Origin of the sequence: Jeotgalicoccus saudimassiliensis (assembly GCF_000756715.1) — a bacterium.
GTDB classification, from domain to species: Bacteria; Bacillota; Bacilli; order Staphylococcales; family Salinicoccaceae; genus Jeotgalicoccus; species Jeotgalicoccus saudimassiliensis.
This window is the reverse complement of record NZ_CCSE01000001.1, coordinates 1,730,025-2,191,063: the sequence shown is the minus strand read 5'-3', so window position 1 is coordinate 2,191,063 and position 461,039 is coordinate 1,730,025. Positions and strand designations below refer to the sequence as shown.

The window sequence follows — 461,039 nt, the reverse complement described above, 5'->3', positions numbered from 1 at the left end:
GACTATTTGGTTGAATGTCATATACATTCAAAACCGGATAGAAGTATCGAAAAGAGTGAACGCACTCTTTAAATTGTTCATTATTTACTTGAATAAGTCATCGATGGATTAGTATTTGTCCGCTGAATGTGTTACCACACTTACACGCCAAACCTATCAACCTCATAGTCTCTGAGGCATCTATTGGGGAAATCTCATCTTGAGGGGGGCTTCATGCTTAGATGCTTTCAGCATTTATCCCGTCCATACGTAGCTACCCAGCTATGCCGTTGGCACGACAACTGGTACACCAGTGGTATGTCCATCCCGGTCCTCTCGTACTAAGGACAGCGCCTCTCAAATTTCCTACGCCCACGACGGATAGGGACCGAACTGTCTCACGACGTTCTGAACCCAGCTCGCGTACCGCTTTAATGGGCGAACAGCCCAACCCTTGGGACCGACTACAGCCCCAGGATGCGATGAGCCGACATCGAGGTGCCAAACCTCCCCGTCGATGTGAACTCTTGGGGGAGATAAGCCTGTTATCCCCGGGGTAGCTTTTATCCGTTGAGCGATGGCCCTTCCATGCGGAACCACCGGATCACTAAGTCCGTCTTTCGACCCTGCTCGACTTGTAGGTCTCGCAGTCAAGCACCCTTATGCCTTTACACTCTGTGAATGATTTCCAACCATTCTGAGGGTACCTTTGAGCGCCTCCGTTACTCTTTAGGAGGCGACCGCCCCAGTCAAACTGTCCATCTGACACTGTCTCCCAGCCGGATCACGGCTGCGGGTTAGAATCTCAACCACACCAGGGTGGTATCCCACCAGTGCCTCCACATAGACTGACGTCCATGCTTCATTGGCTCCCACCTATCCTGTACAGGTGGAGTCAAGATTCAATATCAAATTACAGTAAAGCTCCACGGGGTCTTTCCGTCCTGTCGCGGGTAACCTGCATCTTCACAGGTACTATGATTTCACCGAGCCTCTCGTTGAGACAGTGCCCAAATCGTTACGCCTTTCGTGCGGGTCAGAACTTACCTGACAAGGAATTTCGCTACCTTAGGACCGTTATAGTTACGGCCGCCGTTTACTGGGGCTTCAATTCGTACCTTCGCTTGCGCTAAGCACTCCTCTTAACCTTCCAGCACCGGGCAGGCGTCAGCCCCTATACTTCACCTTTCGGTTTGGCAGAGACCTGTGTTTTTGGTAAACAGTCGCTTGGGCCTATTCACTGCGGCTTATATTTCTATAAGCACCCCTTCTCCCGAAGTTACGGGGTCATTTTGCCGAGTTCCTTAACGAGAGTTCGCTCGCTCACCTTAGAATTCTCTTCCCAACTACCTGTGTCGGTTTACGGTACGGGCAGTAGGATTACTTGCTAGAAGCTTTTCTTGGCAGTGTGAGTCCGTATGCTTCGCCTACTATTTTCGGCTCCCCATCACCACTCAGCTTTAATGCATGCCGGATTTGCCTAACATGCAGCCTTATGGCTTGGACGCGCTCTTCCTTCCGCGCGCTCATCTTTTCCTTCTGCGTCACTCCATCACTCAAATGCAATCTTACTGGTACAGGAATTTCTACCTGTTGTCCATCGCCTACGCTTTTCGCCTCGGCTTAGGTCCCGACTTACCCAGAGCGGACGAGCCTACCTCTGGAAACCTTAGTCGTTCGGTGGACGGGATTCTCACCCGTCTTTCGCTACTCACACCGGCATTCTCACTTCTAAGCGCTCCACATGTCCTTACGATCATGCTTCGCCGCACTTAGAACGCTCTCCTACCATTAAAATAAATTTTAATCCACAGTTTCGGTAATATGTTTAGCCCCGGTACATTTTCGGCGCAGCGTCACTCGACTAGTGAGCTATTACGCACTCTTTAAATGATGGCTGCTTCTAAGCCAACATCCTAGTTGTCTGTGCAACGCCACATCCTTTTCCACTTAACATATATTTGGGGACCTTAACTGGTGGTCTGGGCTGTTTCCCTCTCGACAATGGACCTTATCACCCACTGTCTGACTCCCATACATCACATCTGTGGCATTCGGAGTTTGTCTGAACTCGGTAACCCGGGATGGGCCCCTCATCCAAACAGTGCTCTACCTCCACGATGCTAATATGAGGCTATACCTAAATATATTTCGGAGAGAACGAGCTATCTCCAGGTTCGATTGGAATTTCACCCCTACCCACAACTCATCCGGTCACTTTTCAACGTAAGTCGGTTCGGCCCTCCATTCAGTGTTACCTGAACTTCAGCCTGGTCATGGGTAGATCACCTGGTTTCGCGTCTACAAACATATACTCAGTCGCCCTATTCAGACTCGCTTTCGCTGCGGCTCCACATTCGCTGCTTAACCTTGCATATATTCGTAACTCGCCGGTTCATTCTACAAAAGGCACGCCATCACCCATTAACGGGCTCTGACTACTTGTAAGCGCATGGTTTCAGGTTCTATTTCACTCCCCTCCCGGGGTGCTTTTCACCTTTCCCTCACGGTACTGGTTCACTATCGGTCAGCAAGGAGTATTTAGCCTTGGGAGATGGTCCTCCCGGATTCCGACGGAATTCCTCGTGTTCCGTCGTACTCAGGATACATTCTAAATTTATCAACTTTTTAACTACGGGACTCTTACCCCCTGCGGTTGGCCTTCCCAGACCATTCGTCTAAGTCTTTAAATCCGTTGTGAATGTCCTACAACCCCAGCCGAAGCTGGTTTGGGCTCTTCCCCGTTCGCTCGCCGCTACTTAGGGAATCGATGTTTCTTTCTCTTCCTCTGGATACTAAGATGTTTCAGTTCTCCAGGTGTCCTCCAACGACACTATGTATTCATGTCGTGGTAATACCTCGCGGTATTGGGTTTCCCCATTCGGAAATCTCCGGTTCAAAGCTTACTTACAGCTCCCCGAAGCATATCGGTGTTTGTTCCGTCCTTCATCGGCTCTTGCTACCTAGGCATCCGCCATGCGCCCTTCACTACTTAATCGTAATGAAATTTGTGTGAGTGTATCTTATAGATACGTTTGCGTTCTCGTTTTCAATTCTTTTTCTCGATTTGAAATCTTTTTACTCTTTTCTTTACTTCTATACGGTTTTCAATGTACATAACTGAATAATAAAATGGTGGAGACTAGCGGGATCGAACCGCTGACCTCCTGCGTGCAAGGCAGGCGCTCTCCCAGCTGAGCTAAGCCCCCATATTTTCTATTTAATGGTGGGCCTAAGTGGACTCGAACCACCGACCTCACGCTTATCAGGCGTGCGCTCTAACCAGCTGAGCTATAGGCCCATTAAATAATATATGAGTTATTTTATTATTAACAAGTGAATATCTCTATAAAGAAACATTCAAAACTGAATACAATATGTCAAACGCTTACTCCGATTCCGTTATTATCCTTAGAAAGGAGGTGATCCAGCCGCACCTTCCGATACGGCTACCTTGTTACGACTTCACCCCAGTCATCAATCCCACCTTCGACGGCTGCCTCCAAAAGGTTGGCCCACCGGCTTCAGGTGTTATCGACTTCCGTGGTGTGACGGGCGGTGTGTACAAGACCCGGGAACGTATTCACCGTAGCATGCTGATCTACGATTACTAGCGATTCCAGCTTCATGGAGTCGAGTTGCAGACTCCAATCCGAACTGAGAACAGTTTTATGGGATTCGCTTGGCCTCGCGGCGTTGCTGCCCTTTGTAACCTGTCCATTGTAGCACGTGTGTAGCCCAAATCATAAGGGGCATGATGATTTGACGTCGTCCCCACCTTCCTCCGGTTTGTCACCGGCAGTCAGTCTAGAGTGCCCAACTTAATGATGGCAACTAAACTTAAGGGTTGCGCTCGTTGCGGGACTTAACCCAACATCTCACGACACGAGCTGACGACAACCATGCACCACCTGTCACTCTGCCCCGAAGGGAAGCTGTATCTCTACAGTTGTCAGAGGATGTCAAGATTTGGTAAGGTTCTTCGCGTTGCTTCGAATTAAACCACATGCTCCACCGCTTGTGCGGGTCCCCGTCAATTCCTTTGAGTTTCAGCCTTGCGGCCGTACTCCCCAGGCGGAGTGCTTAATGCGTTAGCTGCAGCACTGAGGGGCGGAAACCCCCCAACACTTAGCACTCATCGTTTACGGCGTGGACTACCAGGGTATCTAATCCTGTTTGATCCCCACGCTTTCGCACCTCAGCGTCAGTTACAGACCAGAGAGCCGCCTTCGCCACTGGTGTTCCTCCATATCTCTGCGCATTTCACCGCTACACATGGAATTCCACTCTCCTCTTCTGTACTCAAGTAAAACAGTTTCCAATGACCCTCCCCGGTTGAGCCGGGGGCTTTCACATCAGACTTATTTTACCGCCTACGCGCGCTTTACGCCCAATAATTCCGGATAACGCTTGCCACCTACGTATTACCGCGGCTGCTGGCACGTAGTTAGCCGTGGCTTTCTGGTTAAGTACCGTCATCTCAAGGCCAGTTACTACCTCAAGTATTCTTCCTTAACAACAGAGTTTTACGAGCCGAAACCCTTCATCACTCACGCGGCGTTGCTCCGTCAGACTTTCGTCCATTGCGGAAGATTCCCTACTGCTGCCTCCCGTAGGAGTCTGGGCCGTGTCTCAGTCCCAGTGTGGCCGATCACCCTCTCAGGTCGGCTATGCATCGTCGCCTTGGTGAGCTTCTATCTCACCAACTAGCTAATGCACCGCAGGCCCATCCATGAGCGGCAGATAAATCCGCCTTTTAACACAATCACTTTTGTGACTATGTCGTATCCGGTATTAGCTACCGTTTCCGGTAGTTATCCCAATCTCAAGGGTAGGTTGCCTACGTGTTACTCACCCGTCCGCCGCTCGATCATGAGGAGCAAGCTCCTCAATCTCGCGCTCGACTTGCATGTATTAGGCACGCCGCCAGCGTTCATCCTGAGCCAGGATCAAACTCTCCATGATTGGAAAGCTTAATAATAAGCTCTGTGTGATACTGCTGACAGTATCTCGTTTGCGTTTGTGTTGTTCGCCTCAACCTGTGCTCCTATATAATAGAAGACTTTGTATTCGGAATTAAACGTTGACATATTGTCATTCAGTTTTCAATGTTCTTTATGTAAAGCTTTGTTTCGTTTGTGTTAAGCTCTTGTTGACTGCTTAATTATCTTAACATGTCTGATTTACAGATGCAACAACTATTTTAAAGTTTTGTTAAGTTTGTGTTACGCCGTTGTTTTGACGACATTTACTATCTTAACACATCCAAGTTTTGAATGCAACAACTATTTTAAAAGTTTTTATTGTTTTGTTAAGTAATGTTGTGTCGTTGTTAAGCGACATTTATTATCTTAACACTTCTCTGTTTCAGTTGCAACAACTATTTTAAAATCTTTTCAGGATGTTCTCTTAGTTGTTGACGTCGTGTTTTGACGACTTTTATATCTTATCAAGTATCCGCTTCTTCGTCAACACTTTTTCTAAACTTTTTTAACATGTTATTTAGAAATGTTACAACTTCGTAACGTCGTGTTAAATATGTAAATCGAATACTTGATATATACTATCATATAAGGATAAGAAAGTATAGAATAATTTTAGAGGTGACATATATGAGAAAACCCGGTAATAAAATACTCCGTATTCGCGGCTGGGCACTTGCAATGATCTTCATCGGTATGGCAGTCATGTACCTTGGTGTGTTCTTCAGAGAAATCCCATGGGTAATGCTGATTTTCCTAATATTAGGAATCATACCTATTCTGCTGAGTTTCGTTATTTACTTCTGGGTCGGCATGATCAGCGCACGTACAGTTACTGTTCAATGTCCGAACTGCGAGCGTCATACGAAGATACTCGGCAGAGTCGATTACTGCCAGCATTGTAAAGAACCCCTGACACTCGATCAGGAACTTGAAGGTGAAGAATTCACTGTTGATTACAATGTAAAACACCGCAGGGAGAAAAAAATTGCAGAATTACGCGAACAGCGTAACAGTAAAGACTAAAACAAAAATCCACGGTGCAATTACGCACCGTGGATTTTTTGAACTTCTTTTGTATCCTTTATATAGAAGGAACTGGATTTAGCTGTTGGAATTACTTTCTGTATTTCCACTGCAGTCGGGACATACGCCGTAAATCTCAAGACGATGATGACTTACGTCGTAATCTGTTACTAGACCAGCAAGGTGCTCCACTTCTTCTAATGCCGGATATTGGAAATCCGTAATCTTTCCGCATTCGCTGCAGATGATATGATAATGAGGTACTGAGTTAAAATCGAATCGGCTTGATGAATCACCGTAAGTCAGCTCTTTAACAAGCCCCGTTTGTTTAAATAATTTTAAGTTATTATATACTGTAGCGACACTCATGTTCGGAAAATCGCCGGACAGTGCTTGAAATATATCATCGGCAGTCGGATGCACTTCACTTTCAACGAGATAGCTGAGGACTGCTTTTCTTTGAGGTGTGATTCTCACGCCCGTATTTTTTAGCGCCTCAAGAGACTCTGCGAAATGGTCATGATGATTATTATCTATCATCTTCATATGACTGATCCTTCCTTCTGTTTATATATACCTAATATATACATTGTACTTTGAATACAAAATCATTGTCAAACTATATATTAATAACCTTTGTTATAGTCGATAACATTTTGCATATCCGATTCATTATTCATTCGAGCAAGATTATATATGAATATATCGAACGCTCTCACATTATACATTCTTGTCTTCGCTGAACAATGCGGCGTAATTGTCAGATTATCATAGTTATACAGCGGGCTGTCTTCAGGCAGCGGTTCTTCATTAAATACATCTGATAACACCTGGGCAATATATTTTTCTTCGAGTACCTCCAGCAGCACTTCATCAGTCATCACGGTCCCACGACCGATATTCAGAAAGACCGCTTCGTCTTTCATCAGTTTAAATGTTTCAGTCTCCAGGAAATTTGTTGTACCCGGCGTGCTCGGTAAAATATTTACCATTATATCCGCACTTTGAACCTGCTCGTTCAGCTTTCCAATTTCATAAGTCTGATCAAAACCTTCTATAGAACGGCCGTTTGTATTATAACCGACAGTTTTCACACCGAAAACCTGCAGAGCTTTTGCAAGATGGCTGCCGATGCTCCCTGTTCCGAGAATGTGTGCCTCTTTTCCATAGAGTTCTTCCGATCGTGAATATTTGATCCATTCATTATTTTTCTGGGCTTCATGCAGTTTTGTAAAGTTTTTATAATACTGCATCAGTATGCCGACTGCATATTCGGTCATAGGTATTTTATGTATACCTGTAGAGTTCGTTACGAGAGCCTTATCAAAGATATCTTTTGGAATCTCATCAATGCCGGCACTCATTACATGCACCCATTTGAGATTTTCAAACTGAGCCGCCTCACCGTCTGTTAAATCCCCGCCGTACGTTACAAAAATATCAGTTTCTGCTTTAATTTCATCTGTCATGTTTTCTTTTTCTACATATAAGTAGTTATACTGTTCATCCAGTTGTTCCACCATGTAGTCTTTTAACTTAACTGTTGAAGTGATTTTCATAGTAGTTACCCCTCTTTAAGAAAGTCCTGAAGTTCATCAGCATGTGCAGCAGCTTTAACTTTGTCAAAGCGTTTAAGAATGTTTGAGTTTTCGTCAACGACAAATGTCGTACGTGTGATACCGTTAAATTCTTTGCCGAATGCTTTCTTCGGACCGTATACTCCAAGAGCTTCCGACAGCTTAAAGTCTTCATCCACTAAAAGATCGAAGTTTAAACCGTGTTTTTCGATAAAGTTCTGATGTTTCTTTTTGCTGTCACCGCTTACGCCGTATACTGTAACACCAAGATCGTTAAGCGTCGCCATACTGTCTCTCATGTCACAAGCCTGTGTAGTACAGCCGGGTGTATTGTCTTTCGGGTAAAAGTAAATTACCGTGCGTCCTGTTAATGAATTATTAGATACGATTTCACCATTCTGATTTTCTAGTTCGAACTGTGGAAATTTTTCCATTTATGAGTCATCCTTTTCATCATTAATTAGTCTGTATATCTATAATACCCTTTATCGGCATGAGTGCAAACCATTCTAGTTTCTTAAATAATTGTCTGATGTATGGTATTATATTGAATGAATAAAACTGACGAAAAGTAAGGATGAAATTATGTATACTCATACGAATTCAAAGAAATTGCAAATCGATGCTGAGGAAGTTATTCTCGGCGGCGTCAATTCACCATCAAGATCGTACAAAGCAGTAGGCGGTGGAGCACCGGTAGTTATGGAAAGAGCAGAAGGTCCATACTTCTACGATGTCGACGGCAACAAATATATCGACTATCTCGCGGCATACGGTCCGATTATTACAGGACATGCCCACCCGAGAATCCATGAAGCCATTACAGAACAGTCAAGTAAAGGCATACTGTACGGTACTTCAACACAGCTCGAAATAGATTTTGCAAGAAAACTTCAAAAGGCTGTTCCTTCACTGGAGCGTGTCCGTTTCGTCAACTCGGGAACTGAAGCAGTGATGACGACGATTCGTGTCGCACGTGCATACACGGGCCGCAATAAAGTAATTAAATTCGAAGGCTGCTATCACGGTCATTCGGACCTTGTACTTGTTGCAGCGGGCAGCGGCCCTTCACAGCTCGGCACTCCGGACTCTGCTGGAGTGCCAGAAAGTGTTGCACAGGATGTAATTACCGTTCCTTTCAACAACCTGGAAGATTTTAAAGAAGCTATTAACCATTTCGGTGATGAAATTGCTGCAGTACTTGTTGAACCAATCGTCGGGAACTTCGGTATCGTTGAAGCTGAAGACGGATTTTTACAGGCGGTAAACGATATTGCACACGATAATGGATCACTTGTCATTTACGACGAAGTCATTACAGCATTCCGTTTCGGCTACGGTTCGGCGACTGACATCGTGGGTGTCACTCCGGATTTAACTGCGATGGGTAAAATCATCGGCGGTGGAACACCAATTGGCGCATACGGCGGGCGTCTGGATATTATGGAAAGTGTCGCACCACTCGGTGCCGCTTATCAGGCCGGAACCATGGCAGGAAATCCGCTGTCGATGGCTGCAGGTATTGCATGTCTTGAAGTTCTTGAAAAACCGGGTGTATACGAAGAGCTCGACAGACTGGGTGCAAAACTGGAAGACGGTCTTAACGCTCTGATTGAAAAATATAATGTTACAGCTAAGATTAACCGTCTCGTCGGTGCACTGACAATTTACTTTACCGATGAAACTGTGACCAACTACACTCAGGCTGAAGCAAGTGACGGCGAAGTCTTCGCTAAGTTCTTCAGAGGACTGATCAGCCGCGGTATCAATATCGCACCTTCAAAATATGAAGCCTGGTTCTTAACGACAGAACATACAGAAAAAGATATTGATGATACACTTGCAATAGTTGAAGATGTGTTCAAAAATGACCTTTAGGAGTTGGTGCCATGCGTTTTGGTGCTAGAGTATTAAAAACGGGTATAGCCGTTGTATTAACTTTCTTAATTACAAATCAAATTGGCCTGACACCCGCCCTGATTGCGGGAATCGCTGCGGTCAACGCACTGCAGCCCAATGTCTACCGTTCTCTTGAAACAACATGGAACCAATTCAGAGGTAACACAATCGGTGCGATATCAGCCATAGTCATGGTACTTCTGTTCGGCAGCAACATCCTTATTATCGGGTTGACTGTCATACTGGTACTGGCAATGCTTCTGTTCTTTAAACTGCAGAGCGTGTCGACACTTGCGGTTATTACCGTCGTTGCCATAATGGATGTGCCTTTCGGCGCCGATCTTGAAACGTCTGATTTCCTTATTGTTGCCGGCACACGTTTCTCGCTTGTGATGATTGGTGTTCTTGTATCACTTCTCGTCAATCTGGTCTTTATCCCGCCGCGTTATGAAACGAAGATGTATCATAACTGTTTTAATATCGCAAATGACATTTTTAAATGGATGCGTCTCGAACTGAATGCGGTAACGGAATCACAAAATGTTAAAAAAGATCTCGAACAGCTGCAAAAACGTGTAACGAAACTTGAAACGATGTATTCCTGGTATAAAGAAGAGCGCAACCTGTTCAAAAAACAGCGCTTCGGCGACCACAGACGTAAAGTACTGTTTAAACACATGATTGCTTCGACGAGACAGGCGTACAATCTGCTTAAGCGGATTAACCGGTACGAAAATGATTACAAACATCTGCCTGACGATTTAAAGTATCATATCCGTATAGAAATGGATGAAATGATGGCTTATCACGAACAGGTGTTTATGAAGTTCACGGAAAAGATTAAACCGGAAACTTCGGAACTATACGTCGAAGGTTCCCATTACTTTGAAGAGAGTCTTATGACTCATTTCCTGAAAGAGTATTCCCGCCTTACTGAAGAAGATGATAAACTCCAATATGAAAACATACTGGAAATCATTACATCAATGCATGAATACTCACGCGCGATTGACCGGGTAGACAGACTGACAAACAGTTTCTTCAGCTACCATATTGATAAAAATAAAATCGATATACAGGATGAGACTTTGGATATATAAAAAAACTGCGGAGAATATTCTCCGCAGTTTTTTTATTGCCATCCATTATTAATGCCTGGTTTGCCTTTAAAACGACTGACGTTCGGATTGCCTTTAACGATAAAACGGTACAGATAATCCACCGCTTCTTCTTTATTATCAATGCCGATTCGTTTCGTTTCTTCAATAGCTGCGGGGTTTCTGCCCGGCAGTACATGAAGAGTGTCACCGTTAATTTTTGCCCCGTTATGTTCGGCACGTGTAATACCAAGTGCTTTCGTCAGCTTACCGGGACCCGAAGTTAAATCGGTTTCTTTCCCTCTCCGTTCTTTCATAATATCGATACCCTGATGCGGTTCAATACCCCGGATCAGAATTCCTTCCGGCCGGTCGGTCGTCGTAACAAAATTCATGCAGTTGTGGCCGTGCATTGTATACACATAAATATGACCATACGGTTCAAACATCATAGCATTCTTTTTTGTTACTTTGCCGTTGAATGTATGTGCTGCTCTGTCGCTCAAACCTAGATACGCCTCAACTTCAGTTATAAAGCCGCTCGTTTTCTCACCATTTATTTCTGTGACTACTTCGACGCCGAGCAGCTGCTTTGCTGCTTCCAGCGTATTGTCACTTAAAAAATCTATATTCAAATAGTTCATTTAACATATCAGTCCTTTACAGTCCCTGAATATCATACAGGTTCTTGTATGCACCTTTTTTAGACATCAGTTCACTATGAGTACCTGTTTCTGTAATTTCCCCGTTTTCAATGACGACAATTTTATCTGCATGAGTCACTGTTGATAACCTGTGGGCAACGACCAGTGTCGTTCTGTCCGATGACAGCTTGTCCAGTGTATCCTGAATAATACTTTCACTTTCAAGATCCAGTGCACTTGTCGCCTCGTCCAGAATAAGAATCGGCGGGTTTTTAAGGAAAACACGTGCAATTGCAATGCGCTGCTTCTGTCCCCCGGATAATTTCACTCCGCGCTCTCCTACTGTTGTATCATACCCTTCTTCCAGATTCATAATGAATTCGTGAGCATTGGCACGCTGTGCGGCAAGAATCACTTCTTCTTCCGTTGCCTCCGGTTTTGCAAGCAGTATATTTTCTCTGATTGAATCCGAGAATAATATATTGTCCTGCATGACGATTCCAAGATTATCTCTCAGTGAACGGACGGATACGTCTCTAATATCCTGACCGTCTATTTTAATACTGCCGGCCGTCACATCGTAAAATCTCGGAATCAGTGAGACAAGTGACGACTTTCCGCCCCCGCTCATGCCGACAAATGCAACTGTCTGTCCGATTTCTATATCGAGATTAATATTCTTCAGGACATCGTTGTCATTTTCATCGTATTTAAAACCGACATTACTGATTTCAATTTGTCCTTTAACATCTTTGATAGGCTGTGCGCCTTCTTTATCTTTTACATCGTACGGTACATCGAACAATCCGAACACACGGTCCATCGATGCAATACTCTGAGTGAGTGAAGTCGATGATGAAACGAGTCTGCGGAGCGGACCGTATAATCTTTCAAGGTACGCAACGAATGCAGCAAGCACCCCTACTGTCAGGTCTCCGTTCAATACGAGGTAAGTACCGTATCCGATAACAATCAGGGGACCGATATCCGTAATCGTATTGACGACCATAAAACTGTATGCAGTCCAGCGCGAATGCTCCAGCGCTTTTGTCAGGAAGTTATTGTTTGTATTATCGAATCTTTCTTCTTCATGATTTTCTATCGCAAAGCTTTTTACGACGTTAATCCCCTGCACTCTTTCATGCAGGAACCCCTGTACTTCGGCAAGTGCCTGCGAACGGTTTCTCGTCTTCTCTCTTAAACGTCCGAAGAAGAACCAGACACCGAAAATATAAAACGGGAATATTAAAATAGATGCAAAGGCAAGCTGCACGTTTAAGCTGAAGATAATAATCAGTGCGATAATTATCGTCACAAGATCCAGCCAGACGTTCATCAGACCGGTCATAATAAAGTCCTTCGTCTGCTCGACATCATTAATCACGCGGGAAATAACTTCGCCGACTTTGTTATTTGAGTAAAACTTTGCACTCAGCATCTGCAGGTGCCCGTATAGTTTTTTTCTTATGTCGTACAGAATCTTGTTGCTGGTACGCTGGGCTAAATATTGTCTGAAGAATTCAACCGGGGGTCTTAAAACTATAAATACTACCGCGAATACAATCAGTATCTCAATAAGCATCGAAATACGTTCGTCGTATGCAAGACCGTCAGCAAGAATAATGCTGTCGATGGCATAAGCGACGAGTAAAGGAATAAGGAGCGGAATACCAAACTTCAGTACACCGATTAAAATGGTTAAACCGATTATACCGTAGTACGGCTTAACAAATTGCATATAACGTCTGATCATTTATGAGCGTTCCTCCAATAAATTAGTAAAACCAATCAACGCTCGGCCGATTGGTTAATGTTCACTATTAAAACGATGGTGCCATACCTTTATAAAATCCGGAGCAAATGGTCCTTTTTTGTGTTCTATCCACTGCTGCAGTTCATCGACCTGATGTTTTAATATCTCGTCGATGCTGTCGGGATAGTTCATTTTACTGCGGTGCACTTTGTATTCATCTTCATCGAGAAGATGATATTTGCCGTCCGGATACACTTTAATATCCAGATCATAGTCGATATACTTAATCGCTTCGTCATCACAGGCATATGGTGAAGATAAGTTGCAGTAATAATAAACTCCGTCATCTCTAAACATACAGATGACATTAAACCAGAAATCTTTATGGAAATAAACGATAGCGGGCTCTCTTGTTACCCATTTTCGTCCGTCGCTCTCTGTTACAAGCGTGCGGTTATTTCCACCAATCACGACGTGATCCGTCCCTTTAAGAATCGTCGTTTCACTCCATACGCGGTGGATTTTCCCATCATGTTTATAGCTCTGAATCCTCATTTTACTTCCCTCTTTTGGGATGGATTCCATCACCATATTACTGCCACCACCTTTATTATTTACGTAAACAGTATAGCACAGCGCCATGTGTTTTAAAAATTTACAGTTCGGATTCCGAAGCAGTATTAATTAAATTCATCATTTTCTGCATTGCTACACTCATCGGAAGATTTTTAACGTCCTGCAGCGGGATAAAATTCTCATTGTCGTTGACTGTATATACAATATAGCCTTCCATGTACCATATTTTATGAGTAAAGACATGTTTATGATCACCGACCGGTGATCCCGGCTGACTGAGCTGAATATTATATTCATCTTCGATTGACTCGAGCGATGTATCGACATCATATCTCGGCAGTTCATACATTCCTTTTAACAGATCGTCCTCCTGTTTAGTCAGGAGAATTTCGCCTTTGTCATTCAGTATAAAGTACACGTTGTAATAGTATTCCTGCTTCGCTTTTTGTTTCTTTTTCAGCGGATACTGCATCACTTCATTCGCTTTCAGCGCCTCACAATGTTCTTTAACCGGACAGATGACACATTTAGGTGTACGCGGCGTACATATCGTTGCCCCGAGTTCCATCAGCGCCTGGTTAAAATCCCCCGCTTCAAGAGGCATGTCTTCTTCGATGTAACGTTTCACATCTTTTTGGACAGATGCTTTTGTCATATCGCGTCCGTCCCGATTCAGTCTCGACATGACACGGAGTACGTTACCGTCCACTGCAGCAAGCTGATTGTTAAATGCAATACTCTGTACTGCCCCGCCGATATACGGTCCGACACCTTTCAGACTGAAAAATTCGTCCGGACGATCCGGCACCTGTGAATCATATTTTTCCTGAACCTCTTTAACTGCGTGCTGAAAATTACGGATTCTGTTGTAATACCCAAGACCTTCCCAGTCCTTTAAAAGCGACTGTTCATCGGCATCCGCAAGTGCATCGAGATTACTATATTTTGTTATAAATTTCTCATAATAGGGTATAACAGTAATGACCTGAGTTTGCTGAAGCATGACCTCGCTCAGCCATATTTTAAAAGGATCCGACGTCTCACGCCAGGGCAGATTCCGTTTGTTTGCCTGGTACCAATTCAGTAATGTATTATTAAATTCCGGTCTTTTGAACATTGTACAACTCACCTTTTTAAAAATAATTATAATAATATATGCCGTATTGAAACGGAGTGAAATCATGGATACATTAACACATACATTAATGGGCGGCACGATAGTCGGTCTCGCCCATATCGATCCTGCTGTCGATCCGGTCTCTGCCGGATTCATTACGACCGTTGTCGGTGCTTCTTTAATTCCCGACCTCGATACTGTTTTAAAAATGAAAAATAATGCAGTATACATTAAAAACCACAGAGGTATTACACATTCCCTGCCGTTTACATTAATTATCTGGCCGCTGCTCCTCGCTGTGTTAAGCAGCGTGTTTTTCGGGCTGCCCTTTATCAATATGTATTTGTGGTCGCTGTTTGCTGTTTCCCTCCATGTATTCTCGGATATATTCAACGCATACGGCACCCAGGTACTCCGGCCGTTTAATCATACCTGGCTGCAGCTTGGCTTTATAAATACGATTGATATTCCAATTATCGTCATGCACATCGCGTACTTCATTTTATGGTTCATCGGGTTTAACCCCGTCACGCTGTTCATTATATTATATTCCGCGATGGCACTTTACTATGTCGCACGATTTGCCTACCAGAAATTTTTAGTGAATAAAATTAAGGAACGTCTGCCTGATGATAATATCACACGCGTATTCTGCCTGCCGACTCTCCGCTTCAATGAATGGCGTGTCGTCGTCGTTGCAGAAAAAGCATATTATGTCGGCCGGACATTTAAAGGACAGGTTGTATTTTACGACCGCTTTGAGAAAATCGGTCCGCTTGAAGGTGAACTGTTCGAGGCAGTTAAAGATGATAAAAACTTTATGTCCTTTACATTCTTCTCTTCGATTTACAGATATGAAATTAAGGAACTGCCGGAAGATACTGTAGAAGTCAGATATATCGATCTCAGGTATTTAAAAGACGGACATTATCCATTCGTCTGTATTATGCATCTCGACAAGGATGATTATGAAGTTCAGTCCAGCTACACCGGCTGGGTATACTCTGAGTCTAAACTGCAGCGAAAAGTTGCCAATAATTAGAGAGACAGCATGCCTAAGATTCAGGCATGCTGTTTTTTTCATTGTATAATTGAATTTTCATTTTGTTGTACGACTCAAACATCCATAAATATAATATTGCAACCTGGGTTACATACAGTACATCAAACGGCAGACGGTTCACAGTCCATGCCTGATGAATCGAATTATTCTGCAGACCGTTAATTACATAATAAAATGGATTTAGACTGAATATATTTTCAATCACTGTCGGCAGCTCTTCCGGCAAGTAAAATACCGGAACAATAAGCAGGACAATGACGAACAGCACCGGGTTGATTTTATTAGTGTTGACGTGCATTGAAACACCTAAAAACAACATTGTAAACGGGATGACCAGTATCACACCAAGTATTATATAATACAGCAGCGAGTATATATTCATCATCCAGTTATCTACAAAGAGCGCTGTAAATGCGCTGTACATCGTAATAAAAATCATAAACATGATTGTCTGGTAAATCATCGTAGGCAGTATTCGTAAATACAGCGGTATATAATTTACTTTTAAAATAGAATCTTTCACGTACGCTTCGTTCTTATTCAGAATTACCATGCTGAATATCCACACCGTGGCCATAAATCCGACCGTTCCGTAGAGTACCCGGACCATCGTACTATCTTCCATCGTCATAAAGCCGATAAACAACAGCACGAGACCGGTAATGTAGATGAGCACCGGCGATAAGTTAAACAGTGTAAACCTGTCCGCCTGTCTGAATACACGTCTCAGCAAATATTTAAATCTGTAGTTCATATGCGCCCGCCTACCTTATCAAGTAATTCCAGTTGTTCTCGACACTGTCGTAAATCATAAAGCCATCGCCGACTCTGAAAACAGTCACTTCACCTGTAAGACTTAAATCTTCCGCGATACTGTTATTTTCCGCCCCTTCAAACTCCATGGAAAAAACTGTTTCCCCGCTGAAATGGTAAGTAATCGGAATGCCCGCGACACTGCCGTGGTTTTCATCTAGTACATCGAATGTAATATTCTGTTCCAGGAATTCCCGGCTGCCGTTTAAATAGTTCGAATAGAACATGTAGTTGTTCTGAATGACCGGACTCGTATACTCAAGCAGTGTCATAAAGGCTTCTTCTGTATACAGACTCGCAGGGTTGAAATAAATTACATCGTCGCGGCTGACTGTTGTTTCCTCACCGTTATGACTGACAGTGTATGTTGTTTCATCGGATGCAGTCACTTCAAGCAGCGTATATTGCGGCAGCAGTGTTCCGCCAACTTCGAGACCGTCTCTGTCGACGAATGCATATGACAGACGATCCGACGTCACCGTTTTTTCTAAGTTCTGCTGTTCCTCTGTAAATGTAGGGGATTCTCCAATAAAAGATATGTTCATAAATATAACAAGTGCCGACAGTACCATAATAAATGCGAGCACAAGTGTAACGATGATTTTTCTAATATTGATATTGTCCAGTATCGAAGCCTGCTGTTTGCCGAGACGTTTAAAGTTTTCACTGTACATCTCATCTTCGTAAACCCGGCGTTTCCACTCGAGATCAAACAGCGCTTCCTGTTCAACATTCTTAATCATGCTCTTCTCGCGTAAGTATTTGTTGTAATTTTCGACGCCCTGCTCCACACTGCCTTCAAAGCGGGTTTGACCGTAACTGACCCACGTGAAATAGTTTGCCATTTTTTCTATCGGTTCAAGTGATGTTTCAAGAAGCAGCACACCTCTGCCCTGATTTTCATGCATGTTCACAACGCTGCGGAATTTCATTAAATCGTCGAGGTGTTCATGGAAGTTCGTATAAATAATCACTTCCACATCGATCAGCGCCGAAATCTCCAGCAGAATGTGAGCCAGCTGCTTGCGGCTTAAATCCTTAATTTTTTTATTCAGATTGTTGCGGATAACCGCTTTATTGTGCAGATGCTCAATGGTATCTGCAAACTGTTTTCCGCTTTTGTATTCTTCAAGCAGTTCTTCAATAAAGAAGTTAAGGGTGAACGGATTGTTAATATGATCCATAACATCGAGACTCAGAATACCGCCGTTTGCCTTCACTTTACCCGTAACCGGATTCAGTGTGCCGGACAGAACTTCCTTAATATAAAACAAAGTGTCGGCATCGCTCAGAAGCCCGAGTACTTCACCTTCATATAAATGGATATTAATATTTTTAAGATGTACGGTTCCTGCGTCGCCGAGCATGCGTTTTTTAAAATCTTTTGCTTCTTTGCTATAAGATAAATCCAGCCCTTTTAACAAAATTTTGTTTTTCATTATCTGACCTGTTTAGGAAGCTGCAGCATACTGACAGGAATAGCCGACTCTTTTTCATCACCATTCACAAAAAAGCCCCAGACAAATATCCCTTTCATATACTCCACTTTAAAGTAGTGATCCTCATTGCTGATCACTTTATAAATTTTGCCGTTCTCAATTTGAGACAGATCAATCAGATAGCATTCTGCAATAATAACCTGGCGCTCCAGTACGCGGTATTCGTTTTCGACACCCATCATTTCCGCACGTCTCATCGCTTCGCGTTTAGTTTGTATATAATGGTTTAACTCTTTGCGAGTCATTTTACTTAATGATTCATCCATCGTTCATTCCGCCTAACTTTTCACTGATTTTATCATAAGCGTACCCTTTGCTCAGCATCGCCGCAATCATTTTCTGTTTGAGCTTAAATCCGCTTTCTTTTTTCTGATATCTATTATAATATTTTTCAAAGTCTTTCTCAAAATAAGAATCTTCATCAAAGTCATCATCAAAGTCTATCAGTTCAAAGTGATGGCTTCTGTAACCCCGCTGTGTCAGCTTTTCACGCAGCTTTTGTTTAAACTGGGAATATGAACCTCTGTGGGTGCGCAGAAATTTATCCTTTAACTTATTCATGCGTTCACTGTCTATCAGTTCATCAAAAGCCTCAGTTTCCTCATATATGGTGTTTTCGGGAATACTGTGTTTCTTCAGTTCACGCTGAAGGTGCCCCGGCCCTTTGTCCGTCGTATTCAAAAGTGTATTTCTTAATGAGCGGGCGTAATTTTCGTCGTTCAAATAGCCTTCATCCTGAAGACGCAGCAGTGTCCGGCTGACTACCTCATCTTCATAGTCCCCATTGAGATAGTCTCCCATTTCCCTAATCGAACGTATTTTATAACTGATATATTTAATCGCGGCAACGTATGCCTGGTCGTATTGTATATTCCGGACGATTTCATTGAACTCATCTTCATCCAGTTCTTTGCCGGGAATCAATACATAACGCACGAGTGATTCCTCGTGCACTTTAATGGACTGCCCGTCATCGAATAATACGTCGTACATTTCCCGCTTCAGTTTTACAATGCGTTTGATTTTCATTTATCTCACTCCAATAAATCAGATGCGAAAAAGTTGCTCAGTGATTTGCTGCGTTCTTTTCTTTCAAGTCTGCGTTCAGCACGCTCTTTACCTGTGTCGTTCAGCCACTGAAGGCGTTCTGTATCCGGTTCTATTTTCGGTACTTCAACAGTGTTGTTGTTTTCATCCAGTGCGACAAACGTCAGAAATGAAAACGCTGCGAGTTCCTTGCCGGATTCTCTCGTTAAATCTTCCTTTGAAATTTTAACCATTACTTCCATCGAACTACGGCCCGTATGAGTAACCATCGCTTCAAGAATAACTATTTCCCCTACATGTATCGGACGCAGAAAATCCATCGAGTCGATAGAAGCTGTAACGACCGCTTCCCGGCAGTGACGGCGTGCACTGATGGCTGCGATATCATCTACATACTGAAGCAGTCTCCCCCCAAAAAGTGTACCGTGAGAATTGGAATCGGGCGGCAGAACGTTTGCTGTTTTTACCGCATAAGATTCAGACATTAGTTTTTTCATTGATAAACTCCCCTTTATGAATAAAAATAGAGGAGATTTGCATCCCCTCTAGTAAGTTTCCTATATTTTGCGCTCAAGCGCTTCTTCCGGTGTGTCAACCACAAGTGCATCTTTACTGTGGAACGCTTGTGCCAGGAAGTAATAAAGCACCGCTGCAAAAGCAAGAATTGCAAATACAAATGATAATACGACTAAAAGCATTAGCCAGCTGCCCATAAAAATCCTCCTCAACAGAATTTTCCAATATAACATTAGTTAAATTGTATCATATTTTCAAATGAATTGTATGCTTATTTTATTAAAATGCCCAGTTACCTTCAAGGAATACAGGTGTTTCGTTTCCTTCTTTATCCACACCGTAAATATTCATCTTTTCCGAGCCGATCATAAAGTCCACGTGAGTAATCGAATCGTTTAAGCCTGCCGCATCCAGTTCATCGCGGGACATTGCCTTGCCGCCCTGCAGCGAGAATGCATATGCACTGCCGAGTGCGAGGTGACATGACGCATTTTCATCGAACAATGTATTGTAGAATAAAATACCTTTGTTGGAAATCGGTGAATCAAACGGTACAAGTGCGACTTCCCCAAGACGCTTCGCCCCGGCATCAGTATCGATAATGTTCTTCAATATATCATAGCCTCTGTCCGCTGAGTATTCGACAACTTCCCCATCTTTAAACGTCAGTTTAAAGTCATCGATAATGTTGCCGCCGTGGCTTAACGGCAGCGTGTTCGTCACGTATCCGTTGACGCGGTTCTTATCGGGCGCCGTGAATACTTCTTCCGTCGGCATATTCGCCATAAATGAATCGCCGTTTGAATCCGTACTCGATGCTCCTGCCCACAGATGATTGCCAGGCAGCCCGACTGTTAAATCCGTACCCGGTGCTTCATAGCGTAAAGCGGTAAACTGCTTATCGTTTAAGTAATCCACTTTTTCGTGAAGCAGTTTATCATGTTCATGCCATGCTTCAACCGGATTTTCAACGTCCGCACGCACGGTATAGAGAATCAGCTCAAGCAGTGCATTTACCGCTTCGTCATCCGACAGTTCCGGATACACAAGACGGGCCCACTCCACCGACGGATATCCCGCCACACACCACGAATGAAAATCGCTCTGTGTACGGCTTGAGAATTCTTTAAATGCTTTCCCTGCTGCAACCTGCATTGCCTGCAGTTTGCTCGGTGAAACATCTTTTAACAGTTCGGGAGAGCTTGAAATAATACTGAGGAATCCTGCTTTCTGATCGCTGTAGTACATGCGCTCATCCACCTGGAAGTCATGTACAACCGACAGTTCATCCTCATCGCGGTATGTTGCATTCAGTCTTGAAACCGTATCGTCCCCTAATGATACTTTCACTTCTTTTGAACCGCGCTCATAAGCAATTTTCGTTACAAGTCTGACAAGTGGCAGTGCATCCGTTGTCGCACGGATGTATAATCTTTTACCGTCAGTAATATTAATGCCGACGTCAACGAGGAGTTCTGCGTATTTATATAATTTTTCTTCAATATCCATCATATAATCACTACTTTCTCATTTTTGATAATTCTTCGATAATCGCTGACTGTTCGCCTGCTGAAATCTGGCGGCGTGACTCAAGCATTACCTTGATATCATTCAGTTCGCTGATTTTTTCATCGCTGTAATCTTCAGCTTTAAATACACCTTTATTTACAACGTTTAACTGTTTAATTATATCGTTTAAAATCTGCTCTTTATCCATGGTGATCCCCTTTCTTTTCCTTATAATCCATCTTAACAAATTATAATAAAAATATATATCATCTTGGTAAAGTCGGGAAAAACACTTTTCTGTTGTCATTACGCTTAATTTCTTAAGATAAAAAGTTTATACTTGATGCAGATAGGTTATATTTAATAGAAAGCTAATTCAAAGGAGAATCAGTTATGAAAAACAAATTAGTACCAGCTATAGTAATTGGAGCCGCTGTCGGCGGATTAATTGCATTAATCGATAAAGGCACGCGCGACTCTGTAGTTTCAAATACTAAGAGCATTAAACATTACGCATCGAACCCTGATGACCTTAAACAGCGTTTCAACGAACCGTCGGGAGAACCTTCAAAAGTAGAAATGATTAAAGACGAAGTTCTGTTCTGGAAAGACACTATTGAAGAAATCCGACGCAACAACCCGGAACTTGAGCGTGCAATTATGGACGCAAAAGATACGTTCCAGGCTAAGCGCGAGAAAAAATTAAATTAAAATTAAACAGGACTATACAAGTATAGTCCTGTTATTTTAGGTGAGGTGAAATTATGACTAAAAATGAATCATCATCGAAACTCTTAAATCAGATTAAAGACGAAAAAGAGAAGAAGAAAAAAGGCGATGTGTTCGTCGACAAGATTAATTTCAAATCAAAAAATGCTAAAAAATCGGGCGAACATATTTATGTTTCCAAAATTAACAAACCTGCAAAATTAAAGGAAGAGGCAGGATTTCTAAAACGTCTTTTATTCCGTTTTTCTCACGATAATACGACGGGAATGGCAGCACAGCTTGCATACTACTTCCTGCTTGCGATATTCCCGCTTCTGATTTTCCTGTTATCCATCGTTCCGCTCTTCAAAATCGAACCCGGGATGATTACAGGATTCATTCAGGATTACGCACCGTCCCAAATTTCGGGGCTTCTTGAAGGCATTATTAATGATGTGCTGAACAACTCCGGCGGCGGCATTCTGTCTATCGGTTTAATTCTGACATTGTGGTCAGCATCCAACGGTATGACAGCTCTCATGAACGCATTTAACGTAGCGTACGACGTGGAAGACAGCCGTAATTTTGTTGTGGCAAAACTACTTTCTGTATTCTTTACAGTAATCTTATCACTGTCCGTTATCCTGACATTTGTACTGATTGTGTTCGGTGAACAGATCGGTAACTTAATGTTTGGCATTATCGGCCTCGATGATCAGTTCTCGGTTCTCTGGAACCTGGTCAGAAGTATTTTACCGGTACTGCTCGTGTTCGTAGTGTTCTTCATTATGTACATGACAGCACCGAACATTAAGCTGAAAATTAAATCGGTAATTCCGGGTACAATCTTTACGACGATAGCGTTCCTCGCTGCATCATGGGGCTTCAGCTTTTACGTATCGAACTTCAGCAACTACTCGGCCACTTACGGTTCAATTGCCGGTGTGATTATTTTAATTTTCTGGTTGTACATTACTGGTGTTATAATAATACTGGGTGCGCAGATTAACTCTATTCTTCACAAGCGCACTGTTCTTGAAGAAGATAAAACACTAAGTAATGAAGAGGAAGTGTCAGTTTAAAATGACTTTATTGGAAGATTTTCTCGCAGCAAATGAAGCTTTCGTGAAAAACGAAGAATTTAAAGCTTTTACCACCGATAAAACACCAAACAAGAAAGCAGTTTTCCTGACTTGTATGGATACGAGACTATCAGAATTGTCTATTAAGGCATTGGGTTTAAAAAACGGCGACATTAAGCAGATTAAAAATGCCGGTGCTGTTGTTTCACATCCATACGGCAGTACGATGCGCAGTCTGCTCGTTGCTGTATACGCACTCGGTGTGGACGAAATCTACATTATGGGACACCATGACTGCGGATTCGGCGCATTGAAGCCCGACCCGGTTATAGAAGAAATGAAAAAACGCGGAATCACTGACGAGACATTCACTACACTCAAATACTCAGGCATCGAAGTCTCTGACTGGCTGAAAGGTTTCGACAGCGTCGAAGAAAGTGTCAGGGAAACAGTCGGTACCGTTAAGAACCATCCGTTGATGGCTAAATCAGTACCCGTCCACGGCATGATCATCGATCCAGAAACAGGAAAAGTTGATCTTGTTATAAACGGTTATGACAAAGCGGAATAGAATATTTAATATGGTGAGCCGGATTCTCTTTAGGGGTCCGGCTTTTTTGGGGCTTGGGGCTGGTGCGGTATTGCTGGACGACGTCGCGGAATATTCGAAGACGTGTTGGGCTCACTCTGAATTGTTCTGCGTTACTATGAACGGCCCTCATTGTTACTTAAACGGTCTTTCGTTACTATGAACAGCTCTCATTGTTACTTAAACGGTCTTTCGTTACTATGAACGGCCCTCATTGTTACTTAAACGGTCTTTCGTTACTATGAACAGCTCTCATTGTTACTTAAACTCTTTTTCGTTACTATGAACAGCTCTCATTGTTACTTAAACTCTCTTTCGTTACTATGAACAGCTCTCATTGTTACTTAAACTCTCTTTCGTTACTATGAACAGCTCTCATTGTTACTTAGAACCAGCCAACCAGCCCCGTTACCCTGACTTTCCCAAACAAAAAGTCCCCGAATCATCCTCTGTCAGGATGTTCCGGGGACTGCTTAATTTATTAGTCTTCTACTTTTGTTAACAGTTTCGGGCCTTCGCTCGTTACCATGATTGTGTGTTCTTTTTGTGCAACGTAGCTGCCGTCTTTTGTTTCAAATGCCCAGTCGTCTTTACCGTCCGTGACGATTGTTGCTTTTGATGATACGAACGGCTCTACTGCAATAACCATACCTTCTTTAAGGATTGTTCTGTCTGTCGGATCGTAGTAGTTCATAATGTGCTGCGGCTGATCGTGCAGACTTTTCCCTACGCCGTGTCCTGTTAAGTTTTTAATGACTGTCAGTCCATTCTGGCGTGCTGTGTTAAATACTGCGCGGCCAATCTGGCTTACTTTCGCACCGGGTTTAATTTTTTTCAATGCTTCTTCGAATGCCATTTCAGTTACATCGATGACTTTCTGTTTTAACGGGTCGTCATTTTCTCCTGCGATAAAAGAAATTCCCGTATCAGAATAAAAGCCGTCTTTGACTGCTGATACATCGACGTTAACAATATCCCCGTCTTTAATAACACGTTTGCCGGGAATCCCGTGTGCCACTTCTTCGTTAATGCTGATGCAGGTGTAACCCGGAAAATCGTATTCGCTGATCGGTGCACTTTTTGCGCCGTATTCTTCAAGCAGACCGCCTGCAAATTCATCAAGCTCTTTAGTCGTCATGCCGACTTTAGCATGTTCAACTGTCGCTTTTAATACACGGCCGCAAATCTGACCGATTTCTTCTAGTTTTTGTAATTCTTCCTGTGTTTTAACTATCATTTTTTATACCTTCTTACTTTTAGTCTTATTTAACAGTATAACAAAGTTGCTACATTATAAAATCATATATGGTCATATTTCTGTAGAGCCTTTCTTCTATACCGGAAACCGTCACACCGATTAACCGGATTGGCACATCCTGTTCTTTCACTTCATGATACAGATTATACGCATAATGATAAATGTCTTCACCTTTAAACACCGGGTCCATCGTCATCATTTGTTTTGAGTGTGTTTCAAAGTCACCGTTTTTTATCTTAACGGTAACGACTCTTCCGGCAAGCTGCCTGTCTTCAAGACGTACACTGACTTTGTCCGACAGTTCTTCCAGTACACCGAGTATTTCCTTGTCATCGTTTCTGTCATAGTTGAATGTTGTTTCCTTGCCGACCGATTTCCGTTCACGCTGGACTGTCAGTTCATTCGTCCCAATGCCCCGGGCTTTGTTATATAAACTCTCGCCGCGTTTACCGAATTTCAGTATTAAATCATTCCTGCTTATATCATATAAATCTTTGCCGTTTTTTATACCCATTCCGAGCATTTTTTCTTCTGTTACTTTACCGACACCGGGAAATTTCCCTATCGGCAGTTCATGGAGTATTTTAAGAACATTATCATAATGTATCACTGTCGTGGCTTTCGGTTTGTTCATGCCGGAAGCAATTTTAGCCAGGTACTTATTATAGGAAATGCCGCTGCTTGATGTCAGTCCGGTCCTGTCAAAAATATCTCTCTGAATGGATAATGCAACCTCTTTTGAAGGCGTTTCTCTGCTGACAAGTTCCGTTATATCCAGATAGGCTTCATCAAGGCTCAGCGGTTCAATGAGCTCTGTATAGCTTAAAAATATTTCCCTGATCTGTGCCGAGATTTCTTTGTAACGTTCAAAACGCGGATGTACGAAAATACCGTCGGGACACAGTTTATGAGCGGTTTTCGTCGGCATTGCCGAATGCACGCCGAACTTCCTCGCCTCGTAACTTGCTGTCGCAACGACACCCCTGTTGAACGAACGTCCACCGACTATCACCGGTTTACCTCTCAGTTCCGGATTATCGCGCTGTTCCACCTGGGCAAAAAATGCGTCCATATCTATATGAATGATTCGTTTTTCCATCGTCTTCACCCATATCCATTATATCAAATAACGAACACACGTTCTACTCTTTAAACTGTCTGATCTTTCGTTTCGTAAAGGCTCATACCCACTTCCGTATCTACAGCGTATTTTAAATGTTTGTGCTTCATTATTAAATACAAATAGTAGAAGTCACCGGCACACGCACCGGTATGCAGTGCGATATAATATTTGTATGCGGGATTCGGTATCGTAAACATCAGTCCGAGCATAATCGCCGTCAGAATAACAAACGGCATAACGATGATGATAAAGAACTGTCCTCTTGAATACACGGTACCGGGTGAAGTCGCGTAGGCCATGCCGGCTTTAAATCCGAATTTAACCCGTCCATCCGGATTAAAAATTTTAAAAAACAGGCCGTGAACTGCTTCATGAACGATGATAATAATAAAAAATAGTGCGATAATAAAAAATACTGCACCGACAATACCAAACTGCTCTTTACCGACAAGTGCACTGCCTGTCGGTTTAATAACAAATCCTTCGAGCAGATACAGCACGATAAACGTGCCTGTCATTGCCAGAATTTGAATCCATGATATGCTTTTCAATGCAGATTTATTTTCAAAAATATTCAATTCGAGCTTGTCCATGTACATGCCTCTTTCGTATTCGTCTTTAAATAACATATCATAATTATAACAGCCATTACACAGGAGTGATTTAATGAATATAACGATTATCGGCGGCGGTCTTGCAGGAGCGTCTGCCGGTTACCATCTCATAAAGCTTGGACACAATGTCACACTATACGACCGGCAGGACAAAGGCCAGGCAACTTTCGCATCAGCCGGAATTATATGCCCGTGGGTCAGTCAGCGCCGCAACAAAAAGTGGTACCGTCTCGTAACTAAAAGTGCGCATTATTATCCTGAATTTATCAGTACACTTGAACGGGAAACCGGCATGTCTACCGGTTATAAGAACAGCGGTGCAATCTGCCTGTTTAAAGAAAATATCTTCGACAAGGCAACGAAACGAATCAGCGCTAAAGGAATTGACAATCCTGATGTCGGTGCAGTCAGACAACTGTCAAAAGAGGAACTTTCGGCGCTGCACCCGTCCATAACGACAGAGTATCCCGCGCTGATTGTAGAAGGCGGCGGACAGGTCCGCGGCCGGAAACTGCTCGCAGCTTTAAAAGAAGCGTTCATTCATCATGGCGGTACGTGGAAAAATGAGTCCTATGATGAAACAACTGATGACGGTTCTCTTAAAATTTATACGACGGGCGCCTGGGGTGCCGAACAGACGTATAAACCTGATATTGCGCATCAGCGTGCGGAAATCATGCATTTTAAATTAAAAAACCAGCAGGATATCCAGTCCCCTGTCGTGATGGCGCTCGGACCGACGTATATCGTGCATCTTGAAAAAGATGAGTATGTGATCGGGACGACACATATCGATACCGGGTCGTTCGATACCTCGCCGACTGATGAAAGCTATAACTATCTGCAGAGCGAACTGTATAAATACTTCAAAAAAGAAGATGTGGAAATTACTGAAATGGGCGTCGGTTTAAAGCCGTATACACGTGACTTCCTGCCGTTTATCGGTTATGTCGATGACAATACTTTCGTAATTAACGGCATGGGCTCAACAGGGCTGACGGCAAGTCCGTATGTCGGACATGAAGTCTCACACCTTATCAGCGGACTGCCTGTCGGACTCGACTTCAGCGACTACAACTATATCGAACCGCAAAATTAAAAAGACTTCCTTAAGGAAGTCTTTTTTATATGAAGAAATTAATTGTTTCATATATGTAATACAGAAACAGAATAATATTGACAATCATTACAGCGAGCCATACTTTGTCTTTACGGTACTTGTAATTAATGTATCCGAATATCGTTCCAAGTGATGTCAGCAGTATATTTAATATCCAGACGATGTTGTCGGCCATGAATAATGGCAACAGCAGTACCAGTACCGGAATCGCGACACAAAATATTCTTAACATATACTGCCTCCTCAACTCGATTATTTTCATCAATATTACAATATTTAAATAATTTATACAAAACTTATGACAGCTTTACCAGTTACGGTGCAGAATACGCGCCACATGGTAATCCTCACGCTTATATAATTTATACATAAAGTACATTAAAATAAGCATACCCGCTTCAATATCAGAAATATTATCAACAAATATTTTATGATCGTTCATCGATCCGATTAAATCATCACCGCGGTGCATCGTTAAAGTGACCTCTTTATCATCTTTAAACACATAAGGGGTTTCCAGTACAGTGCCGTCCGCCCGGAAGTTCATAAAATTATGAAGTTTACGTTCTTTAAAAGTAAACCGTTTACCTGTATATTCAACTGTATATTTTGCCACGTTTAAGTCTTTGAATCTTCTTATCTGAAGACCGAGCAAAATTTCAGTGCCGTTCACATGCTGAAAACCGTAAGTATTTTTCTCATCACAGCCTGATATCGTCGTAGCGAAAACATCGCCGACAACGTTATTATTACTGTCTACAATTGTTACACCCTGATGTTGTTCCTCGTCGATAACTTTGGCATATAACTGCTGCACAAAACACCCTCCTGTCGCACATACTCCATTTCTTTTATTTTACCATAATCTATATTGAAAAGAGTATCCCCATAAATGAAGATACCCTTATTCATTAAAAATTATTCTTAGTTTAACTTAAAATTAAATCTGTCAGCTCAGATGCTTCCAATTTGCCGAAGTAATGATCGAGATCGAGCGGCTTCAATGCATCAAGCAGGTCTTCCTTAACGACTCTCGTACCTTTCAGAGCATCTTCCACTTCATTGATATTTCCCTGACCGAAAAAGTCACCGAAAATCGAACATTTATCGATTCTTCCACCTTCGATTTCCAGTGAAATATCCACTGTGCCTGCCGATAAACGTCCGTCTCTGTTATAGGAATAGCGGGGTGATTTACCGTAGTTCCAGTCCCAGTTTTTATATTTCTCTTCAACGAGCTTGTCGATTTGTTTCCAGTCTTCGTCTGTCAGCTCATAGCGTTTTGCATCTTTAACATCATCGATTGACAGCAGCTGTTGAATAATTAAATCTTTAAACTCTTCTGTCGTCACATCTTTATACCCGGGTGCCAGGTGTTCACGCAGAGTTGTCACTCTGCTCTGAACAGATTTGATGCCTTTGGATTCTATTTTCTTCCTGTTCGGGTTAAGTACCGCAACCATCGCTTCAACATTAATATCAAGAAGCAGCGAGAATCCGCCGTACACACGGCCGTTCGACATCGTCATCGCCCCGCCGGAAACTTTTTTGCCATCGATAACGAGGTCATTTCTGCCGCTCTGTTCAACATTTGTAATACCGAGATTGTTTAACGCTTTTATAACCGGTGCATACATCTTTTTATAATCGCCGTACACACCTGTGTCTTCCGGAACGAGGAAACAGACGTTCACTGCACCATCGTCAACTAAAATTGCACCGCCGCCTGTATCACGTCTGACGAGCAGAATATCGTTGTCTTCAAGATAATCCTGATTGACTTCCGATACTGCGTTCTGGAAACGCCCGATTTCTACTTTCGGCTTACAGTAATAAGGAAAAATAATTCCTTCATCCAAAAAGATATTGTCCTGAACATAGACCTGCATCGCAAGTGCGTATGCACCGTCTGTAATATATTCTCCATTCCGGTATGGTTCGATTAAATACATTTCAGTCATCCTTTGCCTGTTATTTTTTATGTGCGTTTAAAATTGTTTCTCCGATATCTTCGGTTAAAAATACTGTCTGTGATTTAATTGCTTCAGGAATGCGGTAAGTTTTCTGATTCATCGTCACAAACAGCGCATTTTCATTTTGTCTTGTCTGACGCCAGAACGGATGCTTGATAAACTGCGGAGTCGTATGGCCGACACCGATTTCCAGATACATGACTTTGCCTTTGCTGTGTTCTTTTAGGAATGCATTATAGTCATCACGTTGAGCGTTAAACTTCGCATCCTCCACCATGCCCTTTTCTGCTGTACGTTTGTTTTTCTCCATCGGCGCACCGCATTTTGGACAATACGGAATCAGTTCGGACGGTATTTCCATGCCGTCCTGCTCCGCTGCCATTTTACGCATCAGTTCATCATCGCGGTACGTTTCGTCGTGACAGAAATCGGAGCACTGCATGCGCACGTATTCTCCCTGGTAATAAAGCACTTTATCCATGTTATAATCCGCAGCATAAAATGCGTTATCTGCATTTGTCGTAATGACATGATACGGTTTATTTTCAATCATTTCCTTAAGTGCGATATACGCCTCTCCCGCCGGCTGTTCCAAATAATTCAGCACTATAAAACGGCTTTGAAATGCCCAGTACTCTTCCAGTGTCGGGAATTTAAAAAGGCTTGCCTGCAGCATATCCAGCCAGTTATATTTTTCGATAAAGTCCGGAAAATTATTTTTAAAGCGGTCACCGATATATGTAAATCCGTCAGCTGCCGACATACCGGCGCCGATACCGACAACAACAGCATCCGCCTCGTCGATCAGTCCTTTCAGTATTTCACTTTCCGTACCGTTTTGTTCAAGTGTCTTCCAAGCATTCATGCCAATACAACCTCTCTTAAGTCAAAAGATTTTCATAGATTTTTAAATCGTCCGTGCCGAAAACGTTAAATACGACATCGATTTCAGACCCTGTTTCTGCGAGATACTGCTTTACAGTTTCAACGGCAGTCCCGGCCGCTTCTTCTTTCGGATAGCCGAACACGCCCGTTGAAATGCTGCAGAATGCGATTGAGCGGATATTGTTTTCATCGGCAAGTTCGAGACAGCTTCTGTAGCATTTTGCCAGCAGCTCCTGTTTCATCGGCGATACTTTACCACCCTGTACAACCGGTCCGACGGTATGAATAATATATTCCGACGGCAGGTTATATGCTGAAGTAATCTTCGCTCTGCCCACTGCTTCTTTTCTGCCCTGATTCTTCATAATATCTGCACATTCAAGACGCAGTTCCGCCCCCGCTTTCGTATGAATAATGTTATCGATGCAATTATGATTCGGAATGAGACAGCCCAGCATTTCTGCATTCGCCGCATTGACGACCGCTTCAATTTTCAGCGTCGTAATATCTCCCTGCCATATGTAAAGCTGCTTGTCCCCCGGGCTCAGTGATTCAAACTCAGTGATGCCTTCAGCGTTATACTCCGACAAAAAAGCATCCTGTACATCGAGAAATTCCCGGCTTACTTTTTGTGCCGGCCGTTCGTTTGCCAGCCCGCGAAAGACTTCAAACCGTTCAGCAAATGTATCCGGGACCGACTGTGCAATATTTTTTTCCTGCTGCATGTATGAAATTAAAAAATGCAGTCTGTCTGTCTGTGTCATCATCCATTCATCACCCAATTCCAAAAAAAGACTCACACCCAATGTATATACATATGAATGCAAGCCTTTAAATATATTTTGCTTTAATTAAGCATCAGCAAGTGCATTGAATTCTGCTTCGTCCACACCGGTAAGTTTAACAACCCAGCTCTCTTCAGCTTTTGCCGAATTTAACAGAGTTGGTTCATCAGTCGCTTTTTCGTTAACTGCTACCACTTTACCAGCAAGCGGTGATGCCAGATCAAGTACAGTTTTAGATGCTTCAAGTTCCAGCAGTGAATCATTTTTAGCAACTTCTTCAGCTTTTGTAAATTCCACGAATCCTACAGTACCGATATCGTCCTGTAATTCAGGAGTCATTATAAGCGTGTACTCCTCGCCATTTTTTTCAACCCATAAATAGTTAGCAACTTTTTTCATTGTTATCCTTCTTTCTATTCTTTTAATTGAAATTCTGATGATATTAGTTCCAGTGCACGCAGTCTGTTTGCAGCACCCGGCATAAGCGGTATCAGGAGCAGTTCGTCTGCATCCAGAGTTTCCGCCAGTGTATCCAGCTGTTTTTTGACGCTTTTCACATCCCCGACAACCATACGCGAACGGTTAGCGGACAGCTTTTGAAGTTCCTCTACAGTATAAGTGTATTTCTCCGCAGTTTCAACTGATGGGAAACGCTCAAATTCGCTGAAATTCATCTTTCCGAGCAGCCATAAATCAAGCGCTTTTGCGAGTTCTTGCGCTTTACTGTCTGTGTCGGCAACGACGACAAACGGCGACGCCATAACGAGAGGCTGCTCCATTGCCGGTGAAGGTACAAACTTCTCTCTGTACACCCGTGCAGCTTCCTGTCCGACTGCTGTTTTATCCTTTGACGCGTGCGGGAACAGCCCGAACGTATAGCCGATGCCCTGGCGCGCAGCAAGTTCAGCCGTACGGACACTCGTGCTGAGCACCCACATTTCGGGGTTCGACCGGCCAGTCGGGTTTGCAGTCACATCGTTAAAACGATGTGTTTCATCATCCGTGTTCGTGACATATTTTTTTATATCACTTATATTTTCTTCATATCTTTGTTTTCTCGGACGCATTTCATTCATCGACTTATTTACGATAGGCGTACCTAAAGTATTGCCGATACCAAGATCCACTCTGCCCGGATACAGGTTTTCCATCACCCTGAAGTTCTCAGCAACTTTTAAAGGACTGTAATGAGGAATCATGACACCCCCGGAGCCGAGTCTGATGGATGACGTCTGTCCCAGTATGTGCATCATCATCATTTCCGGACTGCTCGAAGCAAAAGCATGTACATCATGATGCTCGGCCATCCAGAACCTGTAGTAGCCGAGTGCTTCGGCATGCCTGGCCAGTCTGACACTCTCTTTAAGTGCTTCAGCCGGTGACTGCCCTTCATCTATTACGGCGTAATCCAATACGTTTAATTTAACCATCTGCACATATCCTTTACCGCTCATTATAATTCAAAAGCATACTCATTATATCGGTGTTGATTTTTATCGTCAACGTAATTGCAATAATATTAAAATAATTCGCTATACCAAGTGTTTGACATTATTTTGCGGCCTTGCTACTTTGAAAGTAATGATTATAAAGAACGTACATATTAAGGAGCAGCATGATGAATAAAAAATACTCGCCTTTATTTGAACCTTTAACATTGCCGAACGGCATTGAACTGTCGAATCGTTTTGTCCTGTCGCCGATGATTACAAACTCATCGACGGCCGACGGTTACGTTACTAAAGAAGATGAACTGTATCACGCGCGGCGTGCGGGATCTGCACCGATTCAGGTGACAGGTGCTGCGTATATCGAACCATACGGCCAGCTGTTTGAGTACGGCTTCAGCGTCGCGGATGACCGTGCAGTACCGGGGCTGAAAAAACTCGCAGCAGCGATGAAAAAAGACGGTGCCAAAGCAATACTGCAGCTGACACATGCCGGCAGATTTTCCAATCAGGCTATTTTGGATCTCGGTGTCGTCTACGGTCCGAGCTTTATGGAGCTGAATACACCGGTTAAACATCAGGTACTGCCGATGACCAAACGTAAAATCAATATGGTCATTCAGCAGTATGCTGATGCAGCAAGACGTGCAATCGAAGCCGGCTTTGACGGTGTAGAGGTATCGGCAGCACAGCGCCTGTTAATTCAGACGTTCTTCTCCACTTTTTCCAATGAACGCGATGACGAATACGGTGCGGGATCACTTGAAAACCGTTCGCGCTTCGGCCTTGAAGTAATTAAAGCTGTCAGTGATGTCATTAAAAAAGAAGCACCGGAAGACTTTATTTTCGGTTTCAGAGGTACACCGGAAGAAACGCGCGGTGAGGATACCGGCTACAGCGTGGATGATTTTTTACAGTTCATCGACCGGGCCCGGGAAATTACAAATATTCACTACGTTGCGATTGCAAGCTGGGGACGCAACATTTATCAGAATGAAGTACGCGGCAAAGGCCCGCATCAGGGACAGCCTGTAAACAAAGTCGTTTACGAACATCTTAAAGGGAAAATACCGATGATGGCAACGGGCGGTGTGAATACACCGGATAAGGCATTGGAAGCACTGGAATATGCAGACATGGTCGGTGCATCCAGTCCGTTTATTACAGAACCGGATTTCGTCCCGAAATTGAGAGACGGCCGTGAAGATGATATCGATCTTCAGTTTACGATCGATGAACTCGATGATTTAAAAATACCGAAAGCCGCGTTTAAGGATATTGTCCGCATGATGGATTACGGCGAGGGACTGCCGAAAGAAACACGCGATGAACTGCGGAGACTGGCGGATGAAGAATAATTTTAAAAAAAGACATCGTATTCATCCGACTAATACAAAAAACCGATTGAAGATAAAATAATCTTCAATCGGTTTTTTTATTTATTAATCAGTTTTCACTAACAGACTGACAACTTCAACGTGTGCAGTATGCGGGAATAAGTCCACAGGCTGTACCTGCTGCAGTTCGTAGCCGAATTCACGAAGCCATGTAATATCTTCTGCGAATGTTTCCGGATTACACGATACATAAACTACTCTGTCTGTGCCGAGTCTTCCGATACGGCGCATGACTTTACCGCCAGCTCCCGAGCGTGGCGGATCCAGCATCAGCAGGTCCGGAGTCCCCCACGTTTCAAGTATTTCATCCATACCGCGGCGCGCATCTTTTGCAAGGAAGTAAGTATTGCCGATACCGTTGTCCGTTGCATTGCGTTTTGCGGATTCTATAGATGACTCAACGATTTCAATACCGGCAAGCTCTTTTACTTTCTCGGCAAACGGCAGTGAGAATGTTCCTACGCCGCAGAACAGATCTATCATGCGTTCATGTTCTTTTGCGTCTGCCATTTCAAGTGCAAGTTCAACAAGCTTCTCTGCCTGTGTCGGGTTCGTCTGGAAGAATGTATCGAACCATGTACGGTATTTATATCCATACATTACATCGTGAATATAGTCTCTGCCGAATAAAAGGTGTGTATCTTCAGACTGCGTACGGTCCGCAACATCTGTATTTACCATCCACATTAAACTCTTCAGATTATCAAATGATGATGTCAGCTCTTCAACGAGTTCGTCCACTAACGGCTTTAATTCCCCGTCCGGCTTGTCCGTAGCAAATACTGCCAGCATCATTTCTTCAGTTTCCTGGGAGCGTCGGACCATCAGGTGACGGAGCAGACCGTCATGATTTTCTTTGTCATAGCCCGGCAGTTCATGTTTTCCTGCCCATCTGGACACGACAAGCATTGCATCGACCATTTCATTATTTGCGATTAAGCACGTATCAAGGTCGATAATTTTTTTGAAGTTGCCGAGTTCGTGCATACCCAGTTCACCGTTTTTACCAAATGTAAATTCCATTTTGTTACGGTATTCAAACGGATGATTTTCCATGCCGATTGCATCTTTAACTACAGAAGCATCGAACTTGTTTTTTTCAAGTTCACGTTTTACAAAGTCCGTCTTTTCTTTCAGCTGTGCTTCATAGCTCCAGTGCTGCCATACACAGCCGCCGCATAATGCAAAGTGCGGACACGGCGGTGTGACTCTGTCCGGATGTGCTGTTACGATTTCCTTCGGCATAACATGCGCACGTTTTCTCGTCGGATTCGGCACGTCCACTGTTACTGTTTCACCGCGCAGCGTCTGCGGTACAGTCAGTTTCAGCTTGCGGGGCTTGTGACCGCCGTGATCGCGGAGTGCCACACCGCGGCCTGAACCCTTTTTATCCAGCTCATCTATCGTTACTGTAAATGTTTCAATATGATCATTATTAATTTTAGCCACTGTTATCTCCTCACACATCTATTCATTCATACAATTTTACTTACTGTATTGATTTGTTGCAAGCTAAAATGACAAAAAACACCATCACTGAAGTTCAGTGATGGTGTTGTCTGTATTAATACATCAGTTTTTTATTTTTATCTTTCAGCCGCTGGTTATGCGATGATACCATCGCAAACTGGTCCGCTTTCGGATCGAGATACGTTTTCGCATTATTTACAGCGTTCACCGCATCTGCATAAGCACCTGCAATAAGATTGACTTTCCCTGTATATCTGATGCAGTCTCCCGCTGCAAATATCCCCGGCACATTCGTCATACCTGTCGGGGCTGCTTTAACGAAGAAATCATTCTCGAGATCCAGTCCGAGATTATTTTCTCTGAACAGAAGGTTCTCCTGGTCGTAACCGTGATTTACGATCAGTTCGTCGTATGCATCATTCGTAATATCACCTGTCTGGTTGTTTGTAATTTCCACATACTCCATGAGCTCGCCGCCGCTGACACCGGTCACTTCCGACTGCGTCATCACTTTAACACCATTTCTTTCAAGCCGTGTGACATCCGCTTCATGCGCTGTTAAGTCGTCTCCGCGGTAAATAATATGAATTTCCCGTGCAATCGGCGACAGATCATTTGCCCAGTCCACTGCTGAGTAACTTCCGCCTGTAATGAGTATCTTTTTATCAGTAAAACGTTTAATGTCCGGCACAGCATAATGCAGATTCTTATTTTCAAAAAGATGCGCATTTTCTATATTCAGCTTTACAGGTTTAATCATTCCGCCGCCGCCGATAGTAATAATGACACTTCTCGAATAATGTTTGACGCCTTTTGACGTTCCAATCGTAAAATATTCATCGTTTTCTTTTTGAATATTTGTCACTATTGTATTCAGCACAACTTCCGGATCGAACGTCAGCCCCTGGGCAATCGACTTTTCAATCAGCTGGCCGGCCGGGAGCGGTTCTGTACCACCGATATCCCAGATCATTTTCTGGGGATAAAGATGCACTTTTCCGCCGAGTTTGTCCTGTCCGTCGATAATTTTAGTTTTCATTTCACGCAGTCCGGCATAAAATGCACTGAACAACCCGGCAGGGCCTCCGCCGATTACCGTGACATCATATATGTTTTCCGTCATCAGAAATACACTCCTTAGTTAGCGCTCAACGCTTCTTCGACATCTTCAACAATTAAACTGTTGGCAATATAGCCGCTGTATAACCAGCTGTCTTCCGATGTATACTCGTAAACATTTCCGTTTTCCACTGCCGGAATATTTTTAAAGACATCGTCCGCAAAAGCAGTTTCGCTGTCGCCTTCTTTATTACCGATAAAGAAAATATGATCCGCCTCGAGTTCTGCAAGACTCTCAAGCGACGCTTCAATCCATGGTGTTTCATTATCTGCTGACAATTCTTCAACGAGTGAAGGAACACTTAAACCTAAATCGTTATACAACACTTCACCGCTTGATTTATCTTTGTTTGAAATAAAGTACGAGTCACCCGTCCACCATATGGCGATTGCCGTTTCTCCGCCGACTTCACTGTCCAGTTCTGCTGCAGTCTCTTCAACAAGAGCATCGTAGTCCGCCACTTTTTCAGCTGCCAGTTCTTCTTTGCCAAAGACTTCCGACACACGTGTCAGGCGGTCTCTCCAGTCGTCATAATTGCCGCTCTCTACGACGAATGACGGCGCAATTTTAGAGTAGCTGTCGTATTTCTCTCCTGAAGCAAGATCACCTGAACTTAACAGAATTAAATCCAGTTCCTGCTCGACAACTGCTTCAAAAGGCAGGTCAAATGGCATTAACGGCAGTCCTTCAAGTCCTTCCGCCTGCAGATATTCCTGAACTCCGCCTTCACCGATTGACCATTGTGCTGACGGTGTTTCGTCCAATGTCAGTAAATCATCTTCCAGATATGGTCCGATAATACGTTCCGGATTTTTTGGCACTGTCACTTCGTTGCCTGCGTCATCCGTCAAGACACGTTCTTCACTCTTGCTCTCTTCAGGGTTTTCTTCAGATGTATTCCCTTCTTCATTTGAACATCCGGCTGCAAAAATTGATATTCCAAGCATTAACGCTGCTAATTTTTTCATTTATTTTCTCCATTCTGTTAAATAAAATCCAACATGACACTGATAATCATTATCAGTAGAATTTTATTCTTTATAGAAACCAATGTCAATAGTTCTTCCTTAATATGGCATAAATTACACCATCACATAATACTATGCCGTTTTGAATTTCACTCTGGTGGTATATAAATAAAAAGAGAAAAATTATACCGTTAAGGGGATGATCGTATGACTGCATACAGACATCGCGACTTTAATTCCGTTTACCGCTTTATGGCTGCCGGTGCTGTAATCGGTATTATCCTCGGAATTATTACTGGTTTAATTTTCGGACACACTGCATTTTGGATTCTCGCAGGTCTGGCTCTCGGCATATCGGGCGGTGCGGCAGTTGAAGGTTCGCTTCATAGGCCTACGCATAACAAAGAAGGATAGTTCAGATGAACTATCCTTCTTTCTGTTTGGAGACCATTACTTTTTTATACATTCTGATAAAATCCGATTTACTGAACATAACCGGTACCGGATATAAAGGATTTGCTTCTTTATATGCAGCATCAGCCAGCACTTTCAAATCCTCATTGTTCAGTTCCGGAAAGCTTGTACCTACATTCATCTTCTCATTTAACTCTTTAATACTTTCAATAAACTTCTCCGCCTTTATCCGGGGACTGTCCCCTTCCGCTGTCACTTGTGCAATATCACCGAGATGCGCGAGCTTATCACGGACTGCTTCACCGTATTCTTCCAATATGTGCGGCAGAATAATTGACACTGCCTGTCCGTGCTGTACGTTGTATTTCGCACCCAGCGCGTGAGCCATAGCGTGAACATTACCCACGTATGCTCTCGTAAATGCTTTACCTGCAAAATATGACGCACGCTGCATATTCGTCCGTGCCTGAATGTCCTCACCGTTTTCATATGACCGGTATAAATTACCGTAAATCAATTCTATCGCTTCTTCACTTAACATTTTCGTCTGTTTTGTATTGCCTCTGTTAATGTAGGCTTCAACCGCATGCGTTAAAGCATCCATACCTGAAAATGCCGTCATATCCTGCGGCAGGCCAAGCAGCAGTTCCGGATCAAGCACTGCAGCATCCGGCATCAGCTTTGTATCAATCACTGCATATTTTTCTTTTGTCTTACTGTCTGTGATAACAGCTGCAATTGTAGCTTCGCTCCCGGTACCGGCTGTTGTCGGCACCGCAATGAAATAAGGCAGTTTTTTTCTTACTTTCAGCACGCCTTTAAAACGGCTGAAATCAGTCGTTTGTTTTGCAGCCGCAATACCTGTGCCTTTTGCACAGTCGATTGCCGAGCCGCCGCCGAAACCGATAATGCCTTCACATTCCTGATCGTTATAAACCTTCACTGCGTCTTCAATATTTTGTGTCGTCGGATTCGCCGTCGTTCCTTTATATATAAAATAAATAATATTTTCTTCACTCAGACTCTCGAGCATTTTATCGAGAAGTCCTGCATTAACGATTCCCTCATCAGTCACGATAAGTACTTTCTTTATATTCTTCTCATTTAATTTAGGTGCAAGTTTCGAAATACATCCCACACAGTTAATCACCGTCGGCGGCTGCCAGTCCAATAAGTGAGCTGTATTTTTCATAATCCACTGATAGGTGCGGCTGTACAGTTTAAATAACATATATATCTTTCCTTCCGGACGTGCCAAAATCTTTCGTTAGATATATTCTATATACCCATTCCTAAATTCCAGTGAAAGTAAAATGATAAATAGATTAAATTCTCTGTTCATTTTAATAAATGCTGTCCATGCTCTGAGAAGTTTAACAATTTTTAAGAAAGCAGTCCCCGGATATTTTCCGGAGACTGCTTAAATTTAAACAGGATATTCTCTTTTATCGCTCAGTTTAACGAGTCCAATATTTAAAATGATGACTGCAGCAATTCCGAGTAATATTATCGGAAGGTGTATCGGCAACGGAATATCAAAAGGCAGCGGCAGAAGCATTGTTGCCGGGATAATCATATTGGATACTCCCATTTGGAGTTGCGCTTTCTTGCTTAGAAACTGTTCTTCACCGCAATACGGACACTTTAGTTCTCCTGTGATTCTCTTAAGTGTCACCGCCTTATTTTTAAAAGACCATTCTGTCTGACATTTAGTACAACTCGTCACATCTATCCAACTCCTTAAGATAATGTAATTTTAACTGAACCCATCTCACTCTCATATACCGCCCGGTAACCCTCTTTTGAAATAATATTATTTTCGAGTGCATTTTTCACTTTACCGACGTTTGCTTTTGCCACAATTTTAGTCTTTTCAGGTTCCGCACGGTAGTTTACATTCACTGAACCCATTTTACTCAATGCTTTTATATCACAGTCCGGCGACAGGTTATCCAGCGTAATTCTGCCGAGTTCTGTAGTCAGATGATATCGTTCAGCTTTAACACCGCCGGCATAAATTCTGCCCATTTCCGTTTCCATATATAGATTCCGGAAGTCACTCGACTCCGCTTTTAGCGCCCCCATGGAAGACGTGAACTCACCGTAATTCCCTGTAAGTCCGGCGGTATAGATGCCCCCTTCTTTCGTTTTAATTATGAATTCTTCCGCCTGAATATCTGTCACTGTCACTTTGCCGTCCTTATTATTAACCGTAAGCCTGTCCAGTTTATGCGGCCACATAATTACCAGTTCGTCTTTTTTCAGTTCTTTCCGTTTCTTCATAAAATCAATAATCGTATTGAATTTCACGTGTTTATTCGAACCGCTGTGATGGATGGTCAACTGATCGTTATTCAGTTCATATTCAAGCTTTCCTTTATGTGTATAGCTTAAAAACTTAATGCCGAACTTCCCGCCTGTCTCAACTTTGACTGCTACGGATTCTCCATTAATCTTCAAATGGAGGATATTAATACCCTCCAATTCTTTGGCGAAGTTTCCTGTTACAGATTTTCTCGTTTCTTTTACTTCTTTTTGCTTTGCTGTAACTTCAGCCAGTTTTTCCGCAGTTTCCTGTTCCGGTTCTTCTATCATTTCATCTGCGATAAATTTTTCGGCAACTTTGACCGGATGACCGAGCATTTTAAGAAGATACTCTTCAGTATCTCCAAGCTCTATCGCTTTTTCTATCTGCATTTTAAAATCTTCTATAATTTCATGACGCCGGGCTTCCGGCAATACTTTCAGTTCTTCTTCAAGCTCAGTAATAAATTCATTTAATGCCATTAAATTCCCCTGCTTTTCTAATTTCCCTTATCGGATACTAACCTTCAGTTTCATTATAAATGGATACTCTTCATATTACCAAGATTCATATATTTATATTTAAGCAGGAAAACGGTATGATTAAATTAATTTAAAAAAGGAGATGTACATATGACACTATCATTATCTGATATTCAGGCGGCACATGAGCGCATCAAGCCATACATTATCAAAACACCCGTTTTAAGACTGCATAACCTTGAAGAGATTCTCGGCTGTGAAGTTTACGTAAAGCTTGAAAACATGCAGCGTACAAATGCGTTTAAATTCCGGGGCGTCATGAACGCATTGCTCCAGCTGACAGACGAAGAATTGAGCCGCGGCGTCGTTACTTCTTCTTCAGGCAACCACGGCCATGCGATTGCTTACGCTTCAAAAACACTCGGCATCAAAGCAACTGTCGGTGTGCCGGATACTGCCCCGCCTTTTAAACTTCAAAAAATTGAAGAACACGGTGCAGAAATTATTCCGACTACTGTGGAGGAACGTTTTAAACTTCAGGACTCACTCGTTGAAGAATTCGGTTATACGCTGATTCCGCCTTTCAACGATTACCGTATTATGGCAGGACAGGGAACAGTCGGTCTCGAAATACTTGAACAGCTGCCTGAGGTAGATCATATCTTCGTACCGACAAGCGGCGGCGGTTTAATCAGCGGCATCGGTACTGCCGTGAAAGAAACGACGAACACAGTTAAAATCCACGGCGTCGAGCCTGCAAATCTGCCGAAGTTCTCAGAAAGCTTAAAAAATGGTGAACTCACTCAGGTTGAAAACAAAGGAACGATTGCCGACGGTCTTGTCAGTATCATTCCGGGTGAAAAGAACTTCTCTGTCGTTCAAAAGTATGTCGATACTTTCCATACTGTCAGCGAAGAAGCTATGAAAAAAGGCCAGAAGCTAATGCTGATGGAAGCTAAAATATTAACTGAAATATCATCGTCAATTGCAATAGGCGGTATTTTAAACGGTGAGATTGAAGTGAACCCTGAAGATAAAGTCTGCTTTGTCATTACAGGCGGCAACCTTGGATTTGACCAGCTGGACTATATTAAAGATACTGACTACTAAAAAAAGCTGAGGCAGATGCCTCAGCTTTTTTTAGTACTGTCATATATAAACAGAGATGCAATTAACCCGATAAGTGCAATTCCGGTTATAAAATAAAAAGCGAAATGCGTACCTGATGCAATACCAATCTCTCTGCTGCTGTCTGATGTACTCTGTCCAATTGTAAATAATGTAATGGCTATCGCTGTCCCCACAGCCCCTCCGACCTGGGTCAGCGTATTCATCGCAGCCGAACCGTCAGCATACAGCCCGGGCGGCAGCTGATTCATTGCATTTGTCTGTGAAGGCATAATCGTCATCGGCAGCCCGATAAACATAACCATAAACAGCAGAATAACTTGCCATACCGGCGTTGAATCACTGAGAACAAGTAAAAATCCAATGTTCGCAGCAGTAATTAAAGTGAATCCCGTCACGATAAAAAATTTTGGGCCGATTTTATTATAAAGCGCTCCGACTACCGGTGACATCGCAAAGTTCAATGTATTCCCCGGCAGTAAAATCAATCCGGCCGCAGCCGCTGTATAAAGAAGTGTGCCCTTTAAATAGAGCGGCATTAAAATTGATGTTGATAAAATAATAAACAGACTGATAAACATCATCAGTGTGCCGACACTGAACATCGGAAATTTAAAAATTGACAGGTTGATGAGCGGAGTATCGAGTACCAGCTGTCTTCGTCCAAATAAAATTAATGCAAGTACCCCTGCGAAGAGAGGCATCCAGACAGTTGCTGCTGTGAATGGATTATCTGCAAACATGCTCAATCCATAAACAAGACCTCCAAAACCGACTGTTGAACAGACAACCGAAAGGTAGTCCATTTTCGGTTTTGTTACTGTAGAAACGTTTTCCACTACAATTAATGAGTAAATCAGCAGCAGCAGGTATAATGCCGCACTGATCCAGAATATATAAGTCCAGCCGATCGTCGTAATTATAACTCCTGAAACAGTCGGACCGATTGCCGGAGCTGCCGTAATTACAAGGCCCATTAATCCCATAACCATACCGCGTTTATGTACAGGAAAAATTACCATCAGCACGCTCAGCATCAGCGGTAATATAATTCCTGTCCCGAGTGCCTGTATAATTCTGCCGACAAGCAGCAGTTCAAAATTTGGCGATAATGCAGCAAGTACTGCACCGGCTCCCGATATCGACAGCGAAGCAATAACCAGCTGTCTCGTTGAAAACCATCTAATTAAAAATGCAGATACCGGAATTAATACTGCCATTGTCAGCAGGTATCCTGTAGTCAGCCACTGTGCTGTCGATGCAGCAATTTCGTAATCTGCCATTACATCGGTTAATGCCATATTTAATGAAGTTTCACCAAACAGCCCGACGAATGCACCAAGCATCAGTGCAAAGGCCATTAATTTTGTATATTTTGTATTGATTAGAGCGTCCATGACATTCTTCTTTCCGTATTCAACAATTTTTTTCTGCACATTGATTTACTTTGCAGTCATATTAAATCATAGCAGACTTTCTTTCCGTTACTCCAGTTATATTTCATAAAAAAGCAGAACCCTTAAACAAAGGTTCTGCCGGAATATTTACATCAAAGAAGTAAACCATACTCCAAGAGATGTTCCGATATAGTTTCCAATAATATAACCGAGCGTACCGATAATCAGAATTGGTCCGACGAGTTTTGTCCAGCCACGTGAAATTGCCATTGCTGCAGCTGTAGTCGGTCCGCCGATATTTGCATTTGATGCCAGAATAATTTCTTCCAGATTAAATTTGAACAGACGTCCGAAGCCAAAAGAAAACACCATATTAATAAATACAATGATTGCTGCGAACACTAAAATCAGCGGTGCATTTTGAATGATCAGCGGAATTGATGCCGGAACACCGATAACTACAAAGAATATGTAGATAAAGAACGTACCGAACTCCTGTGAACCTGAAATGCTCTCGAAGTATTTAGGGAACACAGCTACTGAAATCAATGTCAGTGTCGTCAGCATCAGATAGTTGTCCCCTATAATACCTCGGATGACAGACAGAAATATATTGCTGTCTTCAGGAATCAGGTTTGAAAAGAAACCTGCCAGACTGAATGACACTGCAACAATAACAAATGCTGTACCGATTGCCTTGGCTATGTCCTGCAGTGAAATTTCTTTCCCTTTCCAGTATTCCGAAGCCTGATTCTCACTATCTCCATTTTTCTCGAGCTCATCCATATGAGGTGTTTGAAACCTGCTGCGGAAAAAATTTACTGCAGGTATCGTAATTAAGATAAAGAAATACAATACCATTAAAAGGTTATCTGCAACGACTGTCGACGATATTGTCCCCTCTTCAACATTAAAGCGGGTTGCCATTGCTGCAAAGTTAACACCGCCGCCTGTATACGAACCGCTGAGCATTGCCCCGATATAATTCAGCTGCGGTATAACATCTTTCAATAAGAAGAACGCCGCTATCGTACCTGCGACCGTTCCAATTGTACTGATTAGAAATATAATCAGCAGACGTTTACTCTCCTGCCAGACTTTAACGACATTTGACTGAAACAACAGTAACGGAATTGCAAGCGGTACAACATAAGTCCACACCGTATCATACACCGGTGAATCCAGCGGAATAATTCCGGTGTTACTTAAAAGCATAGCTCCTGCCAGCGCAATAATTGCACCGGATAATTTCGAAGCCCAGCTGTACTTCTGTTCAAGTATAATCGCAACGCCTGCCCAACCTATTAAAATCGCCCACAGCACCCAGTAGTTCTCGGGGTGTATGAGGCTCGCCGTCTCTTCCATATTAATGCCCCCTTCTATTCTGTTAACACAAGTTTACTCCATGGTAATAGGAATGAACAGATATTAGTAACCATCATTTCTATATTTTTATTAAATTTTCGGAAAATTAATTGACAACGCTTTCATGATTTATATATAATGAGCTTGTGTTCGAATAGTATATATGTGTACGATATTAGTACAAAGGAGGTTTGCAATGAGTAATATTTCTTCAGTGGACATTTTTATATGTGATCTGCCTACAGTGCGTCCGCATAAGCTTGCGATGACGACAATTACTTCACAGGCAATCGTTGTCGGTGTCATCAAAGATAACGACGGGCTTACCGGGATATCGGAAGTCGCAACTATCGGCGGTGCATCGTACGGGGAAAGCACAGTTGAAGCTATTAAAGCAAATATCGATAACTACATAACGCCCCACCTTATAGGACAGAATCCGGTTTATTTCAGCAGAATTATGGATACTGTCGCAAAGTCAGTCAGAGGCAATTTCTTTGCAAAAAGCCTGATTGAAACAGCATTAATTGATCTCGCTGCAAAACAGCGGGAAGTTCCAGCTTATGAACTTTTCGGCGGTAAAATTCATGACTCTCTCCCGCTCGCATGGACACTTGCAAGTGGAGATACAAAAAGAGACATCGAAGAAGCAAAAGAAATGCTTCATCAGAAACGCCATAATATTTTCAAGCTCAAAATAGGCAGCGGTGATCCCGACACAAACGTGAGACACGTTGGTGAAATTATTAAAGCAGTCGGTGATGAATCAAGAATTACGGTTGATATTAACCAGGCCTGGGATGAGTACACTGCTTTAAAGCAAATTAAAGCTCTGGAGGAAATGGGTGTTTCAATGATTGAACAGCCGCTTCCGACATGGAACTATGAGGGTATGGCGAGGCTGACAGAACGATTTGACGTCTCAATTCTTGCAGACGAAGCAGCAACATCCCTCCATGATACGTACAGAATTATTAAAGAAAGAGCCGGAGATGCCATTGCCTTAAAACCTGCTAAACACGGTGGTATTCTCGAAACTAAGAAAATTGCCGGTATTGCAGAAGCAGCCGGATTCGGCCTTTACGGCGGTACGATGATTGAGTCAACGCTCGGCAATGCAATCGCAGCCAGCGTCTACTCCACTATTTCTGAATTCAAATTCGGTACAGAAATATTCGGCCCGCTGTTATATAAAGACAAGCTGACTCTCGAAGATATCGAAGTGAAAGATTTTGAAATCCAAATTCCGGATGATGTCGGATTTGGTGTCACACTGGACCAGGAGAAACTCGCGCATTATAAACGATAGAACAAAGGGGTCGGGTATATGAACTTAATTTCAAGGTTCAGTAATTTAGTGTGGAAAGACCACAATCAGACAAAGGATATATTCTTATTTACTAAAATGAGAAAAAAGCACAGAAGTAATAATAATCAGGAGTATACTGCAGAAAAATCATCCTATACAACCAGTCAGATGATTGGGCTGATTCTTGGTCCTGCAGCGTTCTTATTACTGATGTTTGCGATGCCGCTCGAAGGTCTTTCCAGCTCCGGAAGAGCAGTTCTTGCTTTTGCAGCATGGCTTGCCATCTGGTGGATACTTGAAGCAATGCCGCTTGGTATTACTTCCCTGCTTCCATTAGTCGTCATGCCGATAGTTACTCCGATTACAAGCGGTGAAGTCGCTTCATCATACGGAGATCCGCTTATTTTCCTATTCCTTGGAGGATTTGCGATTGCTCTGGCAATGGAGAAGTGGAATCTGCATGAAAGAATTGCATTAACTATTATCAGTATGGTCGGGACAAGCTTATCCGGTCTAATTATGGGATTCGCTCTCGCAACCGGATTTCTGTCAATGTGGGTTTCAAACATGGCGACAATTATGCTGATGATTCCTATCGGTACTGCAATTGTTGCCAAAGTCGTTGAGCTTATGAAACAGGACGGAGTTCATAGTGACCAGGAGGAAATGAAATTCACTAAATCCATTATTTTCGCAATCGGTTTTGGCGGAACAATTGGCGGAAGTGCAACTTTAATCGGTACGCCCACCAATTTAATTCTTGCCAGTATGGCCGGCGAATTATTAGGCTATGAAATTCCATTTGGAACATTCATGATTTTTGCTTTCCCCCTGACACTAATATTGATGGTTATTTTTATTGCTTATCTGACTAAAATCGCATATCCGATGAAAGTAAAATCAATCAGTAAAGGAAAAGAATTTGTTACAGAAAGAAAAGACGCCTTAGGCAAAATGTCATATGAAGAGAAAGTTGTTATGACAATTTTTTCATTTACGGCATTTATGTGGCTGACACGGACTTTTATCTGGACTGATATTATTCCAGGTATAAATGACACTATGATTGCAATGATTTCAGCAATGCTGCTGTTTCTCATCCCTTCTAAAAATAACAAAGGAACGAGAATTCTTGAGGCCGACTCGCTGACTAAGATGCCATGGGGTGTGCTGCTTCTGGTCGGTGGTGGTCTGGCACTGGCTGCAGGATTTACTGGAACAGACCTTGCCGACTGGATGGGCGGACAGCTGATGAACCTTGAAAATGCACCGCTTATTATTGTAATTGCTGTAAGTGCTGTACTTGGTATTTTAATGACACAGATGGCACCAAATACAGCAACTGTAACAATACTGCTGCCAATCACCGCAGCACTTGCCACAGCTATTAACGTCAATCCTTTACCGGTAATGGCTGCAACAGCCATGGGTGCAGGGTTTGCATTCATGCTCCCTATTGGAACACCTTCCAATGCACTTATTTATGCAACAGGGAAAATTACTATTGTGGACATGCTGAGAAAAGGAACATGGCTCACTGCGATTGCAGTCGTGCTGATAGTAACATTTGTGTATTACGTATTGCCTTTCGTATTCGGTATAGACAAATTCACCGCTTAGCGGTGAATTGCTTACATAAACTTATTTAATACAAACTAAATCAAATTTAAAGGGGATTATTAATTATGACAGCTGAAAAAACTAACCACTTACCTACTACTAAAAACGAACGCGTTGGAGAAGTTTTCGATCTTTTCATCAAACACATGAAAGAATTCCTTGAAGAAGCAAAACTTAACCACGAAGAATACACTAACTTTGTAAACTGGGCAGATCGTCTTGGTAAGTCGGGAGAACTTCCACTTTACGCTGACGTATTCCTGGAAACTCATGTATTACAGGCGATGTACACTAAACTTCCTGGCACGCAGCCTTCACTTCTCGGACCTTACTACGTTGAAAATGCTCCATTTGTAGAAGCTGACGAAAATGGAATCATCGATCTTCCGAAACGCGAAGATGAGCCTGGTGAAGTACTTTACTTCTCAGGTACAGTTAAAAACACTGACGGCGAAGTGCTTGCAGGCGCTGAAGTAGACTACTGGCAGAATGATAACTCTGCGAAGTACTCAAACTTCGACTCTGATGCACCGGACTTCAACTTACGCGGACGTTTCAAAACTGATGAGAACGGTAAATTCACTCTGAAAACTATTCAGGCGATTCCTTACTCTATTCCGGATCAGGGACCGACTGGTGAATTCCTTGGTTACATGGAACAGCATCCTATGCGCCCTGCTCACGAGCACATCATGTTCAAAGCAGAAGGTCACGAAACGCTTATCACTCAAGTATTCTTCGAAGGTGATGAGTGGATGGAAACTGACGTAGCTGAAGGAGTACGTGATGAACTGATTACTACACTTGTCGACAAAGGCGATTACAAAGAAGCTTCATTAGACTTTGTAATGCGCAAACTATAACAACAACCGGGCATGGCAACATGCCCTTTTTGAATTGAATCTATTAACCGGGAGGAATTATAAATGAGAGAACTGCCTGAACCGAAATTAAGTCTATTGGGCCATATGGAATTAAGCGTTGCAAAACCCTATCTGCCGGGTAAAACACCAATTGGTACACGCCGTATTATTCAGGTGACCGGAGGTAAATTTGAAGGTGAACATTTTAATGCGACTGTACTTCCAGGCGGAGATGACTGGATTACAGTACGAGAAGACGGAACAATTATTCAAGACGTCAGAATCACCCTTGAAACAGACGATAAAGAACTCATTCTGATGAGTTACCGGGGTATCCGTACAGGCGATTCGTCTGTACTTGCCCGTCTCGATAAAGGAGAAGAAGTTGACCCGGGGGAATATTACTTCAGAACCAATCCAATTTTTGAAACGGCAAGTGAAAAGTATCACTGGCTGAACAACAGAATTTTTGTATCAAACGGAATCAGAATGCCTGAAGGTGTAAGCTACTCTATCTATACAGTTGAATAGGAGGATCAGCATGACAGAACGCATTCAAGTTAAAGATAAGAACATTAATATCAATAAGACCGGTGACGGTAAAAACGGCACTTTATTAATCTTCATTCACGGCCTGACAGGCAACTATTTACAGATGCATCATTTCCAGGAGTATTTCAAAAACAGCTTTGACACACTCAGCTATGACTTAAGCGGACGTGGTGACAGTACTTTACAGTCAGAACCTGCCGGTATTCATCAGCATACAGAAGATCTCCTCGGACTTATCGACACGCTCGATTACGGGAACTTTATTCTTACAGGATATTCCATGGGCGGTTATATCGCTCTCGATGCTGCACGCCGCTCAGACAGAATTTCGAAAGTAGTTCTGCTGGACGGCGGCGGTGTTGCCGATGAAGATACATCTAACCTTGTTATTCCATCACTCGGCAGACTGGAGAAATCATTTGATTCAGCGGATGATTATCTCGATATGATGAGACAGTCTTATGGTTCACTCGGTGTTGAATGGTCGGGAGTTATGGACCGGGTCATCGCTCATGAGATTCACGAATCCGGAGGCAGTGTTCAGGCGAAATCCGACTACACTCTTACAAAACAGGATTTCGCAAGTTTCTATGACTACCCTCATTCCGAAATATATAAAAATGTAAACGTACCGGTACTGCTCATTATATGTACAGGCCCGATTAAAAATAATACACCGTTATTCAATAAAGACGGCTACAGCCTAATGCTCGACACCGTTAAGAATATCAGGTCATCTGATTATGCCTTAAATCATTACGAAATAGTATTTAATAATAATCCTGATTTAAACAGGGAAATTAATGAATTTTTAGAACTGGAGTGAGTGTTTTGGAATCTAAAATTACAGATATAAAATCGGCTCTCGAACCGGTAAAAAGCGGGGACACACTGATGGTCGGCGGCTTCGGACTGATTGGTGCACCATTAAGTCTGATCGATGAATTAACGACACTCGACGTTAATGAACTGACAGTTATCAGCAACAACGTCGGGGAAGCGGGTAAAGGACTCGGTATTCTGCTCGACCAGGGCAAACTTAAAAAAGCAGTCGGTTCGTATTTCACCAGTAACCGGGAAGTTGCGAAATGGTACAATGCCGGCAAACTCGAACTGCAGCTGCTGCCACAGGGCACTTTAGGTGAAGCCATCCGCGCAGGCGGTGCCGGCATCGGCGGTTTCTATACAAAGACAAGCGTCGGCACAGATCTTGCCAAAGGCAAAGAAACTAAAGAAATTGACGGCGAAGAATATGTGCTTGAAAAAGCATTAAAAGCGGATGTCTCGATTATCCGTGCACATAAAGCAGATAAACTGGGTAATCTCGTGTACTACAAAACAGCAAGAAACTTTAACCCGATGATGGCAACGGCCGGTAAATACGTCGTTGCAGAGGTCGATGAAATCGTCGAGGCCGGGGAACTTAACCCAGAAGAGATTGCAACACAGCACATCTATGTAGACAAAATTGTACTTGCTGAACAAATTCTTACGAAGGAAGGAGTCGTTCAGAAATGAGTATCAAAGATATGATTGCAGAACGTGCCGCACAGGCTCTTGAAGAACACTCGGTCATTAATCTCGGTATCGGTATCCCTACTCTCGTTGCGAATTATCTGGATAAGGAAAAATATTACCTTCATACTGAAAACGGCCTGCTCGGCGTGACTTCAGTTGCAGAAGAAGATATCGATCCTAATATCGTTAACGCAGGAAAGCTGCCGGTCGGTGAAGCAACAGGCGCCGGTTATTTCAACAGTGCAGAATCATTCGCGATGATCCGCGGCGGACATGTCGATGTCGCTATTCTCGGCGTACTGCAGGTGGATGAATCCGGTCAGGTTGCCAACTGGGCAATTCCAGGCAAGGATATTATCGGTGTCGGCGGTGCGATGGATCTGCTTGTCGGAGCGAAGAAAGTCATTATTACGACTAACCATACTGCAAAAGACGGATCACCGAAGTTTCTGAGGGAATGTACTTATCCTATTACATCCACGCGCAAGATTGACATGATTATTACCGACCTTGCTGTGTTCGAACGTAAAGGCGATCAGTTCGAACTGATAGAATTAATGGGTGATGCAACACTTGAAGAAATCGCCGAAAAAACTGAGGCTGACTATGTCGTTTCAGATGCATTGAAAAGGAGTGTCGAATAATGACAGAAGTAGTAATTGTAGACGCAGTCAGAACGCCGATCGGACGCTATAAAGGTGCTTTGAAATCAGTGCGCCCGGATGACCTTGGTGCGATTGTTATTAAAGCACTCACAGAGCGGAACCCGGGTCTCGATGTCAATCAGATTGACGAAGTGGTATTCGGAAACGCAAACGGTGCCGGAGAAGAAAACCGCAACGTTGCACGCATGTCCGCCCTGCTCGCTGATCTGCCGGAAAGCGTCGGCGGGACGACGATTAACCGTCTTTGCGGTTCGAGCCTCGATGCAGTCTCCATGGCCGCCCGCTCGATATTAACAGGCGAAATCGACATAGCAATCGCGGGCGGCACCGAAAGCATGTCACGCGCGCCTTACGTTATGCTTAAACCCGAAAAAGAATTCCCGCGCGGCAATATGGAGCTCGTCGATACAACTATCGGCTGGAGATTCCCGAATAAGAAAATCGAAAAAGAACACGGTATAGATTCCATGCCCCAGACTGCAGAAAACGTTGCACAGCGTTTTAATATTTCACGAGAAGCGCAGGACGAATTTGCATATCAGAGCCAGCAGCGTGCCAAAGCCGCAGTGGAAGCTGATAAGTTTAAAGAACAGATGGTGCCTGTCACGATCACTGATCGTAAAGGTAACGAAACAGTCGTCGATAAGGATGAGCACCCGAGACCTGAAACAACACTTGAGAAGCTTGGTACGTTGAGAACCATCTTCCCGGACGGAACAATTACTGCCGGCAACGCTTCAGGTGTCAACGACGGTGCCAGCGCTCTCTTAATGATGACGAAGGAAAAAGCCGAAGAACTTGGACTTAAGCCTTTAGTTAAATATACATTTTCTGCAACTGCAGGCGTTGAACCTGCAATAATGGGTCTTGGACCGATTGATTCAACGAAAAAACTTCTTGAGAAGACGGGACGTTCTGTTGAAGATATCGGCCTTGTCGAGCTGAATGAAGCTTTCGCCTCACAGTCCATCGAATGTATGAATCAGCTTGGACTAAACCCTGAAATCGTCAACGTTAACGGCGGAGCAATCAGTTTTGGACACCCGCTTGGTGCAAGTGGAGCACGTATTCTGACCGATCTTATCTATGAAATGAAACGACGCGGTACGAAAGTCGGACTGGCGACGATGTGTATCGGTGTCGGTCAGGGTATTTCTCTGATGGTGGACAACATAGAGTAACAAAAAAAGGGGCTGACAGCAAATGCTGTCAGCCTTCTTTATATTCAGCCGTTTAAAACGGCAATTCTATTTCTGTATTTCTGCTGATCTGTTCCGCTGTTTCCATTAACACATTCAGATAATTGTTTTCTACTTCTTCCCTTGTTGTCTGTAAAGAGTTTGCCGAACAGTTTATCGCAGCAATCACATCACCGCGCATATTACGAATCGGTGCCGCTGCAGATATCAGACCGTGCTCCAGCTGGTCTTCACTGATAGCATATCCCTGTTTACGAATTTCTTTAAGCTCTTTACGCAGTTCATCCTCTTTATAAACAGTATGTTCCGTAAGTGGTTTTAATTCTGCCGTTTTAAAATATGTATCGAGTTCTTCTTCGCTCTTATATGCAAGAAGCACTTTCCCCATCGACGTCGCATAAGCCGGCAGATGTGTACCGATGTTCAGCGAAATTTTCATAATTTTATTGGCCGGTACACGTCCGATATAAACAATTTCTTCCCCGACGAGTTTTGCAAGAGAACTGGATTCATTGGTCACTTTTGATAATTCACGCAGCAGTGTTGTTGTAATTTCCCAGCTGTCGCGTGCAGTCATATATGAATAGCCAAGTGATAATACTTTCGGTGTTAAGTAAAAGCGGTTATCGAGCATTTGTGCGTACCCGAGATTCACCAGTGTAATCAGTACACGGCGCGCTGTCGGTCTTGAAATACCGACAGCTTTTGAGGTTTCCGAAATCGTTAAGTGATCTCTGTCGTTAAACGCTTCGATTACTTTCAACCCTTTTTCAAGCGTCTGCAGGTGATCCGCTGAATTTTTAATATTTTCATCTGACATATATACCCCTCCAAGCTGTACGATTAGTAAATACATGTACTAATATTATAACATTTATGAATAAAAATACCGGACAAATAACCATTTGTCCGGCTGTATTTATAATTATTTTTTATTTTCCAGTACAGTCACTGCCTCGATGTGTTTCGTTTGAGGAAAGAGGTCGACCGGTGTAACTGCTGCTGCTTTAAACCCGTGTCTGTCGAGATACTTCATGTCTCTTTGCAGCGTGCTTGGATTACATGAAATGTAGACAATTTTTTTCGGTGCCACTTCTATCAGTGCATCGAGAAACTCTGTATGACATCCTTTTCTCGGCGGGTCCACGAATACCACATCCGCACTGACGCCTTCCTTAACGAGTTTCGGCATTACTTCTTCAGCTTTGCCTAAATAATAGTCGGCGTTGTCGATACCGTTAAGTTTTGCATTTTCCCGTGCATCCTCAACTGCACTTTCAACAACTTCTATACCGATAATCTTGCTGACACGGTCTGATGCTGTCAGACCGATTGAACCGATTCCAGAATACGTGTCAATAATCGTTTCATCACCGTTTAATCCGACCATATCCAGACCGATCTGGTACAGCTTCTCGGTCTGTTCATGATTGACCTGATAAAAAGAACGGTCGCGGATTTTAAACGATTTTCCAAGTACGGTATCTGTAATGTAATCATGTCCGAGCAGAACGATGGAACGTTTGCCGAATATCACATTGGTCTTCTCGTCGTTAATGTTCTGCACGATACTTTTAACATTCGGGAACGCTTCTTTTAATGCCTTCACGATCGACATAAACACGTTGCGCCTGCCGTTTGTTATAAACACAACCTGTACTTCACTGTCATCACTGTTTGAACGGATCACGAGATGTCTTAACAGTCCTTCATGTGATTTTTCATCGTAAATAGAAGTGTTCTCTTCGATCAATTTATTTTTAATAAACATCATAATATCGTTGTGTACACGCTTTTGAATATAACAGTGCTCAATATCAACGATATCGTGTGAACGCGGTTTATAGAAGCCCATAATGACCTGTCCGTTAATTTTCTGTACAGGTATCTGTGATTTGTTGCGGTAGTATAACGGCTCGCCTGTCACAGTATCATTGATGTGCAGATTAAGTCTTGCCTGCTGATTGATATTCTGAGCTACGACCTGACGTTTAAACGATGCCTGCTCGGCGTCGTTCATAACCTGAATCTGGCATCCGCCGCATTGGAAATAATATTCACACGGCGGTGTCCGGCGGTTCGGCGATGCCTCAAGCACATTTAAAACTTTACCGAAAGCGTACCTGCTGTTCACTTTAACTGCTTTAAACTCAACCGACTCACCTTTCAGCACATCCGGCAGAAACACCGGGTAGCCGTCGACTTTGACGATGCCCATTCCTTCATGAGTATAATCTTCCACGACCGCTTCATAGTTATTATTTTTAGTTATTGCCTTCATTTTAAAACCTCTTACCTGATTAATTTTACAGCTCTACTTTGAATATGCTGAAGCCGTCTTCCAAGTCTTTATAATGTTCGACCGGCAAACCGGCAGTATATTCCTTTGCTTCTGCTGCTGTCGTAAACCTGTATGTGCCGTGGGGTATAATCGTCATCGGGTTGCGATAATCGAATGTTTCCCCGCTCTTTATATACTCGGTAACAATATCTCTTACCGAAATCGCAGATTCATACAGTATTTCCGCATCTCTTAAAAATGGTGCATAAGCGACTTTGTAATTATTTGCCGGCACGATAAATTCATCCGACTCTTTAATCGGTTCGCCTTTATATGACATTTTAATCACGCGTTCAGAATCGCTGATCTGACGTGCCGAGCTTTCATAGCGTGCCGGTTTTGTTAAATCAAAAGTGTAATCCAGATCGAAAAATGTATCAAAATTATAACCGGGGAAGCCGTATCTCGAGTTATTCGGCTGAAGAATTTCCTCACCGTCATAATTATTAAATGATGATGCAGCCCATTCAAGCCATTCTTTCAGCACTTTACCGTTAATTTTTATAATCAGCAGCGTGTTCGCATGTTTATAAATATCAATACTGTCTGCGATGGTCATCTCACCCGGAGGAATCGCTGTATAGTCATGAGGTCCGTCACGTCCGACTTTCACCGCAGAGTTAAATCCGATAACCGGGAGGCTGCTGTCTTTAAAGTCCGCCCGTTCCTTCGCAAACCAGACCGTCGCCTCGGATACGAACTGCACGCCGCGTGAAGGTATGACTCTCGTAAAGTACGTATTCAGCGGATAGTCTGTTTTGCCTATCGGAATATTTAAATACCCGAGCACCTTCTCATGTTCCTCTTTATAGTCTTCCAGCTCATCGTCTTTTAAAACGATGTCTTCTGCACTGATCAGCCGGCTTGAAGCTTTTTTAACCTGCCACATACCATTGTCGTATGCCAGTTCGAAATTCAATACACCTAGATGACTTGCCGATACTCCCGGCTGAACCATCGGTATATGATTGAATGTTCCTTTGCCGATATCAATACGTTCATCTTCAATCAGCAGATTACCGTTTGGAAACACGTCGTGTGTATGGCCGAATACAATGCCGTCTATACCTTCCATCATTGCCATTAATATCGCCTGATTCTCTCCAAACTGCGACAAATCGTCATCGGCATTACTCATGCCTGTATGCGACAGCAAAATGACGATATCCGCACCGTCATTTTTCAGCCGGGCTGTTGTCGCTCTGACCGCTTCAGTCATCGGGCTTACCTTCACCCTGTCTTCCAGGTGGAATTTATCCCACTTTAAAATCTGTGTCGGCACCACGCTCAGAAAACCGACTTTAACCGGGCCGTCAGCCGTTTTGATTACGTGAATATAAGTATTTTTAACGATATCCTTTAACGGATTATCCATAAAATCCACATTCGAATTAACGATTGGCACCGTCACCTGTTTATAAAATTCATTTAAAAAAGGCAGACCAAAATTAAACTCATGGTTGCCCGCTCCAATTACATCGTACATTTCATTAATAATACGGGGCACCAGTGCTTTATCTGTATTGTCGCTGTCATAGTCGCTCCATACATCGCCCTGGAGCAGATCCCCGTTATCTGCAGTAATTACCGCTTCCTCATCGTTCATCGCTTTATACTTATCAATATATGTTTTGAATTTCAATAACGCATTGTCTTTCGGTTCATTATCAAAATAGTTGTACGGATAAACTGCACCGTGAACATCTGTTGTTGCAAATACTGTAAGCTTCAATGTATTCACCTCATAAGTTGATATAAAATAACTATTGTTGTTCCACGTCAGGAAGTGTATACCCGTTATCTTCACTGTACAGCTCATTATAAAACTCATCCGACACTCTTATTTTCAGAAACTCTTTTAAGTTTTTGAAATGAGCCGGCAGCACACCGCCGAATTCACCGTCCAGATTCAGCTGAACTTCATCGTATGCAGTAATTCTGACATCCTCCGCTTTATAGTAATGCACTTTCGGATGCTTTAAATGCTCGCCGCGTGTCGCAAGTGACAGTATATGACCGAACTCAGCAAGATTGACATGTTCAAGTATCAGCAGTGAGAAATAACCGTCATTCAGCTTTGCATTCGGGACGAGTTTTTCGAAACCGCCGATTGAGTTTGTCAGACCGAGAAGAAAAATCATTACTTCCCCTTCAAACAGTTCATCATCATGTTCAATACGCAGATTGATACTCCGCATTTGCGGAATCAGTTCAATCCCCTTTACGTAATAGGCGAGTGAGCCGATTATCGCTTTGAGTCTGCTCGGTGCCTCATAGGACACTTCGGTAATCTTGCCGCCGCCGGCAATATTCATAAAATATTTACCGTTCATGCTGCCGAGATCCACTCTGCCCGTTTTACCGTTCAAAATAATGCTGACTGCCTCATCGATGTCATTCGGAATTTTAAGTGCACGTGTAAAATCATTCACCGTGCCCATCGGGATAATACCGAGTTCCGGACGTTCATCGTATTCTGCAAGACCGTTGATGACCTCATTGACCGTGCCGTCCCCGCCTGAAGCTACGACTAAGTCAAAGCCGTGCTCACAGGCAAAACGCGCCGCATAAGTAGCATCATCCTGTCCGGTCGTTGCATGTGCACTCGTAATGTACCCCGCACTTTCAAAACGCGCCAGCACTTCGGGAAGCTGTTCCTGAAACCCTTCTTTGCCGGCTGTGGGATTATATATTATTCTCGCTGTTTTCATAAATAACTCCTCTGCAATAAGAAATTATACGCTCGTCGAATGATCTCCTTCGCCTTTCATCATTTGAAAAAGCTGGTATTTGCGCTCATCGTATTCAGCTTCGGTCACTTCATCTTTTAAGAATGAGCGTTTTAAATTTTTAAAATCCCTGAAGTATTCTTCGTTTTCGACAAGATGTTCCGTGCATGCCAGTATATCTTCTTTCTTGTAACTTGCACTGCTCATAAAAATCATGTTGATAACCTGTCCGTCGACTACTTTTCTCATCACCATGTCATCCCTGAAGTAATCAGTAAAATGATTGATCTGAACGTATCCTTCAGCGATTAAAATATCCGCAAGATTCCTTACATCATCGTATGATTTAACGATAAAGAGAATGTCCATATCGCAGCTGTACGGAATTTTCGCCAGCTTTGATGAACCGATATGATGCACTTCTATAATTATGGATTTAAAGAAATTTAAAATCTCGAAAGCCTGTGCAATGTATTTATCTTTAATATTTATATTAAACTGATTTATACTCATACAATCATCCTAAAATAATGTCTTACTTCCGCAATTCATGTATAATAATATTTAAAAGTATTATGTTGCCAACATTATATCATATGTAATGCTTTGGGATATTATTATTTGAGGAGATACCATGAAAAAAGCTCTAGTGATTATACTATTTTTACTGTTTGCTGCCGGAATATATTTCAACTTCATGCACACCGGACCTATTTTCACGGATGAAGCCGCAGAAAATACGGCCAATGATGACACTGAAGTTACAGAAGACGGACAGCAGGAATCAGACGACACAGCACAAGAAGACAGCGCACAGGAAGAATCAGCTGATGATTCAAATGGTTTAGCATTTAATGAACCGGTGATTCAGGAAAAATACGACGAACGCGTGAGCAGCAATGAACAGCTTATCGTTGATGTACTGCTCCCTGCCCACTACAGCGGGAATTTTGCCGAACGCCTTAGTGAGCAGACCGGCTCAAACACAGTTCAATTCAATCAGATTGAACTGCCCGTGAACACAACAGACATGAACGAACTGACTGTGAACGGCAACAGCGATGTTGTTATTATGGATGCTCTGCAGATTGCAGATTACAACGATGAAGTTCTGCCTGAGAGAAATCTGAACAACTTAACAGGTGCATATATGGAACTTTACAACGCAGACAAGACGGTTATCCTTCTTGGTAACCCGAATGCACATGAACACGAAAACCTTGCAGCTGAGCTGGAAACAGACGCTGAGTTCTTTACAGAAAACGATTATTTTTATATCGATAATCAGGACACTCTGACAGAAAATCCGTACGATTACGACAGCGGCCAGCTTAATCCGGCCCTGGAAGATGAAATGATCAGCAACATTACAAATTATTTATTCCAGTAAATATTTAGAAATCACCGGGATTACATCCCGGTGATTTTTGTTTTATACAGGTTTTTGACGTCGTCGTTTTTATGACCACGACGTCCAGCACACGTTAAACGTCGTCGTTTCATTAACCACGACGTCCTGCACACGTTAAACGTCGTCGTTTCATTAACCACGACGTCCTGCACACGTTAAACGTCGTCGTTTCATTAACCACGACGTCCTGCATACGTTAAACGTCGTCATTTCATAAACCACAACATACAATATCATTCCACCACCAAAAAACACCTGCATTCCCAAACGGGAGTGCAGGTGTTTTCATGATTATCTCTTGTTAATTTCTTCAAGAAGGATCTGGTTAACCATTTTAGGGTTAGCCTGTCCTTTAGATTTTTTCATGATTTGACCGACAAGGAATCCGATTGCACGGTCCTTACCATTTTTGTAATCTTCTACAGACTGTTCATTTGCATCGAGTACTTCTGTAACCATACCAGTCAGTACTGCAGGATCAGAGATCTGTTCCATGCCGAGGTCTTTCGCAACCTGTTTCGCAGTGCCGCCTTTTTCAATAAGTACAGAGAATACTTTCTTCGCCTGTTTGCTTGAAATTGTACCGTCTTCAATAATATTAATCATACCTGTAAGGTTCTCAGCAGTTAAGCCTGTATCTTCCAGTTCAACGTTGTTTTTGTTCAGGTATTCGTTCACGCTTCCCATTAACCAGTTTGATGCCAGTTTAGGGTCTGCTTTATGAGTTTCAACCATGTCGCTGAAGAAGTCGGACATTTCTTTTCTCATCGTCAGAATTTCTGCATCGTATACCGGAAGATCGTATTCGTTGATGTACTTCTCACGCAGTTCGTCCGGAAGCACAGGAATGCTCGCACGTACGCGTTCTCTCCACTCTTCATCGATATGCAGGTGCATCAGGTCAGGTTCCGGGAAGTAACGGTAGTCGTCCGCGCCTTCTTTAACACGCATTAATACCGTTTCACCGGTTTTTTCATCGTAACGGCGTGTTTCCTGTTCGATAATCCCGCCTGCAAGCAGTACCTGCTCCTGACGTTTCACTTCATACTCAAGTCCTTTTCTTACGAAGTTAAATGAGTTTAAGTTTTTAAGTTCAGTTTTCGTACCGAATTCTTTCTGGCCGACAGGTCTGATTGAAATGTTCGCGTCACATCTCAGTGAACCTTCTTCCATTTTCACATCGGATACGCCTGTGTACTGAATGATCGACTTGATTTTCTCAAGGTATTTGTACGCCTCTTCAGGTGTACGGATATCCGGCTCCGATACGATCTCGACAAGTGCCGTACCCTGACGGTTTAAGTCAACCAGTGAGTAGTCTTCTTTATGCGTTGATTTACCTGCATCTTCTTCAAGGTGAAGACGTGTAATACCGATTGTTTTCTTCTTGCCGTCGATTTCAATATCGAGTGAACCGTGTTCCCCGATCGGTTTATCAAACTGTGAAATCTGATATGCTTTCGGATTATCCGGGTAATAATAGTTTTTTCTGTCAAACTTCGTATTTTCAGCAATCTGCATGTTTAATGCCATTGCCGCTTTCATGCCGTACTCTACTGCAGTTTCGTTCAGAACCGGCAGTGTGCCCGGGTAACCGAGTTCAACTACAGAAAGGTTTGTGTTCGGTTCATGTCCGTAATGCAGAGGGGCATTGGAAAATATTTTTGAATTTGTTTTTAATTCAACGTGAACTTCAAGTCCGATAACCGTTTCAAAATGCATCTTACTCCGCCCCCATCGTTAGATTTTTAAGTTCTTCATGCAGGTTGTATACAGTTTCGAACTGATACGCTGCATTGTAAATTTTGCGCTCTTCAAAGTGGTTACCGATCAGCTGCATGCCGATTGGTCTGTTGTCTTCAGTCACTCCGCATGGAATGCTTAATGAAGGCACACCCACAAGGTTCGCAGGAATTGTCAGGATATCGTTTTTATATTCTTTCGTACCTTCAATTTTAACTTCGTCGTATTTGTGTGCCGGCGTTGTCGTAGTCGGTCCGATAATTAAATCGTAATCCGCTAAAATTCTTTGAACGTCATCAGACACTAAACGGCGGAGTTTTTGCGCTTTTAAATAATAATCATCGTAGTGGCCGGCACTTAACACGTAAGTTCCCAGTAAAATACGGCGTTTTACCTCATCGCCGAATCCTTCACCGCGTGATTTTGTATACAGCTCTTCAAGTGTTTTGGCATTTTCTGAACGGTAGCCGTAACGGATACCGTCAAAGCGTGCAAGGTTTGCACTCGCTTCACTTGAAGCAATTAAGTAGTACGAGCTTACTACATACTGAAGGTTTGGCATTTCAACTTCTTCAACGATCGCACCTAAAGATTCAAAGCGTTCTTTCGCTTTTAATACCGCTTCAGTAACTGAATCGTCAACGTCGTCACCTAAAAATTCTTTAGGCAGTGCCAGTTTCATACCTTTAATATCTTTTTCAATACCGCTCAGGAAGTCAGTATCTTTATTTCTTGCACTCGTCATATCGTGGCTGCTGTCTTCACCTGAAATCATTTCAAGTACTTTGGCGTTGTCACGCACTGTACGTGTCATCGGACCAATCTGATCCAGTGAAGATGCGAACGCCACCAGTCCGTGTCGTGATACACGGCCGTATGTTGGTTTCATACCGACGATTCCGCAGAATGAGGCAGGCTGTCTTACAGAACCGCCCGTATCCGTACCGAGGGCATAAGGCACAAATCCTGCTGCAACTGCTGCAGCCGATCCGCCTGATGATCCGCCCGGTGAACATTCAAGGTTCCACGGGTTTTTAGTCGTCTGGAAGTAAGATGTTTCCGATGTTGATCCCATCGCAAACTCATCCATGTTCAGTTTCCCCATAAGAATTGAGTTCTGGTCTTTAAGCTTTGTCATAACCGTTGCGTCATATACCGGCTTAAAGTTTTCCAGCATGCGGCTCGCACATGTTGTTAAAATATCTTTAGTTACGATGTTATCTTTAATTCCGACAGGAATTCCAAACAGTGAACCTTCCATTTTGTCTTCTTCCTGAAGACGGTCAAGTTCCGCTGCAGTTTCCATCGCCTGATCTTTAGTTAATGTGATAAACGACTTAATGTTGCCGTCATATTTTTCGATTCTGTCAAAAAGAGCACCTACTACTTCAGAAGGTTTGATCTCTTTACTGTGAATTTTAGTGTATAGTTCTTCTACTGTTAATTCATTCATATTCACGATTGTTAACCCTCCTTATATCATTCTAGGTACTTTGAATTGTCCATCTTCTGTGAACTCTGTATTTCTCAGCGCTTCTTCCTGTGTTACAGGTTCTCCCGCTTCATCTTTACGCAGTGAATCCGCTGTTTCCTGCTCCAGCTGCATCGCATGTGTCATCGGTTCCACTCCCGATAAATCCAAGTCATTCAAGCGCTCCGAGTGCGCAACAATACTTTTAATTTTTGTAGATAAATTTCTAAGTTCTTCTTCATCTTTAATTTCTATCTTAGACAACTCAGCCACACGCTGAAGTTTCTTTAAATCAAGTTCTTCCATGAATGACCCTCCTTCTATAAATACAACATTTAAAGTTTACCAAAAACCACGGAACATTTCCATGTGCTTACTTATTCAAATATATAAAGATTGGCTTCCCCTTCACCTTTACGGGTAATCACACTGTAGACCTGTGACTTATCCTTAATTTCCACTTCGATATCCGTACCTGTAAAGTGTTCGTTAACCAGATCTCTCACGAACTGGGACATTCCGATCATTTCACCGCGGCTGTTATACTCAATCGGTATTTCAACAGTCAGTGACTCGAGCGTTCCGTCTCTGAACTTCCCTCTGCCGACAGACGTTGTAAAACTGTCAAAGTAAGATGCTAAATCCCTGTTGAAGTTCTGATACTCGCTGTTTGTTTCTTCGGAAATCTCCGCTGCTTCTCTCGACGGCAGCAGGATATTCTGAACATCTATATCAGAAAATGACTCGATCGTATTCTCTCCGGGAGCAACGACTGCCTGGGAAACAAAGTTTCCCGGCACGATATCCGTATCAGCCGACTGAATGAAAATCGCAAAGACTATTTCTTTATCGACATACTTATCATTCGCACGGATACGCTTTAAGATTTCAGCAGCCATCTTCTGACCTTCCTCTTTAACTGTTTTGGGATCCAGCGCACGTTCCTTCGTCTGGCCGTACTGTTCTGTCTGATAGTAATGAACGCTGTTCATTGCAAGTCCGATAGTAATGCCGTCAAACGACAGGTTTCCTTCTTCATCTTCCTTCATATAGTTCTGCTCGAGAATGTGTGACAGGTACAGCGGTGCTTCTTCTGCAATCACTTCAGGGTCTGTTTCACCCTGTGTCGACGGGTTCAGACCGAGGTTGCTGAACGCATCCGAGCCGAGCAGTTCGGACTCATCCATTTCCTCAAGCTCTTCACTCGTGTACTGGCGGCTTAAATAGCCCCTAATCATTTCTTCTGAAATAATCTGGCCTTCACGGAATATATATTCGTTTGTCGGGAACACACTCTGGCTGATTGAAAACAGGCCTTTTTCAAACTCTTCCACATTATATGAAGACACTAAATTGGCACTCGACAACCCGCGGGCCGGCGACAGTTCGTAAGGAACGACAGAACGGTAAAACTCTTCACTGCTCGATGTGAGCGTATCGTCCTGCTCTTCGACCTGCACGTTCGACACTTCATTCTCGAGCGATGATTCACCCATCTGCTCGCTGATTTCCGCTTCATTGGCACCGTCGCAGGCTGCAAGCAGCAGCAAAGTTGCACTTGTGAGTAATATCGATTTAAACTTCATAACTCATTGCCCCAATTTCTCAATAAATTCTCTTTCATTCCAAACTGTTATGCCGAGTGAGTTCGCTTTCTCAAGCTTGCTGCCGGCATCTGCCCCGGCAACGACAACATCTGTATTTTTAGATACACTGCCGGTCACTTTCCCGCCGTATGACTCGATACTCTTCTTCGCATCGCCGCGTGTCATTTCCACCAGCTTGCCGGTCAATACGAAGGTCATCCCGGAAAACACTGTGCCGGACAGTTCTTCTTTTTCTTCTGTCATATTGAGTCCTGCTGCATCGAGCTTATTCACCAGCTCGATAAAATCATCATTATGCGTATAAGTAACTATTGAATCTGCAATCTTCTCGCCGATTTCAGGTATTTCAATCAGCTGCTTTTTCGTCGCTTTTAAAACTTCAACCATTGAACCGTATTCTTTCGCGATCAGTCCCGATGCTTTTGAACCGAGGAAACGGATTCCCAGTCCGAATAACAGTTTACTCAATGGTACTTCCTTCGATGCTTCAATTGCTTTCAGCAGGTTCGTCACTTTTTTATCGCCCATGCGTTCAAGTTCAATTAAGTCATCATATTCCAGTTTATATAAATCTGAAACATCTGTAATCAGCTCTGCATCAAACAGCTGGCGCACAACCTTCTCACCGAGACCGTCGATGTTCATCGCACCGCGCGACACGAAGTGAATAATCCCTTCAGTCAGCTGTGCCGGACAAGCCGGGTTAATGCAGCGGATTGCCACTTCATCCTCGAGGTGAACCGTATCGTGACCGCACGACGGACAGGTTGTCGGTGCTTCGTACACCGCCTGATCTGTACGTTCCTCTTTTAATGATTTCACCACTTCGGGAATAATGTCTCCTGCTTTTCGTATGACCACTTTGTCCCCGATACGGATATCCCGTTCTTCAATCAGTTCATGGTTATGCAGTGATGCCCGTCCCACTGTCGTTCCCGCCACTTTGACGGGTTCCAGTATCGCTGTCGGTGTAATGACTCCTGTACGTCCCACCGTGAGTTCAATATCGAGAATTTCTGTCACGACTTCTTCTGCCGGAAATTTATACGCAATTGCCCAGCGCGGTGATTTCACCGTATAGCCGAGCTCTTCCTGAGTCAGAAGATCGTTCACTTTTATAACGATACCGTCTATTTCATATGCAAGCTCCGAGCGGTGTGTCGTCCAGTATTCAACGTATTCAATCACCTCATCGATGCTCGTCATCAGCCTGCGTTCCCTGTTCGTTTTAAAGCCCAGTTCATCCAGCTTATCGAGCGCACCGCTCTGGCTGTCTGTATCGAGTGCTTCCGGTGAAGTCACACTGTACAGAAAAACAGATAAGTTACGCGCCGCTGCAAGTTTCGGGTCCAGCTGTCTTAATGATCCTGCTGCTGCGTTACGCGGGTTCTGGAACTCCTGCTGTCCTTCTTTCGCTCTCGTTTCGTTCAGATTAATAAATGAACGTTTCGGCATATATGCTTCACCGCGCACTTCGAACGTTAAATCGGAGTCGATCGTCAGTGGAATCGCATGTATCGTTCTTAAGTTTTCCGTAATATTTTCTCCGACTGTTCCGTCACCGCGCGTTGCGCCCCGGGTAAACAGTCCGTTTTCATAAGTCAGCGATACTGCAAGTCCGTCAATTTTCAGCTCGCACATATACGTAACATCACCGGCATTCTGTCTGACACGCTGATCAAATGCTCTTAAATCTTCTTCATTAAATGCATTGCCGAGACTCAGCATCGGTGAACTGTGCGCAACTTTTTCAAAGCCGCTCAAAATCTCGCCGCCGACTCTTACCGTCGGCGACGTATCTGTTTTATATTCCGGGTATTCCGCTTCCAGCTCAACCAGCTCACGAAGCAGTGCATCGTATTCCGTATCCGGAATCGACGGATTGTCCTGCACGTGGTATTCATAGTTATAGCGTGTCAGCAATTGCTGTAATTCATGAATTCTTTCTTTCATTTATACTCAGTCCTTTTTTTCAAGCGGCGCATAGTTTGCAAGAAGCCTTTTCGGCCCTGCAGAGTTAAAAATAATATCCAATTCCGTATTGTCGCCTTCACCTTTAACCTGTGAAACGATTCCATCCCCGAATGCTTTGTGGGACACTTTATCGCCGACGTTAAAATCAGTTCCTGTTTTATTAGTATTGATAATACGAGAGCGCTTCTTCGGCCCGCGTGAGAACGATGAACCTGTTGTCGGCGTTACACCGCTCTTCCCGCCTGAAAAACCGGCTGCGATTGAACCCGCAGATTCAAGCAGCTCCTCCGGAATTTCGCTCAGGAAGCGGCTCTGCATATTCGATTCGGTTTTACCGTAAAGCATACGCGATTCCGCACGCGATAAAATCAGGTGGTCCATTGCACGTGTCAGTGCCACGTACATCAGACGTCTTTCCTCTTCCAGCTCCCCGTCGTCAAACTGCACACGGCGCGACGGAAAAATACCTTCTTCAAGACCAACGACGAAAATTACCGGGAACTCCAGACCTTTCGATGCATGCATCGTCATCATCGTAACTCCTGCCGTATCATCCATGCCGTCCTGATCCGACACCAGTGCCATATCGCTCAGGAAGTTAAACAGATTATCGTCTGCCACAGGATTGTCGTTATCGAACTCTTTCGTTACCGTTTTGAACTCTTCAAGGTTTTCAAGACGGCTTCTCGCTTCGAGTGTTTTATCAGAACTGAGCATATCGTGATAGCCGGTATCCGCAAGCACTTCATCAACGAGGTCCGTCATTGTCATATACTTCGATTTTTCTTTTAAGTTATCGAGTACCTGTAGAAGCGACATCAGTTTACCGACTGTTTTCGCCGGAATGCCTAAAAAGTCTGCATCGCGGATGGCATCGTAAATACTCGAGTTCAGCTGCTCTGCATGAGCACGCAGCTTATCGATTGTCTTTGCACCGATGCCGCGCTTCGGCACGTTGATAATCCGCTGGAAACTGATATCGTCAAACGGGTTCTGAATTACTTTTAAGTAGCTCATCAGATCTTTAATTTCCATTCTGCTGTAGAATTTCGTACCGCCGACCATTTTATACGGGATGCTCGATTTAACGAATGCATCCTCGACAGCACGTGACTGCGCATTCGCACGGTAAAGTATCGCCATATCGCCGTATGAATATTTATCCGACAGTTCCTGTACCTTCTGCACGACGCGCTGTCCTTCTTCACGTTCGCTGAACGATACCTGAACATCGATTTTCACACCGTCGCCTTTATTGCTGCGCAGGTTTTTCGGTTTACGTTCAGTATTGTTGCCGATTACCGCATTCGCAGCATCCAGTATTGTCTTCGTCGAACGGTAGTTTTCCTCAAGCTTAATAACCGTCGCTTCCGGATAATCCTCTTCGAAGTTTAAAATGTTCTGAATGTCCGCACCGCGGAACTTATAAATCGACTGATCAGAGTCACCGACAACACAGATGTTGCGGTATTTCGCAGCCAGCATCTGCACCAGCTGATACTGCGCGTGGTTCGTATCCTGATACTCATCCACGTGAACATACTGGAAACGTGTCTGATAATAACTCAGCACGTTCGGTTCTTTTTGGAACAGTTCGATAGTCAGCATGATTAAATCATCAAAATCCAGCGAACTGTTGCGGTAAAGAATTTCCTGGTAGTCCTTATAAATTTCGCTGTACAGCTCATCCTGGAAACCACCGGCTTCTGCGATCGCCTCTTCCGGTTTAATCAGCTGGTTTTTATAATTTGATATTACTGCGAGAATACTTCTCGGGTTGTGCTGTTTCGTATCGAGATTGCGTGTCTTTAAAATATCCCTGACAACCGACTGCTGATCGAGCGGGTCCAGTATTGAAAAGCTCGTATCATAGCCGAGATAGCTGATATCTCTTCTTAAAATTCGCACGCACATTGCGTGGAATGTTGAAATCCACATTTTCGATGCATCTTCCGCAATCAGTTTATCGACACGTTCGCGCATCTCTTTAGCGGCTTTGTTCGTAAACGTAATTGCCAGTATGTTGTAGGAAGGCACCTGTTTTTCATCGAGCAGGTAAGCGACGCGGTGCGTCAGCACGCGCGTCTTTCCGCTTCCCGCCCCCGCCATAATTAAAAGCGGGCCTTCCGTGGTTTTAATCGCCTGTAATTGTTCTTTATTCATCGTAGATAAATCCATTATAAAAACTCCAGTTTGTTAAATGATAGTTTTCAATGCCTGTTCAACATCATCGTAAATAATATTGCCGACAACCATAACATCGCTGACGCTGTCCATCCGGCGCGCGGTTTCTTCAGATACGACACCGCCGCCGTAAACGATATTTGCATGCTCCGCTGCCTCGTAAGCCTCTGCAACAAGGTCGCGGTCGCCGAACACACCGCTGTATTCAATATATATGTAGTCCATTTTGTACAATTTATCGAGCATGTGAATCATCGCGATAAATTCCTCATCTTCCACAGCATGACACTGCGCATGTTTAAACGCTTTGCAATTCTGATTCATTATAATATAAGGCAGAAGGGACACACTGTCGTAATCGATAAAATCATGATACTCCATCAGTGCCTCAACCAGCATGCCGTGCGAAAATGTCACGTCATCAGTATTGATTACCGTCGGGATAAAATAATGATTAAAACCCGGTACAGCTGCATCCGGGTGTGAAATTTCGAGCGCTGCAGAAACATCGAACTGTCTAATGCGTCTGAGCAGTTTCGAAACGTTTTCCTCCGTTACATTATCCGTGCCGCTGACCAGTATTAAATCCGTGCCTGATTTTACGATCCGTTCGAGTGAGCTGTCGTCGATTTCCTTTGCCGGATCAAGTTTAAATATATGCTTTGCGTGTCGCGTCATGAGACCATATCCTTTATAAAATTCATAAGATGATTATATCATTTTTATATGTCAAAAAACATTAAAGGAGAGATGACTGAAAGAGAATTAATTATTATAAAATAACCCGGCCGCCAGCATTCCCGGGGCACCGCTTGAGCCTGTAGTCTCAAGCTGGTGCTGTTCCCCGTGGAGTCCTGCGACCGGGTTTATTATGTTTTTCCTGAATTCTTTTCTTCATTAATCCTTCAAATAATAATCATTTAATCCAGTTCAAAGTATTCTTCAAGCGTCAGGCCGCTCTCATATATCGCCGGTGCTTTGTCCCCGACATATCTTAAGTGCCACGGTTCATACATATAACCGGTAATATGCTCTTTGCCTTTCATGTAACGGATTATAAATCCGTACTCATGGGCAACGTCTTTCAGCCACTGAAACTCGGGTGTGTATTCAAACGATGTCTGGAGCAGCACTGCACTGTCGTATGAACCGACATCTATTGCCAGTCCTGTCTGGTGTTCCGAATGCCCCGGCTCGGCGCTGTATCTGTCAGCTGCCTCTTTGCCGTCTCTTGCCACATAGTTGTTATACAGTCCCGCCTGGTAGTCGTAGCTTCTGAAGCCGCTCACCAGTTCAAAGTACAGCCCCTGTTTTTCTGCATCATTAAACAGCTGTGTATATGCTTCAATGACTTCCGGCTGCATTTCCGGGTTATAATCGGCCGGCAGCGGAATTTCCTTGTTAACAATCAGTACCCCGTCTGCGTATGTAATGCCATCGATAACCTCAATATTTACCGGTACATCCAGATCGCTGAATGTCAGCGGTTCATAGGTTATCGTCGTACCGGCTGCTGCGATCTCCTCCGGGGCTTCACTGCTGCATGCTGTAAGAACAGCTGCGGCAAATGCCGCAGCTATAAATCTTGAAACCTTCATCCTACTCAAGCCCTGCACGTTTAAATATAGTATCCACGCGGCTCAGATGGTGTGATTCGTTAAAGCACTCATCGAGTTCTTCAGCCGTCAGCACTTCCTGAATGCGTTCATCTTTCCCTGCAAGTTCGCGGAGCGGCACTTTCGTTTCCCATGATTCCATCGCTTTCGGCTGAACGAGGTCATACGCCTCTTCACGGGACAGTCCTTTGTCGATCAGTGTCAGCATTACCTGCTGCGAGTACACAAGACCGAAAGTCTTGTCGATATTCGCCTTCATGTTTTCAGGGAAGACAGTCAGATTCTTCATAATTCTGCCGAAACGGTTCAGCATATAGTTCAGTGCAATCGTCACGTCCGGAAGCATAATTCTTTCTGCAGATGAATGAGAGATATCTCGTTCATGCCATAACGGCACGTTTTCATACGCTGTTGATACGTAGCCGCGGATGACACGTGCAATACCCGTAACGTTCTCACTGCCGATCGGGTTGCGTTTATGCGGCATTGCACTTGAGCCTTTCTGTCCTTTCGCAAATGCTTCTTCCACTTCACGCGTTTCTGTTTTCTGCAGGTGTCTCACTTCAACCGCAAACTTCTCAACAGATGTTGCAATCAGTGCAAGCACGGCAATGTAATGCGCATGACGGTCGCGCTGCAGCGTCTGCGTCGACACCGGTGCAGGTGTCAGACCAAGATGTTTACACACGTACTCTTCAACTTCCGGAGGAATATTGGCAAACGTACCAACCGCACCGCTCATCTTGCCGACTTCAATTTCTTCACGAACTTCTTTAAAGCGCTTAAGGTTACGCGTCATTTCCTGATGCCATAACGCCATTTTAATACCGAATGATGTCGGTTCGGCATGCACACCGTGCGTACGCCCCATCATCAGTGTGTGTTTATGTTCGCGCGCTTTATCAGCTAAAATTTCAATAAAGTTATTCAGGTCTTTTTCAATGACTTCATTGGCCTGTTTAAGTATGTAGCTCTGTGCTGTATCAACCACGTCTGTTGATGTCAGTCCGTAGTGAACCCATTTCTTTTCTTCACCGAGCGTTTCTGAAATCTGACGGGTAAATGCCACAACATCGTGACGTGTTTCCGCTTCAATCTCTTTAATCCGGTCTACATCAATGCGCGCGTTCGGACGGATATTTTTAACTTCGTCCTTCGGAATTACACCGAGTTCCGCCCATGCTTCAGATGCCAGAATTTCAACTTCCAGCCACGCTTCAAATCTGTTTTCCTCTGTCCAAATCTTCGTCATTTCTTCTCTTGAATATCTAGGTATCATTTTGGCTCATCCTCATTTATTAATTTGCCTTCAAACATAATCTCCTGATGGGAGACAGTAATTTCACCGTTCTCCTCTTTGAACACCGGCTGCTCAAATCTTCTTACCGGCTGATAGCCTTCCGAACGCATCGCTGCCAGTACATCTGACAGCGATTCACCCGGTTCTACTTTAAATTTCTTTTTTTTCGGCTGCTTTTTCTGTGCCATGAACCTCACCCTGTTCCTGTGCTTCGTAAACTTCCTCCAGCACTTCTTCAACGTTTTCCGGCTCGTAATTGCTCATCTTGCGTCTGCTGAGACCTTTCGTCCAGAAACCGCCGTGAATATTTTTCGGTTCGTGCGATATGATAAACGCCCGGTCATCGAGCTCCCGTATCGTTTCAATCAGTTTACGCTCGTATTTTCTCGGCGTTAAAATCTGCATCACCGTACGCTGGCCGTCGCGTCCGTACTGATGGCCGTGCGTCACACCATAACCCAGGTTACGCAGGTCATTCGGCAGATCGATATCTTTTTTCGCTGTCGTGACGTTGACTACAGTGTACCCAAGCGCCAGCTGTTCTTCAATTTTCGTCCCTACGAGTATCCCGACCCCGAAACCGAGCGCGTATGCGACGATATTCTGCGGGCGGTCAAGGTTGTCGAGCACAAGCCCGAGCCCGATTACGTAAACAAAAGTTTCTAAAATACTGAATGCTGCTGCAACGAACCGGTAACCTTTTAATGTCATTATTGTCCGCATCGTTAAAAATGTAACGTAGATAATATTAATTACGAATATCACTAATATCATCAGCATCGGATTCTCTGAAATAGCCTGAAGCATAATTTAATCTGTCCTTCTTTCTTTAATTAAACTGGTAAATTATAACGATTGTAAGGTAAATCGCGTTTGTGCTGTGACTGATAATATAATGTTTTAATTCTGTCATATGCTTCATCAGGCACTGACTTTCCTTCGAGGAAATCATCGATATGCTCATAAGTCACACCAAGTGCTTCTTCGTCGCTTAAGAGCGGTTTATCATCTTCGAGATCTGCTGTCGGAATCTTTTCATACAGATGAGCGGACGCTCCGAGATATTTCATAATCTCACGGCCCTGACGTTTGTTTAATCCTGTCAGCGGTGCAAGGTCCGCTGCACCATCACCGTACTTCGTATAAAAGCCGGTCAGCGCTTCTGCTGCATGATCTGTACCGAGTACAACTCCTCCGGTATGCGCAGCAATAGCATACTGGACTTTCATCCGCTCCCGCGCCTTTTCATTGCCTTTAACAAAGTCACTCAGTACATAGCCGCTGTCTGAAAGCGCCTGAACACCTGCATCGACTGCAGGTTTAATATTGATTACCGTTTCAACGCTCGGGCTGATAAAGTCCATTGCGTCTTTCGCGTCATCTTCATCGCGCTGTTCACCGTACGGCAGACGGACGCCGTAAAACTTAATATCATGTCCCTCTTCGTTCAGTTCATCGACCGCAAGCTGGGCAATTTTTCCAAGCAGTGTCGAGTCCTGACCGCCTGAAATGCCGAGCACAAAACTCTTTATAAACGTATACTTCCCGACGTATTTTTTTAGAAAATCAATCAGTTCACGGGTTTCCTCTTCCGGATTGATTTCCGGTTTAACGTGCAGTTTCCCGATAATCTGCTGCTGCAGTTCATCCATAAAAAATCACTCCAATGTTTTATTTGAAAGTTCTTCTATGAGATCATTTTTAACATTCCACAATTCAGTCGACAGATCCACCGGATACTCCTGCGGGTTCAGGAAACGCTTTGTTTCTTCCCATATTGTGTCGAGACTTCTGCGGCAGTTTTCCTGCATTTCATTTACCGTCGGCGATTCGTAAATCAGTTCACCGCCGATAAATATATCCTGCAGCAGTTCAACCGGCTCAAATGATTTAACCAGTTTGCGCTTCATCGTGTGCACCGGATGGAACATTAACAGCGGCTTCTCCGCTGTCACTGTTTCGTCGTGAAGTGTAATATAATCCCCTTCTGACATCCCTGTTTCCTTATTGATGATGCGGTAAACTTTCTTCTTGCCCGGAGTAGTCGTTTTCTCGACGTTTCCTGACAGTTTCATGCGGCTCTGCCACACGCCTTTGTCATCCTGAATCGCTGCGAGTTTATATACTGCACCGAGCGCCGGATTGTCATAAGCGGTAATCAGCTTCGTACCGATTCCCCAGCCGTTAACCTTAGCCCCCTGTGACATCAGTGACAGAATAGTCACCTCGTCAAGGTCGTTTGATACGATAATCTGCGCATCTGTATAGCCTGCCTCGTCCAGCATTTTACGTGCCTGTTTCGTTAAATAGGCAATGTCGCCGGAATCGATTCTGATTCCTTTGAAATTAATTTTATCGCCGTACTCATTTGCAACTTTAATAGCCGTTGGAATACCCGACTTCAGCGTGTCGAATGTGTCCACTAAAAATACACAGTCGTAATGAGTTTCAGCGTATGCTTTAAACGCATCGTAGTCGTTGCCGTACGCCTGCACCATTGCATGTGCATGCGTCCCGCTCGGTGTCAGGCCGAACAATTTCGCCGCCCTGACGTTGCTCGTACCGTCAAATCCGCCGATTACAGCAGCACGTGCACCCCACAGTGCCGCGTCGAATTCGTGCGCACGGCGCGTACCGAATTCCATCAGGCTGTCGTCTGGAACCAGCTGTCTGATGCGGCTCGCTTTCGTTGCAATCAGCGTCTGGAAATTGACGATGTTTAATAATGCCGTTTCAATCAGCTGTGCCTCTGCAAGCGTCGCTTCCACCTGGACAAGCGGTTCGTTGTTAAATACTGTTTCCCCTTCAGCCATTGAACGGAGCGTACCCGTAAACCGGACTGTTTTTAAGTAATTTAAAAAGTCATCGCTGTAGCCGAGAGTGCTTAAATATTCGATATCACTCTTTGAAAAATGAAGATTTTTAAGATAATCAATAATATGCGTTAACCCCGCAAAAACTGCATAGCCGTTTTCAAAAGGCATTTTTCTGAAATATAAATCAAAAATTGTCTGACGCTCGTGTATACCTTGTTCATAGTAAGTTTTTGCCATGTTGATCTGATATAAATCCGTGTGCAGCATGAAGCTGTCATCCTGATACTGGTACATACATCCATCTCCTGTGCATTAACAATTTATTTGCTTTAATTTTATCATATAAAGTTATCGTATGAACGATTTGAATACACTATTATATGCATGTTTTGAAAACTAAGATATAGATAGATAAAACCAGTAATGTTAAAATGTAATCATATATAATATTAGTCCAAAGAAAAAGGAGACAGACAGTAATGACACAAAAAATATTCGGGCACCAAAATCCTGATACTGATACGGTTACTTCAGCACTTGTAGCTGCTGATATCGAAGCACAGCTCGGCAACGATGCAAAAGCTTACCGCTTAGGTGAAATCAGCAGTGAAACTGCATATGCACTTGAGTACTTCGGGGTGGAAGCACCGGCATTATTAAACGAAGTGGGTTCAGGTGACGAAGTAATTTTAGTCGACCACAATGAAAAACAGCAATCCGCACCGGGAATTGAAAACGCGACAATTACAAAAGTTTTCGATCACCACAGAATTGCGAACTTCGAAACAGAAGGTCCGCTGTACTACCGCGCAGAACCGGTTGGCTGTACGGCAACAATTCTGAACAAAGTTTACAAAGAGAAAAACTTAACAATATCAAAAGAATCTGCAGGACTAATGCTTTCGGCGATTATTTCAGACACGCTGTTATTCAAATCTCCGACAACAACAGAAGAAGACATCGATGCAGCAGCGGAACTTAAAGACATCGCAGGCGTTGATTTAGAAACATACGGACTTGAAATGCTTAAAGCCGGTGCATCAACTTCTGATAAATCAGCAGAACAGTTAATTACAGGCGATGCGAAAACATTCGACATCGGCGAAAAGAGCGTGCGAATCGCTCAGGTTAACGTAGTTGACGTGGACGAAGTATTCGCACGCCGCGAAGAAATCGAAATTGCAATCAATGAAGAAATCAAGCGCGACGGATATGACCTGTTCACACTGATCGTGACGGATATTCTGAACTCAAATTCTAAAGTACTCGCTTTAGGACCGGAATTCTCTTCAGTTGAACGCGCATTCGACGTTGCACTTGACCAGAACACAGCAGTCCTTGAAGGTGTTGTCTCACGTAAGAAGCAGGTTGTACCTAACATTACTAAAGCACTGTCAGATTTATAATATATTTTGTGAAACCCGCCTGAAGAGGCGGGTTTTTTGTGTTTTTTTGAGGGAAAGTAGTCTTGTTTCATAAACCACAACATCCAAGACACCGTAAACGTCGTCGTTTTATAAACCACGACATCCAAGACACGGTGAACGTCGTCGTTTCATAAACCACGACATCCAAGACACGGTGAACGTCGTCGTTTCATAAACCACAACATCCAAGACACCTTAAACGTCGTCGTTCCATAAACCACAACATCCAGGACACGGTAAACGTCGTCGTTTCATAAACCACGACATCCAAGACACCGTAAACGTCGTCGTTTCATAAACCACAACATCCAAGACACCGTAAACGTCGTCGTTTCATAAACCACAACATCCAAGACACCGTAAACGTCGTCGTTCCATAAACCACAACATCCAAGACACCGTAAACGTCGTCGTTCCATAAACCACAACATCTGATTAGCCAAATCCACTCAAAATTCCGCATGATAATTTTTATATTTGGATGTTTGATCCAGATGCTGCATTGCTTCTTCAAAATCATAGTATTTAAAGACATACTCTGTGTTTTTCCCTTTTCTATTTTTCACACAATATTTATTCAGTGCTCTTCTAAAAACTTCCGGATGAAAATCATCCCCGATTAATTCCATCAGTTTTCTCCGTGTCATCTCACCCCCGTAATATAAATATTTGTAATCACTCATCGCACGGAGCATATGAGTTTCATTGGATTCCTTCGTTTTGCAGCGGCTGCACTCGCGATGGTATCGGGTTTTTATCAGATTAAAGTTTCCGCAGTTGCCGCAGTACAATCCCCGACGAATATCGCCGGTATTTCTGCTTCCGTTAAAATACGGGTTCTCAGAAATGTGTCCGCGGATCATCGACACCAGCCGGCCGGCTTTTTCCGTATTATGCTGCACCTTAAAACTGCGGAAGTATTTCTTCATGTCCATACGTATTACGATGTTTTTCCAGATGGAATTATCTTCGGAATATAATTTGAAATCGTCGTTAGGAAATATAACTTTTGTGATAACATCCGCATTAATCCTGCTATTGCGGCAGATTCGGTATAATTTTCCGGCGGCCCGTTCGACCTGTGTAAAAGGATTGTCCGGAACAATTTCCCCATTCTTTATGAACCGCCCTTCTTTATAGTAATATTCCCCGGTGTAATTTTTAATTTCATTAATCGTAATCTCATCCCCGGAAATAATGATACTGTCGTACTGTGCTCCGCTTTTTCCGGCGGTAAGATAAACGTCGCGGAATATATAAAGATTATCGTGCCCGATTTCGTCGAACAGTTTGTCGTACAGACATTCTCCCGAAAATCCGTCTTCATATACTTTTAAGTTCCTCTTATCGTCAAAACTTAAGTTGGCTCTTTTGCCGAGTGCCCGGTAGTGCAATAATTCCGGTCCCGCTTTTCTGTCATTTAAGTACATGCTGTTTCCTCCTTAATAAAAAGATCCCTCTACCCTATATATAGGCGAAAACAGCGATTTCCTTTTAAAAAAGTTACTTTAATACAAAAATAGCAAATCTGGTTTACCTTTTACACGAACTCCGCTAATTTTGGAATTTACTTCCAAATAAACGATAAACCAATAAAAACAAAAAAACCGGAGCTTCTTACAGCTCCGGTTCAACACATTATTCTATCCAAATATTCTCATGAGAACGCTCGTTTTGCCTTCCTGCAGATGTTCTTTCGAACAGTCGTCTCTCACATCGTATTCATATTCGTTCAGCGCATTGCTGAATGACATTTCATCTATCCAGTTCGTTAAATCAGCCTGATCGTAGCAGGCGGGATAAACAATTTCCTTACTTGTATGATCCACGATGACTCTCGTTGTTCCGCTTGTTTTATCGACTAATGGAAGCAGCAGCACAGCGAGGACAATCGCCGTAATGATACCCCATACTATTTTCTGTCTCATCTTATTGCCTCACTCACTTTTTATATCCTCTATAACTTACCATAAATATGCGCCTTGAAAAATCGAACATATGTTCGTATAATGTGGTTAACGGATAAAGAAAGAAGGGATTTGTGATGCACGATGGAAATTATCCTTCTGAAAATTTACGGGAAGACATGCCTGAAGGGCGCGGTATGGTAAAGTGGGCGCCGTTTGCCACGATGCCGGAGCAGTTTGAGAATGTCAGCAGACTGATGAGCGACCAGACGAAAATTAAACGCCCGGAGCTGTCGGATGACCGGCTCGTTGAAATCGAACAGACTTTAAAATATGCAGCAGAAGAGAAACTGCCGATCCGGGTTGCTTATTATTACGACGGCGGCCGGTTCAACGTTTCTCTCCATATAATAAAAATAGACCAATGGAGCATGGTGCTCATTGGTCAGATTTACGGTACCGAAGATTTTACCTTCGTACCGTTTATGGATATTCTCGATATTTTTATACTGCCAAAAAGCTGATATTATTTTTCGAGGAATAATACCGGTTCTTTCTGGTGCTCTGTCGCTTTTACAAGGTGATATGCAAGTACTGTCGTAGTAATTGCACCGATTCCGCCCGGAACTGGTGTAATGTACGATGCTTTATCTTTAACAGCTTCGTAGTTCACATCTCCGACCATCTTGCCTTCTTCTGTAAAGTTAATGCCGACATCGACAACGACTGCACCTTCTTTAACGTGTTCTTCGTCAATCAGGTTGATTGCACCTGCTGCGCTGACAATGACGTCTGCGTCTTTACATTTATCGACAAGACTGTCTGTGTACAGGTTACATGTCGTTACCGTTGCATCTCTGTTCATCATTAACAGTGATAAAGGTTTTCCGACTACTGCACTTGCACCGACTACTGTAACGTTTTTACCTTTTAAGTCGATTTCATAAAAATCAAGCATGTTCATAACAGCTGCCGGCGTACACGGCTCAAGGCGGTCAGAATCGTTTGTCAGAACTTTACCAAGGTTCGACGCTTTCATGCCGTCGATATCTTTAAATGAGTTCATGATTTCCGCAACGCGCTTCATAGGAATATGTTTCGGCAGCGGCTGCAGCAGCAGAATTCCGTGTATAGAATAATCTTCATTGATTTCTCTGAATTTAGTTAAAAACACTTTTGCTGATACATCTTCCGGGAAGTGGTACTGTGCTGTGTCCATACCCAGTTTTTCAAAACGTTTTACCGCAGCATTTTCATATGAGATTGAATCTGATAAATCTCCAATTCTTACGAAAGCTACTTTTGGTTTAATACCGTGTGATTCGGAAACTTCCAAAGCCTGTTTAATTTCTTCGGATAAGTGTGCTGCTACTTTTTTTCCGTCCATAATTACTGTCATTAAAAGCACTCTCCTTACTTTTTCTGGTTAATTACCCATCGGTAATTATAACATAATTAAATGGAATATAAAAAAAAGCTATCATCCGGAGATGATAGCTATAAGAAATTATTTAGTTTCACGGTGTAGAGTGTACTTGTTCAATCTAGGGCAGAATTTCATCATTTCGATACGCTCTGGATTGTTTCTTTTGTTTTTCTTAGTGCTGTAGTTGCGGTCTCCGCATTCAGTACAAGCTAGTGTAACGATTACTCTCATTTCTGTCGCCTCCTTCGTTAAGTTAAATCGATATTAGATGATAATATACTCGAATCAACTGGCCAGTTGATCATCCACGCACATAGATGATTGGTATATACTTTTGTAAATCACCTTATCTATTTTACTAGCAGAGCCGGAAAAATTCAAGTCTTTCTTAATCTAAAATATACTGTTGCACATTTCGGCATATTCCTATATAATTTTAAATCGTAATCATTACGATAAAGAGAGGTTATCCATGAAAAAATTGTTCCCTGTTTTAATTCTGTTATTAATACTTGCCGCCTGCACCAGCGAAGAAACAAGTGATAACAATGACGACTTTACTATATATACAACTGTCTTCCCGCTGACGAGTTTCGTTGAACAGATTGCCGGCGATACTGTTAATGTAGAATCTATTTATCCATCCGGCGCCGACATGCACTCGTATGAACCGACGCAGAAAGATATGATGGCTTACTCAGACGGTGATTTGTTTATGACCACTTCAAATGACCTGGACCCTGTTGCTGAAAGTATTGCCAAAACGATAAATAACGATACAGAAGTAATTGAAACAGCTGCTGATATTGATACGGAAGCTTTTCTTGAGAACGATCATAGTCACAGCGACGACCACGGACACGAAGAAGAATCACACGACGATCACGGACACGACGAAAATTCACACGATGGCCACAACCATGGTGCCCTTGATCCGCATATATGGCTGAGCCCGAAACTTGCTGCTGAAATGGCGGAGTCAGTAAAAGATGCACTTGTTGAACATCGTCCTGAAGATGCCGATATGTATAATGAAAACTTTGAAGTATTGAAAGCCGATATCGAAAATATCGATGCGGAACTGCGTGAAGTGACTGAAGATCCGGTCAATATGGACGTTTATATTTCTCACGAATCAATCGGATACCTCGCTCATCAGTATGGTTTCCATCAGAGCGGCATCAGCGGTCTGAACAACCAGGAACCGTCGCAGCAGGAGCTGGCTGACATTATCGAGAATATCGAAGCGCAGAATATTCCCTACATTCTTTATGAACCAAACGTTTCATCATCTGTAACAGATGTAATACGCGGCGAGACAAATACAGAGCCGCTCTACTTTAACAACCTGGAATCCCTGACACAGGATGACCCTGAAGATGCGACATACCAGTCGATGATGCGTAAAAATATTGAAACGCTCGACAGAGCACTCAACAGCAAATAAAAAGTTCCCGGAATAATTCCGGGAACTTTCTTTATTTTACTGTCTGCCGCGATATAAGTCATGCTTAATGTTTTCAGTGAATTCACGGATTTCATCTACATCTTTTTTAAGTATAAATGCAAGTACGACTGCTGCAACAGCAGTTAATGCAAATAAGACCACGAACAATTTAAATACTAAAGCTAATAATCCCTTGATAAGATCCACAATGATTCCCCCTTAATTAACACTTCTATACTCTATTCCCACTTTTTCGTTTTATAATCCCGATTGCGGGAATATCTGCAGGTGCCCAGTCAAGTTTATCGATTTCCGCCGGATCCACCCATTTCATCTGTACATGTTCCAGCAGTTCAATTTCTCCGGCTAGAATTTTAGCGTAGTACGTTGTAAGTTCTACAATGCCGAAATCATACTCGTATTCAGTCGTCGTAATTTTTTCACCGATACTGATGTCCAGTGTCATTTCTTCAACCAGTTCACGTTTTAACGCTTCGTCAGGTGTTTCGCCCTCTTCTATTTTTCCGCCCGGGAATTCCCATTTCAGCGCAAGGTTTTTACCTTCGGGACGCTGAGCACATAAGATAAAGTTATTATCATCTTCAATTACTGCTCCGACGACTCTTATATATTTTTTAGCCATTCATAAACCCTCCGATAATTACTTCGTTTCAAGCATTTCAATAATTTCTTCTTCGGACAGCTGCGCGATGTTATTTTTGTAATTTCCTGCTGTCATCGTGCGGCGTGCTATTTCCGGTATATGTTTACGTTCAATACCGAGTTCTTCAAATGTTGTGCGGAGTCCGAGACGTTTTTTCAATTCATTTAATTCTTTCGATAACGCTTCTGTGTTTTCAAAACCGAGCTGTACACTCACTTCATCAAGTTTCGATTCCGCTTTTGCGTTATGAAGAATCCACTGGTCGAGACTGAATGCACATGCTTCAGCATGTGGTATATCAAATTCCGACGTTAAATAATAACTCATCGCATGCGAACCACTCGTTGCTGTCTGGCTGAAACCGATACCCGCCGTTGCACTTGCAAGTGCCATGTTGGAACGCGCCTTGGCGTTTGCTCCTTCACGGTACGCGGTATCGAGATTACTGAATGCCAGGCGCAGTGCCGTAACTGCGAGACTGTCGGAAATCGGGTTGCTGTTCACCGCACCGAGCGAATCCAGTGCATGACAGATTACATCGATACCTGAAATCGCAGTGACTTTCGGCGGACATGTATATGTAAGCTCCGGATCCACAAATGCAATTTTCGGATACAGCGCTTTTCCGCTGATAGATGTTTTCACACCTTTTTCCTTATCGCTGATTACGCTGAACGGAGTCACTTCGGAAGCTGAACCGCTCGTTGACGGCAGTGCAATCACCGGCAGCGCCTCGGTAATATTTTTATCGTAAATAATTGTGCGTGCATCCACATTTTTAACAACTGCCGCCGCTGCTGCTTTAGCTGCGTCCATCGTCGATCCCCCGCCGACAGCAATCAGTGCTTCTGCACCATGTTCATTTGCAGCGTTAATAATATCATCGACATTGCCGACTGTCGGATTCTCTTCAATATCCGACACGACTGCTTTAATCTGTCCCGGCAGCAGCGAATCGAGCAGTTCGGTAATACCGTTTTTAACCTGCGAATTTGATGCAATTACAACGTATGATTTATAACCGTATCTTTCAAGCACTGTATCGACAGTCTGCAGCACACCTGCACCGAAGTGCACCTCTGTCGTATTATTAAAAGTAAACATATTATTACCCCTTTGTTTTATCTTTTATATTGTACTCATAATGTTTAAAGCGCACCGTCAGCGGCTGAAACAGCAGTAAATAAAGCAGAAACATTATAAAACTGATTAACAGGGACGGCACAATCGGCCAGCTCATAATCGGAATTAATATAAAGATAAACAGCGCCACACAAAGTATCGCAATGTAATCGTATATTATTGATAATGTAGACGGCTCCAGATACTCTTTGCACTCCGGACATTTAATACGCGTCCTTGGTTTCAGTGCATAGCCCAGCAGTTTTTCCCTGTATGTCCAATTATGTTTGCAGTACGGACATTCTCCCATGACATCACCTTACTTTACGTTTTTCTCAAAGTTATTATAACAAAAAAGAAGAGCGTATTCGCTCTTCCTATTCGTCATCTTCAAATTCATAGTAATCTTTTAAGATGTCCTTGATGTTGTTTTCTTCTTTCGACTGTACGAGCTTAATGTTCGTCGTCACATGCTCGCATCCTTCATTTGCAAGGTGAGCATTAATCTTTTTAACTAAGTTAAACAGTTCATCGAGACTGCCTTCCACAGTTGTTTCCTGCGGTCCGACAAAATGTGTCAGTCCACTGTTTTCAATCAGTTCAATTGCACCTGTCGTGTGCGAATACACCTGAGCATCGCCCGGATGGTACGGTAAAACCTGAACACTCATTAAATAGTTCATTAAAATCTCTCCTCAAATTCTTTTCTGTCACCATTATGATACTATAAATTAAAGAAAACAAACATTTAGAGGTGAACGTTATGTTCAAGGTAAGCAAAGGTTTAAATATTATATTAATCATTGTTGCACTGGGTGCAATTTACTACTTCTCACAGGATTTTTTAAGTGCTTCATGGAATATTCCGCTGATTATTCTGCTGCTCGTGCTCGGTGCAGCATCGGTTATTTCAATCATTAAAAAGGAAGAACCGGAAGACTAGTCGAGGTACGGTACAAAATCAATCCGGTCGCTGTAGGATGTCATATGCGCCCGGACATCACCGTAAACATCATCCATTTCCATATCCGCCAGCGGGTGAAGATAAAAGTCTTCGTACCCGCTGCTGTCGACATAAGTCGGCATAAAACGCACCGCACCGATGTCCGTTTTACCGCCGGACTGTTCAATATTAACTTCAAGAATCCCTCCGAGACGCGTATTCAGCGACTGCTGGGCACTGAAAAAGTTAGACATCGAATAGGCAATAACCGCTTCCGTACCGTCTTCTTTTTCGTAATGTTCAATCGGCTGCAGTGTGTGCGGGTGCGAACCGACGATAATATCGGCACCTGCATCCGCCATCATGCGGTATTCAGGGATATGTTCCTCACGTGGAAAATCATCGTATTCCACTCCCTGATGATAGCTGACAATCAGCACATCGACTTTCTCTCTCAGCGCTTCAATGTCCGATACAATTCTCTGCATATCGATAATATTCACCAGATATTCCTGTCCTTCAGGCACCGGAATCCCGTTAGTACCGTATGTATATGCTAAAAACCCGACATCTATGCCGTTAACATTAAATATTCTGTCGCGTGCCATGTCTTCCCGGCTGACATTGGCACCGACATAATCAATACCGCGCTCAGTCAGGTTTTCAGCTGTCGCAATTACTCCGTCTGCACCACGGTCAAGCGTATGATTATTTGCAAAGTTTACGATATCCGCATCGAAATAACTCAGAAGATCTGCCACTTCCTCCGGCGCGTTAAACGCAGGATAGCCGCTTAAGCCAAGTGCTTCTCCGCCAATCGGTGTTTCCTGGTTCATAAACACAAGATCCTGCTGCTGTAAATACGGTGCAACACTTTCAACCCGGGATTCAAAATCATAACCGTCTGTTGTTTCCACATCTTCGTACAGATAGTCGTGAATCAGTATGTCCCCTGTTGCAGCAAAAGTAAATGACCTTTCCGTATACTGACTCAGATTATCTAAAAACCGTGTTCTATCGATCTGATTAAATTCCTTGTGCACGATTTCCTCACCGGAATCCGATAACAAATTTAAAAACATAAATACCGATAAAATAATTTTCACCAATTATTCACCCCGTAAAGTATCACCCTGTTTTGGTTCAAACTGAAGGCCTTCAAAGCGGATGCGTATCGACAATGCTTTTTCCGGTACCGGTGCATCCATTACGTGAAAGTGCAGGTGCGGGGTGTCGCTCGCTCCACTGTTGCCGCATTCTGCGATAATATCTCCCGGGCGCACTTCTGATCCTTCCTCAACGAGAATCGTTCCCGCTTTTAAATGTGCGAGCAGGGAGAATTCTTTATCGGCATGCTTAATTACAATCGCATTTCCCTGCGGCTCTTCCATATTCATTGAAAACGGTGCATTATCCGCAATACCGTCGTACACTTTAACTACTGTACCGGCACCCGGTGCAGTGACCGCTTCACCGTAACTGTAATGGTCGGTTAAACGGCGTCCGTCCCCGTCGTACGGTCTGCCGTCTTTTTTAACGATAAAATCATAGGCATAGCGCTGGGAAGAATGCGGGTAGTGATAGTTCCAAAAACTGTTGTCCCCGCCCCACAGCACGAACCAGTCCGTTCGAAACGGCAGTATATATTCTTTTTCCGTATAAATTTCATCGGTTTCAAATTTCTCAAACATCCCAAACTGCAGTCCGACAATATCCCGTTCAATGGAAAACGCAGCGGTAATCATGCGCATCGTCTGATAGTCCACATAACTGTAGCGCAGCACTCCCGGTTCGAGCTGATTGTATTTATACAGCTGAAAGTCACCGGTACCTTCATGGAACTGTGACGCTTCTCTTTTAAACTGATCAAGCGGCATAACATCCTGATATCCTTTTAATGTCTGAAAGTAAATCGTCTCAAATTTTCCCTGGTTAAAATACATTCCGAGTTCTTCCGGATAAATGACTGACATTCTACTCACCTGCTTCATTAATTTTGTTAACGATATACTCCGTCTGTTCCCTGACCGATATTAAATCATTCGTAATATAATCTTCGCTGTTAAGTAAAATTACGTGGTCCGACGGAATACCGAGCACTTCTGCAAATTCTTCCTGCAGTGCGGGGTTATTCGTATTTTCCACATTTACAAACATATAATCCGCTTCAAATTCCCGAAAATCTGCCGGCTGCTTCACATCAAATAAGCTGTCTTTCAGATTGTCTTTGGCATTGCTGTCCATTTGGAACCCAAGCACATCGTACACCGCCTCAGTTCCGTAACTCATATATTCATTATACATAACATAACCGTCTTCATGTTCCACCGCGACAAGCGCCTGTCTGTCTTCCACCTGTTCATACAGTTCCCGTTTCAGCACTGTCGTTTCCGCTTCCCACTCATCACCTATTTTATTCGCTTCCTGTTCTTTATTCAGTATGACACCTAAATAATACAGCTGTGTTAAATACGCACGGGGATTGAACGGGCTCATAATCCCCGAAGAATAAGTAATTCTGATTGTCGGCGCAATTTCCATGTACGCTTCAAAGTGTTCATCCGGTGAATACGTCACTATTAAATCCGGGTTAATTTCTTTCAATGAATCAATATCTCCCGGTTCCAGATATGTCACTTCTGAACCAAACTCCTCTTCCACGGTACTGTTATTTTTCAATCCTGCATTGACACCGCTTACATCAAATCCCAGTAAAGCAGCATTTCCGGCATCGATTGTCCGGAACAGCACGATGTTTTCCGGCTGTGCGGGAATATCAATTTCATTCGTGTCTTCTGTCGTAATACGTCTTGTTTCTCCATCTTCCGATACATCAATTTCTCTGAAGCTTGAACAGCCTGTCAGTATAAGTAAAGCTGTCATCAGCATAATTATTTTAAGTCTCATCTCGTCACCTTCACTATTGATACCGTCATTATACACATAAAAAAAGCCGGGCGATACCCGGCTTTTTGTTCGTTATGCAAGCGCTTCTGCCGATGCAGTATCTGCAGCATGCTGCGCTTTGTATTTATAATAGAATTCGAGAAATTTTTCGAGTTTCCCTTCAGATATGCTCTTAATGCTGATGAGAAGCTTGTCGTCCTGCCAAATGTGAAGGATGTGTCCCACCATCAGCAGTTCTTCAACTGTAATACGCGTAATATTATCAAAACTGATTTCCTCCACGCATACTAAATCATTATCTTCGAGATTCATAAACAATCTGTGTGTCGTCGCAACTAATGATCCGTGGTATGTACTTTTCTCCCCGTTAAAATACTCCACTGATCCTACAAGAGCCGGTCCAACTACTTCTTTCGGCAGTAGATTCACACCTTCGATATGTTTTAATTTGTTGTACATAGACAACATCCCCTTTTTTATATGTTGTATATCTATTTACCACCAAACAGGAGATAGTAAACATTTTTAAACTTTATAAATACAACACCAAGCAGCGTTCCGGCAACTCCGCCGATGGAATTTAAAATAATATCATCGATGTTCGTAATTCTGCCGATCGGCAGCAGGAACTGCATCGTTTCGATAAATATCGACAGTGTCAGGCAGAATATCGTTGTCAGCAGCTCTTTTCTGATAATGATATACAGGAAAAAACCTGCCGGTACAAACAGTACAATATTCATCAGCACACTGTTAATCAGCGCTTCTGTCGTTGCGTAATACCACATCTCCCGAATGCTTAAAAAAGGTGTCAGTTCGACGATATCGCTGTCGTTTGACGTCGGCATCAGCGTGACGAGAAGGATCCCGACGATGCTCATCGTCAAACCGATTATTGATAAATACTTTATTCTCTTCGAAATTGAATCCAGCTGGTAGCCGTGTTTAACGTTAATCATCAGCGTAATGACCGTAATCAGCATGAAGATTACAACAAATACCGGAATGACCGGCTGAAATGCTTCAAATAATATTCCCATATAATATAATGCCTCTAATCTTCTTCTAATTGCTGTTTCGTAAATGCTCTGCATAAGTCGTACGGTGCTTTACATGTCAGCTGTCCGTTATCGATAAAGTATATCTTATCTGATTTCACAATTGCCGACAAACGATGTGCGGTAACAGGCACAAGTCTGCCGCTTAAGTATTTACTCATCGCTGTTCAAGTTAAAGTCCTCTCGTAAATCCCACTATTATTATAACGATTTTTATGTAATTAAGCATTATGGTAAAATTACCTTAATAAAGTTAAGGGGGATTATTATGGCTCTGGAAATTTCAGACATTACCAAAGTGTTCGGTGAACACACAGCAGTGGATTCAATTAACATCAATGTAACGAAAGGCAGTATGTACGGTTTTCTCGGCGGTAACGGTGCCGGTAAAACCACAACATTCCGCATGATTTTAAAACTCCTCACTCCGACATCGGGTTCCATTTCGTATAACGGAGAAAAAATCGGTTATCACATGACGGATAAGATCGGCTATCTGCCTGAAGAACGCGGACTTCACCCAAAACTGAAAGTATCGGAACAGGTGCTCTATCTGGCGGAACTGAAAGGTATGTCCAAAAAAGAAGCAAATGAAGCACTGGATTACTGGCTCGACCGTTTTAAGGTGACGGAAAATAAATTTAAGAAAATCGAAAAACTTTCCAAAGGGAACCAGCAGAAAATCCAGCTGATTTCTTCCATCATCCATAACCCCGAACTGATTATTCTGGACGAACCGTTCAGCGGACTGGATCCCGTGAACGTGGAATTGCTGAAAGACGCTGTAAAAGAATTAAATGCACAGGGCTCCACTATTATATTCAGCACCCACCGTATGGAACACGTAGAAGAACTGTGCGAAGAATTATGCATACTCGACCGCGGCAGACAGATTGTCAGCGGCAACATTGACCAGATTAAGAAAGACTTCGGCCAGAAAGAAGTCATCATCGAGGGAGAACACGATATATCATTTATAAAAGATATGCCGGGCGTGCTCGAAATGAAACAGGTCAGAAATAAGTATGTCATTAAAATTGCCGAGGAAAAATATGCGGAAGATATTTATAACCGTATTACGGATATCGGGTTCTTTAAAAAATTCCAGGTGAGTGAACCGTCATTAAATGATATCTTCATATCGAAAGTAGGCCGTGATTATGAATAAATTTATGACGACATTCAAACTCACGTTCCTCTCAAAGCTTAAGGCGAAATCATTTTTAATTACAACATTGATCATTATCGCCGGGATGTTTATCGCGTTCAACCTCGATAAAATTATTGGCCTGTTCGACTCGGAAGACGATACAGTAACGCTTGAAGTTGAAGCAGATGAAACGTTCCTCGGGGTATTTGAACCGACGCTCCAGTCCTATGACGATACGATTGAAATTGTTGATGATGACGGCAGTGCGGTGCTCGAAGTTATAAATAACGAGCCGCTTGAAGTGGAAATGCGGATGGAAGAAGAAATTTCATCTTCGCAGGAAGAAAGTATTCAGCTTGCATTAAATGAAACAAACCGTGCTTACGTCGTGCAGACGCTCGGGCTGAGCCAGGACGAAATTGCCCAGATGTATGCGGAAGTCCCCGTTGAATTTTTAGTTGCTGCAGACGATGAGTCAGGTGACTTTGAAGCAGCCGATGACGATGAGATGAATTTGCTGAATATGATTATTTTCTATTTTTCGGTCATTCTGATGTTCATCATTATTCTTAACTACGCCAGTCAGATTGCAACGGAAATTGCAAATGAGAAATCATCCCGGGTTATCGAAATGATCGTATCCAGCATTCGTCCGACACAGCATTTAATGGCGAAAGTATTCGCGATGATTTCTGTCAGCGTGCTGCAGGTCGTTTTAATTACTGCAGGAGGCCTCGTTGCATTTTATTTCTCGGATACGTCTGCACTGCTCGATCAATTCGGACTGGAAGCCAATGAACAGACAACAAAAATTGTTGTTTACTGCATCATTTACGTTATTCTTGGTCTTGTACTTTACCTGTCAGTAGCTGCCATGCTCGGCTCATTCATCAGCAGAATGGAAGACCTGCAGCAGGGGCTCATGCCTGTAACGACGCTCAGCATGATCGGGTACTTTATCGCGCTCGGCGGCATGTCGTTTGCAGATCACATTGCAGTAACCATTACGAGCTACTTCCCGTTCTTTACACCGTTCGTCATGCCGCTCCGCCTGCTCGTCAGCGATACAGGACATGCACCGATGCTCATCGGTATCGGCATTATGGTAATTACGATTATTATTACTCTCGGACTCGCAGGTTTCGTCTATAAGAGAAGCGTGCTGTCCACAGAAAGCGGCATTATGAAAAACATTAAGCGCATCAGAAAATAAAATGATGTATAAACATCCCGCTCACACAAAGTGTGAACGGGATTATTTCATTTTTGAATGCATTTTTGTGCAATAAATTACTTAAAAATAAATTTCTATTTATCGTTAAAATATGCGCTTATTTCACGATGAAAAAAAAATGCTGATTTATTGTTGACAAAGCATAAGAATGTTGTATCATGATGTAGACGAAAAACAAAGGAGTCCTGAATATGCAAGTAGAATTAACACGATTTAGGGTGAAGAAAGGTAAAGAAGAACTGGTCGATCAATGGATGGAATTCCTAAATGAACATATGAGCGATGTACTTCTTACGCTGGATGGCGAGAAAATGTTTGTCGAGACAATAATGAGAGACACTATGGGTGTTCACGATTATCTTTACTGGTATTCTATTCAGGCAGATGACGGCGGCTCCAGCTCGGAAACTGAACAATGCATCGATAAAAAGCACCTCGATTATTTCCAAAGATGTATCGATGTGACTTACCGTCCGAAAAACTTAAAAACAGAAGTCGTTATGATTCCGAAACGAATTAGAAACCAGATGGAAGTAGCGGAGAAACAGAAAGTTTAACTTTTAAATAATGTCAAAAACGTATAAAACGGCACTGAAATCTAATTTTAGAATTCAGTGCCGTTATTTTAATACTTTTCTTTTTGTTCTTCTTTCATGGATCTAACACTCTGCCAAATATAATAGCCTGAAAAAAGTACCGCAATGACCTGCAGTATCCAGTTCACTTCGACTATCGTATTCGCGATAATTAAAAATATAACGAGCATCGCTGCTGTATATATTATTTTCTGTTTGTATTCATTCATTAAAAATACTCCTAACACATATGTATTAGAAGTATTATCTCATAATTTAATTCTATTCACCAATCGCAGCAGCATCTGCAATGATTGTTACATCGTTGTGATTATTTAAAACAGAAGCCGGGTTCTCTTCCGTTACTTCACCGCTTAACAGTGCCTGAAGTGCTTCTTTTTTGTTTTCACCGTAAATCAGAATGACTACCTTTTTAGCTTTCATAATAGACTTTAATCCCATAGTGAATGCTTTTGAAGGCACGTCGCCCAAATTGTCAAAGAAACGTGAGTTATCTTCGATAGTTTCCGGCGTTAAGTCCACAACGTGAGTTAATGACTCGAAAGACGTTCCAGGTTCGTTAAATGCAATGTGACCGTTACGTCCGATACCCAATAACTGTACATCAAGACCGGCTTCATCAATCGCCTCTTCGTACGCAGTCACTTCACTTTCAGCATCTTCCGCTTTACCGTTTAATAAATGAACGTTTTCAGCCGGGATTGACACGTGATTAAAGAAGTTTTCGTGCATGTAGTATGAGTAGCTCTGTTCGTGGTCTTTATCGAGACCCACATACTCATCCAGGTTGAACGTTGTAATGTTGTTCTGATCAACGTCACTCCCGTTTAATTTCTGAATCAGCTCTTTGTAAGTCCCTTCAGGTGTAGAACCTGTCGCAAGACCGATAACCGGTTTTTCATTTTCTTTAATAACATCAAATAAAATTTCCGATGCTTTCTTGCTCATTTCTTCATAATTGCTAACTTTTACTAACTCCATAATGTCCTCCTAATTTGACTGCAGGTTTTCAATAATAATATGAATCGCGCGAGTAATGTCTTCCTGAGACCAGCTCGGCACACGTTGTGCAATACCAATCTCATGACTTGGCGGCACGTGGATAAAACCTGCCGGAATATCCAGTTCCTTCTGCTGTAAATAATGTAATTCGCTGTACATTAAATTGTTGCATAAATAAGTACCGGCCGAATTTGAAATATTTACAGGGATATTCTCATCAAGCAATGCAGATTCAAGCTGCTTCAACGGCAATGTAGAAAAAATACCGTCTGCACCATTCTCATAAATCTTCTCACCATCAGGTTTAAAACCGGTATTATCCTTACGTCCGTCGATCGTATTAATCGCGATACGCTCGAGATGAATACTTGAGATTCCGCTCGCAAGCCCTAAAGACACGACAGCGTCAGGTTCAATGTCTTCGATATCCTGCTCTATCAATGCATTTATTTCCTTAAATACAACAGGATAAACCTTGCCGATAATTTTATAATCTCCGATTACTTTGCCTTCTAAACTCTCCACGACAGACTGTGTCGGATTGGTTTTAAATTTTAAAAACGGTTCGTAGCCAGTTAATAGTAACTTCTTCATAAATTATCATCCTTTTTATATTACTCTGAGAAAAAAGTAATAAGTAAATAAATAGTAGCATAAAACAGCTGAAAAGTGTGAAATTTCTATGTATTGGATGTGATTTTTTTGTCTTTTTTTGTAAAAAAACGGTGGATATATGATGCGGTGGCAGGTGGTTCGGGGGCGGTTGGGGGTAGATGACCACCGTTGTCATTCCAGCCGCTTTGGTTTACAACGGCGAGCCACCGTTGTCATTCCAGACACCCCGGTTCACAACGGCGAGCCACCGTTGTCATTCCAGCCATCCCGGTTCACAACGGCGAGCCACCGTTGTCATTCCAGACACCCCGGTTCACAACGGCGAAACACCGTTGTCATTCCAGACACCCCGGTTCACAACGGCGAGCCACCGTTGTCATCCAACCCGCCCTCCACCATCAAAAAACTAACCTCCGGCAATGCTCTGCATCACCGGAGGTTCATTATCCATTAGTTACTCTAAATTCTTAAGGTAAGGGAAACTGCTCGGGTACTGATAATAACCGTCCAGGTCAGAGTTAATCCCCGTTAATAATTTCGTGTGATATATAGGAACAAGCGGTGATTCATCAATAATGATCTGCTGTGCGTCCTCATACATTTGAAGACGTGTTTCCTCATCCATTTCTACACGTGCGTTGTCTAATAATTCATCAACTTCAGGGTTTGAATATCTTGTGCTGTTTCCTGCTGCTCCAATGTTGTCAGAGTGGAACATCGGATACAGGCCATAGTCTGCATCCAGTGTGACAGTTCCCCAGCTGCCCATAGACATTTCGTGATGCCCGTTCGAAGTATATTCCTGGAATGCACCAGCTTCCATTAATGAAATTTCAAGGTCGACACCAATTTCAGCTAAGATTTCCTGAAGGTATGTCGCAACATCCTGATGTGTTCTTGAGTTTAAAACAATTTCAGCTTTAAAACCGTCAGGGTGATTACTTTGTGCCATATATTCTTTAGCCTGTTCTAAATCGTAATCGATTGTCTCAAGATCTTCACTGTAACCGTAAACTGTCGGGTTTAACGGTGTTTCTGCTTTTTCATGAATATTAATTAAAATACTTTCGATAATCGCATTTTTATCAATTGCAGATGCGATTGCCAGACGTACATTTTTATCGTTGAATGGTTCTTTCTCAGTATTGAATCCTAAGTACGTCATGTTCGCACTCGGACGCTGCTGTACTTCACTGCCTTCGTTTGCATCGACCTGCTCAACATCGTTAGGGTCCATCGGATAAATGAGGTCCGTCGTTCCTGCAGTTAATTCAGCGATACGTGACTGGTCTTCCGGAACTGCTCTGAAGATGATCGATGCAGGCTTCGCCGGTTCTCCCCAGTATTCTTCGTTACGTACTAATGTAATCTGCTCACCTTCAGTAATATCTTCAAACTTAAAGAACCCGGTACCGATTGGTGTACGGTTCACTTCAGTCAGCGGATTTCCGCCTTCTTCAATTTGAGCATAATCTTTATCGATTACTTCTTTACTGATCATGTGCCCACCCGGATGTGCGAGGTGTGAAGGCAGTGCTGCAAATGGTTCTTTTGTATGTATTTGAACCGTGTAGTCATCAATAATTTCCACTTCTGAAATCTCTGTGAAAAGAAATGCAAGCGGTGCGCCTACTTCTTCATCGCGCACGCGGTCAAGGTTTGCTTTAACTACTTCTGCGTTAAAGTCGCTGCCGTCGTGGAATTTAACTCCCTCGCGAAGCTTGAACTCCCATACAGTTTCTGAAATCTGCTCGTAACTTTCGGCAAGACCCGGCTCTAATTCTAGGTCCTGATTAAGTTTTACAAGTGTTTCATAAATGTTTGTCATCACATAAAGCGAATAACCGTCGTTTGCTGCGTGCGGGTCAAGTGAGTTCGGCAAAGACATAATGCTGAAATCAATTGTTTCCCCTTCTGCTGATTCACCGTTCTCAGAATCGGTAATTGATTCTTCGACATTACTGTCATCCGAACATGCCGCAAGCATCAGCATAAATACTGTCATTAACAGTATCGATAATTTCTTCATTGTATTTCCTCCAATTTTTCAAAATCCATATTAGTATACTATGAATTGATGCTTTCCGCTATACCCATTTTTTGTAATAAAAAAGACAGATGAAATAATCATCTGTCTAAACGCCCCGTTCACCGATATCATTCCGGTAAAACAGTGCATCATTATTAAATTCTATCTGCTCTGTATTTTTATATGCCGCCTGTTTTGCATCTTCAAGCGTATTGCCGCGTCCTGTTACTAGCATAACTCTGCCGCCCGCCGTTTCATAACGGTCGTCTGTGACATGTTTAAGGCCGCTGTTAAACACTTCATCTTCAATTGATTCAGGTATAACAACCTGGGTACCTTTGTCGTAATCTTTAGGATATCCCTGTGATGCCATAATGACACCGAGCATTGAATCACTGCTGAACTGCAGTTTATAAGGTTCTTTATTTTTAACTGCTTCAAGCACATCGATAAAATCCGATTCGAGAAGTTCGAGCAGTACCTGGGCTTCCGGATCGCCGAATCTGGCGTTAAATTCAATTGTTTTAACGCCGTCTTTAGTAATAATTGCTCCGAGATACATGACACCGAAATAATCCAGTCCTTCTTTAACCATTGCATCCGCAGTCGGCTGAACAATTTTTTCAACCGCTTCGTCGATAACATCATGACCGATATGCGTCACCGGTGCATAGGCACCCATACCGCCTGTGTTCGGTCCTGTATCTCCGTCAAATGCACGTTTATGATCCTGGGCAACGATGTCAAACGGTAAAGTGTACTCACCATTTACAAGCACCATTAAGCTGAATTCCTCACCTTCAAGGAATTCCTCAATGACCACCGGATTGTTTTCACCTTCAACAAACATTTCACGCAGGGCATCGAGTGCCTCGTCTTCAGTCATCGCAACAGCAACGCCTTTTCCGGCAGCAAGGCCGTCCTTTTTAATAACGATTGGTGCCCCTTGTTCTTTCACGTATTCCGATGCCTCGATTAAATTCGTGAATGCACGGTACTCCGCAGTCGGAATGCCGTATTTCATCATGATGTTTTTTGCGAAAGTTTTTGATGACTCCAGCTGAGCTTCACGCTTTCTCGGACCGAATACTTTGACACCTGCAGCCTCAAGTGAATCAGCGAGACCTGCAGTGAGCGGTGCTTCCGGGCCGATGACAGTCCACGTAATATTCTCCTTCACAGCAAGTTCAACAATCGGTTCTATATCCGAATCACTGATACCGTTATGAATTTCAGCATATTTTTTCATGCTGTCATTACCGGGTACCGCGTGTATTTTTTCCGTATGCTTTGAACGGCTCAGCGCTTTAACGAGCGCATGCTCCCGGCCGCCGCCGCCGATTACTAATACATTCATTGATTTCCGTCCTCCAGTATTAATGTTTGAAATGACGCATTCCTGTAAATACCATTGCAATACCGTTCTCGTTACAAAAATCAATTGACTCATTATCCCGTTTCGAACCACCCGGCTGAATAATCGCTTTAATGCCGTATTTATATGCGTTTTCCACAGTGTCCGGCATCGGGAAGAATCCATCACTTGCCAGTACAATATTTTCCCCGAGTTCAATTGCGCGTTCCGCTGCGATTTTCAGTGCGCCGACACGGTTCATCTGACCGGCGCCGATTCCCACTGTCTGTCTGCTGTTCGCCAGTACAATCGCATTGGATTTAACATGTTTGGATACTTCCCATGCAAGTGCGAGTGCTTTCAGCTGCTCTTCATCAGGTTTTTTCTCCGTAACGTATTCCAGAGAATCCTTATCGAGTTTCCCTGTATCGCGTGACTGAACCAGATATCCGCCGGATACGCTGACAAACTCATCCTGTACAGCATCTTCAGTGAAGTCGACCTGCAGCAGACGGATATTTTTCTTCGCTGTTAAAATATTTAAAGCTTCCTCAGAGAAATGCGGCGCAATAATGACTTCTAAAAATACTTTGCTTAATTTTTCCGCAGCCGCTTCGTTTACTGTCTTATTCAGTGCAACAATACCGCCGAAAATCGACTGATTATCCGCGTCAAATGCATTTTGGAATGCCTCTTCGATTGTGTCTCCTGTACCGACACCGCAAGGGTTCATGTGTTTCACCGCAACTGCGGCCGGCAGATCAAATTTCTTTGCGAGCTGGAATGCACTGTCAGCATCCCGTAAATTGTTATAGCTCAGTTCCTTGCCGTGCAGTACATCGGCATTAAGAATCGTATTTTTATCATCTGAAGTTTTAACGTATTTCGCACTCTGATGCGGGTTCTCACCGTAACGGAGTGTTTTCTCGCTCTGTGCAAAGAAGTTCACAATAGCCTGATCGTAGTCGTTCGTATGACGGAATACTTTAATCATCAGCTTTTTGCGGAAGTCCTTATCAAGCGCATTATTTTTTAGACGTTCAAGCACCTCTTCGTAATCTAAAGGATCGACGACCGTCGTTACATGACTGTAGTTTTTCGCTGCTGCGCGAAGCATCGTCGGACCGCCGATATCGATGTTTTCAACCGCATCACTTTCAGTCACATCCGCTTTTTTAACCGTTTCTTTAAACGGATATAAGTTCACCGCAACAAGGTCAATCGTTTCTATATTATTTTTACGAAGATCTTCCATATGTTCCGGATTATCCCGGTCGGCCAAAATTCCGCCGTGAACTGCAGGATGCAGTGTTTTAACACGGCCGTCCATAATTTCATTAAAATCCGTTAAGTCGCTGACCTGCTTTACAGCAATACCAGCGTCTTCCAGAGCTTTAAACGTGCCGCCCGTTGAATAGAGCTCATAGCCCTGTTCAATAAGGCCGGATGCAAATTTCTCAATGCCTGTTTTGTTTGATACGCTCAGCAATGCTTTCATAGTTAAACTCTCCTATCCAGTACTTTCTTCAGAGCTTCAGGATATAATTCGTACTCTGTCTGATGTATTTTCTGCTCCAGTGATTCCAGTGTGTCATCATCTTCTATTATCACTGCAGCCTGTGCAATAATCTTACCTGTGTCAATGCCGGCATCCACGTAATGTACTGTGACGCCGGTCACTTTCACACCGTAATTAAATGCATCTTCGATTCCGTTTCTGCCTTTAAATGACGGCAGCAGCGACGGATGCAGATTGATGATTCTGTCTTTAAAATCATTTATAAATTCAGCCGATAAAATTCTCATAAATCCTGCGAGTACAATATACTCAATATCGAACTCAGAGAGCGCCTCTCTAATGCCTTTTTCAAATTCATGTTTACCGGCATATGCACTGCGGTCAACGATAACCGAAGGAATATTTAATTTCTCCGCCCGTTTCACGGCAAATGCATCCGGTGAGTCGGCAATCAGTACCTGAATTTCAATGCCGGCAGCTGCACTTTTTAACGCCAGGTTTTCAAAGTTGGAACCGCCACCGGACGCAAATACTGCAACATTACTGACCATTGATTTCAATTCCCTGTTCAGCTGTTACTTCACCGATAACACTGCTCGCAAAATCAAAGTCTTTCAAAATATCGAGCGCTTTAGCCGCTTCTTCTTTTGGCACAACGATAATAAAGCCGATCCCCATATTAAATACGTTGTAGGCTTCTTCGTGCTTCATGCCGCTGGTTTCAAGGAGCCACGAAAGCACCTTAGGCACTTCAACATTTGAAACATCGAGCTGCACACCAAATTCTTCCGGGAGTGCTCTTGGAATATTTTCGATAAATCCGCCGCCTGTAATATGGCTCATCGCTTTAACAGTGACTTTATCTTTTAATGCTTTAACTTCCTGTGCGTAAATTCGCGTCGGTTCAAGCAGCAGGTCCAAAAGCTTATCCCCGTCGAGTTCCGCAGTAACATCGATATTGTTATCCGCAATAATTTTCCTCACCAGGCTGTAGCCGTTGGAATGAATACCACTTGAAGCAAGTCCGATAATTTTATCTCCGGCTTTAACATCTGTTCCGTCGATATACTGATCTTTTTCGACAGCTCCGACAGCAAATCCGGCAATATCATATTCGCCTTCACCGTACATTTCGCCCATTTCGGCAGTCTCTCCGCCGATCAGTGCACATTCAGACTGTACGCAGCCTTCCGATACGCCTTTAACGATTTCTCCAATATGCTCCGGAACCACTTTGTTTACAGCGATATAATCGAGGAAATATAACGGTTCTGCACCGGTTGTAATAATATCGTTGACGCACATCGCAACCGCATCAATACCGATGGTATCGTGACGGTCGTAGTCAATTGCCAGCTTCAGCTTCGTGCCTACACCGTCTGTACCGGATACGAGTACAGGTGCAGTCATATTTAACTGCGACAGATCAAACGCTGCACCGAACCCTCCAAGACCGCCGATAACTTCCGGACGCATCGTTCTTTTCACATGCCCTTTCATCTGTTCGACCGCTTCATATCCGGCATTTATATCAACACCGGCTTTTTTATATTGTTCAGACATCGTTATACTCCTTTCGTTTTCGCATCTTTTTCCTGCGGCAGCAGGCCGTCAGTATTTTCAATCGGATAATTCCCTGTGAAACATGCATCGCACTGTCCGCGCGAGCCAAATCTTTCATACACCTGGTGCATTCTTTCAACCGACAGATAAGTCAGGGAGTCGGCACCGATTTCTTCACGTACTTCCTCATTGGATTTTGACGATGCGATAATTTCCGCATGCGTCGACACATCGATACCGTAATAGCACGGATTTTTGAGCGGTGGAGATGACACACCCATGTGGACTTCTCTCGCTCCTGCTTCTTTCAATGCTTTAACAATAAATTTACTCGTCGTCCCCCGGACGATTGAATCATCGATAACGATAATACTTTTACCTTCAACAATATCCCTTACCGGTGACAGCTTCATTCTGACTGCACGTTCCCGTGCTTCCTGTCCCGAAGCGATAAATGTCCGGCCGACATAGCGGTTTTTCAACAGTCCCTGCTCGCCGGGAATACCTGATTCATCACTGAAACCTTTTGCTGCGGCAAGACTGGAATCCGGTACACCGATAACGATATCAGCTTTAATATCCATTTCTTTCGCCAGTTCTTCACCGAGCGCTTTACGGATCGTATACGTTGATGTGCCGCGGAATTCAGAATCGGCACGGGCAAAATAGATATATTCCATCGAGCACATGCTCGGATTTTCAAAAGCCGTATAACGGTCAAAATCAATACCGTCATCACTGATTGTAATTAATTCCCCCGGTTCAAGGTCCCGGATGTACTCTGCACCGATTGCAGTAAATGCACATGTTTCACTTGCAACGCAGTATGCACCATCCAGCATGCCGAGCATCAACGGGCGGACACCGTGATCGTCCAGTGCAACAGTCATTGCATCCTCGTGCAGAATAACGAAAGCAAAAGCACCTTTTAACTGCTGCAGCGTCGTTTTAATACGTGCTTTTCTGGACGGCCCTTTGGCTCTCCTTAACAGATGCGCAAATACTTCCGAGTCCGATGTCGTCTGGAAAATTGCACCGTCATCTTCCAGCGCACGTCTGATCTGCAGTGCGTTCACGATATTTCCGTTATGCGCAAGACCGAGATCGCCGATATGACTTTTAAATAAAAACGGCTGCACGTTAGATAATGCACTGGAATCACTCGTTGCATAACGCACGTGACCGATAGATTTCGAAAATGGTCTTAATGATTCAAGCTGCGACTGTGACAATGCTTCCGTAAGCAGACCCATGCCGCGTGCACCGAACAGGTAATCGCCGCCTGTAGCGACGATTCCTGCTCCTTCCTGACCGCGGTGCTGGAGACTGTGCAGTGCCATATACGTTAGTTCACTGGCTTCAGGGTGTCCCCAAATACCAAAGAGACCGCATTCTTCATTTAGTCCTCTGAGTTCATACATGACGGGATTGCCCCCTCCCATGCGCTTTTGACATCTGATAATTCACGGTTAATTTCGAAATCCTGTGCTTTAACGATAAATTTATCGCCTGTCAGTTTACCAATCTCCACTGCGCCTTCTATTTCAAGGCCGGCAGGTGCAGTAACGATGTAGTTAGAAGCTCCTTCAGCAAATAACAGATCTTTACGCACATCGACAGCTGCTTCCAGTCCAATGTTGTTGAAGCTTGCAAGCTGTGCAAGTTTGGCAATCAGTCCGCCGCGTCCAAGCGGGGCAATCTTATTGATTTCACCGTTAACGAGTTTGTCTCGCAGCATCATACCGCGTTTATATTCAAGTTCAAGGTCGATTGAACGTTCTGTCTGACGAATTGTGTTTTCAAGCTGTTTCTCAAGCTGACTTCCCGCAAATGACGGTGTTAATTCACCAACGAGGTACAGCGCATCACCTTCGTTGACACCTTCGTGCTTAAGCTCATTTATATTATCAATTAAACCAATCATTCCAATAATTGGAGTCGGCAGAATTCCACCCGCACTGTGTTCGTTGTACAGACTGACGTTACCTGAAACGACAGGTGTCGATAACGCCAGACACGCTTCTGCCATACCTTTAGTCGACTTATCCAGCTGGTTGTAAATCTCAGGCTTTTCAGGAGAACCGTAGTTCAGGCAGTCCGTCATGCCGAGCGGCACTGCACCTGTAGCTATAACACTTCTGAATGTCTGTGCAACCACTTCTTTACCGCCGTTGTACGGATCCGCAAATACGTAGCGGCTCTTGCCGTCAAGTACCATGCTGACTGCTTTGTCAGTACCTTCGATTTGAACAATACCTGCACCGAACCCTGAATCCTGAATCGTATTGCCGCCCACTGTACTGTTGAATTCATTATAGATAAACGACTTATCACCGATTGTCGGATGAGAAATTAAGTTGTCAAATACCGTTTCAAGATCTTCATTGCTGTAGTCTGTACGTGCCTCATCCTGTTTTGGTTCAGTACCTTCCAGTACATAAACCGGTGCATCATCGGATAACGGTGCAACAGGAAGATCTGCAAAGAGTTCATCTTCATAGTAAAGTTTCAGGCGGTCACCTTCAGTCACTTCACCGATAACCGCAGTATCGAGTTTCATTTCTTTAAACATATTCATAAATTTATCTTCAGAGCCGTTTTCAACGACAAGCAGCATACGCTCCTGCGTTTCAGACAGCATCATTTCATACGGTGACATGTCGCTGTGAGTCACAGGCACTCGGTCCAGGTAAAGCTTCATTCCAGAACCACCTTTGTCCGCCATCTCCGCACTTGAAGAAGTTAGTCCCGCTGCACCCATATCCTGAATTCCGACAAGTTCTTTCATGTCGATTGCTTTCAGTGTAGCTTCCATCAGCAGTTTCCCTGCTTCAGGATGCCCTTTTTGAATTTCCGGACGGTTGTCATCGCTGAGCTCACCTGAAGCAAAGCTTGCACCGTTAATACCGTCTCTGCCAGTAGGAAGTCCAACGTATACCACTTTGTTGCCGATACCTTTTGCTGTTCCTTTTTGAATCTTGTCATGTGTAATCAGACCAACACCCATTGCATTAACCAGCGGATTTTCATGATAAGAAGCATCGAATTCAACCTCGCCCGATATTGCCGGTAATTCCATCGTGTTGCCGTAATCAGACATACCGTCCACAACACCCTGAAGCAGCCATTTATTCTGTTTGTCATCAAGTTCCCCGAAACGCAGTGAATTTAATAAACCGATAGGACGTGCACCGATTGAAACGATGTCGCGGACAATGCCTCCGATACCGGTTGCAGCACCCTGGTACGGATCTACCGCCGACGGGTGGTTATGAGATTCGACTTTAAATACAATCCCCTGGTTATCGCCGATATCAACAACTCCGGCACCTTCACCCGGTCCCATTAACACATGTTTTCCTTCAGTCGGGAATTGTTTCAGGAACGGTTTTGAGTGCTTGTAGGAACAATGTTCACTCCACATTGCAGAAAAAATACCAGTCTCAGTATAGTTAGGCTCTCTGCCTAAAATTTCGTTAATTTTATCGAACTCTGAATCTGTTAAACCCATTTCCGCGTACAGCTTTTGTTCTCTGATTTCCTGATTTGTCGGTTCATTGAATTTCATCTTAAATTTCCTCCAGATTATTGTAAATTTAGTATGCGTTTCAAACAGTGCGTCAAATTAGTATCGGTAATTACTGTGTTTCTTTTTCAAAATTCTTTTTAAGTTTTACAATTTCCGCGTCAATATCATCAGTCAGTATTGTGACATGCCCCATCTTTCTCGCCGGTTTGCGGTCTGATTTTCCGTATAAATGAACGTTCCATTCCGAATAATCAAACAATTCAAGGTCCAGACGGTCCAGATCTTCGCCGAGCAGGTTCATCATAATTGCATCTTTGTGCTGATAAACTTCCGGCAGCGGCTGGTTCGTTACGCTTAAAATATGTGCATCAAACTGGCTGATATTACATGCTTCAATAGTGTAATGCGCTGAGTTATGCGGTCTTGGAGCGATTTCATTAACGTAGAGTTCTCCATTTTTATCGATGAAGAATTCGATTGTAAACACGCCGACGAACAGCATCGCATTCATAATCTTCTCTGCTTCTGCTTTTGCCTCTTCAAAATAATCCACTCTCGCCGGTGCAATCGTGCGGTATAAAACCTGATCCCGGTGAAGGTTTTCCTGCAGCGGGAAATATACTATTTCCCCGCCCGCGCTGCGCGCTGCGGTCAATGAGACTTCTCTGTCCAGTCCGATATATTTCTCAACGATAAACTCCGTATCTGAAAAAGGAATGTTTTCATCAGCTAAATCTTCTGCAGTCTCGAGATAATACTGGCCTTTCCCGTCGTATCCTCCGGTAGTCGTCTTCACAATTAACGGATACGAATGTTTATCTGCAAAAGCTTTTATATCGTCTGTCGATGAAATATTTTCAAACGGTACCACCCTGGCACCTGATGCTTTAACTGCATTTTTTTCAGCCGTGCGGTTTTGCAGTGTTAAAACTGTTTCAGCACCCTGCGGCACGTAATAATCAGAAACAAGATTCCTTAAAATATGAGCATCGATATTTTCAAATTCGTAAGTGACCACATCCGACATATCACTCAGTCTGATCAGTGCATCTTCATCGCTGAAGTCGGCATGTATAAAAGTGTGGCAGACAGAGCGTGCAGGCGCGTCCTCTGACGGATCCAGCACCGCAACTTTGTATCCCATTCGCTGAGCACTCTGTGCAAGCATTTTACCAAGCTGTCCGCCGCCGATAATACCAATAACAGCCGGCGGATATAATCGTTTACTTAAGGTCATTTTGCATATCCTCAACTTTCTTTTCGAGACTTTCTGTATATTCTCCGAGCTTTTCAAAAACGTCTGTATCGGATATAGCCAGCATTCTCGCTGCAAGCAGTCCTGCATTTTTGGCTCCCGGTACCCCGACAGCCTGTGTCGCCACCGGAATTCCACCCGGCATCTGAACTATCGACAGCAGTGAGTCCATCCCTTTTAAAGATTTGGATTCAATCGGTACCCCGATTACTGGTGCGTGTGTCAATGAAGCAACCATTCCCGGAAGGTGTGCTGCTCCCCCGGCACCGGCAATAATAATATTAATGCCTTTCGACGTTGCACTTTTAGCGTATTCCACCATCATCTCCGGTGTACGATGCGCGCTGACCACTTTTGTTTCATAGCTGATTCCGAAATAATCCAGCATCTCAGCACTGTGTTTCATAGTACTCCAGTCCGAAGAACTGCCCATAATAATACCTACTGTCATGTTATATGCACTCCTATTTTAACGAACATTACTTACGATATTAATTATAATGTACGTATATTAAATGTCAATACTTAAATTATTTACTTTATTGTACGTTTTTAAGGCATATTTACTCTAAAAAGCACAAAAAACCGGGCAAAAGCCCGGTTTCTCAGTTTTTATATTCCTCATTATTAATATCTGTAATAAACATATGTCCCGGCGCATGGCTGATTAAAATTTCAGGTTTCGCATTCAGTACCACATTTTGAGGTGTGACTCCGCATGCCCAAAATACCGGAACTTCATCCGGTGCAATTTCAATTGCATCGCCGTAGTCCGGAGCATCGATGTCTTCTATGCCGATTGCAGCCGGATCACCTGCATGCACAGGTCCGCCGTGCATGTTCGGAAACTCATTTGTAATTTCTGTAACCTTATCGACAAGTTCCTTTTTAAAAGGACGCATCGATACAACCGTGTCACCTGAAAAGATGCCGGCCGGTTCAGTTTTAATATTCGTTTTGTACATTGCGACATTGCGGCCTTCGTCAATATGTTTAATATTAATGCCGGCATCAAGTATTGCCTGTTCAAACGTAAAACTGCAGCCGATTAAAAATGTTACAAAGTCGTCGCGCCAGTAATTTGTAATGTCACTGACCGTTTCCAAAAGTTCACCGTCTTTATAAATATTGTAAAGCGGGACATCCGTACGGATGTCCGAGTTTTTTGCATACCTGCTGACAAATCCCCCTGCTTCCAGCACTTCAATAATCGGTACTGGCTTATTATTGCGCATCGCAAATAACAGGAAATCAAATGCATATTCTTTTGGCAGTATTGCCAGGTTTGCCTGTACTTTATCCCCGGAAATACCTGAAGTCGGTCCTGAATGCTCACCGTTTCTGATTGCCATTCTGATGCTTTCAGTGTTCATTTAATCACCTATCCATTCCATAAGTCTGCAAGACCCTGAAGCGACATAAATCCTGCGATTAACGTAACGATTACAGCAATAACACCAAATACAATCATCCATGTCGGATGGTGGTAATTTCCAACGATGCTCTTTTTGCGTGATGCGAGAAGTATCGCACCAAGTGTGATCGGCAGAATCAGTCCGTTGAACGAACCTGCCAGTATTAACAGTGTTACCGGACGCCCGACGAATAAGAAGATTAATGTCGATGTTGCGATAAATACAACGATAACAATATTGTTATAGCGGTCAAATACTTTGTTAAATGAACGCATAAAGCTCGCACTTGTAAATGCTGCACCGATTACTGAAGATAACGCGGCAGCAAGAAGCACTACACCGAAAATTTTCATTCCGATATCGCCGAGTGCGAATTCAAATACTGAAGCCGGCGGATTTTCTTCTGATAAAACGGCGCCCTGTGTCAGAACACCAAGTACTGCCATAAACAGCAGCACCCTCATGACACCGGTAGTTAAAATACCCCAGTTGGCTGAGTGACTTACAAAACGGAGGTTCTTCTCACCTGTCATACCCGCTTCAATCAGTCGGTGGGCACCGGCGAACGTAATATATCCTCCAACCGTACCGCCGACCAAAGTAATAATCGGCAGAAGCATCGTCAGCGGCTCTTCCGGAAGAACAGCACGTTTCGCTGCTTCACCGACCGGAGGCTCTGAAATAATCATTACATATGTAACGATACCAATCATCAGCACACCGAGTACCTGTGTGACAATATCCATAACTGCGCGGCCATTTTTAATTAAAAATATAATAATTGCGATAACACCCGTAATTGCGGCTCCTATGCGTACATCCCAGCCGAAAATCGCATTGAAACCGAGGCCCGCACCGGCCACGTTACCTATATTAAATGCGAAGCCCCCGATAATAATCAGGACAGCTACGAATGAGCCGAGTCCCGGAAATACTTCGTTTGCTACATCCTGACCGCGTTTCCCGCTCACTGACAGGACGCGCCAGATGTTCAGCTGCGCACCAATATCAATGACTATGGATGCTACAATTGCAAAGGCAAAGCTCGCCATAAACTGCTGTGTAAAAACTGTTGTCTGTGTTAAGAATGCAGGCCCGATAGACGATGTCGCCATCAGGAACACTGCACCGAACAGCAGTCTGCGCTGTGCGGCTGTCATTCTCGGTTTATTATCCATAATTGCACCCCTTAATTATAACGTTTCGATAGAAATCCCTTTCGCTTCCAGCTGGTTTCTGATTTCCCTTACAAACTCCAATGCCTTTTCACCATCGCCGTGAACGCATATACTGTCAGCCTGAATATCTACATCATTTCCGTTAATACTTTCCACTTTACCCTCTGTGATCATACGTACTACTCGTTCTGTTGCCAGTGTACTGTCAGTAATCATCGCACCTTCTTTACTTCGGGACACAAGTGTACCGTCATCTTCGTATCCCCTGTCAGCGAATACTTCATTGACCACTGCGAGGCCGATTTCTTTTCCTGCTTTAACAAGGTTATTGTTCGCAAGCCCCATCAGCTTAAGTTCAGGATTAAAGTCTTTAACAGACTTCGCAATAACACGTGCCAGATTTTCGTTTTTAAATGTTGCATTGTACAGTGCACCGTGCGGCTTCACATGATTGAGTTTCAATCCGTTCGTACGCGCAATGCCGTCCAGTGCAGACAGCTGATACAGCATAATGCTGTACACTTCATCATCTGATAATTCCATATAACGGCGTCCGAATCCCATTAAATCCGGAAAACCGGGATGTGCACCAAGACCTGTCGTTCCTGAAGCCTTAATGCGTTTTACGGTTTCAATCATCACTGCGGGATCACCGGCATGAAATCCGCACGCGACATTTGCAGATGAAATGAGTGGAATAATTTCCGCATCACTGCCGACTTTATAATTTCCGAAACTCTCTCCCAGATCTGCATTTAAATCGATTGTTAATTTACTCAAAGAAATCATCCTTTACTCAATAATATTCTCGGTATGGATAAACTTAATATCGTAATCATTCTCTGAAACTTTCGGATGACCGAGCAGATAATACTGGAAATCCAAATTGGTTTTTATCGGTTCAATGACTGTTTCACCAAGAACGAGCTTCAGTTTATACAGTGCATCTTCACGATTTTCAGCTTTTACGATTACTTTCGCTATCATTGAATCATAGTACGGCGGAATCGAATAACCGTTGTAAATATGAGTATCTATGCGGACATTTCTGCCCTGACCGAAATGCAGCTTTTCAATTTTACCCGGTGACGGCATAAAGCGGTTTTCCGGATCTTCCGCATTCAGTCTCGCTTCAATCGCATGACCTGTAAGTTTTACTTCGTTTTGTGTAAATCCGATTTCACTGTTAAATGCCACGTTTATCTGTGCTTTGATAATATCCATCCCTGTTACTTCTTCCGAAACCGTATGTTCCACCTGCACACGGGTGTTCATTTCGATAAAGTAAAAACGTTTTTCTGCTGAGACATATAAGTATTCAATCGTGCCGGCTCCGCGGTAATTCAGTTTCGCAACAGCCTGTCGTGTCGTTTCTGTAATGTCGCTGCGCTCTTTGTCACTTAAAATAACAGCCGGTGCTTCTTCCAGCAGCTTCTGGTTATTTCTCTGAATCGTGCAGTCGCGTTCAAATAAATGAACCGCTCCGCCTTTACCATCACCAATCACCTGTATTTCAATATGTCGTGCTTTTGGAATGTACTTCTCTATATACAGCCGGTCGTCGTTGAAAGAAGTCTTCGCTTCTTTTTTCGCTTCATCGTACAGCTTATTTACATCTTCATCGCTGTGGGCAAAGCGCATTCCTTTACCCCCGCCGCCAGAAACAGCTTTAATCACTATCGGGTAGCTGATCTCTGCAGCGAGCTTTTTCACTTCATCTTTTGATTCGACAATACCATCACTGCCCGGAATGACAGGTACACCCGCTTTTTCCATCGTCTGACGGGCCATCGATTTATTTCCCATTTTCGCCATCGTTTCAGCTGACGGCCCGATGAAAATCAAACCGAGTGCTTCAGTCCGTTCGGCAAATTCAGGTGTTTCAGATAAGAAACCGTAGCCGGGATGAACCGCATCCGCTTTACTCATCAGTGCCGCCTGCAGAATGTTGTCGATATTTAAGTAGCTGTCGCTGCTTTTCGGTCCGCCGATACAATATGCTTCGTCAGCCAGGGCAACATGCAGGCTGTCCTTATCACCGCTCGAGTATACGGCAACACTCGCAATATTCATTTCCTTCAGCGTCCGGATAATTCTTACGGCAATTTCTCCGCGGTTCGCAATCAAAACTTTCTTCATCTGCTACGCCTCCTCCGGACGCACGCGAATCAGTACGTCACCGAATTCAACAGCGTCCCCGTTACTGACAGCAATTTCTTCAACTGTTCCGGATACATCGCTTTTCACGTCGTTGAACACTTTCATCGCTTCGATAAATCCAACCTGGTCTCCTTTGGATATTTTACTGCCTTCTGAAACAAATGTTTCATCACTGTTTTCATCTTTCTGATTATAAAATGTACCAATTTGTCCCGCTGTAATCTCAACAAGCCCCGAAGACGCCGCTTCAGTTCCTGCCGGCTCAAAAGCAGGCGAAGACTGCTCCGTTACAGTACCGCTGTTTTTCTGTTCGATATGAATGTACGTGTCATTGTCCGAAACACTCAGTACAGCAAGGTCCTCTTCTTTCAGTAATTTAACCAGTTTTTTAATTTCCTTATAATTCATTGCGTTAGCCCTCCATTAATTGCGCAATGCTTAAAGCATCCCGTCTTCTCGCATTATTAAATTTCACTGAAGTTTCAATGTAAGTCCCGTCAGTCAGTGCTTTCAGGCTGTCTTTGTATAAACCGGATGCTTCTTCCACACTGATTTCTGTAAATGTAATTTTTTCACCCGGCTTTTTCTGGGCAATTTTAGGCAGGTCCACTTTGGCAACTGTACCGATTTTTTTATAGCCGCCCGCTGTCTGGCGATCTGCCAGCAGAATAATCGGCTGACCGTTTTTCGGTACCTGAATACTGCCAAACTGCGTCGGTTCACTTAATATATCGTCAGCGTCGGATGACTCCAGTACCGTACCTTCAAGTCTGGCCCCCATCCGGTCACTGTCTTTTGTTACTGTATATTCACTGTCTGCAAAAGCGAGTCTGCTGTCTTTTGTGAAACGGTCATACTGCTGTCCCGGAATAAACCGGATTTCAGTACCTTCAGCTTTTTCTTTCCGAATGCTTCTAAAATTGTGCTCAACAATTTTACCTTTAACCGGTAAAACGTCCCCTGCTTCAAGCACCCGGCCTTTAAAGCCGCCCATTTTGCTTCGCGTATGTGTGGAATAGCTGCCGAGCTCCTTCGGCAGATCCAGTCCGCCGCTGAAAGCTGCATATGTACGGGCGCCTGATTTTACTCCGCCAAACTTCACGATGTCCCCTTTAACAAGATCGAGCGCGGTTCCTGTATTATAAGGTTCACCGTTAATTGTCAGTTCCATCAATGCGCCTGCTGTTGCCATGCTTGTACTGTGCAGCACTTCAAAAGTTACCCCGTAAAGAGTCATCTCGAGCACAGCGGTATCATTACTGTTGCCGAGCAGTGCATTCGCGAGATAAAAGCTTTCATAGTCCATGACCCCCGCAGGTGTGAAACCGTATGATTCATAACCGTACCTGCCTAAATCCTGTACAGTCGTAAAAAGTCCCGGATTAATAATTTTAAGCGCCATGCTCTTCACCTCTTGTTTCGACTTCCACCGTGTACTCACCGTCTGCATACGCATTTTTTATACGGCAGTACTCCTTTTCATCTATCGGTATATAGATAATTCTGTCTCCGGCTTCGTAGAGAATCGCATTCTCCCGTTCACTGTCATAAAGCGGTATCGGTGTTCTGCCGAGCAGATTCCAGCCGCCCGGGGAATCAAACGGATACATACCTGTCTGACGCCCGCCGATGCCGACCGAGCCTGCCGGGATATTTGTACGCGGTGAATCAAGTCTGGCTTTATGCAGCTTCTCGCTGAGTCCCCCAAGGAACGGGAATCCCGGCATAAATCCAAGCATATAGACAAGGTACTCTGTATTGCTGTGCATCCGGATGACTTCATCCGGAGTCAGGCCGTTCTCTTTAAAAAGTCCGAGATCCGGTCCGAAATCCCCGCCGTAGCATACAGGTATTTTAACGGTTTTATATGTATATTCCCGGTCTTCCAGCTCATCCATATTGAGCTTCTGAACTGCTTTCGTTATTTTTTTTACGTCGGCTTTCAGCACATCAAAATAAATAATTAGACTCGTATAGGATAAAACGATATCTGTGATGCCTTCCTGCCCGAGCCCGGTGACAGCATTTTTCAGCTGAACCAGCTGTCTGTTGATCCGCTCATCAACTTCGCTGCCGAGATTAATTGTCAGTGCATCTTCCGCATACTGTTTTACTTCCATGGTCATGCTCCCTTCCGTTCAATGCATAACTCCGTTAACTGTTTTCGAGTCGCTCCATATTCTGGTTAAACTGTTTTTTAATTCTTGGAATCTTCAGTGCATAGACTGCAAATGTCGCTGCAGAATCCGTAAACAGCTTCGTCGATATTGTCACTTCCGAACGGTCTTCAACCGGAACGACATTAAACATTGTCACGAGCGTCCCGGCAGTTATTTCTTTTTTAAGCTCAATTCTTCTGTTCTTTGTATAACTGGTAATCTCAGTTTCGACAGGCGAATCACCATATCGTAATATACCTTTTGTACCCGCTTCACGTGAATTTAATGCACCGTTGAGATATTCAATATCAGTTAATTTTTCAATACCTTTTAACAGTGCCTCGTCGCTGTCAACCGTTCTGAAAATTTCCGCAGGTGTTTTATCTATTTCCCGATGATAAAAATACAATTGTAATTGAAGTTCCATTAATTCCACCCTGTTTCCCAAGTATTTTACTTTCATATCACTGTTATTTGAAACCGTATACAGTTATGATTATAAACAACAGTACAGTTTCTTTCAATGTCAGAAAATTCTTGTTATAATAAAGTACTTACATTAAACACGGGGTGAACCATGGTTATTATTTCAAATGAGAAAAACATGTCCCGCGACGACGTTGTCGAACTTTACACATCCGGAGATGAAGAACTCTACACAGATTACGATGAACTCTATCAGAGTATCCTCGGCTCGGATTACTGTATTACAGTCCGTGACGAAAACAGGCTGGTCGGTATTATCCGTTCAAACGGTGACGGTAATATGAACCAGTATATTGCAGAAATCGTCATGCATGCCGGTTATCCTACACATGGCATCGGTTCAAAACTGCTCGACACTTACTTAAATGAAACAGCAGATGTCAGTAAAATATACATATTATCCCACACGCATTACCGTACATCGTTTGCAAAGACGTGGCTGCAGTATAAAGGGTTTAAACTTCTCGCAGAAACCGAAAGTATCATTTTGTATCTGCTCGATCGGGAAATTAAATACTAGCTTCCGGCTAAAGAATATTGGAGTGATTTTAAATGATCAGCATTTATGAATTAAAACCAAAATTCCAGCAGATGCTTATGCCGTTCGTCGACTATCTTTATAAACATAATGTCACCCCTAACCAGGTGACTGTATCAGCATGCCTATTATCCATAATTATAGGTATGCTTTTTTATTTCAATTTTGAGTCCGGCTGGATATATGCGGTACTTCCTGTCTTTATGTTTGTCCGGATGGCAATGAATGCCATCGACGGTGTACTTGCAAAGAAATTCAATCTGGAAAGCAGGCTCGGCAAGTTTTTAAATGAACTCACCGATGTTATCAGCGATACTGTATTGTTCATACCTTTTATACTTTTGACTCAAACGTTCCAGGCGGCTGTTATTATATTTATCGCGCTTTCCATCATCAGCGAAATGTCAGGTGTTCTTGCGGAAGTCACTTCAGGCAAACGGCGGTACGACGGTCCGATGGGTAAGAGTGACCGCGCCTTTCTGATCGGCGCTGTTTCAGTACTTATTCTGTTCAGCGTCCCGCTTGAACCCTACCTGCACATCGTCTTTATTGCCGCTTCACTGTTAATCGCAGTTAATATTTATAAACGCGTACTTGGCGGACTGGAGGAAAACTGATGAATATAAATTTACTGACAGATGAAGTACTTTACGTACTGATTGGTATCGTAGCAGTACTCGTCATCTCGACAATTATTACTAAACTTATGAAACAGAAAAATAATTCGGACGGCCTGAAAGAAGTTGAAATGCGTATCCGCTCCTGGTGGGTGATGTTTATAATCTTTACGTTTGCCCTCGTTATTCATTCGACCATTTCACTGATTTTTATGGCTCTGCTCTGCTTCCTTGCGCTGAAAGAATATTTTTCACTTATACCGTTTAACCGCGCACACCGGCTCGTTCTGTTCTGGGCATATCTGACGATTCCCATTCAGTTTCTGTTAATATATCTCGGCTGGTACGGCATGTTTATCGTATTCATACCTGTATATATGTTCCTGCTTATTCCGATACAGGCAATTATCGTCGGGGAGACAAAAAACTTCCTCCGATCTATTGCGACAGTTCAATGGGGAGTCATGCTGATGGTATTCGGGCTGTCCCATCTTGCATTTCTGCTCGTGCTGCCGGGACGCGAAAACAGCATTGCCGGAGCAGGACTGGTACTGTTTCTCGTCGTCCTGACACAGGCGAATGATGTTGCACAGTTTATATGGGGGAAAATGCTTGGCAAGAAGAAAATCATTCCAAAAGTGTCTCCTAATAAAACATGGGCCGGATTTATCGGCGGTGTGCTGACGACGACAGTTCTCGCTGTTATACTTGCTCCGCTGATTACACCGTTTTCCCTTGTTGCAAGCATTATTGCCGGGCTGTATATCGGACTGACCGGATTTATCGGTGATGTTAATATTTCTGCACTGAAACGGGATTTGAATATTAAAGATACCTCGGCAATTATTCCGGGGCACGGCGGAATTTTAGACCGTGTCGATTCACTGACATATACAGCACCGCTGTTTTTCCACTTTACGAGATACTTCTACTTTTAGGTGATGACTATGAAAAATCTGCTGTTTGCTATTTTGGTAAGACCGGTTATTCTGTTTATCCTCGGACTTAATATACGCGGCAGGAATAAGCTGCCGGATAAAGGTCCGTGCGTCATTATTGCGAATCATAACAGCCACCTCGATACACTCGTGCTGATGTCTCTGTTTAGAGGAAGAAGCTTTTCAAAAGTCCGTCCGGTGGCTGCGGGTGATTACTTTATGAAAAATAAATTCCTCGCTTTCTTCTCGACGAAAGTAATGAACATCATTCCGATTGAACGAAAGATGACACGCGATTTCAGGGGAATGTTTGAGCCGGTACTGTCAGCGCTCGATGATGATGGAATTATTATTCTGTTTCCGGAAGGATCACGCGGCGAAGCGGAACAGCTGAGTAAATACAAAAGCGGAATATATTATCTGATGCGTGAACAACCGGGTATTCCGATTGTGCCGCTGTTTATTCACGGTCTCGGTAAAGCGCTGCCGAAAGGTTCATTTGTGTTTGTACCGTTTTTTATCGATATATTTGTCGGAGAGACGTTTTACTATACGGATAACCGTCATGATTTTATGACGGAACTGAACGAACGTATGGATACACTGCAGCGGGAAGGACACTTTAACGAATGGTAATGATGATGCTGGTTTTTATATGGGGATTCAGTGAAGCTGTATGGTTTTTTATCATCCCGGATGTTATTTTGTCGCTGCACGCACTCCGGACAAAAAAATTTAAATATGTTCTTTACGCGAACCTCATCTGTGTTACCGGCGCAGCGGCCGGCGGTGTATATGTGTTCATCTGGAGCAGTCTCGATGCCGGGCGGGCAGAAGCTTTTATGACCGGTATTCCTGCGGTTCACGATTACATGATTGAACATGTTCACCGCGCTATGACCGACAGTATATTGACAGCATTGATTACCGGTCCCCTGTTCGGCGTACCCTATAAACTGTTTGCTGCAGCCGCACCTGAATACACAGGAATTGTTCTGTTTCTGCTGTTTACAGTTCCTGCAAGACTGCTCAGATTTATCGCTGTATCTACAGTGGCATTCGTACTGTCAAGCTATGTATTTACAACGTTATCAGGACGTTTAAAAATTATCATCTGGTGCTGTGTATGGATTACTGTCTACTTTATATACTTCAGCATACACAGCCCATTTTAAAAAAGTATAAAGGATGAAAACAATGGATAATAAACAGGATGTTAAAAAGCAGTTCAGCAAAAGTGCAGGTTCATACGTCAGCAGTAAAATACACCGGCTCGGCGGAGATTTACATACATTAATTGAAATGGCGAACGCCGATAAAAAAGACGTTGCATTAGATGTCGCAACAGGCGGCGGTCACACCGCAAACGCACTGGCACTGCTTGTACATCATGTGACAGCTTTCGACCTGACTCCGGAAATGCTGGATGCCGCTGAAAAATTCATAACCGGCAGCGGGCATACCAATGTGGATTTCATTGAAGGAGATGCAGAGAAAATGCCTTTTGACAATGACACATTCGATATCGTCACATGCCGTATTGCCCCTCATCATTTCCCTGATATTAAATCATTTATAAGCGAAGTTTCCCGGGTATTAAAACCGGGAGGGCGTTTTCTGCTAAATGATAATACAGTACCTGAAAAAGACGAATTCGATCATTTTTATAATAAAATTGAAAAGCTGAGAGACTACAGCCATTTCCGCGCATGGAAGAAAACAGAATGGTTCCGGATGCTGGAAATGGCAGACTTTGAAATTTTTGATATGCACCGTTTTGAAAAGACATTTGATTTTGAAGACTGGTGCGCCCGCATGCAGCTGACACACGAAGAGACAGAGAACCTGAATCATATTATGATTCACACAGAAGAGGATATAAAACAGAAATTCCGCATAAAGGAATTTGACGGCAAAGTTGAAACATTCCAGGGCGAAGCAATGCTGCTGAATGCTGTAAAACGATAAAAAGGGGCTGGGACAAAAGCCCTGAATCAATAAGAGAAACGGCTTGGACATCTTGATTTTAAGATGTCCAAGCCGTTTTGTGATTGTTTGAGTATAGAAAGTACAGGTTGCCGGACGAGTTTTCTCAGGTTCACCGCCATTAAAGCGATGCCCAGCTCGTTACGCACCGGATCTTTCCCTCGTACAGACATCCGAGTGAACCCTAAATTCGCCTTCAAATTCCCAAAAGTCGTTTCGACATCGATTTTGCGTTGGGCATATCGACGTCGACCTTCTGGGCTTGAAAGCGTCTGCGTCACCTGGGCTTTGAAATACTCCAGGTTCATATTTTTTTGAATCCGTTTCGGCTGGTCCGGTGCAGATGTTTTACACAACGCCATCAACGGACAATCCCGACAGTCCTCGCATTCATATATTTTAAATACTCGCTGATAACCATATGTGTCCGTTCGAGTGGTATGACGTTTCAAAGGTAGTCGGTGATTGTTCGGACAGACATAGTAATCATCGATTTCGTTATATTCCCAATGATTCGGATGTATCGCATCTGTTTTATACCGTTTCTTTTGTTCTTTATAGTACGTATTGTAGGGAATCAATGCCTCACGTTCATATTTGTCGGCCACGCACTCATAATTGAATTCACTGCCATACCCTCCATCGGCGACAATATATTCCGGCAGGTGTTGGAACGTGTGCTGCATCGTATGAAGAAATGGATCGAGCGTGCGGGTATCGGTGGGATTCCAATAAATATCGTATCCCAGTACAAACTGATTGTTGGTCGCAATCTGTAAGTTATATCCGGATTTCAACTGACCGTTCTGCATGTGATCATCTTTCATTCTCATGAATGTCGCATCCGTATCGGTTTTGGAATAACTGTTGCGATCGCCCATCAGTGAGCGTTGTCTCTGGTAGTTGAGCCGTCGGTCCAAGTAATCCTTCATCGCTTTCTTGGATTTGCGAATCTCTGAGCGTTCCGACCGAATGGCTTTACGGGTCGGCATATCTTCCGTACCGTTAATCTGTTCAGTTAAACCGGTTTCGCTTTCTATCAGTTGCGTATGGATATGCGCCAATTCTGATGCCGTTAATGGCCCCTCCGATTCCCGAATCATTTCCGGAATCACTTCTGATTCAACCAGGGCTTCATATTTTGCTTTGGATTTTTCCAGCAACGCAGCTTCGTGCCGGTCGATATTCTTTCTAAAGACAAACGTATACTTATTGGCATTCGCTTCAATTTTTGTACCGTCTATAAAAATCGCATCCGACTCAATTAAGCCATTGGATTCCAGCTGAGTTCTAAACTGGATGAATGCAGATTGAAGCAGCGCAGCCATCTTCGGATGCGCGCGGAATCGGTTAATCGTTCGATACGATGGGGTTTGATTTTGGGCCAGCCACATCATTCGGATACTGTCCTGCAGTAATGCTTCGATTTTACGACCGGAAAATGCAGACTGGCTGTAGGCACAGAGTAAGATTTTCAGCATCATTTTGGGATGATAGGACGACGCGCCCTGGGAGGGTCTAAAGCCATCAAACACATCTTCCGGCATGCTTTCGACCAGCGTATGCACCGCTTTTGATATATCGCTATCTGGGATCAGGATTTCTGTTTCGAGTGGCAGTGTGATTTGGTTCATGTTATAATTTTTATACATAAGATTCCTCTTTCCTTTGTGTGTTGTGGTAACTACATTGTATATGAGGGTCTTATTTTTTTGTAGATATATCGTATATTTCCATATAAAAAAGCGCACTTGACTCCTAGGGGAGTAGCGTCTGCGTGAGACTACAGGCTCACGCGACGCCCCTGGAAAGCAAGTGCGCTTTTTGATTTAGAGACTAGACTTTTGTCCCAGCCCCTTTTTAAACTGATTAAATCAAGTAGTTCCCGAGTACACTGTTTACATCGTGTACTACGACAAACGCCTGATCGTCATTCGCTTTAATAAGTCGTTTCAGACGATTAAGCTGTGATTTGTTTATGACTACAAACAGAATATCTTTTTCTTCTTTTGAATAGTACCCGTGCCCGTCCAATATCGTTACACCCCGGTGTATTTTCGTATTGATCAGGTTGGCAAGCAGGTCCGGATCTTTTGAAATAATCGTCACTGCCTTTTTCGGATTCATACCTTCTATAATGAAGTCCATTACTTTTGTAGCGATGTATAATGCGATTACTGTCAGAAGCACCTGCTCCAGCGACATTACAGTCAGTCCAATTGTTATAACAATCAGGTCAAAGAACAGCAGTGCATATGATACGTTGACATCCAGAAATTTATTCGCCATTTTGGCAAGCAGCGTCGTTCCTGCTGTCGTTGAACCGATTCGGATAATCAATCCGATACCCATTCCGATAAACAGGCCTCCGAACACTGTATTAATTAAAATTTCATCCGTCTGTATCTGCCACGATTCCGTTATCCATAATGCAAGTGACGTCATTGGAATCGTAAATATAGTATAAATCATTGCCCGTTTGCCTAAAAATTTAAAACCGACAATAAGTATGACAAAGTTCATAATCAGATTGGACAGCGCTGTCGGTATTCCGAATGCATAGAATAAAATGATGGATATACCGATGAATCCGCCCTCACCGAGGTTTCCTGCAATCATAAAGCTGTTTACACCGATAGCGAAGAGAAATGATCCTACGATGATGGTCAGAACGTTAATTAACGTCTGCACTGTAAATTGAGAGTTAAATGAGAGCTTTATCTTTTCGAACCGGGTATTCTTTAAAGCTTTTCTGATTTTCATGCATATCCCCCTCTGAGTGCTTGTACTTTTTCTATGTTATATTACTTTAACACATCTTTCAACGCATGAAAAAAGCCGTCCCGAAGGACAGCTTATTTTTTACAGAAGATTTTTTAATATCTTTCCGTCTTTGGCAACGACTTTAATTTCATCATTATTTTTAAGAATCCCGATATCTTCCAGCGGATTTTTATCCGTTAAAATAAAGTCTGCAATATAATTTTCCTTAACAAGACCAAGGTCTTCTATCTCCATGCATTCGGCTGCATTTTTCGTGGAAATGACGATGGCATCCATCGGTGTCGCTCCCGATTCCACCATCAGTTCAAGTTCTCTTAAGTTCGTACCGTGTTTAAACACGCCGGCATCCGTACCCATCGCAATTTTCACGCCTGCGTCATACGCTTTTTTAAAGCTCGCTTTATGTTCTTCCATGACTTCCTGCGATTTCTTGAGACCGACTGCAGAAATTCCAAGTTCGTCGGCAAATTCAATAACCGAAACCGGTGCAAGCAGTGTCGGAACGAGGTAAGTTCCTTTTTCTATCATCTGTTCAATCACTTCATCATCCAGATAAATACCATGTTCAATCGAATGAATACCCGCTTCCACACAGTTTTTAATGCCTTCAAGTCCCTGTGCGTGCGCCATCACTTTCACACCGTTTCTGAACTGTGCCTCTTCAACGATTACTTTTAACTCATCCATTGAATACTGCGTAAACTGAGGATGGTCGGTCGGACTCGACACGCCGCCCGTCGCCATTACTTTAATGACATCCGCCCCGGCTCTCAGCAATTCACGCGTTTTCTTTCGTACTTCCTCCACACCGTCGGCAATACCGTCCGGCATACCTTCATACGGACGCACAAGTCCAAGGTCAATCCCCGAATAATTATAGCCGTCACCATGGCCGCCTGTAATAGACAGTGCATTAATCGAAACCTGCATCCGGGGTCCTTTAATAATGCCGTCATTAATTGCCTGCTTAAAGCCCAGTGAACTGCCGAGCGCATCACGGACAGTCGTCACACCTGCATTAATTGTGCGTTCCGCATATTGAACCGCTTCATAGAAATGATAAGAAAACGGTGTTGCCACACGGTCTGCCAGCGGTTTGAACTCCGTTGATAAATGAACATGGGTATCGATCATACCCGGGAGCATATATTTGCCCTGCCCGTCGATAACTTCCCCGTCTTCAATATCTGCTGTACTGCCGATTTTAGTAAATCGGCCGTCTTCGATTACAACCGTTACATTTCCCTCGACGTCAGCACCGCTGCCGTCGATTAAGTTTATATTCTTTACAATCAGTTTACTCATTATAACTATCTCCTTTTTTAAAGCATTCCCATAACAAATGATGCAACAACTATTGAAGCAACCGTTACCGTAACGAATCCGCCGATCAGCATCGGTATCACTATTTCGTTAAAGACACGTTTTTCATCCACCTGGTTGTCAGTCGTACTGCGCGATACTTCTTCACAAATAATATAATCTCCCGGGAAGCCGACCAGCGCAGTAAATGCGATCGGCATTCCTTTGAACGGATGCCAGCCGACCAGTTTCGACGCGATTAATCCGCCGATACCAAGCCCGCTTATACCGCACAGCAGGATAAGCAGTACTGCGGGTATGTTATTGATAACATCCTGCGGTGTAATACCGCCCATCGTACCGATGATTACGAAGATCAGTGCAACCATCATAAAGCTGAATGAGTTTGATTTCTCGAGCACACCTTGCGGAAACAGTCTTCCGTTCAGCATTAAAATACCAAACAGCAGACAGAACAGCGTATAGTGAATACCTGTCCATTCGCTTAACACTGTAGCGGCAGCCGCCAGTACAAATAATGCGAACAGTAAAATGATATTGTTTTTCAATAAATTGAATCTTACGGTTTTTTCTTCCTCGTTCTGTGCATCTATTTCTTCTGCCGTTGCCTCTGTCGTCCCGACAAAATGAGAAGCATAGCGTTTTAAGAAGAACGAAATTAACGGCATACCGATTGGTGTCTGGAATGCTGCAATTAATACAGGTATCACAATGATTCCTGTCATCCCTAGTTCAGTTAATTTCTCAGTCGTAATCAGCAGCGCAACAACCCCGCCGGAAATAGGTCCGACACCGCTCGCCGCAGTTTCAAAATCAAATACTGCAGGAACTATTAATAATACAAGCAGAAGTGCCCCGAGCAACCCACTGAGTGAAATTACGACTGCACGCCACTGTTTCTTTAATATACTTAGAGGCATCAGTGTTCCCATATGTATAATAATCGGCCCGATCAGTATTGCACCCAGTGCAGGCAGCGTGGATAATTCTAAAATATTCTCAGGGAATACCCCTGTCCATGTTAATAATAAGAAGCCGATCATCGCTGTCATCAGCATCGGAATACGTGCTCTCGTATAAATTGAGATTACTTCTCCGAGTGCCAGTAAGGAAAACAGCATGACCGTTGCAACTATTGGCTGTTCAATCATAATAATTCCCCCTCAAAAGGTAATGTTTGAATTATACGATAATTCAAACATTACTTAAATATGATTACGCTTCCATAGTTGAAATTTTCTGAATTAACTACTTTTATCCCCAAGTAACGGCTTAATATTTTTAATCATTTCCTTAAATTCATAAAACTCCTCAGCTGTCATCTCCCTGCTGTCATACCGGTATTGCTTGTATCGTTCAAGCAGTTCCGTATTCCCGATATTCATCCGTTCTGCCCATTCATCTATCGTCTCACCGTGATAACGGCCGAGGTTCCTGCCGGCCAGCCACTTCTCAAATGCATAATACTGTTTTCTGACTTCCCCTTCCGGAACAGAGACCGCCGGTGTCAGTTTTTCTTTCGTTGTACTTGTTCGAACAGATGTAGTATAACTTTTACTCTCAGCAGTACTTTTCACCGGACGGCTGCGTTTTCTGAAGTACATCAAGAGGAACACTCCAATCCCAATCACAGTCAGAACGATTAAAATCGTCATTACCGGCACTTCACTTACCGCAGTTGTTCCTTCAAACGTTTCATTTACCGCATTACCGTCCTCATTCACTTCCATCTGTTCCTGCTCCATATCGGGAAATTTAAATTCTACTGTTTCCAGAAATGAAAAGAATGGCCGAAGCAGCATTATAAAACCGTTTATCAGAAAGATGATTACCGTCTGCACTGCAAACTCCGCGTACTTATACAGTCCTGTAAATAATGCGGCCGCTGTAATCAGAAAAGCTGATGAAACAGCAAATACCCATGCACGTGAAGTGAAATCCCATCCGCTTCCTGTCATCAGCATAAAAATTCTGCCTAAAAAGTAAAAGACAAACATGCCCGCTGCAATCAGATGAAGCTGCAGCTGGTGTGCATCAATTTCCGGGGTATTAATCAGGTTTAAAATAATAACGAACAGCAGCATAATAATCATCATCTTCTCGTTATAATGATTGTCAATATTATCGTGCAGCTGCTCAAGCGTCCACACTGAAAAGCCCGCAATTAAAAGTGCTGTAAGCCAGTATGATCCTGTCAGCACTAACAATATAATTCCCAGCGGAACGAGGAAATATACTGCCTGCAGACTGAATCTCTCTGCGATGACATGACTTAATACAAGCAGTATAAAAATTACTGCTCCGAGCGGCAGCAGATAACTGTCCCCGGGTGCGGTGTTGTGAATGTTTATCAGTACGGCCGTCAGTCCGGGTACAAACATGTCGACTGCAAAATAAAACACAAATTTTGCATAGTAATTTACCCTGCTCATCCGCCCACCGCCTTAAGCTTTCCTGAATTGCCGCCATATCGTTCAAGCCCGTTATCATTCAGCTGATAAATCGTAATACCTTTGCGCAGAAAGTATTCAAGCTCCCTGTCAATCAGCGCATCAGTTTCTCCGGTGAAAATAATGTGCGACGGCACTTTTTCATACAGCCTCACATGATTCAAAAATCGTTCAAATGCAATCGTAAAAGTCACAGTTTTAATTTTCGCGAGCGCTTCAAGTACCGGTCTGTAACTTCTAAGTCCATTCAGCTCATCGATTCTGAAGTAACTGCCTTCGTCAAAAGTTTTCATGTTCGCAATCATGCTGTAGGTTATATCTTCTTTTGCAATTTCCCCAGTTAAAAAGCTCAGTTTCTCAAAAATTCTCTCAATGTTTTCAGGCGGTGCAAATACTGATTCAGAGCGCAGATTGATGAGTATCAGCCATTCTGTATACGTCGTTTTCTCGTATATCTTTGACTGCAGCTCCCCCATACGAGCCGACTGTTTCCAGTTAATGTCCCGAAATGAATCAATTTCCATATACTCCCGGTTTCCGAGTGTCAGCAGTGGATCGTTGTACAGCGATTCATTATTTTTAAAAACACCCTGAGCAATTTTAAATTTAATCGGCTCATTATGAACGGCAAACTTGTCCGGGTAAATCATAATTTCATGCTTTGCCGGTCCGGTCTGCCTTAAATCCATACTGCCGAAACCGAAAATTCTCGGCACGCTGATGCGGCTGTCAACGATATAACTGACTCCGCGCCTTGACGCTTTATAAGGTATTTCTATTACCGTTTCTCTTTTCGGCAGCACAGTAAAAACTGCAGTTGTTTCTGTCTGCTGACGGATCTTAAGCGCTTGATCATTGTTAAACTTAATATCATTTCCTGCGGTTACGGTCATTTCCGCACTAAGCACCGGCATAATACCATTTTGTGCAATACGGATTTTAAGCACCCCTGTCTCACCTTTATAATGCCTGACTTCATCGTTAATAATTTCCACACGCAGATGCTTCATTACATTTTTTTCATAGTATCTGTTCAGTATCATTGCTGAAATCAGTATTCCGATTATAAAGACGATGTATATATTTAATGTTGCCGCATAAAAAACATCAAGAATAATCAGCACTGACACAATGACAGTAAACAGTGAAGCCGTCTGTGTTTCACTGAAATCATATTTATACTTCATTCCGGCTCACTCCAAATTCAACAGGCACTTCTGTGTCATTTAGAATGTCCTGTATCAGTGCCTGTTCCGTCGTCAGTGTCATCCCTTCTATATTAAGTACAATGCGGTGGGCCAGTACGTACGGTGCAATATATTTCACGTCTTCCGGAGTCACGTAATTACGGTTGTTAATCAGGGCCTTCCCCATCGCCGCACGCATTAACCCGAGTGCCCCGCGCGGTGACACCCCAAGTGCTGTGTGCCTGTGCTCCCTCGTCTTATGAACAAGATCAATTATGTATTCTTTAACAGTGTCATTAATACGAATCTCCGCTGCCTCTGCTCTCAGCGCCATAATATCCATCCGTGTAAATACGGGTTTCACATCAATGATATTTTTTCCTCTATGCATATCAAGCATTGTCAGCTCTTCTTCCCGTTTCGGATAGCCCAGTGTAATTTTCATTAAAAAGCGGTCCATCTGTGCTTCAGGCAGCTCAAACGTCCCCTGTCTGGATTCAATCGGGTTCTGCGTTGCCAGTACGATAAACAAGTCATCGAGCTTCACTCCCGTACCGTCAATCGTCACCTGCCGCTCCTCCATTACTTCAAGAAGTGCCGACTGCGTTCTCGGTGTCGCCCGGTTAATTTCATCAGCGAGCAGTATATTCGTTTTAACCGGACCCATTCTAAGCTCAAAACTCTGCGTTTTCGGATTATACATATTCATTCCCGTAACATCAGCCGGCAGCACATCCGGTGTAAACTGAATACGTGCAAAATCACCGTCCACTGTACTTGCCACAGCTTTTGACAGGACCGTTTTCCCCGTTCCCGGTACACTGTCAAACAGTATGTGCCCTTCCTGAATCAGACTGATAAACACAAGTTCGATGACTTTCTCCTGCCCGATAATTACTTTTCCTATTTCTTCTTTAAATTGCTTTAGTTTCTCTGCTGCTGTCATTCAATATCCCCTCATTTGTATGCGTTTTCCTAATTATAGCAATATTTGAACAAAATAAAAAAGCACCGAGTAAGGGAGGTCAAACTCGGTACTTTCATAAAATTATTCTGCAGGCTGACCAGGTTCAAACGCCGGTGTAAACATCTCATGTTCCGCCTCTTCCATCAGAAGGTCGTATACTTCCTGAGATGCCAGTGCGCGTTTTGCCGCCTGCATTTTAGGACTGTCTGCTTTGCCTTCACGGGTTACCAGCTGGAAGGCAAATCTTTTCTCATCTTCATCTTCAAGTAAAATTGCATCTTTCGGATAAAGACCGATATTCGCTATTAAGTTCGGGTGTTCAAACACGAGTTCAACACCATCTTCATATGCCGCTGTTAAGTTGAACAAATCGACAGGTGTAAACTGCAGATTTTTAGGGTTCTCGACAATATCGGATACTGCCGCATCGATTCCCGTGTCTTCAGCCAGCGTAATCAGTCCTGCACTGTCCAGTATTAACAGCGCACGCGCTTCGTTCGGCGGATCGCTTGGAATTGCCACTTCCGCACCCGATTCTATTTCATCAATTGACTCGTAGACAGGTGAATAGAAGCCGACATTCGAAATATAAGCCGGCTGTATTGCTACCAGATCTGCTCCCGCTTCTTCATTAAAACCCTCCATATACAGTTCGTGCTGGGCCAGACTGCCGTCGACTTCATCATTAAACGTCGCTTCATTATACTGAATGTTATCGTTCACCGGCAGCAGCTCCATCGTATATGGTTCCTCAATCACTTCAGCTGCCACTTCGACCATTGTAGTCAGCGGCTCCGACTGGGATGCGATGACGATATGCGTATCATCCTCAGAAGATGTTGTCTTGTCATCATTTCCGCACGCTGCAAGAAACAGTGCCATTACAAAAAATAAAGGATATAGTTTCTTCATTATTCTTCACCCGGTTCAAATGAAGGCTCAAGGTGGCCTTTATCAGCCAGTTCATCGAGGAAATCATAAACTTCCTGAGATGTAAATGCCTTGTTCAGCGCTTCGATTTTTTCTGAATCTTCATTGCCCTCACGTGCAACAACGCGGAGTGCAAATGTGTTGTTATCATCATCTTCAAGCAGTACTGCATCTTCCGGTGTCAGACCAATCGGTTCAATATACGTCGGATAGTTGAAAACAAGCGGAATTCCATCTTCATAAGAGGCACTTAAATTCAACAGGTCAACGTGTGTAAACTTAAGGTTTTTCGGATTGTCTTCAATATCATCGACCGTCGCTTCAAATGACACATCATCAGCCAATGTAATAATACCCGCGTCATCCAGAATCATCAGTGCACGCGCTTCGTTGGTCGGATCGCTTGGAATTGCCACTTCTGCTCCGTTTTCAAGTTCATCGATTGAATCATATACCGGTGAGTAGAAGCCGACAATTGCATTGTATATTTCCGACATCGCAACGAGATCTGCGTCACTTTCTTTATTAAACTGTTCCATAAACGGTTCATGCTGTGCGAAGCTCGCATCCGCCTCGTCGTTAAACACAGCTTCGTTATACTGGATGTTATCCGCCACTTCAACCAGTTTAACTGTGTAAGGTTCCTCGATTGCTTCTCCCGCGATTTCGACGATATCCGTCATCGGTGTCGTCTGGGCAACTACTGTAATTTCATTGTTCTCCTCCGCAGTTTCTTCCCCGCCGCATGCAGCAAGCATTAATACACAGGCACTTACAAAAGTTCCCATCCAAATTTTTTTACCCATCATACTAATCTCCTCTTATCTTTTATCAATTTTTCTTGCAAGCCACAGACCAAACCACTGTGCAATTTGTACAAATATTATAATCACGACGATTGCTGTATACATAATGTCTGTTTCATAACGCTGGTAACCGTATCGGATTGCAAAGTCACCGATACCGCCCCCGCCGACAACCCCCATAATCGTCGAATATGAGATGAAACTTACAAACGCTGTCGAGAAGCCGATTATTAATGAACTTCTCGCTTCAACAAACAGGAAACGGTACACGAGCTGCGGTATTGAAGCCCCCATTGCCTGTGCGGTTTCCAGAACTCCTTTTGGCACATCGAGCAGCGACTGCTGCACAAACCGTGCATACAGTGCAATCGCAATGACCATCAGCGGAAATGATGCGGCGACTGGATCACCTGTTGCTCTGCCGTACACTTCACGGATCAGCGGCTGCATCGCTATAACAAGCAGCAGAAACGGAAATGAACGGACAATATTAACGACGACGTTTGCTGTATGATATATAAATTTGTTCTCTAGCGGCTTATCTTCATCCGTTAAGTAAAGCAGTGTGCCGAGCGGCAGCCCGAGTACTATTGCCGCAGCCATGGCAAATCCCATCATAATTCCTGTTTCGTTTAAACTTTTCAGGAGATTCGGCCAGTATTCAATAACGCGTTCAAAATAAATAGATATCATCTCAATCATTTTTTAAGCACCTCTACTACCCGTTCATAATAAGAGGCTTCCGATATCACATGCGATGACGGCTTAATATCAATCGTATCGATGATATTACCTGCTTCCAGCACCAGCGTCCGGTCGCATAAATGTTTAATCACGTTCAGTTCATGCGTTACGACAACGATTGTCATCCCATACACTTCATGTGCCCGTCTCAGAACACCGACAATTTCGTCTGTTGTCTTTTCATCGAGTGCACTCGTCGGTTCATCACAAAGCAGTATTTTGGGATTTGTTATTAATGCCCGTGCAATACCTACCCGTTGTTTTTGTCCGCCTGACAACTGTCCCGGATAACTGTTTTTCTTGTCACTGAGTCCGACAAAACTGAGTACTTCATCCACATCTAAAGCGGATTCAAATTTATGCAGTTTTAACGGCAGTGTGACATTTTCAAGCACTGTCTTGTTATTCAGCAGATTAAACTGCTGGAAAATCATGCCGATTTTTTTACGGTACTGTCTCAGCTGTTTCGGCGACAGGTTCACAACATCTTCGCCGTCTACCGTAACTGTTCCATTATCAGGGGTTTCTAAAGCATTAATCATACGGAGAAGTGTCGATTTACCCGATCCACTCTCACCGATAATGCCGAATTTTTCACTTTCCTTTATGTGAACAGATATATTGTCCAGGGCACTGAAAGGTCCATTTTGGCCCTGATACTGTTTAACAACACCATCTAGTGCAATCATTTAATGCCCCCTTAAAAAAATTAAAATACGGGAAACTGTTATAATAAACTCAGATATGTAACAGTTACAAACTGTATCAGTCTGTTCTCATAAAATGATAAACAATACTATATCAGTTGTAAAGGGGGAAAATAAAATGAGAGCGGCAATGCCCTTTCTGACGTTTGAAGGACGTGCTTTTGAAGCGCTGGAATATTATAAAGAGGTGTTCCATCACTTCGATATTATTCAATTGGTGAACTATACAGGATCAAATAAAATCCAGCAGGCAGTAATACGCATCGGTGATATGCATCTGATGCTGCGTGACTCTGATGTACCGTCAGAATTTACGTTTACACCAAGTATGTCTGTTTATATTGAATGTACAGATATAAATGAAATTGAAATGCTGTACAGAAAGCTGAAGAAGAACGGAGCCATCCACATACCGCTGGATGATTATAATATGAGTAAACGCTACGCGTGGATTCAGGATCAGTTCGGTGTATCCTGGCAGTTAAACTTACTTTAAACACAAAAAAGCCATTCCTCTCTCTTCAGGAATGGCATCTCTATTTATATATTTTTTAGAAAGTCAGTGCGCTGATTAATTTGTTAAGAAACGGGCGCTTAATCTTTTCTTTTTTATCTGTAAGAATTGAATTATTATACGCAACCTCTTTATATTCCTGCATACGAACCTCTGCTGTAAGTTTATCAGATACAAACATTTTAGCTCCTCCTTTTGAAATTTTTATATTAGAGTATTTCTCTGTACCTCTTTTATGTATCTTTATAATACTATATATACCAAGGGTTTTCAAAGATTATGTGATGTTTTTACCAAAGTAACTCTATTGAAAATTTTTAGTTAATTCAAGTTTGAATAATAAGTAATGTAGTTAAATTTTATGTAGAGTTACACCACATACATATTATTCATTTATATGCATAATTAGATGCATTGTTATCGCTTTCATTAATTAATTATGTATTGAAACGTTTTCATAAAAATCTGTCCAAAATAAAAAAGGACGAAATAATCGCCCTCTTTCTCATACTGTTATTTCTTTTTGTTTCTTAATATTGCCACGTTAAGTGCGTGCGTAACTTTATGTTTTTTTCCTCATCCATTGACTCGAGGATGTCTGCAATTTTTTCCATTGCTTTGTCCATCTGTTTCTTTTTAAAAGCAACAAGCCATGATGATGTTCCGAGTCTGCCAAGCCATTCCTGATCAGTAAATTTAACTGTGTATTCATATTTAAAGAAATCTTCAAGATCAAGTCTTGCATGTCGCCAGTCGCCGAACCATTCAACAGGGAAACCATTAATTGTCTGAATCGAATCTTCTTTTGAACCGGCTTTTTTCAATTCATTGTGCTTTGAGTTTTTCTTAACGATTTTCATGGATTCTTTAACCATCTTGTTCGACGCTTTAAATCCAATATCAGCAACGATTAAAATACCGTCCGGCTTAAGTATGCGCTTCATTTCCTTAGCTGCCTTATCACTGTCGAACCACTGCCACGATCTCATAACGATTACAATGTCATATGTGCTGTCCGCAAGATCAGTTTTTTCTGCTGTACCTTTAGTGAAACTGATGCGGTCATCATTACCGATATACTCTTTTGCTATTTCAATAAAATCTTCCGAAGGTTCCACTGCATCGACAATTGCACCGTGGTCACTTAATGATTTACTTAAAAATCCCGGGCCGGCTCCGATATCTGCAACTTTACTCCCGGACAGTTCAATACCTCGTTTAGTCAGCTCTTCAAAAAATGCACTTGGAATATCGTTTCTGTGTTTAAAATACTCCTTGGCATAATTATGAAATTTCGTCTTCATAATAAGTTTCCCTCCACTAATACTGATTACCTTATATTATCAAGGTATTTCACTCACATGTCTAGCCCAAGGTTTGATAAGATTTAGAGATACAGCATTTTACCTTGAAGGAGGAATTTTATGACACGAACTTTAATATCTATCGTGCTGATGGCACTGTGCTTCCTGGGTTTCCACTGGGTTATTGAAACTTTCTTACCATCAATAAGTGACACATATGCGTTACCGATTTCGCTGCTTCTTGGGATAACTGTCGGTTTCTTTATTTATATTCAGATTGATAATCGTATCGGATAAATGTTTTTAGTGAAATTTAATTTAATATGGGGTATAATAGCTAAATTGATTTTAAGCTAAAAGGGGAAAATAAATGTCTGAAATAACTCAGAAAAAACCGGATTACAGATTAATTATTATATTATTATCCGGAGCTTTCATCTCGTTCTTATCCAACACTTTTTTAAATGTCGCGCTTCCCGCCATCAAAAATGATTTCGGAATATCCACATCAGCTGTTCAATGGGTTTCAACATCCTATATGCTGGTTTCGGGTATTATTATACCGACCACGGCATACCTGATGCAGAAATTCAGTGCCAAAACACTTTTTCTGGCAGCTATGTCACTGTTTCTCGCCGGTACACTCGTTGCCGGGTTTTCACCGACTTTTATCGTACTTATATTAGGCCGTATGATTCAGGCGACAGGTTCCGCAATGCTGATGCCGCTTTTAATGAATATTATGATCACCAGCTTTCCGCCAGACAAACGCGGAACAGCAATGGGTCTGTTCAGCCTTGTAATGTTCTTTGCACCTGCTATCGGACCGACACTGTCCGGTATCGTTGTCGAAAATTATTCCTGGCACATGCTGTTCTACATGATGGTGCCGGTACTTGTAATCGTTCTTGCCGTCGGGTTCTGGCAGTTGCCGGATGTTCAGCAGCATCGGGAAGCCCACATTGATATTTACTCTATTGTGCTGTCGACAATCGGTTTCGGCGGTGTACTTTACGGACTGAGCTCAGCAGGAGAATACGGTCTCGCAAGTTCAAGCGTATTAATTCCGCTGTTTTTAGGACTTGCAGCTGTAACACTTTATGTTATGCGACAATTCAAATTGGAACACCCGATGCTCGACTTCAGAGTTTACAAATATTCGATGTATACAATTGCTTCACTGATTATCGGTGCGGCCAATATGGCTTTATTCGCGGGAATGATTTTAATCCCGATTTTCATGCAGGACATCCAGGGCTTAAGCCCGCTGGATACAGGACTGCTGATGCTGCCGGGTGCACTGATTATGGGGCTGATGAGTCCCGTATCAGGTAAGCTGTTTGATATTTACGGTCCGAAAGTAATGGCAATTACGGGTCTGACACTCGCAGTAGTGACAACATTCTTCCTGAGCCGTCTTGAAGTCGATACTTCATTTACGTACTTATTAACAATTTATATGATACGCGCGCTTGGGATGACCATGGTAAACACCCCTGTTATGACGAACGGGATGAACTCCCTGCCGGCACATTTAACGCCGCACGGTTCATCACTGAACAGCATGCTTAATCAGGTCAGCGGATCAATCGGAATTGCACTCCTGATTACAGTAATGCAGACATATACAAACATTACTGTCAGCAAAATGGATAATCCGACAGAAGCAATGATTAACCAGGCAACGCTTGAAGGCATTAACCTGTCATTCCTTGTCGGTACTTGCTTCCTCGGTCTCGCACTCGCAGCAGCATTCTTCCTGAAACAATCAAGTTCGGGTGAAACGATTGGCAAAGGCCTTGCCAAAGCACGCCCTATAAGCGATGAATCAAAAAAACTCAGCAGAGATTAATCTCTGCTGAGTTTTTTTATCTTGCGTTCAGTTCAATTATTTTAACGATTGTTTCCGCTGATTTCTCCATATCGTCAATCGAAGCGAATTCAAATTTACCGTGGAAGTTTTCTCCTCCGGTGAAAATGTTCGGTGCAGGCAGTCCTTTATACGACAGCTGAGAGCCATCTGTTCCGCCGCGTATCGGTTCGATGACCGGTTCAATCTCCAGTGACTTCATCGCTTCTTCAGCCAGTGTCACAATTGACATATCCTTCTCAATAACTTCTTTCATGTTGTAATACTGGTCGTTCATCTCCAGTTCGATGACCGCTTCAGGATATTTGCCCCGGAATGCTTCTATCTTCTGTTCAACAGCTTCTTTACGCGCTTTAAATGACTCTGAATCAAAATCACGGATAATCATACTGAATTCCGCTGTTTCAACGTCACCCGATAAGTTCAGCACGTGGTTAAAACCTTCGTAGCCTTCCGTCTTTTCGGGTGTGTCATCCGCATCAAATCCTGTAACAATATCAGCCGCGATGCGTACAGCATTAACCATTTTGTTTTTCGCCGTCCCGGGGTGCACACTGTTTCCTGTAACTTTCACAGCAGCGCCCGCAGCGTTAAAACTTTCATACTGCAGTTCACCAAGCGGTCCGCCGTCGACTGTATATGCAAAGTCTGCATCGAATCGTTCAACGTCAAAGTCATGCGGCCCCCGTCCGATCTCCTCATCAGGTGTAAAGCCTACTTTAACTGTACCGTGTTTAATCTCGGGATGTTTAAGCAGGTATTCGACAGCAGTGATAATTTCCGCAATGCCGGCTTTGTTATCCGCACCGAGCAGTGTCGTACCGTCGGTCGTCATCAGCGTATGGCCTTGATAATTATTTAAATTTGGGAACTGTTCCGGCGTCAGCACGATATTCAGTGCTTCATTCAGTACAATATCCCCGCTTTCATACTTAACGAGCTGCGGTTTAACATTTGTTCCTGTAAAATCTGTCGCTGTATCCACATGTGCCAGAAACCCGATGGTCTTTTTACCTTCCGTATTTGCCGGCAGGGTCGCATACAGATATCCCTTATCGTCGAGATTAACGTCGCTCATACCGATGGCATTCAGTTCTGTTTCAAGTTCTTTTAACAGATTCCACTGTTTGTCAGTCGACGGTACCGTTTCACTTGATGCGTCGGACTGGGTGTCAATTTTTGCATACCTAGATAAACGTTCAATTAATTCTTCTCTCATTCAGTTCATCCCCCGTTGTTATATATTATTAATATCATCGTAACCGTAAAATGATTCCTGTATATCCACACCGTCAATCGTAATCGTTTCTTCACCGAGATAGCGGCCGCCCATATGCTGATAAAAGTTCACGGCCGGGTTCTGTGACAGTACAGAGACAATCATTTTCTTATAGCCCCGCTCTGCCAGGTTGCGCGCCGCATGTTCAAACAATGCACGGCCTGTCCCATTTCCATGCACATGCTGATAGGAATATATCGCATACAGTTCCCCGTCAAATTCCGGATACGTACCTTTATCCCTGTTTTCACCGCCGATTGCAAAGCCGACGATTTCTCCTTCTGCTTCCGCAACATAAAGCGGCTGGTTCTTCGCTGCCTGCTTCCAGATTTTTTCCCGCTTTTTAACATCCAGACTGTCGAGATAACTTTTCGGCACGATGCCGGGATAAGTAGTGCGCCAGCTTTCAACTTGAACTCTCGCTATACCTGCAGCATCTTCAGACACAGCCAATCGGATTGTCATACATAGATCCCCTTTACTTAAGAAATATCTGTTTTTAATCTTTCAGAACGTTCATATCTCTCGAGACTTAATTCAATCAGCCTGTCGAGTGTTTCACTGTACGGTACACCTGAAGCTTCCAGCAGTTTCGGATACATACTGATGCTCGTAAAGCCGGGGAGTGTATTGACTTCATTTACAATCACTTCCCCGTCCGGTGTCAGAAATACGTCAACTCTTGCCATGCCCTCACAGTCAAGCGCTCTGAAAGTTTCACGTGCTGTCTGCTGGATTTTCTCCATCGTGTCCCGGTCCATCTCGGCCGGAATATTCAGCAGTGCGCCGTTCTCATCCAGATATTTTGAACTGTATGAGTAAAAATCTGTCTGCGAGACGATTTCCCCCGGCATTGATACGTGCAGCTCTTCGTTGCCAAGTACAGACACTTCAATCTCACGACCGTCAATGCCAGTTTCAATCATCACTTTCGTATCAAAAGAAAAGGCTGCATCAAGCGCTTCATAGAACGTTTTTTCATCGGATACTTTTGAGACTCCGACAGATGACCCCTGATTTACCGGTTTGATAAACATCGGCAAGCCGAGTTTGTCTTCGGCATGCTCGAATGTCTGTCCGTCTTTTTCGTAGTAATTAAGAACGATCGACGGTGCGACTTTAATACTTTTCAGCTCAAGAAGTCTTTTCGTCATATCCTTGTCCATACACACAGCTGAGCTTCTTACGCCGCATCCGGCATAAGGGATGTCTGCCAGTTCAAGAAGCCCCTGTATCGTTCCGTCTTCCCCTGCAGTACCGTGAAGAATCGGCAGCACCGAATCCAGCTGAACCGGGCTGCTGTCGGCTACAAGTCCTTGTGAGGGAGCGACTGTAAGCTTCGTACTGTTGGTACTGTCAAGCGTCTTAACGCTGTCATTGTCAGCTGCAAGCAGCCATTCACCCTGTTTTGTAATATGAATGAGTCTGACATTGTATTTTTCTTTATTTAATGCTTCAAATACGCTTTTCGCAGAACGAATTGAAACTTCGTGTTCTGTCGATTTACCGCCGTATATAATACCAACGTTTATTTTACTCATAATATAAGCCCTCAAATCTGTTTATTCTGTAATGTTGATTTTACACCAATTAACCGTATAAGTTAATTTTTTATCATGCGGAACCCGAAATAATTTCAACCTGTAAAAATTTAATAGTGGTATAATCTATATGCTTATAATATATGAAAAAAGGATGGGGCATGGTGAAGAAATTTTTATCTTATTACGCACCTTATAAAGTCTTATTCACAGTCGATTTTCTGTCTGCAGTTATCGTCGGCATTCTGGAACTTGCGTTCCCGATAATTGTCAGCATGTTTATAGATGAACTGCTGCCTACCGGCAACTGGCAATGGATTTTGATTGCTGCTCTGGGATTGGTACTTGTGTATTTATTCAATACGTTTCTGCAATTCGTCGTTACATACTGGGGGCATATGCTCGGAACAAACATCGAACGGGACATCAGAAATGATCTATACGGACATATTCAGAAATTATCATTCCGGTTCTTCGATAATACGAAGACAGGAAAACTGTTAACTCGCTTAACGAATGATCTGATGAATATCGGGGAAATGGCACACCACGGACCTGAGGATCTGTTTATCGCAGTGATGACACTGCTCGGGGCATTTGGAATTATGTATTACATCCACCCGGAACTGGCTATTATTGCATTTATCGTCGTTCCGCTGATTCTTGTTATCGCCATTTACTTTAACAAGAAGATGACTGTCGCTTTCCGCGAGTTATTCGGCCGCGTTTCCGAATTTAACCATTTAATCGGGGATAAAATCGGAGGTATCCGTTTAGTACAGGCTTTCGCTAATGAAAAAGAAGAATTTGAAGCGTTTAAAAAAATTAATGACAGCTTCAGGGCAACCAAATTAAAAGCATATAAAATTATGTCTTTTAATACGTCCAGCACATACATGCTGATGCGTCTCGTTACAGTGTTCATTCTCATTGCAGGTGCATATTACGTAATGCAGGGAGAACTGACATATGGAGAATTCGCCGCATTCATATTAATTTCCAACGTACTGTTCAAGCCGCTTGAAAAAATTAATGCGGTTATTGAGCTTTACCCGAACGGTATTGCAGGATTTAAACACTTCCTGGATACGATGGCTGTTCAGCCGGACATAAAGGAAAAAGAAGATGCGGTTGAATTAACCGGCGTCAGCGGGAACATACGCTACAGCAATGTTTCTTTCAAATACGAAGAGAAAAATGTGCTGACAGATATTTCATTTAACATTAAACCGGGTGAAACGATTGCTTTTGTCGGACCATCAGGTGCAGGAAAAACAACACTATGTTCACTCCTCCCCCGCTTTTACGATGTTTCAAAAGGCAACATTTCCATCGATGGTACAGATATCAGGGATCTGACATTATCTTCACTCCGGGAAAATATCGGAACCGTGCAGCAGGATGTATTTCTTTTCGCAGGCACATTGAAAGAAAACGTTGCTTACGGTAAACCGCATGCAACAGATGAGGATGTTTATGACGCTCTTGAAAAAGCACAGCTGAAAGAACTGGTTGACAGTTACAGAGACGGACTTCAGACTATCGTCGGGGAACGCGGTGTTAAATTGTCCGGAGGACAGAAACAGCGTATCGCAATTGCCCGCATGTTCTTAAAGAATCCACCGATTTTAGTACTGGATGAAGCGACGAGTGCACTGGATACTGCAACAGAAATGTATATTCAGGATGCACTGAACCGCCTCGCTGAAGGCCGCACGACACTGGTTATCGCCCACCGACTTGCGACGATCAAAAATGCAGACCGTATTATGGTGGTTACAAAAGACGGTATTGCCGAGAGCGGTACTCATGAAGAACTGCTGTCGCTCGATAACGGAGTATATAAAGAACTTCATCAGGCACAGTTCAGCCAAATTTAAATTGACAAAAGAATTCTTAATTGTTAGACTAATTAACATTATTAAAACTTTAATTGATGAGAGTGATTTTTATGTTACAGCAGACAAAAATATCACAATTAAATACTTTCTTTTTCAGCTATTTTAGATAGCGTCTGTATTCCATCGTGGATATAGGCGTGACCTAAATCTATGATGGCTGAATTAATGATGCATCAACCAGCCATTAGCAGAATCTAATTGGCTGGTATTTTTATATATACTTTAACCGGACCAATTGGATTTCTGCAGGCAGAAGTCAATTTGGTCTTTTTTAATATAAAAAATAAGGAGTGTTTCAAATGAAAATTGGTTATCAGGGTGTAGAAGGCAGTTACAGTACGCTTGCCTGTGCGGCATTTGCCGGCAGCGAAAAATATACGACGGAAGGTTATATGACGTTTAAACTGCTCGTTGAAGCACTTCTGAACGACGACGTGGATTATATTGCACTGCCCGTTGAAAATTCGACGAGCGGTCCGATTACAAGAACTATCGATCTGATGAAGTATTTGGATGTTAAAGCAGTCAGGGAAGTGTACGTAAAAATCGACCACGCGCTGATATCAAAAAAAACGATTGCACTCGATCAGGTTACAGAAGTTTATTCACATCCGGAAGCACTCGAACAGTGCTATACGTATTTAAGCCAGTATCCGAATATTGAAGTAAAAGAATACAGCGACACAGCAGGCGCAGTACATATGGTTAAAGAATCGGAAGATGACACAATAGCAAGTATTGCCGGCAGTCACGCAGCCGAACTGTACGGCATGAATGTCATCCGTGAAAACATCAGCGACAATCCACTGAACACAACACGCTTCTTAATATTCACGAAAGAACTGAGCGAAAAAACACTGCACGAAAAAACATCATTGTACATTGAATCCGACCACAGCACCGGTTCTTTAAGTGATATTCTGGATATTTTCAAAAGCCACAATATTAACCTGCTCTATCTCATGAGCCGCCCGATACAAAATAAACCATTCTCATACGGGTTCTTTATCGATATCGAAAATGATGTGGACCGGGCGAACTTTGATGCGGCACTGTCAGTGCTCAAAAAAGAAACATCCTATATCAATATACTCGGCAGCTATGAAAAAGGTCAGATTCCGGAGTATGAAGGAGTGATTCAGAATGAAAAATATACTGACAGGTAAAAAACATTTATTTACCCGGATTGCAATCGGGTTTGTCATCGGGATTCTATTTGGGATATTACTGCCTGAATTCTCCCTCAGCATAAAGTTTATCGGAGATATTTATTTAAATATTATTAAAGCAATGATTATACCGATTATTTTTGTCGCCGTTTCAACCGGCATTATTAATATCGCAAGCGGCAGAGACCTCGGCAGGATCGGCTTTAAAAGCATATTTGTATTTGTACTGATGTTCGTTGCCACTGCGGGAATCGGCTTATTAATCTCGTACCTCGTCAGACCTGGAAACCGTATTAACATTGCCGAATCAGGTTACGACGGTGAAGTCACTTCCCCGTCTGTTGACGAATTCTTTATGAACATTATTCCGGACAATCTGTTTATGGCACTTTCTGAAGGCGACATACTTGCAACAATCATTTTTACTGTTGTATTTTCCATTGCAATTGTTGCTGTCGGCAAAGAAGCTGAACCTGTTAAAAGCTTCATAAACAGTCTGTCAAAAGTTATATTTAAAGTATTGGATTACATTATGGAATTAACACCAATCGGTATTATTTCGCTGATGGCCTTCGCTGTTGCAGAATACGGTGCAGGAATATTCTCGGCACTCGGACTTTATATTGTGACTGCTTATGCAGCTTGTATTATCGCATTTATAGCTGTGATGCTGATTCCGGTCTGGCTGTATACAGGAATGTCACCAGTTCAGTTCATGAAAGGAATATATAAAGTCTGGCTCGTGTCACTTGCCACTACAAGCTCAGCAGTTACAATGCCGACGACAATCAGGGTGACTAAAAATGACTTTAAGGTCAGCAACTCAATCACCAGCTTCGTAGTTCCTCTCGGTACAACTATAAACATGGCCGGAGGCGCGATATCGTTCAGCCTTCTGGCTGTATTCGTCTCAGATTTCTACAACCTCCCGCTCGGCGTCGGCCAGATTATCTACCTGGTAGTCATTGCCACTGTTATAAATATGGCTGCACCGGGAATTCCCGGCGGCGGTATCGTGCTTGGAGCTTCATTCCTGACATTACTCGGACTGCCGATTGAATTAATGGGTCCTATAGCAGCTATTTACAGAATTCTTGATATGGCATATACGACGATGAACATTACCGGAGATGCCGCTGCCGCAATTTTAATTGATGAGTCGGAAAAACGGAGAAATAAGAAGACCCGCGTGATGGCAGAAGCGTAAATTGACTATACCCGTTCACAAACAGCAGAGATGCATTAAAGACCATCCGGCAACGGTTTGTTGCCGGATGGTTTTATTTTATTTCTGATATTCCTGTAAAAAAAATCCCTTCTTTTCACTCCACTCTGCGTAGAAAACATCATCGAGATCTGCATTTTCTTCTTCTCTCAGCTTATCGCGGAGCCACGTTTCATCTTTCCCTCTGTTTTTCAATCTTTCGTGTTCAACTTTTCCTGCATCGACAAACAGATATGATAATTCATTCTCAGTATAATCTGTCTCTAGTTCGCTTCGTGTCGGCGGTTCTCCTCCCGCATACTGCATCACGGAGAGTTCCCCGCTCTCTTCAAGTATTGCATACTTCACTTCGCTTAACGAAAACACATCTTTCATTCTGAGCAGCATACGGACTTCATCGACGTCCATATTGTTTTTCTCCATAAGTTTCGCATCGAGACGGCCGTCTTTTATTAGAATTTCCGGATCCCCCTGCGCAGCACTTTTGAATTTTCGGTTTTTCAGCGCAATTTTTTCAAGCACATAAATCAGCAGCGCCCAGAAGAACAATGCAAACACCATTTCGTACACAGGCACCGTTGCATCGTACATCGCTTCTTCAATAATCCCGCCGAGTATCAATGCATAGACGAAATCAAGCGGCGTAATCTGTGCCAGCTCTTTTCGCCCCATCAGCCTGAGAACAATTAACACACCGATTAACCCGGCGGTTAATTTCAGTGCATACATCATCAGATCTTCCATTTTATTCCCTCACTTCTAATAAGTATTAACTTCTATACTCTTTTAGAAATACCCCTGCCCGTTTTATTAAAACAAAATGGCCGGAACGTCGCTGTTCCGGCCATTTATAACATAGCTGATTTATTTCGTTTTAACGAGAATATCTCTTTCATCGACATCTTTAACTTCCGTTTTCAGATAGTATCTGCCTTTCGTCATTGATGCAATGACAATCGTCAGTACCGCTGCCAGCAGTGCTGCAAAAAATGCCGCTGTACTTTGCAGGAATGTACCCATATAGCCAAGTGCCGCAATTGTTCCAAGTAAACTTGAAATAATCAGCGACCAGACACCAACGGGGTTCCATTTATACAAATATTCCTGACGTTCTTCATAGTGTCCCGGCCCGATTTTCATCATGCGTTTAACTACGACAAAATCAGTCACTAAAATAGCTGCCCATGACATCAGGAATACGCCCTGGAATGTTAATGCAGCATCTAAGTGATCCGTAATGCCGCCGAGCATTAGAATCATCGCGATGACACCGGCAACAACTACCCAGAATCTGCGTCCCGGAGTGAATTTTACAACGTTCTCAAAGAAGTTTGATAACGATAAAGAGCTGCTGTAAATGTTTGTAACATTTATGCGCACCTGCGTAAGCATAGTGAACAATGCACCGCCGATACCGAGTAAATGAACGATATATACACCGGGGTTCGGCTCGTTTAAGCGCACACCAAACCAGATTCCAAGTCCGCCCATTACACCGTAACAGAAAATCTGTGGAATAAATCCAATCGCAAATGAACCGCCTTTAATGTGTTCGGGTTTTAAGAAACGCGCATAATCTGATGCAATCAGTGCAGTTAATCCGACAATTCCATGCTGCATTCCAATACACAGTAACAGTGCTGTTCCGCCAATCTGCATACCTTCAGGCATGTAAGTCCAGAACGGAGCATCGTATTGTGACGGTGTCATAAATGACACGGTTATTGCTGCAAAAAGGAATATAAAGAATATCGGCAATGACCATTTTTGTAATTTATCGAGCTGTTTAATTCCAAACCAGTTAAGCGGAATAACAAGAGTTCCAAATACGACTATGAGCAGCCATACCGGAATAACAGGGAAGAATTCGTGTACTGCAAAGACGAGGATCATACCTTCAAGTGCACAGTACATAATAAAGTTGGAAGCATATATTAAAGACGTTAATGACGCACCTATGTATCCGAAGCCTCCGCCCCGCGACATTAAGTTGACGTTCATGCCTGATCTCGCTGAAAGGTAAACAATAACTGTACCCATTACACCGGCAACGACAATTGCATATGCCGCTGAAATCAGAGCGTTAATTGCACCGAACTGCAGTGCCATCACACTTCCTATCTGGAAGTAGAATATTGCTGTAGCAATACCAAAAGTAATATTTGTTATACTGAGCCATCCCATTTTACGTTCGTTATATGGAACTTTAGATAATGAGTGGTCACTCTCGGTCGTTTCAATCTGATGATCTGCTGTTTCCTCAGACCTCATAATTATCCTCTCCAATCTTATGAAACTTTATATTAAGACGACTTTTACACTATACACTGTTTTCACCGTCAAATCAATCCCAACTGTATCTTATTACACTTTATAGTCGACATAACATGTAGATTAACAATAAAAATGAAAGTATACTTTATATATCTAAATTGAAATTTAATTTCAAATATAGAAGTTTTAGTGAAATTTATCACTTGTTTTAAATCTGTACAAACGTAAAGAAACCCTTGTCATCATTCGTTTTTGATAACAAAGGGTTCCAATGAAATTTATTGATATTCCGTACCTTCAGAGTATTCATTTTGTGCATTCCACAGTAAATACTCATCTATACCGTTATCTTTTAATGCCTGAATTTGAGCTTCCACTTCCGGTGCATTATACTCGATATAATTACCCGGTCCGAGATCACCTGCCGTAAAGTCCTGAATCCACGGCCTTGATTCGGGCGGTTCCTCGAGCACACCGAGCACTTCGTTTTCCACTTTCATATACTGATCCACCACTGCATACGGTTCTGTATCAGGTGCTGCGATATCAAATGAATAGGCACCCCAGTGAGACGGATAAATCATCGATGAGATAATATCCACATTATCTGCAATCTGTGAGAAATTCTGCCCGATGCCCGGTGCTTCACGCTGCGTTGCGGCATAGCCGAACACATCGACGGAGACGTCCACATCATACGGCTTCAGCTGCTCACTGGCATACGCTACAAAATCAGTTACAGCATTCACTCTCTGCTGAACTTCATCTGCTTCAGTATTGGCATATTCCCCAAAATCATATGTCAGACCGGACGAGAGCGTATCAAATGATTCCGGAAATCTCACGTAGTCAAACTGAATTTCCTTGAATCCGAGTTTTGCCGCTTCAATTGCCACATCCACATTATAGTCCCAGACTTCCTTTAGAAACGGATTGACGAAACTTTCCCCGCTGCCATTCTGCCAGACCGAACCGTCAGGATTCAGGTACGATAAATCCGGCCTTTCCATTGCAAGTCTTGAATCTTTGAAAACAACGATTCGTGCAATCGGGTAAATTTCATTCTCCTCCATCGTCGTCATGAGCGCCTTTGGATCGACGTAATCATACATATGATTACGTACAATATCATTATCCACATCGAGCGGCATCATAATATCACCGATATCTTCCTTAACGTCGATTACCATTGAATTTAAACCTGTATTGTTAACAAGGTCAATCAACTCCGGCATCCGTTCTCCACCTGCTGAATAGGCTGTGACATAAATGCCTTTCACCCCTTCTTCCGGGTACGGAATATCCACACCGGACTGGTACTGAAAGACAGGTGCAGTGTCTTCATGAACAGCATACAGCGGACTGTCATTTAAATTTAGTGCTGTTTCCTGACTTTCGGTTTCTGTCTGCTGTTCTTCAGTGTCTCCGGCGGTCTTTCCAGCCGTACCGGTGTCATCTCCGCCCATCTCCGCTCTGATTGCCAGTGCAAGAAGGAAAAATAACACAGCCAGTATGCCGCCTACCATAATTAAAAAATTTTTTGTACTCATTCAGCCACCCCGCCTTCCCGGTCGATTGACGCCGGATCAATAAGCGTGTAATCCTTGTCTCTCAATCCATTGACTATATCCGCCAGTGCGCTGCTCGTCCACGTACGGTCGTGCATTAACAGATTGGCTCCGTTTCCAAGCATTTCAGTATTGACCATAATTTCAGCCAGTGCTGCCGACTCCTGATATTCCGGTTCCCAGTCAAAGCCGTATGTTCAGTTCATAACGGTCATACCTTCTTCTTCAGCAATCTCTATCGATGCTTCACTGTTGACCCCGAACGGTGCACGGAAAAACACCGGCCGCTCCCCTGTGACTTCCTCTATCAGATCGTTCGTGTCCACAATTTCAAGTGCTGTATCTTCCGGTGTCAGCTGCTGCAGATTAAAGTGATTATAAGTATGATTGCCAATCTCAAAACCAAGTTCATATATTTCTTTCAGCTTCTCCTGTCCTTCTCCCGATTCGATTAACATACCGTTAACGAAAAATATGGCAGGGGCATCGAGTTCTTTTAAAGTATGGGCCATTTCAACGGCACTTTCATCCGGCGCATCATCTATCGTAATCAGTACCGCTGCCGGATCGGCATTATCTGATGACGGTACAATTTGAGACGTGCCGGGGTCAACCGTATACAGCAGTTCAGTTTCACCCTCCGCTGCTGCATCAGAATCCGACTGCACCGCTCCTTCACCCTGCGTCTCTTCGCCCAGTGCATATTTCACTTCATTGCCTGCACTCTCAAATGCCTGCAGCTGTTCATTTACCGCGCCGTAATGCCCCTTAACTTCATCATGAAGTGTATTAATTTCATCCATGCCGTCACGCATAGTATTATAGTCGGCATCCCCGCCGCCAAGTGCTTCAAAAAAAGATGTTTCTGCACTGCTGATATCGGCGTAACCTTCGCGGATACTCTTTATGCTCTTTTCAAGCTGCTCCGCACTGTCCGCCAGTTTCTGAGTCTGCTCTTTTGTCAATTCTTCACTTTCACTGACATCGGCAGAAACAAATTCCTCAGACATTCCTGTAAGCTCTTCTTCAGTTTCCGACAGACCGGCCGCCAGATCTTTACGTTCTTTCAAGTTCTCATACAGCGGCGATTTACTATCTTTAAAATCTGCCAGTTCTTCATCCGTTACCGCCTCATTGAACAGGACGGTCATTTCAGCTTCACGATCAATAATACTCTGAATAGCTTCTGTCAGTGCAGGTGCAGTATCCTCTTCAAATGTTTCAATATTCGATAATACTTTACCTTCCGGGCTCCCGCATGCACCAAGTGCAAACACTGCCGCAATAAACAGCGCTGATATTATGTATCTCTTCATCGTTAACACCCCAATCCAAATTTCATGTATTAAAATATATATCCATCAAAAAAAGGGCAACTCCATATAATGAAGTTACCCTGTCAGCCGTAAATAATGCATATTTTACATTTTTTCATTTGGTATCCGATTCAATGCTGAGACTGCAGTAAACCCCTGCAATGAATATTATAAAAACAGCAGGATATACAATAAAGTTATACTCTGCCGGAATAATCCAGCCTACACTGAACATAAGCAGTGTCGCTGTCAGGAATAGAAAGATTGCAGCCTTTTTCATCTATTCGTTATCCTCAGTTATCCACACCGTCTTATCTTCGAACGGAATACGTTTCGGTTCCGGATTTTTCTTCATATCCGATTCCCCGACAAAGATGACACCGAGTATTTCCTCTTCTTCAGTCAGATTAAAGTACTGTTTAACAGGCTCGGCATAATATGCCGGACCGCTCTTCCAAATTGCGCCAAGACCCATGCCGTGCGCTTCGAGAAGTATATTCTGAACTGCAGCGGAAACCGCTGAAACATCTTCAATATAAATTGCTTTTTCATTGCCTTCCTGAGGGCTGAGTGCCACAACAATTGCTGTCGGTGCGATTAACGGTTTTGAGCTGAGCTTTTTAATACGTTTTTGACCGGCTTCACTGTCCGGATCATCGACACGTGTTTTCGCCCATCCGGCGAGAACACGTGATAATGGCAGACGTCCATCCCCCTGCAGTACGAAGAACTTCCACGGTTCAGTATGGTGATGGTTCGGTGCCATAATTGCTGCCTGCAGCAGCTGTTCAACCGTTTCTTTACTTACAGGTTCTATATCTTTAAATATTTTTACACTGCGCCTTGTTTGTATTGCTTCACTTATGTTCATTTAATTTCTTCCTCCGTATTTTTCAGCCTGTCTTCTATCCAGCTGATAATAGTCCTGAAGATCTCTTCCTTCATCGTAAATTCGTTAAATATTTCATGTTCCAGTTCAGGATAAATAATCAGTTGCTTATCCTCTGAAGAAATTTCCTCATGGAACTGTTCGGAATCGAGACTTGCCACGAGACCGTCATTTTCACCGTGCAGAATCAGCACCGGATCTTTAAAGTCTCCCGCTTCAAGCTTCAGATACTCAATCCCTTTTTCAACCGTTCTGATCAGTCCGATTGAGATTTCCTTTTTGTTCAGTGCATCCTCAACATAGTGTTTCAGGACGATTTTCGTGCTGCACAGCCCTTCGCCAAGTTCATTTTTAATATAATCGTTGCTGTCGAGACCGACAGGCACTCCGGCAAAGAGTTCGTGATTGTAGCGCGTCAGTGCCCCTGACGTAATATAGCCGTCAATTTTACGCGGATATTTTGTTCCGTATAACGCAGCTGCATAACCGCCCATGCTGTGACCGATTACAAATAACTGCTGGTTCGGGAGATGTTTTTTCGTATAAAGTACGATTGCTCCGAGATCATCTGTAATCTCGTCCATATTAGAGTAAAATGTATTCTCTCCGGAAGAATGACCGTGACCCCGCTGATCGTAACGGATTACGTTAAAACCGTTTCTGAGCAGTGTACCAGCGATATCGTCGTATCGTCCAAGATGCTCTGCAAGTCCGTGGACAATAATGATTGTCGCTTTTGCTTCTTCAGGTACTTCTGTCGTCTGTACTTTCGTATAAAGCAGTGTACTGTCTTTCGACTCAATGTATTTTACAAATGACATAATCATCACTCCAATCTCTGTTACTTGAAATTATAACCTTTCCTTCATGAAATTGCATATCTTAAAGGGTTAATATATCATTGAGAAAAATACTAATTTATAAAGGTGCTATTATGACCAATCAGAAAAAATACATTCTCTCGTTCATATGCGGGTTCCTTTTATACCTCATTATGTTCGTCGCATTAATCTACTTTAATTTTATTTACTATACGACGGGATTCTTCGCTTTTGTCATTTTTGCGTTCGTTGCTTCAGTACTGTTCAGAACACTGGCAAATAAATTTGCAAAAGAAGGCGACCGTCCTGATTTATATTATATGATTTTTATCGGCAGCTTCGTTGTTCCGACGCTGATACATATGATTTTCTTTATTTAATTTCAAGCATTTCCGAGAGCAAAAAACGTCCTTTTCCCAATCGGGAAAAGGACGTTTTTTTATACAGCTGTACATCATTACTTTATGCATTAGCTTTTAATTTGTTTGCAATCAGTTCAAGAATAATTGCCACAACAAGAATAATCAGTGTAATTGCTCCTACTTCCTGCATATCGTAATAGAACGAGCTCGCCATGAACAGTTCATATCCGATACCGCCTGCTCCTGCTGCTGCACCCATCGCCACAGCGACCCCGAAATTGATTTCAAATCTCAAAAATGTCCATGAGATTAAAAAGCTTTTCGTCTGCGGCACAACAACCTGGAACAGAATATGTGAATAACTCGATCCCGTCGCACGTAGAGCTTCAATTTTCCCCTCATCCACTTCTTCAAAAGCTTCCGAATACGCCTTAACGAGATACGCAATCGAATGGAAAATCATCCCGATAACCGCAGCCACTGCACCAAGTCCTGCTGCAATCGCAAAAATTAATACCCACAGCACTGTCGGAACAGCACGTACGACTGTTATAAATCCTTTTATCGTGTTACTGATCCACGGTTTCGATAAGTTCACTGCAGTACCAAAAGCAAGAAACAGCGATATCACCGCACCTAGAATTGTCGCTAAAAATGCGAGTGACAGCGTGACTGTCACCTGCCATAAAGCACTCGTCCACGTCGTGTTGTTTAAACTGGGAGATAAAAACATCTGTCCGAGGTTATCGATCGTCATTGGAATCGCATGTGCGAGATCGAGACCTGTGTAATCCATCAGGAAAAAACCGATTACCGTAAATATTAAAGAACCGATTAGCAGACCTTTCAGTACCCTCTGTCCTCTGTTCGGTTTGGAGACCTTAATACCGCCATTTTTATTATATTCAACGACTGTACTCATTATAAAATCTCCCTTCTGATAATATTCGATAATGCTTCAATTACAAGCACCGCAATGACAATAGCCAGTGTAATCAGCGTCACCATTTCATAGTTCAGCTGTTTATAATACAGGTCGAATAAGTAACCGATACCTGTACCTGTCAGCAGTCCGACAAGCGTTGCACTGCGGATATTCGTTTCAATCATAAAGAGTATCCAGCTGAACATCTGCGGCATGCTGTCCGGCAGCACAGCTTTAAAAATCGTGTGCCAGTAGGTGGCACCTGTCGCTTGTAATGCTTCAACAGAATCCTCACTGCCCTCATCGATTGTTTCAAGAAATGCTCTGACTAAAAATCCGAATGATCCGAAGAATAACGCAAGGAATCCGGTCATGGAGTTCGTTCCGAAACTGATGACTAAAATCAGCGCCCACGCCACAACGGGAATGTTACGGGAAATTGAGGCGATGATTTTAGCTGCGTACATCAGCGGCTTATTAATATAAGTCAGTTTTGAACCGAACAACGCAAAGACCACTGCGAATACCGCAGCAGTTGTCGTCGACACGATTGAAATTAAAATCGTTTCCCATAAGAGTCTGAGAACACTGCCGAGGTTTGATAAAGTTGATGCCGAAAACCACATATTGCTCGCCATCCATGACATCGCAGCAGGAATCGACATAATTCCTTCAATATGACTGTATTCAGTTATGTAGCCTGCAAGCATAATCAACCCGACAATAATGACGACTGTCAGCAGCAGGTATAAATTTTTCTTTTGAATAATTGTAATTTCGTTTGGATGAACTGTACTTGTTTTATTCATCATTACTCACCTACTCCATAATTAAATCATCAAAGTCTGTACCGTAAACTGACTGAATGACTTCCCTGTCAATCTCTGTCGGATGACCGTTAAAGACTACTTCACCGCTGTTTAAGCCGATAATTCTGTCTGAATAATTTTTCGCTACATCCACCTGGTGCAGGTTAACGATAACAGTGATACCTTTTTCGCTGCAGATTTTTCTCAGATGCTCCATAATAACCCTCGATGAACCCGGGTCAAGTGATGCAATCGGTTCATCGCATAAAATAATTTTCGGCTTCTGGACTAACGCACGCGCAATACCGACACGCTGCTTCTGTCCCCCGGACAGCTCGTCACAGCGTTTGTAAATGTGATCTTCGATACCGAGCTCGGTAATTATATCCAGTGCTTCTTCTTTTTCCGATTCGGTATACAACGAGAAAATCCCCTGCAGACTGTTTTTATATCCCAGTGTACCGTGCAGTACGTTTTCATATACAGACAACCGGTCCACCAGATTATAATGCTGGAAAATCATGCCGATATTTGTTCTCATACGGCGCAGTTCGCGTCCTTTAACACTGGTAATGTCTTCATTATTAAATGTGATTTTTCCGGAAGTCGGCTCTATCATGCGGTTGATGGAACGAAGAAGTGTTGATTTACCGGCTCCGGACGGTCCGATAATCGACAGCAGCTCACCCTGTTTTATTTCGAAATTGACATCTTTCAGCACTGATTTACCTTTTGAATATTCCTTATTCAGATTTTCAATCGACATAATGACAGGCATTTCTCTGACTTCTTCTTTAGTCGCAGTCTCTACTTCCCCGCCTGTAATTTCAATATCTTCATCGAATGAAATGAGTACCTCTTCTGCTTCCTTTTGATAAAAGTCCGTCCTTGTTTCCTTAACTTCCTTTACTTTGTTGTCCACCACCATGGATATTGCCTCCTATATTAAAAAGAGGGGAATCCCCTCTTCGTTTAAAAATATTTAATGCTGTAAAGTTATTTCTACAGCTGATTAATTGCTCAGTTCTCTGATTGGATCGAACCACTCATCTTCAACAACTACGAAGCGCTCATCTGCTGATTTAGTGAATAAGCCGCCTTCTTCAGCATCTTCAGGTACGAAGATTTTTTCATTGTTCGCCACTTCGTCCGATGAAAATACTTCCTGGATTTCCTTAACAGTGTCAGCACCAAGAGTACTTTCGTTAGCGATAAACGGTGCATTCAGTACCGGTGTTGCTGAAATGATTCCAAACTGCTCTCCTGCAAGGTTCGAGAATGGATCCGCTGCACCTTCAGACACTTCGTAAATCGCTCCAGGTGTGTTTTCTTCACCTTCTGCCAGTTCAACGTAGTTCTCAAGACATGTGTCACAGAAAGCTGCAAGCTCAGCTCTTTCATTAATTAAGTTCACTGCAGAGCCCTGGTGCGTATTTCCGAACATAACCTGTTCAAAGAAACGGCCGCTTTCTGCAAGGTCTTCCTCAGTTAAGTCAGCATACTCTTCTGTTTCAGTGAAGTGACTCAGAATCGTTGCAGTTGGAACTCTGAAACCTGATGTCGATGAAGTTGAAACGAATGAGAAATTCGTGCCGGGGAATTTATCGATTGAATATTCACCGTCGCCTGTTTCAAACTTCTCCATGTTATCCACCTGTGTAGCAAACCAGCTGTAGTACAATGCGTCTTCTTCAGTTCCTGACGGCCCTGACGGCACTACTAACGGAACAATATTATCGTTGCGGTTTTTCGCCTGTATGTATCCTTCTGCACCTGTAAATGCCAGGTCAGCGTTATCATTAACAATGCTCTCTATTGCGATTGCATAGTCAGTAGTCAATTCATGCTCCACTTCTCTGCCTGTAGTTTCTTCTAAAATTGCACCGATTTCCTCACGTGCATCAGCAAGCTCACTGCCTGATTCGTTAGGGTACCAGACAACACTCAGAGGCTCGTCGCTGTTTTCAGCTGCATCAGCTGATCCGCTCTCTGCCTGTGGGTCTTCTTCTCCGCCGCATGCTGCAAGTGCCAGTACAAAAGCTGAACCAAGAAAAACATTGAATAACTTTTTCATTTTCAAACTCCTTAAATTTTATTTACAAGACTAATTTAAAATCATTCCAGGGCTATAGTAAATGCGATTTACAACTACTTAACACATGTTTATGCTATCTAAATAAACCGGCTGTCTCTTTTAACAATTCACTGTCTATACCAATTTCAACAGTATTGCCAAAATCACCGTGAAAGTCCGAACCTCCCGTAATAAAAAATCCATACTTTTCAGTCAGTGCATCTATTCTTTCTAAATCTGCCTCACTGTGATCCGGATGATACTTCTCCAGACCGTCAATCAGCTGATAGCTGTCGTCAATCAGTTCATAACTGTTCAGCTGGCCGGGATGTGCAATAACAGTCAATCCGCCGTCCTGTTTAATCGCTTTAAGTGCATCCGCATAGTCGATATACTCAATATCCCCTGCCGCCGGACCGCTGTTTTTAAACAGTGTGCGATACTTCGTCGTATACTTCGGACACGTATAATGGTCATCGCATATCGCATGCATTATATGCTGCTTGTAAATGACACCGAGCGGCCCCGCAGTCTTCTTCACTTCTTCAATATCAACATCAATACCGTACGCTTCTATCTTTCTTATCTGTTCCAGTGAATGTTTATGTCGTTTTTCGAGGAGCGGCTCCGTTAATTTTTTAATATTCGGTGCATCCGGGTCATAGTTGTAGCCGAGTACATGAACTTTTCGGTTCCTTTTAAAGTCATAAGCAGAAATCTCTATGCCGGGAATCAGCTGAATTCCAAGTTTTTTTGCGTAAGGCAGCGCTTCAATATATGTCATATTTGTGTCATGGTCGACGAAGCTTAACATTTCAATGCTGCGTTTTTTTGCCAGATCCAGCACTTTATTTACATTATCTTTACCATCGGAAAAGTTACTGTGCACATGCAGATCTATTTTGCTGTTCATATTGCCCGTTCCTCCAAAGTTTTCGTATTCATGTCGTACACTTTATTACAGAGTCCGTCCATAAATTCAAGGTCATGAAAGATGCCGATTAATGTCGTACCGTTATCGATAAGCTTTGAGATTGTTTCCCTGACTTTCAGTTTTGACTGTTCGTCAAGTGATGCTGTCGGTTCATCGAGCAGCAGCAGACGCGGATTTTTTACGACCGCACAGGCGATATTTAAACGCAGTTTTTCACCGCCGCTGAACGTATTCGGATAGTTGTGCCACAGTGCTTTTGGTATGTCGAAATGTTCAAGTGTTTCTTCTGCTGTTTTTGCTGCAGTGTCTTTATCGATGCCCATTTCAAGCATTGAATTGATGACAAGTTCGAGTGTAGTCGTACGCGGCATCACTTTTAAAAACTGCGATACATAACCGATTTCTCGTGTACGGAGACTGATCAGTGAACGATCTGATATTTTGTGAAGATCGACATCGCCGTATCTGTCAGAGTCGTAGTGTACACTGCCTGTCGTCGGCTTATAAGTGCCGTAAATACTTTTTAAAATCGTTGACTTGCCGCTGCCGCTCTCACCGACAATGCCGAGAAATTCACCTTTTGCCACATTGAATGAGATGCCCTGTACCGCTTCTCTCGTCTGATCCAGATGATGAATCGTAAATGATTTACTGAAATCATTAATAGTAATCATGAGGTTCCTCCTAATCGATTCTGTAATGATACCGGCTGACTACTTTTCCGTTAACAATGCATTCTGTAATCGTCGGATAATCGTCAAACAGTCTGATAATGTTTAAGTCCGCTTTCTTGCCCGGTTCAATCGAACCGATTTCGTCATCCATATTTACCGCCCTGGCAGGGTTTAATGTAATCAGATTAAAACCGTCAACGAGCGGGTACTCCGCTTCTCTGTGAAGCTTAAATACCGAGTGCAGCATTGCCGCCGGGTAGTAATCACTGCATAAGATTGAAATGCAGCCCTCCATAATTGCATCTTTTGCATTTAAGTTGCCGGAATGCGAGCCGCCGAGCATAATATTCGGTGCACCAGCAAGCGTCGACATGCCTTTACCATCCGCATATTTGGCAACTTCCATCGTGATGGGGAACTCGCTGATAGTCGTCTTCAGCGTTTCATTGAAATCAATTTTCTCCGTCGCATCATCGTCGTGTGAAGCGACCGCAACACCTTTTGCTCTCGCCAGTTCAGAGAGTTCTTCCATTTCTTCAACTGACAGTCTCGACATTTTTTTCTTCACTGCAATCTGTGCATTAATTTCATCGTCCGACAGATCCCGGTAACCTTTCATCGTATGACGGTAGTTTTCAATATCGCGATACTGCCCCTGCCCCGGTGTGTGATCCATAAAACTGAGCAGATGAATCCGGTCCTGCTGAATGTGCTCTTTAATCGCCGGCAGCATTTCCACAGCATCCAGTTCAAAACGCGCATGCATACGGTGCCTGATTAAATGCTTTTCAGTATGTGTACGGTGAATTGCATGAATCAGCTTATCGACATTCTCGGGCTGCCTGACAGGTTTATGGCCGAATAAATCTTCTTTATAAATCGACAGTGAATGGAACATCGTTGTAATTCCGTGTGAGCTTAAAATTCTTTCCGATTCTTTAATGCCGATATTAAAGTCCATAATAGTCGTCGGACGCGGCGCAATAATACCTTCTATATAGTCAGAATGAATATCGATAAATCCAGCTGTCACGTAGCCGCCTTTGGCATCGATGACTTTCTCGTAATCTCCTGTATTCACTTCGCTCATCGGGATTAGTTTTTCTATTCTTTCGCCGTCGATAACGACTGCGAAATCATTAAGTATTTCCGTTGCCGTAATAACGCTGCTGTTTATAATTATCAAAATAAGTCACCTCTTAAAGAATTGAGTACACAAGCTGCTGTGTGTATTTATGCTGCGGGTCTTCCAGTATCTGATCGGTAATGCCATGCTCAATCACTTCCCCATCGAGCATAACCATCGTGCGGTCGCAGAGCATGCGGATAATCGCAAGGTCGTGTGAGACGACAATCATGCTGACACCCATGTCGCGCTGAATTTCCTTAATCAGTTCCAGCACATCGGCCTGAACTGATAAATCCAGTCCTGTTGTGACTTCATCAAGCAGTAAAATCGGAGGATAGTTCGACAGTGCTTTTGCAATTTGCACACGCTGCTGCATCCCGCCCGAAAAGTTTTTCGGTGCCTCGTATTTACGGCTCAGTGCAATTTTTACTTTCCCGAGGAAGTGATCCCCGCGGTCCGTCATTTCTCCGACATTACGGTTGCCGCTCGCAATCAGTTTTTCAGCAATGTTCGTTACCGATGAAAAATCCATCTTCAGGCCAAGTATCGGATTCTGGTATACCATCCCGAGCTGTTCATTTCTAATCTGTCTTTTTTTCTGGCTCGAGACGTTAAAAACATTACCTTCCACCGTACCGTCTTCCGGCAGTATATAATTACCGGACGTTGCATCCTGGTCAAAGTACAGCATCTTCATCAACGTACTTTTCCCGCTGCCGCTTTCTCCGACGATGCCGAGAATTTCACCTTTGTATAAATCAAATGAAGTATTTCTGACCGCATAAACGGTATGACAGTGCGGACACATATTTTTCTGCAGTTTAAAATTTTCATCCTTGCAGTATTCACAGCCGCTGCCGAATTGTTTCGATAAATCTCTGATCGACAGCACTACATCATCAATTGCCGGCATGTTGTACAGCCTCCTCGTTCAGCTTCTCAAGCATGTAGCTTGTATCATTTGTTACATAATATGTTTCTCCTGTTGCCTCGTCCTGCAGTTCATCCATATAGACGCCTGTCAGTCCTGATTCACGGCATACTTTATCGCTGAAGTCTTCCACTTCAAACGGATAATCTTCAAATGCCAGTGACTCCACTTTCGTGTACGGCGGTACAGCGTGAATTTTCTTCTCGCGGCCTGCACCTAAAAGAATCAGTCCTTCATTAAAGTTCATTTTCGGGTTATCAAATCTCGGTATCGGACTGGGTGCCATGACGTAGCGGTCGTTCACCATAACCGGATAGTCCGCATCATCCGTAATATGTCCGAACTTCATAATCTGCTCGAACAGTTTTATAAACGCCCCGCTGTATTCTTTGTCACCGTGCAGCATCTTCGTTTTTCTTTCACTGTGCTCAACAGCTCTCAACGGTTCCGGCTGCGGTACCTGCAGCACTAAAACCTGAAACGGCTTTAGCGGTACTTCCGGAATACGGTGGCGCGACTGAATCAGCGTCGCTTCTGCTGTATGAATCGTGTCTTTCACACCGGTCGTATTCTGTACGAGATTTCTGATGTTTACCGCGTTGACCGACTCATCAGAACCCTGGTCGATAACTTTCAGCGTATCTTCCCGGCCGACGAGCGACAGTGTCAGCTGCAGACCGCCGGTTCCCCAGCCCCGTGCAATCGGCAGTTCACGTGACGCGAACGGTACCTGATAACCCGGAATGGCGATTGCTTTTAACGTTTTTCTGCGGATTTCCTTTTTCGAGTGTTCATCTAAAAATGCAAAGTTCTGGCTCACTGCTGTTCCTCCTTACTTTGACGCATACGGTCAAGTTTCGACTGGAATGTTACATAGTGCGGCAGTTTCAGGTGCGAAATGAATCCTGTCGATTCAACCGAATCAATATGATAAAGTACGAATTCATCATCGCTTGTCGCTACACCCGGCACCGGATGCTCCAGACTGTAGTCCAGCACACTCATGGCGATTGCTTTCGTTTCGTTTTGTCCGAAGACGAGACCGTAGCCGATTTTAATCATGAGATCTTTGTCGCCTGCGTCCGACTCATCTTCCTCGAGGTCCGGCATAAATGCATCGATTTCCGTCACTTCAAAGTCACCGATAAAATATTCACCGTAATCATCGTCCGGATCAATATGAACCGGCTGTTGACCGACGCGGCATTCTCCGATATTCGGGTGGGCCGAAATACCGTAACCCCGGATTTCAGCGTAGCCAAGTGACGTTACAGCACCTGTCTGACCGCGCGTTAATGCCTGCAGACGCTGACTTCTCGTACTCGGGTATTCGATTGCTTTTTTCGTAATATCATCCGGTTCATCATTGTTTTCTTCTTCTCTCACGAACAACCCTTCATCTTCCAGATAGTCGATAACTTTCGGCAGTTTATCGAGTTCGTAATTGAACGGCACTTCCTTGTACTCAATCGTTTCGCTGGGTCCATATGCGAGAGTTTTCAGCTGGTCGTCCAGGAGACGGTGTGTGAAATCCGGTGACGCCCCTAAAATCTGGCCGCCCGGAATATCTTTAAAGCTCGCCGATACTCTCCGTTCCACAAACATTTCACGCGTATCAGTCACCGTTGAATAATACAGCCTCGGCAGCGTCGAACGGTGGGCACGCATCAAAAATACCGCTTCCTCCATGTTGCCTTCCGCCTGTTTAACCGCGAGTGCCGCGGTGTCTCTGTCGTAAAAGCTCGCTTCACTCATTACCTGGTTGATCAGCTGGCGCATATTCGTCTTAATATTTTCCACTTCAATATCTCTGCCGTCTTCGAGCCTTCTGTTTTTATACAGAATGACAGAGTTGTTAATCGCATGCGCGCCGCCTTTTACCGCAACGTAACCCATTTACCGCACCTCCACTTTCGTCGTTCTCGGAATAATTACCGTGTTGTTATGTTTATCCGTCAGAATCAGATCAATGCCGAGCGGGAACTCTTTACAAATGTCATTGCGCAGTTTTATCCAGTGACTGTCGAGCGACAGACTGACCTTCGTTTCCGTTTTGATGCCGGGACCTCTCAAACTGTAAAGCGTTCCTTCACCAACCGTTTCAACATCGATGATTAGTGTCGCTGATTTTTCTGGAGAAATTAAAATCCCTTTCATTACTTCCGTAAAGTACTCATCCTTTAAGTCCGCTTCTTTTGTCACGATAAAATCTGCAGTTGTGTGATCTTTATTCGGGATGGCCCCTGTTAAAACTTTCAGCTCTTTTCTCATCGTTTTATCTTTCGAGAAAAATGAAATTTCATTATCGAACAGCGTCATCGCTGTGAGCAGTGCAGCGTCGCTGAAATCCGAATAGTTTTTCACATCTTCAGCAATGTTTTCAATATGTCCCGGGCGGCTCGATGCGTTCACGAGCTGACGGTATACCTGCTGTGTTGTATGTACGATTGTTTTCACCGGAATCCTCCTAGTCGTTCATCATTTCGAAACTGACTTTAGTCTGTAATATTTTCTCTGTGCGTTCTGCAATTGATTTTGCTTCAATATCTTTAAGCGAATTTAAAATGTCATTCAATTCCGCTGTAAATTTCTCCAGTTTAAAACTTAAGTCGATAAAAGCCATTGCCTCCGACAATTCGGGGTCGGTACCTTTAACGAGTCCGAGCCCTACAGTTGAGCCATGTCTTATTTTAGATTCGGTCACCAGCACCTCACCCATGTAAAATAAAGTATTTCTGGCATGCTCCCTCGTTTTCACCATTACGAGCCCTTCTTCAGGTTCACTGATAATGTCGAATTCTAGAGAATCTTTGAATCTGTTGTAAAATTCGAGTGCTTCGAATCTGCCGTACTTTGCGAAAATGCGTGTCCATTGTTTTCTGTGCATGTCACAACCTCCTTATGACTTAATCCTAACTTGTTGCCAAGTTCATTATGATTAAGTGTTGGTAAAGGTATGTAAATGTTGGGTTGAAATATGTTTGGGATTGGTTAAGGCGGTGGATTGTTGGGGTGTGGTTGTGGGCGGGGGTGTGCGATTTACAACGGCGGCTGCCCGTTGTCATCCGGGGGCACGCGGTTCACAACACCGCTTCACCGTTGTCATCCGGGGGCGCGCGGTTCACAACACCGCTTCACCGTTGTCATCCGGGGGCGCGCGGTTCACAACACCGCTTCACCGTTGTCATCCAGGGGCGCGCGGTTCACAACACCGCTTCACCGTTGTCATCCGGGGGCGCGCGGTTCACAACACCACTTCACCGTTGTCATCCGGGGGCGCGCGGTTCACAACACCGCTTCACCGTTGTCATCCGAAACCGCGCGGTTCACAACACCACTTCACCGTTGTCATCCGAAACCGCGCGCCTCAACACCCCCCAAAAAACAAAAAAGACCGGAACGCAAAGTTCCGGTCTTCCATAATAGAATAACATCCATCTAGTCTTCATCTGACAGCTGGTGTTTAAACAGATCACTTCTATATAATATTTTCACTCTCTCGAGACAGTCATTCGTTTCCTTATCGTAAGTATCCGTTTCAAAAACGAGCAGCGGCACAAGTTCACTGCAGGTCAGTAGCTTCATTTCTTCCAGTGTCGGAAATTGTGCTGATAAAATGCGGTCTCTGCTTCTTAACTGTTCATACCCCGAAGTTTTAAAATAAGTATACACCGATGTCAGATTATCCTTCTCTTCATATATATGCGGAAACATGTCTTCACGAATATATGAAATATGAATCGCGCATGGTACCCCGTTCACAATTCTCAGCCTCGATACTTTAAAAATTTTCACATCTTCATTAAGTTCAAGCACCTTTCGGTATTGCACCTGCTCTTTATCGTCTGCGTAATCGGCGTAAATTACACGGCTTTCGTACGGAATGCCCTGTTCTTTCATTTTTTCCGAAAAGCTGGTCGTTCCCGTAATTAAAAACTCCACCGCCGGCAGCGGCTCATTTACAAAACGTCCGACGCCCTGTCTGCCGTACACAATACCCATCTTTTCAAGCTGGACAAGTGCGTTTCGCGCATCGATACGCTTCGCACCATAATTTTCCGCCAGTTCATTTTCGCTCGGCAATTTATCTCCGGGGACCAGTTCACCGTTTAGAATCATTTCATGTACTTTACTTCTGATTAAAGTTTCTTTTGAAATTACATTACTATCCAGGGACATAGTTAATTCTCCTTATTACACGATAAATTCATTATACACTCAAGGCTAAATCCATACTAATCATATCGATAACCGAACGTTTGAAACATTTTCATTCTTTGAAAACGCTTTTCAGGAACTTTTTGAAAAAATATTGTTGATAAGTTCGTTATTTCTGTTAATATAAATACATTCACAAACTTACACTGAAAAAGGAGCACTCATAATGGACTTGTTAAAAAATAAAATTTTATCTGAAGGTATCGCTCTTTCGGATAACGTATTAAAGGTAGATAAATTTTTAAATCATCAGATCGATCCTGAATTAATGGTGGAGATCGGTAAAGAATTCTACGAGAGATTCAAGGATGACAAGATTACAAAAGTACTGACACTGGAATCTTCAGGTATTGCACCTGCTGTAATGACTGCACTGAACTTCAACGTCCCTGCAGTCTTTGCCCGTAAAAGAAAATCACTGACTTTTACCAATGATTTATTATCTGCACAAGTCTTTTCATATACAAAACAGGAAACGAACATGATCAGTGTTTCAAATCAGTTCATCAAGCCCGGCGATAACATTTTAATTATAGATGATTTCCTTGCGAACGGCGAAGCTGCCGCTGCGCTGATCAGCATCGTTGAACAGGCAGATGCAAGAGTTGCCGGACTTGGCATCGTAATTGAAAAATCATTCCAGAGCGGCGCATCTATTCTTAAAAGTAAGAACTACCGCGTCGAATCCCTGGCACGTGTCCAGTCTCTGACAGACGGCACAATTACTTTCGTTGAGGATGCAGAATAATGCAGGAACATAATCCGTCCAATACAAAAGACTTTTCCCTCGGGCTGCAGCACGTCCTTGCAATGTACGCCGGTGCGGTAATCGTACCGCTTATCGTAGGTAACGCAATCGGCCTGACACCGGCCCAGCTGACGTACTTAATCGCTATCGATATTATGATGTGCGGTGTCGCAACGATTCTCCAGGTTTGGAAGAATAAGTTCTCCGGTATCGGACTTCCGGTTGTTCTCGGATGTACGTTCACCGCCGTCGGACCGATCATCAACATTGCGAATACATACAGCATCGAATCCGTATACGGTTCAATTTTAGTGTCGGGGCTAATCGTCGTACTGATCGCTTCGTTTTTCAGTAAATTAATCCGCTTCTTCCCGCCTGTGGTTACAGGTACGGTCGTTACTGTTATTGGTATCACTCTGATACCTGTGGCGATAAACGACCTTGCCGGCGGTCAGGGTGCCGAAGATTTCGGTTCACCTGTTAATTTGTTTTTAGGTTTTTCAACGTTAATTATTATTTTAATCATTTTAAAATTTGCTAAAGGATTCCTGGGCTCGATTGCGATTTTAACGGGAATCATTTTCGGAACGGTTATCGGTGCATTTTTCGGACAGGTGGACTTTACTCCTGTTGCTGAAGCATCGTGGCTGCACCTGCCTCAGGTATTTTACTTCGGCACTCCTGAGTTTCATTTCATTCCGATTTTAACGATGACACTCGTAGCGGTAGTCAGTCTCGTTGAGTCGACCGGTGTATATTTTGCACTGGGAGACATTACTGATAAGAAAATTAAAGGCGAAGATTTAAAGCGCGGTTACCGTGCTGAAGGTATCGCAATATTTTTAGGCGGTCTCGTGAATGCCTTCCCTTATACGACGTTTTCACAAAACGTCGGACTGATTCAAATATCAGGTGTCCGCAGAAATAAAATTATTTATATTGCGGGCGGCATGCTGATTATACTTGGACTGGTACCGAAAATCGGCGCTGCAACATTAGCAATCCCGGGACCTGTACTCGGCGGTGCGATGCTTGCGATGTTCGGTATGGTCATCAGTGCAGGAATTAAAATGCTCTCACGTGTTGATTTAAACAAGCAGGAAAACATGGTTGTTGTGGCAATCTCAGTAGCGATGGGGCTTGGTGTTACAGTCGTACCGGATCTCTTCAGTGCACTCCCTGAAAATATGTCGGTGATAACTTCAAGCGGTATTGTGATGGGAAGTCTGACTGCAATCGTGATGAACGCGGTATTTAACTTTAAATCGATTATTGATCCGCGGAATATATAAGGAGACACGCACCGGAATGTCCGGTGCGCGCTTTTTTATATGCTGCACTCTCCAGCCCTCTACAGTTGCCATTCAACTTCAAACTGTAATAAGATTAATAAGAATAAACAATTAGGGAGTGTATCGTATATGAAAGAGATGAACGTTGAAAGTTTTAACCTGGATCACACAAAAGTTGCTGCACCTTATATCAGACTTGCAGGGACAAACGAAGGCGAGCACGGTGACAAGATTTATAAATTTGATATCCGATTCTGCCAGCCGAACAAAGAGCATATGGATATGCCTGCACTTCACTCAATCGAACACTTAATGGCGGAAAACATCCGCAACCACCACGACCGTGTTGTCGATTTAAGCCCGATGGGATGTCAGACCGGTTTTTATCTGTCCGTATTAAATGATGACGATAAAGCTGGAATTGAAGATGTTATGGAAAAAACATTAAACGATGTACTTAAAGCGACAGAAGTACCTGCATGCAACGAAGTACAGTGCGGATGGGCAGCAAGCCACAGTCTTGAAGGGGCTAAGGAGATTGCCCGCAAGATGCTCGAAGGACGCAGCAGCTGGAGTACTGTGTTCGCAGAATAATAATTTAAATCCGGGCCACTCCTGTGAGTGGTCTTTTTTATGCCGCCGAAAGATATTTCATTTCAATTTACATCACTTCCCGTTAGGCGTAAAATATACAGGATAATACACACAAATAAGAAAGAGGTTTTCCGTAATGATTATGCCGGTATGGCTGATGTGGTTAATTCCACCTGTTGTTTTTATGATAATACCGTTAAAAATGCTAATCGACTGGTTTGCGATTTACCTGCCGCTCGATAAAAAATATAACCGTAAGGAAATTACCGTTAAAGCGTCGTGGAAAATCTGGCTGACGGATATCGGTCTGCATCTCGCAGCTGTTGGAATTATGTACGCATCACTGTACATCGATCCGCTGTTCAGAGGGAACCCGACATCATTTGACGATGTTAAGGAAATCAGCAATGCAACACCCGACTGGATTGTTGCATTCTTTGAAGGAGTAATCGCGAACCCGTTCGACAGTATTTACAGTATGATTTTCGTCCTTATCGTTTTTGTTGTCATTATTTTAGTCCAGTTTAAACTGACTCAGAAAATTTACGCGAAGTTCGGTCTGAATGCCAAACAGGTAACAAGATCAAGCATTATCTCGACATTATTAATGGCTCCGTGGATTATTATGATTCCGACTTCATTATTCTCATCAATTATTTAACATAAAAAGGTTCCCCGGAAAATTATCCGGGGAACCTTTTTAAATATTTTTAGTTAAAATCTCTCTTCACAGTCTTTTTCCATTCTTTACTGAAAACTTCTTCACCGTTGTTATAACCAATCAGACGGTTAACAAGATAAAAGTTCTCATAATCACATGTCATCAGACTTTCAGTTTTCATTTCTGTTTTGATGTCTGCATCTTCAACAATCACAGTCCAGTCACACTGAACAGCTGCTGACAACGGGTCATCGTTGTTTATCGTGTAAATATTATGGTTTTCAGTACCGTAAGTGATACCGAGGTGCGGCAGGTAACGTTTGCCCTCATTTGAATAATCATCTAATATCCAGTCGTTTGTCGTCAGATCATTGATGACATTTCTCGTACGGTAACCTTCTTCAAGTACTTCCTTTTCAAGCGGTGTCGCCATTTCTGCAGAGTTGTACTTCATCTCAACCGGCGTGTAATTTTCAACGTACGGCAAATGCAGTGAACTGCGGTTTAAATCCACTGTCAGCCCGACTTTGTCTTTCGACGCCCACATCAGCGGCCAATAGCTTGGTGCAAATGAGATTTCAATGCTGTGGCCTTCAGGCACTGTATAACCAATCACATCGAACAGTATTTCCGCATAGATGTATTCATCAACTGGCAGGGCTTCCGGGTTTTCATGACTGCCCGCATGGTTTAAATTCAGCTGCCCTTTCGTAATCAAAGTACGTTTGCCGTCCGGATGAACGTCCGTCAGACGTACATGCAGATTTGCTTCATCGTGTGATGATTTCACTTTGACGTTCAGCTTCGCCTGTCCTGCAATGCTCAGTGATTCTGCTGCGTCCACCGAAATCGTCGTTGCGAGTGCATTTTCGATTGTCTGGTCTGCTGCGAGATCCCCTTCCTGTCCGAACGGACAGAACACGCCTGAATAGAGGCCGTGATGCTGATTGTTCTGAAGTGTCACTTCATCATGGAAATGGCTCAGAATATCGACGGATTCAAATTGTTCAGTATAGACATCAATCCACTGGCCTTCCCTGTACTCGTAGCTCGTCGACGGCTCTATGCTGTCCTGAATATAAATATGAAACTCATCTTCGTGCTCAACCTGACTCTGGTCTTCCACGAACCATTTCGAGAACCAGTCCACACACTCCTGCAGATAACCAATCTGCGGTCCCGGTATTGCAAGGTCAGGAAATTCATGCGCCCACGGGCCGATAATTCCTTTCTTAGGGACATTTAAATTATCCATTAAGCGATAAACTGCATCGGTATAACCGTCAGCCCAGCCGCTCATCGTGAGGACAGGTATTTTAATATCTTCATAATTTTCGTTAATTGAGCCGTGTTTCCAAAACTCATCACGGCGCTGGTGGCTCACCCATTCTTCTACGAACGGCGGTGTGTTTTCCATTCGGTTCAGCCACATATCGTACCAGCTGTCACCGACAAACTGCGGGAACGGCGGCCGTGCATTATAAGCAAACATTGTCGAAGCCCACCACAGCATGTCCGATGCCATCATTACACCGCCCCGGTAATGAACGTCATCCGCGTAACGGTCATCAGTTGAGCACAATGAAATAATTGTTTTTAGCGCTTTCGGCTGACGTGCGGCAACCTGCAGGCCGTTAAAGCCGCCCCATGATTTTCCAATCATGCCGACAGAGCCGTTCGACCAGCTCTGATTTTCAATCCAGCTGATAATATCGATTGCATCATCCTGCTCGGAAATGTGATATTCATCTTCGATAATTCCTTCTGAATCACCGGTACCTCTAATATCAACGCGCATCGAAGTAAAGCCGTTACCCGCGAAATATTTATGTCTGATTTCATCTCTTAACGCTGTAAAATCATCTTTTCTGTACGGTAAAAACTCAAGTACTGTACCTTTCGTTACTTCGAGTCCTTTCGGCTGCCAGATTTTCGCAGACAGTTTTGTACCGTCGCTCATTTCGATCCATGTATGATTCGTAATTCCGACTTCATATGGCAGGTCTTCTATTTCGTTCACCTTGTTGTAATCTACATCGAATACTCCCATTAGTTGTCACCTCATAAAAATAATTTACTTTACCAATACTACACTAACCGGGGAATTATTTAAGGATTGACGATTATGAATAAGTTATAGGATACGCATCTATCCATAACCAAATCAAACCCGGAAATCATATGATTCCCGGGTTTATCTGTTTAATATTACCGATTCATTCTCTCAAGTACCTGTTCAGTTGTCGGCATCGCATTCTGTGCACCGAATTTCTCAACGCTTAGCGATGCTGCAGCGTTCGCAAAGTGACAGCTTTCTTCCAGACTTCTGCCCTGTGCAATGTAGCTGACAAATGCACCGTTGAAACAGTCTCCTGCCCCTGTCGTGTCGACCACTTCCGCTTTCATTGTCGGCACATCCACACGGTAGGCATCCACTGTGTAGTAACAGCCTTTGCTGCCGCTCGTCACAACAAATTTATCGATGTGGTCTTTTAACAGCTCAGGGTGTGCTTCCGCCAGCTGAGTCAGTTCAATCTGATTCGGCGTAATGTATGTACTGTTATTAATAATATTATCTGTCAGCTTTTGTGCCGGTGCCGGATTAACGACCAGTTCAATATTATTGTCACCGCATACTTCAGCCACGTAATCCACCGTCTCCATCGGGATTTCAAGCTGCGTCACAACAACGTCGCTTTCGAGCAGTGCTTCACGGTGTTTATCGATTACATCTTTCGTTACATGAGCGTTCGCTCCCGGCACAACGATAATCGTGTTATCCAGCGGATTCACCGTAATCATCGCAATACCGCTTTCCACTTCATCAAGAACTTCGATATGGTCGACATTCACACCTTCACTTTTTAAGCTTTCGATCATCTCAGTACCAAATGCATCATTCCCCACTCTGCCGATAAACGTCACATCACAGCCGAGTCTTGCAGCTGCGACTGCCTGGTTTGCACCTTTACCGCCGCAGAGTGTCGTGAATTTTTCTCCTGTCAGCGTCTCACCGATTTTAGGATGACGTTCTGCAGTCACGACTAAATCCATATTTAAACTTCCAACGATTGTTACTTTAGGCTTACTCATTTGTTATACCTCCAGGAATTACTGTAGACTGCCGAGTTTTTCAAGCAGTATATTTTGAAATGCTGTTAAATCAATATCTTTAAGCAGATTGACGTTACGTCCCGCTTCAGGTGCTGTTTTACGTACATCGCATACCGTCATGCCGCGGTTAATATCATCTGTGCAGTCGACATCCACGCTCACCTGTATACCTTTAAATATTTCAGGATTTGTCAGGTAAATTACTGCGACAGCGTCGTGTATATGCACCAGTTCACTGTTAATATACGCCGGTGAGTCAAAGTAGAACTTCAGCATTTCACCGAATGCTTTCTGCACTTCACCTTCATTGTTAATCAGTGCATCAACCTGTGCACGGTCAAGTCCGCTCTTATGGGTTACATCAAGACCGCACATGACAATCGGGAGACCCGAGTCAAAGACAATTTTTGCCGCTTCGGGATCTCCCCAGATGTTAAACTCCGCTGTCGGTGTTCTGTTTCCGAATGTGCCGCCGCCCATCAGAACAATTTCATCGATACGTTCCGACACTTCGGGGAACACTTTTAACAATAGTGCAATATTTGTCAGCGGACCGACAGGCACGAGTGTCATCTTTTCATCTGCAGACAGGTTCATAATATGGTCCCGCATTACCTGAAACGGGTTGCCGGGTTCTGTCTGCTTCGCCGTTTTCGGCAGCACTGTATTACCGAGTCCTGTCTCACCATGTACGTGGCCCGCATCTTCTTTCGCTCGCGTTAACGGTCCTTCTGCACCTTTAACGACCGGCACATCCATTTTTAGAAAATCGCTCAGTGCGAGTGCGTTACCGGTCACACGTTCTATCGTCTGATTACCCGCCACTGTGGAAATACCGCGGATATTCAATACATCTCTGCTCGCCGCAGCTGCTGCAAGTGCAATCGCATCATCAATACCGGGATCGCAGTCAATCCATATATTTTTTGCTGTCATAATTACCGACCTCCGTCAAATGACTTCAGAACTTCTTCAAACAGTGTCCAGAATGCTTCCTGATCCACACCGAGTGCTACATTCGTATTCGGCTCTCTGCCCGTTACACTCAGCGTATCGATTACAGTCATACCGTATGAGTACTCACCTTTTGTTTCCACAGTAACGTTTAAATACTCCGTCTCGAACAATTCCGGTTTCAACAGATACATCGTTGTACATGCATCGTGAATCGGTCCGCCGTTAAAGCCGAAATGGTTTTTGTACGTTTCACCGAAGAAAATTAACAGCTCCTTAACGAATACTGCAATCTTGTTATCGATTTTACTGACACGTTCAATAATGTCGTCAGTTGCAATCACCTGATGAGTCACATCAAGACCGAACATCGTCACCGGTACGCTGCTTTCGTATACAACTCTCGCCGCTTCAGCATCGACAAAAATATTGAACTCTGCTGCCGGCGTCCAGTTACCGAACGTTCCGCCGCCCATTAAGACAATTTCATCGATGTTTTCTATAATTCTCGGTTCTTTAATTAAGGCCATCGCAATGTTCGTCAACGGTCCTGTCGGTACAAGTGTAACCGGTTCGCCGGAGCTCATAACCTGCTCGATAATAAAGTCAACAGCATGTCCTTCAGTCACCCCGATTTGCGGCTCCGGAAGCACCGGGCCGTCCATCCCTGTTTCACCGTGAATTTCAGGCGCAATTTCGCTCTCTTTTACGAGCGGGCGTCTCGCACCCTGAACTACCGGAACATCCAGCCCGAGCAGTTCACATATTTTTAATGTATTAATCGTATTTTTCTCAACTTCAACGTTGCCTGCAACAGTCGTAATTCCTAAAATATTTAAATCGCTGACACCTGAAGCCGCAATAATTATCGATATCGCATCATCATGCCCCGGATCACAATCTAAAATAACATTTCTCATCAGTAAAACACTCCATTCATCGTTCTTAAAATAATTATCTCATGAGCCTTTTCAATTTTACAGACAGACCAACTATCAAATCTCTCTCCTCATTCTTAAAGACACCTGCACTTCACCTGATGCACTTTTCGTTTCTTTAACCGACTGCTGAATAAAACCGCGCGCTTTATAAAACGGCAAGCCAAGTCTGTTATTCTCCTGCACGGATACCCACTGTTCCACAGCACCTTTACGCTGCTGATGGCCGGTTAATTTATGTAACAATGACTTACCAATTCCATGATACCTGTATTTTTCATCAATATAAAACACATACACTTCAGCGCGTTTCTTACCGTTCATTCCGCCGCCGATGACACCGGTAACAGTGCCGTCAACTTCAGCAACGTAAGTGTAACTGCCTTTCTTAATATCCTGCGTCACCTTTTTCGCGTTGTACCAGTAATTGACCGTCTGCTGCTGAAGCGTGCTGCTCAATTTTCCTTCAACTGTCTGCCGCCATCCCGTACTGCAGATTTCTGCAATTCGTTCTGCGTCAGTGACATCGGGCTTTCTTATTACGAGTGTCATCCGGATACCTCTCTTTAGTTTTTATAATAATAAACGGCCAGCTGAGTCCTGTCTCTTAAATCCAGTTTCGTCAGCATTTGAGAAATATAGTTTCTGACTGTACCTTCACTCAAATACAGGTGCCCGGCAATTTCTTTATTATTATATCCCTCTGCAACCAGTTCAATAATATCCCGCTCTCTCGTCGACAACTCTGACAAGTCTTTGTGCGATGCTGTTGCCGACATGCTTTTAACGATATTGCTGTCGAACACCATATTGCCCGACAGCACCGCTTCAATCGCCGGAATAATTCCCGTAAGATTATCTTTCAGTAAATATCCTTTGCAGCCGATGTTCAGAGCTTCATGAATATACTCATCATCTTTAAATGTCGTAATCAGCAGAATTTTAGCTTCCGGAAAATCTTTCAGTATTTCCTTACTTGCCTGAAGCCCGGATTTCTCCCGCATTCGGATATCTGTCATTAACAAATCCGGCTGATGTTCTTTATACAAATTAACCGCATCAAAACCACTCGTGCCGGTAGTTATGACATCGTAATTCGAATTCCTCACTATTGTCGACAGTGCCGACACTACAAGTGGATCATCATCAACTATTGCTATTCTCATTTCGAAGCCCCTCCATGTAAAATATTGCGTGTACGATAAAACCATCATCATTAAATGTATTCAGTACTCCGCCGTACTTCTGTACTGTTTCTTTCATCGACTGAAGTCCCATGCCTTTGTTGAATTCTTTAACAGGATTGCCGTTATCTTTAATAGTCAATGCTAAAAATTTAGGATGCTCTTTAATGATTACTGTAAATGCCGATGCATTTGAATGCTTGCGGATATTCGTCAGTGCTTCTCTGACCAGTGACAGCATGTCTATCTTTTCTTCATGAGTCAGTGTGATATTTACATCATATATAAGTTCTTTTGAATAATTCTCCATTTCCACGAGATAACTTTCTATTCTCGCCTCAAGGTCTATCGACGTGTCATACAGATTATGAATACTGTGACGCACGTCTTCCATACCGATTTTCAGTCTGTCCTGCAGCTGCTTTAACGAGTGATGCAGTGTCTCTTCATCTTTAACGTACTGCAGCGACTCGATCAGCAGAATACTGCTCGACAGTGAATGACCAAGTGCATCATGCATATCACGGGCAATCCGGTTCCGTTCATTAAGCCCCGCCATGTAAATATCTTTCTCGTGAGTTTTCATCAGTTCATTACGCTGTGCTTTTAAACGCATATTATCTTCAGTCAGCTGATCACGCATTTTTCTGTTCAGCTGTTTTGCTTCCGATAGTTTCTCTGACAATACAGTCGTGTAGAAAATAAAAATACTTAAAAACAGCAATACCCATTCCTGAAACAGGACTATGGGAATTAGAACCATAATCCCGTACATGCCATATTCCATAAATATAATATGAGAGATGACCGGCAGGAAATACAAATAATTTATATCCATGAACAAAAGCACAGCAAAAATCACAGCAGCAGTAAACAGCATATATTTTTTCCTGATGGCATCTGTGCTGAATGCTGTAATAAAAGACAGCAGTATTACTGTTATATGCGCCTCCTCTGACGTCAGCAGATAGAATACCGACAACACTGTAAATATCATAATCTTTACATATATATTTGACATTTCTTCACCTCACAATATGACAATTGTCACCACAGCTCATGACCCCGGACACTAACAGCGTGTTTATTTATATTATAAACTTAAATTAACCAATATAGTACAGGGGGCAATAATATGATTGCAATGGACAAAGTAGTAAAGAGGTACAAAGACGTGATTGCACTTGACCACTTCTCTTTCCAGGCCGGGGAGAATGAAATTATCGGTCTGCTCGGTCCGAACGGCTGCGGTAAAACAACAGCTATTAACTGCATGCTTTCCTTACTGAAATTCGATCAGGGTACGATTGAAATTTTCGGAGAGCCGGCTAACCCCAATAACAACAGAACAAAACGCCGGATCGGCATCGTCCCTCAGGAACTTGCTATTTTCGAAAAGTTAAATGTCGTGGAGAACATCGACTTCTACTGCGGACTGTACGTTACGAATAAAGCAGAGCGTAAACAGCTTGTCGACGAAGCAATCGCTTTTGTCGGTCTCGAAAAATACAGAAAGTTCGTACCAAAGCAGCTGAGCGGGGGCCTTAAAAGAAGACTCAATATCGCCTGCGGCATCGCGCATAAACCGGAAGTTCTTTTCCTTGATGAACCCACTGTCGCTGTTGATGCGCAGAGCAGAAACTTTATTCTTGAAGGTGTTAAAAAGATGAAGGAACAGGGTACAACTGTAATTTACACTACACACTACCTGGAAGAAGCCGAAGACCTGTGCGATTCGTTCGTCATTATGGATAACGGACGGAATGTTGCAAACGGTACACTCGATGAACTTCAGAAATCAATTTCAACGACAGAAAGTGTCACGGTAAAATTTATTACTGAGGACGATACGCTTGTAACACGCTTAAAACAAATTCCGCACGTCAACCAGGTTTCGAAAACTCAGGATAAATACAATATCCAATTCGATAAACACCATAACAACCTTGCGAATCTTATCCGTTTTATCGAAGACAACTCGCTCACTTATACAGAAATCGCGAGTGAGCAGCCATCGCTGAGCAGTATTTTTCTGGAACTGACAGGCAAGGAGCTGAGGGACTGATGAACTTTTTACGCCTCACCTATTATTTACTCGTCATTAATTTTAAAGATTTTGGATATATTTTTTGGACAATCGGTTATCCACTCATGCTTGTGACGATTTTTATGGCGACGACGTCCAATCTCGGCGGCGCAGATATGACAACTATTGAGGTTGCTGTGACGGAGGATAACGAATACACACAAGTGCTGGAGCAGATTGATTTTATCAGTGTCAGTGAAATGTCCGACAGCACAGCACGGGCAGAACTGGATGCAGAAAATATTACGGGATATATTACAGAAAACGGCACATTAATCGTTCAGAGCAGCAGTTTTCAGGCATCGGTTTTAGAATCTGTAATGAATCAGATTCACCAGACAACTTTATTGAATGTACCTCCTGAAAATTTTAATTTTGAAACTGACTTTCTCAAGTCCAATGGTATGGAAACAGAACCGCAGGTTGTGATGTACTATTCAACGATTGCAATGGTTTCTTTATATACGGTATTTACAAGTATGGAGATGATTTCATCGATGCGTCCGAATTTAAGCACGATGGGTGCCAGATTCTCCGCCAGTCCGTTCAGTAAAGTCAAATATATACTCGCAATTATGGTTGCGGGATTATTTCTCGGACTATTGTCAAACGCGCTGCTCATCGGATATTTAATGATATTCAACGAATCCGTGCTGTTTAATCACCTCGCACCGACACTCGGCATCATATTAGCCGGAAACATTGCAGGACTCGGCCTTGGTTTTATCATCGGACTGACACCGAGAGTGAACATCAATGTGAAATCAGTCGTACCTGTCGTCTTTATCGTCGGTCTGGCTTTCCTTGCCGGACTGATGGGTCCGGCAGTCAGAAGTGTAATCAACCGGGAAATACCGCTTATTAATGAATTAAACCCCCTCGCACACATTACGGATACAATCTACCGGGTAAATTTAATGGATAACTTTGAGGGCTACTGGACCACAATACTGTTTTTACTGGGCATTACATTCGTCAGTTTCTTTATCACATTAATTGTATTAAGGAGGAAACAATATGACCATATTTAAAATAATACTCCTCCACTTCTGGAAATTTAAATGGATGATTATTCCACTGGCACTCATCTTCTTTGTCATCGCAGCACTGTTCAGCACAGCGGGCGGCGGTAAAGAAACTTTCGAAAGTAAAACGCTCAGTATAACCGTCGTGAATAATTCCGATTCAGACACATCGGATGCACTGCTTGAATATTTAAGCAGTTCACATGAAGTTGAAGTAATGACAGGTTCTGATAGTGAACATTTGAAAGAACAGGTCTTTCTGATGGAAATTCACGGTGCAGTTATTATAGAAGAAAATTTTGAAGAACTGGTCAAAAACGGTGAACCCGCTGTTGAAGTAATCACCGACGAACGTGCAGCATCAGCTGTTCAGCTGGAAACTGAAATTTCCAAATTTCTGATGTTTGCCAATGCCCAGTTTAATGACACGGGATCACTCGATACTGAAACTCTCCAGTCAGCATTAACCGACACTGTGAATGTTGAGCTGAACAACGGTACGGTTGTCAATTCCGGCGAAAACTACGAGAATGCCGCTGCTTATACAAACTTCGCAGCTTACTGGCTCATGCTGTTCATTATGCTCTCGATTGGTAATCTGATGTCTGAATACAATAAACCGGAATTGCAAAAAAGAATTATTTCAGCACCGGTATCATCGACAGCAAATGCATTACAGGTATTAGGCGCACAATCACTGGTCGGAATATTCGCAGTGCTGGTTATGTTCTTCGGTCTGATTGGACTGTATTACGATCGTCTCGAAGGCATTCCGCTTCCCCATATCTTTGTTGCACTTATACTGATTATGGTATTTACACTCGCTCTCCAGTATGCGATTAATGCACTGACGACGAATCGTTTTATCGTCAACGGACTTGCAAACCTCGTTACACTGGGTCTGGCATTTCTGTCAGGTATATTCATTCCAATTGAACTATTCGGTGATTCTGCTCAACGTATAGCGGAATTTTTACCGCTGTATCATTTTACACAAATATATGCAGCACCGGACATCACATGGAGCCAGGCTGCACTGCCAATCGGAATACTCATACTGTACACAGTCGCTTTTCTGATTATCGGCATCATTTTCAGCAACCAGCGTAAAAGTACACAATTATAATGAAACGTTATATACTTGCTGTGAAGATTTATCACTGAAAGGATGGGAGAGCAGTGAAAACAAAAACAGTTTCCGCCATGACGGAAAAAGGACTCGACAAAAAAATTGCAGAATTCTTTTACGAAAATCAGTATATTGAGGTCATCGATGTAAAATTCAGTGTCGGCAGCGTCTTTGCCGTATTGATTCTTTACAGAGATAAATAAAAAAATCGGTTAAGGACGTTCTCATTTGTCCTTAACCGGTCTTTTTTTACTCCATTTTAAATATTTCATCGATGTAGTCAACGTCTTCCGGTTTCAGCTCAATATCTGCCGCACGCATATTATCTTTAATCTGCCCGCCTTTTTTCGCTCCCGGTATTATCACATCGAGTGACGGTCTCGTTAAATAAAATGCGAGCACCAGCTGTGCGACATCTTCATCGTATTTCTTCGCCAGCTCTTTCAGCTTATCAACCTTCTGAAGATTTTCTTTAAACTGATCCTCCTGATAGAATGCGAGTTTTGTTCGCAGGTCTTCAAATTTAGTATTTTCATCGTATTTCCCTGCAAGGATACCTGCTGCGAGCGGGAAATAAGGAATAAATGTTATTTTGTTTGCCGCAGTGTAATCCAGCATCTCTTTTTCGGCTTCACGGTTAAACAGGTTATATTCATTCTGAATCACATCGACATGATTGTTTTTATTCGCTTCAGCCAGTTGTTCAACATTAAAATTTGATACGCCGATTGCTTTTATTTTACCCTGTTCCTTCATTTCATAGAGTGCTTCAACTGCTTCATCTTTCGGCGTATTTTCATCCGGCTTATGAATGTAAAACAGGTCGATATATTTCGTCTGGAGTCTTTCCAGCGCATCATCCACTGCCTGCTTTAAAAACTCAGGCGAGTTGTCGATTACCATTTCGCCATTGTCCTGCTCTCTGTGCGCAGCTTTTGTTGCAATTACAATATCTTCTCTTTTATATTCTTTCAGCACTTCGCCGATTAATTCCTCAGAGCGTTTAGGGCCGTAAATAAATGCGGTATCTATCATTGTCACACCCGCATCGATTGCATCTCTTACAGTCTGCCTGCCCTCTTCTTCATTGACGTCGCCGTACATATTATATCCGCCGACGAAGTTCGCACCGAGTGCAATGGGGTGTACTATAATTCCTGATTTACCGAGTTCAACCAACTCTGTCATTTTACATACCTCCTGATATTAAACACATTAATATCTTTCCTTTTCATCAATCGGTCAAACATCCGGACAGTTTGCATATAAAGCCTTGCAGTAAAGCGCTTTTTTTAGGATACTATAAGGGAGTGGAAAACTATTTAAGGAGTGTTTTTTAATGAATCAGGAGCAACTTGAAAAAGTAAAACAGGGTAATGGTTTTATTGCCGCGCTTGACCAGAGTGGCGGAAGTACACCGAAAGCTTTAAAAGCATATGGTGTTAATGAAGATCAGTATACTAATGAAGACGAGATGTTCGATCTGGTACATGAAATGCGTTCACGTATCGTAACGTCACCTTCATTCACTTCTGACAAAGTTCTCGGTGCAATTCTTTTTGAACAGACTATGGACCGTGAAGTAGAAGGCAAGTACACTGGCGATTATTTAGCTGATAAAGGCATCGTGCCATTCCTTAAAGTCGACAAAGGACTTGCAGACGAGGAAAACGGTGTTCAGCTTATGAAACCAATGCCGGATCTTGAGGATTTATTAGCACGTGCAAACGATCGTCACATCTTCGGAACGAAAATGCGTTCAAACATTCTTTCAGCTAACGTAAAAGGTATTACTGAAGTTGTTGAACAGCAGTTCGAAGTTGGTAAACAGATTATCGCTGCAGGACTTGTGCCGATTATCGAGCCTGAAGTAAACATCAATGCTGCAGATAAAGAGCAGATTGAAGAAATTTTAAGAGATGCAATACTCGAAGAATTAAACGGTCTTGCTGAAGATGAGCTTGTAATGCTCAAACTGACAATTCCAACTGTACCTAACCTGTACAAAGAACTCGTTGATCACCCTAACGTGATTCGCGTTGTTGCACTTTCAGGCGGCTACACGAGAGTTGAAGCAAACAACTTATTAAAACAAAACGACGGTATTATCGCGAGCTTCTCACGCGCACTTTCAAGCGACTTAAACGCAGCACAGTCTGCTGAAGAGTTTGACGGTAAATTAGCTGAAGCTATCGATACTATCTACGACGCATCAGTAAACAAAAAATAATTAAAACTAAAGACAATGGCCTGCCATTGTCTTTTTTTATAAGGGGTATTTATTTATGAAAGCATTACTTAACATCGACTATACTTATGACTTCGTTGCACCGGACGGCAAACTGACTGCAGGCGAACCTGCACAAAAACTGCACGACTACATCGTGAATATCACACGCGAATTTATCGTTAATGGGGATTATACGGTATTTGCAATCGATGCTCACGAAGAAAACGATCAGTATCATCCTGAAACAAAACTGTTTCCGCCACATAACATTATCGGCACCGACGGACGGGATCTGTACGGCGAACTCGAGGCTCTTTATCAGGACAACAAAGACAAAGACAATATTTATTACACAGATAAAACCCGTTACTCTGCATTCGCCGGAACTGACATCGAACAGCGCCTCTCGGCACGCGGGATAACAGAAATCCATCTGGTCGGCGTCTGTACCGACATTTGTATACTTCACACTGCAATCGATGCATATAACAAAGGCTTTGATATCGTGATTCATCAGAATGGCGTTTCAAGTTTTAACCTTGATGCACACGAAATGGCGCTCCAGCACTTCAAAAACTCGCTTGGCACTGAAATTATATAATATTATTTGGAGCCGGGCCATGTTGTCCCGGCTTTTTGTATGTTTGTCCGGTGATGAAGTGTGTTCGTTGCGGAGGAATGACAGCGCCTCATTGCGGAGTAACGCCGCTTCCCCGGGAATGACAGCGCCTCATTGCGGTGAAAAATAAAAAGCAGACACTCCAAGCGAAGTGTCTGCCCTGTTATTGTTAAAATGTCGACAGTCCCGTAAATTCCTGCACTCTGTACAGTATTGTTTTCAGCGTCGATTCTTCTGCCTCTTCTTCATAATCAAGCGTATACTCGGCACCTTCGTTCGTCCACAGTCTGTTGAAGTACCCTGTCACTTCCCCTGCAAATTCACTGTCAGCAGGTGCCGTCACCATCATGTTTGTCTCCAGGTTATAGTCTGCAAGGTTCCGTCTCGTAAAGTTTGCGGATCCACCGTTAAATATTACTTCACCGTCTTTTTCCATCATGATAAATTTCGAATGGTATTGTTCTCCGCTCGATTTATACCAGCGGATATTCGCAGGTGTGTCATGCTTTGTCAGCTCATCGGCAACAGGCCGGTTCGGCACACCGTTTTTCTCGTTACCGAATGCGTCCTGATTAATATCAAGTATCATGTTCAGCTCTGCACCGCGGTCGAGTGCTGCTTTAAATGCTTCAACAACATCTCTGTCGGATAAATAAAACAGTCCAATGTTTAGTATATCGCCCTCTTCTGACGCGTTGACCATACGGAGAATATTATCTTTAATTTTCTCCTCCGTAATCAGCTTAACTGTATACTGTCCTTCACTGTCTTCTGTTTTCTTCGGCAGTTTATCGGCAAAGTCACTGAAGACGCGGGTATTGCCGCCGCTGAAGTTTACAACAGCACGTTCACTTTCGAGTAAATCATGCAGCATATCTCCGCTGACTTTCAGTGCTATATTCGAGTGATGTACACTCGCATCATGCGGGTTTGCCGACATCACGAGACCGTTCTTTTCATTAATAATCAACTTTCTGTGATTGGCTTTAAAGTTCAGCATCGACAGGTATGAACGGATGTTCACTTCCGGTCCCTGCGGTCTTAACGCATTGACCAGCCACTGTTCTTCAGATGAACCGAGCCACTGGAAGTATGTTCTGTAATACCCTGAGTACAGCGGGTTTGAATCCCTGAGCTTCGACAGATCTGTAAAGATAACCTCGATGCCCGCTTCTTTCAGTTCAGCGATATGCTGCGGCATATAAGTATCATAAAATGTATTGATACCGTCTGTTATAAAGATGATATCCATTTCAGGATTTTCTTCTTTTTTCGCTGTCAGCTTATCTGCCAGGTTTTGTGACAGCGGCGGAAAATCAAGCGTGTCATGGTTATAATCATCATTAAATAAAAACATATCTATTACTAAAAACTCTTCCGCTTCGTCAATCATCGTATACACTTCTTCAAAAATCTCCTGCTCTTCGGTAATTGTCCCTTTATTATCTGTATATGTAAGATCGTATAAAAATGACACATCATCTGTCTTATACTCTTCAGACTCGTATGACACACCGGAAGGCACCGGCATAAAATAACGCACACCGGAGACAACAAGAGGTATAAGTATTATTGCTGCAAAAATAATCGGGAAAAGATATCGTTTTTTCATTATCCACATCTGTAATTAATAGTATTAATTTACACTTATACCTATTCTATCAAAGAAACATTACGAAAGTGATAAGTTATTTGCAGTATAGATGGTATAATATAACTTACGAATTTTAAGGAGTGAAATGTGTGAATATTAAAGTACTGTACGAAGATAACCATTTACTCATTGTCGATAAGCCGGTTAACATCCCTGTCCAGGAGGACAGTTCAGAAGATAAAGACTTATTAACTATGTTAAAGGAATATATTAAAGAAAAATACAATAAACCCGGTGCGGTTTATTTAGGGCTGGTGCACAGACTCGACCGTCCTGTCGGCGGTGCCATTGTTTTTGCAAAAACTTCAAAAGCTGCGTCACGCCTGTCAAACGAAGTCCGTCTTCAAAACTTTGACCGCGAGTACCACGCTGTCGTTGAAAATCACCTGGATCAGAAAAAAGGTACATTAACGAACCATTTATTTAAAGACCAGAAAAAGAATATTTCAAAAGTCGTTCATAAAAACCACCGCGGCTCAAAAATGGCGAAACTGGACTATGAAACTGTCGATCAGAACAATAAGTTCTCACTTGTAAAAGTGAAGCTCCATACAGGCCGCTCGCATCAGATCCGCGTTCAGCTTTCTCATTTCGGCCATCCGCTTTTCGGAGATCAGAAATATAATAAGAATGCTAAAGTCGGTCAGCAGATTGCGCTGTACTCTACTTACCTGCGCATTAAACATCCTACGAAAGACGAGTACGTGGAAGTCCACTGCAACCCGCCGGAAACATTCCCGTGGAGTGATTTTAATGTGTCTTATTAATTTTAATATCGGTTCGCATGACAAATATAAAATGATTATTGCAGCAAACCGCGATGAATTTTATGCGCGCCCCACTGCATCTCTTCACTACTGGGATGATCATAAAAATATTTTGGGCGGCCGTGATTTAAAAGCGCACGGTACCTGGCTTGCCGTTTCAAAATCAGGTAAAATAGGAGCACTGACAAATATTCGTACGCCTGAAGAAATGACGGCCGAAGCTAAAAAATCACGCGGTGAACTCGTCGTTAATTATCTGCTGTCGGAAGATAATCCACAAGATTATTTAACAGCTCTTACAGCACACAGCAGTGACTATGCCGGCTTTAATCTGCTTGCAGGAACACCGGATGAACTTTACTATATGAACAATTACGATAACAATATCTCACGTGTTGCTGACGGCACTCACGGGCTGTCGAATGAATTTCTCGACACACCGTGGCCGAAAGTCGTTATCGGAAAAGATCAGCTGGATAAAGTAATTTCAGAGGACGATATAAATATAGATGCGTTGTTCGCCCTGCTCCGCATTGATACGAAAGCAGCAGATGACATCGTGCAGCAAACCGGTGTGGATTTTGAGCTCGAAAAGAAATTATCGCCTCTCTTTATCGACATCCCGGATTTTGATTACGGTACACGGTGTTCCACTGTTGTGCTCGTCGACCGTCAGAATAATATTACACTGATTGAACGCACGTTTAAAAACGGCGTGGAAACCGGTGAGATTTCAGAAACAATAGCAGTCAGTAAATAATTTTAAAACAGGTTCGCAAACTCCCTGTCAAAAAAACTAAGGAGAATTACGTAATATGAATGTAAGAGACATAGTGATTAACGGTGTTCTCGCTGCAATTTATGTGGCTTTAACCGTTATCAACCCGATCGGCACAGGTGCAATTCAGTTTAGAATCAGTGAAATGCTCTGCGTCATTCCATTTTTCAACCGGAAGTATATCGCCGGAATGATTCTTGGGGTCGGTATCGCAAATATTTTTTCAAGCCTCGGCTTAATCGACGTCGTTGTCGGTGTAACAATATCGGTTATTGCTTATTCATTAAGCTACTTTATAAAAAATGTCTGGGTCAACGCACTGCAGTACAGTGTGCTGGCAGGACTGTTCGTCGGCCTCGCGCTGTATCTGGTACTCGGGCTGCCGTACTGGTTCAGTGCAGCAACTGTCGGATTATCAACGCTGATTACGACATTTATCGGCACGCTTATATTTAAAAAAATCGGTCACAGAATATTGCCCGAATAAAATTAACGCCTCTGCATCATTGATGCAGAGGCGTATTTTTGTCCTGTCAATTATTATTCAGTTTCAGGTGGCGTACCTTCAGCATTGCCTGCAATTGAGTCCATCTGAATTAAAGCATCACCCTGTAATGCTGACACTCCGACTACTCTTCTTGCTGGTGTGCCTTCCGGGAAAAAATCACTGTAAACTTCGTTTACTGCTTCCATATCATTCAGGTCTTTAACGAAGATATTCACTTTAACCATATCTTCCATTACGTGGTCAACGCTTTCGATAACCGCTTTAATGTTCGTCAGTACCTGTTTAGTCTGTTCTTTAATTCCGCCTTCAACAAGTTCTCCTGTCGCAGGGTCAACCGGCAGCTGTGCTGACAGGTGGTTGTAGTGTGAGAATGCTACTGTCTGTGATGATAAGCTGTCGACAGGTGCTTCTTTAGTATTGTGTGCTTTAATCACAATACCGTGTCTGTCCTCGATTGCCTGAGGCGGTGTCCCGTCTCCGTGTGATACGACAGCTTCAATCTGTACCGAAGCGCCCATCTGCAGGTCTTTCACCTGAATTACAGTACGCGCAGGTACATAGTTAACCGTTCTTGCGATTGAAGAATCCGGGAAGAAAGTTGAGTATACTTCGTTTACTGCTTCCATATCTGCAAGATCTTTCACAAAAATATTCACTTTAACGATGTCATCAAAAGGTACATCGATGCCTGCTAAAATAGCTTTAATATTTTTCAGACTCTGTGCAGTTTCCGCTTTAATGCCGCCTGTAACGATTCTTCCTGTTGCAGGATCAACAGGCAGTTGTGCTGTAATGTTGTTGTAGTGTGAAAATGCTACTGTCTGTGATGATAAACTGCTGACAGGTGCAGAGTCAGTGTTGTTTGACAGTTTAATTAAATCTCCGGCCTGCGGTGCATTTGGAATCGTACCTTCGCCGTGTGATACAAGCGCTTCAACCTGTACTAATGCATCCATCGGTAAAGCTGCAGCAGCAACTGTTGTGCGTGCAGGTACATACGTCGGGAAGAAAGTTTTGTAAACTTCATCCACAGCGTCAACATCCTGGATATCTTTAACAAAAACAGAAATTCTGACGATGTCGCTCATTACGTGACCAACACTCTCAAGTACCGCTTCAATATTTTTAAAGCTCTGTTCAGCCTGTGCTTTAATTCCGCCTTCAACTAATTTTCCTGTTGCAGGATCTATTGGAAGCTGTGCTGAAAGGTTATTGTAGTGGGAAAAAGCCGATGATTGTGATGACTGGTCAAATTTCGGCGCGTTTTTTGTATTCGTTGCTGATACTGCATTATATTCACTCATAAATAGTATACTCCTTTAAAGTTAGGTTTATTTGAAACATATAATTAGCAGAATTTATGGCTTAGCCTACTGCTGAAAGTTATAAAATATATACTTCATTATCCACCTTACATCAGGAACAAATAAATAGAATTGTCATATAACACATTTTCATCTGTTCATTTTATTACTTCCTACAATAATAGAGTTTTAAAAAGGTCTTCCCAAGGTTGGATAACCTTATGAAAGACCTTCTCTTAACACCTATTAAATTCGAAATAGATTAACTATTATTACATCATGCCCGGCATTCCGCCGCCCATGCCGCCCATATCAGGGCCGCCGTTTTCTTCAGGAATGTCTGCAACGACTGCTTCTGTCGTTAAGAACATTGCTGCGACTGAACCTGCATTCTGCAATGCTGAACGTGTAACCTTAGTCGGATCCACGATACCTGCATCAATCATGTTTACCCACTCAGCAGTATCAGCGTTATAACCAATACCCGGCTTCTGATCTTTCAGCTGGGAAACTATTACCGAACCTTCCTGGCCCGCATTTTCAACAATCTGGCGTAATGGAGCTTCAAGTGCTTTCAGTACGATGCTGATACCAGTCTTCACATCGCCTTCCGCTTCAAGTTCTGCAACTTTAGAGTACACTTCTACAAGTGCAGTTCCCCCGCCTGCTACAATACCTTCTTCTACTGCAGCACGCGTAGAGTTCAATGCATCTTCGATACGAAGCTTGCGTTCTTTCATTTCAGTTTCTGTTGCTGCACCGACTTTAAGTACTGCAACTCCGCCAGCTAATTTAGCTAAGCGTTCCTGTAATTTTTCTTTATCGAAACTTGAAGTCGTTTCTTCAAGCTGTGCTTTAATCTGATTCACACGTGCTGAGATAGCTTCTTTGTCCCCGGCACCTTCAACGATAGTCGTATCATCTTTAGATACGTGAACTTTGCTCGCGTTACCTAAAAGATCAATTGTTGCATCTTTAAGTTCAAGACCAAGCTCATCAGTAATCACCTGTCCGCCTGTTAATGTCGCAATATCTTCAAGCATTGCTTTACGGCGGTCGCCGAAGCCTGGTGCTTTAACTGCGATAACATTAAATGTTCCGCGGATTTTATTTAGTACAAGGTTAGTCATTGCATCGCCGTCAACGTCATCTGCAATAATTAAAATTGGGCGTGACTGCTGAACAATCTGCTCTAATAATGGTACAAGATCCTGAATGCTTGAAATCTTTTTATCCGTAATTAATACGTACGGATTGTCGAGTTCAGCAATCATTTTCTCAGAGTCAGTCACCATGTAAGGTGACAGGTAACCGCGGTCAAACTGCATTCCTTCAACCACTTCAAGTTCAGTTTTAAAGCCGCGTGATTCTTCAATCGTAATGACACCGTCATTGCCGACTTTCTCCATAGCTTCTGAAATAAATTCACCGATTTCAGGGTCGTTTGCAGAAATTGCACCAACCTGTGAAATTGATTCTTTATCCTGAACAGGTTTTGAAACTTCCTGCAGTGCTTCAACAGCGCGTTCCACAGCCATGCCGATACCAGTACGGATGCCGACAGGGTTCGCACCGCTCGTTACGTTTTTAAGACCTTCCTGAATCATTGCTTGCGCAAGTACTGTTGCAGTTGTTGTACCGTCACCGGCAATTTCGTTTGTCTGGTTTGCAACTTCCGCTACGAGTTTTGCACCCATATTCTCATACTTATCTTCAAGTTCGATTTCTTTGGCAATTGTCACACCATCGTTAGTAATTAACGGTGATGAAAATGCTTTATCTAAAACGACGTTACGTCCTTTTGGTCCTAATGTTACCTTTACTGCATTTGCTAACTTATCCACTCCAGCCAGCATTGACTGGCGAGCATCTTCTGAAAACTTTAATTCTTTAGCCATTTTTCTGCCTCCTAATATGAATTATATATAGTTTTTATATTATTCAATTACTGCAAGAATTTCCGATTCCGAGAGAATTAAATATTCATTATCCCCATGCTGTACTTCTGTACCTGCAAATTTAGAATAGACAACTTTGTCGCCTTCTTTAACTTCAAGATCAATTTGTGTGCCATTTTCAAGTATACGGCCAGTTCCAACCGCGACAACTGTACCTTCCTGCGGTTTCTCTTTTGCAGAATCAGTTAAAATGATGCCGCTTTTTGTTGTTTCTTCTGTCTGAGTTAAATCTACAACTACACGATTTCCAATTGGTTTTAACATGGAAATGCCCTCCTTATTAATCTTAAGTTTTATAAAATTAATTGTATGATTTAGCACTCATGATTATCGAGTGCTAACAATAATTATAATAATCAAACTTGGTCAAAAATGCAAGTGATAAGACTAAAATATTTTGGACTTCAGCACTTTTAATGTAAGATAATATTATTGATTATTGGAGGTTTAATCGTGAGACGCGTATACAGTTTATTAATTATCCTAACATTTTTAGCAGTACAGTTTGCACTGCTCCCGGTCGGCTTAATTTTCACAGCCATGGACCCTTCTCTCGGTCCCGGCGAACTCGTTGAAAAACTGATGCCGTATCAGGTCGTTACATTCGCACTTGGTGCAGTTATCGTAATCCTTATCGGCAATCTGCATAAGAACAAAAACAGAATAGAACGCGGGTCCCAATCCGACGGTCTGCTTACAACAGTATGGATTATCGGCGGTGTGTTCCTTGCGTACATGTCACAGATTGCTGCCGGTATTATCAATATATATGTTCTCGGCAATCCGATTGAAAGTCAGAATACGACAGATATTGTCGACATGATTTTCAACTCGCCGTGGATGATTCTTGTCGTTGTATTATTCGGTCCTATTATTGAAGAGTATGTTTTCAGAAGAGCAATATTCGGTGAAATTTACGAACTGATGCCGTCGGGCAGCAGAGCAAAGAAAGTACTCGCCTTCTTAGCAGCAGGACTTGTGAGCGGATTAATATTCGCTGTTGCACATGCTGACTTCACACATATTCTGATTTACTTATCAATGTCTTACGTATTCAGTTTCTTATATGTAATTACGGGACGTCTGTTTGTGCCAATTATGGTTCATATTATTATGAACGGTCTTGTTGTACTGCTGCAGACAGTCTTCGCAGACTTTTTAGAAGAAACGGAACAAATTCAAAATCAGCTGAATGCTGTAATTTCATTGTTTATGTAAAAAAATTCCGGGGAATTATTCCCCGGAATTTTTTGTTTTATTTTAGAATCCGCGTCCTGCACCGCCGCCTCCGCCGGAGCCGCCGCCAAATCCGCCGAATCCTCCGCCGCCGAAGCCGCCGCCTGAACCGCCGCCAAAGCCTCCGCCTCCGCCTGGAGGGAAGAAAATTACGGGACCGCCGCTTCTTCTGCGTCTGCCGCCCGAACCTCCGGAACCGCCGGAGCCTCCACCGCCTGATACCATTTTATAAATGATATACAGTACTGTCATAAATATCGCCAGCCGGATCAGAATAGAGAATATACTGTCATTCTGTCCTGTTCCTGTATCTTCAGCCGGTTCTTCACGTGTGAATTCACCGTCCTCATAGCCGTAAGCTGTTAAAGACTCTTCATATAATGCTATATACAGATTATTGAGTGCCGTTTCGTAATTACCGGCGACTAAATCATCGTACGCCACATTATCAATAATACGTCCTATTTTGGCATCGTTTAAGTATCCTTCAACGCCGTAACCGACCTGCACCTCAATACCACGATTATTGAATTCATTATCGTTATCCAGATTCAAAAGAATGACAATGCCGTTATCTTTCTCGGCTTTACCGACACCGTATTCTCTCAGTGCACGGAGAGCAAAGTCCTGACGATGTTCCTGGCCTGTTGAACTCATCGTCATTAGAAGCAGTTCGGCACCCGTTCCTTCTTCGAGATGTGTACCCTTCTCGTTAATTTCATTAATTGTACTGTCGCTGAGTACACCTGCATTATCCTGCACAAAATAATGACTTTCATTGAGTGCCGGCAAATCCACTCTTGCTTCTGCAGGCGAACTTAGCAGTAATACACTAAGTACAACAGCTATAAAAGCAAAGCTTTTTTGCATTACTCTCCACCATCTGTATCATCTTGGTTAGTATTAAACTCCACATCCGGTACATCCTGTGCAGATTCATCCGCTTCGAAATAAGCTTTCTCATCGAAATTAAAAATTCCTGCGATAATGTTGCCCGGGAATGTTCTTGTATTGCGGTTGTATTCCTGCACCGCTGTGTTGTAGTCCTGACGTGCTACAGCAATACGGTTCTCCGCGCCTGCAAGCTCATCTCTTAAACCTGTAAACTGCTCACTCGCCTGCAGATCAGGGTAGTTCTCTGAAATCGCAAGGAGACGTGATAAGGCACTTGTCATTTCGTTGTTAGCTTCAGCAAGCTCTTCAACATCACCGCTTGCACCAGCGAGTCTTGAACGCGCATCTGCAATATCAGTAAATATTTCTTCTTCATGAGAGGCGTAGCCCTGCACCGTACTTACAAGGTTGGGAATTAAATCCCCGCGTCGCTGCAGCTGCGTTTCGATTTGTGATTCTTTCTGGTTAACCTCTTCATCGAGATTTACAAGACTGTTATATCTCGGTACGATCATAATTGCAATAATCACAATTACCGCAATCAGTACACCTATAGGTATAAGAAATTTCTTCATTGTGTGTCCCCTTTTCTTTAAGTAGTAAATTTATGCATAAGCATTGTTCTTATATATTACCCCAATTTCAGCAGATTATTACTATCCACACTATCATATTTATAACAGACTTTTTAATCCTTATGCTAAAATACGGGTTAAGACCATTAAGGGGGAATTAATTTATGGTAACAAAGTTCGAAGATTTTAAATATGAACGTCCGGATTTAGAACAATTTGAAGAAACTGTGGATTCGCTGCTTAAGGAATTCCATGCTGCCGATTCTGCAGATGCACAGGTTACTGTAATCGATAAACTGAACGTAGAATTTGACCACCTGGATACGATGGCGAATCTTGCATCAATCCGTTCATCAATCGATACACGCGATAAATTCTATGATGAAGAGCGCAATTTCTTCGATGAAAATGATCCGTCATTCACGGAAATTACGAACCGCTACCGCAAAGCAATCACAACAAGCAAATTCCGCGATGAACTGGAAGCTCGTTTTGGGGAACAGCTTTTCAAACTGTCGGATAATGCTTTAAAAACGTTTGATCCGTCAGTCAAAACACTGCTTCAAAAAGAAAATAAACTGGCAACGCAGTACGACAAACTGCTTGCTTCAGCTGAAATAGAATTCGACGGCAAGAAATTAAATCTGTCGGAATTCACACCTTACACTCAAAACCCTGACCGTACAGTGAGAAAAGATGCGACACTTGCTGTACAGAGTTTTATGGGAGATAACCTTGAAAAAATTGATAATATTTACGATGAGCTTGTAAAAACAAGAAATGAAATCGCAGTAACACTCGGCTACAAAGATTTCGTTGAACTCGGATATATCCGCATGAACCGTATCGACTATGACCGCAAGATGGTTGAGAAGTTCAGAAAACAAGTTGAAGAGTATGTAGTGCCAATTGTTACTGAACTGAAAAAGCGTCAGGCTGATCGTATCGGCCTTGATTCGCTGAAGAGCTATGACGGCAACTTTGAATTTATTACAGGCAACGCAGCGCCGAAAGGCAAAACGAAAGACATTATGCAAAACGGTGCACAGATGTATAAAGAACTGTCGCCTGAAACGGATGAGTTCTACACTTTTATGACTGAGCGCAACCTGTTTGATGTAGAAGCGAAGAAAGGTAAAGAAGGCGGCGGCTACTGCACGATGATTGCAGATTATAAAGCACCGTTTATCTTCTCAAACTTTAACGGTACCCAGGGCGATGTGGAAGTACTGACTCACGAAGCGGGACATGCATTCCAAACGTATATGTCGCGTCATCTGACAGTGCCTGAGTATGCATTCCCAACACTCGAATCAGCGGAAATCCACTCGATGAGCATGGAGTTCTTTACTTATCCGTGGATGGAATTATTCTTTAAAGAAGATACTGATAAATTTAAGTTCTCTCATATGGCAGACTCAATTTCATTCCTGCCATACGGTGTGGCAGTCGATGAATTCCAGCATGTGGTTTATGAGAACCCTGAACTGACGCCTGAACAGAGACGCCAGGAATGGAAGAAAATCGAAGCGAAATATTTACCGCACATTGATTACGACGGAATAGAACCGCTTGAAAGCGGCGCATTCTGGCACAGACAGGGTCATATATTCGGCGCACCGTTCTACTATATCGACTACACACTTGCTCAGGTATGTGCACTGCAGTTCTGGAAACGTGCCAAAGAAGACTTCGACGGCGCATGGGCAGACTACCTGGCACTATGTAAAGTCGGCGGCTCACTGCCGTTCAACTCACTTGTAGAGCTGGCTAAACTGAAATCTCCGTTTGAAGAAGGCTCTCTTGAAACGGTTATTGATGAAGTCCATGCTTACCTGAACTCTATCGACGATAAAAAACTGTAAAAATAAAACACGCCAAACGGCGTGTTTTTTATTTACCTAGTCTCTTGATGATTTCATCTGTGACTTCAGTCATCTTGTACTTGCCGCCTAAATCAGCTGTCTGATAACCATCAGCAGTCACCTCTTCAATTACCTTCAGCAGATGCTCGGCAATGTTCGCTTCGCCGTTAAATTCCAGTAACATCTTAGCAGTCCAGATCTGACCAATCGGGTTAGCAATACCTTTACCGACAATGTCCGGCGCTGAACCGTGAACCGGTTCGAACATTGACGGATATTTACCATTCAGGTTTAAGTTGGCAGAAGGCGCTACACCAATACTTCCCATAATTGCTGCACCAACATCCGATAAGATATCTCCGAATAAGTTACTGCCGACAACCACATCAAGCTCATGCGGGTGTGTAATAAAATAAGCCGCCAGTGCATCGATGTGCTTGGACTCGGATTTAATGTTCGGATGCTTTGCTGAAATTTCTTCAAAAATCTCATCCCAAAAAGGCATGGCGTGGAAAATCCCATTGGATTTAGTTGCACTTGTTACAAGACCTTTACGTTTCGATGCAAGATCAAACGCAATGTTCATCGCCTGTTTTGTTGCGCGTTTAGAGAAGACGTTGTTCTGAATCGCGATTTCATTATCATCGTGGAAAATACGTCCTCCGATAGAACTGTACTCCCCTTCACTGTTCTCTCTAACAACGACGATATCGAAATCTTGAGGATTGGCAAGTTTAGAATTAATACCCTGAAGTAATTTCGCAGGACGGATGTTAATCTCCTGCTGGAACTCCTGACGGATTTTAAGCAGCAGACCCCATAATGAAATGTGATCCGGGACCTTAGAAGCATCACCGACAGCACCTAAAAACACACTGTCGAACTGGCTGAGACGATCCATACCGTCCTCAGGCATCATTGCGCCGTGTTTTAAATAATAATCACAGCTGTATGGAAACTCTTCAAAATCAAACTTAAGACCGCCATGAACATCAGCCACCTTCTCTAAAACGCGAATCGCCTCAGGCATAATCTCCCTGCCGACACCGTCCCCTGGAATAGATGCAATTTTTAATGTTTTCATTCCTTCACCCCGATGTTTATGTATGTAATTTCAGAATATTGAATAATACTGATAAAAACATTATAACACTGAATACAAAAGAGACCCCGGCGAAATTCACCTGGGCCTCAAATTTATAGATATCAATCATCTACTAGTTATCTGTTTTTAATTTCTTGCTCATAAACACTAATACGGTACCGAATATCGTCAGTAACCCTGCAAATGCATAGTTAGTCGAATCCGCTTCACCTGTATTCGGCAGTTCTTCTCCATCATACGAGTTTACCTCTTCTGCTTTCACTGTCTCTTCAAGTTCAAGCTTCTGCGCTTCTGTTAAATCTTTTTCTTCAATAATTTTTGAAGACATTACACGTGTTACTCTCTGATCCAGTGTAGACAAATCTTCAGCAATGTTTTCTTCACTGAACGATATTCCACTTAGAATATCGCCGTAGTCATATCGGTAAAGTTTTTTCTTTCCCGTTCCTGCAGTTGCTTCAACAGTTTCCTGTTCCGCTTCAGCGTTTTCAGTTACTGCTTCTTCTGCCGTTTCAACAACGCCTTCAGATGGTTGTGATGTTACTGTGCTCTCTTCTTCAGTAGTCTGTTCATACCACTCTTCCGGCTGAATTTCAGTGCCTTCTGTCTCTTCAGGTTCCACTGTTTCTATCGGATTGATTTGCTCTATTGGCAATTCGGATACATCCGTTTCGTCTTCAGTGCTGTAAACGTAGTCTCCATCTGTCTCAGATGATTCAGGTGCAGTCTCGTCTGTTATTATTTCACTATCATATTCCGGTTCCGGGTTTGCTTCAGTATTACCTTCTGCTTCTTCTGATGTATCACCAGGAGTCTCTTCTTCTCCTCCGGATACTTGTGATTCGCCTTCTTCAAGCACGTCAGTTTCATCTTCTGTCAGCTGCTCTTCGGATTCTGCCGGCTCTTCTTCCAGCTGGTCCGTCTGCTGATTAGGTTCTGCAGGCTGCAGTAAATCTCCGCCGCCTTCAGTTGATTCTTCCTGAACGTTCTCTGAAGTTGTACCTGTATCTGTCTCTATATCATTATTATAAGTATCTGATTCTGGTGTTCCTTCCTGAGTCCCCGCTTCACCTTCTGTTGTTACAGATGTTTCCGCGTTCTCTTTTGTCTCAGTTTCTGTTTCATTAATTGTCTGAACTGTTTCTTCTGTATTTTGTACCTCTTCCGGAACTGTATATGTTTCGGCTTCAATACTCTCATCTATCTCTTCGTCAGCATAAGCAATGTCAGGGATTAGTACAGTTGACAGCAGCAGTAATGATGTCAATTTCATTTTGTTAATTTTTGATTTTCGCATTGTTTTCCCCTCCACGCATCCTGAAATAAATTATACATTTTCGCGCTCATTTACATTAATGTACAATTTATTATAGTTGATGGCAGAGAGCATTTCTATACAATATCAAAGTTGTTACATAACCTTAATATTCACGTATTATTATGTAATTATACTAGTGAGTCATGTCATATGTGTTAATAATCGTGTCGTATGCACTTGAACCGAGTTCTTTGCACACGTAGAAAAACAGAACATCACAAATAATATGCTGGGCGATGCGGCTTGTCATATTCATATACTGAATGTTTGTTTCTTCTTCAGTAATTTCAAGTGCAATGTCAGAGTTCCTCTTCGCAATTGATGAATGGTTCTGAGTCAGAATAATAGTCATTACGCCTAATTTTTTAGCGAGTTTGACGATTTCTATAACTTCCTGTGTTTTACCCGATAAAGTAATCACAAACAGGACGTCATTCGGTTTCGCGTTTGTTAATCGTGTCATACATAAATATTTATCAGCAGTAAAGAAGGCGTTGATGTTCACACGGTGTAATTTCTGTTCCATGTCATGTCCGACGTTTGCCGAGTCTCCGACTCCAAAGATAAATGTATTGTCCGCTTTAACCATATGCTGTGCAGCTTCCTGCATGCGTTTACGATTGACGATTTTTTCAGTATTATACAATGCCTGGATTGTATTTTTAAATACTTTATCAAAGATATCTGCGTGCGTATCTTCTTCAATATCAATCACGCGCGAAATTTTTTCCTGCTCCAATGTGTGCAGTTCTTTCGCAAGTTCCACTTTTAATTCTTTAATTCCCTGCAGTCCGATTCTTTTGGCGAATCGTACAATGGCTGCATCACTCGTCGATGAGTGTTTGGCTATTTCCTTAACCGGCATATTAATGACTTTATTAGGGTTTTCCAGCATAAAGTTTGCGATACGCTGCTCGACCGGTGTCATATATTCCAGTCTTTTATTAATCTGACTAAGTACAGAAAACATAATTAACCACCTCTTTTACTGTTGTATTGATTCTCGATATGAATAATATGGTGTAATTATATCACTTCCTGCAATATATTGTTACAGTTTATTCCATGTATTTTTAAAACTATCTAATTTTTCGATTTATTCATATCGTTATTCCAACTCCAGCGGATATTGTGTCAGCTGGACACGGCAGTCTCCAAATTCTGTGACCATTTCCAGTCCCGTTGCATTATCACTTGGAAAAATTCTCGATGTCATAGTATATTTTCCGTCATTAATAAATACTTCGATACTCGATTTATCCATATAAATTCTCATGTTCCCGAGGTCTTCGTCCAGTTTAATGCGGCGTACAAGACCGTCTACATTCTCGATTTCTTCACCGCTGAACGTACGGTCCAGTGTCAGTATCCGCTGTTCACTGTCGTAAATAAGTTTGGTTTCATGGCGCGTATTTTTACGCATATATATATGCAGCATCGATGCATTGTTTTCAAGCACATCGATAATCAGTTCATATACTTCACCGTAAAATGCTGTCAGTTTTGTCGGGTATTCTTTAAAATACCCTTCTGCCGTAATCGCTTCACCGCGCAATTTCTCAAGATTCGGGTGAGGCAGCTGACGGATTCTGTCTTCGTCTATCGTCAGTACTCTCGGTATGGTCATTGCATTGACTGTTCTGTCCGCGCTTGATGGATAGCGGCTTTCTTCTGCTGCCATCCAGGCAAGCAGTACTCTGTTGCCGTCTTCATCAACAGTTGTTGCCGGGCGGTAAAAATCAAAGCCGCCGTCGAATTCATGGAAATCATCGTGGATGAAATAGTTCCCGCGGCGTTCAAAGTCGCCGATCATATAGCCTGACTGGTAAATATTCCAGAAATGCGTGTCGAATTTATCGAGACCTCTCGCATTGAATATCAGCACTGAATCCATGTTCAGATCGAAGAATTCAGGCTGCTCCCATAAATGACCGAATACTTTATAGCCCGTATCGAGCTCGCCGTCAAAGCGTAATTCTTCAACTGACGGACCGCGGTATATAACAACGCGTCCGAATTCTTCCCTGTTCATGGTGCCAAGGAACATAACTACTTCCCTGTCTATCACCGTCACATAGGGATTACGCAAGTATTCAGTGTACCCTGCCGGAAAATTTCTGATCAGCGGTGATGAATACTTCTGTACTTTGCCGTCGGTATTCATATAGCCTCCGAGCTGAGTTGTGAGCAGTTCATCGCTTTTCAGGCGTTCGCCTGTATAAAAATAACTGATCTCATTAAACACTTTAGACAGACTGCCGCCGAATATGTTTTCTGCATCGTACAGCGAGTCCGGTCTGACTTTTACGCCTTCATTCTGAAATGTAACGAGGTCTTTGGAAGTTGCATGATATATGTATTTACTGTCTGGTGTGACTGTTAAATCACTGTCCGGTGACCACTCGTAAAATAAATGATATATACCATTTACATAGTTAAACCCTGTCGGTGCACCTAAAAATCCAAAAGGCGGCTGAACATGATATACCTGTTTCCACTTCGAATCATCAGCTGCCTGTACTAAATCGTCTAATTCTGCACGCGAAATTTCTTCAAGTTTTTTTGGCATATATGTCCAGTACCTCCTGCGTTTATTTCAATTCGTCTTCAAGCTGCTGCTGTTCTGCTTTTAAATATCTGCGGTAGCCGATTTTTGAAATATGAATACTGATTTCATATAAAACAATCATCGGTACTGTAAGCAGCAGGTGTGTCATAATATCCGGCGGTGCGATAATCGCAGCCAGCACAAACATAATAAAATATGCATATTTTCTGTTCTTTTTAAGGAACATCGGTGTAATAATTCCGAGCTGTGTTAAGAATAATGTTAAGACCGGCATTTGGAATATAAAACCGAATGGTAAAATCGTTCTGAACAAAAATCCGAAATACTGGTTAATTCCTATCGTTGCTTCAATTCCCATTTCGGCGGATAAATCAAACGTGAATTTAATAATATACGGTACAACCACAAAATAACTGAATGCCAGACCAATCAGCATTAAAACCATAACTACAGGTATGTACATCAACGTTATACTGCGTTCTTTCTCGTACAGTCCCGGCGTGATAAATGACCACATCTGATACATAATAACCGGTAAAATTATAATAAAGGCAATAGCTACAATAACAATTAAATAAATCTTAATAGGATCTGTCACCTGGAATGCATGCATCTGAACGTTTTCAGTCCACGGTGCATTCTGGAGTTGATAAATCAGCGGTTTTGAAAAGTAAAAACCGACAAACAGTGCGGCAGCAAAAAAGTACATTACCGTTAATAATCGCTTTCTGAGTTCCTCAAAATGCTCGGTAAACTCTTTTTCCTCATCGGCCATTTAAATCACCTCTTTAAAAAAAGGCGGCTTTCGCCACCCTCTTTGTTTATGCTTCTGATTCAATTTTTTTAGGTTCGTCTTTTTTCTCTTGCTCTTCTGACTTTCTGCTGACTTTTACATCGTCGTCATCGTCGTCATCAGCAAGACCTTTAGTAGCATCTTTAAATTCTTTCAGTGTGGAACCGACTGCTTTACCGAACTGCGGAAGTTTCTTAGGTCCGAAAATGATAAGTGCCACTACTGCAATAACGATTAAGCTTACTGGAGTAACCGCCATTAATGTATTTGGTAAAAGAACTTCTATCATGAATACCCCTCCTATTTATTTTTCATCTGGAAAAATAGTGCCTGCAGCTCTACGCCTAAGTCAATACTGTGTACAGTCACATCAGGACCAGTGCTCAGCCGGATAGGTGTAAAGTTAAGAATGCCTTTAATCCCTGCTTTTTCTAAACGCTCTGCGGACTCTTGCCCAGCTTCCATCGGCACAGTCATAATTGCAACTTCAACGTTCTCCTGCTGTATGATTGCCTCCAAATCATCTGTATGGAAAATATCAATTTCATTGATCTTTTTACCTACAAGTGATTCGTTGCTGTCAAAAGCGCCAACTACATTCATTTTATCATGAATGTTTGCAAATTTGTAGTTCAATAACGCACTGCCAAGATTACCTGCACCAAGCAGAATTACATTTTTTACATTGCTTCCCTGGATGTGTTCCAGGAAGAATTTCAGCAGGCTGCCGACGTTGTAGCCGTAACCCTTTCTGCCTAATTCTCCAAAGTAAGAAAAGTCCCTGCGAATAGTCGCCGAGTCAATGTCTAATGCTTCACTAATTTCTTTCGAAGAAACTCTATCATTACCATTATTCTCTTCCTGCTTGAAGTAACGATAATAAAGCGGTAGACGTTTCATAGTTGCATTAGGGATTTTTTTCTTGTTAGACATTCCCTTTCACCTCTATATTTCTAGTCGCTCTATTATAACATAATATATATGGCGTCGCACCGGTTTATCTGGTCGAATTATGTCGGTTTTTCGTGTAAACTGGAGAGTGAAATGAGGTAGGCATAATGATTCTTTTACAATTGGGAAATGTCTCGAAGGCATACGGAACGAACACTATATTTGAAAACCTGGATCTCGAAGTAAAATCGGGGGAAACTCTCGGTATCGTCGGAAAAAACGGTGCCGGAAAAAGTACATTAATGAAAGTTATGGCTGATGAACTCACTTATGACAGCGGTACGATCAGCATGCCGAAACACGTCTCTCTCGGTTATCTTGCACAGCAGATGACACTGGAGTCCGATGAAACTGTCAGGGATGAAATGCAGAAGCCGTTCTCACATATACTTAAAATGAACGATGATATGGCGGAAATTGCCGCATGGCTCAGCGAGCACGAACATACACATGCAGATTATGATGAAAAACTGAAACGCTATGAAACCATTCAGCTCGAATTTGAACATAAAGACGGCTATACAATCGATGCTCAGATTAAAAGTGTTCTGACCGGTCTGCAGTTTACAGAAGCTGACCTCGACCGCAGGGTCGAAGAATTTTCAGGCGGTCAGAAAACGCGCCTTGCACTCGGTAAGATGCTGTTAACAAAACCGGACCTGCTTCTTCTCGATGAGCCGACCAACCACCTGGACATGGCGACTGTTGAATGGCTTGAGCAGTATTTGAAAAGTTATGACGGTGCAGTGGTTATTATTAGTCACGACCGTTACTTCCTCGACCGCACAGTCGATAAGATTTATGAGATCGAACTGCACCGGGGCACACTTTACCATACGAACTACACAAACTACGTGAAAGAAAAAGAGAAAACACACCGATTAAGAATGAAGCAGTACGAGCGTGAACAGAGTGAAGTTAAGAGACTCGAGACGTTTATAGAGAAAAACATTACACGTGCATCGACTTCCGGTATGGCGAAAGACCGCCGTAAGAAACTCGAAATGATGGACCGCATGGATAAACCTTTCATCGACCGTTCGAGCGCGGACTTTCAGTTCACGATAAAACGTGAAAGCGGCAACGATGTACTGAGATTAAAAGACCTTGCCATCGGATACGATGACACCGTCCTCCGAAGCGGCCTGTCGTTTAATGTGGACAAAGGAGACCGTCTCGCAATACTTGGTCCGAACGGTATCGGGAAATCCACACTGGCCAAAACAATCGCTAAAATCATTCCGGAACTCGACGGAAACATTCAGTACGGGACGAACGTAACAATCGGCTATTACGACCAGAAACAGGCGGAATTCACTTCCCAAAACAACGTACTTGAAGAACTGTGGAAAGAATATCCGCAGATGAAAGAAAGCGACGTCAGAAAAATTCTCGGCCGCTTCTTATTCACACAGGATGAAGTGCTGAAACAGGTCAACTCATTAAGCGGAGGAGAAAAAGCGAGAATACAGCTCGCTAAACTGATGCTTGAAGAAAATAACCTGCTGATTCTCGATGAGCCGACCAACCACCTGGATATCGACAGTAAAGAAGTATTGGAAACAGCACTTGAGAATTTCCCCGGCACGATTATCGTCGTATCACACGACCGTTATTTCATCGATAAAATTGCAAGCCGGGTCATGGAAATCGAACCGCATAAAGTTATGATGGTCGACGGTGACTACAGCTACTTCCAGCACAAGAAGAAAGAGGCAGAGTTTATGGAAGCACCTGTTGAGCGCATCGATGAGAAGAAAGAAAACATCTCGGACTACGAAGCCCAGAAACAGCGCCGCAATGAATTAAAGCGCGTTAAAAAGCAGAGCGAAAAGCTCGAACAGGAAATTCAGGAGCTGGAGATTGAACTGTCAGCAATTGAAGATAAGCTGGTGGCTCCGGAAGTCTTTAATGACTACGAGAAAGCTCAGGAGCTCGATAACAGACTTAAAGAAATTAATGAGAAACTTGAAGTACTGATGACCGAATGGGAAGAAGCAGAAGAATTACTTGCCGATCTTTAAGACTTTTACATAAATTTTACTGTGTGTTCCCCTCAAAGGATTACATTTACAACAAAAAGTTATCCACAACAGGAATGCGGTTATGACCGCATTCTTTTTAATTTATCCACAGATTTTACAGTTATACACATACTTATCCACAGATTAATACACAACTTATCATAAGTTACCCACAAACTGTCCACAATTTGTGGACAAAACGTACGTTCCGTATTGACAGAACCGGGAGCTCATCAAACGTATTATTAAGTGAATACGTGTTCGGTATAATAAATAAACCGGGATCCTCACATGAGACGTCCCGGTTTGTATATTATTCCCCGCTGATCATCCAGTTAATACTATACGGATCTTTAAAACTCGCGAAATAGCGGGTCCATTCCGTCGGACCAAGTTTCATATCTACCCGACAGCCTGCTTCAACTGCTTTGTTATAAAGATTTGTCACTGCATTAAGTTCCTCTTCATTATTTGAATCAAAGACAAATGTAATGATTGCTCCGGAGTTATCAATATCCTTATGCTGCCACGTGGAACTCGCCATAAACCTCTGACCGAGCACTTCGAATTCTGCATTCATCACAAATGTTTCTGCATCTTCTGCCGACATTCCCATCTCATCCAGACCCGCGGCAAACTTCGGATCAGATGCCATTATCTTCGTGTTAATAACCGCATCAAAATTCTTCTCGTAAAATTCCAGCGCCTCGAGTGCATTCGAATAGTTAAAGTACTGTACAGCTTTAATCACTAAATCACTCCTTTTAAAATTTTATATCACTTGATATATACCCAATATTTAAATTTATACATTAAAAAAAACAGCCCGAAGGCTGTCGCTGTATATTAAAATGCATATTCCTCTATATCGATAAAATTCCTGCCGTTAAGTCTTAAATCTGCCAGATGTTTTTTCTCATATAAATGATATGCTGCAGCTCCGATCATCGCAGCATTGTCTGTACAGAATTTCAGCTCTGGGATTTGCAGATTAACTTTATGTTCTTCACACATTGCTGTGAATCGGCGGCGCAGCTCGCTGTTGCCTGCAACACCGCCTGCTATAATCAGATTCTTAACATCGTACTCTTTTAATGCGGCGAAGGTTTTCGCCGTCAGAACGTCTGTAACGCTTGCCTGGAAGCTCGCTGCAACGTCGCTTTTATTAATTTCAATACCCTTTTGACTATAGTTGTGCAGCTTGTTGATGACTGCCGACTTTAACCCGCTGAAGCTGAAATCAAATGTATCTTCCTTCATTAAACCTCTCGGGAAGTCAAATGTGTCTTCACCCGCCTGTGCAAGCTTGTCGATATGCGGACCACCGGGATAAGGCAGTTCAATTACCCTTGCGACCTTATCAAATGCTTCACCGACTGCGTCGTCTCTCGTTTCTCCGATAATCTCAAAAGACATATGATCTTTCATGTATATAAGCTCTGTATGACCGCCTGATACGACAAGTGAAACCAATGGGAATACGAGCGGTTTCTCAAGCTGTGCCGCATATATATGCCCCGCTATATGATGTACGGGAATAAGCGGCAGATCATGGACAAATGCAAATGTTTTCGCTGCATTAATACCGATTAAAAGCGCACCTATGAGCCCCGGTCCTTCAGTGACAGCCACTGCTGTTAAATCAGCAGGTTCAAGCTCAGCTTCTTTCAGCGCCTGATCTATGACGTGTGTAATTGCCTCAACGTGATGGCGGGAAGCCACTTCCGGCACTACACCGCCAAATCTTTTATGGCTTTCGATCTGGCTCACTACGACATTCGACAATATTTCATGACCATTTTGTATAACACTCGCTGCAGTCTCGTCGCAGCTCGTTTCTATTGCGAGTATTTTAATATCTTTACTCATTAAGATTCACCCACATCACGTGTGCATCAAGCCCTTCTCCATAATAATTCTTACGTACGCCGCCGTATTTAAAACCGTTTCGTTCATACAGTTTCATTGCCGGTGTATTATCCACTCTCACTTCAAGAGAGACTACATCCGCCTGCGGTTTAACAAATTCCTTTATATGTTCGATCAGAACATGACTGTAACCTTTGCCGCGCATTTTCTTAGCGAGTGCCACCGTCGTGATCTGACACTGGTCCACTACAAGCCATATGCCGGTATAACCGATAATTTCACCGTCCAGCTCCATAACGAAGTAGTGGGCAAATTTATTCATTACAAGTTCTCTCGTATAAGCTTCCATCGTCCATGTTGAGTTTTTAAATGCTTCGACTTCTATAGCGTACACATCATTTAAATCCTCAATCTGCATTTCTCTGATTACCGGTTCTCCTGCCAATTTCTTTCCGCCTCCGAGATGCGCAGATAATCAGGTACCAGCTGATCGGCATCTTCAAGTTTTAACGCTTTCTCATATCGCTCTGTCTGTGAAATTCTTGGTGTCACATGTGTGTACTTTTCAATATCAATGGTGATTCTTTCTTCGCCATTCAGTAAATACACCGCATCTTCAATTTCTGCTGATAAAGCAGTGAAATCAGCATACTGTGGAGCAATGATTTCAGTATAGTCATCTGGTCCTATTTTATACCAGGCACCGTATACATGTCCTCTTCTCGCATCAATAAGAGGCACTGTGCTGCCTTCCTGTCCATTTGATACCGCAAGGACAAATAAAGATGATACTGTGTATACAGGGATATCAAGCTGTTTCGCCAGCATTTTCGCTACTGTAATACCAATCCGTACACCTGTGTATGATCCAGGACCTTTAGCGACAATGATTCTGTCCAGTTCATTTTTTTTAATGTCTGCAATTTCAAGTACTTTCTGTATGTTATCCACCAGTGTCTCTGAATGGGTCTTCTTATAATTTGTATTGATTTCAGCTACCATTCTGCTGTTACGGTTCACCGCAACAGAGAGTGCCTGGTTACTCGTATCAAGCAGTAAACTTATCATATACTTCCTCCGCAATTTTTATGTTACGTCCGCCTTTACCTTCTATAGTAACCAGACGTTCGCTTTCATTTTCATACTTAATATTAATACTGATTACTTCTTCAGGTAAAAATTCAGCAATGAACTGGGGCCATTCTACAAGCGCAATGTCCGTATCATTAAAGTATTCATCAAAGCCGAGGTCCTCTTCTGAATCTTCCAGACGGTAACAGTCCATATGATGAAGCTTAACATCAGCGTTATATGATTTAATAATATTGAATGTAGGTGAAGTCATATGTCTTTTCACACCCAGATATTTTCCTAAAAACTGCGAGAACGTCGTTTTACCGCTGCCGAGATCTCCAGACAGCAGAATGACCGTCCCGCCTGAAATTTGACCCGCGAGTATTTCAGCCAGCTGTTTAGTATCTTCCAATGAAGTTAACTTTAAAGTATGCATGCCGCTACTCCTTCAATAAATAATATATTAATCTATTATATAACAAAAAAAGAGACCTCGAAAGGTCTCAATGCGGCTCATCGCATCCATATATTAAATATGTATTCGCCTGGCAGCGTCCTACTCTTGCGGGACGTCAGTCCAACTACCATCGGCGCTGGAGAGCTTAACTGAGCCAGGATCAAACTCTCCATGATTGGAAAGCTTAATAATAAGCTCTGTGTGATACTGCTGACAGTATCTCGTTTGCGTTTGTGTTGTTCGCCTCAACCTGTGCTCCTATATAATAGAAGACTTTATATTCGGAATTAAACGTTGACATATCGTCATTCAGTTTTCAATGTTCTTTAATGTAATAAAATAATGGAGCGGGTAGACGGGATCGAACCGACAACATCAGCTTGGAAGGCTGAGGTTATACCATTTAACTATACCCGCATGGTATATGTGTTATAATAAGTTTTCAATGGTGCGGCTGAGAGGACTTGAACCTCCACGGGATTTAACTCCCACTAGGCCCTCAACCTAGCGCGTCTGCCGATTCCGCCACAACCGCAAAGCTTATTATATGTAATAACTTTTTTTAATATCTTTTTAGCGACAAGAACTAGTATATCGTGTTCATCAGTTAATGTCAACTGTTTTTTTTATTTATTTTTTTACCTGCCGAGTTGTTCTCTCAACTGGTTAGATTTTAAATTATACTTCAGTGTTTTCATGAAGTCAACACTTTATTTCAACAAATTTTAAATGGTGACCCGTACGGGACTCGAACCCGTGTTACCGCCGTGAAAGGGCGGTGTCTTAACCGCTTGACCAACGGGCCATCTGTTTTGTAACAACGTTTATTAATATACCGGCTAATAGAATTAAAGTCAACACTTTACGGTAAATTAATTTTAAATATTTTTATCAGACGAGTTTCTCCTATATAATGGTGAATATAAGCTTCGTGAAATTTATTATTGTCTGATTTCTCATTTAGGCATGCATCCACTGCTCTTATTGACGATTCGTCAGTATCAGTCGTCCTGCATCCCCTTTAGCAAATTATAATATTATTGCGGTTTCGAAGCTTGCTTTTGATCTGACAGCTTGTTATAGTTTATTTGTAATCATTCTAATTATACAATCATTCTAAATAATGGAGGCAGTTATTGATGACTAACAAAGACAATAGACTTACTACTCTTTTTGGTAACCCTGTAGGCGATCGTGAAAACACAATGACAGCTGGCCCTCGCGGTCCGCTTGTTATGCAAGATCCATACTTCCTTGACATGATGGCTCATTTCGACCGCGAAGTTATTCCTGAACGTCGTATGCACGCTAAAGGTTCAGGTGCTTACGGTACATTTACCGTAACAAATGATATTTCTCAATATACGAAAGCTAAAATCTTCAGCGAAGTCGGTAAACAGACTGAATTGTTCGCTCGTTTCTCAACTGTAGCAGGTGAACGCGGTGCAGCAGACGCTGAGCGTGACATTCGCGGATTTGCTTTAAAATTCTACACTGAAGAAGGTAACTGGGATTTAGTTGGTAACAACACTCCTGTATTCTTCTTCCGTGACCCTAAATTATTCCCAAGTTTAAACCACGTTGTAAAACGCGACCCTAAAACTAACATGCACAATGCAGAAAGTAACTGGGACTTCTGGACTAACTTACCTGAAGCACTTCACCAGGTGACAATTATTATGACTGAACGCGGAATACCGAAAGGCTTCAGAAACATGCATGGATTCGGCTCACATACTTACAGCATGATCAATGAAAACGACGAGCGCGTATGGGTTAAATTCCACTTCCGCACTCAGCAGGGAATCGAAAACTATTCTGCAGAAGAAGCTGCCGAATTAGTAGGACAGGACCGCGAATCTTCACAAAGAGATTTATTCAATTCGATTGAAGAAGGCGACTTCCCTAAATGGAAAGTTTATATTCAGGTAATGACTGAAGAAGAAGCAAAAAATCTTCCATACAACCCGTTCGACTTAACTAAAGTATGGTACAAAGATGACTTCCCGTTAATTCCGGTTGGTGAGTTTGAACTTAACAAGAATCCTGAGAACTACTTCGCAGAAGTTGAGCAGGCAGCATTCGCTCCGACTAACATCGTTCCGGGTATCGGTTTCTCACCTGATAAAATGCTTCAGGGCCGTCTGTTCTCTTACGGCGATGCACAAAGATACCGCTTAGGTGTTAACCACCACCAGATTCCGGTAAACTCACCTAAAGGTGCAGAAAACGTATGTCCATTCAGCCGTGACGGCGCAATGAGAGTTGACGGCAACTTGGGATCAGACATTAACTATTACCCGAACAGCTACGGCGCTCATAATTCACAGCCGCATGCTAAACAGCCTGCACTTGATCTTGAGTACAGCTCAATATACGAACACAACTTCCGTGATGACGACGATAACTACTTCGAACAGCCTGGTAAATTATTCAGACTACAGTCTGACGAAGACAAACAGCGTCTATTCTACAACACGGCTAACGAAATGACTGGTACTACTACACGTACTAAACACCGCCATATCTACAACTGTTATCAGGCAGATCCGGATTACGGTAAAGGTGTTGCAGCGGCATTAGGAATCGATATCAACGACGTTGATCTTGAGAACCCTGATTACTTCCACAACATGTAATTTTTAATATAAAAAAGGAAACGACCCGGTCGTTTCCTTTTTTATTTATATATTTTTCATCGTCAGTGATATTCTGTTTTTCTGAACATCGACATCCATTACTTTAACTTCAACAATATCCCCTGTATTCACTACTTCCAGCGGATGTTTTACAAAGCGGTTCGAAATTTGGGACACGTGAACCAGTCCGTCCTGCTTCACACCGACATCCACAAAGGCACCAAAGTCAGTAACATTTCTGACAGTGCCCGATAAAGTCATACCGGCTTTTAAATCTTCAATTCCAAGGACATCAGATTTCAGTAAGGGTGTATCGTACTTATCACGTATATCTCTCATCGGTGCTTTCAGGCTTGAGATAATATCTTCCAGTGTCGGAATTCCGATATTCAGCATTTCTGCAGTCTCTTTAATATTTAATGCGTCGAGTTTTTCACTCATTACATTTTCACCGAGATTATCAATTGTTAAACCGAGAGTCTCAATAAGCTTATATGTGTTTTTATACTGCTCCGGGTGAATCGGTGTCACGTCCAGCGGTTCCTTCCCGTTAAATATTCGGAGGAATCCGACACACTGTTCGTATGTTTTATCTCCGAGACGTGCAACTTTCTTCAGTTCACTTCTCTTTTTAAATCCGCCGTTCTCTTCTCTGAACGCCACGATGTTTTTACTGATTACAGGTGATAATCCCGCTACATGCTGCAGCAGTGTTGTCGATGCAGTATTTAAGTTTACACCCACCTGGTTCACAGCTGTTTCCACGACGAAATTTAATGATTCTGTCAGGAATTTTTGGTTAATATCATGCTGGTACTGACCCACACCTATAGATTTCGGATCAATTTTAACCAGTTCGCTCAGCGGATCGTGAACACGTCTTGCAATCGACACCGCGCTTCTCTCCTCAACATTAAAGTCGGGAAACTCTTCCCGCGCGATTTCCGATGCAGAATATACACTTGCACCCGCTTCGTTAACGATGATATAAGGAATCTCCAGTTTTTCTTCTTTAATCAGTTCACCGATAAACTCCTCTGATTCTCTCGATGCTGTGCCGTTCCCTATCGCGATTAAAGACACATCATGTTTCTTAATCATTTTCAGAATAACCGATTTTGCAGTTTCTTTTTTGTTTACCGGTTTATGAGGATATATAACATCCTTCGCAAGATACGAACCCGTATCATTAATTACAGCAAGTTTACATCCTGTACGGTACGCCGGATCCAGTCCGAGAATCACTCTGCCTTTAAGCGGCGGCTGTAACAGGAGACGCTTTAAGTTCTCTTCAAACACCATAACGGCATGTTTTTCACTTGTTTCTGTTAAATCCGCACGTACTTCTCTTTCAAGTGACGGCAGAATCAGACGCTTCATACTGTCTTCAATTGCTGCTGTCATCAGTTCTTTCGTCTTCGCGTGTTCATCGATGACTTCTTTCTTTAAGTATTTCACAATTCTTTCAGTATCGTGGGACAGTTTAACAGTCAGAACTTTTAATGCTTCACCCCTGTTTAAAGCGAGCACTCTGTGCGGCACAATGTTTTTAATTCTTTCTGCATATTCGTAATACATTTCAAAGACACCCTGCTCGTCATCAGCATTCTTCTTCACTGCAGAGACGATTTCTGAAGTATCTTTAATTATTTTTAAAATGTACAAACGGTATCGGGGATTATCCGACACAATTTCTGCAATAATATCCTGTGCACCTTTAATTGCCATTTCTACTGAAGTAACCTCTTCAGTTAAATACTCGCGAGCCTTTGTTTCTATGTCGCGGTGCTTACCTGCTAAAATAATTTTCGCAAGCGGCTCGAGGCCAAGACGTTTCGCTTCGGTCGCACGTGTTTTCTTCTTTTGCTTAAACGGACGGTACAAATCTTCTACACGGCTTTGTTTCGTCTGCTTTAAAATATCCTGGTGCAGTTCATCTGTCAGCATCCCCTGCTCATCTATAAGACGGATTACCTCTTCCTTACGCTTATTCAGATTTTCCAGGTACAGATATTTCGTTTCAATTTCCTTAATTGTTACTTCATCCAGGCCGCCTGTCTGTTCTTTGCGATAACGCGCGATAAAAGGCACAGTATTTTTTTCTGCCAGTAATTCCAGTACTTTCTCTATATGTCTTTTATTAATTTTCATCTCAGTTGCAATTTCTTTAACAAGTTCGTGTGTCATAATATGTACTCCCCTAATAATAAGAGCCCAATCTGCATCAGACCGGGCCCGTTTATAAATTTATTCAGCTTCCTTAACGGCTTCTCTCAGTTTCTTAATTGCAGAACGCTGCAGTCTTGAAACATGCATCTGACTTAAACCGATTTTTTCACCGGTTTCTTTCTGGCTCAGACCGTCAATGAATGTGGATTTTATAATTTCCTGTTCCCTGTCACTTAAAATAGGCAGGACTTTTTCTAAAATCATCCGCTTCTCAGCCAGGTCATAATTGTCATCCTGCTGTCCCATAACATCGAGCAGCGTTACTGTCGAACCATCTTTATCCGCTTCGATTGAATGATCGACACTGAGTGCGTTATAACTCTGCCCCATTTCCATCGCTTCCAGCACTTCTTCTTCAGTTACTTCGAGCTCAATTGCAAGTTCCTGAATTGTCGGTGATCTTTCGAGTTTATTAGTCAGTGCATCTGTCGTATTTTTAATTCTCGGTCCGAGTTCCTTAATGCGTCTCGGTACGTGAACACTCCATGTTTTGTCACGCAGATACCGTTTAATTTCACCGACGACTGTCGGCACTAAAAAAACTTCGAACCTGCGTTCAAACGAAGTATCAAAACGTCTGATGGCACCTAATAATCCCAGCATCCCGACCTGTACCAAATCTTCATGATGCGACTGTCCCCGGGAATATCTGTAAGCAAGCGACTCCACAAGCTTCGTATAGTTTTCCACCAGTTCGCTCTGAGCGATATCATCTTCGCTTTCCTGATATCGTTTAATCAACTCGTTTACTTCCTCAGGAGGCAGTCCGTAATTCTTATTGCGAGATTGTTTCTCCATTCGGGTGCACCTGACTTTCGTTAATATACTTCGTCATACTGATTGTTACACCAGGTTCTTTTCTGAAGGATACTTTGTCCATCAGCGTTTCGATAAGGAACAGGCCAAGCCCTCCTTCTCTGAGGTAGTCGATATTATCATCCTCGTTATACGGGCCAAGCTCTTCTTTAATCTGTTCATAATCAAAGCTTTGTCCGTTATCCGAAACAATTACTTCCACCTTGTCGCTGTAGACTGCAAATCCTACTAAAATTTCACCCTGCTCATTATCTTTGTAAGCATGTTTAACTGCATTTGTTACAGCTTCCGATACTGCAATTTTAGAATCCTCAATATCATCATAGGTCGCTCCCGCTCTCGATAATACACCTGAAAGCGTTAAACGGATCAGACCTACGTATTCTGCACTTGCCGGAAACTTCATTTCTATAAAATCATATTGTGGCATCATTCTTCAGTCGACCTCCGACTTCTTATTAACGTACATTAAGTCACGTAATCCCGTGATTTCAAAAAGTTTTAAAATTCTATCGTTAACTCCGAGTACATGGAGTTCCTTGTCATGCTTATTAAGATCTTTCAGAGTCCCTACGAAAATGCCGAGGCCTGTGGAATCCATATAACTCAATTCACTTAAATCGACAATCAGGTCATGTTCGCCTGCTGCCGCGACCGGTTCAAACACTTTCTTTAATTCCGGCGCAGTATATACATCCAGCTCTCCGCTGACACTTACTAAATATTCCCCGCCGTTTTCCGTAGCGTCTATTTTTATATTCATAACTATGTATGCACTCCAATCACTTAATTCGTAAATTTTATACTTTAATATTTCTACCCTGAATCGGGATGTTTAAAACTTTAATTATCACTTTTATTTTTAATAATAAACATCGTTAAGTCATCTTTGTAATTCTGGTTGCGCATACGTGTCAGCGCTTCGTAAATATACTGCACGATATCCTGCGGATGCTGGTCCCGCGCTTCGCGGATCATCTCTTTAATATCTTCCATATTAATAAATGTTCCGTCATGTTTTCTAAGCTCGGATACACCGTCGGTAAAAATGAACAGCATATCGTTTTTCTCGAGTTTCGTGGATACTTCTTCATACTCTGTATCCCTCATGACTCCGAGTACAAGACCTTTGCCGTCCAGTTCTTCAAATTCATCTTCCTCATAATGATAAAGGAAAGCCGGTTCATGCCCTGCGCTTGAAAAACAGAGCGACTGATCATTGAAATCGTAAAGACCGTAAAACATCGTCACGAACATATTTTTGTTTACGTTTTTCTCGACGAGCTCATTCAGGCGCTTCAATGATTTTGACGGCGGACTGGACGATGATGTAAGGTCCATCCCGAATTTCAGCATCGACATCGCAATCGCAGCCGGTATACCTTTACCGATAACGTCCGCAACTGCAAACGTCATCTTGCCGTCATTGTGTTCAATAATGTTAAAGTAGTCACCGCTCACTTTTCTGGCCGGCACACTGATTGCACCAAGCTCGACATTTTCAATCGCAGGTATCGCAGTTTTTAACATCGTCTCCTGCAGACTTGCAGCGACATCCATCTCCTGGTCATGACGCTCCATCTTATTAAGCATCGCTTTGTAGTCCTTATATGTAAATCCAAACCGGATCATTATTTCCTGCAGCACATCGAGAGATGCTTTGACTTCTTCGTATTCCGTCAGCGGAATTGCACTGACCAGTTCAATGTGGAGTGCGACCATCTCATCCGGTGAAACATCGAGATCAATCGCTTTTTCACTGAAATCGTGAGCCGTGCCTGCAAGTTCATCTTCATTGCCTGATTTTATGTATTCAACTACCAGACTTTTATATTCATCTACCATGTCATCTATGTACGTCATAATAAAAACACCTCCATCTTCAAAATAGACTTTTGTAAACAAAAGTCTATTTTCTGTTTGTCTTATTCTTTTTTCGTTTCTTTTTCGGTTCAAGTTCCAGACTGACTTTTAATGCTTCATTCACTTCGCGCATTTTATCCTCGTCCAGATATGTAAGTTTTTCCTGTAACCTGGTCTTATCGACCGTTCGAATTTGCTCAAGCAGTATTACCGAGTCCATATCCAGTTTGTAAGCTTCCTTTGATATTTCAACATGTGTAGGTATCTTCGCTTTGTTTATTTTCCCAGTAATGGCTGCAACAATCACAGTCGGACTGTGACGGTTACCAACATTATTTTGGATAATAACAACGGGACGCTTGCCCCCCTGTTCTGAACCCTGCACAGGTGAAAGATCTGCCAGATAAACTTCTCCTCTTTTCATCTATTCACCATCTTTACTGTCGTTACATGCTGCAAACTCACGTTCCGTAACAGAAATGCCGGTACGGTAAGCTTCGCTCTCTGCATAAAAGCCTTCCCGTGCGATTAACAGGTTAATCTCCGCCATTTCAATGTAACCATTTACCAATGCTTTTTCGAACTCTTTACTTACAGATGAATCAGACAAAACAGTCAGCTCCATATAAATCAATTATTGAATTAATCATAACATTTGAGCGATTTTGTTGCTATTAATCGAATGTACTTCAGTTAATTACTTCGTTATAGATTTCCTCAATATCTTTGCCCGTGTAGCGGCGGGGAATACGGCGGCCGAAAGTACAGAGCGATTCGTATGAAATAGTGTCAGCGTATTCACTGTAACTTTCCAACGACTGCCCCGACTCTTCTGAATCATCAATTATCCTAACTCTTTGTCCGGCATCAGTGTGTTCTGGAACTCTGATCATCAGTGCATCCATGCAGATAGTCCCGACGATTTCACAGTCGGTACCACCTTCTAATTTTACTGTATACCCATTATGACGCCTTAATAACCCATCAGCATAGCCAATCGGCAATGTTGCGACAGTTTCTTTTTCCGGAGCCGTATATTTTTTACCATAGCTGATACTTTCCCCGGCTTCGAGATGATGAACAGCTGAGACTTCAGTTGTCAGTTTAACCGCCGGTGTCAGCTCAACAGTTGTTTCCATCGCTGTCCAGCTGCTTGGATAATAGCCGTACAGTGCGATACCTGTGCGGACTGCAGTCGTATAATCTTCTTTCAGTGTCAGTGCACCGCCGGAATTGGAAATATGGACATACTCCGGCCGTTCGACTTCATCCACAATACTTTTAAAAAGTTCAAACTGTCCGGCAGTGACATCGTTATCTTCATCACTCGAAGTAAAGTGGCTGAATATCCCTTCGTATATAAAACGGTCGAAACTATTAATCTCTTTAATCATCGCTTTGATTTCATCGATATCCGAAGTACCGTACCGGTTCATCCCCGTATTGACTTTGATGTGCATCCACACTTCCTTGTCATACGTTTCATTCACTGCTGCTTTCGCCGCTTTTAGCCATTTAAGACCGGGTGCTGTGACTGCAATACGGTGCTGAATTGCTTTATTAATATGTTCCGGGTCCACCGTGCCGAGTACGAGAATCTTCTGCTTAATACCGTGCATGCGTAAGTCAATCGCTTCATCCAGCGTTGCCACTGCAAAAAATGTAACGCCTGCGCCCGCAAGATGTTCGCTGACAGATTTCGCCCCAAGTCCGTAGGCATTCGCTTTAACGACGGCAATCAGAGTTTTTTCGGGATTGATTCCCTGTACTGCTCTGTAGTTCTTTTCAATAGCCCCGAGGTTTACATCGAGCACTGTATTTCTGTAATACTTATCGCTCATTCCTTTGCCTCCTCAATAATAACTGTTGCAACCGCATAGTCCTGTGAGTGCGATATCGACACATGCGCGTTCGGCACATTCGACAGCGACGGTTTGCCGAGCGCATCGTTAACACAGTTAATATCATTAAAGCTCACTGCACTGCCGATTCCTGTACCCAGCGCTTTACTGTATGCTTCCTTTACAGCAAAACGCCCTGCAAGGTATGTGGTTTTACGTTCCTCACTTTTAATACTGTTATAATGATTCATCTCATCAGGAGTCAGTATTCTTTTTGCCAGGCGGTCATCTTTATTCACTTTTTGAACACGTGAGATTTCTATAATATCCGTTCCGAGACCTGTGATCATAATGTTCCCTCTTTTTGAATAATGATATTTTTATTTATCAGTTCACGGATATCATGACGAAGCTGATCCGCTTTATCGTTTTCGAGCTCCGGTATATACAGCTTCTCTGCAGATGTCTGCAGGGATATACCTTTTAAATTCATACGTCTCATAATCGGACCGACCGTTGTATCGATGTTCTGTACACGGTACAGCGGTACAGCCGTTTCCATTTTAAACCAGATACCGCTGTGGATCCGGATCTCATCTTCCAGCACTTTGTATCTGAAATACTTGTAGCGGAGTTTCGGAATAATCCATGCATGAACGATGAGTATATAAATTACAGCTGCCAGCGGCACCAGGAATACCCACCACGGGATAAAATCCAAAAAGATTTGAGCAATCCCGATTGCCGCTGCAATCAGCGCCCATATCCCGGCATTAATACATTCCCTGATTCTCCACAGTTTGATCGCTTTCGGTGAAATCCGCTTCATCGTCATGCCCCCTTTCTATAAATGTCCAGATTGTATCTATATCGTGTTTTTCGATAAATTTAATTTCCGCCGATGAACTTGCAATTCCACCGGGTGTCGATATTTCAATATGTCCGAGATCCGCACGGTGTAAGAACGGATTGCGTCTGTATGTGGTATCGATAATTTTATCGCGCTTGATTGCAAAATGACGGCGTGTAAAGAATGATGCTGTCATCAAATTAATTTCATCTTTATAAATTGCATAGCCCACATTTTTCGCACTGTATATGCCGCTGGCTATAAGCAGTATGATAATAATTGCCGCAGCAATATAAATGTAAAGCATAAACTTCTCACCGTGGAAAAAATACGCTGCTGTTCCGACGGCTGTAACAAAAATCAGCAGTGTAATTTGGAAATAGCGGCGAATTGCACGAAACGGCACGACCTGCTTTGGCACTTCCATATGGTAGTTTGGAAAAACATCCCCAATAATACTGTAAAGTTCTTTCTTTTTAATGAAAGGCAGCAGCTGTATTTTTCCATCAATCTGATCGGACTCCAGTGAATCACTCGTAATCGATACCGACAGTGCATAGTAGCCGATTAGCCGTCTCAGGAGACTGTCGGAAATAATAACGTTCTGTACTCTGTTAATATTGACGCTTTTATTCTTTTTAGAGAATAAGCCGTAGTCAACAGTCAGGTCGTCACCGCTCTGTTTCAATGTGTAATCGTAATTACGCACCATAATAATAATGGTTCCGATAATATAACCGATTACGACGAACAGCAGTGAACTCAGCACGATGCCTAAAACGATACTTCTGACCAGACTGCTGAAATACTCAAAATAGTTCTCTATCAGAATTTCTCCGCCGACAATGTTCAGAATACCAAAGAATATCGCTGCAAAGACACCGAGCCCTCCGCTTGTCATCGCCATTAAAACAAGTTCTTTCGTATTCATTTTCTTCAACGTCGTAAATTCGCGCACAGCAGGTTTCGGAGCAGTTTCAAGTGCTGATTCTCTCGGCCACGGACTTGAATCCCCCGTATTAACTGAAATATCTTCAGATTCGATATCCTGCTGTTCTTCGTATATCATCTTTTGAATCTCTTCTGCCTGGGATTTTTTTATCGTGTCGATTTTAATACCGTCACCCGGCGTTAATATATCCAGCTGTACAGCACCGAAAAGACGGTGGAAAAACGGCTGGTTAAAGTCTATGGACTGGATGCGTTTAATATCCAGTTCTTTTTCATTTCTTGTCAGTATGCCTTTTTTATATATAAATTTATTGTTCTCAATCCAAAATCTCGTGCGGTAAATATTGATCATATCGGTACCTGTAAAGAGAATAAAAACAAGAGCCAGTATACCCGCACCGCTGAACAGCATCCACGGACTGATCGAACCGGAGAACAGTTCTTCCCGCATATTAAAGAAGATAAGGATTGCCGGGAAGAACATCGTTTTAATACCTTTAACAACACTTCCCGCATATGCGATTTTATGCAGCTTTTGAGGACTATACATCTGTATTTTCCTCCTTTACGATATCAATGATTGCTGTTTTTAGATTCCTTGCTTCATCAATTTGGAGCGGCGGCATGTTTATGCCGAGACCCGCCGTTTTAATTCGGACCGCCGCAAGGTCATACTTTCTCGACAGAGGGCCTGTTTTAAACTCAACACCCTGAGCTCTTTTTATCGGGATCATCTGTGTTTTTACTGTAAAAAATCCCTGTCTGACTATAATTCTGTCTGCAAGCAGTTCGTATGATGTTACTTTTGTGTAAATCAATGGCCGCAGGAAAACATATCCGGCGAGCTCCAGTACGAGCAGTCCGGCAAAAATATAATACAGCCATACCGGCCATGAAAAGAAATGCACAGCGATGCCGGCAGCTGCAAATATAAGAATACTGGTTACCCATATTAATAATGCTTTTACCGTCATATACGGTCTGACGTGTTTGTTCAACTCTATCATAAGCAACCCTTCCAACTGTTAGTTTAACTCTATGATACAACACTCAGAAAACATAAAAAAGCATTCACTTGTAAAGTGAATGCTCTCTTAATTCATTATTATTTCTGGTGATCTTTAAACACGCGGCCCTGTTTGCTTGTGCGTCCGCCTGACGGTTTACCGCCGTGACGTTTGCCGCCGTTTCTTTGTGGTCTGCCGCCGTCGCGACCGCGTCTGTTGCCGCCTCTTTGACCGCCTTTATTATAGTTCGATTTACCTCTGCGCCCGCCGTGACCCTTGCGAGAAAGTGGTTTTTCAAATGACAGCTGAATGTTGTCATCTTCTTTGGCATACAGAAGTTCGTTTACTAACGCTGCAATAACTTCGCGTGACTCATGAGTTTTCATTAACCCGTCAGCCACTTCGAAAGTATGCTGATTTTTATTATCAGCTAACCATGCACCGATTTTTTCAAATACTTCGTTTTCACGAGCTTTTTCTACTTCTTTTTTGCTTGGTGGACGAAGTGTAAGGATTGGTTTCTTCTTGTCTCTTTCAATCTGACGCAGGAAGTCCATCTCTACAGGGTTGACGAATGTTAACGCCATTCCTTCTTTACCGGCACGTCCGGTACGTCCAATACGGTGTGTATACGACTCAGTATCCTGTGGAATATCGAAGTTGTACACATGTGATACACCTGAAATATCCAAGCCTCTTGCAGCTACGTCAGTAGCTACTAAAATGTCTAATGAATTATTCTTGAATTTCTTAAGCACTTCAAGACGTTTAGATTGAGTAATATCTCCATGTAAACCTTCCGCACGGTAACCTTTTGCAATCAGTGCACTTGTTAATTCGTCAACGCGGCGTTTTGTACGGCCGAAGACGATTGCAAGTTCAGGCTGGTGAACATCAAGGAATGATGTAAATACAGATAGTTTTTCCAGCTCTTTAACAATTGTATAAAATTCATCGATTAGCGGGTCGGAATTGTTTTGGTTCATCGTTTTAACGATGTGAGGTTTGTCCATGAAACGCGTTACTAAATCCTGGATTGCCCGAGGCATTGTAGCTGAAAATAGAAGTGTGTGACGGTTGTCTTCCGGTACTTTGCTCATGATGAACTTAACATCATCGATGAAGCCCATGTTCATCATTTCGTCCGCTTCGTCCAGTACAAGTGTGTGAACATCCTGTAACTTCAATGTGCGGCGGTTGATGTGGTCGATCATACGACCCGGTGTACCCACAATGATTTCGGGTTGTCTTTTAAGGTCTTTAATTTGACGGTCTATGCTCATACCGCCGAAAATAACTGCAGTAGCTAATTTCTTTCTCTTAGAAAATGATTTAATTTGTTCGCTGACCTGAACTGCTAATTCTCTCGTCGGCGTTAATATAACAACTTGAGTGCCTGCACCTTTAGTTGTATTTTCTATAATCGGGATACCAAATGCACCGGTTTTACCGGTACCTGTCTGAGCCTGACCGATGATATCTTTGCGCTCTAATGCTAAGGGGATACTCTCCACTTGGATTGGGGTTGGTTCTGTGAACCCCATATCAGTTAGTGACTGAATTGTATCATCACTAATACCTAATTCTTTAAAAATCTTCAAACTTTAGTCTCCTTTGACTATTTCATTTCTCGCATGTACAACTTCTCTATAGTAACACTTAACACTTTAATCCACAAGATATTTTAATTCTATGTCAAGAAATAAAAATCTCTCGACGAGAATGTTCAGTTCCAGCTGTTTGTCTTCTGCGAACATAATCAGGTGGGGTGTGTGCTCCATCAGAACAAGTTTTGCCTGCGGGATTTTCTTTGCCGCTTCAATGCTTGTCTCGTAAGGTACAAGCAGATCAATCCTGCCGTGAATGAGAAGTGTGTCGCATTTAATACTTTCCAGCTCGCCGGTTTTCTTATCGACAATTTTAATGAATTCTTTCATCGCTCTGATAGGAATGTTCTTCAGTCTCGGTCTCAATTTCGACACCAGATTCATTTTTAAATGGTCATTTACCTCTTCAGGTGACAGCTTAAGCCTGTGCAGTCTGCTTAATCTCGTATGATCGAATGCCGGTGCAATTAACACCAGCTTATCGACTTTATAGTTTTGGGCGATAAAGCCCGCGAACACACCGCCCATTGAAAAACCGATGACGTATATTTTATCGGTGCGTGCTGCCAGGTTGAAATACGCCTTTTCCGCTTCACGGTACCAGTCATCGCCGGCAGCTGCTGCTAAATTAAGCGTTGTGCCATGACCGGGATACTGGGGGAATTCATATTCAAAGTCATAGCGTTTTTTTAAATACCTGAATGCCGGCTCCAGCTCAAATCTGCCGCCCGTATAGCCGTGTAAAAAAAGTATTCCGATTTTAGATATCGTCAATCACCCTCTCCACAGCCATGCCGCGCGATCCTTTCAGCAGAATTACCGTGTCTTCATTGAAGTGCTGCTGAACTTTTGTTTTAAGTTCTTCCATCGATGACGTATGCTCTTTTTCTTCGGCAGTTAAAACATTATGAATATATTCCGCCCCGTCACCGAACGTATAAATTTTCGTAAACTGATATTTTCCTTCATTAATAAAGTGTGCCACATCTTCGTGAAGTTCCTGTTTGTAATCTCCGAGTTCCAGAATATCCGCCAGCACGAGAATTTTACTCTTGTGTGACATTCGGCCTACTGTATCCACAGCACTGATCATACTCGCTTTTGATGCGTTGTATGCATCGTTGACAATCAGCGTACCACTCGGGTGTGTCACGCGTTCCATTCTCATGCTTGTCACTTCAAGCTGTGCGAGATTTTCTGCCGCTTCTTTCGGAGATACACCGAGCGCCTCCCCCGCCATTACAGCGAGTGAAGCATTCAATGCGTTGTGAATACCAAGCTGCGGAATGTCGAACTGTACATTTTTAAATGTGAAGTGTGTGCCGTTATCGTCTTCAGTCACTTTACTGATTGTACAGTCATTGGAGTCAAGCATCCCCGCTGTATGAATATCATATGCTGTATCCTTTTGTACAATGGCCTCAAGCAGTGGATAATCCTTAGAATAAATAAACGTGCCGTCACCTTTTAAATGATCCACAATTTCGTATTTTGCCCTGGCTATGTTCTCGCGCGAACCGAGCATTTCTATATGGGATTCTCCGACACTTGTAATAACTGCAACATCCGGCTCCGCCATTCTGCTCAGGAAATTAATGTCCCCCATTCTATCCATACCCATTTCCAGTATAGATATTTCAGTATCTTCTTCCAATTGTAAAATAGTCAGAGGCATACCGATTTCATTATTGAAGTTCCCCTGTGTTTTCTGAACTTTAAATTTTGAACTTAGGACGCATTCCAGCATGTCTTTTGTCGTTGTTTTACCATTGGATCCTGTAACAGCAATAACCGCAGGATCTACAATTTTTAAATATGCTTCTGCGATATTCTGCAGTGCTTCCAGTCCGTCTGCAACGTGGATAACCGGATAATCCGCATTTTCTTCATCCCGTTCGCTGAGTGTTACACCTGCTCCTTTTGAGAATGCCATGTCGATAAATCTGTGGCCGTCTGCATTTTCCCCTTTAAAAGGTATAAACACATTCCCCTCTTCTATAGTACGTGTATCAATTGACACGCCTTTGATTACGTTTGTTTTTATCTCCGCTGCACGGCTGTTCATCGTACCTCCTGCAAATTTCGCAATTTGTTCGATTGTCGCTTTTATCATAATTTTTCATCCTAAATATTTGTATTTACTGTTTATAATTATAAATTAGTTGTATACTAAATGTCATGATTTCAATATGAATTAGGTGACTTTCTTGAGTAATAATAAATATACACGTCAAAATTCAAACTTCTTTGCACGTATCGACTGGATTCTTATTATTCTGATCCTGCTCCTCGCTGCAATCAGCGTGGTGTCAATCAGCTCGGCGATGACCAGCGGCCAGTACGGCACTGACTTCAGTACACGTCAGATGGCATTTTACGGTCTCGGATTTCTGCTGGCGTCAGGCCTGATGCTCATCCCGTTTAAACTGATTAAAAGTTATACGTGGGCTTTGTACATACTCGGTGTGCTGAGCCTTGTAATTTTATATATTGCACCCGTGTCATCGGTCACACCGATTATTAACGGTGCGAAAAGCTGGTATCAATTCGGTTTTTTCAGTATCCAGCCGTCCGAGTTCGTAAAGATTATTTATATTTTAACGATGGCTTACGTTATCAGCCAGCATAACAAATATAAACTGACGAATACATTATCGATGGATCTCCGTCTGCTGCTAAAGCTGATTTTGATTTCCATTCTGCCGATGCTTTTCATCCTGCTGCAGAACGACCTCGGAACGATGCTTGTAATGCTTGCTATTTTTCTCGGTCTTGTCGTTGTGTCAGGTATCAGCTGGTGGCTGATTATCCCGACGCTCTCAGTCGCAGCATCGACCGGTCTTGCATTAATTCTCGGTATATTATACCGTCCGGACCTGCTCGAACGTTATCTCGGTATTCATCCTTACCAGTTCGAACGTATATATTCGTGGATTACACCGGAAGACTTCCAGTCAGACAGCGGTTTCCAGCTGACCAACTCACTGATCGCAATCGGTTCCGGCGGAATTACCGGTAAAGGATACACAGAAGGTATTATTTACATTCCGGAAAACCATACCGATTTTATCTTTACGATTATCGGTGAGGAATTCGGCTTCATGGGTTCAACTGTCGTAATTATCGTATTGTTTATGCTTGTGATGCATTTAATCCGCATGGCATTTATGGCCACAGACAGCTTTGCTGCATATTTCATTATCGGCTACCTGTCACTGCTCGTCTTCCATATTATTCAGAATATCGGTATGACGATACAGCTGCTGCCGATTACAGGACTGCCGCTGCCGTTTATAAGTTACGGGGGAAGCGGACTGTGGTCCAATATGCTTGCTGTCGGTATCATGCTCAGTATGTATTTCCATCATCTCAGTAAAGGTGCCAAAAACATATAAAAACTGCTGAAAAGGGATTATTCCCTCCTCAGCAGTTTTTATTTTAAATATTATTTTCTTTCAGTCTGAGCTGATCTTTATTTGCTATGCGATTCATAATTTCAAACCTTGATTTGGAAACCGTCACCTTAACACCGAGTTCATGCAGCATCTGGACAACTTCTTTTACTTTGCTTTTGTCGTTTTTGCGCATATTGACACTCCCTTTTTCCAGTTAACTCCATTGTACTTGTTTATGCTATAATTATCTATACTTTTCAGATATTAAATATTACAGACTTAAAAACTTTTAAACTTCAAAGAAGGTGGGCGCCTATGCAGATACCAATTTTGGATATTTACATGACGGAGGCATCGTTAATAACTATCATTACCGTCATTCTTTTTCTAATTAACTTCCTGCTTGCAGGCGGTCTTGTATTTCTCGAACGTCGAAGCGCACAGAGCGTCTGGGCATGGATTTTAGTGCTCTTCTTTCTGCCGATTGCCGGCTTCATGCTCTACATGCTTTTCGGCAGAACAATATACCGTCAGGAACTCTTTAAACTGGATGAGGACGATAAAGTCGGGCTTGAGCACCTCGTCAGTGAACAGCTGGAGGAAATCACTCATAACAGGCTGTCATTTACTAACCCGACTGCAGAAAAACATAAAAAAATGATACACATGCTCCTTTATAACAATCAGTCATTCGTTACAAGCAACAACGACGTAACGACTTATACCGATATGCATAAAAAATTCAATCAGATGCTGAAAGATATTGAAGCTGCAAAAGACCATATTCATTTCCAGTATTATATTTTTAAACTGGATAACATCGGTACAGAGTTATACAGAGCGCTGTTAAAGAAACAAAAAGAAGGCGTCTCGGTGCGTATTTTATACGATGACATCGGCTCCCGGTCTTTATCGCTTAGAAACTTTGACGATATACGGCACGCAGGCGGCCTCGTAGAAGCATTTTTCCCGAGCAAGCTGCCCTTAATTAACCCGCGGATTAATAACCGCAATCACCGGAAGATTGTCGTTATCGACGGTAAAATCGGATATATCGGCGGTGCCAATGTCGGTGATGAGTATCTTGGACGCGATCCGAAGATGGGAGAATGGCGCGACACTCATCTCCGTATCGAAGGTAATGCTGTGAAGTCTCTCCAGCTCCGCTTCATGCTGGACTGGAACTCTCACGACACCCGCAACAACATGCAGCACGAGGATCACTATTTCCCGGAAATCTCATCAGTCGGACAGACGACGATGCAGATCGCATCGAGCGGACCGGATGAAGATTACCAGCAGATTAAATATGGTTATCTGAAGATGATATATAATGCGAAAAAATCGATACACATTCAGTCCCCCTACTTCATTCCCGACCAGTCGATGATGGAGGCACTGCGTATTGTGATATTGTCCGGAGTCAGAGTAAAAATTATGATTCCAAGTTTCCCCGATCACCCGTTCGTCTACTGGGCTACTTATTCCAACGTCGGCTCCCTGATGAAAATGGGTGCTGAAGTTTACATGTATCAGCCCGGTTTCCTGCATCAGAAAGTATTCGTCATCGATGATGAAGTTCTGTCAATCGGGACGACAAATATTGATAACCGAAGCTTTATTTTAAACTTTGAAGTCAATGCATTTATTTATGATGAAGAAGAAGCGGTTAAGCAGCGTAAAATATTTGAAGCTGATATTAAACACTGTGAAATGCTCACGGAAGAAAAATATGAAACCCGCGGCCTGTGGATTAAGTTAAAAGAAGGGCTCGCAAATTTAATATCACCGATTTTGTAAGTTTGAACATCTCTCCTGAAGCTTTTAAGAGCTCCGGGAGATTTTTCTTTCACATAAAAAAGAGCGGAATCCAATAGGATTCCGCTCTTAAAAACTGATATATGTTTTATTTTTTACGCTTCTTCTTAGGTTTAACTTTAGCGTTTTTAACGCGTGCTGCTTTTTCAGCCTGTTCGCGTTCGTGTGCTGCAATAATCGGTGCCATTTCTTCATTAACTTTCTTGCGGTAGAATGTGTTACCAGCCCAAGTCTGGAAGATCAGGAAGATACCGCCGACTGCCCAGTATAACGGGAGTGCTGAAGGTGAAATTGCTGAAATCCAAATAATCATTAATGGTGAAATGTACATGAATAACTGCATCTGCTTGCGCTGTTCTTCAGCCACAAAACGCATTGATACCCATGCCTGAATTGCATAAACAATACCTGCGATTGCTACCATGAAGTAGTCAGTCTGCGTTAAGTCCATCCACAGGAAGTCCGGGTATGCTGTAATCCCGCCTTCTGAAGGGAATCGTAATGCAAAGTATAATGCCATAACGACCGGCATCTGAATAAGAATCGGTAAACAACCCATGTTAAGCGGGTTGATATCATGTTTCTTATACAGTCCCATCATTTCCTGCTGGGCTGCCATTTTTTCCTCTTGTGTCGTTGCAACTTTAACACGCTTCTGAATTTCTTCCATTTCTGGTTTGACAATCTTCATTTTTTCTCTCATCATCATCTGATTCTTGTATGTACGCATCATGAATGGGAAAATTGCCAGTCTCACAATCAGCGTGATGACGATAATAGCCAGACCGTAGTTGTGGTCCAGATTATCTCCAAGCCAGTGCAATAATGTATCCATCGGCTGGACAAGAGTATTATAGAAGAAGCCGTCTCTGTTCTCAGGCTGTGAATAGTCACACCCGGCTAAGAACAGTACCAGTACCATAGACGCTGGTAATAGCCACTTTTTAATCATTTCTTCACCTCTAAGTAATATCTCACATAAAAAAGATTGTACCATAAATAGAAGTGTATAAAAACTAATTTCATGGCATATGGTTAATATTTCACAAAGTTACTGCAACAATGCTGTCACGGTTTGTTCAATATTGTCAGAACCGGTAATTGCCGAGATAACGCAAATACCGTCCGCCCCGCTTTCCAGACAGTCTTTATAGTTTTTTTCTGTAATTCCTCCGATTGCTGCCGTCGGCAGTGCCGTCTGCTGAACTACTTCTTTTAAACCTTCAGTACCGATTGCTTCGCCTGCATCCGCTTTCGATAAAGTGCTGTATACAGGACCGATTCCGAGATAGGAAACCCGATCGAGACTGCTCTTTTTAAGTTCATTTAGATTCCCCACTGACAGTCCGATAATTTTATCCGAAAAATATTCCGGCAGCAGCTCAGGTTTCACGTCATCCTGACCGATATGAATACCGTCTGCTTCGACTGATTCTGCCAATTCCGCATTATCATTAACAATGAATGTCACAGCGTATTTTTTACACAGCGCTTTAACTTCCAGTGCAAAATCCAGCAGCTCCTGTCCCGACTTTATATTATCGCCTTTTTCACGTAGCTGAAAACAGGTCACGCCGGATTTAAATGCAGTCTCCAGATCTTTTAACGGATTCTCAAAACTGGATGATGCTGCGATCAGGTACAGCCGCAATATATTTTTATTCATGGACTTTCACCTTCTTCGTTTTATAGTCATCTGTTTTAAAATTATAAATTTCATCAATCAGTTTAACTGAAAATGTACCCGGACCTTCTGCGTATTGCGCTGCCTTTTCCGCTGCGATATTGTACAGACTGACAGCATATTCAATGCTTTCCGGCTGATTCTCAAGCGCTAAAAATGAAGCTGTTACAGCACCGAGTACGCATCCTGAGCCTGTAATAACTTCCAGATATTCATGACCGTTGTGCATTGTCTTCGTTAAATTCCCATCAGCATACGCATCCGTTTCACCGGTCACCAGTACCGGCACTTTTAGTACATCATACGCGGTTTTCGCAATTTCAACTGTATTCCCTTCAGTTACGTTATCAACGCCTTTAGAGAGCGTCTTTTGGCCGCTTAGCGCATGTATCTCGCCTGCATTCCCCTTTACAAGTGCAATATCGTAATTCCCGAGCAGTTTATCAGTGAAATTTTTACGGAACGCCGAAGCACCGTAGCCGACAGGGTCGAGAACAACCGGGATATTATAGTTATTAGCACAACGGGCCATCTCTTCATACAATGGCAGTTTCTCTTTAGTGCACGTTCCGATATTTAACAGCAGTGCACCTGCATGTTTTAAAATATCGGCAGCTTCATCAGATTCCCCGCTCATAATCGGAGAAGCACCGAGCGCCAGCAGACCATTTGCAGTAAACGGTTTAACGACATCATTCGTAATGCAGACAACGAGCGGACGTTCCTGTCTTAATTCATCAATCATCGGAATCAGTCTCCTTTATAACTGAAATGGTTCACCGGGCCGCTTCCTTTGCCGATACCGGGTGAATTTTGAATTGCGTTCGTAATATATGCTTTTCCTGTTTTAAACGCTTCTTCAATTGTACGGCCTTTCGCCAGTTCCGCAGTCAGCACTGCCGAGAATGTACAGCCGGTCCCGTGTGTCTGATCCGTATCGATACGACTGGCCGACAGCGTTGAAATACGGCTTCCGTCATATAAATAGTCAGTCGCATCACCTTCCAGATGACCGCCTTTAATAATCACACTCTCCGCACCCATATCATCCACAAAAACTTTCAGTGCTTTGTGAAGGTCGTTTTCTGACTGTATTTTCATACCGGCAATACTTTCAGCCTCGTGCAGATTAGGTGTGACAATATTTGCCAGCGGAATAAGTGTATCGATCAGCGTCGCCATCGACCGGTCTGTCATCAGACGGTCTCCGCTCGTAGCAATCATTACCGGATCCATTACATACGGAATATTGTACTTTCTGACATACTCTGCAATAACAGCCATCATATCCGCTTCAGCAATCATACCTGTCTTCATCGCATGCGGCACTTCATCGGAGAAGATGCTGTTCAGTTCTTTATCGATAAAATCCGCCGGTACGTTGTAAACGTCCTGCACGCCTAAAGTATTTTGTGCTGTCAGCGACGTGACCGCGGCCATTCCGTACACTCCTCGTGAATGCATTGCCTTCAAATCCGCAAATACACCTGCACCACCTGTCGGGTCCGTGCCCGCAACAGTTAAACCGATTGGTAACCCACTCATTTATATATCCTCCTGTAATTAAAAAACCCACTTCCGGCGAAGTGGGTTGAATGGTGTCAGAGTATATACGGATATACCCCTGTTATCATCAGCACTTCCCTACGCCGGCATAACCCGGATCAGGTAAAAAGGGACAAGCTTCTGCTATCTCAGCCGTATCGGCGCCCCCAGTGGATTTCTTATTGAATTTATTAACACAATCCTAACACATTTAACGCTTAGCTCAAAACAGGTTGCGGCGCTTAAACACTGACGCTCTAATCAGCGGCATGACACCACGGCTGATTTAATTTTACAATAGTTGTTTTAACACAAAAAAGACCGGGACAAAAATCCCGGTCTTTCGAATGTATTAATATTACAGTCTTGCACCACATACAGGCCAAGGCTGTGAACCTCTTTGGTTGTATAAAATTTGTGCTCTTTTAGTCTGCTCAGCTGCTGATGCGTTTGAAGCTACACCAGATCCGCCTACTGACTGCCAAGTTTGAGCGTCAAACTGGTAAAGACCGTGGTATAAACCATTTGAGCTTACTACGCTCGGGTTACCGCCTGATTCACATGCTGCTAAAGCACCCCAGTTTAAACCGCTGTTGTTAGAGCTGTTTGTGCTGACGTTTTGAGTTTGTTGTGCTGGCTGTTGTACAGGTTGTTGCGCAGGCTGCTGAACAGGTTCCTGTTGAACCGGCTCTTGTTGAACAGGTGCCTGTGCAGGCTCTTCGTATGTTTCTTCCTGAACAGGTGCCGCTGCAGTTTCTGTTTCAGTTTCTACAGCCGGGGCTTCTGCAACCGGTGCTGCTGCTTTAACAGCATCACCTGAAACGATTAATTCTTTACCTGCAAAGATAAGGTCTGATGACAGGTTGTTCCACTCTTTGAGATCTGCAACAGTTACATCAAATTCAACTGCGATTTCAAATAATGTATCGCCCGCTTCGATTGTGTAAACTTCAGTTTTCTCTTTTTTGTCTTCTTTGTCTTCTTTATTTTCTTTAACTTCTTCTTTCTCTTCCTTCTCGCCGATTTCAAGAATCTGACCAGGAATGATGATGTCAGAAGTTAATTTGTTTTCTTTTTTAATTGATTCGACAGTTACGTTATTTTCTTCAGCAAGAGCCCAAAGTGAGTCTCCTGATTCTACTGTATGAGATGCCGCTTCTGCACTGTACGCAATTGTTGTTGACACAGCAACTGCTGCACCTAAAGCTAAAACTTTCTTCATAATTGAAAATTCCTCCAAAAATAATTTATCTTAATTATATATTTACGACTGATTTCGTCATCGCGTTTGTTAGCACTGTTTCACATTATAGAGGATATTTTCACTTTGTAGGTTACAGCAATATAAAAAGAGCGTACTTATTTTACAAGTTTGTTACAAACTCATTTCTAAACTGTGTGATATATTACATCAATCTGACTGCCGTCATGACAATGCTTCCAACAAATTACAGAAGCACTTTAAAAACACGACAGCATCGCACTTTTAAAAGCATCAGTAAATAAATTCACAGAAAACTGATTAGTCTGTTATTTGTAACATAATGATAATCAATGTAAAGAAACTGTTTCTTTGTACAGAAAAAAGCATACTGATAAACCGCAGCTGGTCATCAGTATGCATATGTGTGTGAGAATGAATGAGTGTAGAACACAGTTCAAGAGGGTAATGACATCTGTCAGGCTAAAACTTTTTCCTTATTGTCGTCAGGTCCTGGCTTATCTTCAGTGTTGTCAGTTTCTTTTTCTTCAACGAGATTTGAAATGATTTCGATATGCTTTTCCTTTTCAGTCTTCGGTTCTGTCTTTTCCTGGCTGAGTGTATGTACATACTTTTCGCCAAGTGACTCATGAATATTATAATGATGTACTGCCTGTTCAATTAACCGGGACGGATTTGCTATATCAGTGCGTTCACGGATCTTATCAGGTACATGTTTTATGCTCTCTGCCCATATTTCCATGCGGTATTCCCTTGAGCCGTCTTTTTTAGTCAAAGATGTGGTTGCGAGCTGGCCGCTGACACACAGTATGTCACCGTTCTTCGCTTCGTCAAGCACACCCGGGATACTTTTACCGAACGCTTTGCAGTAAAGGAAATGCACTTCTTTGTCACGCCGTGTATCTTTAGGGACACGGACTGTTGCAATAATAAATGCATTGACGCTTCCCTGCGCATTTTTCGCAATAACATTATTGCTGACGAGTTCGCCGACAAGCAATACTTTGTTCATCATTCAATATCACCCCCTTCCTGTGTCCAATGTAATCCCTGAGTAAATTTTCTGCAAAAGACAATAATTTCATTTCAGCCGGATATATAATACAATAATAGGAAATAGTTCATTAAAATTAATCATTTTGTTGAATACCGGGGATTTTCAGCCGCAAATAAATTAATTTTGTACTTTGGTAAAAAGGGGCAGACAATTATGAAATCGTTTAAAGTAATTGATTTGAAAATTATTCAGGAGCAGAACTTTATCGTGCCGGAAATTAAAGATGGCGTGATTATTAATATGGAGTACGGGGATAATCCATGGATTATAGAAATAGTAACGGATGGGGATCTTGCTTCCATACTGGAAAAACTGAAAGGCAGCAATCTTGAAATGATGGTCACTATTACACGTCCGTCAAACGCACCGGCCAAGTTTGCAACAGAATTGATGGCTATCAACAAAATGGACGATAAAATTTCTGTTGTTTTTAAAGGTGACATCATCGTTCAGAGTCCAAACTATGCAGAGGAGCTTCTCGAGTTCCTTGTTAAAGAAGGCTACGAAGGCAAATCACTGATTAATGAGTTCAATTCCCGTATGGAGTCCAAAGATGACTTTAAAAAAGAAGATGAAAATTAATAAAAAAGCTGTCAATCACGTTTGTGATTGACAGCTTTTTTAATTATTCACCTGTTTTAACATCCGAAATAGCAAATGTAATTTCGCACTGACATGCAACCTGTCCATCGACAGTTGCAACAGCAGAGCCTTTACCGATTGGTCCACGAAGCTTGGTAATCTCTACGGACAATTCAAGAGTATCTCCCGGTGTCACCTGTTTTTTGAAACGGCATTTATCTATGCCGGCAAAAAATGCAAGTTTCCCTTTGAATTCCTCCTGCTGCAGCAGTGCTACCGCACCTACCTGTGCAAGTGATTCCACAATCAGTACGCCGGGCATAACTGCATAGTCCGGGAAATGACCTTCAAAGAAAGGTTCGTTTCCGGACACCTGTTTGATTCCTTTACAGCTCTTCCCCGGTTCCACTTCAGTAATTCTGTCAATAAGTAAAAACGGCGGACGATGCGGTATTATCGCTTTTATCTGATCATATGTCAGCATTTCTATTGTCAACTCCCAGTTAAGTTAATGATATGTTCCCACGTTTCGATACGGAAAACCCCAAACGGATTATCCAGTATGCCAAAGCCAATCATCAGTCCTAAAAAGACCAGCACGATTGCGACGTAGAGAAACAGTAGAATTCTAACCAATAATGGGAACCTACGGTGAACGATTTTCTGTTGTTGTTCTGCCATAGTATTACCCCTTTACTTTGATGTCACCAAATGCTTGTCTGATGCACTGTCATTTACGCGCTCAATATCAGCACCAAGTGTTTTCAGTTTTTCATGGAAACGCACGTAACCGCGGTCCAGGTGCTGCAGTTCAGTTACAGCAGTATAACCATCAGCTGCAAGACCTGCAAGTACAAGTGCAGCACCTGCTCTTAAATCCGATGCACGGACTGTGGCTCCGTACAGCTGCCCGCCGCCGCGGATTACAGCATGATTATCTTCAAGTGAAATATTTGCATTCATTGCTGCAAATTCTCTCACGTGCATAAAGCGGTTTTCAAAAATTGTTTCTGTAACGATACTCGTTCCGTCAATCGTCGTTAACAGTGCCATCATCTGACTCTGCATATCCGTAGGGAATCCCGGGTGCGGCATTGTCTTAAGATCCGTCGGTTTATATTCATCCGAAGGAATGACTCTGACATCGTTCCCTTCTTCCACAAAACGGACACCGACTTCTTCAAGCTTTGCCACGACCGCAGATAAATGTTCGATTACAACGTTCTTTAACAGTATTTCACTGCGTGTAATTGCACCGGCTATCATAAATGTACCTGCCTCAATACGGTCCGGAATGACGTGATGTTCCGCCCCAGTCAGTTTTTCAACACCGATAATTTTAACATGTCCGGTACCGGCACCGATAACACGGCCGCCCATAGAGTTAATGTAGTTTGCAAGATCAGTAATTTCAGGTTCCATCGCAGCATTTTCAATATGCGTCGTACCTTCAGCGAGACTCGCAGCCATCATTAAGTTTTGAGTTGCTCCGACACTCGGGAAATCCATATGGATTTTAGCGCCCTGAAGACGTCCGTCAACCTTTCCTTCGATGTAACCTGCAGTCTGCTCAAATGTCGCGCCCATTTTTTCAAGCCCTTTAATATGCTGTTCAATCGGACGTGATCCGATGGCACAGCCGCCCGGCATTGCTATATTACAATATCCGTAACGGCTTAACAGCGGTCCCATAACGAGCATGCTTGCACGCATTTTACTTACTAATTCATATGGTGCGACACAGTTTAATTCACTGCTCGCATCGATTACAACACTATTTTTTCCCGCTGATGCTTCAGCACCAAGCGTAGTAATTAATTTTGTTAATGTATTTACATCCGATAATTCGGGTACATTTTTAATTATTGATTGTCCTTCACCAGCCAGCAGCGATGCTGCCAAAATTGGCAAAACTGCATTTTTGGCTCCTTCTATTTCAACAGAACCCGACAGCTTTCGGCCGCCTTTAACAATAATCTTTTCCATCTTCTCACTCCATATTTCTCTATACCATTCATTATAATAATACGGTGTTTCATCATCACTTGTAAAGCATTTAGCTGAACAGAAGAGCCGCCTCCTGAGTATATCTAAAGATGTCCATGATAAAATTGCTCATCGCTGTACCGAGAAGAATACTCAGCAGAATAAGCACCAGCCGAATCTTACCGGCTTCACCCTTATTAAACAAACTTTCTATCCTTATTCCTCTTAATACCCAGAATGCCAGTGAGATACACAAAAGATGAAGAATTATATGCATTAATGCAAATTGTGAAAAGCCCAGAGAAATTCCTCCTTCCGATAAAAAAAAGACTGGAGATCTCCAGTCTTTTAGTTTGAATTAATATTTAGATACTTCTAAACGGTTAACCGCACGCTGTAAAGCCAGTTCCGCACGATACATATCGACACGCTCATCCTGTGACTGCTGAAGGTGATTTTCTGCTCTCACTTTCGCAGCTTCTGCACGTTCTGAATCAATATCTTTAGAAAACTCTGCAGCCTGCACCAGTACTGTAATCTGTTCAGGTCTGATTTCTGCAAACCCCTCAGTAACAGCCAGGTATTCAAATTTACCGTCTATTTTAACACGAAGGACACCTATTTTAAGCGGTGTTACAGTCGGAATATGACCGGCCATCACACCAAGCTCACCCTGCTTAGTTTGAAGAATTGCAATTTCACAATCATCTTCATGAAAAACAGAACCGTTAGGAGTAACTACATCAAGTGCAATTGTTGCCATGTTTTACCCTCCCGTTTTAGACTTCTACACCTTGCTGACGCGCTTTTTCAAGAACATCTTCGATGCCGCCAACAAGACGGAAAGCATCTTCAGGTATGTGGTCATACTTACCTTCTAAAATAGCTTTAAAGTCCTGAACTGTTTCTTTAACAGGTACGTAAGAACCTTTCTGTCCTGTGAACTGTTCTGCTACGTGGAAGTTCTGACTTAAGAAGAACTGGATGCGGCGTGCGCGTGCAACAGTACTCTTATCTTCTTCCGAAAGTTCATCCATACCAAGAATTGCAATGATATCCTGCAGTTCACGGTATTTTTGAAGTGTAGACTGAACGTCTCTTGCCACTTTGTAGTGCTCTTCGCCGACAACAGCCGGAGAAAGTGCACGTGAAGTCGATGCAAGTGGATCCACAGCCGGGTAAATACCCATCTCTGAAAGTTTACGCTCCAGGTTAGTCGTTGCATCTAAGTGTGCGAACGTCTGAGCCGGAGCCGGGTCAGTATAGTCATCGGCAGGTACGAATACAGCCTGGATTGACGTTACTGAACCAACGTTAGTTGATGTAATTCTTTCCTGTAACTGACCCATTTCAGTTGCAAGTGTAGGCTGGTAACCTACCGCTGAAGGCATGCGGCCTAATAGTGCCGATACCTCAGAACCTGCCTGAGTGAAACGGAAAATGTTATCGATAAACAGAAGTACGTCCTGTCCCTGTTCGTCACGGAAGTATTCTGCCATTGTTAATCCTGAAAGTGCTACACGCATACGTGCACCAGGCGGTTCGTTCATCTGACCGAAAACCATTGCAGTTTTCGCGATAACACCTGAGTCTTTCATTTCATAGTAAAGGTCGTTACCTTCACGTGTACGCTCACCAACACCGGCGAATACCGAAATACCACCGTGTTCCTGTGCAACGTTGTTAATAAGTTCCTGGATAAGAACCGTTTTCCCTACACCGGCACCACCGAAGAGTCCAACTTTACCACCTTTAGTATAAGGTGCAAGAAGGTCTACTACTTTAATACCCGTTTCAAGAATTTCAGTTGAAGTAGACAATTCGTCAAACTTCGGCGCTAAACGGTGAATTGGATCACGGCGTTCAGATGCCGGAATTGGACCGTCTAAGTCGATGTGTTCACCTAATACGTTGAATACACGACCAAGAGTCACTTCACCTACCGGTACTGTGATTGGAGAACCTGTGTTCTCAACTTCAGCACCACGGCGTAAGCCGTCAGTAGAACTCATTGCAATCGTTCTGACAATATTATCGCCGCGGTGTAACGCAACTTCAAGTGTCAGAGAGATCGGCTCTGAATTAGCATTGTCAATTTTAACTACAAGTGCGTTGTTAATTTCAGGTAATTCACCTTCGTTAAAGCGCACGTCAACTACAGGTCCCATTACTTGGACTACTTGACCTAAAGCCATTTAATTTCCTCCTAATCTCAATTATTCTAGTGCAGCTGCGCCACCGACGATTTCTGTAATCTCCTGAGTAATCGCCGCTTGTCTTAAGCGGTTATACTGAAGCTGAAGATCGCCAACGAGCTCTGTTGCATTATCAGTTGCTGCTTTCATAGCTGTCATACGTGCTGCATGCTCACTCGCTTTAGCGTCAAGCAGTGCGCCGTAAATTAAGCTTTCGGCATACTGAGGTAAAATTGTTTCTAGAATAGTTTCTTTATCCGGTTCAAACTCATAACCTGCAAGTGCAGAATCAGCCTGTTCCGTTTGAATATCAGTTTCTGTTAATGGTAATACTTTTCGAACGGTTACCTGCTGCTCTAAAATATTTACAAACTTGTTGTAAATAATATAAAGCTCATCGATATCTTCGTTAATAAATCCGTTAACCGACTGGACAGCGATTTCTTTTACGCTGGCAAAGTCCGGCTGATCGGGTAAACCAAGACGATGATTTGTAACCTGGTAGCCACGCCCTGTTAAAGTTTCATAGCCAATTTTACCGAGGACGAATAAATCGTATGAATCGGGATTATTATCATGACGTTTCTCAGCTTCTTCTGTGATAGCTTTAACAACGTTGTTATTATAAGGACCAGCCTTACCTGTGTCACTTGAAATAATGATATAACCCGTTCTCTTAATTGGTCTCTCTTCTAACATAGGGTGTGAGCTTTCAGTATCACCGGCTGCAATTGCTCTGACTGTTTCCTGGATTTTATCCATGTAGGGCTGGAACTTCTTTGAGTTCTGCTCTGCTCTGGACAGTTTCGAGTTGGCAACCATATGCATTGCGCTTGTCAGCTGACTCATCTTTTTAGTTGAGCCGATACGACCTTTTATTTCTCTTAGTGAAGCCATGAATTCACCACCTTAGTAATTACTTACTTCTTAGTTAGAAGGGTTGAAAAGCTTTTTAAAGCTGCTGATTGCTGTATCGTATGCGTCGCTGTCAGGAAGTTGTTTCGTCTGACGGATTGAGTCTAACAGCTCAGCGTCGTTAGCTTCCAGCCAGCTCAGGAATTCTGCTTCGAAACGAGTAACGTCTTCAACAGGAACATCATCCAGATAGCCGTTTACAAGTGCGAATAGAATAACAACCTGTTTTTCTACTTTAAGTGGTGCGTTTTCAGGCTGCTTAAGTACTTCAACTGTACGCGCACCGCGGTCAAGTTTAGCTTTAGTAGCCTCGTCAAGGTCTGAACCGAACTGAGCGAACGCTTCAAGTTCACGGTATGCAGCAAGGTCTAAACGAAGTGTTCCCGCTACTTTCTTCATTGCCTTGATCTGTGCTGAACCACCTACACGTGATACAGAAAGACCAGCGTTGATTGCCGGACGTACACCTGAGTGGAATAAGTCTGACTGAAGGAAGATCTGTCCGTCAGTGATTGAGATAACGTTCGTTGGAACGAAGGCACTGATGTCCCCTGCCTGTGTTTCGATGAATGGAAGTGCAGTAATTGAACCGCCGCCTAAGTCATCGTTTAATTTCGCAGCACGCTCTAACAGACGGCTGTGAAGGTAGAACACGTCACCCGGGAATGCTTCACGGCCCGGCGGACGGCGTAATAGTAATGATAATTCACGGTAAGCCGCAGCCTGTTTCGTTAAATCATCATATACGATTAACACGTGCTTGCCGTTGAACATGAATTCTTCGGCCATAGATACACCAGCGTATGGTGAAATGTATAGTAACGGTGCAGGATCAGCTGCACCTGCAGTAACTACGATTGTGTAGTCTAAAGCACCATTTTGACGTAAAGTTTCAACAGTAGCACGTACAGTTGATTCTTTTTGTCCGATTGCTACGTACACACAGATCATGTCTTGATCTTTTTGGTTTAAAATTGTATCGATTGCAATTGTCGTTTTACCAGTCTGACGGTCACCGATGATTAACTCACGCTGTCCGCGGCCGATTGGCACTAATGCGTCAATTGCTTTGATTCCAGTTTGTAATGGCTCATCAACACTTTTACGATCCATAACTCCAGTCGCAGGACTTTCAATAGGACGTGTTTTAGTTGTGTTGATTGGACCTTTACCGTCTAAAGGCTGACCAAGAGGGTTTACAACACGGCCGATAAGTTCTTCACCAACCGGTACTTCCATGATGCGACCTGTACGTTTAACTTCGTCGCCTTCTTTAATATCGTCACTTGGTCCAAGTATAACGATACCAACATTATTTTCTTCAAGGTTTTGAGCAAGACCAAGTACACCACTTGGGAACTCAATTAACTCTCCCGCCATCGCATCGTTTAAACCATGAGCAAGTGCAATACCGTCACCCACCTGGATAACAGTACCTACATCGGTAACCTGCATATCCTTGTCATAATTTTCGATCTGGCTTCTTAAGAGAGCACTTATTTCGTCAGCTTTGATTGCCATGAAAATGTCACTCCTTTAGCTATTCGTATGTTCTTTAAAATTGTTTCTGATTCCGTCAAGCTGATTTCTGACTGAACCATCGTAAACTTTCGAACCTAGCAGCACGCGTACGCCGCCGATAAGCTCTTCATTTATTTCGTTAGTAATAAGCAGTTTTTCATAACCTGTTTTGTCGATAAAGATTTGTCCGAGCTGATCCAGCTCTTCTGCAGATAATTTGTATACCGATTCAACAGTCACACGTGCCTGATTGTGAGCTTCATCATATAATGATAAGAACTCGCTGTATATTTCCTCGAGTAACGACATGTGCTTTTTATCCGACAGGATGCGCAGCATGTTTAACAGAAGTCTGTCGCTTTCACCGAAAGCTGCTTCAACCGCTGCAGTTCTCTTATCACGGGTAATCTTCGGGTTTTCCATGAAATCGATAAAGTTCTCCACTGATGCTGCTGCTTCAGTTACTTCATAGAAATCACTTTTAACACTTTCAAGACTGTCGTGCTTAACTGCAACATCGTACAATGCACCGGCGTATTTCTGACTCAGATTAGCCATTACTTATCGCCTGCTTCCTGTAAGTAGTTCGCAACAAGGTTTTTCTGGTCTTCAGAGTTGAGTTCCTTACGGATCATCTTCTCTGCAATCAGTACTGACAGTTCAGCAACCTGATCGTTGATATCGCGGATTGCTTTTTCTTTTTCTCTTTCAATGTCCGCCTGCGCTTCAGTAATCATTTGAGTAGAACGGTTATGAGCATCATTGATGATGGACTCTTGTTCTTTCTTCGCCTGACTCTTGGCGTTTTCCATAAGTTCAGAGATTTCAGCCTGCGTTGATTTAAGCAGTGCTTCGTTCTCTTCTTTTAAGCGTTCAGCTTCTAATTTTCTGTTTTCAGCAAAATCAATATCGTCATGGATTAGTTGTTCACGGTCATCCATAACTTTCTTAACTGGTTTCCACACATAGTATGACAATACTGCAAGCAGCGTCAGAAAACTCGCAAGAAGAACAAGCGATGTTCCAACAGCCGTACCCATTGTTTCACCAGCAGCACCTAAAATTAATAGTTCCACCTATGTACACTCCTTTCAGAAAAGTCTCTAACTCTCGTAGTTATTTACATAATAAGATGGCGAAATCTTCAAATAAGACTTCGCCTTATATAACGACTCTTAGAACGTGAACATTAGTAGGAACGCGATAACGATAGCCATGATTGGAACGGCCTCAACTACACCAATACCGATGAACATAATCGTTTGTAACGGTCCGCGTGATTCCGGCTGACGAGCTACACCTTCAACAGTTTTCGAAACAACCATACCAATACCAAAAGATGCGCCAAGTGCCGCTAATCCTGCTGCAATACCAGCTGCTAGTAAATTCATAAAATATTTCCTCCTAGAAAATTGTATATTATTATTTTTTTATTATATTAATGATCATCGCTCACCTTATGTGATAGATAAACCATTGATAACATTACGAATATAAATGCCTGAATCGCACCTATAAATACTTTAAATCCTTGCCATACCATCATAGGAATAAATCCTAATGCGCCGAGAATTGTTCCGCCAGTCACTAATCCGAGGAGTAGCATAAGGAGAATCTCACCGGCATAAACGTTACCGTAAAGACGTAAACCAAGCGTTAAGTTATATGTAAATTCTTCGATGAATTTGATAGGTGCAAGCCACCACATAGGCGTAACATATTGTTTCAGATAACCGCGCATACCCTGCATTTTCACACCGTAGTAGTGTGTCAGTACAATCATCAGTCCTGCCAGCGTAAGCGTTACGACCGGGTCAGCTGTTGGTGATTTCACCCACAATGTATGATCCGCATCCGGTGCGACGAATGACAGTGGTATACCGATAAGGTTGCCGATTAAAATAAATAAAAACAATGTCAGCGCTAAAAAGTGGAATTGTGCGCCCTCTTTCCAAGCCATGTTGCTCTTAATAATCCCTTTGACGAAGTTCATTAACGCCTCAACAAGCACCTGACCTTTACCGGTCGGACGTACTGCCAGTTTGCGTGTCATGAAAAACAGTGTAAAGAAGATAAGCAGACATGTGATGATAATCATCATTGAAGTTGCCAGTTCGAATACTATTGGTATTCCGAACAAATCAAACGACCACGTTGGAATTCCGTGTTCCATTTCTTCACCTCTTCCGTTTAAAAAGTTCCGATGCTGCGCGCCAGAAAATCAGCGCATAAGTGAGAAGCAGCCCGACTAAAATACCGATGATATTAATAGTTTCGGGAAATCTCACCCATATTAAACAGGCTGCCGTGACGATAAGCATTCTCGTCAGCGTCCCTGTTTTAACTTTCCCGTCATCACTGAGCTGTGCGGTTCTTAAATTGTAATACCAATTATAAGACAGCAGCATCGAACCGATGATGCCGATGCACAGCCCTGCGAAGAAAGGCAAAGAAGTAAATATATAAGCAATAATACTTATTACTAAAAGTATTATTAAATATTTCAGAAAGTTTTTGAAATAACCTTTTAAAATTTTCACTGTCTTTGACGACTCCCCGGGGTAATGTAACACGTTGTGAAAACAATTACATACTCTAATGATTTTATAGGAGCGCAAATTTTGTGTCAACAAAATATGGAAATTTTAACAACATGTTCACAATTACTAATCGTTTACTGAAAAACTGATAGGTTTCTCTTTAGTGATTCCATAATAATACTTTATGTTCTCACAAATTCTGCGTGAAGCTTCCCCGTCACCGTAAGGGTTTTGTGTCTGTGACATCTCATTGTACAGCGCTTCATCCGTCAGAAGTTCTTTTGTCATGCTGTAGATATTTTCCTGCTCGATTCCTGCAAGTTTAAGCGTACCTGCCGCAACACCTTCCGGACGTTCAGTAGTATCGCGCAGTACAAGTACCGGCTTACCGAGTGACGGTGCTTCTTCCTGTACACCGCCTGAATCTGTCAGGATAATGTGGCTTCTTGCAGCGAAGTTGTGGAAGTCAAGCACGTCAAGCGGCTCGATGAGTTCCACGCGTTCGTGGTTTCCTAAGTACTCCTGTGCAATTTCACGTACTTTAGGATTTTTGTGCATCGGGTACACAACGGTTACATCTTCGAATTCGTCAACGATCTGACGTACTGCACCGAAAATATTGTGCATCGGCTGGCCGATGTTTTCACGTCTGTGTGCAGTTAACAGCACAACTTTGTTGTCTTTGTGCTTTTCGATAATGTCGCTGTGATAATTTTCATCAACTGTTGTTGCCAGTGCATCGATTGCAGTATTTCCTGTAACCGAGATTTTAGAATCATCTTTCGCTTCGTTCAGCAGGTTCTGACGTGCATCTTCCGTCGGTGAAAAGTGCAGATCAGCGAGAACACCTGTCATCTGACGGTTCGCCTCTTCCGGGAATGGTGAGTATTTGTTATGTGTGCGAAGCCCCGCTTCAACATGACCGATATCCACTTCATTGTAAAACGCAGCAAGTGAACCCGCGAATGTTGTTGTCGTATCACCATGCACTAAAATCATATCCGGTTTTACTTCTTTAATAACTGATTCGAGGCCGTTGATTACACGTCCTGTCACTTCTGACAGAGTCTGGCCCGCTTTCATAATATTCAAGTCGTAATCAGGTGTAATATCGAAAGTTGTCAGGACCTGGTCAAGCATCTCTCTGTGCTGTGCAGTAACTACCACAACCGGTTCAATATCTTCATCTTTTTTCATTTCGAGAACGAGCGGAGCCATTTTAATAGCTTCGGGTCTCGTTCCGAAAATCGCCATAATTTTTTTCATAACAATCTCCTATGATTTTTTATCGTGTACCAAACAATCTGTCGCCGGCATCGCCTAAGCCCGGAACGATGTAACTTTTCTCATTCAGTTTATCGTCAAGTGCAGCGATATAAATATCCACATCCGGATGCGCTTCTTTTAATACTTCCACACCTTCAGGTGCTGCAATCAGGCAGATAAAACGAATTTTAGTTGCGCCGTGTTTTTTTACAGCTGTGATTGCTTCTACTGCTGATGCACCTGTAGCAAGCATCGGGTCGATAACGAAAATGTCGCGCTCTTCGATATCTCCCGGGAACTTCGCGTAATATTCAACAGCTTCGAGCGTTTCGGGATCACGGTATAATCCGATATGACCGACACGTGCCGATGGAATTAACTTAAGAATTCCGTCCTGCATACCAAGTCCCGCACGTAAAATAGGGACGATACCCAGTTTCTTTCCGCTCAGGCGTTTTGCCGTAGTTTCCTGAACCGGTGTCTGTACCGACACGTCTTCGAGTGTGAGATCTCTCGTCACCTCATAAGCCATAAGCATACCCACTTCATCAACAAGTTCTCTGAACTCTTTTGTCGATGTATTCTCGTCACGGATATAGCTCATCTTATGCTGGATTAACGGATGATCCATTACTTGTACTTTAGACATATTTTCTTCCTCCACTCCAAAAATTAACCGGATGATCCCATCCGGTATATATTATAACGCAGTTTATTTGTATAGTGGATACTTTCCTGTTAATTTTGTAACTTTATCTGAAATTCCTTCAAGACTTTCCTCGTTTTTGACTCGTGTAAGCGTTTCTACCATAATTTTACCCACTTCTGTCATATCTTCAGCAGTAAATCCGCGCGTAGTCATCGCCGGTGTGCCAAGACGAATCCCGCTCGTAACGAATGGCGATGCTTCATCAAATGGAATCGTGTTTTTATTTACCGTAATACCGACTTCATCCAGTGCTTCTTCTGCAGCTTTACCAGTCAGACCAAACGCTTTAACGTCAACGAGTACAAGGTGGTTGTCCGTCGTTTCAGAAACGATGCGCAGTCCGCCTGCTGCAAGTGATTCCGCAAGTGCTTTTGCATTGTCGAGCACACGCTGCTGATATTCTTTAAATTCCGGCTGCTGCGCCTCACCGAACGCGACTGCTTTCGCACCGATAACGTGCATTAACGGCCCGCCCTGAATACCCGGGAAGATATTTTTATCCACTGCTTTGGCATATTTTTCTTTCGTTAAAATTAAGCCGCCGCGCGGTCCGCGTAATGTTTTGTGTGTCGTCGAAGTCACGAAATCGGCATGCGGAACCGGATTCGGATGCAGCCCTGCTGCAACAAGACCTGCGATATGTGCCATATCGACAAGCAGATACGCACCGACTGCATCAGCAATTTCACGGAACTTTTTAAAGTCCAGTGTTTTAACGTATGCGCTGCCGCCTGCAACGATCATTTTCGGCTGTTCTTTTTTCGCAATTTCCATCACTTCATCATAGTTAATCTGTTCAGTATCTTTGTCCACTCCGTACGACAGGAAGTTGAACAGCTTACCGCTGAAGTTAACCGGTGAACCGTGTGTTAAATGTCCGCCATGTGATAAATCCATTCCCAGTACTTTATCTCCGGGTTCAAGCACCGAGAAATACACAGCCATGTTAGCCTGTGATCCTGAATGCGGCTGTACGTTGGCATGTTCTGCACCAAAAATTTCCTTCGCACGGTCACGGGCAAGGTTTTCTACAACATCTACATGTTCACAACCGCCGTAGTAACGTTTACCCGGATATCCTTCCGCATATTTGTTCGTTAAAATTGAACCCTGTGCTTCCAGAACTGCAGGCGAAACAAAGTTCTCGCTCGCAATCAGTTCGATGTTGTTGTTTTGTCTCTCAAGCTCATTGTTGATAACTTCCTGTACCTGTGGATCTTGTGAATTAATGTATGACATTGTGGTCTCCCCTTTATTTATAATGTGCTCTCGGTCCGCCGACAAGTTTCGGGCGGGTTGTTGCTATCGTCACTACTGCTTCGCCAACTGTTTTTACAGACGTCCGGACCGGAATTGCAACGTGTTTCATGTGCATGCCGATCAGCGTCTGCCCAATATCAATGCCGCGGTCCGCCTGAACAGATTCAACGACAACAGGGTCGTCAATTTCTTTATAAGCGAGTTCGCTTAAGCTGCCCCCGGCTTCTTTGTGCGGCACTACCGTTACTTCTTCAAGCTTCAATGTTTCCATCGTCTTTCTCGTCGTTGTCAGGGAACGGTTAATATGTTCACATCCCTGAAATAACAAGTGAACATTTTCTTTGGTTGCGATTTCAAAAAAATGTTCAAATATGACTTCCGCAGCTTCATCCGAACTGCTTTTACCGATATGTTTTCCGATCGTTTCCGATGTTGAACAGCCGATAACAAGCACTTTACCCGGTGTGAAGAAATCAGTTTCATATAAGTCATCCGTCAGTGTCTGTAAGTCATTCTTCAATCTTACAAACGCGTCTTTCATGTCTACCACCCTCAAATTCAGTGTTCAGCCAGGTGTCCACTACTTCAAGTGCAAGACCCGGTCCGATAACTCTTTCACCCATCGCGAGTACATTGGAATCGTTGTGTGCGCGTGTTGCTTTTGCCGAGAAAGTATCGTGTACAAGTGCACAGCGAATACCTTTGGTTTTATTTGCAGTAATATTCATGCCGATACCTGTACCGCAAATTAAAATACCTTTATCATACTCTCCTGCAGCAACTTTCTCTGCAACCGGCTTGGCATAATCCGGGTAATCCACAGAGTCCGTATTGTCAGGCCCGAGATCTGTAAATTCAATCTGCTGAGCAGTTAAATATTCCGTCACGGCTTTTTTTAAATTGATGCCGCCGTGGTCTGATGCTATAACAACTTTCATACACTCATCTCCTTAGAACATATTATAACCGGCAGCATTCCCAGTTTCAAAAGATTACTGGTCTTACCAGTTAAATTTTTCAATGTATTCTTTCAGATGTAAAAATACTTCTTCGTACTGCGACTGTGTACCGCCGTACGGGTCTGGAATGTCCACTGATGTTTCCCCGGCATATTCAGACACCAGTCTCACATCTGCATCAGGCCACCGGCCGAGAATAGCCTCTTTATGACTTCTCCCCATAACGACGAGTTTTGCTTTCTGAACGTCTTCCGCTGTCAGCTGTTTTGGCGGTGTCGGTGCGGGCAGGTTATTTTCTTCTATTATATTAAGCGAGCGGCTGTTCGTCCGCTCCTCCACAACGAAGAGTCCGCGGGATGAAATATCCATATCCGGATATTTCATTCGTGCGTAACTTTCTGCGAGCGGGCTGCGGCATGTATTTCCCGTACAGACAAATATTATTTTATCCACCCTGAATCACTTCGTTTCCCGTCGCTTTGTAAATGCGGTTCATCAGACCTTCCGATTCCGGCACTTTGTCAAAGCCGTGAATGAAAATAATATCGACATCGGAATTATCCATAATACGAAGTGCCGAGTACAGATTGCGTGCTGCTTCCCTGTAACTGTTACGGTCTCTGCACAGACTGATAAACTGTATGTCCTCACCGATAAATTCCCTGCTCGTTTCCGGTGCGATAATACCGACTTTCTGCGTCCGTTCCACCGGCAGTTTCGTATTGTTGTTAATCCCGCCTTCGATGACGATTAAAGGCTGACTCGGCGCATAATGTTTATATTTCATTCCCGGTGAGATTGGCTTATCCGTCTGGCTGCTTACTGTATCCACCGCTGACTCGAGCACTGCTTCAAGCTGTTCTTTCGTCACTGCACCCGGGCGGGCGATTCTGTACGGGAACTGCGTACAGTCGAGCACCGTACTCTCGATACCGTAAATTGCAGACTCGCTGTCGACAACGCCGTACACGCGGTCTTCAAGATCATCGATGACATGCTGCGCATTCGTCGGCGAGGGCTTGCCGCTGATGTTCGCACTGGGTGCTGCAAGCGGCATATCAGCATGCTGCAGAATTTTCCGTCCGACCGGATGACTCGGCATACGCACTGCCACTGAATCGAGTTCAGCGACTGCAGTGGACGACAGATAATCACCGGTCAGCGGGAGAATAAATGATATCGGTCCCGGCCAGAAGGCCTCCATCAGACTGAGAACGCGTTCATCGAGTACCGCTGTAAAGTCTTCAAGCTGGCTGATATCGTGGATATGTATAATTAAAGGATTGTCTCCAGGACGTCCTTTGGCAGAAAAAATCTTATTGATTGCTTCCGAATTCCTCGCATCCGCTGCCAGACCGTATACCGTTTCAGTCGGAATACCGATAATTTCACCGTAGGTAAATGCAATTTTTATTTCTTCCAGCTGTTCGAGCAGTGCTTCCTGATTGTCCGCATTCGTTAAATCGGCTTCGGTAATTTTCCAAATTTTAGTCACTGTTTTTCACCCCGCGTAAAATATAATATTCTGTCGTTCTGATTGATATCCTTGATTGTATGCACATCAGTTCCCGGCAGGACATTTTCAATAAAAGTCTTCAGCACTTTTGCCTGATTAAAGCCGATTTCAAAATACACGCGCCCGCCCGGATTCAAAACGCCGTCGAGCGTACGGATCATCTCTTTGTACAGTGCAAGTCCGCTGTCTTTTGCAAACAGCGCAGTCTGCGGCTCGTGCTCAAGTACAGATGCAGTCATCAGATGTTTTTCATCCTCGCTTATATACGGAGGATTAGAGATGATTATATCAGCTTTAATTTCTTTATCCACTAAAGGTACGAATAAACTGCCTTCGAGATACTCGGCAGTTGCTCCGAGCCGCTCCCCATTCTCCTTCGCAACCTCAAGCGCCGCTTTCGATAAATCCGTTACTATGACCCTGTTTAGTTCCCAGTAACGGGCCAGAGTCAGGCCGATGGCACCCGTTCCGGTACCGATATCAACCGCTGTCATGCCGCTGTCATGCTCATTTCTCAGCACGAAATCCACGAGCTCTTCAGTTTCGTTTCGCGGAATCAGTGTATCCGGTGTTACTTTAAAATATGCATCGTAAAAATACGCTTCACCGAGCACATACTGATACGGCTCATTATTACAAATCCGCACCATAATCTCTTCGAACTTTTTATAATCATCTTCCGGCATGACGTCATCGCCGTACACCATCAGTTTTGAAAAGTTCATGCCAAACAGTTCTTCCATAACAATCGACGCTGTACGGGTTTCCTGTCCATATACACTTAAAGAGGCTTCCGCCTCTTTAAGTACTGTTTTATATTGTTTCATTGTTCAGTTCTTCCAGTTTCGAAGTCTGTTCTTCGATAGCAAGTGCTTCAATAATTTCATCGAGACTGCCGTTAATAATCTGGTCGAGCTTTTGAATTGTTAAACCGATACGGTGATCAGTCACACGGTTTTGCGGATAGTTATACGTACGGATACGTTCTGAACGGTCACCTGTACCGACTGCAGATTTTCTCTTCTCTGCATACTCTGCATGCGCTTCCTGCTGCATCATGTCATAAACGCGTGCTTTAAGTACTTTCATCGCACGCTCTCTGTTTTTAATCTGTGATTTTTCATCCTGCGATGTAACCACTGTACCACTTGGCAGATGGGTAATACGTACTGCGGAGTCAGTCGTGTTAACGTGCTGTCCGCCGGCACCGCTTGAACGGTACGTATCAATTTTAATATCTTCGTTACGGATTTCCACTTCAACATCTTCAACTTCAGGCAATACGGCAACCGTTGCCGTAGACGTGTGAATACGCCCGCCTGATTCCGTTTCCGGAACGCGCTGAACACGATGTGCACCGTTCTCAAACTTAAGTTTTGAGAATGCACCTTTACCGTGAATTAAGAAACTGATTTCTTTAAATCCGCCCTGGTCACTGCTTGAAGCATCGACGACTTCCGTACGCCATCCCTGATCTTCTGCGTAGCGCGAATACATTCTGAACAGATCACCTGCAAAAATCTGCGCTTCGTCTCCGCCTGCTGCACCTCGAATTTCCATAACAACGTTTTTATCGTCGTTAGGGTCTTTCGGGATAATAAGAATTTTTAACTCGTCTTCCAGTTTCGGGAGCGTGCTTTCCGATTCTGCAATTTCCTCTTTCAGCATATCGATCATTTCCTGATCGTCTGTTTCTTTCAGCATTTCTTTTGATTCTTCAATCGTTTCCAAGTGGCCTTTGTATACGCGGAACACTTCTACTGTATCGTGAATATCACTCTGCTCTTTAGAATAAGTGCGGAGTTTTTCCGGATCGCTGACTACATCGGGGTCGCTGAGTAATTCAGTCAGCTGTTCATATCGGTTTTCAATTATTTCAAGTTGATCAAACATAAGAATACGTCCTTTTCCTGGTACTTTTTAGTTACTTTATTATAGCATATTTTTTAGACAAAAAAACTGCACTGAGATACTCAGTGCAGTTGAAGTTTCGTTATTGTTCGTTGCTTGATTTAAGACCGAATTTTTTGTTGAATTTCTCAACACGGCCGTCTGCAGATGCGAACTTCTGACGTCCTGTGTAGAACGGGTGTGAATCAGAAGAGATATCTAAACGAATAACCGGGTATTCGTTACCATCTTCCCACTCCATAGTTTCAGAAGAAGTACGTGTAGATCCACTTAAGAATTTAAAATCTGTAGTTGAATCTAAAAAGATTACTTTTTTGTATTCAGGATGAATTCCTTGTTTCATAATTGTCAGCTCCTTTGCCCTGGACCATCTGGAACAGAGTTATTTGTGGCTATCACCACGCATTACTTTGCCATTATACATTCTCACGGTGTAAAAAGCAATATCTGTGAAGAAATTTATATTACGGGTTTACCTGTTTTCTGAGAGCTGATCATACGCTCTCTAAGCACATCGAAGAATTCTTCGTTTGTTTTCGTCGTCTTTAAAATTCTCAGGAAACGTTCTGTGAAATCCGACGAGTCCGTAAACAGATTTCTGAGCTGCCATAATATTTCCAGCTCTTTTTTGTCGAGCAGCAGCTCTTCTTTACGCGTACTTGAACGACGGATATCTATCGCCGGGTAAATACGGCGTTCGCTTAAATGACGGTCAAGATGAAGTTCCATATTCCCCGTACCTTTAAATTCCTCGTAAATAACATCATCCATGCGGCTGCCCGTGTCGACCAGTGCAGTCGACAGAATCGTCAGGCTGCCGCCTGCTTCGATGTTCCTTGCCGCACCGAAGAAATGTTTCGGACGGTGCAGGCTCGCAGGGTCAAGCCCTCCTGATAACGTACGTCCCGATGCCGGAATAACGAGGTTGTACGCACGTGCAAGACGTGTAATCGAGTCCATTAAAATAATTACATCTTCTCCCATCTCAACGAGTCGTTTCGCACGTTCCAGCAGCAGTTCCGCTACTTTGACGTGATGTTGAGGCGGCTCATCAAATGTCGAATGGACGACATCGGCCTGTTCAACGGAACGTTCCAAATCCGTTACCTCTTCCGGACGTTCACCGATGAGCAGGATAAAGAGTTTTACATTCGGATGATTCGTCGTAATTGCCTGGGCAATTTCTTTTAACAGGGACGTTTTACCTGCTTTAGGCGGTGCAACAATCATACCGCGCTGACCGAAACCGATCGGCGTAACGAGATCCATAATACGCGTCGACATATCCGCCGGTTCGTTTTCAAGGTGAATCCGCTCGTCGGGATAAAGCGGTGTTAAAGCCTGGAAATGCGGGCGTTTCTTCACTTCTTCAGCGTTATGGTCGTTAATAAAATCGACCTGCAGAAGACCGTAATACTTTTCATTTTCTTTCGGTTTACGGACTTTCCCTGTGACTTTATCGCCTTTCTTCAGTTCGAAACGGCGTATTTGCGACGCTGAAATATAAATATCCTTCTCACCTTTTGAATAGTTTACCGTACGGAGAAAACCGTAGCCGTCCTGCTGAATATCATCGAGGATACCCTCCATATAATAGTTACCGTCTTTTTCCATCTCAGCTTCCAGAATTGCAAGGACCAGTTCTTTTTTATTCAATTTACTGTAGTTTGACAGACGCAAGCTTTTGGCGCGTTCAGTTAACTCTTTCGTCGTGTTGTTTTTATACAACGCATCAAATGTTTCATATTTCATATCCTGTGTCTTTGGTTTATCAGACAAAATTTCCACTTCCCAATACTGATTTTATTATTATTTTATATTTATATATAACGGATTTTTTAGAAGTTGCGATGAAGAGTGATTCTCGTAAATGAGTATAATACCGAAGTTTTTTAAAAGGAATACATATATTACATCTCCAGCAGCCTGTGTGTCAAAGAAAATATCGAATGCCGGGAAGGTCTCCCGGCATTACTGATTATTTTTCCATTACCATATTCGGTTTTTTCTGCATGCTGTGACGGCTGTTAACAAACCTTACTGTGCCGGATTTCGCACGCATTACGACCGATGACGTTTCAGCAAAACCGCTCTTGAACTGTACGCCTTTCATCAATTCTCCGTCAGTTACTGCCGTCGCTGCAAAAATTGCATCGTCGCCGCTGACCATGTCTTCAAGTTCCAATTTACTGCCGGAATCTACACCCATCGCTTTACAGCGTACACGCTCCGCGTCATTCCTCGGCAGCAGCCTGCCCTGAAAATCACCTTCCAGCGCTTTAATACCGGCAGCTGCAATGACACCTTCCGGAGCTCCGCCGACACCCATTAATATATCAATACCTGTCCAGTCAAAGCACGTATTGATTGCAGCACCGACATCACCATTATCAAACATTACGATACGCGCACCAAGGGCACGTACCTGTTCGATAATTTCCCGGCTGCGTTCTCGTTTAATTATTGTGACGGTAACATCACTGATTTTTTTATTCTTCGCTTTTGCGACTGCACGGATATTGTCTTCAACAGACTGATCAATATCAATAACACCCCGGCAGTCCGGTCCGACAGCCAGCTTCTGCATATACATATCCGGTGCGTGCAGCAGGTTCCCCTTATCGGCAACAGCCAGTACCGTCATCGCACCGAAACTGCCTTCAGCAACAGTCGTTGTTCCTTCAAGCGGATCGACAGCAATATCGAGTTCCGGACCATCTTTTGTACCGAGTTCCTCGCCGATGTACAGCATCGGCGCTTCATCAATTTCACCTTCGCCGATGACTACTTTACCAGTCATCGGAATCGTTTCAAACAGGCCGCGCATCGCTGTTGTTGCTGCATCATCCGCCGCGATTTTATCGCCTTTCCCTGTCCACGCTGCACTTGCAAGTGCAGCCGCTTCAGTCACTCTTACAAGTTCCATTGATAATCCTCTTTCCACAACTGTCTCCTCCTATATATGCGCTGATTTTTCCCTGATTATTATAACACAGAAAAAAGACTGGAATTTTTACGAATTCCAGTCTTTCTGTATTAATCTTCTAAAGTTTCACGCCAAATATCAGCACCGAGCGATTCTAATTTCTTAACGATATCAGCATAGCCTCTGTCGATATGGTTGACATTGTGAATCGTCGTGACACCATCAGCAATCAGCCCTGAAATTAATAAACATGCACCTGCACGCAGGTCACTTGCATACACTTCAGCACCTTTGAGCTGCGACGGGTAAATTAAAGCACTGCCGCTCTTTTTCTCAATGTGGGCATTCATACGCGATAGTTCATCCACGTGCCTGAATCTTGCCGGATAAATGGTTTCGGTAATTTTACTTACACCGTCAGCTAAAAACATAAGCGGTGTAATCGGCTGCTGCAGGTCTGTTGCAAAGCCCGGATACACTTGTGTTTTTAACGATACTGCATTGTAACTTTCCGGTTTGTTAATCACGACATAATCATCACCGATGTCGAGCTTAACACCCATTTCTTCCAGTTTTGCAGACAGTGATTCCATATGCGTCGGAATAATATTATTTACTTTATAATTTTTTCCGGCAATTGCCCCGACAATCATATAAGTTCCCGCTTCGATACGGTCCGGAATAATATTATGAGTCGTACCGTGAAGCTTCTCCACGCCTTCGATACGGATCGTATCCGTACCTGCACCTTTAATATTCGCTCCCATGTTGTTCAGCAATGAAGCAACATCGACGATTTCAGGTTCTTTTGCGACGTTTTCCAAAACGGTACGTCCTTCTGCACAGCTTGCTGCAAGCATCATATTAATCGTTGCACCCACCGAGACAACATCGAAGAATATTTTTGCGCCTGTCAGTTTTTCTGCTGTCAGATACATCGCACCATGCTCGTTCGTTACTTTGGCACCGAGTGCTTCAAATCCTTTAATGTGCTGATCAATCGGTCTCGGTCCGAGCGGACATCCACCGGGCAGACCGATCACACATTTTTTAAAACGGGACAGCATTGCTCCCATCATATAGTACGATGCGCGTAAAGATTGTACTTTGTTGTTTGGCAGCGGCATATTCACTGCATCTTCTGCATTGACTTCGAGAGTTGTCCCTGTAAGATCCGTTTTAATGTTCAAATCATTCAACAGACTCATCAGCGTTTTAACATCGCTGATTTCAGGCAGTCCCTCCAGTCTTACTGTACCGCTTGAGGCCATAAGTGATGCCGGAATCAGTGCCACCGCACTGTTTTTGGCACCGCTGATGTCAACTTGTCCCGTCAATGTACTGCCGCCGCGGACTTTAATTACATCTTCAGCCATATAGAAAGCTCCTTGTCATTTAATAAAATGGAGATTACTTATTGTTCCAGTCGTTTAAGAACTGCTCAATTCCTTTATCAGTTAAAGGATGCTGAGTTAACGTCTTGATTACTTTGTACGGAATTGTTGCAATATCAGCACCGCGTACTGCTGCACCGTGCATGTGACCGGCGTTACGGATTGATGCTGCAATAATTTCAGTATCGATTTCGTGGATTGCAAAAATCGCAGCGATATCTTCGATTAACTGAAGTCCGTCAAGACCGATATCATCAAGGCGTCCGATGAACGGCGAAACGTAAGTTGCACCTGCGCGTGCTGCCGTCAATGCCTGTACTGTATTGAAAATTAAAGTAACGTTTGTTTTGATTCCTTCTTCGGAAAGTACTTTAACTGCTTTCATTCCGTCTTCTGTCATCGGAATTTTAACGATGATATGTTCGTGAAGTTTCGCAAGTTCGCGTCCTTCCTCAATCATGCCTTCAGCGTCAAGTGCGATAACTTCACCGCTTACCGGTCCGCCTACAAGTTCACAAATTTCAACAAGTCTGTCGTGGAAAGAAATATCTTTCTCTTTGGCTACGAGTGACGGGTTGGTTGTAACGCCGCTCAGTACTCCCCACTGGTGTATTTCTTTAATTTCATCCATATTAGCTGTATCTATAAAGTATTTCATCTTGTTTTCGTCCTCCAATATTGTGATATTACTCTCATTATAAATTAAAGCTTCACAAACTGACAATGCTTTACCATTAACAGTTCATTAAAATGTTTTAATTATTAATATTTTTACTGCTGCAAAGGTATTTTAACACATATTAATAAAAAATGACCGCGCTTTGGCAACGCGGTCATTCTTTTAATTTCAGAAAACATTCTTCCTGAGTAAATACTAGTTTTCTTCCTGTACTTCTTCGTTCAGGCACGCTTTGATTAATCCGCTGAATAACGGGTGCGGACGTGTCGGACGCGACTGGAATTCAGGGTGGAACTGAACACCGACGTAGTAAGGGTGATCTTTCAGTTCAACCATTTCCACAAGTCTGCCGTCAGGCGACGTTCCGCTGAAAATCATACCCGCTTCTTCAAGCTGTTCTTTATATGCGTTGTTAAACTCGAAACGGTGACGGTGACGTTCGTCAACTTCGTTAACCTGATAAAGTTCATGCGCTTTCGTGCCCTCTTTAATTACACAGGGGAAACTTCCGAGACGCAGCGTACCGCCTAAGTCGACAACATCTTTCTGGTCCGGCATTAAGTCGATAATTGCATGTGGTGTGTGTTCATCAAGTTCTGATGAATTGGCACCTGTTAAACCTGCAGCGTTACGTGCAAATTCAACTGTTGCAAGCTGCATGCCGAGACAGATTCCTAGAACCGGCACTTTATTTTCACGCGCATAGTTCAGCGTCAGAATCTTACCTTCGATACCGCGGTCGCCGAATCCGCCCGGTACGACAATTCCATCGACTTCGCTTAAGATTTCTTTATAGTTCTGCGGCGTTACATCCTGTGAATTGATCCAGTGAATGTCTATATCCGCATGCACTTCATAACCTGCGTGACGCAGTGATTCCGCAACTGATAAATACGCATCCTGAAGTTCAACGTATTTTCCGACAAGGCCGATTTTAATCGTTTTGTCGATTTTACTTAAGTTGTCGAGAAGGTGCTTCCAGTCGTCAAGCTGTGCTTCTCCTGTCGATTCGATGTTCAGGTTCTGAAGTACAAGATCATCCATATCCTGAGCCTGCAGTGACATAACAAGCTCGTAAATCGTCTCTTCGTCTTTTGCGTTAATTACGCTCTTCTCATTAATATCACAGAACAGTGCAATTTTATCGCGCAGATCTTCTGTCATCGGGTATTCTGAACGCACGACAATCATGTCAGGCTGAATGCCGAGACCGCGAAGTTCCTTCACACTGTGCTGAGTCGGTTTGGTTTTCATTTCACCAGCAGCTTTAATATATGGAAGAAGCGTACAGTGAATGAACATAACATTATCTTTTCCAAGGTCGCTTCTCAGCTGACGGATTGATTCGATAAACGGCAGTGATTCGATATCTCCTGCTGTGCCGCCGATTTCAGTAATAACGATGTCCGCATTTGAAGATTCGCCGGCTTTTTTAATACGGGATTTAATTTCGTTAGTAATGTGCGGAATAACCTGCACTGTTCCGCCGAGGTAATCTCCGCGGCGTTCTTTTCTGATTACTTCGGAGTATACTTTCCCTGCTGTAACATTAGAATATTTACTTACATTGATATCTATAAAACGCTCGTAGTGTCCTAAATCCAAATCAGTTTCCGCGCCGTCCTGCGTCACAAATACTTCACCGTGCTGATAAGGGCTCATCGTACCCGGGTCAACGTTTAAGTACGGATCGAATTTCTGAATTGTAATGTTAAAACCTCTGTCTTTTAATAACCGTCCGAGAGATGCAGCTGTAATTCCTTTACCTAATGATGACACTACGCCACCTGTTACAAAGATATATTTTGTCATGTAAGTATCCTCCTGTATAAAATAAAAATAGCTCCCTTTCACAACCGTGAAAAGGAGCTCGTTTACTTGTCCCTGTTTAAGGGAGCCCAAATAAAATACTATCACTTTCAGAAAAAAAGTCAATTAAAAATTAGTAAGCATCCGCTTCATCGTCGTAGTCATCTTCAAGCTTTTCTTTCTCATCAAACTCGATTTCATCGTCAGCTTCTTTACCGTCGATATCCTCTTCGTCTTCTTCGCCATGAAGTGTTTCGTCGATTTCTTCCTGCTCTTCGCCTAATTCTTTAGCGCCCGGATAGTCGCCTTCATCTTCTTCGATGTACTCTTCTTCGGCTGCAATTTCAATCTTGTGGATTGTCGGTGCAATTTTGTCGCTGATATCATCCACTGCATACCATTCACGAAGACCCCATACACCGTCATCCGTACTCAGGAAGCGTCCGTCAGTGTTTAAGTCCGTGTAAAACTGAAGTACGCGGTTTTCAATTTCACCTTCCGTGTAATTGCCGACTTCTTTAAATTTATCAATCATTTCGTAAAGATTTGTTTCCTTGCCTTTATCTTCTAAATAAATATGCGACATATCTATAAACGAATGCTCGTCCATCATTTCTTTTGTATAACTGTCCAGTCTCATTTACGTCATCCTTTCAAGATGTAAATACCTTAGGATATAATACAAATATTTACACGATGTTTCAAGCTTTATATTAATATCTTACTAATTTCACATAGCGGTTCGTATTCTCCGGATTGTCGATCAGCACGAAGCCGGCATTCTTAAACAGTTTTTCAAAGGCCGGATCCGATACAGTTACCGTTGCTTTGTCCACCCCTTCGAGCTTCCTTCTTACCACGGTTGCAAACTGGCGCATCGCACTTTCAGCCACACCTTCTTCACGGTGTGCTTCGTCTACATATATATGTTTAATATCGAGTACACCGTCATGAAGTCCGGCATCGATATGACCCACTTCCTTCTCGTCACGCTTAAGTATAATTTTCACTGCCGGCAGCACGGCCTCTGCGTCAACTTCAAGCCGTAGATTCGGCACATAGCTTCTGTTCAGATCCAGATAATACAGACGTTCTTTACCGATCGGACCCTCTTCTTTTGTAGCGAGATGAAGGAACCCTGCCCGCTCGTACAGGTTCCACGCCCCTGCATTTTCCCCGTCCACAACGAGATACAGATGATCGAATGATGAAAAGTTTTCCTGCACGTATACCGGCAGATGCTGAGCAACCGCCGTACCGTAACCGTTCCCCTGATACTTCTCATTAATAGATAAAGAACGTACGTAAACTACTTCATGAGGTGTATCATACCCTTCATGCTGATAATGTTTATGCAGCACAAAAAAGCCGATTACCTTTCCATCGCCGGTAACAACAACGTTCGCAGTGCGGTTACGGTCATTCAAAGCATCATCCAGTACTTCAAGCGGCATGCTGGAATAGACCTGCTGTCTGTCGCTCAATATGTAATTTTCAAGTTGTTTTCTGTCCTGTTCTGTAAATTCTCTAATGTTAATATCCATATTTTCCCCTTTTGCCCCTTTTTTGACATCTTATTATACTTTGCTATTATAGTGCCATACCCCCTATAGTGACAATTTAGACATTACATTACAAGTTTCCTTATTTCAGCGTTTTTTGTTGGTATGGAATGGGTAAGTAGTAAGAAACTATTAATCAATTTTAGGAGGAACTCTCTTGACGAATGATGATAATAACACGTCAAAGCAAAGTACCAATCCGGGAAGACCGGATAAGTTTCACCTGAAACAGCTCGGTGTTGTCTTCTGGGCAGCTACCGCGATTATTCTTGTTGTTTCAGTAATCGCAATGATTATTCCAAATCAGTTCCAGACTGCTTCGGAAAATGTCTATGCGGTAATCTCCCAATATTTCAGCTGGTTCTTCTTACTGGTTGTATTTGGATTCGGGGTATTTCTTTTATTCCTGGCACTGTCGCCATACGGCCGCGTTAAGCTCGGCGGCGATAATTCGAAACCCGAGTTCTCATTCTGGTCATGGATTGGAATGTTATTCTCAAGCGGTCTCGGTGTCGGACTCGTATTCTATGGTGTCGCTGAACCAATGCAGCACTTTATGACATCACCATTCCTCGGCGGTCCTGTGGAATCCGCAGAAGCTGCCAGAATCGCAATGGGTTATACTTATTTCCACTGGGGTATTTCACAGTGGTCAATCTTCGGTGTCGCAGGTCTCGCAATTGGGTATTTCCAGTTCCGTAAAAACCGCGACGGCCTGGTATCTACTGCACTGGAGCCGCTTTTTGGACTCGATTACAATCAAAAGGCGAGAAAAGCAATTGATATTCTTGCCATCATTGCAACAGTAACAGGTATGTCAACATCAGTCGGTTTAGGTATTATGCAAATGGACGGCGGTCTCGATATCGCATTCGGTATTCCGTCAGGTCCTTTGACACAGATTATTTTGACTGCATTAATGACAGGATTATTCATATTCTCAACAATTACCGGACTTAAACGCGGAATGAAAGTGCTGAGCAGTCTGAATATGATTCTTGCTCTTGTACTGACAATCTTCATTATGGCCTTTGGTCCGTTTACATTTATAATGGAAACAATCATTGTCGGCCTCGGTGATTACCTGACAAATTATGTCGGCTATTCATTACGTCTGCAGCCATACTCAGGAGAAGCCTGGGTTCAGGACTGGACAGTCTTCTATTGGGCATGGGTAATCGCATGGAGTCCGTTTATCGGGTCATTCGTTGCGCGTGTATCACGCGGACGCAGTATCCGTGAATACGTCATGGGTATTTTAATCGTACCGCCTATACTGTCATTCCTTTGGGTCGGCGCACTTGGAGGTACGGCAATTTACTCAGATCTGATGAATGACACGAACATCGGGGAAATTGTTTTAAATGATCAGACACAGGCACTCTTTGCATTGTTTGAAACTCTTCCCGTTTCATGGCTGACTTCGGCAATTGCTATCATTCTGATTTTCACATTCCTTGTCACATCAGCTGACTCCGCAACATTTATCGTTGCAGGGATGAGTATCGGTAATACCGATAACCCGCCTACCGGTCTGAAGATCCTTTGGGGACTTCTGCTTGGTCTGTTAACAATTACACTGATTCTTGCCGGCGGTCTTACAAGTCTGCAGGCAGCATCACTGCTTGCCGGTCTGCCGTTCGCTCTCATCCTCATCATGATGATCGCTTCTGTATCCAAAGGCCTGAGACGCGAACCGAACGAAGCAATGAAACGTAGACAACGACGTAAAAAGTATTAAAATAGAATTAAAGATTAAAATTAAGCAGCGCTCAAAATCATTGAGCGCTGCTTAATATTTCACAACTGTGAGGAGTAAGATTATGAAAATAGGAATCGATGCCGGAGGCACACTGATTAAAGTTGCACTGTTAACTGACGAAGGCCGGACATTTAAAAAATATCCTGCCGGTGAAATCAATCATGTCATCGAAATGCTTAATAATGAATATGCCGGTGATGATGTTTATTTAACGGGGGGAAAGGCCGAATACATTCAGGAAAAACTGAATTTTGATGCCACACTCTCAATTGAGTTTGATGCAACATTCCGCGGACTGACACAGCTATTAAAAGAAGCGGGTATGGATCTTGACCGTTACGTTTATTTAAATGTCGGTACGGGTACGAGTTTTCATCAGGCGACGCGAGTATCTCAAAAGCGTGTCGGCGGTTCAGGAGTCGGCGGCGGTACATTGATGGGGCTCAGCTATATGCTGACAGGCATCAGTGACTTTGACGAGATTATCGAACGTGCAGAAAATGGAGACCGCGATATTATAGATTTGAAAGTTCACCATATTTACAACGGCAGACCGGCACCGATTCCCGGAGATCTGACTGCGAGCAACTTCGGTCATATTATCAATGCACAAAAAACTGCCACGGCCGAAGACCAGCTGATTGCTGTTATCGGACTCGTGGCAGAAACCGTCACAGCAATGGCAATTAATTTAGCCGATGCCTTCGAGACGAAAAATATGGTGTTTATCGGTTCGACACTGCTTGATAACAAAGTCATGACCGATATTATTTACAGATACAGCGAATTAAAAAATGCCGAAGCTTATGTCGTGCCGGACGGTGAATACAGCGGTGCACTGGGGGCAATCAGCTGAGTGCAGCTACCCTGCCTTCATGATAAATGAGTTTCATTTCACGTGAAAAAGTGTCCGACAGCATTTTTTCGCTCACTTCTTTGACAGGGACTTTGACTTCGGTTAAAGTCCCTTTTTTCATACATGTCACGGTATCTGCATACTGCAGTGCCAGATTCAGATCATGCATTGCCATAATAACTGTCTTTTTTTCACTTAACTTTTTAAGCCATTCCATAACAAGATGCTGATAATTTACATCGAGACCCTGCTCGAGTTCATCGAACATCATAACCGGCTTATCCTCAAGATGAAGCTGCGCACACAATGCCCGTTTAAATTCACCGCCGCTCAGCTGATCAACTGACATATAACTGTACTGCTCCAGGCCGAACGCCTTTAAAGTACTCATGATATCTTTTTCAGACACACGTGATGCTGCCGTCATCCGGACGAATTCCAGGACAGTAATTTGAAACGGTATATTCTGCTGCGGTAAATAGCTGATGCAGTCGGCCGTTTTGTCGAGCCGTGTATTGTTAAATTCCAATTCCCGCCCGGTAATGACAGACGGATTATATCCTGTAATACCGGTCAATACGGAACTTTTACCGCTGCCGTTTTCACCGAGCAGTACGTGAATACCCGGACCGAATTCTACATTATTAACCGCTGCACTGAAGCTCCCGTAATAAATGCCGAGATTTTTTATGTGCAGCATTCTACACTGCTTCACCGTTCAGAATCACGTTGATGTCAACATCCGCAACAAGAGAATGAACTGCAGAGCAGTACTTGTCTTTAGACAGCTCTGCAGCGCGTACAGCCTGTTTGGCTGTAATGTTCCCGTCGATTAAAATATTCATCGTGATATGTTTGTAGTACTTCGGTTCCGTGTCTGCCCGTTCGCCGTCAGCTTCAATTTCAAGCTTTGTAACTTTATCCATATGATGTCTTAAGATTACACCGATATCAATTGCCATGCATCCGGCCGCACCGTGAAGCACCATTTCCATCGGTGACGGTGCCGACGCATCGCCGCCTGCTGCTTCATTCGCATCCATCGCTACTGTATAGCCTGTCGTTTCTCCAGTGGACTCAAATTTTAACTTGCCCTGCCAGTTTAAATGTACTTTCATAGCGGTTCCTCCTGTTTTAAGTTTATTTACCTGCTGCTGCTTCGTCGTATGCTTCAAGGGCTTTGCCGCCGTAAACACTTGCCGGTCCACCGCCCATGACAATACACACCGCAACAATATCGCCTATTTCTTCACGCGTGGCACCAAGTTTTACGAGTTTGTTGACGTGATTGCCGATGCATCCTTCACATTTGTCTGCTATTGCATAAGTCAGTGCAACATATTCTTTCGTTTTCTCATCGAGTGCATTCGCCTTGTAGCCTTCCTGCTGCAGTTTTTTAAATGCTCTCATAAAATCCGGCTGTTCCTCCTGGATACGTCCGGTGTTTTTTTGAGCTCTCTTATTAATTTCTTCAAAATTCCCCATTAAGATACACCATCCTCAATTGTGTTGTAAAAAATCAAAGAGAATCGCTTATGCGCGATTCTCTTTATCATTACCCGTTCTTCTCTTCCGGTATTTAATTAAGACAGCAGTATAAATGATAAATAAGACCGTCATAAATATCCCGATTACTGTATAGGACAGCGGTGATGTTTCCGTATAGGACGCCATCGTTGAGAAGATGATTCCTGCCGTGAATAACGTTAAGAAGAGCGCGTACATCAGTGCATGGACAACTTTCATTTAATCACCTGATTTGCAAAAGTATAGTCATTCTTACCGATATAATAGCATTTTAATCAGCCGGATAGTTCATTATTCTAAAAAGTTCGCCATATAGACTAAATCTGTGTAGCCGTCTGCTAATTTCACCTGTTTTTTTAATGTTGCCTCTTCTTCAAAACCGAGACGTTTATACAACTTAATCGCTCCCGGATTGTTTGCAAAAACTGTTAATATTAATTTTTCAAGTTTTTCATTATCGCGCGCAAATTCCACTGCCTGTTCCACCATCCGGGTACCTGTACCGGATCCTGTGTAAGCTTTTTGCAGGCTGATGCCGAACTGGCCGATATGCTCAAACTTTTTACGGTGGTCCTGACGGAGGTTAAGCATGCCGATGACTTTGTCCCCGTCGACTGCTACGATGCCGAGGTCATTCGGTCCGAGAGACTGTATCGTTGCCTCTTCCTCTTCTACAGTAATCGTCCTGTTTTCAATTGCTGTTGCCAATGTATCCGGATTTTCCGCCGTCACCTGCTGTTTATGAGCAATAATACCGGCAGCATCTGTCAGTTTCATTTTCCGAATGTCATATGCCATTTGTGATAACTTCCTTTCTCGGTTGTCTGTTTATCTTATTAAGTATAGTACATTCAGAAAGGTGTTTTAAATTTTGTGCTTACTTACCGGATAAACAGCGCACCATAGATTAAACCGATCACGATAACAAGTGCCGGATGCACTTTAACGAGCTGCAGCAGTACATATGACAATCCGATCAGAAAGACTGTATGGAATGTCCCCGACATTTCCAGTGAACTGAACAGGAAATCAAATACGATGACCCCGAGCAGAATCGCAATGACCGGACGGATTAAGAGCGTCAGTGTTTTAAACTTGTTCGTGCCTTTCAGCTTATAAAGCACTGCTGCGAGAAATATCATTAAAAGCAGTGACGGCAGAACGCTTGCCGATATCGCAACGATACTGCCGAACACTCCCCCTGCTTCATAACCGATGTATGCGCCCATCTTCGTTAATATCGGACCGGGTAATGCATTGCCGAGAGCAAGCACTTCTGCAAACTCCGCTGTAGTCATCCAGTCATACGTTCCGACCACTTCGCGCTCAACGAGAGGAATTGAAGATGGTCCCCCGCCGTACCCGAGTATACCGGGAATTAAAAATGCCAGAAATATTTCGAGATAAATCATGAGTCACCTGCTTTTCTGCCGCTTCTTTGGAGCAGGCTGAATACTATAATAATACCGATGACGAGTGCCGGGTGAATGTTCAGCACTTCAAGTACGATAAGCATGACGAGCGTAAACGGAATGATAAACTTCCAGGTCGATGCATTTTTGGCCGTCTGCATGAATTCGACAGTCAGTACCGCGAGCATGACGAGCACGACCGGTACGACACCGGCACTCATTCCCTGTACCCAGGGCAGGTCTTTAAACTCCGAAAACAGTGTCAGCAAAATGGTCATCAATACCGCTGTCGGCAGTATGATTGCAGTGAGCGCTGTAATGATGCCCGCCCAGCCCTTCAGCTGATAGCCGATATGTCCGGCAAGTTTTGTAATAATCGGTCCCGGCAGAACGTTTGCTATCGCGAGCGTATCCTGAAAATCTTCATTGGTCATCCAGCCGTACTTGTCGACGACTTCTATTTTCACAAGCGGAATGGACGAAGGTCCGCCGCCGAAACCGAGTACGCCGACCCGGAAAAACACCATAAATATTTTAAAATGCATCAACTTCACCTTCCGCTATGTAAAAAGTGGATGGTAGTTATACCAGCCACTTTGCGTTCTATACTGCTTTACCGCAGCATTTTTTATATTTTTTTCCGCTGCCGCACGGACACGGATCATTGCGTCCGACTTTAACTTCCCTGACGATTGTCCGCTGTCCGAGTTCCGCTTCGCTCTTGCCCCGGTACTGGAAATGTCTCGTCTGTCTGACGATATTGCTGATTAATTCAAAGAATTCATCTTCTTCTGCTTTCGATTCAAAGGTATGTCCGAGATTTTTTATTTCCCCGGAAATATCTTCGCGCTTCCGGCCGCTGATTACCATACGGAGTACGTGAAGATACAGTTCATAATCCGATGCCACATTCGTATTCAGATGTTCGGATACCCATTTTTTCAATGTCTCATGAGCTGCCGATTCATCGATATAGCCCGGATTGCTGAATTTAATAAACTTGCCGAATTCCGGTTCGTAATATTTATATTTCTGCTGGGCATTCCGGATAATTTCATACTGTTCATCTGTCATATCATCGATGACGAATTCACGGTTCTTTTCATTGACAGTAATAACATACGGCGAGCGGTTGACCATGTCCACCACTTCTTCAATCGTGACGTCCATACCGTAATATTTTTTAAACAGATGCACAATCTGCTTAAATTCAACCACACCGTACAGGTGCAGTGCCGCACGTATTAAATTCAGCTGGCGCTGAATTCCCGTCCGGGCTTCGCGGTTTTCTTCGGTATGGACCGCCTCAAACTTATCGAGTACTTCTTCTAATATAAAGAAGTTGTCTTCCTCGTTCAGAGATTCGTATGCGAGTCCCATTATATATAAACCGTAGACGTCGGTCAGACTGAGGTTTTTACCGAGTTCACCGTCTTCTGACCCATGCCGCCAGCTCTCGAGCGCAGCATCATCGCTGTACAGGTACGCGTATTCCAGAACGTCCCGGTTCAGCAGGTTATTTGAAATTTTTGTTATGAGTTCGTCTTTCCCAAGCGCTTTTTCGTCAGTGACTCCGGTGTTAACCGCAAGGTGATAAAGGTCTTCCATATCATACTTTTCTAAATAAGCTGCAGTGTTTGTCATATATAACGACTCCTTTACTGAACTGTTGTTAACGTAATTTTATCATATATGCCGTAATATGCTAAAATTTAAGCAGTACTGATATTAATTAACTGAAGATAGGAGCTTTTATAAATTATGAAGGCAATTGCACTTGATTTGGATGGGACAGTTTTAAATAATGCCGGCGAGTTTCCGGATTCCCTCAGGGATACACTGCAGGCAGTGCACGATAAAGGGATCAAAATCATTATCGCGACCGGCCGCTCACTGCCGATGATACATAAGAAAGTTCCGCATGACGTACCCGTTGACGGCTATGTCGGTGCGAGCGGCATGACTGTACATCACGGAGATACGCTGCTCTCCCGCACAGCTTTTACCGAAGAACAGGTTGACTTTGTACTGTCTCAGGTGCGGGAGCACGAAATTCACTATGAAATGACAACGAGTGAACACGGCGGACCGTATACTTTTAAAGAAGACCGTGCTTATGCTGAAAAAGACCTGACCCAAACGCCTGATGCGACTGTGCTTGAGTATGAAAATATCGGCACGGCGAAAACTTTAAACAGTACCGAACAATGGGTCGATACTCTGGATATTAACCGTTCCGATATTATAAAGTTTTACTTTTTCTCAAACAGTAAAGAGAAGATCGATAACTGGGCCGCTCTGCTGCAGGAAAAGTTCACCACTGATGCCGGCTATCAGATTTACCGCACGTCAGATCACAACTCGGAAATTATGGTGTACGGTACGGATAAAGGTACGGGCCTCGTGACTCTTCTTGAAGAAATGAACCTTTCAATTGATGATGTTCACGCGTTCGGTGATTCAATGAATGATATTCCAATGTTTAAAATTGCCGGCAAAGCAACAGCGATGGCCAACGGCAAAGAAGACGTTAAGGCAATCGCTGATGATGTGACCGAATTCAGCTGTGATGAAGACGGTCTGGAACAATATTTAAAAACACATTATCTATAATAATTTATCCTCATCCCTTATGGAATTTTTGATCGGCATGTACCAAACATGCCCTTCCATTAATTCCATAGGGGATATTTCATGTCCGCCGTCTGTCAGTTTCACGCTGACTTTCGCACCTTTATTTTCCAGCTTTCTTTTCAACGTATAAGCCTCACCTGCTGTTGCCGTCATATCCTGTGCACCGGCAGTGAGCAGCACATCTGTATCAAACAGCATACCTGTGCCGATTGTGTCGGTTCTGTAGGCACTGTGCATCAGCATTGCGCCTTTTACATTCAAATCGTAGTTTAAGAGCAGATACGCGCCGATATTGGCTCCGTTTGAATAGCCGATTATTACTGCTTTTTCGAGTTCGAAGTTATATTCTTCACTTAACTTTTTCAGTTCCCCGTATATTTTACCGCCTTCTTCTTTCAAGCTGTCCTCGTCATACTGTGTCGGCGTCAGACGTTTAAAGAACCGGGTATGACCGTTCTCATCGACATCTCCCCGCAAACTTAAAATATTCGCTTCGCTGTTGACTGTCGTTGCTACGTCGAGAAGATCCGTCTCTCGCCCGCCGGTGCCGTGAAATAATATCAGAGTTTCCTTAGCCGCTTCGTTCCTCGATTTAATGTACAAATGTTTCATGACAAGTCCTCCTAATAGAGATACGTATACTTGTATTATATAATAACATCAAAGAGATTAAAGGAGGATGCACTGTGAGCGCGTACGGCATTCATCACGTATCGGCAATAACGAAAGACATTATCGGCAACCATGATTTTTTTACAGAGTTTCTCGGACACAGACTGGTGAAAAAAACTGTCAATCAGGACAGCACTGATATGTATCACTTGTTTTACAGTGATTATAAAGGCACTCCCGGGACAGACGTCACATTTTTCGAAATCGGTCTGGCACCGAAATATACGCCCGGCACCAACTCCATTTCCCGCACGATTTTAAGAGTCCCTTCGACAGAGGCCATCGAATACTTCAGAACACGTATGGACGAACACGGTGTGTACCACGAAGGCATTATCGATTACTTCGGGGAAACAATAATGAATTTCTCAGATGAGGAAGGACAGCGCTTCGCACTCGCTGCAGATCCGGAGTATAACGGCTCTGAGCCGTATGCCGGCGGCGGTAAAATTCCCGCTGAATATGCAATAACGGCAATTTTCGGCGTTGAACTGACCGTCCAGTATTTAAAACCGATGGTTCAGTTTTTACAGCTTCTCGGCGGAGAATACGAGGGCGATATCGACAACGATACAAAAGCACGTGTCCGTTTCGGCGGCGACTCGGTTTTCGTCGTAGAATCGCGGACGACAAACGTTGAAAAACAGGGCTGCGGCAGTGTTCATCACTTTGCACTCCGCGTCCAAGATGAAACGTCGCTGACAGAAATCCAGAACCGCGTAACAAAGGATAAATGGCGCAATTCAGGCATCGTTGACCGCCATTACTTCAAAGCGCTGTACATCAGTGCCCCGGGTAATATTACGGTGGAAATTTCCACTGATACACCGGGCTTTACAATCGACGAGCCCCTTGAAACACTTGGCGAAGCGCTGTCGCTGCCGCCGTTCCTCGAAGAAGACCGGGACTTTATAGAGATGAGGCTCCACCCGCTGAACTGATTGTATTATAATTAAAAATCAATACAAAGATGCACCTGTTCCCTTTTCGGGGCAGGTGCATTTTTCTGTCGGTTTAATTATTCCACTTCCGGAATTTTTATTTCTTCCACTTCATTAAATGTATCAAATGCCGCGTTACCGCTGAGTTCGAATGTTCCCTGTGTATCGGTGCCGTCAGCTTCAAATTTGATTTCTTCAATCAGTTTATCTTCCTTGTCCACCGTAACCTCAATCATTGAGTCCACCGACTCTATTTCCATCTGGCCGAAATTAACCTGAACCAGTGATTCGATTGTCTGATAAATATCTGTACGGCCGCCGTTATACGTGTAGACTGCTTTGTCATCCTGCTCCTGTCGTTCCATATAAGGTGCGATTTCTGCAAATGAAGCGGCGGCATTGTCATATGTTACGCTGTATAACACGTTCACATCGACCGATTCGCTTACATCAATCCATTCCGAATTGTTATTGTAGTAAATCTTGCCGTCCTTTGAAATGGTACGCTCCTCGCCAAACTCACGGAGTATCAGCTGCGGCGGTGTACTGTTAATAAACGAGACTTCCGCATTTAACTCCCGCGGGTCTGTATTATCGAGTGCTGCCGACATATTCAGTTCCGCTCTGTAGCTTTCCACTTCCTCAGCTTTCGACACAATTTCCGCAAGCTTGTCATCGTCAATCTTATGTTCATCTATATCAGCCGAAGTATCTTCTTCTGCCGGTTCTCTATTTGTATTTTCTGCAGATTCTTCATCGGTTGCTGCGACATCAGTTTTCTCAGAAACCGCCTCACTGCCGGTTCTGATTTCTGTATTCTGACATGCTGTCAGAATGCCCGTCACTGCCAATAATAAGCCAAAGTGTTTTAAATATCGCATGACTCATTCCCCTTATACTAAAATCTTTCTAAATAGTAACACGGAGTTATCTTTATATCTAACGATAAGCTAATCATCAGTCAGCTTAATCCTGCCCTTCGGACGGCGCGGCCGCGAGGCTTTAAAGCGCAGCAGCGTATACAGTATCAGCCCCGACCAGATAAATGCATAGGCGATTTTATGCGTCGTTGTGAATGCTTCCCCGTACATAAAGATCCCGATAACGAGCATCAGTGTCGGCCCGATGTACTGCAGCAGTCCGGTCAGTGACAACGGGATCCGCGTCGCACCCAATGCAAAAAGCAGCAGCGGAATTGCCGTAATCACACCTGTTCCCATCGTAAATGCAGTATCGCTGTTCAATCCGAAATCCAGTGTATTAGCGCCTGTCGCATTCAAATACAGAATATAGAGAAGCGCCACCGGGGCCAGTACAGCAGTCTCCACTGCCAGTGCGTAAGTCGCATCGATATTAATAGTTTTCTTGATCAGTCCATAGACACCAAACGTAACTGCGAGCGTCAGTGCAAGCCATGGAATGTGTCCGACACCAAGTGTCATGTATATGACTCCGATCGAAACGATAAAAATTGCCAGCCACTCTCCGACTGAAAAACGTTCTTTTAATATAAAGAATGCGAGGAGTATACTGACAAACGGATTAATATAATACCCGAGCCCCGCTTCCAGTATATGTCCTTCGTTTACTGCAAGTATGTATGTCAGCCAGTTGACCGATATAATGACAGATGCCGCCACAAGACTCAGCGCTTTTTTTCTGTCGCTGAAAATAAAGGTCAGATTCGCTTTTAAATACTGCCACCTGCCCGTAAACCTTATGTACAGCAGCATAAAAATAAATGACCAGAATATACGGTGTGCAATAATTTCAAACGGTGATACCGTTTCAATCTGACGCCAGTATATCGGAAGAAATCCCCATATGATGTATGCACCTGCAACAAACAGTACCCCTTTGTTATTTTCGGACATTCACTCACCCACAATTCTGTTTATGTATAGATTAATTCTAACGCTGAAATCGAATTTTGCAAATATTTAAATCATTATAAAAACCGCCGGACAGTTATCCGGCGGTTCATTTTAATCTTATTGCATGTCAGGATTTTCATCGTTAATGACGGCTTCATCATTTTGATGGTTCATCCCGTTTTTACGGTCCAGTGAATCGCGGCCGACGAAATAATACGCCACAATTGAGCCGACAATCAGATACGTAATCCAGATGCTCACTACAATTGAAATTATCATACCTGTAATGAACAGTACCGGAATCAGCGCTGTAAATTCACCAATCATCATGGAAACCACACCCACTACAATCATCACTGCAAACATCACAACCGAGAGCAGAATATACAGAATCAGCTGGCTGAAGAACAGCTTAACCATACTTGTATCAGCTTTGAATACTACATCCCAGGCCACTTTCAGCTTATCGACAGTCGGAATTTTCGGTTCGTCAATATAAACCATAAAGACGACTGCGAAGTAGATGTATAAAATAATGTATGGAATGTAAGATACAATCATAATGATAAAGAACAGTACTGCCGCCACCGCAATGAGTGCAATTGATGTTCCTGTCATTGCAGCGTTCGGGTCTTCCAATAACACTCCGAGCGGCATAAGCGGGATAAATACAATAGTCATCAGCATGTTAATGACAAAACCGATAACCATGGACAATACCAGATTAAGCACAAAAACAAGCAGTGCTACTTTGATCAGTTTTGAATAGTTGCCCTTTTTAAATACTTTGTAGGCATCACCAAATGTAAAATCCACACCCCGGTACGCACTTGCGAAATAGCGCAGGATGCCGACCATAACCGGATAAATGACAAAGATCATCACGATGAAAAAGATAATAAACATAACGAGCATCGTAAGAATCGTCGTTACACCCACCGTCTCATTGCTCACGCCTCCAAATGATAATAACATCGGGAGCATCATCGCTCCAAAAATTACAATCATCGGCAGAAATACACATAAGATAAATTGAAGAATAGTAAAACCGATTACTTTACCATGCTGTCCTGCAGCATTTTGTCTGTAAAGCGATACGTATTGAAACATATTTCTGACACACTCCTTTTTTCTCTCTACCCGTTTTTCATTATACACATACATTTTAAAGAAAAAAATACACTGTAATTATCTTTTGCCTAAATTAGTTGAGCATGTTAAACTACTTCTGCTTGAAAAAAACAACTGAAAGGAATGACTGACCAGTGCAGGCTAAAAATGAGTCTATTCAAAATCTCACACAAATTTTCGGCTACGGTTATGCACATATTTTTTCCGAGGTTACAGAATCGGTCAGAAAAATGCATATTTCAAAAGAACAGATGGCAATTATCGAATATCTCCATCTGCATAAAGAAGCCACACCAAGCGAACTGTCGGCAGAGCTGAATGTACATAAAAGCTCTATTGCCCATGCTCTCAGAAAACTCAGCTTAAAGAAGCTGATTACTGCTAAGAAAAATAAGCTGACAAATGATAAACGCTCAAAACTGATTTCCCTGACCCCTGCTGCTGCAGAACTGGTCCATGAGTTTATCAGCAATATCCACAGTATTATCGGAACACATGTTGAAGATCTGTCGGAAGAAGAAGCAAAAACGCTGCTCGATGCGACGCGGACAATTATTAAAATTATAAACACAGATGGAGGATTACCGAATGAAACACGTTCTTAAATTTAAATGGCCGATTACTGCGCTGATGATTATTGCAGCAGTCGTGTCATTTATAATTTCACCAAACCTGACTCAGCTCGCAGCTGAAAAAGGCGATGTTCAGCTGCCTGACAGTATGCCGAATGAACAGGCCCGCCAGTTCCTGGAGCAGCATGATCAGGATATAGAAATGATGTCGGTGGTGCTGGAGTTTGAAGGCAGCCCCCTCGAACACCGTGATGAGATCGAATCTTATATAGAAGAACTTGAAGGTCTGGATTACACGGACAACGTCATTAATCCTTTTACATTTAATGTCGATATGCAGGAGAACTTCATCAATGAAAAATCCGGCGTCATTATGATTCCGCTTGAATACGTTGGTGAAGCACCTGAAATTCTCGCCAATGCAGATGAAATTGAAGGCCTGAATGATACAGATGCAGATGTTTCATCGACATCCAACGAAATGATTCAGCGTACGCTTGAGGAGGATGCCATGAACGGTGTCCGGACGACAGAAATATTTACGGTCGCAATTATTATCATCGTACTGCTTGTAATGTTCCGGTCAGTCGTGACACCTTTCGTCCCTCTCATTGCAGTAGGTATCGCCTATCTGCTCGGCCAGTCGTTTGTCGGCTGGGCGGTTGAGTGGTTCAGCTTCCCGGTGTCGCCTCAGACGCAGAGCTTCCTGATTGTAATTTTATTCGGTATCGGAACCGATTACGTTATTTTATTATTAAACAGATTTAAAGAAGAACTTGAGCACCACGATAAAAACCAGGCCGTCATTAATACGTTCCGCACAGCCGGCAAGACGGTATTTATCAGCGGTATTTCAGGCGCCATATTATTCGGTGTACTCTACTTTGCAAACTTTGAGATTTACCGCTCGGCAGTCGGTGTGGCAATCGGTATTCTTGCCCTTCTGCTGTCATTGTTTACAGTACTGCCGACTATTATGTCACTGCTTGGAAAATATATTTTCTGGCCAAGTAAACATACGTCAGGATCCGGGGAAAGTAAAATCTGGACTCCTCTCGGCATGCTGTCGCTTAAGTATCCGACTCGTGTTATTTTCTCGGTCGTGGCAGTATTAATTGCGTTAATTTATTTCTACGACGATGAAGTACACTACGATTCACTTGCTGAACTGGATGATTCATACTCTGCAGTTCATGCAGTTAATGTTATCAGTGACAGTTTTGATGCAGGTTCAACTTTCCCTGTTGAAGTGATCTTCACAAATGGAGAGGACCTCGTGACGGAAGAGGGATTGTCCCGTCTTGAATCTGTCGCTGAAGCAGTATCACAGCTTGACGGTGTAGGCGAAGTTCAGACGCTGACACGGCCTGTCGGCGACAAGATGGACGAGCTGACTGTGTCATACCAGCTCGGTGAGGCCAACTCAGGCCTGACTGAAATACAGGACGGCCTGACTGAAATTTCCACTGCACTGTCCGGCATTAACGAACAGATTTCAAATGCAGACACACCGTCAGGGGATCTGTCCGAACTGGAAACAGGGGTCAATGAAATCTCGTCAGGCATTGACGGTGTAAATCAGTATCTGGCTGCAACTGGTGATGCGCAGGGCGCAGCAGCACAGCTCGCACAATTATCACAGGGGGCACAGCAGTTAAGCCGGGGTGTTTCACAGGCTGATAATGAAATCTCTGCACAAAGCGCTGAAGCCGCTGCACAAATGGAAGAACTTGCAGCAGGGCTTGGCGACATGTCTGAAGGTATCGAAGAAATTAATGAGGGGCTGACAGGCATTGGTGAGCTGATGACTTCGTTCGAAGATAATGACGCTGTTGATTCAACCGGGATTAACGTTCCTTCGGAAATACTTGAGAATGAAGATTTTGAAGCGGCAATCGATCAGTATTCATTCGCTGAAGGCAAAGCCGTGAAGATGAATGTTGTTCTTGCAGTTGATCCGTACAGTAACGAAGCTCTGGGCGTACTCGACAATGTTGAAGAAACTGTACACGGTGAACTGACACGACTCGGCCGTTCTGAGACAAATGCTTACTTCTCAGGTGTGACAAGCATGAACAGAGACCTCGATACAGTTACAGCTGATGACTATACGAATGTCGTTATACTGTTTATCGTAACACTGTTCGTCATTCTGACAGTACTGTTCAGATCGTTAATACTTCCAGTACTGATGATCGGTTCGATTTTCATTACGTATTTTGCATCGATGACCATTTCACAATGGCTCCTGGCTATATTTGGTATCGACCAGTTAAACTGGGCAGTGCCGTTCTTCAGTTTAATTATTTTTGTAGCACTCGGGATTGATTACTCGATCTTTATTATCGACCGCTTCAGGGAAGAAGTGAAATACCGTACGATCCGCGATGCTATTGAAACATCCATCCGCCGCATGGGTACTGTTGTTATTACCGCAGTCATTATTCTGACAGGCACATTCGCAGCATTATATCCATCCGGCATTGCAATACTCGTACAGGTAACAAGCGTAATTATATTCGCGCTGCTGTTCTATGCATTTATCGTCCTGCCGCTTCTCGTGCCGGCACTGATAGTGACGCTGAAACGCGGCAGCTGGTGGCCGCTCAGAATGCCCGGTGGCAAGGCGCGTGAAGACCGTCTTGACGACAAATAACCGCGTTTAAAACTGATAAAAAACGGGTATTAATAACTATACGAATTTAAACAGAAAGAGAGGCTGACCATATGCCAGGAATAAAGAATTCCGGAATAGCTGCTGTACTCAGCTTTTTCATTACCGGGCTCGGCCAGATTTATAACGGGCAGATATTTAAAGGTATTTTGCTCATTATCATACAGGTAATCAACGGTTTGCTGATGTATCTTTTAATCGGGTTCATTACATTCCCGATTGTGTGGCTGTACAGTGTTGTTAACGCATACCGTCATGCAGAACGCGTAAACCGCAGAATATACAGCTCACACAGGTAGTTGACTGCAGGGACCGGATATCCGGTCCCTATTTATTTTTTCACACGCAGGAAAATGATATAATAGAAATAACTTATAAAGGATGTGAAAATATGGGTTGGGAATTTATAGCATTTTTCTTTGGCGCAGCAGCACTTGGGATATTTATCCTGTTCGTAATATTTATACTCGGACTTCTTAAGTGGCTTCTGCAGGGATACTTCCTGTTCAGAGTGGCTGATATTAAGTCATACCACCTGCCATGGCTCTCCTTCGTTCCGTTCGGTACATTTTACATCGGCGGCCAGGGATACGACGGCAATATTTTAAAGAAAGATTCATTTGATCCAAAACATATCGGACTCGCATTTGCGATTACAGGACTTGTAGTTTACATGATGGGGCTGTCAATCGGCGACCTTGTTATTACGTATCTGCTGATGGAATCAATTGCATTCATCGGACTTTTTACAGCATACGTCAGACAGCCGGTCATCGGTGTACTTCTCGCAGTATTAAACATTATTACTGCAGGTATCGCAGCCATTATTGTGCTGTTCCTCTACAGCCGCAGGTTAAAAGAAGAATTTGACGGCGGACAGGACGACTTCACTGACGCTGCCGCAACCGCTCATCATCAAAACGACAATTCACACCCTTCACATCCAAATGACCCGAATTTAAATAGAGATATTTAAATAGTTTGAACCCGGACCTCACTGAGGCCCGGGTTTTTGTTTATATTGACGGCGTTTTATTGTTTAGTGTGACAATGTACTTCTTTCTCTGGCACAGTATACGACTTAGTGTGACAATGAACCTCTCTCTTTGGCACACTAGACCGCTTACTGTGACAATGAGCCCATCTCTTTGGCACACTAGACCACTTACTGTGACAATGAACCCCTCTCTTTGGCACACTAGACCACTTACTGTGACAATGAACTCCTCTCTTTGGCACACTAGACCACTTACTGTGACAATGAACCTCTCTCCATCGTACGCCAGACAAAAAAAGACGAAACCCGCTACAAGGGTTTCGTCTCTAAAGAATTATATTAGTTAATTGGTGCGCCGCCTGTTACACCGTATACCTGTCCAGTCGTAAAGCTTGACTCATCGCTTGCCAGATGAACATAAGTCCCTGCAAGTTCAACAGGCTGACCGCTTCGTCCAATAAATGAATCCTGACCGAATTCCGGAAGGAAATCCTGCAGCTGTCCGCCTGAAATTTGAATCGGCGTCCAGATTGGACCCGGTGCAACACCGTTTAAACGGATACCTTTATCCATAAAGTGTTGCGCCTGTGACTTAATTAAGTTCGTCTGTGAGGCTTTCGTCATCGCATAGTCGGCAATGTGTGCCGACGGTGAGAATGACTGAATTGAAGTCGTAATAATAATACTTGAACCTTCAGGCATTATTTTTTCAGCTTCCTGCATTTGCAGTACCGGTGCGACAACGTTAATTTTATAAGTCGTTTCAAGATGCTCGGCAGTATAGTCAGCGAATTTCTCTACTGCCTGCTGCATTGATGCATTCAGTACGAGCGTATCCAATCCGCCGAGCGCTTCATTCGCATCGTGAATCAGCTGTCTTGCGAATTTTTCATCGCGCAGGTCACCCGGCAGGAGATATGCTTTCTGCCCCGCACCTTCAATCACTTTCTTCACTTGTTCGGCATCCGCCTGCTCGTCTTCCATATAGTTAATCGCAACATCCGCGCCTTCTTTGGCGTATGCAATCGCGGCTGCACGGCCGATACCTGAGTCACCGCCTGTAACTAAAGCTTTTCTGCCTGATAAACGGCCGTTACCCTTATAAGATTCTTCCCCGCAATCGGGAATTTGTTCCATTTCTTTTTGAACACCTGGATATTCCTGTTTCTGCTTATCAAATTCTCCTGTGTAAAACTCTTTTCTCGGATCTTTTGGTGCTGCCATTATGAATATCCTCCTTTAGAAATTGAATACTATATACAATTCCACGTGGCGGAGAATTCAAACATCCTCTTATTTTGCCGGGACGTTTAAAATAGCCTGATACAGTACCTTTGCACCTGTTTCCATACGGTCGCGGTTAAATGTCATATTCGGGTGATGCAGTCCCGGTGTTAAATCACAGCCTAAACCGAGCATCGCACCTTTTAATTCAGGGTACTGCACTGTATAGTTGTGGAAATCATCGCCACCGCTCGTCACAAGCGGATCAAGAAGATACTCTTCGCCCACCGTATCGATAATTGCCGAACGGAATACTTCAATCGCCTCGTCATTGCTCTCACTCGCAACGATACTCGAGTCCTCGAGATCTTCGATTTTCACATCGTAAAGTTCTTCAATATATTTCAGAATGTTATATACGCGTGACTTCAGCTCAGCCATCGCCTCATTCGTCTGTGCACGCACATCGATACCGCACTCTGCAGACCCCGGAATAATGTTCAGCGATTTCGAGCCGGCGATGAACTTCGTCATTTTCGCACTCGACGGCACCATCGGATTGACGTGAATTTTTGCAAGCATATTAACAATGTCCGTACCCACTTCAATTGCGTTGTGATTTAAATGCGGACGTGCACCATGTGCATCGTTGCCAACAATCTTAAACTCAAATGAACCGGCAGAACCGTGTTCAATACTCGGGGATAAATATCCGTCCGCGGCCTCTTCAATCGGGCGCAGGTGAATACCGAACATGTAATCCAGCGGTTCAATTACTCCTTCTTTCAGCACATCGAGCGCGCCTGTTCCCACTTCTTCAGCCGGCTGGAACACAAAACGCACACCGCGTGTTTTTAGTGCTTCATGATCTTTTATCTTCAACATTGCACCCATCACCATCGCAATGTGTGAATCATGGCCGCATGAATGATTCGCCTGCAGTTTGCCGTTTACTTCCTGATATAGCGCATCGATATCCGCACGAATTCCGATTAACGGATAATCACCGCTCCAGTTGCCGACATCGCAATAAAGACCTGTGATATTTTTAAATTTAACAGGTTCGAAACCTTCATCTTTTAAAAGGTTGTATATGTAGTCCGTTGTCTTGTACTCTTCGTTACTCAGTTCCGCATTTGTATGTACGTGGTTGAATATTTCAGAAATTTTAGTATTTAGCATGAAATCCCTCTTTCAAATTTAACAATTTTAGTATACTCTAATATATCATACTCTAAATTGCATGAATATTTAAATTACTGGAGGTTTTTTATGTCCCACAACAATAATTCTAAAAGTAGAAAATGGAAGTTTGAATTCCCCGATGCCTATGGAATTATGTTTATCTTCCTGATTCTGGCAGCAGCTGCTACATATATCATACCTGCCGGCGAGTTTGAAACCGAGTCGTCTGGTGACGGTCCGGACACTATTATCCCCGGCACTTACGAAACTATAGAATCAAATCCTGCCGGCTTATTGGACATATTTTCTTCCATAGTTACAGGATTAACCAGTACATCCCAATTAATATTTCTTGTTTTAATTATAGGCGGCGTGTTTGGTGTTATTGAAAAAACAGGAGCCATGGATGCTATGATGACAAAAGTCATCAGTATAACTAAAAATAAAGAATGGCTGCTGATTGCCCTGGTGATGCTTATATTTTCTATTTTTGGAACACTGGGAATTATAGTTAATGCTGTAATTGCATTTATACCACTCGGGATTATTCTGGCCAAGTCAATGAAGATGGATGCTATTGTCGGCGTTTCGATTATATATATCGGTGCCTATACCGGATTTGCCATGTCTGTTCTGGATCCGCTGACTACCGGATTTGCACAGCAGATTGCAGGTGTTCCTCTATTTTCAGGTGCACCAGAACGTACTGTAATGTTCATCATCTCACTTATTGTCACTATGACTTACGTTATCTGGTACTCCCGGAAAGTAAAAAAAGATCAGCACTCAGGTATTCTCGGAAACACTCCATTTCCAAAAGACAGTTCGGAGTCAGACCTCGGTAAAACTGAAATGACTAAAACCCATGCTTTAGTACTACTGACTCTAATCACAGGTATCGCTGTTTATGTTGCGGGGGTATTTGGTGTATTCGGAGAAACATGGAGCTTAACAGAGATGGCTGCTGTATTCATTATGATTATGGTTGTTACCGTTCTAATTACACGAATGGGTGTCAATCAGTCGATACAGGAATTTATGAAAGGTGCAAATTCTGTATTGTACGGTGCACTTATAATCGGTATGGCTCGTTCAATTGTTGTTATTTTGGAAGACGGCATGATTTTAGATACTGTGGTTAACGGAATGGCTGTTTTAATCGATCCATTCTCCAGCACAACGGGTGCCATTTTAATGTTTGTCGGAAACGGATTATTCAATATCCTCGTTTCATCAGGAAGCGGCCAGGCAGCTATCGTAATGCCAATCATGGGACCTTTGGCAGACCTGATGGGCTTCCCCAGACAAATTGCAGTTCAGGCATATTCAATGGGTGATGGTTTTACCAATATTATTACACCGCTTTCCGGTGTACTTATGGCGAATTTGGCAATTGCGGGAATTCCTTTTACAAAATGGTTAAAATTCGCACTTCCGCTTGTAGGCATATGGTATGTTTTAGGTATAATATACTTAATCGTTCTCGTAGCTATTAACTGGGGACCGGTATAAATTTTTTACGGAGGCTCTAATAATGAAAATTAAAGAAATTAAACTGCACCAGCTTTTAATGACGATGAAAAACCCGTTCACTACGTCATTTGGAACTCAGCAGAAGCGTTTTATCACTATCGTTGAAGCAATTGATGAAGATGGTGTCAGCGGTTTTGGCGAGTGTGTATCAGGAGAAGATCCGCTCTACTCTGAAGAATTTATGGATGCGACGCTTATCGCTCTGAAAAAATACTTTGGTCCGCTCGTAATCAACACAGAGATTTCACATCCGGATGAAGTATGGGAAATTTACAAACCGTTCAAACGCAACAACATGGCGAAGGCTTCGATTGAAGGTGCTGTCTGGGATCTGTATGCGAAGAAGAAAGGTATTACTTTAGCTGAAGCGATGGGCGGTAAGAAAAAAGAAGTTGATGTTGGTGTGTCACTTGGTATTGAAGACACTGATGAACTGCTTCTTGAGCGTATCGGCGAAAAAGTCGAAGAAGGATACAAACGTATTAAAGTTAAAATCAAACCGGGACGCGATGTTGAAATGATCCGTGCTATCCGCGAAGTCTATCCGGATATTCCTTTAATGGTCGATGCAAACTCTGCATACACATTAGATGATATCGATACGCTGAAAGCACTCGATGAATTTAACCTGATGATGATTGAACAGCCGTTAATGGCAGGCGATATTATCGATCACGCGAAACTTCAAAAGCAGATTAAAACACCTGTCTGTCTCGATGAGAGTATCGATTCATACGAATCAGCGGCGGCGGCAATTGAGCTTGGCAGCTGTGAAATTATCAACGTCAAAGTCGGACGTGTCGGCGGTATTACACAATCGATTAAAATTCATGACCTTGCCGCGAAACACAACATTCCATTATGGTGCGGCGGTATGCTTGAAGCCGGTGTCGGCCGTCTTCACAACGTAGCAATCACAACACTGAGCAACTTCGTACTTCCGGGCGACACAGCGTCTTCTTCAAGATACTGGTTTGAAGATATCATCACGCCAGAAGTTGTTGCAGAAAACGGTGTCGTGAAAGTCAGCGACAAACCGGGCATCGGTGCCGAAGTTGACTTCGGTAAAATGGAGCAGTATCTGGTTAAAACTGAAACAATCACTGAAGACGATGAACTCGATATGATTATGTATAACTAAAAAATAACCACTTTTCAGGTGACCTACCTGGAAAGTGGTTTTTATTTTGGAAAACATTACGACAATGCCGTACGTATACCAAACAGAATAATAATAATGCCGGCACCTTTGCCGAGCAGATTCTGGAAACCCGGTTTATGCAGCCAGCGTTTCATGTAGTTCACTGTTTCAACGACAACGAGGAACCAGCTCATCGAAATGACAAGCATAATCAAAGCGAGAATCACGAGCTGTACTACACCGGAAACATTCGTGTCCTGCCCTACAAACTGCGGCAGTATCGTAATATAAAATATTAAAACTTTAGGATTAAGAATATTGCTTATAAAACCGTTCATGTACGATGTGCGGAGCCCGTCAGATTTAGTTTTTTCACCGGCTGCGTAATCGAGCGATGATGCCGACACAAACGTTTTCGCCATAAAACTCTTCACGCCGATATAGATTAAATATGCAGCACCCATATATTTAATAATATTAAACAGCGCCGGTGAATTCGTAATAATCACTGCAAGTCCAAGTACCGAAATGACTATCCACACAAAGTGCCCGGCGAGTATGCCGAGCACTGTCATCCGCCCTGCAGATTTTTGATAAACAAGTGTATTCTTCATTACAATCATCGAGTCGGCACCCGGCATTATTGTAAGCACCGTTACGACAAGAATGTATGATATTAATTCATTCATGCTTCAGACCTCAATTCAACGACTACAACTTCAGGATGGTTAAACACTCTGAACGGGAAACGGCTGTTGCCGAGTCCCCTGCTCACGACCATCGTCGTGCCGTTTTGTTCGTGCATTCCTTCTGTATATTTCGGATTTACACCCTGGTGCGGCGCATACAGACCTTTTACGACAGGCAGACGAATCTGTCCGCCGTGTGCATGCCCGGAAAATACAATATCCACATCATGCTGACTGTATACAGGCAGCAGCTCCGGACGGTGTGCCAGCAGCAAAGTAAAATCATGCGGCAGAGCACCGACTGTATCCGCCAGCTCCTGTTTAAAGTTACGGTACGTTTTCGGATTCTCTTCATCACCGAAAAACCAGACATCATTAATTCCCGCAAGATTAATCTTTTCTCCATTTTTTTCAAGCTCCGCACTGTGCTTTGTAATATTACGGACATCGGACTTGCCGATTACATCATACAGCTTGTTAAAATGCCTGTAATGCGCTTCGTGATTCCCTGTGACATAGAACGTCTTTTGTATTTTGGTAATTTTATCGACTAAAACCGCTGCACGTTTTAAACACGGCGTCCGGCGGTCGACAATATCACCCGTAATAACGATAACGTCAGGGCCTGCTTTCTTAACAGCTTTCAACAGATTTTTTGAACGCCTGCCAAAATACGCATTATGAAAATCCGATACCTGGACTATTTTATAACCGTCGAAGCTTTTCGGTACATTTTTAGAACTGTACGTATAATCAGTCGTTACAATATGTTTATCTTCGGTCCATAAAAACCTGGCCGAGGCGATAATAAAGCCAAGTATCAGCTGGCTCATTTTTAACTTATCCAATAGTTTCATTGTTCACGCCTCATTCTCCCTGCATCAGCCCGGCATCCAGTTTTGTAATTTTTACGAGACGGATCATATTATCTTCCATCTCCATTACTTTAAACTCGAGGTTATCGAGATGCGTAATATCTTTTTCCTCAGGCACTTCCTCAAAGACCGACAGGAGGAAACCTGACAGCGTATCTTCATCCTGGGGAATATCTGTATCAAACAGCTGATTCAGACGGTGCAATGTGATTTTACCATCACAAAGAATTTTATCTTCGCTGAATGCACGGACGACTGAATCATTTTTAAGATCTGTTTCGTCTTCGATTTCAAATCCGAGCATCGTTTCAATAATATCCTCATGCGTCAGAATACCTTCTGTACCGCCGTACTCATCCAGCACGATAGCGAGGTGACGGCGCTGCTTGCTCATGCGGCGCAGCACGTCTTCAACGTTCTGGAATTCCCGTACCGTCAGCGGGTCGTTATCACAAAAATTCATTAACGGCTGTTCCGGATTCAATGACCACTGCAGCAGGTATTTCGAATGGAACATTCCGACAATGTTATCGAGATCTTCATCGTATACCGGATATCTCGTATGCATTTCGTCGATAATTCTGTCCCTTACCGTTTCAAAACTGTCGTCGACATGCACTGCCACCATTTCTGTACGCGGTGTTGTCATGACATCTTTTACGTTTAAATCCCTGAAATCCAAAATCCCTCTGAGACGTTGTGATTCAACGCCTTCAAGAGCCCCTTCACTATCAGCAATCTGCACGAGGTTCACAATTTCTTCGCGTGAAACTGTCCAGCCCGGCTGTGACCCTTTCGACAGAAAGCGCGTAATCAGGTCGGTTAATGAGTTCAACAGGAAAGTCAGCGGATAAAACACTACATTTAAAAACGCTATAACGGGCCTGACGATATGAGAGACACGTTCCGGAAACGCAGCTGCAATTGATTTAGGTATAACCTCTGCAAAGATAATAATCGTCACCGTCAGTACGACTGAAGCAATCGTTACACTCCAGCCGTACTGGATTGCCATCGCTGTCACAAGTACCGGTGCGATTAAGTTCGCGATGTTATTACCAATCAGTATCGTCGTAATAAACTGACTCGGTTTACTGACCAGGTCGTACAGCTTTTGGGCTTTCTGATCGCCCCCTGCTGCTTTCGATTGTAATTTCAATTTATTCACTGCTGTAAGTGCAGTTTCACTGCCCGAGAAGAACAGTGACATGAACAGTAAAAATATAACCACAAATATCAAGCGTGGTATCCCCCTTATGTACTTATAATCTTATAGAACATTCTATCATTTTCCGGATTAAATTTACATTCTCAATACGTTAACAGCAAAACCGTGCCTGACTGTAAAAGTCAGGCACGGTTTTCATTATTATTTAATACTGCTTATTTCACATCGTAACCCTGATCTTCAATCGCCGTCGTCATTTTGCCGCGGTCGATAATCGTGTCGTTGTATTCCACAGTGACATTGTTATCTTCCAGGCTGACCGATGCTGTTGAAACTCCGTCAAGATTGTTCAGTGCGCCTTCTACTGACGACTTGCAGTGTCCGCAAGTCATACCTTCTACTTCGATTACTGTTTTTGCCATAATATCAATCCCCTTGTCTTTTAAATATTTTATACCCTTATATACCTATATTTTAACACGTTTTAAACGTAATGCGTTTGCTACTACACTCACAGAACTGAATGCCATCGCCGCCCCGGCTACCCACGGCGCTAAAAATCCAAGTGCCGCAATCGGAATACCGAGCGTATTGTAGGCAAATGCCCAGAACAGGTTCTGTTTAATATTTTTAATCGTCTTGTGACTCAGGTTAATTGCTCTTGGAATCAGCGTTAAATCTTCACCTAAGATAGTCAGGTCAGCCGCTTCAATTGCGACCTCTGTTCCTGTACCCATCGCAATACCCACATCAGCAAGTGCAAGTGCCGGCGCGTCGTTGACTCCGTCCCCGACCATCGCTGTGACTTTTCCGCTCTGTTGAATTTTACGGATTTCCTCCGCTTTTTGCTCCGGCAGTACTTCAGCGATCACTGCATCAATGCCGACTTCACGACCGATGGCTTCTGCTGTTCTCTTGTTATCACCGGTCAGCATAATCACTTCAATGCCTGCCTGATGCATTTCTTCAACTGCCTGTTTTGCCGTCGCTTTCACAGTATCGAGCACTGCTACAGTTCCTCTCAGCTGACCGTCGACTGCAACAATCATTGCTGTTTTCCCGTCGTATTCAAACTGCTGCATATCCTCTTCGATTGAGTTAACATCTATATTTTCTTCCCTCATCAGTTTTCTTGTACCGACCAGCACTTCACGGCCGTCAATCAATGCACGGATACCATGACCCGGTATCGCTGAAAACTCTGCGGCATCCGACAGTCTGATATTTTTATCATGCGCGTATGACGTAATCGCTGCTGCCAGCGGATGTTCCGAACCTTTTTCAGCACTGGCAAGAAGCTGCAGCGCTTCATCATCACCTGTAAAGTCCGTTACTTCAGGTGTACCGTTCGTAATCGTGCCCGTTTTATCGAGTACAACGACATCGACCTGATGTGTTTTCTCAAGGTGTTCCCCGCCTTTGTACAGAATACCGTTTTCAGCACCTTTACCTGTACCGACCATAATCGATGTCGGTGTCGCAAGGCCAAGTGCACACGGACATGCAATAACAAGCACCGAAATTGCCGCCACCAGTGCCGGTTCAAGGTTGCCCGGTGATGCAAAGAAATACCACACGATAAACGTCACAATTGCAATTATGATAACAATCGGCACGAAGTAGCCTGATATAACATCAGCCATACGCTGGATGGGCGCTTTGTTGCCCTGGGCTTCTTCCACCACTTTAATAATGCCTGCAAGCGCCGTATCTTTTCCTGTCCGCGTTACTCTGACATTTACCGTACCGTTCTGGTTCATCGTCGCACCGATAACAGAGTCGCCTGCTTCTTTTTCAACAGGAATCGACTCACCCGTCAGCATCGATTCATCGACCGATGTACGGCCGCTTGTCAGCTCTCCGTCGAGCGGGAATTTCTCCCCGGGTTTAACGATTAATACATCGTTCACTTTAACAGCTTCAACCGGAATCATCTGTTCAGTCCCGTCCCGGACAACACGTGCTTCTTTTGCCTGCATATCAAGCAGTTTTGAAATCGCTCCGGTCGTCTGTGATTTCGCTCTCGTCTCCAGATATTTACCGAATAAAATCAGTGTAATAATAATCGCACTCGCTTCAAAGTACAGATGAGGATGTGCCACTGCATCCGTTATCCATAAATAAGTCTGGTATAAACTGAAGCCGTATGCTGCGGTCGTACCCATCACAACGAGCACATCCATGTTCGCAGTAAAGTTCTTCAGGTTTTTATATGCACCGACGTAAAACTGCCAGCCCAGTATAAACTGCACCGGTGTCGCAAAGACCAGCTGGAACCACGGATTCATGAAAATTTCCGGCAGGCTCATGCCAAAAAGATGGTCGAGCATCGTAACGAGCAGCGGCAGTGATAAGATCGCTGCAATAATGACTTTCCACTTCATCTTCTTAAGTTCTGAATCTTTCCGTGATATTTTATCTTCGGAAGACTGTTTCGGTGCCGCACCGTAGCCGAGGCTGTCAATCCGGTCAATAATATCGCGTTCTTCAATAACGTCCGGGTTATATTCAACCATCGCATTTTCCGTCGTCAGGTTTACCGTTGCCGATTTTATACCGTCAGTCTTATTCAGCACTTTTTCGATTCTGTTTGAACATGCCGCACATGTCATACCGGTAATGTCCAAATCACTTTTTTCATAGACGACACCGTAGCCGATACTTTCGATACGGTTCGTAATATCTTCGAGTGATGTTTTGTCCTGTTCGTAATTCACACTCGCTTTTTCAGTCGTCAAGTTAACGTTCGCTTCAACACCGTCCAGTCTGTTCAGCACCTTTTCGATTCTGTTTGAACACGCTGCACACGTCATGCCGCTTATATTTAAATTAACATGTTCTTTTTTCTCCATGAATACTCCTCCCTTCCCGCGTTATTTTGAAAACTGTTTAAGTACAGCCATTAATTCTTCTATTGACTCTTCACCTTCACCTGAATTAATCGCATCGGTTACACAGTGCTTCATATGACGTTCTGTAATCGTCAGACCTGTATTTTTTAACGCACTCTGAACTGCGCTCAGCTGGACAAGTATATCCACACAGTAGCGGTCTTCTTCCACCATCGTCTGAATTCCCCTGATCTGGCCTTCCACACGCTTCAACCGGTTCAGTACTCTCTGCTTCTCTTCATCCGGACGCGGTCTCGACATATGTTTTACTTCTTCCATCATTTACACCCGCTCTCATTCATATGTTTTCTTACCCTTATTTTATACCCCCACAGGGTATATGTCAAATAAATAAAATCCGGCTCGGTTAAAGAGCCGGATGACAATTTATATTACTGGCCGAGACCGAGCGCCACGTTAACATGTGCGCGGACACCGTCGATAAATGCTTCTTCATCGATCGCAAATTTTGGATGGTGATGCGGATATACGTAATCTTTCGCTTCATTATATGTTCCAAGAAGAATGTATACCCCCGGCAGGTTTTCGGTAAATGCACCGAAGTCTTCGCCGCCCATCATCATTTCTGATTCGATGACTCTGTCTTCACCAAATACATCGTTTAACGTCTGCTTAACACGCGCTGTTTCAACCTCATCATTCATGACCGCTGAATAACCGTATTCGTAATTCAGATCATACGTCGCTCCGTAAATTTCACAGTTTGCTTTAATGACCGCTTCAATTTTTTCACGTGCAAGTTCTCTGATTTCAGCACTTGCCGAACGGACGCTCGCACTCAGGTGAGCAGTGTGCGGTATAACATTTTTAGCGCCTGTACCTGCATTAAAGTTCGTCACGGAAATAACGAGGTTATCCATCGGCCCTGCCAGACGCGATACAATATCCTGCAGCTGAGTGACAATTCTTGAACCGATTAACAGCGGATCCACTGAGTTTTCCGGCTGGGATGCATGACCTCCCTGCCCGTTGATCGTCACTTCAAACTGATCCGAGTTCGCTGTCACTGCACCGGGCTTAATGTGAATTTCACCCAGCGGCTTTGTCGTCATAATATGCTGTGCAAACACTACATCAAGATCATCGAACAATCCTGTGGCTACCATTTCTTTCGCTCCGCCCGGCGGCAGTTCTTCCGCATGCTGGAATATAAGATAAATTTCTCCATGAATTTTATCTTTGTTATCCGCAAGTACTTTTGCAGCACCAAGGAGCATTGAAGCGTGTGAATCATGTCCGCATGCGTGCATTACACCGTCGATTTCAGACACAAATTCAAGATCGTCACGGTCCTCCTGAATCGGCAGCGCATCGATATCACCGCGGAGCCCCACTTTACGTCCCGGATGATCACCTTTAATAATGCCAAGCACACTTGTCGGTGTCGGACGGCTGATTTCAATACCGTTCATTTCTTTTAATGCATTTTCTATATAATCACTCGTCCAGTATTCTTCAAAGGAAAGCTCCGGATGTTTGTGCATCTCGCGTCGCCATTCGATAACCTGAGGTTCAATTTTTTTTATTGCATCATCTAACATAGAACTGTTCATCTCCCTGTAATTATAATCAAAAGACTCCGATATTTATCGCAGTCTTCTGACATTTCAAATATATTATAGCACGTTTTATTCCGGTAAGTAGATTGGACCATTCGGACCGACCGGCAGACCGATGAGGTACCATATAATAATAAATGCCACCCACGAAATCAGCAGTGCGATTGAATATGGCAGCAGGTTTGCAATAACCGTCCCCATTTTAATATCCTTCTGATAACGCTGTGCGTACATAATAATCAGCGGCAGAAACGGCATCATCGGTGCAATCGGGTTTGTTGCGGAGTCTCCGATTCTGTAAAGCATCTGTGTGAACGCCGGGTCATAACCAAGGAACATAAACATCGGAATGAACACCGGTGCAAGAATTGCCCATTTTGCACTTGCAGAGCCAATTAGTAAGTTAATCAGCGCAACTACCAGTATAAAGCCGACAAACAGCGGAATACCGGTCAGGTTAATTGATTCCAGCAGATTCGAACCGGATACTGCAAGAATCGGACCGAGGTTGCTCCAGTCAAAGTACGCGAGCATTTGTGCTGCAAAGAACACAAGAACGATGTACTGTCCCATAGAGCCCATAGACTCCCCGAGCATTTTTCCAAATCCTTTAGTTCCTCCAATATTTTTCATTAAAATCCCAAATACAAGCCCCGGGATAAAGAATAATACTGTAATCAGGAATACTGCTGAATCCATCAGCGGTGATTCCTGAAGGATTGAACCTGTTTCAGCGTTACGGAGTATGCCATTCGGCAGCAGCGTTGCGATTACAATAACTGCCACAAAAATAAGTGCTGACAGATTCGCCCACAACAATGCTGTTTTTTCTTTGTTACCCAGCGGTTCTTCATCAACCGGAGGCCCTTCATATTTACCTAAGCGCGGAATTGAAATTTTCTTTGCCACGAAGTAAATAATACCCATCAGGAATATTGCCGAGACAGCAATGAAGTAATAGTTCATTGCGATATTACCCGAGTAATCCGGGTTAACAAGCTGTGCAGCCGGTTCAGTAAATGCGACTGCCAGTGCATCTGTCATACCTAAAATAAAGTTCGCGGCGAATGCACCATTCGTTGCTGCGTAAGCCATAAATATACCGCCGATTGGGTTTAAGCCGAGACGGATAAAAATCATTGCTGCGATAGGCGGAAGTATTACCGGACCTGCGTCACCTGCAACGTTACTAATAATACCGACAAAAATTACCATCGGAAGAATTAAAAATCCGGGTGTAATTTCAAGAGAGCGTTTCATCAGTGCTTCAAAATATCCCGTTTTCTCTGCGAGACCGATACCAATCATTACAACCAGTACCATCGCAAGCGGCGGGAACGCACCGAAGTTGCTTATCGCTTCAGTAAGTATTCTCGCTATGCCTTCACCGGTTAATAAGTTCACGGCTTCAATCGTTTCCCCGTCAGCCGGATTTTTTACCGAGACACCGAGCATTCCTGTAATCCATGAAGCTGCAAGTATTAACCCTGCGATTATCATAAATAACACTATCGGGTCCGGCAGTTTATTACCGATCCTTTCAATTACATCTAAAAAGGCCTGTCCTGCTCCTTTTTTCTTCTTTGTGTTCTCCAAAAGACGACATCCCCTTTTAATTGAATTTATGCGTAAGCCTGTTCCCATTGACTTATAAAAAGATTTTACTACAACCGCAGTAAAATAAAAACAAACCTTTGTATAAAATATACAAAGGTTTGTAAATATTCTCAAAATTACATTACTTCTTCTCTTTTAAAAATCCAAGGATGTTCCAGAGCGGTGCCGGTATTGTCAGCTTCGCATCGTCGCCATCTGCAAGGAGCGATTTCGGCAGTTCATTATTTTTCAGGCAGTCAACAAAGTCCGGATTCATTAAGTGCGCTTTACCGATACTCATTAAATCAAAGCCGGAAGTAATTGCTTCTTCGGCATCCTCCTTCGATTTAATTCCCCCTGCACCCATAATCGGAATTTCTTTCAGTTTGTCACCTGCATTCTTAAGATACTTATCCAGAAGCAGCTCTTCATCTGTCGTATCGATAATTGACGTACGCTGCCAGTCGTTAACGCTGAAATGGAAATAATCAATAGAGTATTCGGCAAGGTGATTCAACAGATACATCGTGTCATCGAAGTTAATTCCCGGTTCTTCAAGCTCTTCGGGCGAGAAACGGTATCCGATAATAAAATCGGGTTTCCCCATCTCTTCTGCCGTCTGACGGACTTTCTCCGTGACGCGTCTCGGGAAGCGAAGTCTGTTTTCCCTTGATCCGCCCCACTCGTCATCCCGTCTGTTTGAATGCGGCGAGTAAAACTGCTGCAGCAGGTAAGTATTCGCACCGTGCAGTTCAACACCGTCAAATCCAGCTTTAATGGCACGCGCTGCTGCATCGGCGAACAGCTGTATCATTTCCTCGATTTCTTCAATTTCAAGTGTTCTCGGTTCGACAGCATTGTCTCTCAGTGCTGCGATGCTGCTCGCAGAAATCGGCTGACGTCCCCTGTTCAGCTCAGGCGTCCCCATGCGTCCTGCATGGTAAAGCTGAATAAGCGCTTTAGATCCTTTGTTTTTAATACCTTCTGCAAGTTTTTTCAGCCCTGGAATTTTATCATCCGAATCAGCTCCGAGCGCACCTTCAAAAGCACGTCCGTAATTGTCGATAAAAGTACTTTCTACGATAACTGCAGCCGGTCCGCCGGCACGGCGTGCATAATATTGAACAAGTTCATCAGTCACCGAGCCGTCGTGGAACGAACACTGCGTTGTCATCGGTGCCATCACCAGCCGGTTTTCAAATGTCTTACCGGAGGATAATTGAACTTTATCAAATATATTTTTAGTCATTATAAATTCTCCTATCTTCTGCTGATAAATTAATTTTTACATATATGTCCATTCTACATGTTATATGCATAAAATAACATATTACTTTAGTATGAATTATGATTTTAAAATAAATTCTAAATTGTCAGATAATATATTGCGTTTTAGATTACCAGCTGATACAATAATAACAATTTTCAAATTCCAATAGAGAGATATTATAGGGGGACCCAATATATGACACAGCACCTTCAAATTACCAAAGCACAAACTTTAAAAGAAAAACCTGAAGTGGCGGGTATTCCTTTCGGGAGTTACTTTACAGACCACATGTTTTCAATGGACTACTCGGCTGAACTCGGCTGGCACAATGCAGCAATTGTTCCTTATGCACCATTTGAAATTTCACCGAGTGCACAGGCACTTCACTACGGCCAGACCGTATTTGAAGGAATGAAAGCTTATAATGTCAACGGCGAGGTTATTTTATTCAGACCGGATGAAAACTTTAAACGATTAAATCGTTCTCTCGAACGCATGTCTATGCCGAAAGTTGACGGGGATTTCGCACTCCGTGCGTTAACTGAACTGTTAAAACTGGAACACGACTGGGTTCCTGACGGTGAAGGCCAGGCATTATACGTGCGCCCTATCGTTTTCGCAAATGAAGCATATCTCGGAATCCGACCGGCGAAAAGCTATAAAATGCTGATTGTCCTGTCACCTGTTGCAGGGTATTACGGTGCCCAGCTGAACCCGACGAGCATTTTCGTTGAAGATACGTATGTCCGCGCTGTCCGCGGCGGTGTGGGTGAAGCAAAATTTGCCGGCAACTATGCAGCGAGTCTGACAGCACAGCAAAAAGCCAATGATCTGGGCTACGAACAGGTCCTGTGGCTCGACGGTGTTCATCAGGAATACGTTGAAGAAGTCGGCAGCATGAACATTTTCTTCGTAAGAAACGGTGAACTGGTAACGCCTGAATTAAACGGGTCCATCCTGCCGGGAATTACGAGAAAATCGTTAATCACGCTGGCAAAAGAACTTGGCTATAATGTCGTCGAAGAGCGTATTCATATCGATGACGTTGAAAAAGGCATTAAAGACGGCTCAATTACGGAAGTATTCGGTGCAGGTACAGCGGCGGTAGTATCCCCTGTCGGCATTATGAATATCCACGGCACAGATTACAGAATCAACGGCAACGAAATTGGTGAAGTCACTCAGAAACTGTACGATCAGCTGACAGGCATTCAGACATGCAAACTTGAAGACAAACAGGGCTGGGTGTATCAGGTCACATCGACGGTGAAATAATAAAATCAGTCAGACTCCGGTATAATCCGGAGTCTTTTTCATGACTTGTTTGTGAAATGCTTAACATTTTATCGTTTCTATAACCCGTAACCGGTGAAGTTTTCTGAAAAGACCGATATAATTAAAGTGAAAAATCATTATTAGGAGGAATCAGATGTTAACTTTAGACGGTAAAGTAGCAATCATCACAGGAGCAGCAATGGGTATGGGTAAATCGACAGCAGAACTGTTCGCAGAACTTGGTGCGAAAGTTGTCGTTGCGGACTATAACGAAGAAGAAGGAAACAAAGTTGTCGACAGCATTAAAAAAGACGGCGGCGAAGCAGCATTCGTTAAAGTTGATGTGTCCAACGAAGAACAGGTTAAGCACATGGTCCAGTTCACAGTCGACACATACGGTAAACTCGACGTTGCAGTAAACAACGCAGCAATTACTCCGGACGATAAACCAGTCGCAGAAATGGACATGGAATACTACGATAAATTAATGGCAGTCGATCTTAAAGGTGTTATTTTATGTATGAAATACGAACTGCAGCAGATGGAAAAAGACGGAACAAAAGGCTCAATTATTAATACTTCATCAGTCAGCGGTATTCGCCCGCAGCCTGGTACACCGGCATATATCGCAGCCAAACACGCTGTAATCGGTGTCACGAAGAGTGCGGCAATGGACTATTCACCTAAAGGTATCCGCGTGAATTCAGTCGCACCCGGCGCAATCGATACACCGATGCTCCGCGGCGCATTAGACCAGTTCGGCTTCGATCCGGAAGAATACGCTAAACAGCTAAGCATGCTGAACCGGTTCGCACAGGCAGAAGAAGTGGCACAGGCAAACGCATGGCTTGCATCAGATCTGTCATCATATGTAACAGGTACTGTAATGAACGTCGACGGCGGCTACACTTCAATGTAATCGTCTTATATTAAAAAAGCACGGAAATTATATTTCCGTGCTTTTTTAATTTTAAGTACAGATTCCGGCCCTATAAAGGCCGCTCATACGACAGGCAAGCTTTTAATCTGCTGCATCGACGAGGAAGCTGTCCAGTATCTCCACTATTTCTTCCGTACTCTTCCCGCCTATTCCAACAAGGACGGTATCACAATATTCTTCAGCCGATGAATATGCAGACATACTGATAATCCGATGCTGTTCTGCAGGTTCCCTTAAATCCACCCCCGGTACTCTCAGTACAAAATGCATGCCAGTATGTTCGCCGCTGATTTCAATTTCAGGATACATAAGCTGAATAGCCGAGGTCACCGCCTTCATTTTCCCGCCGTAAAATTTACGGACTCTGTTGACGTGCCTGTTTAAATATCCACCGCTGATAAATCCCGCAACGATATGCTGTATCTGTCTTGAAACGTTGCACGACAGCTTACTTTCATAATATCTTTCCGCGAGTTCTGTCGGCAGTATCATTACCGCCAGCCGGAGCGACGGATAGATCGACTTCGAAAATGTATTCATATAAATTGTCCGGTCATTCTGATCAAGCCCCTGTAATGATGACAGCGGCCGCCCAGTATATCTGAACTCACTGTCATAGTCATCTTCTATTAAATAACTGCCCCGCTCACTCACAGCATTCAGCAGCTGAATGCGTTTATTTAGCGACATGACCGCACCGCCCGGGAACTGATGCGACGGTGTGATGTGCGTCAGTTTATTATTGAGTTCCTTAACAGTATTAATCTCAATACCATCTGCTTCCACCGGTGCTGAATCATAGGGGATTTTCAAACGTTCCAACACGTTTTTCACAACCGGATAACCCGGGTCTTCAAGCGTCACTTTCGGGTAATCCAGGAGATAAAAGACCTGCTCCAGCAAATGTTCCGTGGACGGTCCGATAAAAATCTGCTCCGACTGACACTGTACGCCTCTGTTGACATATAAATATTCACGAATCGTCTCTTTTAATACAGGCTCCCCACTGCTCTGTCCACTGTTCAATAGAGACAAATCAGAAAATACTGCGGTGCTCAGCTGTTTAATAACATCATTCTGCACAATTGACGTATCTACTTTTCCAAGCGGCAGGATGGATTCCTGTCTTTTTGGCATTCTAACTGCCCTGAGCTTTTTATCCTGTGTGTGAAGGGTTTCTGTCGGGACGACATAATGTCCACTCTTCTCTTTCGTATAAATCATATTCTCATCAATCAGCAGATTATATGCCCGCTCTACCGTCGTCATGCTGACAGACAAATCCCCGCTCAGCTGACGTTTACTTGGCAGTTTCACATCCCCCGCCAGATGATTGTTCAATATTTTTTTCTTTATATCCTGATACAGCTGCTCATATAACGGTATCGGGTTTTCTTTATCCAGATTGATAAACATAATCTGACCCCTAATTTTTTATTTATTCTGACACTTATAGAATATCACATTGTATTTTAAACTGATATTAATTTCAAAAGGAAGAGGGATAAACATGGGATTAGCAGAAGAACTTAAAGGCGGCGTCATTATGGACGTTGTCAACGCAGAACAGGCAAAAATCGCGGAAGCAGCCGGTGCAGTCGCAGTTATGGCACTGGAACGCGTACCATCAGACATCAGAGCAGAAGGCGGCGTTGCACGTGCGTGTGATCCAACGATTATAGAAGAGGTCATTAATGCTGTGTCGATACCTGTTATGGCAAAATGCCGCATCGGACATATCGTTGAAGCACGTGTCCTTGAATCGATGGGTATCGATTACATAGATGAGTCCGAAGTGCTGACTCCGGCGGACGAAGAATACCATCTGAAGAAAGATGAATACAAAGCACCATTCGTTTGCGGCTGTAAAGACTTAGGTGAAGCTGCACGACGTATCGGCGAAGGTGCATCAATGCTCCGTACTAAAGGTGAACCGGGAACAGGAAATATCGTCGAAGCCGTACGTCACATCCGTTTGGTTAATCAGCAGGTGAAACAGATTTCAGTAATGAGCGACGATGAATTAATGACAGCCGCAAAAGAACTGGGCGCACCGTACGATGTACTTAAGCAGATTAAAACAGACGGTAAATTACCTGTAACAAACTTCGCAGCCGGCGGTGTCGCAACACCGCAAGATGCAGCGTTAATGATGGAACTCGGCGCAGACGGCGTATTCGTCGGATCAGGGATTTTCAAATCGGAGAACCCTGAAAAATTCGCAAGAGCAATCGTTAAGGCCACTGAAAACTATACAGATTATAAATTAATCGGTGAGCTGTCGAAAGAACTCGGCAGCGCGATGAGAGGCCTCGACGTTCACAGTATGTCACTCGAAGAACGCATGGCGGAACGCGGCTGGTAATTAGTATGGCTTGAGTAATAGGTATAGGGGCCTGTGGTTCATAACGGGAATCCGCCGTTGTCATCCGGGAGACGTTGATTCACAACGGGAGTCCGCCGTTGTCATCCGGAGACAGTCGGTTCACAACGGGAAACTGTCGTTGTCATCCGGGGCTGGTCGGTTCACAACGGGAAACTGTCGTTGTCATCCGGGAGCTGGTCGGTTCACAACGGGAAACTGCCGTTGTCATCCGGCGCCAGTCGATTCACAACGGGAATCCGCCGTTGTCATCCGGAGACAGTCGGTTCACAACGGGAATCCGCCGTTGTCATCCGGAGACAGTCGGTTCACAACAGGAATCCGCCGTTGTCATCCGGTACTCCTCGGTTCACAACGGGACTCACACTTCCAAACAAATCCCCGGCCCGACCCAAACACAATATAATACACAACACAAAAATAAGCCTTTCAAATGAGAGGCTTATTTCGTTATTTCTATTTCTACAGTTCCGAGGCCTTCAAATACTCCATTGTATTTACCCGGCTCCAGTTTTACAGGCAAAATGAAGGTCCCCGATGACACGAACTGGCCGGCTTCAAGCTGTTTGCCCTGACTGTCCAGTTTACCGATCAGCCATTTCACTGCATTAACGGGATGACCCATCACTTCTGAAGACCGGCCCTGTTTAATCGTTTCATCATTAAACAGCAATTCGCCTGAGATATTATCCAATTCATCATAGCTTACAGTCTTCGCATCTCCGATAACTATTGCTCCGGCCACTGCACAGTCTGCTACGACTTCATATTTCGAAATATTTGGGAACCAGTCTGTGTATCTCCCATCCGGCAGTTCAAGTGCCGGTGCCACAGTACATTTTGATAAAATGCTTTCGGCATCATCATCCGTGCTCAATGTTTCATTTACATAAAATACAAGTTCAAGTTCCGCGAGCGGAATATTATAATCAGCCAGACTCATTTCAGTAATAACCTGTGCTGCAGTAAACGGTCCGTAAACCGGTTCATGGCTGTCAAAAAGCGCTTGTGTCTCTGCACTCGTCATACTGATTTTATATCCTTTCGCAGTCTCATCCTGCATATTTAAAATCTCAGTTTGAACATGGTACGCCGCTTCAACAGAATCCGTTTCAATATCCTGTCCCGGCTTTAAATTAACCCCTTTTAATCTTGCATCGTATAATTTCTGTGCATCGTTCATGCTACCCCTCCTGAATATTACAATACAATAAATATATCATAATATTCACGCAATTCTAAAATATAATTGCAACTATTTTGAGAGGTTTATCTTCTGTATTCACTAAACCGTGTGACTGGCCTTTCGTAATAACACAGCAGTCGCCTTTTGATACAGGTTTAAACGTACCATCCGAATCCTGAAATTCACCCTTACCTTCTATTATATGATAAATTTCGCCCTCATCGATATGCTGGTGATAGCCGATTGATGCGTGAGGCTCAAGTTCAATTTCCAGTACTTTGCGGATTCCTTCAAAGTCATCTTCTTTAATATAAGACGTCGAAAAAATACTTCCTTTACCATCAAATCTGTTCTTTAACTCGATAGTTTCTTCCGGATTGATAATCATTTAATCTGCCCCTTTATTTAAGTAAGTTTGGTAGGAACGTCGAGATGGACGGCACGAATATAATCAGCACCACCATAATCGCTACAATTAGCAGCACGTGTAAAATGTACGGAAGTGTTTCTTCAATGCCCATCTTTCTATCGGTTACAGATGCCCCGGCAATTAATGAGAGTCCGACCGGCGGCGTAATGTTCGCCAGTGCAAAGTTCATAATCATCACCATGCCGAAGTGAATCGGATCAATACCGAACTCCATCGCGATCGGCATAAAGATTGGTGTTAACAGGACAATCAGTGACGTTACTTCTGTCAGCATTCCTAATATTAACAATATCAGAGATACAACGAGAAGGAAGACAAGCGGTGAATCAGCGAAGTTCAGAAAGAAGCCTGACACAGCATCCGGTATATGATTAATTGTCAGTACATATGTAAAGACATTCGCCATGGATATAATAATTAAAATAGTCGCTGATGTAATTGCTGAACCCGCCATAATTTCCTTTATCTTAGTCCAGTTCAGTTCTTTATAGAACAGCGATAAAATAAAGCCGTAAACCACTGCGATAACAGCAGCTTCGGTCGCTGTCGCATATCCTGAGAAGATACTGCCTAAAATAAATACCGGCGTCAGGAGCGGGAAGAATGCCTCTCTCGTTACTTTCCATAATTCCTTGCCTGAAATCGATTCTGTCCGTACCTCACCGAATCCTTTTTTCTTACTCATATACCAGACGTAAATACATAAGGCGAGCGTCAGCAGCACACCTGGTATAATTCCGGCGAAGAATAAATCTCCAATTGAAATGTTCGCGGTAATTCCTAAAATAACCATCGTGATACTCGGCGGAATAATCAGCCCGAGCACGCCGGCCGGTCCGATAATACTCGCTATAAATGAGTTCGAGTATTTCTCTTCTTTCAGTCTCGGCACAAGCACCGAACCGACCGCATAAGTTGTCGCGACTGTTGAACCGGAAACCGCTCCGAACAGTGCTGAAGTGACAACCGTCGTAATAGCAGTGCCGCCTGACAGTTTGCCGACGAAGGCATTCGCAAACGCCATTAAACGTTTCGTCAGACCGCCTTTCCCCATAATATCCCCTGCGAGAATAAATAATGGAATCGCTAAATATGAAAAGTTGTTCACTCCGGCAAAGGCGCGCTGAATAATAATTTCAAGCGGCACACCGCCCAGAATAAGCATAATCAGTCCGACAATCCCGATAACAAAGGCGATCGGCATTCCAAGAAACAACAGCACAAAAAATAAAATAAGCATACTGATGGCGAGCATTATACCGCCTCACTTTCATTCTGGGGTTTCCAGGCATTTAATATTAAAAAGTAAAGCGATAAGAGACTGCTGACCGGCACCGCAAGATAAAACACCGTCATCGGCAGCTGCAGTGTGGATGATGTAAAATCCAGTGATTGATACGAGAATATAAATCCGTACACTGTCAGCACCAGGAAAAACAGCCCGAGCAGTATATTCACTGTTAAATAGATATACGGACGGAGTTTATCGCCGGCACGTTTAACAAAAAAGTTAACTGCGAGATGCCCGCGTTCATAAACAGCAACGCTCATTCCGAGGAATGTCATCCAGACTACAAGGAGACGGGACAGCTCTTCTGTTCCCGGCATGGAGTAATCAAAAAATCTCGATACGACCTGAGTCAGCACGATTAAAGTGAGCAGTGCAATGACGACTGCACATGCAATATATAAGGTTTTCACCAATGCTTTTGTCATATTACTGTTCCTCCTCCCATCCGGAATTTCTGCGGTACATATCCATCATTTCTTTACCGAACACGTCTTCTTCCCATTGTGCATAAACCGGCATCATCGCTTCTCTGAATGCTTCCTTATCCACATCATCGTTCACTTTCATACCATTTTCGGCAAGGAATTCTATATGTTCCGATTCAGTATCGTCGTTTGCCATTTGCACTTCTTTGGAAATTTTATCGATTTCGTCTGTAATAATCTGCTGATCTTCGGGACCGATTTTCTCCCAAGTCTCACCGTCGAACACAAGCATCACAGTATTATAAAAATGTCCGGTAAGCGATAAGTAATCCTGCACCTCATTAAAACGCGGGGCAACGATATTCGCGAGCGGGTTTTCCTGCGCATCGAGCGCACCCTGCTGCAAGGCGCCGTATACTTCACTGAACGCCATAACTGTCGGCAATGCACCCACCTGTTCAAACGTATCTACACGGAGTGCCGTTTCAGCGACCCTGATATTCGTTCCTTTTAAATCTTCCGGCTGCACAATCGGTCCTTTGTTATTCGTCACATGGCGGAATCCCCATTCCAAATATCCCGCCGTGTGCATGCCGTACTCCCCTGCAATATCTGCTATGTAATCTCCAAATTCACCATCATATGCATCACGTGCCGCTTCGGCGTCCGGCCACATATAAGGCAGATCCTCAATTGCGAGTCTCATATCCATCGTCTGCATCGAACCGACCATGATTGCAAGCCCGTTCATTGCACCGACATCCAGCTGCTGGAGCATTTCAGTTTCACTGCCGAGCTGCGAGTTAGGATATATTTCAAACCTCACTCTGCCGTCAGTCTGTTTTTCCACCGCTTCGGCCATTTCATTAATCTTGATTGCCTGATTCGTATCCGGCGGCAAAGCATGTCCAAACTGTAATGTCACACTTTCATCTTCATTGCTGCATGCGCTGAGTACCAGTAAAAACGATAAAATGCTGATTAATAACGTATATTTTTTCAAGACGCTGTCAGCTCCCCTTCGTTTTTTTATAATTATAAATTATAATGTAATATTATACAAATATGAATTCGATTTGCAATCTATTGACTGAAAATTCTATAATAAGAAGACTAGCTTAATACAGGAGTGAAATACATGCCAGAATTAAATCCGCGTGCAACCGCACTATCAATACCCGGAATCAGAGTATTTTCAAATCAGGTTCAGCTGTTTGAAGACGGTGTCAATTTAACAATTGGCCAGCCCGACTTCCCTACACCTGAAAGTGTTAAAAACGCGGCAATTACTGCGATTAATAATAATAAAACCGGCTACTCATTAAACGCCGGCATCGTCGAACTGCGGCAGGCGGCAGCAGATTTTTTTGCAGATAAGTATAACGCTCACTACACTGCTGATGAAGTCGTTATTACAAACGGTGCCAGTGAAGCACTCGATTCAGTACTCCGCACGATATTAACGGAAGGTGATGAAGTCATTATTACCGCACCTGCATATCCTGCATATGAATCATTAATCGAGCTGAACGGCGGCGTTGTGAAATATCTCGATGTCAGCGATACAAACTTCGTTCCGAATATTGAGAAATTAGATGCTCTAGTTACTAATAACACTAAAGCTGTTCTTTTAAACTACCCTTCGAATCCGACAGGCGCATCTTTATCGGAAGAAGACGTCGACGCGATTGCTGAATACATCAGCAGCAAGGACTTATTCCTGATCAGCGATGAAATATACAGCGAAAATGTTTATGAAAATAAACACATTTCGTTCGGCAGCAAAGAAAATATCCGCGATAAAACAATACTCATTCACGGTGTGTCGAAATCACATTCGATGACGGGATGGAGAGTCGGCTATACATTATCGCCGAGACACTTGAGCGATGAAATATTAAAAGTGCATTTGAATAACTCAATCTGTGCTGCGGTACCAAGCCAATACGCGGCACTTGAAGCGTTAACGAATGCCAAAGACTTCCCGAAAGTGATGAATGAAGCATACTTAAAACGCCGGGACTACGTTTACGACCGCCTTATTAAGATGGGCTGTACAGTGGAAAAACCGGGCGGCGCCTTTTATATATTCCCTAATATTGCATTTACGGGAATGGATGACTGGGACTTCGCAACAGCATTACTGAAAGAACAACATATCGCAGTCGTTCCGGGATCAGCATTCTCAGAACACGGCAAAGGCCATATCCGCATCTCTTTCGCGAGCTCAATCGACACGCTTAAAGAAGGCATGGACAGACTGGAAGCATTTGTTAAAAGTATAAGTTAGAAAAGAGAGAAAGGTTCACCGGTACATGCCGGCGAACCTTTTTTGATGCGTTGCGCGCCACCATGAGTTTTCGACGGCACAGAAACATACATTGCGCGCCACCGTGGATTCTCAGCGGCGCGCAATTCTACCCAAAACAAGCAAGAACGCATGAAACCCTATACTCATAACAGGTTTCATGCGTTCTTTTTAATTAAATTTATCATTAAATCTCCGCGCAATTTCCTTACCGATTTCAATAGAACATGTTGCCGCAGGTGACGGTGCATTCAACACATGTATGCTGCGGTCATTTTCTTCAAAGTAAAAATCATCCAGCAGCGTGCCGTCCGGTTTCATCGCCTGCGCTCTGACTCCTGCTTCCATAGGCGTAATATCCTCTGCTTTAATAAGCGGAATTAATTTGCGCGCCGCTTTAACAAATGCTTTCTTATTGAATGATCTGTAGTATTCACCGATTGCTTCTTTAACATTTTTTAATCCCATACGGTAAAGTCCAGGGAATGTTAAGATCTCCAGCGTCTCTGATTTATCAAAACCTATTTTTTTATAGGCTTCTTTCTTAAATCCAAGCACCGCGTTCGGTCCGACATCCACTCCCCCACCAATCATATTTGTAAAATGCACTCCGAGGAACGGCAGTTCGGGATTCGGAACAGGATATATTAATGTTTTAACGTACTTCTTCACATCTTCATTCAGCTTAAAGTACTCTCCTCTGAAAGGGATAATCTTAACGTCAGTATCAATCCCGCTCAACTTAGCTAGTTTGTCACTGTACAGACCTGCACAGTTAACCAGGTAGCCCACTTCATAAATTGTTTTGTTCGTCGTCACTTCAATCGTATCTTCATTATTTTTTATCGCTTCAACTTTATTATTGTAATGAATTTCCCCACCGTTATTTACAAACAGTTCTCCATATTTTTCAGTGACTTCACGGAAATTAACAATTCCTGTATTCTTCACACGAATTCCACCAACAGTATTAACGTACGGTTCAATTTTACGTACCTCTTCTCCGTCCAACAGTGTAACGTCCAAACCGTTTTCCAGACCTCGTTCGTATAAATTACGCATACGCTCGATTTCTTCTTCCTCAGTCGCAACGATTACTTTTCCGCACTGGTTGTACTCTATATTATGTGTTTTACAAAACTCTATCATTGACGCCGAACCGTTTTTCGCAAATTCCGCTTTATAAGACCCCGGCCGGTAATAAATACCGGAGTGTATTACTCCGCTGTTATGTCCTGTCTGATGTTCGGCAGCTCTCGATTCTTTATCGAGCACAACAATTTTTTTATCAGGGTTTATTTCAGACAATTGATATGCCGTGCTTAAACCGATGATTCCTGCCCCTACAATTAAAATATCTGCTTTCACTTATTCCACCTCGCATGCTTCTGCAATGACTTCAACAATATGTTTCACTGCGATTTCATTACTTAAACCTTCACGCTCAACACCCAGCTGCATCTGAATATGACAGCCCGGGTTGGAAGTGATAATCAAATTTGGTTTTGACGATTTTACGTTCTTCATTTTCATATCCAGTATCTGCATCGATTCTTCGAAATGCAGAATATTATATATCCCTGCAGATCCGCAGCATAAAGATTTTTCAGGCATCTCTATGTAATTTAATCCAGGAATTCTGTTAATCAATTTTAACGGATCATTGAATACTTTCTGGACATTTTCCAGATGACATGACGGCTGATATACTGCATTCTTATCGATTTCATTCACTAAATCCAAATCAATTAATGACATTATCTGTGAGATATCTCTGACTTTATTCGTAAATTCAACAGCACGTTTATGCCAATCTGTTCCCGCTTCAAACAATTTATCGTACTCTTTTAAAGTCGCGCCGCACCCGCCGATAGTGTTAACGATATAATCGAAGTCATACTTCTCGTATGCAGCAATATTTTTCATAGCAAGCTCTACTGTTTGTGCTGTTTCACCTGCGTGATGCTGGAGCGCACCACAGCAACCTTGTTTCGGTATATTTGTTACCTGTACATAGTGTTTCTTCATAATCTTGATGGCAAGTTCGTTAATATTCGCAAAAAATGAGTCCATGATGCATCCCTGAAAAAAACCGATTGATAAATCATTGCGTCGGAATGGATTGATACTCCGGGTAATTCTTTTACTCAAAATTACATCCGGCATCGCTTTATTCATCTGGTTAAATTTTTTAATCGGTTTAAGCAGATTGTTATTTTTAACTACTTTCTGCATTCCCGATACCTGATACGCATAGAGTCCCTTGTTCATAATTCTCAGGACACTTTTATTTTTCAAAGCAAATTTAAAAGCTGCTGTGCGATTAACCTTTTCTATGATGCCCATGTCTTTATTTTCTTTTAATACTTCCACAGCAGACATCAGTATGTCCCCATATCTCACATTAGTAGGACAGACAGTTTCACAGGCCCTGCAGCCTAAACAAAGATCTATGCCTTCCTGCATATCTTCAATAGTGATTTTGCCTTTTGCTGCCATTTGAACAAGATTAATTCTGCCTCTCGGTGAGTGTTTCTCTTTTTTAAATGCTATATATGTCGGACAGACCGGCAGACAGTAGCCGCATTGGACACAGTCATATGTGGCTTCAATATCCAGTTTATTCAATAATGCATTAGTCATTGCGCAACACTAACCTTTTTTCTCCTTCTTCAGGAAATATTTTGCCTGGATTTAATATGTTTTTAGGGTCCAGGGCTTGCTTGATTGCTTTCTGAAACGCGAGACCTTCTTCTCCGACTTCATTAACCATAAACGCTTTTTTCATCGTTCCGATACCATGTTCACCCGACAGTGTACCGCCAAGTTCGATAGCGTAATTGAATATTTCTTCTACTGCAAATTCAACATTTTTCACTTCTTCTATATCTCTCATATTAGTGTTAATAGTCGGATGTAAATTACCATCTCCTGCATGACCGAACACAACAATATTAAGATTATACTTATTCTTTATCTCATCAATTTTCTTAAACATATCCGGTATCTTGCTTAACGGTACCGTTGCATCTTCAGAAATTTTAGTATATCCGCTGGTTACAATCGCAGGAGAAACCAGCTTACGCACTTGCCACAGCTTTTGTTCCTGCTCCTTGTTCTCTGCCACCTGAATGTTTTTCACGCCAATTTCTTCTAATGCTTCTTTAATAACAGCCAGTTCTTTTGGCAGCACCTCAGGGTCACCGTCTACTTCAACAAGAATGATTGCTGCCGCACTTCTAGGTAAGTTTAATCCTGCGTAGTCTTCAACTTTATTTATCGAGTTTTGATCTAGAATTTCCATTTTTGAAGGTCTTACACCGGCAGTCAGTATTTTGGAAATCGACTTTCCCGCTGTATATAAATCATCAAAGATAACCATGGCTGTCATCGTATCCAGTGGTTTGGGAATTAACCGTAATGTCGCTTCAGTAATAATTCCAAGAGTTCCCTCAGAACCGATCAGGAGTTTCGTTAAGTCATATCCTGTGACGTTCTTCACGGTGCTGCCGCCTGTTTTAATCAGTTTCCCTTCGGCAGTAACAACTTCAAGACCAATAACATAATCCTTAGTCACACCGTACTTTACACCTCTCGGTCCGCCGGCGTTTTCAGCCAGGTTTCCACCAATAGTGCAAATCGAAGATGAAGACGGATCTGGAGCATACATTAAGTTATGCTGTTCAGCTAGCTTATGAATATCTCCGGTCTTTACACCAGGGCTCACTTTAATAATCAGGTCTTCTGGATAAATCTCCAGTTTCTGCGTCCACTGCGAGAAATCCATAACTATACCGCCATGAACCGGCAGCGGGCCGCCGGATAAGCTTGTACTTGCACCTCTTGGATATATCGGAATTTCAAATTCATCAGCAATCTGAACAGTCTTCTGAACTTCCTCGGAACTTAATACCTGTACAACGAAGTCCGGCAAGTGCTGACCAAATGAAGCGTCGTAGCTGTAAGAAACTCTGTCATCCACTTCAGTCAGTAAGCGTTCCTTAAAAATTTCATTTAATTTATCCATAATTATTTTTTCCATATAAACCACCTAAATTCTATCGTCACCAAGTTTTCTTCTCATATTAAATAAATGTTCTTTCATCAGGTCAGCTGCAAGTTCAGGCTGCTGATTTTTAATCGCATCGTAAATAATCACGTGCTCATCATAAACCTGTTCTCTTTTCCTCGGTTTACCGACATTCAGTTTAAGTGAAAACTCCAGCGCATCGCGGTGTACCGACTGCAGATTTTTAAATGTTTGAATCAGATAATCATTCTGAGTCGAGATTACTACTGCCTTGTGGAAATCGTAGTCCGCTTCCATACCTATAATTCTCTGGTCTGTCGTTATCTTTTTAAAATGATTCAGTGCTTCTTCAATTTTCAAAAGATTTTCTTCAGTTCTGCGTTCTGCCGCGAAATATGCTGAACGGACTTCTATTACCGTTCTCATTTCCAGCAAATCAAAAAGTTCCTTCTTATTAAAAGTTCCATAAGTAAACTGTTTAACCTGTTCTGAAACAGATGTATTTTTTACATATGTCCCTTTGCCTTGGCTGGATTCCACGTAGCCGATCGAGATAAGCTTACTTAATGCTTCTCTGATTGGTACGCGGCTCACCTTATAGTATTTAGCAAGTTCATTCTCAGATGGGAGTTTATCGTCTATCTTGTAATCCCCTCTTTTTATTTGCTCGATCAGATTGTCGAAAATTAAATCTGACAATTTCTCTTTCTTAATAGGCTCCATCGCTCATTTCCACCTTTTTTCTGCTTCTTGCATAATGGATAACCATCACAACTGCAAACAGAGCAAGTCCAATAACATCCATCATCTGATCAGTTGTTATTAATAAGAACGCTACTGCCATCATTGCCAGCTGTTCGACTATATTAAGTCTTGTCTTAATAAATTTACCAAGTCCAACTGCCAGTGCATATACACCTATTATAGCTGTCACTACCACAATCGCTAATCTCAGATAATCAATCGGACCATCAGTAGTATCCAGTAATAAGATCGGGTCGTAAGCGATGATAAACGGAATGATAAATCCAGGTAACGCCAGTCTCAGTGCAGTCCATGATGTCTGCATTGGATCGGCATTTGCGATACCTGCACCTGTGTATGCTGCCAGTGCTACAGGCGGTGTTACGTTCGACATTGCTCCGAAATAGAATACAAAGAAATGAGCTGCCAGCGGCGTAATTCCTGCCTGAACAAGAGCAGGTGCTGCTGTAACTGCAACAACGATATAAAGTGCTGTAGATGGTAAACCAAAGCTCAGTACAATACATGTGGCCATTACCATAATAAGGATAAGGAATAAGTTTCCTCCTGCAATATCGATAACATTGTATGCCAGCATTGAACCGACACCGCTCATTGACACTACTGCAATAATAATTCCTACGGACGCACAGGCGATCGCAACCTGAACTGATCCTCTTGCACCATCATTGAGTGCTGCAAAAAACTTCGTAAATGTAATTCTGTTCGTTTTATCTTTCGTTAAGTACGATGTAATTATTGCTGCTATAATTCCTGCAAAACCTGCCATAATTGCTGTACGCCCAGTCAGTAATACGATGAATACCACTATAATCGGTATCAGCAGCGCACCTCTTTCAAGCAGTACTGCTTTTATCTCAGGAATATTATCTTTGCTCAGACCTTTCAATCCTTGCTTTTTAGCCTCTGTATCCACTGCAAAAATTAATGCGAGGTAATACAGTAACGCTGGTATGATTCCTGCAACAACAATAACTGTGTACGGAACTCCGAGGAAACCTGCCATGATGAAAGCTGCAGCTCCCATAATCGGCGGCATAATCATTCCACCGGTTGACGCTGCTGCTTCAACACCCGCGGCAAAGCGAGGTTTTAAACCAATACTTTTCATTAATGGAATTGTAAAAGCACCTGTCGTTGCAACGTTAGCAACCGCACTCCCGTTTAATGTTCCTGTCAGTGCACTTGTAATAACGGCAACCTGTGCAGGTCCGCCGCGTCGCTGTCCTGCAATCGCAAGCGCCAGATCATTAAACAGTTTACTTGCGCCGCTGGCACTCAGGAATGCACCAAATAAGATAAACAGCACAATATAAGTTGATGCGATAGATAATGTACTTCCGAATATACCGTTAGAAGTCATATAAATTCTGTAAAGTAATCTTTCCATGCTGAACCCTGAATGTGCAAAGTCTATCGGGAAGTATGCCCCATATACTGCATACACCATTGCCAGCACACTTAAAATTGGTATAAACCAGCCGATTGAACGGCGGGTAATTTCAAATAATACCGCGATACATATAATTGCGAATACGTAATCGACAGTAGTTGCCTGCGACATTCTTTCGACATGAAGATTAGTATAGGTCAGTGTGATATAACCTATAGACACAATCCCCAATGCTGCGAGACCCAGGTCAAAATATGAAAACTTCTGTCCGGGCTTTTTCTTATTTACAGGATAAATAAAAAAACCGAGAACGACGACTAGGATAAGAAAAATCGTATTTCTGTAAAACTCCTGCATATTTAAATAACTCGATGTCAGTAAGACAAATACAGCGAGTATAATCCCAATAATCGCTGCTGCTTTAGCCGGCCACCCCTGCAATCGCTGCTCTCTGTATTCCTCAGGAGATATTTCTTCAATTACCGGTTCTTGAGTATTACTCATTTTCCTCAGCCTCCTCATCTAATTCGATCGGTTTCAGTTTCTCTGGGATATCCAGTCCCTGCTCGTCAAAGTATTTGTAAGCACCAGCATGAAGTGGTGTATTTAAACCTTCCAGTGCTGTTTCTACTTTCATCTCTTTCGCTGAATTATGAACACCTATCATAAATTCCTGATTCTCATATAAAATCTTCGTTAAATCATAAACAAACTCTGTATCCATTTCCGGTGTTGCCACCAGTACGTTCGGCTGGGCAATCGTCTGGATATCCTCTTCCTGACGTGGGTATGTTCCCGCTTCTATTGTATATGGATACCATGCATCAGCTACTTCATTAATCTGTGCAAGCTGTTCATCCGTCACTTCTAAAATAGTCGCACTTAAATTACTTGCGAGCATGTCAGTAATAGCAGAAACCGGGACACCGGCCGGCAGTGAACCGCCATCCAGTCTTCCGTCTCTCATTGAAGAAATAGTATCGTCATAACCAAGATATTCAGGTCGGATATTACTCTTATCGAGTCCGATACCTTCCATCATTGTCATAGTCGACTGTTCTGTTCCACTTGCCTGCGGTCCAACCGAGAATGAATTCCCTTCAATGTCTGAAATGTCGCCGCTATCAACTTCACTGTTCATTAATACGAAATGTTCTACGTTTGGCCAGATCATCCCAATTGCTCTTAAATCTTTATATTCATTTCCTTCAAATACGCCGCTGCCTTCATAAGCTTGCGTCGAAATCAGGTTTTGAAGAATCGACATATCTGCCTCACCATTTTTCATCAGATCAATATTTTCTACTGATCCGGCCGATGATTGTCCGTTAAATTTAATATTCTGGTCTCTGTAGTGCTCTGTCCAAAGCTGTCCCATACCGACACCAATCGGATAATAAGTACCGCCTGTCGAGGCTGTTGCAATGTTATAAATTTCTTTCTTTTCAAAATTACAACCTGCCAGAACACTGAGTGACATAAGTAAAATCATAATTACTGATAAACCTTTTTTCATAAGGCCTACCCCCCTTTTAATTGAATGCGCTTACATTTGTAATACAATATGACAATCTTACAATGTAACGATGAATATTACAATAACCTTTCTAATAATTCTTTCAATTATTTTAAAAATATAAAAGCTCTCAGAAAAATATTCTGAGAGCTTTTTTAAACAATATTATTTTCTCTTCTTCCTGTACACAATTATTCCTATAACTGCAGCAATAATTACTCCTGCACCAATTGTTATTTTAATAATCGTATCCTGAAGTTCCTGTTTTCTTGCTTCTTCTGCAGCTTTTTCACGTTCTGCCGCTTCCTGCGCTTCTTGTTTTTCTTTTGCTATTCGTTCTTCTTCAGCTTTACGTTCTGCTTCTTCACGAGCTTCCTGTTCTTCACGCAGCCGCTGTTCTTCTGCTGCCTGCTGTGCTGCTTCATCGGCTTCCCATGTTTCCTGCAGATAACTGTTTAAGTTATCCACCTCATCCTGTTTCGGACTATACACATCAGATATATAACTCTTTGCATTGGCCAGCGCTCTTGTCAGCGGCTGTCCCATCTCACGGTCCTGATAGGCCGCTTCAACTTCTGAAATTGTTGCTTCAAGTTCGGTCGTATCTGCATCCGGCACGCTGCCTGTCAGTGCCGAACGTGTATAGGATGTATAGATTTCTTCACCGCCCGCATTTTTTGCGACAACTTTAAAATCGTAAGTTGTATCCGTATTTAATCCTTCGATTCTGAAGCTGCTGTCTGCTGTCGTACCGACAGATTCACCGTTCCGGAACATTTCGTATTCCACGGCATCTTCATGCAGATCCCAGTACATTGTTACAGTGTTCCCTGTCACTTCTCCGGTCGATAAAATACGATGGTTAAAGTCATCAAAGAACGCAAATGTTCTCGGTGCTTTCTCTGCCAGTTCCGCACGTGATTCCGCTGTGTAGTAATACATCGCGAATGTTTCACCGAAATATTCTTCAACGATATCGTAATAATCACGCTGTGAGTTGCTGTTCATCAGAGAATCCACCTCAGCAGCATGAATCGCTCTGAACTCCTCTGTTTCACTTACCTGCACGCCGACTGTAAATGAGTCGACGACATGTCCGTATTCATGGAGTTCAAGATTGACTGCCGAATGGCCTCTGCCATACGCACTGTATCCAATACGCGCCATGGATACGTGTCCTCCTGCACCCGGAATTTCATCCCAGGAGTTTGTATGGCCCCTCGGTACCACGCCTTTTAAATGCTCGAATTCCGGCTGCTCTGTAATCGGTGTATCAGCGAGTATAAATACTGCACCGTTGCTGCTCGTCTGATACAAAATGCTGTTTTCCACATGATTCATACGGCTGATCATCTGCTGGGCTTCCTGCCAGCTTTCATCGGATGATGCCCGTACCTCCACCATATTCTGCAAATAAGGATTGATTGCTTCCTGTGCATGAATTCCCGGTGCCCATAATAATAGTACTCCCAGTATTAATAATGTAACTCTCTTAGCTGACTTCATCATTATCACTCCGAACTTTTAAAACTCGTAATTTGTTTCCATATCCCATTCACGGATTTCATAATCTCTCGCACCCAGCGAAATGTAGGGATCCTGTTTTACGAGTGAGACCGCTGACTCTTCATTTTCAGCACGGTAAATAATAAGACCGCCTGTACCGTCTGTGAACCTGCCGTTCATCAGTACAGTGCCGGACTCTCTCTTCTGTGCCAAAAAGTCCAGATGTTTCTGTCTGTGTATACGCGATAACTCTTCATCTTTCATCGATAAAAACACTGCGAAATACTTCATCACTTCATCTCCTTACGAGTAATATACACTAAAAGAAAACAGACTGGAAACTCCAGCCTATTTCAATGACTCTATTCTTTCAGTAAATAACCTGCCGATCTCTTCATCACTCTGATCTGCCGGCTTATATTCTGTAAGATGTTCCCCGTTAATAAATACAGTCGGCACAATCTTCAGTCCGCGTTCATTAAAATCTTCCAGCACTGCTGCACCGCGTTCATAAGCGGCAGTTTGCTCAGGAAGTCCAAGTTCATCTTCACACATTTCAAGCGTCTTTCTGAAACTCTTCACCCATGATCTCTGCGTCCGGAATAATTTTTTCATCGCCGCGAAGCCTTCCACCGGATCGTCGTGGTCCACATAGTTATTGGCAATCGTGCCGCGGAGCAGCTGATCTTTCGTACGGTCCACATGCTTCACAACAAACTTCACATGCCCGCTGTCTGTATAAGGTTTAATGACATTGGATGCAATTTCAAAGAACTTCGCGCTGTACGGACAGCCGAGATTTACAAAAGCCTCCACTTCAATCGATGCGTTTTCCAGCCCTACTGTTAAATATTCAATATCAGCAGTATATCGGTTTTTCACAATAACTCCCCCTATATTTATATCGCTTAATATTAAATATACCCAAAAGAGCCTTTTTGCAATCTATAAAAAAGAGAGCAGACACTTTCCCGGGTGGAAAGTGCCTGCTAAGGGGTTATATAGTTTAAATCGGCTATGTAAAGTTTAGTTAAGGTCTAAATTACCACTTTTTAACTGTTAGTGTCAATAAGTATTCAGAAAGTTTCGATTACTTTACGAAGAACAGTACAATAATACATACAAATCTTTAATTAAATATATTTACTACATCCCGATTCCAAGTACATACAGCCATACCGGGAGCGCAATCAGGCTCAATACAGTCGTTACGAACGCCCCAAGGGAAACTGTATCCGGCTTTGTATTGTACGCTGCGGCAATCATCGTGGCATTCGCGGCCACCGGCATTGCGTTCAGTATGATAAACACCAGTTTAAATATTTCATCAATCGGCATGAACAATGTCAGTACCATCGCAATGAGCGGGGATACCACCATACGCATGACAACCAGCCCTGTTACTTCCGTGATTTTACTGTGGCCAAGCTTCATATCCGCGAGCTGCATGCCGAGTATCAGCATAACGATTGGAATCGATGCCGCTCCAATCATTTCAATCACTTCCATAAACTGCGGCGGTATATCAAAATTTAAAAGCTGCATAATTACTGCAATCATTACAGCATATATAACAGGTACCCGCATGACACTGCGTATGCCTTCCCGCACAGTAATTGCCGCACCGTTACCGTATGAGGCAATGAATATTCCGACTGTGCTGATAATAAACGTATGTATTACAGTCAGCATAATCGCATAGTCAAATGCCGCCGCATTAATCGCGAACAGCACTACCGGTGCACCGTAATTTCCGCTGTTTGGAAACAGTACACCAAGCAGCATTGCACCAATTTCCGCACGGCTGTATTTCAGCACGGACGCAATTACGATTGTAACCAGCGTTAAGGTGAGCATTAGAATTACCGAATAAAACAATGCGTATAAAAATTCCCCATCCAAAGGGTTTGTATAAAACGTCGTAAATGCAAGGCAGGGAAATAATATGTAAAGCGACACGGATGATACAGATTTAATGTCCATTTTCAGCAGTTTCTGTGCTGTAAAACCGATCACAAAAACTAAAAAGACAGGCACTACAATCATTAATAATGACAACATTGGCATTCCCCTTCTATAGCATGTTTTATTTCATTCTATCATGTTTTCAAATTAACGCGAAATTTAAATTCACTTATTTTATTTTTTATCCTAATTAAATTACAGTGTTTTTTTTCACATTAAAGCAATTAAAAAGCGTAAATACGCATTTTTAAATCGCTTACATAATCAGATATCTGAAATAGTATTCCAAAGTATGTTATAATCATTAAGTATAAATTTGCTCAACTTTATAAAGTAAAGGAGACGACTATGTTAAGCATAAAGAATTTAACTAAGATTTACGGCGGCAGTAAGAAAGCCGTTAACGACATTTCCCTCGATATTCAGGAAGGTGAATTTATCGCATTTATCGGTACCAGCGGGAGTGGTAAAACGACCGCACTCCGCATGATTAACCGGATGATCGAACCGACCTCCGGGACGATTACGATAAACGGTAAAGATATCACCAAGAAAAACCCGGTGGAACTGCGCCGCAGTATCGGCTATGTGATTCAGCAGATTGGACTTTTGCCGCACATGACGATCAAAGAAAACATTACACTTGTTCCGAGACTTTTAAAATGGTCTGAGGAAGATAAAGACAGGAAGGCGAAAGAGTTAATAAAACTCGTCGACCTGCCTGAAGAATTTTTACAACGCTACCCTTCTGAACTGTCCGGCGGACAGCAGCAGCGTATCGGTGTTGTCCGTGCACTTGCAGCAGAACAGGACATCATCCTGATGGATGAGCCGTTTGGCGCACTCGATCCTATTACCCGCGACACACTCCAGGATTTAGTTAAAGAACTCCAGCAGAAACTCGGCAAAACATTTATTTTTGTCACACACGATATGGATGAAGCAATTAAACTCGCAGACAGAATCTGCATTATGAGTCACGGTGAAATTATCCAGTTCGATACTCCGGATGAAATTCTCCGCAACCCTGCCAATGATTTCGTACGCGACTTTATCGGTGAAGGCCGTTTAATTCAGGACCGTCCGAATATGCGTACCGTCGCTGATGCAATGATTACACCTGTCAGCATAACAGTCGATAAATCGATTAACGAATGTATCGCCCTGATGCGTGAAAAACGTATCGATACGATTCTCGTTACCGACAGCAAGAAGAAACTGCTCGGCTTTATCGACATTGAAGATATTAACGAAGGATACCGTAAAGGTATGGATATCGTTGATTTAATGGGCCGCGACATATACAAAATCGGCATCGATTCAAAACTTCAGGATTCCGTCCGCACTATTTTAAAACGAAACGTCAGAAACATACCTGTAGTGGATGAAAACAATACATTAATCGGATTAATTACGCGTTCCAACTTAGTGGATATCGTATACGACACAATCTGGGGCGAGGAGACGTCCGCACCGGTAACGTCAGGAGCTGATGAAGCATGATGGAATTTTTAAGCGTCAACGGTTCGGAGCTCCTCATGAAAACATGGGAACACTTTTACCTGTCTATTATTTCATTGATCATCGGTATTCTGATCGCCGTTCCGCTTGGTATGTCAATTGCCAACACTAAAAAACTGAGCGGCTACGTATTAACGACAGCCGGCGTGCTGCAGACCGTACCGACACTTGCAGTGCTTGCATTAATGATTCCGCTGTTTGGAGTCGGACGCGTGCCTGCAATTATCGCACTCAGTGCATATATTCTGCTGCCGATTTTAAACAATACGATTATCGGTGTTAAAAACATCGATCCGAACGTCAGGGAAGCAGCAAAAAGTATGGGCATGACACGTATGCAGTTAATGTGGAACGTTGAACTGCCGATTGCTGTTCCGTTAATTTTGAGCGGTATCAGATTATCATCGGTTTACGTTATTTCATGGGCAACGCTTGCCAGCTATATCGGTGCCGGCGGACTTGGCGACTTCGTCTTTAACGGTCTGAATTCGTACCAGCCCGAACTGATTATCAGCGCAGCAATTATGGTGACACTGCTCGCTTTAATTGCTGATTATGTTTTATCGCTTACAGAAAAATGGGCGACGCCGAAAGGCTTAAAAGTATCGAGATAGGAGGAGTATCATGAGACAAACTAAAAAATTATTAGCCGTCATCCTGGTATCTCTGACTGTCTTGGCCGGGTGCAGTCTGCCCGGACTCAGCAGCAGTTCCAGCGATGGCATTGCAATTACTTCTATGACAACTACAGAATCACAAATCGTTTCACATATGTCGCGCTTAATGATCGAACATTACAGCGACGGCGAAATTGAACCCGTGATGATTAACAATCTCGGTTCATCAACCATTCAGCACAACGCACTGCTCTCGGGAGATGCCCAGGTATCGGGTGTCCGTTATACAGGCACAGAACTTACAGGTGTTTTGAATAAGGACGCTGAAAGTGATCCGATGGTGGCACTCGAGCAGACGCAGGAAGCGTTTGATAAAGATTTTGATATGAAATTTTACGACTCTTACGGTTTTGATAACACGTACGCATTTATGGTAACGCGTGAAACAGCGGAAAAATACAATCTTGAAACAACATCAGATCTCGCAGAATATACAGATGAGTTCGCAGTCGGTGTGGATACATCATGGTTCAACCGTCCGGGTGACGGATATCCTGCATTCCAGAAAGCATACGGGTTTGAATTCGATAACATCCGTGCAATGCAGATCAGTCTCGTGTACGAAGCATTAAGTACAGGCAGTCTGGATCTCGCACTCGGCTATACGACTGACGGCCGTATTCCGGCATATGATTTAGTCGTGCTGGAAGATGACCTGCAGTTCTTCCCGCCGTATGATGCAGCACCGTTTGCAACACATGAAATTATCGAGGAATATCCTGTAATTGACGATGCACTGTCACGTCTGACTGATACGATTTCAACAGAAACGATGCAGAACTTAAACTACCGTTCGGATGAGGAAGGCATTGAGCCTGCACTCGTTGCGGAAGAGTTTTTAGAAGAACACAACTACTTTGAAGGGAAAGGTGAATAATATGACAGGTAATTTGATGTCCGATTTATATAATTATTTCGTCAACAACTTCGCCTACCTGCTCAGCCTGTTTACAGATCATCTGCTGATGAGTGTTTACGGCGTGCTGTTTGCTGCAATCGTCGGCATCCCGGTCGGAATTTTTATCGCGCGCTATGCAAAACTTTCAGGCATTGTAATTACACTTGCGAATATTATCCAGACGATTCCCGCACTCGCGATGCTCGCGATTTTAATGCTCGTTATGGGACTCGGTACAAATACGGTTATCGTGACGGTATTCCTGTACGCGCTGCTGCCGATTATTAAAAACACGTACGCAGGCATTACCGGTGTCGATAAAAATATTACCGATGCCGGAAAAAGTATGGGAATGACACGCAATCAGGTGCTCCGCATGATTGAGCTGCCGCTCGCACTGTCGGTAATTATCGGCGGTCTGCGCATCGCGCTTGTCGTTGCAATCGGTATCGTTGCGATTGGGTCATTTATCGGTGCACCGACACTGTCCGACTTAATCATCCGCGGAACGAACGCTACGGACGGCACCGTGTATATTTTAGCCGGTGCCATTCCGATTGCACTGATTGCGATTATTATCGACTTCGCGCTGCGTTTCCTTGAACGCAAGCTCGATCCGACATATAATCCTGAAGATAAAGAACCGAAAGCTCAAACAGTGAACAACTAAAACTGTACAGTCCCGTCTGATGGCGGGACTTTTTTTATCATCATATTATAAAGGAGACGATTTTTTTGGCTTTAATGCGAATCAACTTTTTCTCACATGCTCTCGGCAAGCACCATCATTTTAATTTAATTCTGCCTGAACAGGATGAACATTACGACATGGCGGCCAAGCCCCGGCTTCTCCCATCCGTAATGATTCTACACGGCTTAAGCAGCGATAATAATTCATACATGCGGTTTACAAGTGCGGAACGCTACGCCAATGAACATAATCTTGCAGTGATTCTGCCTGACGGAGACCACAGCTTTTATGCAAACATGTTATACGGGCACAGTTATAAAGATCATATACTTGAAGTGTGGCGTTACGCCCATCAGATTTTCCCGCTGTCGAAAGCACGGGAGGATAATTTCCTTGCAGGACATTCAATGGGCGGTTTCGGCGTTATAAAAACAGCATTTGAAAATCCGGAACTGTTCGGCAAAGCATGCTTTATGTCGAGTGCCGCAAATATTGAGCGGCTCCTTGACTACGACTGGCCGGACTTTAAAATGCGGGGCATTATCGGTGACGTTAATACGGCAGCCGGGACCGCACTGGATATTAAAAAGATTGTTGCAGACGGCGTCGGGGCTGTCGGAGTTGACGGCCTGCCGGAACTGTACATGATGTGCGGGACCGAAGACTTCATCTATGAAGATAACGTGGAGTTTAAAGGCTTCCTTGAGTCAAAAGGCATTTCCTTTAAATACGAGGAAGGTCCCGGGGACCATGATTACACCTACTGGGACGCCGGAATATTAAAAGCGATGCAGTGGATGAGCGGAAAGTAAAATATAAAGAGGATGGCTGCATCGCGGCCATCCTCTTTTCGTTATATATTCGGTCCGTACAGTCGTTTTGAATCGTCCACCTCTTCACCGGTCAGAAGCTTATCAAGTGCTTTCTTCCAGCTCGGCGGTGTGTACTTACCATCTCTTAAGTTTTCCATCAGGCCGATATTATCCCGATTATGATAAAGCACTTCGTTCATACGTGCAATCGTCCAGTCCGGGCACGGGCGCTCGACCAGCTGAAATGTATCACCGGCTTTAATATTTCCTTCTTTAAGCACGCGGAAATACCAGCCGGTACGTCCGGAATCCTCAATCTTTTTCGCAAGGTCGACATCTCTGTGACGCCGTGCCGGTTTCCAGCACGGACGGCGCGGCTGCGAGACCTGGACAACCGCTTCACCCAGTTCATAAATATCACCGATACAGACACTTGTTTCGTCCATGTGCATAACAGAAATGTTTTCCCCGTTGCCGCCGGCGGTAATATCCGGATTGCCGAGTTCCCGCTGCCAGTCGTCGTAATGTGCGAGACTGTAGGCAAACAGCGCTTTCTCCGGTCCGCCGTGATTTTTCTTATCTGCACATTCATCGCCTGCCAGACCTTCTTCGGATAAAAATACAGGCTCATCCGTTTGTTCTTTAAACGCTCCGGTTTCCCACGGCTGATCCATTTTACGTTCCGCTTCAGGATTTCCGCATGTTTTAACTTTTCCTGTATAGAGTGTACGAACTTTTCCATAAATCGACATCAATCATCATTCCTTTTCAAAACGATTCGTCAGTCTGCCGAGCGATTCTATTTCAACCGTTACAGTGTCACCGTCTTTAATCCACGGCTTGTCTGCGGTTTTATATCCGGACGCCACCCCTTCAGGTGTACCCGTGAGAATAATATCACCGGGCTTAAGCGTCATATATTTTGAAATATAGCTGACGAGGCCTCTGCTCTTAAACACCATATCATTCGTATTGGAATCCTGACGGAGTTCGTCATTAACATACGTTTTGATACGCAGTTTATGCGGCTCTCCTATTTCCCCGAGCGTTGCAATATACGGGCCGATTGGACAGAAACCGTCGTACGATTTCCCCGCGAGCCACTGGCTCGTCGCAAACTGTGCGCTCCGGTCGGAAACGTCGTTCGCATTGGCATAGCCGAACACGTAATCCATCGCCTCATCCCGCGGGATGTTGCGGCCTTCTTTACCGATAATAATCGCAAGCTCGCCTTCGTAATCAATCATGTATGTGTCCGACGGGATTTTTATCGTACTGTTATGCGCTGTCAGTGCGTTGTTGAACTTCGAAAAGATAATCGGCAGTTCCGGAATATCTATTTTCATTTCTTCTGCATGGCGTTTATAGTTAACACCGATGCAAATGATTTTCTCCGGATTTGGCACAACCGGTCCGAGCTTGATATCATCGATACTTTTCAGTTCGATGTGCTCATCTTCCAGATAGAACTCGATCAGTGCCTCCGCCTTTTCCTTGTTCGCCATGACATCCTGCAGCGTTTCAAAATCTTCGGAAATATCCAGCACACCTGACGCTGTCAGTACACCAAGGTGATACTTCCCCGTTAACTCATCTACAAAAGTCAGTAATTTCATATCCATTCTGCCCCATTTCTGATTGCCTTCTCTGTCTATCATACCCTTTTAGGCAAATCTGATAAACTCCTTAGAAAAATTGTCCGATCAGAGTGATATAATGACGGTAAGATATTTTTAGGAGGAACTTGCATGAGCGTTTATGTAGCAGAAACTGAAATACAGATATTATATGCCGATACGGATATGATGGGTGTTATTTATCACGGCAATTATATTAAATGGCTGGAACTCGGACGCAGACAGCTGATTGAGGATATCGGCTATGATTACCTGACGATGGAACGCGCAGGATACCTCGCTCCCGTTCACAACGTCAACATCACATACGCAAAACCGTTAAAATACGGCGACCGCGCATTCGTCCGTACATGGGTGGAAGAACATACAGGTGTCCGCACAATTTACGGCTTCGAAATCGTTAACGGTGACGGTGAAGTATGCACGCACGGCACAACAACACTGATTGTTGTGAAAAAAGTCGACGGCGAATTCCAGCCTGTCATCTTTAAACGCGTATTCCCCGAATGGCACGCGAAATACGAAGAAATTAAAGCTAAAAATTAGAATTTATGTTGAATGACGCGCCTGCCGGCGCGTTTTTTTGTTGGGATGGCAGATATTATGCTCTACTGTGACAATGAGTGGTCCTCTCTGGCACACTAAGTCTTCTACTGTGACAGTGAACTACTCTCTTTGGCACACTAAGTCTTCTACTGTGACAGTGAACCACTCTCTCTGGCACACTAAGTCTTCTACTGTGACAGTGAACTACTCTCTCTGATACACTAACCCCTCTACTGTGACAATGAGCCTCTCTCTTTGGCACACTAACCTAAATCAGATCATTTTTTTATCTTTATATCTGTATAATTCCTCATTTTTATAATACGCTTCATTAAAATCATGATACTTAAATTTATAATATGTCCGGGGACCATTCTTTATACGGACGCAATACTTTTCCAGCATTCTCAATGCTGTTCTGGAGCTGATTTTATAATTGATAAACTCCATCATCCTTTTCTTGGTCATTCTTTCATTTGAAAACAGTGCACTGAAATCACTTATCGCTCTCAGAAGATGCGTTTCTTTCGTTTCCTGGCTTCCACATCCCCCGCATCTCATATAAAAATGATTGTCCGTCACTTCAAAACTTCCGCAATTCCCGCAATACAATCCCTTTCTCACCAAATCAAAATCAGCACTTTTATCAAAGTAAGGATTATCAATAATGTGTGCGGAAACCGCATCGGCAATCCGCTCGGCGTAACTCCCCGCATATTCGTTTTTAAACTGCTTTAAATAATCACGCAGCTCCGCCCGCATCACCAGTTTCGCACGCATCCCCGGATCATCATAATTCAACCTGAAATCGATATGCGGAAACACCACCCTGCCCTCAATACCAAAATTCAGCGAATGAATATATTTTAATCTGAGCAGCTTGTTCATCGCACGTTTCAGCTGCACAGCCGGATCGTCCGGCACCTCAAAACTTCCGGCAAACCATTTACCATTTTCCACACGATAAAAACCCGAGTAGTTTTTTATTTCGTTTACTGTAACCCCTGCATCGCTCACGATTAATGAATCGTACTGTGCGACGCTGTCTTCAATTCCCAAATAAATATCACGGAACACAAACACCGTTCCGTGCCCCACATCTTCAAATACCTCATCGTAAATACATTCTCCGGCATATCCGCGCTCGAGTACCGACAGTTTCTTCGATTCTTCTGCATTCAAACGACTTCGAAAACTCAATGCTCTGCAGTACAACAACTCTTTACTGATTTTCCGTTTTGTAATTAGCATGATTTCCTCCTCTATAAAAAAAGTCCTCTCATACTATATATAGGGAAAAACAGCGATTTATTTTTATTTCGTAAAAGTTAATTTATTTATCTGCATTTCTTAAAATAGTTTCCAGTAAAATAGAAAAAACCGCCCGAAGGCGGTTTCTCACCGTTATCAATATTAAATCTCTATTACCTGCAGCGCATCGCGCATTTCATGGACGATGTCTTTCGTCCGCCACTCGCGCTTATATCCGAGACAGGCACAAATGTAATCCGTACTGCCTTCCTTAACCTGGTGTCTGAAATGTATATGCCCCATGATGCTGTACCGGATGTCGTAGTCTTCGTAAAAAGAATCGAAATCCGACGTGCCGATGAACGCATTATAGTAATCGAACAGACGATTCGGCATCGGCACCCTGAACGCTTTGTTCGTGACCACGTGTGTCATCAGGATGATCTTCTTGTCCCGGACCGCCTCCAGGTCCGACGCAGCGCGTTCCGCCATTAATTTTGAAACTTCCGGGTCTGACATGCCCCAGTTGATTTTCACCTTATCCTGCCATGTACCGCCGTAAAATTCGCGCTGACTTAAGCGTTCCAGTGAAAAACGATCACTCGCGTATGTGTAATCATACCAGGCCGGGTTCATGACGAGTGCCCAGTCGTCGCCAAGATCAATCGGCGCTCCTACTTTAAAATACTTCGTATCTTTAAAGTATTCATATATTTCCCGGGTACTTTTCGCATCTCCGCTGAAGTTCCAGAAATCGTGGTTTCCGGGCACGAAATATATCGTCACACCAGTCATCTGCTCAAGCTCCTGCATGAACCGGTATGAACGAATGTGATCGTTTGAAATATCACCGGCAATCAGCAGTATATCAAGCGACGCCCGAGACACTTCGTTTGCAAGCGTCAGAGAAAAATCTTTTTGCTGCAGCGTCTCGCTGTGATAACGATCGATGTGCAAATCTGAAATAACCCCAATTTTCATTACTCATTCGCTCCCGCATCAATTTGTTCTGTCAATGCTATCACAACTTTTACACGTCATAAAAAGTTCCGCTTCACCCTACTTGTCTTTCACGCTCGTCTTTGGAATCACAACGAGAGCGAAGACAAATGCGAACGCGAGCAGCCCGACGTTAACGATAAACGCCACACTTCCTGCTGCTGCGAGCGAGACGGTTGCCGACAGCGCCGAGTATACCGAAACGATAATCGCGATGCCGAACGCACCGCCGAGAGTCGAAGCCATTTTAAAGATGGCAGATGCCACTCCGACTTTGTCTTTAGGCGTTGTAGATACTGCCGTATCGAGCGCCGGTGTCGCAAAAAGACCGATTCCGATACCGAAAAATGCAAAGCCAATCAGACAGGACACGATGTAAACCGTACCTTCAAAGAATGTCAGCGACAGCATAATTAATCCGAGACCAAGCAGTACCGGTGCTGTAACCAGTGCGCGCTTCGGACCGAATTTCCCTATGCTCTTTTCACCGATTTTAATCGACGCAAGCATCGTTACGATATATGGTATCGTAACTAAACTCGCTGAAAAGGCAGTCATACCGAGCCCCTGCTGCATATAAATATTAAACAGCGCGAGTGATCCGATTGCCGTATTCAGCAGAAAATTCGTCACTACAGTTCCTAAAAATGCCTTGTTTGTAAAGAGCGTCAGTTCGAGGAACGGTGCCCGTTTACTTCTCTCAAGCACGATAAATACAATCAGACCGATTACGAATACCGCAATCAGTACAATCGATGCGATGCTCGTCCAGCCAATAGTTTCACCCTGCGTAATAAAAATGCTGAGCGCCCCGATCATAACGACGAAGACAGCCAAACCTGCAAAGTCGAAATGAATCGGTCCCCGGTTTTTATCTTGTACGTCTTTAAGATTTTTAATTAAAAACAGACCGGCGATTGACAGTGCAATCGACACGATAAAGATCCACTGCCACGCAACGAATGTTGCCATCGTTCCGGCGAACAGCGATGCCAGACCGGTACCGCCGAACGCACCCAGTGACCAGTAGCTTAGCGCTTTACGGCGCTTTTCACCTTCAAAAATGTTATTAAAAATTGAGATGGTTGCCGGCATAATCATCGCTGCCGAGAATCCCTGGACGATACGTCCGATTATTAAAAATGATGTATGGAACGGCAGAATAATAATAACAGAACCGATTATACTTAAGAAAATACCGATAATTGTAATTTTTTTATAACCGATTTTATCTGCGATATTGCCTGATGCCACCATGAAGATTCCTGTAATCAGCGATGTTAAGCTGACGGATAAGTTGATAATGCTGCTGCTCGTCCCGCTGTATGTCGCCTGAACTTCCGGGGCAATGTTTAGAAATGCCTGTGCAAACAGCCAGTATGTCAGGATGGTTAATATAATTCCGAGAATAATCCTGTTGGGTGTTTGCGCTTTCATAATTGTCTGAGACACAATTCTCACCTCTGTATTTGTTAGCTTCCCGTTCATTATAAAGGAAAGCGCTTAAAATTAACCGGGAAAACCTTGAAAGTCATTAAATATTCATGCTGTATTTATTTACAATTTACTTAAATCATATCCATGTAGTATATTATGAGTATTTTACAGAAATCAAGTCAGTATCCGGGGCAGATTTTTAAGAAAAGACGCACCTGAAATCAGGCACGTCTGCTGAATTTTTATTTAGTCATCTTCTTCGTCGTCACTCTCGTCATCATCAGTTTCATTGTCAATATTACTGTCATTATCATCGCCCTCATCACCGGCATCGTCGAGAGCATCCTCTTCCACATCAGACTCCTCTACGCCGGTCTCATCTGTGCCTGTACTTTCATCTTCAGTATCATCACCACAAGCCGCAAGTGCAAGCACGGCAAGAAGCGCTGTAATACTCATAAATCTTTTCATGGATACAATCTCTCCTTTTAATCAGTTTGATATGTATATACCCTTATCCTTCTTTTTAATTCCGATTCGAACAAAAAAACACCGCAGGCAAATACCTGCGGCATTATTGTATTCAACTAATTTTTAATTTACTCTCCGTCAGTTTCCGTTCCGCCGCCGCCTTCTGTTTCAGTGCCGCTGCCTTCAGATTCTGTTTCTTCAGTTCCAGTCTCTTCTGTTTCAGTGCCTTCTTCTTCTGTGCCGCCTCCGCATGCTGCAAGTGCTAATACGCCGACTAGTGATCCTACTGCTAACAGTTTCTTCATTTAAAGATCCAGCTCCTTAAAGTATATAGTAGATTTCAGACTGAACTTTGATGTTACTGACATAATACCCCAGATGAAATGAATATATATCCAATTTACCGGACCTTAACAATTTCTAAAACTTATGACTCACTATAACTCTTCATCATTTAAACTTAACCGGCCACTCTTCTTTCGTTTCACACATATCCCAAAACATATATTCATAGAGACTCGTTTTAACAACAATCTCCTCCAGCTGTGCCAGCTCGCGTTCCGGCTTGCCTTCTGCCAGTTCATTCAGAAGTGTCATCGCTGTCCCGTTCAACTCGCTGAAATCTTCACCGGAGTATGTGTCCACCCATTGTTTATACGGATTATTATTCTGATCGGGGTGTTTATCGGCTAATGCTCTGCCGATATAATTATAACTCCACGCACATGCCAACAGACACGCTGCAACTGCTGCTGCATCACCGCGCTGGGCGTGATTCAGCATGTAACTCGTATACGCTGTGTTCACTGCAGACGGCTCGGTCTCGAGAAGCTCACTCTCTTCAATTCCAAACATTTCCGCGTACTTTCTGTGCAGCGCCATCTCCCCGAATAGTGTCCCGTGCAGCATCTCGGAAAACATGTTCATCGTCGCAAGATCCGGCGCCTTCTCTGCCCCGATTGCCATCAGTCTTGAATACTCCACCAGATACACATAATCCTGCTTCAGCCAGTGCCGGAACTTATCGACATTGAGCGACCCGTCACCAAGACCGCTCACAAACGGATGTTCAAGGTAACGATTCCAAATATCCTCAACTCTGTTCCAGATTCTGTCGGTAAATTTCATTATATTATCCCCTTTGTTTTTCAGCTGAAGACGATAAAAACCCGAACCCCGCGAAGAGGCCCGGGCTGAAATTACATACAGATATATCAGCTCAGACTTCCCTGCGCAGGTACTAACCTACAGGTTCGAAGGGTCGATAATTTTATCTCTCAGCACGTAAAGTGCGCCCCCAGCCGTTTATATTTTGTTCATATATCTACTGTACTACAGTTTAAAAAATTTTGCTCAGGGAACTAACAGAATGTAATAACATTTAAGGAGGAATAATGAATGGCTCACGAACAGCATCAGCAATTACTGAAAACATTGCACGAATGTATGGAAGCTTGTAATCATTGTTTCGACGCATGCCTTGAAGAAGAAGACGTAAAAATGATGGCGGAATGTATCAGACTGGACCGTGAATGCGCAGATATGTGCGCATATTTGGAACAGGCAATTACGAGAAACTCACCGTTTGTTAAAGAACTTGCCGGCGTGTGTGCAGCAATTTGTGAAGCGTGCGGCAACGAATGTCAGAAGCACAATCACGTGCACTGCCAGAAGTGTGCAGAAGCATGCTTTGAATGTGCGATGGCATGTAAAGCAGCAGCGTAAACTATATTTTATAAAATAAACCGTACGGAGGCTCTAAAAATGGAGTCTGCCGTACGGTTCTTTTGTTTTATTTAATTCATATACTTCTTAAAGATCTGTCCCAGCTCATTCAGGAAATGCTTACCTTCCTGATTGGACGGCCAGTTATCTGAGAAAACCGAGAAGATTAACTGTTTGCCGTTCTGCTGAATCATGCCGAATTCATGCTCGAGCGCTGTCACAGATCCTGTTTTCGAGGCGATAAATTCATCTTTATGGTCTTCATCGATATTAAAGAATCCGCCGATTCTGTCGTTAATCTGCTGTTTTTTCATGACTTCAAAGAAATCTTTTCTGATGTCTTCAGGCAGTACGTCATTTTCCTGAATCACATACTGCATTGATGTGAACATATCAGCGGCAGACGTTGAGTTGCGTTTGCCTTCATTAATACCCGTCGTGTCATAGTAATTGCGTGCAAGCGTTGTATCGTGGAGACCGAGTGCCATAAATCCTTCGTTAATCCGCTCAATGCCGATGTTATCAATCAGCATGTTCGACGCGGTATTATCGGAAATAATAATCGAGAGGACAATCGTGTCCCACAGTGTCAGTCGTTTCACACTCTGGAGCGTATGCAGCACACCACATCCGCCGACCTTCTCCCCGACCGTGAGCGAAATATCTTCGTAGTTATGAAAATGCTGCTGCAGATTAATAATGCTGATCGGCACCTTTATTGTGCTGGCCGAAGGATAAACCTGGTGCTCATTATGTACATATACTTTGTTATCAAACTGAATCTTATAGGAAATATCTTTCGTCGGCTGCTGTCCAATCAGTGCGTTAATTTCATCTATAAACATAATATCCATCTCCCCTTGCTGCTGTTTAAGTAAAGAGTATCACAACTCACTTCCGGTTTGCACTTAGTCTATACGGGAAATAAAGGAGTAAATACAAATTACGATGGAGGTTTGACATTATGGGGCAAATTGAATTGATTGCTGATGAACAGCACTTACGCGAAAGACTGACACATTATATCGAAACCGGTGTACCTGAAAATAAATTAACTGTGATGTCGACCCGGGGCTATGCAGATTTTCTGATTGATTTCCCGGATGTAAATGAAAGGATGCCGGCAGGACGCAGCCTGGAGGAAATGCTCGCCCAGCTCGACGGCAGCCAGCGGCTGACGATGACGAATTCAGAACGTGAAAACTATACGAACGCTCTGAATAATGGTGAACTTCTTTTATATATTGATAATGAATCAGGAATTGAGACATCTCCCGGCGAAGAAACAATTGAACTCCGTGAAGAACGTCTTGCTGTGGATAAAGAAACAGTCCAGACAGGAGAAGTCGTTGTTGAGAAGTATACAGACTCAACAGTTGAAGAATTTGATGTGCCGGTCAATATGGATAACGTCACTGTAGAACGCCGTGCAGTCGAAGGCGAACCGCTGTTTGAGACGTATAACAATACTGAAGACTCGGATGACGACCTTGGTATTATCAGAATCCCGGTAACGAAAGAACGCATCAGAGTCATTAAAGAACATGTGGTTACAGAAGAAATTGTAATTACCAAAGAAGTCGTGGAGAAGATGGAACATGTTTCAGGCACTGTGAAGCATGATGACATCAGAGTCAGCGAAGTGAAAAACGAAGACGTCGATAAATAATAAAAAGGGGCTGAGACATAAGCTCTGAGTCTAGACGAAAAACTGCCTCAGGAGCTCAATTGCTCCTGAGGCAGTTTTTTTTATATTTTTTAATAGGATATTAATTCAAAAAAATATGAACCTAGCGTATTTCAAAGCACAGGTGAACCAGACGCTTTCAAGCCCAGAAGGTCGACGTCGATACGCGCAACGCAAAACTGATGTCGAAACAACTTTTGGAAATCTGAAGGCAAATTTGGGGTTCACTCGGATGTCTGTCCGAGGGAATAATCCGGTTCGTAACTAGTTGGGAATCGCCTTAATGGCGGTAAGCCTCAGAAAACTCGCTCGGTAATCTGTATTTAATATGCTTAAACCTATAAAAAATGTCTTGGAAATCTTGGTTTTAAGATTTCCAAGACATTTCTCTTATTTCTTCAGGGCTTCTGTCCCACCCTTTTTACTTTAATCTTTTATTCTTCTATAAACTCTTTTATAAATCCAGTTAAATTTTCTAAAGCTTGATTAATTATTTTCTCTCCTAATTCATAACTACCTTTTCTTCCGTCACCCAAGTTACCATTCTTAGTAACATCATCAAATTGATGTACTAACTTGATATATTTTCTTTTTCTTACATTTAATGCGAATGAATCATTGTACTCCGCAGCTTGCAACTTATCTTTTCTAACAATACTTGGGTATAGATATAAACTTTCTGATACTTCTCTCTCACAAGCATGCCCAAAGTGTTCTGAAGTAATATTTTCTTGAATTACATCACTGGCTGCATCTACGTATTTTGAGACAGCTATACTCACATTTTTATCTCGTGCAATTTTTTCAGCAGCTACATTTAAAGTAGATGTGTTTCCACCATGACCATTGATAACTAGAAACTTCTCTATTCCATGCTGAGACAAGCTTGTAACAATATCATCTAATAGCGCTATTAGAGTTTCAGGTTTTAAGCTAATAGTACCCGGGAAATTCATATGATGTGGAGAAACACCATAGTTAATTGTTGGAGCTAATGCAACTGAAGGATAGTTTCTCTCTGTAAGTAGCTTACTAAACTCTCCAGCTCTATATGAGTCACAGCCTTCTGCTATATGATGTCCGTGTTGTTCCTGAGCGCCTACGGGTATAATAGCGATCTTTACATCTTTGAATGCGCTCTCAATTTCGGGCCACGTCATGTCTGATAAAATATATGAGTTCATTACCTAATCATTCCTTTAATTTTAATCTTCTATATGATTTGATTTCTTGATACACAGCATATCCAATAGAAAGTACTGTTAAACCTAATAGTATTCCAGAGATTGGTCTTGTTAAAAATAAAGTGATATCAGGGTTAGTAGAAATAGCTCTTCTAAGGTTTTCTTCTGTCATTGGACCCAATATTACTCCTAATACAAACGCTGGTAATGAATATCCTTTATTCCTTAAGAAATAACCGATAATTCCAAAGAGTAATAATACCCAAACATCAAATATACGATTATTAATTGCATAACTGCCTACTGCACATAGAACAAAAACAATAGGGATTAAGAGATACATAGGTACATCATTAATTCTTACAAATAACTTTATACCAAAGCTTTGAATTATGAGCGCAAAGATACCCGATATAAAAAATGCTATAAATATACCATTAGCTAAAACAGGTTGTGAACTAATGAAATATGGTCCCGGTTGCACACCATGTACAAGTAAAACACCTAATATCATAGCCGTAACCGCTCCACCAGGTATTCCAAATGCCATAGTAGGAATTAATGCGCCACCTTCTGAAGAGTTATTTGCAGCTTCAGCTGCAATTATTCCGTCCTTATTCCCTTTCCCATATGAATCTGGATTCTTAGAACTCTTTTTAGCAATATCGTAACTTAATAAGTTGGCAATACTACCGCCAGCCGCAGGCAAAATACCTACTAAAGTTCCTACTATAGATGAGCGGAGCACATTAAACCAAGAATCAAACATATCTTTCACAGTGTCTATTAATGGATATGATGTACTCACTTTCTTGATATCTATCTCTTCTATTTCGTTATCTTTATCGTTAGTTTTATTTTTTATATGGGATAGTAATTGTGAGAAAGCAAAAATACCTATAAGAACAGGTAAAAAATCAAAACCTGAAAGTAATTGTGCTTCTCCGAATGTAAACCTAGACACACTCAACACTGGATCTTGTCCAATAGTTCCAAAAAAGATTCCTAACGCACCCGCAGTCAATCCTTTTAACATATCTCCTTCCCCCATACTTGCAATAGCACTTAAGCCTAAAACCATTAAGCTGAAATACTCCCATGGTCCAAAAGCTAAAGCCCATTCAGATAACATAGGGGCCGCAAAAATTAAGATAACACCTGAGATTATAGTTCCAAAAAATGAAGCCCATAATCCTAAATTCAAAGCTCTTCCAGGCTCTCCGTTTTTAGTCATAGGATAACCATCAAACGTTGTTGCCACTGAAGATGGAGTCCCAGGTATTCCTAGTAGTATGGACGATATTAAACCGCCACTGGCTCCCCCTACCCAGACTCCCATCATTAATGATATCCCTGGCAAAGGTTCCATTGCAAAACTGAATGGCAAAGTTAGTGCAACCGCCATTGTAATTGTGAAACCAGGTATACTGCCAAAAACTATTCCCGCTATAACACCTATAATCATAAGGAGTATTATATTAAAGGACATAACTTCTGTTAAACTTGCTAAAAAATTCTCCAAAATATTACCTCCGCATTTAAAAGAATAAGCCCTTTGGTAAAAATACATTCAAATAGTTTTCAAAGATAAATGAAACAACTAACGCGGACAGGAACAAACAAATAACTGTAATTATATTTACTTTCCAATTCTTCTTTTTATCTATCAATAAAATATATACAAACATCATAAAGATAGTCGATGCTATGACGAAACCAATCACATCTAATGCCCAGATATAAATACCAAAAGATATAAACATTAATAGCACTTTCCAAGAAAATGACTCTTTATCTGAGTATGACTTCAAATTTCTATTTTTTATAATCGATATTATTATCGATAAAGCTGACAGTACTATTATGAATATTAGAATCACTCTAGGATAAAAGTCTGCTCCTAACCCAGCAACTATATCCAAAGTTTTTATATTAGTAGTTTGGTATAAAAAGAAACTTGCTACTAGTAATATAATAATTGGTCCGCTTAATGTTTTCTTCATTAAATTATTCACCAACTCTACTTTTATATGTTATTCGATAACACCTTGATTTCTAAGAATTTCTTCTGTTTCAGCTAAATCCTCTTCAAGAAATTCCTTATATTCCTCATGGGCTAAATAATTCACATCTACACCTAAGTTTTTCATTTCTTTTTGAAATTCTTCATTTGAAGCTACGTTACCCAGAGCTTCACTTAAAATTTCAACGATTTCTTGAGGTGTATCTTTAGGTAAAAAGTAGCCGCGATTAGTCCCTGATGAGAAGTCTATTCCTTGTTCTTTTAGTGTTTCTAAATCAGGCAGTTCACCGTTTCTTTCATCACTGACTAGTCCTAGTAATTTTAAATCTCCTGATTCAATATAATCTTTAGCTGCCGGGACAGTAGTAGAAGCTAAATCTACATGGTTTCCTAATAATGCTTGGGTTCTTTCGGCAGTTCCTTCGTAGTTTACTATATTAAATTCCACACCTTGGTCTTCCATGATACCGAGAGGAATAGTGTGTGTAGTTGATCCCACTGTGGCTCCAAAAGATATAGATCCTGGTTCATTTTTCGCTTGTTCAATTACATCCGACATATTGTCCCAATCATTATCTGCATTTGTAACAACTATGTTTGAAGACGTAGTCATTAGAGCAACAGGCTCAAAGTCAAAATAATCAAAGTCTGATGTACCACTTAATTTTGATATCCCTATAGAGTCATGACCATTAATGATTGTATAACCATCCGGATCTGCTGATAGTCCCTCCGTAGCTCCAATTACACCTCCGCCACCACCAATATTTTGCGTGATAACTTTAGTCCCTAATTCTTCTTCTAAGTATTTGTTTACAGTTCTCGCTATAACATCTGTGTCTCCTCCAGCCCCCCAAGGAACTATTAATGTTATATTCTCTTCCGGATAATTACTGAAATTTTCCCCTTCGTTACTTCCTTCTCCAGTTGAAGAATCGTTACCGCATGCTACTAATACCATAAGTATAGAAAATGTCATTAATAAGTAAAAAATTCTCTTCATTTTTTATCCCCCTTATATTTAATGAAATGCGTAAAACGAATACGAAAACCTACCCTCCCAAATATAAATATTTATAATTTTTAGAATTATAAATTTAAATCTATTGTACATATTAACCTTTTAATTGTAAACAAAAAATATAATAAATAAATAAACACCTTACATATGTAAAGTGTTTATCAATATTAGCATTCTATTTGTTAAACAATGAATTATACTGAGCAGAGAAATTTTTTACTGAATTGAGTGTGAAAAATTTTATAGAATATTATAATTTCAAACCTGTACGGCTTTTAAATCTTTTCAATAAGATATGACTCTCTACTTTAGTAATTCCATCTAACGAATATAATTCTTCATTTATAAAGTATTCCAATTGGTCAAAGTCATCCACTAAGACATGCATGTGTAATGTACTTGGTCCGGTCATTTGATAACAAGAGGCAACTTTAGGATTCTCTACTAACGATTCTGCTACCGAAACTAACGATTTAGGCTCACAATCCACTTCAAAAAAAGCTGACACTGTTTTTCCTACTTTATTAGAGTTTATAACTACACTAAATTTTTCAATAATATCATTCTCAATTAATTTATTTACTCTATCCCTAACTGCTACTCTCGAAATTTCTAACTCTTTAGCTATATCTACATAAGATATCCGGCCATTATCTGATAACAATGATAATATCTTTTTATCTAATTCATCTAGTACCATACTGCCACTCCATTTTATTATTTAATAACTACATTTTATATCATTATATTCATTTGTAAAGTAATAACCGTTATAATATACTTAAACGAAACCAAATTAATAGATTTAAAATTTTAAAGAAAGGAGTAGAGCTATATTAATTTACATTTAGAAATTTTCATTGCCTTTTTCCGATCAGGAATACTGGGTTTTGGTGGAGGTCCTTCTACAATACCTTTAGTTCACAAAGAAGTTGTAGAATATTTTAAATGGATGGATGATGAGGAGTTTTCAAATGTTTTAGCTTTGGGAAATAGCTTACCAGGTCCCATAGCTACAAAAATGGCAGGCTATATAGGCTATAAGGTTGGCGGATTCATAGGTCTAATAGTTGCATTATTCGCTACAATTATGCCGACTGTTATCATTATGATATTTTTAATTGGTACTTTATCAAACTTCAGAGATTCTACTTACGTTCAAGGAATGACGGCAGCAATTACTCCAGTTATTACAGTTATGATGTTTATTCTTACCTATCAATTTTTATTTTCTTCAAAGAAAAATTTAGGTGAAATTAAAACATTAATTTTACTCTCTTTAAGTTTTATAGCATATATTATTTTGGATATACATCCGGCAATTATTATATTGGTCATTATTATATACTCATTTATCAAATATAGAAAATAGTTTATAAAGGAGATTCAGATGAAATATATTGATATTTTTATTGCTTTCTTTATACCAGGAGTAGTTGGATATGGAGGAGGTCCTGCGAGTATCCCATTGATTCAAGCAGAAGTAGTTGACCGATATAAATGGTTAACAATTGATGAGTTCGGAGAAATATTAGCATTAGCTAATGGTCTCCCAGGACCGATTGTTACAAAAATGGCAGGCTATATAGGTTATGAAGTTGGTGGGGTTTTTGGAAGTATTATTGCTCTATTTTCCAGTGTTGCTCCTTCATTAATTGCTATGTTAGTTCTATTAGGTTTAATAACAAAGTTCAAAAATTCCCCAGTAGTTAAGAAGTTAACAAACTATATAAAACCAACAATTGCTATTTTACTCGGAGCACTAACTTTACAATTCTTCCTTCAATCTCTTGAAGGAGCTGGATTATTTCATACAGTAATACTTTTAATAGTTAGTTGGATATGCTTAGAGAAGTTCCGAGTTCATCCTTCTCTAATAATAATTGGAACATTATTTTATGGATTAATATTTATAAGTTAATAATTTACAGAATAACGTTTAATATTCTAATTAAATCAATGATTATATAAAAATCTTCCTGTTATTTTAATTAATAACAGGAAGATTTTTTACTTTTTCTTATTTGTATAATTGGAAATTAGCGGCTTAACGTAGCTCATTATTTTTTCTCTTTTAACAGGATCTTTCATCGTTTCTTTAATCACTCTCATAATCAATTTCTTCATATTATTACCTTCAATCTTCTATTTAAAAGCTTATCTATCATAACACCATGATATCTTTTATAAAACAATAAATACCTAGTCCGGACGATGGTTCTGAACTTTTAAATTCAGGCCGAAGACGATAAATGAAATAATCATAAGAATTAATATTACAAGCCGGTAGACCTCAAATGAAGGATCTATTCTCATAATCATAAATAATTCAAAGAAAAACCAGCCGGCTGTCACAGTAATAAAGGCTGCTTTAAAAGCCTTTGCCAGCATATTACCTTTTACTTCTTTACTCAGCCCGGTATCTTTAAAGAATTTCACTGCTGTAACAATTGAGTAAATCAAAACAATAAGGAGCACTGCACCTATTGTAATCATGTTGGGTAGTCTCCCTTTTCTTAAGCCGACAGCGAGAATCGAACTCGCATTTCAGCCTTACCATGGCTGCGTTCTGCCATTAAACTATGTCGGCATATTTTTAGTATCAGCTTTTACTATAGTATATTCTCCGTGTTTTATCTACCCCAATCTGTTCTGCTGCTGCGGTATAATAAGTGTTAGAGACTTATACAGAACGGAGGGTGGAATATGAAGAAGGCATTGATTATTATTAATAAGACTTCAGGCATGGGTAAAAAAGCACGGCTGGAAGAGGCACTGATCCGCAATTTAAAATCTCAGAATTATGAACCGGTTATCAAATATACGGAACCGACCGGGTTCGAAAATATACTTGCGGCACACGCTGCAAGTATTGATCTAATCGTTGCTGCAGGCGGTGACGGGACCATCAGTGAACTCGTCAGCATTCTTGGCAAACATAATATTAATCTCCCTGTTGCGGTGATTCCCGCCGGCACGGTTAATGACTTTGCCAGAGCCAATAACATTCCGCTCAATCCGATTCTTGCTGCTAAAGAATTGGATACAACCCGCACAAAAACAATCGACACGATTAAAATCAATGATACGTACGCAGGCTACATGGTGGCATTCGGCAACTTTATGACATCATTTGCGAAAGTAAACAGCTCGGTAAAAAATAAAGTGGGACGTATCGCCTATCTCATTAAAGGAATCAAAACACTGATAAAGTTAAATCCATATCGCGTGAGTATTAAAATAGATAAACTGGAGATGGAAACAGACTCTGTGTTTACACTTGTCTCTAAAATATCGTCAGTCGGCAGCGTCGAGAAACTGCTCCCTGAAGCGAAACCGGATGACGGACTGCTTCATATACTAAATATCGAACCGATTAATATTAAAGACATCGTGCAGCTGATCTATATGGCGTTTACAGGAAATATTACAAATCATCGGAAAGTGATGTATCTGACAGCTGATCAGGTTGAAATTCAGACGAGTGATTTAAAAGAAATGAATATCGACGGAGATTTATATGATTATAAAGATGTGAAGGTAACGGTTGTGAAAGATGGACTGACACTCACTGAAAATAAAAACAAGAATCCAGTCTGATAAGACTGGATTCTTTATATTTAACTCCCTATTTCCTTACCACTTTCGCCAGTATTGTTCCGATTAAGAGTGCCCAAACCGGCGCACTGATATAAAAGATAGAAATTCCTGATACAGAAATAATATAGGTAAAAATGACTGCCATTGTGTATTTGGAATTCCCGAAACTCGTTCTCATCGTTGAAGCAAATACCCCGAGCAAAACAAAACCTGCAAGCATCGCCATCAGCGCTTCAGGCAGCTCAAACATCAGCGGCACCAGTGCCCATGCGAACAGTCCGAAGATCAGCATAATAATACTCGATATAACTGAAGCAACATAGCGTTTATCAGTTTCGCCCGACTCTTCATCAGAAGCAATCGTCGTCATCATTCCTGCAACGTTTGCTGACTGTCCGCCGAAGAAACTTGTAAATATCGACAGAATACCGCTCACCGTTAAAATATTATTTGTCGGTGCATGATAACCGCTGCGTTCAAGCGCACCGACAGCCGGTGTCGCATCATTGCTTAAAATCATCAGCGCCAGCGGAATTGAAATCGAGATTGCCCCTGCCAGTGAAAACTCCGGTATATGCACAATCGGCATCACAACTTCCGTTCCAAGTGCGGACATATTAAATTCATGGAACACAAAGAAGACAATCACACTTGTGAGCACTGAACCGAGCATTGGCGGAATTCTTAAATCCCACTTCGTTAATATAAAGTAGACGGCAATGGCGGTAATACCGACAATCGGCAGCTCCTGTGCTGCAGGAATTAATCCGACCACGTAACTCGTTATAATACCGGCGAGCATGGCGGAAATAATTTCCCTTGGAATCCAGCTCATGACCTTTTTAAATATGCCTGAAATACCGAACAGCATAATAATAATGGCGGTGATTATAAAACCGCCGACGAGTTCTGAATATGTAAAATGCGGTGTCACCGTGACTAAAAATGCGACGCCGGTAATAGAATGGGCTCCGACGATAGGCATACGGTAATAGAATGCCATAAGCAAGCCGAATAAGGCACCGAAGAACTGCACAGCGTAAAACCAGGAGATCGTCTCGATATGAGAAAACCCGCCCGCTGCCGCCGCTTCAATGACGATAATCGGAGCGCCGACGATACCGAGGGTCCCGGTTATGATACCGGCAGAGATGTTTTGTGTGTTTAGATCATTGATAAAGCCTCTGTTATAAGTATTGTTCATATGGCTGTCTCCGTCAGTTTAAATATGTAATACTCTGATAATACCATTAGATTCTTACTTTTTAATAATTATAGACAATTTATAATTTGCATGTTCACTTAATCCTTTTAAAAATTCATTCGTAACGTCATGCGAAGGGAATCTGCACTCAATTATATAACACTCTTCTCCGCTGTTTTTGTCATACCTGCAGTCTATCCTCGAACACCGTTTTGTTTAAATTGATTCACCCATGTTTTTAATGATTTAGTATTTATCTCATGCTTCGCTGATAATATACGATAGCCTAAATTACTATTTAAGCATTTGAATCGTCTACACTTGATTGGACAACTCCTATGTGTGTTTCGCAACTAGAAAGTACATAGAAATGCAATGAAAAGTGCAGAGTGTTGCCACCCTGTTTGATTTCTTTACAACGATTTTGATAATGCATTGGCGAGCCGATAACTTTCACCGGTAAATGACAGAATATGTGCGTGGTGAATGAGCCGGTCCACTAATGCAGCGGTGAGTCTGGAATCAATAAAGATTCTATTCCATTGGCTGAACTCCAAGTTAGATGTAATAATTAAACTTTTCTGCTCGTACCATTCCGAAATGAGCTGAAAGAGTAACTCCGAACCTGCTTTACTAAACGGTAAATAGCCCATTTCATCTAGGACAATCAATTCTACTTTTTCAAATCGTTTTCTAAACGCAGTCAATTTGTCCTGTTTCAACGCAGTCTCCAATTGTTCGACGAGATGCGCGACGCGAAAAAAACGAACATCATACCCCTGCTCACATGCTTTTCTGCCTAAAGCTGTCGCCAAATGCGTTTTACCTGTGCCAGGAGAACCAATTAGCACAATGTTTTCCCGATGCTCCAGAAAAGACAAACTGCTTAATCCAGTTTGATCGATATGGGCAGGGAAACGAATCTGATCATGCCATTCATAACTGGCAAGGCTTTTTGAATCTAGAAACTTTGCTTTTTTGATGAGACGTTGCACTTTCGCTGCCTCTCGCTTTCGAAATTCTTCGGCAAATACGGCCTCTAAAAACTGTGCCGGCGTGTCGTAGTCTACAGTTTCATAGATATCTGCGACATAAGCCAACCGCAATGTTTTACACATCTCACGTAACGTCTCACTCATAAGTTAACACCCCCGCATCAGACGGAGCCAATGAGTCATAGCTTGCCCAATCGACACCGTAGGCATCATCTGTTTTATTTTGAAATAATTCATAGAATTCCTGATTGATACTTTGCATATCACGTGTGACAAGTAGATTAGCCAACGCGTTTAACCGTTCTTTTCTGAGTGATAAATCTTCTACTATAAGATAATCTTTGATTCTGACAGGTAAATACTTCGCATATCTGGAATAAGGCACGACCCTGGGTTTTCGTATCCATTCTTTGACGACTGTATGCCACGGAATAGCCCGGCGTTTATTCATGTACGGTCGATAATCATCGATTAGTATCTCACCATCTTCAGTGACGGCTTTATATCGGTCCCATGTCAATATTAAATACAACCTTGGATAATTGGCTGCTTTAGGAATATGTATCCGAGTTTGATCCAATGTGACTTCGTTATACTTATTCACTTTAACTTCCATTTCTTTAAAGACTGGATACGCGGCCGTCGCCAAATGGAGTAGATATTTGAATTCATCTTGCCATAATACTGATATCAACACATTCTTTTCATAATGAAGCCGGGTTCTATCTTGAATCAACTGCTTCCGAAGCCTATCGGTTAAAGTTTCGAAGCTCTCCATCACTGGCGATGCACTAAAGAAATTGTACCGCACATAGCCGACCTTATTTTCAACGCTGCCCTTCTCATGGCCACTTCTCGGATTACATACCTGCACATCAAAACCATAATGATTCTGGAACTGGATGAACGCATCCGTTAATTCTGCGTCTCCAAACTTTGAACGAATCTTTTTAACAGCTGGCGTTAAATTATCAATCCGAATTTGTTTCGGAACACCGCCACATTGTTCGAACAATATCTTTAAACCATGCAGAAAACACTCTTGGTTCTCTCCAGGCAAGGGGACAGCGAACGCCGTATTACTATAAGGGAAAGACATGACCAATGTATGAACATCAACGAATGCACCATCTTTCACAGTTTCCATGACGCCGAAGTCGACCTGGGCTTCTCCAGGTGGATGTTCCAAACGATCATATCCTTTGTCATGGCTGTCTTCACTGTGACTGTTTTTCCATTCATCAATGAAGTAACATACCGTTCGATAGGATCCTTTAAATCCGTGAGTAGTCAGTTCTTCAAATATTTGTTTCTTATTTCGTCTGAGTTTACGTTTCAAGCGCCGGTCTTCGAATAACCAGCTCGACACAATCTCTCCCCATTGTTCTTCATACATCATTCCGGATTTTCTGTTGCGTTTTGATTCAGGTAATTGATCCTCATCTGCATATTTCTTAGCGGTACGCCAATTAATTCCGAGCGTTTTTTGTATTTCTGATATGGATAGTCCTTTAGTGTTTCTTAAGTGTTTGATACAATTAATATCGGACATTGCTAGCATCCTTCCAACCTCCACTGTGTTATTGATTCGACACCAATAACGGTAGAGGGACTTGGGGTGACTGGCAAGTCTTTTTTTATTATCTGCACCAAATTAAATCAGTGCAGGACTCTGCATGTTTACCTTGCAAAGCTCTGCACTTTTATTTTGCCATACACATCCTATGAGGGAGGTTATTGTTAAATCAATGAAAGTAGGCGTTTTTTTATGTCAAGAACGAGAAGAACATTTACCCCTGAATTTAAACTACAGATGGTCCGATTATTTGAAAATGGTAAATCAAAATCTGAAATTGTACGGGAGTATGATCTCACGGCTTCAGCTTTAGATAAATGGGTTAAAAATCATCAGAACACAGGTTCATTTAATCATATTGACAATTTATCTGAAGAAGAGCGCGAACTCAGAAGACTTCGCAAAGACATTCAACAGTTAAAAATGGAAAACGAGATTCTAAAGCAAGCAGCGCTGATCATGGGACGAAAATAGAAGTCATTCGTAAGAATGCACACAAATATTCAGTGTCAGCAATGTGCAAAGTCCTGCAAATCTCTAGAAGTACCTATTAAACAAAGGACCAACAAGCAGTGTGAGCGCGATAACGATATCAATGAAACGATTATTCAGGTATTTAATTCAAACCGAAAATGTTTTGGTACCCGAAGAATAAAAAATGCGTTACATAAACTAGGTTTGACAGTCTCGAGAAGACGCATCGGTCGGGTCATGAAACAGAACAATCTGGTGTCAACCTATACTATCGCAAGCTATAGGCCCTATCCGTCGAAGTCGAACGAGCGTCTGATCACGAATGGTCTAGACCGAGATTTTAACAGAGCACAACCAATGGAAGTCATTGTCAGTGATTTAACATATGTAAAAGTAGCAGGAAAATGGCATTACATATGTGTATTTATTGATCTCTTTAATCGAGAAATTGTTGGGTACAGTGCAGGTTCAAGAAAGAGTGCTGAGCTGGTCTTGTCATCAATCAGCACCATTAAGCATGATTTAAGAGATGTGCAGATGTTTCACACAGACAGAGGAAAGGAGTTCGATAACCAGCTGATTGATGAAGTTTTAGATGGCTTTGATATTGAAAGATCACTTAGTATGAAAGGCTGTCCTTATGACAACGCTGTGGCTGAAACCACGTTCAAAGCGATGAAAACTGAATTTATTAACCAATATACTTTTATATCATTAAAACAATTAAACATCGAACTATTCGACTACGTAAACTGGTATAACAATATTAGACCCCATGGTGCATTGAATTATCTCACGCCAAAGGAGTATAAAGAAAACTTCTATAAAAACTGTCTAATATTCTGTTGACACACCAAAAGAATGAAATGAATAAAGAAGAGAGTGCCTTAAACAACTAATGGCTGAATGAAACGTGATATATCAGATCTAAATCTGATATATCACGTTTCTCTAGGCTTTTCATTTATATTAATAAAAAAAACCATATCCATAATGATAGGGCAAAGTCATCCTCCCGAGATAACTTTGTAAGTAAAATAACTCACAAAACGGAGTTAGCTTAATTATTTCAGTAAAGCAATTCGACACTATTTAATTTTTTATACTTTTAAATAGTGATTCTGCTAAGAACCGTTCATTATTAAGCTTTTTTCGCTTAGTGACTGTGCTTACACTTTAATATTATCAACAATTAATCTAGAGATATTCTCATGAAATAAAACCACCGTCTAGCTTATTTTGAAAAACGGAAAATTAATTAAGCCCCCCATTGGTCAATTATGTTATCTACACTTGTTAACCAAGCAGTCGAGTCACTTCCAGCAGCTACGTGTCTATTAAAGATTTCAGACAAAAGTGTCTGGAAATCCTTATGAGTTACTCTTTTTCCTCTATTATTCAATTCCTTTACTTTCTTTAATACGTCTACATATTGGTTGATTGTAAGTGGTACTATTTTTTGAGTTTTTCCCTCATATCCCATCTTCACACTCATCCAAAACGTATTTAGAGTATCACGATGAATACTTGGTGCAATGAATAAACAGTAGTTCTCCATTGTATTAATATTTTTACGTTCTTCAAAATCTCTCAAATGTCTCATTACAGGTTGTCCTTCATTAATCCACTGGTCTCTTCCTCTTAGAAGAGTCACTTCGCAAATCATATTAAATGAAGAATAAAAGCATTCTATGTCAGGATTATTCCCTGCTGCCGTGAACAACGGTATATTGTCATCTCCAACTGAGTAGTTCGGCGCTATTTCTTTTGCATCATCCAGGGCCATTAATGACATAGTAATATAATACTCTAAATTAAGAGGATCTTGTCCGCTAATACTTTTCTTCCTATTAGCTAATTCCGTCAGTTTATTAATGTAAAGATCAATGTTGTGGAGACTTCTTTCTCTTAATATCGTCATATCATTTTTAAGTGTTTTTATTATTTCTCTAAGTTGAGCAATTTCTCGATTATAGTCATTAATAGTGTTTAAACTTTTCTTGGTTAATAAAAATTGGTGTAACACATGACCTTTATATTGTTTATTTAATTCAGTTTGTAATGAGTCAGCCTGCTTCAATAAGTTTTCATAGACAGCTTTTAAATCATCTAAATTTTCCCATGGAAGGGCCGGTTGATTAATATCTGACATGTAACTTAGATAACTGTCTGAATCAGAGAAATAAATAGAGCTACCATTAAAGTTCTCTAAAAGGCTCTCTATTTCCACTATTCTTGTAGGAGCTAAATCTACATACCTTCCATTGCCTCTGTAGTAGAGTAACTTTGTTTGTCTAAAATACCTTATAGCGGAGTCTCCATAGTCACTGAGAGTATTAACTTTTACTTCTATCTTCTTTTTATCACTTCTGTCTAAATTGAAAATTTCAATGGCTTTTTCTACAAACCTTCTTTCAACATAACTGTGAGCTTCATTTTTGTCTAAAGATCTTTTTTCCATTCGAAAGTCTATTATATTTTTAACTGTTTCACTTATATCACGATAATCAATTAGTGTTGTAAGAAATAGAGAGAACTCCTCTTTAGAGACTCCTACTGCTTTCTCACCAAGTGAATTCCATTCTTTGTTTACTTTATTGATTACATGCATGACTGCAATGAAAGGAATGATATCGAGTTCTTTGTATCCTCTATCGATTGGGTTGGGTAGTTGCCATTTCAGAAAATATCTAAAAAAAACAGAAACCAAATCCACTTCATCATTTAGAAGTTTTTTTCCTAATTCAGTAATCTTAACAACGCCCATAGATTCTTTTGCGATTGCTAAACCCATTTTAGTGATATTACTGACTGCTGTTCTTCCACGGAAAGCGTAAATAAGTTCCTGGTCATCTGCAAAACTTTTATTTTTATAGTGGACTTGACTTAATATATCTTTTACCTCTTCGTCAGTAAAATCTTCCGGATCTTCATATTTTTTCTTGTAGTAACCAGATATACCTGTGGGCGTATACTCTTTAGTTTTTATAAGCTCTTTAAAGAATAAGGCTTGAGCTTCTACATTGAACTGTCTTCCTTCAAGTCTTGATAATGCTTTTAAAAACCCTACAATTCTTTCTGGATTTCTTACAGTAGTGCTTATACTCCATGTACCCGGCATAATATCTCTCTCCTAAATTTATAAGAATTCGCTTCCATAATATTTTTTATTATCGTCGAAATTCTTGAAGAAATCTTCATCATATTTTTTGCATTTAAAATCAATAAAATACTTTTTTTGAGTAGCGGCATACTGGTTCATATCTTTTAACCAGCCTAAAAAAACATTTCTACTCATAGAGTATTTTCTTTCGGCTAATATTCCTTGTTCAACATCTAAATCCAATACTTCGATTATAGAAATACGTTCATTAGAGTCATCGCTATAACTAATCAGCAATAGTTTTCCATTAAAAAATTTTTTTGTTCTCCATAATGAAATAAACTTTTGTTTGTTGTCATTTGATTTTTTAGTCCAAGAATATCTCATGGGATGTGCTTGTATATTATTAACAAAATTACTTTCTCTTTTTAAAAATTCATATATTATGTATTCGTTTGTTGATGAAATAAATTGAAATAAATCTAAGTCAAATCCTTTAGTCGGATCACTTCCTAACAAGCTCTTAGTCAGTTCTAAACCGTTATCGTCATCAAATTGACTGTCTTCATAAATTGATTGCAATAAGCTGTTTACATAACTATCTAAGTGAGTGGATCGGACTGAGCCTAGCCCTTTCGAGTTACTTTGTCCATCTATATTATTTAAACATTTGAACCAAGACCGTAATTCTACATATGACCAAACTTCTCCAGAAATACCGTTTGAATTTAATTCAATCTTAATATATTTATTTCGATCTTTTTGGTAAAAGATAAAGAGTCTAATAACTGTGTCTATTCTTTTTAGAAAGTTTATTTTACTATTCTCTGTCTTAGAAAGCGAATTGGATAAAGATTGCCATAAATCATCTGGTTGAAGCAGTTCATTTTCATTTTTAAAGAGAAGATCAATGTTTTCTAATTCCATAAACTCGTAGAAATAATAAAGGTCATTTTTTTTACTATATTGAACTCTATCTATTGTATATAACATCTCTTCACACTCCCTTACTAGACCATAAATCCTATAATTTTATTATAATTCTAATCATCTGTTTATTATATACATTTATAGGAAGAAAAGTAAAAAGTCTTCTCATTTTCACTGAGAAGACTAAAATCATTTAATATAGTTAGTAATCAAAACTTCCGATGTGTTCGAGGTTTTTTCTTTAATTTGATAATTTGAATTCCTATAATTATAGTCCAAGTAGTTTATATAATACTTAGCTGCCCAATTTTTTAAGATAAGATTCTCTTTTCCTTTATGTTCGAGTACATTAGAAAGGGCAAATTTTATGCCTTTAGCATTCAATTCATCTAGTAAGTTCAATAATTCTTTTTCTTCAGTTTCAGTCCATCCATTTTGTTCATTATAAGTAGCAGTCGAAATTAAGTATGGCGGATCGGCATACAGAAAGTCTCCTTGAGATAAATCAATACTCATTTCTCTAAAATCTTCACATCTAAAGATCATGTCATTTTTTTTAATAATCTCTATGAATTTTGTAACATTTGTTTTTATTTTTTCGTTAAAATCCCTTTTCCCTACCGGAATATTATAATTACCCGCTTTATTGAAGCGAATTTGATTATTGAAACCGAATATAGTAAGTACAAAAAAGACCAAATCAAAGTAAAAACTATTTTCAGCTTTATTATTATAATAATCTCTTAATTTTTTGTAGTTTTCTTTATTATAAACTGATAACCCACTAGCTGAGTCACAATTATAATGATGATAACCATATAGAGAGGTATTAGTTAAACCGAATTTATTTATGATATCCTCTATAGCAGAAAAAACTTCTTCTTTGCTTAACACCTTTAAAGTGTTGAACAATCGAATAACTTCTTCTTGTTTATCTATACAATAAATAGTCTCTTTTGCCTCAATATTGATTGCAACATTAGCTCCTCCACAAAACAAATCAATAAAATTATTTATATCATCAGGAAAATAAGGAATTATCTGCTTGAGAAGTTTATGCTTTCCTCCTGTGTAATTAAGGCAAGATTTTATATATTTCATATCTGTATTCGGCATTATCCATCACCCATCTATTTTGCAGAGATATAGTAATTCTTTGTGACCCTCAATATTAGTCTTTCCGGTTGTGTAAACTTTAAAGTCTGTTTCAAAAACCTGTACTTCTCCTCTTTTTTGAAGAATTTCCACTATCTCTTCAGAAGAAATCTTAGCATTTGATCTACCTACGCCTTTTTCCGCCATGTTATTATATGACACTAGAATATACTTTCCATGAATATTCGAAACTAAATCCTCGAATGCTTTTGGAGCTTTTTGAGTACAATAATCACTTTTGATATGTGCCCTATCCACCATTTTTTTAGCAACGCCAACGACTTCTTGTTCTTTCCATTCTGCTATATTCTCTAGAAGGTGATAAGCATCTCCATATTGTCGAGAGTTGTATGGGGTATCAATGTAGAATAAATCTGCACTAATTTCTCTCACTAGTATATTGGCATCTTTTTGATAAATTTTGTTCTCTTGATTCTTAATTCCATCAATTTCTGGTACTAATAAATTTAGTTTCCCCAAAGAATCTAATTTTCTTCTATATGCGTCATAATGTCCCACAGTATTGGCTACTTTATCCATAGCGTAAAGCAACGAAGTAATAAGAATTGCCTTTTCTCGGAATGTTAAAGAATCCGATAATTGTTCAATACACTCTCTTATGTAACCAATTTTTCTAGCATTGTCTTCTGTGAAATAGGTGCCGCCAAAATGTTTTGAGACATAGTTCTCTTTAGTAACAACTACATTATTGAAATCCTTAATAATATTTTCAAGTTTTTTATAATCCACTTCTTCGCTGCTAAACCATGTCCAATATGACAAGTAATTTGAATATAATATATCGTTGACTATTATTTTCTTGCCCTCAGCTTTGAATCTATCAGCAACTACTCCTGTTCCACCGAAAATATCTGCAACCGTATGAACATTTTCACAGTTTTCCTCAACAACTTTAGAAATAAAATTTAATAATTTATATTTACTTCCTAAGTATCGTCGGTTGTTTATATTGAATTTCGTATTTTTTATGGCTGGAATAGACAAATTTACCTCTTTTCCCTTAATGATATTCGATATTTCTTTTACATGTTCTTCAGTCCACATTCTCCAACCTCTCCAATCTTTCTCTGGAGGAGACACGTTTCCCTCTCTAATCCAGTTATAGAGAGTTTGCCTTGATAATTTAAATTGCTCTAATAACTCTTTAGTACGTAGTTGTGTACTCATTTTCTCACCCCTTTTAAGCAACAAGGCATCACTTCACTTTTACTACTTTGTATTGTATCACTATCACCGAAATTTTTGCATACCTTTAATCAAATTCTTATGAATTTTTATTCCTCCAATGCTAATAATACATTAAGGTAGTCCTCTATTTTCAATAGGAACACCCGATGGAACAATCATAAAAAATATATGATTTTCTACATAAAGGGACATTTAAGTACTCAAATATGAGGTTTTAGCTTATTAAACGTTTAAAAACATATCAAGAGCTAATTCATCACCAGCCTTCTTTTATCCATTCCTTTTACCTTCGTTCAAAGTATGTTACCCCTTTGATTATTAAATAACTTTAACAGAGTCAATCAATTAATAGACTCTCAAATATTTCGTCTGTAATTTTTGATCTCTGGTGTGTCAACAGAATATTAGACAGTTTTTATAGAAGTTTTCTTTATACTCCTTTGGCGTGAGATAATTCAATGCACCATGGGGTCTAATATTGTTATACCAGTTTACGTAGTCGAATAGTTCGATGTTTAATTGTTTTAATGATATAAAAGTATATTGGTTAATAAATTCAGTTTTCATCGCTTTGAACGTGGTTTCAGCCACAGCGTTGTCATAAGGACAGCCTTTCATACTAAGTGATTTTTCAATATCAAAGCCATCTAAAACTTCATCAATCAGCTGGTTATCGAATTCTTTTCCTCTGTCTGTGTGAAACATCTGCACATCTCTTAAATCATGCTTAATGGTGCTGATTGCCGACGAGACCAACGCAGCATTTTTTCTTGAACCTGCACTGTACCCAACAATTTCTCTATTAAAGAGATCAATAAATACACATATGTAATGCCATTTTCCTGCCACTTTTACATAGGTTAAATCGCTGACAATGACTTCCATCGGCTGTGCTCTATTAAAATTTCTGTCTAGACCATTCGTGATCAGACGCTCATTCGATTTCGATGGATAGGGATTGTAGCTTGCGACAGTGTAGGTTGATACTAGGTTGTTCTGTTTCATGATCCGACCAATACGTCTTCTCGAGACTATCAAATCTTGTTTATGTAACACTTTTTTTATTCTTCGGGTGCCAAAACATTTTCGATTAGAATGAAATACCTGAATAATCGTTTCATTAATATCGTTGTCTCGCTCATACTGCGTATTAGTTTTATGTTTATTAATTTCAAAATAATAGGTGCTTCTAGAGATTTGAAGGACTTTGCACATTGCTGACACTGAATATTTGTGTACATTCTTACGAATGACTTCTATTTTCGTCCCATGATCAGCGCTGCTTGCTTTAGAATATCGTTTTCCATTTTTAACTGTTGATTGTCCTTGCGAAGTCTTCTGATTTCACGCTCTTCTTCAGATAAATTATCGAGATGATTAAATGAGCCCGTGTTCTGATGATTTTTAACCCATTTATCTAAAGCTGAAGCTGTGAGATTATACTCCCGTACAATTTCAGCTTTTGACTTACCATTTTCAAATAGTCGAACCATTTGTAGTTTAAATTCAGGGGTAAATGTTCTTCTCGTTCTTGTCATAGTAAAATCGCCTACTTTCATTGATTTAACAGTAACCTCCCTCATGGGAGTTGTCCAATCAAGTGTAGACGATTCACTAATATGAGCTACCCTATTATATGTTATCCCTGGTAAATTACTACTATATTGACCATCTTGATTCCTATCTATTTTCAACCCTCTTCTTAAGAGTTGTTGAGTTTCATTGTAAACTTCACTCTATAATATCTCTTCTGGTACTGTCCAAAACTTTATGCCTTTTAATACAGCTTTATCTTCCTTATTCTTTTGAAAAACAACAAATAACCATTGAGTAGCCTCTAATTTGACTTTTAACTCTGAATCATCAAAAGCAGTAGCATATGCTTCTTCAAAATCAAAATTTTCAAAAGACATATGTTGAACTAACTTCTCTTTTTCATTATATGTTACTGTTTTAAATCGGATATAGAACTTTGAAAATTCTTCAATTTTATTCAATTGAGTTCCTGTTATACCCAACATTTCACTGACTAAAAGTTGCAGATAATGTTTAGCTTTACTTAAAGTATATTTAAAGGATTTTGCTATATCCTCATCTGTCTTCCCAATATACTTTGTAAAATATTCACTAATAATCTCTTCTCTAGGATTCTGTATGAGTTTTTCAACGGTTGTAAAGGATATTTTCGCTATTAATATATTATCTAACCAGAGATGTGACGTAACCCTTCTTTAAAGAATATGCTCTTGTTTTTGCAGGGATATCTGAAAAGGGTTGACTTCTTGTTGCCCCAGGAGCACCTTTCGTGGCAGCCCCGAGTATATTAGTATCTCTTTCAGACAATTCATCCGCTTGTCCCATTTTTATTTTATTCCTTATTACATCCCAATCTTTCTTTATGATTTCTAAATCCTTTTCACTAGATTCATGTAATACAGTTCTTTCTATTCTAAAATTTGCATCATCAGGCTTGTTGTTTGCACCTAAAACATAAGTATAGAAAAAAATTAATAACTTATTATTCTTTTTCCAGAAGCTCGATTCATAAAAGTCTTTGGTAACTTCTGAATTATAATTTATCATGCCTAAAGATATTCTTTCTTTCGCTACTATTTGATCACTTGCATTTTCGATAATATAAATTATTGTAACAATTTTACAGAATCCAATCAAAATATTCAGAGAAAAAAGAGTATATAAAAAGTCCATTTAAATGGACTTAAAATAATTCTATTTGTGAAGTTCCTTCCGGATAATCCAACTCTATTTTTTCAATCTCATTACCTAATCGAGTAACAAGCGGGACAACTAACGCATTTCCCATACAAAAGTATCTAGCTCTGTCTGACATTGTATCAGTCCAATTATCAGGAAAACCGTTTAATCGTTCTGCCTCAATAGGGGTTATTAATCTTCTTTTACCGTCTTGTTCAATGATGTGCGTACTTCTATTAGATGTTCCTTCACTTGTCAACATTGTCCGTCCTGGTAAGTCTAATGAGTCTACTTCGCTCATTCCACCTTCTGAATAGATATACTTAAAGCCCTCTTTCGATGTTCTCTCAATCTTTTTACCACCACGCATATACTTAAACTTCTCTATCTTAGCATCGTCCAGAATGAATTTATCCTCTACTTCTTCTTCAAGAATATCTTTTAGTGGAATTGCTTTCTCGTAAATAGGTATCGTATCAATAGTCGTTACTTCACCGTTTCTCATAATTCCTGAGTTAAAGAATTTATATGAAAACTCGTCAGAAACTTCTACAATATCATTAGATAGTGTTACAGAACCTACTCTATTTTTATTTGGTACTGGCTCTACAGCGAATGCCCTTGCAAAAAGCCCATTCTTATATATCATTTGTTCATTGTTATAATTATTCATTTCTTTTGAATAAGTCATATTTCTACGATATGCAAAAATAAATACCCTTCTTCTTCTCTGAGCATTTCCGTAGTCAGCAGCATTAATAACCCGCCACTCAACATCGTAACCTAACTCATTTAATGTAGATAGCATAACTGCAAAATCTCTACCACGTTGTGATGACGGAGATTTTAATAATCTATCCACATTCTCTAAGAGTACATACTTCGGAATTGTATTTTGAATAACTCTAACTATCTGCCAAAAAAGTACACCCTTTTTCCCTGCTATACCTAACTCTCCACTCAGTGATCTAGCTACGGAGTAATCTTGACAAGGAAAACCACCAACTACAAGGTCTGCATTTGTCTCAGCTAGTTCTCTGTCACTAACTTCAGCAATATCTTTATTACTATGTATGCCAGTATTAAATTTTGTACTATAGCAATCAAATGCATGCTGTACTTTTTTTCCAGGCTCCCATTGGTTCCCCCAGGTTACTTCGAACATTTTGTTATTAGTATTTTCAAGTCCAATCCTAAAACCACCGACACCTGCAAAAAGCTCAGCCACCTTAAGTTTTTGCAATATTAACTCCTCCATCTCGCTCTTTTCATGTTATAAAATTATACCATAGAGCCCGATTAGGATCAACTTTATTGTTTAAAGTTCTTTATAAAATACTTGATACAATCTCACCATTTTCATTTATATACTCACCTATTTTCAGTTCTGTACCGCTATGTAGTTTTATGAACCCTTTCGTTGTATTTCCTTTTTTGCGATGCGTTATTTCAAATGTTTCTGGAGATTCAATTCCAATAATAATCATTGGGATTGTTAGTTGGTTCATTAGGGGTTTACATTGCTCACAGTATCCTTCAAAGGTACCAATTGCATTATCAAAACCACCTGTTCTCTTCATGTCCTTAGTAACTGTAATTATTATTCCAAAGTTAGTTTGGAATTTCTTTTCTACATGATTTAATTCAGAAGCCAAAACTGGTTTCATTAAATTTACCGTTGTAGCTGAACTGTGATTAAATGCAACCTCTAAAGAAAAATGAGGTGGTGAAACAAAATCTAAACGCCAATCTCTTGTAGTTGCATTTAATTTAGAATCTTTAAATATTTGACTCTCAGTCTCCCAACCTAAGTTTGTTAGACGATTTTTTATTAACTTATTAATAGTTTTTGCTAAACTTTTACCACTATTCAATGTTTGATATGCATTTATCAAATCTTTTTCTGAAATGTTTTTTAACACATTACAAAGTTCTACGAATTTCTCTGAAGCACCGTCCATATCATTTACAATTTCTAATCCATATCTGTGAGATTTCATTATAAACTGCATATTATCACCATATTTTATAAATTTTATACAACTATAACATGAGTAAATATTTTTCTATCGAAATTTACCAATAATATGGAATATTTATTGAGGTAATTTTTTTATAGATTTATAATAGTAGAGGAATTAAAAATGTTTCTACTTCATAGAAAAATGGGGATATATACTTTGAAATCATACAGTCAAGCCAAAAAAGAAGCCAAATTACTCTTAGATTATATTAAATTGATAGAACAATTTGAGATTAATACCTTAAGTGATTTAATAATATATCAATATGCTATTCATAATAGTATTAGCAAGGTTATTAAGGCAATTAAATCTCAGAACACCTCATTCTCGTTTAGTATTGAGTACGAAAAAATCACTTCCAATTTTATTAAAAACACAATACTTTCCACACCTCAGAATCAGTTACACTCAACAATTAAAAAAGGTTACTTAAGAAAAACGAAGCCTCAGAGGAATAGTAAAAATCAATATAAATAAATTTGAGAATCAGACGAAATATCTTGTCTGATTCCCAAATGCGAGTCTAGTATGCTAACTCTCTTAATCTTTTGTAATTATAAAATAGCAACTTATGATTTATACTTCATCACATACTCATTATTCTCTTCATCAAACTCTCCATATTCAAATCCAAGCGACTCCAGCAGTTTCCCCATCACGTCATTGCCTTTAACATAATCCGCAATGAGCACATCAAACCTGCTGTCCGCTTCAAATTGCTTCATCACTTTCTCCACAATCGCTCTGCCGTATCCTTTGCCCTGATGGTCCTTATCCACCATCATCCGCCAAATCATTAATTCTTTTTCTTCCTCGTCTTCATCCAGCAGCACAAATCCTACCACCGTTTCACCATCCTGCACCGCATACGGAAACACGTCTCCTGCTTTTCTATAAAGATACGCATCCGCAATCGATCTCACATTCGGTGCTATAAATTTGGCTTGGTTCTGCTCGTCTGTCACTTTCAGCTTCAACACCGCTTCATAGTTCTCTTCATTTATCTCAACAAATTCAACCATCATTCAGTCCCCTATCAAACCGCTTCACTCACCGCAAAGTAATTTTCCTGCCCGTCGTTAAAGTTAAATGTCTTCATCCCCGGTATCTCCACCAGTTCTCCGACATTGACACCTTTTTCTTTCAGCTCCTCATACACCGCTTCAATATTCTCCACTTCAAACATTAATGACGGCGTTTCCCTGCTCACTTCCGGACTGTATTTCTCGATAAATTCCAACGGAAACATCACGATCGTCGTTTCTGATTCAGCATCCGGCGCCACTTCATATCCTTTATAGTTCTCCATCAGATCCAGTTTTTCTTTCACCGTAAAGCCCAATTGATTCGTCCAGAAGTCCACCGCCATATCGATATCTTTCACATACAGCATGACGTTCGCCAGTTTTTTTATCATTCAATCAGTCCTTTTATAAAGATTACACTCTCCGGTGTTTCTTCAGCCCTAAAATACTCAGCACCGTAAAGCCAATAATGAACAGTGCTAAAGCCAGCAGTTCATTCCAAATATACGACCAGCTGTTTCCTTTAATCATTACTTCGGTCAGCGCGTCTCCCGCATATCTCAGCGGAAATCCATAGCCGATGTTATTAAACCAGTCTCCAATATAGTCAAAAGGAATTAATCCCGATAGAAATATCTGCGGCACAGTGACTAAAAGAATCAGCACCATCATACGGACTTCGCTTTTCGACAGCAGCGCGATCAGCATACCCGCTGCCGCACCGCTGAATGAGAGCAGTATATAAATGACAAACACCCATACCATACTCCCGGCAATCGTTACATCCAGCAGGTAAATCGAATACAGCACCAGCAGGACTGTTTCCAGCAGGATAAACAGACCGAGTCCCGTTAAATAACCGAGAATCACCTCACTCCGTCTGATTGACGTTGCCAGCACCCGTTCCAGCGTGCCTGACACGCGTTCCCGAAACAGTGTAATACTGGTAAAGACCAGCACAAAGAAAAACAAAACCAGACCTGTCAGTATCGGGAACATTTTTTCAAAATACGTACTTGCTGAATCACCGTATAGAAAAGATGTTTCAATTTCAATCTTCGGAATCTCGGCCTCTTCCGGCAGAGCTGCCATAATTCCCTTCAGTCTTTCATCCTCCACAGCACGGACACCTGTCTCAACCGCCTGTTCTGCAGCAGCTGTTTTCGGCGGGTCTTCATTTTTATAAGTGACATTAAGTCCCTTGTCTTCCATGCTGGCAAAGGCGTCCAGTTCATGGGTATCGAGCAGTGTGTCAAGCACCGGTGTCAGTTCATAGATCAGAACTTCCACATCTTCCGGCAGTCCTTCTGTAAAGGTCGGGTCCATCGTATCCGGTACGCCTATACGTATATCCGTTTCATTTTTGACATCAAAAACCAGATACATCAGCGTAATGACAACGAGCGGCGCCAACAGAACCCACAGCAGCATTTTAACATTACCAAGCATACTCCTGAATGTCTGCACAGCAATTGTCCCGACCCCCGTCATGTAACCGCCTCCATATTTATGAACACTTCTTCGATTGAAGCTGCTTTATATTCATTCATCAATGCTTCAGGCCGCCCTGCTGCCACTATTCTGCCCTTATTAAGAAGCACCACTCTATCGTATTGTTCGACTCCGCTCATCCCTTGAGTTGCTGCGATAATGCCCGCATCTTCATCTGCGAGCGTCCTCAGATGATTCCATACCGACAATCTCAGCTCTGGATTAATCCCTGCCCCGGGCTCATCCAGCACAATCAATTTAGGACTGCCAAGCAAAGCAATAGCCAGTGACAGTCTCCGCTTCATGTCCCCTGAAAACTTCGATACCTTGTTACTCCCAGTTTCATGCAGTCCAACCAGCTTGAGGTTTTTATCGATTTCGCTTTTAAGTTCTTGTCCTTTAAGGTTTTTCAGTTTGCCGAAAAACACCATATTCTCATGCGCTGTCATCGTTCCGTAAATTGCTGCTTCCTGGCCCATATAGCCAATCTTACTCAGCATTTTCCGCTTCGGCATCTGTTCATCCAGCACATGTGCTTTTCCGTCTGTTAAATCTTCCATACCAATCAGGCAGCGGATACACGTTGTCTTGCCGGATTCCTCCGGGCCGATCAGTCCAACTATTTCTCCGGCTTTAACAGTTAAATTAATATCAGTCAGCACCTGATTAAAGAAAAATTTTTTATCAGCATCCTGCAGTGAAGCAATTATTTTAGTCACAGTTATCACGACCTTTATGTATACAATTATACTGACAATTACCCTCTCTTACATTCACTTAAGCATATAACAAATATTGTAAATCTGACAAATAAAAAAAGCTGCACGATGTAAAAACATCGTACAGCTTTTATACAGTTAATGATTCCGAGTGGGATTGAACCACCGACCTCTTCGATGTCAACGAAGCGCTCTCCCGCTGAGCTACGGAATCGTAATATTGACTACTTATATACTTTAAGCCAGTTCTGAAAATAAATCAACTTATACTAAGCATTTTATATTTCCTGAATATTATAATTTTTATGTCAATGAGTTTTAATATGTGCTAATCTATAGCCAGACAAAGGGGAGGTTTACTATGGATAAAAAGTTAAGAAGAAAAGTATTATCAGCAAGTCTGATTGGTTCATCGATTGAATGGTTCGACTTTTTCCTGTATGCAGCTGTTGCAAGTATTATTTTTAATACGCAGTTCTTCGTTACAGATGATGCGTTCCTGTCGACGATTCTGGCCTATTTCGGTCTTGCATTGTCATTCTTTATACGTCCTTTAGGGGGAGTCATCTTTGCACATATCGGTGATAGAATCGGACGTAAGAAAACATTAATTATTACTTTAAGCTTAATGGGATTCGCAACTGCCGGAATCGGCTTGTTACCTACATACGCGCAAATCGGTATCGCAGCACCGCTGCTCTTACTCTTGTTCAGATTGATTCAGGGGCTCGGCATCGGCGGAGAATGGGGCGGCGCCCTGCTCCTCGCAACAGAATATGCGCCTAAAAAACAGCGCGGGCTGTTCGGAAGTTTTCCGCAGATGGGTATTCCTATCGGGCTGGTGCTCGCCTACGGATTCTTCTTCCTGCTGACATGGGCAATGCCTGAAGAAATGTTTCTCGCATGGGGATGGAGAATTCCGTTTATCTTCAGTCTGCTGCTCGTTGTTGTCGGCCTGTTAATCCGTAAAGGTCTCGATGAAACGCCGGCGTTTGTTCAGATGCAGAAAGAAGCAGCTGAAAAAAACGAAGTCAGACGTCTGCCGATCGTTGAAATTTTTAAGAAGCACCCGAAAGAAGTACTGATTACGACAGGTGCTAAATTTGTTGAAACCGGACCGTTCTATATCTTTACAACGTTCATCGTCGGTTACGGTGTCTCGAGTCTCGACGTATCATTCGAGTTTATGATGCTGTCGATTATGGCGGTATCTGTGCTCACGACGATTATGATTCCGGTTATGGGCAGTCTGTCCGACAGAATCGGACGGAGAAAGATGTTCCTGATTGGGGCAACGGCGATGCTGATTTACGCCTTCCCGTATTTCTTTATCGTGAATACACATGAACCGATGCTCGTTATTTTAGCAACATTTATCGGACTGGTTGTAATCTGGCCGCCGATTACGGCAATACTCGGCACGATGTTCTCCGAATCATTCAGTAAAGAAGTACGTTATACTGGAGTTACGCTCGGCTATCAGATCGGTGCTGCAGTTGCCGGTGGTTCTGCACCGCTTATTGCTGAATTCCTGATGAACCAGTTCAATGGTTCAAGCATTCCGGTGTCACTGTACATTGTTATGACAGCAATTGTGTCACTGATTGCAGTATTCGCAATGCGTGGAGAATCCGCACAGGATAAGGAAGACAGATTAATGAACGCCGAATAATACCAGATGGAGTGAATACATTGATTACACTGACAGACAAAGAAATAGAAGAAAAATATAAGATTAGTCACGCAATCAAAGACGTTAACGCGATTTTAAAAGATTACAATGAAGATAAGATCGTCGAATCAATCCGCACAGTGCTGCCTGCCGGAAAAGACAGCTCAATGCTGTATATGCCGTGCATCAGCTTAACGCAGCAGGTATCGATTATTAAAACAGTGTCGATTTTCCCGACGAATAAAAACCTGCCGACAACACAGGGGAACATTTTAGTTACGGACCTGACAGACGGCGCCCATAAGGCGACGATGGATGCCTCGTACTTAACGAGACTCCGTACAGGTGCGATGACTGCCATCGCCACTGATAAACTGTCACGCGATGACGCGAAAACATTAGGCGTTATCGGGACAGGAAACATGGCATTCGAACAGGTTTTAGGTGTTGTCGAAGTACGTGACATTCAGAGAATTTATCTGTTTAACCGTACTGCCGAAAAAGCAGAAGCGTTTAAAAAACGTCTCGAAGACTTTGGTATCTGGGCAGACATTGAGGTCATTGCAGACGTTGACGAACTCGTTAAACAAAGCGATATTATCAACTGTGCAACGCAGAGCAAAACGCCGGTTTACAACGGTGAACTACTTAAAGAAGGCACGCACGTAAACGGTGTCGGTTCGTTTACACACGAGATGAAAGAAATGGACCGTGCAGCAATTAAGCGCGCCGATCATATCTATGTCGATGATATGGACGGTATTAAAGACGAAGCAGGCGAGCTGATCGATGCGGTGGAAGCAGGCATCATCAGCTGGGACGATATCAGAGGCACACTTGCTGATATATACGACCAGGGCTACCTGCGCCAGAACAATACAGACATCACAATCTACAAATGCGTCGGCGCAGGGTACTTTGACCTTGCAGTCGCAGGCGGCGTTATGAAGATGTTCGCATAAATTTTGAATGATATTTAAGGAGGCGGATCCGGAAGGATTCGTCTTTTTTGTTTTTATTATAAAAAGGGATTGCTATGAGAGGTGTTCATAGACTTTCTAAACGTTACGGAGTTCTATGAAGAGTGTTCATAGACTTTCTAAACGATGCGAAGTTCTATGATGAGCGCTCATAGACTTTCTAAACGTTGCGGAGTTCTATGATGAGCGCTCATAGACTTTCTAAACGTTGCGGGGTTCTATGATGAACGCTCATAGACTTTCTAAACGCTGCGGAGTTCTATGAAGAACGCTCATAGACTTTCTAAACGATGCGAAGTTCTATGAAGAGTGCTCATAGACTTTCTAAACGTTGCGGAGTTCTATGATGAGCGCTCATAGACTTTCTAAACGCTACGGAGTTCTATGAAGAGCGCTCATAGACTTTCTAAACGTTGCGGAGTTCTATGAAGAGCGCTCATAGACTTTCTAAACGTTGCGGAGTTCTATGATGAGCGCTCATAGACTTTCTAAATGCTGCGGAGTTCTATGAAGAGTGCTCATAGACTTTCTAAACGTTGCGGAGTTCTATGATGAGCGCTCATAGACTTTCTAAACGCTACGGAGTTCTATGATGAGCGCTCATAGACTTTCTAAACGCCGCGGAGTTCTATGATGAGCGCTCATAGAACTTCAACAACACACTCCTCCCCCGATTTAACTCATTAACATATTTAAGGTATAATTTAATTAAGATAATCGTTTACTGATTTACCTGCACACCGATACTAAAAAGAAGGATGTGTTCTGATGCGTTTTTTAATTTTATCGTTTTTTATATTGCTTCTTGCTGCCTGCAGCAATGCCCAGCCGCTCGACGAACCTGAACCGGAAACTCAGGATGAAGAAACTGCCGAAGAGGAAACCAATAAGGAAGAAGATGCCTCAAAAAAAGAGGAGCAGCCTGAAGAACCTGAACTGGACCCTGCTTACGACAGCAGCGGCAATGTCGATGTGCTCTCTCCAAACTTCCACAAAGATTACCTGAACAACTATTATTACAACAGTTACGCCGGCATTGAGCGCGGCATGACTAAAGATGAGGTTGCGGGAGTACTCGGGAAACCTTCGGATGAAGATGATGTTCCTGTCGACGAAGTATTTAACGATATCGGCGTAAGATATGCTGAACCGGACGGAACTGTTACTCAGATTCTGATTACGCCGGATGAGGATATTACTCTCGACGAGGTCATTGAATCCTTCGGTGAACCGACACAGGATTTAGCGCCTGAAGATACAGGCACAACCGTACGTATTTTAACGTATCAGCCGGATGAGGATTCAAACTTCTACATCGCGGTTGAGGGCGATGAAGATGATAACGTCAGTCTGATTTATCCTGCTTATACATCCAACACTGAGGTTGTTACCGAAGAGAATGTGATGGATTTTATCCGCGCATATTACGATAAAAATGTCATCGATATATCTCTGATCAGCTTCGATGATCCGGTAATGAATGAAGAAGGTTATTTTGAAATCCCCTTCACGAACAATCACCACGGCTTAACGGGAACCTTCAGAGTATGGACATACGGTCAGGTTGAGTACATTAACGAGAACGGCGAATATGCATACGGCGAGTTCATTCCGTATGCCGATGGTAAAATCAAATAAGTTTCTTTAGGAGGAAACACTATGTGGCTGCTCATTATAGTTCTTGCCGGTATCGGCGCCAGCATTATCAGTAATTACCTTTCCCACAAACATAAGATGGAAAAACTCAAACTGCAGCAGATTGATAAAGAAATCGAACTCCAGCGGCTGAAACAGGAGAACTATCTGCTGGAGAATGAAGAAATGAAAGTTGTACTCGACCGTATTAAGGCGGATAACAAACGTCTTGAGGACGAAAAAAACAGCCCGTGGCTGATTCAGGAAACACGGGAGAGAAAGCTCGAAAATGCAGAATACTGAACTTATTTTAAATTGTAGAAAGCGTGACAATCATGATTGAATTTTTACAGCGCCAGTCCCGACATTTATACCCGGGCTATTTTGCAATGGTCATGGCGACCGGCGCTTTATCATTATCACTGTGGTATTTGGACATTCCGCTCGCAGCAGAAATGCTGCTGTATTTTAACGTATTTGTATATCTTCTGCTGCTCGTCCTGAACGGTGTCAGGCTGATGTTTAATACGCGCGATTTTCTGCAGGATCTGAACGACAACGGTAAGGGTCCCGGATTCTTTACACTGATTGCCGCTTCAGGTGTGCTCGGCAGCCAGTTCGTCATCATTAAAGATATGTTTACGGCCGGAGTGATTTTCTGGTATGCGGCTTTTATCGTATGGATTATTTTGATGTATACATTCTTTACTTTAATTATTATTAAAAAATCAAAACCGCTGGCCGATGAATCCGTCAACGGCGGCTGGCTGCTTGTCGTTGTGTCGACGCAGTCACTCGCTGTGCTCGGTACGCTTATAGCCGGCAGCAGCTTTACCGAAGTGATGTTATTTATTTCGTTATGCCTGTTCCTGCTCGGATGTGCGCTGTATTTAAATATTATTGCTTTTATCTTTTACAGGCTGATGTTTTTAAAAATTGAAGCAATGGCACTGACTCCTCCTTACTGGATCAGCATGGGGGCACTTGCGATTACAACGCTCGCAGGTTCTGTGCTGATATTGAACAGCGCAGGCATTGTCGCTGAGCTTGAAATTTTCATTAAAGGATTTACGCTGTTCTTCTGGGCACTCGGCACATGGTGGATTCCGCTGTTGATTATACTCGGCGTCTGGCGTCATATTGTTAACCATTATCCTTTATCCTATACACCGGATATGTGGGGAATGGCCTTCCCTGTTGCAATGTATACCGTGGGTACGGTCAACCTGTCGATGGCGCTGGAACTTGAGTTTCTGATGGTGATTCCAAAACTCACAATTTTTGCTGCAGTTATCGTCTGGCTGTTAATTATGACAGGACTCGTTGTGCATCACGGTAAAAGATTTAAAATTTAATAATGAATATGCAGGGCTCATTGTCACACTAACTCTTTTACTGTGACAGTGAGCCCCCTTCTTTGGCACACTAACTCCTTTACTGTGACAGTGAGCCCCCTTCTTTGGCACACTAACCCTTCTACTGTGACAGTGAGCTCACTTCTTTGGCACACTAACTCTTCTACTGTGACAGTGAGCCCTTCATCAGCACACTAACCCTTCTACTGTGACAGCGAGCTCCCTTCATCAGCACACCGCAAAGGTTTTTGAAATATTTAATCGGGTATACTCCGCATATATGATGAATGGAGTGTTTCAAATGAAATTATCCGATTATAAAATACCAAGCGGTAAAAATATTAACTTAAAAGACTATAAATGTTCCGAAGGTAAAAAAGAGGACAACGACTATATAAGAGAAAATATTATTCCACCGCTTGTTGAGAAGCTGAAAGAGCTTCACCTTAAACTGCATGCGGAAGAAAAAAACGGGATTATGGTTGTACTTCAGGCCATCGATGCGGCTGGTAAAGATGAGGCGATTTCATATATCTTCTCCAATCTGAATGCACAGGGACTGAAAGTCACGACGTATGGCAAACCGAGTGAAACAGAAGAAAAGCACGACTACTTGTGGAGACTTCACGACGGCGAGCCGGAACGCGGGCAGATTGCGATTTTAAATCGTTCGCATTATGAAGATGTTATTGCGACACGGATTCATGATCTGCTTGAAGACGGCGATGCAGAAATTGAAAAACGATACCGTCAGATTAATAATTACGAGCAGTATTTATCGGAAAATGGTTTTTCTGTTGTGAAGTTTTTCTTCAATATGTCGAAAGACGAACAGAAAGAACGCTTTTTAGAACGGATGAAAGATCCGGACAAACAATGGGAATTCTCGTTCTCGGATGTTGAAGAGCGGAAAAAATGGGATGACTACCAGCAGGTATTTGAAGATATGCTGAACAATACGTCAACGCAGCACAGTCCGTGGTATATACTGCCGGCAGATGACGAATGGCATACGAGACGCATTATTACAGAAGCGATGATTCACGTGCTGAAAGGCATCGATCCGAAATTCCCCGAAATCTCCGGTGAAGATAAGAAGAAACTCGATGAGTATATTAAAGGGCTGGAAAACGAGTAGGATAAAGAGCTGAATCCATTACGGATTCAGCTCTTTTACATATTTGAAGCCCTCCACCGCGCGCCCGCCCCAGCTCCAATCAGGCACAAAAAACCCCCTCTCACATGAGAGGGGCGAATATATCTGCTATCCTACTTTGTTCAGCACAATTTCTGCCATTGCTTTCGCTGAAATCAGCAGTGATTTTTCATTGACTTCAAATTTAGGGTGATGGTTCGGATATGCTTTCTCGACGCCTTCAGGTTTTGCACCGACGAAGATAAATGCGCCCGGCGTTTTCTCGAGATAATACGCAAAGTCTTCTGATGCCGCCTGTGGTTTGTCGCGGTATACTTTATCGAAATAAGTACCCGCGCTTTCTTCAAGCACCGTTTCGATTTCTCCAATTTTTTCCACCGTGTTGTACAGTACCGGATAATCGTAAACATAATCGAGCGTACATTCAACATCGTATGCTGTTTCCAGTCCTTTAACGATTTTCACCATTTCTTCATACACCGGTTCTTTGTTGTCCATCGATAAGTAACGGACCGTACCACGCAGTGTCACGCTGTCCTGAATGACGTTGTATCCGCCCGGCGCCTCGAATGCGGTGATCGATACTGTGACCGAATCGTTCGGGTTCATGCGTCGTGAGACTATCGTCTGTGCCGACGTGATAAAATACCCGCCAGCAACGAGCGCATCGTGAGTCGTATGCGGCATTGCACCGTGTCCGCCCGAACCCTGAATCTTAAGATCAAAGTTCGAACGCCCTGTCATTGCTTCGCCCGGACATAATGTAATATCACCATTATCGAGCGTCGGCATTAAATGAATACCGTACACTTCATCCAGATCATCGAGAATACCTGATTCCACGATGCTCTTCGCACCGCCCGGCGGAATTTCTTCCGCATGCTGGTGTATCAGTTTGATCTTGCCTTTCCACTCATCTTTCAGGTCGATTAATGCCTCACCTAAAATCAGCATGTATGCTGTATGACCGTCGTGTCCGCACGCGTGCATTACACCGTCGTTTTTAGATTTAAACTCGACATCCGCTTCTTCCTGAATCGGCAGCGCATCAAAATCGGCACGGAGACCGATTGTCGGACCGTCGCCTGCACCGCCCTCAATTTCAACGATAATGCCGTAACCGTTGCCGACATTCGCTGTAAGAGTGACATCTTTATCTTTATAAAACTCTTCGATAAACTGAGCAGTTTTCTCTTCTTTAAACGACAGCTCAGGGTTTTCATGCAGATGACGTCTGATCTCAATCATACGTCCTTCATTTTCTTCCAGCTGTTTAAATAACTTCTCTTTTAATGACATGTCCATTACCCCTTTTTAGAATTAATTAAAAATCTCTTCTCTAAAGAAGTGAAACAATACGAGTGGTAATATCGCTGCGTTCGGTAAGTATGGCATAATAATGCCCGTAGCAAGGAATGTATCCCAATTACCCTCTTCTTCTGTAAACAAAACTTCTCCGCGGCCGAGCTTCTCTTTAAAACGCGCCAGTTCATCGTCTTCAAATAACTTCAGCTTCTCTTCGATGTAGGATTTATGCACCAGGCGTTTTGATATTGCGTTTATAATCTGCGGGCGCGTTTTATATTCTTCGAGATCAAGGTCCAGGTTTTGAGCGACTAAATTCATATGGTCTTCAGTCAGCAGCAGATCATAGAACTCGATAATCGGATAGTCCAGCAGATTGACTGTAGTCGTGTATTCCGCGTTGTTCAGCATAACGTTCGATACGCTGATGCCGTCAGGCAGCGGCGCGAGATGAATTGTCGAGCCGAAGTTTCGTAAAATGCCGTCGATAACTTCCTCGTGCATCACCGCCATACCGTCACCGATGTACAGGAGATGGTGGTTGTATATTAAAAATGGATTTTCTTCCGGATTAAACGGCATCGTAATAATATTATCGCCGGTCAATGCGTTTGAGTAGCGTTTAATCAGTTCAATTTCCTCCATTTTTAAACTGTCTCCAAGTAGCGTCAGGTAATCATCAGAACCCGCTTCCTCGATTTTATCTTCTATAATTTTTTCCAGCTGGGATAAGGATTCACCTACTTTGTCCAGATGTACGTATGTTAAATAAGTTTTGTAGAAGGTCTGTAAATCCATCGTTATCCTCCTTAAGTGATTGGATTGCCTCTGTTAAACAGCCGTGCGAGCTTTTTGTTCGTCGCACTGACCGGATAGCGTTCCCGGTAGTTTTTCGTACGAGCGTCAGCATAGACGCGCACGTAGTCCGGGTGGTTTTTATCCTGTAAAACATTTAAAGTTTCGATTAATTTGTCGACGCCGCCGATGTTTTCAATCGGTACCTCTCCGCCGTAAGTCACGACCTCGGGAATCGGCTTCGTAATATTTGTGACCGAATCGAGTGCGATGTCCACGACGTAATCGTCATCAGAATCGTACAGGAACTGGATGTGTTCATTCGTTAAATAGACGTCGATCATCAGTGCGTTTTTGTGCACTGACGCTTCGTTTGCGATTAAATCCTTATCGGTCATAAACTCACCGCTGCCGATATTATTCCAGCCGAACGCTTCGCAAATAATGATTTCCAGCTCGAGAAAATTCAGACGCGTCGGAATGGATATTGTCCGGGAAATATTTTCACAGCCGTTAATCGTACATGTGATGCGGTATGCATTGTAATTCTCCGGTGACTCAGTCCGTTCTTCCCTGCCGGATTTTTTAAACTTCACTTTTTTCAGTGCAGCGAGCACATCGCGGTGCATCACCAGGTAATCCTGATGCACTTTGACGAGCAGCCCGGTTTCAAGCGCTGTTTGCCAGCGCGGATGATTTTCATAAACTGAATAGTCCTTTTTAACGTTATCCTTAATTTGGGAATAAGACACTTCATCCAGCTGATTCAGCGCAACCGGCAGATAATCCGGCGACGTTAAATGTCCTATGACCTCGTTTAAGTAATCATCTTTGTACTGCCCGACAGATTTAATATTCAGCTTCGACATCGTCTGGCGGAGTTCAATAAACGTTAAGTTATCGTACAGCCAGTAAATTGGTCCGTTGTATATTTTCTCGAGTCTCGAAACATCCTGGGGTTCAATCGTTTCGCTGTCCGGAATTGACATCGGAGTGTACGGGAAAATCCCCGTCTGCTGAAGCGCACTGTTCAGTACGTTGACCACTTCGGAATGAATCACACCTTCAGTGCCGTTATCTTCCAAAATATACTGATAGTCAATCAGCGTTGGATATTTCGCCGAAAGATATGCCACCCGGTGGATATTATCGTGAGGTTCCTCAGTCGATAAACGTCTCAGAAGTTTCGCCTCCGCCATGGACAGATGCCCGAACATTTCATTCAGAGCAGACTGCGACTCAAGCTCTTCCATTTTATATTTTATCAGTGATTCATTAGTCGTAAAATTTCCCGCATTAAACAAACTTGCTCTGATGAGCTCATGTTCTCCTAAATACGTATGATAAAAAGTCTGTATATCCATGCTGCCTGCCTCCCGCCGTATTCATTATAGCCATTACTCTCATTTTACACGTAAACCGGGAGGAAATGCATCCCCGGATGCTTATTGGCAGATGTTCTGAGTGAGAAGGGAAATATGACATCTTTAAATTTTATGTAAGCGCTTGCATATAATGGTATAATAATGGTATAAAATAGCAACTTTAAGGGGATGCATCAGTGAAGAAAACTTTAATGACACTATTCGGTCTGACACTTCTCATACTGACCGGCTGCAGCGGCGAAGAATCGGAACTCGAAGGAAAATCTTTAGGCTTAAGCTCTCAGGATCCGACTGTTTCTAAAGAAGAAGCTGCAGCCGAAGAGATTAAGTTTTCATCGAATATGATGGTATTTGATTTTAAATCTGCAGATGAAGTTACTCTCACGCATAACGGAAATGAATACCCGGGTAAATACACTCTGGAAGATAATGATCTAACTGTCGAAGTTGAAGACGGTGATTCATCGCTGAAAATATTCTTTACTGATTTTGAAGAAACACCGGATGAATACTACAGTTATACACTTAGTGGAGAGAGTGCAGAACTGGATGACAGTGAAGGTACAAGCCAGTTAATTAATATTAATAATCAACTCAGCAGTAATATGCCTTATATATTTTTAGAAGAAAGCTAAACCGGAATCAAAAGAACGCGGTGCACCTCGTGAAATCCACGAGGGACACCGGGAGCGTTGGGTGCACCTCGCGAAATACACGAGGGACACCGGGAGCGTTTGGTGCACCTCGCGAAATACACGAGGTATACCGGGAACGTTTGGTGCACCTCGCGAAATACACGAGGTATACCGGGAACGTTTGGTGCACCTCGCGAAATACACGAAGGACACCGGCAGCGTTTGGTGCACCTCGCAAAAACGACGAGGTATACCGGGAACGTTTGGTGTACCTCGTGAAATACACGAAGGACACCGGCAGCGTTTGGTGCACCTCGCAAAAACGACGAGGTATACCGGGAACGTTTGGTGTACCTCGCAAAAACGACGAGGGACACCGGCAGCGTTGGGTGCACCTCGCGAAATACACAAGGGACACCGAATCAAAAATCGCCCGCATTCCAGCAAAGGAATACGGGCGGTTTTCAATATATTAAACTTAGTCCGGAAGTTTCGATACGCCGATGTTCGTCATTTCAAATGCGTTCAGCACGTGATCGAGCTGTTCTTCTGTCAGCACTTCGTGCTTTGAGCACAGCTGGCGGACCGGCTGGCCTGTCTGGATTGCTTCGACTGCGATTGCTGATGCTTTCTTGTAACCGATATGCGGTACAAGTGCTGTAATGACACCGATGCTGTTCTCAACATACGATTTCATCTGCTCTTCGTTCGCAGTAATGCCTGCGATACATCTTTCCGTGAACACTCTGAATCCGTTATTCATAATGTCGATTGACTGAATCAGATTAAATGCCAGTACCGGTTCCATTACGTTTAACTCAAACTGTCCCGCTTCTGATGCAAGGCTGATTGTGTTGTCGTTTCCGATTACCTGGAATGCAATCTGGTTCAGTACTTCAGCCATAACAGGGTTTACTTTACCCGGCATGATTGATGACCCCGGCTGACGTGCAGGCAGATTAATTTCGTAAAGGCCTGCTTTCGGTCCTGATGCCATCATACGGAAGTCGTTCGCAACTTTCGACATGTTTATCATGCAAATTTTCAGCGCTGATGAAATTTCTGTATACGCATCAGTGTTCTGCGTACCATCAACTAAGTTTTCCGATGATTTCAGTTTGTACCCTGAAATCTTGCTCAGCTCTTCAACAACAGTATCAATATACTTCTGATCAGCATTTAAGCCGGTTCCGACTGCTGTTGCACCGATATTAATTTCATAAAGGTTTTCAAGCGAGTTCGACACACGGCGGATATCTCTCGATAATACTTTCGCATATGCTGAGAATTCCTGACCCAGACGGATCGGCACCGCATCCTGCAGGTGCGTACGTCCCATTTTAATAACATGGTCAAATTCAACAGCTTTCGCTTCAAATGCCTGACGCATCGTGTTCATCGTCTCAAGCAGTGATTCGGCGTGAATTAACAGACCGATGTGCAGTGATGTCGGGAATGCATCGTTTGTCGACTGTGACATGTTCACGTGGTTATTCGGACTGATAAAGTCATAGTCGCCTTTTTCGCGTCCCATGATTTCAAGCGCACGGTTTGCAATGACTTCGTTCGCATTCATGTTCGTCGAAGTCCCTGCACCGCCCTGAATCGGGTCAACGATGAAATCTTCATGGAACTGCCCTGCGATAATTTCTTCACTCGCTTGAACGATTGCATCTTTTTTATCTTCTTCAAGTACGCCGTTCGCGTAGTTTCCAAGTGCCGCCGCTTTTTTAACCATTGCAAGCGCACGGATTAAATCTGTATTTAAACGGTACCCCGTAATCGGGAAATTTTCCAGTGCACGGAGGCTCTGAACACCGTAGTATGCATTATTATCAATTTCTTTTTCTCCAAGAAAATCCGCTTCAATTCTAGTCTTGTTCGTCATATCAATGCAGCTCCTAAATTAAGTTATTTAATAATCATCGATTCAAAATCTTTTGGAAAACTATTGAAGTTATATGTTGTGTCTTCATCGATATACAGCATATCCTCGATGCGGACACCGCCGATTTCCGGATTGTAAATACCCGGCTCAATTGTGATTACGTGCCCCGCTTCAAGTTTGTCAGTGTTACCGCCGTGAATTGACGGTGCTTCGTGCACATCGTGGCCGAGTCCGTGACCGATACGGTGCATGAAATATTCTCCGTATCCGGCATCTTCGATTACATCGCGTGACGCTCGGTCAATATCGCCCATCACTGTGCCTGCCTGTGATGCCTTGATACCTTCGAGATTTGACCTCAATACCGTCTTGTAGATCTCTTCCTGTTCTTTCGTCGCTTCTCCAACGATAAAAGTACGCGTCATGTCAGACACATATCCTGTATCTGATACTACGCCGAAGTCGATCAGCAGAAAGTCGCCGCGCTCGATAACATTCGTGCCTGTTTCACCGTGCGGCATTGCAGATTTTTTACCTGCAAGCACACTTGGACCAAAGCTCGGACCAACTGCACCGTATGATTTAAACTGTTTAACGAGGAAATCAGAAATTTCCATTTCAGTTTTTCCTTCGACAGTAATTGTTTTTAAGTCTTCAAGTGCTTTTTCAGTCATATCGACTGCACGCTGGAGCTCGGCTTTATCGCGTTCATTCTTTTTACCGCGCAGATAGTTCACTTCATCATCGAGCGTAGAAATATTTTCCGGCGCATACTTTTCGATTAGGCGTAAATATCTTGAGTAAATTAAATGCTCACCTTCCACCGCAACTGTTTTACCTTCAGGAATTGTATCGAACACGTACTGGAACGCATCGTCCTGATCATCATGCGGAAGATACGTTGTCAGGTCTGTATTCGCCTTGACCGTTTCACCGTCAAGTGCCGGGTAAATCATTGCAGTGTCGAGCGTCTTGTTATCCACGAGCAGCAGCAGCAGTCTTTCATGCGGCTCCAGGTGCACACCCGAAAAGTAAAATATGTTCATCGGATCAGAAATAATAGAATAGTCTGCCTTGACGCTTTTAGCGAGCGCCTCAATCTTGCCTGTCATATAAAATCTTCCTCCAATTAAATTAAGTTAAATATTGTTCGAACCAGCGTGTAATATGATTCAGACGCTGCATTTTCAGACTCGGCTTACCCGAGCGTGATAATTCATGCGAAGATTCAGGGAAACGGACAAATTCCGTTTCTTTCCCTCTCGACTTCAGTTCGATAAAGAGCTGTTCCGCCTGTTCAATCGGACAGCGGATGTCTTCTTCACCGTGCAGTATTAATAACGGTGTTTCAACATTTGCAGCATACTTCAGCGGTGAATGATGCCACAGTTTGTCGAGATTATCAAGGCCGGCTAAAATCTGCCAGTCCGTGAAGTAGTATCCAATATCCGATACTCCTCTGAAGCTGATCCAGTTACTGATGGAACGCTGTGTGACCGCCGCTTTAAAGCGGTTCGTATGACCGACAATCCAGTTCGTCATAAAGCCGCCGTAAGAGCCGCCCGTCACACCGAGATTATCCGTATCAATCCAGTCATACTTCTCTGTGATGTGGTCAACCGCAGCCATAATATCCTTATAATCGCCGTTGCCGTAATCACCGCGGACTGCGTCTACGAATTCCTGCGAGTAACTGTGCGAGCCTCTCGGATTAATGAACAGTACCGCATATCCTTTCGACGCGAGCAGCTGCATTTCATGGAAGAAAGTATTCGCATATAACGCATGCGGTCCGCCGTGAATGTTCGTGACCATCGGATAGTTTTTACCCGCTTCAAAACCGGCCGGTTTCATAAACCAGCCGTGCACCGTCGTATCGTCAAAACTCCGGAACTCGATCGTTTCTGGTTTAACCAGCTCTGTATCAGCCACATAATTGTGATTATGCTCTGTCAGCTGAGTCAGCTCTTCAGTACCAAAGTCGAACTTATACAGTTCACTTGGAGAGACGTGAGTTGAAATCGTGAGATATGCCGCTTCGGCATCCGCAGTCATACCGAATATATTGTGCTCACTGCGAAGGAGCGGACGGATATTTCCTTCCACATCTCCTTTATACAGGTTCACACTGCCGAATTCAGACACTAAAAAGACGTATTCGCTGTCTGAAATCCATTCAGCTGTGTTGCCGGCAGCATTCTGCTGCGTATCCTGTGCCACAAGACCGCCGACCGGTTTATCGAGCTTCGTTGTCACATCGATACTTTCACCGCTCCGGACATCGTAAATTTCAATATGCGGATGTGTCGCGTTTTTAAACTGGCGCGTCATAACCGTCATTAAAATATAACGGCCGTCAGGTGACATTTCAGCTTTCATAAATCCGGCATCGTCACGAATCAGTTTATCTTCCCCGTTCACACGCATATAAAGCTGCTGTGCGAAGTTAAAGTCAGGATTGTCACTCTTATCTGTCGCATAAATTAAACCGTCCGCAAAGACATCGTACAGCGTAAAGTTCTCTTCACCTGATAGTACAGTTTCAGCTTCATCCGGTTTAATCGCGATTGATTTTACCGCAGTAAACTTCTCGTTTAATAAGCCGTACGGTCCCGGACCGCCGTCACTCTTATATTTCATGCGGGTAATCACCGTGGCTTCCGGCTTTTTATCCTTATCCTCTTTTTCTTTCTTATCGTCCGGGTTCTTATCATTCGAAACGTGATAAAACACCGACTGATCATCGTGAGCGAACTGTGCACCGAATACCCCATTTTCTTCATGTGTCAGCTGTTCGCGTTCACCGCCTGCATGTCTCATTATAAAGACCTGCGTTTTTTTATCGTCGTCCGGTGCTGTAAATAATGTCATCGTTCCGTCATGTGAATGAGTCACATTCGAGATTGTCTCATTCTTATATGTAAGCTGTAGATTACCCCTGCCGTCATAGTTGTGAAGGTACGAATAGTAAGTATCCTTATCCTCGTCAGTCCTCGTTACAAGATATGTAACCCTGCCCGTACCCGGTACAACTGCCGGCGACGATACCGTTTTAATTTTGAAGATATCATCAACAGAAACTCTGCTCATTAAAATTCCCCCTTTTTTATAAATATAACATTCTTTAACGCGGGTTTACTAATGAATAAGAAATATTTTTACAGAATATTTAATCAATTATCACCTAGCGTGCGCCGGTAAGAATGCGTTTATAAAGCAGAAAGATGAACAGCGGGACCGCCGACAGCATGACCATAACACCGGTTGGAATTTGCAGCGGTGCGATTAATGTCCGGCCGAGCGTATCGATAACCAGCACATACAGTCCGCCGATTAAAACCGAGCGTTTCAGAAGCGGCCGGAAGTTCATCGGCCTGATGTATAAAATAATCTGCGGAATAATGATGCCGACGAGCGCAATAATGCCGGTATAGCTGATGGCAACAAGGGGCGGTACCGCAGCAGTCACGAGGAGAAGCGGACGGATCACGCTGACGTTGACACCAAGCGCGTGTGCTCTAATGTCTCCGAGCTTTAAAAGATCAAGCACATGGCCGCAGCGCTCCAGAATAATAAATGAAACGGCAGTCACGAGGAGCAGCACCGACACTTCCGTGAAATCCGCACCGCCGAGTGAACCGAACATGTAACGCGCAATGTTCACAGTATCTTCCGGAAACAGGAGAATAATTATGTAGAGTACTCCCGACAGCATTGCGCCGAGCAGTATGCCGGTAATAATTAACGTTTCGGGACGGTAATTTAAATCGAGTTTCCGCGCGGTAATGAGCACGAATAATAAGCTTAACAAACCGAGTCCAATACTTAAAACCGGTGCAAATACTGCCGGAATGACAGTAACTACCGTAATCGCCGCACCTAGCACCGCACCGTTTGCCATTCCGAGCGTGAAACTGTCGGCCATCGGATTTTTAAGGATCACCTGGAAAACCACCCCGCTCATCGCGAGTGCCGCACCGACGAGAATCGCCATAAGAACGCGCGGCAAACGCACATCGAGTATAATGCTGAATACCTGCATATTCGAAACATTGGCGAAGTTTACCGAACCGATAAAAATACTCAGAATGACGCTGATAATTAACATGATGACGAGAATTGAATTGGTTTTATTCATACACACACTCCGCAATCGCGGCAAGCCCTTCAGTAAACCTCGGGCCCGGACGTGATATTACATCGGGATCCGGTGTGCACTGGTTTTCAGGCCGGGTAATCGGAGTGCCTTCCAGTCCCGAAATGCTATTCAGCTCCTGTGTGAGCCCTTTGTTATCGATACCGAGCGTCGAAATAACTTTTCCGGGCTCACGTGCAATTAAATCTTCAGAAGTTACCGCTGGATAACCGTTCACATCCTGAAACACATTGTCGATGTTGAGTATTTCAAGATAGCTGTCGATAAAAGTCTCACTCCCCGCTATGTAAACATCCGGGGTCGTTGAAATGAGTATGAGCGCTTTATCGTCCGGAGTCTGACCGCTGTATTCTTCTTGAATTGAAGTTACTTCCCGCCGGAGTTCTCTGTTCAGAGTCTCCGCTTCAGCGTCTTTGTGGAGAAACTCACCGATGTCGGTAATCGTCGAATAAATTTCATCGATTTGTGAAGCATCATCGACGATAAGCAGTTCCGCACCTGTGTTTGAAACAACGTTGTCGATAATTTTCTGATTTCCGTCATGATTGCTTTCGTGTGAAATGATGTGGGTCGGATTGAGCGCCATCATCGTTTCCTCATCGAGGGCGAACGTATCAAAACGGGCAAGATTCTCATCCAGTGTTTCAGGATAATTATCCGTCACAGTAATGCCTGCGAGGCTCTCTGCTGCACCAAGCTCCGCGATAATTTCCGTATTGCTCGGCATAAGGGAAATGATGCGCATATCATTATTTGTTGAGATTTCAGTCTGTTTATTTTCGTTATCACTGCATGACGCGAGCAGCAGAACGCTGAGCAGCGATAAATATATGTAAATTGGCTTCAATTACAGTTTCTCCTTTCTGGTGAAGAAGGTTTGGACGTCGTCGTTACGAAAACGAAGACGTTCAACACAGCCTGGGCGTCGTCGTCAAAAAAACGAAGACGTCCAACACAGCCTGGACGGCGTCGTCAAAAAAACGAAGACGTTCAACACAGACTGGACGGCGTCGTCAAAAAAACGAAGACGTTCAACACAGCCTGGGCGTCGTCAAAAAAACGAAGACGTTCAACACAGACTGGACGGCGTCGTCAAAAAAACGAAGACGTTCAACACAGCCTGGGCGTCGTCGTCAAAAAAACGAAGACGCCCACAGCCGCAATATATTCATTATATTAAAGTTCATCACCCTTATACAGGGTAAATCCCGAATAAAAAAGCCCGAACTCGAAAGTTCGGGCTCCAGTATATGATTTACATTTTTTCAGGTGCAGATACGTCGATCAGACGAAGTGCGTTTTCCAGTGTCTGGCGCACGGCTTCGATCATCAGTATATATGCACGTGTTTTATCTGCATTTTCACCAAGTACTTTTTCTGCGTTATAGAATTTGTGGAAGCTTGCCGCTAAATCGTGGATGTAGTTCGGAATACGCTGTGTTGCGCGTGATTCCGCTGCACCTTTAACGATGTTCGGGAATTCCAGTACTTTCTTAAGCAGTTCAAGTGCCTGTTCGTTTTCAATAATGTCCACAGGATTCTGAAGGTCCACTTCGAAGCCCTGTTCTTTTGCCTGGCGTAAAATACTGCAGATTCGCGCGTGAGCGTACTGTGCATAGTACACAGGGTTGTCGCTTGATTCACTGCGTGCAAGGTCCAGGTCAAAGTCAAAGTGAGTGTCTGTCGAACGCATAATCATGAAGTAACGTGCAGCATCCACACCGATCATGTCAATCAGATCACGCAGTGTCACTGCTTTACCTGTACGTTTACTCATCTTCACTTCTTCGCCGTTTTCAAGCAGACGAACGAGCTGCATAATTTGGATTTCCAGCTTATCGGGGTTCTCACCTAAAGCGCCTAATGATGCTTTCAGACGGTTGATATAACCATGGTGGTCTGCACCGAATAAGTTAATCAGCTTGTCGAATCCGCGCTCTACTTTATCGTAGTGGTATGCAATATCCGGCATTAAGTACGTCAGTGTACCGTCGCCTTTTACAAGGACGCGGTCTTTATCGTCTTTAAAGTCTGTCGTACGCAGCCACGTCGCATCGTCTGCTTCAAAGATGTAGCCGTTCTCTTTCATCTTCGTCATCGCTTCGTCGATTTCGCCGCTTTCATACAATGATGTTTCACTGAACCAGTTATCGAATTTAATGCGGAATTCCTCAAGGTCGCCTTTCAGCTTACGCATTTCATACTCGACACCAAGGTCGCGGAATTTCGAAATACGTTCCGCTTCTTCCAGGTCTTTGTATTCCGGGTGCTCTGACGCCAGTTTCTCACCGATGACTTTAATATCTTTACCGTTGTAGCCGTCTTCAGGCATATTCAGTTCTTCACCGAGTGCCTCAAAGTAACGCGCCTCAATCGATTTCGCAAGATTGTTGATTTGGTTTCCGGCATCGTTAATGTAGTATTCACGCGTCACATCGTAACCCGCAAAATCCATAATGTTGGCAAGTGTCGCACCGACAGATGCGTTTCTCGCGTGTCCGATATGCAGATCGCCTGTCGGGTTCGCACTTACGAACTCAATCAGTACTTTTTCCGCTGATTCCTGCGCTGTGCGTCCGTAGTTTTCTTTCTTATCGAGCACAGTGTAAATGACGTTGGCAAGTTCAGCTGTCTCCATTTTAAAGTTGATAAAACCCGGCCCTGCGATGCTGATTTCTTTAACGCTTGCTGCTTTTTTATCGATGTTGTCGATAATCGCCTGTGCGATATCTCTCGGGTTTTTACGAGCCAGTTTCGTCAGTGTCATCGCTGCATTCGTTGAAAAGTCACCGTTGTTTTTATCTTTCGGCACTTCAACTTTAACTTCAGGAATTTCTTCCACTATGTCCGCTTTTTTAATCGCGGCTTCAATTGCTTCTTTTAACTGCTGTTTTAAGTTCATAATTAAATCCTCTCCAACGTGTATTTATATTTGCCGAGCAGCGTGCCACTTTCAAATAAATCATATTTAATAGTCAGTATGCCGTCTCCGGTTTTCAGTTCATGTGTCACAATTTCAAAATGGTGTCTGCCGGCCGGAGAGTCGTAAAACGTATCCGTCCTCACACCTTCTTCAAAATAAAAATTCATATTTATAATGCCCCGTCGCTGGAGTTTAACGTAGTTATCCCCAAGTCTGACCGTGACTTTAAGTTCGTTGTCATCAAGCGCTTCAGTATAGCGCAAATACGTGTCCCCTTTGTCAATTTCGGAGACTGTCAGTTTCTGTTCGTATTTCGTTTCTTCACCGTGCATAAATACAAGCTGCGTCAGTATGCAGTCATGCGTTATTGATCCGGTCATTTTTATCACCTTCAGTATCGTAAATTATACCATATCGGAAACCGCATTGGTCCCGTTAAACATAAAAAAGGCAGGGCAAATTGCCCCGCCTTTATGTCCTAGTTATATGTCTATAACTATCCTTTATTTTATCCATAGATTCACTATTGTGCAATGTATTATGCAAAAGACACAAAAAAGACATAATTTTTCACAGCCTATTTATCAAATGCTGCGCGCATGTCTTGTGAAATATTCCACATTTCTTCGTTGTGATTAATCAGAAACTGTTTCAGCGTTTCTTTGGAATGGTCATCGAGAATATCGAGCTTGATACGCCCCTTCATTGCATCATCAAGACTGTTTACATGTTCATGCATCATTTTGTAGCCGCGGCGCTTTTCTTTATTGACCATTAGGTAGCATGCACCTGCACCGTTATAAACCGGTCCTGCCTCTGTACGCTCCACCGCGATCCATATCAGGAAATATTCTTTCGCATCCGGACCTTCGGCTTCCGCTTTATCTTTAATCCATTTTACGCGTTTTTCCACTTCGGCTTTGCCGTGCAGACCACCGATATCGAGTTCCGCTTCCTGCGTGTCGATATTAATATAGACAGGTGCAATATTTTCAAGACTGATTGCACCGAAGTTTTGTCCCCTGTGCCCGTCTAGCGGGTCGTTTTTAATAATATTAAACTGGAATCCAGGCTTTTTCTTTGGTTGTTCTTCAGCCAATGTTATACCTCCTAGTCAAGTTCATTCAGTAAATTAATAATTTCTGCTTTGACGCTTAAATCTTTAATCGCCAAAATCTTTTCTTTCGGATAATACAATCTCGAACCCAGACGGTGAATACCGGTAATGGAGTTAATAATCGCCGACTGCGAACTGATTTCCCTGATGTCACCGTTCGGACGCAGCAGGTGAATCGGACGTCTGTTGCGGTTCTGTCCCGGTCTGTCATAATCATACGGCAGATCGGAGTAGCTGTCGCTGAAGACGTAATAATCCGGATCGATACCCGCTTTTTTATACAGTTCATTCAGTTCGGAAATCGTAATAATCGAACCGTCAAACGGTAAATATTTAAACAGGTCGCGGTTGACGAAACGGCCGGCAAGATCGCTCAGTATTTCATCATCTTCCTGCACCCATTCCTGCAGATAAAAGTTAACGACCATTTCATCAAGGCGCAGATAATCGTGCACCGTGACGTTCTCGTTAAAGAACGGAATGAAATACGTCGGCTGCTGTTTAAAGCTGTAGTCCGATTTATACAATGCTTTCGCACGCTGCATAACGAGGTTCAGCATCACTTCACCGCCGCGCGATACCGGATGGAAATATACCTGCCAGTACATCTGATAACGGCTCATTAAGTAATCCTCCACCGCATGCATCCCGCTTTCCTTAATCAGCACTTCGTCTTTTGACGGGCGCATCACACGGAGAATCCGCTCCATATCGAACGTACCATAACTGACACCCGTATAGTAGGAATCCCTCTGCAGATAATCCATTCTGTCGGCATCAATCTGACTCGAAATCATGCTGATGACAAGCTTGTTCGGATGCGTCTTATTGATGACTTCCGCCACTTCACGCGGGAAATCCGGCGAGACTTTCGACAGCACTGCGTTGACTTCTGTATTTTCGAGAATAATTTTCCTCGTATATTCTTCGTGATCAGTATGGAATATATCTTCAAACGTATGGGAAAACGGCCCGTGCCCAAGGTCATGCAGCAATGCTGCTGCCAGTGCGAGCAGACGGTCGTCGTTGTTCCATTCGGGATATTCTTCAAAGTTCTCAATCATGCGGCGCACAATTTCATAAACACCGAGCGAATGGTTAAAACGCGAATGTTCCGCGCTGTGAAACGCCAGATATAATGTGCCGAGCTGCTTGATTCTCCTAAGCCGCTGAAATTCTTTCGTTTTCACGAGGTCCCAGATGACCTGGTCGCGGACGTGAACGTACCGGTGGACCGGATCTTTAAAGACTTTTTCTTCCTGTAATTGTTTCCTGCTGTAGTCACTCATCATCACGCTTTTACGCCTCCCTTAACACCCCAATAATATCATAAAACGGCCGGCAAAGCCGACCGTTTCAACCTGTTTAGCTGTATGAACCTGTTCCACGTTTGCCTACCATCATAAAGTAAATGAAACCTGCAGCAAGTATCGGTACAATCATCAGGAGATACATACCGCTGTATCCTGCGAACGGCACGAGCAGCCCGAGGAATAGCGGGCCGAAGCCGAGACCGATCTCAAGGATGATAAAGAACGTCGATGTGGCGAGGCCGACATTTTCTTTCGGCGCCATATTCACGCAGATAATCTGGGCGGCCGACTGGAAGTTCCCCCAGCCGAGACCGATTATATACCCGGCCGCGAGCACGACAAATCCGGACGTTCCGTAACCGAGCATGAGAAATCCGAGCGCCATCAGTATAAATGTCGGGTAAACGACAATATTAGGTCCTTTCCGGTCAATCAGTCTGCCGGTAAACGGACGCGTTGTCAGCACCGCTCCTGCATAGATAATAAAGAAGAAGCTTGCTGCGGTAACGACGTCGATTTCAATCGCATAAGTATTAAGAAACGACAGAACACTCGAGTATGCCAGTCCCATAAGAAATATCGGCAGCAGCATACGGAGTGCCTTCCGTTCGATTAAAACAAATTTTGACGGTTTGATTGCCGTTGCCTTTGTCACGTTGTTAATTTTAATCATCGGGAGCATCAGTACAACACCGATCATTAGCACGCCGACGTAAATCAGCATCATTTCAAACGTGATGAATTCAAGCAGCAGGAATGAAATGAACGGCCCCACTGCGCTCGCTACGACCATACTTAAACTGAAGTAGCTGATGCCCTCACCCCGGCGCTCTTCCGGCACCGATATCGTCGCCAGTGTATTCAGCGCCGTACTGATAATACCTGTCGCAATACCGTTAAGCAGTCTCGTAATAATCAGAAACGTTAATCCGAAATCAAAGAAATAAAGAACATAAGTCAGAAAATATAAAACTGTTCCGATGTACATAATTTTCCGTCCGCCGAGATAGTTTATCTGAAACCCTGTAACGGCTCGTCCAATCAGTACCCCGACGATAAATATGCTGGCGACAAAACCGGCAATACTCGGATTGACAGCATATTTTTCGATCGCATAGTTGCTGATTGTTACTAATGTTGAATACATTGCACCCATTAAAATAAAATGAAACACAAATATTACTGTAAATTCTTTCGTCCATATTTTCGGAGCATAAGAACTTGTCGACATGGTATTCCTTCTTTCATGCAAATTAAAAGACCAGTATTCAATTTATACTGGTCAGTCAAAAGTTACGTATTTTTTATTACGCTCTTTAATGTTTCCGAGGAACTGTTCATACATGGCCTGCTGATTATCATCAGGACCCGGATAATCTTCCAGTTCCGCTCCCATACTCTGAAGTGTTTCAAGCGCACGGCGCTCCACGTCTTCAATAGAGAAATCTGCATCAAGCAGCTCGTTCAAAGATGCCATATGATCCGGATTAATTACCGGATAACTAAACTTCTCGCTGTCTTCTGCATGTGCATAGCGGTAAAAGTCTTTCATAAACTGCGCACGCTCCGAACCGCTCCCCGTCACACATAAATATATCTGCACGGCGACACCGTCTTTAATGCGGCGCTGTGAAATCCCTGCAAACTTTTTACCGCCGATACTTAAATCGTAAGTACCCGGGCAGTAGCTTGCAGAAATTTCATAAGCTTCAACTTTTCCTTCCGGAAACATTTTCGTCACTAACTCTGTCATTATATCATAGCCTTTTTCTATATACGGAAAATCGGCTTTCGGCAGTACGAGTGAAATGTTCAGGACCCCTTCATCCAGAACCACACCCAGTCCGCCGCTGTTACGTACGATAAAGTCAAATCCTGCATCTGAAATATAATCGAGTCCGAATGTCAGTTTCGGCAGCCTCGCATCCTGCAGCCCCAGTATTATGTATGGTGAATGCACCCAGAAACGCACTTTCGGGACATTATCTTCACTAATCTGATGCTGCAGAAAGTCATCAAATGCAAAGGACTCAAATGGATGAGCCGTCTGCATTTTGCCGATTACTTCCAGCGGTCCGTTAAAAAATTCAGCTGTCATGACGATTTGCCATTACCTGCGTTGCCGTAAACAGAGCAAGGTTATATACTTCTTCAGTCGTCGTACCGCGGGACAGGTCGTTCACCGGTTTGTTCAGCCCTTGTAAAATCGGGCCGTATGCTTCAAAGCCGCCTAAGCGCTGTGCAATTTTATAACCGATGTTGCCCGCTTCAAGTGACGGGAAGATAAAGACGTTCGCGTTACCTTCAAGCGGTGATTTCGGAGATTTTTTCTCCGCCACACCGGGAACAAACGCCGCATCAAACTGCAGCTCGCCGTCGATTAAAGTATCGGGCAGTTTATCCTGTGCGTATTCTGTAGCAAGACGGACTTTTTCCGCCTCTTCTGTTTTAGCAGACCCTTTTGAAGAGAAGCTTAAGAGTGCCACACGCGGTGTAATCCCAAAACTCTGTGTCGTCTTCGCGGTCTCAACCGCCACTTCCGATAATTCTTCTGCGGTCAGTGTCGGGTTAATTGCACAATCCCCCATGACATACAGCTCATCGCCGCGGCGCATGAAGAAAATACCGCTCGTTTTCGATACGCCGTCTTTAGTTTTAATAATCTGAAGTGCCGGACGCACCGTGTCAGGTGTCGAATGCATCGCACCGGAAACCATCCCGTCAGCATATCCTGTATGTACAAGCATCGTGCCAAAATAGTTTATGTTCTGAACAATATCTTCAGCCTGTTCAAGCGTTACTTTGCCCTGTCGGACTTCGCAGAACTCTTCGGCAAGACTGCCGCTTAACTCAGACGTTTTCGGATTTATAATTTCCAAGCCTTCAATATCAATATTTTTATCAGCAGCGATTTTTTGAAGCTCGTCAGCATCGCCGATTACAATCGGATGCACGTAGCTGTTTTTTAAATGTTCCGCTGCAGCAGTAAGGATTCTCGTATCCGTACCTTCCGGAAATACAATCTTGATGTTTTCACCATTTAAATTATTTTTAAGATCTGTAATGAATGTACTCATTATATCCTCCTTGGCTACTATACTTTAAAATATATTATACGTGTTTTGTCACATCTTTTAAACAGAATCTCTTGTTAAAACGTTTTCCATTGGTCTAGAATAGAAGTAATGACTTAAATAAGGAGAGAGTTTAGATGAGTGAACCGGTAAGTACAATAGATGGCTGGTACAGTTTACACCTGCTTTACAGCGTGGACTGGGCAGGTTTGCGTGTATTGGACAAAGATGAAAGAAATGCGCTGACAGATGAACTTCAGGCATTTTTAAACAGACAGGAAGAAGTGCATGAAAAACACGAAGGTGACTATGCATTTTACAACATCATGGGACATAAAGCAGATATCATCATGTGGCTGCTGCGCCCGACTGCGGACGAACTGATCAAGCTTGAACTTGAAATTAACAAACTCGCAATCGCGGACTACTTAATCCCGACTTACTCTTACGTATCCATTATCGAGATGAGCAGTTATTTAGGCGGGAACAAAACTCCTGAAGAAATGATGGAAATCCCGCACATCAAGCAGAGATTATATCCTTCACTGGAAAAATCCAAATATATCTGCTTCTATCCGATGGATAAAAAACGCGACCTTGACGACAACTGGTACATGCTTCCGATGGAAGAGCGCAAACAGTTAATGCGTGACCACGGCATGATCGGCCGTAAATACGCAGGCAAGATCAAGCAGTACATCACAGGCTCACAAGGTCTCGACAAATACGAATGGGCAGTTACATTATTATCGGATGACATGCTCGAATTCAAAAAAATTATCTACGAAATGAGATTCGACGAAACAAGTGCGCGCTACGGCGTCTTCGGCGATTTCTACGTCGGCGGACACATTCCGAACGACGCAATCGCGGACTACTTCGGATAAATCTTATATTGGAAGGCGGTTCCCTCGATGGAATCGTCTTTTTTTTGCGGGTGGGCTGGTTGAGTCCGATGAGCTCCGCTCATACGACTGCAATGTTGTCTTCTCACCTGCTGCAGCACTGGTAAAGGCTCTTTCCCATGCGTTTTTCTAACCAGTTGGTTTTACGATGTGAGATAATGGTTATATATAACTATCTATCATTTAGGAGGTAAACTTATGGGACGTTTACTCAGACGTGCGGCAATTTTTATCGCACCAATTATTATAAATAAAGTTGTACAGAAATTTCTTAACAAAGATGACAAATCTTCTTCGAAGAGCAAGAAAAGAAAATAAGACAAGATAAAAACCACCTAACACATGTTAAGTGGTTTTCTGTCTGTCTATATAAAGGATGATGATTATGCTCACCCAAATATCACCGCACGTTTACATACTGCCGTTCGACAGTCAACGCGACCGTCCGAATCTCGGTTACATACACGGCGAAAAATTCAGCTTGCTCGTCGATACAGGCAATTCCAAAGCGCATCTGAACACGATGTTGAAAGCAATTAAAGATGCGAACCTTCCCGCGCCGGCAATCGCGCTGATCACCCACTGGCACTGGGACCATACATTCGGCATGCACGCTTTCCCAGGCACAACGATGACGCATACTAAAACCAATGAAATTCTCAACGATCTCACAAAATGGAAATGGACGCCGGAAGCAATGAACGAACGTCTTAAAACCGGTGAGGAATGCGAATTCTGCGACACGCATATTAAAATTGAATACGACGATATTACAGAAATTAAAGTCGTTCGTGCAGACGTTGAATTCGACGGCAATTTAACTATTAATCCCGGCAACGTTACAGTTGAGGTCACTCCAATCGCAAACCCGCATTCTGATGACGGTGCAGTCGTGTATATTAAAGAAGATAAAGTACTCTTCGCCGGCGATGCCGACACGGGTGACTTTTACGAACTGGACGGCGGTTATGACGCGAACAAATTTTATGATTACGTTACAAGTGTCGACAAAATCCCGTACGAAACTTATATCCACGGGCATCTTGCCCCGATGACGCGCACAGAAGTTTCGGCGCTCCGTAAAGAAATTGAAACTGAGGAACTGTAAAAACAGAAACCCTTACGGATCTCTGCATCATCAGTTTTACATTTACTTGCGTTCCAGCACGAAATACAGGACAGGCCCGACAATATTAAAAACAACTACGATTATTATCCACGCCGCTCTGTTTAAATATTTAAAACGCCGCTGCCGGGCAATCATCATTAACGCGGAAACCATTAACAGCAGCTGCAGAATTATTAACGGAATTAGAAATGGCATCAGTTCACTAACATTTATGTTCATGTTAATCCCCCATTACCGTTATTTAATTATATAAAATATCTTATTAATATCTATTACCCGTTCATGACAGAAAAATACATAAAATTAAAAAGTGCAGGAGCCATTCAGGCTCCCGCACCGATTTTCCCACCATTATTTTTTCCATTTCAATTCAACAAGCGGCCGCGTGAGCGCCACTGCCGGTCTGCTCGACAGCACTATGACCCCCAGTGCCGACAGCAGCACGAACCAGAACGTTTCATACCAATGGTTATACCACAGTATTTCAAACTCCCTGAATGGCTGAATGATAAAACCGTGCAGCAGATAAACATATAAGGTCTTCTCGCCGATTTTTGTCAGCCAGCCGAAATCTCCCGACGGTATCAACGCAATCATACTGATAATTAAGAGTGCCGCCAGAATATATATAATGAGACGCATCAAACCGCCGCTCATTTCCGCTTCCAGACGCTGATAAGCGACTGCCCCGGACAGCCAGTCCGTATCGAGCGTTACATCCACATTGATAAAGAGATAAATAAATGCAAACAGCGCTGTCATAAAAATAATGCCTGCGATACTTAAGGCCTTGGTTTTTATCAGCTGAACATTCTCTTTCGTCATAAAGTAACCCGCTAAAAAGAACGGAAAGAATACTAATGTTCTGGAAAGGCTGAGGCCGTATGCAGACAGGTCGACATAGCCTGCTGCGATGCCGATAAAGACCGCAAGGAGGATACTTGCCGCTGCCGGTATTCTTTTAAACAGTACGAGCAGAATGTGCCAGCAGAACAGGCTGACTAAAAACCTCATCGCCCACTGCGGATGCAGGATGCCTTTGTACCATTCTTCACGCCCGAGCAGAAAATATAAGACTGTGTACAGCCCCTGAAATATTAAATAAGGCAGCAGCAGTTTTTTTGCGAGATTTAAAATGTATTTCGGTTCACCGTAACGTTGGATAGGGTAAAACACAAGAAGTAAGGTAGCCTAGTCTTTCTGGCTACCTTTAATATTAATTCGAATTCACAAAGTTCAAAAGTTCGTCAAAGTTTGAAATAATATCGTACTTAACAGTATTATCGCTTATTTTCTTAAAATGTTCTTTAGCACAATGTTCCTTTAGCTTCTCGACCTTTCGAATGTCCATGGATGACATACTTCCTTTTGTTTCAGCCACAAAATAAATATGTTTAACCGTTCCTTCTTCAAAAGCGATTGCCCAGTCAGGGTTGTATTTTCCAACTGGTGTATTTATATAGAAGCCATTAGGCAGTTTAATATACACTGCAACGTTCTCTTTTGAATCAAGGCTTTCTGCAAATTTACGTTCATTTGTTGAATCATAAATTAAATGGTCATACAAATGCTTGTTAGTTTTCATTGCATTTACTTCGAGCTTACCCTTTAACGTTGGCTCTGTGAAAATATCAGTTGTATATGACTCATCTAGTTTATTATAAGAAATGTGTTCAATAATAACCGTCGCTTTTTGCTCATTAATTAAATTTGAACATTTTATAATGAATTCTTCTGGATTCATCTTAAATTGGTCAAATGTTGTTTTTGCAATTCCTCTTAGGATTTGACTAACGTTGTGTCTAGTGAGTTCAGTTTGTTCCACAATCTGCCCAATTAAATCATATTTCACATTTGCATTTACCATAGAATCCACTTCCTTATCATCAGAGGAAGTCTTTTTAAAATCTTCTCCCGCTTCTAATGATTCTTTTGATTTAATGGACTCCATTTCACCTGCATCAATTTTAAAGTAAATCTTTGATACTCTTAACTTACGGTCCAATTCATTAATGGACTTACTAATTAGTTCATCTGTGTCAAAATTAACAACATAAGCTGACTTATGATTAATTTTGTTCCAAAGTGCTTTAAATTCTTCCATTTGGAGCTTGGTTTCATCCACTTTCGCTTCAACGTTGTTATCTCTAGCATTTTCAGGTTTCATGGCATTAGGGTCATAAATTGAATCAAGAATCCCTACAATTTCATAAGTATAAGGTGCAAGTTCTTCAGCAACTTTTAGTTCACCATTCTTTACATCGCTATAATAGGTCTCTGTTAATTCATTGCTATCATTTAAGTAATCATTCCTTATTAAACCATTGGTGATTTTCATGGCTAGTTTTCGGTCAACGACTTGTTCATTTAATCCATTTTCATCTTTAATCACTTTATTTTCAAATAGATCATATGTTACCTCTCTTGGTCTATCTGCAACAACTGCTGCAATTTCTGATTGTAAGCTTTTCGTAAAATCCTCATAGCTTTCATTTGCAACAACTGTTAAGGTATTAACCGTATGTACATCTTCACCAAGTATGGTAGCATCCATTCTTTCCCCTACATTATTCACGCTAAGTCTTAATCCACGCCCTACTTCTTGTCTTTTACGAACATCCGAGCTACTTTGCTTTAATGTACATATTTGAAAAACATTGGGATTATCCCAACCTTCACGTAATGCTGAATGTGAGAAAATAAAACGAACTGGTTCTTTCATATCTAATAAACGTTCTTTATCCTTCATAATGAGGTCATATGCATCTTCATCATCGGAAGTACTTTCCTTACGATTATTAATTTTGCTTTCTTTAAATTGGTTAGATTTTTTATCGATTGAAAAATAGCCTTTATGCGTTTTTGATGCATCTATTTTATTAACATAATTGAGATAATCATCTTCCCCAAATTGGATTTGCCATTCATTTAGAATTGATTCATATTCCTCTTCAAAAATATCACCATAAATGCCATTCATCTCTTGCCCAGCTTCATCATATTGTTTATATTTTGCAACCTCATCAATAAAGAATAGCGATAATACTTTGATACCTTTATAAAATAAATCGCGTTCTTTTTCTAAATGAGACTGGATTGTTTCTCTTATTTGAATGCGTCTTAGGTGCTCTTCATTGACTTCACCAACTACTTCTCCAGCGTATATTATTATGCCATTCGTAAACTCTACACTGTTGTCAAGACCGCTAATACGAGCAATAGTGAATCCTTTATATTGTTCAAGACCATCAGACAAATCAAACAGGTTATCTCCTTCACGAACATGACGTGTAATACGTCGCACTTTGTTTTTACCTTTTTTTTCAAAGCCTAAAGAAGCGGTTGGTGGCTTATCACCTGATAAGTTGATTCTCTCTAAATATAAATAGCTATCCGTTCCAGTGGTTCCAGATACCGAGATACCTTTGACAGCAATTCTCTTAACTAAGCGCTTATTATAAGCTTCTAGGGCATCCAAACGATAAATCATATTGTAAATTGAATCTTTTTTATGTGTTGCTGAATATCGCAAAGTCATTAATGGATTAAATTCTTTTAACTTTTCCTTTGTAGCTTTTCCCTCTACAGATTGTGGTTCATCTATAATCATAATAGGGTTGGTGGCTGCAATAACATCAATCGGCCTTCTTGATTGAAAGTCATCCAGTTCCATGTATATTCGCCTTGCATCTTTACCTCTTGCATTAAATGCCTGAGAGTTTATTATCATTACATTGATTCCACTATCGCTAGCAAATTGTTCAACCTTTGTTAAATCTTTTGAGTTATAAATGAAGAAGCGTGCCTTCTTATTATAATCTAAACTAAAATGTTCTTGTGTTACCTGAAACGACTTATAAATACCTTCACGGATTGCTACTGATGGTACAACGACGATAAATTTACTCCAACCATATAATTTGTTCAACTCAAACATTGTTTTAATATAAGTGTACGTTTTCCCAACTCCTGTCTCCATTTCAACAGTTAGATTGAACTTGCCCTCTAAGTGTTTTGACGGTTCCAGCTGATTTTCTCGCTGGACTTTTTGTAAATTTTCTAGGACTTGGTTATCAGAAAGTAATATTTTTTTATTGTTATAACCTGTTAACGTTTCATTATCATCCATTGTCAACTGCCTGTCTTGAAGTACACCTTTATCAACAATGTAAGTTGGGGTTAACTTAGGTTGTCCATTAAACACTTTACAGACAGCAGCTGCTGCATCCGCCTGGAACTTTTGATGTTTAAATTGTAGCTTCATAATAAACCTCCTAAATCACTTTTACTGTTGTACTAGGTGCATAAAGTTTAAAGATTTCAGTTACATTGATTTTATCTGGGCTATTTCTAAAGCTACTGTCTCTAAAGACTGCTCTTAATGGTTTCTTCTGTGCAATACCTTTTACGACATCGTCTGTAATGCTATCTTCAAAACAAGCCACTAGAGACCCACAATCGACAATATGGACAGTGGCATTATCCATCTCTTCTGTTTCATGATTCAATGACAGTGGTAAGCCCCAATCAATCATTACACCGTAAAGTAAATCTAAATCGGAACGGTCTTCTTTTATATTAGATTCTAAAGATGCAATCATATCCTGAGAGTATTCGTTAGCCGAGTAATAAATATCTTTCATATTCGAATCATCTAATCTAAAATATCTGTAGCCTACATCAGGCACTTGCAACTTCTCTCCTTGACTTTTATTAACGTCATCAACTATTGCTTCGCCAGCCTTACGAATTCTTTCAATGGATATATCTGTAATAGTCTTATAACCCTTCTTATATGCTTCACTTTTTGGATTAACCTCTTCATCAAGTTGAACCATAATATATTTCCTTTGACCACCATCTTCTTTGTTTAATTTCATAACACCGTGTGCGGTTGTGGAAGAACCCGCAAAAAAGTCCATTATAATTGCATCTTTATCCGCTAAACTTAAAATCCGTTTAATAAAAGATAATTGCTTTGGATTATCAAAGGGAGTGTTAAATGCTTTCATCATAGAATAATCTGGACGTTGGTCATCTGACATAATCGACTTAGGTCTTTGTTCCATATTTTCATGTAAGTATCTTTTTACAGTAGGTAAGCTTCCATCCGTATGAAAATGAATTCTATCCTCATCTATCAATTGTTTTAAAGTTTCTTCCTTATACCTATAACCACCTGGTGGTACAGGGTCATTTTGTTTTGTTAATGGATTATAAACTGGATTTAAATTCCCGTTTCTAACGCCACCTATATTATCTTTACGATAAAGACCTCTGTCGTCAAAATACCAATAATTGGTAAAGTCGATAAACCTCGGATACCTGGTTAAGCTTTTTAACTCCGCTGTTATTTCCTCTGTTGAAAGACCTTCCTTTTCAAGTTGACTAACCCTTTTCATGTATTCATCAACATTGTTTTTTGGTACCGACCATTTATTATCCCTATGTTTTAATTTTAAGGTTTCTATATTTTTAGCATAAACTAAGCAATACTCATGACTAACAGAAACAAACAGGCTCTGATTTTTAGAACTGTTAGTATTGCGTACAATGTTTGCTATAAAATTGCTCTCACCAAATATTTCATCACACATTTTCTTTAGGTTATATAATTCGTTATCATCAATACTAATAAAAATTATACCGTCATCTTTTAACAGGTTTTGTGAAAGCTTTAGACTTGGATACATTGAATTACACCAGTCTGAGTGAAATCGCCCATTCGATTCTGTATTTTTAAACAGTTTGTTCTCTTCTTCATCAAACATCCCTATCTGTGCGTTGTAATCATCGGTATCCATACTATAGTCATCTTTATAAATAAAGTCCTCACCAGAATTATAAGGAGGGTCAATGTATATCATTTGTACGGCATTTAAATAGGATTCTTGTAAAATCTTTAACGTATCAATATTGTTTCCCTCAATAAATATATTTTCAGTATTCTCCCAGTTTTTGCTTTTGTCTTTAACAGGCCTTAAAATTTTTGTAATTGGTTCATATGTTTTTGCAATAGCTTCTTTTTTACCTACCCAATTAAATGCATAACGCTCTTGTTCATCTGCTAGATTTTCTGCAAGTTCCTTCTTCAATAGGTCAAAATCTATTCCTTTTTTTATATTGCCATCCTCATCTTTGGCTTCAGTAATAACATTAGGAAACAATTCTGCAATTTTATCAATATTTCGCTCTCTTATATTTGCTGATTCCATTTTCATTCTATCCAATTAACTTCAATCCTTTCTATGGCTGCTCACCATCTAATTGGGCTTTGAGCTGCCTTAATTCACTCATCATGGAAACTTGCTTTTTAAATTGTTTTTCTTTAGCAATCTTTTTTTCCATTAAATGGATTTTCCTTTTTAGCTTATCTCTTTCCTTTGATTGCTCAACAGCCCTTTTAAGCCCTTCATCTTTATCAACTATTATTTGGTCTTGACCAATTTGCTGAATGAAAGATTCATATACCTGGTCCAAATTAAGTCCTTCTATTTTCAGCTCAAGATTTTCTTGTTTAATCCAATCCGTTTTAAAGTAGGTGTCTACTTTGAATTTCCCTTCTCTATTTTTATGTTGCTCTTTGTAGCTGACCCAGAGTTGATATTTATTTGCATAATTTATAATGAATACAATATGATATGGTATTTCTCTATCAATTTGTTCAATAATATTATGACTCACCTTTTCCTGCCTTAAATGAACCTCCAGTAACTCTATCTCACTAATATAATTACCAGAATCAATATTCAAGGTATCTGGTGACAATTTATATTTCCATATTATTTTATCAATCTCTTTGATAAACATTTGTTCGAGCTTATTGTTAACTTGTAAATGCTCATAGAATTTCGTCTTTGGTATTCTACGGTCAAATAAAGTACTTTTAGGGAAATCAAACATTACCTCACCACCATAAATGAGACTAGTTCAAAATCATCTAATCCCTTAACATGTGTTCTAAGTGCTGTTGTACCTCCAGCCTTAAAGAGACTATCGATATCACTTTCTTCATTTACGTTTATAATGGAACTAATTGTATCTTGGAGAAGGTCTGAGTATTTCTCCATATTTCGACCATCACTGGTTTCTTCATTAAAGCTCCGACAAAGATTCATAATTGGCTCAGTAAATCCTCTTGATTTTAATCTCAGTAAATCAAGGATTGTTTTAGGGTCTAAATGGTTGTGTATCACTTCTCCCTCTTCTGATATATAAACTAAATAAAAGGGATAGAGGCGATTCTGGCTTTTTGCATTAATATCATTGTTAATATTTTTTAGGATATATACGACACCAGGGGGGTGCTCATCAGAACTAGGTACAATTGCATGCATTCCCATTGGAGCTTCTTCTAAGCTTGGTTTTTCTTTAATATAGCCCAGCAAATCCATGCGGAATTCATTTAAGCCAAGGTCCATTATAGAAACACCGCTTGTCATTTCTTCAATATCAACAACTTCCTTCTGTAGCCGTTCCAACTGCTGCTTCCTATATTCTAAGTCACCACTTTCATCATCAATTGGATTATCATCACCTGTTGATGTCATAACCGTAATTTTCATTCTTGTTTCTACACGTGCTTTTAAGTTAATGTAGTCATCTAAATCCATGTCTGGCCAAAAATTCACTAACTGAATCTCTTTATTCGTACTTCCAATACGGTCTATACGTCCAAACCGTTGAATGATTCGCACAGGATTCCAATGTATGTCATAATTAATAAGATAATCACAGTCTTGAAGGTTTTGCCCTTCTGATATGACATCGGTAGCAATTAATATATCAATACCTTCTGTTTGATTTGGAAGAATCAGCTCTTTATCTTTTGATTTAGGCGAGAAACAAGTCAATATGGTGTTTAAGTCATTAGACAACCCTTTTACGGTATTCGCTCCTCCATCCCCACCAGTTACCATGGCTGAATTCAAACCATATTTATCTCTAAAATATGTACTTACATGTTTATACAGATACTCAACTGTATCTGAAAAAGCTGAAAAAATAATGACTTTTTTATTCTGCTCATTAATAGGATTATTTATCTTGTGTTCAATCGTTTTTATTAATTGGAAGAGCTTCTCATCATTTTGTGGACTAACACGTTTCATTTCATCAATTAATTTAATCAAAATTTCTTTATCATCATTTAAATCATCAAGCCAGGATTGGTAATCCATATCATTTAGAATGATTTTTACCTTAGAACCCACGCTGAAAAAGTCAGTATTCTGGTCATCTATATCGAAATCATCTCTATTGATATTATTAATCTCTACACTCTTTCCTTCACGATAATCATTAATTGTCTGTATCGTGTTGTTAATATTAGTTAACATGCGTTCCATCGTTAAACGGAAAGAATATACCGAGCTTTCAAGGCGTTTTAGTAAGTTTGTTCTCATCAATACTAAGATACCTTGTTCTCTGTCAGATTGTTTAAACCTAGTATGTGCCATATCTGTCCCGTATATCTCTTCATACTTGGATATTTTACTAGGTAATATATACTCTGTAGGCTTATAAATCCCTAAATTCAACATTGATAAATGTTCATATATAGTGTTATAATCCATGAGATTTTCTATGTTTGAAAGGTTACATCTAATGGATATAGGTGTTCTCCTTTCTGGAAAAGTGCCAACCTCAACCTTATCATAGTATTGTTCGATATGCTTTCTAGAACGTGCAATAGTCACACTATCAAGCAATTCGAAGAAATCAAAATCCAGCATTCTAAGTAATTGGTCTGTTGTCCGTTTCTCAGCTGGTGATTCACTCCAAGTATTAAAAACAGCTTGGGCTCGTCTGAAAATAGTATCGATTGTCGTTTTAGTATTGAGTTTTCGATTAAGTTTATCCTCTTCCCCCTCATATGCTAGTGCCAATTGGTTTTTTAAATCTGTAAATCGATTGTTTACTGGGGTTGCAGATAACATTAATACTTTCGTTTTCACTCCCTGACGAATAACACGATTTAATAATTTTAAATAACGATTTTCCTTCTCATCATTTTCACCATATACTTGTCCTCCGTTGCGGAAGTTATGTGATTCATCAATAACCACTAAGTCATAATTACCCCAATTGATTCTATCCAAAGGAATTCCATTGGAGTATCCCTTATCTCTAGATAAATCAGTATGGTATAGTACATCATATCTTAAACGGTCATCTGCAATTGGATTGTTTAAAAGGTTTTGTTTATATGTATTCCAATTATCTGATAGCTTTTTGGGACAGAGAACCAAAACAGTCTTATTTCGATTTTCGTAATACTTAATTACGCTTAAAGCAGTAAATGTCTTACCCAGCCCTACACTATCGGCTAAAATGCATCCATTATATTTTTCTAATTTATTTATCATCGCCAAACATGCCTCTTTTTGAAAATCATATAACTTATTCCAAATAGCCGATTCTTTAAAACCTGTTGCTTCATCTGGTAACACATCTTCAGATAGATCATCCAAGAATTCATTGAAGATATTATATAATGTCAGGAAATAAATAAATTCAGGTGCGTTTTCTTTATAGACTGTTGTGATGTTATCTATAACTTCATCTGTGACGTCTTGTAGTTTTTCCTTATCATTCCAGATTTGGTCGAAAGTACGCTTATAATATAATGCATTTTCCCCTTCAACACGATTAACCAAACCGTGCATATGATTCCCTTTCTCTACACCTAAATCAATTGTTGTGAAGCCATTTAATGGAGCATAAGTGTAATCGTCTGAACTATTAACATTCATAAAACCAGAGATGTGTTCCTGGGTAACATTTGACTTAAATTGAGCTTTTTTCTTTATCCAGTCTACGCATTCCTTTGCTATAGCTTTTTGTGTTAGCTCATTTCTTAATTTCACCTCGAACTCCGTACCATATAGACTCTTTTCTCTATTTAGACGAGGAATATAAAATTCACGTTTTTCCTTTTTTGTCTTATCAGAAGTAAATGAAGGCGAAGTGAATAAGAACCTTAGTTCATCTACTTGTTCCAGTTGTTTTTTCAATTCTTGGTAAGCGTAAATTGAAAAATAAGCAGCAGCAATAGAAACTTTACTATCCTTTTTTATTGTGTTTTTTAAGTCGTCATTTAATTTCTGATGGATATTATCTATTATTTGCATTAGATTTCCCTCCTCTTCCCATCAATCCATTTTTATGACTTAACTAGAATATCCCCTTCACGCCTTTTTAACTCACGATATAATGCACTTTTACTTACTTTTGTGATATCACATATTTCTTTCACAGTTTTCGCACCAGAATGGTACAGTTCAATAGCATGGTTCATTCCAACATGATTTTCCGTATATTTTCTTATCCTTCCTTTATATTTCCCCTCTTTTTTAGCTTGAATTATTCCTTCACGCTGCCTACTCTTAATCATTTTTCTTTCATATTCAGATAGTCCAGACATAATTGTTAAAAGAAAATCTGAAAAAGGATTATCATCTGTCATATCAAACCAAGCATCTTGAAGTGACTTCATAAAAACTCCTTTTTTCTTCATCATTTCTACTAAATTAAGTAAGTCTACTGTCGAGCGGCTAATACGGTCTAAACTATGAACGATTACAATATCACCAGCATTAAGTTCTTCTAATAAATTTTGTAGAGCTGGTCTATTTAAATTTGCACCGCTTACCATCTCTTTAAAAATATTTTCGCATCCTTCATTTTTTAATGCCTCGATTTGCCTAGCTAAATTTTGGTCTTTGTTGGATACACGAGCATAACCGTATATCATACTTCACACTCCAAATATGAATTTTATTTACTATTATTTTATATCTAATTTTGGAACATGTAAATGGGAAACTATGAATCCAGTAAAATCCACATCTATATTTCATCCCAGTAGAGTACCCCATTGAAACAGGTTACTCTTACAAAAATCACTCTTTAGGATTTAAAAATAACAAAAAATCCAACCTCTAGTTATGTATGTATAAATTGTTATTTCAAACGTTTGGTGGCCACCCCCTTTTTATGAGGGGTTATTTTATTGATGAATTGAAAGAAGGTGAGAACATGTTACGTCAACACAAAAATACTGTAAAAGCTGCTATTAGAAAGGAAGGTTATTGGACTGGGTTCCTTGTAGCAAATAAGGTGCACCCAGCACATATCAATGGTCTCTGGTGTCTTGGTATGAAAGTTAAAATTACAAGCCTAGAGGAGCTGGAGAATATTATTGCTAAGTATGCTTACTACAACTGCAATAATGAATTGGGAAATCGAGTTCCTTTTTACGTCCAGCAGAAATAGAAATAAACGGAGAATGGAGGAGATAACATGGTAAAAGAAAACAATATTGTCAGCCTACCAATGCAAGGTGGAAAAAGTATTTCTGGAAGACCACAAATGACGAAATTGCTTAAAGATGCTGCTCAAAAGAAATTTGATACTGTCATCATTTATAAGCTAGACCGTCTTGCTAGAAAAACAAGAGATTCACTGGAAATTGCTGAAACATTAAATAATCATGGAGTACAACTCATCAGTTTATCCGAAAGCATTGATACAATCACTCCTCATGGACGAATGTTTTATACCGTATTAAGCTCATTGGCAGAAATGGAAAGAGAGCAAATAGTTGGTCGTGTGAAGATGGGCATGACACAAAGGCCCAAGGAAGGGAAATGGAATGGCGGTCAATGTATAGGCTATGATTCCAAGGACAAGCAACTTTTTGTAAATCCTAATGAAGCTATCATTGTAAAAGAGATATTCCAACTTGCCGACAAGGGGCATGGATACAAAAAGATAACTGGAATCATTAATCGTAAAGGATATAAAACGAAAAAGGGAAATGAGTTCTCCATTGCAACAGTAAAGAGGATATTAGACAACCCCATGTATATTGGAAAACTCCGATTCAATCAACATGAAAATTGGGCTGAAAAAAGAAGAAAAGGGAAAAACAAGGAGACTATTATAGTTGATGGAATACACGAGCCCATTATAGATAAAGAATTATGGGATAGTATACAACTAAAAAGACAAGGACGCTCATATAAAGCTGTACAGTCCTCCAAACCTTACTTTCTATCTAGACTTATACGTTGTCCACAATGTGGTGCTGGAATGGTATCTGCAAAGTCCAAAGGGAGAACTAAAACATATCGTTATTATGTATGTGGCACCTTCCATAACAAAGGGTCATCTGTATGTTCATCGAATAGTATCAATGCAGATATTGCTGAGGCACAAGTACTAGATGAAATTAAACGTATTGTAACAGACTCTAGTTTCATCAAACAATTGGTCGCAAAGCTGAACCAGGAAAGAGAACACGCCATTGAACCGTTAATTAAACAAAAGGAATATATTGAATCAAGAATAAAACAAAATGAGACCTATATTGCGAATATTACTGATAAGCTAATGAAGGACCCTGATTTAGTTTCCTCATTTGCAGAAAGATTGAAAGAGCAGCAAAGTGAGAAAATATCTAACCAGAAACAGCTGGAGGAAGTTGAGGAAGAGCTTACCAGCATCAATACAAAACCAATTGATTTAATGGCGTTTCACCATCTTATTAAAAATATCGATGAGATACTGGACAAAGTAAGTGGCGAGGAAAAGAAGGAACTTTTACGTATGATTGTGGAACAGATTGAGATTACGCCTTCGGCTGAAAAAAGGAGCCATGGAAGACAGAAAGGACGAGAGGTTACTAATATTAAGTTATACTTTGACTTTACTCCAGAAGCAGTAAAAAAAGTCAAAAAGCCTTCTCCTAAAGATGGCGAGCTATGCTCCTGATAGCAACATTGATTTGTCGCCCTTAAATAAAGTGAATCCAACGGAAAAAGAGCTAAGGGACACATTGAGGTCCCTTTCAGTTTTACCCTCACTTATGGTACGGTTCACCGATGCCTTTGGCGAAAAAAGCCTGCCAGCATTATAAACATTGGCATATGGAATATATATAAATGCATAAATCGAGTTGATCAGCTGTGAATCAGACGCAAACGGCTGAATCATATGACCAAATACAACGAGAAAAATTAATATTAATCTGGCGTTATCAAAAAACGGCATACGGCTCATGATAAGCTTCCTTTCACTTTTTATTTTCTGTATTTCGTAATATGTTATTAAACATTTTATCAGAATGAAAGTAAAAGCCTGTTTGCATAAAAAAAAGAATCTCAAATGAGATTCCTTCTGTCTGCTATGGGGCTGTTGGATTTTCAAAAGGCTCTGGCAATTCTTCTTCGAATCCCGTATCGTTTCCAGGCTCTGCAGTTTCTATTACTTCTTCTGCGATTGCTTTACGCTGTCCCGACCAGTCTATTAAATGATGCTGATATTCCTTCATCATCCAACCGGTAATTTTTCCGATAAAATACGCCGCAATTAATGTGCCTATACCTATTGAACCGAGTGACTGAATAAAGATAATACAGATGAGACCTGCTGCAGCAACGTTCAGCAAGTCACTCGTAATTTTAGCTTTGCTGAACTGCATATTGAACTTTTCACTGATTACGTGTGTTAATTCATCATATGGCATCAACGGGAATTTTGTGCTGAAATAACCGAGCAGTCCTGTTGAAACAACAAATAAACTGATTACTAAAAATGCACTGCGCATAATCCATGTTTCAGGTGCCGGCAATATTTGTACGAGGAACAATGTAAAATTCATCATAAAACCAAAAAGAAAAGTAATAATCAGCTGAAATATTGCTTCTCTTAAATTAAATTTTTTACTTAAAATGATTTGAATAATAATAAACAGGACATTCGCGGCTATCGTCATCAGGCCGATAGATATTCCTGTGGAAAGTGTAAATGCATAAGCTAATGAGGATACGGGCGATACACCCAGATTTGCCTGAATAGAAAAACTGACACCGAGAGAAAGAAAAAACAAACCGAAAAAGTATAAGATTAAACGCTTAGCAGTAATGTTTATGTGGGCTATAGTTATCCTTCCTTTCAAAAAAGTCTCTGTATATAACTATACGCCTCTTTTTGTTTCATTTGTTGAGGGTTGCTTTTTTATACAGAAAAGGGGCTGGGACAAAAGCCCTGAATCAATAAGAGAAACGGCTTGGACATCTTGATTTTAAGATGTCCAAGCCGTTTTGTGATTGTTTGAGTATAGAAAGTACAGGTTGCCGGACGAGTTTTCTCAGGTTCACCGCCATTAAAGCGATGCCCAGCTCGTTACGCACCGGATCTTTCCCTCGTACAGACATCCGAGTGAACCCTAAATTCGCCTTCAAATTCCCAAAAGTCGTTTCGACATCGATTTTGCGTTGGGCGTATCGACGTCGACCTTCTGGGCTTGAAAGCGTCTGCGTCACCTGGGCTTTGAAATACTCCAGGTTCATATTTTTTTGAATCCGTTCCGCTGGTCCGGTGCAGATGTTTTACACAACGCCATCAACGGACAATCCCGACAGTCCTCGCATTCATATATTTTAAATACTCGCTGATAACCATATGTGTCCGTTCGAGTGGTATGACGTTTCAAAGGTAGTCGGCGATTGTTCGGACAGACATAGTAATCATCGATTTCGTTATATTCCCAATGATTCGGATGTATCGCATCTGTTTTATACCGTTTCTTTTGTTCTTTATAGTACGTATTGTAGGGAATCAATGCCTCACGTTCATATTTGTCGGCCACGCACTCATAATTGAATTCACTGCCATACCCTCCATCGGCGACAATATATTCCGGCAGGTGTTGGAACGTGTGCTGCATCGTATGAAGAAATGGATCGAGCGTGCGGGTATCGGTGGGATTCCAATAAATATCGTATCCCAGTACAAACTGATTGTTGGTCGCAATCTGTAAGTTATATCCGGATTTCAACTGACCGTTCTGCATGTGATCATCTTTCATTCTCATGAATGTCGCATCCGTATCGGTTTTGGAATAACTGTTGCGATCGCCCATCAGTGAGCGTTGTCTCTGGTAGTTGAGCCGTCGGTCCAAGTAATCCTTCATCGCTTTCTTGGATTTGCGAATCTCTGAGCGTTCCGACCGAATGGCTTTACGGGTTGGCATATCTTCCGTACCGTTAATCTGTTCAGTTAAACCGGTTTCGCTTTCTATCAGTTGCGTATGGATATGCGCCAATTCTGATGCCGTTAATGGCCCCTCCGATTCCCGAATCATTTCCGGAATCACTTCTGATTCAACCAGGGCTTCATATTTTGCTTTGGATTTTTCCAGCAACGCAGCTTCGTGCCGGTCGATATTCTTTCTAAAGACAAACGTATACTTATTGGCATTCGCTTCAATTTTTGTACCGTCTATAAAAATCGCATCCGACTCAATTAAGCCATTGGATTCCAGCTGAGTTCTAAACTGGATGAATGCAGATTGAAGCAGCGCAGCCATCTTCGGATGCGCGCGGAATCGGTTAATCGTTCGATACGATGGAGTTTGATTTTGGGCCAGCCACATCATTCGGATACTGTCCTGCAGTAATGCTTCGATTTTACGACCGGAAAATGCAGACTGGCTGTAGGCACAGAGTAAGATTTTCAGCATCATTTTGGGATGATAGGACGACGCGCCCTGGGAGGGTCTAAAGCCATCAAACACATCTTCCGGCATGCTTTCGACCAGCGTATGCACCGCTTTTGATATATCGCTATCTGGGATCAGGATTTCTGTTTCGAGTGGCAGTGTGATTTGGTTCATGTTATAATTTTTATACATAAGATTCCTCTTTCCTTTGTGTGTTGTGGTAACTACATTGTATATGAGGGTCTTATTTTTTTGTAGATATATCGTATATTTCCATATAAAAAAGCGCACTTGACTCCTAGGGGAGTAGCGTCGCGTGAGACTACAGGCTCACGCGACGCCCCTGGAAAGCAAGTGCGCTTTTTGATTTAGAGACTAGACTTATGTCCCAGCCCCATCTTTTTACCACTCTACTGTTTCCACTTCAATTCAACTAACGGCCTTGTCAGTGCGACCACAGGTCTGCTCGACAGCACAATCACAACAAGTGCCGACAGCAGTATGAGCCAGAATGTTTCATACCATTTGTTGTACCATAAAATATCAAACTCCCTGAACGGCTGAATAATAAATCCGTGCAGCAGATAAACGTATAATGTTTTCTCACCGATTTTCGTCAGCCAGCCGTAATCACCGGACGGTATTAAAGCAATCATGCTGATAATCAGCAGCGCCGCCAGAATATAAATAATGAGGCGCATCAGCCCGCCGCTGATTTCCGCTTCAAGACGTCTGTATGCAACAGCCCCTGACAGCCAGTCTGTATCGAGCGTCACATCCACGTTGATAAAGAGATAAATAAACGTAAACAGCGCAATCATAAAAATAATTCCCGCAATACTTAAGCCTTTGGTTTTTATCAGCGTGACATGCTCTTTCGTCATAAAGTAGCCCGCTAAAAAGAACGGGAAAAATGCGAACGTCCGAGACAGGCTGAGGCCGAATGACGACAGGTCGACGTAGCCGACAGCAATGCCGAGAAATATCGCCGCCGGAACACTCACCATTGCCGGAATGCGTTTAAACAATACGAGCAGAATATGCCAGCTGAAGAGACTGACTAAAAACCACATTGCCCATTGCGGATGCAGTATGCCGTTATACCAGCTTTCGCGTCCGAGGAGAAAGTACAGCACGGTGTACAGACCCTGGAACATCAAATACGGCAGCAGCAGTTTTTTTGCAAGATTTAAAATGTACTTCGGTTCACCGATACCTTTCGCGAAAAATCCTGCCAGCATGATAAACATCGGCATATGGAAAATATAAATAAAAGCATAAATCGAGTTGATTAGCTGCGAGTCAGACGCAAACGGCTGAATCATATGACCAAATACTACGAGAAAAATAAGAATCAATCGCGCGTTATCAAAGAACGGCATGCGGTTCATTGTAAGTTTCCTTTCCCTTTTAATTTTCTGCATTGCGTAATATGTTATAAAATATTTTATCATAATGGAAGTAATATCCTGTTTAACGATTCGATTACAAAAAAAGAACCTCCCTCTCTGGAGATTCTTTACGTCTGTTATAGTGTTGTCGGATTTTCCCCGGGTTTCGGAAATTCGTCTTCGAAGACCGTTTCTTTTTCCGGAGCTGCAGTTTCTATAACTTCTTCAGCAATGGCATTACGCTGTCCGGTCCATTCGATTAAATGTTGCTGATATTTCTTCATCATCCAGCCGACAATCTTCCCGACAAAATACGCGGCAAGCAGTGTACCGATACCGATTGAGCCGGGTGAATTAATAAAGATCAGACAGATAACCGCTGCTGCAATAACGTTCGTCAGATCGCTCGCCACCTTTGCTTTACCGAACTGCATCCTGAACTTCTCGCTGATGACGTGCGTCAGTTCGTCATAGGGCATCAGCGGGAATTTCGCGCTGAAATAGCCGAGCAGTCCAAAAGACACTACAAATAAGCTGAGCCCTACAAATACAAAGCGCATTAACAATGATTCCGGCGCCGGCATCATCTGTATAAGGTATAGTGTAAAATCCATCATAAATCCAAAGAGAAATGCAATTAAAATCTGTACGACGGATTCTCTGAAATTAAATCGTTTACTTAAAAATATTTGAATAACGATAAACATAATGTTGGCAGCTATCGTCATCATGCCGATAGAAATACCAGTCGTCAAAGTCAGTGCGTAAGGCAGTGAGGACACCGGTGAAACCCCGAGGTTCGCCTGTATCGATAAACTTACGCCCGCAGAAAGAAAAAACAAACCGAAAAGATATAACGTTAATCGTTTAGCTGTAATATTTATATGCTTTATAGTTATCCTTCCTTTCAGAAAAGTCTCTGTATATAACTATACGCCTCTTCTGTATGAATTTGTTGAAAATTGCTTTTTCACAATAAAAAAGAACCTCACACCCGGTGAGGCCCCTTACTGTTATCCGAATTTTACCGGTATATTTTTTATCACTCTGAAACCGATCCAGCTGTACAGGAGTATTAAAGCAATCAGCAGTGCATACCCGACAAGCACTGACATGTTTCCGAGCACGCTGAAGTAGTTCAGCAGCTGTTCATTGAAAATCAGAAATACCAGTGCGAGGAGTCCGGAAAAAATCGACAGCATTCCAGCCCAGAACCCTCTGTAAAAAGCCGCTGCAATGAGTATACCGAGCGCCCAGAACATCAGACCGCTGATGAAATGGAAAACGCCGTACTCAAACCCGCTTAAATATTTCATGTCTTCCGGCGTCATATATTCGCCTGCAAACGGTGTAAACGAAAGTCCGAACGTGATAATCCCAGTAACTGCCGTGATGAACACCGCAGTAATCAGCCCTGTAATCATTAAGGATTTATAGAAAGTCTTTCTCGAGACTCCCATATTTACCGCCCATTCCGTAAACATCAGCACCGACAGAATCCCGAGCACAAACAGATATGTGCGGTTTGCAGTCATGCCAAAACCGAAGAACGATGTAATACCGTCACTTGCAAAGATATTCGAGATGATATATATAATTAACAGAATTCCGAGGTACCACAGCGACCAGACCGGAAAAATACCCGTGAAAATCTTCGTCATGTCTTTTAGTTTAGTTGTCATAATATCACTTCCCATCTTTCTTTTTATCCGTCAGGCTGATAAACATTTCCTGCAGTTTCAGCGGCGAAATGTCCAGATGATTATCTTCAGCGGTTTCCATCTCTTCCTGTGTAATGGTGCCGAGCACCGTATCGATCTGCAGCGCACCGAGGAATTTGACGTTAATTACATTTTTGTTTTCTGTAAACGTTCTGACTTTTTCCGCTTTACCGGCGATCGTGTAGCCCTTCTCAAGCAGTTCAAAAGTCGGTTCATGAAGCAGCACCTGTCCGTTATGAATCATAATAATGTCATCGAATAAGTGCTCCATTTCCGAAATAATATGCGTCGAGAGAATGATAATACGTTCCGCGCGGTTCGCCGCTTCAAGTACCTCGCCGTAGAATAATTCTCGTGTCGGTGCATCCATGCCGTTCGTCACTTCATCAAAAATAGTTACTTTCGATAACGATGCGAGACCGAGCGTTGCATTCACTGCCGCCTGCTGCCCCTGTGACAGTGCGCTGTATGATTTATCCGTATCGATGTCGAATGTGTCTAGGAGTCGATACGCGTACGCCTCGTCAAAGTCACTGCGGAACAGCGAACCCGATTCGATGTATTCCGTAATCTTATCGTTTTCCGTACTCGTTTCCTTCGGGTTGTACAGGAAGTTAATATGCTGCATCACATCGTCCTGCTCATATACTTTCTTGCCGTCCAGTGTGATACTGCCATCCGTCGCTTTTCTGTAAGATGCAATGAGCGACAGCAGTGAAGTTTTCCCCGCACCATTCCTCCCGAGGAGCCCGTAAATTTTCCCCGCTTCAAGTTCCAGACTGATATCCCTCAGAATCGTCTCTTTTTTAATATTTAAACTTACGTTATTTATTTTTAACGTCATTCTTTGTCCCCCCTGTTTACATCGATCATTTTTTGTATATCACTTTCTGTTAAATCCAGTTTCTTCGCCTCTTCAAGCATCGGCTTCAGGTATTCCTCTACAAACCCTTCACGTCTCGATGCCAGCAGTTTTTTGCGCGCCCCCTCTTCAACAAACATTCCAACACCCCGTTTTTTGTATAGTACGCCTTCTTCCACAAGTTCTGTTACACCTTTCGATACAGTTATATGATTCACTTTAAAATATGTGACAATTTCATTCGTCGACGGCACTTTATCGTGTTCAACAAGTGTTTCATCAATAATCTGATCAGCCAGCCAGTCTCTGATCTGTACAAAAATCGGCTTCTTCTCATTCAGCAGCTTCGACACAGCGCGTCCTCCTTTCTTTAATGCATGCCCTATTTATGTTTTGTGCGTTTAGGTCATCCAGTTATATATCTATGTATATAACTATATAACCAATAGCGTAATTTGTAAACATTTTGTTTGAAATATTTTAGTACTGTAGGTATTTATGGCGATAAAGATATTCGGAGTTCTATGAAGAGCCTTCATAGAACTTCTAAACTCTCTGGATTCCTATGAAGAACGTTCATAGAACTTCCAAACTCTCTGGATTCCTTTGAAACCCCTTCATAGAACTTCCAAACGCCACGGATTCCTATGAAACCCCTTCATAGAACTTCCAATCGCCACGGATTCCTATGAAACCCCTTCATAGAACTTCCAAACGCCACGGATTCCTATGAAACCCCTTCATAGAACTTCCAATCGCCACGGATTCCTATGAAACCCCTTCATAGAACTTCCAATCGCCACGGATTCCTATGAAACCCCTTCATAGAACTTCCAAACCCTGCGGATTCCTATGAAGAACGTTCATAGAACTTCTAAACGCCACGGATTCCTATGAAGAACGTTCATAGAACTTCCAAACGCCACGGATTCCTTTGAAACCCCTTCATAGAACTTCCAAACGCCACGGATTCCTTTGAAACCCCTTCATAGAACTTCCAAACGCCACGGATTCCTATGAAACCCCTTCATAGAACTTCCAATCACAGACTTCACTCCATACAAAAAAGCCGGGACATATTGTCCCGGCTCCCCCGTATAAATACTAAAGTTTTACGATTCCGATAATAACCAGCGTCCAGCTGATCAGGAACATGACGCCGCCTATAGGTGTGACTGCACCAAGAATAGAAATCCCCGTGAATGCAAGCACCATCAGTGAGCCTGTAAAGAACACGATTCCTGCTGTCATGAACCATCCTGCTGCAACGAGGAACTGCGCGCCTGTTACCTGGATTAAAATGCCGATCGCAATCAGACCAAGTGCATGGTAGAACTGGTATTTAACTGCAGTTTCCCATACGTCCAAATAATGATCGCTCAGTTTTCCTTCCAGTGCGTGCGCACCGAATGCACCGCACGCGACGGCGATAAATGCATTGACTGCACCTAATATAATAAATAATTTCATGTGATTAATTTACCCCTCTTTACTCTCTGTTTTTAATAAAAATAAGATACAGCGAACTTGAATACAGTATCAGACTGAAAATAAACAACCATCCGCCGAACTTTAATATTTGCACTTCGGGCACATACAAAAGCCCTGCAAGAATTAGTGCCAGTGAAGTATACCTCATATATTTCAACGCTTTATTCCACGGTTTTATATGATTTTCCCTCAGATTTTTTCTATGAATGCCGAACACAAAAGAAAGAATGAAAAACACTGAACCAACTATGATGAATAATATCATTAGGTGAGATGACCTCCATTAAAAATCAAAAATATCTTTGCCGTTACCGTCATCATCCTCGTCTGCCGCAGTTTTTGCAATAGGCGTACGGTATATTGTCACATTATCTTCTAATTTCACTCCGGGTTCCGGGTGTTTATCGTCTGCGTCCGTCAGAAGGCCGAGGAGCCGTTCCATCGCATAGGCATGCTTTTCCACATCGACGCCCGCTTCTATAAAACTCAGTTCCTTTTTCAATTCCGCTGCAATACGCTTATTCATTCTGTTCGCTCCAATCTATTGCTCCGCGCCCGACTGACTCCAGGTAGTCATTTGTCTGGCTGAACGGTTTCGACCCGAAGAAGCCTCTGTAGGAAGATAAAGGACTCGGGTGCACCGACGTAATAATTTTATGTTTATCTGTATCGATTAATTTAATTTTCTTTTGTGCAGGATTCCCCCACAAGATAAAAACCACATGCTCGTGTTCTTTTGAAATCGTGCGGATAATATCATCCGTAAACTTCTCCCAGCCGAGTCCGCGGTGCGAATTCGCATCACCTGCGTCTACTGTCAGCACTGTGTTTAACAGGAGTACACCTTCACGTGCCCAGTCCGACAGATTACCGGATGTCCGGACGATGCCGAGGTCGCTTTCCAGCTCTTTATAAATGTTGCGGAGTGACGGCGGTATTTTAATCCCTTCATTGACCGAGAACGCAAGACCGTGCGACTGGCCTTTTCCGTGGTACGGATCCTGACCGAGCACCACTGCTTTAATACCGTTAAACGGTGTCAGCTCAAATGCCGTGTACACTTCTTCTTCCGGCGGATATACTTCCCCCGTTCTGTAACGTTCATTCAGCGTCTGTCTCATCGTCGTAAAATCGTGATTATTAGTAATACTGCGGAAGATTTCCTCCCATGTTAAATCAGCCATTTTCCACGCTCCTCCATACTAAAGATTCATTATATCATCGTTATAAGCAATGCTCTAGAATTACACGGCTAATTATAGTAAAATGACAATATCTATCAGTAGAATTAGGGGGCAATACAATGGCACTTGCAAAAACGTTAACAATAGCCGGTACCGACGTCAGCGGCGGCGCTGGAATCGCAGCAGATTTAAAAGCATTCCAGGAACATGAAACTTACGGCTACAGTGTGTTAACAACTGTAGTATCAATGGAACCATCAACATGGTCTCACCGTGTGAGCCCAATCCCAATAGAAGATGTTAAAAACCAGCTGGAAACAGCATTATCTTTAAATCCCGATGTAATTAAAACGGGAATGCTGCCTTCAGAAGAAGTTGTAGAACTTTCGAAGGACGCATTTTTAAATTCAAATGCCAAGCATTTCGTCGTCGACCCGGTAATGGTCTGTAAAGGTGACGATGAAGTTCTTAACCCCGGCCTTGTGGAATCAATGATCGAGAACCTGATTCCGAATGCCACGGTCGTTACACCGAACCTTGTGGAAGCGGGTCACCTTGCGGGTGTTAAAACACCGCGCACGCTCGATGAAATCAAGGAAGCGGCGAAATTAATTCACGCTAAAGGTGCGAACTACGTTGTCGTTAAAGGCGGCACAGGCATCGAAGGTGATTCGGCAATCGACGTATTTTACGACGGCAGCGAACTTCATCTGCTCGAATCGAAAAAATTCGATACTGCATTTAACCACGGTGCAGGCTGTACTTTCGCAGCATCAATCGCAGCAAACCTGGCAAACGGCAAAGAGCCGCTTGAAGCAGTTCAGCAGGCGAAAGCATTCGTAACAAGCGCAATTAAAAACGGCTGGCAGATGAACGAGCATGTCGGCGTTGTCAGACACGGTGCTTACAATTCAGTAGAAAAAATCGAAGTTGTAGATAAAGTATTAAACTAAGAGATAGCTTGCTATCTCTTTTAATGTGTAACCGATATTATGATTATAGGAGTTTTCTATTCATGGAAATGAAGAAAATTGTAAAACAGGATGTCCAGGAAATCTTAACAGCTTACGAAAATACACCCGTCTACTTACACGTTGAAATTACCAGCGGTATGTACGCGAGTCACTTGGACGGTAACGTCTTTAACGCGGGTACATTCCTCCGTAACATTCAGGTGGAATTCATTCAGGCGACGATTCGCGGCGGCAACCGTTCCAAAGAACACCGCGTCGGCTTAAAACTCGACAACGGCGGCTGGGTATATGTTCTCGGTTTAACGCATTACATTGAAGGCGAGAACGGGGAGTTTATCATGCACGGCTTTAACGGTGAAGGTAAACTTGCCTCAGCACTTGAAATTTCAACGAAACCATTCTTTAAGTAGGAGGAAATCACATGGATTTTTCACAGGAAAATCACGTACTTGTTGTTTTCCCTCATCCCGATGACGAAGCATTCGGTGTGAGCGGAACAATAATGAAATACAGAGATGCGGGAGTGCCTGTCACTTATGCATGTCTGACTTTCGGCGATATGGGGCGCAACCTCGGCTATCCGCCGTTTGCAACGCGCGAATCACTCCACTCTATCCGTAAAGCCGAAGTCGAAGAGTCAGCGCGTATAATGGGCGTTGACGATCTCCGCCTGCTCGGATTCCGCGATAAGACGCTCGAATTCGAAGAACATGGTAAACTGAGAGGCGTTATTACCGATATGATTCAGGAACTTGCCCCGACACGGATTATTACATTCTATCCCGGCTATTCAGTCCATCCCGACCACGAGGCGACTGCCGATGCTGTTATAGAAGCACTGGAGGAAATACCGGCCGATAAACGCCCGGCACTTCAGCTTGTTGCATTTGATAACCGTACTTTTGATGACCTTGGCGACCCTGATATCGTCATCGATATTGAAGGCTATACAGAACGGAAACTGGACGTCATGGCAGCTCACCGCTCACAGACGGGCAAATTGCTCGAAGACCTTGCTTCAGATACACAGCAGGGAGACGATGCACGCAACCGCTGGATGAGATACGAGAATTTTTATTCATACGAAATTGATTAAGGAGCATTATAAATGGAAGAATTTGACTTAACGACAAGAGAAGGTCGTTTTAAACATTTTGGTTCTGTTGATCCTGTTGAAGGTACTAAACCAAAAAATAAAGAAGATATGGCAGATTTACAAAACTCACGTAAAGACTTCCTTTTTGAAGTTGACTCTGTCGGCATAAACAACTTAACGTACCCTGTAGTTATCGGTGACTTCCAGTCAGTCGGAAACTTCGAACTGGCTACAAGTCTTGAAAAAGACGAAAAAGGCATCAACATGAGCCGCTTAATCGAATCACTGGAAACGGTAAACAGCAACGGCGTTCCACTTAACTTTGACACGATCAAAGAGCTGCTTACAAGACTCCGCGACCGTATGAAACAGAATTCAGCAGAACTTACTGTCGACGGTAAATGGTTCTTTAATAAGCCATCACCAGGTACAGGTCTGGATGCGATTGCAAATGCAGACGTAGTCTACTCGGCAGAATTCGACGGCGAAAAATTCACACGCAAACAATTCGGCATGACGGCACAGGTGACAACACTCTGCCCATGCTCAAAAGAGATCAGTGAATACAGTGCACACAACCAGAGGGGCAACGTTAAAGTGTTAATCGATATCGATGACAGCGTTGAACTCCCTGAAACTTATAAAGAAGACTTATACGAAGTGCTGGAAATCAACGCGTCAAGCCAGCTCTATCCTATTCTTAAACGCACAGACGAAAAAATGGTTACAGAACGCGCATACGAAAACCCGCGCTTCGTCGAAGACCTTATCCGTCTTGTCGCATACGACTTAGTCGAACTCGACTGGGTAAAAGGATTCGAACTTGAATGCCGCAACGAAGAAAGCATCCACCAGCACGATGCATTCAGCAGACTTAAATACCAGAAATAAGATTGATAAATATATTAGGACCGAAACCCGCGGGTTTCGGTTTTTTTGATGCGCTTTTATGGTTTGGGCGCTCTATGAGCCGTGTTCATAGAACTTCTGGTCGCTGTGGGATTCCTATGAAGTGTGTTCATAGAACTTCTGGTCGCTGCGGGTTCCTATGAAGTGTGTTCATAGAACTTCTAAACACCGCGGAGTCCTATGAGCAGCATTCATAGAACTTCCAAACGCCACGGATTCCTATGAAGAGCGTTCATAGAACTTCCAAACGCCACGGATTCCTATGAAGAGCGTTCATAGAACTTCCAAACGCCACGGATTCCTATGAGCAGCATTCATAGAACTTCTAAATACCACGGATTCCTATGAGCAGCATTCATAGAACTTCCAAACGCCACGGATTCCTATGAAGAGCGTTCATAGAACTTCCAAACGCCGCGGAGTCCTATGAGCAGCATTCATAGAACTTCTAAATAACACGGAGTCCTATGAGCAGCATTCATAGAACTTCTAAACACCACGGATTCCTATGAAGCGCGTTCATAGAAATCCAAATCATATATATATCTATTCTTTAGCAGCTAACTTATCTCTATAGCGCTGCACTTTCCGATGCATCGCTAAAGCTTCTTCCAAATCCGGGTATTTCAATGTGTAATTTGTATAATTTCCTTTTTTATTTATATAACAATACTTCTGAAAAGCTCTGTAGATGGTACTCCTGTTAATTTCATCGTTTATAAGATAAGTGAGCGAACGCTGAGTCATAGGCTGATTGTAAAACAAATATTTATGATCATACATAGCGCGTAGTAAATGCGAATCCAGGCTTTCAATAGTTCCACATTCCTGACAAGCGTACTGAAATCGTTTCTTTATCAAATTAAAGCTGCCGCATTCGCTGCAATATAATCCGCGCTGCAGCTGATTAATATCAGCCGTTTCCGAAAAATATGTATTATCCACAATAACATTGCGTATAATATTCGCGATGTTTTTAGCTTTATTTCCAACGCGTTCATTATGAAACTGGCGCAGGTACTTTCTCAGGTGATTACGCACAATCGTGTGCTGCCATATCCGCTGATCTTCAGATATTACTCTCACATCATCGCTCGGAAATATTAATGCCGCTTCAACTTTTACATTTATCTCCGATGCATCCATCAGGTTCATGAGTTTACCCTTCGCCCTGTCGAGCTGCGCAAATGCATTATCATTTACAGCTCTGTTATTTCTGTACCACCTGTTGTTCTCAAAGTGATAGTCTCCTGTAAAGTTTTTGATTTCATTAATAACTACTCTATTTTCCGAAATAATTATCGTGTCATATTGAGTATGTGTATTTCCTGTCTTCAGATAAACATCCCTGATGATATAAATATTGTCGTGACCGACTTCATCCAGAATTTGATCATACTTGCACTCACCTTCGTAACCTTTCTGCAATTTTTCTTTTTCATATTGCTCCTGACGGTTAAAATCTTTTCTCGAAGACAGTGCATTGTAATATAAAAGTTCGATTGGCATACCGCGTTTGTTTAAAAACATTTAAACCCCTCCTTTAAAATTAAAAAAGTACCTCTTACCCTATATATAGGCAAAAAGTGCGTTTTCCTTTTAAAAAAGTTATGTTTTAGCAGTTTTCACGAAACTGATGGTAATATTACACAAACATGCTGATTACTGGTATTAAATGGATGGTGAATTTCACCGAACTCTATATAAATACTGCTCGATTCCTGATATATTTAAAGTTTAAAGCCCGATATATTAGAGCGATTAACAGCTCATCACCCATAAACTGAACCACACCACAAACAAAAGAACTCCCGTCAGGTCCGCTTATCACGGTCCTGTCCGGGAGTTCTTTTTCTGTTTAGCGCGTAATCTTAAGTTTTTAAAGAAAGTTTTCAGCATCGCACTGCATTCATCCTCCAGCACGCCGCTCACCACGTCTGCACGGTGGTTAAAGCGCGGTTCGTCAAGCAGATGCATCAGACTGTCCACCGTGCCTCCTTTAGGGTCCGGCGCGCCGTATACAACCAGCGGCACCCGTGACATTATTATCGCGCCGGAGCACATGACACACGGCTCAAGCGTGACGTATAATGTGCAATCTTCGAGCCGGAATGATCCGACTGCTTCCGCTGCTGACTGGATGGCCAGCAGTTCTGCATGGGTTACCGGATTCTGTGATGTTTCCCTCAGGTTATGTGCCCGGCTGATTATTTCACCGTTCTTGACGACAACCGCACCGATCGGCACTTCACCGAGCGCTTCTGCTTTCTTTGCTTCTTCAATTGCCGCTCTCATATACACATCATGCATCGAGTATAAACTTCCCGTCTGCATCGTATAAGTCTTTAATGCTGTCGACTATTCTGTCGGCGCCCGCGAGATGTTCGCGCTGCCCCGTGCCGCTCAGTACACCGATTGTATAAAGTCCTTCATCGTATCCGAGCAAAGTATCAGCGGCATTGTCGCCGATCATGACAAGTTCCTCAATCGGATAGCCGTGCTTGTCGATAAAGTCCTTTATAAAACCGAACTGCGGTTTGTGATAGTCGTTGTCATCGCCGCAGATTACATCGAAAATATACGGCTCGAGCTCAAATTTCCTGATAAATCTTAACGTCGAATCCCTGCTGTCGCTCGTTACGATGACGTTTTTATATCCATTTGACAAACCGTGCTGAAGCGCAGTTTTTACTCCGTCGATTAATTCCATGTCGTCAGTGAGCATCCCGAGATTGGATTCGTAAAAATCCTTCGCCCATTTGCCGCCGCCTTTTTCAATCGATTCAAAGACAGCATGAATATCACTGCCGGTGCCCGAGGCTATCGTCGAGTTCGCTTTAATTTCTCCGTCGACATAGCCCAGCTTCTCGGCAACTTCGGGTTTTCTGTGCCGCACATTAAAATCTTCAGAGAATTTATCGATGCACTTTTTGGCATACGGTGTCCACAGCTTATGAAAATTTAACAGTGTCCCATCCTTGTCGTATAAAAGTATACGGTTCATTCGTCACCCTCCACGAACCGGACGGGGCATCGCTATTAATTCCCGGCCCGGTTCTTACTCTGTATCGCTTCTATCATTGTATCAGTCATTTTATCCAAATCAAAAGCTGCGTTGAAGCCCCACTGACGTTTCGCTTCAGATGCATCGATGCTGTCCGGCCAGCTTTCAGCGATACCCTGTCTGACAGGATCCACATCGTAGTTTAATTCGAAATCCGGGTAGTGACGGCGGATCGATGCCGCCACCATTTCCGGTTCAAGACTCATATTTGTTACGTTGAATGCGTTACGGTCCTCAAGCTTGCTGCCGTCCGCTTCCATCAGGTCGATAATCGCCTGAATTGCGTCATCCATATACATCATGTCCATAAATGTATCTTTGCCGATAAATGACGTGTACTTGCCGTTTTTCACCGCTTCAAAGTAAATTTCAACAGCGTAGTCCGTCGTACCGCCGCCCGGTTCTCTCACGTGTGAGATCAGCCCCGGGAAACGCACGCCGCGAGTGTCTACGCCGAATTTCTCGAAATAGTAATCACACAGCAGTTCTCCCGATACTTTGTTTACCCCGTACATCGTTGTCGGACGCTGAATTGTCGTCTGAGGTGTATTTTCCTTCGGCGTTTCAGGACCGAAGGCACCGATTGAACTTGGTGTGAAGAACTGCATGTCCAGTGCACGTGCTGTTTCCAGCGCGTTTACAAGACCGCCCATGTTAATATTCCACGCCAGCATCGGATCCTTTTCACATGTGGCACTTAACAGTGCCGCCAGATGCATAATCGTATCTGCTTTGAATTCACGGGCGATGCGCTCCATCGCTTCACGGTCCGTAACATCCAGAATTTCGAAAGCTTTGCCTTCGAGCGGTGAATCCACAGGTTCTTTAATATCCGTCGGCAGAACGTTGTCCTCACCGTAAATCTCTCTTAATTTAACGGTTAACTCTGTTCCAATCTGACCGAGCGCCCCTGTAACTATAATTCGTTCCATGATTGTTTCCCCTTATTCAAAAAAGTTTGTGGTTTAGCTGATAATTCCCATTTCACGGCCAACTTTAGCGTAAATTTCAAGCGCGTTGTCGAGCATTTCTTTCGTGTGTGCCGCTGTCGGCATGTTTCTTACGCGACCTGTACCTTTAGGCACTGTCGGGAAGACGATTGACTTCGCATAAACGCCTTCTTCTTTCAGACGTTTCGAGAATTCCTGGGCTTTCTTCTCATCACCGATAATACAAGGTGTAATCGGTGTTTCGGAATTGCCGATTTCAAAGCCTAAATCCTTCAGGCCGGCTTTCAGGTAATCACCGTTCTCCCATAGTTTATCGTGCAGTTCAGTTGAAGCCATCAGCGTTTTAACCGCTTCTGTAATTGCTTTCGTATCTCCCGGTGTTAATGAAGTCGAGAACAGGAACGGACGTGCCGCTACTTTCAGGTAATCGATTAAATCCTGTGAACCGGCAACGTATCCGCCGACTACTCCGATTGCTTTCGATAAAGTACCCATCTGCAGATCGATTTCCTTTTCAAGACCGAAGTGCTTAACCGTGCCGGCACCTTTGCCCATTACACCTGAGCCGTGTGCATCGTCGACATAAGTAATTAAGTCGAACTCTTTGGCGATTTCAACGATTTCAGGAAGTTTTGCAACGTCCCCGTCCATCGAGAATACACCGTCTGTAATGTACATTACTTTTTTGTATAGCCCCGATTCCACCGCTTCTTTCGCTTTAGCGCGGAGATCGTCCATATCCGAATGGTTAACGCGGATAATTTTCGCTTTTGATAAGCGGCATCCGTCGATAATCGATGCGTGGTTCAGTTCATCTGATAAAATCGCATCTTCTTTATTCATTACTGCCTGGATTGCCGCCATATTACAGTTGAAACCTGACTGGAATGCTACTGCAGCTTCAGTTCCTTTGAACTCTGCAAGTGTCTTTTCAAGCTCCACGTGAAGGTCGAGCGTACCGTTAATCGTACGTACCGCACCGGCACCTACACCGTGAGTTTTAACCGCTTCAATCGCTGCTTCTTTCAATTTTTCATCTGTTGCAAGACCTAAATAGTTATTCGATGATAAGTTAATCAGTTTCTTGCCCGCTACTGTGATTTCAGGACCGTTTGCACCTTCTACTACATCTATTTCATTGTATAATCCGTTATCCTTCAAATACTCTAAATTCGATTGTAAATACTGTTCTAATTTCTGTGACATTTACGTCCCCTCCTTACATAGTATTTTAGCATATCTAAGCGCTTTCTTTGAGCGATTACGAATTGTTTATATTGTTGTAATTTTCTCACTTTTAAGCATTTTATATTTTAAAGTGCCCCCGGCTCTGATAATATGAATAGAAAACAGTTATGGAGGTTCAACCATGAGCATTAAAGATATCGCATCATCAAAACTTCCCGAGATGGTTACAAACAGAAGACATATGCATATGCATCCGGAAGTTTCATTTAAAGAGAAAGAAACATACCAGTTTATTTTAGGCAAGCTCAAGCAGCACCCTGAATTGAACATTCGTGAAAATGTCGGTAAAAACGATGTAAACGAAGGTGCCGGTATCGTTGCTTCCATTGGAACGGGCAGTCCTCATATTGCTGTCCGCGCTGATTTTGATGCACTTCCAATACAGGATCAGAAAGATGTTCCTTATAAATCGCAAAATCCGGGCGTTATGCACGCCTGCGGCCACGATGGCCATACAAGTACCCTGCTTGCTCTCGTGGACACTGTAGTGGCTAATAAAGCCAATTTAAGCGGTACTGTGTCGTTTATTTTCCAGTACGGCGAAGAAGTACAGCCCGGCGGTGCAAAATCCATGGTAGAGGACAATGTTCTCGACGGTATCGACAAAGTATACGGTCAGCATTACTGGAGCCAGTTTGATACGCACGAAGTGCAGACAAAAGCGGGCGCAATGATTGCAAGTCCCGACGGATTCTACATTACACTTCAGGGCTCCGGCGGCCACGCGGCATATCCTGAACGTACAGTCGACCCGATCGTCATCGCAGCAGAACTGATTACGAATCTGCAGACAGCGGTCTCCCGTCAGATTTCACCGATAGACAACGCAGTAGTTACAGTCGGCAGCGTTAACGGCGGCGACGCGTTCAACGTCATTCCGGACACGGTCAGCATTACCGGGACCGTTCGTACGTTCAAACAGGAAGTTAAAGAGAAAATATATGAAATCTTTAAAGAGGAAGTCGAATATACCACTAAAAAACGCGGCGGCACTGCTGATCTGCAGTATTCATTCGGCTATCCGGCTGTTATAAATCATGAAGAAGAAGCTCAGGTTATAGAAGATGCGGCGAAAGATCTCGGTCTGCCGTTCAAAGAAGCAGATCCGTTAATGATCGGTGAGGACTTCTCGTACTTTATCCTGGATAAACCCGGTGCCTTCTTCTATACAGGAACAGGAAACGAAGACAAGAAGACAACACCGGCGCATCATACCGATATGTTTGATATCGATGAAGACGCGATGGAAACGGCACTGATGATGTTTATGAAAATTCTCGAAAAAGAATCGGTGATCAGATGGATGTAAGAAAATTAGAAAGGGCAGTAAATAAGCAGTTTGGAGAGATGGTCCAGCACAGGAGACACCTTCACATGTATCCCGAGCTGTCATTTCAGGAAGTACAGACGCCTGCATACATCGCAAATTACCTACGCAGCCTTGATATCGATGTGCGTGAAGGCGTCGGCGGACGCGGCGTGGTCGGCAGGCTGATCGTTGATGAATCGCTCCCTACAGTAGCTCTGAGAGCCGATTTCGATGCACTGCCAATTCAGGATTTAAAAGATGCACCGTACAAATCGACAGTACCCGGCGTTATGCATGCCTGCGGCCACGATGCCCATACGGCAGTCGTGCTGACTGCAGCGAAGATTTTAAGCGAAATGAAAGATGAATTAAAAGGAAATATCGTTTTTATTCATCAGCATGCAGAAGAAGTAGATCCCGGCGGTGCAATCCAGATGATTGCCGACGGTTGTCTCGACGGTGTCGATGCCATCTTTGGACAGCATGTATCAACGTCATTGGACGTCGGAAAGATCGGCTATAAATACGGAACAGCAACAGGCATTCCCGACGACTTTACTATTAAACTGAAAGGTCGTGGCGGACACGCTTCACGTCCTCACGATACTATCGACCCGGTTGCTGCCGGCATTGCACTGTGCAATCAGCTGCAGTATGCCGTGACGAGACGGACAAATGCAATGGATTCAGTCGTGCTGTCCATTACGATGTTTAACGCAGGCAATCAGCATAACGTCATTCCCGATGAAGTAACCATCGGCGGCACTATCCGTTCGTTTAATCATGAAATGCAGGAGACGATGATTAAAGAACTGAACCGGACGCTTGAAGGACTGGTCAGAACGACAGGTGTGTCATTCGACCTCGACTATATGAAAGGCTATCCGCCTGTCGTCAACGATGATCAAATGACCGATATCGTTATCGAAAGTGCAGCGAGAATTTCCACAGTCAATGAAACTATCAGACTGGAGCCGGACCTCGGCGGAGAAGATTTTTCTTATTATCTGCAGCGCGTGCCAGGCACATTTTTTTATACAGGTGTCAAAAACTCGAGCTTCAAAGCAGATTTCCCTCACCACCACGCCCATTTCGACATCGATGAAAAAGGCATGGTCAACGCCGTGAGCGTTATGCTCGAATCTGTATTTACGTATTTTGAAAAGGAGTCCCGATAATGGATATAAAACAAATAATCAATGACCACTACGACTCAATGGTGGAACTTCGAAGATATATGCATCAGCATCCTGAAATCTCTTTCCAGGAAATGAATACAAAAAAATGGATCTACGATCAGATCAAAGATCTCGGTCTCGAGATCAGGCAGGATGTCGGCGGTAACGGTATAGTTGCCCGTCTGCAGGTCAATGATGATTTCGAAACTGTGGCACTCCGTGCAGATTTTGACGCATTGCCAATTCACGACGAAAAAGATGTACCATACAGATCTAAAACTCCGGGTGTCATGCACGCCTGCGGACACGATGCACATACAGCCATGCTCATTACGATGGCTAAAATTTTAACAGCTCATAAAGAAGAGCTGCCGGTCAATGTCGTCTTTTTACACCAGCACGCAGAAGAACTGCTGCCGGGCGGAGCGAAAGCAATGATTGAAGACGGCGCGCTTGAAGGCGTCGATTACGTATTCGGCACGCACGTATCCACTAAATTCCCGGTCGGCACGGTTAAATATAACTACGACACGATGTACGCCAATGCAGACTCATTTAAAATTACGGTACGCGGGCTTGGCGGCCACGGCGCAACTCCACAGGTTACCCATGACCCGATTATCGCCTCTGCGTCACTGATTCAGCAGGTCCAGACAATCGTATCCCGTTCTGTCAGCCCGCTCGACTCTGCAGTTGTCACGATTGGTGCTTACAATGCCGGAACGGTATTTAACGTTATACCGGGCACAGCGGAAATTAAAGGGACATTCAGAACATACACACCTGAAGTCAGAGAGATTGTGGCGAAACGTCTCGAACAAATTTGTCTCGGTATCAGCGCGAGTTTCAATGTTAATGCCGATCTTGAAATTATGTACGGCTATCCTTCCATGAAAAACGATCATGCACTGCTCGACTATGTCGCTGATAATGTCAGAGAAAATGCCGCATTTGTTTCGGGTGTTGAAGAAGTCGGTCCTGCAATGGGCGGTGAAGACTTTTCGTACTTCATTCAGGAAAAGCCCGGCTGCTACTTCTACACAGGGGTCAGCAACAGTGACAAAAAGGCAGATATTCCGCATCACCATCCTTTATTTGACATCGACGAAGACGGTATGAAAACAGGTGTTGAAACACTCTTGAAAGCAGTACTGAATTTCGATAAAAGAGCAAAATAAAACAGAACACAAAAAAAGAGCTGAGATAAAATCTCAGCTCTTTTTTGTATAGTTATAACAATTCAAAAATTATTATTTTTGGATTTCAGTTACAACGCCTGATCCTACAGTACGTCCACCTTCACGGATTGAGAAACGAGTACCGTCTTCAATAGCGATTGGTGAAATAAGTTCTACTGTCATTTCTACGTTGTCACCAGGCATAACCATTTCAGTTCCTTCTGGTAAGTTACATACGCCAGTTACGTCAGTTGTACGGAAGTAGAACTGTGGGCGGTAGTTAGTGAAGAATGGAGTGTGACGTCCACCCTCTTCTTTTGAAAGAACATAAACTTCAGCTTTGAAGTTTGTGTGTGGTGTGATTGAACCTGGAGCAGCTAATACCTGTCCACGCTGGATATCTTCACGTGATACACCACGTAGAAGAGCACCGATGTTGTCACCAGCTTCAGCGTAGTCAAGAAGCTTACGGAACATTTCTACACCTGTAACAGTTGTTTTAGATGACTCAGTGATTCCGATGATTTCAACTTCTTCGCCGACTTTAACTTGTCCACGCTCAACACGTCCTGTAGCAACTGTACCACGACCAGTGATCGAGAATACGTCCTCTACAGGCATCATGAATGGCTTGTCAGAGTCACGTTCCGGAGTTGGAATGTACTCATCAACAGCGTTCATAAGGTCAAGAATTTTTTGTTCGTACTCTTCGTCGCCTTCAAGAGCTTTAAGAGCTGAACCAGCGATTACTGGAACGTCGTCGCCAGGGAAGTCATACTCAGAAAGTAATTCACGAACTTCCATTTCAACTAATTCAAGTAATTCTTCGTCGTCTACCATGTCAACTTTGTTTAAGAATACAACAAGTGCAGGTACACCTACGTTACGTGAAAGAAGGATGTGCTCACGAGTTTGTGGCATTGGGCCATCAGCAGCAGATACTACTAAGATACCGCCGTCCATTTGTGCAGCACCAGTGATCATGTTTTTAACATAGTCAGCGTGTCCTGGGCAGTCTACGTGTGCGTAGTGACGTTTTTCAGTTTCGTACTCGATGTGAGACGTGTTGATTGTGATTCCACGCTCTTTTTCTTCCGGTGCGTTGTCTACCATGTCGTAGCTTTGTGCTTCCCCGCCACCGTGCTTAGATAATACAGTTGCGATAGCAGCTGTTAAAGTTGTTTTACCGTGGTCAACGTGACCAATTGTACCAATGTTGGCATGTGTTTTCGAACGGTCAAATTTTTCTTTAGCCATTGTAAAATACCTCTCCTTATATAGAACATTATTTTTTATATAAAACCCGAGGACGGGACAAACCCGCCTCGAAGTCTTTCTTACAACACTTATAAAGCATTTATTCTAAAAAATCAAGTATATGACTTATTCACCAGTATTTTTCTTGATGATTTCTTCAGATACTGATTTAGGAACCTCTTCATAGTGATCGAATACCATTGTGTAAGTACCGCGACCCTGCGTGTTAGAGCGCAGTGACGTTGCGTAACCGAACATTTCAGAAAGTGGAACGAATGCGTTAACGACTTGAGCGTTACCACGTGCGTTCATACCTTCAACACGTCCGCGACGGCTTGTTACGTCACCCATGATGTCTCCAAGATATTCTTCCGGCATAACGATTTCTACTTTCATCATCGGCTCTAAAAGAACAGCTTTACAAACTTTAGCCGCTTCTTTAAGTGCAAGTGATGCAGCAACTTTAAACGCCATCTCAGATGAATCGACATCGTGGTAAGAACCATCGTAAAGTTTAGCCTTAACGTCAACTAATGGATAACCGGCAAGAACACCGTTTTCCATAGAATCTTTAAGTCCAGCTTCTACAGATGGAATGTATTCACGTGGAACTACCCCACCAACAATTGCGTTTTCGAATTCGAAACCGGCACCTTGTTCGTTTGGAGTGAATTCAATGTGAACATCACCGAACTGACCGCGACCACCAGACTGGCGGGCAAATTTACCTTGAACCTTCGCAGGTACAGTAAATGTTTCACGGTAAGATACCATTGGCGCACCAACGTTACATTCAACTTTGAATTCACGTTTCATGCGGTCAACAAGTACGTCAAGGTGAAGCTCACCCATACCGCCGATAATAACCTGTCCAGTTTCTTTATCAGTGCGGGCTGTGAATGTCGGGTCTTCTTCCTGTAACTTAACAAGTGCAGTCGTTAACTTGTCCTGGTCGCCTTTAGACTTCGGCTCAACCGATAAGTGAATTACCGGCTCAGGGAATTCCATAGACTCAAGGATTACGTTAAGTTTCTCTTGTGTAAGAGTGTCACCTGTACCAGTGTCTTTAAGACCTACTGCAGCAGCGATATCACCTGAGTAAACAGTTGAGATTTCTTCACGTGAGTTAGCGTGCATCTGTAAGATACGTCCAACACGTTCACGCTTGCCTTTAGTAGTATTCTGAACGTAAGAACCAGCATCAAGTGTACCTGAATACACGCGGAAGAAAGTAAGCTTACCAACAAATGGATCCGTCATTACTTTGAACGCTAATGCTGCAAACGGCTCAGAATCATCCGGTTTTGCAATATATTCTTCTTCTTCATTATCCGCTTTATGACCAACGATTGGTTTAACGTCTAATGGAGATGGAAGGTAATCTACTACCGCGTTAAGCAGTAATTGAACACCTTTATTTTTGAATGCAGTACCGCAAAGTGCAGGGTAGAATTCAACATCACAAGTCGCCTGGCGAATTGCTGCTTTAAGTTCTTCCACAGAAAGTTCTTCTCCACCAAGGTATTTTTCCATAACGTCTTCATTAACGTCAGCTAAACCTTCGATAAGAGATTCTCTTGCTTCTGCCGCTTTGTCAGCGTAATCTGCAGGAATTTCAATTTCCTGAATATCTGTCCCTAAGTCGTTACCGTAGCTGTAAGCTTTCATTTCTACAAGATCAATGATTCCTGAGAAGTTATCTTCAGCACCAATCGGAATTTGGATAGGGTGAATATTTGCCTGTAAACGGTCTTCAACAGTGCCTACTGAATACTGGAAGTCTGCACCGATTTTGTCCATCTTGTTAACAAATACTAGTCTTGGAACGCCGTATGTCGTCGCCTGACGCCATACTGTTTCAGTTTGTGGTTCAACACCTGATTGTGCATCAAGTACTGTAACCGCACTATCAAGTACACGAAGTGAACGTTCAACTTCAACAGTGAAGTCTACGTGTCCGGGTGTATCGATAATGTTTACACGGTGTCCGTCCCACTCAGCTGTTGTTGCAGCAGAGGTAATCGTGATTCCACGCTCCTGCTCCTGCTCCATCCAGTCCATCTGTGAAGCACCTTCGTGTGTTTCACCTAATTTGTGGATACGTCCTGTGTAATAAAGAATACGTTCAGTCGTCGTAGTTTTACCTGCATCGATGTGTGCCATGATACCGATATTACGCGTTTTTTCTAAAGTAAATGGTCTTGCCATGAGTATTCTTTTCTCCTTCCAGGAATGGATTAGATTTAAATACTAAAAGGCAAAGCATACTACCAGCGGTAGTGTGCAAATGCTCTGTTAGCTTCAGCCATTTTGTGGCTTTCTTCGCGTTTCTTAACTGCTCCACCTGTGTTGTTTGCAGCATCAAGAATTTCGTTAGCTAATCTTTCTTCCATTGTCTTTTCCCCACGCAGACGTGCGTAGTTCACAAGCCAACGTAAGCTTAGAGTAGTACGGCGTTCTGGACGAACTTCAACCGGTACTTGATAGTTTGACCCACCAACACGGCGTGCTTTAACTTCAAGAAGTGGCATAATGTTTTCAATTGCTTCGTCAAAAACCTCCATAGCATCTTTACCAGAACGTTCTTGTACTAGATCAAATGCGTTATAAAGAATTTTTTGCGAAGTTCCTCGTTTACCGTCGATCATCATCTTGTTGATGAGTTTAGTCACAAGCTTAGAGTTGTGAATCGGATCCGGTAAAACATCTCTTTTTGGTACTGGACCTTTACGTGGCATAATTATCCTCCTTCCAATTTTCATTTTATCATTATTTTAATTTGCTTTCGCATTTAAAGTAATTGAATCTTACTTGTCGCCTTTAGGCTTTTTGGCACCGTAGTGTGAACGGCTCTGTCTGCGACCTTCAACACCTGAAGTATCAAGTGCACCACGGACTACGTGGTAACGTACCCCCGGTAAGTCTTTAACACGTCCTCCGCGGATAAGTACAACACTGTGTTCTTGCAGGTTGTGTCCAATCCCAGGAATGTACGCGTTAACTTCAATGTTATTTGATAATCTAACACGTGCATATTTACGTAAAGCAGAGTTCGGTTTCTTAGGAGTCATAGTACCTACACGTGTACAAACACCGCGTTTTTGTGGCGCAGCGTCAGTTGTAACGCGTTTCTTAAGACTGTTAAACCCTCTGTTTAATGCAGGCGAGTCAGATTTTGATGATTTAGTACTGCGTGACTTTCTGATCAACTGATTAATAGTTGGCATATCGAATGTCCTCCTCTCTTTTTCTTAATCCACACATCCAGGTGGTTCATTTTCAGAGTATAAAAAATCTGTAAGATATAAATCTTACACTAAATACACTTTGTCTCCTTCATGACAGGGCACAAAGTCCCTCATAAAGTAACCTTAACTATAATACCATCGCGGCAACTTCAGTGTCAAGCATTCCCGATATAAAAAATTCATATCGATAAGACATACACAGACTAACATAAATACTGCTTGATGGCTATGAAAAACCCGGGATTTGACCGGTTTTTATAAAAAAAGCCGCTCCTAAAAGGAGCGGCAGCTGTATACATATCTGACCCATAGATACATATATTTCTCTTATTAATATCTTCCGTGAATTAGTCTTCTAAAAGGACTGCTTCATCTTCAGATACTGCTTTTTCAGCTACATCTATATCTACGTCTTTGTACTTCGGCATTCCTGTACCTGCAGGGATAAGCTTACCGATAATAACGTTCTCTTTAAGACCGAGAAGATCATCGCGCTTACCTTTAATCGCTGCATCAGTAAGAACACGTGTTGTTTCCTGGAAGCTGGCTGCTGACAGGAAGCTTTCCGTTTCAAGTGATGCTTTCGTAATACCGAGCAGTACCGGTTTCGCCGTTGCCGGACGTTTTCTCTGTTTGAAGATTTCTTTGTTTGCGTCAGTGAACGTGTGAATTTCTACTAAAGCACCCGGTAATAACGAAGTGTCTCCGGCATCGATAATGCGTACTTTTCGCAGCATTTGACGAACCATAACCTCAACGTGTTTATCACCGATTTCTACCCCCTGCATGCGGTATACTTTCTGTACTTCTTTAAGCAGATATTCCTGTGTAGTATTTAAACCTGCCACCTGAAGCAGCTGTTTCGGTTCGATTGAACCTTCGTTTAATACTTCACCCGGACCGACTTTATCGCCAATTTCAACCAGCAGGCGTGCAGCTCCGGGAATCATGTAAGTACGAGTTTCGTGCTCACCTTTAACTTTAACTTCCTGCTGACGGTCTTTAACGACTTCAATATCCGTTACCGTACCGTGAATTTCCGAAATCTGCGCCTGACCTTTCGGGTTACGCGCCTCGAATAATTCCTGGATACGCGGAAGACCCTGCGTGATATCGCTACCTGCTACCCCACCTGTGTGGAATGTACGCATTGTAAGCTGTGTACCAGGCTCACCGATTGACTGGGCTGCAATTGTACCAACTGCTTCCCCAACTTCAACTTTGTCACCTGTTGCAAGGTTTTTACCGTAACAGCGTTCACACACACCGTGACGTGTGTTACATGTAAATGCAGAACGGATATAAACTTCTTCAATTCCAGAGTTTACAATTTCTTTCGCAATATCCGGTGTAATCAGTTCGTTACTGCCGAGAATTACTTCGTTTGTTTCCGGATGTCTTACTGTTTCTTTCACATAACGGCCTTCAAGACGGTCGATCAGCGGCTCGATTAATTCCGAACCTTCTGTAAGTGCAGAAACGCTGAGTCCTTTATCCGTACCGCAATCTTCTTCGCGGACAATAACGTCCTGAGCCACATCAACAAGACGGCGTGTCAGATAACCCGAGTCAGCCGTTTTCAGTGCTGTATCGGCAAGACCTTTACGCGCACCGTGCGTTGAAATGAAGTACTCGAGTACTGTCAGTCCTTCACGGAAACTTGATTTGATTGGAAGCTCGATAATTTCACCGGACGGGTTGGCCATCAGACCACGCATACCCGCAAGCTGCGTAAAGTTTGATGCGTTACCACGTGCACCTGAATCACTCATCATAAAGATCGGGTTCAGACGGTGTAATGATGCCATCAGCTTGTCCTGGATAATATCTTTCGCCTTAGTCCAAAGTTCAATAACAGCGTTGTAACGTTCTTCTTCAGTAATTAAACCGCGTGAGAACTGCTTCTGAACTTTTTCAACTTTTTCTTCAGTCTCGTCGATAATAACCTGTTTCTCAGGAAGAACGACGATATCTGCTACCCCTACCGTAATACCGGCTTTAGCGGAGTATTTGAAGCCGAGGTCTTTCATAAGGTCAAGCATGACAGATGTTTCTGTAATGTGGAACTTATTGAAGACTTCCGCGATAACCTGACCGAGGAATTTCTTGTTGAACGGTTCAACAAGAGGCATTTCTCTGATCTTTTCAACTAAACCTTCTTCACCAAGGTCTTTACCGTCGATGAAGTAATGATTTGGTGTTTTACGCTCAAGGTTTTCGCGTGTCGGTTCATTAATATACGGGAACGATGGCGGCATAATCTGGTTAAAGATTACTTTACCGACAGTCGTCATAAGGAGTTTGCCTTTGTTCTCCGCTGAAACTTTCTCTTCAGAAAGCACCTGAGTGTGAAGACCGATGCGTGTATGAAGTGATGTGTAACCGTTCTGGTAAGCCATCACAACTTCATCGATACTCTTGAAGATATGACCTTCATTCTTCATGCTTTCGCGCTCAAGTGTTAAGTAGTAGTTACCAAGTACCATATCCTGGGACGGTGTAACTACCGGCTTGCCATCTTTAGGGTTAAGGATGTTTTGAGCTGCGAGCATAAGCATACGCGCCTCAGCCTGTGCTTCTTTTGATAAAGGAACGTGTACTGCCATCTGGTCACCGTCAAAGTCAGCGTTATATGCTGTTGTTACTAACGGATGAAGACGGATTGCACGGCCTTCAACAAGTTTCGCTTCGAAAGCCTGAATACCAAGACGGTGAAGTGTCGGTGCACGGTTTAACAGTACCGGGTGTTCTGAAATAACGTCTTCCAGCACATCCCATACTTCGTTTTCCATACGCTCGATTTTACCTTTGGCATTTTTGATGTTTGTAGCTAAATCACGTGCCACAAGTTCTTTCATAACGAACGGCTTGAACAGTTCCAGCGCCATTTCCTTAGGCAGCCCGCACTGATACATTTTCAGACCCGGTCCAACAACGATTACTGAACGGCCTGAGTAGTCAACACGTTTACCAAGAAGGTTTTGACGGAAACGTCCCTGCTTACCTTTAAGCATGTGAGACAGAGATTTAAGCGGACGGTTACCCGGTCCTGTAACAGGACGGCCGCGGCGTCCGTTATCGATAAGCGCATCTACAGCTTCCTGCAGCATGCGTTTTTCGTTCTGAACGATAATCCCGGGTGCACCTAAATCAAGAAGGCGTTTCAGACGGTTGTTACGGTTAATAACACGACGGTATAAGTCGTTCATATCACTCGTCGCAAAACGGCCGCCGTCAAGTTGTACCATCGGACGGATCTCCGGTGGAATAATAGGCAGCACATCAAGAATCATCCACGACGGATCGTTACCTGAATGACGGAACGCCTCCACGACTTCAAGTCGTTTAATCGCACGTGTCAGACGCTGACCTGTTGCAGTTTCCAGTTCTTTTCTAAGCATATCCAGCTCTGCGTTTAAATCTACCTGCTGAAGTAATTCCTTGATTGCTTCAGCACCCATTTTCGCTGTGAACGTATTGCCGAATTTATCGTAATACTCGCGGTATTCACGTTCGCTTAACAGCTGTTTAGGCTCGAGACCCGTAGGTCCCGGCTTAATTACAGCATAAGATGCGAAATAGATGATTTCTTCAAGTGAACGCGGTGACATATCTAAAAGAAGGCCCATGCGTGACGGGATTCCTTTAAAGTACCAGATGTGAGTTACAGGAGCTGCAAGTTCAATATGCCCCATTCTTTCACGTCTTACTTTAGCGCGTGTAACTTCAACACCGCAGCGGTCACAGACCATACCTTTATATCTGACACGTTTGTATTTACCACAGCTGCATTCCCAGTCTTTTGTTGGTCCGAAAATTTTCTCACAGAATAAACCGTCACGTTCCGGCTTTAATGTTCTGTAGTTGATTGTTTCCGGTTTTTTCACTTCACCGAAAGACCATGAACGGATCTTTTCCGGTGACGCTAAACCAATTTTCATATATTTAAATCTATTAACATCTATCAATGAGCTTTCCTCCCTAAAGTTTTCTCAAGCTCAGCACATTACTCAGTAACATTTTCATTTTTAGCTGAAGCAGTTACGTCGTCCGATTGAGTCGGTTGGCTTTGAATCTCATCATCTTCTGTATCGCGCAATTCAATTTCTTCGTCGTTTTCATCCATGATACTTACGTCGAGACCGAGACTCTGAAGTTCTTTCATCAATACTCTGAATGATTCAGGAACACCAGGTTTCGGCAGGTTTTCACCTTTAACGATTGCTTCGTAAGTTTTCACACGTCCGACAGTATCGTCTGATTTAACTGTCAGGATTTCCTGTAATGTGTACGCGGCACCGTATGCTTCAAGTGCCCATACTTCCATCTCACCAAAACGCTGTCCACCGAACTGGGCTTTACCGCCGAGTGGCTGCTGTGTAACAAGTGAGTATGGTCCGGTACTTCTTGCGTGAAGTTTATCGTCAACCATGTGTGCAAGTTTCAGCATGTACATAACACCTACGGAAATACGGTTTTCAAACGGTTCGCCTGTGCGTCCGTCGTAAAGTACCGTCTTACCGTCGCGTGCAAGTCCTGCTTCTTCCATTGTAGACCACACATCTTCTTCGTTCGCTCCGTCAAATACAGGAGATGCCATTCTTAAGCCCATTGCACGAGCTGCCATACCAAGGTGAAGCTCAAGTACCTGACCGATGTTCATACGTGATGGAACCCCAAGCGGGTTAAGCATGATGTCAATTGGTGTACCATCCGGCATGTAAGGCATATCTTCTTCCGGTAAAATCTTCGAAATAACACCCTTGTTACCGTGGCGTCCACACATCTTGTCACCTTCAGAGATCTTTCTCTTCTGAACGATATAAACACGTACGAGCTGGTTCACACCAGGTGATAATTCGTCTCCGTCTTCGCGGTTAAATACTTTAACATCCAGCACGATACCTCCTGCACCGTGTGGCACACGCAGTGAAGTATCTCTGACTTCACGTGCTTTTTCACCGAAGATTGCGTGAAGCAGACGCTCTTCTGCAGTCAGTTCCGTTACACCTTTAGGCGTTACTTTACCAACGAGAATGTCGCCGTCGTTAACTTCAGCACCGATGTGAACAATTCCGCGGTCGTCGAGCTTCTTAAGTGCGCTGTCAGATACGTTTGGAATGTCACGCGTAATTTCTTCAGGTCCAAGTTTAGTGTCTCTTGATTCAGATTCGTATTCTTCAATGTGAATTGAAGTGTATACGTCATCTTTCACAAGACGTTCACTCATAATTACAGCATCCTCATAGTTATAACCATCCCAGGTCATAAAGCCGACAACAAGATTACGTCCGAGTGCCATTTCACCGTTGTCCATCGAAGGACCGTCCGCTAAAATTTCACCTTTGGAAACAATGTCGCCCTCAGCAATAATCGGTTTCTGGTTATAACATGTTCCTGCGTTTGAACGCACGAATTTAGACATTCTGTAAATATCTTTTTCAGTTTCTACGTCTTTACCGTTCTTATCTTCAATACGGCGGACGTGAATTTCTTTAGCTTCAACATGTTCAACGCGCCCTCTGTAGCGTGATACTACAGCAGCACCTGAGTCGCGTGCAGACACGTGTTCCATACCTGTACCGATAAACGGTGATTCAGGGTTTAATAATGGAACTGCCTGACGCTGCATGTTCGCACCCATCAGTGCACGGTTCGAGTCATCGTTCTCAAGGAATGGAATACAAGCTGTCGCCGCTGATACGACCTGCTTAGGAGATACATCCATGTAGTCCATACGGTCGCGCTGCATCTGCGTGTTGTTTCCGCGGAAACGACAGATAACTTCCTCATCGAGGAATGAACCGTCTTCTCCAAGAACTGCGTTCGCCTGTGCAACAACATAGCTGTCTTCCTCGTCAGCTGTTAAGTAATCGATCTGATTCGTCACTTTATTAGTTTCAGGGTCTACTCTTCTGTACGGTGTTTCGATAAAACCGAAGTCGTTAACACGTGCATAACTTGACAGCGTGTTGATCAGACCGATGTTCGGCCCCTCCGGTGTCTCGATCGGACACATACGTCCGTAGTGAGAGTAGTGAACGTCACGAACTTCCATGCCGGCACGTTCACGAGTAAGACCGCCGGGCCCCAATGCTGACAGACGGCGTTTATGCGTCAATTCGGCAAGCGGGTTTGTCTGGTCCATGAACTGTGATAATTGCGAGCTTCCGAAGAACTCTTTAATAGATGCAATTACCGGACGGATATTGATCAGCTGCTGAGGTGTTACAGTCTCAGTGTCCTGAATAGACATTCTTTCGCGGACAACGCGCTCCATACGTGAAACACCGATACGGAACTGGTTCTGCAGAAGCTCACCAACTGAACGCAGACGGCGGTTTCCTAGGTGGTCGATATCATCCGTGAAGCCGACACCTTCCAATAAGTTAAAGAAATAACTCATTGAAGAAATGATGTCAGAAGGCGTGATTGATTTAACTTCCACGTCAGGGAAAGCATTGCCGATTACTGTCGTTGAATGCTCTTCGTTATTGCGTGATCTTACTTTTACCGACTGAATCTCAACAGGCTCGTCTAAAAGACCCTGTTCAAGGTGGTAAGTTTTCAGGTTCGCAGTTGTCTCAAGCTGGTCCATAATCGCATCCAGTGTACGGCGGTCGATAGTTGAACCTGCTTCAGCAATAATTTCACCTGTCTCTGAGTCTACAACCGGTTCTGTAAGTACCTGGTTGAAGAGACGGTTTTGCAGATGAAGTTTCTTATTCATCTTATAGCGTCCGACGTTTGCTAAGTCGTAACGTTTTGGATCAAAGAATCTCGAATATAATAAATTACGTGCGTTTTCTACTGTTGGCGGTTCGCCTGGACGCAATCTTTCGTAAATTTCTAACAGGGCCTGGTCGACAGTTTCAGTCGCATCTTTCTCAAGCGTGTTACGAAGGTACTCGTTATCGCCGAGAAGGTTGATAATTTCTTCATCAGTTGCAAAACCTAACGCACGCAGTAATACCGTAATCGGTAATTTACGAGTGCGGTCGATTCTTACATATACGACATCTTTTGCGTCGATTTCATATTCTAACCATGCGCCACGGTTAGGGATGACTGTTGCTCCGAAGTTCAGCTTACCATTCTTGTCGAACTTCTCAGAGAAATATACAGACGGGCTTCTTACTAATTGAGAAACGATTACACGTTCAGCTCCATTAATAATGAACGTCCCTGTATCTGTCATCAATGGGAAATCTCCCATAAATACATCCTGCTCTTTTACTTCGCCGGTTTCTTTGATGACTAAACGAACTTTCACTCTCAGCGGTGCTGAGTAAGTGGAATCGTGATCTTTCGCTTCTTCCTCGTTATACTTCGGTTCGCCGAGCTTGTAATCGACAAACTCTAAAGACATATTCCCTGTAAAATCCTCTACCGGAGAAATATCTTTAAACATTTCGATTAGACCGGTTTCTAAAAACCACTCGTACGATTTCGTCTGAATCTCAATTAAGTTAGGCAATTCTAACTTCTCTTCGATACGCGCATAACTTCTACGTTGTGCATGTCTTCCATACTGAATCAATTGACTCATCGACAGATTCACCCCTAATAATATTTGCGTAAACTATAATGGTACATTTGAGTGCACAGCAGTTCAAAAGACAAAAAGAAAACGGAATCGTATTCAACTCCATTTCCTATTAAACTGGACACTTGTTTAGAATGCTCCATTCAACAGCTGCACAGAAAAGTACATACTTATTGATATTAATTTAACATTCTATAAGAATAACATATACAATTTGTCAAGTCAAATATATAATTTCTTTTATTTTATGCTTTTTAAGATGTAATAACCTTTATCTTTCGATGCAATTTCGACGTTGCCAAACAGTGATTTTAAATGCTTTTTGTAAGACGGCATGCCCTGCTTTTTCTGGACAACCATATAAAGAACACCTTTTTTCTGAAGGCGTTCAAAACCGTCATTTAAAATGCCGGTCACTGTATCTTTCCCCGCCCTGAACGGCGGATTTGTTACGTACAGCGGTACGGAGAAATCCATTTCGCTGTAACTTTCACGGTCGAGCACGCCGGCTTCAATGTTTTCACGACTTGTATTTTCAATGGATAACTGTATCGCATCTTCATTAACTTCGACCATTACCGGTTCCATGCCAAGCTCTCTCCCGAGCACAGTGCCGATCGGACCGTATCCTGCACCCATATCTATCAGCTGACCTGCGCCTTTAAAATCTTCAAATACAGTTTTGATCAGCACTTCCGTACCGTAATCAATCTGATTTTTAGAAAATACGCCGCGGTCTGTTTTAAAACGGTATACATGGCCGTTGAAACTGAACTTTATTTCGCTGAATTCATGCGGTGTATTGTCCGTAGTAAAATAGTGAGACATTAAATCTCCCCCCAATCGGTAAAAGTAACCAAAAAAGTTCCCGATAAACTTATGTTTACGGGAACTTTTTTGTGACAAATTTATATAGACTACTTAACTTCTACGCCAGCGCCAACTTCTTCAAGTTGAGCTTTAAGAGCTTCAGCGTCTTCTTTAGAAAGACCTTCTTTAACAAGTTTCGGAGCACCGTCAACTAGCTCTTTAGCATCTTTAAGACCAAGACCAGTAGCTTCACGAACTACTTTGATTACTTTAATCTTAGATGAACCTGCAGATGTAAGTTCTACATCAAATTCAGTTTTCTCTTCAGCAGCAGCAGCTTCCCCGCCACCTGCAGCAGCTACAGGAGCAGCAGCAGTTACGCCAAATTCTTCTTCAATTGCTTTTACTAAGTCGTTTAATTCTAAAACAGACATTTCTTTGATCATTTCAATGATTTGTTCATTGTTAGCCATGATAATATTCCTCCATTTTTTGTTGGTTTTTAAGCGTGCTTATTATTAAGCTTCGCCGTTCTCTTCTTCTTTTTCACCGACAGCTTTAACTGCATATGCGAAGTTGCGTACTGGTGCTTGTAATACTGATAACAGCATTGAAAGTAAACCGTCTCTTGATGGTAGAGATGCAATTGCTTTAACATCTTCTGCCGGTACGAAACTACCTTCAACAACACCTGCTTTAATTTCTAAAGCTTCGTGTTTTTTAGCGAATTCGTGGATGATTTTCGCAGGAGCGATAACATCTTCGTTAGAAAATGCAATTGCACTTGGACCTACCAGGAATTCATTTAGCTCAGATAAGCCTTGTGAATCCGCAGCGCGGCGAACCATCGTGTTTTTGTAAACTTTGAATTCAATTCCAGCATCACGTAATTGCTTACGTAGTTCAGTTACTTCAGAAACTGTTAAACCACGGTAGTCTACTAATACAGTAGATACTGAGTTTTTAAGCTGTTCTGCGATAACTTCAACGTGCTGTTGTTTTTTCTCAATCACGTTTGACATGTAGTTACACCTCCATTATTTTTTGGTGCAAATAAAAAAGCACCTTTTACCCGCGGCAAAAAGTGCTTGAATTTATATAGTTCATTCAAGTCATTTTTATTTGCCTCGGCAGGATTATTATTAAGCTGAAAAATCAGCTCCTGCTGTCTTAGGTAATCTTTAAAATTTACAAGTGTAAATATAACCGATATATCTACACTTGTCAATATTTATTTTTTAGACAGTTCTTACAGCGTTTGGATCAACTGTGATTCCAGGACCCATCGTGCTTGAAACTGTAACTGATTTGAAGTAAACACCTTTAGCTGATGCAGGTTTAGCTTTATCAAGAGCATCGTGAATTGCTTTAAAGTTTTCTACAAGCTGTTCTTCGCCAAATGAAACTTTACCGATTCCAACGTGTACAATACCAGCTTTTTCAGCGCGGTATTCAACTTTACCAGCTTTAATCTCTTCAACTGCTTTCGTTACATCCATAGTTACTGTACCAGTTTTAGGGTTTGGCATTAATCCTTTAGGTCCAAGTACGCGACCAAGTTTACCAACTTCGCCCATCATGTCCGGTGTTGCAACGATAACATCGAAATCAAACCATCCACCGTTAATCTTTTGTGCTAATTCTGCTTCGCCTACGTAGTCTGCGCCTGCAGCTTCTGCCTCTTTAGCTTTTTCGCCTTTAGCAAATACTAATACACGCTGTGACTTACCAGTACCGTGCGGCAATACTAGTGCTCCACGGATCTGCTGATCATTTTTACGCGTATCAATACCTAGACGGAAAGCTACTTCAACTGAAGCGTCAAAGTTGGCAACATGCGTTTCTTTAGCAAGTTTAATTGCTTCTTCAATTGAGAATGTAGAGTTTTGATCAAACTTCTCTAGAGCAGCCTGATACTTTTTACCTCTCTTAGCCATATATATTCCTCCTTGTGGTTATAGCGGGGTTAATCCTCCCACGACCGTATTAATACTTAATTTATTTTTCGACAGTGAAGCCCATGCTTCTAGCTGTACCTTCTACCATTTTAACCGCTGCGTCTACTGATGCTGCGTTTAAGTCTTCCATTTTCGTTTCAGCGATTTCACGAACCTGATCCGCTGTAACAGTTGCCACCTTGTTTTTGTTAGGTTCGCCAGAACCCTTCTCAACGTTTGCCGCTTTCTTAAGAAGAACAGCTGCCGGTGGAGTTTTTGTAATAAATGTGAATGAGCGATCTTCAAATACTGAGATCTCAACAGGGATAATCAGACCTGCCTGCTCTTGTGTACGTGCGTTGAATTCTTTACAGAATCCCATGATGTTTACGCCTGCCTGACCTAGTGCCGGACCTACCGGTGGTGCCGGGTTCGCCTTACCTGCAGGAATTTGCAATTTCACAACATTAATAACTTTTTTAGCCACGATGTTGCACCTCCTCATAATCGTGATGTGGTCACAGGATGTTTAGATTTCATCCTCCCACTCTTCATCTGTATACATAAATAAAGATGGCCGCAAATTTGCGACCATGAAAGTATAGCACATAATAGTTACATATTTCAATAATAAAATTAAAGTTTTTCGATTTGATCGAATTCAACTTCAACCGGTGTTTCACGCCCGAACATCTCAACAAGCACTGTAAGCTTGTAGTGATCTTCGTCGATCGACTCGATTACACCGCTCTGATTATTGAATGGTCCTGCAATAATGTTGATCGATTCGCCGACAGCGACTTCAACATCAACAATTTTCTCGGACATGCCCATCTGGCGAAGGATGAATTTAACTTCCTCCGGCAGCAGCGGGTTCGGTTTGCTTCCTGCACCCTGTGAGCCGACAAACCCTGTAACGCCCGGCGTATTACGGACAACGTACCATGATTCATCTGTCATTACTAATTCAACGAGAACGTATCCCGGGAATGTTTTCTTCATTGCCGTTTTCTTTTTCCCGTCTTTAATTGTTGTTTCTTCTTCTTCGGGAATGACTACGCGGAAAATTAAATCCTGCATATTCATCGATTCAAGGCGCGCCTCTAGGTTTGCCTTTACTTTGTTTTCATAGCCTGAATAGGTATGTACTGCATACCAATGCTTGTCTAGAGACATTTTACCGCTCCTTTTAAATTACATAAGATCAATTAGTGCTGTGATGCCGATATCCAGCACGTAGAAAAATGCCAGAAAAAATACTACAGTAAGTACTACTGTCGTCGTATAACGGACTACTTCCTGCCCTGTTGGCCAGCTGACTTTTTTCATCTCGCTAACAACATTTTGGAAGAAGTTATTATTATTATTCATCAACCGTTCCTCCTGAACTATATAGAACTTTTATGCGTTGTATGCTTATTGCATTTTGGACAATGTTTTTTCATGACGAGTCTTTCATTGTGAACCGGCTTGTTTAATGAATAATTACGAGAGCCGCAGTCACTGCAAATTAGAGCAATTTTCATCTTAAAATCCTCATTTCAATTCTAATATACTATATCGGCTCAGGGCGTCATTGTCAACAACAGCGTGTAAATCTTCAACTGCGTTGAACTTGGTTTTTATCCTGTAGAGCGTATTGATTACCGACTCCGGCGTTTTGCCGCAGACACCGGCGATATCATTGAGCATGCGGTCTTCCAACAGTAATTTCAGCACCTGTTTTTCATAATTCGATAAATCCCCGGCCGCCCCGGCGTATTCCGCCTGCGCCTCTTTTAATATAATTTGGGACAGTGCATGCTTGTGTTCAAACATCAGCATCTCATGAGGGTCGAGCTCAACCTGATGCCATGCACTGCAATAGTTAATATAATCGTACATCTTCAGCCTGATGCTCCGTAATACGTAATGTCTGTAATGCCCTTTTACATAATCGTATTTCAAACATAATATCAACGCCGTGAACATCATTTCCTGAATCAGGTCTTCGCGGTCATATTCATTCATATCGTACTTGAATGTCATCCGTCTGATAAGCGGACGCAGCCGGACATCGATTTCGTCGAACGCATCAAAGTCCCCGTCTTTCACTCTCAGTGCACTGCTGTTATAAATAACATCCGTGCCGGATTCCCGGACGTAAATATAAAATGATCGTATGCTGTACATCCGCCGCGCCCCCCCTCTTTTATAGTACTTCTAATATATGGGGTTCAGGGCGCCCGTTCAAGGCGTCATTCTTCGCCGCGTCGCAGTTTTTCCATTTTTGCGAGGACTTCGTCACTGATATCCAGTTTTGTCCTTGGCAGTTTTTCATTTATCGTCTCGATATGAGCACTGATATTTTTATCAGCCTCTGCCAGATTGAGCCACATTTCTCTCGAAGGAATACGGTATGCCCCGTAGGCAAATATCGCATTTTGCTCTGTCAGGTCACTCGTGACCACACTGATGTCGCACAAATGCGGATGATAATTGTCATAAACGAACCGTTCGATATATTCGTCGGCTGTTTCTTTTTCCTTCGTATACACTACTGTAATGCCGTAATAATCGAGCACTGACTCCTGATTTTTCACTTCGTATGCATCAAACACACAAATAATTTCATAGTTTTGCAGCGCCTGATATTCACTCAGCGCTTTCAGCAGTTCTTCTCTTGCAAGCTGCAGTGAAATTCTGGATTCTGCAAAGAGTCTCGAATTCGCACCGATTAAATTATAGCCGTCGACCAGCAGCAGCCTCCGTTTTTTCCGCATAATTAATCACGTCCGGGCGGATTCTGCTGGCGGAACACTTCATACATCAGAAGCGCTGCAGAAACCGACGCATTCAGACTCGTAATTTCCCCGACCATCGGAATCTTAACCGTGAAGTCGCATTTCTCAAGCGTCTTTTTACTGATGCCTTCACCTTCGCTTCCGACAACGAGCGCAGTACTGCCTGATTTCGCGTTCATTTCACGGTAATCCATCGTTCCTGTGCCGTCGCTGCCGATGACCCAGAAATTATGCTCTTTCAGCTTATCGATCGTCTGGTTAATATTCGTTACCCTCACAACCGGCACGTACTCAATCGCACCCGTTGACGTTTTCGCCACCGTATCCGTTAAAAGTACCGATCGTCGTTTCGGGATAATGACTGCATCGAAGCCAACCGCATCACATGTTCTTAAAATAGAACCGAGGTTATGCGGATCTTCCAGACCGTCCAGAATAATAACGTTGGCGTCTTTTCCTTCGATATTTTCGAGCAGCTCTTCAAACGGCATGTATTCATGCGCGCTGACGAGTGCTACGATACCCTGATGGCGTTCCTCTGTCAGACCGTCTATTTTATTTTTCGGTACTGTCGATACTACGACGCGCTGTTTTTTCGCGAGATCGAGAATCTCTTTCAGCTGGCTTTTGTTGACAGTATCCTGGATATAAATTTTATTAATATCGCTGTTTGAACGCAGCAGTTCTTTAACTGCGTGACGTCCTGCTATTGCTGAACTGCTCATTGCACTTCACTCCCGTTCTTAATAATTTGTTCCATCAGCTCTGTAATACGCGCTTTGTTCCCCGTCAGTTCAAGGTGACCGATCAGCGCCTCGAGTCCGGAAGCGTTCCGGTACTCTTTAATCGAAGCGTTTTTGGCACGTGTGGCACTCGATTTGTTGCGCGCTTTTTTCGCAATATCCCATTCCTCTTCACTCAGCAGTTCCAAGTTTTTTAAAAAGTGCAGTGCATCCGACTGTGCCCGCGCACTGACCAGCTTGTTCGCTTCCCTGTGCAGCACATCCGGCTTTAAATATGGTTTGTTCCTGATTAAATATTCGCGGATGTGCACAGCGTATACTGCATCACCTAAAAATGCCAGGGACAGCGACGGCACTGTATCCGTATTAAATTTATCCACGTTTAAACCTCACGCCGTCTTTCGTATCTTCAAGTACTATACCTTCTGCTTTTAAGTTGTCGCGTATTTCATCTGCACGTGCGAAATCTTTATTTTTACGTGCTGCTTCACGTTCTTCAATCAGTGCTTCGATGTCTTCATCCAGCAGCAGTTCTTTTCTGTCGAGGCTGACCCCGAGAATTTCCGAGTACGTCTCAAATGCCCCCATGAATTTTTCAAGCACTTCTTTTGCCGTTGAAGGCTGACGCAGATACTTGTTCAGTTCGCCTGTGATTTCGTGCCAGGCTGCAATGGCATTTGCTGTATTGAAGTCATCATCCATGTGTTTTTCAAGTAATTTAATGTTGCCGTCAATTTTAGCGAGAATTTTATCGTCTGTTTCTGTACCGACTGCTTTTTCAAGACGTTCTGCCGCCTGGTGATAGCTGTCCTGGATGCGCATCAGGCCGTTCCGCGCCGCATCCACAAGTTCGCGGTTATAGTTGATCGGGTTGCGGTAATGTACGCTCACCATAAAGTAGCGCAGTACATTCGGCTCGATTTCCTTAATAATATCGTGCACCAGTATAAAGTTGCCGAGTGATTTCGACATCTTCGTATTATCGATATTAATATAGCCGTTATGCATCCAGTAATTCGCAAAAGTTTCATCCGTCATACATTCACTCTGCGCAATTTCGTTTTCGTGGTGCGGGAATGTCAGGTCCTGTCCGCCGGCATGAATATCTATCGTATTGCCGAGGTGTTCACGCGCCATGACACTGCACTCGATATGCCAGCCCGGGCGTCCCTTGCCCCACGGTGAGTCCCAGCTGATTTCCCCGTCTTTTGCCTGTTTCCACAATGCGAAATCGAGCGGGTCCTGCTTCTTGTCGCCTGCATCGATGCGCGCACCGACTTTCAGATCATCCACCGACTGCTGCGATAATTTACCGTAGCCGTCAAATGAGCGCGTTCTGAAGTATACATCGCCATCCGATTCGTAAGCGTGACCTTTGTCGATAAGCACTTTAATAAATTCGACAATGTCCGGCATATGATTCATCACTCTCGGGTGCACATCCGCTTTTTTAACGTTAAGTGCGCCTGTATCTTCAAAGAATGCTTCGATAAAACGTTCCGCAATTTCAGGAACAGTTTCACCAAGTTCTTTGGAAGCTTTGATCAGCTTGTCATCGACATCCGTAAAATTCGATACGTACTTCACTTCGTAGCCTTTGTACTCCAGATAGCGGCGGACCGTGTCAAATGCAATCGCAGGACGTGCGTTACCGATATGAATATAGTTATAAACTGTCGGGCCGCAGACGTACATGCTTACTTTACCTTCTTCAAGCGGCTTAAATTCTTCCTTTTGTCTCGTAATCGTATTATATATGCGAACCATCTTTTACCTCATTTCCAACTTCTCTTCTGAAGTTATTAATATCTTTTTCGAGTTCAAGCAATTTCTCAAATAATGGATCCGGAATATCCCGGTGGTCAAAGTTGTTATGTTTTCTGACACGCTGTCCGTGCTGTTTCACAATATGCCCCGGTATGCCGACTACAGTCGAGTGAGGCGGTACATTTTTCAGTACGACGGAGTTCGCACCGACATTCGATGATTCTCCGACGCGGATGTTTCCGAGCACTTTGGCACCTGCTGCAATCAGGACATTATCATCTATATCCGGATGGCGTTTATGGTCTTCTTTACCCGTTCCGCCGAGTGTTACCCCCTGATATATCGTCACATCATTGCCGATGTTACACGTTTCACCGATAACGACACCCATACCGTGGTCGATAAACAGCCGTCTGCCGATTTTGGCCCCCGGATGAATTTCCACACCTGTCACAAACCTGCTCAGCTGTGAAATCACGCGTGCAATCACTTTAAAATTCTTTTTATAAAACCAGTGTGCAATCAGATGCGCCCATACCGCATGGACACCCGAGTACGTAAAAAACGCTTCGAAACGGTTTTTCGCTGCCGGATCCAGTGTCAGTACCATGTCCAAATCTTCTTTCACTCTCTGAAACATCTTCGTCCTCCTAAACTCATAAAAATGCGCCTCTGCCCGGTAATCGGACAGAGGCGCTTACGCACGGTTCCACTCTGCTTTATCACTTTTAATATAGAGTTCATTCAAAATTAAAAGCGCAATTCTACAAACGCCTTGTTATCCTTTTCAGCAGTTGGATAATCTCTTTGTGTCCAGCGGTTTATATACTTAACTTTTAACACTTATATCATACGGCAGAAAGCCGTCTATTTCAACCGTTCAGCCTAGATCAGGCGCTTAATGCGTTCAAGCACTGTCTCTTTGCCGATTAATGAAATGGCATCCGGCAGTTCAGGACCTTTCGTTTCGCCCGTTGCTGCAACGCGGATCGGCATAAATAATTTCTTGCCTTTAATACCCGTTGCTTTCTGTACAGCTTTAATCTCTGCTTTAATACCTTCAGGAGAGAAGTCTTCAAGTGCTGTGAAATGTTCGAAAAGTGCAGTCATCAGTTCAGGAATATGTTCCTGACGAAGCACTTCCGATGCTTCCTCATCAAACTCCACGTGATCTTTAAAGAACTGCTCAGAAAGTGCTGTAATTTCAGCAGCGTAGCTCATCTGCGGCTGATACAGCTGCACAAGCTTACGCGCCCAGTCCAGTTCAGTCTCATCCGGGTTTTCTGAAATTCTGCCCGCCTCTTTCAGGAACGGCAGTGCCATCTCGAAAATTTCTTCAGAATTTTTCTGTTTCATGTACTGGTTGTTAATCCACATTAATTTCTGATTATCGAAAAACGCAGACGCTTTTGACAATCTGTTTTCATCAAAATTCGCTATCAGTTCTTCCTTAGTGAAAATTTCCTCTTCACCTTCCGGAGACCAGCCGAGCAGCGCGATAAAGTTAAACATCGCATCCGGCAGATAGCCGAGCGCTTCATACTGTTCGATGAACTGAATGATTGAAGCGTCGCGTTTTGATAATTTTTTCTTCTCTTCGTTAACGATTAATGCCGTATGGCCGAATGCCGGCAGCGGCAGATCAAGCAGTTCGTAAACCATCATCTGTTTCGGTGTGTTTGAAATATGGTCGTCACCGCGAAGTACGTGGGTGATTTCCATTTCATGATCATCGATTACAACAGCAAAGTTGTATGTCGGCACACCGTCTTTTTTCACGATAACCCAGTCGCCGAAACCGTTTGAATCAAACGATACGTCGCCTTTAACCATATCGTTGAATGTGTACGTCTTATCTTTCGGCACACGGAGACGGATCGACGGTTCTCTGCCTTCGGCTTTGAATGCTTCTTCCTGTTCAGCTGTCAGGTTCGCATGTTTGCCTCCGTACATCGGTGTCTGTCCGTTTTTAAGCTGTTCTTCCCTTTCAGCTTCAAGCTCCTCAGACGTCATATAGCAGCGGTATGCCAGGTTGTTATCCAGTAATTTTTGAATGTATGGTGCATAAATATCTCCGCGCTCAGACTGACGGTACGGGCCGTAATCCCCTCCGACGTCGACGCTTTCATCCCACTCAATACCGAGCCACTTCAAGTAGTTCAGCTGAGACTCCTCTCCTTCATCAACGTGTCTTGCCTTGTCTGTATCCTCAATCCGGATGATGAAGTCTCCGCCGTGATGGCGTGCGAATAAATAGTTAAACAGTGCTGCACGTGCGTTACCGATGTGCAGGAATCCGGTCGGACTTGGTGCGTATCTCACTCTTACTTTACTCATTATTTTGCCTCCTGTTTTTGAAGTAAGACGACCGCTTCACTCGCGATGCCTTCTTCTCTGCCTGTAAACCCCAGTTTTTCAGATGTTGTTGCCTTAATATTAACATTTGACATATCCGTCTTCAAAAGCGCTGCAACATTTTCGCGCATGTCGTCAATATACCCTCTTAATTTCGGCCTTTCAGCAATCACAACTGCATCGATATTGCCGATTTCATAACCTTTTTCATGCATCATTGCGACTACTTCACCGAGCAGCACACGCGAATCCGCATCTTTAAATTTCTCGTCTGTATCCGGGAAAAACTTCCCGATGTCACCGAGCGCCAGTGCACCCAGTATTGAATCTGTAATTGTATGCAGCAGCACATCCGCATCGGAATGCCCTTTTAACCCGAAGTCGTGGGGAATTTCCATACCGCCTAAAATAAGCGGACGGGATGCATCAAATGCATGCACATCATAACCGTGACCGATCCTCATTTTCTCACTACTTTCCTTTAAGAATCATATGCGCAAGCTGCAGATCTTCGCTTGTCGTTATTTTAATATTATCATAAGTCGATTCGACTAAGTAGACTTCTTTGCCCGTCGCCTCAACCATCATCGAGTCATCCGTCACCTCGAGATTACGTGCTTTCGCATGTGCATACGCCTGTTTTAAAATACGGTATTCAAATGCCTGCGGTGTATGCACCGCAACGACCTCGTCGCGAATCAGCGTTTCTGTTACTTTGCCGTCGATGACGCGCTTCAGTGTATCTTTCGTTTTAACACCGCATATCACCGCACCGGTTTCAATGACTTTATCTTTCAGACGTTCCAGCACCTCCGGTGTGACGAACGGTCTCGCACCGTCATGCACAAACACATAATCGGCATTTTCAACATTCACCAGCGCATTATAAATGCTGTCCTGACGTTCGGCACCGCCGAGATGAATGCCGGCAATTTTCTCGTTATCCGAAAACATTTCAGCCATTACTTCTGTTTCCCCGGCTCTCACTGCAAGGTGAATCGCTTCGCAGTCCGGGTCTTCTGTGAACTGTCTGACAGTGCGTTTAATGACGGGTTCTCCTTCAATTTCCAGGAGCACTTTGTTAAATCCGAGCCCCATGCGGGCACCCATTCCCGCGGCCGGAATAATTACTGTATATTTCATTTGTTCTTCTCCAGTTTCGCAAAGACGATTCGTCCCGAATTCGTCTGCAGTACGCTTGTCACGATGACAGGCACCATTTGATTAATTAAGTTTTCGCCGTTCTCGACTACGACCATGGTACCGTCATCGAGATAACCGACACCCTGGTTTTCCTCTTTTCCTGTTTTCGAGACAAACAGTTCGAAAGCATCCCCCTGGACGACGACAGTTTTTATCGCGCCGCTCAGTGCATTGACGTTAAGTACAGGAATATCGTGAAGCTGGCATATTTTGTTCAGATTATAATCCGTCGTTAAAATTGCACCCTTCTCTCTCTTCGCAATATCGATCAGCTGCTGATCGACATCGAGCTTGTCATAAGATACAGGCTCAATGCGTACGTTATCACTTTTTTCCTGCAGTGCATTCAGCATGTCCAGACCGCGCTGACCCTTCTCGCGTTTCACCGGGTCGGTTGCATCTGCAATCAGCTGCAGTTCATCGAGCACAAACTGCGGAATAATAATTTCACCTTCAAGGAACCCCGTATCGACAACGTCGATAATGCGCCCGTCGATAATAACACTCGTATCGATAAACTTCTTCAGTGCCGGCTGCGTGCCGTCAAGCTTTGCTTTCTGGGAAGCTCTCGGAAAAAAATCGAGCACTTCGCTGAATTTTCGGAGGCCGATCATAAATCCTAAATAACCGAGCACAACCGCAAACACAATCGGTACGATTTCGCCAATTAATGGAATGTCCAGTGTATTGATTAAAAGAGATATTAAGACAGCGATTACGAGTCCCAGTACCATTCCAAGTGTGGCGAAAACGATTTCGACAAGACTTCTCGACAGCAGGTAACCTTCACTTTTCTTCAGAAAATTATGGGCGTGCGTCAGCGTCCAGCCAAACAGCAGGAAAAACAGCAGAACACCGAGCGTGCCGCTTATCAGCATGTTATTGAATATCCTCGGCACTTCAAAAGGCAGCAGAATCTGCAGTTCCGGAATCAGCCATACCCCGAGTGAGATGCCGACCAGTATGTAAACTACATACAGTAAATATTTGAGCATTTTATCCCTCCTTTTAGTCTTTATGCTGTGCGTGTTTAATTGCCTGTTTCAGTGTTTTTACACCAATCGCTTCAATGCCGGCAGGCACTTCCACACCACTCAAATTGGAAGCAGGCACAATCGCGCGTTTAAAACCGAGCTTCGCAGCTTCCTGCAGACGCTGTTCGATTTTCGTCACCCGTCTGATTTCACCTGTCAGCCCCACTTCCCCGATAAAGCAGTCATCACCGCGTACGGCAATATTCTGGAAGCTCGATGCAATACTGATAATGACACTTAAATCAACAGCCGGCTCATCGAGTTTTACTCCGCCGGCGACTTTAATATACGCATCATGCTGCTGCATGAGCAGCCCTTCCGATTTTTCAAGCACTGCCATTAACAGCGACAGTCTGTTGGTGTCCACTCCGGTCGCCATGCGTCTCGGGTTATGGAAATGCGTCGGCGTAACGAGCGACTGCACTTCAACGAGCATTGCACGGGTTCCTTCCATCGTGGCAACGATTGCCGAGCCCGGTGCATTTTTCGAACGTTCCTCAAGGAAAATTTCCGACGGGTTTAATACTTCTTCAAGCCCTTTGGCTTTCATTTCAAAAATACCCATCTCATTCGTCGAACCGAAACGGTTTTTTACTGCGCGGAGTATACGGTAAGTATGGTGCTGGTCACCTTCAAAGTACAGTACAGTATCCACCATATGTTCGAGGAGACGCGGTCCGGCAATCTGGCCGTCTTTTGTCACGTGTCCGACGATAAACGTTGCGATGTTATTACCCTTCGCAATATTCATAATGGATTGCGTACTTTCTCTCACCTGCGCCACGCTTCCCGGTGCACTCGTCACATCCGGATGGAAAACCGTCTGAATCGAGTCGATAATTAAAAAGTCCGGCTTCTGGCGCTTAATTTCATCGTGGATATACAACAGGTTCGTTTCACAAAATACCGCCAGATCGGACGGCTTGTCCGTGATACGGTCTGCACGCATTTTAATCTGTTCGAGCGATTCCTCACCCGAAACGTAAAGCACGTGATGATTTTCCGCTAAAATCAGAGCCGTCTGAAGCAGTATTGTCGATTTCCCGATACCGGGATCCCCGCCGATTAAAATCAGGGAACCGTTGACGATACCGCCGCCAAGCACCCTGTCAAACTCTCCTGAGCGCGTCGTCGTACGCGGTGTGTCCTGTTTTTTTATAGTCGTCAGCTTCGATGCCCGCGACCGGTCGTCGGCAGGTGTTTTACCGAGGGTTCCACGGCCCGGCGCCGATTCCTTATGTACAATTTTCTCTTCAAGCTGGTTCCAGGCGCCGCAGTTCGGACATTTCCCCATCCACTTCGGCGTCTCATAACCGCAGGCCATACATTCAAACGATACTTTTGGTTTTGCCATCAGTGTACATTCTCCCCCAATTATATTTACGTATTTCCATTGTATTATTTATTTCAATTGATTTAAAGACAGAAGCCTGTGATATTAACGATATTCGGGAACGTTGTTCGTACATTCACAAAATATTTTCAGACTATTCCCTCAACAGGGTTGCAAATCACTTTCAGCTTCTTTAATATATGTTCATATTCTTAAAACAGAAAAGGAGATTCTATGCAGCCATTTAACGATTTTTCCAAGAGCGCGGGTTCTTACAGAACTTTGCCGCTGACTGAAAGCTTTTACACAGATGTGTTGACACCGGTTCATATGTTCAATGCTCTGAAGGACGATGCGCTATATATTTTAGAAAGTCAGGACCCTGCATCAGAATGGTCGAACTATTCATTTATCGGCCTGGATCCTTTTATCGATATCAGTGAAACACCGGACGGTTTTCTGATGACCGATCTCGACACTGATAAAACGTTCAGCTTTAACACTTTAAAAGAAGCGCTGGACTATGCTGAAAATTATGTCGATGCGTATACAGAAAGTATTAATCTGCCATTTAAAGGCGGCGCTGTCGGTTATGTGAACTACGAGGCGGTGCAGGATCTTGCAGGCATCAAAGCACGCAGCAGCACAAATTCCGGAAACTATCACTTCGTCTTTACCCGTACACTGATTGCGTACGAACACCGCGCACAGAAAACTTCTATTGTTTCGTTCGACAGTCCGGAACGTTTCGAAAGCGTTAAAGATACATATAACACTTTAAAGACACGGATTCATTCACTGAAAAAACGGCTGCGGGACAGCGCGCATCTCGAAGATCTGATGCTGTCGAGACGGCAGGCTGAAAATCCAAAGCTGACATTTACAAGTAACTATAAAGAAGCTGATTTCAAACGCGATGTCGACGTCATTAAAGAATACATCAGCCATGGTGAAATAGAACAGACGGTATTATCGCAGCGTTTTGATACTGAAACACAGTGCTCCGGATTCGAATTGTACCGCGTCCTGAGAAACGTTAATCCGTCCCCATATATGTTTTACCTGAATTTCTCAGACGCAGAACTGATAGGCAGTTCGCCGGAGCGACAGCTGCAGGTAAAAGACAGAACACTTGAAATCCACCCGATTGCCGGCACGAGACGACGCGGCAATACTCCTGCAGAAGATGCAGCAATTGCCGAAGAGCTGCTGAACGACGAAAAAGAAGTTGCCGAGCACGAAATGCTCGTCGAACTTGCTCTAGACGAATTCCGAAAAGTTTCCACAGAGGGCAGCGTTGAAGTCAGCCGTTACATGACCATCGGCAGATTCGCTGAAGTCATGCATATAATAAGCATCGTCAACGGGACACTCCGCGAAGATGTGTCGCCGATTGAAGCATTCTTCAATTCATTCCCGGCAGGCACTTTAACCGGCGCACCGAAAACACGCGCGATGGAAATCATCCGGGAACTTGAGCCGGATAACCGGGGCCTGTACGGCGGCTGCATTCTGTATTACGGTTTTGACGGCAATATGGATTCGTGTATTACTATCCGCACGATGATTCTAAAAGACAGCACCGTCAGTGTTCAGGCCGGTGCGGGCGTCGTTGCCGATTCCACTCCGGAAAACGAATATCAGGAAACAATCAACAAAGCGAGTGCACTGTTTAATGCCGTCAACCTTGCTGAAGAAGTGTTCCATTCATAAATTTATGTAAGCAAAACCCCAATCCTCAAAAAATTGAGTGATTGGGGTTTTTATATTACTGCTCGACAGCGTCTGCTTCTTTTTCTTTCGTTGTGACTTTAAATTCATCATCTTTGTAATCGACTGTAACGAGTTTATTTTCAAAGACTTCACCTGACAGCAGTGACTCACTGAGTGTGTCCTCAATATTTTTTTGAATGCTTCTCGCAAGCGGACGTGCACCATATTCCGGATCATAGCCTTCTTCTGCGATGCGTTCAGTTGCTTTGTCTGTCACTTCAATGTGAATGTTCTGATCCGACAGACGTTCTCGAAGCTGTTCAATCATCAGGCTGACAATTTCTTTAAGATGTTCTTTTTCAAGTTTGTGGAACACGATTATGTCGTCCACACGGTTAATAAATTCAGGTCTGAAAGTGTTTTTAAGTTCTTTCATCATCGTACTGCGGACATTTTCATAGCTGTCTGCAGCAGGTCCGCCGAATCCGACGAATCTCTGGTCCTGCAGTTCACGTGCACCGACGTTCGAAGTCATCACGATAATCGTGTTGCGGAAATCGACTGTACGGCCGTTTGAATCTGTTAAACGTCCGTCATCCAGCACCTGCAGGAGCATGTTAAACACGTCAGGGTGTGCTTTTTCAATTTCATCAAACAGTACCAATGAATATGGCTTTCTTCTGACTTTTTCAGTCAGCTGTCCGCCGTCATCATAGCCGACATACCCCGGAGGCGAACCGACCAGACGGGACACCGAATGTTTCTCCATATACTCACTCATATCGACTCGGATCATCGCATCTTCTTCACCGAACATCGTTTCGCTGAGTGCTTTTGCAAGCTCGGTTTTACCGACACCTGTCGGCCCGAGGAAGATAAAGCTTCCGATTGGACGTTTCGGATTCTTAAGTCCTGCACGCGCACGTCGGACAGCTTTTGAAATCGACGTGACTGCATCCGACTGGCCGATAACACGCTCGTGTAAGATCGACTCGAGATTTAACAGTCTGTCCGATTCATCTTCTGCGATTTTAGCAAGCGGAATGCCGGTAATCCCCGCAACGACCAGCTCGATGTCAGAAGGCATTACCGACTGGGATGAGTCGCCCTGTTCTTTTTTCCAGTTCTCTTCGCACTCTTTCACCTGGCGTTCAATTTTTGTCTGCTGATCGCGGTAGTTTGCAGCCGCTTCAAATTCCTGGCTCTGCACTGCCGCGTCTTTTTCTTTTTTCACAGTTTCGAGCTGCGTTTCAAGATCTTTTAAGTCAGGCGGTGCAGCATAACTTCTCAGTCTTACTTTCGATGACGCTTCATCGATTAAGTCGATTGCTTTATCCGGCAGGAAACGATCCTGAATATACCGGTCACTCATACGTACCGCCGCTTCAAGCGCCTCGTCTGTAATCGTCAGACGGTGATGCGCTTCGTAACGGTCTCGGAGCCCTTTTAAGATCAGCAGTGCATCTTCTGCACTCGGCTCATCGACCATTACCGGCTGGAAACGGCGTTCCAGCGCCGCATCTTTTTCAATGTGTTTTCTGTATTCATCGAGCGTCGTCGCACCGATGCACTGCAGTTCACCGCGGGCAAGTGCAGGTTTTAAAATGTTCGAGGCATCGATTGCACCTTCTGCACCTCCGGCACCGATCAGCGTGTGCAGCTCATCGATAAACAGTACAACGTTGCCGGCTTTATGAATTTCATCCATGACTTTTTTCATGCGTTCTTCAAACTCACCGCGGTATTTCGTACCTGCAACAACCGTTCCCATGTCGAGTGACATGACACGTTTGTTTTTAAGATTTTCAGGCACTTCATTGTGAATAATTGCCTGTGCAAGGCCTTCTGCAATGGCCGTTTTACCTACACCCGGTTCACCAATCAGCACCGGGTTGTTTTTCGTTCTGCGGCTCAGTATCTCAACAACACGTGTAATTTCTCCTGAACGGCCGATTACCGGGTCCAGACGCTCTTCTCTTGCGATCTGTGTTAAATCACGTGCAAGTGAATCAAGCGTCGGTGTGTTCGTCTCTCTTTCGACACTGCTGTGTGACTGGAACGACTCAGGATTGCCGAGCATTTTAATCACAGCTGCACGCGCTTTTGTAATGTTCAGATCAAGGTTGGCAAGAACACGCGCTGCCACGCCTTCACTTTCACGGATTAAACCGAGCAGCAGGTGCTCTGTTCCGACGAAATTGTGGTGAAGCTTGCGCGCCTCATCCATCGACAGTTCGATGACTTTTTTGGCACGGGGTGTGTAGTGAATCGATGATGCTTTTTCCGAACCTGTATTAATTAAGTTATGCACTTCTTCATTAACACGCTTTTCATCAATATTAAATGATGCAAGAACTTTAGCTGCGATACCTTCCTGTTCTTTAACGAGGCCGAGCAGCAGATGTTCCGTACCGATATTAGAGTTTTTTAGTGTGATTGCTTCTTCCTGTGCGTATGCCAGCACTTTCTGGGCACGCTCTGTTAATTTACCAAACAACATACTTATTCCCCTCCTAATAATTCACGCATTATGGCTGCCCGCGCACTTTCCGCTGCAGTGCCGTGTGAATCGTATTCTGTTTCTGTATTTAACCGGTCTTTCACGAATGCCGGCTGAATCAGCTGGAACCATTCCTGAAAGTTAAAACCTTCAACTTCTATATAGGATAAATCAATTCCGAGCTTCACATTGCTTAAATGCATTGAAGCTTCCTTTAAAGATAATTTATAGGCATGCCCGAGAATACCGAGTGAACGGCTGACTGCATCGAGCGTATCTATTGTCTTTAATTTCTCTCTTGCCATGCGCTCTTCTTCTATTAAACGATTTTTCAGTTCATTTAAATTGTTAATAATGACCGTTTCTTCAAATCCGAGCGTCACCTGATTTGACAGCTGATAAACCGAGCCCAGCGGCTCAGAGCCTTCCCCGTATATACCACGCAGCGTAAAACCGAAACGTGTGAGGTTGTTATGGAATCTTTGAATTTTGTTCGTCGCTGTCAGCGCCGGCAGGTGAAGCATCACCGATGCCCGCATACCTGTACCGATGTTCGTCGGACACGCCGTTAAATAACCGTATTGTTCATCAAAAGCATATTCTATCCGTGCTTCCAATGTATCATCTATCCGGTTCGCTTTCTCATAAAGCGTCTCGAGCGGAATATTCACCCCGAGCGCCTGAATACGAAGATGATCTTCTTCGCCGAGCATGACGGAAGCATCTTCATCATTATTGATGAAAACACGTGTGCCGTGTCTCGCAAAATTCGGACTGATTAAATGCTTTTCAACAAGTATTGCCCTGTCTTGAACCGACAGCTCTTTCATCGGAGTGAAACCGTAATCCGGAAGCACTTTGGAAACGAGCCCGGACAGTGCCTCAAGATCTTCATCATCCTCGAGCATATGTGTAAACGGCACACCTTTAATATTCCGTGCAAGACGGATCCGGGAGGACATTTCTATTTCTGTGTTTACTGCATTTTTAATCCACGAACTCGTCTGTCTATTCACTTGTCCCACCGTCCTTCAGCACCTGAATCTGATCGCGGATGACCGCTGCTTCCTCAAAAGCCTGCGCTTTCACTTTTTCCTGCAGTGTACGCTCAAGTGTTTCAATGTCTCGTTTCAATTTCAGTGTATCGTGCGCCTGAGTCGGTATTTTACCGACATGACGCTGCTGATTCAGCTGCACTCTCGTAACGATTTCAGGAACGTACCGTTCAAAATATTCATAGCAGTGGCTGCAGCCGAACAGACCGTTTTTCACGATGCTCTGCAGTGTTGAATCGCACGTCGGGCAGACGTACTTTTCTGTTTCCGCCTGTCCGCGCTGTGAATTGCCCGCAAGCATTTTTAACAGCGTCTGAATATCAAACGGATTATCTGTCTGATTATAATTTATATCCATCGATTGATTGGCGCATTGTTCACATAAATACTGTTCTTTGTGAGTGAGCCCCGAACCTTTGGAAATATGAATTACCGCTTCGCGTTCATTGCATATTTCACATTTCATATCATCACTCCTTCGCGTAGAGTATGGCTGTAATTATACGTCGTAAAATTTTCGCTCTTAAAATATCTCTGTAGGGCAGTTCAAGCGATAAAATTTCACGCTTCATTACTGCATCTATAATCTGTGCTTCGCGGTAGGTAATGACTTCATTCTCATACATCGACTGCACCAGGTGTTCTGCATTTAACTGGGAAATATTCTCCCCGATTAAATTCTGCAGGTGTGCCAGATACTCAGTCTCGGAATGAGTTTCGACTTTTGTAATTCTTATGTAGCCGCCCCCGCCGCGCTTACTTTCCACAACATATCCATGTTCATTTGTGAAACGGGTTTTTATAACGTAGTTTAATTGAGATGGTACACAATCAAATTTTTCAGCGATGTGCGCACGTTTAATCTCAACGACTTCATTGCCAGATTGCTCAATCATATCTTTCAAATACTGCTCAATGATATCCGACATATTACGCATATCATCACTCCTCCTTGACCAACTTTGACTAAAGTATACATTCTGTGCGTTTTTTTGGCAAATCAATTGTCCTGCATTTCCCGGAAAATATTTAATGTTCGGATTTCTCAGCTGTCCTGATTTTTTTGTTCATTTTTATCAAATTCCCCTTTATTTCTGTAACCGTTTGCATTATAATGATTCAGTATCGCGTTTATGTAACATTTACTTTATAATTAAATGAAACATATACATAGAGAACAATTTCATAAATTAAATTTTGGAGGCTTATTATGAGTATTGTAATGGGAATAGTAGGTATACTATTCGTTATCTTCCTTGCATGGGTCGCAAGTACTAACAAGAAACTTGCATTCAGGCACTGGAAAAACATCCTTTTACTGCTTGCACTTCAGGTGCTTGCCGCTTTCTTATTCCTGAGTACTACAGGTGGACAGACATTCATCCTGTGGCTTGCAAATGCGTTCGATGAATTACTTGGTTTCGCGAGAGAAGGCGGATTGTTCGTCTTTGGAGATCTGATGAATACTGCTGAAGGAGAACCTGCAAACGTGTTCTTATTCAACGTATTGCTTCCGATTATCTTCATCTCTGCAATTATCGGTATTTTATCATTCACGAGAGTCCTGCCGTTCGTCATTAAAGGTATCGGATTCCTGCTTACGAAGATCACTGGTATGCCTTACATAGAGTCATACAACGGTGCGGCATCAATGATGCTTGGACAGTCGGAAGTTTTTGTTTCACTGAAAAACCACCTTCCGAAAATGACAACAGCGCGTCTTTACACTTTATCTGCTCAGGCAATGAGTTCAATCTCACTGTCAATCGTCGGTGCATTCTTCACAATGCTCGACCCGCAGTATGTAATTATCGCAATCATTCTTAACCTGTTCGGTGTTTACGTAATTGTTCACATCATCAACCCGTACGCGGAAGAAATTAACGACGGTGACGTTGAAATTTCAACTAACCCTGAGCAAGGTAAATCTTTCTTCCAGGTGCTTGGCGACTACATCATCGACGGTGGTAGAATCGTTCTTATCGTAGGTGCAATGCTTATCGGGTTTATCGCTTTAATCGGTCTGTTAAATAACTTATTCCTGTTAATTCCGGGATCAAACTTATCATTCCAGGACATTCTTGGCTATATCTTCATGCCGATTGCATTCCTGATTGGTATTCCATGGGATGAAGCACAGACTGCCGGTTCATTAATGGCAACAAAACTTATCACTAACGAATTCGTAGCAATCTTAGAATTCATGCCGTTAGCAGAAACTCTGTCTCAGAAAACACAGGCAATGCTTTCAGTATTCCTTATTTCATTCGCTAACTTCGCAAGTATCGGTATTATCGCCGGTTCTGTTAAAGGTCTTCACGGCGAAAGCGGAGATAAAGTTGCTAAATTCGGTCTTAAATTAGTATACGGTGCTACACTCGTTTCATTACTGAGTGCTACAATCATCGGATTCTTCTACTAAGATTAAAAATTATACAAAAACTCCGGATGACAATTGTCATCCGGAGTTTTTTCTGTTTATATTATCCTAGCCAAGCGCAACGTCCAGCACCATCATAATCGAAAAGCCGATCATAAATGCGAACACCGCCACATCGGAATGTCCGTTTTTCTGCGTGCCGGGAATAACTTCTTCCACAACGACGAATATCATCGCCCCTGCCCCCGCTGCCAGTGCAAACGGCAATACCGGTTCCATTAATCCGATTAATAATACACCCACAAGGGCCGCCATCGGCTCTACTATTGCCGACATCCATCCCCAGAAGAACGCACGTCTTCTGGATGCCCCGTCACCGCGGAGCGGCATCGCTACAGCCGTTCCTTCCGGGATATTCTGCAGACCGATACCGATTGCGAGCGTCAGCGCACTCATCGCCATTACCGGGTCACCGCTTAAGCCGGCTGCACCAAAAAGAATACCGATTGACAGTCCCTCAGGGATGTTGTGAAGTGTCAGCGACGTAATGAGCAGAGTACTGCGTCTTGAAGTATTATACGCCAGACCTTCCGGGGCATCTTCGCCCCGGTGGCGGTGCGGAATCAGTTTATCGAAGACGTAAATAAATAATGCACCGCCGAGCACGCCTACTAATGCAGGGAACCACTCTCCTACCGGATTATCGGCGCTCGCTTCGATTGCCGGCGCGAGAAGCGACCAGAAACTTGCTGCTATCATGATGCCGCCGGCAAAGCCGAGCGTTATATTTAAGAAGTTTTCGCTTACACCTTTTGTGAGGAATACAATTGCTGCGCCGAGACCCGTCATGCTCCACGTGAACAACGTGGCGAGTAAGGCCTGCTGCCATGCTTCCAAACTCATAAAGAAATCCAACATGTTTACTCTCCTCAGTGATTAATATTGTTTATTATAACGCTTTTCAAAAAATTATAGTACCGAATATACCTTGATGTTATAATTGATACCCAACAGTCTTAAGTTAAAGGAGCGTACACTAATGACAGTCTTATCCACTATAGCCAAAAGCGCAGGGAAGTTAACGCATTATTTACTGACGACATTTACTAAAGGCGGAGGCAGCAGCCTGCCCGGTAAAATCGCTCTTTCAATCGATAAAAACCTGCTTCGCAATCTCGCGAAAAATTACGATGTTATCGTAATTACAGGAACTAACGGTAAAACTTTGACAACGACTCTGACGACAAATGTTCTGTCCAGAAAATACAAGAATATCATTACCAACCGTACAGGTTCCAATATGAAACAGGGCATCGTCGGCGCATTTCTGAATGCACCCCGTACGACAAAAGACGCGATTGCCATTCTCGAAGTCGACGAAGGTTCATTAAAAAATGTCGTTTCAGAGCTGCAGCCGAGACTTTTTGTACATACTAACATCTTCAGTGATCAACTCGATCGTTACGGTACAACTGATAAAATCTATGAACTGCTGCTTGATGCAGCGCGCGAAGTGCCCGATGCAGCCATCATAGCAAACGGCGATCTGCCCCTGTTCAATTCGCACACGCTGAACAACGAACAGAAGTTTTTCGGTTTCGATACAGATATTGAATCAAGCGACCGGACAAAAGAGGATGCACACTGTCCTGAATGCCGCCACACTTTGGAATACAATCATTTCACATACGCCAACCTCGGCGATTATCATTGTCCGTCATGCGGATTCAAACGACCGGAACTCGATTACAAAGTGACCGGTGTGCAGGAACTCGACGTGACACACTCAACGTTTAAACTGGATAACGATCCGTTCACACTTCACAACGCAGGTATATATAACATCTATAATGCACTTGCAGCATACAGCGTCGGTAAGTACTTCGATGTCCCGACAGCGGACATTAAGGAAGCATTTAATGAAAACGAACGCGTTTTCGGCCGTCAGGAAGTCATTATCGCATACGATAAAAAAATCATCCTGAACGTCGTGAAAAACCCGGTCGGACTGGACCAGGTACTGAACCTGGTTAAACTTGAAAAAGAGCCGTTCACACTCGTTGCATTGCTCAATAACCGTCCGGCAGACGGCGTTGATCTGAAGTGGCTGGACGATACACACTTCGAGTCACTGACAGACCTTAATATCGAGAAAATCATCACAGGCGGTATCGCCGTCGATACGATGACCGACCGTCTGGTAACAGCAGGCTTCGACAGAGATAATATCGATGCTGCCGGTGACCTTTCAAGCGTCATCGAAGCGATAGAACATGCACCGACAACGCAGATTCATATGCTTGCAACGTACACAGCAATGCTTGAAATCCGTAAAGCACTAATCGACAAAGGTCATTTAAAATAATATTTATTTTCTACTGTACAGGATGTTAATCCTGTACATTTTTTTATGTGTAAAACAAAAAATCACTCCCGACTTAAAAGTCGAAAGTGATATCTATTGTGAGTGGGCCTAAGTGGACTCGAACCACCGACCTCACGCTTATCAGGCGTGCGCTCTAACCAGCTGAGCTATAGGCCCCTGTTAATTTACAAAAAAAAAATGGAGCGGAAGACGGGATTCAAACCCGCGACCCCCACCTTGGCAAGGTGGTATTCTATCACTGAACTACTTCCGCATTTTAAAAATATGTAATTAAATGGTGGAGAATGACGGGCTCGAACCGCCGACCCTCTGCTTGTAAGGCAGATGCTCTCCCAGCTGAGCTAATTCTCCTGGAAAGCAAAATCAAACTAATATATATAATATAGATTCACTGTAAATTTGTCAATAGATTTTTACATAATATTAATAAAATATAGGGTGTGGGCGGATGCGACGTGACTCATTGCGGAGTAAATGCAAATACTCGGCAATGACACACGCTCATTGCGGAGTACACGCAAATACTCGGCAATGACGCACGCTCATTGCGGAGTAAACACAAATACACGGCAATGACACGCGCTCATTGCGGAGTAAACACAAATACACGGCAATGACGCACGCTCATTGCGGAGTAAACGCAAATACTCGGCAATGACGCACGCTCATTGCGGAGTAAATACAAATACACGGCAATGACGCACGCTCATTGCGGAGTAAACGCAAATACTCGGCAATGATGCACGCTCATTGCGGAGTAAACGTAAATATACGGGAATGACGCACGCTCATTGCGGAGTATCATACAAAATTCTACTGAATTTTATCTTTATAGCGCTGATTCTCGCGAATTTCTGCTATCGTCTCCAGCCAATCATAATATTTAAAGGTATATGTTGTTTTCCGGCCGTTCCCTTCTGAATGACAGTGCTTCTTAAGAAAACGATAAACCCCGTCTTCCGAAATTTGATTATCGATCAAACGCAGAATCGATTGTTTTGTAATCGGCTGCTTATAAAACAGGTACTTGTGGTCACTCATCGTGCGAAGGAGATGAGTTTCATTACTCTCTACCGTCCCGCACGCTGAGCATTTAAATTGGAATCTTTTTTTGATTAATTCAAAACTCTCGCATTCTCCGCAGTACAGTCCGCGCTTTATTCTTCCAAGATCCGCCGCTTCTTCAAAATATGGATTTTCAGCAATGGCCGATTTCACGAGATGCACAATGTCTTTTGCACTTCCCCCAAGCCGTTCGTCCCTGAATTTCCTGAAGTAATTTCGCAGCTGATTCCGCATCACCGTTTCACTCCATACATGTTCACTTTCAGTTGTTAATCTGAAGTCATCTCCCATAAAAATTACGGCACCGTCTACATAAAATTTCATCTTCGATTCATCCCGCAGCTGAATAATCTTTCCTTTGGCACGGCTCAGCTGGTTATGTGCATTGTCTTTCAGCTGCCTGCCGTTACGGAACCAGCTGTTATTTTCAAAATGATAGTCTCCGGAATAATTTTCAATTTCATTAACCGCAACACGTTCATCACTAATAATAATACTGTCAAACTGAGTAACAGACTTTCCGGTTTTTAAATACAGGTCCCTTAATACATAAACACTGTCATGGCCGGTTTCATCAAAAACCTGATCGTACAGACACTCCCCTTCAAACCCTTTTTCAATATTGTATAAATTCCGCTTCTCTTCAAAATTCAATTCCGTTCTCTTACCGAGTGCTTTATAATACAGCAATTCAGGTGACATCAGACGCCGGTTTAAAAACATTTCATCCCTCCCAAAATTAGCTTTCACCTCTTATATAATAGGTGAAAATAAAATGATTTCCACCAAATTTCAAACGTCATACAAATATAGTAAAACCAGTTAAATTTCCGCACAATAACACAAAAACCGCTCTCCCCTCACGGGGAAAGCGGCGTTAAGTCAAATCCAAATATATTATCTTTCACGCATTGACGGGAATAAGAGTACGTCTCTGATCGATGACGAGTCCGTAAGGAGCATTACCAGACGGTCGATACCAATTCCAAGTCCGCCTGTCGGAGGCAGGCCGTATTCCATTGCTTCAAGATAGTCTTCGTCCATCTCGTGTGCTTCGTCGTTTCCTGCGTCGCGTTCTGCAACTTGTGACTCAAAACGTTCTCTCTGATCGATCGGGTCGTTAAGCTCTGTAAATGCGTTCGCGTGTTCGCGGCGCACGATAAACAGCTCGAAACGGTCCGTAAAACGAGGGTCTTCATCGTTTTTCTTCGCAAGCGGCGAAATTTCAACCGGATGGCCGTAAACGAATGTCGGCTGAACCAGTTCTTCTTCAACTTTCTGCTCGAAAAATTCGTTCAGGATGTGACCGTAAAGCATGTTGTCATCGATTTCAACATTATGTTCTTTTGCTGAAGCTCTCGCTTCTTCCACTGTTTCAATGTCATAGAAGTTTACGCCTGTGAATTCGTTGACGATATCCACCATGTGAACGCGTCTCCATTCAGGTGTCAGGTCAATTTCTTCACCGTCGTAAGTCACTTTCATCGTCCCGTTTACTTTCTCGGCGATGTAGGCAACCATTTCTTCTGTAAGTTTCATAATATCTTTGTAGTCAGCGTATGCTTCGTACAGTTCCATCATCGTAAATTCAGGATTGTGACGTGTCGATACGCCTTCGTTTCTAAATACGCGGCCGATTTCGTACACTTTTTCAATCCCGCCGATAACAAGGCGTTTTAAGTGCAGCTCAAGCGCGATACGCATAAACAGATCTCTGTCCAGCGCGTTATGGTGAGTAATGAACGGACGTGCCTGTGCACCACCCGCGATTGAATGCATCATCGGCGTCTCCACTTCCAGGAAACCGATGCTGTCCAGGTAGTTACGCATTTCCTGAATAATTCTGCTGCGTTTGATAAACGTCTCTCTTGATTCTTTACTGGTAATCAGATCAAGGTAACGTTTACGGTAACGTTCTTCAACGTCTTTTAAGCCGTGGTATTTATCCGGCAGCGGACGAAGCGCTTTCGTCAGCAACGTGAATTCTGTCGGTTTAATTGACAGTTCTCCCGTGTTCGTTTTGAACATCGGTCCTTTAACGCCGACAAAGTCACCAAGGTCAGCCTGGTTCCATACTTCAAATGCCTCGTCGCCAATCTGGTCTTTTCTTACGTAGATCTGAATTTGTCCCGAAATATCCTGGATGTGCGCAAAGCCGGCTTTACCTTTACCGCGCTTCGTCATAATACGGCCTGCGATTGCAGTAACCGATTCAGTCTCTTTTTCTTCAAGTTCTTCTTTTGAAAACTCATCCCACTGATTGCTGAGTTCTTCAGTATTTGCCAGACGGTCGAAACGTTTACCAAACGGATCCATACCCTGGTTTCTTAATTGCTGCATTTTCTCGCGGCGGACAGCTAATTGATCATTCAGTTCTTCACTCACTATACTCCACTCCTATATATGTTCTAATAATTTTTATTTAATTAAGTCATTCTGCTGACTGACTTTTATCTAACTGCTCTTTAATTTTTTCTACCGTCATATGCAATGTCGGATGTTCTCTTTTCGGTGCAATTTCATACAGCGGGTCAATTACGAATGAACGCAGGTGCATTTCCGGATGCGGTACTTTTAAATCCGTCAGTTTCAGTTCAAGGTCTTCGTACAGCAGAACATCTATATCGATGCTGCGCGGTCCCCATATTTCTGTTCTGACACGCCCGAGCTCATGCTCGATACCTAGTACTGTCTCCAGTAAATCCAGCGGCGTTAAGTTCGTATCCACTTCCACTGCCATGTTTATAAAGTCCGGCTGATTTGTATTGCCGTAGGGTTTTGTTTCATACCTCGATGAAATTTTCGTTACTTGAATACCCGGCACTTCGGATAATTCAGCGATTGCATTATTCAAGCTTTCTTCCCTGTCACCGATGTTGCTTCCAAGTCCGAGGTAAGCTATTGCCATGATGATTCCCGCTTTCCGTGCAGCGTGATTGCCACGCTTTCATAATTTCCATCTATTGGTGGATTAGGTTTCGTAATAGTAGTTTCTATCTCTACTATTTTATCATACCGGTCAAATAATGCCGCATTGATTTTACCTGCCAGACGCTCGATTAAACTCACCGGTTCGCCTTTAACAATCTCTTCCACCAGGTTATAAACTTCGCCGTAATGGACAGTTGCTGTCAGGTCATCCGTCTGTGATGCATCCGTTAAATCAACGTGCAGTACCAGGTCAGTAATGAAATACTGACCGAGCACACGCTCTTCCTGAATCGCACCGTGGTATGCATATGTTTTTATTCCGTTAATATGAATTTTATCCATTGTAATCACCTTTTAATTTCATATAGACATCTGCTGCCTGACGGTTCATCTTAACATTGTGGACTCTGACTGCTTTAACGCCCGCTTCAATACCGATAATCGTCGTTGCAAGTGTGCCTGCGTCACGGTCGTCAGCGTCAGTTTCGCCGCCGATCAGTTCTTTAACCATGCGTTTTCTGCTCGTTGCAAGCAGTACCGGATAGCCTTCTGCTGTCAGCTGTTTAAGATTGCGCATCACTTCGAAGTCTTCTTCTCTCGATTTAACGAAACCGATGCCAGGATCCAGCCAGATATTTTCTTTTTTAACACCATGCTTTAATGCAAGGTCAGCTGACTCTTTCAGCTCTCTGATCATATCTTCAGTCACGTTGTTATATGTGCTGTGATTATTATTATGCATTAAGAAAATCGGTGCATCAAATGCTGCGGCTACATCGAGTATTTTCTCATCGTAAATACCGCGCCACTGATCGTTAATCATCGTCGCTCCCGCTTCCAGAACGGCACGTGCCACTTCACTGCGGAATGTATCGACTGATATATCCACAGTGATGCCGGCTTCCCTGATTGCTTTAACTACAGGGACTGTGCGTTCGATTTCCGTCTCCGCTGTAATCTCAGTATAGCCGCCGGGACGCGTTGAATAACCGCCGATATCGATAATATCCACGCCTTCTTCAACCATCTCCCGCGCACGGTGTACAGCGGCCTCGACCGAGTTGTATTTGCCACCGTCGCTGAACGAATCCGGCGTGGTGTTTAAAATACCCATGACTTTCAGTCTTCCCATTAAAATCTACCTCTGCTTTTACATAAATTGAATAGTCATATTATAACATGTTTAAAGATGATTACTCCCCCAAATATTTCCGTACTGAAATAATCAGAACAAAAAGAAACTCCGTCTGATGAACAGACGGAGTTTCCTGTAATTTAATTAGTCTTCAAAGTTAAATAATGGTGTAGATAAATATCTCTCACCGTTTGAAGGGAGTATGACAATGACATTTTTGCCTTTGCCGAGTTCTTTTGCTACTTTAAGTCCCGCTTTAACCGCAGCACCTGAAGAAATACCGCCGAGGATACCTTCCTGTTTTGCAAGTTCTCTCGCAGTGTCCATTGCCTCTTCATTTTCAATCGTAACAATTTCATCATAAATGTCTGTATTTAATGTGTCAGGAACAAATCCTGCGCCGATACCCTGGATTTTATGCGGACCTGGTTCCTGCCCGCTTAAGATTGCTGAATCCGTCGGTTCAACTGCAACAACTTTAACATTATCAAAGTTTTCTTTTAACACTTTTCCGGCACCGCTGATTGTTCCGCCTGTACCGATACCTGAGATGAATGCGTCGATTTCAAAACCTGCCGCCGCCGCCTGTTCAACTAATTCTTTACCAGTTGTTTTAGCGTGAATTTCAGGGTTGGCAGGGTTCTCAAACTGCTGAGGCATAAAGAAGTTTTCTTTTTCAGCAAGTTCAGATGCTTTTTTAATTGCACCTTTCATACCGTCTGCACCCGGAGTCAGAACAAGTTCCGCACCATATGCGCGCAACAGGTTACGGCGTTCCTTACTCATCGTATCAGGCATTACTAAAACTGCTTTATAACCTTTTGAAGCTGCAACCATTGCAAGACCGATACCTGTGTTACCACTTGTCGGTTCAACAATTGTCATACCTTCTTTAAGTTTTCCGGCCTCTTCCGCCGCTTCAATCATCGCTAATGCGATACGGTCTTTAACCGAGCTGCCCGGGTTCATAAATTCAACTTTCACATAAACGTCCGCGCTGTTGTCTTCAGACAGTTTGTTTAGTTTTACCAAAGGTGTATTGCCGATTGCCTCTGAAATGTTGTTAAATACGTTGCTCACAATTAAACACTCCTATTCCTAGTTGATAACTATGAATAATATACCATTAAAATGCTGTTTTTTCAAATATTTAGTGTGTAATCAGTTCCTGTAACTCTTCTTTTGAAATCCACTGTTTGTTGCGGCAGAAGTGACAGTCGGCTTCTGCTCCTTCATCTTCTTTAATCATCGTCATAATGTCTTTTGGATCCAGCGCGCTAATCGCATTAATGAATCGCTCTTTGGAACAGTTACACTCGAAGCTGACAGGCATGCTGTCGAGCTGACGCCAGTTCTCTTTGCCAATTGCATCGTCGATAACCTGTTCAGGCGATAAGCCTTTCGCAAGCAGTTTTGAGACTGGTGTCATTGTCTGTGCACGCCCGTTCAGCCATTCGATTGTTTCATCGCTTGCCGACGGCAGTACCTGAATCACAAATCCGCCCGCTGACTGAATCGTATTGTCCGGGTTCACAAGCACACCAAGTGCAACGATTGAAGGCACCTGCTCACTCGCATAGAAGTAATAGGAGAAGTCTTCTCCAAGTTCACCTGAAATCAATTCAACAGAACCGACGAAGTTGTCTTTCAGACCGATATCTTTTGCGACACGGAGATATCCTTCAGTGCCCACTGCACGGCGTACATCAAGTTTGCCGTGTTCGTTTAAGTCAAAGTGAACTTCCGGGTTGCCGAGATATCCTCTGACATGTCCGTGTGCGTCGCTGTCAACGACGATGGCGCCGATCGGCCCGCCGCCTTCGATAGTAATCGTCGCTTTGTCATCTCCTTTAAGCATCGCGCCCATGATGACACCCGCACTCATTGAACGGCCAAGTGCCGCTGCTGCTGTCGGCAGTGCACCGTGACGGCGTACTGCTTCATTTATAGTCTCTGTCGTATCGACAGCAAAAATTCTTACTTCATCATTAAGGCCGAGACCTCTAATTAAATAATCACTCATAGTGTATTCCTCCAACTGGAAATTCTTTTCATTTTATATAATAAACCATGTTCGCTATGATGCATAATAAATCAAACGTCAAAGATAGTCAATTTCGTTGCCTGTGCCATAAAAAAGAGCTGCCATGCCGGCAGCTCCAATGTTTTATCTGTTGTGTCTTTCGTCGTTGCTGTCATCCACTGAAGGTTTTTCAGTTTCGCCTTCCGGCTTTGGCGGTTCCACCATATCCGGACGCTCTTCAGGATGCTCTTCCTGGCTGTTTTCCCCATCAGTATCTTCGCTGTCCATCTTATCTTTAACTTCTTCATAAGATGCACCTGCTTTATCTTCGTCCAATGAATCGCTGATGACAGTATCTTCTTCAGCCGGTTCGTTATCGTAGTTACGTTCCGGAAGTTTACCGTCGTGGAACAATCCTTCAATCTGTTCTCTGTCGAGCGTTTCGATTTCAAGAAGTGTTTCAGCAATCAGGTTCAGCTGTTCCTGGTGATCTGTCAGAATCTGACGGCAGCGCTCGTATTGTGTCTTCACAATATTTTGCATTTCCTGGTCAATTTCATAAGCAATGCTGTCCGAATAATTTGCATCATTCGACATTTCCTTGCCGAGGAATACCTGACCGTTTGATTCACCGAACTGAATCGGTCCAAGTCTGTCACTCATACCGTATTCAGTTACCATGCTGCGTGCGATGCCTGTCGTTCTCTGGAAGTCGTTATGTGCACCTGTGGAAGCTTCACCAAATGTAATTTCCTCGGCAACACGCCCTCCGAGAAGACCGACAATCTTGTCTTCGAGTTCAGGCTTCGTCATGAAGTAACGGTCTTCCTTAGGAAGCATTACAGCATAACCGCCGGCCTGTCCGCGCGGCACGATTGTAACTTTATGAACTGTCTCCGCATCATCCAGTACCATTCCGATAATTGTATGGCCGGCTTCGTGATACGCGACGATGTTACGTTCTTTCTTACTCATGACACGGCTCTTCTTAGCCGGTCCTGCGATAACGCGGTCCGATGCTTCATCGACATCGCGCATATCAATTTTCTTCTTGCCTGCACGGGCAGCTACTAGCGCTGCTTCGTTTAACAGGTTTTCAAGGTCTGCTCCTGAGAATCCAGGTGTACGCTGTGCAATCGCTGCAAGATCGACTGTGTCATCAAGCGGCTTATTGCGTGCGTGTACTTTAAGTACCGCTTCACGTCCTTTAACATCCGGACGGCCGACCTGAATCTGTCTGTCGAAACGTCCCGGTCGCAGAAGTGCAGGGTCGAGAATGTCAGGACGGTTAGTCGCTGCAATCATAATAACGCCCTCGTTCGCTGCAAACCCGTCCATTTCAACGAGAAGCTGGTTAAGTGTCTGCTCACGTTCATCGTGACCGCCGCCGACACCTGCACCACGCTGACGCCCTACAGCGTCAATCTCATCGATAAAAATAATACACGGTGCATTTTTCTTCGCATTTTCAAACAGGTCACGTACACGCGATGCCCCGACCCCGACGAACATTTCGACGAAGTCCGAACCGCTGATTGAGAAGAACGGTACACCCGCTTCACCTGCAACAGCACGTGCGATTAATGTTTTACCTGTACCCGGAGGTCCGACTAAAAGTACCCCTTTAGGAATGCGGGCACCAATTTTGTCAAATCTGCGCGGATCTTTTAAGAAGTCTACAACTTCAACAAGCTCTGCTTTTTCTTCATCGGCACCGGCAACATCATCAAAACGAACGTCTGATTTGTCTTTCTCATGAAGCTTCGCTTTACTCTTGCCGAAGTTCATCATTTTGCCGCCGCCTCCGCCGCCGCCCTGGGCACGGCTCATGAGGAAGATAAATAGGAAGAAGATAAGTAATAATGGAATAAATGTAACAAGCATGCTTGCCCACGGACTTGGTTCTTCTTCAGGCGCCACAGTCAATGACAGTCCTTCCTGACTGCGGGCTGTATCTGTAATCTGTTCAAGATCACTTGCACTGTTATACGGAACTACAGAAGTGAATGACTCCTGTTCATCCTGGTCGGCAAGACGACCTGTAATTAAGTAAACATTGTTCTCCGGCTGAATTGTTAATTCAGCTACTTCCCCGGCTTCCAGCGCAGTAAGGAACTCATTGTACTGAAGTTCTTTTTCCGTTCCGCCGGCGCCGTTAAAGCGTTGGAAAATACCAAACATAACAACTGTTAGAATGGCGATAAGTAATATGTTACGGCCAGTATTTTTCGGCATCCGTAATCCTCCATTTCTAATGCATTACCAAAAATAGTAACAAAATTTTCCTGTAACTTCCACTCATTTGATTTAGCTGTAGAATTCAGGTTTTAACAAGCCGATGTACGGCAGATTGCGGTATTGCTGGTCAAAATCCAGTCCGTATCCGACAACGAATCCGTCAGGAATTTTCGTTCCGATATATTTAACTTCCACATCGAGTTTTCTTTCAGGAACCGGTTTGTCGAGCAGCGTAACAATTTCGATGGACGCTGCTTTACGGTATGTCAGAAACTCGATAATCGAGTTTAATGTCGTGCCTGTTTCTACGATGTCTTCGACAATGATAATATGTCTGCCTTCAACTGATGTCGATAAATCTTTCAGAATTTTAACTTCGCCTGTCGATTTGGTGCCCACATAGCTTGAAACATCCATAAAATCAATTTCCATATGCGTATCGACATGTTTGATTAAATCAGCCATGAACATAATCGAACCTTTCAGCAGTCCGACAAGTACAGGTTTTTTACCTTCGTAATCTTTAGTAATACGTGCTCCAAGCTCTTTGTTAATAGCCTCGATATCTTCAACTGATAATACAATCTCGCTTATATCATTTTGGATAGTCATCATTAAACTCCTTCGTAATCTTTAATAGTCTGGTTTCAGATGGTTCAATTATATTATAAATTGTTCCAACTGCAATAATAATCCCGGACGGATTTACAACGACCGGCATTTTCAGACGCTCGGCCGCCGGAATCTTTTTATCGATAAAAAGCCGGCTAACCTTTTTTGTTCCGGTATTCTTAAGATAGACTTTGTCGCCGTCCGCTTTCATACGTATTGTCAGCGGCAGCTCCGATTTGCATAAATTTACAGTGACATGATAGTCATTATAAATAAACTCACCGTTACTCTCAACAGATATACAGGTTTCACCGGTGTCCGCCGCATTATGTGCTGCATAAAAAGTATCATATTCAATATGGACCTTTACCCCGCCGGCATCGAATACCGTCTGAGCCGGCCCCTCAGAAAGCAGCTCATCCAGTGAATTTTGAGACTGCCGGGTGATCCGGACATCATGCCCGCTTAAAAGTGCCGTCAGAATATAGCGCCTGATAACACTGCTGTGCTGCATATATTCTTTCCGCGGCAGCCTGCCGTGATGTTTTTTTATAAAATCACCGGCAAAATCGTATGCGAAATCACTGAACCCGTTCAGGTCTTCCCGGACGGCATCGAGCTGTTTAATATCGAGGGACGAAGAGGCTTTAACCGCCGGAATAATATGGTGTCTTACGTAATTTCTTGTATAGCCGTCTTCTTTGTTGCTCCCGTCTTCAAAATATCTGACCTTGTGATATTCCTGATATTTTTGTATGTCTGTTTTCGAGATGCCGTAAAAAGGACGGACAATCGTATAGCTGCCGGCATGCCGTACGGCGGGAATCCCCAGATTTCCGTACAGATGCCGCCCGGTTAACAGCTGCTGCATGATTGTCTCGTACTGATCATCCTGATGATGCCCCATCAGCAGATACTTAATATTCAGCCTGTTAAGCACCAATGTAAAATATTCATAACGCTTTACTCTGCCGGCGTCCTGCGAGAACCCGTCCGTAAAGTTCAATACAGTGGTTTCACAACGGATGCCGTCTGTCTTTGTCATGCGTTCTATGTACGCTTCTTCTTCTGCCGATGCCGCCCTCACATTGTGATTAACATGAATCACAGTAAGAGTTCTGTATGTATGTTTATATTCCCGGGTCAGGAGGTGATACAGCACCATTGAATCTATACCGCCGGACAATGCCAGAGCGATATCGTCTTCCGGACTCCATGCTGTATTGATTTTCAGGTTCATCATTCACCGCCTCCCCTTCTTAAAAAATAAGAAAAAGGCTAGAGCGAATTGCTCCGGCCTCTTAATATAATTATTTACGACCTCTTCCGCCGCGGCGCGATTCTGCTTGTCTTTTAATTGTAGACATTCTCTCTTCGCTGTCTTTAAGGAAACCTGAAAGTTTCTTCTCAAAGTCTTCCGGAGACGGTGCTTTTGCACGAGGTTTCGGTTTTGGTTTATCCTGTGCTTTTTTAATAGATAAGCTTATCTTGTTGTCGTCACCTATCGTCAACACTTTAACTTCGATTTCGTCACCGACTTTTAAATGTTCGTTAATGTCCTCTACGTACTTATCAGCCACTTCACTGATATGAACTAATCCTGTTTTGCCGCCTGGCAATTGAACAAATGCACCAAATGGTTTGATACCTGTAACCTTGCCGATAACTTTACTGCCCGCTTCAACTGACATGTTTATTTAATATCCTCCCAAAATCATTATACATACCTATATTACCATTAAATAAAAGAATAATCATTACATATGCAATGATTATTCTTCCGTTTGCTCCTGTTCTTTATCCTCTTTATCCGGAAGGTTAAATATCAATTCTCCTTCTTCTGATAAAAAGAATTCACTGCGTGCGATACGCAGAATATAATTATCGTCGTTCAGCTGTCTGATCTGCTGTTCGAGATCTGCATGCTGCTTATTTTTCTTTTCCAGTACTTCAGTTGTAGCAAGTACTTCACCGTGCAGCTCTTCATTTGCCTGTTTTTGATTGAATGCCACGAGCAGAAGTATAATGACAATGCCTAGAAGGATACTGCCAAAAAACATCGTACGGCGGCGCGACACACGTGATTCACTCGCTAACTGCTTCTTTTCGCTATCTCTTTTTTTCGTATAGTTATTCAGGAGCCTGACTACCTTGTTACTCACATTGTCACATCCAATCTTTTTTAATCTTGTATTCACTGTCTATTATATACAAGATACAGGAAAATTAGGTGACAATCTATTAAAAATCTGATTCTTTTTCAATTTTCTCTTCATTAAGAACTTTATACATACGTTCCGCTTCTTCTTTTTTTGCTTTCTCGTTCAATTCCAGTATTTCGTATGTCACGATGCTGCGGCCAAAGCGGATAACGAGTGTATCTCCGACAGCAAGCGCGGTACTTGCTTTAGCTGCGCGCCCGTTTACTTCGATGCGCCCTTCACTGCTGATTTCTTTCGCCAGCGTGCGGCGTTTAATGATTCTTGACACTTTTAAAAACTTATCGAGTCTCATGTCTATCATCCTCTGTAATAATTTCATTCAGCGGTTTGTCATGATGAATCGTTTCTTTCATCCATTTCAATACCGATGCTGCATATTCTTTCTCGTGTTTTACTTTCGGCTTTTTCCCTTCTGCTGCTTTTGCTTTTGCCCATACTTCATTCAGGTCATCCATATTTTCGACCGTCTCATCACCGAACACGTGCGGATGACGGTGAACCACTTTTTTATTCAGCGAGCTGAGTACATCATAGAAGTCGAAATAGCCTTCTTTTTTACCGATTGCTGCATGCAGCGCAACCTGCAGCAGAATATCGCCGAGTTCTTCGACCAGACCGTCATCATCTTCTTTTTCAATCGCTTCGATGACTTCGTATGATTCCTCCAGCAGATATCGCTCCAATGATTCGTGCGTCTGCACACTGTCCCACGGACAGCCGTCCTCTTCGCTGACAAGCGTATCGAAGACGTGAATCATGTGTGCGATTGAGCGGTTATTGTATTGTTCCCCTGCAGCTTTTGGCACAAACATGCACAGCAGATTCGAATCCGGCACATTAAAGTCGACTTCCGAAATTGTACTTTCGATAATGTTTTCGTCGGCACTGCCCGCTTTATCAACCAGATAGACCGGTGCATCGTAATTATAGTAGTCGAGCAGTGTCACTTTCACTTCGCTGACCGACAGCTGATCGTACACCTGCGTAATCAGCGTGTGCTTGTTGTAATCAAGATCGTTAACGCTGAGCGCTGTACCGTCGAGCAGCTGGAAGTTTTCATTCACCGGAATTTTAAGTGCTGTAATCACATCGTCGATAAAACTCTGTCCGCCGGCAATTTCCACTTTCACATGACCCGCTGCCGCAGCTTCCAGCAGACGCTCTGTGGTCGTTTCATATACCATCGGGTGCCCCGGCACCGCGTACAGTACATCACCGGATTGTGCCGCCTGTAGCAGCGTGTCCGTAATCCGTTCGTACGTGCCTTCGAAAGTATCATTTTCTTCGTAGTACGAATCGAAGGCGGTAATATCCGCACCTTCTTCTTTCAGCAACTCCGCTGCAGGGTGATCCATAGTACGGACATATAACTGCTTCGCTGCTTTCAGTTCTTTGTATACACCAAGCGGCATTTTATCGATATCCGATGTGCCGAGTCCGATAATTCTTATTGTATTCATCTGACTGCCTCCATTCTGCTGTCCTGTATTGCGCTCATAATGCCGACGAGCTCTTTAATATTTTTAGAGCGGATTGTCAGGCGGATTTCTCCGTCTTTAACTGATATTTTTAATATTCTGCTGTAATCCTGTGTATCCTGGAACAGTTTTTCACCGCTGATTTCTTCCGTTGCCGCTTTCGATACGTTCAGATAGTAATGTCTCGCATCTTCCGACACTTTATAAATGCCGTACATCAATGCATAGACTTTTACTTTTACCAGTTCGATTAAGTTGACGACTTCTTCAGGGTATTCTCCAAAACGGTCGATCAGCTCATCTTCAATGTCCTGAATATCCTCAAGCGAGTTCGCTTTTCTCAAACGTTTGTAAATATCTATTTTCGACTGTTCATGTGTAATATACGTCGCCGGAATATAAGCATCCGCTTCGATATTAATCGGAATGCTGACCGGTTCCTCTTCTTTTTCAATACCCTGTTTTTCCTGCACTGCACTTTCCAGCATGTCGCTGTACATTTCATAACCGACCGAATCGATAAATCCGGACTGGTTTTTACCGAGCAGATTGCCGGCTCCGCGAATATTCAAATCGCGCATTGCAATTTTAAAGCCGCTGCCGAGTTCCGTATATTCCTTGATTGCTTCCAGTCGTTTTTCAGCGACTTCCGTCAGCACTTTGTTCGGCTGATGGAATAAATACGCGTAACTGATTCTGTTGCTTCGTCCGACACGTCCGCGGAGCTGATACAGCTGGCTCAGACCGAAACGGTCGGCATCTTCAATAATAAGTGTGTTGGCATTCGGTACATCCACACCCGTTTCGATAATTGTCGTCGTCACGAGTACATCGAATTCACCGTTTACAAAATCGAGCATCGTTTCCTCAATTTGCTTCTCGGTCATCTTTGCATGCATGACACCGACCGATGCGTCCGGTACCAGCATCTCCACATGCGCCTGCTTGTTGTAAATCGTATCAACTCTGTTATGCAGGTAGAACACCTGGCCGTTACGTGCGAGTTCCCGCTCGATTGCTTCTTTAACAAAGTTGCCGTTATATTCGAGCACATATGTCTGAACGGGGAATCTGTTTTCAGGCGGGGTTTCGATTACCGATAAATCCCGAACTCCCGTCAGACTCATATGGAGCGTTCTTGGAATCGGTGTTGCAGTCAGCGTAAGAACGTCGACGTTATTTTTAATCTGTTTAATCGCTTCTTTATGTTTTACACCGAAGCGCTGCTCTTCATCGACAATCAGCAATCCGAGATCTTTATACTCAATCGATTTCCCGAGTATTTTATGCGTGCCGACAACGATATCGATGCGTCCTTCTTTTAAGCCTGCCGCTGTTTCACGGTTTTCCTTTGCCGTTCTGAAACGCGACATCATCGCAACATTAACCGGATAATCTTCAATCCGTTCAATCAGGCTCTCAAAATGCTGCGCTGCAAGAATTGTTGTCGGCACAAGAAATGCGACCTGTTTGCCGTCCTGTACTGCTTTAAAGGCAGCACGGATCGCCACTTCTGTCTTACCGTAACCCACGTCTCCGCAAAGCAGTCTGTCCATCGGTTTCGCATCTTCCATGTCTTTTTTAATCTCGTTAATACTGGCCAGTTGGTCCGGTGTCGGTTCATACGGGAAGCGTGCTTCAAATGCTTCCTGCATTTCCGTATCCGGACTGAACTGAAACCCTTTGGACTGCGCACGTTCCTGATACAGCCTGATTAACTCTTCGGCGATATCGTTAACGTTCGCTTCCACTTTGGCTTTTGTTTTCTTCCATTCGACGCCGCCGAGCTTGTGCATTTTCGGCGAGCCGTCATCGCTTGCCACGTACTTCTGCACAAGGTCCATCTGGTCGACCGGGATATACAGCTGATCCGTGCCTTTATACTGCAGTTTCATGTAGTCGCTGTGAATACCTCCGACCTGCAGCGTTTCAATACCGAGATATCTGCCGACACCGTGATGCACGTGAACAATATAGTCACCAACATTCAGTTCCTGATAGGACTTTATCTTCTCCGCGTTCGAAATTTTCTGCTTGCGCTTTTTACGTTTTTGAACTTTGTTGTAAAGTTCCTTGGACGTTAAAATTGCTGCACTCATATAAGGCAGTATAAATCCTGTCGCCATCGTCCCGATTGTGAGAACAATTCCCGAGTTCCCGGGAATTTCATTTATAAAGCTCGGTATTTTTAAATCTTCGAGCAGCTGTTTCGTCTTATTCAGCTCATCCTCATCGCGGAGAATTATATTGACGAGATAATCGTTTTCCAGCATGCTGTTTAAATTCGACGCGAGAATATCGTACTGTCCGTAGTAAATCTCTGTCGGTTTCACCGAGATCTTTATCATTTCCCCAATCGATACAGGCATACTTTTCATAAATAAGTTAAAGTACGTCGCTCCATTAATGTTTAACAGACGATCATACTGCCCTTCGAGATAGTTCGCAGCACCGGTAAACATCTGTCCTGCTTCAAGCACCGATTCAAAGTAATTATGCACTGCGGAGAATTCAGCATCATATGCTGTTTTAATCGCACCGGCATCGTCGATAAACACACGGTGTTCCGGCGTTAAATAGTCGAGCAGTGACTTATCGTGATCATCCAGCAGATGTGCGAACTGCGCCAGGTGATTGACCAGCTGATCCGGATGCGTAACGATGTCATAGTATTCCTCGAGGGCGTCTTTAGTTACACCTTCAAGTCCCGCTGCAGTCTGTTCGTACAGCTCATCGATTTTATCGAGCAGTTCTTCACGCTCGCTCGCTTCGACGATATATTCTGCGTAAGGTTCAATCGTAATGCTGTCGATATTTTGCAGCGAGCGCTGCGTTTCCGGATCGATCAGACGGAGCGAATCGATTTCATCATCGAACAGCTCAAGACGGAGGAACACGTCGTGCATGTAAATATCAAAGATATCCCCGCGCACTGCAAATTCACCGAAGTTCTGCGCCTGACTCATCCGCTTATAGCCGAGACTGACCAGGAATTCAATCAGCTCATCATAATTCACCGTTCCGCCAAGCTGCAGTGTTCTTTCGTAAGACAACAGTTTTTCTTTCGGCATCAACGGCTTTAACAGACCGTGTACAGGTACGATAAAGAGCCCTGGTTTCTCATGAGCAAGTGCATATAATGCAGTCATTCTTGCTTTCATAAAATCAGGGCTTTGCTTTGATAAACTTTCAATCATAATGTCGCCGACAGGGAATGTGTATACATTATCCATGACGTCCATCATGCTGTTTGCCAGTTTCTCCATATGGTGGTTATTTTCAACGAAGACAACTTGCGGTTCTGACGAGTTTTCTGTGAGCTCTTTCAGCAGTACCGGTTTAAAGTCGTCGTTCACACCTGTAACGAGCAGGTTTTTATCGCTGTCGTAGTTTAAAATGCTTTTGACACGTTCATCGTTTAATATTCTGTCGCTTATTTTGTTATGCATTGACATCACCATTATATTCGTTCATCACGTCTAAAAACGGTGCCGATACGAAACGCCGGCATGCTTCACTCGACACATCGAGTACTTTATCGACTGTCTGTGAATCTGCTTTAGGGAACTTGCCCAGTACGTAGTTAGTAACCGGCATACCCTGCGGCGGACGTTCAATACCGAGACGGATACGATTATATTTTTCACTGCCGAAATGCTGCGTCAGCGATTTAATACCGTTATGTCCGCCGCCGCTGCCTTTTTGGCGCAGACGGATTCGTCCAAGCGGTAAATCCAGATCATCGTAAATAACGACGATATCTTCCAGTTCAATATTGTAATAATCAACGAGCGGGCGTACACCTTCACCTGATAAGTTCATAAAAGTCTGGGGCTTAACGAGCATCACTTTTTCCCCGTTTAATAAGCCCGTACCGAAATCACATTTGAATTTCGTCTTATCCAGCTCAATGTCAATATCGCTGCTCAATCTGTCTATTGCCATAAATCCGATATTATGACGAGTCTTATCGTATTTAGGGCCCGGGTTTCCAAGACCGATAAAACATTTCATTCCATCACCTCATATAAACGTTAAAAAAGGCGATGGAAAGTCCACCGCCGTTGTTATTTTAAATTAATATTACTCTTCGTCAGCTGCATCATTTTTCTGAGCTGTTGCTTCAACTTCAACGCTTTGTTCTTCAGCGTTTTCGTCTTCTTCAGGCTCTTCAGTTGGCGCACTTACGATTACTAATGCATCAGCATCTTCGTTTTCGATAACGAAGTTGCCTTTAGAACGGATGTCTTCAACGTGAATTGAATCTCCGATGTTAAGTTCAGAAATATCTACTTCGATAGTTTCCGGAATATCAGCAGGTTTAGCTGTTACAGACACTTCGAATAGTGGCTGTTCAATAACGCCGCCTTCTTTTTGTCCTGGAGCTTCACCAGTTAATTCGATTTGTACTTCAACCGTTACTTCAGTCTGCATGTTGATTGCAATGAAGTCGATGTGAGTGATTTGGTTTTTAAGTGCGTCGAACTGATAATCGTTGACCATTACCTGAGTAACACCTTCAGCGATTTCCAAGTCGATAACACCGTTACGTCCAACTTCACGAATTACTCTGATGAATTCGTTCTCGTCTACTGATAATGATGTATTTTCTGTTTCAAAACCATATACGACTGCTGGAACTTTACCAGCTTGACGTAATTCTTTAAGTTCTGACTGTTTTGATTTCCCAGCTCTTGAGTTTGAGGCTAATTTAGCCATAATTATTTCCACCTTTCATCTAATACAAGTCTATTATAATAACGCCTATCCTAACACATAGCCACGCATTATAATACCACAAATTACATCAGTTTGTAAAAAAACTGTTAAATTATCACGTTTGGTCGAATAATATGCTTACTGACTCCTGCTCGTGAACTCTCACGATAGCCTGAGCAAGCAGTTCGCCAACAGACAATTCTGTAATTTTATCAATTTTCTTCTCTTCCGGCAGCTGGATAGAGTTTGTTACGACAAGCTCTTTAATTACAGAGTCCTGAATGCGTTCGATTGCAGGTCCTGAAAGTACAGGGTGCGTACAGCATGCATAAACGTTTTTTGCACCTTTGTCTACTAGAGCCTGCGCTGCAGTTTTAATCGTACCGCCTGTATCGATAATATCATCGATAATAATTGCTGTTCTGCCGTTTATTTCGCCGACGATATTCATTACTTCTGAAACGTTTGGACGCGGACGGCGTTTATCGATGATTGCGATTGGAGCTTTCAAACGGTCTGCCATGCGGCGTGCGCGTGTTACTCCGCCGTGGTCAGGTGAAACGATAACTACTTCTTCAAGGTCAATACCTTCATGCTCTAAGAAGTAATCGCTTAAAATTGGCACTCCCATCAGGTGATCGATTGGAATATCGAAGAATCCCTGAATTTGAGGTGCGTGAAGATCAAGTGAAATCACACGGTTTGCACCTGCAGTTTCAATAATGTTTGCAACGAGCTTCGCTGTAATTGGTTCACGTGCACGACTCTTACGGTCCTGACGTGCATAGCCGTAATACGGCATAACAATATTAATCGTGTTAGCCGATGCACGTTTCAGTGCATCAATCATGATTAGTAATTCCATAAGGTTTTCGTTTACCGGCTGGCTTGTAGGCTGAATAACGAATACGTCACAGCCGCGTACACTTTCCTCGACATTAACCTGAACTTCTTCGTCCGAGAAACGGTTTACTGTACATTTACCAAGCGGAATACCGATATGATCCGCGATTTCACGTGCTAAGGGTTCGTTACCTGTCAACGTAAATAATTTCATTTTAGAATTTTTATTTTGATTACTAGAAGCTAACATTTTGATCCTCCAAGTATTATTTTTTGTAATAACCTTCTTTTGTCGTTTGCTTATTTCGTGCAATCGCCAAACTATCATCAGGAACATCATCTGTAATCGTTGAACCTGCTGCCGTAATAGAACGGCTTCCCACCGTTACCGGGGCAACGAGATTTGTGTTGCAGCCGATGAACGCGTCTGCGCCGACCGTCGTTTTAAACTTGTTGACGCCGTCGTAGTTAACCGTAATCGCACCGCATCCGATATTCGCCCTTTCGCCGATTTCCGCATCGCCGATATAACTCAGATGCGATACTTTCGCGCCGTCTTTTAACTCCGACTTCTTAACTTCAACAAAGTTTCCAATCTTCACAGCTTCTCCGAGTTTTGCTCCCGGACGCAGCTGCGCGTATGGACCGACTGTCGTGCCGCTGCCGACTTCTGCATCGGTAACAACAGAATGCTTAATCTCTGCATTGTCGCCGATTACACTGCCGCTGATTTCACAATTGGCCGAAATAATCGCATTTTCACCGATTACCGTATCGCCTTTAATAACAGTGTTAGGATAAATAATAGTATCCATACCAATTCTAACACTTTCATCGATGTATGTGTTCGAAGGATCAATAATTGTCACACCTTGTTCTAAATGATGCTCATTAATGCGCTGTCTTAATAGTTCCGATGCGCGTGCCAGTAAAAACCGGTTGTCAACGTTAATAATTTCATCATTTTGCGCCGTGACAAATGCGCCGACACGTGAACCTTTACTGCTTAACAGTCCGACAGCATCAGACAGATAATATTCCTGTTCCGGATTATCATTCGTTATCTTATCGAGCACTTTAAATAATTCGCGGTTATTGAATACCGCTGCACCTGCACTGACTTCTTTAATTTCTTCCTGCTCATGTGTGATCTCAGTTTCTTCCAGTATCTCTTTAACCGTACCGTTTTCCTTGCGGAGAACACGGCCGAAATTTTTCGGATTATCTGCATATGCTGATAATACTGTTGCTTTTAAGCCCGATTTCTCGTGGTCAGCCACAAGATTTTTAATCGTTTCCGGAGAAATAAGCGGTGTGTCGCCGAAGATAATCAGAGTGTTTCCTTCCGCCGAACTAAGTTCAGGCGCCGTCTGGCTGACAGCATGCGCTGTACCTTCCTGTTGATCCTGGACCGCAACTTTAACATCTGCCGGCAGAATTTCAGTTACCGCATCATGTCCCGAACCTGTCACGACATGCAGTTCGCTGATTCCCGCAGCTTTCACAGTGTTAATTACTCTCGTAATCATCGGGATCCCGCAGACTTCGTGCAATACTTTCGGTTTCTTTGAATTCATTCTCTTGCCGACACCTGCAGCAACAATAATCGCTCTCGTTTGCATAATTAACCCCCACTTTAATACGATATATTAATTATATTTCAGTCCATGTTATCTTTCAAGACGAAACTCAGGCCGGGCCATACTGGCCCGGCCTGAGTTCTGTACTTTATTTATTTTCTTCCGCAGTATCTTCCGATACTTCCGGTGAGTCTTCATTTTTTACGTTTTCTTCCTGAGCAGTATTTGAGTCCGGAGCATTCTCTTCATCAATGTTTTCTTTAGTTTCTTCATCCTCTGCCGGATCAGATTCCACAGTCGGCTCACTCGCCTGTTCAGCAGCCTCTTCTGCATCCGCAGTTTCTTCATACACACGCATAACCTCTTCCTGCACATGCTGACGCATATCGGAATTAATCGGATGGGCAATGTCCCTGAACTCGCCGTCCGGAGTACGTTTACTCGGCATTGCTACAAACAGTCCATTGTTACCGTCAATTACACGTAAATCGTGAATAACAAATGACTCATCAAATGTTACAGAAACCAGAGCTTTCATTCTCGTATCCTGATTATTGACTTTTCTAAGTCTAACGTCTGTTATTTTCATGTGTCTGTTCCTCCATAGATTTGTGTTTTAGATCTGCTGTGTAAAACCTATCTGGCTTAGAACCCCACTAAAATCAACAGTTACTCGAAAGATGCAACTACCTCGATCTCCACTTTTGCATCTAATGGGAGACGACTAACTTCTACACATGATCTTGCAGGTAGTTTACCCGTAAAATACTTCGCGTAAACTTCGTTGATTACTGCAAAGTCATTCATATCAGCGATGAAGATTGTTGTTTTAACAATATTGCTGTAGTCCAGTCCGGCCACATCCAGTACGCCGCCGATATTGTCGAGAACCTGTGCTGTCTGTTCCGCAACGTCTTCTGAAACGATTTTACCTTCGAGTGTTAAAGGCACCTGGCCTGAAGAATAAAATAAATCCCCTGTTCTTACGCCGTGGCTGTATGGACCTACTGCTGCTGGTGCTTTGTCAGAATTAATTGGCTGCATCTTAATCATCCTCCGTAATTTGAATAAAATCTACTTGCCTGTAATGTAATCTAAACAGTTTCCTTCTTCAACTACAAATGATTCGTTAAATTCATCAATCTCGGATACTTTAAGCAGTGACGTGTAATCGTTAAATCTGCGGTTCGCAACCTCTTTCGCTTCAACGAGCACACTGACACCGACTACTGTCGCGTTAAACTCTTCCATCAGATTCGTCACACCGGTAATAGAACCGCCTGCACGCAGGAAGTCATCCACTACAAGAACACGCGATCCTTCCTTAAGCGTACGTTTTGACAGTACCATCGTTTCGATTTTACGCGTCGAGCCCGATACGTAGTTTATCGATACAGTAGAACCTTCAGTGACTTTGTTATCTTTTCGGATAACGGCAACCGGCACGTTCAGCTTGCATGCGACCGCATTTGCAAGAGAAATCCCCTTCGTCGCAATCGTCACAACCGCGTCGATTTCCAGTTCTCCATACATCGTGGCGATTAAATCACCGATGTTGTTCATCATGTTGGGATTACCCATAATGTCGGACATGTACAGGTAGCCTCCCGGCAGAAGGCGTTCGCTCGATTCAAGATCCGTCTTGAATTCGGAAATAATTTCTTCGGCACGTTCCACACTGATTTTAGGAATGAACATTGCCCCGCCGTTTGCTCCCGCTGTCGTCTGCAGAATACCGAGTCCTTCCGCATTTAAAACATCTTTAATAATGCGGATATCTTCACTGATTGAAGACTTCGCCTGGCTGAATTTATCTACATATGTCGTTAATGGTATCAATTTATTTGGATTTGTAATTAAATGCTGCGTCATGTAGACGAGCCTTTCACTGCGTTTATATTTCATAGTCTAACTCCTAAACCGTATTATAGGTAACAATTTTACCATATAAGTTCGGATTTTAATACTTATCCAAGCAATCTTATTCGATAAACTTCAGCACAGCATCCCTTCATTGCATTGTAGAGATGAACTGACTGGTGTTCTTTCCTGACAATGCCGAATACCGTCGGCCCGCTTCCGCTCATCAGAGCGCCGTCAGAGCCCGAATCATTCATGTTTCCGAGCAGTTTTCTGACCTGCGGATACTTCCTTACAGTAACCTCTTCCAGATCATTTTTTAAAGTGCTGATAATCTTGTCATAATCTCCATCTGCGA

At 42.8% G+C, this 461,039-nt stretch carries 468 protein-coding genes, 10 tRNA genes, 2 rRNA genes, 4 pseudogenes, 3 riboswitches and 1 other annotated feature (1 of these 488 only partly in view); of the genes and pseudogenes, 108 read left to right on the top strand and 376 right to left on the bottom strand.

Annotated features, from left to right (window positions below):
• Positions 1-88: 88 nt before the first annotated feature.
• The 4 genes from RZ44_RS10945 to RZ44_RS10930 all read right to left on the bottom strand — a co-directional run bounded on the left by RZ44_RS10945 (position 89) and on the right by RZ44_RS10930 (position 4,944).
• Positions 89-2,977 (bottom strand): 23S ribosomal RNA (locus RZ44_RS10945).
• 135 nt (positions 2,978-3,112) lie between these two features.
• A tRNA-Ala gene (locus tag RZ44_RS10940) sits at positions 3,113-3,188 on the bottom strand.
• Positions 3,189-3,203: 15 nt separating this feature from the next.
• Positions 3,204-3,280: transfer RNA gene (locus RZ44_RS10935), tRNA-Ile, on the bottom strand.
• 114 nt (positions 3,281-3,394) lie between these two features.
• A 16S ribosomal RNA gene (locus tag RZ44_RS10930) occupies positions 3,395-4,944 on the bottom strand.
• Together the 16S and 23S rRNA genes with 2 tRNA genes alongside form the textbook arrangement of a ribosomal RNA operon.
• A gap of 647 nt (positions 4,945-5,591) precedes the next feature.
• Between RZ44_RS10930 and RZ44_RS10925 the strand changes: the two genes are divergently transcribed.
• Positions 5,592-5,987: a DUF2614 family zinc ribbon-containing protein gene (locus RZ44_RS10925; RefSeq protein ID WP_035811390.1), complete on the top strand. Its 396-nt coding sequence runs from the start codon at positions 5,592-5,594 to the stop codon at positions 5,985-5,987.
• Positions 5,988-6,065: 78 nt separating this feature from the next.
• Here the strand turns inward: RZ44_RS10925 and perR are convergent, their stop codons facing one another.
• The 3 genes from perR to bcp all read right to left on the bottom strand — a co-directional run bounded on the left by perR (position 6,066) and on the right by bcp (position 7,998).
• The gene (perR, locus tag RZ44_RS10920) at positions 6,066-6,533 is read right to left on the bottom strand and encodes a peroxide-responsive transcriptional repressor PerR (RefSeq protein WP_081962404.1); all 468 of its coding nucleotides are present in this window, start codon (positions 6,531-6,533) and stop codon (positions 6,066-6,068) included.
• Between the two features lie 80 nt (positions 6,534-6,613).
• The gene (locus RZ44_RS10915) at positions 6,614-7,546 is read right to left on the bottom strand and encodes an NAD(P)-dependent oxidoreductase (protein ID WP_035811387.1); all 933 of its coding nucleotides are present in this window, start codon (positions 7,544-7,546) and stop codon (positions 6,614-6,616) included.
• 5 nt (positions 7,547-7,551) lie between these two features.
• Positions 7,552-7,998 carry a thioredoxin-dependent thiol peroxidase gene (gene bcp, locus RZ44_RS10910; protein WP_035811384.1) on the bottom strand — a complete coding sequence of 149 codons (447 nt, stop codon included), beginning with the start codon at positions 7,996-7,998 and terminating at the stop codon, positions 7,552-7,554.
• A 151-nt stretch (positions 7,999-8,149) separates the two neighbouring features.
• On the opposite strand from bcp, the gene RZ44_RS10905 reads away from it, so the two are divergent.
• On the top strand, positions 8,150-9,442 hold the full coding sequence (locus RZ44_RS10905; RefSeq protein ID WP_035811381.1) for a glutamate-1-semialdehyde 2,1-aminomutase: 1,293 nt from the start codon (positions 8,150-8,152) through the stop codon (positions 9,440-9,442).
• 11 nt (positions 9,443-9,453) lie between these two features.
• Positions 9,454-10,563 carry an FUSC family protein gene (locus tag RZ44_RS10900; protein ID WP_035811374.1) on the top strand — a complete coding sequence of 370 codons (1,110 nt, stop codon included), beginning with the start codon at positions 9,454-9,456 and terminating at the stop codon, positions 10,561-10,563.
• Between the two features lie 32 nt (positions 10,564-10,595).
• On the opposite strand, the gene RZ44_RS10895 is transcribed toward RZ44_RS10900, so the two are convergent.
• The 4 genes from RZ44_RS10895 to mutY all read right to left on the bottom strand — a co-directional run bounded on the left by RZ44_RS10895 (position 10,596) and on the right by mutY (position 14,650).
• Positions 10,596-11,204, bottom strand: a complete 609-nt coding sequence (locus RZ44_RS10895; protein ID WP_035811371.1) for a DNA-3-methyladenine glycosylase — start codon at positions 11,202-11,204, stop codon at positions 10,596-10,598.
• Positions 11,205-11,220: 16 nt separating this feature from the next.
• The gene (locus RZ44_RS10890; RefSeq protein ID WP_035811369.1) at positions 11,221-12,957 is read right to left on the bottom strand and encodes an ABC transporter ATP-binding protein; all 1,737 of its coding nucleotides are present in this window, start codon (positions 12,955-12,957) and stop codon (positions 11,221-11,223) included.
• Positions 12,958-13,011: 54 nt separating this feature from the next.
• Positions 13,012-13,548, bottom strand: coding sequence for a nucleoside tri-diphosphate phosphatase (gene ntdP / locus RZ44_RS10885; RefSeq protein ID WP_035811366.1), 537 nt, complete (start codon positions 13,546-13,548; stop codon positions 13,012-13,014).
• A 64-nt stretch (positions 13,549-13,612) separates the two neighbouring features.
• Positions 13,613-14,650: an A/G-specific adenine glycosylase gene (gene mutY, locus RZ44_RS10880; RefSeq protein WP_035811783.1), complete on the bottom strand. Its 1,038-nt coding sequence runs from the start codon at positions 14,648-14,650 to the stop codon at positions 13,613-13,615.
• 64 nt (positions 14,651-14,714) lie between these two features.
• Here mutY and RZ44_RS10875 point away from each other — a divergent pair, with 64 nt between their 5' ends.
• Positions 14,715-15,692 carry a metal-dependent hydrolase gene (locus RZ44_RS10875; RefSeq protein WP_035811364.1) on the top strand — a complete coding sequence of 326 codons (978 nt, stop codon included), beginning with the start codon at positions 14,715-14,717 and terminating at the stop codon, positions 15,690-15,692.
• Between the two features lie 13 nt (positions 15,693-15,705).
• Here RZ44_RS10875 and RZ44_RS10870 read toward each other — a convergent pair whose 3' ends face one another.
• From RZ44_RS10870 to RZ44_RS10840, 8 genes are all read right to left on the bottom strand, one after another.
• Positions 15,706-16,467, bottom strand: a complete 762-nt coding sequence (locus RZ44_RS10870; protein WP_035811362.1) for an ABC transporter permease — start codon at positions 16,465-16,467, stop codon at positions 15,706-15,708.
• 10 nt (positions 16,468-16,477) lie between these two features.
• Positions 16,478-17,965, bottom strand: coding sequence for a hypothetical protein (locus RZ44_RS10865; protein WP_035811360.1), 1,488 nt, complete (start codon positions 17,963-17,965; stop codon positions 16,478-16,480).
• Positions 17,965-18,291: a YfhH family protein gene (locus RZ44_RS10860; RefSeq protein WP_035811358.1), complete on the bottom strand. Its 327-nt coding sequence runs from the start codon at positions 18,289-18,291 to the stop codon at positions 17,965-17,967. Before RZ44_RS10860 ends, RZ44_RS10865 begins: the two co-directional genes overlap by 1 nt.
• The gene (locus RZ44_RS10855; RefSeq protein ID WP_035811346.1) at positions 18,284-19,054 is read right to left on the bottom strand and encodes a RecX family transcriptional regulator; all 771 of its coding nucleotides are present in this window, start codon (positions 19,052-19,054) and stop codon (positions 18,284-18,286) included. The genes RZ44_RS10860 and RZ44_RS10855 overlap by 8 nt, the downstream gene beginning before the upstream one ends.
• A gap of 5 nt (positions 19,055-19,059) precedes the next feature.
• Positions 19,060-19,569, bottom strand: coding sequence for an acyl-CoA thioesterase (locus RZ44_RS10850; protein WP_035811344.1), 510 nt, complete (start codon positions 19,567-19,569; stop codon positions 19,060-19,062).
• 60 nt (positions 19,570-19,629) lie between these two features.
• Positions 19,630-19,785: a hypothetical protein gene (locus RZ44_RS11380; RefSeq protein ID WP_171816133.1), complete on the bottom strand. Its 156-nt coding sequence runs from the start codon at positions 19,783-19,785 to the stop codon at positions 19,630-19,632.
• An 82-nt stretch (positions 19,786-19,867) separates the two neighbouring features.
• Positions 19,868-21,100 carry an aminopeptidase gene (locus RZ44_RS10845; protein ID WP_171816132.1) on the bottom strand — a complete coding sequence of 411 codons (1,233 nt, stop codon included), beginning with the start codon at positions 21,098-21,100 and terminating at the stop codon, positions 19,868-19,870.
• Positions 21,101-21,107: 7 nt separating this feature from the next.
• Positions 21,108-21,305: a DUF1128 family protein gene (locus tag RZ44_RS10840; RefSeq protein WP_035811338.1), complete on the bottom strand. Its 198-nt coding sequence runs from the start codon at positions 21,303-21,305 to the stop codon at positions 21,108-21,110.
• A 185-nt stretch (positions 21,306-21,490) separates the two neighbouring features.
• On the opposite strand from RZ44_RS10840, the gene RZ44_RS10835 reads away from it, so the two are divergent.
• The 3 genes from RZ44_RS10835 to RZ44_RS10825 are packed head-to-tail and all read left to right on the top strand — an operon-like array spanning position 21,491 to position 23,458.
• Entirely contained in the window at positions 21,491-21,808 is a 318-nt protein-coding gene (locus tag RZ44_RS10835) for a hypothetical protein (protein WP_035811336.1), read from the top strand.
• A 53-nt stretch (positions 21,809-21,861) separates the two neighbouring features.
• On the top strand, positions 21,862-22,887 hold the full coding sequence (locus RZ44_RS10830; protein WP_035811335.1) for a YihY/virulence factor BrkB family protein: 1,026 nt from the start codon (positions 21,862-21,864) through the stop codon (positions 22,885-22,887).
• A 1-nt stretch (position 22,888) separates the two neighbouring features.
• Positions 22,889-23,458 carry a beta-class carbonic anhydrase gene (locus RZ44_RS10825; RefSeq protein WP_035811333.1) on the top strand — a complete coding sequence of 190 codons (570 nt, stop codon included), beginning with the start codon at positions 22,889-22,891 and terminating at the stop codon, positions 23,456-23,458.
• Between the two features lie 499 nt (positions 23,459-23,957).
• Here the strand turns inward: RZ44_RS10825 and map are convergent, their stop codons facing one another.
• From map to RZ44_RS10810, 3 genes are read right to left on the bottom strand one after another with little or no spacing between them, the layout of a single operon-like run.
• Positions 23,958-24,713, bottom strand: coding sequence for a type I methionyl aminopeptidase (gene map / locus RZ44_RS10820; protein ID WP_035811331.1), 756 nt, complete (start codon positions 24,711-24,713; stop codon positions 23,958-23,960).
• Positions 24,714-24,762: 49 nt separating this feature from the next.
• A complete protein-coding gene (gene dinB, locus RZ44_RS10815) occupies positions 24,763-25,833 on the bottom strand; it encodes a DNA polymerase IV (RefSeq protein WP_035811319.1) in 1,071 nt (356 codons plus the stop codon).
• Between the two features lie 50 nt (positions 25,834-25,883).
• A complete protein-coding gene (locus RZ44_RS10810; RefSeq protein WP_035811316.1) occupies positions 25,884-26,450 on the bottom strand; it encodes a DUF3267 domain-containing protein in 567 nt (188 codons plus the stop codon).
• A gap of 73 nt (positions 26,451-26,523) precedes the next feature.
• Between RZ44_RS10810 and RZ44_RS10805 the strand changes: the two genes are divergently transcribed.
• Positions 26,524-27,570, top strand: a complete 1,047-nt coding sequence (locus tag RZ44_RS10805) for an NAD(P)/FAD-dependent oxidoreductase (RefSeq protein WP_035811314.1) — start codon at positions 26,524-26,526, stop codon at positions 27,568-27,570.
• A gap of 25 nt (positions 27,571-27,595) precedes the next feature.
• Here the strand turns inward: RZ44_RS10805 and RZ44_RS10800 are convergent, their stop codons facing one another.
• From RZ44_RS10800 to RZ44_RS10770, 7 genes are all read right to left on the bottom strand, one after another.
• Entirely contained in the window at positions 27,596-27,823 is a 228-nt protein-coding gene (locus RZ44_RS10800) for a hypothetical protein (RefSeq protein ID WP_035811313.1), read from the bottom strand.
• Between the two features lie 75 nt (positions 27,824-27,898).
• Entirely contained in the window at positions 27,899-28,408 is a 510-nt protein-coding gene (locus RZ44_RS10795) for a hypothetical protein (RefSeq protein ID WP_035811306.1), read from the bottom strand.
• A 112-nt stretch (positions 28,409-28,520) separates the two neighbouring features.
• A complete protein-coding gene (locus tag RZ44_RS10790; RefSeq protein ID WP_035811304.1) occupies positions 28,521-29,543 on the bottom strand; it encodes a lipoate--protein ligase in 1,023 nt (340 codons plus the stop codon).
• Between the two features lie 19 nt (positions 29,544-29,562).
• On the bottom strand, positions 29,563-30,429 hold the full coding sequence (locus tag RZ44_RS10785; protein ID WP_035811303.1) for an SIR2 family NAD-dependent protein deacylase: 867 nt from the start codon (positions 30,427-30,429) through the stop codon (positions 29,563-29,565).
• 16 nt (positions 30,430-30,445) lie between these two features.
• Complete coding sequence (locus RZ44_RS10780; RefSeq protein WP_035811782.1) at positions 30,446-31,213, bottom strand: protein-ADP-ribose hydrolase; 768 nt, start codon at positions 31,211-31,213, stop codon at positions 30,446-30,448.
• An 87-nt stretch (positions 31,214-31,300) separates the two neighbouring features.
• A complete protein-coding gene (locus tag RZ44_RS10775; protein WP_035811301.1) occupies positions 31,301-31,633 on the bottom strand; it encodes a glycine cleavage system H family protein in 333 nt (110 codons plus the stop codon).
• A gap of 14 nt (positions 31,634-31,647) precedes the next feature.
• A complete protein-coding gene (locus RZ44_RS10770; protein ID WP_035811300.1) occupies positions 31,648-32,664 on the bottom strand; it encodes an LLM class flavin-dependent oxidoreductase in 1,017 nt (338 codons plus the stop codon).
• Positions 32,665-32,852: 188 nt separating this feature from the next.
• Between RZ44_RS10770 and RZ44_RS10765 the strand changes: the two genes are divergently transcribed.
• Positions 32,853-34,040, top strand: coding sequence for an NADH-dependent flavin oxidoreductase (locus RZ44_RS10765; RefSeq protein WP_035811298.1), 1,188 nt, complete (start codon positions 32,853-32,855; stop codon positions 34,038-34,040).
• A gap of 84 nt (positions 34,041-34,124) precedes the next feature.
• Here RZ44_RS10765 and rlmD (RZ44_RS10760) read toward each other — a convergent pair whose 3' ends face one another.
• The 3 genes from rlmD (RZ44_RS10760) to RZ44_RS10750 all read right to left on the bottom strand — a co-directional run bounded on the left by rlmD (RZ44_RS10760) (position 34,125) and on the right by RZ44_RS10750 (position 37,637).
• On the bottom strand, positions 34,125-35,519 hold the full coding sequence (gene rlmD, locus RZ44_RS10760) for a 23S rRNA (uracil(1939)-C(5))-methyltransferase RlmD (RefSeq protein WP_052109075.1): 1,395 nt from the start codon (positions 35,517-35,519) through the stop codon (positions 34,125-34,127).
• A gap of 124 nt (positions 35,520-35,643) precedes the next feature.
• Complete coding sequence (locus tag RZ44_RS10755; protein ID WP_035811297.1) at positions 35,644-36,672, bottom strand: NAD(P)/FAD-dependent oxidoreductase; 1,029 nt, start codon at positions 36,670-36,672, stop codon at positions 35,644-35,646.
• 14 nt (positions 36,673-36,686) lie between these two features.
• Positions 36,687-37,637 carry an ABC transporter substrate-binding protein gene (locus tag RZ44_RS10750; RefSeq protein ID WP_035811293.1) on the bottom strand — a complete coding sequence of 317 codons (951 nt, stop codon included), beginning with the start codon at positions 37,635-37,637 and terminating at the stop codon, positions 36,687-36,689.
• A 207-nt stretch (positions 37,638-37,844) separates the two neighbouring features.
• On the opposite strand from RZ44_RS10750, the gene RZ44_RS10745 reads away from it, so the two are divergent.
• On the top strand, positions 37,845-38,051 hold the full coding sequence (locus RZ44_RS10745; protein WP_035811290.1) for a hypothetical protein: 207 nt from the start codon (positions 37,845-37,847) through the stop codon (positions 38,049-38,051).
• A 10-nt stretch (positions 38,052-38,061) separates the two neighbouring features.
• On the opposite strand, the gene RZ44_RS10740 is transcribed toward RZ44_RS10745, so the two are convergent.
• The 3 genes from RZ44_RS10740 to RZ44_RS10735 form a co-directional block, all read right to left on the bottom strand.
• Entirely contained in the window at positions 38,062-39,282 is a 1,221-nt protein-coding gene (locus RZ44_RS10740) for an iron-containing alcohol dehydrogenase (protein ID WP_035811287.1), read from the bottom strand.
• Between the two features lie 195 nt (positions 39,283-39,477).
• Complete coding sequence (locus tag RZ44_RS11200; RefSeq protein ID WP_074431627.1) at positions 39,478-39,777, bottom strand: TIGR04104 family putative zinc finger protein; 300 nt, start codon at positions 39,775-39,777, stop codon at positions 39,478-39,480.
• Positions 39,778-39,791: 14 nt separating this feature from the next.
• Positions 39,792-40,838, bottom strand: coding sequence for a DUF4097 family beta strand repeat-containing protein (locus RZ44_RS10735; RefSeq protein WP_035811285.1), 1,047 nt, complete (start codon positions 40,836-40,838; stop codon positions 39,792-39,794).
• Between the two features lie 150 nt (positions 40,839-40,988).
• Here RZ44_RS10735 and RZ44_RS10730 point away from each other — a divergent pair, with 150 nt between their 5' ends.
• A complete protein-coding gene (locus tag RZ44_RS10730) occupies positions 40,989-41,948 on the top strand; it encodes a threonine ammonia-lyase (RefSeq protein ID WP_035811282.1) in 960 nt (319 codons plus the stop codon).
• Between the two features lie 20 nt (positions 41,949-41,968).
• On the opposite strand, the gene RZ44_RS10725 is transcribed toward RZ44_RS10730, so the two are convergent.
• Complete coding sequence (locus RZ44_RS10725; RefSeq protein WP_331709025.1) at positions 41,969-43,402, bottom strand: DHA2 family efflux MFS transporter permease subunit; 1,434 nt, start codon at positions 43,400-43,402, stop codon at positions 41,969-41,971.
• Positions 43,403-43,510: 108 nt separating this feature from the next.
• Positions 43,511-44,728, bottom strand: a complete 1,218-nt coding sequence (locus tag RZ44_RS10720; RefSeq protein WP_035811276.1) for a DUF819 family protein — start codon at positions 44,726-44,728, stop codon at positions 43,511-43,513.
• Between the two features lie 196 nt (positions 44,729-44,924).
• Between RZ44_RS10720 and RZ44_RS10715 the strand changes: the two genes are divergently transcribed.
• From RZ44_RS10715 to RZ44_RS10680, 8 genes are all read left to right on the top strand, one after another.
• On the top strand, positions 44,925-46,037 hold the full coding sequence (locus RZ44_RS10715) for a muconate cycloisomerase family protein (protein WP_035811273.1): 1,113 nt from the start codon (positions 44,925-44,927) through the stop codon (positions 46,035-46,037).
• An 18-nt stretch (positions 46,038-46,055) separates the two neighbouring features.
• Positions 46,056-47,657: an SLC13 family permease gene (locus RZ44_RS10710; RefSeq protein WP_035811270.1), complete on the top strand. Its 1,602-nt coding sequence runs from the start codon at positions 46,056-46,058 to the stop codon at positions 47,655-47,657.
• Between the two features lie 65 nt (positions 47,658-47,722).
• Positions 47,723-48,520 carry a dioxygenase family protein gene (locus RZ44_RS10705; protein WP_052108987.1) on the top strand — a complete coding sequence of 266 codons (798 nt, stop codon included), beginning with the start codon at positions 47,723-47,725 and terminating at the stop codon, positions 48,518-48,520.
• A 63-nt stretch (positions 48,521-48,583) separates the two neighbouring features.
• Positions 48,584-49,051 carry a DUF3237 domain-containing protein gene (locus RZ44_RS10700; RefSeq protein WP_035811268.1) on the top strand — a complete coding sequence of 156 codons (468 nt, stop codon included), beginning with the start codon at positions 48,584-48,586 and terminating at the stop codon, positions 49,049-49,051.
• A gap of 10 nt (positions 49,052-49,061) precedes the next feature.
• Positions 49,062-49,898, top strand: a complete 837-nt coding sequence (locus tag RZ44_RS10695; RefSeq protein ID WP_035811266.1) for an alpha/beta fold hydrolase — start codon at positions 49,062-49,064, stop codon at positions 49,896-49,898.
• Between the two features lie 5 nt (positions 49,899-49,903).
• Positions 49,904-50,590, top strand: coding sequence for a CoA transferase subunit A (locus tag RZ44_RS10690; RefSeq protein WP_035811265.1), 687 nt, complete (start codon positions 49,904-49,906; stop codon positions 50,588-50,590).
• Positions 50,587-51,234, top strand: a complete 648-nt coding sequence (locus RZ44_RS10685; protein WP_035811264.1) for a 3-oxoacid CoA-transferase subunit B — start codon at positions 50,587-50,589, stop codon at positions 51,232-51,234. Before RZ44_RS10690 ends, RZ44_RS10685 begins: the two co-directional genes overlap by 4 nt.
• Positions 51,234-52,436, top strand: coding sequence for a thiolase family protein (locus RZ44_RS10680; RefSeq protein ID WP_035811262.1), 1,203 nt, complete (start codon positions 51,234-51,236; stop codon positions 52,434-52,436). Before RZ44_RS10685 ends, RZ44_RS10680 begins: the two co-directional genes overlap by 1 nt.
• Positions 52,437-52,488: 52 nt before the next feature.
• Here the strand turns inward: RZ44_RS10680 and RZ44_RS10675 are convergent, their stop codons facing one another.
• The 5 genes from RZ44_RS10675 to RZ44_RS10655 all read right to left on the bottom strand — a co-directional run bounded on the left by RZ44_RS10675 (position 52,489) and on the right by RZ44_RS10655 (position 58,037).
• Positions 52,489-53,274, bottom strand: a complete 786-nt coding sequence (locus RZ44_RS10675; RefSeq protein WP_035811260.1) for an IclR family transcriptional regulator domain-containing protein — start codon at positions 53,272-53,274, stop codon at positions 52,489-52,491.
• A gap of 105 nt (positions 53,275-53,379) precedes the next feature.
• The gene (gene rlmD / locus RZ44_RS10670) at positions 53,380-54,735 is read right to left on the bottom strand and encodes a 23S rRNA (uracil(1939)-C(5))-methyltransferase RlmD (RefSeq protein ID WP_035811258.1); all 1,356 of its coding nucleotides are present in this window, start codon (positions 54,733-54,735) and stop codon (positions 53,380-53,382) included.
• Positions 54,736-54,760: 25 nt separating this feature from the next.
• The gene (locus tag RZ44_RS10665) at positions 54,761-56,527 is read right to left on the bottom strand and encodes a 5'-nucleotidase C-terminal domain-containing protein (protein WP_035811256.1); all 1,767 of its coding nucleotides are present in this window, start codon (positions 56,525-56,527) and stop codon (positions 54,761-54,763) included.
• 31 nt (positions 56,528-56,558) lie between these two features.
• A complete protein-coding gene (locus tag RZ44_RS10660; RefSeq protein ID WP_035811255.1) occupies positions 56,559-57,506 on the bottom strand; it encodes a diacylglycerol kinase in 948 nt (315 codons plus the stop codon).
• Positions 57,507-57,530: 24 nt separating this feature from the next.
• Complete coding sequence (locus RZ44_RS10655) at positions 57,531-58,037, bottom strand: GrpB family protein (RefSeq protein ID WP_035811253.1); 507 nt, start codon at positions 58,035-58,037, stop codon at positions 57,531-57,533.
• Positions 58,038-58,158: 121 nt separating this feature from the next.
• Here RZ44_RS10655 and RZ44_RS10650 point away from each other — a divergent pair, with 121 nt between their 5' ends.
• On the top strand, positions 58,159-58,914 hold the full coding sequence (locus RZ44_RS10650; protein ID WP_035811251.1) for a hypothetical protein: 756 nt from the start codon (positions 58,159-58,161) through the stop codon (positions 58,912-58,914).
• 312 nt (positions 58,915-59,226) lie between these two features.
• On the opposite strand, the gene gatB is transcribed toward RZ44_RS10650, so the two are convergent.
• From gatB to RZ44_RS10585, 13 genes are all read right to left on the bottom strand, one after another.
• Positions 59,227-60,657: an Asp-tRNA(Asn)/Glu-tRNA(Gln) amidotransferase subunit GatB gene (gene gatB, locus RZ44_RS10645; protein ID WP_035811250.1), complete on the bottom strand. Its 1,431-nt coding sequence runs from the start codon at positions 60,655-60,657 to the stop codon at positions 59,227-59,229.
• Position 60,658: 1 nt separating this feature from the next.
• Positions 60,659-62,137, bottom strand: a complete 1,479-nt coding sequence (gatA, locus tag RZ44_RS10640; protein ID WP_035811249.1) for an Asp-tRNA(Asn)/Glu-tRNA(Gln) amidotransferase subunit GatA — start codon at positions 62,135-62,137, stop codon at positions 60,659-60,661.
• Positions 62,138-62,152: 15 nt separating this feature from the next.
• Positions 62,153-62,455, bottom strand: coding sequence for an Asp-tRNA(Asn)/Glu-tRNA(Gln) amidotransferase subunit GatC (gene gatC / locus RZ44_RS10635; RefSeq protein ID WP_035811248.1), 303 nt, complete (start codon positions 62,453-62,455; stop codon positions 62,153-62,155).
• 71 nt (positions 62,456-62,526) lie between these two features.
• Positions 62,527-63,735, bottom strand: coding sequence for a CamS family sex pheromone protein (locus tag RZ44_RS10630; RefSeq protein WP_035811247.1), 1,209 nt, complete (start codon positions 63,733-63,735; stop codon positions 62,527-62,529).
• A 3-nt stretch (positions 63,736-63,738) separates the two neighbouring features.
• Positions 63,739-65,709, bottom strand: coding sequence for an NAD-dependent DNA ligase LigA (gene ligA / locus RZ44_RS10625; RefSeq protein ID WP_035811246.1), 1,971 nt, complete (start codon positions 65,707-65,709; stop codon positions 63,739-63,741).
• 6 nt (positions 65,710-65,715) lie between these two features.
• On the bottom strand, positions 65,716-67,908 hold the full coding sequence (gene pcrA, locus RZ44_RS10620) for a DNA helicase PcrA (RefSeq protein WP_035811245.1): 2,193 nt from the start codon (positions 67,906-67,908) through the stop codon (positions 65,716-65,718).
• An 18-nt stretch (positions 67,909-67,926) separates the two neighbouring features.
• Positions 67,927-68,592 carry a geranylgeranylglyceryl/heptaprenylglyceryl phosphate synthase gene (locus RZ44_RS10615; protein ID WP_035811244.1) on the bottom strand — a complete coding sequence of 222 codons (666 nt, stop codon included), beginning with the start codon at positions 68,590-68,592 and terminating at the stop codon, positions 67,927-67,929.
• 242 nt (positions 68,593-68,834) lie between these two features.
• Complete coding sequence (locus RZ44_RS10610; RefSeq protein ID WP_035811243.1) at positions 68,835-69,512, bottom strand: M15 family metallopeptidase; 678 nt, start codon at positions 69,510-69,512, stop codon at positions 68,835-68,837.
• A 1-nt stretch (position 69,513) separates the two neighbouring features.
• Entirely contained in the window at positions 69,514-70,809 is a 1,296-nt protein-coding gene (gene purB, locus RZ44_RS10605; protein ID WP_035811241.1) for an adenylosuccinate lyase, read from the bottom strand.
• Complete coding sequence (locus tag RZ44_RS10600) at positions 70,806-71,018, bottom strand: NETI motif-containing protein (RefSeq protein ID WP_035811240.1); 213 nt, start codon at positions 71,016-71,018, stop codon at positions 70,806-70,808. The genes purB and RZ44_RS10600 overlap by 4 nt, the downstream gene beginning before the upstream one ends.
• The gene (locus RZ44_RS10595) at positions 70,981-71,637 is read right to left on the bottom strand and encodes a DUF2179 domain-containing protein (RefSeq protein WP_052108985.1); all 657 of its coding nucleotides are present in this window, start codon (positions 71,635-71,637) and stop codon (positions 70,981-70,983) included. The genes RZ44_RS10600 and RZ44_RS10595 overlap by 38 nt, the downstream gene beginning before the upstream one ends.
• A 26-nt stretch (positions 71,638-71,663) precedes the next feature.
• The gene (nadE, locus tag RZ44_RS10590; protein WP_035811237.1) at positions 71,664-72,482 is read right to left on the bottom strand and encodes an ammonia-dependent NAD(+) synthetase; all 819 of its coding nucleotides are present in this window, start codon (positions 72,480-72,482) and stop codon (positions 71,664-71,666) included.
• A gap of 6 nt (positions 72,483-72,488) precedes the next feature.
• The gene (locus tag RZ44_RS10585; RefSeq protein WP_035811236.1) at positions 72,489-73,940 is read right to left on the bottom strand and encodes a nicotinate phosphoribosyltransferase; all 1,452 of its coding nucleotides are present in this window, start codon (positions 73,938-73,940) and stop codon (positions 72,489-72,491) included.
• A gap of 185 nt (positions 73,941-74,125) precedes the next feature.
• Here RZ44_RS10585 and RZ44_RS10580 point away from each other — a divergent pair, with 185 nt between their 5' ends.
• Positions 74,126-75,052 carry a manganese-dependent inorganic pyrophosphatase gene (locus tag RZ44_RS10580; RefSeq protein ID WP_035811234.1) on the top strand — a complete coding sequence of 309 codons (927 nt, stop codon included), beginning with the start codon at positions 74,126-74,128 and terminating at the stop codon, positions 75,050-75,052.
• A gap of 470 nt (positions 75,053-75,522) precedes the next feature.
• On the opposite strand, the gene RZ44_RS10575 is transcribed toward RZ44_RS10580, so the two are convergent.
• Together RZ44_RS10575 and RZ44_RS10570 are read right to left on the bottom strand one after the other, a co-directional pair.
• Positions 75,523-76,503 (bottom strand): nuclease-related domain-containing protein, encoded by a 981-nt coding sequence (locus tag RZ44_RS10575; RefSeq protein ID WP_035811232.1) that lies wholly within the window; start codon positions 76,501-76,503, stop codon positions 75,523-75,525.
• Between the two features lie 213 nt (positions 76,504-76,716).
• Complete coding sequence (locus RZ44_RS10570; RefSeq protein WP_035811231.1) at positions 76,717-77,001, bottom strand: hypothetical protein; 285 nt, start codon at positions 76,999-77,001, stop codon at positions 76,717-76,719.
• A gap of 116 nt (positions 77,002-77,117) precedes the next feature.
• Here RZ44_RS10570 and RZ44_RS10565 point away from each other — a divergent pair, with 116 nt between their 5' ends.
• On the top strand, positions 77,118-77,504 hold the full coding sequence (locus tag RZ44_RS10565) for a YolD-like family protein (RefSeq protein ID WP_035811229.1): 387 nt from the start codon (positions 77,118-77,120) through the stop codon (positions 77,502-77,504).
• Between the two features lie 2 nt (positions 77,505-77,506).
• On the opposite strand, the gene RZ44_RS10560 is transcribed toward RZ44_RS10565, so the two are convergent.
• Together RZ44_RS10560 and rpmG (RZ44_RS10555) are read right to left on the bottom strand one after the other, a co-directional pair.
• A complete protein-coding gene (locus RZ44_RS10560) occupies positions 77,507-78,379 on the bottom strand; it encodes a bifunctional 5,10-methylenetetrahydrofolate dehydrogenase/5,10-methenyltetrahydrofolate cyclohydrolase (protein WP_035811228.1) in 873 nt (290 codons plus the stop codon).
• A 108-nt stretch (positions 78,380-78,487) separates the two neighbouring features.
• On the bottom strand, positions 78,488-78,637 hold the full coding sequence (rpmG, locus tag RZ44_RS10555; protein WP_035811226.1) for a 50S ribosomal protein L33: 150 nt from the start codon (positions 78,635-78,637) through the stop codon (positions 78,488-78,490).
• Positions 78,638-78,878: 241 nt separating this feature from the next.
• Between rpmG (RZ44_RS10555) and RZ44_RS10550 the strand changes: the two genes are divergently transcribed.
• The gene (locus tag RZ44_RS10550; RefSeq protein WP_035811224.1) at positions 78,879-79,853 is read left to right on the top strand and encodes a metal ABC transporter solute-binding protein, Zn/Mn family; all 975 of its coding nucleotides are present in this window, start codon (positions 78,879-78,881) and stop codon (positions 79,851-79,853) included.
• 36 nt (positions 79,854-79,889) lie between these two features.
• Here RZ44_RS10550 and RZ44_RS11375 read toward each other — a convergent pair whose 3' ends face one another.
• The 5 genes from RZ44_RS11375 to RZ44_RS10530 form a co-directional block, all read right to left on the bottom strand.
• Positions 79,890-80,060 (bottom strand): hypothetical protein, encoded by a 171-nt coding sequence (locus tag RZ44_RS11375; RefSeq protein WP_171816131.1) that lies wholly within the window; start codon positions 80,058-80,060, stop codon positions 79,890-79,892.
• A gap of 25 nt (positions 80,061-80,085) precedes the next feature.
• Positions 80,086-80,496, bottom strand: a complete 411-nt coding sequence (locus tag RZ44_RS10545; protein WP_035811222.1) for a (deoxy)nucleoside triphosphate pyrophosphohydrolase — start codon at positions 80,494-80,496, stop codon at positions 80,086-80,088.
• Positions 80,497-80,514: 18 nt separating this feature from the next.
• The gene (locus RZ44_RS10540) at positions 80,515-81,621 is read right to left on the bottom strand and encodes an iron-containing alcohol dehydrogenase (RefSeq protein ID WP_035811219.1); all 1,107 of its coding nucleotides are present in this window, start codon (positions 81,619-81,621) and stop codon (positions 80,515-80,517) included.
• A 4-nt stretch (positions 81,622-81,625) separates the two neighbouring features.
• A complete protein-coding gene (locus tag RZ44_RS10535) occupies positions 81,626-81,949 on the bottom strand; it encodes a TIGR04104 family putative zinc finger protein (RefSeq protein WP_035811216.1) in 324 nt (107 codons plus the stop codon).
• Positions 81,950-82,016: 67 nt separating this feature from the next.
• Positions 82,017-82,322, bottom strand: a complete 306-nt coding sequence (locus RZ44_RS10530; RefSeq protein ID WP_035811213.1) for a thiamine-binding protein — start codon at positions 82,320-82,322, stop codon at positions 82,017-82,019.
• A gap of 80 nt (positions 82,323-82,402) precedes the next feature.
• On the opposite strand from RZ44_RS10530, the gene RZ44_RS10525 reads away from it, so the two are divergent.
• Positions 82,403-82,582 (top strand): hypothetical protein, encoded by a 180-nt coding sequence (locus RZ44_RS10525; protein WP_035811210.1) that lies wholly within the window; start codon positions 82,403-82,405, stop codon positions 82,580-82,582.
• Here RZ44_RS10525 and RZ44_RS10520 read toward each other — a convergent pair.
• The 6 genes from RZ44_RS10520 to RZ44_RS11370 form a co-directional block, all read right to left on the bottom strand.
• Positions 82,579-83,688 carry a CapA family protein gene (locus RZ44_RS10520; RefSeq protein ID WP_035811776.1) on the bottom strand — a complete coding sequence of 370 codons (1,110 nt, stop codon included), beginning with the start codon at positions 83,686-83,688 and terminating at the stop codon, positions 82,579-82,581. The genes RZ44_RS10525 and RZ44_RS10520 overlap by 4 nt on opposite strands.
• A gap of 3 nt (positions 83,689-83,691) precedes the next feature.
• A complete protein-coding gene (locus tag RZ44_RS10515) occupies positions 83,692-84,555 on the bottom strand; it encodes a M23 family metallopeptidase (protein WP_035811207.1) in 864 nt (287 codons plus the stop codon).
• Between the two features lies 1 nt (position 84,556).
• Entirely contained in the window at positions 84,557-85,489 is a 933-nt protein-coding gene (locus RZ44_RS10510; protein WP_035811204.1) for an ABC transporter substrate-binding protein, read from the bottom strand.
• A gap of 72 nt (positions 85,490-85,561) precedes the next feature.
• Entirely contained in the window at positions 85,562-85,948 is a 387-nt protein-coding gene (locus RZ44_RS10505) for a PH domain-containing protein (RefSeq protein ID WP_052108983.1), read from the bottom strand.
• 32 nt (positions 85,949-85,980) lie between these two features.
• Positions 85,981-86,529, bottom strand: coding sequence for a VanZ family protein (locus tag RZ44_RS10500; protein ID WP_035811201.1), 549 nt, complete (start codon positions 86,527-86,529; stop codon positions 85,981-85,983).
• Between the two features lie 14 nt (positions 86,530-86,543).
• Entirely contained in the window at positions 86,544-86,708 is a 165-nt protein-coding gene (locus RZ44_RS11370) for a hypothetical protein (protein ID WP_171816130.1), read from the bottom strand.
• Positions 86,709-86,815: 107 nt separating this feature from the next.
• Here RZ44_RS11370 and RZ44_RS10495 point away from each other — a divergent pair, with 107 nt between their 5' ends.
• The 3 genes from RZ44_RS10495 to RZ44_RS10485 all read left to right on the top strand — a co-directional run bounded on the left by RZ44_RS10495 (position 86,816) and on the right by RZ44_RS10485 (position 89,488).
• Positions 86,816-87,715, top strand: coding sequence for an ABC transporter ATP-binding protein (locus RZ44_RS10495; protein ID WP_035811199.1), 900 nt, complete (start codon positions 86,816-86,818; stop codon positions 87,713-87,715).
• Positions 87,708-88,910, top strand: coding sequence for an ABC transporter permease (locus tag RZ44_RS10490; protein ID WP_035811196.1), 1,203 nt, complete (start codon positions 87,708-87,710; stop codon positions 88,908-88,910). The genes RZ44_RS10495 and RZ44_RS10490 overlap by 8 nt, the downstream gene beginning before the upstream one ends.
• Positions 88,911-89,122: 212 nt before the next feature.
• Positions 89,123-89,488 carry a DUF6176 family protein gene (locus RZ44_RS10485; protein ID WP_035811194.1) on the top strand — a complete coding sequence of 122 codons (366 nt, stop codon included), beginning with the start codon at positions 89,123-89,125 and terminating at the stop codon, positions 89,486-89,488.
• 68 nt (positions 89,489-89,556) lie between these two features.
• Here RZ44_RS10485 and RZ44_RS10480 read toward each other — a convergent pair whose 3' ends face one another.
• The 20 genes from RZ44_RS10480 to RZ44_RS10385 all read right to left on the bottom strand — a co-directional run bounded on the left by RZ44_RS10480 (position 89,557) and on the right by RZ44_RS10385 (position 109,732).
• A complete protein-coding gene (locus RZ44_RS10480; protein ID WP_035811191.1) occupies positions 89,557-89,736 on the bottom strand; it encodes a hypothetical protein in 180 nt (59 codons plus the stop codon).
• 52 nt (positions 89,737-89,788) lie between these two features.
• A complete protein-coding gene (gene nagB / locus RZ44_RS10475; RefSeq protein ID WP_035811188.1) occupies positions 89,789-90,508 on the bottom strand; it encodes a glucosamine-6-phosphate deaminase in 720 nt (239 codons plus the stop codon).
• Positions 90,509-90,517: 9 nt separating this feature from the next.
• Entirely contained in the window at positions 90,518-91,123 is a 606-nt protein-coding gene (locus RZ44_RS10470; RefSeq protein ID WP_035811186.1) for a pyroglutamyl-peptidase I, read from the bottom strand.
• Between the two features lie 475 nt (positions 91,124-91,598).
• Positions 91,599-93,173, bottom strand: a complete 1,575-nt coding sequence (locus RZ44_RS10465) for a glutathione ABC transporter substrate-binding protein (RefSeq protein WP_035811184.1) — start codon at positions 93,171-93,173, stop codon at positions 91,599-91,601.
• Between the two features lie 106 nt (positions 93,174-93,279).
• On the bottom strand, positions 93,280-94,530 hold the full coding sequence (purD, locus tag RZ44_RS10460; protein ID WP_035811182.1) for a phosphoribosylamine--glycine ligase: 1,251 nt from the start codon (positions 94,528-94,530) through the stop codon (positions 93,280-93,282).
• A 19-nt stretch (positions 94,531-94,549) separates the two neighbouring features.
• Positions 94,550-96,025 (bottom strand): bifunctional phosphoribosylaminoimidazolecarboxamide formyltransferase/IMP cyclohydrolase, encoded by a 1,476-nt coding sequence (gene purH, locus RZ44_RS10455; protein ID WP_035811179.1) that lies wholly within the window; start codon positions 96,023-96,025, stop codon positions 94,550-94,552.
• A 2-nt stretch (positions 96,026-96,027) separates the two neighbouring features.
• Positions 96,028-96,597: a phosphoribosylglycinamide formyltransferase gene (gene purN, locus RZ44_RS10450; RefSeq protein WP_035811176.1), complete on the bottom strand. Its 570-nt coding sequence runs from the start codon at positions 96,595-96,597 to the stop codon at positions 96,028-96,030.
• Positions 96,587-97,609, bottom strand: a complete 1,023-nt coding sequence (gene purM / locus RZ44_RS10445) for a phosphoribosylformylglycinamidine cyclo-ligase (RefSeq protein ID WP_035811174.1) — start codon at positions 97,607-97,609, stop codon at positions 96,587-96,589. The genes purN and purM overlap by 11 nt, the downstream gene beginning before the upstream one ends.
• A 2-nt stretch (positions 97,610-97,611) precedes the next feature.
• Entirely contained in the window at positions 97,612-99,030 is a 1,419-nt protein-coding gene (gene purF / locus RZ44_RS10440) for an amidophosphoribosyltransferase (protein ID WP_035811171.1), read from the bottom strand.
• The gene (gene purL / locus RZ44_RS10435; protein WP_035811169.1) at positions 99,009-101,177 is read right to left on the bottom strand and encodes a phosphoribosylformylglycinamidine synthase subunit PurL; all 2,169 of its coding nucleotides are present in this window, start codon (positions 101,175-101,177) and stop codon (positions 99,009-99,011) included. Before purL ends, purF begins: the two co-directional genes overlap by 22 nt.
• A 70-nt stretch (positions 101,178-101,247) precedes the next feature.
• Positions 101,248-102,375, bottom strand: coding sequence for a 5-(carboxyamino)imidazole ribonucleotide synthase (gene purK / locus RZ44_RS10430; RefSeq protein ID WP_035811167.1), 1,128 nt, complete (start codon positions 102,373-102,375; stop codon positions 101,248-101,250).
• Positions 102,362-102,844 (bottom strand): 5-(carboxyamino)imidazole ribonucleotide mutase, encoded by a 483-nt coding sequence (gene purE / locus RZ44_RS10425; protein ID WP_035811165.1) that lies wholly within the window; start codon positions 102,842-102,844, stop codon positions 102,362-102,364. The genes purK and purE overlap by 14 nt, the downstream gene beginning before the upstream one ends.
• A gap of 154 nt (positions 102,845-102,998) precedes the next feature.
• Positions 102,999-103,766, bottom strand: coding sequence for a putative hydro-lyase (locus RZ44_RS10420; protein WP_035811163.1), 768 nt, complete (start codon positions 103,764-103,766; stop codon positions 102,999-103,001).
• A gap of 8 nt (positions 103,767-103,774) precedes the next feature.
• A complete protein-coding gene (locus tag RZ44_RS10415) occupies positions 103,775-104,986 on the bottom strand; it encodes an NRAMP family divalent metal transporter (RefSeq protein WP_035811161.1) in 1,212 nt (403 codons plus the stop codon).
• Positions 104,987-105,001: 15 nt separating this feature from the next.
• Entirely contained in the window at positions 105,002-105,766 is a 765-nt protein-coding gene (locus RZ44_RS10410) for a LamB/YcsF family protein (protein WP_231856263.1), read from the bottom strand.
• A 12-nt stretch (positions 105,767-105,778) separates the two neighbouring features.
• On the bottom strand, positions 105,779-107,125 hold the full coding sequence (locus RZ44_RS10405; protein ID WP_035811155.1) for an acetyl-CoA carboxylase biotin carboxylase subunit: 1,347 nt from the start codon (positions 107,123-107,125) through the stop codon (positions 105,779-105,781).
• A 3-nt stretch (positions 107,126-107,128) separates the two neighbouring features.
• Complete coding sequence (locus RZ44_RS10400) at positions 107,129-107,554, bottom strand: acetyl-CoA carboxylase biotin carboxyl carrier protein (protein WP_035811151.1); 426 nt, start codon at positions 107,552-107,554, stop codon at positions 107,129-107,131.
• 4 nt (positions 107,555-107,558) lie between these two features.
• On the bottom strand, positions 107,559-108,548 hold the full coding sequence (locus tag RZ44_RS10395) for a 5-oxoprolinase subunit C family protein (RefSeq protein WP_035811148.1): 990 nt from the start codon (positions 108,546-108,548) through the stop codon (positions 107,559-107,561).
• A complete protein-coding gene (pxpB, locus tag RZ44_RS10390) occupies positions 108,538-109,266 on the bottom strand; it encodes a 5-oxoprolinase subunit PxpB (protein ID WP_052108980.1) in 729 nt (242 codons plus the stop codon). Before pxpB ends, RZ44_RS10395 begins: the two co-directional genes overlap by 11 nt.
• A gap of 34 nt (positions 109,267-109,300) precedes the next feature.
• A complete protein-coding gene (locus tag RZ44_RS10385; RefSeq protein WP_035811142.1) occupies positions 109,301-109,732 on the bottom strand; it encodes a hypothetical protein in 432 nt (143 codons plus the stop codon).
• Between the two features lie 150 nt (positions 109,733-109,882).
• On the opposite strand from RZ44_RS10385, the gene RZ44_RS11090 reads away from it, so the two are divergent.
• The 6 genes from RZ44_RS11090 to RZ44_RS10355 are packed head-to-tail and all read left to right on the top strand — an operon-like array spanning position 109,883 to position 113,852.
• Complete coding sequence (locus tag RZ44_RS11090) at positions 109,883-110,311, top strand: GNAT family N-acetyltransferase (RefSeq protein ID WP_052108978.1); 429 nt, start codon at positions 109,883-109,885, stop codon at positions 110,309-110,311.
• Positions 110,312-110,343: 32 nt separating this feature from the next.
• Positions 110,344-110,946 (top strand): CDP-alcohol phosphatidyltransferase family protein, encoded by a 603-nt coding sequence (locus RZ44_RS10375; RefSeq protein WP_035811139.1) that lies wholly within the window; start codon positions 110,344-110,346, stop codon positions 110,944-110,946.
• A complete protein-coding gene (locus tag RZ44_RS10370) occupies positions 110,946-111,884 on the top strand; it encodes a phosphatidate cytidylyltransferase (RefSeq protein WP_035811132.1) in 939 nt (312 codons plus the stop codon). The genes RZ44_RS10375 and RZ44_RS10370 overlap by 1 nt, the downstream gene beginning before the upstream one ends.
• A 9-nt stretch (positions 111,885-111,893) precedes the next feature.
• Positions 111,894-112,520 (top strand): lysophospholipid acyltransferase family protein, encoded by a 627-nt coding sequence (locus RZ44_RS10365; protein WP_035811129.1) that lies wholly within the window; start codon positions 111,894-111,896, stop codon positions 112,518-112,520.
• A 2-nt stretch (positions 112,521-112,522) separates the two neighbouring features.
• Positions 112,523-113,059 carry a hypothetical protein gene (locus tag RZ44_RS10360; RefSeq protein WP_141639018.1) on the top strand — a complete coding sequence of 179 codons (537 nt, stop codon included), beginning with the start codon at positions 112,523-112,525 and terminating at the stop codon, positions 113,057-113,059.
• A 22-nt stretch (positions 113,060-113,081) separates the two neighbouring features.
• Positions 113,082-113,852 carry a class I SAM-dependent methyltransferase gene (locus RZ44_RS10355; RefSeq protein ID WP_035811126.1) on the top strand — a complete coding sequence of 257 codons (771 nt, stop codon included), beginning with the start codon at positions 113,082-113,084 and terminating at the stop codon, positions 113,850-113,852.
• A 119-nt stretch (positions 113,853-113,971) separates the two neighbouring features.
• Here the strand turns inward: RZ44_RS10355 and RZ44_RS10350 are convergent.
• The 11 genes and pseudogenes from RZ44_RS10350 to RZ44_RS10300 all read right to left on the bottom strand — a co-directional run.
• Positions 113,972-115,522 (bottom strand): annotated as a pseudogene (locus RZ44_RS10350) (IS1182 family transposase); the annotation flags it as partial.
• Positions 115,523-115,739: 217 nt separating this feature from the next.
• Complete coding sequence (locus RZ44_RS10345; RefSeq protein ID WP_081962396.1) at positions 115,740-116,633, bottom strand: YitT family protein; 894 nt, start codon at positions 116,631-116,633, stop codon at positions 115,740-115,742.
• Positions 116,634-116,732: 99 nt separating this feature from the next.
• Complete coding sequence (locus RZ44_RS10340; RefSeq protein ID WP_035811123.1) at positions 116,733-117,959, bottom strand: metal-dependent hydrolase family protein; 1,227 nt, start codon at positions 117,957-117,959, stop codon at positions 116,733-116,735.
• Positions 117,960-117,976: 17 nt separating this feature from the next.
• The gene (locus RZ44_RS10335) at positions 117,977-119,128 is read right to left on the bottom strand and encodes a hypothetical protein (protein ID WP_035811120.1); all 1,152 of its coding nucleotides are present in this window, start codon (positions 119,126-119,128) and stop codon (positions 117,977-117,979) included.
• A 93-nt stretch (positions 119,129-119,221) separates the two neighbouring features.
• Positions 119,222-120,409 (bottom strand): DUF4129 domain-containing protein, encoded by a 1,188-nt coding sequence (locus RZ44_RS10330; protein WP_035811117.1) that lies wholly within the window; start codon positions 120,407-120,409, stop codon positions 119,222-119,224.
• A complete protein-coding gene (locus tag RZ44_RS10325; protein WP_035811106.1) occupies positions 120,406-121,614 on the bottom strand; it encodes a DUF58 domain-containing protein in 1,209 nt (402 codons plus the stop codon). The genes RZ44_RS10330 and RZ44_RS10325 overlap by 4 nt, the downstream gene beginning before the upstream one ends.
• On the bottom strand, positions 121,604-122,560 hold the full coding sequence (locus RZ44_RS10320; protein ID WP_035811104.1) for an AAA family ATPase: 957 nt from the start codon (positions 122,558-122,560) through the stop codon (positions 121,604-121,606). Before RZ44_RS10320 ends, RZ44_RS10325 begins: the two co-directional genes overlap by 11 nt.
• 102 nt (positions 122,561-122,662) lie before the next feature.
• Positions 122,663-123,493 carry a MetQ/NlpA family ABC transporter substrate-binding protein gene (locus tag RZ44_RS10315; protein ID WP_035811102.1) on the bottom strand — a complete coding sequence of 277 codons (831 nt, stop codon included), beginning with the start codon at positions 123,491-123,493 and terminating at the stop codon, positions 122,663-122,665.
• Positions 123,493-124,317: a MetQ/NlpA family ABC transporter substrate-binding protein gene (locus RZ44_RS10310; RefSeq protein ID WP_052108974.1), complete on the bottom strand. Its 825-nt coding sequence runs from the start codon at positions 124,315-124,317 to the stop codon at positions 123,493-123,495. The genes RZ44_RS10315 and RZ44_RS10310 overlap by 1 nt, the downstream gene beginning before the upstream one ends.
• A 15-nt stretch (positions 124,318-124,332) precedes the next feature.
• The gene (locus RZ44_RS10305) at positions 124,333-125,019 is read right to left on the bottom strand and encodes a methionine ABC transporter permease (protein WP_035811100.1); all 687 of its coding nucleotides are present in this window, start codon (positions 125,017-125,019) and stop codon (positions 124,333-124,335) included.
• Positions 125,016-125,750, bottom strand: coding sequence for a methionine ABC transporter ATP-binding protein (locus RZ44_RS10300; protein WP_035811098.1), 735 nt, complete (start codon positions 125,748-125,750; stop codon positions 125,016-125,018). Before RZ44_RS10300 ends, RZ44_RS10305 begins: the two co-directional genes overlap by 4 nt.
• A 136-nt stretch (positions 125,751-125,886) precedes the next feature.
• Between RZ44_RS10300 and RZ44_RS10295 the strand changes: the two genes are divergently transcribed.
• A complete protein-coding gene (locus RZ44_RS10295; protein WP_035811095.1) occupies positions 125,887-126,264 on the top strand; it encodes a VOC family protein in 378 nt (125 codons plus the stop codon).
• A gap of 55 nt (positions 126,265-126,319) precedes the next feature.
• Here the strand turns inward: RZ44_RS10295 and RZ44_RS11365 are convergent, their stop codons facing one another.
• Complete coding sequence (locus RZ44_RS11365) at positions 126,320-126,463, bottom strand: hypothetical protein (protein WP_171816129.1); 144 nt, start codon at positions 126,461-126,463, stop codon at positions 126,320-126,322.
• 349 nt (positions 126,464-126,812) lie between these two features.
• The gene (locus RZ44_RS10290) at positions 126,813-127,586 is read right to left on the bottom strand and encodes a class I SAM-dependent methyltransferase (RefSeq protein WP_035811092.1); all 774 of its coding nucleotides are present in this window, start codon (positions 127,584-127,586) and stop codon (positions 126,813-126,815) included.
• Positions 127,587-127,706: 120 nt separating this feature from the next.
• Here RZ44_RS10290 and RZ44_RS11360 point away from each other — a divergent pair, with 120 nt between their 5' ends.
• Together RZ44_RS11360 and RZ44_RS10285 are read left to right on the top strand one after the other, a co-directional pair.
• A complete protein-coding gene (locus tag RZ44_RS11360) occupies positions 127,707-127,883 on the top strand; it encodes a hypothetical protein (RefSeq protein WP_171816128.1) in 177 nt (58 codons plus the stop codon).
• Between the two features lie 73 nt (positions 127,884-127,956).
• Positions 127,957-129,438 (top strand): MDR family MFS transporter, encoded by a 1,482-nt coding sequence (locus RZ44_RS10285; RefSeq protein WP_035811090.1) that lies wholly within the window; start codon positions 127,957-127,959, stop codon positions 129,436-129,438.
• A 16-nt stretch (positions 129,439-129,454) separates the two neighbouring features.
• On the opposite strand, the gene pepT is transcribed toward RZ44_RS10285, so the two are convergent.
• From pepT to RZ44_RS10270, 3 genes are read right to left on the bottom strand one after another with little or no spacing between them, the layout of a single operon-like run.
• On the bottom strand, positions 129,455-130,675 hold the full coding sequence (pepT, locus tag RZ44_RS10280; RefSeq protein ID WP_035811089.1) for a peptidase T: 1,221 nt from the start codon (positions 130,673-130,675) through the stop codon (positions 129,455-129,457).
• Between the two features lie 18 nt (positions 130,676-130,693).
• Positions 130,694-131,200: a GNAT family N-acetyltransferase gene (locus RZ44_RS10275; protein WP_035811087.1), complete on the bottom strand. Its 507-nt coding sequence runs from the start codon at positions 131,198-131,200 to the stop codon at positions 130,694-130,696.
• A 17-nt stretch (positions 131,201-131,217) separates the two neighbouring features.
• Complete coding sequence (locus RZ44_RS10270) at positions 131,218-132,276, bottom strand: D-alanine--D-alanine ligase family protein (RefSeq protein ID WP_035811084.1); 1,059 nt, start codon at positions 132,274-132,276, stop codon at positions 131,218-131,220.
• Between the two features lie 161 nt (positions 132,277-132,437).
• On the opposite strand from RZ44_RS10270, the gene RZ44_RS10265 reads away from it, so the two are divergent.
• From RZ44_RS10265 to RZ44_RS10255, 3 genes are all read left to right on the top strand, one after another.
• Positions 132,438-134,156, top strand: a complete 1,719-nt coding sequence (locus RZ44_RS10265; protein WP_035811083.1) for an ABC transporter ATP-binding protein — start codon at positions 132,438-132,440, stop codon at positions 134,154-134,156.
• A 320-nt stretch (positions 134,157-134,476) separates the two neighbouring features.
• Positions 134,477-135,343: a prephenate dehydratase gene (locus RZ44_RS10260; protein ID WP_035811080.1), complete on the top strand. Its 867-nt coding sequence runs from the start codon at positions 134,477-134,479 to the stop codon at positions 135,341-135,343.
• Positions 135,321-136,553: a dicarboxylate/amino acid:cation symporter gene (locus RZ44_RS10255; protein WP_035811078.1), complete on the top strand. Its 1,233-nt coding sequence runs from the start codon at positions 135,321-135,323 to the stop codon at positions 136,551-136,553. The genes RZ44_RS10260 and RZ44_RS10255 overlap by 23 nt, the downstream gene beginning before the upstream one ends.
• Before the next feature lie 78 nt (positions 136,554-136,631).
• Here the strand turns inward: RZ44_RS10255 and RZ44_RS10250 are convergent, their stop codons facing one another.
• The 8 genes from RZ44_RS10250 to RZ44_RS10225 form a co-directional block, all read right to left on the bottom strand.
• A complete protein-coding gene (locus RZ44_RS10250; protein ID WP_081962395.1) occupies positions 136,632-137,315 on the bottom strand; it encodes a DUF421 domain-containing protein in 684 nt (227 codons plus the stop codon).
• Positions 137,316-137,435: 120 nt separating this feature from the next.
• Complete coding sequence (locus RZ44_RS10245; protein ID WP_035811074.1) at positions 137,436-138,842, bottom strand: purine-cytosine permease family protein; 1,407 nt, start codon at positions 138,840-138,842, stop codon at positions 137,436-137,438.
• A 281-nt stretch (positions 138,843-139,123) separates the two neighbouring features.
• On the bottom strand, positions 139,124-140,395 hold the full coding sequence (locus RZ44_RS10240) for a putative glycoside hydrolase (protein ID WP_035811071.1): 1,272 nt from the start codon (positions 140,393-140,395) through the stop codon (positions 139,124-139,126).
• Entirely contained in the window at positions 140,392-140,553 is a 162-nt protein-coding gene (locus tag RZ44_RS11515; RefSeq protein WP_331709024.1) for a hypothetical protein, read from the bottom strand. Before RZ44_RS11515 ends, RZ44_RS10240 begins: the two co-directional genes overlap by 4 nt.
• Positions 140,554-140,610: 57 nt before the next feature.
• Positions 140,611-141,729 carry a polysaccharide deacetylase family protein gene (locus RZ44_RS11510; protein WP_052108972.1) on the bottom strand — a complete coding sequence of 373 codons (1,119 nt, stop codon included), beginning with the start codon at positions 141,727-141,729 and terminating at the stop codon, positions 140,611-140,613.
• A gap of 115 nt (positions 141,730-141,844) precedes the next feature.
• Positions 141,845-142,009, bottom strand: a complete 165-nt coding sequence (locus RZ44_RS11355) for a hypothetical protein (RefSeq protein WP_171816127.1) — start codon at positions 142,007-142,009, stop codon at positions 141,845-141,847.
• Positions 142,010-142,600 carry a nitroreductase family protein gene (locus RZ44_RS10230; protein WP_035811069.1) on the bottom strand — a complete coding sequence of 197 codons (591 nt, stop codon included), beginning with the start codon at positions 142,598-142,600 and terminating at the stop codon, positions 142,010-142,012.
• Positions 142,597-143,439, bottom strand: a complete 843-nt coding sequence (locus RZ44_RS10225; RefSeq protein ID WP_035811066.1) for an alpha/beta hydrolase — start codon at positions 143,437-143,439, stop codon at positions 142,597-142,599. The genes RZ44_RS10230 and RZ44_RS10225 overlap by 4 nt, the downstream gene beginning before the upstream one ends.
• Before the next feature lie 113 nt (positions 143,440-143,552).
• Here RZ44_RS10225 and RZ44_RS10220 point away from each other — a divergent pair, with 113 nt between their 5' ends.
• Positions 143,553-143,819 (top strand): hypothetical protein, encoded by a 267-nt coding sequence (locus tag RZ44_RS10220; protein ID WP_035811064.1) that lies wholly within the window; start codon positions 143,553-143,555, stop codon positions 143,817-143,819.
• An 82-nt stretch (positions 143,820-143,901) separates the two neighbouring features.
• Here the strand turns inward: RZ44_RS10220 and RZ44_RS10215 are convergent, their stop codons facing one another.
• From RZ44_RS10215 to RZ44_RS10155, 13 genes are all read right to left on the bottom strand, one after another.
• Entirely contained in the window at positions 143,902-144,723 is an 822-nt protein-coding gene (locus RZ44_RS10215; RefSeq protein ID WP_035811056.1) for a PhnE/PtxC family ABC transporter permease, read from the bottom strand.
• Positions 144,723-145,535: a PhnE/PtxC family ABC transporter permease gene (locus tag RZ44_RS10210; protein WP_081962419.1), complete on the bottom strand. Its 813-nt coding sequence runs from the start codon at positions 145,533-145,535 to the stop codon at positions 144,723-144,725. The genes RZ44_RS10215 and RZ44_RS10210 overlap by 1 nt, the downstream gene beginning before the upstream one ends.
• A gap of 10 nt (positions 145,536-145,545) precedes the next feature.
• Positions 145,546-146,463, bottom strand: coding sequence for a phosphonate ABC transporter ATP-binding protein (phnC, locus tag RZ44_RS10205; RefSeq protein WP_081962394.1), 918 nt, complete (start codon positions 146,461-146,463; stop codon positions 145,546-145,548).
• 84 nt (positions 146,464-146,547) lie between these two features.
• Positions 146,548-147,609: a PhnD/SsuA/transferrin family substrate-binding protein gene (locus RZ44_RS10200; protein ID WP_035811053.1), complete on the bottom strand. Its 1,062-nt coding sequence runs from the start codon at positions 147,607-147,609 to the stop codon at positions 146,548-146,550.
• 94 nt (positions 147,610-147,703) lie between these two features.
• The gene (locus RZ44_RS10195; protein ID WP_035811051.1) at positions 147,704-148,522 is read right to left on the bottom strand and encodes a PHP domain-containing protein; all 819 of its coding nucleotides are present in this window, start codon (positions 148,520-148,522) and stop codon (positions 147,704-147,706) included.
• Positions 148,519-149,217, bottom strand: a complete 699-nt coding sequence (locus RZ44_RS10190) for a phosphonate C-P lyase system protein PhnL (RefSeq protein WP_035811047.1) — start codon at positions 149,215-149,217, stop codon at positions 148,519-148,521. Before RZ44_RS10190 ends, RZ44_RS10195 begins: the two co-directional genes overlap by 4 nt.
• Before the next feature lie 10 nt (positions 149,218-149,227).
• Positions 149,228-150,403 carry a phosphonate metabolism protein PhnM gene (gene phnM, locus RZ44_RS10185; protein ID WP_331709023.1) on the bottom strand — a complete coding sequence of 392 codons (1,176 nt, stop codon included), beginning with the start codon at positions 150,401-150,403 and terminating at the stop codon, positions 149,228-149,230.
• Between the two features lie 13 nt (positions 150,404-150,416).
• Positions 150,417-151,259 (bottom strand): ATP-binding cassette domain-containing protein, encoded by an 843-nt coding sequence (locus RZ44_RS10180; RefSeq protein ID WP_035811043.1) that lies wholly within the window; start codon positions 151,257-151,259, stop codon positions 150,417-150,419.
• Positions 151,246-152,097, bottom strand: coding sequence for an alpha-D-ribose 1-methylphosphonate 5-phosphate C-P-lyase PhnJ (locus tag RZ44_RS10175; protein ID WP_035811040.1), 852 nt, complete (start codon positions 152,095-152,097; stop codon positions 151,246-151,248). The genes RZ44_RS10180 and RZ44_RS10175 overlap by 14 nt, the downstream gene beginning before the upstream one ends.
• Positions 152,094-153,173, bottom strand: coding sequence for a carbon-phosphorus lyase complex subunit PhnI (locus tag RZ44_RS10170; RefSeq protein ID WP_035811038.1), 1,080 nt, complete (start codon positions 153,171-153,173; stop codon positions 152,094-152,096). Before RZ44_RS10170 ends, RZ44_RS10175 begins: the two co-directional genes overlap by 4 nt.
• A complete protein-coding gene (gene phnH / locus RZ44_RS10165) occupies positions 153,174-153,734 on the bottom strand; it encodes a phosphonate C-P lyase system protein PhnH (RefSeq protein WP_035811036.1) in 561 nt (186 codons plus the stop codon).
• A 10-nt stretch (positions 153,735-153,744) separates the two neighbouring features.
• Positions 153,745-154,164, bottom strand: a complete 420-nt coding sequence (phnG, locus tag RZ44_RS10160; RefSeq protein WP_035811035.1) for a phosphonate C-P lyase system protein PhnG — start codon at positions 154,162-154,164, stop codon at positions 153,745-153,747.
• A gap of 551 nt (positions 154,165-154,715) precedes the next feature.
• A complete protein-coding gene (locus RZ44_RS10155; RefSeq protein WP_035811033.1) occupies positions 154,716-155,456 on the bottom strand; it encodes a GntR family transcriptional regulator in 741 nt (246 codons plus the stop codon).
• A gap of 205 nt (positions 155,457-155,661) precedes the next feature.
• On the opposite strand from RZ44_RS10155, the gene RZ44_RS10150 reads away from it, so the two are divergent.
• From RZ44_RS10150 to RZ44_RS10135, 4 genes are all read left to right on the top strand, one after another.
• Positions 155,662-156,243, top strand: a complete 582-nt coding sequence (locus RZ44_RS10150; protein WP_035811031.1) for a xanthine phosphoribosyltransferase — start codon at positions 155,662-155,664, stop codon at positions 156,241-156,243.
• Positions 156,243-157,535 (top strand): nucleobase:cation symporter-2 family protein, encoded by a 1,293-nt coding sequence (locus tag RZ44_RS10145; protein WP_035811028.1) that lies wholly within the window; start codon positions 156,243-156,245, stop codon positions 157,533-157,535. Before RZ44_RS10150 ends, RZ44_RS10145 begins: the two co-directional genes overlap by 1 nt.
• A gap of 129 nt (positions 157,536-157,664) precedes the next feature.
• A complete protein-coding gene (locus RZ44_RS10140) occupies positions 157,665-158,129 on the top strand; it encodes an S-ribosylhomocysteine lyase (RefSeq protein WP_035811025.1) in 465 nt (154 codons plus the stop codon).
• A gap of 136 nt (positions 158,130-158,265) precedes the next feature.
• Positions 158,266-158,790 (top strand): hypothetical protein, encoded by a 525-nt coding sequence (locus tag RZ44_RS10135; RefSeq protein ID WP_035811021.1) that lies wholly within the window; start codon positions 158,266-158,268, stop codon positions 158,788-158,790.
• Between the two features lie 49 nt (positions 158,791-158,839).
• Here the strand turns inward: RZ44_RS10135 and RZ44_RS10130 are convergent, their stop codons facing one another.
• The 7 genes from RZ44_RS10130 to RZ44_RS10100 all read right to left on the bottom strand — a co-directional run bounded on the left by RZ44_RS10130 (position 158,840) and on the right by RZ44_RS10100 (position 166,001).
• Entirely contained in the window at positions 158,840-160,840 is a 2,001-nt protein-coding gene (locus tag RZ44_RS10130) for a CocE/NonD family hydrolase (protein WP_035811019.1), read from the bottom strand.
• 158 nt (positions 160,841-160,998) lie between these two features.
• Positions 160,999-161,883 (bottom strand): ribokinase, encoded by an 885-nt coding sequence (gene rbsK / locus RZ44_RS10125; protein ID WP_035811018.1) that lies wholly within the window; start codon positions 161,881-161,883, stop codon positions 160,999-161,001.
• Positions 161,884-161,901: 18 nt separating this feature from the next.
• Positions 161,902-162,840: a nucleoside hydrolase gene (locus tag RZ44_RS10120; RefSeq protein WP_035811014.1), complete on the bottom strand. Its 939-nt coding sequence runs from the start codon at positions 162,838-162,840 to the stop codon at positions 161,902-161,904.
• A 2-nt stretch (positions 162,841-162,842) separates the two neighbouring features.
• A complete protein-coding gene (locus RZ44_RS10115; protein WP_035811012.1) occupies positions 162,843-163,778 on the bottom strand; it encodes a nucleoside hydrolase in 936 nt (311 codons plus the stop codon).
• 75 nt (positions 163,779-163,853) lie between these two features.
• Entirely contained in the window at positions 163,854-164,348 is a 495-nt protein-coding gene (locus RZ44_RS10110) for a GNAT family N-acetyltransferase (protein WP_035811011.1), read from the bottom strand.
• Positions 164,349-164,362: 14 nt separating this feature from the next.
• Positions 164,363-164,962 (bottom strand): response regulator transcription factor, encoded by a 600-nt coding sequence (locus RZ44_RS10105; RefSeq protein WP_035811010.1) that lies wholly within the window; start codon positions 164,960-164,962, stop codon positions 164,363-164,365.
• On the bottom strand, positions 164,943-166,001 hold the full coding sequence (locus tag RZ44_RS10100) for a sensor histidine kinase (RefSeq protein WP_035811009.1): 1,059 nt from the start codon (positions 165,999-166,001) through the stop codon (positions 164,943-164,945). The genes RZ44_RS10105 and RZ44_RS10100 overlap by 20 nt, the downstream gene beginning before the upstream one ends.
• A gap of 114 nt (positions 166,002-166,115) precedes the next feature.
• Between RZ44_RS10100 and RZ44_RS10095 the strand changes: the two genes are divergently transcribed.
• Genes RZ44_RS10095 through RZ44_RS11350 form a run of 4 tightly spaced genes read left to right on the top strand, consistent with a single transcriptional unit; the run spans position 166,116 to position 169,423 of the window.
• The gene (locus RZ44_RS10095) at positions 166,116-167,045 is read left to right on the top strand and encodes an ABC transporter ATP-binding protein (RefSeq protein ID WP_035811007.1); all 930 of its coding nucleotides are present in this window, start codon (positions 166,116-166,118) and stop codon (positions 167,043-167,045) included.
• The gene (locus RZ44_RS10090) at positions 167,045-168,097 is read left to right on the top strand and encodes an ABC transporter permease (RefSeq protein ID WP_035811006.1); all 1,053 of its coding nucleotides are present in this window, start codon (positions 167,045-167,047) and stop codon (positions 168,095-168,097) included. The genes RZ44_RS10095 and RZ44_RS10090 overlap by 1 nt, the downstream gene beginning before the upstream one ends.
• Positions 168,084-169,217, top strand: a complete 1,134-nt coding sequence (locus RZ44_RS10085) for an ABC transporter permease (protein ID WP_035811005.1) — start codon at positions 168,084-168,086, stop codon at positions 169,215-169,217. Before RZ44_RS10090 ends, RZ44_RS10085 begins: the two co-directional genes overlap by 14 nt.
• A 53-nt stretch (positions 169,218-169,270) precedes the next feature.
• Positions 169,271-169,423 (top strand): hypothetical protein, encoded by a 153-nt coding sequence (locus RZ44_RS11350; RefSeq protein ID WP_171816101.1) that lies wholly within the window; start codon positions 169,271-169,273, stop codon positions 169,421-169,423.
• Between the two features lie 46 nt (positions 169,424-169,469).
• Here the strand turns inward: RZ44_RS11350 and RZ44_RS10080 are convergent, their stop codons facing one another.
• A complete protein-coding gene (locus RZ44_RS10080; RefSeq protein WP_035811004.1) occupies positions 169,470-170,408 on the bottom strand; it encodes an aldo/keto reductase in 939 nt (312 codons plus the stop codon).
• Between the two features lie 151 nt (positions 170,409-170,559).
• Between RZ44_RS10080 and RZ44_RS10075 the strand changes: the two genes are divergently transcribed.
• Positions 170,560-171,450 (top strand): fructose bisphosphate aldolase, encoded by an 891-nt coding sequence (locus RZ44_RS10075; protein ID WP_035811003.1) that lies wholly within the window; start codon positions 170,560-170,562, stop codon positions 171,448-171,450.
• 55 nt (positions 171,451-171,505) lie between these two features.
• Complete coding sequence (locus tag RZ44_RS10070) at positions 171,506-172,051, top strand: cysteine hydrolase family protein (RefSeq protein ID WP_035811002.1); 546 nt, start codon at positions 171,506-171,508, stop codon at positions 172,049-172,051.
• A 187-nt stretch (positions 172,052-172,238) separates the two neighbouring features.
• Here RZ44_RS10070 and RZ44_RS10065 read toward each other — a convergent pair whose 3' ends face one another.
• The gene (locus RZ44_RS10065; protein ID WP_052108971.1) at positions 172,239-173,681 is read right to left on the bottom strand and encodes a phospholipase D family protein; all 1,443 of its coding nucleotides are present in this window, start codon (positions 173,679-173,681) and stop codon (positions 172,239-172,241) included.
• 131 nt (positions 173,682-173,812) lie between these two features.
• Here RZ44_RS10065 and RZ44_RS10060 point away from each other — a divergent pair, with 131 nt between their 5' ends.
• The 3 genes from RZ44_RS10060 to RZ44_RS10050 all read left to right on the top strand — a co-directional run bounded on the left by RZ44_RS10060 (position 173,813) and on the right by RZ44_RS10050 (position 175,755).
• Entirely contained in the window at positions 173,813-174,490 is a 678-nt protein-coding gene (locus RZ44_RS10060) for an RluA family pseudouridine synthase (RefSeq protein ID WP_035810998.1), read from the top strand.
• Positions 174,477-175,250, top strand: coding sequence for an NRDE family protein (locus RZ44_RS10055; protein ID WP_035810997.1), 774 nt, complete (start codon positions 174,477-174,479; stop codon positions 175,248-175,250). The genes RZ44_RS10060 and RZ44_RS10055 overlap by 14 nt, the downstream gene beginning before the upstream one ends.
• Positions 175,251-175,252: 2 nt before the next feature.
• A riboswitch (PreQ1 riboswitch) is annotated at positions 175,253-175,296 on the top strand.
• A gap of 9 nt (positions 175,297-175,305) precedes the next feature.
• Entirely contained in the window at positions 175,306-175,755 is a 450-nt protein-coding gene (locus tag RZ44_RS10050) for a QueT transporter family protein (RefSeq protein ID WP_035810994.1), read from the top strand.
• A 53-nt stretch (positions 175,756-175,808) separates the two neighbouring features.
• On the opposite strand, the gene RZ44_RS10045 is transcribed toward RZ44_RS10050, so the two are convergent.
• From RZ44_RS10045 to groES, 3 genes are all read right to left on the bottom strand, one after another.
• A complete protein-coding gene (locus tag RZ44_RS10045) occupies positions 175,809-177,080 on the bottom strand; it encodes a RidA family protein (RefSeq protein ID WP_035810992.1) in 1,272 nt (423 codons plus the stop codon).
• A 272-nt stretch (positions 177,081-177,352) separates the two neighbouring features.
• The gene (gene groL / locus RZ44_RS10040) at positions 177,353-178,978 is read right to left on the bottom strand and encodes a chaperonin GroEL (RefSeq protein WP_035810990.1); all 1,626 of its coding nucleotides are present in this window, start codon (positions 178,976-178,978) and stop codon (positions 177,353-177,355) included.
• Positions 178,979-179,017: 39 nt separating this feature from the next.
• Positions 179,018-179,302: a co-chaperone GroES gene (groES, locus tag RZ44_RS10035; RefSeq protein ID WP_035810989.1), complete on the bottom strand. Its 285-nt coding sequence runs from the start codon at positions 179,300-179,302 to the stop codon at positions 179,018-179,020.
• A 189-nt stretch (positions 179,303-179,491) separates the two neighbouring features.
• On the opposite strand from groES, the gene RZ44_RS10030 reads away from it, so the two are divergent.
• On the top strand, positions 179,492-180,256 hold the full coding sequence (locus tag RZ44_RS10030; protein WP_035810988.1) for a CPBP family intramembrane glutamic endopeptidase: 765 nt from the start codon (positions 179,492-179,494) through the stop codon (positions 180,254-180,256).
• 42 nt (positions 180,257-180,298) lie between these two features.
• Here RZ44_RS10030 and RZ44_RS10025 read toward each other — a convergent pair whose 3' ends face one another.
• Together RZ44_RS10025 and RZ44_RS10020 are read right to left on the bottom strand one after the other, a co-directional pair.
• Positions 180,299-181,144, bottom strand: coding sequence for a TPM domain-containing protein (locus RZ44_RS10025; RefSeq protein WP_035810987.1), 846 nt, complete (start codon positions 181,142-181,144; stop codon positions 180,299-180,301).
• On the bottom strand, positions 181,144-181,743 hold the full coding sequence (locus RZ44_RS10020; RefSeq protein ID WP_035810986.1) for a LemA family protein: 600 nt from the start codon (positions 181,741-181,743) through the stop codon (positions 181,144-181,146). Before RZ44_RS10020 ends, RZ44_RS10025 begins: the two co-directional genes overlap by 1 nt.
• Before the next feature lie 164 nt (positions 181,744-181,907).
• On the opposite strand from RZ44_RS10020, the gene RZ44_RS10015 reads away from it, so the two are divergent.
• The gene (locus tag RZ44_RS10015) at positions 181,908-183,608 is read left to right on the top strand and encodes a M3 family oligoendopeptidase (protein WP_035810981.1); all 1,701 of its coding nucleotides are present in this window, start codon (positions 181,908-181,910) and stop codon (positions 183,606-183,608) included.
• Between the two features lie 28 nt (positions 183,609-183,636).
• Here RZ44_RS10015 and RZ44_RS10010 read toward each other — a convergent pair whose 3' ends face one another.
• From RZ44_RS10010 to RZ44_RS09980, 7 genes are all read right to left on the bottom strand, one after another.
• Positions 183,637-184,692: a tartrate dehydrogenase gene (locus RZ44_RS10010; RefSeq protein ID WP_035810979.1), complete on the bottom strand. Its 1,056-nt coding sequence runs from the start codon at positions 184,690-184,692 to the stop codon at positions 183,637-183,639.
• A gap of 133 nt (positions 184,693-184,825) precedes the next feature.
• The gene (locus tag RZ44_RS10005) at positions 184,826-186,010 is read right to left on the bottom strand and encodes an LPXTG cell wall anchor domain-containing protein (protein WP_035810977.1); all 1,185 of its coding nucleotides are present in this window, start codon (positions 186,008-186,010) and stop codon (positions 184,826-184,828) included.
• A gap of 154 nt (positions 186,011-186,164) precedes the next feature.
• Complete coding sequence (locus RZ44_RS10000; protein WP_035810975.1) at positions 186,165-187,001, bottom strand: MurR/RpiR family transcriptional regulator; 837 nt, start codon at positions 186,999-187,001, stop codon at positions 186,165-186,167.
• Between the two features lie 138 nt (positions 187,002-187,139).
• On the bottom strand, positions 187,140-188,600 hold the full coding sequence (locus RZ44_RS09995; RefSeq protein ID WP_035810968.1) for a glycoside hydrolase family 32 protein: 1,461 nt from the start codon (positions 188,598-188,600) through the stop codon (positions 187,140-187,142).
• Between the two features lie 22 nt (positions 188,601-188,622).
• Complete coding sequence (tatC, locus tag RZ44_RS09990) at positions 188,623-189,375, bottom strand: twin-arginine translocase subunit TatC (RefSeq protein ID WP_035810966.1); 753 nt, start codon at positions 189,373-189,375, stop codon at positions 188,623-188,625.
• A 46-nt stretch (positions 189,376-189,421) separates the two neighbouring features.
• Entirely contained in the window at positions 189,422-189,652 is a 231-nt protein-coding gene (gene tatA, locus RZ44_RS09985) for a twin-arginine translocase TatA/TatE family subunit (protein WP_035811762.1), read from the bottom strand.
• Between the two features lie 41 nt (positions 189,653-189,693).
• Positions 189,694-190,326 (bottom strand): redox-sensing transcriptional repressor Rex, encoded by a 633-nt coding sequence (locus RZ44_RS09980; RefSeq protein WP_035810962.1) that lies wholly within the window; start codon positions 190,324-190,326, stop codon positions 189,694-189,696.
• A gap of 125 nt (positions 190,327-190,451) precedes the next feature.
• On the opposite strand from RZ44_RS09980, the gene RZ44_RS09975 reads away from it, so the two are divergent.
• On the top strand, positions 190,452-192,368 hold the full coding sequence (locus tag RZ44_RS09975; protein WP_035810953.1) for an ABC-F family ATP-binding cassette domain-containing protein: 1,917 nt from the start codon (positions 190,452-190,454) through the stop codon (positions 192,366-192,368).
• A 313-nt stretch (positions 192,369-192,681) separates the two neighbouring features.
• Here RZ44_RS09975 and RZ44_RS09970 read toward each other — a convergent pair whose 3' ends face one another.
• The 8 genes from RZ44_RS09970 to RZ44_RS09935 form a co-directional block, all read right to left on the bottom strand.
• On the bottom strand, positions 192,682-193,119 hold the full coding sequence (locus tag RZ44_RS09970) for a VOC family protein (RefSeq protein WP_052108969.1): 438 nt from the start codon (positions 193,117-193,119) through the stop codon (positions 192,682-192,684).
• A gap of 95 nt (positions 193,120-193,214) precedes the next feature.
• On the bottom strand, positions 193,215-194,237 hold the full coding sequence (gene tsaD / locus RZ44_RS09965; protein WP_035810952.1) for a tRNA (adenosine(37)-N6)-threonylcarbamoyltransferase complex transferase subunit TsaD: 1,023 nt from the start codon (positions 194,235-194,237) through the stop codon (positions 193,215-193,217).
• Entirely contained in the window at positions 194,230-194,682 is a 453-nt protein-coding gene (rimI, locus tag RZ44_RS09960) for a ribosomal protein S18-alanine N-acetyltransferase (protein ID WP_035810949.1), read from the bottom strand. The genes tsaD and rimI overlap by 8 nt, the downstream gene beginning before the upstream one ends.
• Positions 194,664-195,305, bottom strand: a complete 642-nt coding sequence (tsaB, locus tag RZ44_RS09955) for a tRNA (adenosine(37)-N6)-threonylcarbamoyltransferase complex dimerization subunit type 1 TsaB (RefSeq protein ID WP_035810947.1) — start codon at positions 195,303-195,305, stop codon at positions 194,664-194,666. Before tsaB ends, rimI begins: the two co-directional genes overlap by 19 nt.
• Complete coding sequence (tsaE, locus tag RZ44_RS09950; RefSeq protein WP_035810944.1) at positions 195,286-195,747, bottom strand: tRNA (adenosine(37)-N6)-threonylcarbamoyltransferase complex ATPase subunit type 1 TsaE; 462 nt, start codon at positions 195,745-195,747, stop codon at positions 195,286-195,288. The genes tsaB and tsaE overlap by 20 nt, the downstream gene beginning before the upstream one ends.
• Positions 195,748-196,111: 364 nt before the next feature.
• Positions 196,112-196,185: transfer RNA gene (locus RZ44_RS09945), tRNA-Gly, on the bottom strand.
• Positions 196,186-196,214: 29 nt separating this feature from the next.
• Positions 196,215-196,303: transfer RNA gene (locus RZ44_RS09940), tRNA-Leu, on the bottom strand.
• Between the two features lie 195 nt (positions 196,304-196,498).
• A tRNA-Glu gene (locus RZ44_RS09935) sits at positions 196,499-196,573 on the bottom strand.
• A gap of 334 nt (positions 196,574-196,907) precedes the next feature.
• Between RZ44_RS09935 and RZ44_RS09930 the strand changes: the two genes are divergently transcribed.
• Complete coding sequence (locus tag RZ44_RS09930; protein WP_035810940.1) at positions 196,908-198,407, top strand: catalase; 1,500 nt, start codon at positions 196,908-196,910, stop codon at positions 198,405-198,407.
• A gap of 45 nt (positions 198,408-198,452) precedes the next feature.
• Here the strand turns inward: RZ44_RS09930 and RZ44_RS09925 are convergent, their stop codons facing one another.
• The 15 genes from RZ44_RS09925 to RZ44_RS09855 form a co-directional block, all read right to left on the bottom strand.
• Positions 198,453-200,594 (bottom strand): Tex family protein, encoded by a 2,142-nt coding sequence (locus RZ44_RS09925; protein WP_035810937.1) that lies wholly within the window; start codon positions 200,592-200,594, stop codon positions 198,453-198,455.
• Between the two features lie 60 nt (positions 200,595-200,654).
• Positions 200,655-201,434, bottom strand: coding sequence for an RNA polymerase sigma factor SigB (gene sigB / locus RZ44_RS09920; RefSeq protein WP_035810935.1), 780 nt, complete (start codon positions 201,432-201,434; stop codon positions 200,655-200,657).
• On the bottom strand, positions 201,412-201,885 hold the full coding sequence (gene rsbW, locus RZ44_RS09915) for an anti-sigma B factor RsbW (protein WP_035810933.1): 474 nt from the start codon (positions 201,883-201,885) through the stop codon (positions 201,412-201,414). The genes sigB and rsbW overlap by 23 nt, the downstream gene beginning before the upstream one ends.
• 3 nt (positions 201,886-201,888) lie before the next feature.
• Entirely contained in the window at positions 201,889-202,215 is a 327-nt protein-coding gene (locus RZ44_RS09910; RefSeq protein ID WP_035810931.1) for an STAS domain-containing protein, read from the bottom strand.
• An 80-nt stretch (positions 202,216-202,295) separates the two neighbouring features.
• Positions 202,296-203,315 carry a SpoIIE family protein phosphatase gene (locus RZ44_RS09905; protein WP_052108968.1) on the bottom strand — a complete coding sequence of 340 codons (1,020 nt, stop codon included), beginning with the start codon at positions 203,313-203,315 and terminating at the stop codon, positions 202,296-202,298.
• Between the two features lie 46 nt (positions 203,316-203,361).
• Positions 203,362-203,739: a type II toxin-antitoxin system PemK/MazF family toxin gene (locus RZ44_RS09900; RefSeq protein ID WP_035810929.1), complete on the bottom strand. Its 378-nt coding sequence runs from the start codon at positions 203,737-203,739 to the stop codon at positions 203,362-203,364.
• Complete coding sequence (locus tag RZ44_RS09895) at positions 203,740-203,925, bottom strand: hypothetical protein (RefSeq protein WP_035810928.1); 186 nt, start codon at positions 203,923-203,925, stop codon at positions 203,740-203,742.
• A gap of 79 nt (positions 203,926-204,004) precedes the next feature.
• Positions 204,005-205,156, bottom strand: a complete 1,152-nt coding sequence (gene alr, locus RZ44_RS09890) for an alanine racemase (protein WP_035810925.1) — start codon at positions 205,154-205,156, stop codon at positions 204,005-204,007.
• Positions 205,153-205,506, bottom strand: a complete 354-nt coding sequence (gene acpS / locus RZ44_RS09885) for a holo-ACP synthase (RefSeq protein WP_035810922.1) — start codon at positions 205,504-205,506, stop codon at positions 205,153-205,155. Before acpS ends, alr begins: the two co-directional genes overlap by 4 nt.
• A complete protein-coding gene (locus RZ44_RS09880; protein ID WP_035810919.1) occupies positions 205,503-205,985 on the bottom strand; it encodes a PH domain-containing protein in 483 nt (160 codons plus the stop codon). Before RZ44_RS09880 ends, acpS begins: the two co-directional genes overlap by 4 nt.
• Complete coding sequence (locus tag RZ44_RS09875) at positions 205,930-207,507, bottom strand: PH domain-containing protein (protein ID WP_035810916.1); 1,578 nt, start codon at positions 207,505-207,507, stop codon at positions 205,930-205,932. Before RZ44_RS09875 ends, RZ44_RS09880 begins: the two co-directional genes overlap by 56 nt.
• Complete coding sequence (locus RZ44_RS09870) at positions 207,500-207,964, bottom strand: PH domain-containing protein (protein ID WP_035810913.1); 465 nt, start codon at positions 207,962-207,964, stop codon at positions 207,500-207,502. The genes RZ44_RS09875 and RZ44_RS09870 overlap by 8 nt, the downstream gene beginning before the upstream one ends.
• Positions 207,965-208,062: 98 nt before the next feature.
• Positions 208,063-209,565 (bottom strand): DEAD/DEAH box helicase, encoded by a 1,503-nt coding sequence (locus RZ44_RS09865; protein ID WP_035810911.1) that lies wholly within the window; start codon positions 209,563-209,565, stop codon positions 208,063-208,065.
• A 66-nt stretch (positions 209,566-209,631) separates the two neighbouring features.
• The gene (locus RZ44_RS09860; RefSeq protein ID WP_231856262.1) at positions 209,632-210,345 is read right to left on the bottom strand and encodes an alpha/beta hydrolase; all 714 of its coding nucleotides are present in this window, start codon (positions 210,343-210,345) and stop codon (positions 209,632-209,634) included.
• Complete coding sequence (locus RZ44_RS09855; RefSeq protein ID WP_035810909.1) at positions 210,332-211,684, bottom strand: UDP-N-acetylmuramoyl-tripeptide--D-alanyl-D-alanine ligase; 1,353 nt, start codon at positions 211,682-211,684, stop codon at positions 210,332-210,334. The genes RZ44_RS09860 and RZ44_RS09855 overlap by 14 nt, the downstream gene beginning before the upstream one ends.
• 94 nt (positions 211,685-211,778) lie before the next feature.
• Here RZ44_RS09855 and RZ44_RS09850 point away from each other — a divergent pair, with 94 nt between their 5' ends.
• A complete protein-coding gene (locus RZ44_RS09850; RefSeq protein ID WP_035810907.1) occupies positions 211,779-212,966 on the top strand; it encodes an FtsW/RodA/SpoVE family cell cycle protein in 1,188 nt (395 codons plus the stop codon).
• Positions 212,967-213,009: 43 nt separating this feature from the next.
• Here RZ44_RS09850 and RZ44_RS11345 read toward each other — a convergent pair whose 3' ends face one another.
• Positions 213,010-213,159 carry an Lmo0850 family protein gene (locus tag RZ44_RS11345; RefSeq protein ID WP_169516118.1) on the bottom strand — a complete coding sequence of 50 codons (150 nt, stop codon included), beginning with the start codon at positions 213,157-213,159 and terminating at the stop codon, positions 213,010-213,012.
• A gap of 122 nt (positions 213,160-213,281) precedes the next feature.
• Here RZ44_RS11345 and cls point away from each other — a divergent pair, with 122 nt between their 5' ends.
• A complete protein-coding gene (cls, locus tag RZ44_RS09845; protein WP_052108966.1) occupies positions 213,282-214,766 on the top strand; it encodes a cardiolipin synthase in 1,485 nt (494 codons plus the stop codon).
• Positions 214,767-214,872: 106 nt separating this feature from the next.
• Here cls and yidC read toward each other — a convergent pair whose 3' ends face one another.
• From yidC to RZ44_RS09815, 6 genes are all read right to left on the bottom strand, one after another.
• Positions 214,873-215,736 (bottom strand): membrane protein insertase YidC, encoded by an 864-nt coding sequence (gene yidC, locus RZ44_RS09840; protein ID WP_035810904.1) that lies wholly within the window; start codon positions 215,734-215,736, stop codon positions 214,873-214,875.
• Positions 215,737-215,835: 99 nt separating this feature from the next.
• A complete protein-coding gene (gene thiE / locus RZ44_RS09835) occupies positions 215,836-216,450 on the bottom strand; it encodes a thiamine phosphate synthase (RefSeq protein ID WP_035810901.1) in 615 nt (204 codons plus the stop codon).
• Positions 216,443-217,213, bottom strand: a complete 771-nt coding sequence (gene thiM / locus RZ44_RS09830; RefSeq protein WP_035810899.1) for a hydroxyethylthiazole kinase — start codon at positions 217,211-217,213, stop codon at positions 216,443-216,445. The genes thiE and thiM overlap by 8 nt, the downstream gene beginning before the upstream one ends.
• A 5-nt stretch (positions 217,214-217,218) precedes the next feature.
• Positions 217,219-218,013: a bifunctional hydroxymethylpyrimidine kinase/phosphomethylpyrimidine kinase gene (gene thiD, locus RZ44_RS09825; protein ID WP_035810897.1), complete on the bottom strand. Its 795-nt coding sequence runs from the start codon at positions 218,011-218,013 to the stop codon at positions 217,219-217,221.
• A gap of 79 nt (positions 218,014-218,092) precedes the next feature.
• Positions 218,093-218,192: riboswitch (TPP riboswitch) on the bottom strand.
• A gap of 179 nt (positions 218,193-218,371) precedes the next feature.
• On the bottom strand, positions 218,372-219,235 hold the full coding sequence (locus tag RZ44_RS09820) for a transglycosylase family protein (protein ID WP_035810896.1): 864 nt from the start codon (positions 219,233-219,235) through the stop codon (positions 218,372-218,374).
• Positions 219,236-219,692: 457 nt separating this feature from the next.
• Positions 219,693-220,250, bottom strand: coding sequence for a single-stranded DNA-binding protein (locus RZ44_RS09815; protein WP_052108964.1), 558 nt, complete (start codon positions 220,248-220,250; stop codon positions 219,693-219,695).
• 195 nt (positions 220,251-220,445) lie between these two features.
• On the opposite strand from RZ44_RS09815, the gene RZ44_RS09810 reads away from it, so the two are divergent.
• Positions 220,446-220,874: a YwpF family protein gene (locus tag RZ44_RS09810; protein WP_035810894.1), complete on the top strand. Its 429-nt coding sequence runs from the start codon at positions 220,446-220,448 to the stop codon at positions 220,872-220,874.
• Positions 220,875-220,917: 43 nt separating this feature from the next.
• On the opposite strand, the gene fabZ is transcribed toward RZ44_RS09810, so the two are convergent.
• From fabZ to RZ44_RS09660, 30 genes are all read right to left on the bottom strand, one after another.
• The gene (gene fabZ / locus RZ44_RS09805) at positions 220,918-221,358 is read right to left on the bottom strand and encodes a 3-hydroxyacyl-ACP dehydratase FabZ (protein ID WP_035810893.1); all 441 of its coding nucleotides are present in this window, start codon (positions 221,356-221,358) and stop codon (positions 220,918-220,920) included.
• A gap of 8 nt (positions 221,359-221,366) precedes the next feature.
• The gene (locus tag RZ44_RS09800; RefSeq protein ID WP_231856261.1) at positions 221,367-221,510 is read right to left on the bottom strand and encodes a DNA-directed RNA polymerase subunit beta; all 144 of its coding nucleotides are present in this window, start codon (positions 221,508-221,510) and stop codon (positions 221,367-221,369) included.
• A gap of 57 nt (positions 221,511-221,567) precedes the next feature.
• On the bottom strand, positions 221,568-222,860 hold the full coding sequence (gene murA / locus RZ44_RS09795) for a UDP-N-acetylglucosamine 1-carboxyvinyltransferase (protein ID WP_035810888.1): 1,293 nt from the start codon (positions 222,858-222,860) through the stop codon (positions 221,568-221,570).
• Positions 222,861-222,930: 70 nt separating this feature from the next.
• Complete coding sequence (locus RZ44_RS09790; RefSeq protein WP_035810886.1) at positions 222,931-223,137, bottom strand: DUF1146 family protein; 207 nt, start codon at positions 223,135-223,137, stop codon at positions 222,931-222,933.
• An 81-nt stretch (positions 223,138-223,218) separates the two neighbouring features.
• On the bottom strand, positions 223,219-223,623 hold the full coding sequence (locus tag RZ44_RS09785; RefSeq protein WP_035810884.1) for a F0F1 ATP synthase subunit epsilon: 405 nt from the start codon (positions 223,621-223,623) through the stop codon (positions 223,219-223,221).
• Positions 223,624-223,639: 16 nt separating this feature from the next.
• Positions 223,640-225,055, bottom strand: coding sequence for a F0F1 ATP synthase subunit beta (gene atpD / locus RZ44_RS09780; RefSeq protein WP_035810882.1), 1,416 nt, complete (start codon positions 225,053-225,055; stop codon positions 223,640-223,642).
• Between the two features lie 21 nt (positions 225,056-225,076).
• Positions 225,077-225,952 carry an ATP synthase F1 subunit gamma gene (atpG, locus tag RZ44_RS09775; RefSeq protein ID WP_035810878.1) on the bottom strand — a complete coding sequence of 292 codons (876 nt, stop codon included), beginning with the start codon at positions 225,950-225,952 and terminating at the stop codon, positions 225,077-225,079.
• Positions 225,953-225,982: 30 nt separating this feature from the next.
• Positions 225,983-227,491, bottom strand: a complete 1,509-nt coding sequence (atpA, locus tag RZ44_RS09770; protein WP_035810875.1) for a F0F1 ATP synthase subunit alpha — start codon at positions 227,489-227,491, stop codon at positions 225,983-225,985.
• Between the two features lie 15 nt (positions 227,492-227,506).
• The gene (locus RZ44_RS09765) at positions 227,507-228,049 is read right to left on the bottom strand and encodes a F0F1 ATP synthase subunit delta (RefSeq protein WP_035810872.1); all 543 of its coding nucleotides are present in this window, start codon (positions 228,047-228,049) and stop codon (positions 227,507-227,509) included.
• Positions 228,049-228,567 (bottom strand): F0F1 ATP synthase subunit B, encoded by a 519-nt coding sequence (locus RZ44_RS09760; protein ID WP_035810869.1) that lies wholly within the window; start codon positions 228,565-228,567, stop codon positions 228,049-228,051. Before RZ44_RS09760 ends, RZ44_RS09765 begins: the two co-directional genes overlap by 1 nt.
• A 99-nt stretch (positions 228,568-228,666) precedes the next feature.
• Complete coding sequence (atpE, locus tag RZ44_RS09755; protein WP_026859255.1) at positions 228,667-228,882, bottom strand: F0F1 ATP synthase subunit C; 216 nt, start codon at positions 228,880-228,882, stop codon at positions 228,667-228,669.
• Positions 228,883-228,929: 47 nt separating this feature from the next.
• Positions 228,930-229,664 (bottom strand): F0F1 ATP synthase subunit A, encoded by a 735-nt coding sequence (gene atpB / locus RZ44_RS09750; RefSeq protein WP_035810867.1) that lies wholly within the window; start codon positions 229,662-229,664, stop codon positions 228,930-228,932.
• Between the two features lie 4 nt (positions 229,665-229,668).
• Entirely contained in the window at positions 229,669-230,031 is a 363-nt protein-coding gene (locus RZ44_RS09745) for an ATP synthase subunit I (RefSeq protein ID WP_035810866.1), read from the bottom strand.
• Between the two features lie 126 nt (positions 230,032-230,157).
• The gene (wecB, locus tag RZ44_RS09740) at positions 230,158-231,297 is read right to left on the bottom strand and encodes a non-hydrolyzing UDP-N-acetylglucosamine 2-epimerase (protein WP_035810864.1); all 1,140 of its coding nucleotides are present in this window, start codon (positions 231,295-231,297) and stop codon (positions 230,158-230,160) included.
• 19 nt (positions 231,298-231,316) lie between these two features.
• A complete protein-coding gene (upp, locus tag RZ44_RS09735) occupies positions 231,317-231,946 on the bottom strand; it encodes a uracil phosphoribosyltransferase (RefSeq protein ID WP_035810861.1) in 630 nt (209 codons plus the stop codon).
• A gap of 63 nt (positions 231,947-232,009) precedes the next feature.
• A complete protein-coding gene (locus RZ44_RS09730) occupies positions 232,010-233,245 on the bottom strand; it encodes a serine hydroxymethyltransferase (protein WP_035810858.1) in 1,236 nt (411 codons plus the stop codon).
• Between the two features lie 13 nt (positions 233,246-233,258).
• Positions 233,259-233,807: a TIGR01440 family protein gene (locus RZ44_RS09725; protein ID WP_035810856.1), complete on the bottom strand. Its 549-nt coding sequence runs from the start codon at positions 233,805-233,807 to the stop codon at positions 233,259-233,261.
• The gene (gene rpiB / locus RZ44_RS09720; protein ID WP_035810853.1) at positions 233,776-234,204 is read right to left on the bottom strand and encodes a ribose 5-phosphate isomerase B; all 429 of its coding nucleotides are present in this window, start codon (positions 234,202-234,204) and stop codon (positions 233,776-233,778) included. The genes RZ44_RS09725 and rpiB overlap by 32 nt, the downstream gene beginning before the upstream one ends.
• Before the next feature lie 63 nt (positions 234,205-234,267).
• On the bottom strand, positions 234,268-234,678 hold the full coding sequence (locus RZ44_RS09715; RefSeq protein ID WP_035810851.1) for an arsenate reductase/protein-tyrosine-phosphatase family protein: 411 nt from the start codon (positions 234,676-234,678) through the stop codon (positions 234,268-234,270).
• Positions 234,671-235,720, bottom strand: a complete 1,050-nt coding sequence (locus tag RZ44_RS09710; protein WP_035810849.1) for an L-threonylcarbamoyladenylate synthase — start codon at positions 235,718-235,720, stop codon at positions 234,671-234,673. The genes RZ44_RS09715 and RZ44_RS09710 overlap by 8 nt, the downstream gene beginning before the upstream one ends.
• Positions 235,717-236,568, bottom strand: coding sequence for a peptide chain release factor N(5)-glutamine methyltransferase (gene prmC, locus RZ44_RS09705; RefSeq protein WP_035810847.1), 852 nt, complete (start codon positions 236,566-236,568; stop codon positions 235,717-235,719). The genes RZ44_RS09710 and prmC overlap by 4 nt, the downstream gene beginning before the upstream one ends.
• The gene (gene prfA, locus RZ44_RS09700) at positions 236,555-237,634 is read right to left on the bottom strand and encodes a peptide chain release factor 1 (RefSeq protein ID WP_035810845.1); all 1,080 of its coding nucleotides are present in this window, start codon (positions 237,632-237,634) and stop codon (positions 236,555-236,557) included. Before prfA ends, prmC begins: the two co-directional genes overlap by 14 nt.
• A gap of 100 nt (positions 237,635-237,734) precedes the next feature.
• Positions 237,735-237,995: a type B 50S ribosomal protein L31 gene (locus tag RZ44_RS09695; protein ID WP_035810842.1), complete on the bottom strand. Its 261-nt coding sequence runs from the start codon at positions 237,993-237,995 to the stop codon at positions 237,735-237,737.
• A gap of 116 nt (positions 237,996-238,111) precedes the next feature.
• The gene (rho, locus tag RZ44_RS09690; protein ID WP_407927291.1) at positions 238,112-239,404 is read right to left on the bottom strand and encodes a transcription termination factor Rho; all 1,293 of its coding nucleotides are present in this window, start codon (positions 239,402-239,404) and stop codon (positions 238,112-238,114) included.
• A gap of 226 nt (positions 239,405-239,630) precedes the next feature.
• Positions 239,631-240,596, bottom strand: a complete 966-nt coding sequence (gene glpX / locus RZ44_RS09685) for a class II fructose-bisphosphatase (RefSeq protein WP_035810837.1) — start codon at positions 240,594-240,596, stop codon at positions 239,631-239,633.
• 92 nt (positions 240,597-240,688) lie between these two features.
• Positions 240,689-241,954: a UDP-N-acetylglucosamine 1-carboxyvinyltransferase gene (locus RZ44_RS09680; RefSeq protein ID WP_035810836.1), complete on the bottom strand. Its 1,266-nt coding sequence runs from the start codon at positions 241,952-241,954 to the stop codon at positions 240,689-240,691.
• Between the two features lie 34 nt (positions 241,955-241,988).
• Positions 241,989-242,630, bottom strand: coding sequence for a fructose-6-phosphate aldolase (fsa, locus tag RZ44_RS09675; RefSeq protein WP_035810835.1), 642 nt, complete (start codon positions 242,628-242,630; stop codon positions 241,989-241,991).
• A 216-nt stretch (positions 242,631-242,846) separates the two neighbouring features.
• Positions 242,847-244,463: a CTP synthase gene (locus RZ44_RS09670; RefSeq protein WP_035810834.1), complete on the bottom strand. Its 1,617-nt coding sequence runs from the start codon at positions 244,461-244,463 to the stop codon at positions 242,847-242,849.
• Positions 244,464-244,593: 130 nt separating this feature from the next.
• Positions 244,594-245,100 carry a DNA-directed RNA polymerase subunit delta gene (gene rpoE / locus RZ44_RS09665; RefSeq protein WP_035810831.1) on the bottom strand — a complete coding sequence of 169 codons (507 nt, stop codon included), beginning with the start codon at positions 245,098-245,100 and terminating at the stop codon, positions 244,594-244,596.
• Between the two features lie 73 nt (positions 245,101-245,173).
• On the bottom strand, positions 245,174-246,004 hold the full coding sequence (locus RZ44_RS09660; RefSeq protein ID WP_035810828.1) for a GNAT family N-acetyltransferase: 831 nt from the start codon (positions 246,002-246,004) through the stop codon (positions 245,174-245,176).
• Between the two features lie 175 nt (positions 246,005-246,179).
• Between RZ44_RS09660 and RZ44_RS09655 the strand changes: the two genes are divergently transcribed.
• Positions 246,180-247,763: a BCCT family transporter gene (locus RZ44_RS09655; RefSeq protein ID WP_052108963.1), complete on the top strand. Its 1,584-nt coding sequence runs from the start codon at positions 246,180-246,182 to the stop codon at positions 247,761-247,763.
• A gap of 82 nt (positions 247,764-247,845) precedes the next feature.
• On the top strand, positions 247,846-248,640 hold the full coding sequence (gene coaW, locus RZ44_RS09650; protein ID WP_035810825.1) for a type II pantothenate kinase: 795 nt from the start codon (positions 247,846-247,848) through the stop codon (positions 248,638-248,640).
• On the opposite strand, the gene RZ44_RS09645 is transcribed toward coaW, so the two are convergent.
• From RZ44_RS09645 to RZ44_RS11485, 8 genes are all read right to left on the bottom strand, one after another.
• Positions 248,633-249,340, bottom strand: coding sequence for an ABC transporter ATP-binding protein (locus RZ44_RS09645; RefSeq protein WP_035810822.1), 708 nt, complete (start codon positions 249,338-249,340; stop codon positions 248,633-248,635). The two genes, coaW and RZ44_RS09645, sit on opposite strands and share 8 nt — an antisense overlap.
• Before the next feature lies 1 nt (position 249,341).
• A complete protein-coding gene (locus RZ44_RS09640) occupies positions 249,342-249,758 on the bottom strand; it encodes an OsmC family protein (protein ID WP_035810813.1) in 417 nt (138 codons plus the stop codon).
• Positions 249,759-249,780: 22 nt separating this feature from the next.
• A complete protein-coding gene (locus RZ44_RS09635; RefSeq protein ID WP_035810811.1) occupies positions 249,781-250,125 on the bottom strand; it encodes a carboxymuconolactone decarboxylase family protein in 345 nt (114 codons plus the stop codon).
• A 48-nt stretch (positions 250,126-250,173) separates the two neighbouring features.
• Positions 250,174-250,386 (bottom strand): hypothetical protein, encoded by a 213-nt coding sequence (locus RZ44_RS09630; RefSeq protein WP_035810809.1) that lies wholly within the window; start codon positions 250,384-250,386, stop codon positions 250,174-250,176.
• A 72-nt stretch (positions 250,387-250,458) separates the two neighbouring features.
• Positions 250,459-250,965, bottom strand: a complete 507-nt coding sequence (locus RZ44_RS09625; RefSeq protein WP_035810807.1) for a GNAT family N-acetyltransferase — start codon at positions 250,963-250,965, stop codon at positions 250,459-250,461.
• An 83-nt stretch (positions 250,966-251,048) separates the two neighbouring features.
• Positions 251,049-251,579, bottom strand: coding sequence for a chromate transporter (locus RZ44_RS09620; RefSeq protein WP_035810806.1), 531 nt, complete (start codon positions 251,577-251,579; stop codon positions 251,049-251,051).
• Complete coding sequence (locus RZ44_RS09615; protein WP_035810803.1) at positions 251,576-252,124, bottom strand: chromate transporter; 549 nt, start codon at positions 252,122-252,124, stop codon at positions 251,576-251,578. Before RZ44_RS09615 ends, RZ44_RS09620 begins: the two co-directional genes overlap by 4 nt.
• 58 nt (positions 252,125-252,182) lie before the next feature.
• Complete coding sequence (locus RZ44_RS11485) at positions 252,183-253,223, bottom strand: SEC-C metal-binding domain-containing protein (protein ID WP_035810800.1); 1,041 nt, start codon at positions 253,221-253,223, stop codon at positions 252,183-252,185.
• Between the two features lie 117 nt (positions 253,224-253,340).
• On the opposite strand from RZ44_RS11485, the gene RZ44_RS09605 reads away from it, so the two are divergent.
• The gene (locus RZ44_RS09605; RefSeq protein WP_035810798.1) at positions 253,341-254,192 is read left to right on the top strand and encodes a Cof-type HAD-IIB family hydrolase; all 852 of its coding nucleotides are present in this window, start codon (positions 253,341-253,343) and stop codon (positions 254,190-254,192) included.
• Here RZ44_RS09605 and RZ44_RS09600 read toward each other — a convergent pair.
• A complete protein-coding gene (locus RZ44_RS09600) occupies positions 254,187-254,825 on the bottom strand; it encodes an alpha/beta hydrolase (RefSeq protein ID WP_035810796.1) in 639 nt (212 codons plus the stop codon). The genes RZ44_RS09605 and RZ44_RS09600 overlap by 6 nt on opposite strands.
• Before the next feature lie 74 nt (positions 254,826-254,899).
• On the opposite strand from RZ44_RS09600, the gene RZ44_RS09595 reads away from it, so the two are divergent.
• Positions 254,900-255,826, top strand: a complete 927-nt coding sequence (locus RZ44_RS09595; protein ID WP_035810793.1) for a VOC family protein — start codon at positions 254,900-254,902, stop codon at positions 255,824-255,826.
• 77 nt (positions 255,827-255,903) lie between these two features.
• On the opposite strand, the gene RZ44_RS09590 is transcribed toward RZ44_RS09595, so the two are convergent.
• From RZ44_RS09590 to RZ44_RS09580, 3 genes are all read right to left on the bottom strand, one after another.
• Complete coding sequence (locus tag RZ44_RS09590) at positions 255,904-256,707, bottom strand: hypothetical protein (RefSeq protein ID WP_035810791.1); 804 nt, start codon at positions 256,705-256,707, stop codon at positions 255,904-255,906.
• Positions 256,708-256,776: 69 nt separating this feature from the next.
• Entirely contained in the window at positions 256,777-257,700 is a 924-nt protein-coding gene (rarD, locus tag RZ44_RS09585; RefSeq protein ID WP_035810789.1) for an EamA family transporter RarD, read from the bottom strand.
• 117 nt (positions 257,701-257,817) lie between these two features.
• On the bottom strand, positions 257,818-258,810 hold the full coding sequence (locus RZ44_RS09580) for a hypothetical protein (RefSeq protein WP_052108961.1): 993 nt from the start codon (positions 258,808-258,810) through the stop codon (positions 257,818-257,820).
• Between the two features lie 155 nt (positions 258,811-258,965).
• Here RZ44_RS09580 and RZ44_RS09575 point away from each other — a divergent pair, with 155 nt between their 5' ends.
• From RZ44_RS09575 to RZ44_RS09560, 4 genes are all read left to right on the top strand, one after another.
• Positions 258,966-259,436 carry a MarR family winged helix-turn-helix transcriptional regulator gene (locus RZ44_RS09575; RefSeq protein ID WP_035810787.1) on the top strand — a complete coding sequence of 157 codons (471 nt, stop codon included), beginning with the start codon at positions 258,966-258,968 and terminating at the stop codon, positions 259,434-259,436.
• Complete coding sequence (locus RZ44_RS09570; RefSeq protein WP_035810786.1) at positions 259,420-262,059, top strand: MMPL family transporter; 2,640 nt, start codon at positions 259,420-259,422, stop codon at positions 262,057-262,059. Before RZ44_RS09575 ends, RZ44_RS09570 begins: the two co-directional genes overlap by 17 nt.
• 71 nt (positions 262,060-262,130) lie before the next feature.
• Positions 262,131-262,376, top strand: a complete 246-nt coding sequence (locus RZ44_RS09565; RefSeq protein WP_035810783.1) for a hypothetical protein — start codon at positions 262,131-262,133, stop codon at positions 262,374-262,376.
• Between the two features lie 92 nt (positions 262,377-262,468).
• Positions 262,469-263,053: a hypothetical protein gene (locus tag RZ44_RS09560; protein WP_052108959.1), complete on the top strand. Its 585-nt coding sequence runs from the start codon at positions 262,469-262,471 to the stop codon at positions 263,051-263,053.
• A 360-nt stretch (positions 263,054-263,413) separates the two neighbouring features.
• On the opposite strand, the gene RZ44_RS09555 is transcribed toward RZ44_RS09560, so the two are convergent.
• Together RZ44_RS09555 and RZ44_RS09550 are read right to left on the bottom strand one after the other, a co-directional pair.
• Positions 263,414-264,298, bottom strand: coding sequence for an SDR family oxidoreductase (locus RZ44_RS09555; protein WP_035810781.1), 885 nt, complete (start codon positions 264,296-264,298; stop codon positions 263,414-263,416).
• A 69-nt stretch (positions 264,299-264,367) separates the two neighbouring features.
• Complete coding sequence (locus tag RZ44_RS09550; protein WP_035810779.1) at positions 264,368-265,480, bottom strand: amidohydrolase; 1,113 nt, start codon at positions 265,478-265,480, stop codon at positions 264,368-264,370.
• Between the two features lie 90 nt (positions 265,481-265,570).
• On the opposite strand from RZ44_RS09550, the gene RZ44_RS09545 reads away from it, so the two are divergent.
• Together RZ44_RS09545 and menC are read left to right on the top strand one after the other, a co-directional pair.
• A complete protein-coding gene (locus RZ44_RS09545; RefSeq protein WP_035810777.1) occupies positions 265,571-266,995 on the top strand; it encodes a YfcC family protein in 1,425 nt (474 codons plus the stop codon).
• A 22-nt stretch (positions 266,996-267,017) separates the two neighbouring features.
• Positions 267,018-268,157 (top strand): o-succinylbenzoate synthase, encoded by a 1,140-nt coding sequence (gene menC, locus RZ44_RS09540; RefSeq protein WP_035810775.1) that lies wholly within the window; start codon positions 267,018-267,020, stop codon positions 268,155-268,157.
• A 56-nt stretch (positions 268,158-268,213) separates the two neighbouring features.
• On the opposite strand, the gene RZ44_RS09535 is transcribed toward menC, so the two are convergent.
• From RZ44_RS09535 to RZ44_RS09495, 9 genes are all read right to left on the bottom strand, one after another.
• Positions 268,214-268,846, bottom strand: a complete 633-nt coding sequence (locus tag RZ44_RS09535) for a LysE family translocator (protein ID WP_035810768.1) — start codon at positions 268,844-268,846, stop codon at positions 268,214-268,216.
• On the bottom strand, positions 268,843-269,703 hold the full coding sequence (locus RZ44_RS09530; protein WP_035810766.1) for a metallophosphoesterase: 861 nt from the start codon (positions 269,701-269,703) through the stop codon (positions 268,843-268,845). The genes RZ44_RS09535 and RZ44_RS09530 overlap by 4 nt, the downstream gene beginning before the upstream one ends.
• A gap of 10 nt (positions 269,704-269,713) precedes the next feature.
• Positions 269,714-270,952, bottom strand: coding sequence for a hemolysin family protein (locus RZ44_RS09525; protein WP_331709027.1), 1,239 nt, complete (start codon positions 270,950-270,952; stop codon positions 269,714-269,716).
• A 152-nt stretch (positions 270,953-271,104) separates the two neighbouring features.
• Complete coding sequence (copZ, locus tag RZ44_RS09520) at positions 271,105-271,311, bottom strand: copper chaperone CopZ (RefSeq protein WP_035810762.1); 207 nt, start codon at positions 271,309-271,311, stop codon at positions 271,105-271,107.
• A gap of 45 nt (positions 271,312-271,356) precedes the next feature.
• Positions 271,357-273,741, bottom strand: coding sequence for a heavy metal translocating P-type ATPase (locus RZ44_RS09515; RefSeq protein ID WP_035810759.1), 2,385 nt, complete (start codon positions 273,739-273,741; stop codon positions 271,357-271,359).
• Between the two features lie 21 nt (positions 273,742-273,762).
• Complete coding sequence (locus tag RZ44_RS09510) at positions 273,763-274,062, bottom strand: metal-sensing transcriptional repressor (protein ID WP_407927285.1); 300 nt, start codon at positions 274,060-274,062, stop codon at positions 273,763-273,765.
• A 110-nt stretch (positions 274,063-274,172) separates the two neighbouring features.
• Positions 274,173-275,342, bottom strand: coding sequence for a M20 metallopeptidase family protein (locus tag RZ44_RS09505; RefSeq protein ID WP_035810753.1), 1,170 nt, complete (start codon positions 275,340-275,342; stop codon positions 274,173-274,175).
• Positions 275,343-275,429: 87 nt separating this feature from the next.
• On the bottom strand, positions 275,430-276,956 hold the full coding sequence (locus RZ44_RS09500) for an AbgT family transporter (protein WP_035810750.1): 1,527 nt from the start codon (positions 276,954-276,956) through the stop codon (positions 275,430-275,432).
• Between the two features lie 142 nt (positions 276,957-277,098).
• On the bottom strand, positions 277,099-278,205 hold the full coding sequence (locus tag RZ44_RS09495; RefSeq protein WP_035811743.1) for an NADH-dependent flavin oxidoreductase: 1,107 nt from the start codon (positions 278,203-278,205) through the stop codon (positions 277,099-277,101).
• 216 nt (positions 278,206-278,421) lie between these two features.
• Here RZ44_RS09495 and RZ44_RS09490 point away from each other — a divergent pair, with 216 nt between their 5' ends.
• Positions 278,422-279,501, top strand: coding sequence for a branched-chain amino acid aminotransferase (locus tag RZ44_RS09490; protein WP_035810748.1), 1,080 nt, complete (start codon positions 278,422-278,424; stop codon positions 279,499-279,501).
• A gap of 154 nt (positions 279,502-279,655) precedes the next feature.
• Complete coding sequence (locus tag RZ44_RS09485) at positions 279,656-280,420, top strand: SDR family NAD(P)-dependent oxidoreductase (protein WP_035810746.1); 765 nt, start codon at positions 279,656-279,658, stop codon at positions 280,418-280,420.
• Positions 280,421-280,522: 102 nt separating this feature from the next.
• On the opposite strand, the gene pdxR is transcribed toward RZ44_RS09485, so the two are convergent.
• On the bottom strand, positions 280,523-281,857 hold the full coding sequence (gene pdxR / locus RZ44_RS09480) for a MocR-like pyridoxine biosynthesis transcription factor PdxR (RefSeq protein ID WP_035810744.1): 1,335 nt from the start codon (positions 281,855-281,857) through the stop codon (positions 280,523-280,525).
• 94 nt (positions 281,858-281,951) lie between these two features.
• Between pdxR and pdxS the strand changes: the two genes are divergently transcribed.
• A complete protein-coding gene (gene pdxS / locus RZ44_RS09475) occupies positions 281,952-282,806 on the top strand; it encodes a pyridoxal 5'-phosphate synthase lyase subunit PdxS (protein WP_141639016.1) in 855 nt (284 codons plus the stop codon).
• 460 nt (positions 282,807-283,266) lie between these two features.
• Here pdxS and RZ44_RS09470 read toward each other — a convergent pair whose 3' ends face one another.
• From RZ44_RS09470 to RZ44_RS09450, 5 genes are read right to left on the bottom strand one after another with little or no spacing between them, the layout of a single operon-like run.
• Positions 283,267-284,007 (bottom strand): 2-keto-4-pentenoate hydratase, encoded by a 741-nt coding sequence (locus RZ44_RS09470; protein WP_035810742.1) that lies wholly within the window; start codon positions 284,005-284,007, stop codon positions 283,267-283,269.
• Positions 284,008-284,062: 55 nt separating this feature from the next.
• Positions 284,063-284,398 (bottom strand): cupin domain-containing protein, encoded by a 336-nt coding sequence (locus tag RZ44_RS09465; RefSeq protein WP_035810739.1) that lies wholly within the window; start codon positions 284,396-284,398, stop codon positions 284,063-284,065.
• A gap of 13 nt (positions 284,399-284,411) precedes the next feature.
• Complete coding sequence (locus RZ44_RS09460) at positions 284,412-285,695, bottom strand: TRAP transporter large permease (protein WP_035810737.1); 1,284 nt, start codon at positions 285,693-285,695, stop codon at positions 284,412-284,414.
• Positions 285,695-286,156 carry a TRAP transporter small permease gene (locus RZ44_RS09455; RefSeq protein ID WP_035810735.1) on the bottom strand — a complete coding sequence of 154 codons (462 nt, stop codon included), beginning with the start codon at positions 286,154-286,156 and terminating at the stop codon, positions 285,695-285,697. Before RZ44_RS09455 ends, RZ44_RS09460 begins: the two co-directional genes overlap by 1 nt.
• Before the next feature lies 1 nt (position 286,157).
• Entirely contained in the window at positions 286,158-287,159 is a 1,002-nt protein-coding gene (locus tag RZ44_RS09450) for a DctP family TRAP transporter solute-binding subunit (RefSeq protein ID WP_035810733.1), read from the bottom strand.
• Positions 287,160-287,294: 135 nt separating this feature from the next.
• Between RZ44_RS09450 and RZ44_RS09445 the strand changes: the two genes are divergently transcribed.
• On the top strand, positions 287,295-288,446 hold the full coding sequence (locus tag RZ44_RS09445; RefSeq protein WP_035810730.1) for an aminotransferase class I/II-fold pyridoxal phosphate-dependent enzyme: 1,152 nt from the start codon (positions 287,295-287,297) through the stop codon (positions 288,444-288,446).
• A gap of 189 nt (positions 288,447-288,635) precedes the next feature.
• Here RZ44_RS09445 and lhgO read toward each other — a convergent pair whose 3' ends face one another.
• The 10 genes from lhgO to RZ44_RS09395 form a co-directional block, all read right to left on the bottom strand.
• The gene (gene lhgO, locus RZ44_RS09440; protein ID WP_074431623.1) at positions 288,636-289,832 is read right to left on the bottom strand and encodes an L-2-hydroxyglutarate oxidase; all 1,197 of its coding nucleotides are present in this window, start codon (positions 289,830-289,832) and stop codon (positions 288,636-288,638) included.
• Positions 289,833-291,107 carry a (Fe-S)-binding protein gene (locus RZ44_RS09435; RefSeq protein ID WP_035810728.1) on the bottom strand — a complete coding sequence of 425 codons (1,275 nt, stop codon included), beginning with the start codon at positions 291,105-291,107 and terminating at the stop codon, positions 289,833-289,835.
• Positions 291,100-292,506 carry an FAD-binding oxidoreductase gene (locus tag RZ44_RS09430; RefSeq protein ID WP_035810726.1) on the bottom strand — a complete coding sequence of 469 codons (1,407 nt, stop codon included), beginning with the start codon at positions 292,504-292,506 and terminating at the stop codon, positions 291,100-291,102. The genes RZ44_RS09435 and RZ44_RS09430 overlap by 8 nt, the downstream gene beginning before the upstream one ends.
• A 9-nt stretch (positions 292,507-292,515) precedes the next feature.
• The gene (locus RZ44_RS09425) at positions 292,516-293,217 is read right to left on the bottom strand and encodes a FadR/GntR family transcriptional regulator (RefSeq protein WP_035810723.1); all 702 of its coding nucleotides are present in this window, start codon (positions 293,215-293,217) and stop codon (positions 292,516-292,518) included.
• Entirely contained in the window at positions 293,204-295,156 is a 1,953-nt protein-coding gene (locus tag RZ44_RS09420; protein ID WP_035810720.1) for a TRAP transporter permease, read from the bottom strand. The genes RZ44_RS09425 and RZ44_RS09420 overlap by 14 nt, the downstream gene beginning before the upstream one ends.
• Complete coding sequence (locus RZ44_RS09415) at positions 295,149-296,168, bottom strand: TAXI family TRAP transporter solute-binding subunit (RefSeq protein ID WP_035810718.1); 1,020 nt, start codon at positions 296,166-296,168, stop codon at positions 295,149-295,151. Before RZ44_RS09415 ends, RZ44_RS09420 begins: the two co-directional genes overlap by 8 nt.
• A gap of 165 nt (positions 296,169-296,333) precedes the next feature.
• Positions 296,334-297,674 (bottom strand): anthrax toxin lethal factor-related metalloendopeptidase, encoded by a 1,341-nt coding sequence (locus RZ44_RS11080; protein ID WP_052108955.1) that lies wholly within the window; start codon positions 297,672-297,674, stop codon positions 296,334-296,336.
• An 18-nt stretch (positions 297,675-297,692) separates the two neighbouring features.
• The gene (locus RZ44_RS09405) at positions 297,693-297,965 is read right to left on the bottom strand and encodes a YciI family protein (RefSeq protein ID WP_035810716.1); all 273 of its coding nucleotides are present in this window, start codon (positions 297,963-297,965) and stop codon (positions 297,693-297,695) included.
• A gap of 57 nt (positions 297,966-298,022) precedes the next feature.
• Complete coding sequence (locus RZ44_RS09400; RefSeq protein WP_035810712.1) at positions 298,023-298,556, bottom strand: thioredoxin domain-containing protein; 534 nt, start codon at positions 298,554-298,556, stop codon at positions 298,023-298,025.
• A 264-nt stretch (positions 298,557-298,820) separates the two neighbouring features.
• Positions 298,821-299,735, bottom strand: a complete 915-nt coding sequence (locus tag RZ44_RS09395) for an AEC family transporter (RefSeq protein ID WP_035810710.1) — start codon at positions 299,733-299,735, stop codon at positions 298,821-298,823.
• 252 nt (positions 299,736-299,987) lie between these two features.
• Between RZ44_RS09395 and RZ44_RS09390 the strand changes: the two genes are divergently transcribed.
• The 5 genes from RZ44_RS09390 (at position 299,988) to RZ44_RS09370 (ending at position 304,238) form a co-directional block, all read left to right on the top strand.
• Positions 299,988-301,142 (top strand): betaine/proline/choline family ABC transporter ATP-binding protein, encoded by a 1,155-nt coding sequence (locus tag RZ44_RS09390; protein WP_035810708.1) that lies wholly within the window; start codon positions 299,988-299,990, stop codon positions 301,140-301,142.
• Entirely contained in the window at positions 301,139-301,774 is a 636-nt protein-coding gene (locus RZ44_RS09385) for an ABC transporter permease (RefSeq protein WP_035810706.1), read from the top strand. Before RZ44_RS09390 ends, RZ44_RS09385 begins: the two co-directional genes overlap by 4 nt.
• A gap of 10 nt (positions 301,775-301,784) precedes the next feature.
• The gene (locus tag RZ44_RS09380) at positions 301,785-302,714 is read left to right on the top strand and encodes an osmoprotectant ABC transporter substrate-binding protein (protein ID WP_035810703.1); all 930 of its coding nucleotides are present in this window, start codon (positions 301,785-301,787) and stop codon (positions 302,712-302,714) included.
• 1 nt (position 302,715) lies between these two features.
• Positions 302,716-303,405: an ABC transporter permease gene (locus RZ44_RS09375; RefSeq protein WP_035810701.1), complete on the top strand. Its 690-nt coding sequence runs from the start codon at positions 302,716-302,718 to the stop codon at positions 303,403-303,405.
• A 65-nt stretch (positions 303,406-303,470) separates the two neighbouring features.
• Positions 303,471-304,238: an alpha/beta hydrolase gene (locus tag RZ44_RS09370; RefSeq protein WP_035810699.1), complete on the top strand. Its 768-nt coding sequence runs from the start codon at positions 303,471-303,473 to the stop codon at positions 304,236-304,238.
• Positions 304,239-304,279: 41 nt separating this feature from the next.
• Here RZ44_RS09370 and RZ44_RS09365 read toward each other — a convergent pair whose 3' ends face one another.
• A complete protein-coding gene (locus tag RZ44_RS09365) occupies positions 304,280-304,990 on the bottom strand; it encodes an MOSC domain-containing protein (RefSeq protein ID WP_035810697.1) in 711 nt (236 codons plus the stop codon).
• A 6-nt stretch (positions 304,991-304,996) separates the two neighbouring features.
• Positions 304,997-305,854, bottom strand: a complete 858-nt coding sequence (locus tag RZ44_RS09360; protein ID WP_035811730.1) for a fumarylacetoacetate hydrolase family protein — start codon at positions 305,852-305,854, stop codon at positions 304,997-304,999.
• A gap of 132 nt (positions 305,855-305,986) precedes the next feature.
• Between RZ44_RS09360 and RZ44_RS09355 the strand changes: the two genes are divergently transcribed.
• Positions 305,987-306,421: an acyl-CoA thioesterase gene (locus RZ44_RS09355; RefSeq protein WP_035810695.1), complete on the top strand. Its 435-nt coding sequence runs from the start codon at positions 305,987-305,989 to the stop codon at positions 306,419-306,421.
• Between the two features lie 273 nt (positions 306,422-306,694).
• Here RZ44_RS09355 and RZ44_RS09350 read toward each other — a convergent pair whose 3' ends face one another.
• From RZ44_RS09350 to tenA, 6 genes are all read right to left on the bottom strand, one after another.
• Positions 306,695-307,672, bottom strand: coding sequence for a nuclease-related domain-containing protein (locus tag RZ44_RS09350; RefSeq protein ID WP_035810693.1), 978 nt, complete (start codon positions 307,670-307,672; stop codon positions 306,695-306,697).
• Positions 307,673-307,834: 162 nt separating this feature from the next.
• Positions 307,835-308,653 (bottom strand): metallophosphoesterase, encoded by an 819-nt coding sequence (locus RZ44_RS09345; RefSeq protein ID WP_035810691.1) that lies wholly within the window; start codon positions 308,651-308,653, stop codon positions 307,835-307,837.
• Between the two features lie 78 nt (positions 308,654-308,731).
• Entirely contained in the window at positions 308,732-310,123 is a 1,392-nt protein-coding gene (locus RZ44_RS09340; protein WP_035810689.1) for an MFS transporter, read from the bottom strand.
• A 231-nt stretch (positions 310,124-310,354) separates the two neighbouring features.
• Positions 310,355-310,579 (bottom strand): hypothetical protein, encoded by a 225-nt coding sequence (locus tag RZ44_RS09335; RefSeq protein ID WP_035810686.1) that lies wholly within the window; start codon positions 310,577-310,579, stop codon positions 310,355-310,357.
• Positions 310,580-310,707: 128 nt separating this feature from the next.
• Positions 310,708-310,884 carry a hypothetical protein gene (locus RZ44_RS11340; protein WP_171816126.1) on the bottom strand — a complete coding sequence of 59 codons (177 nt, stop codon included), beginning with the start codon at positions 310,882-310,884 and terminating at the stop codon, positions 310,708-310,710.
• Positions 310,885-311,029: 145 nt separating this feature from the next.
• On the bottom strand, positions 311,030-311,707 hold the full coding sequence (gene tenA / locus RZ44_RS09330; protein ID WP_035810685.1) for a thiaminase II: 678 nt from the start codon (positions 311,705-311,707) through the stop codon (positions 311,030-311,032).
• 81 nt (positions 311,708-311,788) lie between these two features.
• Positions 311,789-311,888, bottom strand: a riboswitch (TPP riboswitch).
• Between the two features lie 89 nt (positions 311,889-311,977).
• Between tenA and RZ44_RS09325 the strand changes: the two genes are divergently transcribed.
• Complete coding sequence (locus RZ44_RS09325) at positions 311,978-312,304, top strand: four-helix bundle copper-binding protein (protein ID WP_035810684.1); 327 nt, start codon at positions 311,978-311,980, stop codon at positions 312,302-312,304.
• A 71-nt stretch (positions 312,305-312,375) separates the two neighbouring features.
• Here the strand turns inward: RZ44_RS09325 and RZ44_RS09320 are convergent, their stop codons facing one another.
• The gene (locus RZ44_RS09320) at positions 312,376-313,149 is read right to left on the bottom strand and encodes a serine hydrolase (RefSeq protein ID WP_035810683.1); all 774 of its coding nucleotides are present in this window, start codon (positions 313,147-313,149) and stop codon (positions 312,376-312,378) included.
• Between the two features lie 119 nt (positions 313,150-313,268).
• Between RZ44_RS09320 and RZ44_RS11075 the strand changes: the two genes are divergently transcribed.
• Both RZ44_RS11075 and RZ44_RS11195 read left to right on the top strand, forming a co-directional pair.
• On the top strand, positions 313,269-313,973 hold the full coding sequence (locus tag RZ44_RS11075; RefSeq protein ID WP_052108953.1) for a YsnF/AvaK domain-containing protein: 705 nt from the start codon (positions 313,269-313,271) through the stop codon (positions 313,971-313,973).
• A 103-nt stretch (positions 313,974-314,076) separates the two neighbouring features.
• Positions 314,077-314,256, top strand: a pseudogene (locus tag RZ44_RS11195) (transposase); the annotation flags it as partial.
• 169 nt (positions 314,257-314,425) lie between these two features.
• On the opposite strand, the gene RZ44_RS09310 reads toward RZ44_RS11195, so the two are convergent.
• The 5 genes from RZ44_RS09310 to RZ44_RS09290 all read right to left on the bottom strand — a co-directional run bounded on the left by RZ44_RS09310 (position 314,426) and on the right by RZ44_RS09290 (position 318,919).
• Positions 314,426-315,175, bottom strand: a complete 750-nt coding sequence (locus RZ44_RS09310) for a creatininase family protein (protein WP_035810680.1) — start codon at positions 315,173-315,175, stop codon at positions 314,426-314,428.
• 7 nt (positions 315,176-315,182) lie between these two features.
• Positions 315,183-316,697: a tripartite tricarboxylate transporter permease gene (locus tag RZ44_RS09305; RefSeq protein WP_035810678.1), complete on the bottom strand. Its 1,515-nt coding sequence runs from the start codon at positions 316,695-316,697 to the stop codon at positions 315,183-315,185.
• 16 nt (positions 316,698-316,713) lie between these two features.
• A complete protein-coding gene (locus RZ44_RS09300; RefSeq protein ID WP_035810676.1) occupies positions 316,714-317,178 on the bottom strand; it encodes a tripartite tricarboxylate transporter TctB family protein in 465 nt (154 codons plus the stop codon).
• 30 nt (positions 317,179-317,208) lie between these two features.
• Positions 317,209-318,201 (bottom strand): tripartite tricarboxylate transporter substrate binding protein, encoded by a 993-nt coding sequence (locus RZ44_RS09295; RefSeq protein ID WP_035810675.1) that lies wholly within the window; start codon positions 318,199-318,201, stop codon positions 317,209-317,211.
• Positions 318,202-318,469: 268 nt separating this feature from the next.
• A complete protein-coding gene (locus RZ44_RS09290; RefSeq protein WP_035810672.1) occupies positions 318,470-318,919 on the bottom strand; it encodes an Lrp/AsnC family transcriptional regulator in 450 nt (149 codons plus the stop codon).
• A gap of 135 nt (positions 318,920-319,054) precedes the next feature.
• On the opposite strand from RZ44_RS09290, the gene RZ44_RS09285 reads away from it, so the two are divergent.
• Together RZ44_RS09285 and RZ44_RS09280 are read left to right on the top strand one after the other, a co-directional pair.
• Complete coding sequence (locus tag RZ44_RS09285) at positions 319,055-319,591, top strand: chromate transporter (protein ID WP_035810670.1); 537 nt, start codon at positions 319,055-319,057, stop codon at positions 319,589-319,591.
• Positions 319,592-319,609: 18 nt separating this feature from the next.
• The gene (locus RZ44_RS09280) at positions 319,610-320,140 is read left to right on the top strand and encodes a chromate transporter (RefSeq protein ID WP_035810668.1); all 531 of its coding nucleotides are present in this window, start codon (positions 319,610-319,612) and stop codon (positions 320,138-320,140) included.
• A gap of 281 nt (positions 320,141-320,421) precedes the next feature.
• Here RZ44_RS09280 and RZ44_RS09275 read toward each other — a convergent pair whose 3' ends face one another.
• Together RZ44_RS09275 and RZ44_RS09270 are read right to left on the bottom strand one after the other, a co-directional pair.
• Positions 320,422-320,715 carry a hypothetical protein gene (locus tag RZ44_RS09275; RefSeq protein WP_035810666.1) on the bottom strand — a complete coding sequence of 98 codons (294 nt, stop codon included), beginning with the start codon at positions 320,713-320,715 and terminating at the stop codon, positions 320,422-320,424.
• A 23-nt stretch (positions 320,716-320,738) separates the two neighbouring features.
• A tRNA-Thr gene (locus tag RZ44_RS09270) sits at positions 320,739-320,809 on the bottom strand.
• Between the two features lie 116 nt (positions 320,810-320,925).
• Between RZ44_RS09270 and RZ44_RS09265 the strand changes: the two genes are divergently transcribed.
• Positions 320,926-321,819 (top strand): diacylglycerol/lipid kinase family protein, encoded by an 894-nt coding sequence (locus RZ44_RS09265; protein ID WP_035810664.1) that lies wholly within the window; start codon positions 320,926-320,928, stop codon positions 321,817-321,819.
• 28 nt (positions 321,820-321,847) lie between these two features.
• Here RZ44_RS09265 and RZ44_RS09260 read toward each other — a convergent pair whose 3' ends face one another.
• The 3 genes from RZ44_RS09260 to istA all read right to left on the bottom strand — a co-directional run bounded on the left by RZ44_RS09260 (position 321,848) and on the right by istA (position 325,579).
• Positions 321,848-323,023, bottom strand: coding sequence for a benzoate/H(+) symporter BenE family transporter (locus tag RZ44_RS09260; protein WP_035810662.1), 1,176 nt, complete (start codon positions 323,021-323,023; stop codon positions 321,848-321,850).
• A 413-nt stretch (positions 323,024-323,436) separates the two neighbouring features.
• Positions 323,437-324,162, bottom strand: coding sequence for an IS21-like element helper ATPase IstB (istB, locus tag RZ44_RS09255; RefSeq protein WP_035810660.1), 726 nt, complete (start codon positions 324,160-324,162; stop codon positions 323,437-323,439).
• Positions 324,155-325,579 (bottom strand): IS21 family transposase, encoded by a 1,425-nt coding sequence (gene istA / locus RZ44_RS09250; RefSeq protein WP_035810658.1) that lies wholly within the window; start codon positions 325,577-325,579, stop codon positions 324,155-324,157. Before istA ends, istB begins: the two co-directional genes overlap by 8 nt.
• A gap of 207 nt (positions 325,580-325,786) precedes the next feature.
• Here istA and RZ44_RS09240 point away from each other — a divergent pair.
• Positions 325,787-326,917, top strand: a pseudogene (locus RZ44_RS09240) (IS3 family transposase).
• A 409-nt stretch (positions 326,918-327,326) separates the two neighbouring features.
• Here the strand turns inward: RZ44_RS09240 and RZ44_RS09235 are convergent.
• The 14 genes from RZ44_RS09235 to RZ44_RS09165 form a co-directional block, all read right to left on the bottom strand.
• Complete coding sequence (locus RZ44_RS09235; RefSeq protein ID WP_035810654.1) at positions 327,327-329,189, bottom strand: AlwI family type II restriction endonuclease; 1,863 nt, start codon at positions 329,187-329,189, stop codon at positions 327,327-327,329.
• Positions 329,190-329,207: 18 nt separating this feature from the next.
• Positions 329,208-330,164 carry a hypothetical protein gene (locus RZ44_RS09230; RefSeq protein ID WP_035810651.1) on the bottom strand — a complete coding sequence of 319 codons (957 nt, stop codon included), beginning with the start codon at positions 330,162-330,164 and terminating at the stop codon, positions 329,208-329,210.
• A 126-nt stretch (positions 330,165-330,290) separates the two neighbouring features.
• Entirely contained in the window at positions 330,291-331,217 is a 927-nt protein-coding gene (locus RZ44_RS11335; protein WP_035810650.1) for a Dam family site-specific DNA-(adenine-N6)-methyltransferase, read from the bottom strand.
• Positions 331,218-331,223: 6 nt separating this feature from the next.
• Positions 331,224-332,444 carry a DNA adenine methylase gene (locus tag RZ44_RS11330; RefSeq protein ID WP_035810648.1) on the bottom strand — a complete coding sequence of 407 codons (1,221 nt, stop codon included), beginning with the start codon at positions 332,442-332,444 and terminating at the stop codon, positions 331,224-331,226.
• 414 nt (positions 332,445-332,858) lie between these two features.
• Positions 332,859-334,003 (bottom strand): IS3 family transposase gene (locus RZ44_RS09215; protein WP_141639026.1). Its coding sequence is split into 2 segments (ribosomal slippage): positions 332,859-333,757 and positions 333,757-334,003, totalling 1,146 coding nucleotides; the frame shifts between segments, so codons are not numbered across the junction.
• A 198-nt stretch (positions 334,004-334,201) separates the two neighbouring features.
• Complete coding sequence (locus RZ44_RS11070; protein ID WP_052108949.1) at positions 334,202-334,462, bottom strand: PDDEXK family nuclease; 261 nt, start codon at positions 334,460-334,462, stop codon at positions 334,202-334,204.
• Between the two features lie 202 nt (positions 334,463-334,664).
• Entirely contained in the window at positions 334,665-335,174 is a 510-nt protein-coding gene (locus tag RZ44_RS11065; RefSeq protein WP_052108945.1) for a MutH/Sau3AI family endonuclease, read from the bottom strand.
• Positions 335,175-335,184: 10 nt separating this feature from the next.
• Positions 335,185-336,423 carry a DNA (cytosine-5-)-methyltransferase gene (gene dcm / locus RZ44_RS09200; RefSeq protein WP_141639015.1) on the bottom strand — a complete coding sequence of 413 codons (1,239 nt, stop codon included), beginning with the start codon at positions 336,421-336,423 and terminating at the stop codon, positions 335,185-335,187.
• 85 nt (positions 336,424-336,508) lie between these two features.
• A complete protein-coding gene (locus RZ44_RS09195) occupies positions 336,509-337,180 on the bottom strand; it encodes a BglII/BstYI family type II restriction endonuclease (protein WP_171816125.1) in 672 nt (223 codons plus the stop codon).
• A 593-nt stretch (positions 337,181-337,773) separates the two neighbouring features.
• On the bottom strand, positions 337,774-338,229 hold the full coding sequence (locus tag RZ44_RS09185) for a GNAT family N-acetyltransferase (protein WP_171816124.1): 456 nt from the start codon (positions 338,227-338,229) through the stop codon (positions 337,774-337,776).
• An 11-nt stretch (positions 338,230-338,240) separates the two neighbouring features.
• The gene (locus tag RZ44_RS09180) at positions 338,241-338,621 is read right to left on the bottom strand and encodes a VOC family protein (RefSeq protein ID WP_035810634.1); all 381 of its coding nucleotides are present in this window, start codon (positions 338,619-338,621) and stop codon (positions 338,241-338,243) included.
• 22 nt (positions 338,622-338,643) lie between these two features.
• Complete coding sequence (locus RZ44_RS09175) at positions 338,644-339,720, bottom strand: ABC transporter permease (RefSeq protein WP_035810632.1); 1,077 nt, start codon at positions 339,718-339,720, stop codon at positions 338,644-338,646.
• Positions 339,717-340,439 (bottom strand): ABC transporter ATP-binding protein, encoded by a 723-nt coding sequence (locus RZ44_RS09170; RefSeq protein ID WP_035810630.1) that lies wholly within the window; start codon positions 340,437-340,439, stop codon positions 339,717-339,719. The genes RZ44_RS09175 and RZ44_RS09170 overlap by 4 nt, the downstream gene beginning before the upstream one ends.
• 142 nt (positions 340,440-340,581) lie before the next feature.
• A tRNA-Val gene (locus tag RZ44_RS09165) sits at positions 340,582-340,653 on the bottom strand.
• A gap of 147 nt (positions 340,654-340,800) precedes the next feature.
• Between RZ44_RS09165 and RZ44_RS09160 the strand changes: the two genes are divergently transcribed.
• From RZ44_RS09160 to RZ44_RS09135, 6 genes are all read left to right on the top strand, one after another.
• Positions 340,801-342,111 carry an MFS transporter gene (locus RZ44_RS09160; RefSeq protein ID WP_035810628.1) on the top strand — a complete coding sequence of 437 codons (1,311 nt, stop codon included), beginning with the start codon at positions 340,801-340,803 and terminating at the stop codon, positions 342,109-342,111.
• 20 nt (positions 342,112-342,131) lie between these two features.
• Positions 342,132-343,073 carry an ornithine cyclodeaminase family protein gene (locus tag RZ44_RS09155; protein WP_035810626.1) on the top strand — a complete coding sequence of 314 codons (942 nt, stop codon included), beginning with the start codon at positions 342,132-342,134 and terminating at the stop codon, positions 343,071-343,073.
• 786 nt (positions 343,074-343,859) lie between these two features.
• Entirely contained in the window at positions 343,860-344,729 is an 870-nt protein-coding gene (locus tag RZ44_RS09150; protein WP_035810623.1) for a hypothetical protein, read from the top strand.
• A gap of 21 nt (positions 344,730-344,750) precedes the next feature.
• The gene (locus RZ44_RS09145; protein ID WP_035810622.1) at positions 344,751-345,029 is read left to right on the top strand and encodes a hypothetical protein; all 279 of its coding nucleotides are present in this window, start codon (positions 344,751-344,753) and stop codon (positions 345,027-345,029) included.
• A 32-nt stretch (positions 345,030-345,061) separates the two neighbouring features.
• A complete protein-coding gene (locus tag RZ44_RS09140) occupies positions 345,062-346,081 on the top strand; it encodes a tellurite resistance/C4-dicarboxylate transporter family protein (protein ID WP_035810620.1) in 1,020 nt (339 codons plus the stop codon).
• A 301-nt stretch (positions 346,082-346,382) separates the two neighbouring features.
• Complete coding sequence (locus RZ44_RS09135; RefSeq protein WP_035810618.1) at positions 346,383-347,219, top strand: PPK2 family polyphosphate kinase; 837 nt, start codon at positions 346,383-346,385, stop codon at positions 347,217-347,219.
• Positions 347,220-347,345: 126 nt separating this feature from the next.
• Here RZ44_RS09135 and RZ44_RS09130 read toward each other — a convergent pair whose 3' ends face one another.
• From RZ44_RS09130 to RZ44_RS09120, 3 genes are read right to left on the bottom strand one after another with little or no spacing between them, the layout of a single operon-like run.
• Positions 347,346-348,536, bottom strand: a complete 1,191-nt coding sequence (locus tag RZ44_RS09130) for an amidohydrolase (protein ID WP_035810616.1) — start codon at positions 348,534-348,536, stop codon at positions 347,346-347,348.
• 21 nt (positions 348,537-348,557) lie between these two features.
• The gene (locus RZ44_RS09125) at positions 348,558-349,340 is read right to left on the bottom strand and encodes a hypothetical protein (RefSeq protein ID WP_035810614.1); all 783 of its coding nucleotides are present in this window, start codon (positions 349,338-349,340) and stop codon (positions 348,558-348,560) included.
• Between the two features lie 11 nt (positions 349,341-349,351).
• The gene (locus tag RZ44_RS09120; RefSeq protein WP_035810612.1) at positions 349,352-350,701 is read right to left on the bottom strand and encodes an IS1096 element passenger TnpR family protein; all 1,350 of its coding nucleotides are present in this window, start codon (positions 350,699-350,701) and stop codon (positions 349,352-349,354) included.
• 197 nt (positions 350,702-350,898) lie between these two features.
• Here RZ44_RS09120 and RZ44_RS09115 point away from each other — a divergent pair, with 197 nt between their 5' ends.
• Complete coding sequence (locus RZ44_RS09115; protein WP_035810609.1) at positions 350,899-351,357, top strand: hypothetical protein; 459 nt, start codon at positions 350,899-350,901, stop codon at positions 351,355-351,357.
• Between the two features lie 478 nt (positions 351,358-351,835).
• On the opposite strand, the gene aspA is transcribed toward RZ44_RS09115, so the two are convergent.
• From aspA to pta, 12 genes are all read right to left on the bottom strand, one after another.
• Positions 351,836-353,251, bottom strand: coding sequence for an aspartate ammonia-lyase (aspA, locus tag RZ44_RS09110; protein WP_407927290.1), 1,416 nt, complete (start codon positions 353,249-353,251; stop codon positions 351,836-351,838).
• A 17-nt stretch (positions 353,252-353,268) separates the two neighbouring features.
• On the bottom strand, positions 353,269-354,357 hold the full coding sequence (locus RZ44_RS09105) for an aminopeptidase P family protein (protein ID WP_035810606.1): 1,089 nt from the start codon (positions 354,355-354,357) through the stop codon (positions 353,269-353,271).
• Between the two features lie 22 nt (positions 354,358-354,379).
• The gene (locus RZ44_RS09100; RefSeq protein WP_035810604.1) at positions 354,380-356,335 is read right to left on the bottom strand and encodes a S9 family peptidase; all 1,956 of its coding nucleotides are present in this window, start codon (positions 356,333-356,335) and stop codon (positions 354,380-354,382) included.
• Positions 356,336-356,429: 94 nt separating this feature from the next.
• A complete protein-coding gene (locus RZ44_RS09095) occupies positions 356,430-357,383 on the bottom strand; it encodes a FecCD family ABC transporter permease (RefSeq protein ID WP_035810601.1) in 954 nt (317 codons plus the stop codon).
• Positions 357,376-358,248 carry an ABC transporter substrate-binding protein gene (locus RZ44_RS09090; protein WP_035810597.1) on the bottom strand — a complete coding sequence of 291 codons (873 nt, stop codon included), beginning with the start codon at positions 358,246-358,248 and terminating at the stop codon, positions 357,376-357,378. Before RZ44_RS09090 ends, RZ44_RS09095 begins: the two co-directional genes overlap by 8 nt.
• A 408-nt stretch (positions 358,249-358,656) precedes the next feature.
• The gene (argS, locus tag RZ44_RS09085; protein ID WP_035810595.1) at positions 358,657-360,303 is read right to left on the bottom strand and encodes an arginine--tRNA ligase; all 1,647 of its coding nucleotides are present in this window, start codon (positions 360,301-360,303) and stop codon (positions 358,657-358,659) included.
• Positions 360,304-360,305: 2 nt separating this feature from the next.
• The gene (locus tag RZ44_RS09080; RefSeq protein ID WP_035810593.1) at positions 360,306-360,704 is read right to left on the bottom strand and encodes a YwiB family protein; all 399 of its coding nucleotides are present in this window, start codon (positions 360,702-360,704) and stop codon (positions 360,306-360,308) included.
• Positions 360,705-360,901: 197 nt separating this feature from the next.
• Entirely contained in the window at positions 360,902-361,423 is a 522-nt protein-coding gene (locus RZ44_RS09075; RefSeq protein ID WP_035810590.1) for a YwhD family protein, read from the bottom strand.
• An 11-nt stretch (positions 361,424-361,434) separates the two neighbouring features.
• Complete coding sequence (locus tag RZ44_RS09070) at positions 361,435-362,733, bottom strand: HD domain-containing protein (RefSeq protein ID WP_035811717.1); 1,299 nt, start codon at positions 362,731-362,733, stop codon at positions 361,435-361,437.
• A gap of 73 nt (positions 362,734-362,806) precedes the next feature.
• The gene (locus RZ44_RS09065) at positions 362,807-363,985 is read right to left on the bottom strand and encodes an MFS transporter (protein WP_035810588.1); all 1,179 of its coding nucleotides are present in this window, start codon (positions 363,983-363,985) and stop codon (positions 362,807-362,809) included.
• A gap of 51 nt (positions 363,986-364,036) precedes the next feature.
• A complete protein-coding gene (locus RZ44_RS09060; RefSeq protein WP_052108944.1) occupies positions 364,037-364,852 on the bottom strand; it encodes a lipoate--protein ligase family protein in 816 nt (271 codons plus the stop codon).
• Positions 364,842-365,831 carry a phosphate acetyltransferase gene (gene pta, locus RZ44_RS09055; protein WP_035810586.1) on the bottom strand — a complete coding sequence of 330 codons (990 nt, stop codon included), beginning with the start codon at positions 365,829-365,831 and terminating at the stop codon, positions 364,842-364,844. Before pta ends, RZ44_RS09060 begins: the two co-directional genes overlap by 11 nt.
• A gap of 134 nt (positions 365,832-365,965) precedes the next feature.
• On the opposite strand from pta, the gene hemQ reads away from it, so the two are divergent.
• Together hemQ and RZ44_RS09045 are read left to right on the top strand one after the other, a co-directional pair.
• Complete coding sequence (hemQ, locus tag RZ44_RS09050) at positions 365,966-366,715, top strand: hydrogen peroxide-dependent heme synthase (RefSeq protein ID WP_035810584.1); 750 nt, start codon at positions 365,966-365,968, stop codon at positions 366,713-366,715.
• Between the two features lie 403 nt (positions 366,716-367,118).
• Positions 367,119-367,841, top strand: a complete 723-nt coding sequence (locus tag RZ44_RS09045; RefSeq protein ID WP_052108943.1) for an MBL fold metallo-hydrolase — start codon at positions 367,119-367,121, stop codon at positions 367,839-367,841.
• A 42-nt stretch (positions 367,842-367,883) separates the two neighbouring features.
• Here the strand turns inward: RZ44_RS09045 and RZ44_RS09040 are convergent, their stop codons facing one another.
• From RZ44_RS09040 to RZ44_RS09010, 7 genes are all read right to left on the bottom strand, one after another.
• Entirely contained in the window at positions 367,884-368,081 is a 198-nt protein-coding gene (locus RZ44_RS09040) for a PLDc N-terminal domain-containing protein (protein WP_035810581.1), read from the bottom strand.
• Positions 368,082-368,213: 132 nt separating this feature from the next.
• A complete protein-coding gene (locus tag RZ44_RS09035; RefSeq protein ID WP_052108941.1) occupies positions 368,214-369,038 on the bottom strand; it encodes an acyltransferase family protein in 825 nt (274 codons plus the stop codon).
• A gap of 40 nt (positions 369,039-369,078) precedes the next feature.
• Positions 369,079-372,126, bottom strand: a complete 3,048-nt coding sequence (locus RZ44_RS09030) for a type III restriction-modification system endonuclease (RefSeq protein ID WP_035810580.1) — start codon at positions 372,124-372,126, stop codon at positions 369,079-369,081.
• Positions 372,127-372,136: 10 nt separating this feature from the next.
• The gene (locus RZ44_RS09025) at positions 372,137-374,077 is read right to left on the bottom strand and encodes a site-specific DNA-methyltransferase (RefSeq protein ID WP_197693007.1); all 1,941 of its coding nucleotides are present in this window, start codon (positions 374,075-374,077) and stop codon (positions 372,137-372,139) included.
• Between the two features lie 31 nt (positions 374,078-374,108).
• Positions 374,109-374,765, bottom strand: a complete 657-nt coding sequence (locus tag RZ44_RS09020; protein ID WP_035810577.1) for a DUF4391 domain-containing protein — start codon at positions 374,763-374,765, stop codon at positions 374,109-374,111.
• Positions 374,765-377,995 (bottom strand): helicase-related protein, encoded by a 3,231-nt coding sequence (locus RZ44_RS09015; protein ID WP_035810574.1) that lies wholly within the window; start codon positions 377,993-377,995, stop codon positions 374,765-374,767. Before RZ44_RS09015 ends, RZ44_RS09020 begins: the two co-directional genes overlap by 1 nt.
• 32 nt (positions 377,996-378,027) lie before the next feature.
• Positions 378,028-378,618, bottom strand: a complete 591-nt coding sequence (locus RZ44_RS09010; protein ID WP_035810571.1) for a recombinase family protein — start codon at positions 378,616-378,618, stop codon at positions 378,028-378,030.
• 284 nt (positions 378,619-378,902) lie between these two features.
• On the opposite strand from RZ44_RS09010, the gene RZ44_RS09005 reads away from it, so the two are divergent.
• A complete protein-coding gene (locus RZ44_RS09005; protein WP_141639013.1) occupies positions 378,903-379,139 on the top strand; it encodes a hypothetical protein in 237 nt (78 codons plus the stop codon).
• A 27-nt stretch (positions 379,140-379,166) separates the two neighbouring features.
• Positions 379,167-380,639 (top strand): recombinase family protein, encoded by a 1,473-nt coding sequence (locus RZ44_RS09000; RefSeq protein WP_052108939.1) that lies wholly within the window; start codon positions 379,167-379,169, stop codon positions 380,637-380,639.
• Here RZ44_RS09000 and RZ44_RS11505 read toward each other — a convergent pair.
• The 13 genes from RZ44_RS11505 to RZ44_RS08935 form a co-directional block, all read right to left on the bottom strand.
• A complete protein-coding gene (locus tag RZ44_RS11505; RefSeq protein ID WP_141639012.1) occupies positions 380,628-380,927 on the bottom strand; it encodes a hypothetical protein in 300 nt (99 codons plus the stop codon). The two genes, RZ44_RS09000 and RZ44_RS11505, sit on opposite strands and share 12 nt — an antisense overlap.
• 124 nt (positions 380,928-381,051) lie before the next feature.
• Positions 381,052-381,807 (bottom strand): YczE/YyaS/YitT family protein, encoded by a 756-nt coding sequence (locus RZ44_RS08990; RefSeq protein WP_231856278.1) that lies wholly within the window; start codon positions 381,805-381,807, stop codon positions 381,052-381,054.
• A gap of 112 nt (positions 381,808-381,919) precedes the next feature.
• On the bottom strand, positions 381,920-382,219 hold the full coding sequence (locus RZ44_RS11480; protein WP_052108937.1) for a transposase: 300 nt from the start codon (positions 382,217-382,219) through the stop codon (positions 381,920-381,922).
• A complete protein-coding gene (locus RZ44_RS08980) occupies positions 382,216-383,562 on the bottom strand; it encodes an IS1182 family transposase (RefSeq protein ID WP_035810565.1) in 1,347 nt (448 codons plus the stop codon). The genes RZ44_RS11480 and RZ44_RS08980 overlap by 4 nt, the downstream gene beginning before the upstream one ends.
• A gap of 218 nt (positions 383,563-383,780) precedes the next feature.
• Positions 383,781-384,761, bottom strand: coding sequence for an acyltransferase family protein (locus RZ44_RS08975; protein WP_035811702.1), 981 nt, complete (start codon positions 384,759-384,761; stop codon positions 383,781-383,783).
• A 137-nt stretch (positions 384,762-384,898) separates the two neighbouring features.
• Positions 384,899-385,654, bottom strand: coding sequence for a YczE/YyaS/YitT family protein (locus tag RZ44_RS08970; protein WP_052108936.1), 756 nt, complete (start codon positions 385,652-385,654; stop codon positions 384,899-384,901).
• 120 nt (positions 385,655-385,774) lie between these two features.
• Positions 385,775-386,443 (bottom strand): hypothetical protein, encoded by a 669-nt coding sequence (locus RZ44_RS08965; RefSeq protein ID WP_141639011.1) that lies wholly within the window; start codon positions 386,441-386,443, stop codon positions 385,775-385,777.
• A gap of 4 nt (positions 386,444-386,447) precedes the next feature.
• Positions 386,448-387,326 carry an ATP-binding cassette domain-containing protein gene (locus tag RZ44_RS08960; RefSeq protein WP_035810561.1) on the bottom strand — a complete coding sequence of 293 codons (879 nt, stop codon included), beginning with the start codon at positions 387,324-387,326 and terminating at the stop codon, positions 386,448-386,450.
• Positions 387,323-387,697: a GntR family transcriptional regulator gene (locus RZ44_RS08955; RefSeq protein WP_035810559.1), complete on the bottom strand. Its 375-nt coding sequence runs from the start codon at positions 387,695-387,697 to the stop codon at positions 387,323-387,325. The genes RZ44_RS08960 and RZ44_RS08955 overlap by 4 nt, the downstream gene beginning before the upstream one ends.
• Positions 387,698-388,448: 751 nt before the next feature.
• Positions 388,449-388,814 (bottom strand): DUF423 domain-containing protein, encoded by a 366-nt coding sequence (locus RZ44_RS08950; protein WP_035810557.1) that lies wholly within the window; start codon positions 388,812-388,814, stop codon positions 388,449-388,451.
• Between the two features lie 19 nt (positions 388,815-388,833).
• Positions 388,834-389,100, bottom strand: a complete 267-nt coding sequence (locus RZ44_RS11545; RefSeq protein ID WP_035810555.1) for a DUF423 domain-containing protein — start codon at positions 389,098-389,100, stop codon at positions 388,834-388,836.
• Positions 389,101-389,118: 18 nt separating this feature from the next.
• Positions 389,119-389,361: a hypothetical protein gene (locus tag RZ44_RS08940; protein WP_035810553.1), complete on the bottom strand. Its 243-nt coding sequence runs from the start codon at positions 389,359-389,361 to the stop codon at positions 389,119-389,121.
• Positions 389,354-390,019, bottom strand: a complete 666-nt coding sequence (locus RZ44_RS08935) for a uracil-DNA glycosylase (protein WP_035810551.1) — start codon at positions 390,017-390,019, stop codon at positions 389,354-389,356. The genes RZ44_RS08940 and RZ44_RS08935 overlap by 8 nt, the downstream gene beginning before the upstream one ends.
• 119 nt (positions 390,020-390,138) lie before the next feature.
• Here RZ44_RS08935 and thiD (RZ44_RS08930) point away from each other — a divergent pair, with 119 nt between their 5' ends.
• The 4 genes from thiD (RZ44_RS08930) (at position 390,139) to folE2 (ending at position 392,980) form a co-directional block, all read left to right on the top strand.
• Positions 390,139-390,972 carry a bifunctional hydroxymethylpyrimidine kinase/phosphomethylpyrimidine kinase gene (thiD, locus tag RZ44_RS08930; RefSeq protein WP_035810550.1) on the top strand — a complete coding sequence of 278 codons (834 nt, stop codon included), beginning with the start codon at positions 390,139-390,141 and terminating at the stop codon, positions 390,970-390,972.
• A gap of 68 nt (positions 390,973-391,040) precedes the next feature.
• Positions 391,041-391,403 (top strand): DUF1806 family protein, encoded by a 363-nt coding sequence (locus RZ44_RS08925; protein WP_035811698.1) that lies wholly within the window; start codon positions 391,041-391,043, stop codon positions 391,401-391,403.
• 11 nt (positions 391,404-391,414) lie between these two features.
• Positions 391,415-392,089 (top strand): bacillithiol biosynthesis deacetylase BshB2, encoded by a 675-nt coding sequence (bshB2, locus tag RZ44_RS08920; protein ID WP_035810548.1) that lies wholly within the window; start codon positions 391,415-391,417, stop codon positions 392,087-392,089.
• Positions 392,090-392,101: 12 nt separating this feature from the next.
• Positions 392,102-392,980, top strand: coding sequence for a GTP cyclohydrolase FolE2 (folE2, locus tag RZ44_RS08915; protein WP_035810545.1), 879 nt, complete (start codon positions 392,102-392,104; stop codon positions 392,978-392,980).
• Between the two features lie 564 nt (positions 392,981-393,544).
• Here folE2 and RZ44_RS08910 read toward each other — a convergent pair.
• The 5 genes from RZ44_RS08910 to RZ44_RS08890 all read right to left on the bottom strand — a co-directional run bounded on the left by RZ44_RS08910 (position 393,545) and on the right by RZ44_RS08890 (position 398,218).
• Complete coding sequence (locus RZ44_RS08910) at positions 393,545-394,528, bottom strand: nuclease-related domain-containing protein (protein WP_035810542.1); 984 nt, start codon at positions 394,526-394,528, stop codon at positions 393,545-393,547.
• A gap of 297 nt (positions 394,529-394,825) precedes the next feature.
• Positions 394,826-395,308, bottom strand: coding sequence for a tRNA adenosine(34) deaminase TadA (tadA, locus tag RZ44_RS08905; RefSeq protein ID WP_035810540.1), 483 nt, complete (start codon positions 395,306-395,308; stop codon positions 394,826-394,828).
• A complete protein-coding gene (locus RZ44_RS08900; protein WP_035810538.1) occupies positions 395,301-396,002 on the bottom strand; it encodes an HAD family hydrolase in 702 nt (233 codons plus the stop codon). The genes tadA and RZ44_RS08900 overlap by 8 nt, the downstream gene beginning before the upstream one ends.
• 35 nt (positions 396,003-396,037) lie before the next feature.
• On the bottom strand, positions 396,038-396,994 hold the full coding sequence (locus tag RZ44_RS08895; protein ID WP_035810536.1) for an NAD-dependent epimerase/dehydratase family protein: 957 nt from the start codon (positions 396,992-396,994) through the stop codon (positions 396,038-396,040).
• A 33-nt stretch (positions 396,995-397,027) separates the two neighbouring features.
• Positions 397,028-398,218, bottom strand: a complete 1,191-nt coding sequence (locus RZ44_RS08890) for a glycine C-acetyltransferase (protein ID WP_035810534.1) — start codon at positions 398,216-398,218, stop codon at positions 397,028-397,030.
• A 163-nt stretch (positions 398,219-398,381) separates the two neighbouring features.
• On the opposite strand from RZ44_RS08890, the gene RZ44_RS08885 reads away from it, so the two are divergent.
• From RZ44_RS08885 to RZ44_RS08875, 3 genes are read left to right on the top strand one after another with little or no spacing between them, the layout of a single operon-like run.
• The gene (locus RZ44_RS08885) at positions 398,382-399,569 is read left to right on the top strand and encodes an amidohydrolase (RefSeq protein ID WP_035810532.1); all 1,188 of its coding nucleotides are present in this window, start codon (positions 398,382-398,384) and stop codon (positions 399,567-399,569) included.
• Positions 399,560-400,747 carry an amidohydrolase gene (locus RZ44_RS08880; RefSeq protein WP_035810530.1) on the top strand — a complete coding sequence of 396 codons (1,188 nt, stop codon included), beginning with the start codon at positions 399,560-399,562 and terminating at the stop codon, positions 400,745-400,747. Before RZ44_RS08885 ends, RZ44_RS08880 begins: the two co-directional genes overlap by 10 nt.
• Complete coding sequence (locus RZ44_RS08875) at positions 400,747-401,925, top strand: M20 metallopeptidase family protein (RefSeq protein ID WP_035810529.1); 1,179 nt, start codon at positions 400,747-400,749, stop codon at positions 401,923-401,925. Before RZ44_RS08880 ends, RZ44_RS08875 begins: the two co-directional genes overlap by 1 nt.
• A gap of 72 nt (positions 401,926-401,997) precedes the next feature.
• Here RZ44_RS08875 and tuf read toward each other — a convergent pair whose 3' ends face one another.
• The 25 genes from tuf to radA all read right to left on the bottom strand — a co-directional run bounded on the left by tuf (position 401,998) and on the right by radA (position 427,962).
• A complete protein-coding gene (tuf, locus tag RZ44_RS08870; RefSeq protein ID WP_035810527.1) occupies positions 401,998-403,182 on the bottom strand; it encodes an elongation factor Tu in 1,185 nt (394 codons plus the stop codon).
• Between the two features lie 126 nt (positions 403,183-403,308).
• Positions 403,309-405,390 carry an elongation factor G gene (gene fusA / locus RZ44_RS08865; RefSeq protein ID WP_035810523.1) on the bottom strand — a complete coding sequence of 694 codons (2,082 nt, stop codon included), beginning with the start codon at positions 405,388-405,390 and terminating at the stop codon, positions 403,309-403,311.
• Between the two features lie 59 nt (positions 405,391-405,449).
• Positions 405,450-405,920 carry a 30S ribosomal protein S7 gene (gene rpsG / locus RZ44_RS08860; protein ID WP_026860143.1) on the bottom strand — a complete coding sequence of 157 codons (471 nt, stop codon included), beginning with the start codon at positions 405,918-405,920 and terminating at the stop codon, positions 405,450-405,452.
• 69 nt (positions 405,921-405,989) lie between these two features.
• Entirely contained in the window at positions 405,990-406,409 is a 420-nt protein-coding gene (gene rpsL / locus RZ44_RS08855; protein WP_035810521.1) for a 30S ribosomal protein S12, read from the bottom strand.
• 368 nt (positions 406,410-406,777) lie between these two features.
• The gene (rpoC, locus tag RZ44_RS08850; RefSeq protein ID WP_035810518.1) at positions 406,778-410,398 is read right to left on the bottom strand and encodes a DNA-directed RNA polymerase subunit beta'; all 3,621 of its coding nucleotides are present in this window, start codon (positions 410,396-410,398) and stop codon (positions 406,778-406,780) included.
• 38 nt (positions 410,399-410,436) lie between these two features.
• Complete coding sequence (rpoB, locus tag RZ44_RS08845) at positions 410,437-413,979, bottom strand: DNA-directed RNA polymerase subunit beta (protein ID WP_035810516.1); 3,543 nt, start codon at positions 413,977-413,979, stop codon at positions 410,437-410,439.
• A 237-nt stretch (positions 413,980-414,216) separates the two neighbouring features.
• On the bottom strand, positions 414,217-414,804 hold the full coding sequence (locus tag RZ44_RS08840) for a class I SAM-dependent methyltransferase (RefSeq protein WP_035810514.1): 588 nt from the start codon (positions 414,802-414,804) through the stop codon (positions 414,217-414,219).
• A gap of 89 nt (positions 414,805-414,893) precedes the next feature.
• On the bottom strand, positions 414,894-415,259 hold the full coding sequence (gene rplL, locus RZ44_RS08835) for a 50S ribosomal protein L7/L12 (protein ID WP_035810512.1): 366 nt from the start codon (positions 415,257-415,259) through the stop codon (positions 414,894-414,896).
• 45 nt (positions 415,260-415,304) lie between these two features.
• The gene (gene rplJ / locus RZ44_RS08830; RefSeq protein ID WP_035810509.1) at positions 415,305-415,808 is read right to left on the bottom strand and encodes a 50S ribosomal protein L10; all 504 of its coding nucleotides are present in this window, start codon (positions 415,806-415,808) and stop codon (positions 415,305-415,307) included.
• Between the two features lie 24 nt (positions 415,809-415,832).
• Positions 415,833-415,979 (bottom strand) — a sequence feature (ribosomal protein L10 leader region).
• Positions 415,980-416,024: 45 nt separating this feature from the next.
• Positions 416,025-416,723, bottom strand: a complete 699-nt coding sequence (gene rplA, locus RZ44_RS08825; protein ID WP_035810506.1) for a 50S ribosomal protein L1 — start codon at positions 416,721-416,723, stop codon at positions 416,025-416,027.
• A gap of 61 nt (positions 416,724-416,784) precedes the next feature.
• Complete coding sequence (rplK, locus tag RZ44_RS08820) at positions 416,785-417,210, bottom strand: 50S ribosomal protein L11 (protein ID WP_035810504.1); 426 nt, start codon at positions 417,208-417,210, stop codon at positions 416,785-416,787.
• Positions 417,211-417,359: 149 nt separating this feature from the next.
• Entirely contained in the window at positions 417,360-417,899 is a 540-nt protein-coding gene (gene nusG / locus RZ44_RS08815; RefSeq protein WP_035810502.1) for a transcription termination/antitermination protein NusG, read from the bottom strand.
• Between the two features lie 18 nt (positions 417,900-417,917).
• Positions 417,918-418,094, bottom strand: a complete 177-nt coding sequence (gene secE / locus RZ44_RS08810; RefSeq protein WP_035810500.1) for a preprotein translocase subunit SecE — start codon at positions 418,092-418,094, stop codon at positions 417,918-417,920.
• A 17-nt stretch (positions 418,095-418,111) separates the two neighbouring features.
• Positions 418,112-418,249 (bottom strand): 50S ribosomal protein L33, encoded by a 138-nt coding sequence (gene rpmG / locus RZ44_RS11190; RefSeq protein WP_074431621.1) that lies wholly within the window; start codon positions 418,247-418,249, stop codon positions 418,112-418,114.
• A gap of 10 nt (positions 418,250-418,259) precedes the next feature.
• Complete coding sequence (locus tag RZ44_RS08805; RefSeq protein WP_035810498.1) at positions 418,260-418,895, bottom strand: sigma-70 family RNA polymerase sigma factor; 636 nt, start codon at positions 418,893-418,895, stop codon at positions 418,260-418,262.
• Between the two features lie 65 nt (positions 418,896-418,960).
• Positions 418,961-419,485 (bottom strand): NYN domain-containing protein, encoded by a 525-nt coding sequence (locus tag RZ44_RS08800; RefSeq protein WP_035810496.1) that lies wholly within the window; start codon positions 419,483-419,485, stop codon positions 418,961-418,963.
• A 2-nt stretch (positions 419,486-419,487) separates the two neighbouring features.
• Positions 419,488-420,231, bottom strand: a complete 744-nt coding sequence (gene rlmB / locus RZ44_RS08795) for a 23S rRNA (guanosine(2251)-2'-O)-methyltransferase RlmB (RefSeq protein ID WP_035810494.1) — start codon at positions 420,229-420,231, stop codon at positions 419,488-419,490.
• A complete protein-coding gene (locus RZ44_RS08790) occupies positions 420,228-420,629 on the bottom strand; it encodes a Mini-ribonuclease 3 (RefSeq protein WP_052108934.1) in 402 nt (133 codons plus the stop codon). The genes rlmB and RZ44_RS08790 overlap by 4 nt, the downstream gene beginning before the upstream one ends.
• Positions 420,622-422,016 (bottom strand): cysteine--tRNA ligase, encoded by a 1,395-nt coding sequence (cysS, locus tag RZ44_RS08785; RefSeq protein ID WP_035810492.1) that lies wholly within the window; start codon positions 422,014-422,016, stop codon positions 420,622-420,624. Before cysS ends, RZ44_RS08790 begins: the two co-directional genes overlap by 8 nt.
• Positions 422,000-422,656 (bottom strand): serine O-acetyltransferase, encoded by a 657-nt coding sequence (gene cysE, locus RZ44_RS08780; protein ID WP_035810489.1) that lies wholly within the window; start codon positions 422,654-422,656, stop codon positions 422,000-422,002. Before cysE ends, cysS begins: the two co-directional genes overlap by 17 nt.
• A 245-nt stretch (positions 422,657-422,901) precedes the next feature.
• Positions 422,902-424,356 (bottom strand): glutamate--tRNA ligase, encoded by a 1,455-nt coding sequence (gene gltX, locus RZ44_RS08775; protein WP_141639010.1) that lies wholly within the window; start codon positions 424,354-424,356, stop codon positions 422,902-422,904.
• The gene (gene ispF / locus RZ44_RS08770) at positions 424,353-424,835 is read right to left on the bottom strand and encodes a 2-C-methyl-D-erythritol 2,4-cyclodiphosphate synthase (protein ID WP_035810484.1); all 483 of its coding nucleotides are present in this window, start codon (positions 424,833-424,835) and stop codon (positions 424,353-424,355) included. The genes gltX and ispF overlap by 4 nt, the downstream gene beginning before the upstream one ends.
• A 7-nt stretch (positions 424,836-424,842) precedes the next feature.
• On the bottom strand, positions 424,843-425,514 hold the full coding sequence (gene ispD, locus RZ44_RS08765; RefSeq protein WP_035810482.1) for a 2-C-methyl-D-erythritol 4-phosphate cytidylyltransferase: 672 nt from the start codon (positions 425,512-425,514) through the stop codon (positions 424,843-424,845).
• Positions 425,511-426,569 (bottom strand): PIN/TRAM domain-containing protein, encoded by a 1,059-nt coding sequence (locus RZ44_RS08760; protein WP_035810479.1) that lies wholly within the window; start codon positions 426,567-426,569, stop codon positions 425,511-425,513. Before RZ44_RS08760 ends, ispD begins: the two co-directional genes overlap by 4 nt.
• A 13-nt stretch (positions 426,570-426,582) precedes the next feature.
• Positions 426,583-427,962 carry a DNA repair protein RadA gene (radA, locus tag RZ44_RS08755; protein WP_035810477.1) on the bottom strand — a complete coding sequence of 460 codons (1,380 nt, stop codon included), beginning with the start codon at positions 427,960-427,962 and terminating at the stop codon, positions 426,583-426,585.
• Between the two features lie 213 nt (positions 427,963-428,175).
• On the opposite strand from radA, the gene RZ44_RS08750 reads away from it, so the two are divergent.
• Positions 428,176-429,654, top strand: coding sequence for an anthranilate synthase component I family protein (locus RZ44_RS08750; RefSeq protein ID WP_035810474.1), 1,479 nt, complete (start codon positions 428,176-428,178; stop codon positions 429,652-429,654).
• Between the two features lie 55 nt (positions 429,655-429,709).
• Here the strand turns inward: RZ44_RS08750 and RZ44_RS08745 are convergent, their stop codons facing one another.
• Genes RZ44_RS08745 through RZ44_RS08730 form a run of 4 tightly spaced genes read right to left on the bottom strand, consistent with a single transcriptional unit; the run spans position 429,710 to position 434,147 of the window.
• Entirely contained in the window at positions 429,710-432,154 is a 2,445-nt protein-coding gene (locus RZ44_RS08745) for an ATP-dependent Clp protease ATP-binding subunit (RefSeq protein ID WP_035810472.1), read from the bottom strand.
• 2 nt (positions 432,155-432,156) lie between these two features.
• On the bottom strand, positions 432,157-433,170 hold the full coding sequence (locus RZ44_RS08740) for a protein arginine kinase (RefSeq protein ID WP_231856259.1): 1,014 nt from the start codon (positions 433,168-433,170) through the stop codon (positions 432,157-432,159).
• Positions 433,163-433,675 carry a UvrB/UvrC motif-containing protein gene (locus tag RZ44_RS08735; RefSeq protein ID WP_035810467.1) on the bottom strand — a complete coding sequence of 171 codons (513 nt, stop codon included), beginning with the start codon at positions 433,673-433,675 and terminating at the stop codon, positions 433,163-433,165. The genes RZ44_RS08740 and RZ44_RS08735 overlap by 8 nt, the downstream gene beginning before the upstream one ends.
• 4 nt (positions 433,676-433,679) lie before the next feature.
• Positions 433,680-434,147, bottom strand: coding sequence for a CtsR family transcriptional regulator (locus tag RZ44_RS08730; protein ID WP_035810465.1), 468 nt, complete (start codon positions 434,145-434,147; stop codon positions 433,680-433,682).
• Between the two features lie 272 nt (positions 434,148-434,419).
• Here RZ44_RS08730 and RZ44_RS08725 point away from each other — a divergent pair, with 272 nt between their 5' ends.
• A complete protein-coding gene (locus RZ44_RS08725; protein ID WP_035810463.1) occupies positions 434,420-435,631 on the top strand; it encodes a NupC/NupG family nucleoside CNT transporter in 1,212 nt (403 codons plus the stop codon).
• Positions 435,632-435,697: 66 nt separating this feature from the next.
• Here RZ44_RS08725 and RZ44_RS08720 read toward each other — a convergent pair whose 3' ends face one another.
• Positions 435,698-436,507: a ZIP family metal transporter gene (locus RZ44_RS08720; protein ID WP_035810461.1), complete on the bottom strand. Its 810-nt coding sequence runs from the start codon at positions 436,505-436,507 to the stop codon at positions 435,698-435,700.
• A 121-nt stretch (positions 436,508-436,628) separates the two neighbouring features.
• Between RZ44_RS08720 and RZ44_RS08715 the strand changes: the two genes are divergently transcribed.
• Entirely contained in the window at positions 436,629-437,954 is a 1,326-nt protein-coding gene (locus tag RZ44_RS08715) for a MurT ligase domain-containing protein (RefSeq protein WP_035810459.1), read from the top strand.
• Positions 437,955-438,057: 103 nt separating this feature from the next.
• Here the strand turns inward: RZ44_RS08715 and RZ44_RS08710 are convergent.
• The 26 genes and pseudogenes from RZ44_RS08710 to ispE form a co-directional block, all read right to left on the bottom strand.
• Positions 438,058-438,131: transfer RNA gene (locus tag RZ44_RS08710), tRNA-Ile, on the bottom strand.
• A gap of 22 nt (positions 438,132-438,153) precedes the next feature.
• A tRNA-Gly gene (locus tag RZ44_RS08705) sits at positions 438,154-438,228 on the bottom strand.
• Between the two features lie 22 nt (positions 438,229-438,250).
• Positions 438,251-438,326, bottom strand: a tRNA-Val gene (locus tag RZ44_RS08700).
• Between the two features lie 462 nt (positions 438,327-438,788).
• Entirely contained in the window at positions 438,789-439,763 is a 975-nt protein-coding gene (locus RZ44_RS08695; RefSeq protein ID WP_035810457.1) for a nuclease-related domain-containing protein, read from the bottom strand.
• 174 nt (positions 439,764-439,937) lie between these two features.
• Complete coding sequence (gene lysS / locus RZ44_RS08690; RefSeq protein ID WP_035810455.1) at positions 439,938-441,425, bottom strand: lysine--tRNA ligase; 1,488 nt, start codon at positions 441,423-441,425, stop codon at positions 439,938-439,940.
• 46 nt (positions 441,426-441,471) lie between these two features.
• Complete coding sequence (folK, locus tag RZ44_RS08685) at positions 441,472-441,948, bottom strand: 2-amino-4-hydroxy-6-hydroxymethyldihydropteridine diphosphokinase (protein WP_035810453.1); 477 nt, start codon at positions 441,946-441,948, stop codon at positions 441,472-441,474.
• Entirely contained in the window at positions 441,939-442,313 is a 375-nt protein-coding gene (gene folB / locus RZ44_RS08680; RefSeq protein WP_035810450.1) for a dihydroneopterin aldolase, read from the bottom strand. The genes folK and folB overlap by 10 nt, the downstream gene beginning before the upstream one ends.
• Positions 442,306-443,103, bottom strand: coding sequence for a dihydropteroate synthase (gene folP, locus RZ44_RS08675; protein ID WP_035810448.1), 798 nt, complete (start codon positions 443,101-443,103; stop codon positions 442,306-442,308). Before folP ends, folB begins: the two co-directional genes overlap by 8 nt.
• A gap of 147 nt (positions 443,104-443,250) precedes the next feature.
• Complete coding sequence (gene cysK / locus RZ44_RS08670) at positions 443,251-444,186, bottom strand: cysteine synthase A (protein ID WP_035810445.1); 936 nt, start codon at positions 444,184-444,186, stop codon at positions 443,251-443,253.
• Between the two features lie 70 nt (positions 444,187-444,256).
• Positions 444,257-445,129 carry an Hsp33 family molecular chaperone HslO gene (gene hslO / locus RZ44_RS08665; RefSeq protein WP_035810443.1) on the bottom strand — a complete coding sequence of 291 codons (873 nt, stop codon included), beginning with the start codon at positions 445,127-445,129 and terminating at the stop codon, positions 444,257-444,259.
• Between the two features lie 144 nt (positions 445,130-445,273).
• Complete coding sequence (gene ftsH / locus RZ44_RS08660) at positions 445,274-447,364, bottom strand: ATP-dependent zinc metalloprotease FtsH (RefSeq protein WP_035810441.1); 2,091 nt, start codon at positions 447,362-447,364, stop codon at positions 445,274-445,276.
• A gap of 72 nt (positions 447,365-447,436) precedes the next feature.
• Positions 447,437-447,973, bottom strand: coding sequence for a hypoxanthine phosphoribosyltransferase (gene hpt, locus RZ44_RS08655; protein WP_035811693.1), 537 nt, complete (start codon positions 447,971-447,973; stop codon positions 447,437-447,439).
• On the bottom strand, positions 447,963-449,222 hold the full coding sequence (tilS, locus tag RZ44_RS08650; protein ID WP_052108932.1) for a tRNA lysidine(34) synthetase TilS: 1,260 nt from the start codon (positions 449,220-449,222) through the stop codon (positions 447,963-447,965). Before tilS ends, hpt begins: the two co-directional genes overlap by 11 nt.
• Before the next feature lie 67 nt (positions 449,223-449,289).
• Positions 449,290-449,670 (bottom strand): S1 domain-containing RNA-binding protein, encoded by a 381-nt coding sequence (locus RZ44_RS08645; RefSeq protein WP_035810439.1) that lies wholly within the window; start codon positions 449,668-449,670, stop codon positions 449,290-449,292.
• 81 nt (positions 449,671-449,751) lie between these two features.
• Positions 449,752-450,141, bottom strand: a complete 390-nt coding sequence (locus RZ44_RS08640; protein ID WP_035810436.1) for an FtsB family cell division protein — start codon at positions 450,139-450,141, stop codon at positions 449,752-449,754.
• Positions 450,142-450,220: 79 nt separating this feature from the next.
• Positions 450,221-450,493 (bottom strand): RNA-binding S4 domain-containing protein, encoded by a 273-nt coding sequence (locus tag RZ44_RS08635; protein ID WP_035810434.1) that lies wholly within the window; start codon positions 450,491-450,493, stop codon positions 450,221-450,223.
• Positions 450,480-451,661, bottom strand: a complete 1,182-nt coding sequence (locus RZ44_RS08630) for a MazG nucleotide pyrophosphohydrolase domain-containing protein (protein WP_035810432.1) — start codon at positions 451,659-451,661, stop codon at positions 450,480-450,482. Before RZ44_RS08630 ends, RZ44_RS08635 begins: the two co-directional genes overlap by 14 nt.
• Positions 451,658-455,128 (bottom strand): transcription-repair coupling factor, encoded by a 3,471-nt coding sequence (gene mfd, locus RZ44_RS08625; protein ID WP_035810431.1) that lies wholly within the window; start codon positions 455,126-455,128, stop codon positions 451,658-451,660. Before mfd ends, RZ44_RS08630 begins: the two co-directional genes overlap by 4 nt.
• Positions 455,121-455,693 carry an aminoacyl-tRNA hydrolase gene (pth, locus tag RZ44_RS08620; RefSeq protein ID WP_035810429.1) on the bottom strand — a complete coding sequence of 191 codons (573 nt, stop codon included), beginning with the start codon at positions 455,691-455,693 and terminating at the stop codon, positions 455,121-455,123. The genes mfd and pth overlap by 8 nt, the downstream gene beginning before the upstream one ends.
• Before the next feature lie 69 nt (positions 455,694-455,762).
• Positions 455,763-456,398, bottom strand: a complete 636-nt coding sequence (locus RZ44_RS08615) for a 50S ribosomal protein L25/general stress protein Ctc (protein ID WP_035810425.1) — start codon at positions 456,396-456,398, stop codon at positions 455,763-455,765.
• Positions 456,399-456,513: 115 nt separating this feature from the next.
• Entirely contained in the window at positions 456,514-457,491 is a 978-nt protein-coding gene (locus RZ44_RS08610) for a ribose-phosphate diphosphokinase (protein ID WP_035810423.1), read from the bottom strand.
• A gap of 16 nt (positions 457,492-457,507) precedes the next feature.
• Positions 457,508-458,863 (bottom strand): bifunctional UDP-N-acetylglucosamine diphosphorylase/glucosamine-1-phosphate N-acetyltransferase GlmU, encoded by a 1,356-nt coding sequence (gene glmU / locus RZ44_RS08605; RefSeq protein ID WP_035810421.1) that lies wholly within the window; start codon positions 458,861-458,863, stop codon positions 457,508-457,510.
• 247 nt (positions 458,864-459,110) lie between these two features.
• Positions 459,111-459,410 (bottom strand): annotated as a pseudogene (spoVG, locus tag RZ44_RS11425) (septation regulator SpoVG); the annotation flags it as partial.
• Between the two features lie 80 nt (positions 459,411-459,490).
• Positions 459,491-459,865 (bottom strand): RidA family protein, encoded by a 375-nt coding sequence (locus RZ44_RS08595; RefSeq protein ID WP_035810418.1) that lies wholly within the window; start codon positions 459,863-459,865, stop codon positions 459,491-459,493.
• A gap of 30 nt (positions 459,866-459,895) precedes the next feature.
• Entirely contained in the window at positions 459,896-460,726 is an 831-nt protein-coding gene (gene purR / locus RZ44_RS08590; protein ID WP_035810416.1) for a pur operon repressor, read from the bottom strand.
• Positions 460,727-460,788: 62 nt separating this feature from the next.
• Positions 460,789-461,039: the 3' end of a 4-(cytidine 5'-diphospho)-2-C-methyl-D-erythritol kinase gene (ispE, locus tag RZ44_RS08585; protein ID WP_035810414.1), read on the bottom strand. 595 nt of this gene lie beyond the right edge of the window; only the last 251 of its 846 coding nucleotides appear in the window; its start codon lies off the right edge, out of view; its stop codon occupies positions 460,789-460,791.

What these genes read in the sequence shown, in the direction of transcription:
- RZ44_RS11510 (WP_052108972.1), bottom strand. Translation starts at nt 141,729, where the DNA reads ATGAAGAGATACATAATATCAGCGCTGTTTATTGCGGCAGTGTTTGCA.
- pepT (WP_035811089.1), bottom strand. Translation starts at nt 130,675, where the DNA reads ATGAGAGAAGAATTAATTGAACGTTTATCTAGGTATGCAAAAATTGAC.
- RZ44_RS10875 (WP_035811364.1), top strand. Translation starts at nt 14,715, where the DNA reads ATGGATACATTAACACATACATTAATGGGCGGCACGATAGTCGGTCTC.
- RZ44_RS10115 (WP_035811012.1), bottom strand. Translation starts at nt 163,778, where the DNA reads ATGAGAAATGTTATTTTAGATTGTGATCCGGGGCATGATGATGCGATA.
- RZ44_RS10400 (WP_035811151.1), bottom strand. Translation starts at nt 107,554, where the DNA reads ATGAATTATAAGGAAATTAAAAAACTGGTTAAATTACTGAAAGAAGAG.
- RZ44_RS10890 (WP_035811369.1), bottom strand. Translation starts at nt 12,957, where the DNA reads ATGATCAGACGTTATATGCAATTTGTTAAGCCGTACTACGGTATAATC.
- RZ44_RS10020 (WP_035810986.1), bottom strand. Translation starts at nt 181,743, where the DNA reads ATGAAGAAATTTCTTATACCTATAGGTGTACTGATTGCGGTAATTGTG.
- hslO (WP_035810443.1), bottom strand. Translation starts at nt 445,129, where the DNA reads ATGAGTGATTATTTAATTAGAGGTCTCGGCCTTAATGATGAAGTAAGA.
- RZ44_RS10735 (WP_035811285.1), bottom strand. Translation starts at nt 40,838, where the DNA reads ATGGCATTAAATGAATTTATTACTGAGCTTGAAGAAGAACTGAAAGTA.
- RZ44_RS10785 (WP_035811303.1), bottom strand. Translation starts at nt 30,429, where the DNA reads ATGAATGCTTGGAAGACACTTGAACAAAACGGTACGGAAAGTGAAATA.
- RZ44_RS10270 (WP_035811084.1), bottom strand. Translation starts at nt 132,276, where the DNA reads ATGAGTAAAATAAACGTTGGTATTATATACGGCGGTAAATCGACAGAA.
- RZ44_RS10655 (WP_035811253.1), bottom strand. Translation starts at nt 58,037, where the DNA reads ATGAGTATAAATCAGTTTAATATAAATATTAAAGATAAATACATTGCA.
- purN (WP_035811176.1), bottom strand. Translation starts at nt 96,597, where the DNA reads ATGGTCAGTAATGTTGCAGTATTTGCGTCCGGTGGCGGTTCCAACTTT.
- atpB (WP_035810867.1), bottom strand. Translation starts at nt 229,664, where the DNA reads ATGGAACACGGAATTCCAACGTGGTCGTTTGATTTGTTCGGAATACCA.
- rsbW (WP_035810933.1), bottom strand. Translation starts at nt 201,885, where the DNA reads ATGATGCCACAATATGATTTTATAGAAATGAAGTTTCCGGCAAGTGCA.
- RZ44_RS09065 (WP_035810588.1), bottom strand. Translation starts at nt 363,985, where the DNA reads ATGTCGACAAGTTCTTATGCTCCGAAAATATGGACGAAAGAATTTACA.
- purM (WP_035811174.1), bottom strand. Translation starts at nt 97,609, where the DNA reads ATGTCTGAACAATATAAAAAAGCCGGTGTTGATATAAATGCCGGATAT.
- purK (WP_035811167.1), bottom strand. Translation starts at nt 102,375, where the DNA reads ATGACCTTAAGTAAACGATTATATCCGCCGGCTGTTATTGGTATTATC.
- RZ44_RS10695 (WP_035811266.1), top strand. Translation starts at nt 49,062, where the DNA reads ATGACAGAACGCATTCAAGTTAAAGATAAGAACATTAATATCAATAAG.
- RZ44_RS10050 (WP_035810994.1), top strand. Translation starts at nt 175,306, where the DNA reads ATGAATGTAAGAGACATAGTGATTAACGGTGTTCTCGCTGCAATTTAT.
- RZ44_RS09300 (WP_035810676.1), bottom strand. Translation starts at nt 317,178, where the DNA reads ATGAAGAAAACATTAAGCGGACCAATTATTATATTACTAGTAGCAAGT.
- RZ44_RS10505 (WP_052108983.1), bottom strand. Translation starts at nt 85,948, where the DNA reads ATGTACAACAAATTAAAACATATCGAAGGTGTGAATCTACTGCCGAAA.
- RZ44_RS10485 (WP_035811194.1), top strand. Translation starts at nt 89,123, where the DNA reads ATGCAAGTAGAATTAACACGATTTAGGGTGAAGAAAGGTAAAGAAGAA.
- RZ44_RS09485 (WP_035810746.1), top strand. Translation starts at nt 279,656, where the DNA reads ATGTTAACTTTAGACGGTAAAGTAGCAATCATCACAGGAGCAGCAATG.
- RZ44_RS10145 (WP_035811028.1), top strand. Translation starts at nt 156,243, where the DNA reads ATGCAGGAACATAATCCGTCCAATACAAAAGACTTTTCCCTCGGGCTG.
- RZ44_RS09905 (WP_052108968.1), bottom strand. Translation starts at nt 203,315, where the DNA reads ATGACGTACATAGATGACATGGTAGATGAATATAAAAGTCTGGTAGTT.
- RZ44_RS09510 (WP_407927285.1), bottom strand. Translation starts at nt 274,062, where the DNA reads ATGATGGAAGAAGTAAAACATATGTCGAGACCGCGTCCGGATGAAGAG.
- RZ44_RS10420 (WP_035811163.1), bottom strand. Translation starts at nt 103,766, where the DNA reads ATGAACACTGAAAGCATCAGAATGGCAATCAGAAACGGTGAGCATTCA.
- RZ44_RS10915 (WP_035811387.1), bottom strand. Translation starts at nt 7,546, where the DNA reads ATGAAAATCACTTCAACAGTTAAGTTAAAAGACTACATGGTGGAACAA.
- RZ44_RS10230 (WP_035811069.1), bottom strand. Translation starts at nt 142,600, where the DNA reads ATGAACATAAGTGAAGCAATACAAACAAGGCGCAGTGTAAAAATATTT.
- RZ44_RS11370 (WP_171816130.1), bottom strand. Translation starts at nt 86,708, where the DNA reads ATGAGTAAATACTTAAGCGGCAGACTTGTGCCTGTTACCGCACATCGT.
- RZ44_RS10345 (WP_081962396.1), bottom strand. Translation starts at nt 116,633, where the DNA reads ATGAAAATCAGAAAAGCTTTAAAGAATACCCGGTTCGAAAAGATAAAG.
- RZ44_RS09470 (WP_035810742.1), bottom strand. Translation starts at nt 284,007, where the DNA reads ATGAACGATGCACAGAAATTATACGATGCAAGATTAAAAGGGGTTAAT.
- RZ44_RS10055 (WP_035810997.1), top strand. Translation starts at nt 174,477, where the DNA reads ATGTGTCTTATTAATTTTAATATCGGTTCGCATGACAAATATAAAATG.
- RZ44_RS10255 (WP_035811078.1), top strand. Translation starts at nt 135,321, where the DNA reads ATGAAAAATATACTGACAGGTAAAAAACATTTATTTACCCGGATTGCA.
- RZ44_RS09325 (WP_035810684.1), top strand. Translation starts at nt 311,978, where the DNA reads ATGGCTCACGAACAGCATCAGCAATTACTGAAAACATTGCACGAATGT.
- RZ44_RS08925 (WP_035811698.1), top strand. Translation starts at nt 391,041, where the DNA reads ATGAAGAAAATTGTAAAACAGGATGTCCAGGAAATCTTAACAGCTTAC.
- RZ44_RS09175 (WP_035810632.1), bottom strand. Translation starts at nt 339,720, where the DNA reads ATGACGGGGGTCGGGACAATTGCTGTGCAGACATTCAGGAGTATGCTT.
- RZ44_RS10745 (WP_035811290.1), top strand. Translation starts at nt 37,845, where the DNA reads ATGACTGCATACAGACATCGCGACTTTAATTCCGTTTACCGCTTTATG.
- RZ44_RS09590 (WP_035810791.1), bottom strand. Translation starts at nt 256,707, where the DNA reads ATGCGATATTTAAAACACTTTGGCTTATTATTGGCAGTGACGGGCATT.
- RZ44_RS10375 (WP_035811139.1), top strand. Translation starts at nt 110,344, where the DNA reads ATGATCAGCATTTATGAATTAAAACCAAAATTCCAGCAGATGCTTATG.
- RZ44_RS09995 (WP_035810968.1), bottom strand. Translation starts at nt 188,600, where the DNA reads ATGCCAAAAAAACTTGAAGAAATTTCGCGTGCAGAATTAGACGATTTA.
- RZ44_RS10385 (WP_035811142.1), bottom strand. Translation starts at nt 109,732, where the DNA reads ATGGAACTTCAATTACAATTGTATTTTTATCATCGGGAAATAGATAAA.
- RZ44_RS08645 (WP_035810439.1), bottom strand. Translation starts at nt 449,670, where the DNA reads ATGTCAGTTGAAGCGGGCAGTAAAGTTATCGGCAAGGTTACAGGTATC.
- RZ44_RS10750 (WP_035811293.1), bottom strand. Translation starts at nt 37,637, where the DNA reads ATGAAAAAATTAGCAGCGTTAATGCTTGGAATATCAATTTTTGCAGCC.
- RZ44_RS10300 (WP_035811098.1), bottom strand. Translation starts at nt 125,750, where the DNA reads ATGATTGCACTAGATGGTGTTGTTAAACAGTATCAGGGCCAAAATGGA.
- folP (WP_035810448.1), bottom strand. Translation starts at nt 443,103, where the DNA reads ATGGGAAGACTGAAAGTCATGGGTATTTTAAACACCACGCCGGATTCG.
- rpmG (WP_035811226.1), bottom strand. Translation starts at nt 78,637, where the DNA reads ATGAGAGTAATCGTTACACTAGCTTGTACTGAATGCGGAGACCGCAAC.
- acpS (WP_035810922.1), bottom strand. Translation starts at nt 205,506, where the DNA reads ATGATCACAGGTCTCGGAACGGATATTATAGAAATCTCACGTGTTCAA.
- RZ44_RS09630 (WP_035810809.1), bottom strand. Translation starts at nt 250,386, where the DNA reads ATGAAAGTTGTCCATGCACTGATGTACGCGCTCTTCTTAACGTTATTC.
- RZ44_RS10320 (WP_035811104.1), bottom strand. Translation starts at nt 122,560, where the DNA reads ATGACAGCAGCAGAGAAACTAAAGCAATTTAAAGAAGAAATAGGAAAA.
- RZ44_RS10905 (WP_035811381.1), top strand. Translation starts at nt 8,150, where the DNA reads ATGTATACTCATACGAATTCAAAGAAATTGCAAATCGATGCTGAGGAA.
- RZ44_RS10575 (WP_035811232.1), bottom strand. Translation starts at nt 76,503, where the DNA reads ATGTACTTAAATGACAGAAAAGCGGGACCGGAATTATTGCACTACCGG.
- perR (WP_081962404.1), bottom strand. Translation starts at nt 6,533, where the DNA reads ATGAAGATGATAGATAATAATCATCATGACCATTTCGCAGAGTCTCTT.
- RZ44_RS10675 (WP_035811260.1), bottom strand. Translation starts at nt 53,274, where the DNA reads ATGTCAGATGAAAATATTAAAAATTCAGCGGATCACCTGCAGACGCTT.
- RZ44_RS10855 (WP_035811346.1), bottom strand. Translation starts at nt 19,054, where the DNA reads ATGAAAATCAAACGCATTGTAAAACTGAAGCGGGAAATGTACGACGTA.
- RZ44_RS08875 (WP_035810529.1), top strand. Translation starts at nt 400,747, where the DNA reads ATGGATATAAAACAAATAATCAATGACCACTACGACTCAATGGTGGAA.
- RZ44_RS09645 (WP_035810822.1), bottom strand. Translation starts at nt 249,340, where the DNA reads ATGCTGCACATAAAAAATCTCGGCATTTATTACGGGAGCTTCAGTGCA.
- RZ44_RS10800 (WP_035811313.1), bottom strand. Translation starts at nt 27,823, where the DNA reads ATGTTAAGAATATTTTGTGTCGCGATTCCGGTACTGGTACTGCTGTTG.
- RZ44_RS09670 (WP_035810834.1), bottom strand. Translation starts at nt 244,463, where the DNA reads ATGACAAAATATATCTTTGTAACAGGTGGCGTAGTGTCATCATTAGGT.
- RZ44_RS09725 (WP_035810856.1), bottom strand. Translation starts at nt 233,807, where the DNA reads ATGAAAGACGCGTTTGTAAGATTGAAGAATGACTTACAGACACTGACG.
- RZ44_RS09875 (WP_035810916.1), bottom strand. Translation starts at nt 207,507, where the DNA reads ATGTATAGTCCTCAAAAGCTGCATAAAATCGCATATGCGGGAAGTGTT.
- istA (WP_035810658.1), bottom strand. Translation starts at nt 325,579, where the DNA reads ATGCTAGCAATGTCCGATATTAATTGTATCAAACACTTAAGAAACACT.
- RZ44_RS10895 (WP_035811371.1), bottom strand. Translation starts at nt 11,204, where the DNA reads ATGAACTATTTGAATATAGATTTTTTAAGTGACAATACGCTGGAAGCA.
- pdxS (WP_141639016.1), top strand. Translation starts at nt 281,952, where the DNA reads ATGGGATTAGCAGAAGAACTTAAAGGCGGCGTCATTATGGACGTTGTC.
- RZ44_RS08975 (WP_035811702.1), bottom strand. Translation starts at nt 384,761, where the DNA reads ATGAACCGCATGCCGTTCTTTGATAACGCGCGATTGATTCTTATTTTT.
- folK (WP_035810453.1), bottom strand. Translation starts at nt 441,948, where the DNA reads ATGGCAATAGCTTACCTCGGACTTGGAAGCAACATCGGTGACAGGGAA.
- RZ44_RS09435 (WP_035810728.1), bottom strand. Translation starts at nt 291,107, where the DNA reads ATGACTAATGCATTATTGAATAAACTGGATATTGAAGCCACATATGAC.
- RZ44_RS10615 (WP_035811244.1), bottom strand. Translation starts at nt 68,592, where the DNA reads ATGACGCGACACGCAAAGCATATATTTAAACTTGATCCGGCAAAGGAA.
- RZ44_RS08750 (WP_035810474.1), top strand. Translation starts at nt 428,176, where the DNA reads ATGCAGCCATTTAACGATTTTTCCAAGAGCGCGGGTTCTTACAGAACT.
- RZ44_RS10660 (WP_035811255.1), bottom strand. Translation starts at nt 57,506, where the DNA reads ATGAAAACAGCGAGAATAATATATAATCCCACAGCCGGCAAAGAAGGG.
- RZ44_RS09120 (WP_035810612.1), bottom strand. Translation starts at nt 350,701, where the DNA reads ATGGATATACAGACTTTTTATCATACGTATTTAGGAGAACATGAGCTC.
- RZ44_RS10360 (WP_141639018.1), top strand. Translation starts at nt 112,523, where the DNA reads ATGATGCTGGTTTTTATATGGGGATTCAGTGAAGCTGTATGGTTTTTT.
- RZ44_RS09040 (WP_035810581.1), bottom strand. Translation starts at nt 368,081, where the DNA reads ATGAACATAAATGTTAGTGAACTGATGCCATTTCTAATTCCGTTAATA.
- RZ44_RS11340 (WP_171816126.1), bottom strand. Translation starts at nt 310,884, where the DNA reads ATGAAGAAACTGTTAGCAGTAGGATCACTAGTCGGCGTATTAGCACTT.
- RZ44_RS10355 (WP_035811126.1), top strand. Translation starts at nt 113,082, where the DNA reads ATGGATAATAAACAGGATGTTAAAAAGCAGTTCAGCAAAAGTGCAGGT.
- nadE (WP_035811237.1), bottom strand. Translation starts at nt 72,482, where the DNA reads ATGGATGAACTGCAGCAGCAGATTATCGGGAAACTGCACGTTAAACCG.
- dinB (WP_035811319.1), bottom strand. Translation starts at nt 25,833, where the DNA reads ATGGAAAAACGAATCATTCATATAGATATGGACGCATTTTTTGCCCAG.
- RZ44_RS10490 (WP_035811196.1), top strand. Translation starts at nt 87,708, where the DNA reads ATGAATAAATTTATGACGACATTCAAACTCACGTTCCTCTCAAAGCTT.
- RZ44_RS08760 (WP_035810479.1), bottom strand. Translation starts at nt 426,569, where the DNA reads ATGCTCAAATATTTACTGTATGTAGTTTACATACTGGTCGGCATCTCA.
- RZ44_RS09815 (WP_052108964.1), bottom strand. Translation starts at nt 220,250, where the DNA reads ATGATGAACAAAGTATTGCTTGTCGGCGAACTCGTCAGCAATAATGTT.
- RZ44_RS11075 (WP_052108953.1), top strand. Translation starts at nt 313,269, where the DNA reads ATGGGGCAAATTGAATTGATTGCTGATGAACAGCACTTACGCGAAAGA.
- RZ44_RS09980 (WP_035810962.1), bottom strand. Translation starts at nt 190,326, where the DNA reads ATGTCTAACAAGAAAAAAATCCCTAATGCAACTATGAAACGTCTACCG.
- wecB (WP_035810864.1), bottom strand. Translation starts at nt 231,297, where the DNA reads ATGAAAAAAATTATGGCGATTTTCGGAACGAGACCCGAAGCTATTAAA.
- RZ44_RS10925 (WP_035811390.1), top strand. Translation starts at nt 5,592, where the DNA reads ATGAGAAAACCCGGTAATAAAATACTCCGTATTCGCGGCTGGGCACTT.
- RZ44_RS10610 (WP_035811243.1), bottom strand. Translation starts at nt 69,512, where the DNA reads ATGAAGGTTTCAAGATTTATAGCTGCGGCATTTGCCGCAGCTGTTCTT.
- RZ44_RS09615 (WP_035810803.1), bottom strand. Translation starts at nt 252,124, where the DNA reads ATGCATTTTAAAATATTTATGGTGTTTTTCCGGGTCGGCGTACTCGGT.
- RZ44_RS09625 (WP_035810807.1), bottom strand. Translation starts at nt 250,965, where the DNA reads ATGGCATATGACATTCGGAAAATGAAACTGACAGATGCTGCCGGTATT.
- RZ44_RS08960 (WP_035810561.1), bottom strand. Translation starts at nt 387,326, where the DNA reads ATGACGTTAAAAATAAATAACGTAAGTTTAAATATTAAAAAAGAGACG.
- RZ44_RS10135 (WP_035811021.1), top strand. Translation starts at nt 158,266, where the DNA reads ATGATTATGCCGGTATGGCTGATGTGGTTAATTCCACCTGTTGTTTTT.
- RZ44_RS11505 (WP_141639012.1), bottom strand. Translation starts at nt 380,927, where the DNA reads ATGAGCCGTATGCCGTTTTTTGATAACGCCAGATTAATATTAATTTTT.
- gatB (WP_035811250.1), bottom strand. Translation starts at nt 60,657, where the DNA reads ATGCATTTTGAAACGGTTATCGGACTTGAAGTTCACGTTGAATTAAAA.
- RZ44_RS10805 (WP_035811314.1), top strand. Translation starts at nt 26,524, where the DNA reads ATGAATATAACGATTATCGGCGGCGGTCTTGCAGGAGCGTCTGCCGGT.
- RZ44_RS11485 (WP_035810800.1), bottom strand. Translation starts at nt 253,223, where the DNA reads ATGACAAACACTGCAGCTTATTTAGAAAAGTATGATATGGAAGACCTT.
- RZ44_RS09060 (WP_052108944.1), bottom strand. Translation starts at nt 364,852, where the DNA reads ATGACAGCTGAATTTTTTAACGGACCGCTGGAAGTAATCGGCAAAATG.
- RZ44_RS11365 (WP_171816129.1), bottom strand. Translation starts at nt 126,463, where the DNA reads ATGTTTGTATCTGATAAACTTACAGCAGAGGTTCGTATGCAGGAATAT.
- bshB2 (WP_035810548.1), top strand. Translation starts at nt 391,415, where the DNA reads ATGGATTTTTCACAGGAAAATCACGTACTTGTTGTTTTCCCTCATCCC.
- RZ44_RS10650 (WP_035811251.1), top strand. Translation starts at nt 58,159, where the DNA reads ATGAAAAAAGCTCTAGTGATTATACTATTTTTACTGTTTGCTGCCGGA.
- RZ44_RS10155 (WP_035811033.1), bottom strand. Translation starts at nt 155,456, where the DNA reads ATGTCCCTGGATAGTAATGTAATTTCAAAAGAAACTTTAATCAGAAGT.
- RZ44_RS10090 (WP_035811006.1), top strand. Translation starts at nt 167,045, where the DNA reads ATGAACTTTTTACGCCTCACCTATTATTTACTCGTCATTAATTTTAAA.
- RZ44_RS10870 (WP_035811362.1), bottom strand. Translation starts at nt 16,467, where the DNA reads ATGAACTACAGATTTAAATATTTGCTGAGACGTGTATTCAGACAGGCG.
- RZ44_RS09900 (WP_035810929.1), bottom strand. Translation starts at nt 203,739, where the DNA reads ATGAAAAGAGGAGAAGTTTATCTGGCAGATCTTTCACCTGTGCAGGGT.
- RZ44_RS10765 (WP_035811298.1), top strand. Translation starts at nt 32,853, where the DNA reads ATGAATAAAAAATACTCGCCTTTATTTGAACCTTTAACATTGCCGAAC.
- RZ44_RS09490 (WP_035810748.1), top strand. Translation starts at nt 278,422, where the DNA reads ATGACACAGCACCTTCAAATTACCAAAGCACAAACTTTAAAAGAAAAA.
- RZ44_RS11355 (WP_171816127.1), bottom strand. Translation starts at nt 142,009, where the DNA reads ATGAAAAAGGCTGCAATCTTTCTATTCCTGACAGCGACACTGCTTATG.
- RZ44_RS09100 (WP_035810604.1), bottom strand. Translation starts at nt 356,335, where the DNA reads ATGAGCAGAGTTTCTGTTGATGATATCTTCAAAATTAAAACGGTATCG.
- RZ44_RS09765 (WP_035810872.1), bottom strand. Translation starts at nt 228,049, where the DNA reads ATGGCTAATCTGAGTCAGAAATACGCCGGTGCATTGTACGATGTTGCA.
- RZ44_RS10580 (WP_035811234.1), top strand. Translation starts at nt 74,126, where the DNA reads ATGACACAAAAAATATTCGGGCACCAAAATCCTGATACTGATACGGTT.
- purH (WP_035811179.1), bottom strand. Translation starts at nt 96,025, where the DNA reads ATGAAAGCATTGCTGAGCGTATCAAACAAAACAGGCATTGAGAAATTT.
- RZ44_RS09020 (WP_035810577.1), bottom strand. Translation starts at nt 374,765, where the DNA reads ATGTTTGATTTCCCTAAAAGTACTTTATTTGACCGTAGAATACCAAAG.
- RZ44_RS08595 (WP_035810418.1), bottom strand. Translation starts at nt 459,865, where the DNA reads ATGCAGCCAATTAATTCTGACAAAGCACCAGCAGCAGTAGGTCCATAC.
- RZ44_RS09045 (WP_052108943.1), top strand. Translation starts at nt 367,119, where the DNA reads ATGCTCACCCAAATATCACCGCACGTTTACATACTGCCGTTCGACAGT.
- RZ44_RS10315 (WP_035811102.1), bottom strand. Translation starts at nt 123,493, where the DNA reads ATGAAGAAACTATATCCTTTATTTTTTGTAATGGCACTGTTTCTTGCA.
- RZ44_RS10835 (WP_035811336.1), top strand. Translation starts at nt 21,491, where the DNA reads ATGAAAAACAAATTAGTACCAGCTATAGTAATTGGAGCCGCTGTCGGC.
- atpE (WP_026859255.1), bottom strand. Translation starts at nt 228,882, where the DNA reads ATGAATTTACTAGCAGCTGGTATTGCAGCAGGATTAGCGGCACTTGGC.
- RZ44_RS08950 (WP_035810557.1), bottom strand. Translation starts at nt 388,814, where the DNA reads ATGAAATTATTTATTATATTAGGTGCAGTCAATGCATTTATCGCCGTC.
- RZ44_RS08880 (WP_035810530.1), top strand. Translation starts at nt 399,560, where the DNA reads ATGGATGTAAGAAAATTAGAAAGGGCAGTAAATAAGCAGTTTGGAGAG.
- RZ44_RS09280 (WP_035810668.1), top strand. Translation starts at nt 319,610, where the DNA reads ATGAAATATATTGATATTTTTATTGCTTTCTTTATACCAGGAGTAGTT.
- RZ44_RS10710 (WP_035811270.1), top strand. Translation starts at nt 46,056, where the DNA reads ATGAACTTAATTTCAAGGTTCAGTAATTTAGTGTGGAAAGACCACAAT.
- RZ44_RS08610 (WP_035810423.1), bottom strand. Translation starts at nt 457,491, where the DNA reads ATGTTAGCTTCTAGTAATCAAAATAAAAATTCTAAAATGAAATTATTT.
- RZ44_RS09265 (WP_035810664.1), top strand. Translation starts at nt 320,926, where the DNA reads ATGAAGAAGGCATTGATTATTATTAATAAGACTTCAGGCATGGGTAAA.
- RZ44_RS09930 (WP_035810940.1), top strand. Translation starts at nt 196,908, where the DNA reads ATGACTAACAAAGACAATAGACTTACTACTCTTTTTGGTAACCCTGTA.
- copZ (WP_035810762.1), bottom strand. Translation starts at nt 271,311, where the DNA reads ATGGCAAAAACAGTAATCGAAGTAGAAGGTATGACTTGCGGACACTGC.
- RZ44_RS10845 (WP_171816132.1), bottom strand. Translation starts at nt 21,100, where the DNA reads ATGATGGATATTGAAGAAAAATTATATAAATACGCAGAACTCCTCGTT.
- RZ44_RS10540 (WP_035811219.1), bottom strand. Translation starts at nt 81,621, where the DNA reads ATGTTTACTTTTAATAATACGACAGAGGTGCACTTCGGTGCAGGTGTG.
- RZ44_RS10305 (WP_035811100.1), bottom strand. Translation starts at nt 125,019, where the DNA reads ATGATTGAGATGATATCTATTTATTTTGAACGCGTTATTGAATACTGG.
- RZ44_RS09290 (WP_035810672.1), bottom strand. Translation starts at nt 318,919, where the DNA reads ATGGTACTAGATGAATTAGATAAAAAGATATTATCATTGTTATCAGAT.
- RZ44_RS09405 (WP_035810716.1), bottom strand. Translation starts at nt 297,965, where the DNA reads ATGAAGTATTTCGCAGTGTTTTTATCGATGAAAGATGAAGAGTTATCG.
- RZ44_RS10085 (WP_035811005.1), top strand. Translation starts at nt 168,084, where the DNA reads ATGACCATATTTAAAATAATACTCCTCCACTTCTGGAAATTTAAATGG.
- RZ44_RS10865 (WP_035811360.1), bottom strand. Translation starts at nt 17,965, where the DNA reads ATGAAAAACAAAATTTTGTTAAAAGGGCTGGATTTATCTTATAGCAAA.
- rho (WP_407927291.1), bottom strand. Translation starts at nt 239,404, where the DNA reads ATGAAATATGAAACATTTGATGCGTTGTATAAAAACAACACGACGAAA.
- RZ44_RS09015 (WP_035810574.1), bottom strand. Translation starts at nt 377,995, where the DNA reads ATGCAAATAATAGATAATATCCATCAGAAATTAAATGACGACTTAAAA.
- RZ44_RS10790 (WP_035811304.1), bottom strand. Translation starts at nt 29,543, where the DNA reads ATGTATTTAATCGAACCATACCGGAATGGAGAATATATTACAGACGGT.
- purE (WP_035811165.1), bottom strand. Translation starts at nt 102,844, where the DNA reads ATGACAGTAGGTATTATTATGGGCAGTTCTTCGGACTGGAGTACTATG.
- tenA (WP_035810685.1), bottom strand. Translation starts at nt 311,707, where the DNA reads ATGAAATTTACCGACAGAATCTGGAACAGAGTTGAGGATATTTGGAAT.
- groES (WP_035810989.1), bottom strand. Translation starts at nt 179,302, where the DNA reads ATGTTAAAACCAATTGGAAATCGTGTAGTTGTAGATTTAACTCAGACA.
- RZ44_RS10570 (WP_035811231.1), bottom strand. Translation starts at nt 77,001, where the DNA reads ATGAGACAGAAAATAGTATGGGGTATCATTACGGCGATTGTCCTCGCT.
- RZ44_RS10340 (WP_035811123.1), bottom strand. Translation starts at nt 117,959, where the DNA reads ATGAGTAAACTGATTGTAAAGAATATAAACTTAATCGACGGCAGCGGT.
- RZ44_RS09515 (WP_035810759.1), bottom strand. Translation starts at nt 273,741, where the DNA reads ATGGAGAAAAAAGAACATGTTAATTTAAATATAAGCGGCATGACGTGT.
- RZ44_RS10100 (WP_035811009.1), bottom strand. Translation starts at nt 166,001, where the DNA reads ATGTCAAATATATATGTAAAGATTATGATATTTACAGTGTTGTCGGTA.
- RZ44_RS09495 (WP_035811743.1), bottom strand. Translation starts at nt 278,205, where the DNA reads ATGACTAAAAATATATTTGATAAAGTTCAATTATCCTCCGGTAAGACA.
- ftsH (WP_035810441.1), bottom strand. Translation starts at nt 447,364, where the DNA reads ATGCCGAAAAATACTGGCCGTAACATATTACTTATCGCCATTCTAACA.
- RZ44_RS09580 (WP_052108961.1), bottom strand. Translation starts at nt 258,810, where the DNA reads ATGTTTCAATACGTATCGCTTTACAGACAAAATGCTGCAGGACAGCAT.
- RZ44_RS09910 (WP_035810931.1), bottom strand. Translation starts at nt 202,215, where the DNA reads ATGAATATAAAAATAGACGCTACGGAAAACGGCGGGGAATATTTAGTA.
- RZ44_RS09125 (WP_035810614.1), bottom strand. Translation starts at nt 349,340, where the DNA reads ATGGATTTACAGACCTTCTACAAAACTTATTTAACATACGTACATCTG.
- RZ44_RS10780 (WP_035811782.1), bottom strand. Translation starts at nt 31,213, where the DNA reads ATGACACAGACAGACAGACTGCATTTTTTAATTTCATACATGCAGCAG.
- RZ44_RS10770 (WP_035811300.1), bottom strand. Translation starts at nt 32,664, where the DNA reads ATGGTTAAATTAAACGTATTGGATTACGCCGTAATAGATGAAGGGCAG.
- RZ44_RS10740 (WP_035811287.1), bottom strand. Translation starts at nt 39,282, where the DNA reads ATGTTATTTAAACTGTACAGCCGCACCTATCAGTGGATTATGAAAAAT.
- RZ44_RS10000 (WP_035810975.1), bottom strand. Translation starts at nt 187,001, where the DNA reads ATGTTTTCTGTACTTAGTCAGATTAATAAAAGACTGGAATATATGACA.
- RZ44_RS09360 (WP_035811730.1), bottom strand. Translation starts at nt 305,854, where the DNA reads ATGAAATTACTGACTTTTGTAGATGAGTTAACGGGGAAGTATCACCTT.
- rpoE (WP_035810831.1), bottom strand. Translation starts at nt 245,100, where the DNA reads ATGAGACTGGACAGTTATACAAAAGAAATGATGGACGAGCATTCGTTT.
- RZ44_RS11515 (WP_331709024.1), bottom strand. Translation starts at nt 140,553, where the DNA reads ATGGTCAATACTGAAATGCTTGGAAACGGAGCCAATCTGTTAATGCAC.
- tsaB (WP_035810947.1), bottom strand. Translation starts at nt 195,305, where the DNA reads ATGATAAGTTTACTGCTTGATACGAGTAACCAGGCACTCTCTGTTGCG.
- tatA (WP_035811762.1), bottom strand. Translation starts at nt 189,652, where the DNA reads ATGGCGGTTACTCCAGTAAGCTTAATCGTTATTGCAGTAGTGGCACTT.
- RZ44_RS10150 (WP_035811031.1), top strand. Translation starts at nt 155,662, where the DNA reads ATGGACTTGTTAAAAAATAAAATTTTATCTGAAGGTATCGCTCTTTCG.
- RZ44_RS09145 (WP_035810622.1), top strand. Translation starts at nt 344,751, where the DNA reads ATGTGGCTGCTCATTATAGTTCTTGCCGGTATCGGCGCCAGCATTATC.
- cysS (WP_035810492.1), bottom strand. Translation starts at nt 422,016, where the DNA reads ATGGTTCGCATATATAATACGATTACGAGACAAAAGGAAGAATTTAAG.
- coaW (WP_035810825.1), top strand. Translation starts at nt 247,846, where the DNA reads ATGAAAATAGGAATCGATGCCGGAGGCACACTGATTAAAGTTGCACTG.
- tadA (WP_035810540.1), bottom strand. Translation starts at nt 395,308, where the DNA reads ATGCATGATGTGTATATGAGAGCGGCAATTGAAGAAGCAAAGAAAGCA.
- RZ44_RS09350 (WP_035810693.1), bottom strand. Translation starts at nt 307,672, where the DNA reads ATGCTAATTACAAAACGGAAAATCAGTAAAGAGTTGTTGTACTGCAGA.
- RZ44_RS08890 (WP_035810534.1), bottom strand. Translation starts at nt 398,218, where the DNA reads ATGTCACAGAAATTAGAACAGTATTTACAATCGAATTTAGAGTATTTG.
- RZ44_RS09160 (WP_035810628.1), top strand. Translation starts at nt 340,801, where the DNA reads ATGGATAAAAAGTTAAGAAGAAAAGTATTATCAGCAAGTCTGATTGGT.
- secE (WP_035810500.1), bottom strand. Translation starts at nt 418,094, where the DNA reads ATGAATAATAATAATAACTTCTTCCAAAATGTTGTTAGCGAGATGAAA.
- sigB (WP_035810935.1), bottom strand. Translation starts at nt 201,434, where the DNA reads ATGGAGAAACAATCTCGCAATAAGAATTACGGACTGCCTCCTGAGGAA.
- atpA (WP_035810875.1), bottom strand. Translation starts at nt 227,491, where the DNA reads ATGGCAATCAAAGCTGACGAAATAAGTGCTCTCTTAAGAAGCCAGATC.
- purB (WP_035811241.1), bottom strand. Translation starts at nt 70,809, where the DNA reads ATGATACCTAGATATTCAAGAGAAGAAATGACGAAGATTTGGACAGAG.
- murA (WP_035810888.1), bottom strand. Translation starts at nt 222,860, where the DNA reads ATGGAAAAGATTATTGTTAAAGGCGGCCGAAAGCTGTCGGGTTCTGTT.
- RZ44_RS10010 (WP_035810979.1), bottom strand. Translation starts at nt 184,692, where the DNA reads ATGAAAACATTAAAAATTGCATCTATTCCAGGGGACGGTGTCGGCAGG.
- RZ44_RS09530 (WP_035810766.1), bottom strand. Translation starts at nt 269,703, where the DNA reads ATGAAACTATTGGATAAGTTAAAAATGAGCCAGCTGATACTTGGCTTT.
- RZ44_RS10685 (WP_035811264.1), top strand. Translation starts at nt 50,587, where the DNA reads ATGAGTATCAAAGATATGATTGCAGAACGTGCCGCACAGGCTCTTGAA.
- RZ44_RS10070 (WP_035811002.1), top strand. Translation starts at nt 171,506, where the DNA reads ATGAAAGCATTACTTAACATCGACTATACTTATGACTTCGTTGCACCG.
- RZ44_RS10860 (WP_035811358.1), bottom strand. Translation starts at nt 18,291, where the DNA reads ATGGATGAATCATTAAGTAAAATGACTCGCAAAGAGTTAAACCATTAT.
- RZ44_RS09070 (WP_035811717.1), bottom strand. Translation starts at nt 362,733, where the DNA reads ATGATGAGTGACTACAGCAGGAAACAATTACAGGAAGAAAAAGTCTTT.
- RZ44_RS10775 (WP_035811301.1), bottom strand. Translation starts at nt 31,633, where the DNA reads ATGAAAAAAGTTGCTAACTATTTATGGGTTGAAAAAAATGGCGAGGAG.
- RZ44_RS10285 (WP_035811090.1), top strand. Translation starts at nt 127,957, where the DNA reads ATGTCTGAAATAACTCAGAAAAAACCGGATTACAGATTAATTATTATA.
- RZ44_RS11545 (WP_035810555.1), bottom strand. Translation starts at nt 389,100, where the DNA reads ATGATATTATTCATCATAGTTGGTTCAGTGTTTTTCATTCTTTCTTTT.
- RZ44_RS09375 (WP_035810701.1), top strand. Translation starts at nt 302,716, where the DNA reads ATGACAGGTAATTTGATGTCCGATTTATATAATTATTTCGTCAACAAC.
- prfA (WP_035810845.1), bottom strand. Translation starts at nt 237,634, where the DNA reads ATGTTTGATCAACTTGAAATAATTGAAAACCGATATGAACAGCTGACT.
- RZ44_RS10600 (WP_035811240.1), bottom strand. Translation starts at nt 71,018, where the DNA reads ATGGCACAGAAAAAGCAGCCGAAAAAAAAGAAATTTAAAGTAGAACCG.
- RZ44_RS09135 (WP_035810618.1), top strand. Translation starts at nt 346,383, where the DNA reads ATGAAATTATCCGATTATAAAATACCAAGCGGTAAAAATATTAACTTA.
- RZ44_RS10530 (WP_035811213.1), bottom strand. Translation starts at nt 82,322, where the DNA reads ATGAACTATTTAATGAGTGTTCAGGTTTTACCGTACCATCCGGGCGAT.
- RZ44_RS09535 (WP_035810768.1), bottom strand. Translation starts at nt 268,846, where the DNA reads ATGAATGAATTAATATCATACATTCTTGTCGTAACGGTGCTTACAATA.
- RZ44_RS08745 (WP_035810472.1), bottom strand. Translation starts at nt 432,154, where the DNA reads ATGTTGTTTGGTAAATTAACAGAGCGTGCCCAGAAAGTGCTGGCATAC.
- cysE (WP_035810489.1), bottom strand. Translation starts at nt 422,656, where the DNA reads ATGTTTCAGAGAGTGAAAGAAGATTTGGACATGGTACTGACACTGGAT.
- purD (WP_035811182.1), bottom strand. Translation starts at nt 94,530, where the DNA reads ATGAATGTATTAGTAATCGGCGGCGGCGGCCGGGAGCATGCGCTCGTT.
- ntdP (WP_035811366.1), bottom strand. Translation starts at nt 13,548, where the DNA reads ATGGTGATGGAATCCATCCCAAAAGAGGGAAGTAAAATGAGGATTCAG.
- pta (WP_035810586.1), bottom strand. Translation starts at nt 365,831, where the DNA reads ATGAGTACATTCATTACAGATCTTAAAAATAATTTAAATGGTGAAAAC.
- RZ44_RS10850 (WP_035811344.1), bottom strand. Translation starts at nt 19,569, where the DNA reads ATGAAAAAACTAATGTCTGAATCTTATGCGGTAAAAACAGCAAACGTT.
- RZ44_RS08630 (WP_035810432.1), bottom strand. Translation starts at nt 451,661, where the DNA reads ATGAATACAATAAGAATTATCGGACTCGGCACATCGGATATCGATAAA.
- pth (WP_035810429.1), bottom strand. Translation starts at nt 455,693, where the DNA reads ATGAAATGTTTTATCGGTCTTGGAAACCCGGGCCCTAAATACGATAAG.
- RZ44_RS09975 (WP_035810953.1), top strand. Translation starts at nt 190,452, where the DNA reads ATGATTCTTTTACAATTGGGAAATGTCTCGAAGGCATACGGAACGAAC.
- RZ44_RS10755 (WP_035811297.1), bottom strand. Translation starts at nt 36,672, where the DNA reads ATGACGGAAAACATATATGATGTCACGGTAATCGGCGGAGGCCCTGCC.
- RZ44_RS11065 (WP_052108945.1), bottom strand. Translation starts at nt 335,174, where the DNA reads ATGGACTTTTTATATACTCTTTTTTCTCTGAATATTTTGATTGGATTC.
- RZ44_RS10715 (WP_035811273.1), top strand. Translation starts at nt 44,925, where the DNA reads ATGAGTAATATTTCTTCAGTGGACATTTTTATATGTGATCTGCCTACA.
- phnG (WP_035811035.1), bottom strand. Translation starts at nt 154,164, where the DNA reads ATGCACAGAAAACAATGGACACGCATTTTCGCAAAGTACGGCAGATTC.
- groL (WP_035810990.1), bottom strand. Translation starts at nt 178,978, where the DNA reads ATGGCTAAAGAATTAAAGTTTTCAGAAGATGCTCGCCAGTCAATGCTG.
- RZ44_RS09275 (WP_035810666.1), bottom strand. Translation starts at nt 320,715, where the DNA reads ATGATTACAATAGGTGCAGTGCTCCTTATTGTTTTGATTTACTCAATT.
- RZ44_RS10260 (WP_035811080.1), top strand. Translation starts at nt 134,477, where the DNA reads ATGAAAATTGGTTATCAGGGTGTAGAAGGCAGTTACAGTACGCTTGCC.
- RZ44_RS09105 (WP_035810606.1), bottom strand. Translation starts at nt 354,357, where the DNA reads ATGACAGGCAAGATTGAGGCGCTCGCTAAAAGCGTCAAGGCAGACTAT.
- RZ44_RS10525 (WP_035811210.1), top strand. Translation starts at nt 82,403, where the DNA reads ATGTTCAAGGTAAGCAAAGGTTTAAATATTATATTAATCATTGTTGCA.
- upp (WP_035810861.1), bottom strand. Translation starts at nt 231,946, where the DNA reads ATGTCTAAAGTACAAGTAATGGATCATCCGTTAATCCAGCATAAGATG.
- RZ44_RS09855 (WP_035810909.1), bottom strand. Translation starts at nt 211,684, where the DNA reads ATGATAAAAGCGACAATCGAACAAATTGCGAAATTTGCAGGAGGTACG.
- RZ44_RS09925 (WP_035810937.1), bottom strand. Translation starts at nt 200,594, where the DNA reads ATGACACACGAACTTGTTAAAGAAATTGCAACTGAGATGAAAATTAAT.
- RZ44_RS11090 (WP_052108978.1), top strand. Translation starts at nt 109,883, where the DNA reads ATGGTTATTATTTCAAATGAGAAAAACATGTCCCGCGACGACGTTGTC.
- RZ44_RS10190 (WP_035811047.1), bottom strand. Translation starts at nt 149,217, where the DNA reads ATGATTACTATTAATGATTTCAGTAAATCATTTACGATTCATCATCTG.
- ligA (WP_035811246.1), bottom strand. Translation starts at nt 65,709, where the DNA reads ATGAAAGAAAGAATTCATGAATTACAGCAATTGCTGACACGCTATAAC.
- RZ44_RS09820 (WP_035810896.1), bottom strand. Translation starts at nt 219,235, where the DNA reads ATGAAGAAAGTTTTAGCTTTAGGTGCAGCAGTTGCTGTGTCAACAACA.
- RZ44_RS09380 (WP_035810703.1), top strand. Translation starts at nt 301,785, where the DNA reads ATGAGACAAACTAAAAAATTATTAGCCGTCATCCTGGTATCTCTGACT.
- tsaE (WP_035810944.1), bottom strand. Translation starts at nt 195,747, where the DNA reads ATGCATACTTTAAAGTTAACTTCATTGGAAGATACTAAACAGCTGGCT.
- RZ44_RS09195 (WP_171816125.1), bottom strand. Translation starts at nt 337,180, where the DNA reads ATGAAATCTCACAGATATGGATTAGAAATTGTAAATGATATGGACGGT.
- RZ44_RS10325 (WP_035811106.1), bottom strand. Translation starts at nt 121,614, where the DNA reads ATGAAGTATAAATATGATTTCAGTGAAACACAGACGGCTTCACTGTTT.
- glmU (WP_035810421.1), bottom strand. Translation starts at nt 458,863, where the DNA reads ATGCAAACGAGAGCGATTATTGTTGCTGCAGGTGTCGGCAAGAGAATG.
- rlmD (WP_035811258.1), bottom strand. Translation starts at nt 54,735, where the DNA reads ATGAAGGCAATAACTAAAAATAATAACTATGAAGCGGTCGTGGAAGAT.
- RZ44_RS09080 (WP_035810593.1), bottom strand. Translation starts at nt 360,704, where the DNA reads ATGACCGGATCAATAACGCATGACTGCATACTGACGCAGCTTGTATTT.
- fsa (WP_035810835.1), bottom strand. Translation starts at nt 242,630, where the DNA reads ATGAAATACTTTATAGATACAGCTAATATGGATGAAATTAAAGAAATA.
- RZ44_RS11345 (WP_169516118.1), bottom strand. Translation starts at nt 213,159, where the DNA reads ATGCGCAAAAACGACAAAAGCAAAGTAAAAGAAGTTGTCCAGATGCTG.
- rplJ (WP_035810509.1), bottom strand. Translation starts at nt 415,808, where the DNA reads ATGTCAAACGTGATTGAGAAAAAACAACAGCACGTTGAAGTTATCGCA.
- RZ44_RS10825 (WP_035811333.1), top strand. Translation starts at nt 22,889, where the DNA reads ATGACTTTATTGGAAGATTTTCTCGCAGCAAATGAAGCTTTCGTGAAA.
- rpsL (WP_035810521.1), bottom strand. Translation starts at nt 406,409, where the DNA reads ATGCCAACTATTAATCAGTTGATCAGAAAGTCACGCAGTACTAAATCA.
- pcrA (WP_035811245.1), bottom strand. Translation starts at nt 67,908, where the DNA reads ATGGATTTATCTACGATGAATAAAGAACAATTACAGGCGATTAAAACC.
- RZ44_RS08965 (WP_141639011.1), bottom strand. Translation starts at nt 386,443, where the DNA reads ATGACAACTAAACTAAAAGACATGACGAAGATTTTCACGGGTATTTTT.
- RZ44_RS09345 (WP_035810691.1), bottom strand. Translation starts at nt 308,653, where the DNA reads ATGAAAATTGGGGTTATTTCAGATTTGCACATCGATCGTTATCACAGC.
- purF (WP_035811171.1), bottom strand. Translation starts at nt 99,030, where the DNA reads ATGTATGAACTCAGAGGACTAAATGAAGAATGCGGTCTCTTTGGTATT.
- RZ44_RS08935 (WP_035810551.1), bottom strand. Translation starts at nt 390,019, where the DNA reads ATGGCTGATTTAACATGGGAGGAAATCTTCCGCAGTATTACTAATAAT.
- RZ44_RS09620 (WP_035810806.1), bottom strand. Translation starts at nt 251,579, where the DNA reads ATGATTTATCTCGAAATATTTCTGGCATTTTTAATTCCCGGTATACTC.
- RZ44_RS10095 (WP_035811007.1), top strand. Translation starts at nt 166,116, where the DNA reads ATGATTGCAATGGACAAAGTAGTAAAGAGGTACAAAGACGTGATTGCA.
- RZ44_RS08725 (WP_035810463.1), top strand. Translation starts at nt 434,420, where the DNA reads ATGAGTATTGTAATGGGAATAGTAGGTATACTATTCGTTATCTTCCTT.
- RZ44_RS09505 (WP_035810753.1), bottom strand. Translation starts at nt 275,342, where the DNA reads ATGTTAGATGATGCAATAAAAAAAATTGAACCTCAGGTTATCGAATGG.
- rarD (WP_035810789.1), bottom strand. Translation starts at nt 257,700, where the DNA reads ATGTCCGAAAATAACAAAGGGGTACTGTTTGTTGCAGGTGCATACATC.
- RZ44_RS09600 (WP_035810796.1), bottom strand. Translation starts at nt 254,825, where the DNA reads ATGAAACATTTGTACATTAAATCGAGGAACGAAGCGGCTAAGGAAACT.
- RZ44_RS10545 (WP_035811222.1), bottom strand. Translation starts at nt 80,496, where the DNA reads ATGGCTAAAAAATATATAAGAGTCGTCGGAGCAGTAATTGAAGATGAT.
- tilS (WP_052108932.1), bottom strand. Translation starts at nt 449,222, where the DNA reads ATGATGAACCTGAAAATCAATACAGCATGGAGTCCGGAAGACGATATC.
- RZ44_RS10250 (WP_081962395.1), bottom strand. Translation starts at nt 137,315, where the DNA reads ATGGAAGATCTGATGATGTATGCACTGAAATTAACCGCCGGGTTAATC.
- RZ44_RS09390 (WP_035810708.1), top strand. Translation starts at nt 299,988, where the DNA reads ATGTTAAGCATAAAGAATTTAACTAAGATTTACGGCGGCAGTAAGAAA.
- RZ44_RS08980 (WP_035810565.1), bottom strand. Translation starts at nt 383,562, where the DNA reads ATGTATAAAAATTATAACATGAACCAAATCACACTGCCACTCGAAACA.
- RZ44_RS09425 (WP_035810723.1), bottom strand. Translation starts at nt 293,217, where the DNA reads ATGGAGCCTATTAAGAAAGAGAAATTGTCAGATTTAATTTTCGACAAT.
- RZ44_RS10500 (WP_035811201.1), bottom strand. Translation starts at nt 86,529, where the DNA reads ATGGGAATATTATTTGAAGCATTTCAGCCGGTCATTCCGGTATTTGTT.
- RZ44_RS08615 (WP_035810425.1), bottom strand. Translation starts at nt 456,398, where the DNA reads ATGGCTAAATTAGCCTCAAACTCAAGAGCTGGGAAATCAAAACAGTCA.
- RZ44_RS10140 (WP_035811025.1), top strand. Translation starts at nt 157,665, where the DNA reads ATGAAAGAGATGAACGTTGAAAGTTTTAACCTGGATCACACAAAAGTT.
- RZ44_RS09025 (WP_197693007.1), bottom strand. Translation starts at nt 374,077, where the DNA reads ATGGAATCAGCAAATATAAGAGAGCGAAATATTGATAAAATTGCAGAA.
- prmC (WP_035810847.1), bottom strand. Translation starts at nt 236,568, where the DNA reads ATGAAACAATATAAAACAGTACTTAAAGAGGCGGAAGCCTCTTTAAGT.
- RZ44_RS10405 (WP_035811155.1), bottom strand. Translation starts at nt 107,125, where the DNA reads ATGAAGAAAGTTTTGATTGCGAACCGCGGAGAAATTGCCGTAAGAATT.
- RZ44_RS08900 (WP_035810538.1), bottom strand. Translation starts at nt 396,002, where the DNA reads ATGAACCGTATACTTTTATACGACAAGGATGGGACACTGTTAAATTTT.
- RZ44_RS10335 (WP_035811120.1), bottom strand. Translation starts at nt 119,128, where the DNA reads ATGATTGAACAGCCAATAGTTGCAACGGTCATGCTGTTTTCCTTACTG.
- thiD (WP_035810897.1), bottom strand. Translation starts at nt 218,013, where the DNA reads ATGAGTGGGTTACCAATCGGTTTAACTGTTGCGGGCACGGACCCGACA.
- RZ44_RS10840 (WP_035811338.1), bottom strand. Translation starts at nt 21,305, where the DNA reads ATGGATAAAGAGCAGATTTTAAACGATATAATTAAACAGTTAAACGTT.
- purR (WP_035810416.1), bottom strand. Translation starts at nt 460,726, where the DNA reads ATGAAATATAAACGCAGTGAAAGGCTCGTCTACATGACGCAGCATTTA.
- RZ44_RS10370 (WP_035811132.1), top strand. Translation starts at nt 110,946, where the DNA reads ATGAATATAAATTTACTGACAGATGAAGTACTTTACGTACTGATTGGT.
- phnC (WP_081962394.1), bottom strand. Translation starts at nt 146,463, where the DNA reads ATGGTGGTGGACAACAAAGTAAAGGAAGTTAAGGAAACAAGGACGGAC.
- hemQ (WP_035810584.1), top strand. Translation starts at nt 365,966, where the DNA reads ATGAGTGAACCGGTAAGTACAATAGATGGCTGGTACAGTTTACACCTG.
- RZ44_RS10480 (WP_035811191.1), bottom strand. Translation starts at nt 89,736, where the DNA reads ATGAATGAATACAAACAGAAAATAATATATACAGCAGCGATGCTCGTT.
- RZ44_RS09355 (WP_035810695.1), top strand. Translation starts at nt 305,987, where the DNA reads ATGAGCGTTTATGTAGCAGAAACTGAAATACAGATATTATATGCCGAT.
- RZ44_RS08910 (WP_035810542.1), bottom strand. Translation starts at nt 394,528, where the DNA reads ATGTTTTTAAACAAACGCGGTATGCCAATCGAACTTTTATATTACAAT.
- RZ44_RS08635 (WP_035810434.1), bottom strand. Translation starts at nt 450,493, where the DNA reads ATGAGACTCGATAAGTTTTTAAAAGTGTCAAGAATCATTAAACGCCGC.
- RZ44_RS10290 (WP_035811092.1), bottom strand. Translation starts at nt 127,586, where the DNA reads ATGAAGACGAAATTTCATAATTATGCCAAGGAGTATTTTAAACACAGA.
- RZ44_RS10395 (WP_035811148.1), bottom strand. Translation starts at nt 108,548, where the DNA reads ATGGCGCTTAAAATTATTAATCCGGGACTTTTTACGACTGTACAGGAT.
- RZ44_RS10720 (WP_035811276.1), bottom strand. Translation starts at nt 44,728, where the DNA reads ATGGAAGAGACGGCGAGCCTCATACACCCCGAGAACTACTGGGTGCTG.
- rplL (WP_035810512.1), bottom strand. Translation starts at nt 415,259, where the DNA reads ATGGCTAACAATGAACAAATCATTGAAATGATCAAAGAAATGTCTGTT.
- rpsG (WP_026860143.1), bottom strand. Translation starts at nt 405,920, where the DNA reads ATGCCACGTAAAGGTCCAGTACCAAAAAGAGATGTTTTACCGGATCCG.
- RZ44_RS09335 (WP_035810686.1), bottom strand. Translation starts at nt 310,579, where the DNA reads ATGAAAAGATTTATGAGTATTACAGCGCTTCTTGCCGTGCTTGCACTT.
- RZ44_RS09395 (WP_035810710.1), bottom strand. Translation starts at nt 299,735, where the DNA reads ATGTTGTCATTATTAATGATTGTAGTGCCTGTCTTTTTAGTTTTTGTG.
- RZ44_RS10005 (WP_035810977.1), bottom strand. Translation starts at nt 186,010, where the DNA reads ATGCGAAAATCAAAAATTAACAAAATGAAATTGACATCATTACTGCTG.
- RZ44_RS10045 (WP_035810992.1), bottom strand. Translation starts at nt 177,080, where the DNA reads ATGAGTGAATATAATGCAGTATCAGCAACGAATACAAAAAACGCGCCG.
- RZ44_RS08940 (WP_035810553.1), bottom strand. Translation starts at nt 389,361, where the DNA reads ATGAATAAGCGTATTGCAGCGGAATTGAAAAAGGAACTGAGTTTTATA.
- fusA (WP_035810523.1), bottom strand. Translation starts at nt 405,390, where the DNA reads ATGGCAAGACCATTTACTTTAGAAAAAACGCGTAATATCGGTATCATG.
- RZ44_RS10215 (WP_035811056.1), bottom strand. Translation starts at nt 144,723, where the DNA reads ATGAGTACAGTCGTTGAATATAATAAAAATGGCGGTATTAAGGTCTCC.
- RZ44_RS10730 (WP_035811282.1), top strand. Translation starts at nt 40,989, where the DNA reads ATGACACTATCATTATCTGATATTCAGGCGGCACATGAGCGCATCAAG.
- RZ44_RS10275 (WP_035811087.1), bottom strand. Translation starts at nt 131,200, where the DNA reads ATGACAATCCGATTGGCTGTGTCTGAAGATGCTGCAGGTATAGCGAGA.
- RZ44_RS10210 (WP_081962419.1), bottom strand. Translation starts at nt 145,535, where the DNA reads ATGAATAAAACAAGTACAGTTCATCCAAACGAAATTACAATTATTCAA.
- RZ44_RS09570 (WP_035810786.1), top strand. Translation starts at nt 259,420, where the DNA reads ATGAAACACGTTCTTAAATTTAAATGGCCGATTACTGCGCTGATGATT.
- RZ44_RS09010 (WP_035810571.1), bottom strand. Translation starts at nt 378,618, where the DNA reads ATGATATACGGTTATGCTCGTGTATCCAACAAAGACCAAAATTTAGCT.
- RZ44_RS10900 (WP_035811374.1), top strand. Translation starts at nt 9,454, where the DNA reads ATGCGTTTTGGTGCTAGAGTATTAAAAACGGGTATAGCCGTTGTATTA.
- RZ44_RS09635 (WP_035810811.1), bottom strand. Translation starts at nt 250,125, where the DNA reads ATGGGGAATTTTGAAGAAATTAATAAGAGAGCTCAAAAAAACACCGGA.
- ispF (WP_035810484.1), bottom strand. Translation starts at nt 424,835, where the DNA reads ATGAGGATCGGTCACGGTTATGATGTGCATGCATTTGATGCATCCCGT.
- map (WP_035811331.1), bottom strand. Translation starts at nt 24,713, where the DNA reads ATGATAGTTAAAACACAGGAAGAATTACAAAAACTAGAAGAAATCGGT.
- RZ44_RS09565 (WP_035810783.1), top strand. Translation starts at nt 262,131, where the DNA reads ATGCCAGGAATAAAGAATTCCGGAATAGCTGCTGTACTCAGCTTTTTC.
- RZ44_RS10330 (WP_035811117.1), bottom strand. Translation starts at nt 120,409, where the DNA reads ATGAGCAGGGTAAATTACTATGCAAAATTTGTGTTTTATTTTGCAGTC.
- RZ44_RS10465 (WP_035811184.1), bottom strand. Translation starts at nt 93,173, where the DNA reads ATGAAGAAATTATCGATACTGTTAATGACAGTATTTATGCTGATGCTT.
- RZ44_RS10110 (WP_035811011.1), bottom strand. Translation starts at nt 164,348, where the DNA reads ATGACACTCGTAATAAGAAAGCCCGATGTCACTGACGCAGAACGAATT.
- RZ44_RS11335 (WP_035810650.1), bottom strand. Translation starts at nt 331,217, where the DNA reads ATGCCGAATACAGATATGAAATATATAAAATCTTGCCTTAATTACACA.
- RZ44_RS10065 (WP_052108971.1), bottom strand. Translation starts at nt 173,681, where the DNA reads ATGAAAAAACGATATCTTTTCCCGATTATTTTTGCAGCAATAATACTT.
- RZ44_RS09295 (WP_035810675.1), bottom strand. Translation starts at nt 318,201, where the DNA reads ATGAAGAGAATTTTTTACTTATTAATGACATTTTCTATACTTATGGTA.
- RZ44_RS10495 (WP_035811199.1), top strand. Translation starts at nt 86,816, where the DNA reads ATGGCTCTGGAAATTTCAGACATTACCAAAGTGTTCGGTGAACACACA.
- RZ44_RS10120 (WP_035811014.1), bottom strand. Translation starts at nt 162,840, where the DNA reads ATGACAGCAAAAAATATATGGATTGACTGCGATCCCGGTATTGATGAT.
- RZ44_RS10180 (WP_035811043.1), bottom strand. Translation starts at nt 151,259, where the DNA reads ATGCCGGCAATTGATGATGTAGTGCTGTCGATCAGAGATTTATCGAAA.
- RZ44_RS09680 (WP_035810836.1), bottom strand. Translation starts at nt 241,954, where the DNA reads ATGGCTGAAGATGTAATTAAAGTCCGCGGCGGCAGTACATTGACGGGA.
- RZ44_RS09465 (WP_035810739.1), bottom strand. Translation starts at nt 284,398, where the DNA reads ATGATTATCAATCCGGAAGAAACTATCGAGTTAAAGAACAGATTTGAT.
- pdxR (WP_035810744.1), bottom strand. Translation starts at nt 281,857, where the DNA reads ATGTTTATCAATCTGGATAAAGAAAACCCGATACCGTTATATGAGCAG.
- RZ44_RS10245 (WP_035811074.1), bottom strand. Translation starts at nt 138,842, where the DNA reads ATGAGGTCTGAGGAAACAGCAGATCATCAGATTGAAACGACCGAGAGT.
- RZ44_RS08840 (WP_035810514.1), bottom strand. Translation starts at nt 414,804, where the DNA reads ATGTCTCACTATTTTACTACGGACAATACACCGCATGAATTCAGCGAA.
- RZ44_RS10310 (WP_052108974.1), bottom strand. Translation starts at nt 124,317, where the DNA reads ATGGGTAAAAAAATTTGGATGGGAACTTTTGTAAGTGCCTGTGTATTA.
- folE2 (WP_035810545.1), top strand. Translation starts at nt 392,102, where the DNA reads ATGGAAGAATTTGACTTAACGACAAGAGAAGGTCGTTTTAAACATTTT.
- pxpB (WP_052108980.1), bottom strand. Translation starts at nt 109,266, where the DNA reads ATGGAAGTAAAACAGTATGCGGAAGATGCACTGACAATTAATCTCGGC.
- RZ44_RS10700 (WP_035811268.1), top strand. Translation starts at nt 48,584, where the DNA reads ATGAGAGAACTGCCTGAACCGAAATTAAGTCTATTGGGCCATATGGAA.
- RZ44_RS10365 (WP_035811129.1), top strand. Translation starts at nt 111,894, where the DNA reads ATGAAAAATCTGCTGTTTGCTATTTTGGTAAGACCGGTTATTCTGTTT.
- RZ44_RS08885 (WP_035810532.1), top strand. Translation starts at nt 398,382, where the DNA reads ATGAGCATTAAAGATATCGCATCATCAAAACTTCCCGAGATGGTTACA.
- RZ44_RS10810 (WP_035811316.1), bottom strand. Translation starts at nt 26,450, where the DNA reads ATGGACAAGCTCGAATTGAATATTTTTGAAAATAAATCTGCATTGAAA.
- fabZ (WP_035810893.1), bottom strand. Translation starts at nt 221,358, where the DNA reads ATGCTGACATATGATCAGATAAAAGCGATAATACCGCATCGTCCGCCG.
- rbsK (WP_035811018.1), bottom strand. Translation starts at nt 161,883, where the DNA reads ATGAGTAAGCCTAAAGTAACAATCGTTGGAAGTTTAAATATGGATTTA.
- alr (WP_035810925.1), bottom strand. Translation starts at nt 205,156, where the DNA reads ATGAGCGATAAGTATTACAGAAATACAGTGCTCGATGTAAACCTCGGG.
- RZ44_RS08720 (WP_035810461.1), bottom strand. Translation starts at nt 436,507, where the DNA reads ATGTTGGATTTCTTTATGAGTTTGGAAGCATGGCAGCAGGCCTTACTC.
- RZ44_RS09005 (WP_141639013.1), top strand. Translation starts at nt 378,903, where the DNA reads ATGTTACGTCAACACAAAAATACTGTAAAAGCTGCTATTAGAAAGGAA.
- RZ44_RS09230 (WP_035810651.1), bottom strand. Translation starts at nt 330,164, where the DNA reads ATGTTATATACAATAGATAGAGTTCAATATAGTAAAAAAAATGACCTT.
- thiE (WP_035810901.1), bottom strand. Translation starts at nt 216,450, where the DNA reads ATGAATAAAAATATATTGCGGCTGTACCTGATCGCAGCATCATCCAGT.
- RZ44_RS09545 (WP_035810777.1), top strand. Translation starts at nt 265,571, where the DNA reads ATGTCCCACAACAATAATTCTAAAAGTAGAAAATGGAAGTTTGAATTC.
- RZ44_RS09695 (WP_035810842.1), bottom strand. Translation starts at nt 237,995, where the DNA reads ATGAAACAAGGAATTCATCCTGAATACAAAAAAGTAATCTTTTTAGAT.
- RZ44_RS09550 (WP_035810779.1), bottom strand. Translation starts at nt 265,480, where the DNA reads ATGCTAAATACTAAAATTTCTGAAATATTCAACCACGTACATACAAAT.
- RZ44_RS10470 (WP_035811186.1), bottom strand. Translation starts at nt 91,123, where the DNA reads ATGAAGAAGTTACTATTAACTGGCTACGAACCGTTTTTAAAATTTAAA.
- ispD (WP_035810482.1), bottom strand. Translation starts at nt 425,514, where the DNA reads ATGAAATATACAGTAATTATTCCGGCCGCGGGAATGGGTGCCCGCATG.
- rplA (WP_035810506.1), bottom strand. Translation starts at nt 416,723, where the DNA reads ATGGCTAAGAGAGGTAAAAAGTATCAGGCTGCTCTAGAGAAGTTTGAT.
- atpD (WP_035810882.1), bottom strand. Translation starts at nt 225,055, where the DNA reads ATGGCTTTAGGTCAAGTAGTCCAAGTAATGGGACCTGTAGTTGACGTG.
- RZ44_RS11480 (WP_052108937.1), bottom strand. Translation starts at nt 382,219, where the DNA reads ATGAACCTGGAGTATTTCAAAGCCCAGGTGACGCAGACGCTTTCAAGC.
- RZ44_RS10105 (WP_035811010.1), bottom strand. Translation starts at nt 164,962, where the DNA reads ATGAGAATAGCAATAGTTGATGATGATCCACTTGTAGTGTCGGCACTG.
- RZ44_RS09420 (WP_035810720.1), bottom strand. Translation starts at nt 295,156, where the DNA reads ATGAGTAATACTCAAGAACCGGTAATTGAAGAAATATCTCCTGAGGAA.
- RZ44_RS09000 (WP_052108939.1), top strand. Translation starts at nt 379,167, where the DNA reads ATGGTAAAAGAAAACAATATTGTCAGCCTACCAATGCAAGGTGGAAAA.
- RZ44_RS08805 (WP_035810498.1), bottom strand. Translation starts at nt 418,895, where the DNA reads ATGTACAGCATACGATCATTTTATATTTACGTCCGGGAATCCGGCACG.
- RZ44_RS10195 (WP_035811051.1), bottom strand. Translation starts at nt 148,522, where the DNA reads ATGAACAGCAAAATAGATCTGCATGTGCACAGTAACTTTTCCGATGGT.
- RZ44_RS09235 (WP_035810654.1), bottom strand. Translation starts at nt 329,189, where the DNA reads ATGCCGGGTACATGGAGTATAAGCACTACTGTAAGAAATCCAGAAAGA.
- RZ44_RS09180 (WP_035810634.1), bottom strand. Translation starts at nt 338,621, where the DNA reads ATGATAAAAAAACTGGCGAACGTCATGCTGTATGTGAAAGATATCGAT.
- RZ44_RS09555 (WP_035810781.1), bottom strand. Translation starts at nt 264,298, where the DNA reads ATGGCAGCACCAAAAGATCCGAGAAAAGAGTTTTACACAGGAGAATTT.
- RZ44_RS10025 (WP_035810987.1), bottom strand. Translation starts at nt 181,144, where the DNA reads ATGCAAAAAAGCTTTGCTTTTATAGCTGTTGTACTTAGTGTATTACTG.
- RZ44_RS09140 (WP_035810620.1), top strand. Translation starts at nt 345,062, where the DNA reads ATGATTGAATTTTTACAGCGCCAGTCCCGACATTTATACCCGGGCTAT.
- RZ44_RS09030 (WP_035810580.1), bottom strand. Translation starts at nt 372,126, where the DNA reads ATGAAGCTACAATTTAAACATCAAAAGTTCCAGGCGGATGCAGCAGCT.
- RZ44_RS10510 (WP_035811204.1), bottom strand. Translation starts at nt 85,489, where the DNA reads ATGAGACTTAAAATAATTATGCTGATGACAGCTTTACTTATACTGACA.
- atpG (WP_035810878.1), bottom strand. Translation starts at nt 225,952, where the DNA reads ATGGCTTCACTAAGAGAAATAAAAGGTCGTATCGGCTCAACTAAAAAG.
- RZ44_RS10565 (WP_035811229.1), top strand. Translation starts at nt 77,118, where the DNA reads ATGCACGATGGAAATTATCCTTCTGAAAATTTACGGGAAGACATGCCT.
- mfd (WP_035810431.1), bottom strand. Translation starts at nt 455,128, where the DNA reads ATGCATAACAAAATAAGCGACAGAATATTAAACGATGAACGTGTCAAA.
- RZ44_RS09320 (WP_035810683.1), bottom strand. Translation starts at nt 313,149, where the DNA reads ATGTTTATAGATGAAATTAACGCACTGATTGGACAGCAGCCGACGAAA.
- RZ44_RS09310 (WP_035810680.1), bottom strand. Translation starts at nt 315,175, where the DNA reads ATGAACTCATATATTTTATCAGACATGACGTGGCCCGAAATTGAGAGC.
- tatC (WP_035810966.1), bottom strand. Translation starts at nt 189,375, where the DNA reads ATGGCCGATGAGGAAAAAGAGTTTACCGAGCATTTTGAGGAACTCAGA.
- RZ44_RS10240 (WP_035811071.1), bottom strand. Translation starts at nt 140,395, where the DNA reads ATGAGTACAAAAAATTTTTTAATTATGGTAGGCGGCATACTGGCTGTG.
- RZ44_RS08735 (WP_035810467.1), bottom strand. Translation starts at nt 433,675, where the DNA reads ATGAAATGTGAAATATGCAATGAACGCGAAGCGGTAATTCATATTTCC.
- RZ44_RS09605 (WP_035810798.1), top strand. Translation starts at nt 253,341, where the DNA reads ATGAAGGCAATTGCACTTGATTTGGATGGGACAGTTTTAAATAATGCC.
- RZ44_RS10595 (WP_052108985.1), bottom strand. Translation starts at nt 71,637, where the DNA reads ATGCTTCAGGCTATTTCAGAGAATCCGATGCTGATGATATTAGTGATA.
- RZ44_RS09095 (WP_035810601.1), bottom strand. Translation starts at nt 357,383, where the DNA reads ATGAATAAAACCAATTCAATTCTCGTCATCATGTTAATTATCAGCGTC.
- RZ44_RS09260 (WP_035810662.1), bottom strand. Translation starts at nt 323,023, where the DNA reads ATGAACAATACTTATAACAGAGGCTTTATCAATGATCTAAACACACAA.
- RZ44_RS08695 (WP_035810457.1), bottom strand. Translation starts at nt 439,763, where the DNA reads ATGTTTTTAAACCGGCGTCTGATGTCACCTGAATTGCTGTATTATAAA.
- RZ44_RS10225 (WP_035811066.1), bottom strand. Translation starts at nt 143,439, where the DNA reads ATGTCATTTGTAAAATACATTGAGTCGAAAGACAGTACACTGCTTTAT.
- RZ44_RS08715 (WP_035810459.1), top strand. Translation starts at nt 436,629, where the DNA reads ATGACAGTCTTATCCACTATAGCCAAAAGCGCAGGGAAGTTAACGCAT.
- RZ44_RS11080 (WP_052108955.1), bottom strand. Translation starts at nt 297,674, where the DNA reads ATGAAGTCAGCTAAGAGAGTTACATTATTAATACTGGGAGTACTATTA.
- RZ44_RS09870 (WP_035810913.1), bottom strand. Translation starts at nt 207,964, where the DNA reads ATGATAGAGTTGAACAAACACGTCAGACCGTATATGACGGTAAAAGCA.
- RZ44_RS10585 (WP_035811236.1), bottom strand. Translation starts at nt 73,940, where the DNA reads ATGTACCAGTATCAGGATGACAGCTTCATGCTGCACACGGATTTATAT.
- nusG (WP_035810502.1), bottom strand. Translation starts at nt 417,899, where the DNA reads ATGTCTCTAGACAAGCATTGGTATGCAGTACATACCTATTCAGGCTAT.
- RZ44_RS09785 (WP_035810884.1), bottom strand. Translation starts at nt 223,623, where the DNA reads ATGGCAACAATTGCACTTGATGTAGTTACTCCTAACGGTTCTGTTTTT.
- RZ44_RS10705 (WP_052108987.1), top strand. Translation starts at nt 47,723, where the DNA reads ATGACAGCTGAAAAAACTAACCACTTACCTACTACTAAAAACGAACGC.
- RZ44_RS09445 (WP_035810730.1), top strand. Translation starts at nt 287,295, where the DNA reads ATGCCAGAATTAAATCCGCGTGCAACCGCACTATCAATACCCGGAATC.
- gatC (WP_035811248.1), bottom strand. Translation starts at nt 62,455, where the DNA reads ATGGAAGAACTTGATTTAAAGAAACTTCAGCGTGTGGCTGAGTTGTCT.
- RZ44_RS09460 (WP_035810737.1), bottom strand. Translation starts at nt 285,695, where the DNA reads ATGCTCGCCATCAGTATGCTTATTTTATTTTTTGTGCTGTTGTTTCTT.
- yidC (WP_035810904.1), bottom strand. Translation starts at nt 215,736, where the DNA reads ATGATTAAAAAGTGGCTATTACCAGCGTCTATGGTACTGGTACTGTTC.
- radA (WP_035810477.1), bottom strand. Translation starts at nt 427,962, where the DNA reads ATGGCAAAACCAAAAGTATCGTTTGAATGTATGGCCTGCGGTTATGAG.
- thiD (WP_035810550.1), top strand. Translation starts at nt 390,139, where the DNA reads ATGGCACTTGCAAAAACGTTAACAATAGCCGGTACCGACGTCAGCGGC.
- RZ44_RS10130 (WP_035811019.1), bottom strand. Translation starts at nt 160,840, where the DNA reads ATGGGAGTATTCGATGTAGATTACAACAAGGTGAACGAAATAGAAGAC.
- RZ44_RS10200 (WP_035811053.1), bottom strand. Translation starts at nt 147,609, where the DNA reads ATGAAAAAGTTATTCAATGTTTTTCTTGGTTCAGCTTTTGTACTGGCA.
- bcp (WP_035811384.1), bottom strand. Translation starts at nt 7,998, where the DNA reads ATGGAAAAATTTCCACAGTTCGAACTAGAAAATCAGAATGGTGAAATC.
- rpmG (WP_074431621.1), bottom strand. Translation starts at nt 418,249, where the DNA reads ATGAAAATTGCTCTAATTTGCAGTGACTGCGGCTCTCGTAATTATTCA.
- RZ44_RS09430 (WP_035810726.1), bottom strand. Translation starts at nt 292,506, where the DNA reads ATGGAAAAAATAATTATGGATAAATTAAATGAAATTTTTAAGGAACGC.
- RZ44_RS09185 (WP_171816124.1), bottom strand. Translation starts at nt 338,229, where the DNA reads ATGATGGTTGAATTTGTTGAGATAAATGAAGAGAACTATGAAGCGGTG.
- RZ44_RS10680 (WP_035811262.1), top strand. Translation starts at nt 51,234, where the DNA reads ATGACAGAAGTAGTAATTGTAGACGCAGTCAGAACGCCGATCGGACGC.
- RZ44_RS10015 (WP_035810981.1), top strand. Translation starts at nt 181,908, where the DNA reads ATGGTAACAAAGTTCGAAGATTTTAAATATGAACGTCCGGATTTAGAA.
- RZ44_RS09130 (WP_035810616.1), bottom strand. Translation starts at nt 348,536, where the DNA reads ATGTCATTAAAAGAGAAGTTATTTAAACAGCTGGAAGAAAATGAAGGA.
- menC (WP_035810775.1), top strand. Translation starts at nt 267,018, where the DNA reads ATGAAAATTAAAGAAATTAAACTGCACCAGCTTTTAATGACGATGAAA.
- RZ44_RS09560 (WP_052108959.1), top strand. Translation starts at nt 262,469, where the DNA reads ATGGGTTGGGAATTTATAGCATTTTTCTTTGGCGCAGCAGCACTTGGG.
- rpoB (WP_035810516.1), bottom strand. Translation starts at nt 413,979, where the DNA reads ATGAGTCAATTGATTCAGTATGGAAGACATGCACAACGTAGAAGTTAT.
- folB (WP_035810450.1), bottom strand. Translation starts at nt 442,313, where the DNA reads ATGGATAAAATTCATATTAACGGAATAAAAACATATGCATACCACGGT.
- RZ44_RS09365 (WP_035810697.1), bottom strand. Translation starts at nt 304,990, where the DNA reads ATGTCGATTTATGGAAAAGTTCGTACACTCTATACAGGAAAAGTTAAA.
- istB (WP_035810660.1), bottom strand. Translation starts at nt 324,162, where the DNA reads ATGAGTGAGACGTTACGTGAGATGTGTAAAACATTGCGGTTGGCTTAT.
- RZ44_RS10560 (WP_035811228.1), bottom strand. Translation starts at nt 78,379, where the DNA reads ATGACAGTAATTATGGACGGAAAAAAAGTAGCAGCACACTTATCCGAA.
- RZ44_RS10220 (WP_035811064.1), top strand. Translation starts at nt 143,553, where the DNA reads ATGACCAATCAGAAAAAATACATTCTCTCGTTCATATGCGGGTTCCTT.
- RZ44_RS10535 (WP_035811216.1), bottom strand. Translation starts at nt 81,949, where the DNA reads ATGGGAGAATGTCCGTACTGCAAACATAATTGGACATACAGGGAAAAA.
- RZ44_RS08730 (WP_035810465.1), bottom strand. Translation starts at nt 434,147, where the DNA reads ATGCGTAATATGTCGGATATCATTGAGCAGTATTTGAAAGATATGATT.
- RZ44_RS09790 (WP_035810886.1), bottom strand. Translation starts at nt 223,137, where the DNA reads ATGCATATAATTCTTCATCTTTTGTGTATCTCACTGGCATTCTGGGTA.
- mutY (WP_035811783.1), bottom strand. Translation starts at nt 14,650, where the DNA reads ATGTTCAAAAGACCGGAATTTAATAATACATTACTGAATTGGTACCAG.
- RZ44_RS10265 (WP_035811083.1), top strand. Translation starts at nt 132,438, where the DNA reads ATGGTGAAGAAATTTTTATCTTATTACGCACCTTATAAAGTCTTATTC.
- RZ44_RS09810 (WP_035810894.1), top strand. Translation starts at nt 220,446, where the DNA reads ATGAAATCGTTTAAAGTAATTGATTTGAAAATTATTCAGGAGCAGAAC.
- RZ44_RS10550 (WP_035811224.1), top strand. Translation starts at nt 78,879, where the DNA reads ATGAAAAAATTGTTCCCTGTTTTAATTCTGTTATTAATACTTGCCGCC.
- RZ44_RS10295 (WP_035811095.1), top strand. Translation starts at nt 125,887, where the DNA reads ATGAGAGCGGCAATGCCCTTTCTGACGTTTGAAGGACGTGCTTTTGAA.
- RZ44_RS11360 (WP_171816128.1), top strand. Translation starts at nt 127,707, where the DNA reads ATGACACGAACTTTAATATCTATCGTGCTGATGGCACTGTGCTTCCTG.
- RZ44_RS09880 (WP_035810919.1), bottom strand. Translation starts at nt 205,985, where the DNA reads ATGAAGCGGATTTCACCGAAAGCGATCAAACTGTGGAGAATCAGGGAA.
- argS (WP_035810595.1), bottom strand. Translation starts at nt 360,303, where the DNA reads ATGAACTTAAAACAGCAGTTAAAAGAAGCAATTGAAGCCGCGATTAAA.
- rpiB (WP_035810853.1), bottom strand. Translation starts at nt 234,204, where the DNA reads ATGAAAGTTGTTATAGCATCAGACCACGGCGGCATCAATTTAAAAAAA.
- RZ44_RS09730 (WP_035810858.1), bottom strand. Translation starts at nt 233,245, where the DNA reads ATGTCATACATTAATTCACAAGATCCACAGGTACAGGAAGTTATCAAC.
- RZ44_RS09455 (WP_035810735.1), bottom strand. Translation starts at nt 286,156, where the DNA reads ATGACAAAAGCATTGGTGAAAACCTTATATATTGCATGTGCAGTCGTC.
- tsaD (WP_035810952.1), bottom strand. Translation starts at nt 194,237, where the DNA reads ATGAGTAAAGATATTAAAATACTCGCAATAGAAACGAGCTGCGACGAG.
- RZ44_RS08800 (WP_035810496.1), bottom strand. Translation starts at nt 419,485, where the DNA reads ATGCGGAAAAAACGGAGGCTGCTGCTGGTCGACGGCTATAATTTAATC.
- thiM (WP_035810899.1), bottom strand. Translation starts at nt 217,213, where the DNA reads ATGATTGATGAATTAAGACAGGAACGTCCGCTCGTTGTCTGCATTACG.
- nagB (WP_035811188.1), bottom strand. Translation starts at nt 90,508, where the DNA reads ATGGAGTTAGTAAAAGTTAGCAATTATGAAGAAATGAGCAAGAAAGCA.
- RZ44_RS09660 (WP_035810828.1), bottom strand. Translation starts at nt 246,004, where the DNA reads ATGGATATTAACATTAGAGAATTTACAGAACAGGACAGAAAACAACTT.
- rlmB (WP_035810494.1), bottom strand. Translation starts at nt 420,231, where the DNA reads ATGAGCAGTTCAGCAATAGCAGGACGTCACGCAGTTAAAGAACTGCTG.
- RZ44_RS10830 (WP_035811335.1), top strand. Translation starts at nt 21,862, where the DNA reads ATGACTAAAAATGAATCATCATCGAAACTCTTAAATCAGATTAAAGAC.
- RZ44_RS10080 (WP_035811004.1), bottom strand. Translation starts at nt 170,408, where the DNA reads ATGACAGAGTTGGTTGAACTCGGTAAATCAGGAATTATAGTACACCCC.
- RZ44_RS09150 (WP_035810623.1), top strand. Translation starts at nt 343,860, where the DNA reads ATGCGTTTTTTAATTTTATCGTTTTTTATATTGCTTCTTGCTGCCTGC.
- RZ44_RS10415 (WP_035811161.1), bottom strand. Translation starts at nt 104,986, where the DNA reads ATGGATAATAAACCGAGAATGACAGCCGCACAGCGCAGACTGCTGTTC.
- cls (WP_052108966.1), top strand. Translation starts at nt 213,282, where the DNA reads ATGCAGATACCAATTTTGGATATTTACATGACGGAGGCATCGTTAATA.
- RZ44_RS09385 (WP_035810706.1), top strand. Translation starts at nt 301,139, where the DNA reads ATGATGGAATTTTTAAGCGTCAACGGTTCGGAGCTCCTCATGAAAACA.
- RZ44_RS11330 (WP_035810648.1), bottom strand. Translation starts at nt 332,444, where the DNA reads ATGAGTACACAACTACGTACTAAAGAGTTATTAGAGCAATTTAAATTA.
- RZ44_RS10075 (WP_035811003.1), top strand. Translation starts at nt 170,560, where the DNA reads ATGAATCAGGAGCAACTTGAAAAAGTAAAACAGGGTAATGGTTTTATT.
- RZ44_RS10170 (WP_035811038.1), bottom strand. Translation starts at nt 153,173, where the DNA reads ATGGGTTACGTTGCGGTAAAAGGCGGCGCGCATGCGATTAACAACTCT.
- RZ44_RS09640 (WP_035810813.1), bottom strand. Translation starts at nt 249,758, where the DNA reads ATGAAAGTACATTTAAACTGGCAGGGCAAGTTAAAATTTGAGTCCACT.
- RZ44_RS11380 (WP_171816133.1), bottom strand. Translation starts at nt 19,785, where the DNA reads ATGGGCAGCTGGCTAATGCTTTTAGTCGTATTATCATTTGTATTTGCA.
- tuf (WP_035810527.1), bottom strand. Translation starts at nt 403,182, where the DNA reads ATGGCTAAAGAAAAATTTGACCGTTCGAAAACACATGCCAACATTGGT.
- RZ44_RS10630 (WP_035811247.1), bottom strand. Translation starts at nt 63,735, where the DNA reads ATGAAGTTTAAATCGATATTACTCACAAGTGCAACTTTGCTGCTGCTT.
- RZ44_RS08895 (WP_035810536.1), bottom strand. Translation starts at nt 396,994, where the DNA reads ATGGAACGAATTATAGTTACAGGGGCGCTCGGTCAGATTGGAACAGAG.
- RZ44_RS10515 (WP_035811207.1), bottom strand. Translation starts at nt 84,555, where the DNA reads ATGTCAGTCATTTATCCGGAAGAACTCGGAATGTATTTTAACCAGGGA.
- purL (WP_035811169.1), bottom strand. Translation starts at nt 101,177, where the DNA reads ATGAAATTCAATGAACCGACAAATCAGGAAATCAGAGAACAAAAGCTG.
- RZ44_RS09415 (WP_035810718.1), bottom strand. Translation starts at nt 296,168, where the DNA reads ATGAAAAAAGGTTTATCAGTAATTATGATTTTACTTATGTCACTCAGT.